Origin of the sequence: Candidatus Pelagibacter sp., from assembly GCF_052049975.1 — a bacterium.
Classification (GTDB): Bacteria; Pseudomonadota; Alphaproteobacteria; order Pelagibacterales; family Pelagibacteraceae; genus Pelagibacter.
On record NZ_JBNGYZ010000001.1, the window covers coordinates 57672 to 519044 of the forward strand.

Annotated in this window: 489 protein-coding genes, 4 tRNA genes, 2 other RNA genes and 1 riboswitch (2 of these 496 running past the window's edge); of the genes, 198 read left to right on the plus strand and 297 right to left on the minus strand. The window is 28.7% G+C overall.

What is annotated here, in order from left to right:
• Positions 1-30, plus strand: the end of a protein-coding gene (locus tag ACTT9U_RS00175) for a type IV pilus twitching motility protein PilT (RefSeq protein WP_440931180.1). The gene continues 963 nt to the left of window position 1, outside the view; only the last 30 of its 993 coding nucleotides appear in the window; its start codon lies off the left edge, out of view; its stop codon occupies positions 28-30.
• A 4-nt stretch (positions 31-34) separates the two neighbouring features.
• On the opposite strand, the gene ACTT9U_RS00180 is transcribed toward ACTT9U_RS00175, so the two are convergent.
• On the minus strand, positions 35-343 hold the full coding sequence (locus ACTT9U_RS00180; protein ID WP_440931181.1) for a hypothetical protein: 309 nt from the start codon (positions 341-343) through the stop codon (positions 35-37).
• 163 nt (positions 344-506) lie between these two features.
• On the opposite strand from ACTT9U_RS00180, the gene ACTT9U_RS00185 reads away from it, so the two are divergent.
• Positions 507-677 carry a hypothetical protein gene (locus tag ACTT9U_RS00185; protein WP_440931182.1) on the plus strand — a complete coding sequence of 57 codons (171 nt, stop codon included), beginning with the start codon at positions 507-509 and terminating at the stop codon, positions 675-677.
• Here the strand turns inward: ACTT9U_RS00185 and ACTT9U_RS00190 are convergent, their stop codons facing one another.
• The 5 genes from ACTT9U_RS00190 to ACTT9U_RS00210 are packed head-to-tail and all read right to left on the minus strand — an operon-like array spanning position 678 to position 4770.
• Positions 678-1064: an ATP-binding protein gene (locus ACTT9U_RS00190; protein ID WP_440931183.1), complete on the minus strand. Its 387-nt coding sequence runs from the start codon at positions 1062-1064 to the stop codon at positions 678-680.
• Between the two features lies 1 nt (position 1065).
• Entirely contained in the window at positions 1066-1827 is a 762-nt protein-coding gene (locus tag ACTT9U_RS00195) for an ABC transporter permease (RefSeq protein WP_440931818.1), read from the minus strand.
• Entirely contained in the window at positions 1823-2758 is a 936-nt protein-coding gene (locus tag ACTT9U_RS00200; protein WP_440931184.1) for an ABC transporter ATP-binding protein, read from the minus strand. The genes ACTT9U_RS00195 and ACTT9U_RS00200 overlap by 5 nt, the downstream gene beginning before the upstream one ends.
• A 49-nt stretch (positions 2759-2807) precedes the next feature.
• Positions 2808-3599, minus strand: coding sequence for a type 1 glutamine amidotransferase (locus tag ACTT9U_RS00205; RefSeq protein WP_440931185.1), 792 nt, complete (start codon positions 3597-3599; stop codon positions 2808-2810).
• Positions 3600-3606: 7 nt separating this feature from the next.
• On the minus strand, positions 3607-4770 hold the full coding sequence (locus ACTT9U_RS00210; RefSeq protein WP_440931186.1) for an iron-containing alcohol dehydrogenase: 1164 nt from the start codon (positions 4768-4770) through the stop codon (positions 3607-3609).
• A gap of 70 nt (positions 4771-4840) precedes the next feature.
• On the opposite strand from ACTT9U_RS00210, the gene ACTT9U_RS00215 reads away from it, so the two are divergent.
• Positions 4841-6217 (plus strand): aldehyde dehydrogenase family protein, encoded by a 1377-nt coding sequence (locus tag ACTT9U_RS00215; RefSeq protein WP_440931187.1) that lies wholly within the window; start codon positions 4841-4843, stop codon positions 6215-6217.
• On the plus strand, positions 6218-6973 hold the full coding sequence (locus ACTT9U_RS00220) for an SDR family NAD(P)-dependent oxidoreductase (RefSeq protein WP_440931188.1): 756 nt from the start codon (positions 6218-6220) through the stop codon (positions 6971-6973).
• 45 nt (positions 6974-7018) lie between these two features.
• On the opposite strand, the gene ACTT9U_RS00225 is transcribed toward ACTT9U_RS00220, so the two are convergent.
• The 10 genes from ACTT9U_RS00225 to ACTT9U_RS00270 form a co-directional block, all read right to left on the minus strand.
• Positions 7019-8095 (minus strand): C4-dicarboxylate ABC transporter, encoded by a 1077-nt coding sequence (locus tag ACTT9U_RS00225; protein ID WP_440931189.1) that lies wholly within the window; start codon positions 8093-8095, stop codon positions 7019-7021.
• A gap of 111 nt (positions 8096-8206) precedes the next feature.
• Positions 8207-9544: a TRAP transporter large permease gene (locus ACTT9U_RS00230; protein ID WP_440931190.1), complete on the minus strand. Its 1338-nt coding sequence runs from the start codon at positions 9542-9544 to the stop codon at positions 8207-8209.
• Complete coding sequence (locus ACTT9U_RS00235) at positions 9545-10054, minus strand: TRAP transporter small permease subunit (protein ID WP_440931191.1); 510 nt, start codon at positions 10052-10054, stop codon at positions 9545-9547.
• A 45-nt stretch (positions 10055-10099) separates the two neighbouring features.
• Positions 10100-11551 (minus strand): sodium:solute symporter family transporter, encoded by a 1452-nt coding sequence (locus ACTT9U_RS00240; RefSeq protein ID WP_440931192.1) that lies wholly within the window; start codon positions 11549-11551, stop codon positions 10100-10102.
• 165 nt (positions 11552-11716) lie between these two features.
• Positions 11717-12007, minus strand: a complete 291-nt coding sequence (locus tag ACTT9U_RS00245) for a hypothetical protein (protein WP_440931193.1) — start codon at positions 12005-12007, stop codon at positions 11717-11719.
• A 1-nt stretch (position 12008) separates the two neighbouring features.
• The gene (locus tag ACTT9U_RS00250) at positions 12009-12518 is read right to left on the minus strand and encodes a pentapeptide repeat-containing protein (RefSeq protein ID WP_440931194.1); all 510 of its coding nucleotides are present in this window, start codon (positions 12516-12518) and stop codon (positions 12009-12011) included.
• Between the two features lie 46 nt (positions 12519-12564).
• A complete protein-coding gene (locus ACTT9U_RS00255; protein ID WP_440931195.1) occupies positions 12565-13149 on the minus strand; it encodes an FMN-dependent NADH-azoreductase in 585 nt (194 codons plus the stop codon).
• Between the two features lie 8 nt (positions 13150-13157).
• Positions 13158-13865, minus strand: coding sequence for a cytochrome c biogenesis CcdA family protein (locus ACTT9U_RS00260; RefSeq protein ID WP_440931196.1), 708 nt, complete (start codon positions 13863-13865; stop codon positions 13158-13160).
• Positions 13865-16549 (minus strand): phosphoenolpyruvate carboxylase, encoded by a 2685-nt coding sequence (gene ppc, locus ACTT9U_RS00265; RefSeq protein ID WP_440931197.1) that lies wholly within the window; start codon positions 16547-16549, stop codon positions 13865-13867. Before ppc ends, ACTT9U_RS00260 begins: the two co-directional genes overlap by 1 nt.
• Positions 16546-17988, minus strand: coding sequence for an NAD-dependent succinate-semialdehyde dehydrogenase (locus tag ACTT9U_RS00270; protein ID WP_440931198.1), 1443 nt, complete (start codon positions 17986-17988; stop codon positions 16546-16548). The genes ppc and ACTT9U_RS00270 overlap by 4 nt, the downstream gene beginning before the upstream one ends.
• Positions 17989-18087: 99 nt before the next feature.
• Here ACTT9U_RS00270 and ACTT9U_RS00275 point away from each other — a divergent pair, with 99 nt between their 5' ends.
• Positions 18088-18411: a GYD domain-containing protein gene (locus tag ACTT9U_RS00275; protein WP_440930069.1), complete on the plus strand. Its 324-nt coding sequence runs from the start codon at positions 18088-18090 to the stop codon at positions 18409-18411.
• 127 nt (positions 18412-18538) lie between these two features.
• On the opposite strand, the gene ACTT9U_RS00280 is transcribed toward ACTT9U_RS00275, so the two are convergent.
• Positions 18539-19369 carry a phytanoyl-CoA dioxygenase family protein gene (locus tag ACTT9U_RS00280; RefSeq protein WP_440931199.1) on the minus strand — a complete coding sequence of 277 codons (831 nt, stop codon included), beginning with the start codon at positions 19367-19369 and terminating at the stop codon, positions 18539-18541.
• Between the two features lie 37 nt (positions 19370-19406).
• Here ACTT9U_RS00280 and moaA point away from each other — a divergent pair, with 37 nt between their 5' ends.
• The 7 genes from moaA to ACTT9U_RS00315 are packed head-to-tail and all read left to right on the plus strand — an operon-like array spanning position 19407 to position 23599.
• Entirely contained in the window at positions 19407-20399 is a 993-nt protein-coding gene (moaA, locus tag ACTT9U_RS00285; RefSeq protein WP_440931200.1) for a GTP 3',8-cyclase MoaA, read from the plus strand.
• Complete coding sequence (gene moaC / locus ACTT9U_RS00290; RefSeq protein ID WP_440930072.1) at positions 20399-20944, plus strand: cyclic pyranopterin monophosphate synthase MoaC; 546 nt, start codon at positions 20399-20401, stop codon at positions 20942-20944. The genes moaA and moaC overlap by 1 nt, the downstream gene beginning before the upstream one ends.
• Positions 20945-20949: 5 nt before the next feature.
• Positions 20950-21420 carry a thioesterase family protein gene (locus ACTT9U_RS00295; RefSeq protein ID WP_440931201.1) on the plus strand — a complete coding sequence of 157 codons (471 nt, stop codon included), beginning with the start codon at positions 20950-20952 and terminating at the stop codon, positions 21418-21420.
• Positions 21417-21686, plus strand: a complete 270-nt coding sequence (locus ACTT9U_RS00300; RefSeq protein ID WP_440931202.1) for a molybdopterin biosynthesis protein MoeD — start codon at positions 21417-21419, stop codon at positions 21684-21686. The genes ACTT9U_RS00295 and ACTT9U_RS00300 overlap by 4 nt, the downstream gene beginning before the upstream one ends.
• Positions 21686-22138 carry a molybdopterin synthase catalytic subunit gene (locus ACTT9U_RS00305; RefSeq protein ID WP_440931203.1) on the plus strand — a complete coding sequence of 151 codons (453 nt, stop codon included), beginning with the start codon at positions 21686-21688 and terminating at the stop codon, positions 22136-22138. The genes ACTT9U_RS00300 and ACTT9U_RS00305 overlap by 1 nt, the downstream gene beginning before the upstream one ends.
• Positions 22125-23018: a protein-methionine-sulfoxide reductase catalytic subunit MsrP gene (gene msrP, locus ACTT9U_RS00310; protein WP_440931204.1), complete on the plus strand. Its 894-nt coding sequence runs from the start codon at positions 22125-22127 to the stop codon at positions 23016-23018. The genes ACTT9U_RS00305 and msrP overlap by 14 nt, the downstream gene beginning before the upstream one ends.
• Positions 23018-23599: a sulfite oxidase heme-binding subunit YedZ gene (locus ACTT9U_RS00315; RefSeq protein WP_440931205.1), complete on the plus strand. Its 582-nt coding sequence runs from the start codon at positions 23018-23020 to the stop codon at positions 23597-23599. The genes msrP and ACTT9U_RS00315 overlap by 1 nt, the downstream gene beginning before the upstream one ends.
• Here the strand turns inward: ACTT9U_RS00315 and ACTT9U_RS00320 are convergent.
• From ACTT9U_RS00320 to ACTT9U_RS00360, 9 genes are all read right to left on the minus strand, one after another.
• Positions 23585-24154: a nucleotidyltransferase family protein gene (locus ACTT9U_RS00320; protein WP_440931206.1), complete on the minus strand. Its 570-nt coding sequence runs from the start codon at positions 24152-24154 to the stop codon at positions 23585-23587. The genes ACTT9U_RS00315 and ACTT9U_RS00320 overlap by 15 nt on opposite strands.
• Positions 24154-25083, minus strand: coding sequence for a hypothetical protein (locus ACTT9U_RS00325; RefSeq protein ID WP_440931207.1), 930 nt, complete (start codon positions 25081-25083; stop codon positions 24154-24156). Before ACTT9U_RS00325 ends, ACTT9U_RS00320 begins: the two co-directional genes overlap by 1 nt.
• The gene (locus ACTT9U_RS00330; protein ID WP_440931208.1) at positions 25083-25763 is read right to left on the minus strand and encodes an XdhC family protein; all 681 of its coding nucleotides are present in this window, start codon (positions 25761-25763) and stop codon (positions 25083-25085) included. Before ACTT9U_RS00330 ends, ACTT9U_RS00325 begins: the two co-directional genes overlap by 1 nt.
• Positions 25744-26751 carry a fatty acid desaturase gene (locus ACTT9U_RS00335; protein ID WP_440931209.1) on the minus strand — a complete coding sequence of 336 codons (1008 nt, stop codon included), beginning with the start codon at positions 26749-26751 and terminating at the stop codon, positions 25744-25746. Before ACTT9U_RS00335 ends, ACTT9U_RS00330 begins: the two co-directional genes overlap by 20 nt.
• The gene (locus tag ACTT9U_RS00340; protein WP_014952945.1) at positions 26751-27080 is read right to left on the minus strand and encodes an XdhC family protein; all 330 of its coding nucleotides are present in this window, start codon (positions 27078-27080) and stop codon (positions 26751-26753) included. The genes ACTT9U_RS00335 and ACTT9U_RS00340 overlap by 1 nt, the downstream gene beginning before the upstream one ends.
• A gap of 21 nt (positions 27081-27101) precedes the next feature.
• Positions 27102-27887, minus strand: a complete 786-nt coding sequence (locus tag ACTT9U_RS00345; protein WP_440931210.1) for an FAD binding domain-containing protein — start codon at positions 27885-27887, stop codon at positions 27102-27104.
• Between the two features lie 11 nt (positions 27888-27898).
• Positions 27899-30277: a xanthine dehydrogenase family protein molybdopterin-binding subunit gene (locus ACTT9U_RS00350; RefSeq protein ID WP_440931211.1), complete on the minus strand. Its 2379-nt coding sequence runs from the start codon at positions 30275-30277 to the stop codon at positions 27899-27901.
• 25 nt (positions 30278-30302) lie between these two features.
• Complete coding sequence (locus ACTT9U_RS00355; RefSeq protein ID WP_440931212.1) at positions 30303-30764, minus strand: (2Fe-2S)-binding protein; 462 nt, start codon at positions 30762-30764, stop codon at positions 30303-30305.
• A gap of 135 nt (positions 30765-30899) precedes the next feature.
• Positions 30900-31481, minus strand: coding sequence for an SRPBCC family protein (locus ACTT9U_RS00360; protein WP_440931213.1), 582 nt, complete (start codon positions 31479-31481; stop codon positions 30900-30902).
• Positions 31482-31503: 22 nt separating this feature from the next.
• Here ACTT9U_RS00360 and ACTT9U_RS00365 point away from each other — a divergent pair, with 22 nt between their 5' ends.
• Together ACTT9U_RS00365 and ACTT9U_RS00370 are read left to right on the plus strand one after the other, a co-directional pair.
• A complete protein-coding gene (locus ACTT9U_RS00365; RefSeq protein ID WP_440930085.1) occupies positions 31504-31749 on the plus strand; it encodes a DUF1244 domain-containing protein in 246 nt (81 codons plus the stop codon).
• 20 nt (positions 31750-31769) lie between these two features.
• Positions 31770-32183 carry a YqaA family protein gene (locus ACTT9U_RS00370; protein ID WP_440931819.1) on the plus strand — a complete coding sequence of 138 codons (414 nt, stop codon included), beginning with the start codon at positions 31770-31772 and terminating at the stop codon, positions 32181-32183.
• On the opposite strand, the gene moaB is transcribed toward ACTT9U_RS00370, so the two are convergent.
• Positions 32164-32664: a molybdenum cofactor biosynthesis protein B gene (moaB, locus tag ACTT9U_RS00375; RefSeq protein ID WP_440931214.1), complete on the minus strand. Its 501-nt coding sequence runs from the start codon at positions 32662-32664 to the stop codon at positions 32164-32166. The genes ACTT9U_RS00370 and moaB overlap by 20 nt on opposite strands.
• 9 nt (positions 32665-32673) lie before the next feature.
• Between moaB and ACTT9U_RS00380 the strand changes: the two genes are divergently transcribed.
• Genes ACTT9U_RS00380 through ACTT9U_RS00390 form a run of 3 tightly spaced genes read left to right on the plus strand, consistent with a single transcriptional unit; the run spans position 32674 to position 34950 of the window.
• A complete protein-coding gene (locus ACTT9U_RS00380) occupies positions 32674-33420 on the plus strand; it encodes a sulfite exporter TauE/SafE family protein (RefSeq protein ID WP_440931215.1) in 747 nt (248 codons plus the stop codon).
• A gap of 36 nt (positions 33421-33456) precedes the next feature.
• Positions 33457-34047 carry a putative 2OG-Fe(II) oxygenase gene (locus ACTT9U_RS00385; RefSeq protein WP_440931216.1) on the plus strand — a complete coding sequence of 197 codons (591 nt, stop codon included), beginning with the start codon at positions 33457-33459 and terminating at the stop codon, positions 34045-34047.
• Positions 34048-34950, plus strand: a complete 903-nt coding sequence (locus ACTT9U_RS00390) for a homocysteine S-methyltransferase family protein (protein ID WP_440931217.1) — start codon at positions 34048-34050, stop codon at positions 34948-34950.
• Here ACTT9U_RS00390 and ACTT9U_RS00395 read toward each other — a convergent pair.
• Together ACTT9U_RS00395 and ACTT9U_RS00400 are read right to left on the minus strand one after the other, a co-directional pair.
• Positions 34947-35831, minus strand: a complete 885-nt coding sequence (locus tag ACTT9U_RS00395) for a DMT family transporter (RefSeq protein WP_440931218.1) — start codon at positions 35829-35831, stop codon at positions 34947-34949. The two genes, ACTT9U_RS00390 and ACTT9U_RS00395, sit on opposite strands and share 4 nt — an antisense overlap.
• Positions 35828-36310: a YbaK/EbsC family protein gene (locus ACTT9U_RS00400; RefSeq protein ID WP_440931219.1), complete on the minus strand. Its 483-nt coding sequence runs from the start codon at positions 36308-36310 to the stop codon at positions 35828-35830. The genes ACTT9U_RS00395 and ACTT9U_RS00400 overlap by 4 nt, the downstream gene beginning before the upstream one ends.
• 102 nt (positions 36311-36412) lie before the next feature.
• On the opposite strand from ACTT9U_RS00400, the gene glnA reads away from it, so the two are divergent.
• Positions 36413-37819 carry a type I glutamate--ammonia ligase gene (gene glnA, locus ACTT9U_RS00405; protein ID WP_014952931.1) on the plus strand — a complete coding sequence of 469 codons (1407 nt, stop codon included), beginning with the start codon at positions 36413-36415 and terminating at the stop codon, positions 37817-37819.
• 6 nt (positions 37820-37825) lie between these two features.
• Here the strand turns inward: glnA and ACTT9U_RS00410 are convergent, their stop codons facing one another.
• The 9 genes from ACTT9U_RS00410 to ACTT9U_RS00450 form a co-directional block, all read right to left on the minus strand.
• Positions 37826-37996 (minus strand): hypothetical protein, encoded by a 171-nt coding sequence (locus tag ACTT9U_RS00410; protein ID WP_440931220.1) that lies wholly within the window; start codon positions 37994-37996, stop codon positions 37826-37828.
• 77 nt (positions 37997-38073) lie between these two features.
• Complete coding sequence (locus ACTT9U_RS00415; protein ID WP_440931221.1) at positions 38074-38406, minus strand: HesB/IscA family protein; 333 nt, start codon at positions 38404-38406, stop codon at positions 38074-38076.
• Complete coding sequence (locus ACTT9U_RS00420; protein ID WP_440909259.1) at positions 38406-38702, minus strand: iron-sulfur cluster assembly protein; 297 nt, start codon at positions 38700-38702, stop codon at positions 38406-38408. The genes ACTT9U_RS00415 and ACTT9U_RS00420 overlap by 1 nt, the downstream gene beginning before the upstream one ends.
• Positions 38703-38705: 3 nt before the next feature.
• Positions 38706-39170 carry a Fe-S cluster assembly sulfur transfer protein SufU gene (gene sufU / locus ACTT9U_RS00425; RefSeq protein ID WP_440909258.1) on the minus strand — a complete coding sequence of 155 codons (465 nt, stop codon included), beginning with the start codon at positions 39168-39170 and terminating at the stop codon, positions 38706-38708.
• Positions 39170-40387 carry an aminotransferase class V-fold PLP-dependent enzyme gene (locus ACTT9U_RS00430; RefSeq protein WP_440931222.1) on the minus strand — a complete coding sequence of 406 codons (1218 nt, stop codon included), beginning with the start codon at positions 40385-40387 and terminating at the stop codon, positions 39170-39172. Before ACTT9U_RS00430 ends, sufU begins: the two co-directional genes overlap by 1 nt.
• Positions 40377-41618, minus strand: a complete 1242-nt coding sequence (gene sufD / locus ACTT9U_RS00435; protein ID WP_440931223.1) for a Fe-S cluster assembly protein SufD — start codon at positions 41616-41618, stop codon at positions 40377-40379. Before sufD ends, ACTT9U_RS00430 begins: the two co-directional genes overlap by 11 nt.
• Complete coding sequence (gene sufC, locus ACTT9U_RS00440) at positions 41618-42352, minus strand: Fe-S cluster assembly ATPase SufC (protein ID WP_440931224.1); 735 nt, start codon at positions 42350-42352, stop codon at positions 41618-41620. Before sufC ends, sufD begins: the two co-directional genes overlap by 1 nt.
• Positions 42353-43795 carry a Fe-S cluster assembly protein SufB gene (gene sufB, locus ACTT9U_RS00445; RefSeq protein ID WP_440931225.1) on the minus strand — a complete coding sequence of 481 codons (1443 nt, stop codon included), beginning with the start codon at positions 43793-43795 and terminating at the stop codon, positions 42353-42355.
• Entirely contained in the window at positions 43796-44218 is a 423-nt protein-coding gene (locus ACTT9U_RS00450; RefSeq protein WP_440931226.1) for an RrF2 family transcriptional regulator, read from the minus strand.
• Positions 44219-44341: 123 nt separating this feature from the next.
• On the opposite strand from ACTT9U_RS00450, the gene ACTT9U_RS00455 reads away from it, so the two are divergent.
• Positions 44342-44986, plus strand: coding sequence for an alpha/beta hydrolase (locus tag ACTT9U_RS00455; RefSeq protein WP_440931820.1), 645 nt, complete (start codon positions 44342-44344; stop codon positions 44984-44986).
• Between the two features lie 2 nt (positions 44987-44988).
• Here ACTT9U_RS00455 and ACTT9U_RS00460 read toward each other — a convergent pair whose 3' ends face one another.
• The gene (locus ACTT9U_RS00460; protein WP_440931227.1) at positions 44989-46125 is read right to left on the minus strand and encodes an anhydro-N-acetylmuramic acid kinase; all 1137 of its coding nucleotides are present in this window, start codon (positions 46123-46125) and stop codon (positions 44989-44991) included.
• 47 nt (positions 46126-46172) lie between these two features.
• Here ACTT9U_RS00460 and tyrS point away from each other — a divergent pair, with 47 nt between their 5' ends.
• Positions 46173-47402, plus strand: a complete 1230-nt coding sequence (gene tyrS, locus ACTT9U_RS00465; RefSeq protein WP_440931228.1) for a tyrosine--tRNA ligase — start codon at positions 46173-46175, stop codon at positions 47400-47402.
• On the opposite strand, the gene ACTT9U_RS00470 is transcribed toward tyrS, so the two are convergent.
• From ACTT9U_RS00470 to ACTT9U_RS00480, 3 genes are all read right to left on the minus strand, one after another.
• Positions 47399-49591, minus strand: coding sequence for a hypothetical protein (locus tag ACTT9U_RS00470; RefSeq protein ID WP_440931229.1), 2193 nt, complete (start codon positions 49589-49591; stop codon positions 47399-47401). The genes tyrS and ACTT9U_RS00470 overlap by 4 nt on opposite strands.
• A protein-coding gene (gene prfB, locus ACTT9U_RS00475) for a peptide chain release factor 2 (RefSeq protein WP_440931230.1) occupies positions 49584-50682 on the minus strand; the annotation gives its coding sequence in 2 pieces (ribosomal slippage) (positions 49584-50612 and positions 50614-50682; 1098 coding nt in all). The genes ACTT9U_RS00470 and prfB overlap by 8 nt, the downstream gene beginning before the upstream one ends.
• Complete coding sequence (locus ACTT9U_RS00480) at positions 50682-53021, minus strand: penicillin-binding protein 1A (RefSeq protein WP_440931231.1); 2340 nt, start codon at positions 53019-53021, stop codon at positions 50682-50684. Before ACTT9U_RS00480 ends, prfB begins: the two co-directional genes overlap by 1 nt.
• A 95-nt stretch (positions 53022-53116) precedes the next feature.
• On the opposite strand from ACTT9U_RS00480, the gene ACTT9U_RS00485 reads away from it, so the two are divergent.
• The gene (locus tag ACTT9U_RS00485; RefSeq protein ID WP_440931232.1) at positions 53117-54943 is read left to right on the plus strand and encodes an Rne/Rng family ribonuclease; all 1827 of its coding nucleotides are present in this window, start codon (positions 53117-53119) and stop codon (positions 54941-54943) included.
• Here ACTT9U_RS00485 and ACTT9U_RS00490 read toward each other — a convergent pair.
• The gene (locus ACTT9U_RS00490) at positions 54936-55709 is read right to left on the minus strand and encodes a thiazole synthase (RefSeq protein WP_440931233.1); all 774 of its coding nucleotides are present in this window, start codon (positions 55707-55709) and stop codon (positions 54936-54938) included. The genes ACTT9U_RS00485 and ACTT9U_RS00490 overlap by 8 nt on opposite strands.
• A 1-nt stretch (position 55710) precedes the next feature.
• Positions 55711-55929, minus strand: a complete 219-nt coding sequence (gene thiS / locus ACTT9U_RS00495; RefSeq protein ID WP_440931234.1) for a sulfur carrier protein ThiS — start codon at positions 55927-55929, stop codon at positions 55711-55713.
• Positions 55930-55945: 16 nt separating this feature from the next.
• On the opposite strand from thiS, the gene aroQ reads away from it, so the two are divergent.
• From aroQ to accC, 3 genes are read left to right on the plus strand one after another with little or no spacing between them, the layout of a single operon-like run.
• On the plus strand, positions 55946-56392 hold the full coding sequence (gene aroQ / locus ACTT9U_RS00500; protein ID WP_440931235.1) for a type II 3-dehydroquinate dehydratase: 447 nt from the start codon (positions 55946-55948) through the stop codon (positions 56390-56392).
• Positions 56379-56813: an acetyl-CoA carboxylase biotin carboxyl carrier protein gene (locus ACTT9U_RS00505; RefSeq protein ID WP_440931236.1), complete on the plus strand. Its 435-nt coding sequence runs from the start codon at positions 56379-56381 to the stop codon at positions 56811-56813. Before aroQ ends, ACTT9U_RS00505 begins: the two co-directional genes overlap by 14 nt.
• Entirely contained in the window at positions 56813-58150 is a 1338-nt protein-coding gene (gene accC / locus ACTT9U_RS00510) for an acetyl-CoA carboxylase biotin carboxylase subunit (RefSeq protein WP_440931237.1), read from the plus strand. Before ACTT9U_RS00505 ends, accC begins: the two co-directional genes overlap by 1 nt.
• Here the strand turns inward: accC and ACTT9U_RS00515 are convergent.
• Entirely contained in the window at positions 58147-58533 is a 387-nt protein-coding gene (locus ACTT9U_RS00515; RefSeq protein ID WP_440931238.1) for a DUF2155 domain-containing protein, read from the minus strand. The two genes, accC and ACTT9U_RS00515, sit on opposite strands and share 4 nt — an antisense overlap.
• Positions 58496-58855 carry an NADH-ubiquinone oxidoreductase subunit NDUFA12 family protein gene (locus tag ACTT9U_RS00520; RefSeq protein WP_440931239.1) on the minus strand — a complete coding sequence of 120 codons (360 nt, stop codon included), beginning with the start codon at positions 58853-58855 and terminating at the stop codon, positions 58496-58498. Before ACTT9U_RS00520 ends, ACTT9U_RS00515 begins: the two co-directional genes overlap by 38 nt.
• A gap of 104 nt (positions 58856-58959) precedes the next feature.
• Here ACTT9U_RS00520 and ACTT9U_RS00525 point away from each other — a divergent pair, with 104 nt between their 5' ends.
• The gene (locus tag ACTT9U_RS00525) at positions 58960-59790 is read left to right on the plus strand and encodes a TSCPD domain-containing protein (RefSeq protein WP_440931240.1); all 831 of its coding nucleotides are present in this window, start codon (positions 58960-58962) and stop codon (positions 59788-59790) included.
• On the opposite strand, the gene aspS is transcribed toward ACTT9U_RS00525, so the two are convergent.
• Genes aspS through ACTT9U_RS00540 form a run of 3 tightly spaced genes read right to left on the minus strand, consistent with a single transcriptional unit; the run spans position 59787 to position 63297 of the window.
• Positions 59787-61574: an aspartate--tRNA ligase gene (aspS, locus tag ACTT9U_RS00530; RefSeq protein WP_440931241.1), complete on the minus strand. Its 1788-nt coding sequence runs from the start codon at positions 61572-61574 to the stop codon at positions 59787-59789. The genes ACTT9U_RS00525 and aspS overlap by 4 nt on opposite strands.
• Complete coding sequence (locus ACTT9U_RS00535; RefSeq protein WP_440931242.1) at positions 61571-62236, minus strand: DNA replication protein; 666 nt, start codon at positions 62234-62236, stop codon at positions 61571-61573. The genes aspS and ACTT9U_RS00535 overlap by 4 nt, the downstream gene beginning before the upstream one ends.
• Positions 62233-63297, minus strand: coding sequence for a hypothetical protein (locus tag ACTT9U_RS00540; RefSeq protein ID WP_440931243.1), 1065 nt, complete (start codon positions 63295-63297; stop codon positions 62233-62235). The genes ACTT9U_RS00535 and ACTT9U_RS00540 overlap by 4 nt, the downstream gene beginning before the upstream one ends.
• A 10-nt stretch (positions 63298-63307) precedes the next feature.
• Here ACTT9U_RS00540 and purM point away from each other — a divergent pair, with 10 nt between their 5' ends.
• Both purM and purN read left to right on the plus strand, forming a co-directional pair.
• Complete coding sequence (gene purM / locus ACTT9U_RS00545) at positions 63308-64342, plus strand: phosphoribosylformylglycinamidine cyclo-ligase (RefSeq protein WP_440931244.1); 1035 nt, start codon at positions 63308-63310, stop codon at positions 64340-64342.
• Positions 64320-64904, plus strand: coding sequence for a phosphoribosylglycinamide formyltransferase (purN, locus tag ACTT9U_RS00550; protein ID WP_440931245.1), 585 nt, complete (start codon positions 64320-64322; stop codon positions 64902-64904). The genes purM and purN overlap by 23 nt, the downstream gene beginning before the upstream one ends.
• Here the strand turns inward: purN and ndk are convergent.
• Both ndk and ACTT9U_RS00560 read right to left on the minus strand, forming a co-directional pair.
• Positions 64894-65304, minus strand: a complete 411-nt coding sequence (gene ndk, locus ACTT9U_RS00555) for a nucleoside-diphosphate kinase (protein WP_440931246.1) — start codon at positions 65302-65304, stop codon at positions 64894-64896. The genes purN and ndk overlap by 11 nt on opposite strands.
• Positions 65297-66760 carry a leucyl aminopeptidase gene (locus tag ACTT9U_RS00560; RefSeq protein WP_440931247.1) on the minus strand — a complete coding sequence of 488 codons (1464 nt, stop codon included), beginning with the start codon at positions 66758-66760 and terminating at the stop codon, positions 65297-65299. The genes ndk and ACTT9U_RS00560 overlap by 8 nt, the downstream gene beginning before the upstream one ends.
• A 57-nt stretch (positions 66761-66817) precedes the next feature.
• On the opposite strand from ACTT9U_RS00560, the gene ACTT9U_RS00565 reads away from it, so the two are divergent.
• Genes ACTT9U_RS00565 through rsmA form a run of 6 tightly spaced genes read left to right on the plus strand, consistent with a single transcriptional unit; the run spans position 66818 to position 74077 of the window.
• On the plus strand, positions 66818-67957 hold the full coding sequence (locus tag ACTT9U_RS00565; protein ID WP_440931248.1) for an LptF/LptG family permease: 1140 nt from the start codon (positions 66818-66820) through the stop codon (positions 67955-67957).
• A 1-nt stretch (position 67958) separates the two neighbouring features.
• Complete coding sequence (locus tag ACTT9U_RS00570) at positions 67959-69038, plus strand: LptF/LptG family permease (RefSeq protein WP_440931249.1); 1080 nt, start codon at positions 67959-67961, stop codon at positions 69036-69038.
• Positions 69028-71412 (plus strand): LPS-assembly protein LptD, encoded by a 2385-nt coding sequence (locus ACTT9U_RS00575; protein ID WP_440931250.1) that lies wholly within the window; start codon positions 69028-69030, stop codon positions 71410-71412. The genes ACTT9U_RS00570 and ACTT9U_RS00575 overlap by 11 nt, the downstream gene beginning before the upstream one ends.
• Positions 71412-72335, plus strand: a complete 924-nt coding sequence (locus ACTT9U_RS00580) for a peptidylprolyl isomerase (RefSeq protein WP_440931251.1) — start codon at positions 71412-71414, stop codon at positions 72333-72335. The genes ACTT9U_RS00575 and ACTT9U_RS00580 overlap by 1 nt, the downstream gene beginning before the upstream one ends.
• On the plus strand, positions 72319-73305 hold the full coding sequence (locus ACTT9U_RS00585) for a 4-hydroxythreonine-4-phosphate dehydrogenase PdxA (RefSeq protein ID WP_440931252.1): 987 nt from the start codon (positions 72319-72321) through the stop codon (positions 73303-73305). Before ACTT9U_RS00580 ends, ACTT9U_RS00585 begins: the two co-directional genes overlap by 17 nt.
• On the plus strand, positions 73289-74077 hold the full coding sequence (gene rsmA, locus ACTT9U_RS00590; RefSeq protein ID WP_440931253.1) for a 16S rRNA (adenine(1518)-N(6)/adenine(1519)-N(6))-dimethyltransferase RsmA: 789 nt from the start codon (positions 73289-73291) through the stop codon (positions 74075-74077). The genes ACTT9U_RS00585 and rsmA overlap by 17 nt, the downstream gene beginning before the upstream one ends.
• Here the strand turns inward: rsmA and gmk are convergent.
• The 4 genes from gmk to fabD are packed head-to-tail and all read right to left on the minus strand — an operon-like array spanning position 74066 to position 76658.
• Positions 74066-74698: a guanylate kinase gene (gmk, locus tag ACTT9U_RS00595; RefSeq protein ID WP_440931254.1), complete on the minus strand. Its 633-nt coding sequence runs from the start codon at positions 74696-74698 to the stop codon at positions 74066-74068. The genes rsmA and gmk overlap by 12 nt on opposite strands.
• Positions 74699-74706: 8 nt before the next feature.
• Positions 74707-74946, minus strand: a complete 240-nt coding sequence (locus ACTT9U_RS00600; RefSeq protein ID WP_440931255.1) for an acyl carrier protein — start codon at positions 74944-74946, stop codon at positions 74707-74709.
• A gap of 48 nt (positions 74947-74994) precedes the next feature.
• Positions 74995-75729 (minus strand): 3-oxoacyl-[acyl-carrier-protein] reductase, encoded by a 735-nt coding sequence (gene fabG / locus ACTT9U_RS00605; protein WP_440931256.1) that lies wholly within the window; start codon positions 75727-75729, stop codon positions 74995-74997.
• Positions 75726-76658: an ACP S-malonyltransferase gene (fabD, locus tag ACTT9U_RS00610; protein ID WP_440931257.1), complete on the minus strand. Its 933-nt coding sequence runs from the start codon at positions 76656-76658 to the stop codon at positions 75726-75728. Before fabD ends, fabG begins: the two co-directional genes overlap by 4 nt.
• 86 nt (positions 76659-76744) lie before the next feature.
• Here fabD and rpsF point away from each other — a divergent pair, with 86 nt between their 5' ends.
• From rpsF to ACTT9U_RS00665, 11 genes are all read left to right on the plus strand, one after another.
• Positions 76745-77092, plus strand: a complete 348-nt coding sequence (gene rpsF / locus ACTT9U_RS00615; protein WP_440931258.1) for a 30S ribosomal protein S6 — start codon at positions 76745-76747, stop codon at positions 77090-77092.
• Between the two features lie 2 nt (positions 77093-77094).
• Entirely contained in the window at positions 77095-77367 is a 273-nt protein-coding gene (gene rpsR, locus ACTT9U_RS00620; protein WP_440931259.1) for a 30S ribosomal protein S18, read from the plus strand.
• 9 nt (positions 77368-77376) lie between these two features.
• Complete coding sequence (rplI, locus tag ACTT9U_RS00625; RefSeq protein ID WP_440931260.1) at positions 77377-77835, plus strand: 50S ribosomal protein L9; 459 nt, start codon at positions 77377-77379, stop codon at positions 77833-77835.
• A gap of 67 nt (positions 77836-77902) precedes the next feature.
• A complete protein-coding gene (locus ACTT9U_RS00630) occupies positions 77903-79321 on the plus strand; it encodes a replicative DNA helicase (protein WP_440931261.1) in 1419 nt (472 codons plus the stop codon).
• Between the two features lie 23 nt (positions 79322-79344).
• On the plus strand, positions 79345-81726 hold the full coding sequence (locus tag ACTT9U_RS00635) for an efflux RND transporter permease subunit (RefSeq protein ID WP_440931262.1): 2382 nt from the start codon (positions 79345-79347) through the stop codon (positions 81724-81726).
• Positions 81727-81734: 8 nt separating this feature from the next.
• Positions 81735-82280: a CvpA family protein gene (locus tag ACTT9U_RS00640; RefSeq protein WP_440931263.1), complete on the plus strand. Its 546-nt coding sequence runs from the start codon at positions 81735-81737 to the stop codon at positions 82278-82280.
• The gene (purF, locus tag ACTT9U_RS00645; RefSeq protein WP_440931264.1) at positions 82246-83715 is read left to right on the plus strand and encodes an amidophosphoribosyltransferase; all 1470 of its coding nucleotides are present in this window, start codon (positions 82246-82248) and stop codon (positions 83713-83715) included. The genes ACTT9U_RS00640 and purF overlap by 35 nt, the downstream gene beginning before the upstream one ends.
• Before the next feature lie 68 nt (positions 83716-83783).
• Positions 83784-85076 carry a glutamate--cysteine ligase gene (locus ACTT9U_RS00650; RefSeq protein ID WP_440931265.1) on the plus strand — a complete coding sequence of 431 codons (1293 nt, stop codon included), beginning with the start codon at positions 83784-83786 and terminating at the stop codon, positions 85074-85076.
• The gene (gene gshB, locus ACTT9U_RS00655; RefSeq protein ID WP_440931266.1) at positions 85066-85989 is read left to right on the plus strand and encodes a glutathione synthase; all 924 of its coding nucleotides are present in this window, start codon (positions 85066-85068) and stop codon (positions 85987-85989) included. Before ACTT9U_RS00650 ends, gshB begins: the two co-directional genes overlap by 11 nt.
• Positions 85986-86846, plus strand: a complete 861-nt coding sequence (locus ACTT9U_RS00660; RefSeq protein ID WP_440931267.1) for a DMT family transporter — start codon at positions 85986-85988, stop codon at positions 86844-86846. Before gshB ends, ACTT9U_RS00660 begins: the two co-directional genes overlap by 4 nt.
• A gap of 53 nt (positions 86847-86899) precedes the next feature.
• Positions 86900-88261, plus strand: coding sequence for an MFS transporter (locus tag ACTT9U_RS00665; RefSeq protein WP_440931268.1), 1362 nt, complete (start codon positions 86900-86902; stop codon positions 88259-88261).
• Here the strand turns inward: ACTT9U_RS00665 and ACTT9U_RS00670 are convergent, their stop codons facing one another.
• Positions 88262-88708, minus strand: coding sequence for an MOSC domain-containing protein (locus tag ACTT9U_RS00670; RefSeq protein ID WP_440931269.1), 447 nt, complete (start codon positions 88706-88708; stop codon positions 88262-88264).
• A 96-nt stretch (positions 88709-88804) separates the two neighbouring features.
• Here ACTT9U_RS00670 and ACTT9U_RS00675 point away from each other — a divergent pair, with 96 nt between their 5' ends.
• On the plus strand, positions 88805-89569 hold the full coding sequence (locus tag ACTT9U_RS00675) for a hypothetical protein (protein ID WP_440931270.1): 765 nt from the start codon (positions 88805-88807) through the stop codon (positions 89567-89569).
• Positions 89570-89573: 4 nt separating this feature from the next.
• Here the strand turns inward: ACTT9U_RS00675 and ACTT9U_RS00680 are convergent, their stop codons facing one another.
• Positions 89574-90725 (minus strand): M24 family metallopeptidase, encoded by a 1152-nt coding sequence (locus tag ACTT9U_RS00680; protein ID WP_440931271.1) that lies wholly within the window; start codon positions 90723-90725, stop codon positions 89574-89576.
• Between the two features lie 49 nt (positions 90726-90774).
• Between ACTT9U_RS00680 and ACTT9U_RS00685 the strand changes: the two genes are divergently transcribed.
• Entirely contained in the window at positions 90775-91002 is a 228-nt protein-coding gene (locus ACTT9U_RS00685; protein WP_440931272.1) for a hypothetical protein, read from the plus strand.
• Here the strand turns inward: ACTT9U_RS00685 and ACTT9U_RS00690 are convergent.
• Genes ACTT9U_RS00690 through ACTT9U_RS00715 form a run of 6 tightly spaced genes read right to left on the minus strand, consistent with a single transcriptional unit; the run spans position 90995 to position 97188 of the window.
• Positions 90995-92044, minus strand: a complete 1050-nt coding sequence (locus ACTT9U_RS00690) for a threonine aldolase family protein (RefSeq protein ID WP_440931273.1) — start codon at positions 92042-92044, stop codon at positions 90995-90997. The genes ACTT9U_RS00685 and ACTT9U_RS00690 overlap by 8 nt on opposite strands.
• 1 nt (position 92045) lies before the next feature.
• Positions 92046-93155: a serine/threonine protein kinase gene (locus ACTT9U_RS00695; RefSeq protein ID WP_440931274.1), complete on the minus strand. Its 1110-nt coding sequence runs from the start codon at positions 93153-93155 to the stop codon at positions 92046-92048.
• Complete coding sequence (locus ACTT9U_RS00700; protein ID WP_440931275.1) at positions 93155-94372, minus strand: aminopeptidase P family protein; 1218 nt, start codon at positions 94370-94372, stop codon at positions 93155-93157. Before ACTT9U_RS00700 ends, ACTT9U_RS00695 begins: the two co-directional genes overlap by 1 nt.
• 13 nt (positions 94373-94385) lie before the next feature.
• Positions 94386-95291, minus strand: a complete 906-nt coding sequence (locus ACTT9U_RS00705; RefSeq protein WP_440931276.1) for a DMT family transporter — start codon at positions 95289-95291, stop codon at positions 94386-94388.
• Positions 95292-95341: 50 nt separating this feature from the next.
• Positions 95342-96583: a molybdopterin molybdotransferase MoeA gene (locus ACTT9U_RS00710; RefSeq protein ID WP_440931277.1), complete on the minus strand. Its 1242-nt coding sequence runs from the start codon at positions 96581-96583 to the stop codon at positions 95342-95344.
• Between the two features lie 2 nt (positions 96584-96585).
• Positions 96586-97188 (minus strand): molybdenum cofactor guanylyltransferase, encoded by a 603-nt coding sequence (locus ACTT9U_RS00715; RefSeq protein WP_440931278.1) that lies wholly within the window; start codon positions 97186-97188, stop codon positions 96586-96588.
• A 41-nt stretch (positions 97189-97229) separates the two neighbouring features.
• Here ACTT9U_RS00715 and ACTT9U_RS00720 point away from each other — a divergent pair, with 41 nt between their 5' ends.
• From ACTT9U_RS00720 to ACTT9U_RS00745, 6 genes are read left to right on the plus strand one after another with little or no spacing between them, the layout of a single operon-like run.
• Positions 97230-97631 (plus strand): iron-sulfur cluster assembly scaffold protein, encoded by a 402-nt coding sequence (locus ACTT9U_RS00720; protein WP_440931279.1) that lies wholly within the window; start codon positions 97230-97232, stop codon positions 97629-97631.
• The gene (locus ACTT9U_RS00725) at positions 97628-98107 is read left to right on the plus strand and encodes an HPP family protein (RefSeq protein ID WP_440931280.1); all 480 of its coding nucleotides are present in this window, start codon (positions 97628-97630) and stop codon (positions 98105-98107) included. Before ACTT9U_RS00720 ends, ACTT9U_RS00725 begins: the two co-directional genes overlap by 4 nt.
• Positions 98104-98943, plus strand: coding sequence for a formate dehydrogenase accessory sulfurtransferase FdhD (gene fdhD, locus ACTT9U_RS00730; RefSeq protein ID WP_440931281.1), 840 nt, complete (start codon positions 98104-98106; stop codon positions 98941-98943). The genes ACTT9U_RS00725 and fdhD overlap by 4 nt, the downstream gene beginning before the upstream one ends.
• An 8-nt stretch (positions 98944-98951) precedes the next feature.
• Positions 98952-100607, plus strand: coding sequence for an NADH-ubiquinone oxidoreductase-F iron-sulfur binding region domain-containing protein (locus tag ACTT9U_RS00735; protein ID WP_440931282.1), 1656 nt, complete (start codon positions 98952-98954; stop codon positions 100605-100607).
• Complete coding sequence (gene fdhF, locus ACTT9U_RS00740; RefSeq protein WP_440931283.1) at positions 100607-103375, plus strand: formate dehydrogenase subunit alpha; 2769 nt, start codon at positions 100607-100609, stop codon at positions 103373-103375. Before ACTT9U_RS00735 ends, fdhF begins: the two co-directional genes overlap by 1 nt.
• 6 nt (positions 103376-103381) lie before the next feature.
• The gene (locus ACTT9U_RS00745; protein WP_440931284.1) at positions 103382-104830 is read left to right on the plus strand and encodes a protein adenylyltransferase SelO; all 1449 of its coding nucleotides are present in this window, start codon (positions 103382-103384) and stop codon (positions 104828-104830) included.
• A 2-nt stretch (positions 104831-104832) separates the two neighbouring features.
• Here the strand turns inward: ACTT9U_RS00745 and ACTT9U_RS00750 are convergent, their stop codons facing one another.
• On the minus strand, positions 104833-105936 hold the full coding sequence (locus ACTT9U_RS00750; protein WP_440931285.1) for an NAD(P)/FAD-dependent oxidoreductase: 1104 nt from the start codon (positions 105934-105936) through the stop codon (positions 104833-104835).
• Between the two features lie 2 nt (positions 105937-105938).
• Entirely contained in the window at positions 105939-106406 is a 468-nt protein-coding gene (locus ACTT9U_RS00755) for a TspO/MBR family protein (protein WP_440931286.1), read from the minus strand.
• 24 nt (positions 106407-106430) lie between these two features.
• Between ACTT9U_RS00755 and ACTT9U_RS00760 the strand changes: the two genes are divergently transcribed.
• Entirely contained in the window at positions 106431-107192 is a 762-nt protein-coding gene (locus ACTT9U_RS00760; RefSeq protein WP_440931287.1) for an SDR family NAD(P)-dependent oxidoreductase, read from the plus strand.
• Here the strand turns inward: ACTT9U_RS00760 and ACTT9U_RS00765 are convergent.
• From ACTT9U_RS00765 to ACTT9U_RS00810, 10 genes are all read right to left on the minus strand, one after another.
• Positions 107189-107728 carry a DUF3833 domain-containing protein gene (locus ACTT9U_RS00765; protein ID WP_440931288.1) on the minus strand — a complete coding sequence of 180 codons (540 nt, stop codon included), beginning with the start codon at positions 107726-107728 and terminating at the stop codon, positions 107189-107191. The genes ACTT9U_RS00760 and ACTT9U_RS00765 overlap by 4 nt on opposite strands.
• Positions 107729-107739: 11 nt before the next feature.
• Positions 107740-108918, minus strand: coding sequence for a class I SAM-dependent methyltransferase (locus tag ACTT9U_RS00770; RefSeq protein WP_440931289.1), 1179 nt, complete (start codon positions 108916-108918; stop codon positions 107740-107742).
• Positions 108918-109682, minus strand: a complete 765-nt coding sequence (locus tag ACTT9U_RS00775; protein ID WP_440931290.1) for a DUF1365 domain-containing protein — start codon at positions 109680-109682, stop codon at positions 108918-108920. The genes ACTT9U_RS00770 and ACTT9U_RS00775 overlap by 1 nt, the downstream gene beginning before the upstream one ends.
• Positions 109675-110913: an NAD(P)/FAD-dependent oxidoreductase gene (locus ACTT9U_RS00780; protein ID WP_440931291.1), complete on the minus strand. Its 1239-nt coding sequence runs from the start codon at positions 110911-110913 to the stop codon at positions 109675-109677. Before ACTT9U_RS00780 ends, ACTT9U_RS00775 begins: the two co-directional genes overlap by 8 nt.
• A 6-nt stretch (positions 110914-110919) precedes the next feature.
• On the minus strand, positions 110920-113790 hold the full coding sequence (gene gcvP, locus ACTT9U_RS00785; RefSeq protein WP_440931292.1) for an aminomethyl-transferring glycine dehydrogenase: 2871 nt from the start codon (positions 113788-113790) through the stop codon (positions 110920-110922).
• A gap of 2 nt (positions 113791-113792) precedes the next feature.
• Entirely contained in the window at positions 113793-114170 is a 378-nt protein-coding gene (gene gcvH / locus ACTT9U_RS00790) for a glycine cleavage system protein GcvH (RefSeq protein WP_440931293.1), read from the minus strand.
• Entirely contained in the window at positions 114170-115273 is a 1104-nt protein-coding gene (gcvT, locus tag ACTT9U_RS00795; RefSeq protein WP_440931294.1) for a glycine cleavage system aminomethyltransferase GcvT, read from the minus strand. Before gcvT ends, gcvH begins: the two co-directional genes overlap by 1 nt.
• A 76-nt stretch (positions 115274-115349) precedes the next feature.
• Positions 115350-115438, minus strand: a riboswitch (glycine riboswitch).
• 22 nt (positions 115439-115460) lie between these two features.
• Positions 115461-116342 carry a DMT family transporter gene (locus ACTT9U_RS00800; protein ID WP_440931295.1) on the minus strand — a complete coding sequence of 294 codons (882 nt, stop codon included), beginning with the start codon at positions 116340-116342 and terminating at the stop codon, positions 115461-115463.
• Positions 116329-117279: a biotin-dependent carboxyltransferase family protein gene (locus tag ACTT9U_RS00805; RefSeq protein ID WP_440931296.1), complete on the minus strand. Its 951-nt coding sequence runs from the start codon at positions 117277-117279 to the stop codon at positions 116329-116331. The genes ACTT9U_RS00800 and ACTT9U_RS00805 overlap by 14 nt, the downstream gene beginning before the upstream one ends.
• The gene (locus ACTT9U_RS00810; protein WP_440931297.1) at positions 117276-117947 is read right to left on the minus strand and encodes a 5-oxoprolinase subunit B family protein; all 672 of its coding nucleotides are present in this window, start codon (positions 117945-117947) and stop codon (positions 117276-117278) included. Before ACTT9U_RS00810 ends, ACTT9U_RS00805 begins: the two co-directional genes overlap by 4 nt.
• Positions 117948-117971: 24 nt before the next feature.
• On the opposite strand from ACTT9U_RS00810, the gene ACTT9U_RS00815 reads away from it, so the two are divergent.
• From ACTT9U_RS00815 to ACTT9U_RS00840, 6 genes are all read left to right on the plus strand, one after another.
• On the plus strand, positions 117972-118745 hold the full coding sequence (locus tag ACTT9U_RS00815; RefSeq protein WP_440931298.1) for a 5-oxoprolinase subunit PxpA: 774 nt from the start codon (positions 117972-117974) through the stop codon (positions 118743-118745).
• Positions 118745-119230 carry a tetratricopeptide repeat protein gene (locus ACTT9U_RS00820; protein WP_440931299.1) on the plus strand — a complete coding sequence of 162 codons (486 nt, stop codon included), beginning with the start codon at positions 118745-118747 and terminating at the stop codon, positions 119228-119230. Before ACTT9U_RS00815 ends, ACTT9U_RS00820 begins: the two co-directional genes overlap by 1 nt.
• Before the next feature lie 51 nt (positions 119231-119281).
• On the plus strand, positions 119282-119809 hold the full coding sequence (locus tag ACTT9U_RS00825) for a tetratricopeptide repeat protein (protein ID WP_440931300.1): 528 nt from the start codon (positions 119282-119284) through the stop codon (positions 119807-119809).
• Between the two features lie 4 nt (positions 119810-119813).
• Positions 119814-120425 carry a YjbE family putative metal transport protein gene (locus ACTT9U_RS00830; RefSeq protein WP_440931301.1) on the plus strand — a complete coding sequence of 204 codons (612 nt, stop codon included), beginning with the start codon at positions 119814-119816 and terminating at the stop codon, positions 120423-120425.
• 2 nt (positions 120426-120427) lie between these two features.
• On the plus strand, positions 120428-121285 hold the full coding sequence (locus ACTT9U_RS00835; RefSeq protein WP_440931302.1) for a DMT family transporter: 858 nt from the start codon (positions 120428-120430) through the stop codon (positions 121283-121285).
• Positions 121286-121360: 75 nt separating this feature from the next.
• Positions 121361-122542 (plus strand): ABC transporter substrate-binding protein, encoded by a 1182-nt coding sequence (locus ACTT9U_RS00840; protein ID WP_440931303.1) that lies wholly within the window; start codon positions 121361-121363, stop codon positions 122540-122542.
• 125 nt (positions 122543-122667) lie between these two features.
• On the opposite strand, the gene ACTT9U_RS00845 is transcribed toward ACTT9U_RS00840, so the two are convergent.
• Genes ACTT9U_RS00845 through ACTT9U_RS00880 form a run of 8 tightly spaced genes read right to left on the minus strand, consistent with a single transcriptional unit; the run spans position 122668 to position 129278 of the window.
• Positions 122668-123999 carry a branched-chain amino acid ABC transporter permease gene (locus ACTT9U_RS00845; RefSeq protein ID WP_440931821.1) on the minus strand — a complete coding sequence of 444 codons (1332 nt, stop codon included), beginning with the start codon at positions 123997-123999 and terminating at the stop codon, positions 122668-122670.
• Positions 124000-124037: 38 nt separating this feature from the next.
• Positions 124038-125048 (minus strand): branched-chain amino acid ABC transporter permease, encoded by a 1011-nt coding sequence (locus tag ACTT9U_RS00850; RefSeq protein ID WP_440931304.1) that lies wholly within the window; start codon positions 125046-125048, stop codon positions 124038-124040.
• Position 125049: 1 nt separating this feature from the next.
• Complete coding sequence (locus ACTT9U_RS00855) at positions 125050-125757, minus strand: ABC transporter ATP-binding protein (RefSeq protein WP_440929963.1); 708 nt, start codon at positions 125755-125757, stop codon at positions 125050-125052.
• A complete protein-coding gene (locus tag ACTT9U_RS00860; RefSeq protein WP_440931305.1) occupies positions 125757-126119 on the minus strand; it encodes a DUF2306 domain-containing protein in 363 nt (120 codons plus the stop codon). The genes ACTT9U_RS00855 and ACTT9U_RS00860 overlap by 1 nt, the downstream gene beginning before the upstream one ends.
• 1 nt (position 126120) lies before the next feature.
• Positions 126121-126903, minus strand: coding sequence for an ABC transporter ATP-binding protein (locus ACTT9U_RS00865; RefSeq protein WP_440931306.1), 783 nt, complete (start codon positions 126901-126903; stop codon positions 126121-126123).
• Positions 126904-126906: 3 nt separating this feature from the next.
• The gene (locus ACTT9U_RS00870) at positions 126907-127674 is read right to left on the minus strand and encodes a pyrroline-5-carboxylate reductase (RefSeq protein WP_440931307.1); all 768 of its coding nucleotides are present in this window, start codon (positions 127672-127674) and stop codon (positions 126907-126909) included.
• Between the two features lie 29 nt (positions 127675-127703).
• On the minus strand, positions 127704-128615 hold the full coding sequence (glaH, locus tag ACTT9U_RS00875) for a glutarate dioxygenase GlaH (protein WP_440931308.1): 912 nt from the start codon (positions 128613-128615) through the stop codon (positions 127704-127706).
• Positions 128616-128663: 48 nt separating this feature from the next.
• On the minus strand, positions 128664-129278 hold the full coding sequence (locus ACTT9U_RS00880; protein ID WP_440931309.1) for a LysE family translocator: 615 nt from the start codon (positions 129276-129278) through the stop codon (positions 128664-128666).
• 123 nt (positions 129279-129401) lie between these two features.
• Here ACTT9U_RS00880 and ACTT9U_RS00885 point away from each other — a divergent pair, with 123 nt between their 5' ends.
• Positions 129402-129698, plus strand: coding sequence for a TIGR03643 family protein (locus ACTT9U_RS00885; protein WP_014953588.1), 297 nt, complete (start codon positions 129402-129404; stop codon positions 129696-129698).
• A gap of 3 nt (positions 129699-129701) precedes the next feature.
• Positions 129702-129956, plus strand: coding sequence for a glutaredoxin 3 (gene grxC / locus ACTT9U_RS00890; RefSeq protein ID WP_440931310.1), 255 nt, complete (start codon positions 129702-129704; stop codon positions 129954-129956).
• Here grxC and msrB read toward each other — a convergent pair whose 3' ends face one another.
• Both msrB and ACTT9U_RS00900 read right to left on the minus strand, forming a co-directional pair.
• Positions 129957-130328: a peptide-methionine (R)-S-oxide reductase MsrB gene (gene msrB, locus ACTT9U_RS00895; protein ID WP_440931311.1), complete on the minus strand. Its 372-nt coding sequence runs from the start codon at positions 130326-130328 to the stop codon at positions 129957-129959.
• A 3-nt stretch (positions 130329-130331) separates the two neighbouring features.
• Entirely contained in the window at positions 130332-131225 is an 894-nt protein-coding gene (locus ACTT9U_RS00900; RefSeq protein WP_440931312.1) for a histone deacetylase family protein, read from the minus strand.
• Between the two features lie 112 nt (positions 131226-131337).
• Between ACTT9U_RS00900 and ACTT9U_RS00905 the strand changes: the two genes are divergently transcribed.
• The gene (locus tag ACTT9U_RS00905) at positions 131338-131979 is read left to right on the plus strand and encodes a class I SAM-dependent methyltransferase (protein ID WP_440931313.1); all 642 of its coding nucleotides are present in this window, start codon (positions 131338-131340) and stop codon (positions 131977-131979) included.
• A gap of 1 nt (position 131980) precedes the next feature.
• Here the strand turns inward: ACTT9U_RS00905 and ACTT9U_RS00910 are convergent, their stop codons facing one another.
• From ACTT9U_RS00910 to hflK, 17 genes are all read right to left on the minus strand, one after another.
• Complete coding sequence (locus tag ACTT9U_RS00910) at positions 131981-132931, minus strand: D-2-hydroxyacid dehydrogenase family protein (protein WP_440931314.1); 951 nt, start codon at positions 132929-132931, stop codon at positions 131981-131983.
• Positions 132924-133823 (minus strand): DMT family transporter, encoded by a 900-nt coding sequence (locus tag ACTT9U_RS00915; RefSeq protein ID WP_440931315.1) that lies wholly within the window; start codon positions 133821-133823, stop codon positions 132924-132926. The genes ACTT9U_RS00910 and ACTT9U_RS00915 overlap by 8 nt, the downstream gene beginning before the upstream one ends.
• Positions 133824-135068 (minus strand): NAD(P)/FAD-dependent oxidoreductase, encoded by a 1245-nt coding sequence (locus ACTT9U_RS00920; RefSeq protein WP_440931316.1) that lies wholly within the window; start codon positions 135066-135068, stop codon positions 133824-133826.
• Between the two features lie 60 nt (positions 135069-135128).
• Entirely contained in the window at positions 135129-136247 is a 1119-nt protein-coding gene (gene rodA / locus ACTT9U_RS00925) for a rod shape-determining protein RodA (RefSeq protein WP_440931317.1), read from the minus strand.
• A gap of 2 nt (positions 136248-136249) precedes the next feature.
• The gene (gene mrdA, locus ACTT9U_RS00930) at positions 136250-138115 is read right to left on the minus strand and encodes a penicillin-binding protein 2 (RefSeq protein WP_440931318.1); all 1866 of its coding nucleotides are present in this window, start codon (positions 138113-138115) and stop codon (positions 136250-136252) included.
• Positions 138108-138626: a rod shape-determining protein MreD gene (locus tag ACTT9U_RS00935; RefSeq protein ID WP_440931319.1), complete on the minus strand. Its 519-nt coding sequence runs from the start codon at positions 138624-138626 to the stop codon at positions 138108-138110. The genes mrdA and ACTT9U_RS00935 overlap by 8 nt, the downstream gene beginning before the upstream one ends.
• On the minus strand, positions 138619-139875 hold the full coding sequence (gene mreC, locus ACTT9U_RS00940) for a rod shape-determining protein MreC (protein ID WP_440931320.1): 1257 nt from the start codon (positions 139873-139875) through the stop codon (positions 138619-138621). The genes ACTT9U_RS00935 and mreC overlap by 8 nt, the downstream gene beginning before the upstream one ends.
• Positions 139876-139886: 11 nt before the next feature.
• A complete protein-coding gene (locus ACTT9U_RS00945) occupies positions 139887-140924 on the minus strand; it encodes a rod shape-determining protein (protein ID WP_440931321.1) in 1038 nt (345 codons plus the stop codon).
• Positions 140924-142495 (minus strand): 2-isopropylmalate synthase, encoded by a 1572-nt coding sequence (locus ACTT9U_RS00950; protein ID WP_440931322.1) that lies wholly within the window; start codon positions 142493-142495, stop codon positions 140924-140926. Before ACTT9U_RS00950 ends, ACTT9U_RS00945 begins: the two co-directional genes overlap by 1 nt.
• A 77-nt stretch (positions 142496-142572) precedes the next feature.
• Positions 142573-143595 carry a ketol-acid reductoisomerase gene (ilvC, locus tag ACTT9U_RS00955; RefSeq protein WP_440931323.1) on the minus strand — a complete coding sequence of 341 codons (1023 nt, stop codon included), beginning with the start codon at positions 143593-143595 and terminating at the stop codon, positions 142573-142575.
• A gap of 21 nt (positions 143596-143616) precedes the next feature.
• Positions 143617-144165 carry an acetolactate synthase small subunit gene (ilvN, locus tag ACTT9U_RS00960; protein WP_440931324.1) on the minus strand — a complete coding sequence of 183 codons (549 nt, stop codon included), beginning with the start codon at positions 144163-144165 and terminating at the stop codon, positions 143617-143619.
• Between the two features lies 1 nt (position 144166).
• The gene (locus ACTT9U_RS00965; protein ID WP_440931325.1) at positions 144167-145933 is read right to left on the minus strand and encodes an acetolactate synthase 3 large subunit; all 1767 of its coding nucleotides are present in this window, start codon (positions 145931-145933) and stop codon (positions 144167-144169) included.
• 53 nt (positions 145934-145986) lie between these two features.
• A complete protein-coding gene (miaA, locus tag ACTT9U_RS00970) occupies positions 145987-146895 on the minus strand; it encodes a tRNA (adenosine(37)-N6)-dimethylallyltransferase MiaA (protein ID WP_440931326.1) in 909 nt (302 codons plus the stop codon).
• Positions 146895-148298, minus strand: a complete 1404-nt coding sequence (locus tag ACTT9U_RS00975) for a Do family serine endopeptidase (protein ID WP_440931327.1) — start codon at positions 148296-148298, stop codon at positions 146895-146897. Before ACTT9U_RS00975 ends, miaA begins: the two co-directional genes overlap by 1 nt.
• A gap of 1 nt (position 148299) precedes the next feature.
• A complete protein-coding gene (locus ACTT9U_RS00980; RefSeq protein WP_440931328.1) occupies positions 148300-148485 on the minus strand; it encodes a DUF2065 domain-containing protein in 186 nt (61 codons plus the stop codon).
• Between the two features lie 9 nt (positions 148486-148494).
• Positions 148495-149370 (minus strand): protease modulator HflC, encoded by an 876-nt coding sequence (gene hflC / locus ACTT9U_RS00985; RefSeq protein WP_440931329.1) that lies wholly within the window; start codon positions 149368-149370, stop codon positions 148495-148497.
• Between the two features lies 1 nt (position 149371).
• Positions 149372-150472 (minus strand): FtsH protease activity modulator HflK, encoded by a 1101-nt coding sequence (hflK, locus tag ACTT9U_RS00990; protein WP_440931330.1) that lies wholly within the window; start codon positions 150470-150472, stop codon positions 149372-149374.
• Between the two features lie 51 nt (positions 150473-150523).
• On the opposite strand from hflK, the gene ACTT9U_RS00995 reads away from it, so the two are divergent.
• A complete protein-coding gene (locus ACTT9U_RS00995) occupies positions 150524-151348 on the plus strand; it encodes an Mrp/NBP35 family ATP-binding protein (RefSeq protein ID WP_440931331.1) in 825 nt (274 codons plus the stop codon).
• Here ACTT9U_RS00995 and thyX read toward each other — a convergent pair.
• Entirely contained in the window at positions 151329-152276 is a 948-nt protein-coding gene (gene thyX / locus ACTT9U_RS01000; RefSeq protein ID WP_440931332.1) for an FAD-dependent thymidylate synthase, read from the minus strand. The two genes, ACTT9U_RS00995 and thyX, sit on opposite strands and share 20 nt — an antisense overlap.
• Positions 152277-152280: 4 nt before the next feature.
• Between thyX and ssrA the strand changes: the two genes are divergently transcribed.
• Positions 152281-152579, plus strand: a transfer-messenger RNA (tmRNA) gene (gene ssrA, locus ACTT9U_RS01005).
• Between the two features lie 14 nt (positions 152580-152593).
• Here ssrA and ACTT9U_RS01010 read toward each other — a convergent pair.
• Complete coding sequence (locus ACTT9U_RS01010; RefSeq protein ID WP_440931333.1) at positions 152594-152965, minus strand: phosphoribosyl-ATP diphosphatase; 372 nt, start codon at positions 152963-152965, stop codon at positions 152594-152596.
• 56 nt (positions 152966-153021) lie between these two features.
• Here ACTT9U_RS01010 and fumC point away from each other — a divergent pair, with 56 nt between their 5' ends.
• Positions 153022-154413, plus strand: coding sequence for a class II fumarate hydratase (gene fumC / locus ACTT9U_RS01015; protein WP_440931334.1), 1392 nt, complete (start codon positions 153022-153024; stop codon positions 154411-154413).
• Here the strand turns inward: fumC and ACTT9U_RS01020 are convergent.
• Positions 154398-155912 carry an AsmA family protein gene (locus ACTT9U_RS01020; RefSeq protein ID WP_440931335.1) on the minus strand — a complete coding sequence of 505 codons (1515 nt, stop codon included), beginning with the start codon at positions 155910-155912 and terminating at the stop codon, positions 154398-154400. The genes fumC and ACTT9U_RS01020 overlap by 16 nt on opposite strands.
• Before the next feature lie 51 nt (positions 155913-155963).
• Here ACTT9U_RS01020 and ACTT9U_RS01025 point away from each other — a divergent pair, with 51 nt between their 5' ends.
• A complete protein-coding gene (locus ACTT9U_RS01025) occupies positions 155964-157997 on the plus strand; it encodes an ATP-dependent helicase (RefSeq protein ID WP_440931336.1) in 2034 nt (677 codons plus the stop codon).
• On the plus strand, positions 157994-159688 hold the full coding sequence (locus ACTT9U_RS01030; protein WP_440931337.1) for a M24 family metallopeptidase: 1695 nt from the start codon (positions 157994-157996) through the stop codon (positions 159686-159688). The genes ACTT9U_RS01025 and ACTT9U_RS01030 overlap by 4 nt, the downstream gene beginning before the upstream one ends.
• On the opposite strand, the gene ligA is transcribed toward ACTT9U_RS01030, so the two are convergent.
• The 20 genes from ligA to ACTT9U_RS01130 all read right to left on the minus strand — a co-directional run bounded on the left by ligA (position 159680) and on the right by ACTT9U_RS01130 (position 181777).
• Positions 159680-161701 (minus strand): NAD-dependent DNA ligase LigA, encoded by a 2022-nt coding sequence (gene ligA, locus ACTT9U_RS01035; protein ID WP_440931338.1) that lies wholly within the window; start codon positions 161699-161701, stop codon positions 159680-159682. The genes ACTT9U_RS01030 and ligA overlap by 9 nt on opposite strands.
• 1 nt (position 161702) lies before the next feature.
• Entirely contained in the window at positions 161703-162554 is an 852-nt protein-coding gene (locus ACTT9U_RS01040; protein WP_440931339.1) for an outer membrane protein assembly factor BamD, read from the minus strand.
• Positions 162555-162591: 37 nt separating this feature from the next.
• Positions 162592-163512 (minus strand): UDP-3-O-acyl-N-acetylglucosamine deacetylase, encoded by a 921-nt coding sequence (lpxC, locus tag ACTT9U_RS01045; protein WP_440931340.1) that lies wholly within the window; start codon positions 163510-163512, stop codon positions 162592-162594.
• A 70-nt stretch (positions 163513-163582) separates the two neighbouring features.
• Positions 163583-164284 carry a hypothetical protein gene (locus tag ACTT9U_RS01050; protein ID WP_440931341.1) on the minus strand — a complete coding sequence of 234 codons (702 nt, stop codon included), beginning with the start codon at positions 164282-164284 and terminating at the stop codon, positions 163583-163585.
• Positions 164274-164951 carry a cell division protein FtsQ/DivIB gene (locus tag ACTT9U_RS01055; protein ID WP_440931342.1) on the minus strand — a complete coding sequence of 226 codons (678 nt, stop codon included), beginning with the start codon at positions 164949-164951 and terminating at the stop codon, positions 164274-164276. The genes ACTT9U_RS01050 and ACTT9U_RS01055 overlap by 11 nt, the downstream gene beginning before the upstream one ends.
• Entirely contained in the window at positions 164929-165840 is a 912-nt protein-coding gene (locus ACTT9U_RS01060) for a D-alanine--D-alanine ligase (protein WP_440931343.1), read from the minus strand. The genes ACTT9U_RS01055 and ACTT9U_RS01060 overlap by 23 nt, the downstream gene beginning before the upstream one ends.
• Position 165841: 1 nt before the next feature.
• On the minus strand, positions 165842-166750 hold the full coding sequence (gene murB / locus ACTT9U_RS01065; protein WP_440931344.1) for a UDP-N-acetylmuramate dehydrogenase: 909 nt from the start codon (positions 166748-166750) through the stop codon (positions 165842-165844).
• Positions 166750-168144: a UDP-N-acetylmuramate--L-alanine ligase gene (gene murC, locus ACTT9U_RS01070; RefSeq protein ID WP_440931345.1), complete on the minus strand. Its 1395-nt coding sequence runs from the start codon at positions 168142-168144 to the stop codon at positions 166750-166752. The genes murB and murC overlap by 1 nt, the downstream gene beginning before the upstream one ends.
• A complete protein-coding gene (locus ACTT9U_RS01075; RefSeq protein ID WP_440931346.1) occupies positions 168141-169199 on the minus strand; it encodes a UDP-N-acetylglucosamine--N-acetylmuramyl-(pentapeptide) pyrophosphoryl-undecaprenol N-acetylglucosamine transferase in 1059 nt (352 codons plus the stop codon). Before ACTT9U_RS01075 ends, murC begins: the two co-directional genes overlap by 4 nt.
• Complete coding sequence (locus ACTT9U_RS01080) at positions 169199-170323, minus strand: FtsW/RodA/SpoVE family cell cycle protein (RefSeq protein WP_440931347.1); 1125 nt, start codon at positions 170321-170323, stop codon at positions 169199-169201. The genes ACTT9U_RS01075 and ACTT9U_RS01080 overlap by 1 nt, the downstream gene beginning before the upstream one ends.
• Positions 170301-171617, minus strand: coding sequence for a UDP-N-acetylmuramoyl-L-alanine--D-glutamate ligase (gene murD, locus ACTT9U_RS01085; RefSeq protein WP_440931348.1), 1317 nt, complete (start codon positions 171615-171617; stop codon positions 170301-170303). Before murD ends, ACTT9U_RS01080 begins: the two co-directional genes overlap by 23 nt.
• Positions 171614-172699: a phospho-N-acetylmuramoyl-pentapeptide-transferase gene (gene mraY, locus ACTT9U_RS01090; protein WP_440931349.1), complete on the minus strand. Its 1086-nt coding sequence runs from the start codon at positions 172697-172699 to the stop codon at positions 171614-171616. Before mraY ends, murD begins: the two co-directional genes overlap by 4 nt.
• Positions 172689-175550, minus strand: a complete 2862-nt coding sequence (locus tag ACTT9U_RS01095; protein WP_440931350.1) for a UDP-N-acetylmuramoyl-L-alanyl-D-glutamate--2,6-diaminopimelate ligase — start codon at positions 175548-175550, stop codon at positions 172689-172691. The genes mraY and ACTT9U_RS01095 overlap by 11 nt, the downstream gene beginning before the upstream one ends.
• A gap of 2 nt (positions 175551-175552) precedes the next feature.
• A complete protein-coding gene (locus ACTT9U_RS01100) occupies positions 175553-177235 on the minus strand; it encodes a peptidoglycan D,D-transpeptidase FtsI family protein (RefSeq protein ID WP_440931351.1) in 1683 nt (560 codons plus the stop codon).
• Positions 177228-177524, minus strand: coding sequence for a cell division protein FtsL (locus ACTT9U_RS01105; RefSeq protein ID WP_440931352.1), 297 nt, complete (start codon positions 177522-177524; stop codon positions 177228-177230). Before ACTT9U_RS01105 ends, ACTT9U_RS01100 begins: the two co-directional genes overlap by 8 nt.
• Complete coding sequence (gene rsmH / locus ACTT9U_RS01110; protein ID WP_440931353.1) at positions 177521-178531, minus strand: 16S rRNA (cytosine(1402)-N(4))-methyltransferase RsmH; 1011 nt, start codon at positions 178529-178531, stop codon at positions 177521-177523. The genes ACTT9U_RS01105 and rsmH overlap by 4 nt, the downstream gene beginning before the upstream one ends.
• Before the next feature lie 18 nt (positions 178532-178549).
• The gene (gene ftsZ, locus ACTT9U_RS01115) at positions 178550-180016 is read right to left on the minus strand and encodes a cell division protein FtsZ (RefSeq protein ID WP_440931354.1); all 1467 of its coding nucleotides are present in this window, start codon (positions 180014-180016) and stop codon (positions 178550-178552) included.
• A gap of 15 nt (positions 180017-180031) precedes the next feature.
• Positions 180032-180487 (minus strand): division/cell wall cluster transcriptional repressor MraZ, encoded by a 456-nt coding sequence (gene mraZ, locus ACTT9U_RS01120; RefSeq protein WP_440931355.1) that lies wholly within the window; start codon positions 180485-180487, stop codon positions 180032-180034.
• Between the two features lie 156 nt (positions 180488-180643).
• Positions 180644-181000, minus strand: an RNA gene (rnpB, locus tag ACTT9U_RS01125) — RNase P RNA component class A.
• Between the two features lie 45 nt (positions 181001-181045).
• Positions 181046-181777 (minus strand): N-acetylmuramoyl-L-alanine amidase, encoded by a 732-nt coding sequence (locus ACTT9U_RS01130; RefSeq protein WP_440931356.1) that lies wholly within the window; start codon positions 181775-181777, stop codon positions 181046-181048.
• A gap of 64 nt (positions 181778-181841) precedes the next feature.
• Between ACTT9U_RS01130 and ACTT9U_RS01135 the strand changes: the two genes are divergently transcribed.
• The 3 genes from ACTT9U_RS01135 to ACTT9U_RS01145 all read left to right on the plus strand — a co-directional run bounded on the left by ACTT9U_RS01135 (position 181842) and on the right by ACTT9U_RS01145 (position 183736).
• Positions 181842-182630, plus strand: coding sequence for an MlaA family lipoprotein (locus ACTT9U_RS01135; protein WP_440931357.1), 789 nt, complete (start codon positions 181842-181844; stop codon positions 182628-182630).
• A gap of 7 nt (positions 182631-182637) precedes the next feature.
• Positions 182638-183234, plus strand: a complete 597-nt coding sequence (locus ACTT9U_RS01140; RefSeq protein ID WP_440931358.1) for an MlaC/ttg2D family ABC transporter substrate-binding protein — start codon at positions 182638-182640, stop codon at positions 183232-183234.
• Between the two features lie 139 nt (positions 183235-183373).
• Positions 183374-183736: a hypothetical protein gene (locus tag ACTT9U_RS01145; protein ID WP_440931359.1), complete on the plus strand. Its 363-nt coding sequence runs from the start codon at positions 183374-183376 to the stop codon at positions 183734-183736.
• Between the two features lie 11 nt (positions 183737-183747).
• Here the strand turns inward: ACTT9U_RS01145 and ACTT9U_RS01150 are convergent.
• The 5 genes from ACTT9U_RS01150 to ACTT9U_RS01170 form a co-directional block, all read right to left on the minus strand.
• A tRNA-Ile gene (locus tag ACTT9U_RS01150) sits at positions 183748-183824 on the minus strand.
• A 53-nt stretch (positions 183825-183877) separates the two neighbouring features.
• Positions 183878-183952, minus strand: a tRNA-Val gene (locus ACTT9U_RS01155).
• A gap of 3 nt (positions 183953-183955) precedes the next feature.
• A complete protein-coding gene (gene rpoD, locus ACTT9U_RS01160) occupies positions 183956-185767 on the minus strand; it encodes an RNA polymerase sigma factor RpoD (protein ID WP_440931360.1) in 1812 nt (603 codons plus the stop codon).
• A 67-nt stretch (positions 185768-185834) separates the two neighbouring features.
• Entirely contained in the window at positions 185835-187610 is a 1776-nt protein-coding gene (dnaG, locus tag ACTT9U_RS01165) for a DNA primase (protein WP_440931361.1), read from the minus strand.
• Entirely contained in the window at positions 187610-188071 is a 462-nt protein-coding gene (locus ACTT9U_RS01170; RefSeq protein ID WP_440931362.1) for a GatB/YqeY domain-containing protein, read from the minus strand. The genes dnaG and ACTT9U_RS01170 overlap by 1 nt, the downstream gene beginning before the upstream one ends.
• 128 nt (positions 188072-188199) lie before the next feature.
• On the opposite strand from ACTT9U_RS01170, the gene carA reads away from it, so the two are divergent.
• Positions 188200-189396 (plus strand): glutamine-hydrolyzing carbamoyl-phosphate synthase small subunit, encoded by a 1197-nt coding sequence (gene carA, locus ACTT9U_RS01175; RefSeq protein WP_440931363.1) that lies wholly within the window; start codon positions 188200-188202, stop codon positions 189394-189396.
• Entirely contained in the window at positions 189374-192598 is a 3225-nt protein-coding gene (gene carB / locus ACTT9U_RS01180; RefSeq protein WP_440931364.1) for a carbamoyl-phosphate synthase large subunit, read from the plus strand. Before carA ends, carB begins: the two co-directional genes overlap by 23 nt.
• Here carB and ACTT9U_RS01185 read toward each other — a convergent pair.
• Positions 192595-193260 carry a hypothetical protein gene (locus ACTT9U_RS01185; RefSeq protein WP_440931365.1) on the minus strand — a complete coding sequence of 222 codons (666 nt, stop codon included), beginning with the start codon at positions 193258-193260 and terminating at the stop codon, positions 192595-192597. The two genes, carB and ACTT9U_RS01185, sit on opposite strands and share 4 nt — an antisense overlap.
• Entirely contained in the window at positions 193247-194197 is a 951-nt protein-coding gene (locus ACTT9U_RS01190) for a mitochondrial fission ELM1 family protein (RefSeq protein WP_440931366.1), read from the minus strand. Before ACTT9U_RS01190 ends, ACTT9U_RS01185 begins: the two co-directional genes overlap by 14 nt.
• 21 nt (positions 194198-194218) lie before the next feature.
• On the opposite strand from ACTT9U_RS01190, the gene trxB reads away from it, so the two are divergent.
• Entirely contained in the window at positions 194219-195163 is a 945-nt protein-coding gene (trxB, locus tag ACTT9U_RS01195; RefSeq protein WP_440931367.1) for a thioredoxin-disulfide reductase, read from the plus strand.
• Position 195164: 1 nt separating this feature from the next.
• On the opposite strand, the gene ACTT9U_RS01200 is transcribed toward trxB, so the two are convergent.
• Positions 195165-196355 (minus strand): pyridoxal phosphate-dependent aminotransferase, encoded by a 1191-nt coding sequence (locus ACTT9U_RS01200; protein WP_440931368.1) that lies wholly within the window; start codon positions 196353-196355, stop codon positions 195165-195167.
• A 36-nt stretch (positions 196356-196391) separates the two neighbouring features.
• Here ACTT9U_RS01200 and uvrB point away from each other — a divergent pair, with 36 nt between their 5' ends.
• From uvrB to pgsA, 5 genes are read left to right on the plus strand one after another with little or no spacing between them, the layout of a single operon-like run.
• On the plus strand, positions 196392-198566 hold the full coding sequence (gene uvrB, locus ACTT9U_RS01205; RefSeq protein ID WP_440931369.1) for an excinuclease ABC subunit UvrB: 2175 nt from the start codon (positions 196392-196394) through the stop codon (positions 198564-198566).
• Positions 198548-199303 (plus strand): SDR family oxidoreductase, encoded by a 756-nt coding sequence (locus ACTT9U_RS01210; protein WP_440931370.1) that lies wholly within the window; start codon positions 198548-198550, stop codon positions 199301-199303. The genes uvrB and ACTT9U_RS01210 overlap by 19 nt, the downstream gene beginning before the upstream one ends.
• Positions 199300-199725 (plus strand): dihydroneopterin aldolase, encoded by a 426-nt coding sequence (locus ACTT9U_RS01215; protein ID WP_440931371.1) that lies wholly within the window; start codon positions 199300-199302, stop codon positions 199723-199725. Before ACTT9U_RS01210 ends, ACTT9U_RS01215 begins: the two co-directional genes overlap by 4 nt.
• Entirely contained in the window at positions 199712-201547 is a 1836-nt protein-coding gene (uvrC, locus tag ACTT9U_RS01220) for an excinuclease ABC subunit UvrC (protein ID WP_440931372.1), read from the plus strand. The genes ACTT9U_RS01215 and uvrC overlap by 14 nt, the downstream gene beginning before the upstream one ends.
• 3 nt (positions 201548-201550) lie before the next feature.
• Complete coding sequence (gene pgsA, locus ACTT9U_RS01225; protein ID WP_440931373.1) at positions 201551-202135, plus strand: CDP-diacylglycerol--glycerol-3-phosphate 3-phosphatidyltransferase; 585 nt, start codon at positions 201551-201553, stop codon at positions 202133-202135.
• On the opposite strand, the gene ACTT9U_RS01230 is transcribed toward pgsA, so the two are convergent.
• Complete coding sequence (locus ACTT9U_RS01230; RefSeq protein WP_440931374.1) at positions 202132-203013, minus strand: branched-chain amino acid aminotransferase; 882 nt, start codon at positions 203011-203013, stop codon at positions 202132-202134. The two genes, pgsA and ACTT9U_RS01230, sit on opposite strands and share 4 nt — an antisense overlap.
• Before the next feature lie 72 nt (positions 203014-203085).
• Here ACTT9U_RS01230 and ACTT9U_RS01235 point away from each other — a divergent pair, with 72 nt between their 5' ends.
• Genes ACTT9U_RS01235 through ACTT9U_RS01245 form a run of 3 tightly spaced genes read left to right on the plus strand, consistent with a single transcriptional unit; the run spans position 203086 to position 205493 of the window.
• Positions 203086-203523 carry a MarR family winged helix-turn-helix transcriptional regulator gene (locus tag ACTT9U_RS01235; protein WP_440931375.1) on the plus strand — a complete coding sequence of 146 codons (438 nt, stop codon included), beginning with the start codon at positions 203086-203088 and terminating at the stop codon, positions 203521-203523.
• A complete protein-coding gene (locus ACTT9U_RS01240; protein ID WP_440931376.1) occupies positions 203516-204193 on the plus strand; it encodes a response regulator in 678 nt (225 codons plus the stop codon). Before ACTT9U_RS01235 ends, ACTT9U_RS01240 begins: the two co-directional genes overlap by 8 nt.
• Positions 204174-205493 (plus strand): ATP-binding protein, encoded by a 1320-nt coding sequence (locus tag ACTT9U_RS01245; protein WP_440931377.1) that lies wholly within the window; start codon positions 204174-204176, stop codon positions 205491-205493. The genes ACTT9U_RS01240 and ACTT9U_RS01245 overlap by 20 nt, the downstream gene beginning before the upstream one ends.
• Here the strand turns inward: ACTT9U_RS01245 and ACTT9U_RS01250 are convergent.
• Positions 205471-205737, minus strand: coding sequence for a hypothetical protein (locus tag ACTT9U_RS01250; RefSeq protein WP_440931378.1), 267 nt, complete (start codon positions 205735-205737; stop codon positions 205471-205473). The two genes, ACTT9U_RS01245 and ACTT9U_RS01250, sit on opposite strands and share 23 nt — an antisense overlap.
• Before the next feature lie 43 nt (positions 205738-205780).
• Between ACTT9U_RS01250 and lgt the strand changes: the two genes are divergently transcribed.
• The 7 genes from lgt to ychF are packed head-to-tail and all read left to right on the plus strand — an operon-like array spanning position 205781 to position 211704.
• Entirely contained in the window at positions 205781-206554 is a 774-nt protein-coding gene (gene lgt / locus ACTT9U_RS01255) for a prolipoprotein diacylglyceryl transferase (protein WP_440931379.1), read from the plus strand.
• Positions 206541-207584, plus strand: a complete 1044-nt coding sequence (locus tag ACTT9U_RS01260; RefSeq protein ID WP_440931380.1) for an SAM-dependent methyltransferase — start codon at positions 206541-206543, stop codon at positions 207582-207584. The genes lgt and ACTT9U_RS01260 overlap by 14 nt, the downstream gene beginning before the upstream one ends.
• Position 207585: 1 nt before the next feature.
• Positions 207586-208356, plus strand: a complete 771-nt coding sequence (pgeF, locus tag ACTT9U_RS01265) for a peptidoglycan editing factor PgeF (protein WP_440931381.1) — start codon at positions 207586-207588, stop codon at positions 208354-208356.
• Positions 208353-209285 (plus strand): ribose-phosphate pyrophosphokinase, encoded by a 933-nt coding sequence (locus tag ACTT9U_RS01270; protein WP_440931382.1) that lies wholly within the window; start codon positions 208353-208355, stop codon positions 209283-209285. Before pgeF ends, ACTT9U_RS01270 begins: the two co-directional genes overlap by 4 nt.
• A gap of 45 nt (positions 209286-209330) precedes the next feature.
• The gene (locus tag ACTT9U_RS01275) at positions 209331-210035 is read left to right on the plus strand and encodes a 50S ribosomal protein L25/general stress protein Ctc (RefSeq protein ID WP_440931383.1); all 705 of its coding nucleotides are present in this window, start codon (positions 209331-209333) and stop codon (positions 210033-210035) included.
• 35 nt (positions 210036-210070) lie between these two features.
• Positions 210071-210631: an aminoacyl-tRNA hydrolase gene (gene pth / locus ACTT9U_RS01280; protein WP_440931384.1), complete on the plus strand. Its 561-nt coding sequence runs from the start codon at positions 210071-210073 to the stop codon at positions 210629-210631.
• Positions 210631-211704: a redox-regulated ATPase YchF gene (gene ychF / locus ACTT9U_RS01285; RefSeq protein WP_440931385.1), complete on the plus strand. Its 1074-nt coding sequence runs from the start codon at positions 210631-210633 to the stop codon at positions 211702-211704. The genes pth and ychF overlap by 1 nt, the downstream gene beginning before the upstream one ends.
• Here the strand turns inward: ychF and ACTT9U_RS01290 are convergent.
• From ACTT9U_RS01290 to petA, 3 genes are read right to left on the minus strand one after another with little or no spacing between them, the layout of a single operon-like run.
• Positions 211681-212451: a cytochrome c1 gene (locus ACTT9U_RS01290; protein ID WP_440931386.1), complete on the minus strand. Its 771-nt coding sequence runs from the start codon at positions 212449-212451 to the stop codon at positions 211681-211683. The genes ychF and ACTT9U_RS01290 overlap by 24 nt on opposite strands.
• Positions 212452-212453: 2 nt before the next feature.
• Complete coding sequence (locus tag ACTT9U_RS01295; RefSeq protein ID WP_440931387.1) at positions 212454-213719, minus strand: cytochrome b; 1266 nt, start codon at positions 213717-213719, stop codon at positions 212454-212456.
• 7 nt (positions 213720-213726) lie between these two features.
• Positions 213727-214242: a ubiquinol-cytochrome c reductase iron-sulfur subunit gene (gene petA / locus ACTT9U_RS01300; protein ID WP_014952756.1), complete on the minus strand. Its 516-nt coding sequence runs from the start codon at positions 214240-214242 to the stop codon at positions 213727-213729.
• Between the two features lie 93 nt (positions 214243-214335).
• On the opposite strand from petA, the gene ACTT9U_RS01305 reads away from it, so the two are divergent.
• The 3 genes from ACTT9U_RS01305 to greA are packed head-to-tail and all read left to right on the plus strand — an operon-like array spanning position 214336 to position 216090.
• A complete protein-coding gene (locus ACTT9U_RS01305; RefSeq protein WP_440931388.1) occupies positions 214336-214785 on the plus strand; it encodes a tRNA (cytidine(34)-2'-O)-methyltransferase in 450 nt (149 codons plus the stop codon).
• A complete protein-coding gene (gene hemF, locus ACTT9U_RS01310) occupies positions 214785-215612 on the plus strand; it encodes an oxygen-dependent coproporphyrinogen oxidase (protein ID WP_440931389.1) in 828 nt (275 codons plus the stop codon). The genes ACTT9U_RS01305 and hemF overlap by 1 nt, the downstream gene beginning before the upstream one ends.
• A 1-nt stretch (position 215613) precedes the next feature.
• Complete coding sequence (greA, locus tag ACTT9U_RS01315) at positions 215614-216090, plus strand: transcription elongation factor GreA (protein ID WP_440931390.1); 477 nt, start codon at positions 215614-215616, stop codon at positions 216088-216090.
• On the opposite strand, the gene ACTT9U_RS01320 is transcribed toward greA, so the two are convergent.
• From ACTT9U_RS01320 to ACTT9U_RS01335, 4 genes are all read right to left on the minus strand, one after another.
• Positions 216087-217361, minus strand: a complete 1275-nt coding sequence (locus ACTT9U_RS01320; RefSeq protein WP_440931391.1) for a CCA tRNA nucleotidyltransferase — start codon at positions 217359-217361, stop codon at positions 216087-216089. The genes greA and ACTT9U_RS01320 overlap by 4 nt on opposite strands.
• Positions 217362-217364: 3 nt before the next feature.
• Positions 217365-217438: transfer RNA gene (locus ACTT9U_RS01325), tRNA-Gln, on the minus strand.
• A gap of 33 nt (positions 217439-217471) precedes the next feature.
• Complete coding sequence (locus ACTT9U_RS01330; protein WP_440931392.1) at positions 217472-218317, minus strand: 4-(cytidine 5'-diphospho)-2-C-methyl-D-erythritol kinase; 846 nt, start codon at positions 218315-218317, stop codon at positions 217472-217474.
• 1 nt (position 218318) lies between these two features.
• On the minus strand, positions 218319-220040 hold the full coding sequence (locus tag ACTT9U_RS01335; RefSeq protein WP_440931393.1) for a tetratricopeptide repeat protein: 1722 nt from the start codon (positions 220038-220040) through the stop codon (positions 218319-218321).
• On the opposite strand from ACTT9U_RS01335, the gene ACTT9U_RS01340 reads away from it, so the two are divergent.
• From ACTT9U_RS01340 to ACTT9U_RS01350, 3 genes are all read left to right on the plus strand, one after another.
• On the plus strand, positions 220017-220736 hold the full coding sequence (locus ACTT9U_RS01340; RefSeq protein WP_440931394.1) for a uracil-DNA glycosylase: 720 nt from the start codon (positions 220017-220019) through the stop codon (positions 220734-220736). The two genes, ACTT9U_RS01335 and ACTT9U_RS01340, sit on opposite strands and share 24 nt — an antisense overlap.
• On the plus strand, positions 220736-221296 hold the full coding sequence (locus ACTT9U_RS01345) for a ribonuclease HII (RefSeq protein WP_440931822.1): 561 nt from the start codon (positions 220736-220738) through the stop codon (positions 221294-221296). The genes ACTT9U_RS01340 and ACTT9U_RS01345 overlap by 1 nt, the downstream gene beginning before the upstream one ends.
• Positions 221297-221415: 119 nt before the next feature.
• Positions 221416-222486: a site-specific DNA-methyltransferase gene (locus ACTT9U_RS01350; protein WP_440931395.1), complete on the plus strand. Its 1071-nt coding sequence runs from the start codon at positions 221416-221418 to the stop codon at positions 222484-222486.
• Here the strand turns inward: ACTT9U_RS01350 and ACTT9U_RS01355 are convergent.
• Both ACTT9U_RS01355 and ACTT9U_RS01360 read right to left on the minus strand, forming a co-directional pair.
• Positions 222483-223634 (minus strand): salicylate 1-monooxygenase, encoded by a 1152-nt coding sequence (locus tag ACTT9U_RS01355; RefSeq protein WP_440931396.1) that lies wholly within the window; start codon positions 223632-223634, stop codon positions 222483-222485. The genes ACTT9U_RS01350 and ACTT9U_RS01355 overlap by 4 nt on opposite strands.
• Positions 223631-224599, minus strand: coding sequence for an A/G-specific adenine glycosylase (locus ACTT9U_RS01360; protein WP_440931397.1), 969 nt, complete (start codon positions 224597-224599; stop codon positions 223631-223633). The genes ACTT9U_RS01355 and ACTT9U_RS01360 overlap by 4 nt, the downstream gene beginning before the upstream one ends.
• A 12-nt stretch (positions 224600-224611) precedes the next feature.
• Here ACTT9U_RS01360 and ACTT9U_RS01365 point away from each other — a divergent pair, with 12 nt between their 5' ends.
• Genes ACTT9U_RS01365 through rnhA form a run of 15 tightly spaced genes read left to right on the plus strand, consistent with a single transcriptional unit; the run spans position 224612 to position 237270 of the window.
• A complete protein-coding gene (locus tag ACTT9U_RS01365) occupies positions 224612-225097 on the plus strand; it encodes a DUF721 domain-containing protein (RefSeq protein ID WP_440931398.1) in 486 nt (161 codons plus the stop codon).
• On the plus strand, positions 225094-225678 hold the full coding sequence (locus tag ACTT9U_RS01370) for a thioredoxin domain-containing protein (protein WP_440931399.1): 585 nt from the start codon (positions 225094-225096) through the stop codon (positions 225676-225678). The genes ACTT9U_RS01365 and ACTT9U_RS01370 overlap by 4 nt, the downstream gene beginning before the upstream one ends.
• Positions 225679-225686: 8 nt before the next feature.
• Positions 225687-228260: a chromosome segregation SMC family protein gene (locus tag ACTT9U_RS01375; protein WP_440931400.1), complete on the plus strand. Its 2574-nt coding sequence runs from the start codon at positions 225687-225689 to the stop codon at positions 228258-228260.
• Between the two features lie 4 nt (positions 228261-228264).
• On the plus strand, positions 228265-228540 hold the full coding sequence (locus ACTT9U_RS01380; RefSeq protein WP_440931401.1) for an AtpZ/AtpI family protein: 276 nt from the start codon (positions 228265-228267) through the stop codon (positions 228538-228540).
• Between the two features lie 11 nt (positions 228541-228551).
• Complete coding sequence (locus ACTT9U_RS01385; protein WP_440931402.1) at positions 228552-229286, plus strand: F0F1 ATP synthase subunit A; 735 nt, start codon at positions 228552-228554, stop codon at positions 229284-229286.
• A 16-nt stretch (positions 229287-229302) separates the two neighbouring features.
• The gene (locus ACTT9U_RS01390; RefSeq protein WP_440931403.1) at positions 229303-229530 is read left to right on the plus strand and encodes a F0F1 ATP synthase subunit C; all 228 of its coding nucleotides are present in this window, start codon (positions 229303-229305) and stop codon (positions 229528-229530) included.
• 4 nt (positions 229531-229534) lie between these two features.
• A complete protein-coding gene (locus ACTT9U_RS01395) occupies positions 229535-230122 on the plus strand; it encodes a F0F1 ATP synthase subunit B family protein (RefSeq protein ID WP_440931404.1) in 588 nt (195 codons plus the stop codon).
• Entirely contained in the window at positions 230112-230609 is a 498-nt protein-coding gene (locus ACTT9U_RS01400) for a F0F1 ATP synthase subunit B family protein (protein WP_440931405.1), read from the plus strand. The genes ACTT9U_RS01395 and ACTT9U_RS01400 overlap by 11 nt, the downstream gene beginning before the upstream one ends.
• Positions 230610-230649: 40 nt before the next feature.
• Entirely contained in the window at positions 230650-232107 is a 1458-nt protein-coding gene (crtI, locus tag ACTT9U_RS01405) for a phytoene desaturase family protein (protein WP_440931406.1), read from the plus strand.
• Positions 232107-232952, plus strand: a complete 846-nt coding sequence (locus ACTT9U_RS01410) for a phytoene/squalene synthase family protein (RefSeq protein WP_440931407.1) — start codon at positions 232107-232109, stop codon at positions 232950-232952. Before crtI ends, ACTT9U_RS01410 begins: the two co-directional genes overlap by 1 nt.
• A complete protein-coding gene (locus ACTT9U_RS01415) occupies positions 232939-234003 on the plus strand; it encodes a lycopene cyclase family protein (RefSeq protein ID WP_440931408.1) in 1065 nt (354 codons plus the stop codon). Before ACTT9U_RS01410 ends, ACTT9U_RS01415 begins: the two co-directional genes overlap by 14 nt.
• A gap of 9 nt (positions 234004-234012) precedes the next feature.
• Positions 234013-234948, plus strand: coding sequence for a Brp/Blh family beta-carotene 15,15'-dioxygenase (locus ACTT9U_RS01420; protein ID WP_440931409.1), 936 nt, complete (start codon positions 234013-234015; stop codon positions 234946-234948).
• On the plus strand, positions 234929-235873 hold the full coding sequence (gene ispH / locus ACTT9U_RS01425) for a 4-hydroxy-3-methylbut-2-enyl diphosphate reductase (protein ID WP_440931410.1): 945 nt from the start codon (positions 234929-234931) through the stop codon (positions 235871-235873). Before ACTT9U_RS01420 ends, ispH begins: the two co-directional genes overlap by 20 nt.
• A complete protein-coding gene (locus ACTT9U_RS01430) occupies positions 235874-236842 on the plus strand; it encodes a homoserine kinase (RefSeq protein WP_440931411.1) in 969 nt (322 codons plus the stop codon).
• A complete protein-coding gene (rnhA, locus tag ACTT9U_RS01435) occupies positions 236842-237270 on the plus strand; it encodes a ribonuclease HI (protein WP_440931412.1) in 429 nt (142 codons plus the stop codon). The genes ACTT9U_RS01430 and rnhA overlap by 1 nt, the downstream gene beginning before the upstream one ends.
• Here rnhA and ACTT9U_RS01440 read toward each other — a convergent pair.
• From ACTT9U_RS01440 to ACTT9U_RS01480, 9 genes are all read right to left on the minus strand, one after another.
• On the minus strand, positions 237262-237747 hold the full coding sequence (locus tag ACTT9U_RS01440) for a peroxiredoxin (RefSeq protein WP_440931413.1): 486 nt from the start codon (positions 237745-237747) through the stop codon (positions 237262-237264). The two genes, rnhA and ACTT9U_RS01440, sit on opposite strands and share 9 nt — an antisense overlap.
• Positions 237744-239126, minus strand: coding sequence for a threonine synthase (thrC, locus tag ACTT9U_RS01445; protein WP_440931414.1), 1383 nt, complete (start codon positions 239124-239126; stop codon positions 237744-237746). The genes ACTT9U_RS01440 and thrC overlap by 4 nt, the downstream gene beginning before the upstream one ends.
• A complete protein-coding gene (locus tag ACTT9U_RS01450; protein ID WP_440931415.1) occupies positions 239127-239780 on the minus strand; it encodes an SURF1 family protein in 654 nt (217 codons plus the stop codon).
• A gap of 11 nt (positions 239781-239791) precedes the next feature.
• Positions 239792-240580, minus strand: a complete 789-nt coding sequence (locus ACTT9U_RS01455; protein WP_440931416.1) for a cytochrome c oxidase subunit 3 — start codon at positions 240578-240580, stop codon at positions 239792-239794.
• A gap of 9 nt (positions 240581-240589) precedes the next feature.
• Positions 240590-241123: a cytochrome c oxidase assembly protein gene (locus ACTT9U_RS01460; RefSeq protein ID WP_440931417.1), complete on the minus strand. Its 534-nt coding sequence runs from the start codon at positions 241121-241123 to the stop codon at positions 240590-240592.
• 121 nt (positions 241124-241244) lie between these two features.
• A complete protein-coding gene (gene cyoE / locus ACTT9U_RS01465) occupies positions 241245-242156 on the minus strand; it encodes a heme o synthase (RefSeq protein WP_440931418.1) in 912 nt (303 codons plus the stop codon).
• Positions 242157-242176: 20 nt separating this feature from the next.
• The gene (gene ctaD, locus ACTT9U_RS01470) at positions 242177-243811 is read right to left on the minus strand and encodes a cytochrome c oxidase subunit I (protein ID WP_440931419.1); all 1635 of its coding nucleotides are present in this window, start codon (positions 243809-243811) and stop codon (positions 242177-242179) included.
• A gap of 2 nt (positions 243812-243813) precedes the next feature.
• A complete protein-coding gene (coxB, locus tag ACTT9U_RS01475; protein WP_440931420.1) occupies positions 243814-244629 on the minus strand; it encodes a cytochrome c oxidase subunit II in 816 nt (271 codons plus the stop codon).
• A gap of 61 nt (positions 244630-244690) precedes the next feature.
• Complete coding sequence (locus ACTT9U_RS01480; RefSeq protein WP_440931421.1) at positions 244691-245392, minus strand: RsmE family RNA methyltransferase; 702 nt, start codon at positions 245390-245392, stop codon at positions 244691-244693.
• 17 nt (positions 245393-245409) lie between these two features.
• Between ACTT9U_RS01480 and ACTT9U_RS01485 the strand changes: the two genes are divergently transcribed.
• The gene (locus tag ACTT9U_RS01485) at positions 245410-246072 is read left to right on the plus strand and encodes a haloacid dehalogenase type II (protein ID WP_440931422.1); all 663 of its coding nucleotides are present in this window, start codon (positions 245410-245412) and stop codon (positions 246070-246072) included.
• Here the strand turns inward: ACTT9U_RS01485 and ACTT9U_RS01490 are convergent.
• Complete coding sequence (locus ACTT9U_RS01490; RefSeq protein WP_440931423.1) at positions 246065-246424, minus strand: winged helix-turn-helix transcriptional regulator; 360 nt, start codon at positions 246422-246424, stop codon at positions 246065-246067. The genes ACTT9U_RS01485 and ACTT9U_RS01490 overlap by 8 nt on opposite strands.
• Before the next feature lie 123 nt (positions 246425-246547).
• Here ACTT9U_RS01490 and ACTT9U_RS01495 point away from each other — a divergent pair, with 123 nt between their 5' ends.
• The 3 genes from ACTT9U_RS01495 to ACTT9U_RS01505 are packed head-to-tail and all read left to right on the plus strand — an operon-like array spanning position 246548 to position 248600.
• The gene (locus ACTT9U_RS01495) at positions 246548-246787 is read left to right on the plus strand and encodes a CDGSH iron-sulfur domain-containing protein (RefSeq protein WP_440931424.1); all 240 of its coding nucleotides are present in this window, start codon (positions 246548-246550) and stop codon (positions 246785-246787) included.
• A gap of 2 nt (positions 246788-246789) precedes the next feature.
• Positions 246790-247626, plus strand: coding sequence for a pirin family protein (locus ACTT9U_RS01500; protein WP_440931425.1), 837 nt, complete (start codon positions 246790-246792; stop codon positions 247624-247626).
• A gap of 2 nt (positions 247627-247628) precedes the next feature.
• Complete coding sequence (locus ACTT9U_RS01505; RefSeq protein WP_440931426.1) at positions 247629-248600, plus strand: quinone oxidoreductase family protein; 972 nt, start codon at positions 247629-247631, stop codon at positions 248598-248600.
• Here ACTT9U_RS01505 and ACTT9U_RS01510 read toward each other — a convergent pair.
• On the minus strand, positions 248597-249001 hold the full coding sequence (locus ACTT9U_RS01510; protein WP_440931427.1) for a DUF2721 domain-containing protein: 405 nt from the start codon (positions 248999-249001) through the stop codon (positions 248597-248599). The two genes, ACTT9U_RS01505 and ACTT9U_RS01510, sit on opposite strands and share 4 nt — an antisense overlap.
• A 52-nt stretch (positions 249002-249053) precedes the next feature.
• Between ACTT9U_RS01510 and ubiA the strand changes: the two genes are divergently transcribed.
• From ubiA to ACTT9U_RS01535, 5 genes are read left to right on the plus strand one after another with little or no spacing between them, the layout of a single operon-like run.
• On the plus strand, positions 249054-249917 hold the full coding sequence (ubiA, locus tag ACTT9U_RS01515) for a 4-hydroxybenzoate octaprenyltransferase (RefSeq protein WP_440931428.1): 864 nt from the start codon (positions 249054-249056) through the stop codon (positions 249915-249917).
• A gap of 2 nt (positions 249918-249919) precedes the next feature.
• Positions 249920-251659 (plus strand): ABC transporter ATP-binding protein, encoded by a 1740-nt coding sequence (locus ACTT9U_RS01520; RefSeq protein WP_440931429.1) that lies wholly within the window; start codon positions 249920-249922, stop codon positions 251657-251659.
• A complete protein-coding gene (locus ACTT9U_RS01525) occupies positions 251659-252900 on the plus strand; it encodes a 3-deoxy-D-manno-octulosonic acid transferase (RefSeq protein ID WP_440931430.1) in 1242 nt (413 codons plus the stop codon). The genes ACTT9U_RS01520 and ACTT9U_RS01525 overlap by 1 nt, the downstream gene beginning before the upstream one ends.
• A 3-nt stretch (positions 252901-252903) precedes the next feature.
• The gene (lpxK, locus tag ACTT9U_RS01530) at positions 252904-253848 is read left to right on the plus strand and encodes a tetraacyldisaccharide 4'-kinase (protein WP_440931431.1); all 945 of its coding nucleotides are present in this window, start codon (positions 252904-252906) and stop codon (positions 253846-253848) included.
• Positions 253841-254707, plus strand: coding sequence for a lysophospholipid acyltransferase family protein (locus ACTT9U_RS01535; protein WP_440931432.1), 867 nt, complete (start codon positions 253841-253843; stop codon positions 254705-254707). Before lpxK ends, ACTT9U_RS01535 begins: the two co-directional genes overlap by 8 nt.
• Here ACTT9U_RS01535 and ACTT9U_RS01540 read toward each other — a convergent pair.
• Positions 254704-254895, minus strand: coding sequence for a DUF2093 domain-containing protein (locus ACTT9U_RS01540; RefSeq protein ID WP_440931433.1), 192 nt, complete (start codon positions 254893-254895; stop codon positions 254704-254706). The two genes, ACTT9U_RS01535 and ACTT9U_RS01540, sit on opposite strands and share 4 nt — an antisense overlap.
• A gap of 20 nt (positions 254896-254915) precedes the next feature.
• On the opposite strand from ACTT9U_RS01540, the gene purD reads away from it, so the two are divergent.
• Positions 254916-256175 carry a phosphoribosylamine--glycine ligase gene (gene purD, locus ACTT9U_RS01545; protein WP_440931434.1) on the plus strand — a complete coding sequence of 420 codons (1260 nt, stop codon included), beginning with the start codon at positions 254916-254918 and terminating at the stop codon, positions 256173-256175.
• The gene (gene rsmD, locus ACTT9U_RS01550; RefSeq protein WP_440931435.1) at positions 256175-256732 is read left to right on the plus strand and encodes a 16S rRNA (guanine(966)-N(2))-methyltransferase RsmD; all 558 of its coding nucleotides are present in this window, start codon (positions 256175-256177) and stop codon (positions 256730-256732) included. Before purD ends, rsmD begins: the two co-directional genes overlap by 1 nt.
• A 4-nt stretch (positions 256733-256736) precedes the next feature.
• On the opposite strand, the gene ACTT9U_RS01555 is transcribed toward rsmD, so the two are convergent.
• Genes ACTT9U_RS01555 through ACTT9U_RS01580 form a run of 6 tightly spaced genes read right to left on the minus strand, consistent with a single transcriptional unit; the run spans position 256737 to position 263194 of the window.
• The gene (locus ACTT9U_RS01555) at positions 256737-257903 is read right to left on the minus strand and encodes a glucose-6-phosphate isomerase (RefSeq protein WP_440931436.1); all 1167 of its coding nucleotides are present in this window, start codon (positions 257901-257903) and stop codon (positions 256737-256739) included.
• Positions 257903-258265 carry a DUF3035 domain-containing protein gene (locus ACTT9U_RS01560; RefSeq protein WP_440931437.1) on the minus strand — a complete coding sequence of 121 codons (363 nt, stop codon included), beginning with the start codon at positions 258263-258265 and terminating at the stop codon, positions 257903-257905. The genes ACTT9U_RS01555 and ACTT9U_RS01560 overlap by 1 nt, the downstream gene beginning before the upstream one ends.
• On the minus strand, positions 258255-258734 hold the full coding sequence (gene lspA, locus ACTT9U_RS01565) for a signal peptidase II (protein ID WP_440931438.1): 480 nt from the start codon (positions 258732-258734) through the stop codon (positions 258255-258257). Before lspA ends, ACTT9U_RS01560 begins: the two co-directional genes overlap by 11 nt.
• Positions 258727-261459 (minus strand): isoleucine--tRNA ligase, encoded by a 2733-nt coding sequence (gene ileS / locus ACTT9U_RS01570; RefSeq protein WP_440931439.1) that lies wholly within the window; start codon positions 261457-261459, stop codon positions 258727-258729. Before ileS ends, lspA begins: the two co-directional genes overlap by 8 nt.
• On the minus strand, positions 261452-262369 hold the full coding sequence (locus ACTT9U_RS01575; protein WP_440931440.1) for a bifunctional riboflavin kinase/FAD synthetase: 918 nt from the start codon (positions 262367-262369) through the stop codon (positions 261452-261454). The genes ileS and ACTT9U_RS01575 overlap by 8 nt, the downstream gene beginning before the upstream one ends.
• A gap of 6 nt (positions 262370-262375) precedes the next feature.
• Positions 262376-263194 carry a TIGR01459 family HAD-type hydrolase gene (locus ACTT9U_RS01580; protein ID WP_440931441.1) on the minus strand — a complete coding sequence of 273 codons (819 nt, stop codon included), beginning with the start codon at positions 263192-263194 and terminating at the stop codon, positions 262376-262378.
• A gap of 125 nt (positions 263195-263319) precedes the next feature.
• Between ACTT9U_RS01580 and groES the strand changes: the two genes are divergently transcribed.
• From groES to typA, 3 genes are all read left to right on the plus strand, one after another.
• A complete protein-coding gene (groES, locus tag ACTT9U_RS01585) occupies positions 263320-263610 on the plus strand; it encodes a co-chaperone GroES (RefSeq protein ID WP_014952699.1) in 291 nt (96 codons plus the stop codon).
• A gap of 22 nt (positions 263611-263632) precedes the next feature.
• A complete protein-coding gene (groL, locus tag ACTT9U_RS01590; protein WP_440931442.1) occupies positions 263633-265297 on the plus strand; it encodes a chaperonin GroEL in 1665 nt (554 codons plus the stop codon).
• Between the two features lie 271 nt (positions 265298-265568).
• The gene (typA, locus tag ACTT9U_RS01595; RefSeq protein WP_440931443.1) at positions 265569-267392 is read left to right on the plus strand and encodes a translational GTPase TypA; all 1824 of its coding nucleotides are present in this window, start codon (positions 265569-265571) and stop codon (positions 267390-267392) included.
• Here the strand turns inward: typA and yczE are convergent.
• The gene (gene yczE / locus ACTT9U_RS01600; RefSeq protein ID WP_440931444.1) at positions 267389-268036 is read right to left on the minus strand and encodes a membrane protein YczE; all 648 of its coding nucleotides are present in this window, start codon (positions 268034-268036) and stop codon (positions 267389-267391) included. The genes typA and yczE overlap by 4 nt on opposite strands.
• A 48-nt stretch (positions 268037-268084) precedes the next feature.
• Here yczE and ACTT9U_RS01605 point away from each other — a divergent pair, with 48 nt between their 5' ends.
• Positions 268085-268765 carry a DUF6134 family protein gene (locus ACTT9U_RS01605; RefSeq protein ID WP_440931445.1) on the plus strand — a complete coding sequence of 227 codons (681 nt, stop codon included), beginning with the start codon at positions 268085-268087 and terminating at the stop codon, positions 268763-268765.
• On the opposite strand, the gene ACTT9U_RS01610 is transcribed toward ACTT9U_RS01605, so the two are convergent.
• The 3 genes from ACTT9U_RS01610 to tldD are packed head-to-tail and all read right to left on the minus strand — an operon-like array spanning position 268758 to position 272466.
• Positions 268758-269738 carry an NAD(P)-binding protein gene (locus ACTT9U_RS01610; RefSeq protein WP_440931446.1) on the minus strand — a complete coding sequence of 327 codons (981 nt, stop codon included), beginning with the start codon at positions 269736-269738 and terminating at the stop codon, positions 268758-268760. The two genes, ACTT9U_RS01605 and ACTT9U_RS01610, sit on opposite strands and share 8 nt — an antisense overlap.
• Positions 269735-271051 (minus strand): TldD/PmbA family protein, encoded by a 1317-nt coding sequence (locus tag ACTT9U_RS01615; protein ID WP_440931447.1) that lies wholly within the window; start codon positions 271049-271051, stop codon positions 269735-269737. Before ACTT9U_RS01615 ends, ACTT9U_RS01610 begins: the two co-directional genes overlap by 4 nt.
• A gap of 2 nt (positions 271052-271053) precedes the next feature.
• Entirely contained in the window at positions 271054-272466 is a 1413-nt protein-coding gene (tldD, locus tag ACTT9U_RS01620) for a metalloprotease TldD (RefSeq protein WP_440931448.1), read from the minus strand.
• 86 nt (positions 272467-272552) lie between these two features.
• Here tldD and ACTT9U_RS01625 point away from each other — a divergent pair, with 86 nt between their 5' ends.
• On the plus strand, positions 272553-272903 hold the full coding sequence (locus tag ACTT9U_RS01625; protein ID WP_440931449.1) for a DCC1-like thiol-disulfide oxidoreductase family protein: 351 nt from the start codon (positions 272553-272555) through the stop codon (positions 272901-272903).
• Here the strand turns inward: ACTT9U_RS01625 and ACTT9U_RS01630 are convergent.
• Genes ACTT9U_RS01630 through ACTT9U_RS01645 form a run of 4 tightly spaced genes read right to left on the minus strand, consistent with a single transcriptional unit; the run spans position 272897 to position 276507 of the window.
• Positions 272897-273190, minus strand: a complete 294-nt coding sequence (locus ACTT9U_RS01630) for a hypothetical protein (RefSeq protein ID WP_440931450.1) — start codon at positions 273188-273190, stop codon at positions 272897-272899. The genes ACTT9U_RS01625 and ACTT9U_RS01630 overlap by 7 nt on opposite strands.
• Before the next feature lie 5 nt (positions 273191-273195).
• Positions 273196-274401, minus strand: a complete 1206-nt coding sequence (locus tag ACTT9U_RS01635) for a hypothetical protein (RefSeq protein WP_440931451.1) — start codon at positions 274399-274401, stop codon at positions 273196-273198.
• Positions 274402-274427: 26 nt separating this feature from the next.
• The gene (locus ACTT9U_RS01640; RefSeq protein ID WP_440931452.1) at positions 274428-275618 is read right to left on the minus strand and encodes a class I SAM-dependent methyltransferase; all 1191 of its coding nucleotides are present in this window, start codon (positions 275616-275618) and stop codon (positions 274428-274430) included.
• 1 nt (position 275619) lies between these two features.
• A complete protein-coding gene (locus ACTT9U_RS01645; RefSeq protein ID WP_440931453.1) occupies positions 275620-276507 on the minus strand; it encodes a dihydrodipicolinate synthase family protein in 888 nt (295 codons plus the stop codon).
• A 49-nt stretch (positions 276508-276556) separates the two neighbouring features.
• Here ACTT9U_RS01645 and ACTT9U_RS01650 point away from each other — a divergent pair, with 49 nt between their 5' ends.
• Positions 276557-277522, plus strand: coding sequence for a glycosyltransferase family 9 protein (locus ACTT9U_RS01650; protein WP_440931454.1), 966 nt, complete (start codon positions 276557-276559; stop codon positions 277520-277522).
• Here ACTT9U_RS01650 and ACTT9U_RS01655 read toward each other — a convergent pair.
• Entirely contained in the window at positions 277519-278022 is a 504-nt protein-coding gene (locus tag ACTT9U_RS01655) for a J domain-containing protein (protein ID WP_440931455.1), read from the minus strand. The two genes, ACTT9U_RS01650 and ACTT9U_RS01655, sit on opposite strands and share 4 nt — an antisense overlap.
• Before the next feature lie 15 nt (positions 278023-278037).
• Here ACTT9U_RS01655 and ACTT9U_RS01660 point away from each other — a divergent pair, with 15 nt between their 5' ends.
• Both ACTT9U_RS01660 and ACTT9U_RS01665 read left to right on the plus strand, forming a co-directional pair.
• Entirely contained in the window at positions 278038-280113 is a 2076-nt protein-coding gene (locus ACTT9U_RS01660; RefSeq protein ID WP_440931456.1) for a S9 family peptidase, read from the plus strand.
• Between the two features lie 95 nt (positions 280114-280208).
• Complete coding sequence (locus tag ACTT9U_RS01665) at positions 280209-280655, plus strand: Hsp20 family protein (RefSeq protein WP_440931457.1); 447 nt, start codon at positions 280209-280211, stop codon at positions 280653-280655.
• A gap of 40 nt (positions 280656-280695) precedes the next feature.
• Here ACTT9U_RS01665 and ACTT9U_RS01670 read toward each other — a convergent pair whose 3' ends face one another.
• Positions 280696-280992: a hypothetical protein gene (locus ACTT9U_RS01670; RefSeq protein ID WP_440931458.1), complete on the minus strand. Its 297-nt coding sequence runs from the start codon at positions 280990-280992 to the stop codon at positions 280696-280698.
• 124 nt (positions 280993-281116) lie between these two features.
• Here ACTT9U_RS01670 and ACTT9U_RS01675 point away from each other — a divergent pair, with 124 nt between their 5' ends.
• On the plus strand, positions 281117-282427 hold the full coding sequence (locus ACTT9U_RS01675) for an NCS2 family permease (RefSeq protein ID WP_440931459.1): 1311 nt from the start codon (positions 281117-281119) through the stop codon (positions 282425-282427).
• A gap of 28 nt (positions 282428-282455) precedes the next feature.
• Here ACTT9U_RS01675 and ACTT9U_RS01680 read toward each other — a convergent pair whose 3' ends face one another.
• Positions 282456-282998 (minus strand): phosphoribosyltransferase, encoded by a 543-nt coding sequence (locus tag ACTT9U_RS01680; RefSeq protein WP_440931460.1) that lies wholly within the window; start codon positions 282996-282998, stop codon positions 282456-282458.
• A gap of 26 nt (positions 282999-283024) precedes the next feature.
• On the opposite strand from ACTT9U_RS01680, the gene ACTT9U_RS01685 reads away from it, so the two are divergent.
• Positions 283025-283915 (plus strand): hypothetical protein, encoded by an 891-nt coding sequence (locus ACTT9U_RS01685; RefSeq protein WP_440931461.1) that lies wholly within the window; start codon positions 283025-283027, stop codon positions 283913-283915.
• A gap of 15 nt (positions 283916-283930) precedes the next feature.
• Positions 283931-284218 carry a DUF1330 domain-containing protein gene (locus ACTT9U_RS01690; protein ID WP_440931462.1) on the plus strand — a complete coding sequence of 96 codons (288 nt, stop codon included), beginning with the start codon at positions 283931-283933 and terminating at the stop codon, positions 284216-284218.
• Positions 284219-284220: 2 nt separating this feature from the next.
• On the opposite strand, the gene ACTT9U_RS01695 is transcribed toward ACTT9U_RS01690, so the two are convergent.
• Both ACTT9U_RS01695 and ACTT9U_RS01700 read right to left on the minus strand, forming a co-directional pair.
• Positions 284221-284856 carry a DNA-3-methyladenine glycosylase family protein gene (locus ACTT9U_RS01695; RefSeq protein WP_440931463.1) on the minus strand — a complete coding sequence of 212 codons (636 nt, stop codon included), beginning with the start codon at positions 284854-284856 and terminating at the stop codon, positions 284221-284223.
• A complete protein-coding gene (locus tag ACTT9U_RS01700) occupies positions 284849-285733 on the minus strand; it encodes a DMT family transporter (protein ID WP_440931464.1) in 885 nt (294 codons plus the stop codon). Before ACTT9U_RS01700 ends, ACTT9U_RS01695 begins: the two co-directional genes overlap by 8 nt.
• Before the next feature lie 35 nt (positions 285734-285768).
• Here ACTT9U_RS01700 and msrA point away from each other — a divergent pair, with 35 nt between their 5' ends.
• From msrA to ACTT9U_RS01720, 4 genes are read left to right on the plus strand one after another with little or no spacing between them, the layout of a single operon-like run.
• A complete protein-coding gene (msrA, locus tag ACTT9U_RS01705) occupies positions 285769-286212 on the plus strand; it encodes a peptide-methionine (S)-S-oxide reductase MsrA (protein WP_440931465.1) in 444 nt (147 codons plus the stop codon).
• Positions 286212-287027, plus strand: coding sequence for a sulfurtransferase (locus tag ACTT9U_RS01710; RefSeq protein ID WP_440931466.1), 816 nt, complete (start codon positions 286212-286214; stop codon positions 287025-287027). The genes msrA and ACTT9U_RS01710 overlap by 1 nt, the downstream gene beginning before the upstream one ends.
• Positions 287028-287897 (plus strand): efflux RND transporter periplasmic adaptor subunit, encoded by an 870-nt coding sequence (locus ACTT9U_RS01715; RefSeq protein ID WP_440931467.1) that lies wholly within the window; start codon positions 287028-287030, stop codon positions 287895-287897.
• Positions 287897-291025: an efflux RND transporter permease subunit gene (locus tag ACTT9U_RS01720; protein WP_440931468.1), complete on the plus strand. Its 3129-nt coding sequence runs from the start codon at positions 287897-287899 to the stop codon at positions 291023-291025. The genes ACTT9U_RS01715 and ACTT9U_RS01720 overlap by 1 nt, the downstream gene beginning before the upstream one ends.
• Here ACTT9U_RS01720 and ACTT9U_RS01725 read toward each other — a convergent pair.
• Entirely contained in the window at positions 291015-291614 is a 600-nt protein-coding gene (locus ACTT9U_RS01725) for a transglycosylase SLT domain-containing protein (protein WP_440931469.1), read from the minus strand. The two genes, ACTT9U_RS01720 and ACTT9U_RS01725, sit on opposite strands and share 11 nt — an antisense overlap.
• Positions 291598-291993 carry a VanZ family protein gene (locus ACTT9U_RS01730; protein ID WP_440931470.1) on the minus strand — a complete coding sequence of 132 codons (396 nt, stop codon included), beginning with the start codon at positions 291991-291993 and terminating at the stop codon, positions 291598-291600. The genes ACTT9U_RS01725 and ACTT9U_RS01730 overlap by 17 nt, the downstream gene beginning before the upstream one ends.
• Before the next feature lie 44 nt (positions 291994-292037).
• Here ACTT9U_RS01730 and ACTT9U_RS01735 point away from each other — a divergent pair, with 44 nt between their 5' ends.
• Positions 292038-292751 carry a 2,3-bisphosphoglycerate-dependent phosphoglycerate mutase gene (locus tag ACTT9U_RS01735; RefSeq protein WP_440931471.1) on the plus strand — a complete coding sequence of 238 codons (714 nt, stop codon included), beginning with the start codon at positions 292038-292040 and terminating at the stop codon, positions 292749-292751.
• Here the strand turns inward: ACTT9U_RS01735 and ACTT9U_RS01740 are convergent.
• The 7 genes from ACTT9U_RS01740 to polA are packed head-to-tail and all read right to left on the minus strand — an operon-like array spanning position 292729 to position 301202.
• On the minus strand, positions 292729-293418 hold the full coding sequence (locus ACTT9U_RS01740) for a sugar phosphate nucleotidyltransferase (protein ID WP_440931472.1): 690 nt from the start codon (positions 293416-293418) through the stop codon (positions 292729-292731). The two genes, ACTT9U_RS01735 and ACTT9U_RS01740, sit on opposite strands and share 23 nt — an antisense overlap.
• On the minus strand, positions 293415-294365 hold the full coding sequence (locus ACTT9U_RS01745) for an aminoglycoside phosphotransferase family protein (RefSeq protein ID WP_440931473.1): 951 nt from the start codon (positions 294363-294365) through the stop codon (positions 293415-293417). Before ACTT9U_RS01745 ends, ACTT9U_RS01740 begins: the two co-directional genes overlap by 4 nt.
• Positions 294355-294819, minus strand: coding sequence for a tRNA (adenosine(37)-N6)-threonylcarbamoyltransferase complex ATPase subunit type 1 TsaE (tsaE, locus tag ACTT9U_RS01750; RefSeq protein WP_440931474.1), 465 nt, complete (start codon positions 294817-294819; stop codon positions 294355-294357). Before tsaE ends, ACTT9U_RS01745 begins: the two co-directional genes overlap by 11 nt.
• Positions 294803-296089 (minus strand): adenosylhomocysteinase, encoded by a 1287-nt coding sequence (ahcY, locus tag ACTT9U_RS01755; protein ID WP_440931475.1) that lies wholly within the window; start codon positions 296087-296089, stop codon positions 294803-294805. The genes tsaE and ahcY overlap by 17 nt, the downstream gene beginning before the upstream one ends.
• A gap of 42 nt (positions 296090-296131) precedes the next feature.
• Positions 296132-297673: an ATP-binding protein gene (locus ACTT9U_RS01760; protein WP_440931476.1), complete on the minus strand. Its 1542-nt coding sequence runs from the start codon at positions 297671-297673 to the stop codon at positions 296132-296134.
• Positions 297673-298380, minus strand: a complete 708-nt coding sequence (locus ACTT9U_RS01765; RefSeq protein ID WP_440931477.1) for a response regulator transcription factor — start codon at positions 298378-298380, stop codon at positions 297673-297675. The genes ACTT9U_RS01760 and ACTT9U_RS01765 overlap by 1 nt, the downstream gene beginning before the upstream one ends.
• Positions 298381-298430: 50 nt before the next feature.
• Positions 298431-301202: a DNA polymerase I gene (gene polA / locus ACTT9U_RS01770; protein ID WP_440931478.1), complete on the minus strand. Its 2772-nt coding sequence runs from the start codon at positions 301200-301202 to the stop codon at positions 298431-298433.
• A gap of 106 nt (positions 301203-301308) precedes the next feature.
• On the opposite strand from polA, the gene ACTT9U_RS01775 reads away from it, so the two are divergent.
• Positions 301309-301860, plus strand: a complete 552-nt coding sequence (locus ACTT9U_RS01775; RefSeq protein WP_440931479.1) for a biotin transporter BioY — start codon at positions 301309-301311, stop codon at positions 301858-301860.
• Here ACTT9U_RS01775 and ACTT9U_RS01780 read toward each other — a convergent pair.
• Positions 301853-302416: an ActR/PrrA/RegA family redox response regulator transcription factor gene (locus tag ACTT9U_RS01780; protein WP_440931480.1), complete on the minus strand. Its 564-nt coding sequence runs from the start codon at positions 302414-302416 to the stop codon at positions 301853-301855. The genes ACTT9U_RS01775 and ACTT9U_RS01780 overlap by 8 nt on opposite strands.
• A 150-nt stretch (positions 302417-302566) precedes the next feature.
• Here ACTT9U_RS01780 and ACTT9U_RS01785 point away from each other — a divergent pair, with 150 nt between their 5' ends.
• The 3 genes from ACTT9U_RS01785 to speB are packed head-to-tail and all read left to right on the plus strand — an operon-like array spanning position 302567 to position 305671.
• Positions 302567-303751 carry a type III PLP-dependent enzyme gene (locus ACTT9U_RS01785; RefSeq protein ID WP_440931481.1) on the plus strand — a complete coding sequence of 395 codons (1185 nt, stop codon included), beginning with the start codon at positions 302567-302569 and terminating at the stop codon, positions 303749-303751.
• Positions 303751-304794, plus strand: a complete 1044-nt coding sequence (locus ACTT9U_RS01790) for a 1,9-bis(guanidino)-5-aza-nonane synthase (RefSeq protein ID WP_440931482.1) — start codon at positions 303751-303753, stop codon at positions 304792-304794. Before ACTT9U_RS01785 ends, ACTT9U_RS01790 begins: the two co-directional genes overlap by 1 nt.
• Position 304795: 1 nt before the next feature.
• On the plus strand, positions 304796-305671 hold the full coding sequence (gene speB, locus ACTT9U_RS01795) for an agmatinase (protein WP_440931823.1): 876 nt from the start codon (positions 304796-304798) through the stop codon (positions 305669-305671).
• On the opposite strand, the gene ACTT9U_RS01800 is transcribed toward speB, so the two are convergent.
• The 4 genes from ACTT9U_RS01800 to ACTT9U_RS01815 are packed head-to-tail and all read right to left on the minus strand — an operon-like array spanning position 305668 to position 309207.
• Complete coding sequence (locus tag ACTT9U_RS01800; RefSeq protein WP_440931483.1) at positions 305668-306222, minus strand: queuosine precursor transporter; 555 nt, start codon at positions 306220-306222, stop codon at positions 305668-305670. The genes speB and ACTT9U_RS01800 overlap by 4 nt on opposite strands.
• Complete coding sequence (gene rpmB, locus ACTT9U_RS01805; protein WP_440931484.1) at positions 306222-306539, minus strand: 50S ribosomal protein L28; 318 nt, start codon at positions 306537-306539, stop codon at positions 306222-306224. Before rpmB ends, ACTT9U_RS01800 begins: the two co-directional genes overlap by 1 nt.
• 59 nt (positions 306540-306598) lie before the next feature.
• Positions 306599-307645, minus strand: a complete 1047-nt coding sequence (locus tag ACTT9U_RS01810; protein WP_440931485.1) for a quinone-dependent dihydroorotate dehydrogenase — start codon at positions 307643-307645, stop codon at positions 306599-306601.
• A complete protein-coding gene (locus ACTT9U_RS01815) occupies positions 307645-309207 on the minus strand; it encodes a lysine--tRNA ligase (protein WP_440931486.1) in 1563 nt (520 codons plus the stop codon). The genes ACTT9U_RS01810 and ACTT9U_RS01815 overlap by 1 nt, the downstream gene beginning before the upstream one ends.
• A gap of 88 nt (positions 309208-309295) precedes the next feature.
• Between ACTT9U_RS01815 and ACTT9U_RS01820 the strand changes: the two genes are divergently transcribed.
• Genes ACTT9U_RS01820 through ACTT9U_RS01830 form a run of 3 tightly spaced genes read left to right on the plus strand, consistent with a single transcriptional unit; the run spans position 309296 to position 312857 of the window.
• Positions 309296-310735 carry a TrkH family potassium uptake protein gene (locus ACTT9U_RS01820; RefSeq protein ID WP_440931487.1) on the plus strand — a complete coding sequence of 480 codons (1440 nt, stop codon included), beginning with the start codon at positions 309296-309298 and terminating at the stop codon, positions 310733-310735.
• Positions 310736-312112, plus strand: coding sequence for an AmpG family muropeptide MFS transporter (locus tag ACTT9U_RS01825; protein ID WP_440931488.1), 1377 nt, complete (start codon positions 310736-310738; stop codon positions 312110-312112).
• A complete protein-coding gene (locus ACTT9U_RS01830; RefSeq protein ID WP_440931489.1) occupies positions 312102-312857 on the plus strand; it encodes a C40 family peptidase in 756 nt (251 codons plus the stop codon). The genes ACTT9U_RS01825 and ACTT9U_RS01830 overlap by 11 nt, the downstream gene beginning before the upstream one ends.
• Here the strand turns inward: ACTT9U_RS01830 and ACTT9U_RS01835 are convergent.
• Entirely contained in the window at positions 312854-313750 is an 897-nt protein-coding gene (locus tag ACTT9U_RS01835) for a prephenate dehydrogenase (protein WP_440931490.1), read from the minus strand. The genes ACTT9U_RS01830 and ACTT9U_RS01835 overlap by 4 nt on opposite strands.
• Positions 313750-314832: a histidinol-phosphate transaminase gene (hisC, locus tag ACTT9U_RS01840; protein WP_440931491.1), complete on the minus strand. Its 1083-nt coding sequence runs from the start codon at positions 314830-314832 to the stop codon at positions 313750-313752. The genes ACTT9U_RS01835 and hisC overlap by 1 nt, the downstream gene beginning before the upstream one ends.
• A gap of 179 nt (positions 314833-315011) precedes the next feature.
• Here hisC and metX point away from each other — a divergent pair, with 179 nt between their 5' ends.
• From metX to ACTT9U_RS01900, 12 genes are read left to right on the plus strand one after another with little or no spacing between them, the layout of a single operon-like run.
• A complete protein-coding gene (gene metX / locus ACTT9U_RS01845) occupies positions 315012-316136 on the plus strand; it encodes a homoserine O-acetyltransferase MetX (RefSeq protein WP_440931492.1) in 1125 nt (374 codons plus the stop codon).
• Positions 316133-316729 (plus strand): methionine biosynthesis protein MetW, encoded by a 597-nt coding sequence (gene metW, locus ACTT9U_RS01850; protein WP_440931493.1) that lies wholly within the window; start codon positions 316133-316135, stop codon positions 316727-316729. The genes metX and metW overlap by 4 nt, the downstream gene beginning before the upstream one ends.
• A gap of 1 nt (position 316730) precedes the next feature.
• Positions 316731-317450 (plus strand): hydroxyacylglutathione hydrolase, encoded by a 720-nt coding sequence (gloB, locus tag ACTT9U_RS01855; RefSeq protein WP_440931494.1) that lies wholly within the window; start codon positions 316731-316733, stop codon positions 317448-317450.
• Between the two features lie 60 nt (positions 317451-317510).
• Positions 317511-317906, plus strand: a complete 396-nt coding sequence (gene rplU / locus ACTT9U_RS01860; RefSeq protein ID WP_440931495.1) for a 50S ribosomal protein L21 — start codon at positions 317511-317513, stop codon at positions 317904-317906.
• A gap of 8 nt (positions 317907-317914) precedes the next feature.
• The gene (rpmA, locus tag ACTT9U_RS01865; RefSeq protein WP_440931496.1) at positions 317915-318169 is read left to right on the plus strand and encodes a 50S ribosomal protein L27; all 255 of its coding nucleotides are present in this window, start codon (positions 317915-317917) and stop codon (positions 318167-318169) included.
• Between the two features lie 28 nt (positions 318170-318197).
• A complete protein-coding gene (cgtA, locus tag ACTT9U_RS01870) occupies positions 318198-319181 on the plus strand; it encodes an Obg family GTPase CgtA (RefSeq protein ID WP_440931497.1) in 984 nt (327 codons plus the stop codon).
• On the plus strand, positions 319171-320280 hold the full coding sequence (proB, locus tag ACTT9U_RS01875; RefSeq protein WP_440931498.1) for a glutamate 5-kinase: 1110 nt from the start codon (positions 319171-319173) through the stop codon (positions 320278-320280). The genes cgtA and proB overlap by 11 nt, the downstream gene beginning before the upstream one ends.
• Positions 320277-321527, plus strand: a complete 1251-nt coding sequence (locus tag ACTT9U_RS01880) for a glutamate-5-semialdehyde dehydrogenase (protein WP_440931499.1) — start codon at positions 320277-320279, stop codon at positions 321525-321527. Before proB ends, ACTT9U_RS01880 begins: the two co-directional genes overlap by 4 nt.
• A complete protein-coding gene (gene nadD, locus ACTT9U_RS01885) occupies positions 321508-322035 on the plus strand; it encodes a nicotinate (nicotinamide) nucleotide adenylyltransferase (protein ID WP_440931824.1) in 528 nt (175 codons plus the stop codon). Before ACTT9U_RS01880 ends, nadD begins: the two co-directional genes overlap by 20 nt.
• A 17-nt stretch (positions 322036-322052) precedes the next feature.
• Positions 322053-322403 (plus strand): ribosome silencing factor, encoded by a 351-nt coding sequence (gene rsfS, locus ACTT9U_RS01890; RefSeq protein ID WP_440931500.1) that lies wholly within the window; start codon positions 322053-322055, stop codon positions 322401-322403.
• The gene (locus ACTT9U_RS01895; protein WP_440931501.1) at positions 322400-323536 is read left to right on the plus strand and encodes a S41 family peptidase; all 1137 of its coding nucleotides are present in this window, start codon (positions 322400-322402) and stop codon (positions 323534-323536) included. The genes rsfS and ACTT9U_RS01895 overlap by 4 nt, the downstream gene beginning before the upstream one ends.
• Positions 323537-324013, plus strand: a complete 477-nt coding sequence (locus tag ACTT9U_RS01900; RefSeq protein WP_440931502.1) for an RNA pyrophosphohydrolase — start codon at positions 323537-323539, stop codon at positions 324011-324013.
• On the opposite strand, the gene atpC is transcribed toward ACTT9U_RS01900, so the two are convergent.
• From atpC to ffh, 30 genes are all read right to left on the minus strand, one after another.
• Positions 324006-324398 carry an ATP synthase F1 subunit epsilon gene (gene atpC / locus ACTT9U_RS01905; RefSeq protein WP_440931503.1) on the minus strand — a complete coding sequence of 131 codons (393 nt, stop codon included), beginning with the start codon at positions 324396-324398 and terminating at the stop codon, positions 324006-324008. The genes ACTT9U_RS01900 and atpC overlap by 8 nt on opposite strands.
• Entirely contained in the window at positions 324398-325816 is a 1419-nt protein-coding gene (gene atpD / locus ACTT9U_RS01910) for a F0F1 ATP synthase subunit beta (RefSeq protein ID WP_440931504.1), read from the minus strand. The genes atpC and atpD overlap by 1 nt, the downstream gene beginning before the upstream one ends.
• Before the next feature lie 2 nt (positions 325817-325818).
• Entirely contained in the window at positions 325819-326694 is an 876-nt protein-coding gene (locus tag ACTT9U_RS01915) for a F0F1 ATP synthase subunit gamma (protein ID WP_440931505.1), read from the minus strand.
• Between the two features lie 6 nt (positions 326695-326700).
• Positions 326701-328233 (minus strand): F0F1 ATP synthase subunit alpha, encoded by a 1533-nt coding sequence (gene atpA / locus ACTT9U_RS01920; protein ID WP_440931506.1) that lies wholly within the window; start codon positions 328231-328233, stop codon positions 326701-326703.
• Entirely contained in the window at positions 328234-328791 is a 558-nt protein-coding gene (gene atpH, locus ACTT9U_RS01925) for an ATP synthase F1 subunit delta (protein WP_440931507.1), read from the minus strand.
• A 108-nt stretch (positions 328792-328899) separates the two neighbouring features.
• Positions 328900-330855 (minus strand): replication restart helicase PriA, encoded by a 1956-nt coding sequence (gene priA / locus ACTT9U_RS01930; RefSeq protein ID WP_440931508.1) that lies wholly within the window; start codon positions 330853-330855, stop codon positions 328900-328902.
• Positions 330856-330871: 16 nt separating this feature from the next.
• On the minus strand, positions 330872-331456 hold the full coding sequence (locus ACTT9U_RS01935) for a dimethylsulfonioproprionate lyase family protein (RefSeq protein WP_440931509.1): 585 nt from the start codon (positions 331454-331456) through the stop codon (positions 330872-330874).
• Between the two features lie 61 nt (positions 331457-331517).
• Entirely contained in the window at positions 331518-332918 is a 1401-nt protein-coding gene (gene lpdA / locus ACTT9U_RS01940) for a dihydrolipoyl dehydrogenase (protein ID WP_440931510.1), read from the minus strand.
• Positions 332919-334205, minus strand: a complete 1287-nt coding sequence (odhB, locus tag ACTT9U_RS01945) for a 2-oxoglutarate dehydrogenase complex dihydrolipoyllysine-residue succinyltransferase (RefSeq protein WP_440931511.1) — start codon at positions 334203-334205, stop codon at positions 332919-332921.
• 6 nt (positions 334206-334211) lie between these two features.
• Entirely contained in the window at positions 334212-337103 is a 2892-nt protein-coding gene (locus ACTT9U_RS01950; protein WP_440931512.1) for a 2-oxoglutarate dehydrogenase E1 component, read from the minus strand.
• Positions 337104-337137: 34 nt separating this feature from the next.
• Positions 337138-338013, minus strand: a complete 876-nt coding sequence (gene sucD / locus ACTT9U_RS01955; RefSeq protein ID WP_440931513.1) for a succinate--CoA ligase subunit alpha — start codon at positions 338011-338013, stop codon at positions 337138-337140.
• Complete coding sequence (sucC, locus tag ACTT9U_RS01960) at positions 338013-339173, minus strand: ADP-forming succinate--CoA ligase subunit beta (protein WP_440931514.1); 1161 nt, start codon at positions 339171-339173, stop codon at positions 338013-338015. Before sucC ends, sucD begins: the two co-directional genes overlap by 1 nt.
• Positions 339173-340135 carry a malate dehydrogenase gene (gene mdh / locus ACTT9U_RS01965; protein ID WP_440931515.1) on the minus strand — a complete coding sequence of 321 codons (963 nt, stop codon included), beginning with the start codon at positions 340133-340135 and terminating at the stop codon, positions 339173-339175. Before mdh ends, sucC begins: the two co-directional genes overlap by 1 nt.
• A 15-nt stretch (positions 340136-340150) precedes the next feature.
• A complete protein-coding gene (locus ACTT9U_RS01970; protein WP_440931516.1) occupies positions 340151-341644 on the minus strand; it encodes a CoA-acylating methylmalonate-semialdehyde dehydrogenase in 1494 nt (497 codons plus the stop codon).
• Between the two features lie 42 nt (positions 341645-341686).
• The gene (locus ACTT9U_RS01975; RefSeq protein WP_440931517.1) at positions 341687-342466 is read right to left on the minus strand and encodes a succinate dehydrogenase iron-sulfur subunit; all 780 of its coding nucleotides are present in this window, start codon (positions 342464-342466) and stop codon (positions 341687-341689) included.
• Positions 342466-344241: a succinate dehydrogenase flavoprotein subunit gene (gene sdhA / locus ACTT9U_RS01980; protein WP_440931518.1), complete on the minus strand. Its 1776-nt coding sequence runs from the start codon at positions 344239-344241 to the stop codon at positions 342466-342468. The genes ACTT9U_RS01975 and sdhA overlap by 1 nt, the downstream gene beginning before the upstream one ends.
• On the minus strand, positions 344238-344561 hold the full coding sequence (gene sdhD / locus ACTT9U_RS01985) for a succinate dehydrogenase, hydrophobic membrane anchor protein (protein WP_440931519.1): 324 nt from the start codon (positions 344559-344561) through the stop codon (positions 344238-344240). The genes sdhA and sdhD overlap by 4 nt, the downstream gene beginning before the upstream one ends.
• Positions 344561-344944, minus strand: coding sequence for a succinate dehydrogenase, cytochrome b556 subunit (gene sdhC / locus ACTT9U_RS01990; protein ID WP_440931520.1), 384 nt, complete (start codon positions 344942-344944; stop codon positions 344561-344563). Before sdhC ends, sdhD begins: the two co-directional genes overlap by 1 nt.
• On the minus strand, positions 344934-345941 hold the full coding sequence (locus ACTT9U_RS01995; RefSeq protein ID WP_440931521.1) for an aspartate-semialdehyde dehydrogenase: 1008 nt from the start codon (positions 345939-345941) through the stop codon (positions 344934-344936). The genes sdhC and ACTT9U_RS01995 overlap by 11 nt, the downstream gene beginning before the upstream one ends.
• Before the next feature lie 17 nt (positions 345942-345958).
• Positions 345959-347065, minus strand: a complete 1107-nt coding sequence (locus ACTT9U_RS02000) for a dimethylsulfoniopropionate demethylase (RefSeq protein ID WP_440931522.1) — start codon at positions 347063-347065, stop codon at positions 345959-345961.
• Positions 347062-347838 (minus strand): alpha/beta fold hydrolase, encoded by a 777-nt coding sequence (locus ACTT9U_RS02005; protein WP_440931523.1) that lies wholly within the window; start codon positions 347836-347838, stop codon positions 347062-347064. The genes ACTT9U_RS02000 and ACTT9U_RS02005 overlap by 4 nt, the downstream gene beginning before the upstream one ends.
• An 8-nt stretch (positions 347839-347846) precedes the next feature.
• On the minus strand, positions 347847-349463 hold the full coding sequence (locus tag ACTT9U_RS02010; protein WP_440931524.1) for a long-chain-fatty-acid--CoA ligase: 1617 nt from the start codon (positions 349461-349463) through the stop codon (positions 347847-347849).
• 1 nt (position 349464) lies between these two features.
• The gene (locus ACTT9U_RS02015; protein ID WP_440931525.1) at positions 349465-351228 is read right to left on the minus strand and encodes an acyl-CoA dehydrogenase C-terminal domain-containing protein; all 1764 of its coding nucleotides are present in this window, start codon (positions 351226-351228) and stop codon (positions 349465-349467) included.
• A 26-nt stretch (positions 351229-351254) separates the two neighbouring features.
• Complete coding sequence (leuB, locus tag ACTT9U_RS02020) at positions 351255-352361, minus strand: 3-isopropylmalate dehydrogenase (RefSeq protein ID WP_440931526.1); 1107 nt, start codon at positions 352359-352361, stop codon at positions 351255-351257.
• A complete protein-coding gene (leuD, locus tag ACTT9U_RS02025) occupies positions 352354-352959 on the minus strand; it encodes a 3-isopropylmalate dehydratase small subunit (protein ID WP_440931527.1) in 606 nt (201 codons plus the stop codon). Before leuD ends, leuB begins: the two co-directional genes overlap by 8 nt.
• On the minus strand, positions 352959-354362 hold the full coding sequence (leuC, locus tag ACTT9U_RS02030) for a 3-isopropylmalate dehydratase large subunit (protein ID WP_440931528.1): 1404 nt from the start codon (positions 354360-354362) through the stop codon (positions 352959-352961). Before leuC ends, leuD begins: the two co-directional genes overlap by 1 nt.
• A 10-nt stretch (positions 354363-354372) precedes the next feature.
• Positions 354373-354927, minus strand: coding sequence for a 50S ribosomal protein L19 (gene rplS, locus ACTT9U_RS02035; protein ID WP_440931529.1), 555 nt, complete (start codon positions 354925-354927; stop codon positions 354373-354375).
• A gap of 15 nt (positions 354928-354942) precedes the next feature.
• Complete coding sequence (gene trmD / locus ACTT9U_RS02040) at positions 354943-355632, minus strand: tRNA (guanosine(37)-N1)-methyltransferase TrmD (RefSeq protein WP_440931530.1); 690 nt, start codon at positions 355630-355632, stop codon at positions 354943-354945.
• Between the two features lie 14 nt (positions 355633-355646).
• The gene (rpsP, locus tag ACTT9U_RS02045; protein WP_440931531.1) at positions 355647-356117 is read right to left on the minus strand and encodes a 30S ribosomal protein S16; all 471 of its coding nucleotides are present in this window, start codon (positions 356115-356117) and stop codon (positions 355647-355649) included.
• A 10-nt stretch (positions 356118-356127) separates the two neighbouring features.
• Positions 356128-357489 (minus strand): signal recognition particle protein, encoded by a 1362-nt coding sequence (gene ffh / locus ACTT9U_RS02050; RefSeq protein ID WP_440931532.1) that lies wholly within the window; start codon positions 357487-357489, stop codon positions 356128-356130.
• A gap of 160 nt (positions 357490-357649) precedes the next feature.
• On the opposite strand from ffh, the gene dapF reads away from it, so the two are divergent.
• Entirely contained in the window at positions 357650-358474 is an 825-nt protein-coding gene (gene dapF / locus ACTT9U_RS02055; RefSeq protein ID WP_440931533.1) for a diaminopimelate epimerase, read from the plus strand.
• A complete protein-coding gene (ftsY, locus tag ACTT9U_RS02060) occupies positions 358474-359391 on the plus strand; it encodes a signal recognition particle-docking protein FtsY (RefSeq protein ID WP_440931534.1) in 918 nt (305 codons plus the stop codon). The genes dapF and ftsY overlap by 1 nt, the downstream gene beginning before the upstream one ends.
• A gap of 1 nt (position 359392) precedes the next feature.
• Here the strand turns inward: ftsY and ACTT9U_RS02065 are convergent, their stop codons facing one another.
• The 14 genes from ACTT9U_RS02065 to ACTT9U_RS02130 all read right to left on the minus strand — a co-directional run bounded on the left by ACTT9U_RS02065 (position 359393) and on the right by ACTT9U_RS02130 (position 373278).
• Positions 359393-360211 (minus strand): alpha/beta hydrolase, encoded by an 819-nt coding sequence (locus tag ACTT9U_RS02065; RefSeq protein ID WP_440931535.1) that lies wholly within the window; start codon positions 360209-360211, stop codon positions 359393-359395.
• Positions 360195-361100: a DMT family transporter gene (locus tag ACTT9U_RS02070; protein ID WP_440931536.1), complete on the minus strand. Its 906-nt coding sequence runs from the start codon at positions 361098-361100 to the stop codon at positions 360195-360197. Before ACTT9U_RS02070 ends, ACTT9U_RS02065 begins: the two co-directional genes overlap by 17 nt.
• A gap of 11 nt (positions 361101-361111) precedes the next feature.
• Positions 361112-361288 (minus strand): hypothetical protein, encoded by a 177-nt coding sequence (locus tag ACTT9U_RS02075; protein WP_440931537.1) that lies wholly within the window; start codon positions 361286-361288, stop codon positions 361112-361114.
• A 2-nt stretch (positions 361289-361290) separates the two neighbouring features.
• Positions 361291-362619, minus strand: a complete 1329-nt coding sequence (locus ACTT9U_RS02080) for an amidase (RefSeq protein WP_440931538.1) — start codon at positions 362617-362619, stop codon at positions 361291-361293.
• A gap of 11 nt (positions 362620-362630) precedes the next feature.
• Positions 362631-363992 carry a TRAP transporter large permease gene (locus tag ACTT9U_RS02085; protein ID WP_440931539.1) on the minus strand — a complete coding sequence of 454 codons (1362 nt, stop codon included), beginning with the start codon at positions 363990-363992 and terminating at the stop codon, positions 362631-362633.
• On the minus strand, positions 363982-364572 hold the full coding sequence (locus ACTT9U_RS02090; RefSeq protein WP_440931825.1) for a TRAP transporter small permease subunit: 591 nt from the start codon (positions 364570-364572) through the stop codon (positions 363982-363984). Before ACTT9U_RS02090 ends, ACTT9U_RS02085 begins: the two co-directional genes overlap by 11 nt.
• Positions 364573-364664: 92 nt before the next feature.
• Complete coding sequence (locus tag ACTT9U_RS02095) at positions 364665-365825, minus strand: TRAP transporter substrate-binding protein (protein ID WP_440931540.1); 1161 nt, start codon at positions 365823-365825, stop codon at positions 364665-364667.
• Positions 365826-365949: 124 nt separating this feature from the next.
• Positions 365950-366744 carry a DUF4198 domain-containing protein gene (locus ACTT9U_RS02100; protein WP_440931541.1) on the minus strand — a complete coding sequence of 265 codons (795 nt, stop codon included), beginning with the start codon at positions 366742-366744 and terminating at the stop codon, positions 365950-365952.
• Positions 366728-367801, minus strand: coding sequence for an ABC transporter ATP-binding protein (locus tag ACTT9U_RS02105; protein ID WP_440931542.1), 1074 nt, complete (start codon positions 367799-367801; stop codon positions 366728-366730). The genes ACTT9U_RS02100 and ACTT9U_RS02105 overlap by 17 nt, the downstream gene beginning before the upstream one ends.
• A complete protein-coding gene (locus ACTT9U_RS02110) occupies positions 367794-368873 on the minus strand; it encodes an ABC transporter ATP-binding protein (RefSeq protein ID WP_440931543.1) in 1080 nt (359 codons plus the stop codon). The genes ACTT9U_RS02105 and ACTT9U_RS02110 overlap by 8 nt, the downstream gene beginning before the upstream one ends.
• Positions 368873-369721, minus strand: a complete 849-nt coding sequence (locus ACTT9U_RS02115; protein WP_014954021.1) for a carbohydrate ABC transporter permease — start codon at positions 369719-369721, stop codon at positions 368873-368875. Before ACTT9U_RS02115 ends, ACTT9U_RS02110 begins: the two co-directional genes overlap by 1 nt.
• A 3-nt stretch (positions 369722-369724) precedes the next feature.
• Positions 369725-370588, minus strand: coding sequence for a carbohydrate ABC transporter permease (locus ACTT9U_RS02120; RefSeq protein ID WP_041487695.1), 864 nt, complete (start codon positions 370586-370588; stop codon positions 369725-369727).
• A gap of 71 nt (positions 370589-370659) precedes the next feature.
• Positions 370660-372198: an extracellular solute-binding protein gene (locus ACTT9U_RS02125; protein ID WP_440931544.1), complete on the minus strand. Its 1539-nt coding sequence runs from the start codon at positions 372196-372198 to the stop codon at positions 370660-370662.
• Positions 372199-372216: 18 nt separating this feature from the next.
• Entirely contained in the window at positions 372217-373278 is a 1062-nt protein-coding gene (locus tag ACTT9U_RS02130) for an NAD(P)-dependent alcohol dehydrogenase (RefSeq protein WP_440931545.1), read from the minus strand.
• Positions 373279-373419: 141 nt separating this feature from the next.
• Here ACTT9U_RS02130 and ACTT9U_RS02135 point away from each other — a divergent pair, with 141 nt between their 5' ends.
• On the plus strand, positions 373420-374508 hold the full coding sequence (locus ACTT9U_RS02135) for a GAF domain-containing protein (RefSeq protein WP_440931546.1): 1089 nt from the start codon (positions 373420-373422) through the stop codon (positions 374506-374508).
• Here ACTT9U_RS02135 and ACTT9U_RS02140 read toward each other — a convergent pair.
• The 15 genes from ACTT9U_RS02140 to hspQ form a co-directional block, all read right to left on the minus strand.
• Entirely contained in the window at positions 374505-375716 is a 1212-nt protein-coding gene (locus tag ACTT9U_RS02140) for an MFS transporter (protein WP_440931547.1), read from the minus strand. The genes ACTT9U_RS02135 and ACTT9U_RS02140 overlap by 4 nt on opposite strands.
• Before the next feature lie 6 nt (positions 375717-375722).
• Entirely contained in the window at positions 375723-376676 is a 954-nt protein-coding gene (locus ACTT9U_RS02145) for a 2-hydroxyacid dehydrogenase (RefSeq protein ID WP_440931548.1), read from the minus strand.
• Between the two features lie 7 nt (positions 376677-376683).
• A complete protein-coding gene (gene glcF, locus ACTT9U_RS02150; RefSeq protein ID WP_440931549.1) occupies positions 376684-377973 on the minus strand; it encodes a glycolate oxidase subunit GlcF in 1290 nt (429 codons plus the stop codon).
• Entirely contained in the window at positions 377973-379253 is a 1281-nt protein-coding gene (locus ACTT9U_RS02155) for an FAD-binding protein (protein WP_440931550.1), read from the minus strand. Before ACTT9U_RS02155 ends, glcF begins: the two co-directional genes overlap by 1 nt.
• Entirely contained in the window at positions 379207-380700 is a 1494-nt protein-coding gene (locus ACTT9U_RS02160) for an FAD-linked oxidase C-terminal domain-containing protein (protein WP_440931551.1), read from the minus strand. The genes ACTT9U_RS02155 and ACTT9U_RS02160 overlap by 47 nt, the downstream gene beginning before the upstream one ends.
• Before the next feature lie 5 nt (positions 380701-380705).
• Positions 380706-381869 carry a pyridoxal phosphate-dependent aminotransferase gene (locus ACTT9U_RS02165; RefSeq protein ID WP_440931552.1) on the minus strand — a complete coding sequence of 388 codons (1164 nt, stop codon included), beginning with the start codon at positions 381867-381869 and terminating at the stop codon, positions 380706-380708.
• 2 nt (positions 381870-381871) lie between these two features.
• Positions 381872-383023 (minus strand): alpha-hydroxy acid oxidase, encoded by a 1152-nt coding sequence (locus ACTT9U_RS02170; protein WP_440931553.1) that lies wholly within the window; start codon positions 383021-383023, stop codon positions 381872-381874.
• Between the two features lie 8 nt (positions 383024-383031).
• The gene (locus tag ACTT9U_RS02175; RefSeq protein ID WP_440931554.1) at positions 383032-383556 is read right to left on the minus strand and encodes an acyloxyacyl hydrolase; all 525 of its coding nucleotides are present in this window, start codon (positions 383554-383556) and stop codon (positions 383032-383034) included.
• A 13-nt stretch (positions 383557-383569) separates the two neighbouring features.
• On the minus strand, positions 383570-383932 hold the full coding sequence (locus ACTT9U_RS02180; RefSeq protein WP_440931555.1) for a cytochrome c-type biogenesis protein: 363 nt from the start codon (positions 383930-383932) through the stop codon (positions 383570-383572).
• Positions 383929-384447 carry a redoxin family protein gene (locus ACTT9U_RS02185; RefSeq protein WP_440931556.1) on the minus strand — a complete coding sequence of 173 codons (519 nt, stop codon included), beginning with the start codon at positions 384445-384447 and terminating at the stop codon, positions 383929-383931. Before ACTT9U_RS02185 ends, ACTT9U_RS02180 begins: the two co-directional genes overlap by 4 nt.
• The gene (locus ACTT9U_RS02190) at positions 384437-386317 is read right to left on the minus strand and encodes a heme lyase CcmF/NrfE family subunit (protein WP_440931557.1); all 1881 of its coding nucleotides are present in this window, start codon (positions 386315-386317) and stop codon (positions 384437-384439) included. The genes ACTT9U_RS02185 and ACTT9U_RS02190 overlap by 11 nt, the downstream gene beginning before the upstream one ends.
• Before the next feature lies 1 nt (position 386318).
• Positions 386319-386738, minus strand: a complete 420-nt coding sequence (ccmE, locus tag ACTT9U_RS02195; protein ID WP_440931558.1) for a cytochrome c maturation protein CcmE — start codon at positions 386736-386738, stop codon at positions 386319-386321.
• Between the two features lie 8 nt (positions 386739-386746).
• On the minus strand, positions 386747-386953 hold the full coding sequence (ccmD, locus tag ACTT9U_RS02200; protein WP_440931559.1) for a heme exporter protein CcmD: 207 nt from the start codon (positions 386951-386953) through the stop codon (positions 386747-386749).
• A 17-nt stretch (positions 386954-386970) separates the two neighbouring features.
• On the minus strand, positions 386971-387678 hold the full coding sequence (ccmC, locus tag ACTT9U_RS02205) for a heme ABC transporter permease CcmC (RefSeq protein WP_440931560.1): 708 nt from the start codon (positions 387676-387678) through the stop codon (positions 386971-386973).
• 181 nt (positions 387679-387859) lie between these two features.
• Positions 387860-388180 (minus strand): heat shock protein HspQ, encoded by a 321-nt coding sequence (hspQ, locus tag ACTT9U_RS02210; RefSeq protein WP_440908915.1) that lies wholly within the window; start codon positions 388178-388180, stop codon positions 387860-387862.
• Positions 388181-388266: 86 nt separating this feature from the next.
• On the opposite strand from hspQ, the gene ACTT9U_RS02215 reads away from it, so the two are divergent.
• Both ACTT9U_RS02215 and ACTT9U_RS02220 read left to right on the plus strand, forming a co-directional pair.
• Complete coding sequence (locus ACTT9U_RS02215; RefSeq protein ID WP_440931561.1) at positions 388267-388818, plus strand: septation protein A; 552 nt, start codon at positions 388267-388269, stop codon at positions 388816-388818.
• A complete protein-coding gene (locus tag ACTT9U_RS02220) occupies positions 388811-389158 on the plus strand; it encodes a DUF2794 domain-containing protein (protein ID WP_440931562.1) in 348 nt (115 codons plus the stop codon). The genes ACTT9U_RS02215 and ACTT9U_RS02220 overlap by 8 nt, the downstream gene beginning before the upstream one ends.
• 3 nt (positions 389159-389161) lie before the next feature.
• Here ACTT9U_RS02220 and ACTT9U_RS02225 read toward each other — a convergent pair whose 3' ends face one another.
• Entirely contained in the window at positions 389162-389917 is a 756-nt protein-coding gene (locus ACTT9U_RS02225) for a Bax inhibitor-1/YccA family protein (RefSeq protein ID WP_440931563.1), read from the minus strand.
• Between the two features lie 73 nt (positions 389918-389990).
• Here ACTT9U_RS02225 and ACTT9U_RS02230 point away from each other — a divergent pair, with 73 nt between their 5' ends.
• The 5 genes from ACTT9U_RS02230 to ACTT9U_RS02250 are packed head-to-tail and all read left to right on the plus strand — an operon-like array spanning position 389991 to position 394495.
• Complete coding sequence (locus ACTT9U_RS02230) at positions 389991-391028, plus strand: aldo/keto reductase (protein WP_440931564.1); 1038 nt, start codon at positions 389991-389993, stop codon at positions 391026-391028.
• Positions 391025-391531 carry an invasion associated locus B family protein gene (locus tag ACTT9U_RS02235; protein WP_440931565.1) on the plus strand — a complete coding sequence of 169 codons (507 nt, stop codon included), beginning with the start codon at positions 391025-391027 and terminating at the stop codon, positions 391529-391531. Before ACTT9U_RS02230 ends, ACTT9U_RS02235 begins: the two co-directional genes overlap by 4 nt.
• A 4-nt stretch (positions 391532-391535) precedes the next feature.
• Positions 391536-392717, plus strand: a complete 1182-nt coding sequence (locus ACTT9U_RS02240; protein WP_440931566.1) for an argininosuccinate synthase — start codon at positions 391536-391538, stop codon at positions 392715-392717.
• Between the two features lie 11 nt (positions 392718-392728).
• Positions 392729-393874, plus strand: coding sequence for an FAD-binding domain-containing protein (locus ACTT9U_RS02245; RefSeq protein ID WP_440931567.1), 1146 nt, complete (start codon positions 392729-392731; stop codon positions 393872-393874).
• 3 nt (positions 393875-393877) lie between these two features.
• Positions 393878-394495 (plus strand): DsbA family oxidoreductase, encoded by a 618-nt coding sequence (locus ACTT9U_RS02250; protein ID WP_440931568.1) that lies wholly within the window; start codon positions 393878-393880, stop codon positions 394493-394495.
• Here the strand turns inward: ACTT9U_RS02250 and ACTT9U_RS02255 are convergent.
• The 5 genes from ACTT9U_RS02255 to ACTT9U_RS02275 are packed head-to-tail and all read right to left on the minus strand — an operon-like array spanning position 394492 to position 397838.
• Positions 394492-395166, minus strand: a complete 675-nt coding sequence (locus ACTT9U_RS02255; RefSeq protein ID WP_440931569.1) for a GNAT family N-acetyltransferase — start codon at positions 395164-395166, stop codon at positions 394492-394494. The genes ACTT9U_RS02250 and ACTT9U_RS02255 overlap by 4 nt on opposite strands.
• A complete protein-coding gene (locus ACTT9U_RS02260) occupies positions 395163-395882 on the minus strand; it encodes a type 1 glutamine amidotransferase (protein WP_440931570.1) in 720 nt (239 codons plus the stop codon). Before ACTT9U_RS02260 ends, ACTT9U_RS02255 begins: the two co-directional genes overlap by 4 nt.
• A gap of 4 nt (positions 395883-395886) precedes the next feature.
• Positions 395887-396015 (minus strand): DUF2256 domain-containing protein, encoded by a 129-nt coding sequence (locus ACTT9U_RS02265; RefSeq protein WP_440930254.1) that lies wholly within the window; start codon positions 396013-396015, stop codon positions 395887-395889.
• Between the two features lies 1 nt (position 396016).
• Positions 396017-396346: a hypothetical protein gene (locus tag ACTT9U_RS02270; RefSeq protein WP_440931571.1), complete on the minus strand. Its 330-nt coding sequence runs from the start codon at positions 396344-396346 to the stop codon at positions 396017-396019.
• Between the two features lies 1 nt (position 396347).
• Positions 396348-397838, minus strand: coding sequence for a cryptochrome/photolyase family protein (locus ACTT9U_RS02275; protein WP_440931572.1), 1491 nt, complete (start codon positions 397836-397838; stop codon positions 396348-396350).
• A gap of 27 nt (positions 397839-397865) precedes the next feature.
• Between ACTT9U_RS02275 and ACTT9U_RS02280 the strand changes: the two genes are divergently transcribed.
• From ACTT9U_RS02280 to ACTT9U_RS02290, 3 genes are read left to right on the plus strand one after another with little or no spacing between them, the layout of a single operon-like run.
• Positions 397866-398576 carry an SDR family NAD(P)-dependent oxidoreductase gene (locus ACTT9U_RS02280; RefSeq protein ID WP_440931573.1) on the plus strand — a complete coding sequence of 237 codons (711 nt, stop codon included), beginning with the start codon at positions 397866-397868 and terminating at the stop codon, positions 398574-398576.
• Entirely contained in the window at positions 398551-399642 is a 1092-nt protein-coding gene (locus tag ACTT9U_RS02285; protein ID WP_440931826.1) for a PQQ-dependent sugar dehydrogenase, read from the plus strand. The genes ACTT9U_RS02280 and ACTT9U_RS02285 overlap by 26 nt, the downstream gene beginning before the upstream one ends.
• Positions 399643-399695: 53 nt before the next feature.
• On the plus strand, positions 399696-400685 hold the full coding sequence (locus tag ACTT9U_RS02290) for an MBL fold metallo-hydrolase (protein ID WP_440931574.1): 990 nt from the start codon (positions 399696-399698) through the stop codon (positions 400683-400685).
• Here the strand turns inward: ACTT9U_RS02290 and ACTT9U_RS02295 are convergent.
• Genes ACTT9U_RS02295 through hemC form a run of 8 tightly spaced genes read right to left on the minus strand, consistent with a single transcriptional unit; the run spans position 400682 to position 406758 of the window.
• A complete protein-coding gene (locus ACTT9U_RS02295; RefSeq protein WP_440931575.1) occupies positions 400682-400966 on the minus strand; it encodes an SHOCT domain-containing protein in 285 nt (94 codons plus the stop codon). The two genes, ACTT9U_RS02290 and ACTT9U_RS02295, sit on opposite strands and share 4 nt — an antisense overlap.
• 3 nt (positions 400967-400969) lie before the next feature.
• A complete protein-coding gene (locus ACTT9U_RS02300; RefSeq protein WP_440931576.1) occupies positions 400970-401173 on the minus strand; it encodes a hypothetical protein in 204 nt (67 codons plus the stop codon).
• A gap of 54 nt (positions 401174-401227) precedes the next feature.
• The gene (locus ACTT9U_RS02305; RefSeq protein ID WP_440931577.1) at positions 401228-402901 is read right to left on the minus strand and encodes a hypothetical protein; all 1674 of its coding nucleotides are present in this window, start codon (positions 402899-402901) and stop codon (positions 401228-401230) included.
• Positions 402902-402918: 17 nt separating this feature from the next.
• Positions 402919-403761, minus strand: coding sequence for a bifunctional 5,10-methylenetetrahydrofolate dehydrogenase/5,10-methenyltetrahydrofolate cyclohydrolase (locus ACTT9U_RS02310; protein WP_440931578.1), 843 nt, complete (start codon positions 403759-403761; stop codon positions 402919-402921).
• A 3-nt stretch (positions 403762-403764) separates the two neighbouring features.
• Positions 403765-404055, minus strand: a complete 291-nt coding sequence (locus ACTT9U_RS02315; protein WP_440931579.1) for a YggT family protein — start codon at positions 404053-404055, stop codon at positions 403765-403767.
• A complete protein-coding gene (locus tag ACTT9U_RS02320) occupies positions 404052-405137 on the minus strand; it encodes a mechanosensitive ion channel family protein (protein WP_440931580.1) in 1086 nt (361 codons plus the stop codon). Before ACTT9U_RS02320 ends, ACTT9U_RS02315 begins: the two co-directional genes overlap by 4 nt.
• 2 nt (positions 405138-405139) lie before the next feature.
• Positions 405140-405838 (minus strand): uroporphyrinogen-III synthase, encoded by a 699-nt coding sequence (locus ACTT9U_RS02325; protein WP_440931581.1) that lies wholly within the window; start codon positions 405836-405838, stop codon positions 405140-405142.
• 5 nt (positions 405839-405843) lie between these two features.
• Positions 405844-406758 (minus strand): hydroxymethylbilane synthase, encoded by a 915-nt coding sequence (hemC, locus tag ACTT9U_RS02330; RefSeq protein ID WP_440931582.1) that lies wholly within the window; start codon positions 406756-406758, stop codon positions 405844-405846.
• 46 nt (positions 406759-406804) lie between these two features.
• Between hemC and tsaD the strand changes: the two genes are divergently transcribed.
• Genes tsaD through acs form a run of 3 tightly spaced genes read left to right on the plus strand, consistent with a single transcriptional unit; the run spans position 406805 to position 410390 of the window.
• Positions 406805-407878, plus strand: a complete 1074-nt coding sequence (gene tsaD, locus ACTT9U_RS02335) for a tRNA (adenosine(37)-N6)-threonylcarbamoyltransferase complex transferase subunit TsaD (protein ID WP_440931583.1) — start codon at positions 406805-406807, stop codon at positions 407876-407878.
• Positions 407878-408291, plus strand: a complete 414-nt coding sequence (locus ACTT9U_RS02340; protein ID WP_440931584.1) for an EVE domain-containing protein — start codon at positions 407878-407880, stop codon at positions 408289-408291. The genes tsaD and ACTT9U_RS02340 overlap by 1 nt, the downstream gene beginning before the upstream one ends.
• Positions 408292-408293: 2 nt before the next feature.
• Positions 408294-410390, plus strand: coding sequence for an acetate--CoA ligase (gene acs, locus ACTT9U_RS02345; protein WP_440931585.1), 2097 nt, complete (start codon positions 408294-408296; stop codon positions 410388-410390).
• Here the strand turns inward: acs and ACTT9U_RS02350 are convergent.
• A complete protein-coding gene (locus tag ACTT9U_RS02350) occupies positions 410387-411010 on the minus strand; it encodes an esterase (RefSeq protein ID WP_440931586.1) in 624 nt (207 codons plus the stop codon). The two genes, acs and ACTT9U_RS02350, sit on opposite strands and share 4 nt — an antisense overlap.
• Before the next feature lie 125 nt (positions 411011-411135).
• On the opposite strand from ACTT9U_RS02350, the gene ACTT9U_RS02355 reads away from it, so the two are divergent.
• The 6 genes from ACTT9U_RS02355 to purH all read left to right on the plus strand — a co-directional run bounded on the left by ACTT9U_RS02355 (position 411136) and on the right by purH (position 417485).
• The gene (locus ACTT9U_RS02355; RefSeq protein ID WP_440931587.1) at positions 411136-411396 is read left to right on the plus strand and encodes a DUF4212 domain-containing protein; all 261 of its coding nucleotides are present in this window, start codon (positions 411136-411138) and stop codon (positions 411394-411396) included.
• A complete protein-coding gene (locus ACTT9U_RS02360) occupies positions 411396-413204 on the plus strand; it encodes a sodium:solute symporter family protein (RefSeq protein ID WP_440931588.1) in 1809 nt (602 codons plus the stop codon). Before ACTT9U_RS02355 ends, ACTT9U_RS02360 begins: the two co-directional genes overlap by 1 nt.
• Positions 413205-413283: 79 nt before the next feature.
• Entirely contained in the window at positions 413284-413652 is a 369-nt protein-coding gene (locus ACTT9U_RS02365) for a hypothetical protein (protein WP_440931589.1), read from the plus strand.
• 28 nt (positions 413653-413680) lie between these two features.
• Entirely contained in the window at positions 413681-414340 is a 660-nt protein-coding gene (gene rpe / locus ACTT9U_RS02370; RefSeq protein WP_440931590.1) for a ribulose-phosphate 3-epimerase, read from the plus strand.
• A 29-nt stretch (positions 414341-414369) separates the two neighbouring features.
• The gene (locus tag ACTT9U_RS02375; RefSeq protein ID WP_440931591.1) at positions 414370-415953 is read left to right on the plus strand and encodes a heparinase II/III family protein; all 1584 of its coding nucleotides are present in this window, start codon (positions 414370-414372) and stop codon (positions 415951-415953) included.
• The gene (purH, locus tag ACTT9U_RS02380) at positions 415953-417485 is read left to right on the plus strand and encodes a bifunctional phosphoribosylaminoimidazolecarboxamide formyltransferase/IMP cyclohydrolase (protein WP_440931592.1); all 1533 of its coding nucleotides are present in this window, start codon (positions 415953-415955) and stop codon (positions 417483-417485) included. Before ACTT9U_RS02375 ends, purH begins: the two co-directional genes overlap by 1 nt.
• Here the strand turns inward: purH and ACTT9U_RS02385 are convergent.
• The 3 genes from ACTT9U_RS02385 to ACTT9U_RS02395 form a co-directional block, all read right to left on the minus strand.
• Positions 417475-417828, minus strand: a complete 354-nt coding sequence (locus ACTT9U_RS02385) for a 4a-hydroxytetrahydrobiopterin dehydratase (protein ID WP_440931593.1) — start codon at positions 417826-417828, stop codon at positions 417475-417477. The genes purH and ACTT9U_RS02385 overlap by 11 nt on opposite strands.
• Positions 417821-418726 (minus strand): FkbM family methyltransferase, encoded by a 906-nt coding sequence (locus ACTT9U_RS02390; RefSeq protein ID WP_440931594.1) that lies wholly within the window; start codon positions 418724-418726, stop codon positions 417821-417823. The genes ACTT9U_RS02385 and ACTT9U_RS02390 overlap by 8 nt, the downstream gene beginning before the upstream one ends.
• Positions 418727-418741: 15 nt before the next feature.
• Positions 418742-418816, minus strand: a tRNA-Gly gene (locus ACTT9U_RS02395).
• Between the two features lie 89 nt (positions 418817-418905).
• Here ACTT9U_RS02395 and ACTT9U_RS02400 point away from each other — a divergent pair.
• Positions 418906-419553, plus strand: coding sequence for an LON peptidase substrate-binding domain-containing protein (locus tag ACTT9U_RS02400; protein WP_440931595.1), 648 nt, complete (start codon positions 418906-418908; stop codon positions 419551-419553).
• On the opposite strand, the gene ACTT9U_RS02405 is transcribed toward ACTT9U_RS02400, so the two are convergent.
• Positions 419554-420615, minus strand: coding sequence for an FAD-dependent monooxygenase (locus tag ACTT9U_RS02405; protein WP_440931596.1), 1062 nt, complete (start codon positions 420613-420615; stop codon positions 419554-419556).
• A gap of 60 nt (positions 420616-420675) precedes the next feature.
• Between ACTT9U_RS02405 and ACTT9U_RS02410 the strand changes: the two genes are divergently transcribed.
• Both ACTT9U_RS02410 and ACTT9U_RS02415 read left to right on the plus strand, forming a co-directional pair.
• Complete coding sequence (locus ACTT9U_RS02410; RefSeq protein ID WP_440931597.1) at positions 420676-422763, plus strand: DNA translocase FtsK; 2088 nt, start codon at positions 420676-420678, stop codon at positions 422761-422763.
• Positions 422763-423320: a LolA family protein gene (locus ACTT9U_RS02415; protein ID WP_440931598.1), complete on the plus strand. Its 558-nt coding sequence runs from the start codon at positions 422763-422765 to the stop codon at positions 423318-423320. The genes ACTT9U_RS02410 and ACTT9U_RS02415 overlap by 1 nt, the downstream gene beginning before the upstream one ends.
• Here ACTT9U_RS02415 and ACTT9U_RS02420 read toward each other — a convergent pair.
• Genes ACTT9U_RS02420 through hisB form a run of 8 tightly spaced genes read right to left on the minus strand, consistent with a single transcriptional unit; the run spans position 423317 to position 427292 of the window.
• Positions 423317-423820 carry a GNAT family N-acetyltransferase gene (locus ACTT9U_RS02420; protein ID WP_440931599.1) on the minus strand — a complete coding sequence of 168 codons (504 nt, stop codon included), beginning with the start codon at positions 423818-423820 and terminating at the stop codon, positions 423317-423319. The genes ACTT9U_RS02415 and ACTT9U_RS02420 overlap by 4 nt on opposite strands.
• A complete protein-coding gene (locus ACTT9U_RS02425) occupies positions 423817-424182 on the minus strand; it encodes a histidine triad nucleotide-binding protein (protein ID WP_440931600.1) in 366 nt (121 codons plus the stop codon). Before ACTT9U_RS02425 ends, ACTT9U_RS02420 begins: the two co-directional genes overlap by 4 nt.
• A complete protein-coding gene (gene hisE, locus ACTT9U_RS02430) occupies positions 424179-424451 on the minus strand; it encodes a phosphoribosyl-ATP diphosphatase (protein ID WP_440931601.1) in 273 nt (90 codons plus the stop codon). Before hisE ends, ACTT9U_RS02425 begins: the two co-directional genes overlap by 4 nt.
• A 1-nt stretch (position 424452) precedes the next feature.
• On the minus strand, positions 424453-425208 hold the full coding sequence (hisF, locus tag ACTT9U_RS02435) for an imidazole glycerol phosphate synthase subunit HisF (protein ID WP_440931602.1): 756 nt from the start codon (positions 425206-425208) through the stop codon (positions 424453-424455).
• The gene (gene hisA, locus ACTT9U_RS02440) at positions 425201-425926 is read right to left on the minus strand and encodes a 1-(5-phosphoribosyl)-5-[(5-phosphoribosylamino)methylideneamino]imidazole-4-carboxamide isomerase (RefSeq protein WP_440931603.1); all 726 of its coding nucleotides are present in this window, start codon (positions 425924-425926) and stop codon (positions 425201-425203) included. The genes hisF and hisA overlap by 8 nt, the downstream gene beginning before the upstream one ends.
• Positions 425926-426069 carry a hypothetical protein gene (locus tag ACTT9U_RS02445; RefSeq protein WP_440931604.1) on the minus strand — a complete coding sequence of 48 codons (144 nt, stop codon included), beginning with the start codon at positions 426067-426069 and terminating at the stop codon, positions 425926-425928. Before ACTT9U_RS02445 ends, hisA begins: the two co-directional genes overlap by 1 nt.
• Positions 426070-426696 carry an imidazole glycerol phosphate synthase subunit HisH gene (gene hisH / locus ACTT9U_RS02450; protein WP_440931605.1) on the minus strand — a complete coding sequence of 209 codons (627 nt, stop codon included), beginning with the start codon at positions 426694-426696 and terminating at the stop codon, positions 426070-426072.
• 5 nt (positions 426697-426701) lie between these two features.
• On the minus strand, positions 426702-427292 hold the full coding sequence (gene hisB / locus ACTT9U_RS02455) for an imidazoleglycerol-phosphate dehydratase HisB (protein WP_440931606.1): 591 nt from the start codon (positions 427290-427292) through the stop codon (positions 426702-426704).
• An 89-nt stretch (positions 427293-427381) separates the two neighbouring features.
• Here hisB and hslV point away from each other — a divergent pair, with 89 nt between their 5' ends.
• Both hslV and hslU read left to right on the plus strand, forming a co-directional pair.
• Positions 427382-427897 (plus strand): ATP-dependent protease subunit HslV, encoded by a 516-nt coding sequence (gene hslV / locus ACTT9U_RS02460; protein WP_440931607.1) that lies wholly within the window; start codon positions 427382-427384, stop codon positions 427895-427897.
• Positions 427897-429270 carry an ATP-dependent protease ATPase subunit HslU gene (gene hslU, locus ACTT9U_RS02465; protein WP_440931608.1) on the plus strand — a complete coding sequence of 458 codons (1374 nt, stop codon included), beginning with the start codon at positions 427897-427899 and terminating at the stop codon, positions 429268-429270. The genes hslV and hslU overlap by 1 nt, the downstream gene beginning before the upstream one ends.
• Here hslU and ACTT9U_RS02470 read toward each other — a convergent pair.
• From ACTT9U_RS02470 to ACTT9U_RS02480, 3 genes are read right to left on the minus strand one after another with little or no spacing between them, the layout of a single operon-like run.
• Positions 429265-430098 carry a sulfotransferase domain-containing protein gene (locus ACTT9U_RS02470; protein ID WP_440931609.1) on the minus strand — a complete coding sequence of 278 codons (834 nt, stop codon included), beginning with the start codon at positions 430096-430098 and terminating at the stop codon, positions 429265-429267. The two genes, hslU and ACTT9U_RS02470, sit on opposite strands and share 6 nt — an antisense overlap.
• Before the next feature lie 28 nt (positions 430099-430126).
• A complete protein-coding gene (locus tag ACTT9U_RS02475; protein WP_440931610.1) occupies positions 430127-430537 on the minus strand; it encodes a Smr/MutS family protein in 411 nt (136 codons plus the stop codon).
• Positions 430538-431134 carry a Tim44/TimA family putative adaptor protein gene (locus ACTT9U_RS02480; RefSeq protein ID WP_440931611.1) on the minus strand — a complete coding sequence of 199 codons (597 nt, stop codon included), beginning with the start codon at positions 431132-431134 and terminating at the stop codon, positions 430538-430540. It lies immediately after the preceding gene.
• 57 nt (positions 431135-431191) lie between these two features.
• Here ACTT9U_RS02480 and ACTT9U_RS02485 point away from each other — a divergent pair, with 57 nt between their 5' ends.
• Both ACTT9U_RS02485 and ACTT9U_RS02490 read left to right on the plus strand, forming a co-directional pair.
• Positions 431192-431617: an FxsA family protein gene (locus ACTT9U_RS02485; protein WP_440931612.1), complete on the plus strand. Its 426-nt coding sequence runs from the start codon at positions 431192-431194 to the stop codon at positions 431615-431617.
• A complete protein-coding gene (locus ACTT9U_RS02490) occupies positions 431601-432023 on the plus strand; it encodes a protein-export chaperone SecB (RefSeq protein ID WP_440931613.1) in 423 nt (140 codons plus the stop codon). Before ACTT9U_RS02485 ends, ACTT9U_RS02490 begins: the two co-directional genes overlap by 17 nt.
• Here the strand turns inward: ACTT9U_RS02490 and dnaQ are convergent.
• From dnaQ to ACTT9U_RS02515, 5 genes are read right to left on the minus strand one after another with little or no spacing between them, the layout of a single operon-like run.
• Positions 432020-432682, minus strand: a complete 663-nt coding sequence (gene dnaQ / locus ACTT9U_RS02495; RefSeq protein ID WP_440931614.1) for a DNA polymerase III subunit epsilon — start codon at positions 432680-432682, stop codon at positions 432020-432022. The two genes, ACTT9U_RS02490 and dnaQ, sit on opposite strands and share 4 nt — an antisense overlap.
• Positions 432682-433251, minus strand: coding sequence for a dephospho-CoA kinase (gene coaE, locus ACTT9U_RS02500; protein ID WP_440931615.1), 570 nt, complete (start codon positions 433249-433251; stop codon positions 432682-432684). The genes dnaQ and coaE overlap by 1 nt, the downstream gene beginning before the upstream one ends.
• Complete coding sequence (gene aroE / locus ACTT9U_RS02505; protein ID WP_440931616.1) at positions 433244-434041, minus strand: shikimate dehydrogenase; 798 nt, start codon at positions 434039-434041, stop codon at positions 433244-433246. The genes coaE and aroE overlap by 8 nt, the downstream gene beginning before the upstream one ends.
• The gene (locus tag ACTT9U_RS02510; protein WP_440931617.1) at positions 434034-434624 is read right to left on the minus strand and encodes a Maf family protein; all 591 of its coding nucleotides are present in this window, start codon (positions 434622-434624) and stop codon (positions 434034-434036) included. Before ACTT9U_RS02510 ends, aroE begins: the two co-directional genes overlap by 8 nt.
• A complete protein-coding gene (locus ACTT9U_RS02515; RefSeq protein WP_440931618.1) occupies positions 434617-435447 on the minus strand; it encodes a pyruvate, water dikinase regulatory protein in 831 nt (276 codons plus the stop codon). Before ACTT9U_RS02515 ends, ACTT9U_RS02510 begins: the two co-directional genes overlap by 8 nt.
• 261 nt (positions 435448-435708) lie before the next feature.
• Between ACTT9U_RS02515 and ACTT9U_RS02520 the strand changes: the two genes are divergently transcribed.
• The 10 genes from ACTT9U_RS02520 (at position 435709) to ACTT9U_RS02565 (ending at position 446898) form a co-directional block, all read left to right on the plus strand.
• On the plus strand, positions 435709-436710 hold the full coding sequence (locus tag ACTT9U_RS02520; protein ID WP_440931619.1) for a uroporphyrinogen decarboxylase family protein: 1002 nt from the start codon (positions 435709-435711) through the stop codon (positions 436708-436710).
• Positions 436711-437745 (plus strand): ferrochelatase, encoded by a 1035-nt coding sequence (gene hemH / locus ACTT9U_RS02525; protein WP_440931620.1) that lies wholly within the window; start codon positions 436711-436713, stop codon positions 437743-437745.
• Positions 437738-438169, plus strand: coding sequence for a protoporphyrinogen oxidase HemJ (gene hemJ, locus ACTT9U_RS02530; RefSeq protein ID WP_440931621.1), 432 nt, complete (start codon positions 437738-437740; stop codon positions 438167-438169). The genes hemH and hemJ overlap by 8 nt, the downstream gene beginning before the upstream one ends.
• 65 nt (positions 438170-438234) lie before the next feature.
• The gene (gene rho, locus ACTT9U_RS02535) at positions 438235-439503 is read left to right on the plus strand and encodes a transcription termination factor Rho (protein WP_440931622.1); all 1269 of its coding nucleotides are present in this window, start codon (positions 438235-438237) and stop codon (positions 439501-439503) included.
• 2 nt (positions 439504-439505) lie between these two features.
• Positions 439506-441161 carry an O-linked N-acetylglucosamine transferase, SPINDLY family protein gene (locus ACTT9U_RS02540; protein ID WP_440931623.1) on the plus strand — a complete coding sequence of 552 codons (1656 nt, stop codon included), beginning with the start codon at positions 439506-439508 and terminating at the stop codon, positions 441159-441161.
• A gap of 186 nt (positions 441162-441347) precedes the next feature.
• Positions 441348-442682, plus strand: a complete 1335-nt coding sequence (gene mnmE, locus ACTT9U_RS02545; protein WP_440931624.1) for a tRNA uridine-5-carboxymethylaminomethyl(34) synthesis GTPase MnmE — start codon at positions 441348-441350, stop codon at positions 442680-442682.
• Positions 442683-442751: 69 nt separating this feature from the next.
• Positions 442752-444623, plus strand: coding sequence for a tRNA uridine-5-carboxymethylaminomethyl(34) synthesis enzyme MnmG (mnmG, locus tag ACTT9U_RS02550; RefSeq protein WP_440931625.1), 1872 nt, complete (start codon positions 442752-442754; stop codon positions 444621-444623).
• A complete protein-coding gene (gene rsmG / locus ACTT9U_RS02555; protein ID WP_440931626.1) occupies positions 444624-445265 on the plus strand; it encodes a 16S rRNA (guanine(527)-N(7))-methyltransferase RsmG in 642 nt (213 codons plus the stop codon).
• A complete protein-coding gene (locus ACTT9U_RS02560; protein ID WP_440931627.1) occupies positions 445262-446056 on the plus strand; it encodes a ParA family protein in 795 nt (264 codons plus the stop codon). The genes rsmG and ACTT9U_RS02560 overlap by 4 nt, the downstream gene beginning before the upstream one ends.
• The gene (locus ACTT9U_RS02565) at positions 446056-446898 is read left to right on the plus strand and encodes a ParB/RepB/Spo0J family partition protein (protein WP_440931628.1); all 843 of its coding nucleotides are present in this window, start codon (positions 446056-446058) and stop codon (positions 446896-446898) included. The genes ACTT9U_RS02560 and ACTT9U_RS02565 overlap by 1 nt, the downstream gene beginning before the upstream one ends.
• Here the strand turns inward: ACTT9U_RS02565 and holA are convergent.
• The 4 genes from holA to ACTT9U_RS02585 are packed head-to-tail and all read right to left on the minus strand — an operon-like array spanning position 446870 to position 451476.
• On the minus strand, positions 446870-447874 hold the full coding sequence (holA, locus tag ACTT9U_RS02570) for a DNA polymerase III subunit delta (RefSeq protein WP_440931629.1): 1005 nt from the start codon (positions 447872-447874) through the stop codon (positions 446870-446872). The two genes, ACTT9U_RS02565 and holA, sit on opposite strands and share 29 nt — an antisense overlap.
• The gene (locus ACTT9U_RS02575; protein ID WP_440931630.1) at positions 447864-448322 is read right to left on the minus strand and encodes a hypothetical protein; all 459 of its coding nucleotides are present in this window, start codon (positions 448320-448322) and stop codon (positions 447864-447866) included. The genes holA and ACTT9U_RS02575 overlap by 11 nt, the downstream gene beginning before the upstream one ends.
• 3 nt (positions 448323-448325) lie before the next feature.
• On the minus strand, positions 448326-450869 hold the full coding sequence (leuS, locus tag ACTT9U_RS02580) for a leucine--tRNA ligase (RefSeq protein ID WP_440931631.1): 2544 nt from the start codon (positions 450867-450869) through the stop codon (positions 448326-448328).
• A 19-nt stretch (positions 450870-450888) separates the two neighbouring features.
• A complete protein-coding gene (locus ACTT9U_RS02585) occupies positions 450889-451476 on the minus strand; it encodes a DUF3576 domain-containing protein (RefSeq protein WP_440931632.1) in 588 nt (195 codons plus the stop codon).
• A 210-nt stretch (positions 451477-451686) separates the two neighbouring features.
• Here ACTT9U_RS02585 and ACTT9U_RS02590 point away from each other — a divergent pair, with 210 nt between their 5' ends.
• A complete protein-coding gene (locus ACTT9U_RS02590) occupies positions 451687-452703 on the plus strand; it encodes a hypothetical protein (RefSeq protein WP_440931633.1) in 1017 nt (338 codons plus the stop codon).
• 54 nt (positions 452704-452757) lie between these two features.
• Here ACTT9U_RS02590 and ACTT9U_RS02595 read toward each other — a convergent pair whose 3' ends face one another.
• Positions 452758-454317 (minus strand): tetratricopeptide repeat-containing sulfotransferase family protein, encoded by a 1560-nt coding sequence (locus ACTT9U_RS02595; RefSeq protein ID WP_440931634.1) that lies wholly within the window; start codon positions 454315-454317, stop codon positions 452758-452760.
• Positions 454318-454857: a thiamine phosphate synthase gene (locus tag ACTT9U_RS02600; RefSeq protein WP_440931635.1), complete on the minus strand. Its 540-nt coding sequence runs from the start codon at positions 454855-454857 to the stop codon at positions 454318-454320.
• On the opposite strand from ACTT9U_RS02600, the gene ACTT9U_RS02605 reads away from it, so the two are divergent.
• Complete coding sequence (locus tag ACTT9U_RS02605; RefSeq protein ID WP_440931636.1) at positions 454852-455523, plus strand: YggS family pyridoxal phosphate-dependent enzyme; 672 nt, start codon at positions 454852-454854, stop codon at positions 455521-455523. The two genes, ACTT9U_RS02600 and ACTT9U_RS02605, sit on opposite strands and share 6 nt — an antisense overlap.
• Here ACTT9U_RS02605 and ACTT9U_RS02610 read toward each other — a convergent pair.
• Positions 455510-456001: a L,D-transpeptidase family protein gene (locus ACTT9U_RS02610; protein WP_440931637.1), complete on the minus strand. Its 492-nt coding sequence runs from the start codon at positions 455999-456001 to the stop codon at positions 455510-455512. The two genes, ACTT9U_RS02605 and ACTT9U_RS02610, sit on opposite strands and share 14 nt — an antisense overlap.
• A gap of 3 nt (positions 456002-456004) precedes the next feature.
• Between ACTT9U_RS02610 and ACTT9U_RS02615 the strand changes: the two genes are divergently transcribed.
• Entirely contained in the window at positions 456005-456559 is a 555-nt protein-coding gene (locus tag ACTT9U_RS02615; protein ID WP_440931638.1) for a winged helix-turn-helix domain-containing protein, read from the plus strand.
• Positions 456556-456660 (plus strand): alternative ribosome rescue factor ArfA, encoded by a 105-nt coding sequence (gene arfA / locus ACTT9U_RS02620; RefSeq protein WP_440931639.1) that lies wholly within the window; start codon positions 456556-456558, stop codon positions 456658-456660. The genes ACTT9U_RS02615 and arfA overlap by 4 nt, the downstream gene beginning before the upstream one ends.
• On the opposite strand, the gene ACTT9U_RS02625 is transcribed toward arfA, so the two are convergent.
• The 5 genes in view from ACTT9U_RS02625 to dnaK are tightly spaced (at most 42 nt apart) and all read right to left on the minus strand, a layout consistent with a single transcriptional unit that may run on beyond the window.
• Positions 456657-457583 carry an adenosine kinase gene (locus ACTT9U_RS02625; RefSeq protein ID WP_440931640.1) on the minus strand — a complete coding sequence of 309 codons (927 nt, stop codon included), beginning with the start codon at positions 457581-457583 and terminating at the stop codon, positions 456657-456659. The genes arfA and ACTT9U_RS02625 overlap by 4 nt on opposite strands.
• Positions 457583-458236 (minus strand): endonuclease III, encoded by a 654-nt coding sequence (gene nth, locus ACTT9U_RS02630; RefSeq protein ID WP_440931641.1) that lies wholly within the window; start codon positions 458234-458236, stop codon positions 457583-457585. The genes ACTT9U_RS02625 and nth overlap by 1 nt, the downstream gene beginning before the upstream one ends.
• Positions 458236-459012 (minus strand): 4-hydroxy-tetrahydrodipicolinate reductase, encoded by a 777-nt coding sequence (gene dapB / locus ACTT9U_RS02635; protein WP_440931642.1) that lies wholly within the window; start codon positions 459010-459012, stop codon positions 458236-458238. The genes nth and dapB overlap by 1 nt, the downstream gene beginning before the upstream one ends.
• A 42-nt stretch (positions 459013-459054) precedes the next feature.
• Positions 459055-460191, minus strand: a complete 1137-nt coding sequence (gene dnaJ / locus ACTT9U_RS02640; protein ID WP_440931643.1) for a molecular chaperone DnaJ — start codon at positions 460189-460191, stop codon at positions 459055-459057.
• A gap of 28 nt (positions 460192-460219) precedes the next feature.
• Positions 460220-461373, minus strand: partial view of a molecular chaperone DnaK gene (gene dnaK, locus ACTT9U_RS02645; RefSeq protein WP_440931644.1) — the 3' portion only. The gene runs 772 nt beyond the window's last position; 1154 of the gene's 1926 nt are visible here — the last part of the coding sequence; its start codon lies beyond the right edge, outside the window; the stop codon is at positions 460220-460222.

The window sequence follows — 461373 nt, forward strand, 5'->3', positions numbered from 1 at the left end:
GGACTTAAATTAAAAAAGTTAGTTGAGTAAAATTTTACTTTGCGCCTTGCACAAATCTTTGCTGAGGTTGAGTAGCTTTAAATTTTCCAGTACCAGTGCAATTATTTTTTGTTGTTTCACCTAAACCTCTATTTTTGCTTGAAGGATTTGGATTATTTTCCCCCTCACAAGTTAATTCTAAATTTATTTCACCAGTAATCTCAACATTAACTTCCCTAAATTTGATACCACTTGCAGTAGACTTTGTAATTATATTGTTATAAAAATAGTTAGCAGCAACAAATGCAACAAATGCAATTAAAAAAGTTTTTATGTCTTTAAATTTTTTATTAAAATTTTTCATACTTATTCTTATTATATCTAATTTTTCGCAAACTTCTAATGCAAATATTTATCAATTAAGTTGTAAGAATAAAAAGAATTCAACTACTTGGGTATTTTCAAATAAAAGAAAACAGGTAATTTTATCAAAAGTAAATAGTGCAAAAACAAAAGTAAATTTCAAAATGGATAGACAGACACCAGGTTCATTTACTTCTAAAGGAAATTTTAATGGATATGAAACTAATGTGACATATACAAAAAAAACTAATGAACTTGCAATTTTGCAAAGAGCGCTTAGAGGATCAAATCAATTTTATAAATGCACTGAACCAAAGTTACTTAAAGAAGAATAATCAAAAAACTAAAGTCAACAGAGTTCCACCATCATCTTGATGTTCGTAACTCATTTTTTTTGCAATGTTTTTAATAAAATGAATGCCCAGACCACCAGGTCTAACATCATGTAATTCTCTTGGTTTTATTTCTGAGGATGACACACGAGTTCCAAAATCTCGAAGTTCAGCTTTTAAACTATTTTCAGAAATTTTTTCTAGTTTAATTATGATTTTCCTAGTTTTATCAAAATCATATGCGTAACGAATAATATTTTGTAAAGCCTCATCAACTGCTAATTTGACTAAAAAAACATCTATTTTTGAAACGTTTTCATTACAAAAATTTTCAATACTTCTTCGTACATTTTTTAATTCAGCGGGATCAGATTTAATTTCTAATATCATTTTAATTTTTAATATTGTAACCTTTTTTTAAAAGAACGCTGACAACAGTTACACAGATTAATAAAAAAACTACCATTGATGTAACACTTATCCATATATTGAAATCAGATACCCCATAAAAAGAAAATCTTAAACCATTAATCAGATAAACTACTGGATTAAAATATGTTATCATTTGCCAAAATGGAGGTAACATATCTAAAGAGTAAAGACTTCCTCCTAAAAAAACCATAGGCGTTATTACTAAAGTTGGAATAATAGACATCTGTTCAAAATTAGAACTCATTAATCCAATTAAAAAACCAAACAAAGCAAAAGTAAAAGCAACAAGTAATAATAGAAAAATCATAAGAAAAGGATATTGAACTTCAACATCAACAAAAAAATTGGATGTAATAAAGATTATCAGTCCTACTATGAGTGTTTTAGTTGCTCCTGCACCAACAAAAGCTAAAACAATTTCAAAAGTAGAAATTGGAGCTGCTAAAATTTCATAAATGGTTCCATTAAATTTAGGAAAAAAAATACCAAACGAAGTGTTACTTATTGATTGAGTTAGTAATGTTAACATCAATAAACCTGGAACAATATAAGATCCATAACTTACACCATCAATATCTTTTACATATCCTCCAATTACAGAACCAAAAACAATAAAATAAAGAGAGGTAGATAAAACTGGAGATAATATTGATTGCATTAATGTTCTTCTAAATCTATCCATCTCATGTAGATAGATTGCTTTAAGTGCGTAAAAGTTAATTCTCATTTTTTTCCTTAACTAAACTTACGAATATTTTCTCTAAAGTACTTTGCTCAGTTTTTAAATCTTTCAACTTTAATCCGGCATCTTTAATATCTTGTAATAAAGTGGTTATACCTGTTTGTTTAGCTTGTACATTATATGTATAATCTAAAGCCATATTGTCATTAACAAGTGAAAGATTGTATTGATCTAAAACTTTTGGGATTTCATTTACTTTTTCTTGAAGTTCTACGGTAAGTTTTTTATGACCCATCTTTTTTAAAAGCTCTTTTGTCTTATCAACAACAATAATTTCTCCTTGATTGATAACACCTACTCTATCAGCTATTGCTTCAGCTTCTTCTATATAGTGAGTTGTTAAAATAATAGTTACCCCTGTCTTTCTTAATTCTTCAACTACTTTCCACATATCTTGTCTTAATTCTACATCAACACCTGCGGTAGGCTCATCTAAAAATAAAATAGAAGGCTCGTGTGAAAGAGCCTTTGCAATAAGCACTCTTCTTTTCATCCCACCTGACAATTGTCTTAGTCTTTGATCTTTTTTATCCCAGAGACTTAATTGTTTTAAAATTTTTTCAATATGATCAGGATTTGGTTTTTTTCCATACAAACCTCTTGAATATGAAACATTATTAAAAACTGTTTCAAAAGACTCCAGCGTCAATTCTTGGGGCACTAGTCCTATTCTAGATCTCGTTTCTCTATAATCGTCAATTATATCAAAACCATCAATCGTAATTTTTCCATCTGACGGTTTTACTATTCCACATATGATGCTAATCAATGTAGTTTTACCTGCACCATTAGGTCCAAGCATTGCAAATATTTCACCTTTTTTAATTTCAAGATTTATAGTTTTAAGAGCATTAAAACCATTATCGTATGTTTTAGATAAATTATTTATTGAGATTTCAACACCAGACATTGTGGCATATATAATTGTAATTGATAATTATACAATAAATTATTGTTGATTAATCTTTAATAAATTTCAACCAATTTCTTATTTCAAAGGTTTTATTTTCAAAACTTAATTTTTTATCCTCTTCTTTTATAACAGAAATATGTTTTGAAAAATCATCATCATTTTTAAAATAATTATTATTAAGTAATTTTTCTTTTCTTAAATTTGTAAGATTTATTGTTTGCTTATATTCGTAATCAGAATGATACTGCATACCCCAAACAACACTATTCTTATAATTAATGTTTAATCCCATCACATCGTTTACAGAATTACTAGCAAGTACAATTGAGTTTTCTGGTATCTCACAAACTTCATCAAAATTAAAAGCAGGAGTATTAAATTCATTTTTTTTACTTTCATAAAGTGGGTGTCTTAAGCCTGCTTCATTAATCTTAACTGATTTTGCTATACCCATATGAGCACCATTTTTTCCTTTGTTAACTTTTCCGCCTGCAGCCACAGAACAAACTTGTAATCCCCAACAAATTGCTAGAATTTTTTTTCCACTTTCCAAACATTCTTTTGCAAATTTAATATGTTTTTTTATTTCTTCAGACATATCATTCAATCTCATTGCACCACCTGTAAATGCAATTCCATCGTAACTATTAATCTTATCTAAAGCGGCAGAACTTTCTTTATCATTGCCAGGATGAATAATTTCAATATTTGCTTTTGGCTCAAATTTTAAAAATAAGTTTTTTAAATTTTCTGATACTTTTGCGCCAGCAGCCTCAATGAACATTTTAGAGTCTTGTTCAATATTTCCTTCAACAATTAAAATATCTAAATTTTTCACTAGAAATTTAAAATAATTTACCAGACATACTGTGTTCGTACATTACTTTCATGTCAGCGACAGTTAGCTTTTTTGGATTTCCTCCTGTAGAAGGATCTTCTAGAGCCATTTTTGATAAACGATCTATATCAAAGTCATCATCTTTTATTACATCTGAAAGTTTATGAGGAATATTCAAATCTTCTCTTAACTTCAAAGTCCAATTTATAAACTCATCAAAAGATTTAACTTTAAATTCAAGGTAATCACAAATTTTAATTATCTTATTTTCAATCACATCTTTATTAAAAGTTAAAACATAAGGCATAAAAATTGCATTTGATAATCCGTGATGAACGTTGTTTAAAGCATTCACTGGATGGCTTAATGAGTGGATTGCACCTAAACCTTTTTGAAAAGCAGTAGAACCCATACTTGCGGCAGTAAGCATATTCATTCTTGCTTCAACATTTTTTCCATCGTTAACTGCAACCAGTAACCACTTGTTAATTAATCTCATTCCTTCTAAGGCAATCCCATCTGCCATTGGATGAAAACCTGGGGCACAAAATGCTTCAAGATTATGTGCTAAAGCATCCATTCCAGTTGCTGCAGTAATTTTTGCTGGAAGACCTAGTGTCAAATGTGGATCTAAAATAACTATTGATGGTAAGAATTTTGGATGAAAAATAATTTTCTTAACTCCAGTATCTTCGTTCAAAATTACGGAAGCTCTTCCAGTTTCAGATCCAGTTCCTGCAGTAGTTGGAACTGCAATAATTGGTGCAATTTTATCAGAGTCTGCTTTAGTCCAATTATCACCTACATCTTCAAAATCCCATATAGATAAAGATTGACCAGACATAAATGCAATGGCCTTACCTACGTCTAAACCACTACCTCCACCAAATGCAATGACACCATCACAATTATTTTTTTTATAACTTGAAACTCCTTCTTCAACATTAGTACCAGTTGGATTACCAACTACATTTGAGTATAATTCAACTTTAAAACCTTCTTTTTTTAAATTCTCTAAAGTACTTTTAACTATATCAGCCTCTGCTAACCCTTTATCAGTTACTAGTAGAGGTTTTTTAATATTTAAATTTTTACAAGCTGCACCTAAATCTTTAATTCTATTCTCACCTACCCACATTGTTGTTGGGTAATTCCAATTATATTTTTGCATGTTATTATTTAGTGTTTGTTAATTTGATGTTATATATATCACTTTATTAAACAAATTTAATCAAATTTTTATGCAACAAACAATTACGCCAATAGATAACACAGTCTATATCGAAAGAGAATATAACTCTGATAAAATTGAAAATACAATTACTAGCTCAACTAATGCACAGATAGGTTGGTATAATTTAGGTGTTAAAGAAAGAGTTAATTTACTAAAAAAATTTGTTGATGATTTTTTATCAAAAGAACAAATAATTTCTGAGGAGTTAAGTAGACAAATTGGCAGGCCTATTTCACAAGCAGTTGGTGAATTAAAAGGTTTTAAAGAAAGAGCAGATTACATGCTTTCTATTGCAGAGAAAAAATTATCAGACATTGATGTTACTAAAGACTCAAACTTTAAAAGTTTTATTCGAAGAAGAGCTTTGGGAGTAGTGTTTGTTATTGCACCTTGGAATTATCCCTATTTAACAGCAGTTAACTCTATTATTCCAGCTTTGGCTGCTGGGAATACAGTTATATTAAAACATTCTGCACAAACACCTTTATGCGCAGAACAGCTTTATGAGTCTGCAAAAAAAACACTTCCGAAAGATGTTTTTAATTATTTACACCTTAATCATAAAGATGGATTAAAAGTTGTTTCTGATAATAGAATAAATTTTGTATCTTTTACTGGATCAGTTAAAGCAGGTTACGATGTGCAAAAAGCAACCCATACTAAATTTATTGATATGGCTTTAGAGTTAGGTGGAAAAGATCCTGCATACGCAAGATATGATTGTGATTTAGATAAAACAGTTGAAAACTTAGTTGATGGATCTTTTTTTAATTCTGGACAATCTTGTTGTGGAATTGAAAGAATTTATGTTGATGAAAAAATTTATGATAATTTCTTAGAAAAGTTTATTTCACTTTCTTATAATTACAAACTTGGTAATCCTCTTGAAAAAGAAAACAACCTAGGCCCTGTAGTTAAGTTATCTGCTGCTGAATTTATAGTTAATCAAATGGAAAAGGCAGTAAGCAAGGGTGCCAAAAAAATGATTGATGAAAATAAATTTAAATTTCCTAAAGAACATAAAAATTATCTAGTTCCTCAAGTTTTAACAAATGTAAACCATGAAATGGATTTTATGACTGAAGAAACATTTGGTCCATGTGTTGGAATAATGAAAGTTAAAAATGAAGATGAAGCTGTAAGTTTAATGAATGATAGTCCTTACGGTTTAACAGCATCAATTTGGACAAATGATATAGAGATTGCTGAAAGAATTGGTAATCAAGTTCAAACTGGAACTTTCTTCATGAATAGATGCGATTATTTAGATCCAGCTTTATCTTGGACGGGTGTTAAAGAAACTGGAAAAGGTTGTTCACTATCTGAAATAGCTTACGAAAAACTAACTTCACCAAAAAGTTTTCATTTAAGAAAAAAACAATAAATGCAACTTAATTTTAAAGGTAAAAGTGCTGTTGTATCTGGAGCTAGTGGTGGTATGGGGTTAGAAGTTTCAAAATCCCTATCCAAAAGTGGTATTTCAGTTTTAATGTTGGATGTCAAAGCTCCAGATAAATCCTTTTTAAAAAAAAATCAAAACTGTGTTTTTAAAAAAGTAGATGTTACCAATTTAAAAAAACTTAAATCTGAAATTGATTATTTTTATAAAAAAAACAAGAGTATTGACTATTTAATTAATACAACAGGAGTACTGTGGTTTGACAAAGATGTTTCTGCTGTGGATATTCAAAATACTACTTGGGACAAAGTTTTTGAAATTAATCTTAAGTCAATGATGTATTTATCAAAGATTATTGTGCCATTAATGAAAAGAAATAATTTTGGATCAATGGTGCATATTTCTTCAATAGATGCTTTATCTGGTGATGACAAGCCACAAGATGCTTATGGCGCTTCAAAAGCTGCAATGATTAGATTATCAAAATCTCTAGCAATACAATTTGCATCAAATAATATTAGATCAAATATTATTTTACCTGGACCTATTGAAACTGGAATGCAAAAAAGATGGAAGAAAAATCCAAAAGCTAAAAAGAATTTGGAGAAGTTTATACCTCTTAATAGAGTTGGAAAACCTTCAGATATTTCAAATGCTTGTGTATTTTTGTTAAGTGATGAAGCTAGTTATATTACTGGAACTGAAATAACTGTTGATGGCGGTTTAACGTCAAAACCTTAATTTAATTAGGCGCCCTTTTTTTAAAGGCGCCTAAAAATATATTTTTTATCTATAAGGATATCCTGCTTTTTCCATTGTTTGAGCATATAATTTAAATGCATCAACAACTTTTTTAGCACGTGGACTAATCTTAGAAGTTTCGTCCCAGAACTCTTTAGAGTCTTCTACAACCTGACTCCACTCATTAGCTGGTAAGCTTGTTAATTCCATCTTCTTACCATTAACACGTAGATCAGCTTCTCCACCCCAGTACCATACTTGTCTATAGTAATGTGAATCATTAATAGACATTCTGTATAATGCTTGAAGTTTTGGACTTAACTTGTCCCAGCTTTTTTGGTTTGCAAAATAAGAACCAAACCATGCACCAGTTACAGAGTTAGTTAGTGCATATTTACATATATCTGCCCAACCGACTTCATAAGCTTCTGTAAAGCCACACCAGCAAACACCATCAAGTTCTCCTGTTTGCATAGCAACTTCAACATCATCCCATGGTACAATTACTGGAATTAATCCGTATTTTGCTAAGAACTTACCTGCAGTAGGAACACCAAATACACGTAGTCCTTTCATGTCAGAAAGTTTAGTTATTTTTTTATTTACAGTGAATAAATGACATGGGTCCCAAGCGCTAGTACTTAGCCATTGAACACCATCAACCTCACTGTAAGCTTCGTCCCATATTTCATTTAAACCATAATATTTAAATAAAGAAGGAACATCTAAGCTGTACCTAGTTGCAAATGGGAAATATCCACCAAATACTTGAATATCTACTGGTGAACCCATTGTAGCGTCATCACTCTGAACTGCATCAATCGTTCCAGCCTGCATTGCTCTGAAAAGCTCATCAGTTGGAACAAGTTGGTCAGCGTAATAAAGCTCAATTTCCATTTCTCCATAGGCTGCTTTATTAAATGCCTCAATTTGTGGTTTAATTACGTGGGCGCCTAAAGGAGCTCCAGAATAAGTTTGAAGTCTCCATTTAATAGGGTTTGAAGCTGCATAAACATATGGAGCTTTAACCGTCGCCGCACCAGCTGCCCCTAAAGTAAGAAGACCAGCTTTTTTAATAAACGAACGTCTTTTATTAGTGATTATTTTTTTCTCTTTTTTCACAAGGTTTCCCTCCCTTTCAATCCAAATACTATAATAAATTGAAATTTGATTAAACTAAATTAAATACGGAATTGTGCAGTTTGTTGACACAATATATACTTGAAGTTGTATTTATCTTGATAAATATTTTTCAGGTAAGTAAGTAGCAATTTCAGGAAATATCATAACAATTGCCAATCCAAAAACCATTACCAGCACAAATGGTATAATTGATCTATATATATCAATTAAAGTAATTTCTTTTGGAGCCATTGCTCTCATCAAAAATAAATTATATCCAAATGGTGGCGTCATGTAAGCAATTTGACAAGTGATAGTATATAAAACTCCATACCAAATAGGATCAAACCCTAATGCTATTATCAAAGGCACATATAATGGAGCAACAATCACCAACATAGCAGTGTCATCTAAAAACATTCCCATGATGATATAAGAAAGCTGCATCATAATTAGTACACCCCAAGGTGATAAATTCCATTTCTCAATAAATAAAGTTTCAATTGCTCTTCCAGCACCAAGACCATCAAAAACTGCTCCAAAACAAAGTGCTGCAAGAATTATCCACATAAACATACAAGAAACTCCCAAAGTTTTTCTTAATGTTTTTTCTAATACTTCTTTATTGAATCTTTTTTTATAAATCGCGGCTAATGTTGCTAAAAAAGCACCAACTGCTGAACACTCTACTAAACTAGCAATTCCCATTAAAAAAAGTCCTGTCATTAAAAAGAAAATTACAAAAGGAATAATTCCAGCTTTTAATAATTTTAACTTTTCAATTAATGGAATATCTCTTTCTTTTTTTGGTAACACTGGTCCAAGTTCTGGCTGTAGCCTGCATCTTATGTATATATAAAGTATAAATAGAGAAGCCATTAATACACCTGGTAATAAACCAGCCATCCATAATTTGCTTACAGGTTGTCTTGCTATCATTCCGTATAAAACCATTACTACACTTGGGGGAATTAAGATTCCCAAAGAACTTCCTGCTTGAACGACACCTGTGATCATACGTTTATCATATTTCCGTTTCAACATTTCAGGCAAAGCTATTGTTGCTCCAATTGCCATTCCAGCAACACTCAAACCATTCATGGCTGATATAGCAACCATCATAAACATTGTGCCGATAGCTAATCCCCCTCTTAAACCTCCCATCAAAACATGGAACATTTTGTACAAATCATTTGCAATGCCAGACTCTGAAATCATAAATCCCATGTAAATAAAAAGTGGTAATGTTAACATTGGGTACCACTTGAAAAGTTTCCAAGTAGCGGTGTAAGGCATCTCTATTGAACCATCGCCCCATATCAATAATGCAGAAGCTGTAGCTACAAATCCAATTGCGCCAAATACTCTTTGACCAGTGAACATCATTGTTAACATTGTTATAAACATGAACAATGCTATAAATTCATAACTTAAATATTCTGCTAACATTTAAATTTTTTTATTCCTTATTTTTGCGATATCTTTAAACAAAGTTGAAAATGCTTGTAGCAACATTAATAATATTCCAATTAACATTAATGTCTTAATTGGCCAAACATAAGGTGCCCAAGCTGTAAATAATTTTTGTTTTGTTTTGATAGTGTATTGAAGACTAGTGATAGATCCATAAAAAAGAATTGCTAAATAAAAAATTAGAAAACCACTAGTACATATATCCATAATTGCTTTTCCTCTTTTTTTTAATCTTCCATAAAATAAATCCATTCTCACATGATCGTCCGTGATCATAGAATATCCACCGCCTAAAATATAATAAGCTGTGATTGTAAATTGAGCCATTTCAATAATCCAAAGAAGAGGAAAATTAATAATGTTTCTAGTTACGAATGACAAAATTAACAAAAACATCATGAAGAATACCCAGTACATTACAAATCTTCCAACTTTCTCACAAATAAAGTCAACGAGATGCACGTAGTATCTAATTAATTTTGGCATAATTCTTTCTGAACAATTAATTTATATTTGATATAAAAATTTGATTCAACCTTGTAAAAATTTTTTTAATTTCAAATAAAGAATTGGAACGATTGTGGCAGTTATAAATGAGAGAAACAGCAAAGACTGCGTCACGAAAGTACCAAAAAATTCTTTAGATATCAATGTACCTACAAGTAGACTTTTTGAAAAATCTGGTGATGGGAATAATAAAAAACCAACTAATAATCCAACAACAATTGCTTCATAAGCATTTTTCTCATTAATCTTTTTGTCATAAAAACTGTAAAATATTGTCAATACAAAAGCACAACAAAACAAATCTGCTAATAAAAATAAGTATAAAATACTAAAACCTTTAGAGGCTACAAAAAATGCAATTAAAGATAATCCTATGATTATATATTTAGATAACTTTAAATAATCAGTCTTATTTCTTAAATTAAAAGTTGCTTTTCCATCAACTACTATCAGACTTGATATTGCATTAATTAAAGTATCAATTGTAGAAATCGTTAGAGCTAAAGCTAAAATAATTATTAATAGTGATAGATATTTCGTATTTTCGTTCAATAGAAGTGAAAAAAAACCTAAATCAGGAATTATTTGCGGGTCTTTTGAAATTGCAACTAATCCAGTAAAGCCCATAAAAAATACTATAGGTACGATAATAAAAAAAGAAACTAAGAGACTTATCTTAAGCGTTTCGTAGTTTTTTGCAGCATAAACTCTTTGCCAATTACCTTGATGAAACAAATTTGTTGCTGCAACAGCAATAAAAAAAGTTAATCCAGCAGTATAACTAGGTATATAATTCGAACTAATTAAATGAGGATTTTTATCCTCAATAAATGACAAAGAAAATTGATCTGCATTAAAATTTAATATGTAATTAAATGAAATTATTAATAAAATTAAAATCACTATCATTTGAATATTATCTGTAAAAATAGAAGCTCTTAAACCTCCGTATAATGTGTATATCAATGTCGAGATCATAATAACCAAGGCCGTAATCCATAGTTCAGTACCTGAAATATAGTTTATCAAAAAAGCAACTGCTGTTAGTTCTGCACACAAAAAGATAAACATATAAAATATGCTCATTAATAAAACTAATTTAAATAAACTTTTGCCAAACTTTTTTTTTACAAATTCAATTAAAGTTGATCCTTTTGAAAACTCTTTTCTAATTTTCTTTCCAAGAAAGATAAATGCTATCATGGGGAATGCTGTTCCCAATGCGTAGCCAATTACAGCTCCAATTCCACCCCAGGTAGCTGCAGAGGCTGGACCAAATAAAATCCATGCTCCCAAAGCAGAAGCAACTAAGCTCATAGTCAAAGAAAATGATTTAATATTTCTATTTGCTGTTAGATAATTTGATAAACCTTTGAATTGTTTAGAATAATAAATTCCTAAAAAACTAAAAATTAAACTGATAGATATAACTAATAAAAGTGAACTTGATTGATTAATTAAATAATTGTTTTCCATTTTTCCCTTTCTGAATTACCGGACAGGTTCTTAGGGTTTAATCTCAGTCAATTTTGACACCCCTTAAAGAAATATTAGTTTAAATTAAATATTTTTCAATAAGATAATAAAGAGTAAATATTATCAAAGAAATACAGATCATTATAAATACTTTTTCTTGGTTGCTCATGCTCTTTTGTTTTCCATAATCTCGATCATACATTGAGTTGCATACTCTCGCCACTCAGTGGAAGATTTATTTTTTAAACTATTTAAATGGTCTCTATTGTTGTTTATATCCTTTTTATGTTTAATTTTATCTGCTTGCTCTAACTGTGCTTCCATATTATCAAGATTATTCTCCATTGCCTTAATCCAATCATTTCCTAATTTAACACATTTTTCATCATCTTTTTCATCACATATTTGTTTGAAAAAATTAAAAATAACATCATCTGTTTTATTTAAATTTGACATTCTATTTCTTACATTCTCCAATAGATTGGGTTCCACACTTTTCACCATCAGTCCAATTTGCACCAATTAAATTAGCTCCCTCAAAATTTGCATTAATTAAATTAGCTGAAATTAAATTTGCTCCCATTAAATTTGCATTTTGAAAATTTGCTTCAATTAAAGTAGAGCCCATAAGATCTGCATTTGTTAGATTTGCACCTGTGAAATTAGTTTTTTCAAAGTTTGCTCCGATCATTACAGACTCGTATAAATTCGCTCGATAAAAAGTGGACTCTGGAAAAGTTCCAAAAGACAAATTTGAATTCATCATTATACTTTTATCAAAATTGACTTGAATAAAACTTGTAAAAGATAGATTGGAATTTGGCAGATAGCTACCCTGTAAATCTTGACCATCAGAAAATCTACATTTTGAGTAATCAACTCCATCGGCTATTGGATCATCACAAGCAGAATTTGCTGGTGTTAAAAAGGAGAATAACAAAGCTATTAGTAATATAACTTTTCTCATATTTAAAATTAACACAAAATATATCTAAAACAATCTTGTAAAAAATTTAAATTTCTAAATCTTTAATTTGTTGCTCTGCATCCCTAATTGATTTTTCATAATCAAGGGCCATTTGATCAGCGCTGACAACATTAATTTTTTCAATTCCAAAAAAGTTTAAAATAAATTTTAACCAAGGAGTAAGAAAATCTTCATTGCTATTTAATTTGGTTCCTCCAGAAGTAATGACTAGATAAGCTTTTTTGTTTTTTAACAAACCTTCTCTTCTGCCATTAGGCTTAAATCTAAAAGTTTCTCCAACTCTGGCTGCAAGATCAGACCATGCTTTTAGGGTTGCTGGAGGCCCATAGTTATATATCGGTGCTGATATAATTATAACATCACTTTCTTTTAGTTCTGCTACTAATTTATCAGATAACTCGAACATTTTTTTGTGTTCTGTTGTTTGATCTTTTTCTTCAATGTTCATTCCAGACTCAGTTAATCCAGATACAAAAAGCATTTCATCATCAAGATCTCTATAAATTATTTCATCACCAGGTTTTTTTATTTTATCTAAAAGTTTTTTAGCAAGAGCACGTGATGTAGAGCCTTTTTTTCTTGCACTTGAATCTATTTGATAAATTTTCATACTAATTTTTAACCGAAACTTTGTAAGAATGGAAAGATATTTAGCAAGTAAAAACCTAAAAATTGTAATTTATTTGTCAAAATTAATATTCCAGTGATTAATAATAAGACCCCTCCAACCTTTGAGATAGTATTAATATGTTTTCTCATATTTTTTGAAAAAAGGAGAAACTTTTGAATAAGATAACCAGATATAATAAATGGAATTGCTAATCCTAAAGAATAAAAAGCTAAAAGTAAAATTGCCCTTGCCAAAGTTTCCTCGATTGACGCTAAAGCTAAAATAGAACCTAAGATTGGACCTATGCACGGTGTCCATCCAAAACCAAAAGCAAATCCAATAATGACTGGGAAAAAGAAACTATCGAATTTTTTAAAATCAAATCTTCTATCCATGTTTAAAAAACCAAAATTAAAAACGCCTAATAATTGCAAAGAAAAGAAAATTATTACCAAACCTGCAATCAATCTAAATGATTGAGAGTTTTGCAATAAAACTTTCCCTAAAAAAGATGCTGATGCTCCAAAAATAATAAAGACAATTGAAAACCCAAAACAAAATTTTATTAAAGGACTTAAATTAAAATCTTTTTTTTCTGTTATTTCTTTTAAGGATTGGCCAGAAACAAATGAAATGTACCCTGGAATTAATGGTAATACACATGGTGAAAGAAAGCTGATTAAACCAGCTCCAAAAGCTATAATTAATTCTAACATTATCCTGTATTTTTCATTGCAGCAGAAATACCTGCTATTGAAGTCATTAATGCATCTTCAAGATATTTTCTATCAATTTTATTAATTTTTTTTGAGTTTAATTTTCCCATAATTTTAGCTTGCAAGACATTTAAAACCTCAGTGTAGTTATTTCTTACATACAATGATTTTCTAAAATTTTTTCTTTCTTTTAATATTTCTTTAGGTGTTATTTTTTTGTGAAGTTTGACCAAATGATCAAATTGAAATCTCAATTTTTTTCCAATTCGCTTTAACTTTTCATCTGCCAAGTTATTTTCATAAATAATTGATATTTCAGGATCAACTTTAGAAATAACCATGTCTAGAATATCCATCGTTGAAGAGAAGAAAGGCCAGTTTTTTTGCATATCATTTAAGTTGTTTTTAAATTTTTTAATTCCCGCATATCTCAATGCCTCAGCTGTTCCCAACCAAGCTGGTAACAATAATCTAATCTGTGTCCAAGCAAACACCCAGGGTATTGCTCTCAAACTTTGAATATTATCTACATTTTTTCTTTTTGTTGGTCTTGAGCCAATTGAAAGTTTTCCAAGTGCCTTATGTGGTGTAACTGTTTTGAAATATCTTATAAACTCCTCGTTAGAATTTATACTTCTTCTATAAGAAGATGTCGAAAGCTCAGTCATTCGTTCAATTAAATCTCTCCAATTAGATTTGGGTTTGGGCGGAGGATTTAAAGTTGCTTCCATTACAGATCCTATATAACTACACAAATTATATTCTGCTAAAGGTTTGTAACCGTATTTTTGCTGTATAACCTCCCCTTGATCTGTAATTCGAATAGAGCCATTAACTGTACCTGATGGTTGAGATTTTAAAGTAGCTTGAATTGGTCCACCACCTCTTCCTGGTGAACCACCTCGTCCATGAAAGAAAGTAAGAGAAATTTTATATTTTTTTGCAATGTCTCTAAGCTCTTCCTCTACTCTATATTGGTTCCAACTCGATGATAATTTACCTGCATCCTTGCTCGAGTCTGAATATCCAATCATCACTTCTTGCTGATGATTAACAAGTTTTCTGTACCAACCAAAAGAGAAAAGTTTTTCCATTATTTTTTTACCATTTTTTAAATCATCTAAAGTTTCTAATAATGGCACTACTCTTAAAGGCTTCTTAATTTTTGCTAATTTTTGTAAATAATAAACATTTAAAATATCCGATGAGTTAGATGTCATAGATATCACATACGCACCTAGGCATTCACTTGGTTGTTTCGATATAACTTCAAACGTATTCCAGACTTCTTTATTAAGCTTATTTTTAATCTTTAAATATTTAGAAGTTTTTTTATCATTGATTAATTTTGATAATAATTGAACTTTTTTTTCTTCATTAAAATTTTCAAATTTAATTTTAAAGTTATTTTTTATAATTTCTGAGACTAATTGAGAATGTCTTGAAGATTCTTGTCTGATATCTAATTTTGCTAAATTTATGCCAAAACATCTTGCTCTTCTTAATAAATCAAGAAGAATTGTATTGCCAATTCTTTTATCTTTATTTTCATTTAAGGATTTTCTAACGTCTCTTAAAACTTCGATAAGTTCATACTTATCTTTAAATAACAAATCCTCATTTAATTTTTTATTTTTATTTAAATGCTCTTCTATATTTATATATGTTGCTCTAATTTTGTCTCTAATAGGTCTAAGGTAAACTCTATATGGTTCAAATGAATTTTTAGAAAATTTTTGAATTTTTTTTGAACATTTCTGCATTGATAGATCTTGGATAAGTTTGGTAAGTTCTCTTTCATATAACTTTGCTGCTTGCCATCTTGAAAACATAATTATTTTTTCTGTTATTTGAGAAGTAACATTTGGATTTCCATCTCTGTCTCCACCCATCCAAGAACCAAATTCTATTGGATTAAAACTTCTTGGAAGATCTTTTCCATAATATTTTCTAAAAATTTTATTTAATCTCTTATAAACTTTTGGGATAGTGTCCCACAAACTATCTTCAATAATTGCCAAACCCCACCTTGCTTCATCAAGTGGCGACGGTTTCGTTCTCTTTATGTCGTCTGTTTTCCAGATAATTGTAATTTCACTATATAAAGCTTTGTCAATTTCATTAATTTTTTTTTGGTAATTTTTGTATAAATATCTTTGCTCAAGCAGCTCAATTAAATTTGCATATTTCTGGATTAAAGTTCTTCTTTTTACTTCAGTTGGGTGTGCAGTAAGAACTACGCCTATTTTTAAATTTTGTGCAAGATCATAGATTTTTTTATTTGGAATCGATTTATTTTTAAAAAAATTTTTAAAAATATCTTCTATAAAAAGACTCTCACTTTTTTTATTTTTATTTTGCTCAATTTCATTAAGAGTATGTGAAGTGTCATGAGCTTCAGCAAGATTCATTAAGTTACAAAAATGATTGAAAGCTCTTGTTAATTTAAAAATAGTTTCTGAATTTAAATTTTTAATTTTTTTTGAGAGTCTTTCATGAGGGTTACTGGCCCCATAATTATTTAAATTTGGCTTTGATAATAGTCTTATTTCTTCAACTAATTTGAAAAATTTATCACCTTCTTGCTCTCTTAAAACATCACCAAGAATTTTTCCTAAAAGTCTGATGTCTTCTCTTAAAAACTTTGTGGGAATTCTATCGTAATATAAGTCTCTTTTCTTCAACCTTTGATACCAAGATGCGTATACTTTACATTTAAATAATCTTTTATAGCCATTGATCCACCTTCACGACCATAGCCAGTTTGCTTGATACCACCAAAAGGAGCTTCGGCAATTGCAACTAGTGGTGTATTTACAGCTACAGTTCCAGTTTCCATTAACTCTGATGTTCTATGAGCTTTTTCCATTGAGTTAGTGCAAATATAACTACATAAACCTAAATCATTATTATTTGCTCTTTCAATAACTTCATCAAATGACTTAAATGACAACATTGGAACTAATGGTCCAAATGGTTCTTCTCTCATAATAGTAAAGTCATCTTTTACATTATCAAAAACTGTTGGCTCATAATAAAAACCTTTATTAAAACCTGATGGTCTTTTTCCTCCTAATAAAACTGTAGCACCTTCTTGCTTAGTTTTTTCGACTAGTGCCTCAACTTCATTTAATCTTTTTTGTGTTGTTAAAGGTCCAAGTTGTGTTTCAGGATCCATACCATCACCAATTTTTAATTTTTTAATTTTATCAATAAACAAATTGGTAAATTCATCTTTTTTGTTTTCTTGCACATAAAATCTATTTGGAGAAATACAAACCTGCCCATTATTTCTAAATTTTGCAGCAATAGCCATATCTGTTGCTTTATTTAAGTCAGCATCATCAAAAACTATGAATGGAGAGTGACCACTTAATTCCATAGTAACTCTTTGAACTTTATCAGCTGCTTGCTTTAAAATTAATTTACCAACTCTTGTAGAGCCTGTTATTGAAATTTTTTTAATAATATCAGAAGATATTAATTGAGAAGCAATAGCTGGTGGATCACCTGATAATAAATTAACAACACCAGGAGGAACTCCACACTGTCTACAAATATCAACCAATTCCATTACAGTTCCTGGAGTGATTGTATCTGGTTTAACTATTACTGAACATCCTGCGGCTAAAGCTGTTGAAATTTTTCTTGAAGATAAAACTAATGGAAAGTTCCAAGGAGTTAATGCTGCAACAACTCCAACTGGCTGATAGTAAACATGAACTCTAGTATCTTCAAATCTACTTTCTACTGTTTGGCCATAAATTCTTTTTGTTTCTTCAGCATTCCATTCAAAAATATCTGCAGCTGCACCTACTTCACCTTTTGCTTCTGCAAAAGGTTTACCAACCTCTAATGTCATCCATTTTGCTAACACATCTTGTTTTTCTCTCATCTTGTCAGCAATTCTTCTGATAATGTATGAACGTTGCCAAGGTGAAGTTTTTTTCCAAACTTCTAAACCTTTTTCTGCAGCTTTTAATGCTCTATCAACATCTTCGGGAGTTGCTTTAGATGCTTTTCCTAAAATTTCTTCATTTGCAGGATTAATCACTTCATAAGTGTTATTGTCTGAAGAGGGTGACCATTTTCCATCAATAAACTGTCCAAATTTTTCGTACATAAAATAATTAATAACAGAGGTTGTATCAGATTTGCAATTAAAACATAATAACATTTTTGTAACAATGTTAAGATAAGTTACTAAAAAAAAGGAGGTAGAATGAAGTTTGTTGTATTAGGTAAATATTCAACACAAGGTCTTGCTGGTTTTGTAAAGAACCCTTCAGATAATAGACAAGAAGCTGCAAAAAAAATAACTGAAGCAGCTGGTGGAAAACTAATTGATATGATGACTCTAAGAGGAGCATATGATTTCATCGCTATTATAGAAGGGCCAGATTTCGAAACCATGGCTGGAATGAAAATGTTGATGCAATCAACTGGCACAATTGAAGATATGAATATAATGGAAGCTGTTGATTTCAATAAAGCTGCAGAGAAAGCTGCAAAAGCTGCATCTGCATACAGACCTGTTGGTAAATAATTTAGTTAAAAAAAATTCCCCTTTTGAAGAAACAAAAGGGGAATAAGGGTAGAGAAAAAATAAAAATTTAATTAAAAATTTTGAGCCCTATTTACTAATTTTTATTAAAATGTGAAGACTTTTTTTATTAATTTTTAAATAAAGTTGGAAACATTTTGCCAGCTAAATCATCCCCATTTTTATAGCCATTTTGCTCCATAATAGCTCTTTCATCTCGAGCCCAATCTCCTCGATATTCAATTTTTGATTGTTCTTTAGCCATTCTAAGAGTGAACCTATGAATATCTGAATTTGGAGTACTTTCATGTAATCCTCCATGCAAAGTCCTAATGTCAAAATAAACACAATCTCCTACCTCAAGATCCCACTCTAAAAACTCGTAATCATTTTTATTTTTCAAAATATCTGGAGTTACTTCATATTTTTTTCCATTAACAATACCAGCTTCACCATCAACCGTATGACCGTCATTAAATCTTGTTCTTAAAAATAATTTATTCCATAAATGAGAACCTTTTACCCAAGCAATCCCCTCTTCTTTTTTAACTGGCTCTAAAGGTAACCATAGAACACACATTGAACCTTCAAAATCAAAATAAGAAATATCGTGATGAAAAGGTGGTTTTGATTTAGAACCCGCTTCTCTATAAAACCAATTGTCCATAACTAAATTTATTTCTTTTGCTTCAAGAAGTTCTGATGCAATTTTTGATGTTGGTGAGTTAAAGACAAAATCTTTAAACTCAGGAATTAAATCCCATGTCCAAAAATCTTCATAGTAACTTGGAGAACTTTTATCTTTCGTATGATTAACAAACCTTGGGCTGGGATTAGATTTTGCTTTTTTAAAACCCTCTTTTAATTTGTTTATCCAGTAATGATCAAATTTTCCTTTAATCAAGACTGCGCCATTTTGGTTATACTCATCAATAAGGCTTTTTTCTAATATTTGACTCATGATAATTTAGTTAAATTATGATAACCTTATATTAAAAATGAATACTCTAAAAGACAGTTTTGGAAGATCTTTTCCCTACATCAGATTATCAATAACGGACGTTTGTAATTTTAAGTGTGGATACTGTTTACCAAATGGATACCAAGTAGACAAAAGTGACAATCGAACTTTTTTAAGCGCAGAAGAAATTGGAAGATTATCAAAAGCTTTATCTGAACTAGGTGTTTGCAAAATTAGATTAACTGGAGGTGAGCCAACTGTAAGAAAAGATTTTTTTGATATAGTAAAATTGATAAAATCAAACTCTGGAATAAAAAAAACTGTAATTACTACTAATGGCTATCATCTAGATAAAATTGCATCTAGAATTAAAGATAGCGGTCTTGATGGAATTAACATTAGTATTGATAGTCTAAATAGAGAAACATTTAAAAAAATTACAAGTCATGACAGATTACCAGAAATATTAAGAGGTATTGAAGAATTACAAAAACTTAATTTTAAAAATATTAAAGTAAATGCTGTTCTTCTAAGAGGTGTTAATGATAGTGAAAAAGATTTTAGTGAATGGGCTCAATTTATAAAAAACAATGAAATTGATTTTAGATATATTGAACTAATGCAAACTGGAGACAACTTAGATTATTTTAATAAATATCATGTACCTGCAACAAAGTTTACTGATTATTTAAATAGTAATAATTGGATAATTCAAACACTAGGAAGAGATGCTGGACCTTCCAAAAATTATATTAATTCCGAATTCAAAGGAAAGTTTGGAGTAATTGCACCCTACTCAAAAGATTTTTGTAAAAGCTGTAACAGATTAAGAATTACTGCAAAAGGTGATTTAAGATTATGTTTATTTGGAAATACAGGAATCAATATAAGACACTTAATGCAAACAGATGAACAAATTGAGGAACTAAAAGATTTAATTTTAAAACAGTTAAACTTTAAGAAAGAGTCTCATTATTTAGAACTTGGTGAAACAGGTTTAACTAAAAATTTATCAACTACTGGAGGATAATGAAAAATCTTAAAGTTGTAGACCAACAATCATTAAAAGATTGGGCAAAAGAGATATTTCAAAAAAACTCTTTTAACATGGTAGATGTATCCTCAAAGAAAGAAACTTTCAGAAGAGCATTAGCTTCAGGAAAAATTTATGTGGGCAAAGAAGTATTTGAATTAATCAAAAACAAAGAAATGCCAAAAGGTGATCCTATAACTTTAGCTGAAGTTTCTGCTGTACTAGGTGTAAAAAAAACTAGCGAATTAATTCCTTTATGCCACCCACTTCCTATTGACCATACCGCTACAAAAATAATTATGAATGAAGAAGATAATTCTCTGGAAGTATTTTGTGTAGTGTCTGCAGTTGCGAAAACTGGTGTTGAAATGGAAGCGATAATGGGTGTGAATGCTGCATTAACAACAATTTATGATCTAAGTAAAATTGTTAATCCTCATTTAAAAATTGATAATGTTAAGCTTCTAATTAAAGAAGGTGGAAAAAGTGGTTTATGGACTAATCCAGATGGATTACCTAAATTTCTTGAAAACATTTTTTAATTTAAATGTCAGTTCATCTTAGTTCTCAAAAAATTATTAAAGATTGGATCGATTATAACGATCATATGAATGTAGCTTATTATCTTTTAATTTTTGATAAGTTTGGAGCAGATAATCTAAATAGAATGTTTAAGATGGGCGAAGAGTCTGCAAAAAGTACTGGTATGAGCACTATGATTGTTGAAACAAATATAACTTATAATCAAGAACTTAAGCTTGATGATGAAGTGGATATTAACTTATTATATTTTGATCATGACAAGAAAAGACTTCAATATAAAATGGAAATGATAAATAAAAAAGGAGGATATTTAGCATCAACCTTTGAAGCACTAGCTCTTTATGTGAATTTGAACACTCGTAAAGTTTCAGAATTTGAGGAAGAAAAATTAAAAATAATGGATGAATTTATAAATAAAAATCAATCAAGCTTTGTTAATGAGAATTTAAAATTTTCATCTAAATTAAAGAAATGAAAATAATATTAGAATTATTTGGTGCTAGTAGAGACTTAAGTGACAAAAATATTTTAGAATTTGATTTAAAATCTCAAATAACGATTAAAGATTTTAAGGATATTCTCTTAAATTTTATTGATGAAACTTTCAATGGAAATGAAAATTTTAAGAAAATAATCAATTCATCTGCTTTTTGTTCTGAGGATAATGAAATTATAAGCGACAATTATAAAATCACAAAAGATCAAAAAATAGGTATTATTCCTCCAATTGGAGGGGGTTAATGCTTCACACTAAAATCATAGACACAGAAAAAGCAAAAATACAAATTTCTAATGCTGAAAAATTTATAGCCTCATCAAAATTTGGGGCATCAATTTTCTTTACTGGAACAGTCAGAGATTTTAATGAAAATAAAAAAGTCACAGGAATGACATATGATAGCCATGATGCTATGGTTATAAAGAGCTTTAAAGAAATCTATGAAGAGACTGAACAAAAACTTAATATTAAAGACAAAGCAGTTTATATTGAACATGTGAAAGGATATGTAAAACTTGGTGAGATGAGTATTATTATCGCTGTTGCTTGTAAACATAGAGATCAAGCATATGTTTTATCAAGATATATAATTGAAGAAATAAAGAAAAGATCACCAATCTGGAAAAAAGAACATTATGAAAATGAAGATAGTAAATGGTTGAAAGGTAATCCAATAAATAATGAAAAAATTTAAATATTCAGAAATAACACCTGAAAAAATTTATAATAATAGAAGAAAGTTTTTAAAAAATTTAGGCTATGGAATTGGTAGTATTGCATTTGCAAATAATGCTTTAGCAAACACAGATTTATCTAAACCAACATCTTACAAAGATATAACTACTTACAATAATTATTATGAGTTTGGTACTGGTAAAGGAGATCCTTATAAAAAATCCCAAGATTTTAAAACAAGACCATGGACTGTAAGAATTGAGGGGGAAGTTGAAGAACCTATAGACTTATCTATAGATGAAATTCTAAATTCATTTCCATCAGAAGAAAGAGTGCAAAGATTAAGATGTGTTGAAGGTTGGTCAATGATCATACCGTGGATGGGTTTTTCGCTCAGCGAATTATTAAACAAAGTTAAAATAAAACCTGAGGCAAAATTTGTAAAATTCATAAGTGTTTATGATCCTGAGAATATGGTAGGTCAAAGACGAGCAGTGTTAAATTGGCCATACGTTGAAGGATTAAGATTAGATGAAGCAATGCACCCTTTAACAACAGTCGTAACTGGATTATACGGAAAACCATTACCAAATCAAAATGGAGCTCCTTTAAGAATATTCATTCCATGGAAATATGGATTCAAAAGTGGCAAAGCTATTGTAAAAATTGAGTTGGTAAAAAAAATGCCAATGACAGCTTGGATGTGGGCATCACCAAGGGAATATGGATTTTATTCTAATGTAAATCCAAATGTAAATCATCCAAGATGGTCACAGGCTACTGAAAGAGTCATTAATGGTGATATTTTTTCTCCAAGAGTAGAAACATTAATGTTCAATGGATACGGTGATGAAGTTGCTCATCTATACTCTGGTATGGATTTAAAGAAAAACTTTTAATGAGGAAAATATACAAGCCGTCACTATTTTTTCTTAGTTTAATTCCACTAATAGTTATTATTTATAAAACATTCACTAACAATTTAGGGCCAGAACCAATTAAGGAAATTACGCATCATACTGGTGAATGGGCATTATTGTTTATTGTATTTACACTTGCAATGTCGCCATTAAAAAAAATTACTAATTTAAATATATGGATTTCATTTCGTAGGATGCTTGGTCTGTTCGCTTTTTTTTACGCATCTTTACATTTAATGACATATGTAGGTCTAGATTATCGTTTTGATTTAGAAAATATCTCAAAAGATATACTTACAAAAAAATTTATCTTCATAGGTTTCGCTGCATGGCTGTTACTAGTTCCTCTTGCAGTTACATCATCAAAAAAAATGATGGGTATTTTAAAACATAACTGGAAAAAACTACATAGATTAACTTATGTGATTGCAATATTTGCTGTAGTTCATTTTATTTGGTTAGTAAAAAGAGATCTTACTGAGCCTTTAATTTATCTTTTTATAATTTTAGCTTTATTAGCATTTAGAATAAACTTTAAATCGTCTTCAAAAGTCAGCTAATTTATCTAGGTCTTTAAATATTTTTTCAGAATTAACTTTAATTATAGCTGCATTTTTTTTTAATCTTTTAACCATAAATTTAGCTCCAACATCACCTTTAATTTTTTTAAATTTTGAAATTACAGATGAGTTAAATCCAATTGGATTACCAATTTTATTTTTATATTTTAGTAAATGAACAGAATTATATTTTTTATCGATAGAGTTATAGATTTTATTTATATGCGTTTTCTTAATATAAGGCATATCAGATTGAACTATCAGAAAACCTTTTGAGACCTTATTTACTTTTTTAATACCTGTTTTAATTGATGAAGCAATTCCAGATTTATAATTTTTATTCAATGTAAATTGAATCTTTTTATTTTTCATAATTGCTTTTCTAACTAATGAATGCTCATGACCTAACACAATTATAATTTTTTTTACTTTGCTTTTAATTAATTGATCTAAAATATGATTGATTAATTTTTTCCCTTTAAACATTTTAAGAAGTTTATTTTCTTTTGGTATTCTTTTTGATTGTCCTGCTGCGAGTAGTATCGCTGATATCATTATAAAATTTGCTCCAAAAATTTTATTAAATGATTATTTTTTTCTATAAAATTTGTAAAACAAATTGATTGAGGGACACCATGACCATCTGAAGGTCCCATATTATGATTTGCATCAGCCCACTTGCAATTAGTTGGTTTTAATTCACTATAATCAATAAATTTTACACCTTTTATGTCTCTAAAAAATGACAGTGTTTCTGGAGTTTCATATTTATCTTTATTGTGAGTAAATATAATTGAATTTATTGAATTAGATTTTTTTAAATTATCAAAATTTGTTTTTCTAAAAAATCCCCACTCAGGATATTTCTTCCTAATAGTTTTTTTTCCAAATGCAGCTGGATTAATAGCTATGGTACCTTTTATTTTATCTGGATATTTTGATTGCAAATTTAATGAAGCCCATGCACCGGCTGAAAAACCAGACAGAACAATATTTTCAAATCCCATCTCATTAAATTTATTTAATTCATTTAATAATATTTTCTGTCTTTTAATATTTTTTGTTTCATCTTCAATATTTGAAATTGTTCCATTATTCTTTAATTGATTTCTATATTTCTTCATTGCCTTTAAAGTCATTCCTTTAACTCCAGAACAAAGACGGTAAATTTTAATTGTTAAACCTTTAATTTGTTTGTTGTGAAGTTTTAATATTGCGGGAACAGTGGCACCTTTCCAAATATATCCTAAAGCTGGTTTTTTTTGACATTTATCTTTGACAATGTCGTAATCACTGCCATGATTATCAATTATTAATAAAGTATTTCTTTTGTCATTAATTTTATCAATTGAATAAGTTTTTCCTTGATTATCAAAAAACGTGCTTTTCTTTATAATTTTATCTAAATCCTTATAGTCTAATGTACTTGCTGAGATATTAGTTGAGATAAAAAAAAATAAAAAAATATAAATTAATTTAATCATTACTTTGTATAAGTTACTGAAACAAGTTGTGCAATAATAGATAAAGCAATTTCTGGGGCTGATTTGCCTCCAAGTTTTATTCCTATTGGTCCATGTATTGAATTTATTTGCTCTTCATTAAATCCAGCTTCTTTCAATCTTTCACATCTATTAGCGTGTGTTTTTTTACTTCCTAATGCACCAATGTAATAAAATTTATTTTTCAATCCATATTGTAATGCTGGATCATCTATTTTTGGATCATGTGTTAAAGCAATTAGTGCTGTACTTTCGTTTGTGTCTAATTCTTTGAAAGCTTCATCTGGCCATTTATTAATTATTTTCATATTGGGAAATCTTTTTTCAGATGCAAAGTATCCTCTTGGGTCTATGATAGAGATCTCAAAATTTAAACTTTTTGCAAAATCAACTAAATATTGAGCGATATGTACAGCTCCAACAATTACAACTTTTATTGGTCTCACATAAGATTCAACAAAAATTTCTGTTCCATCAATTACACCATTATTTTTTGATTTATAGAAATTTATTATCTGATCTTTATAACTTTCAAACTCTCCAGTTAATTCATTTTCATTATGGTAAATTGTAGAATTTCCATTTTTTAAGTTTGTAATTATTGCAAATTCTTTTTTTTGTTTCTTTAAATTGATAATTTTTTTAAGCAGTGACTGTTTCATTTTTATTCATTCTTACGTTGATACTATAATTAGGATCAATTCTTTGTTTCAATAATGCTGGTATTATTTCTTTATAAGTTTCAATCAAACCATTTTTTGCTTTAGGTAGTTGGTCTTCAAGAAGATGATACAATTTTTTTAAATTATAAGATGGAATAATTGGATATATGTGATGAACACAATGATATTCCATTTTCCAATATAAAAAACTCAATATTGGATTTAAGTGTATGTCCCTTGAAGATAATCTATGATCTTTTACATTTCTAGCAAGGCCAGCATGTTGGGCAAATGCAACAATTCTATGCATAGTTTTTCCATAAAATATTGGAAGTAACAAAAACAAAACAGGCAACCAAGTTTTAAAAACTATTGAACTAAATATTATTAAAAGCCAAATTGTTAAATAAATCCTAGAAATTAAAATAGCTCTTGGTTTTGCATTATCTGGAATACACTCTTTCATAACTTTGGTTTCAATACCTAATGAATGCTTAATAATTTCAAAAGAAATGTGATTTTTTAAATATAACAAGTCTGCAAAAGGTATGCAGTTAATTAAAAAACTTTTTGGAGTTTTTTTTAAATCATTGCCATATAAAATTTCATGATCATAGGGATCATTTGTTGAATATGTATTTTTGTGATGAACAAAATGAGTAAACTTCCACCTTGTTGGTTCGAACATAGCCATAAATGATGATAAATGAAAAAAAATTGAATTTAAAACTTTTGAATTAAAAGCGGTATTGTGACTAGTTTCATGCCAAATTGCATTTACAAAATTATATATATTTCCGTAAACTAAAAACCAAAAAATTGACCAATATGTGCCCCATGTATAATAGGCAACAAAACCCACAGTGAATAAAACAATAAAGTATCCACTTACATGTAATAATCCTTTGATATCAGATTTTTGTGAAAGTTCTTTGAGAATAGATTTATCTATTTTGCACTTAAAATAATTGTTAAGTTCTACTTGCATTAATTAAATTGCTCTAGATAAACAGCTATTTCACCACCACAAGCAAGACCAATCTCCCAAGCACTTTCATTTGAAACCTTAAACTCTAATTTTTTGAAAGGTTTATTGTCTTTTATTAAAGACATAGATTCTCTTACAACTGCAGATTCTACGCATCCTCCAGAAACAGAGCCTGAAAAATCACCTTTTTCATTAATAATCATTCTGCTTCCAGTAGGTCTTGGAGATGATCCCCAAGTTTGGATAACTGTAGCTAATACAACTTTCTGATTGGCATTAATCCAATCATTCGCTTCTTCTAGTATTTTTTCATCAAATGAATTTTTCATCTGATGAAATATAAAACTATACTAGCAAGCTTCAACAGCTTTTTTAGCGTATAATGAAACTAGGTTCGCTCTGTATTCAGATGACGCATGCATATCAGAGTTCATTTCACTATCATCAAGTTCCATTCCCTCAATAGCACCTGATGAAAAGTCTGATGAAAGTTTTCCTGATAAGTCTTTATCAATGTAAACACAAGATTTTGCTCCTGTAACAGCTACATTAACTCCATCTTTATGTTTAGCAACAAACACACCAACTATTGCATATCTTGATGCAGGATTAGGATGTTTTTGATAATCAGCTTTTTCTGGAATAGCAAACTCTACAGCTTCAACTATCTCGCCTTTCTTTAAAGCAGTTTCAAACATACCTTTGAAAAATTTACTTGCTTCAATTTTTCTTTCATTAGTATGGATGACTGCATTTAAAGCCATACAAGCTGATGGATAACAAGCTGATGGATCATTGTTAGATATAGAACCACCAATTGTTCCTCTATTCCTTACTTGTGCATCACCAATATTACCAGCAAGTTTTGCTAAAGCAGGAATTGCTTTTTTAACATCTTTTGATGAAGCAACATCTGCATGCTTAGTAGTAGCACCAATTTTAATTGACTTAGCACTTACTTTGATACCAGAAAGTTTACTTATCTTCTTTATATCAATTACATCTTTGTAAGTTGCTAATCCTAACTTCATTGATGGAATTGAAGTCATTCCACCAGCTAAAAAAGCAGAATTAGAAGATGCAAGTTTAGATGCTTCTTTTACATCTTTAGGTGCATGATAATTAAATGATTTCATAATTAACCTCCTTAAGCTGCTTTAGAGTTAGATTTTTTAAGAGCCTTACAAGCCTTCCAAACTTTTTCAGGTGTAGCTGGCATTGTAATTTCTTGACCACCCAATGCATCAATAACTGCATTCATTACAGTTGGAGGTGAAGCAATAGCACCTGCTTCTCCACATCCTTTAACACCTAAAGGATTTGATGTTGCGTGTGTACAAGTAAATCCAAGATTAAACTCTGGGAAATTATCAGCTCTAGGCATTGTATAATCCATGTAAGAAGCTGTCATCAACTGACCAGTTTCATCATACTTTGTGTTTTCATACAAAGCTTGACCAATTCCTTGTGCTAATCCACCATGAACTTGTCCTTCAACGATATTTGGATTTACTATTCTTCCAAAATCATCAACCGCTGTATATTTCTCAACTTTCACATTTCCAGTTGCAGGATCTATCTCTACTTCACAAATGTGTGAACCTGCTGGAAAAGAAAAGTTTGGTGGGTCATAAAATGCAGACTCAATTAAACCTGGCTCATCTCCTTCAGGAATTGGAGATTTCATTTCATCTCTTTGACCTGGAACGTAACAAGCAAAGGCTATCTCACCAATAGTTTTCTTTTTGTTAGATTTAAGAGCAATAAACTCTCCATCTTTAAACTCGATCTCGTCTTCACTGACTTCAAGCATTTTAGCTGCAACTCTTTTACCTTTTGCAACTATCTTTTTACAAGCGTTTACAATTGCAATACCACCTACTGCAAGCGATCTTGAACCATAAGTACCCATACCAAATGTGCTCTTATCTGTATCACCGTGAACTAGATCAATATTTTCTATTGGTACACCTAATTCATCTGCTGCAATTTGAGCAAATGTAGTGTCATGACTTTGTCCATGACTGTGTGAACCTGTAAATACTGAAACCTGACCTGTAGGATTAAATCTTACTTCTGCAGATTCCCATAAACCTACTCCACATCCAAGTGACATTACTGCTGCTGAAGGTGCAATACCACAAGCTTCAAAATAAGAAGATACTCCAATACCTCTTAACTTACCATTAGCTTCAGATTGTTTTCTTCTAGATTCAAAGCCAGCATAATCTGCCATCTCTTTTGCTTTTTCAATTCCAGCAACATAATCACCTGAGTCTACTGTATGAACTAAAGTTTGTTTAAATGGAAACTCAGTTGGAAAATTTCTTTTTCTCAACTCAATTTTATCAATTCCAAGTTCCATAGCAGCTTTTTCTACTAATCTCTCAATAGTATAAGTTGCTTCTGGTCTTCCGGCACCTCTATATGCATCAACTGGTGCTGTGTTTGTATAAACTGCTTTCACATTTGAGTATGCAGCTGGAATTACATATACACCCGTTGCACAAGGTCCAAATAGATATGTTGGAGTTACTGTTCCAAACACTCTTGCATATGCACCTAAGTTTGCAATAGTTTCATTTTTAAAACCTAAAAACTTACCATCATTTGTTACAGCAAGTTCAGCATGTGTTACGTGATCTCTTCCATGAGTATCAGTTAAGAATGACTCTGTTCTTTCTGCAACCCATTTAATTGGTCTTTCAATTTTTTTAGATGCCCAACTACAAACTATTTCTTCATTGTAAACATTAATTTTAGAACCAAATCCACCTCCAACATCTGGTGCAACGACTCTTAATTTATTTTCTGGAGCAACACCTCCAAATGCGGACATTACTAATCTTGATAGATGAGGGTTTTGACTTGTAGTATATAAAGTTATTTCCTCAGACGCAGTGTTATAATCAACAACACAAGCTCTTGGCTCCATTGCATTTGGAACTAATCTATTATTTATTAAATCAACTTTGATAATTTTGTCAGCTTTTGCAAAAGCTTCATCAACAGCTTTTCTATCTCCTAACAACCAGTCATAACAAAGATTTTTGTCTATTCCATCATGAATAGCTTCACTGTTCATTGTTTCAGCTGGATCTACAACTGCTTTTAAAACTTTGTAATCAACTTCAACTTTTTCTGCACCTGCTTTTGCTTCATCTAATGTTTCAGCAAAAACTACTGCAACAGGTTCACCAACAAAGTTTGCAACTTCACCTGCTAATGGTGGATTTGCAGGTACTTTCATTTCTGAACCATCTTCACTTCTAATAGCCCAACCTGCTATTAGTCCTCCAATTTTATCTTCAGCGATTTCTTTTCCTGTTAATACAGATACTACACCTGAAGACTTTAATGCTTTTGATGTATCTACTTTTTTAATTTTTGCTCTTGCATGAGGAGATCTAACAAACACAGCATAAGTCTGATTAGCAATATTGATATCAGCTGTGTATCTTCCTTTTCCTGTTAAAAATCTTTTATCCTCTTTTCTTTCAACTCTTGATCCTACTAAACTTGGCATTTTATTTTTCTCCTCCTTATCTTAATTACATTTTTGTTGATGCTTCTTTAACTGCAGCAACAATATTTTGATAACCTGTGCATCTGCAAATGTTACCTTCTAACCACTCTCTAATTTCTTGCTCACTTGGATTCTTTTTTGTTTGGAGTAAATCCACTGCACTCATAACCATTCCTGGTGTGCAGTATCCACATTGTAAACCATGAGTTTTTTTAAATGCTTCTTGCATTGGATGCATTTTTCCATCATTTGCTAAACCTTCGATAGTAGTTACTTTTGATCCATCGATGTCTACAGCTAATGTTGAACAACTTTTTATAGATTTTCCATCAACATGAACTACGCAAGCTCCACATTGACTGGTGTCACATCCTACGTGAGTACCTGTTAAATTTAAATTATCTCTTAAAAATACTGATAAAAGTGTATGGTCTGGAACTTCTTTAGTTACCTTTTTACCATTAACCTCTAAAGTTACTTTAGTCATTAATTACTCCTTCTCTATTACCTTATTCCCTGGTAGGTATCTGATCATAACTAAAATAGAGAAGCAACGGATTATTTGATGCATTACTACCTGAGGTAGAGGAAACTGACTAAAAATCCAATAATTATGAATATTTTAAAAAATTAAATAAGCAATAATTGCCACAGCTAAAACAACACCACCATAAATTAATAACTTTTGATTTGATGATTTATGACTGGATGAATCTGCAGAATTTTTTTCCTCTGACTGATTTTGATTTTCACTCTCTTCATTACTTGAGGGTGTAATAAGTTCTGAAAATTTACCAAAAAAGATATCAGCCATTTTTTTTGCAGTCATATCAATCAGTCTCGCACCTACTTGTGCAATTTTTCCACCAACATTTGCCTCTACCTCATAAATTAATTTTGTAACTCCATTCTCATCCTCCAACTTCACACTTGCCTCTCCTGATGCAAAACCAACTGGGGAATTTCCAGATCCTGAAATTTTGTAACTATTTGGTGGATTTAAATCTTTTAGTTCTACATCTCCAGTAAAGCTGGCATTAAAAGGGCCAATTTTATTTGTAGCTTTTGCAGTAAATTCTGTGTCAGAGTTTTTTGTAAATTCTTCACATCCCGGTATTGCTTGTCTTAATATTTCTGGATCATTTAAAGCTTCCCATACTTTTTCTTTAGGTAAATTGATTTGATAAGATCCCGAAAGTTTCATAAAGTATTTATATATAATTTTTATGGACGAGAATACAAAAAAAGAACTTCAATCTGCTGCTTTTGAAAGATTGATAGATCACTTAAGAAATAGAAAAGATGTTCAAAATATAGATCTAATGAACCTTGCAGGCTTTTGTAGAAATTGTTTATCAAAATGGTACCGAGAAGAAGCAGAAAAAAAAGGTATCACTATTTCAGATCCAGATGCAAGAGAACATGTTTATGGAATGCCCTACTCTGAGTGGAAAGAGAAATATCAAAAGTAATTTTCTAATTAAAAGTGATAATTGGTTATCTTAGTTTATTTACAATATCATTTTTAGCAGCAACTATATTACCTCTCTCTTCAGAATTGATGTTAGCTACAATGCTTTCTGTTGAAAGTTACAACCGAACATTGTTAATTTTATTTTCAAGCTTGGGAAATATTCTTGGATCAGTATTCAACTGGGTTATAGGTTTTTACTTTATAAAGTTACAAGATAAAAAATGGTTTCCTTTTAAAGAAAAACAGATTTCAAAGTCCTCTCTGTGGTTTGAAAAATATGGCAAGTGGTCTTTGCTGTTTGCATGGGTTCCAGTAATTGGTGATCCACTTACATTTGTAGCTGGAACAATGAAAACAAAAATTTTAACTTTTATAATTCTTGTAAGTGTTGGAAAAATTGCAAGATACCTATTTATTTCTCTTTTAATCTAGGAAATAATTCAACAAAATTACAAGGCTTGTGATTAATATCTAATTGATATTTTAATATCTCATCCCATGCATCGGTAACTCCACCTGATGAACCTGGTAGGGCAAACACATATTTACCTTTAGCTAATACTGCGCAAGCTCTAGATTGAATAGATGAAGTTCCCACAGATTTAATACTTATGTATCTAAACATCTCACCAAATCCGGGTATATGTTTGTCAGCAATATCATTTAAAGCTTCAGGTGTTATATCTCTTCCTGTAAGACCTGTACCACCAGTTGTTATAATTACATCTATATCTTTTTCTTTTAACCATTCATTAATTATTGATTTAATATCTTCTTTATTATCTTTACAAATTTTTCTATCAGCTAGATTGTGATTTGCTTCTTCAATTTTATTTACAAGTATTCCACCAGATTTATCGTTTTCAAAAGTTCTGGTGTCTGTAACTGTTAATAATGCTATGTTAACTTTCATAAAATAATTATGTTTATACTACCTATATTATTCTTTGTAACTGCAATTTTATATTCAAGTGTTGGCTTCGGCGGTGGATCAACATATTTAGCACTTCTACTTATTTGGGAAGTTCCTTATTATATCTTTCCAGTAATAGCATTGTTTTGTAACGTAATCGTTGTTTCCGGAAACTCAATTAATTATGTGCGGGCTGGCAATTTTAATCGAAGATTAATAATTCCATATTTAATAGGTTCTATTCCATTTGCTTTCTTGGGTGGTTCAATAAATATAGATAAATACATTTTTGAAATTTTATTATTTTTTGTATTAAGTGTTGCTGGGATATTGTTATTAATAAATAGTAATTCTTTTAAGTCTGAAAATATAAAAATAAATGAGATCAATAACTTCATTTCTATAATAATTGGTTCAATTCTTGGCTTTGTTTCCGGAATAGTCGGTATAGGAGGTGGAATTTTTTTAAGCCCAATACTTTTTTTAATGAAAGCTGGATATCCTAAACAAATTGCAACAACAGCATCTCTTTTTATTTTGATAAATTCTATATCAGGAATATTAGGTCAATTAACAAAAGAAAACGTAATAAATGAGATTTTAAATTACTGGCCTCTTTTTATTGTTGTTTTACTTGGTGGTCAACTTGGCAATTTCTTAAATATTAGATTTTTATCCAATAGAATTCTAGCTGTAATGACCTCTCTATTAGTTATATTTGTGGCAGTTAGATTGGGTTTAAGATTATTAGGTTAAGGTTGATTATAAGAAAAAGTACTATAATTAAAACCTGTGAAAAATATTAAACCATTTGGTCCATCTATTGGGATAACAAAAATTTCAAGTAGATTGATTAATAAGCTAAATAATCAATTAGATAAAAAATCTTCATATAAACAAATTGATTATTCATCAAAACTTGCAAGCCAAATTAAAAACGAAGTTCTTCTTTCAAAAAAATTTGTTGAGCAGAATATTTCATCAGAGCTAAAAAAAATTATCAAAAATTTTCTCCATAAAGAAAATGTGAAAAATGTAAAAGATATTAAGATTAAATCTCTATGGATTGTAAGACAATTTAAAGGAGAATATAATCCTATTCATTATCATCAAGGTGACTTATCTGGAGTTGGTTATCTTAAACTTCCTAAAAATTTTTCAATCAATAGGAATGTTAAGAATAAGAAGATTAGAACTAATGGAACTATTGATTTTATTAACGGACAAAAAGGTTTTTTGAATAAAAGTATATTTAACTTTATACCTAAAGTGGGAAACTTAATTATTTTTCCAAATTATTTAATGCATACCGCATATCCTTTTAATGTTGATGGTGAACGAAGATCTTTTTCATTTAATGCTTCAATAATTTATAAAAAATAAATGGAAATAGATTTTTTTAAAAAAGTAAGAATTCTTGATGGTGGTATGGGTCAAGAGCTTCTAGCAAGAGGAATGAAGCCCAATGGAACTTTATGGAGTGCAAACGCTTTATTGGATAAAAATTATCATAAATTATTATTAAATACACATCTAGATTATATTAAATCAGGAGCCGATGTAATTTGCACAACAACATTTACAACAAGAAGATTAAGATTGAGAGATAATGGGGTTGAAGATAAGTTTGAATATCTTAATAAAAAAGCTGGTGAAATAGCAAAAAAGGCTCAAGAAAAATATCCTAATATCAAAATTGCTGGTGAGTTGCCTCCACAAAATTTTACTTATGAAGCTGATAACCGTGAAACTGATCTAATTACAAAAAGTTTTAATGAACAAGCAAATATACTCAACCCTTATGTGGATTTTTATATTTTACATGTATTAAGTAGTATTAGAGAATTTGAATGTGCAATAGAAGCTATTAAAGAATTTAAAAAACCATACTTAATTGGAATACACATATCTGAGGGTACTAAACTTCCAAGTGGAGAAAAAATCTCAGATATTAAAAAAGTATTTGATGAAAATTTATTAGGAGTAATTTTAACTTGTATTTCTCCTGAAAACTTTGAACAAAATTTTAATGAACTTAAAAATTTAAACATCCCATTTGGTTTTAAGTTTAATGCTTTTGAAACAACTCAACCAAAAGACGGATATACAGCTAGTTATGGAAAAAGTAATGGTAATCCAAATGAATTTTTAGGACAAAGAAAAGATTTAACTCCAGAAGTAATTGCTAAAATAGCTAAAAAATTTAAAGAGAGTGGTGCTACGATGCTTGGTGGTTGTTGTGAAACAACACCTGCTCACATAGAGGCTATTAAAAAAATAATTTAGCTTTTAGTTAATCCAGCTTTTTTTACAAAATAAATTCCAATAATAACTGCAACTAAAGCTACTAAAACTTTAATTGTAATTAATTCTTTTAAAAAGATGTAACTCAAAATAACACCAAAAATTGGAATTAAATATGAAACTTGAGACTGAAAGATTAATCCGTTAGTTGTTAAAATTCTAAATCTTAATAACCATGCAATTCCAGTTGAAACAAGACCTAAATAAATTACAGAGATAGTAGAGTCTAGTCTAGGAACAATTTTCCAAGGTTGTTCAATTAAACATACCAAAGGTATTAAAATTATCGTAGCCCAAATTAAAATTGAACCTGTTACATTTTCGTTTTTCTTCTTACTAATTTTTAACGTAAGAACTCCTCCAACAACATAACAAGTAGAACCTAATAAGATTAATAATGCAGAACCAAAATTGTTTTCATTGATTAAAAAATTATCAGAAAATAAATATACGATACCTGAAAAACCAATTAATACTCCTAAAGTTCTTGTAAAATTAAATTTTTCATTCTTGGTATAAAAATGACCAAGAACAGTAGAACTTAAAGTTGTTGAAGACATTAAAATTGCAGCCAAATTACTTTGAACAGATTTAACGCCATATGCGATCAAGAAAAAAGGTGCCACCAAGTTTATAAAACCTATTAATGCAAACCAATACCAATCCTTAGAAAACGCTTCTATCTTTATTTTATTAATATAACAAATTAACAATACTGGTAGTGCACCAAAAAATACTCTTAAAAAAGCAATAGTCACAGGTCCAAACGAATAAGTTGCAATTTTAATATTAAAGAAAGCAGAAGCCCAAATAACTGCTAGCAATGTTAGTAAACCGTAATCAATTAATTTTGGTTCTCTCATTCAACTATATCTTCTACTTTACCTTTGGTCATTTTTAGTAAATCATTATAATTAATTTTAAATACTGCATTTGGATGACCTGCTGCACCAAATATATCGGAAAATCTCTCCAGACTTTCATCTACGTAAATATCACATTCATTTAAGTGACCAACTGGTGATACTCCTCCGATTGTGTAACCTGTATTTTCTTTTACATCTTCTGGAGATGCCATTGAGATATCTTTTTCATTAAGTATTTTTTTTAATTTATTCAGAGAACACCTATTATCGCCAGCAACTAAACCAAGGATGAATCTGTCTCCGGCTTTAAATAATAAGCTTTTTACAATAGCGCCCACATCACAACCCAAAGCTGTAGCCGCATCTTGAGCTGTTCGTGCTGATTGTTCAAGACAAATTACTTCTAATTTTTCATCAAATATTTTGAGTGATTTCTCTGCTCTTTTTACAGGTTCTTTATCTAAAATTGCATTCATAATTAGCTATCTATGTAATTTTTGCATAGGTGTTATTTATTTAAAGAGCGATATTTATAAACTTTTTTTTGCTAAGAACCACCAAAATCAAAAGGAGTTAAAATGAGTGCAAGTAATGTTTTAAAATTTATTAAAGAAAAAGAAGCTGAATTTGTTGATTTAAGATTTACTGATCCAAGAGGAAAGTTACAACATTTAACAATGGACGCTGGGATTGTTGATGAAGATATGATTAACGAAGGTGTATTTTTTGATGGTTCATCGATTGCAGGTTGGAAAGCAATTAATGAGTCAGACATGATTTTAAAACCAGATACTTCTAGAATGTTTATGGATCCTTTCACATCACATAACACTGTAGTTTTATTCTGCGATATATTGGATGCAATAAAGAAAACTCCTTATGAAAGAGATCCAAGAGGTGTAGCTAAAAAAGCTGAAGAGTACCTGAAAGCTTCAGGTATAGGTGATAAAGCATTTTTTGGTCCAGAACCAGAATTTTTTGTTTTTGATGATGTTAGAATTAAAAACGATATGAATGAAGCAGGATTTAAAATAGATAGTAAAGAAGGTCCTTATAACTCAGGTAAAGAATACGAGAATGGAAATATGGGCCACAGACCTGGAGTTAAAGGTGGGTATTTCCCTGTTCCTCCTGTTGATAGTGAACAAGACATGAGAGGTGAATACTTAAAAAGTTTAAAAGATGTTGGAATAAAAGTTGAAAAACATCACCACGAGGTAGCTCCAAGTCAGCACGAGCTTGGAATGTATTTCGGTACTTTAGTTGACCAAGCAGATAATGTTCAACTTTATAAATATGTAGTTCAAATGGTAACACACTCATTTGGAAAAACAGCAACGTTTATGCCTAAACCTGTTGCTGGTGACAATGGTTCGGGTATGCATATTCACCAATCAATTTGGAAAGGTGATACACCTGTATTTTCAGGTGATGCATATTCAGGGTTATCTGAAACTGCATTGCATTATATTGGTGGAATATTAAAACACGCTAAAGCAATAAATGCTTTTGCAAATTCGACAACAAATAGTTACAAAAGACTAATACCAGGATTTGAAGCGCCTGTACTACTTGCTTACTCAGCAAGAAATAGATCTGCTTCATGTCGTATCCCAATTACATTAAGTAAAAAAGGAGCAAGATGTGAAATTAGATTTCCAGATGCAGCAGGAAATCCTTATCTAACCTTTGCAGCAATGTTAATGGCTGGATTAGACGGTATTAAAAATAAAATTCACCCAGGTGAGTCTTTTGATAAAGATTTATACGAATTACCTGCTGAAGAAGTTAATAAAATCCCAACTGTATGTGGATCTTTAAGAGAAGCTATGGAAAGTTTAGATAAAGACAGGGAGTTCTTAACTCAAGGCGGTGTATTCACGGATGATCAGATTGATGCTTATATAGCTCTTAAGTTTGAGGAAATTCACAAGTTTGAACACGCACCTCATCCTGTAGAGTTTGAGATGTATTACAGTAGTTAATTTTAATTACTGTCTAGTTGTAGCAACTGTATCTTTGTTAATACCTTTTTTAACAACGTAGTCTTGTGTGCCATTTGCACCAGTGTCTACTTCCTTACGCAAATCTTTTAAAAAAGTTTTTTGCTTTAAGGTGTCTCTTAAAGACTTAACAAGATTTTTAAATTCAAATTTGTTCATGATTCAGATGCTACACTAGATATGCATTCAATGCAATACTGATATGCTTAAAGTGGGACATTTCAACCTATAATAGGTTAAACCTTAAAAGACTCTCCACAACCACATCTTTCAGTTTCATTAGGGTTATTAAACACAAAAGATGATGAAAATTCCTCTTTTTTATAGTCCATTTCTGTACCTAATAGATAAAGAATAGCGGCAGAATCAATATATACCTTAACACCCTTATCTTCTATTACCTCATCACTCGGATTAGCCTCTTTAGTATATTCCATAACATAGGACATGCCTGCGCATCCACCTGATTTAACTGAAACTCTAACACCTAACGCATCCTTTTCTGCATTAGACATAATCTCTTTTATTCTGCTAGCAGCATTTTCACTTAATTTAATAATCTGTGTCATTACAAATTTAACTCCAATTTTGCTGCTTCTGACATCATGTCTTTATTCCATGGTGGATCCCATACTAGCTCTAAATCCACATCATCTATTTCTTCTACTTGCATTGCTCCATCCTTTACTTCTTTGGGTAAACTTTCTGCAACTGGGCAATTAGGAGTGGTTAGAGTCATTTTAATTTTTGCTTTATTTTCATTTACTTCAATATCATAAATCAAACCTAATTCATAAATATTCACTGGTAGCTCAGGATCATAAATTTTTCTAATTTCTTCGATTATTTTTTCTTTAGTGTTCATAAATTAATTTTCAGTATTTATTTCTTCTTGCTTATTATCTATCGCTGAAACTAATGTGTGCCATGATAGAGTTGCACATTTTACTCTCATTGGATATTGTTTTACTCCAGATAAACACATCAGTTTAGTTTTTTCATCCTCTTTAAGTTTTTGAGATTTTAATTCTGGATTTTCTTTAATCATTCCTAAAAAATCTTCTACAATTTCTTTTACTTCAAATTCTTCTTTACCTCTTACAAGGTCTGTCATTATTGATGCTGATGCCATTGAAATTGCACATCCACTTCCTTCAAAAGAAATATCTTCAACTTTTTTATTTTCATTTAACTTTAAATAAACATGAACATTATCACCACATAATGGATTGTTACCTTTTGCGTCTTTGTTGAAGTTTTCAGTTTTTCTCAAGTTCCTCGGATTTTTTCCATGATCTAGAATAATCTCTTGATATAATTCTTTTAAGTTCATTATATATTAAAAACCTTTTTACAGTTATTGATTGCGTCATTTAATTTATCTAAATCATCTTTAGTGTTATAAACACCTAAAGAGGCTCTAGCACTAGCTGGAATATTTAATTTATCATGCAGAACCTGACAACAATGATGTCCAGCTCTTATAGCAACACCATCTTCATCAAGAATTGTTGCTATGTCATGTGGATGAACTCCTTCTATTGTAAAAGAAAGAACTCCTCCTCTATCTTTTGGATTTCCCAAAAGTTTAACTGAATTATTTTTTCTTAACAATTCCTGTCCATATTCAATTAATTCTTTTTCATGTTTCATTATATTTTCTATACCAATAGTTTCTAAAAATTTTATAGATTGATCAAAAGCTATAACTTGGGCTGTAGCCATAGTACCTGCCTCATATTTATTTGGCAAATCTCCATAAGTAATTCTATCTTTCTTTACTTCTCTTATCATTCCTCCTCCACCTTGATATGGAGGTAATTTTTCTAACCATTTCTTTTTCCCGTACAGCACTCCTAAACCAGTTGGTCCATACATTTTATGACAAGAAATTGCATAAAAATCACAATCTAAATCTTGCATGTCTAATTTTAAATGAGGGGCTCCTTGGCAACCATCAATCACAACAATAATATTTTTTGAATGAGCTAAAGCTGTTATTTCTTTTATTGGCAAAATTGCTCCTGTAACATTTGATAAATGTGTAACTGAAATCACTTTAGTTTTTTCTGTAATAAGTTTTTCAATATTTTCTATTGGAACTTCTCCATCTTCATTTATTTCAGCAAAATTAATTTTGATATTTTTTGACTTTCTTAGAAAATGCCAAGGCACATAATTTGAGTGATGCTCAAGTTCAGTAATAATCACCTCATCTCCAGGCTCTAAAACAGTTTGTCCAAGGGTGTTTGCTACTAAATTCAACGCCTCTGTAGCACCTTTGGTAAATACAATTTCATTTTTATCTTTCGCATTTATGTATTTTTGGACAGAAGTTCTTGTATTTTCATACATGTTTGTGGCAGCAACTGATAAATAGTGAACACTTCTACCAACATTAGAAAATTGTTTAGAGTAAAAATCATTAATTCTATCCAGTACAATTTTTGGTTTTTGAGATGAATTTGCACTATCTAAGTACACAAGATCATTATTGTGTATCTTCTCATCAAAAATAGGGAATTCTTTCTTTATGTTATTAATATTCATTATTAATACCTAATAATTTTTTAATAAAATTTTTAATCTTATCTTCAGTAATTTTTTCAACAACTTCACCTATGTATCCATTAATTAATAATTGCTTTGATTGCTTATAAGATAATCCTCTAGACATAAGATAGAAAATAGAATTTTCATCAATGTTTCCTGATGTAGATCCGTGTGAACATTTTACATCATCAGCATAAATTTCTAATTCTGGTTTTGCATTAAATTCAGTATTTTCATTTAGAAGTAATGCTCTACTTAATTGATAACCGTCAGTTTTTTGTGCTTTAGAATCTACAAAAATTTTTCCTTGATAAATTCCTTTTGAATTATCATTAAGAACACACTTGATTAATTGATAACTTTTACAATTTTCATCTTTATGATTTATTATTGTTTTTATTTCATGATGATTATCTTTATCTAAACTGATAACACCATTAATAAAAGCTGATCCGAAATTCTTGTTAAGAGAACATTTTATTTCATTTTTTAAAAACTTTGCTCCTGCTGATAATATAAAATATTCACAATGACTATTTTTTTCTAAATTTATATTACTAAATGAATGATTAATGTTTGAATTCTCTTTAAAATTTAAAGAATAATATTTTAATACAGCATCATCTTTTAAGTTAATATCATAATTGCTATTTAAAAAACTGCTACTAGCATTTTCATTTGATAAATTAATTATTTTTAAAGAACTATTTTTTTCTAAATTAAAATTTATCTTATTGTTAATTAAATTATGATTTTTATCAGAATATATATTGTAAATAATTAAAGGTGCTAAAGATTGATATCCCTCTTCTACGTTAATGGATATGTTTTCTTCGTTAAGAGCAGAATTAAGATTTAATAAAGTATTATCATAGATTTTATCTTCAATTTCTTCTTTTACTGATAATTTTATTGAATCTTTTTTCTCATAAGAAAAATCTTCTTTGATAACTTTTCCATCTAAAATAAAAATTTTGTTATGATCAAAATCATTAATTATATCTTTATCATCAAAACTATTTTCATTGGATATATCAATATTAAAGTTTTTAATATTATTTTTTATGATTTGATTTAAATCTGAAAATTTCCAATCCTCTAATCTTTTGTTTGGAAAACCTTCTGTAGAAAATTTTTCAAAATTTTTTTTTCTTATTTCTAATTGATCCTTAGAAAAAGATTTCTCTTTCAGAAAATTTTCAAAATTTATTTGTGAATTATTTTCCATTAATTAAATTCCTCATAACCTTTTTTTTCTAAATCTAGTGCTAGTTCAGGTCCGCCTGATTTGATGATTTGTCCATTTTTTAACACATGAACAAAATCAGGTTTAATATAATCAAGTAATCTTTGGTAATGAGTAATAATTAAAAAAGAATTATTTTTATTTCTTAATGAATTAACACCTTCTGAAACTATTCTTAAAGCATCAATATCTAAACCAGAGTCTGTTTCATCCAATATAGCAAGCTTTGGATTAAGAATAGACATTTGAAGAATTTCGTTTTTCTTTTTTTCACCTCCAGAAAAACCTACATTTAATTGTCTGCTTAAGATTTTTTCATCAAATTTTAATTCGGCTGACTTTTGTTTAACTAACTTTAAAAATTCAATCGCATCTAACTCTTCTTCTCCTCGTGCTTTTTTAATTGCATTTAAAGAAGTTTTTAAAAATGTATTGGTATTTACACCTGGTATCTCAAGAGGGTATTGGAATGCCAAAAATATTCCTTTATGTGCTCTTTCCTCAGTTTCTAGATCTAGGAGATTTTCATTTTCAAAGGTTACTTTACCATCAACTTCATAACCTTTTTTTCCTGATAAAATGTTAGAAAGCGTGCTTTTACCAGACCCATTTGGGCCCATTATTGCATGAACTTCGCCAGGTTTTATCTTAAGATTAAGACCTTTTAAAATCTCTTTATTTTCTACTTTTGCTTTAAGGTTATTGATTGATAACATTTAACCAACGCTCCCTTCTAAGCTAATTCCAACTAACTTTTGTGCTTCGACGGCAAATTCCATTGGCAACTGTTGAAGAACTTCTTTACAAAATCCATTTACTATCAAACTAACAGCTTCTTCTTGATTTAAGCCTCTTTGATTACAATAGTACAATTGTTCTTCACTTATCTTTGAAGTTGTTGCTTCGTGTTCAATATTAGATTTAATATTTTTATTTTTTATATATGGAATTGTGTGTGCTCCACATTTATTTCCCATTAATAATGAGTCACATTGAGTAAAATTTCTCGAATTATCTGCTTTAGATGAAATATCAACTAAACCTCTATACATCATGTCTGATTTTCCAGCAGATATACCTTTTGATATTATCTTACTTTTTGTATTTTTTCCTAAGTGTATCATTTTAGTACCTGTGTCAGCTTTTTGATGATTGTTAGTTATAGCTATTGAATAAAACTCACCAACAGAATTGTCCCCTTTTAAAATACAACTTGGGTATTTCCATGTAATTGCTGAACCTGTTTCAACTTGTGTCCAAGAAATTTTTGAATTCTTACCTTTGCATAATCCTCTTTTTGTAACAAAATTATAAATCCCTCCGACCCCATTCTCATCTCCTGGGTACCAGTTCTGGACTGTAGAATATTTAATTTCTGCATCATCTAATGCAACTAGCTCAACATTAGCAGCATGTAATTGATTTTCATCTCTCATTGGAGCAGTGCAACCTTCTAAGTAACTTACATAACTATTTTTATCTGCAACAATTAATGTTCTTTCAAATTGACCTGTTTCAGAAGCATTAATTCTAAAATATGTTGAAAGTTCCATTGGGCATTTAACACCTTCAGGAATATATACAAATGAACCATCAGTAAAAACAGCTGAATTTAGTGTAGCAAAATAATGATCTGTTAAAGGAATTACAGAACCTAAATATTTTTTTACGAGTTCAGGATGTTTTTGAATAGCTTCAGACATAGAACAAAAAATTATTCCTTGTTTAGTTAACTCCTCTTTAAATGTTGTAGCAACTGAAACAGAATCAAATACAGCATCAACTGCTATTCCATTTAGTCTTGCCTGTTCTTGAAGTGGAATTCCTAATTTATTATAAGTTTCAAGTAATTTTGGATCTAGCTCATCCAAACTGTTTGGTTTATCTTTCATGCTCTTCGGTGCTGAGTAATAATAAAGATCTTGATAATCTATTTTGGGATATTTGGGTTTTTGCCAGTTCGGTTCTTTCAAGCTTTTTAATCTATTATAAGCTTTTAATCTAAAATCTAACATCCACTTAGGTTCTTTTTTTATATTTGAGATAAATTTAATTACATCTTCATTTAAACCTTTTGGAGCTCTGATGTTTTCAATATCAGTTGAAAAACCATATTTGTAATCTTTTAATTTTTCTATATCTTTATTTCTTTGTTCCATTTAAATTCTACTTTCTTTTTTAGATACTAAATCCTCTAAACTTTTGTGTTCAAAAAAAGAGTTGATATGTGTCTCTAATTCATTCCATAAGTCGTGAGTTACACATTTAGATGACTTGCCGTTGCAACTTTTTTTAGACTCTTTTTTACATTGTACGGTCTTTACCTTTTCATCAATTGCATCAAATATATTGTTTAATTTAATTTCAGAAGGTTTCTTGCTAAGTATATATCCACCTTGAGTTCCTCTTATGCTTTTAACAATCTCATTTTTTTTAAGTTTAGAGAAAATCTGTTCTAGAAAATCAACAGATATCCCTTGTCGAAGTGAAATATCTCTTAGAGACACTGGATTTATATTGTCAAATTTTGCAATATCAACCAAAGCCATTACAGCATATCTTCCTTTTGATGTTAATTTCATAATATAAGCAATGGGTATATATAAACCCGACTAAAATAGTCAAGTATGTGACTATAAAAAAACACTACCATTTTACCGCATACTTGTGCTATTGATGCATTTTTTCAACTTATGGATAATAAAATTTTAGAAATATTTATACCTGGACCTGCAGGAAGGCTAGAAGCAAAGTATTTTAAAAGCAAAAAACCCACATCACCTATAGCTTTAGTATTACAACCTCATCCTCAATACGGTGGAACTATGAATAATAAAGTAGTTGTTGAAACTTTTAATACATTTATGGAAAATGATTTTTCAGTTTGTAGAGTGAATTTTAGAGGTGTTGGGAAGAGTGATGGAGAATTCGATAATGGACAAGGAGAACTTGCAGATGCTGCTGCAGCACTAGATTGGTTAGAGAGAGAAAATTTTGACAATTCTCAATGCTGGGTATCTGGATTTTCATTTGGGTCACTTATTGCAATGCAACTTTTAATGAGACGACCTGAAATAAATAGATTCATTGCAATTTCGCCACAACCAAATGCATATGATTTTTCTTTTTTATCACCATGTCCTACATCTGGTTTAATGATACATGGTAAAAAAGATGAACTTGTGCCAATAGAATATATTAATGAGTTAAATACAAGATTGAGTGCACAAAAAGGAATAAAGGTTGAGTTTGAAGCAATTTCTGAAGCTAATCATTTTTTTTCAAAAACTGAAAATTCTTTGATCAAAAGTTTAGATAAATATATTAAAAAAGAAACTGCTTTGTATTAGTTCTAAAAATTTTCAATTATCTCTCCCCCTGATACAGCTTTTGAACAACGTGTAGTGTTTGGAAATGATATTGGTAAATTTAATACTGTTCTTACTGCCAAAAATCCAAAAGCCTGAGATTCTATAAAATCACCATCTAAATCATACTCATCAATATCTTTTAATAAAAAATTTTTCTCTACATCGAAATAATTATCAATTCTTTTAATCAAAAATTTATTTTTTCTCCCACCCCCACATAAGATGACTAGATTAGTATCATTATTTTGTTTTGTTAAATTATTAATTCCATTAGCAATTAAATATGCTGTAATTTCAGTAATTGTTGTACAGCCTTCTTCAAATTCTAATCCTCTTAAAAATGAAATTTCATAGTCATTAATATCTAACGATTTTAAATAATTTGGTGAATTAAAATTATCAATTGCCTGATTTAGAATTAGTTGATTGACTTTACCCGAGCTAGCAATCTTTCCGCCTTTATCGTATTTAAGCTGAGAATTCTTTTTAATCCAACTGTCAATTAAACAATTGCCAGGACCTATGTCAAATCCTTCCATCAGATTAGGATCAAAATTTTTATTAATCTTAGTAATGTTAGAAATTCCACCAATATTTAAAAAGCTTAATGATGTGTTAGCTTTTAAATCTTTTATATTATTTGCTGCAATTAAATTATGAAAAACAGGAGTTAATGGTGCACCTTGACCATTGTTTTCAATATCATTTTTTCTAAAATTAAAAATCACTTTTTTCTTTATTAATTGTGATAATAGTTTTCCATCACCAATTTGGATGCTAATTTTATCTTTTGGTGAATGAAATATAGTCTGACCATGTAGACCAACGAAATCAATTTCATTTTGGGAAATAATATCATTAATAATAGTTGCATGAAATAGTGTGAAGTTCCTTTCAGTATCTTTAATTTCTGCATGATGATTGTCGAGATCGTCTCTAGAGTTAATAATTTTCCTTAACTTAATTAATTTTTCATATAAACTCTTTGGAAAATCATAATACTTGTCCAAAATTCTTTCGAAATAGTTTTCACCGTCTGTTTTTATTAATGAAATATCAACTCCATCCATCGAAGTACCACTCATAATACCCAAAGAATTAAATAATTTTTTTTTCATAAATATTTTTTTTTATTAAAAAATGTATATTGTGAATTTATAAAGTTATGAATAAATTTTTAAAAGAATTTAAAGATAGAGGATTTTACTATCAATGCACAAATGATACCGAATTATCTAGCTTAATGGATAATAGAAAAATCAAAGCTTATATAGGTTTTGATTGTACCGCAGAGAGCCTACATATTGGAAGCCTCCTACAAATAATGTGCTTAAGACTTTTACAAAAACATGGACATCAACCAATTGTTTTAATAGGTGGGGGTACTACTAGAATTGGAGATCCATCGGGAAAAGATAAAACAAGAAAAATTCTTGATGAAAACAAAATAAATAAAAATATCAATAATATAGAAAAAATTTTAAGAACTTTTTTGAATACTGAAGATGAGAAAACAAAACCTATCTTTGTTAATAACTACGATTGGTTAAAAAATCTAAACTATATCTCTTTTTTAAGAGAAATAGGAAAACATTTCACTATAAATAAGATGCTTACATTTGACAGTGTAAAGTTGAGATTAGATAGAGAACAATCCCTAAGCTATATGGAATTCAATTACATGATACTACAAGCATACGATTTTCTTGAGTTAAACAAAAAAAATAATTGTGTTCTTCAAATAGGTGGATCTGATCAATGGGGTAATATTGTTAATGGAGTTGATTTAATTAAAAGATATTCTGGTAATCAGGCTTATGGATTGACCACACCATTAATTACCACTGCTTCTGGTGCAAAAATGGGAAAAACTGAATCTGGCGCTATATGGTTAGATAAAAATTTTTTGTCTGCTTATGATTATTGGCAATTCTGGAGAAACACAGACGATAGAGATGTAATTAAATTTTTAAATATTTTTACTGACTTAGAAACTGACAAAATTAATAACATTAAAGACCAAAATATTAATAATTTAAAAATATTATTAGCTAATAAAGCGACTGAAATGCTTCATGGGATAGATGAAGCACAAAATGCTGAACAATCAGCTAAAGAGGCCTTTTCAGGAAATATTGATAGTGCAAATCTGCCTTCTATAGACATAGATAAACAAAAACTTAGTTCGAAATTAACAATAATTGACATTGTTTTATTATCTAAGTTAGAAAAATCAAAAAGTGAAATTAGAAGATTAATAAAAAGCAATGGAATAAAAATAAATAACGAGATCTTAAATGATGAAAATTTTATTATTGATTTAAAAAATTACGAAAATAATTCGTTTAAGTTATCAATCGGAAAAAAAAGACATTTAAAAATAAATTTTGTTTAATTTTTTTTTATTTTTTCTAAAGTACGTGTAATAAACCTTGGTGTAAGTGTTTTAATTGGATTTACAGTTGTCTCTGTTTTACCAGGAGGACCTTTAATTTTAAAACTAACACCAAATACACCCTCACCTGTTTTTTTTCCAACCAATAGCTCTCCAATGACTGGAATAGATCCAATTGCTTTATTAATTGTTGTAGCTGGCACTAAAGTTCCTCTTAAGCTTATTAGATCATTTTTTTCAATATACCCCTCCATCAATATTGAAATGGCTGGTCCAATAGCATAGATCTCATTGATAGTTATTAATTTTTTTTTATTCTTAAATTTCATTTCAAAATCATCAAATCTTATGCCTTCGCCAGATAATAGATCAGCTATTCCTTGTAATGAGGCTAGAGTGAGTATTTTAGTAAGTGCTGGCACTTCTTTTAATTTAAAATCATAGAGCTTTATTTGTGAATTTGAAGTTGATCCACTTTCTACTGAATAAAAATCCAAAGAACCTTCATCAAAACCTTTTATAAAATCAAATTTCTTTATAAATGGATCTGCTTTTTCAGAAAAAAAAGTTGTTACTTTTTGGCCATCTTTATTAATAATTGTTAATGAAACATTTTCATTTTCAGCAAATGACCCTTTAATTTTTGCATTTGAGACTTTATTTTTTTTTAAACCAATTTTACCATTCAAATTGTTAATAATGTCATTATCATTAATAAAAACCTTCTTAACTTTAATATTTAAATTGAAATTTTGTGAGAAAATATCAATATTTTCACTGTTATCATTATTTTTAACTATTTCGTCGATTAAAGCAGAAGCGTTAAAAGTATTACCAGTGATATTATAGTTTTTTTTATTTTTATTAATTGAAAATTGAATTTTCTTATCAAAACTATCTACTAAATCAAAAATTGCACTTTTGACTGAGGAAATTTTATAATCCTCATTCAGATTTAAATCATTTATTTCTATGATGTTTTTCTCATTTACTAAGGAAATTGTTTTAAATCTTAAATTTTGATCTTCTCCAAAATCACCAATTAATTTTAAAGAAGAAAAATTATCTTTAGAATTAATAAAGTTTAAAAATTTTAAGGATAAAGAATTTTTTAAAATTTTTAAATTTGCATCAAAATTAAATTTTTTTTTATTCTTAATTATATCAAACTCAATTTCATCATATTCTTTTTGTAATAAAATTTTTCCAGAACCTTTTAATTGTACATAATCTTTTTTAGTAACAAGATCTATTTTGTGATCTTTTAAAGTTATATCTTTTTCAGATTTTGGAAAAAAATAACTTAAATCTAAAATATTTTTAAAAACTAATTCTTTTAAATTTAATGATGATTTAACCTCATATTTTTCTAATTTAAAATTCTTACCAAGGTTTATTTTTAAAGTATTCAAAGATGAAAAATTAATTTTTTTAATTTGAGTACCGTCACTAAAATTAAAATATTTTGTAATTTCATTTTTATTAAGTGAAATTTCATCAGTCTTTAAATCACCTTCAATTAAAATTTTTTTATTTTTATTTGTGATTTTTATTTGCTCAGATTCAATTTTTATATCATCATAAGCTAACTTAACATCATCTAATAAAGTCTTTTCATTCTCAACATCAAAAGTAAAATTAATTTTGCTAATGTGTTTTCCATTAAATAAATTTAACTTTCCATCCTTAATTATACCTTTAAACGAATAATCATCTTTTATTTTACCATTTTCATCAAAATTTAATTCTAAATCAGCTATCAACAAGCCTTTATTAATCATTTTATTAATGATAAGAAATTTTGGATCATCTTGTACTGATCTTAAAAAAGAAATTAAATTTTCTATATTAATCAATTTTGTTGAGATTGATAAATTGGAAGAAGAAATTTTCTTATTTAATATACTTGATAATGAAATTTGTGATTTGATAGCTTCTAATTCAATTTTGTTATTGTTGTGAGAAATAGCTGGGCCAAATGTTTTGATATCCAATTTAAATTTAAATGGATTTAATATTAATTTTACATCATTCAACTCAACATCAAGTCTATTATCAATATTTTTTAAATTAGATTTTATTAATGAATTAAATTTTGTAGTCTCTAAACCTACTGTTGAAAGATAGCCAATAACTCCAAATAATATTAATATAAAGAGTGTAATAAATCTAAAAATATTTCTAATCATTTTTACCATAAAGAGATTGTTCTAAAAATTCATCTATTTCTCCATCCAAAACTTTGTCCGGACTTGTATTTTCAAAATTTGTTCTATTATCTTTTACCAATTGATAAGGTTGTAAAACATATGATCTAATCTGATGTCCCCAACCTATTTCTGATTTTGTATTTTCTGTATTTTGATTTTCTTGCTCTTTTTTCTTTAATTCATGATCGTAAAGTCTTGCCTTAAGCATATTCATACAAGTTTCTTTATTTTTATGCTGAGATCTCTCATTTTGACATTGAACTACAATCTTTGTTGGTAAGTGTGTAATTCTAACTGCGCTATCAGTAGTATTTACATGCTGACCACCAGCACCGCTAGATCTATAAGTGTCTATCCTTAAGTCTTTTTCTTGAATTTCTATTTTTATATTTTCATCAATTATTGGATATACCCAAATACTTGCAAAACTCGTGTGTCTTCTAGCTCCAGAATCAAACGGAGAGATTCTAACTAACCTGTGGATTCCTGATTCTTTTTTTAGCCAGCCAAATACATAATCACCTTCTATTTTAATTGTTGATGATTTTATGCCTGCCTCATCTCCTCTGTGTTCGCTTATTAATCCTACATTAAATTTTTTTCTTTCTGCCCATTTAATATACATTCTTCTTAACATCTCAGCCCAATCTTGACTTTCGGTCCCACCTGCTCCAGCGTGTATTTCTATATATGTATCAAGTGGATCCGCTTCATTAGAAAGAAAGCATTTAATTTCATTTTGTTTTACTCTCTTTTTTAAATCAATTAAGTTTGTTTTTAATTCCAGTAATATTTCTTGATTTTGTTCACTAGATGCAAGATCAAAAAGATCTTTATTTTCATTATGCTCAATTTCAGCTTTTTCAAAATTTGATGTTAGATCTTCAAAAAATTTTTTTTCTTTAAGAATTTTTTTTGACTTTTCTTTATCTTGCCAAAAATTGGCTTCTAACATTATTTTTTCTATAGAATTTATCTTTGAAGCTATTTGATTTTTATCAAAGATACTCCTTTATTCTTAAATTGATTTTTTTAATATCAGCCAAGAATAATTGTATTTCGTTTTCCATTAATAAAATTTTAATATTTTATTTTCGTCAAAGTTTTTATTGTTTATTGTTAGAACTTTATTATTTACAATATCTTTTTTCTTATAATTTTCAATTATAGTATTTTTTGAGGAAAATTTTGCTTTTTGTCCAGTTTTAGGATCGATAACCATCATCACTATATCATTTGGAACTTTGAATGGTCTTGAATGTGATTTATGAACGGCCGATTCTAAAAAATATTTAAAAATTGGAAGTGCTGTTTTTGCACCTGTTTCATTTTTACCTAATGGTTGAGGATTATCTAATCCGACATAAACTCCTATAACTAAATCAGAAGTAAAACCAATAAACCACGTATCAGTATTTTTATTTGTTGTGCCTGTTTTTCCTCCAATTTCTAAATTCAAAGGTTTTAATTTTTTTCCAGTTCCTCTTTGAACTACTCCCTCTAAGATTGAAGTCATTTGATAAGCCGTTTGTTCTGAGAATATTTGTTCATAATCATCTTTTATTTCTGGAAAATTATTGCTTAAGTATGAAATTTCATCACAATTTAAACATTTTCTCAATTCATTGTTTACTATTGTATTGCCCTCACTGTCTTGAATTCTGTCAATTAAGATAGGACTGACAAGTTTTCCTCCATTTACGAATGCAGAATAGGCAGAAGTTAACTTTAATAAAGTAGTTTCAGCTGATCCTAATGATATTGATAATAATTCATCTGGATTTTCATAAATACCAAGTTGTTTAGAAAAATTTGTGATTTTGTCTAAACCTAAATCTTGTGCAATTCTTACAGTCATAAGGTTTCTTGATTTTTCAAGTCCAGTTCTCATTGTAGATAACCCATAAAATTTTTTTCCATAATTTTGTGGTTTCCATAATTTTAAATCTTCACCTTGATCTAAAACTAATGGTGCATCTAATACTAATGTAGAGGGAGTATAATCATTTTCTAATGCTAGCGCATAAACAAAAGGCTTAAATGCAGATCCAGGTTGTCTCAAAGCTTGTGTTGATCTATTGAACTCACTTTTCTTAAAACTAAATCCACCTGACAAAGCCAATACTCTTCCAGTGTAAGGATCCATTACTACAATGCCTCCATTAATTATTGGTTCTTGTCTTAAACTAAAATTATTTTTATCTAATTTTTCAACGTAAATTACATCACCTATTTCAAATAACTCTTTAATATCTTTATTTGTCCATGATACATCTTGGTAATTTATTGTTCCACTATCACCTTCTTTAGTTTCAATTATAGCTGAATAAATATTTAAATCTTTTATAATTGCAATTTTCCAATTTATAGTTTTTTCTAAATTATATTTATCTAAATTTTTTGACCAATCATTATTATAATTTTTAATATTTAATAAAGGACCCCTCCAACCTTTCCTTTTGTCATACTCAATTAAACCTTTACGTAAAGCTTGTGTGGAAAATTTTTGTAATTCTAAATTAATAGGTGTATTTATATTAAAACCTTGTTTGTATAACTTATCGAAACTTAAATCATTGATAATTTTTTTTCTAACATCCTCTATGTAATACTGAGAGTCTTCTAGAAAAACTTTTTTATTTTTTTTTAATTCAATTTTTTTTTGTCTTAAATCAATATAATCTCGATATCCTATATAATCATTTTCATATAAATTTTTTAAAACTAAATCTCTTCTAAATTTTGCAAGTTTTATATTTTTGTATGGGTTATATCTACTTGGTGCTTTTGGTAAAGCAGCTAATAATGCTGCCTCAGCATAATTCAAATCTTTTATTGATTTGTCAAAATATTCTAAGCTAGCAGCAGCCACACCATAAGTGCCTCCACCAAGATAGATTTGATTTAAATATAATTCTAAAATTCTTTGTTTTGAGAGAGTTCTTTCTATTCTAAATGCAAGAATAGCCTCTTTAATTTTTCTATTAAAACTTACTTCATTAGTTAGTAAAAAATTTTTTGCTACTTGTTGAGTTATTGTTGATGCACCTTCTAATCTTTTTGAATTTTTTATATTGGAAATATTGTTTATTATCGCTCTCATTACTCCTTTTGCATCAACTCCGGGATGTGAAAAAAAATTTTTATCTTCTGCAGATAGAAAAGAGTTGATTACATTTTCAGGGATAGTTTCATATGGAACAAATACTCTTTTTTCTCTTGAAAAATCAGCTACAAGTGTTCCGTCTCCTGAATAAACTTTACTAGAAACTGGAGGTTTATAATTCTTTAAAAACTTATAATCAGGTATTTTATTAGAAAAACTCCATAAAATACTTAATACAATTACGCTTGATAGCAAAACCAAGCTAATCGAAATAATAATTATATTTTTAAAAATATTGTTCATTTTGATTTCATTATATTGCGGAATTTGTTAAATATAAGGCTCAATTTACAAAATTTTATGCAAATCACTTTAATTAAATTAACAAATCAAAATTTATGGAAAAAAATTTATATATTGATGCATCGCATCCAAATGAAACTAGGGTTGTTCTTAAATCTGGAAATCACATCGAAGACTACGAATACGAAGGTCTAAAAAACGATTTAATAAAGAATAATATATACTTAGGTAAAGTAAGTAGAATTGAACCCTCTCTGCAAGCAGCTTTTGTAGATTTTGGCAGGGAACGTCACGGTTTTTTGTCTTTTAATGATATCCAGTCTGATTACTACCAGCTGCCAAAAAGTGATTTAGAAAAAATCAAACAAGAAGAAGAAAGAATAAGAGAAGAATTATCAAAACAAGTAGAAGAGATTGAAAATGAAAATCTCGCAGAGGGAAAATTGGATGAAAATGATCCTGTAAATGCAGAGGAACTGCAAAATGACGAAAATGAAAAAGCTGAAGAAGATAATAAAGATAATAAGGAAACCGAAAAGGTTCAGAATAATCTAAAAGGTAGGCAAAATAATAAATTGAAATTCAAAAGATATAAGATTCAAGAAGTAATTAAACCTAATCAAGTAATATTAGTACAAGTTATAAAAGATGAGAGAGGTCAAAAAGGTGCTGCATTGAGCACTTTTATTTCTATAGCTGGAAAATACATCGTTCTGATGCCAAACACGCCTAAAGGAGGAGGAATTTCAAGAAAAATATTTAATCCTATAGATAGAAAAAAAATCAGAGCAATTTTGAATGATATCGAAATACCTAAGGAGATGGGATTAATCGTGAGAACTGCTGGTAGTAATAAAACAAAAAATGAAATTAATCACGACTTAGATACGTTAGTTAAAACTTGGGATACAATCAAGCAAAATGCAATTAACTCAACTGCACCATCTTTGATACATCAGGAAAGCGAAATAATTAAAAGAACAATTAGAGATATGTATGATGAAAACACAAATAATATAATTGTAGAAGGTAATGAAGGTTATAAAAAAGCTCAATCATTTATGAAATTGATGATGCCTTCAAATCTAAAAAAAGTTAAAAAATATAGAGGAAAACTACCATTATTTATTGAAGAAGAAATTGATCAAAAGTTAAACCAAATATTTGATACAGAAGTTAAACTTAACTCTGGAGGTTATTTGGTCATCAATCCAACTGAAGCTTTAGTTTCTATAGATATTAATTCAGGTAGTTCTATTAAACAAAAAAATGTTGAAAGTACTGCACTTGATACAAACTTAGAGGCAGCAGAAGAAATTGCAAGACAAATAAAAATAAGAGACTTGTCAGGATTAATTATTATAGATTTTATAGATATGCTTAATTATGGGAACAGAAGACAAGTTGAGAGAAGATTAAAGGAAAAATGTAGATCTGACAGAGCCAGAATACAAATTGGAAGAATAAGCAATTTTGGATTACTTGAAATGTCTAGACAAAGATTAAGAGAAAGTGCTGTTAAATGGAAAATAGCTTTGACGGATGAATCTTTTGCTCAAAAAATATTAAAATTAGTTGAGATTAAAGCTGTAACAAACAAATCGAAATTTGTTGAGCTCAGAATTTGTGAAAAAATTTCTAATTTTTTAAAAGAAAATTATGTTGAGGATTTGAATTATTTTGAAAAAAAAAATAAAATTAAAATTGATATAGTTACAGACAATAATTTAATTATTCCAGAATACATAATTAATATCAAAAATAAATCTAACAAAACAATAGAGTTGATTGAAAATTTTGAAAAACTTAAAAACTTAAAAAACACTAATTTAGAAAACGAGAGTATTTCAGATAACAAAAAAATAAAGAAAAGTTATAAAAAAAAGAGTTATAAAAAAAAATTTTATAAAAAATCTAAATAATTCCTTTTGTTGGTGATGATGGGTTTCCCATTAATGTTTTGTTGATCCTTCCGGCCAAAAAAGATTGTCTGCCCGCAATTACTCCATTTTTAAAAGCCAAAGCCATTTCAAATGGTTTTTTTGCTTTTGCGATAGCAGTGTTAACTAATACTCCATCACAACCCAACTCCATTGATATTGTTGCGTCAGAAGCTTGACCTAGTCCTGCATCGATAATTAGTGGTAATTTAGTTTGATTTCTAATTAACTTTATATTTGTTTTGTTTTGAATGCCTAATCCAGAACCTATAGGGGCAGCTAAAGGCATTATTGCACAAGCTCCAACATTTTCTAAACGCTTAGCCATAAGCGGATCATCAGTACAATAAACCATTACCTTAAAACCTTCTTTAGATAAAACTTCTGTAGATTTTAAAGTTTCTATCATATCAGGATACAAATTATTTTTATCTCCTAAAACTTCAAGTTTTACAAGTTTCCATCCCCCAATTTCTCTAGCTAATCTTAAAGTTCTTAGTGCTTCCTCAGATGTAAAGCACCCAGCTGTATTTGGTAAATAAGTAATCTTTTTTGGATTAATGTAATCCATCAGTAACGGTTTGGACTTATCAGAAATATTTACTCTTCTAACAGCAACCGTAACTATTTCAGCACCTGATGTTTTTATTGCTTTAGAACACTCTGTCATATTCTTATATTTTCCTGTTCCTACAATAAGTCTTGATTTGAATTTTTTCTTCGCAATGATTAGTTCATCTTTTTTCATTTTAACCACCACCTATGAAATGTACTATTTCTAAAACATCATTATTTTTAAGTTTTATTGAATTAAGTTTCTTTTTATTAACAATTTCCATATTCAGTTCGATAGCAACTTTTCTACTTGGCACTTTTAATTCATTTAAAAGTTTTAATAAAGTTGTTTTATCATTAATGGTAGAAGTTTTACCATTAAGTTTAATTTTTATTTTTTTTGTTTTCTTCATAATGTATAAATAATCTATGAATAAAATAATTATAATAAACGGACCAAATCTTAATCTATTAGGAGAAAGAGAACAATCACAATATGGATCTACAAGCTTTGACCAACTTAAAAATAATTGTGAGACAGAAGCTAAGAGATTAGGTGTGCAAATAAATTTTGTTCAATCAAATATAGAAGGAGAAATAGTTGATTTTATACAGGATGCTAGAAATAACTACGATGCAATTATTATTAATGCTGCTGGTTTTACTCATACTTCAGTAGCTATAAGAGATGCTTTAGATATATTTAAAAAGCCAATTATTGAATTACATATTTCAAACATATATAAAAGGGAAGATTTTCGAAAAAAATCGTTAATAAGTGATGTGGTTACGGGTGGAATATTTGGTTTGGGTACTGAAGGTTACATTTTAGCCATAATTAAATTACATAAGATGCTACAAAATGAAAATAAATAAAGAAACCATAAAAGAACTAAGTGAATACTTAAATGAGTTCAATTTAACAGAAATTGAGTACACAGATAAAGACACTAAAATAAAAGTGTCAAAAACAAGTAGTGCAATTACAACTCAAACCCCAATTCAAACAACTTCAATATCAGAAACATCTCGTGAAACTTCAAAAAATAAAGATGCTATTTCTGGTACAAAAGTAACTTCACCAATAATTGGTACTGCTTATCATGCACCTGAACCTGGGGCTAAAAAATTTGTAGAAGTAGGAAAAAAAATTAAAAAGGGTGACACTGTAATGATTGTAGAAGCGATGAAAACAATGAACCATGTGCCATCAACTGCAGATGGTATAGTAAAAGAAATTTGTGTTGAAGATGGTCAGCCCGTTGAATTTGGCCAAACAATTATCATAGTTGAATAATGTTTAAAAAAATTTTAATTGCAAACCGTGGGGAAATTGCAGTTAGAATTATTAGGGCATGTAAAGAATGGGGTATTTCCACTGTAGCAGTGCATTCTGATGTAGACAGAGATAGCATGCACGTAAGACTTGCTGATGAAAGTGTTTGTATTGGCTCACATCAGCCAGCGAATAGTTATTTAAATATTCCTGCTCTAATGTCCGCTATTGAAATTACAAATGCAGATGCAGTCCATCCTGGTTATGGTTTCTTATCTGAAAATGCAAATTTTGCGAGAGTTCTTGAAGAAAATAAAATCTCATTTATTGGAGCATCTGCAAAACATATAGAAATGATGGGTGATAAAATTCAAGCAAAAAAAATAGCAAAAGAAAATGGATTGCCTGTAATCGAAGGATCTGATGGTGGTGTCTCAAATGTTAAAGAAGCAAAAGAGCTTTGTAAAAAAATAGGATTTCCAGTTTTAATTAAAGCTTCCGGTGGAGGTGGTGGAAAAGGAATGAAAATTGTTAATAAAGAGGAAGAATTTGAAACTCTTTTTTCAATAGCCAAATCAGAAGCGCAAAAGTATTTTGGAAATGATGAAGTTTATATTGAAAAATTTTTTCAAAACCCAAGACATATTGAAGTTCAAATATTAGCTGGAAAAAACAGAACTGTTCATTTGCATGAAAGAGACTGTTCTGTTCAAAGAAGACATCAAAAATTAATTGAAGAAACTCCAAGCCCAGTTTTAACTGATGATATAAGGAAAGATTTGTTTGAAAAGACTGTAAACATGGTTTCAAAAATTGGATATCAAGGAGCAGGAACTGTTGAATTTATATATGAAGATGGAAAATTCTATTTTTTAGAGATGAATACTCGTGTTCAAGTAGAACATCCTGTAAGTGAAATGGTGACTGGGGTAGACATTATTAAAGAACAAATTTGGATAGCATTTAGTGGAGAAACAGCACTTGAGCAAAAAGATATTAATCCTAGAGGTCATGCTATTGAATGTAGGATAAACGCTGAAGATGCGAGTAAAAATTTTCAACCTTCACCTGGTGTAATTGGGATGTGTCACCAACCATCTGGTTTTAGAACAAGGGTAGATGGAGCAATTTTTCAAGGTTATAAAGTCACTCCTTTTTACGACAGTATGATTTGTAAACTAATATGCCATGGAAGAAATAGAACTGAAGCAATTCAAAGAATGAATAGGTCACTTGATGAATTTGTAATTGAAGGAATAACTACAACAATACCTCTTCATAAAAAGTTACTAAATCATAAAAAATTTTTAAATTCTGATTATAATGTCAGTTGGTTAGATAAAGAAAAAGTTATTTAATAACAGCCTGTAAGCCAAACATCATAGACTGGGTGATCAAATGGATTAATTGAAGGGCTCGATGAGAACATCCATCCATTAAACACATAAACTTCGTCATTGTTTGTAATACTTTGATCTATTACTTGAATATAAGCAATAATCTCAGGATCGTCATCAAATTCTGAGTTTTTGCATTTGATACTTTTTATAATTAAGTCATCAAAAACTTTTTCTTCATTATTTTTTAATTCTAATGAAATATTTTTAGAGCTTATCTTGTTTAATATTTTTATTTCAGTAAAATTTTTATCAAGCTTAATTTCACTGTGAACCATAGTGGTAAAGAAAAACAGTAAAACAATATTAATTAATCCAGCTTTTATATTTCTTCCCAGGTTCATTTTTATCTTTATTTGGATAGTAAGCTTCTTTTGTACCTGTTTGATTTGGTTTATGAGGCTTTTGCCAATCAAATTTATTTGGATTTTGATTATTTTCTAAATTATTTGGAGTAAAGTGTATCCAAGAGTACCATTCTACAGGAATTTTTGAAGCATCTATTTCACTCGAATAAATTACCCACCTATCACCTTTTTTATTTTCATAATACTTATTACCAAATGAGTCTGTTCCTTTTAGCTTACCTGATAACAAAGTTTTAATTTTTGTACCAAATGTATCTTGATTCCACCAAGTAAAAATTTTTTTAAAAATAGAAATCATTTTGTTTTCAATTTAAAATTGTAAATTTAAAATTAGACTAAAAATTTTATTTGTATATAAATTATTAGAATCTATTTACAATAAATTTAATAAACTGAGGAAAAATGGCAAAATATTTAGTTGAGACATATTACACATGTACTTTTAAGGTTAATCATTATTTGGACGATATCAATGAGAACGAGTTAAAGAATCTCGAAAAAAGAGACGATGGTAAATTTGAAGTATTAGATGTAAAGCTTGATAATAGAAAAACTAAAAACTTAGACCCAAAAAATAATAAAGTTATTGAAGAAAACAAAATTAATTTGGTTTCACAAAAAAAAGATTCATCCATCAAAACAGAAAATAGTATTCAGCAAAATATTTTTGGAAAAAATAAAGAAAAATCAGGCATTAGAGTAAGCATGCCAGATAGAAGAAAAGGATATATTCAAAAAGCTACAATTGGTGATCATAAAGTATATTTACATACTGGTGAATATGAGGATGGAAAAATTGGAGAAATATTTATTGATACAAGTAAAGAAGGTGAACTTGTAAAAGCATTAATGAACAACTTTGCAATTGCTGTTTCCTTAGGTCTTCAATATGGAGTTCCTTTAGATGAGTTTATAAGTGCATTTGTTGGAACCAAATTTGAACCATCTGGTAAAGTTTACGGAAATGACAGAATTTTAAGTGCTTCATCTATTTTAGATTACATTTTTAGAGAATTAGCAATTTCATATCAAAATAGAGAAGACTTGGCTCATACCCCATCAATTGGAAGCAATGACAATCTAACTGGTGAAGACCAAGATAATGAAAGTCAAAGTCAACTTTTAAAGATCATGAAAGACATGACCAGTAAAGGATTTGTTAGAAATAATTACAAGAAAAACCTTGTTGATCTAACTGATGTTAAAATAAATTTAAAAGGTAAAAGTAGCTAGTTTCTTTTTTTTATTGTTAAATTTAACTCTTTAAGTTGATTTTCATTAATTTCAGATGGCGCATTCATCATTAGATCTTGCGCATTTTGGTTCATTGGAAACATCGTCACTTCTCTAATATTTTTTTCATTAGCTAAAAGCATTACAATTCTGTCTATTCCTGGAGCTATACCCCCATGAGGAGGTGCACCATAACTAAGTGCATTTATCATTCCACTAAATTTATCATCTACTTGTTCTTTAGTGTATCCAGCAATAGAAAATAATTTATACATTAAATCAGGTTTATGATTTCTAATAGCCCCAGAAGATAATTCAATACCATTGCAAACAATGTCATATTGATAAGCTTTCATTTCCAAGGGTTTTTCAAAATCTAAATTTTCTAAATTACCTTGCGGCATAGAAAATGGGTTGTGACTAAAACCTATTTTCCCATCAGTTTCGTCTATTTCAAACATTGGGTAATCAACAATCCAACAAAATGCAAAAGTTCCTTCATCAACTAGTTTTAATTCCTCAGCAATTTTGTTTCTTGCTTGAGAAGTTATTTTTTCAATCTCATTTTTTTTATTACAAGCAAAAAATATACTATCCCCTACCTCAGCATTTGTTAATTTCATTAATTCTTTCAAAGCATCTTCTTTAAAAAATTTTCCAACAGGTCCTTTTCCAGTTATTTCTTTATCGCTTTGTTCAATTGTAAAATAAGCTAAACCTGCCCAACCTTGATCTTTTGCCCATTTATCTATTCCGTCAAAAAAACTTCTTGGTTTATCTTTAGTGTTCTTTGTAACAATACATCTTACTAAAGAACCTGATTTGACAAGTTTTTTAAAAATCTCGAAAGATACATCTTCACGTGAAAATATTTCAGTTATATCATTTATAATCAGTGGATTTCTTAAATCTGGTTTATCTGAACCATATTTTAACATAGAGTCTTCATAAGAAATTCTTGGAAACTTATCAAACTGCATTTTCTTATTTGAAAACTGCTTAAATGTATTTATCAAAAGTTTTTCAACAACATTAAAAACATCTTCTTGTTCAACAAAAGACATTTCAAGATCTAATTGATAAAACTCTCCTGGGCTCCTATCTGCTCTTGCATCTTCGTCTCTAAAACATGGTGCTATTTGAAAGTATCTATCAAATCCCGAAACCATTATTAATTGTTTAAACTGTTGTGGTGCTTGAGGTAAAGCATAAAACTTTCCTGGATTTAACCTACTGGGAACTAAAAAATCTCTTGCACCTTCTGGACTTGATGATGTTAAAATTGGTGTTTGAAATTCTAAAAAACCAAATTCATTCATTTGTTCTCTTATGAAAGAGATCACTTTTGATCTAAGTAAAATATTTTCATGAATTTTTTTTCTTCTTAAATCTAAAAACCTATATTTTAATCTTATTTCTTCTGCATATTCTTGATCACTGAAAACTGGCATAGGTAATTCTTTGCATGAACCAAGCACTTCAAAATCATTTATTGAAACTTCAATTTCACCTGTTTCAATATCTTTATTAATAGTATCATTAGATCTTTTTAAAACTTTTCCTTCAATCTTAATGACAGTCTCAAGCTGTATTTTTTCAATTTCGCTAAAATATTTATTTTCTTGACTAACAATACACTGAGTTATTCCGTAATTGTCTCTTAAATCAATAAATAGTAGATTTCCATGGTCTCTCTTTTTATTTACCCATCCAGATATCCTCACATCTGAGCCAACTTCTTTTTTACTAAGCTCATTACATGTATGTGTTCTATATTTATTCAATTTATCTCCAGCGCTTTTTTTATAATTTTAAAATCAATAGGTTTTTTTTCTTTTAAACTTAATTGATCGATCTTATATATGAATTCAGATATTTTTCCATAAGATCTATTAATTCTTTTAATAATGTATTCAACTAATTTTTTATCAATTAAAATTTGTCTATCTGAAAGATTTTTTATAATCAAAGCATGAATTAAATTATCATCTGGATTTAAGATTTCATAATTCAAAAAATTATCACATCTAGATTTTAAGTCCTTAAGTTTGAATTCAATCTTATTTATTGGTAAAATTGATGTTGTTAATAAAAATTTGTCGTTCAAGTCTACAGAATTGTAAATACTATATAAAAGCTCTTCATTTATATTTTGATCAAGATTTTCAATTACAATATTTTTGTGAGATTTAATTTTCTCTAAAAAATCATCCTTTAGATCCTTTGAATCAATTTTCATTCCACCGTATTTTTTTTCAAAAATATTAACCAGATGAGATTTTCCTGAAAATTTTTCACCGCAAATATTTAAAAATTTTCTTTCCCAATTTGGCCATGAATTAATAATTTTATAAGCACTTTCATTACTGCCTGAAACATAAAAATCCTGATCTTTAAAATTTCTATCAAATTTAAATTCTAAAATTAATTGATTTAAATCTCTCATCTAAAATTCCAAATTTTATTTTTAAAATCTATTTGATATCCTAATTCTTCAATATTACTTATAAAAGCCTTAGGCGTGCCATTATAAATTAGTGTATAATAAACTTTTTGATTATCAATTTTTGAAATATAAAATTTTGAGACTAAATCTAAATCATCAATGATTTTTTCAAATTTTTTTATTTTCTCGTTATCTTTTAAATCTACAGATATAATTAATGGTAACTTAATTGAGGTATTTACTTGATTTTCTTTTTTCCAGAAATCGTTAAATTTTAATTTAATCTTTTTTATTAATAACTTCAGTTCATCTTCTGTTTGGAAATTTGCATAAACTTGGTTATCTAAAATTAACCTATTATTAAGATTAATTTTAGATAAAATCCTAATTTTTTCTGAGTTCTTATAAAACAATGAAATTATATAACTATCTAGGTCGTATTTGTTAATAATCTCTTTAAAATCATAATTTTCTAATTCAGAAAATTTTTCTCTTATAAAGTTAATATCCTCTAAATCTTCACTAGGTAATACATACTCTAATAAGTTTTTTTTATCATCTTCTATAATCCAATTATTATAAAAACCATTTTCTGAAAATAGCACTATATCATTATTTTCTTCATCAATTAGTATAGGTATAAACATAACCTTCTTCTTTTTTGGTAATGCAGGGAAAATATTGTTTTGTTCAAAGAGGTTAAATATTCTTCTTTTGTTAAATTCAACATCTAGAGATACATAGTATTCATTATTAAGAAATTGCTCTTCTTTAATTGAGAAATTTTCTATTAAAATTTTAATACTCTTTAATTTCAAATTTATAATTTTTTTTTGATCTTGTGATTGAATAATTTTTTCAGTTAATTGTTTGAAGGCTTCTTTAAAACCTTTGTTAATAACTTCATTTCTATTAAATTTATCGTCAAAATTTTCTTTGATCTGGATATTTTCTATAATTAAATTTTTTGAAAAGGCATAATTTGTGGATAAGAAAAAATAAGTTAAAGAAAATATAATAAAAAATGGATATAGATAACTTAGTTTAAAATAAATTTTCATATTTGATAAAATGATTTCAAAAAACTTAACCTATAAAAAAAGTGGAGTAAACATAACTGCTGCAGATAATTTTGTTAAATATTTATCTCAAATAAAAACAAATAAAAAAGGCAAAAAAAAGTTCTCAAATATTGGGGGTTTTGGATCTATAACAAATATTCCTAGAAAGTTTAAAAATCCTAAAATAGTAGCATGCACGGATGGTGTTGGAACAAAAATTGAGATAGCAAACACTTTAAATAAATTTGATACTATAGGCATAGATTTAGTTGCAATGAGCGTTAATGACTTGATTGTACAGGGTGCTACTCCTTTAATTTTTTTAGATTATATTTCGATTAATAAAGTTAATAACACAAAGCTAAAGGCTATAATTAAGGGTATCATAAAAGGATGTAAAATTTCAGGTTGTGAATTAGTTGGTGGAGAAACGGCAGAAATGCCTGGAACTTATGAAAAAAATAAATTTGATATAGCGGGATTTGCAGTCGGTATTGTTGATGAAAATAAAATTTTAAAAAAAAATAAAATTAAAAAAAATGATTTAATTTTATCGATTCCATCAAACGGTATCCATTCTAACGGCTTTTCTTTAGTAAGGCATGTCTTAAAAAGTAAAAAAATAGATATAAAAAAAAATAAAGAATTAAGAAAAGAGTTAATAAAGCCTACAAAAATATATGTGGATGAGATTTTAAAACTTTTAAATAATGATTTAATTAATGGATGTGCAAATATTACAGGAGGAGGTATTCATGATAATATTAAAAGAGTTATCCCAGATAATTTAACTGCGCATATAAATCTCGAAAAAATTAAAGTATCCAAAATTTTTAACTGGTTAAAAAAACAAGGAATTAGCGATAAAGAGATGCTTAAAACTTTTAACTGTGGAGTTGGGTTTTGTTTAATTGTTAACCCAAGTAAATTAAAGAAAATTCAATCGTACTTTAAAAATCCATATAAACCTTACGTTATTGGAAAAATTGCTAGTCAAAAAGGTAAAAATAAAATTAAACTAAATGGCAAAATTAATTGGATCTAAAAAAATAAAAATAGCTGTATTTATTTCAGGAACAGGTTCAAACTTACACAATTTAATCAAATACTCAAAATTAAAAAGATCTAATTTTTCAATTCTGTTTATATTTTCTGATGATAAAAATGCAAAAGGTTTGAAATATGCTAAAAAATTCAAAATTCCATTTAAAGTATTAAATTTTAAAAATAAAACAAATTCAGAAAATCAACTGTTAGAATATCTCAAAACAAAGTATATAAAAATTATTTGTCTTGCGGGATTCATGAAAATTTTATCTGCAAAATTTATTCGAAAATTTGATGGGAAAATAATTAACATTCATCCTTCTTTATTACCAAAATATAAAGGACTAAATACACATCAAAGAGTACTGGATAATTTCGAGAGCTATTCTGGTTGCACTGTACATTATGTAAATGCAAAACTAGATGCTGGTAAAATTATTTTACAAAAAAGAGTTAGAGTATACAAAAAGGATAATGCTATTTCTCTGGCAAAAAGAGTATTAAAACAAGAACACAAAATTTACCCTTTGGCACTCAACAAAGTAATATCTAGTCTTTAAAGAAAAAATCTATCTCTATTTTTGCATTTTCAATGCTGTCAGATCCATGAACTGAATTTTTATCTATTGAAATACCATATTTCTTTCTAATAGTACCTTCAGCAGCATCCTTAGGATTAGTTGCACCCATTAATTCTCTATTTGCTAAAACAGCACCATCTTTTTCTAAAATCATTACCACAATCGGTCCTGATGATAGGTATGAACAAAGATCATTGTAAAATGGTTTTGTTTCATGAACTTTGTAAAACTTTTCTGCTTCTGATTTTTCTATTTGAATTTTTTTTTCATTTATTATTTTAAATCCATTATTCTTAAACATTTCTTTTATTTCATGTTCAAGATTTCGTTCCACAGCATCAGGTTTGATGATGGATAAAGTTTGTTCAATATTACTCATAATTATCCTCTATTAGTTTATTTAATAATCTCACGCCAAATCCAGTCGCACCCCATGAATTTAAAGCTCCGTTGTATTTTGAAAAAGCCATACCAGCTATATCTAAATGTGCCCAAGGAGTTTTCTTCAAAATAAATCTTTGCAAAAATTGCGCTGCAGTCGTTGAGCCAGCACCTCCGATATAATTTATATTTTGCATATCTGCATTTTTGCTGTTGATTAACTTATCATAATTTTTATGTAATGGCATTCTCCAGACTTTTTCTCCCACCTTTTCTCCTGCATTTGATAATTGAGCAGATAATTTATCATCATTTGAAAATAGTCCTGCATATTCAGAGCCTAGAGAAACAATTATTGCACCGGTTAAAGTTGCTAGGTCTACTATAAATTTTGGTTTAAATTTTTGCTCTGTAAAAGTTAATGCGTCAGCTAAGACTAATCTTCCTTCAGCATCTGTATTTAATATTTCTATTGTTTTTCCACTATATGATTTTACTATATCGCCAGGTCTTTGAGCATTACCATCCGGCATATTTTCAACTAATCCCACAACCCCAACTGCATTCACATTTGCTTTTCGGAGTGCTAAAGTTTTCATTAATCCAACAACAACAGCAGATCCTGCCATATCGTATGTCATATCTTCCATAAACTTTGCAGGTTTAAGAGAAATTCCTCCAGTGTCAAAACAAACCCCTTTGCCAACAAAAGCTACTGGATCTTTTTTTGACTTAGATCCCTTCCATTCTAAAGTAACGAGATAAGATCCCCTTATACTTCCTTGTCCAACACCAACTAGGGCATTCATTCCTAAATTCTTTAATTTTTTTTTGTCATAAATTGAGACTTTTAAACCAATTTTACTTAATTGTTTTAATCTTTTAGCATATTCATCTGGATGTAAAATATTTCCCGGTTCTGAGACCAATTCTTTAGTAAAGTTTATTCCTTCTATTAGTGGTTTGTATCGGTATTTTGAGTTTAAGTTAGGTAATAATAATTTCTTATTACAATTAATCTTTAAGTTATAATTACTCTTTTTTGTTTTATATTTTTCAAATTCATAAGATTTTAATAACATTCCATGAATAAAATCATTAATGAATATATTCTTTTGGGAAGCTGAATAAATATTTTTATCCGAAAAAGTTATTTCATTGATTTCAGCTTTTTTAAGAAATTCATAAAAGCTTGCACCTCCAGTCTCATTTTCAAGTTCAGACTGATTTTTTTTTAATTTAATTATTATTGCTGTTTGTTTTGAGTTTAAATTAAAAGTCAAAAAATCTCTCTTTTTTGATGTTTTATTTATCGATTTTGTGAAATTTTTTAAATCTTTAAAAATAAACGAAGAACCTACGCTAAACAAACTATAGTTCTCATCAGCAAACAAAACATAATTATTTATCGATTTCTCATCGAGTTTGTCAGTAGGTTTTAAAATTATTGCCATATTTTTTATACAATCTATGAGTGTTAATGGTATATATGATTTTAATTTTAAAATTCAATGAAAAAATTAATTTTTAAAAAAATTATCATAGATATTTCTAAATTTTTTTTAGTATCTTGGTTAGCTATTGGTGTCATTGTTTGGATAATACAGGCTGTAAATTATTTAGATTTTATGGTTGAAGATGGGCATAGTTTCAAGATTTATATTCTATACTCAATTTTAAATTTCCCTAAAATTTTACATAGACTTTTACCTTTTATTTTTTTTATATCTCTTGCTTATAATTTAATTAAATATGAGAATAACAATGAACTAATGATCTTTTGGACAACTGGTATCTCAAAACAAAAATTTCTTAATCACATTATTATTTATTCATTAATTGTCTGTTTTTTTCAGATGATTTTAGGCACCTATATTTCTCCATTTAGCCAAAACGAAGCAAGATCTTATATAAGGAATTCAGATATGAGCTTTCTTCCATCTTTGATGAAAGAGAGAAAATTTATTGATGGTGTAGAAGATTTAACAATATTTATTGAAAAAAAAACTGATGATGGAAAATTAAAAAATATATACATCAAAGAAAATGTGAAAAAATCAAACTCTTTGTTAGGAGGTAGTTACCAAATAACTTATGCTAAAGAAGGTCAATTAATATTTAACAATTCAAATAAATATTTTGAATTATACAATGGTCAAATTGTAGAAAATAAAAGTAATGAGATTACTACAATCAGTTTTGATCAAATTAATTTTAATTTAAATCGGTTTAAATCTAATACGACTACTTATCCAAAATTACAGGAAGCTCCTATCAATGAACTTTTAAAATGTATTTATCTAAATTATATAAACAAAATTGATGAATACAATTTTCTAAATCTAAACTGCGTAACTGATAGAATACCAGACATTAAACAAGAAATTAATAAAAGATTTTTAAAACCAATATATATTCCTTTACTTGCATTATCGTGTTGTTTTTTAATATTATTTTCTAAAGAAAATAAAAAGTATAATAGATATAAATATCTAGTATTTATTTCTTGTTTTTCTTTAATAGTCTTTTCGGAAATATCTTTACGATATACTCTAGTAAACAACGGTACAATTATATTTATGATAATACCACTAATATTTTTTTTACTTTCATATTTATATTTATCAAAATCTATACAAAAATTGAATTGAGATGTTTAAGACAGTTTATATATTTCTAAATAAGATCTTTTTAAAAAAAATACTCATAATCTCTAGCATTTTTTTTTCTTTAATTATTATTTTAAGTTTATTAGAAGAAATTAACTTTTTCAAAGAAGCAAGTGCTAGCTTTATTATTCCTATTTTATCAGCAACTTTAAATGCCCCATCTGTACTTTTTGAAATATTTCCATTTATTTTTTTAATTTCTACTCAATTTTTTTATATTGAACTTATTGATAAAAGAGAATTAGGCACTTTAAAAGTTAGTGGAATAAGTAACCTAAAAATAATTTTCAATATTGTAGTTTCCTCTTTTATCTTGGGTATATTGATTGTTGTAATTTACTATCAATTTTCGGCAAAATTAAAATTTATTTATCTTGATTTAAAAAATTCATATTCAGATGACAATAAATATTTAGCTATAGTCACAAAAAATGGTCTATGGATAAAAGATGAAATTAATGAAAAAATTTTAATTATAAATTCAAAAGAAATTGATGGTGAATATCTCATAAGCAATTCAATTACTGAATTTGATAAAAATTTTTTTCTTTTAAAAGTCATTGAGTCACCCAAAATAGATATAAGTACCTTTGAATGGAAAATTCAAGACCCTATAATTTCTGTTAACAATCAAATATTAGACTCACAAGAAGATATAATTATTGAAACACATTTTGATAAAGAAAAAATAAATAGCTTATATAGTGATTTAACAAGTTTAAATTTTTTTCAACTAAATGACCTCAAAAAAGAATATTTAGAACTTGGATATTCTGTTAAAGAAATTGATTCAAAATTGAACAATCTTTATTCCTTTCCATTTTATTTAAGTTTAATGACAGCATTAACCTCTATTATTATGTTAAGAATTAAAATTAATCGACCATTGAGTTTTCATATTATTTTTGGAATTTTATTATCAGTTTTACTCTATTATTTGACTTTTCTCTTTAGGGTATTAGGTGAGAATGATAAATTTCCTATATTAATATCGATATGGTTGCCATTAATAATTATATTGTTAATAACATTAACTGGATTAATCAGAATAAATGAAAAATAGATTTTATAAAATATTTGCTTTTATTTGTTTTTTTATTTTTCTTAACAATAACTTACTTTCCGAAGAAATTATTTTTAAAACGAAAGAAATTAATTTTACTGAAAATGGTGAAAAAATTGAGGCTTTAAATGGGACTGCTTTTTCCAAAATAAATAGTTTTAAAATTGAAGCAGAAAGATTTTTGTATGACAAAAAAAAACTTATACTGACTGCAGAAAAAAATTTTTCTAAATTTGAAAAAAGTAAAATAAATGCAATAAGTGATTTTTTAAAATATGACAAAAACCAATCAATTATTGAACTTAATCAAAAAGTAATAATTAAAGATTTAACAAATAATTTAGATTTAACAGGTGATAAAATAATTTATGATTTAAATAAAAAAGTTATTTTTTCTAATACTAAATCTCAACTAACAGATTCAAATGATAATAAATATTTAACTGAAAAATTTCATTATGATACTGTTAAAAAAATTATTAAATTAGATAAATTGATTTTTTATGATAACAGTAAAAATAAACTTACATCAGAAATTTCATATCTAGATCTAGTAAATCAAAAACTTATTGGAAAAGATTTAACAATAAATTTAAAGGATTTAAAGTTTAATCAAAACAATGAACCAAGATTAAAAGGGAAAAGTTATTCCTATGAAAATAATTTTACAAATGTCGAAAAAGGAAATTTTACATTATGTAAGATAAGAAATGAAAAATGTCCGCCATGGGTTATTAATGCAGAAAAAATTACACATAATAAAAAAAATAAAACAATTTATTACGAAAATGCATGGTTAAAAGTTTACGATAAACCAGTAATGTATTTTCCAAAATTTTTTCATCCAGACCCATCAGTAAAAAGAAGGTCAGGCTTTTTAATGCCAAGCTTTGAAAATTCCAATAATACCGGCTCTTCTCTTCAAATTCCTTATTATCATGTTTTTTCAAACAGTTCAGATTTAACTTTGACGCCTAGATTATATGATGAAGAAAAAACATTAATTCAATCTGAATTTAGAGAAGAAAAAAAAGATTCATCGATAATTGTTGATGCTAGTATTTTAAAAGAAAAAAATATTTCATCGAAAAGCCATATATTTATCAATCAATCTAATAACCTAAAATTATTAAATTTTTCAGAAAGTGAATTAAATTTTAGATTAGAGCAAACTTCTAATGATACATACTTGAAATCATATAAAGTTAAATCACCAATAATTAAAGACAATGACACTCTAACAAATACAATTAGTTTAAGTGGTAGTAGAGAGGATTTGTCTTTTCAATCAGAATTACATATTTTTGAAAATTTAAATAAACAAAACAGTGACCGTTATGAGGTAATATATCCATCATATGAAATTGAAAAAAAACTAAACTCACTTGAAAGTCTCAATGGAAATATTTTTTTGAAATCTAATGGATTTCAAAAAAAATATAATACAAATGTGGAGGAGCAAGTGGTCGTAAATGATATAATTTTCAAATCTTTTCCTACGTTAAGCACAAAAGGATTTAAAAATTCGTTAAATCTTCTACTTAAAAATACAAATACAAGCTCAGAAAACTCTACTAAGTATAAAGACCATACAGATCATAAAATTTTATCAATTGGTGAAATAAATTCAACTTACCCACTATCCAAAAAAAATAGCACAAGACAACAAATATTAACTCCAAAAGTTTCATTCAGATACAGTCCTAACGATAGTAAAGATATCAGAAATACTGATAATAGAATTGATGTTAGCAATATTTTTAATTTTAATCGATTATCTGACAATGAAACTGTTGAGGGAGGAGGGTCGATAACTTATGGCTTTAATTATTCAAGTTCTAAAGATAATAGAGAATACTTCAATTCTAAAATAGCAAATGTAATGAGATTATCAAAAAATGAAGATTTGCCCAAAAATAGTAAATTAGGTGAAAAGACATCAGATATTGTAGGATCTTTAATATTTGATCCTAATAATTTTATGAAATTTGAATATGACTTTTCTCAAGATGAAAATTTAAAAGACAATAATTATCAGCTATTAAAATCTGAATTTAAAATTAATAACTTTGTAACTTCATTTGAATATTTAAATGAAAACAACACTGCAAATAAAGAACATTTTTTAAGTAATAAATCCTCATATTTGATAGATGAATATAATATGTTGAGTTATACAACTAGGCGAAACAAGAAAACTAAACTAACTGAATTTTATAACTTAGTTTATGAGTATAAAAACGACTGTTTAAAAGCATCCCTAGAATATAATAAAGATTATTATAATGATAGAGATATTAAGCCTGAAGAAAATATTTTCTTTAGACTAACAATAATGCCTTTTGGTGAAACCAAAGGTCCTAACCTGAAATAATGAAAAAGTTTATATTTTCAATTTTCATTATTGTTAATTTATTTTCCTCAAATGTTTTATCAGAGATTGAAATTAGATATAAAGTTGGAAATATAATAATTACAAATTTTGATATAGAAAAAGAAATTAAATATTTAACTTCTTTGAATAATTCTATACTTAACCTTAATGATAAGCAGGTATTAGATATTGCAACGGACTCTATTATTCGTGAAAAAATTAAATTTTTAGAATTAAAAAAATATTTTGAATTTGAAGGAGAAAATGAATACTTAAAGAAAATTTTCAATGATTACATGCAAAGATTCAATTTTAATAATGATATTGAATTAGAAAAATATTTCCAAAAATTTGATATAAGTAAGAATGAAATTTTAGCTAAAATTGAAATTGAAACATTGTGGAATCAATTAATTTTTCAAAAATATAACTCACAAGTAAAAATTGATGAAATTATCCTAAAAGAAAAATTGATTAAAAGAAAAAAAAATTTAAAAATAAAAGAAATAAATGTCTCTGAAATTGTATTTCAACCCACTGCTGGAAAAAAAATAGATGAAAAAATAAATGAGATAAAAAAAAGTATTCAAAAAGTAGGGTTTGAAAACACAGCAAATATTTATAGCATTGCAGATTCAAAATCTTTTGGTGGAAATATTGGATGGGTAAACCAAGATAATTTATCAGATCAGATTGTGTCTAAGATCAAAAATTTAAAAGAAAATGATGTTAGTGAGTTTATCAATATTGGTGGCAATTATATAGTTTTAAAAATAAATCAAATCAGAGAAAATACAGAAAATATAAATGAAAAAGAAGAATTGAAAAAAATTGAAATATTTGAAAGAGATAAACAACTTAATAAATTTTCAATGATTTATTTTAATAAAATTAAAATCAATACAAATGTTAAGAGATTTTAAACCAATAATTGTGGTTGCTGGTGAACCAAATAGTATATTTTTAGAATTATATTTTAAAGTTTTTAAAAAAAAAATTAAAAATCCATTAATTCTAATTGTTTCAGAAAAAATTTTATTTAAGCAAAGTCTTTTCTTGAAACAAAAAATTAAAGTTCAGAAAATAGATTTACACAAAATAGACTTTAAAAAAATTAATAATAAACAAATTAATTTTATAGATGTAGAATATAATCAAGCTAATACATTCCAAAAAATTTCAACAAAATCAAAACAATACATTGAAAAGTGTTTTGAAATTGGATTGAAAATTCTTAAAAATCACAAATGTGCTGGACTAGTGAATGGTCCGATTTCAAAAAAACATTTTTTAAACTTTAAGTATAAAGGCATTACGGAATATCTAGCTAAAAAAAACAATATAAATATGGAAGAGGTTGCCATGCTTATATTTAATAATAACTTGTCTGTTTCTCCAATTACCACTCACTTGCCAATCTCAAAAGTATCACAAAACATAAAAAAAAGAAAAATTATATCCAATGCTAAATTGATTGATAAATTTTTTAGAACTTATTTAAAAATAACTCCAAAAATTGCTGTTACTGGTCTTAATCCTCATTGTGAGACTAATAATGTAATCAATGAGGAAAAACATATTATAAATCCTTCAATAAGATATTTGCAAAAAAACAAAATTAAAATTTTTGGCCCATTTGCTGCAGATACAATTTTTATGAAGAATAATATAAATAACTTTGATGTGGTCATTGGAATGTATCATGACCAAGTACTTGCTCCAATTAAAGCTATTTATAATTTTAAAGCTATAAACATTACATTAGGGTTGCCCTTTATAAGAGTTTCTCCCGATCATGGTCCAAATGAAAAAATGATGGGAAAAAATAAGTCTAATTATGAAAGCTTATATCACTCTATAAAATTTTTCGAAAACAATGTTTTTAAAAGCTAAAAAAAGTTTAGGTCAAAACTTTTTAACAGATCAAAATACAATTGATAAAATTATAAACCTCGTAGAAATAACAAATAAGAATATTTTGGAAGTGGGGCCAGGTCGAGGTAGTTTAACAAAAAAAATTATTGAAAAAAAACCATTAAACTTAATTTTAGTAGAAAAGGATAAAGAACTTTATGAAAATTTAAAGATTTATCAAAGCGAAAATATAAATGTTAAAAATGAGGACATACTAAAATTTAATTTAGAAAAAAAATATGAAGACAAATTTATCGTATTTGGAAATTTACCATACAATATTTCAACAGAAATAATTTGTAATTGGATTATAAATTTAGGTATTAAAACTTGGTTTAGTGATTTAATATTAATGTTTCAAAAAGAGGTTGCCGATAGAATTATAGCAAAACAAAATGAAAAAAATTATGGTCGACTTTCTATCATATCACAGTGGAGATTGGATATTGAAAAAAAATTTGATGTAAGTCCACATTGTTTTTCTCCTAAACCAAAAGTAATGAGTTCAATTTTGCATTTCAAAAATAAAACAAATTATTTACAGATACAAAATCCTAAAAGTTTAGAGGTTGTTACTAGAATTTTTTTTAATCAAAGAAGAAAAATGATAAAAAATCCAATTAAACAACTTTTTCCAAATTTTGAGCAAATTAAGGATAAACTAAATTTAGATTTAAATTTAAGACCTCAAAATTTATCTATTGAAACATTTTTGCATTTGACTAGGGAATACGAAAAATTAAGAAATTAATTTTTCAATGTGTTCTCTTATAAATTCTTTATCATACTCTTTAGGGCCATTATTTATCTCTGCATCAATCAAATTACTAATTTTTGAATAACATTTTTCTAATTCATCGTTAATAATTACATAATCATAATTAATCCAATGAAGAACATCTCTATTAAACTCTTTCATTCTTTCATCAGCTATCAATTTATCTTTCATATCCCTATTAGAAAGCCTTTTAAAAAGAATATCTCTTGATGGAGGTAATAGAAAAAATGTTATAAGTTTATAATCTAGTTTTTTATTTTTTATTTGATCTGCACCCTGCCAATCTATGTCAAAAATTACATTTTGACCATTTTGCAAATTATTGATTACAGGTGTTCTGGTTGTGCCATAAAGATGATTAAATACTTTTGCGTATTCTAAAAATTCTTCGTTTCCTATAAGTCTTTTAAACTCATGATCATTTACAAAATAATAGTCTTTTTTATTTAACTCTTTAGGACGAGGTTTTCTTGTGGTGTGTGATATAGAAATTTGGAATTTTTTTCTCTCTGAAAGTAATTTGACTAAAGTGGTTTTACCTGCCCCAGATGGGGATGATAAAATTACCATGTACCCATCTTTTTTTAAGGACATTAATTCTTTTAATTACTTTTACCTTCTATGAATTTAATTGCATCACCAACAGTCAATATTTTTTCTGCTTGACTATCAGAAATCTCTGAACCAAATTCTTCCTCAAAAGCCATTACTAGTTCTACAGTGTCCAAACTGTCAGCTCCTAAGTCGTCAATAAAACTAGATTCTTCTGTAACCTTTGCTTCATCAATTCCTAGATGATCTGCAACTATTTTTTTTACTTTGCTTGAAATATCGTCAGACATATTTATCCTTTTTGTTATAAATCGTTAATATTAGAAAACTCTTGTTTGTCAACCCAAATAGAGACCACCATTTACATGCAGTGTTTCACCATTGATATAATCAGAGTTATTTGATGCTAAAAACAATACGGCATTTGCAATATCTTCAGGCTTTCCTAGTCTATTAGCTGGTATTTTTGAGATTATAGTTTCTTTAAATTTATCATCAATTTTATCTGTCATTGCAGTGCTAATAAATCCAGGTGAAATGCAATTAACATTAATATTTTTTTTTGCGTATTCTATAGCTAGACTTTTTGACATTGCTACTATTCCAGCTTTAGATGCAGTGTAGTTTGCTTGTCCTATATTACCTGTATGACCTACAACCGATGTAATATTTATTATTTTTCCGGATTTGTTTTTTAACATTTTTTTTATTGCAAATTTACTCATCAAAAAAGTTGATGTTAAATTTATATCAATAACTTTAGTCCATTCTTCCATAGACATTCTAATAGTCAAATTATCTTTTGTTATTCCTGCATTATTCACAATACAGTCTAAGCTACCTCCTAAATCTTCAGTTGCCGTATTTAAAAATTCTTCAATTTTATTGTGATCTGAAATATCAAATTTTAGTGTTTTTATATTTTTGAATTTTTGTTTTAATTCATTAAGTTTTTCATCTCTGGTCCCTGTTGCCAAAATATTAGCACCATTATTGTGTAACTTCTCAACTATAGAATTACCGATACCACCAGAAGCACCTGTTACTATTATTTTTTTATTTTCCACCATCATATTTTTAAATTAATATTTTTAATATCTTCTTCTGAATTTATAGACAAAGATTTGGCATTTCTATCTATTCTTTTAATTAACCCTGATAGTACTTTGCCAGGACCTATTTCAATAAATTCATCAACTTTTTTATCAATCATATTTATAACACTTTCACGCCATCTTACTCTATTCTCAATTTGTTTAATTAAAAGATCTTTTATTAAACTAGTTTCTTTTACAGGCTCAGCTGTAACATTCGAAATCAAACTATTTTTTCCAGTTTTAATATTTAGTTTCTCTATGTGATCTTTCATATTCTCAGTTGCTTCTTTCATTAGTGAGCTATGAAAAGGTGCGCTGACAGGTAATTGAATATTTTTAATGCTATTTTTTTTTAAGAACTCCATCATTTTTTTTAGATCATCTAATTTTCCACTGACAACAATTTGACCTTCAGAATTATCGTTGGCTATTTCTGCTTTAAAAGAATCTTTCTTTTCATTTAAAATATCTTCAATCTTTTCAGTTTTAGTACCCAAAATTGCAACCATACCACCCAAACCTGCTGGAACTGCATTTTGCATAGCTTCTCCTCTCAATTTTAGAGTTCTTATTGTGTCTGAAAAATCTAAATATCCAGAACATGCCAATGCAGAATATTCACCTAATGAATGTCCAGCATAAAAACTACCGTTGTGTAGTTGTATATTGTGCTCTTTTACAATTACTTGAAAAATAGAATAACTTACTAAGAAGATTGCCGGTTGAGTATTTGCAGTTAAATCTAGATCATTTTTTGGTCCCTCTAAAATTAATCTAGATATATTAAAATTTAAGCACTCGTCAGCTTCTTTAAACAAATCTTTAACAAGTTGATACTTGTCATAAAATTCTTTTCCCATACCTATTGATTGTGAACCTTGTCCTGGAAAAATGACTGAAAACATCTAAAAATCTGTAGTTTTTTTGTTAATTATCTATTGTAATATAATAATTATAATAGTATATCGACAGCGTTTATCAAAGAATTTATATGAATTTATACGAACACACAATTATAGCTCGACAAGACACTTCTCCAAGTGAAATAAAGCAATTGACAGAAAAGTATTCAAAAATTGTTGAAAAAAATCATGGCGAGATAGTTAAAACTGAAAATTGGGGACTTATTAATTTATCGTATTTAATTAAAAAAAATAAAAAAGGAAGCTACATCCACTTTAAAATCAAAGGTGACGGCAATATGATAGATGAATTAGAAAAAAATGAGTCTATCGACAAAAAATTATTAAGATACTTAACAATAAAAGTAAAAGAGTTTGACCTTGAAACAAATTACTTTGAAAATAGAGAAAACAAAGAGAAAGACGCCAAGAATTAATTATGCCAAAAAGACAAAGTGGAAATAAAAAAGGTAAACAAAATAACTTTTCAAAACTAAGTATATTTCAACCTAATAAATATAAATTTAAAAAAACTTGTCCTTTATCTGTTAAAGGTGCTCCTAAAGTTGATTACAAAAATATTAAACTTTTAAAAAGATATGTGTCTGAAAATGGTAAAATTTTACCATCAAGGATAACAAACGTAAGTCAAAAAAAACAAAGAGAACTATCTCAATCTATAAAAAGAGCAAGAAATCTAGCATTAATATAATTTACAAAAATGAAAGTCATTTTATTAGAAAACATTAAAAGAATTGGATCGATTGGAGAGATAATTGATGTAAAAAGAGGATTTGCTAGAAATTACCTGATTGCAAATAAGAAAGCACTTTATGCATCAAAAGAAAATGTATCTGAAGTAGAAAAAATCAAATCTGAATTATCGAAAAAAGATAATGAGAAAAAATTAGAAGCAAAATCAATCGCAGAAAAATTAAACAATAAATTATTCACAGTAAAAAAACTTTCAACAGAAAATAAAGAATTATATGGTTCTGTAAAGCCAACAGAAATTTCAAAATTGATAAATGAAGAAGATAAAATTGATATTAAACCATCAATGATACAGCCTCTATCTGAAATAAAATCATTAGGAAAATTTAAAGTAAAAATCTCTTTGCACTCAGAAGTTGATACTGAAATTACAATTAATGTAGAGACCGCTGAGAGTATTCAGTAATTATACAATCTTTTCCCCATAGCATTTATTTTATTTAATAATTTTTTTATTAAAGTTAATCTTAACTATGGAAAATAATTTAAGCCTAGTAAAGGATAGCTTTAAGGAACTACCTAATAATATTGAAGCAGAACAAGCAGTAATTGGATCAATCCTTGTATCTAATGAAATTTTTGATGAAATAAATACAATTATTTCAAATATAAATTTTTATGATCCAATGCATCAAAAAATATTTTCAGCGATTGAAAGCTTAATTTACAAAGGTATGCTTGCAAATCCCATAACTCTAAAAAATTATTTCGAAGATGAAAAAGATGATTTAAATGTTCCTGAATATTTAGTTAAAATAACTAAATTTTCTACTTCATCAAGGCAAGCATTAGAATATTCAAAAATAATATATGATATGTTTGTAAGAAGAGAACTGATAAAAATTTCTGAGCAGACTATCGATAGTGCAAAATTAAATGATCTAAATGTAAGTGGACAGAACATCATTGAAAATTCTGAGAGATTACTTTTTGATTTAGCAGAAAAAGGATCATTTAATACTTCCATGGTTAAGTTTGACGAAGCAATGAGACAAACAATAGAAATGGCATCTGCTGCTTACAAAAATGATGAAGGAATCGTTGGTGTCCCAACTGGATTAAGAGATTTAGATGATAGATTAGGAGGACTACATCAGTCAGATTTAATTATAATTGCTGGTAGACCATCAATGGGTAAAACAGCTCTTGCAACAAATATCGCATTTAATGCAGCTCAAAAATTGCAAGATAGCGGAAAGAAATCATCGATTGCTTTTTTTTCATTAGAAATGTCATCAGAACAATTATCTACAAGAATTTTAGCTGAACAGTCACGAATAAAATCGAATGATATACGTAGAGGTAGAATATCAGATGAACAGTTTGATAAATTTATAGAAACTTCAAAAAATATAGCTGAGCTTCCTTTATATATAGATGAAACACCTGCAATAAGCATTGCAGCGATGAGTAATAGAGCAAGAAGAATTAAAAGATTGTTTGGTCTAGATATGATTGTAGTTGACTATATACAGCTTATGAGAGGATCAATAAATAATAGAGATGGTAGAGTTCAAGAAATATCAGAGATTACTCAAGGATTAAAAGCTATAGCCAAAGAACTTTCTGTCCCTGTTGTTGCTTTGTCACAATTATCAAGAGCAGTTGAACAAAGAGATGATAAAAAACCACAACTCGCAGATTTAAGGGAATCGGGTTCAATTGAACAAGATGCTGATGTGGTAATGTTTGTATATAGAGAAGCATATTATTTGGAAAGAAAAGAACCTAGACCCGCTACTGTCGAACACGCAGAGTGGCAAGCAAAAATGAATGAAGTGTCAAATCTTGCTGAAATAATCATTGGTAAACAAAGACATGGCCCTACAGGTAATATAATGCTTGAATTTGAGGCAATGTATACCAAATTTAAAGATACTCAAATTAGCTAAATTAAAATATATAAAGAGTAAAGATGTTTGCTCCACTATATCAAAATACAATTTTAAAAAATCCAAAATCAATTTTTATTCTTCTAATATTAATTCTAATAAGTTTTGGTTATTATTCTAAAGATTTTAGACTAGATGCCTCCTCTGAAACTCTCTTAATCGAAGGTGATCCTGACCTTGAGTATCTAAGAGAAATAACAGACAGATACGGTTCAAAAGAATTTTTGGTTTTAACTTACACTCCAAATGAACCAATGGTCTCAGATACATCGATTAATAATTTACTTAGTTTAAAATATAAAATTCAAAGTTTAGATTGGGTTCACAGTGTAATAACTCTTTTAGATATACCGTTGCTAAACAATTCTGATGCTCCACTTCAAGAAAGGCTGGAAGGATTTAAAACATTAAAAGATGAAGAAGTAGATAGAGAAAGAGGATTTAAAGAAATACTTGATAGTCCTGTTTTTAGAAATTTTGTTATAAGTATTAATGGAAAAACAAGTGGTATAATTGTTAATATAAAGAGAAATACTGAACTTGAAAATATAGAGAATAAAACTTCAAGAGAGATTGAAGAAATCAAAGATAAAATTAAGAAACAAAATCATCAGAATATTCTTGAAATCAGAGAAGTAATTAAGAGTTATGAGAACGTTGGCAAGATATATTTAGGCGGTATACCAATGATAGCTGATGACATGATGACTTTCATCAAAAGTGATATTATTGTTTTTGGTATTGGTGTATTGTTATTTATTATTGCAACTCTTTGGTTTGTATTCAGAAAATTAATTTGGATTATTGTGCCTATAAGTAGTTGTTTTTTTTCAGTTTTGATCATGACGGGTCTCCTAGGTTTATTGGGGTGGAAGGTAACTGTTATATCATCAAACTTTATTGCATTAATGCTTATTCTGACAATGGCAATGAACATTCATATGAGCACAAGATTTCTTCAATTAAGAAAAGAATTTGAGAATAAATCTAGCTTTGAAATTTTATCGTTAACAACTGGCAAAATGTTTTGGCCGATACTTTACACAGTCTTAACTACTGTATGTGCTTTTTTATCTTTAATTTTTAGTGGCATTAAACCAATCATAGACTTTGGATGGATGATGACTTTTGGTCTGATTACATCATTTTTAATTACTTTCACTCTATTGCCTACCCTATTAAATTTTGTACCGAGTAAAAATATTTCAATAAAAGAAGAGAAAGACTCAAAAATTACAAATGCTTTAGGGAGATTATCTTTAAATAATAAAAATTCAATTTTTGGAGTAACAATCGCTGTCATAATTCTTAGTATTTTTGGCATTAGCAAGTTAGAGGTTGAAAATAGCTTTATAAATTATTTTGATAAAGATACTGAAATTTATAAAGGGATGAAATTAATTGATGAAGAGCTTGGTGGCACAACTCCACTAGAAGTAATTATAAAATTTCCAGATAATGAAGTTAGTGAAAATGAAGATGAGGATGATTTTGAAGATTGGGAAGATGAAGAAGTTGGTAATAATGAAAAATATTGGTTTACCAAAGATAAAATTGATAAAATCAAATCAGTTCACAATTACTTAGATAATCTTCCAGAAATAGGAAAGGTATTATCTTTCTCTTCAATTATTGAAGTAGCAACTCAACTAAATAACAATAAACCTCTTGGTTCTTTAGAGATGGGAGTTTTGTATTCAAAAATTCCAGAAAATATTAAAACTGAAATTATTGATCCTTATATTTCAATTGAAGATAACGAAGCAAGAATAAACCTTAGAATAATAGATTCTCAAAAAGATTTACGAAGAAATGATTTAATAAATCAAATAAATTATGATTTAGAAAACAAACTTGGCTTAGACAAAAGTGAATTTAAGTTAGCTGGTGTTTTGATTTTGTTCAATAATTTACTTCAAAGCCTTTTTAAGTCACAGATATTAACACTAGGACTCGTGATGATTGGAATTTTTGGAATGTTTCTAGTTCTTTTTAGAAATATAAAATTATCTTTAATTGGGGTTGTACCTAACTTTATAGCTGCTTTTTTCATTCTTGGAATAATTGGTTTATTAGAAATACCCTTAGATATGATGACCATAACAATTGCGGCAATTACAATTGGTATAGCAGTTGATAATAGTATTCACTACATTTATAGATTTAAAGAAGAATACCAAAAAATTCAAAATTATGATGAAACACTCAAGACATGCCATTCAACAGTGGGGGTTGCTATCTTAAATACGTCAATAACTATAGTATTTGGATTTTCAATATTAGTATTATCTAAATTTATACCCACTATTTATTTTGGAGTATTTACTGGTATTGCAATGTTATTAGCTATGATTTCTGTTTTAACGTTATTACCTTCATTGATTTTAAAAATAAGGCCGTTTTAAATTAATTAATGTTAGAAATTTTAAAAGAATTTTTTGTTTCAACTTCACCAGTCGACCTAGCTTTCTTTACAATTTTACTTTTTTCAGTAATTCAATGTTATATTAATGGTTTTGTATCAAGTTTAATTTCAGCTAGTAAATGGGTTTTGTCCTATGTTGGAACATTGTTTTTATTTCCAATTTTGAGGCCATATATAGATGACTTAAGTTCAAATGAGTATGCGTTGGATATAATGTTAAGTGTTGTTCTATTTATATTATTATTATTTATAATAATATTAGTTAATAAAGGCATTAGTAAAGCTGTCAAACTCTCAGTTTTAGGAAGAGTGGATAAAATATTTGGATTATTTTTTGGTGTTCTGAGAACTTATATAATGTTTGTGTTTATATTTTCTGCAATCAATAGTTTTTTTGACTATAAACACTGGCCAATTGATACAGAAAAATCTATAACCTTTTCACTTATACAAAAAGGTAGTAATTTTTTATCTGATGAAATACCAGACGAAGATGAATATGAAGATGCTAAAGACAAAATTCAAGAACTTTAAATCAAAACTCAATGAAGAATGTGGAGTGTTTGGTATAAGTAATACAACCGATGCATCTGCTTTAGTTGCATTAGGATTGCATGCTTTACAACACAGAGGTCAAGAGGGTTGTGGAATTGTAAGTTTTGATGGAGAAAAATATTATTCAGAAAAAAGATTTGGTTTAGTTGGAGATAACTTTAATAAAGAAAAAGTTTTGAATAAATTAAAAGGTAACTACGCTATTGGTCATAATAGATATAGCACTACGGGCAGTAACACATTAAGAAATATACAGCCTTTTTTTGCAGATACTAATGCAGGAGGTATTGGTGTTGCGCATAATGGTAATTTAACAAATTCAATAACACTGAGAAAAAAATTGGTTGAAGATGGAGCTATTTTTTACACGACTTCTGATACAGAAACAATTGTTCAACTTATAGCTAGATCAAAGAGAACAAAAACTATTGATAAAATTGTTGATGCAATATTCCAAATTCAAGGTGGTTATGCTTTGGTCATGTTAACTCAAAAATCATTGGTTGGAGTAAGAGACCCTTATGGAATTAGACCTTTGGTTATTGGTAAGTTAAAAAACAGTTATGTATTAGCTTCAGAGACGTGTGCGTTAGATATCATTGGAGCAAAATTTGTAAGAGAAGTAGAAAATGGTGAAATTGTTTTAATAGAGGATGAAAAAATCGAAAGTATAAAACCATTTCCACCTAGAAAGATTAGACCCTGTGTATTTGAATATATCTATTTTTCAAGACCGGACAGCATTCTAAATGGAAAAACTGCATACGAGCATCGAAAAAACCTTGGTGTTGAACTTGCAAAAGAAAACAATATAAACGCTGATATTGTTGTGCCAGTTCCAGACTCGGGTAATGCAGCTGCACTTGGTTTTGCGCAATATCTAGGTTTAAATTTTGAACTGGGATTAATTAGAAACCATTATGTTGGAAGAACTTTTATTGAACCTAGTCAACAAATCAGAAGCTTAGGTGTAAAACTAAAACTAAATGCTAACAAAACCGCAATTCAAAATAAAAAAGTTATATTAATTGACGACTCTCTTGTTAGAGGAACTACCTCACATAAAATTGTAAAAATGCTTTATGACGCTGGTGCTAAAGAGGTACATGTAAAAATTGCGTGCCCTGAAATTAAATATCCAGACTTTTATGGTGTTGATACTCCTACTAAAAAAGAATTGTTATCCGCAAACAAAAGTACTGATGAAATATGTGAATATATTGGAGCAAAGTCATTAAAATTTTTATCAGTTAATGGAATGTACAAAGCAATTGGATTTGATAACCGAAACGAAAATTATCCGCAATTAACAGATCATTATTTTACCGGAGATTACCCAGTTAAACTAATCGACGATTTGGGAGATAATAAAATTACTCAATTATCACTTCTTAGTACTGCATCAAATAATTAAAAGAATATCTATTTTCATCAAAATTCTTAGCTTGAAAGAAGTTCATAACTGACTATTTATCAGATCAAATGATAGATTCTAAAGATAAAATTTTAGCTTATTTCAACTCTGGTATTAAAAAAATTGAAGATTTTAGAATTGGAGTCGAACATGAAAAATTTTTATTCGATTTAAAATCAAGCAAAAGAATAGATTATAAAAAAATTTTACAAATGTTTTCAGCTTTAACTGAATTTGGTTGGAAACCTATTAAAGAAAAAGGAAATATAATTGGTCTTAATAAAGAAGAAAGAAATATTACTTTAGAACCTGGTAATCAAATAGAACTTTCTGGAGCGAAATTAATAAATATTCATGAAGCTTGTGCTGAGTCTCATGATTATTTATTTGAGTTAAAACAAGTTGCGAAAAAATTAGATATAGAAATTGTAAGTGCAGGTTTTGATCCTATTTCTAAATTAAATGAAATTCCCAACAATCCAAAACAACGCTATGAATTAATGACAAAAGACATGCCAGAGGGTGGTCAATTAAGTTTAGATATGATGTATCGAACTTGTGGTACTCAGTTAAATATTGATTATGACTCTGAAAAGGATTTCATTAAAAAATTTAAAGTTGTAAATTCTTTAGTTCCTATTTCAATTGCTCTATTTGCAAACTCATCAATAGTTGAAAAAAAAAATAGTGGATATTTATCCTATAGATCAAAAGTATGGCAAAATACCTCTAGAGGTGGTTTGCCGTCTATTTTTTTTGAAGATATGGATTTTGAGAAGTACGCTGATTTCATTATTAAATCCTCAATTTTATTTATTGAAAATCAAAGTAATTATATTTCAGGTAAAAATTATTCCTTTGAAGACTTCATGGATGGTAAAATAAATGAAATTGATAATCGTCTTCCTACAGATAAAGATTTAACAACTCACCTGAGTACAATTTTTACAGAAAATAGATTAAAAAAATATATTGAATTAAGATCAATGGATGCTTGTGGTTGGGATTGTTTGTGTTCAGGGCCAGCTTATAATATTGGTATTCTCTACGGAAATTTAGATGAAGCTTATGATGTGGTTTCAAAGTGGGATAAAGATCAAGTAATTAATGCATATCTTGAGGCGCCTAAAAATGGTTTTAATACGCAATTAATGGGAAGAGATCTACTATATTGGGCAGAAACATTTTTAGATATTTCTAACAAAGGTTTAGAAAAAAGAGATATCTTGAATAAAAATAATAAAAATGAAACTTTATTTTTAAATCATTTAAATCAAATAGTTGAAAATAAAATGACTAACGCACATCATATGATTAATAAATTTTCAGATGAAAATTTAGAAACACTATATGACAAGTAAAATTGTTGCTATTCAAGGCAATCACCCTTCAAAATTAAATTCAAAATCAGATACCAGTATTTTTTTAGCTAATGAGATACAAAATAAATATAAAATTTTTTATTATGAACCCAAAGACTTATCAATTATCAATTCAAAAGTAGTTGCAAGAGGATTTTTTATTAGATTCAATTATAAATCAAAAAAATTTTTTAAGATTATTAAAAAACAAAAATTAAATTTAGAAACTTGTAAGTTTATTTTAATTAGACAAGATCCACCTTTTAATCTTGAATATATTTCAACAACTTACATTTTAGACCTAATAAAAAAGAAAGTTAGAATTATTAATGACCCTACTTCAATTAGAAATGTTTCTGAAAAACTTTACTCAGCAAAATATAAAAAATTTATGCCTGATACAATTTTTTCTCAAAATATAGATGAAATAAAAAAATTTTTTAAAGTATACAAAAATGTAATTATTAAACCTATTCATAGTTTTAGTGGCAATGATATATTGCTTTTAAAAAAGTTCGATCAAAACAAAATAAATAAGTTTATTAAAAAACATGATCATATTATGTGTCAAAAATTTCTACCTAAGATTAAAGATGGAGATAAAAGAGTTTTTATCATTGATGGTAAGGTTGTAGGTGCTATATCTAGAGTTCCAAAAAAAGGTTCTTTTCTAAGCAATTTGAGCAAAGGAGCTGTGCCTATAAATGTAGAACTTACAAAAAAAGAAATTAAAATTTCAAATTTGATTGCAAAGGATTTAAAAAAAGAAAATATATATTTTTCTGGGATTGATTTTATCGATCAAAAACTTAATGGAGATATTAACGTTACATCTCCAACTGGTTTAAAAACTTTTTTTGATTTATCTAGTATAAATTTGGCAAAAATATTTTGGAAAGGTTTAAAGGCATGAAGAATTTAACAGATCAACAAAAGGGTTCATTATTAGCTTTTGTTGCTGTTATGTTTATTACTCCAGACTCATTATTTATTCGTTTAGCTAATATAGATACATGGAGTTTAGTTTTTTATCGAGGAATGATCCCTTTTATAACAGTATTTATTGGGATGTTATTAATCTATAAACTAAATTTTTTTTCCATGTTATTTAATAGTGGTTATCATGGTATAATCTATATTCTTACATTTTCTGTTACTAACATAACTTTTGTTGTATCTATTCAAAATACTAATGTTGCAAATACGCTTGTTATGATTGCAATGGCGCCAATGTTATCTGCAATATTAGGAGCAATTTTTTTAAAAGAACCACCTGATAAAAAAACTTGGATTGCAATTGGAATAACTTTTTTGGCTGCAGTCTATATATTTTATGACTCTCTACAACTAGGTAATATTTTTGGTGATATCTTAGGTTTAATAACTGCTTTAGGTTTAGCTGTAGGAGCAGTCACTATTAGATCCGCTAAAAATAAGAATCTGGTGCCAGCTGCTGTGGTTGGCAAGATGTTTGTTGCTATATTTGCAATATTTTTTGTTGAAAGTTATGTACTAGCTGAGAAAGATCTTATTATAGTACCCTTAATGTGTTTAATGTGTGTAGCGGTACCCTTTGTTTTAGTTACAATTGCTCCAAGATTTATTCCTGCTGAAGAGGTTAATCTATTTTTTCTTTTAGAAACTATAATTGGTCCTTTATGGGTATGGATGATAATCAAAGAACAACCAAGTATTGAAACAATTCAAGGTGGTTTAGTAATAATAATTACAATTGCAATTCACTCTTTTTTAAAACTAAAAAAATCTTAGTTTGTCATATAAAAGACTTGATTAGAGCATAATTCTCAATTAATTGCAGACTTATGTTAAAAATTTTACGAAATTCATGGGCACTGTTTTTGGGGATGTCTTTGATTATGCTGGCCTATGGGTTTCAAGGTTCTTTGCTAGGTGTTAGAGCGGTTCAAGAGGAATTCAGTTTAACATCAACTGGATTTATGATGTCTGGTTATTTTTTAGGATACTTCTTAGGAGCAAAATATATTACTACAATTATATCAAGAGTTGGTCACATAAGATCTTTTGCTGCTTTTGCCTCTTTTGCATCAGTTGCAATACTTGCGCATTCTATTGTAGTAAATCCAATAACTTGGTTCTTATTTAGAGTGATAACAGGATTAAGTATGGCCTCGATTTACACAATCGCAGAAAGCTGGTTAAACGATAGATCTTCAAACAAAAATAGAGGAAGTGTTCTCTCAATTTACATGATCATATTGTATGGTTCTATGGGTTTTGGAATGTTTTTTCTTAACTTTAGTGCTCCAGAAAATTTTGAACCTTTTATATTGATTTCATTGTTAATGTCAGTTGCACTTATTCCAATTCTAATGACAAAAAGAAAAGCACCTAGCTTTAAAAGTATACAACCAATGAAATTGAAAGAACTTTATAAAACTTCTCCCTTGGGAATGGTCAGTGCATTATTGTATGGCATTATACAATCAGCTTTATTTTCTTTATTAGCTGTTTATGCAACCTCTATGAACTTTTCTATATTTGAAATTTCAATTGCAACTTTTTTACTTGCGGTCTCAGGAGCTATATCACAATGGCCAATAGGAAAACTTTCAGATATTTTTGATCGTAGAAAAGTTATAGTTTATTCAACTTTTGCAGCAGGAATTTTTGCAGTTTGTACAATATTTGCATCAGGTCAAATGTATCTACCTGAAGGACTTTCTACACCAAAAACTTGGTTTTATGTCTTTCTAATTTTATTTTCATTCACAAGTTTACCTATGTTCGCAATTATAATGGCACATACAAATGACTATATACCAAAAGAAAAATTTGTGGTCGCTGGAGCAGGTCTTCAATTTGTTTTTGGAATGGGTGCAATGACTGGTCCATTACTTTGTTCAATATTTATGAATATTTCTGGTCTCAATGGCTTTTGGATTTTTTTAGCAATTTTTCATTTTTTAATTGGTGCTTTTGGCATTCATAGAATGAGAGTGAGGGAAACTGCAGAAAATCCAGACTCACAATTTACACCAATGCCGGAAAGTATTACACCTTTAGGTATGGAATTAAATCCACAAGCTCAACCAATTGCAGAACCTACTAGATCATTTGATGAGTTTAGAAGTAGTTTAGAACGTAGATTAAAACAAATAAATGTCTTTATAAATTTAGATAAAGTAACAAAAAAAGATAAGTAATTATTCTATTATTTTTATTTGATCATTAATATTTATTTTTGAAGAGGTTAATATTTGACACCTCAATCCACCTCTTCTTAAAAATTCTTTTAATATACTTTCTTGATTTAATACTTCTGTTAAATGTCTGCATGGTCTACACAAATCAACCCCTTCTACTTCGACCTCTCCTATTTTAATTTTTTTACCAATTAGATCATTGAGCTGAATACCCCTTGTCACAACATTTCTCCTAAAATCTTTATAAGGAATATCAAGGCCATACTTAGTGTTATAATAGTCTATATTTTCAGCCTCAATTAAAGTTAATTGATTATAAGGGTCATTATATTCATCAAAATGCCTGTCACCTACGACACCTTTGTTAGCTAAAACTTCAATTGAGGAAACTTCTTTAATTTCTTTATTGCTATCTTTGGTAATCCCTAACTTAAATACTTTGCTCATATACAAATTTTAAAAACAATCTTTGGTTGTAAATTATTAAAAAACAATTATTGAAAAAATCATTTATATCTGATCAATTTACAAGATTAAATAAAAATGCCTATTAAAAAAAAGAAAAAAATAATAAAGTCAAAAGCGAAAAAAACTAATTCTGCAGGTTTGGCTAAATTTGCAACACTAACTTCAAAATCAATTAGTAAAGCTTACTCTTCTTACAAGAAAAATCAGGAGATAAAGAAAATAAAAGAAATTAAACTAAAAAAATTAGAAGAAAACAATCAAATTCAAAAAGAAAAAAAAGAGCTTCGTGCTTGGGAAGAAAAACTTCAAAAAGATAATAGCAAGCTAAAACTAAGAGAAGACGAGCTTAGAATTAAAGAAAAAGATTTAAAACTTAAAGAAGATGAATTAAAAAATGAGGCAAAGAATTTAGAAAAAGAGAACAAAAGATTAATTAAAAAAGATGAAGATTTAGGTCTTATTGATAAAGATTTAAGAAATAAAGAAAAACAATTAAATGACAGAGAAGAAAGTCAAAATAGAAGAGATATAGATTTAAAAGTTAGAGAAGAAGAACAGTATTCAAAAGAGCTCAAAGAAAAGAAAAAAAAAGAAAAAGCCTTAAAATCTATGATGGAAGAAGAAGAAAAAAAGAAAAAGCTTGAATACATTAAAATTAAAGAGTGGGAAGAAAAATTTGACAGAGAGCAAAAATTAAAGGAGCAAGAAGAGATCAGACGTGAACAAAAGCTAAAAGAAAAAGAATTGGAAAGATTAAAACTAGAAGAAAAAGAAAATTTACAAGATAAAAAATCACCGACTCTTGAAAATTATAATATAGATAAATTTTATAAAAATTAACTAATTATAAAACTACTAGGTCTAATTTTTGTTGACCTAATCTTTCATTTCCATTTTCATTTACTAAATAAGTTTCACCTAAGTTCATTGCTAAGTTATTTTCAGAGTCCATCAATATCATATGCATGAAATAAACATTTCCAGACTCTATAACGTAAGGATTTCCAGTATATAGCATGGGCCAATCCATCCAATTAGGTGAGAACGTTGTTCCTAACGAATAACCGCAAGCATTCATTCTAGCTTTTTGAAAACCAAGGTCATCAAATGTTTTTGCATGTATGTCAAATACTTCACCAATTTTATTTCCTGGTTTTAATTTGCTTTCACAATTTTTCAAAGCTTCAACACATGCTTCGTGCATCTTATAATGCTTGTGATCAGCTTTTCCAATTGGGATAGTTCTAAACATTGCTGAATGATAGTGTCTATAAGTTCCAGCCCACTCTATGGTGAGTTGATCTTGTTTGTTTAAAATTTGTTTTTCAGCTTGATATCTACAAAGTAAAGCATTTTTACCAGAACCAATTATAAATTCATTCGCAGGATAATCTCCACCTCCTTCGAAAATTACTCTGTTCATTTCTGCAAGTATTTTAGACTCGCTAACACCAGCTTTTGCATGTTTCCAAGCTTCATCCAATGCTAGATCAGCAAGTTGTGCTGCTTTTCTAACATACTTTATTTCTTCTGTTGATTTTACAACTCTTAGTCTGGTAATTAATTCTGATTTATCTTCAATCGAACAATAGTTTTCTAAAGATTTATTTAACCTAAGTGCATTTCTTCCAGTTAAACCATAAGCTTCATACTCTACACCTAAATTTTTTCCTTTAAGATTTAACTCGTCTAATATCACTTTAAGATCATCTGTTGGATTAGAGCCATCTTTATCTACCCAGATTCTGATATTTTCTATATTGGATGTATTTTGCGCTTGTCTTAGGTCTGGAGCTCTAGTTAATAAAATAATATTTCCTTTTTGATCAAGTATCAATGATTGAAAAAAAACATAACCAAAAGTATCATAACCAGTTAGCCAGTACATCGACTCTTGCCTAAACATCAAAAGAGCATCAATTTTGTGCTCTTTCATTTTAATTAAAACTTTTTCTTTTCTTTTTGAAAATTCTTCTTTTGTAAAATGTAATCCCATATTTATTATATTTAATTTTAAAAAAATTGAATATATAGGAATAATTAAAATGAACAAAGAAAATGCAAGTAGACTTTGGAAAATTATTCAGGAAGCTGGCGATTATTTGGTGGGACAATTACCAGATCACCCAAATCATCCAAAGGGTAGAAACCCTTATGCTCATGTAGCTATTTGTGTGAAAAGTAAGTTCAACGCCAGCTATAAAGATATTCCTGATGAACAATATGATGAGGTAATAAAATATATTGAGTTTTTAAAAGAAAATCCTAGTTAGCTTTTATTGCGCTTAGTAACTCATCAACATCACTATCTTTTGTATTCCAAGCTGTGACTAATCTTACTGATTTTCCATCTAGTTCTTCCTTATTCATTTTGTAACCCTCTGAATTTAAATGCTCTATCTTTTCTCTTGGAAATTTAGCAAAAACCTCGTTTGCCTCAGTTGGATAAGATATTTCAATATCATTATGTTTGCTTAATCCATCGCTTAATTTTTTACCCATTTTATTGGCGTGTTTCGCATTTCGTAACCAAACATTATTAGTTACATAAGCGTCAAGTTGTGCTGAAACAAAACGCATTTTTGATAATAAATGACCTGCTCTTTTCATTAAAAAAGCAACATTACCAACTAATTCTTTTTTAAAAAAAATAATAGCTTCTGCAGCTAAGCAACCATTTTTTGTTGCTCCAAATGATAATACATCAATTCCTGATTTCCATGTCATTTCAGCTGGTGTAACATCTAATGAAACAAGAGCATTAGCAAACCTTGCGCCATCCATATGCATGTTCAAATTATGTTTATGAGCGATTTCTGAAATTTTTTTAATTTCATCTAATTGATAAACTTCTCCAGTCTCACACACTTGAGTAATACTAACTGAAGAAGGTTGAGTGTGATGAACTATACCCTTTCCTCCTATCGATTGATCTAATTCTTCAGCAGTTATTTTGCCCATTACTCCATTTAAAGGAATTAATTTTCCTCCTCCAGTATAAAACTCAGGTGCCCCACATTCGTCTGTATTAATATGAGCCATTTTATGACAATAAATATTTCCATAAGATGGTGTCATTGTTGATAACGCTAAAGCATTAGCTGCTGTACCTGATGCAGTTGGAAAAACAATTACCTCTTTTTCAAAAATTTCTGAAAACTTATCTTGTAATTTAATTGATAATTGATCATTTCCATACGGAGTACTGTCACCATTGTTAGCCTTTATAATCGCATCTAAAACCTCTGGGCATGCACCAGCAACATTATCAGAGGCAAATTTAACTCTTTCCCTCTTTGTTTTAATTTTTGCCATTTTATTGTTTTGGAAAATAGTCTTTTAAATCACCTTCTCTATAAACGTCTGCAGTACAACAATGCAAACCTCCACCAAAAGCATATGCATCTCTCAAATCTACAGGTACTACTTCCATACCTAATTTATCAAGTTGCTCTGCTTGATATACTTCACTCTTTTCAACACAAACTGTTTTAGGATCTAGAACTAATACATTCATTGATAGCCAAACTGAGGAGTAACAAAGTGCCGGAGGTTCATTATGGGCAGGTTGTGCACTATCAATAATTTGCCATCCATTATCTTCAAATAGTTTTCTTTGTTCTTTTGGTAATCTTCTTTGAGGATTATTGATGATTAAACCTTCTTTTATAGGAGTAAAAGTTGCATCAATATGGATTGGGTATGGATCACCTGGAAAATTTACTGCATGTACTCTGTGATCTTTATAATGTCTTTTTAACCAATCAATACCTTTTAAATTTGTAGTAAAACCATGCTGAACAACTAAATCTTTTCCAAATCTCAATACATCTGCAGCATCAAATAATGGCTCTTCTTCAGTAGTTACGAAATATTTTTTTTCAGTCCATTCTAATCTTTTTTGAACACCAATTTTATCTGATAAATAATCTTTTCTATAATCTGCATCTGTCAGTCTTGGTTTCGGAGCAGACTCATGTCTCATATTTGGATCTTGATTATAATAATCTTTTAGTAAAGGTCGGTAACATAAATATTCAAACCATCGACAACGATAACTCATAGTTGCTTCCAAAATTTCATTTCCAACAGTAAGCAAAACATCTCTTGGAGGCATGCATCCAAACATTGTTTCAGCTTCCCAATCTGGTGTTGAGGTTTTTTGATTAAAATCTATTGGTGTAGGTCTATCAACTTTAATTCCTCTTTTTTCTAACATACTGGAAAAATCATCTAACAGTTGGTTGGCTTTATCAACGGTATCTTTTTTTCTTGGACCAAACTGCCCTCTCATATCACTATCTTCTGGCACTTTAGCATCTAAAGCAGGCTCTGGTGCTGGTATACAAGTTCCATCTGCTCTACCAACTATAACATGTTTCAATGGATCCCATTCATTCCAACTATTTACAATTTTTTTGCTCATTAATTTTTGATTATATTGTTTTCAGGTCCAAAAGGAAATTTAGTAATATTTTCAGCACCATCTTCTTTAATTACCAAAATGTCGTGCTCTCTATAACCTCCTGCTCCAGGTTTTCCTTCAGGTATCATTATCATAGGTTCCATAGAAATAACCATATTTTTTTCTAAGACTGTGTCTATATCTTCTCTCAATTCTAAACCTGCTTCTCTCCCATAAAAGTGAGATAGCATTCCAAACGAATGACCATATCCAAAGGTTCTATATTGAAGATATCCAAGTTCAGCAAAAAGTTCATTTAACTCTGAACAAATTTCTGAACATTTTACTCCAGGTTTAATAAGTTCTAGACCTTTTTTATGAACTTTGACATTTGCTTCCCAAGCTTTAAGTGAAGCATCATCGGCATTGTCTACAAACAAAGTTCTTTCAAGAGCTGTATAATATCCAGAAATCATTGGAAAAGTATTTAAAGACAATATATCTCCTGATTGTAATTTTCTATTTGTCTTTGGATTATGGGCGCCATCAGTATTTATTCCAGATTGAAACCATACCCAGGTATCCATGTATTCAGCATCAGGATAAGTTTTAACTATTTCTCTCTCCATCCTATCTCTACCTTGTATAGCAATCTCTATCTCGGATTGACCAGATTTAATATGTTTTACAATTTCTTCAGCACCAAGGTCTGCAATTCTTGCACCATTTTTAATAATTTCAATTTCTTCATCAGACTTGATCATTCTTAGTTTCATCAAACTATTTGAAATATCTTTAAAATTAGAAAATGTGAAAATAGAATTTAATTTATCTTTGATGTCTAAAGTTACATGGTCATTTTCGATTCCTATAGTTTTTGGAGGATCATCTCTTCCAATAATAGATACAATTGCCCTTAAAAAATTATCTCTTTTCCAATCAGTATAAATTACATTATCGCAATGTGATCTTCTCCATGGTTGACTAGCATCAATATTTGCAGAAATAGTTACAATCTTATTTTGAGTTACAACACATCCATATGGTCTTCCAAATGAACAATAAATAAATCCTGTGTAGTAAGCAACATTATGCATAGAAGTCAAAATGGCCATATCTATTTTATTTTCATCCATTACTTTTCTTAAACTTGCTAATCTGTTTTGATATTCTTTATCAGAAAAAGGTAGTTTTACTTTTTCGCCATTTTTTAATTCAAAAAAATCAGGTCTTTCCATAAAAAATTATTTGTTAGTTTAGCCCTATGAAACGTCTATTAGTTCTCATTATTAAACTATAATAAGTGATAGAAATAAATAAGAAGAATCCACCTATTATTGTATTTGTTGTAGGAATTTCATTGATACCAAACCATGGAAGCCAAACCCAAAAAATGCCTCCTATTACTTCAGTTAAAGATAAAAGAGTCAATTCTGCAGCTGGAATTGCTTTAGAGCCTATTGAATATAAAATTAAGCCCATACAAACTAATACACCATGTAAAGAAAATAGAGTGCCATTGTAACTTGTTGAAAAAAAAGACTGATCATCGCTAAGTATAAAAATTGTTGCAAGTGTAAAACAAAAGAAGCCTGCAAAAGCTACCGTTGTAAATTTAGGTGTTTCTTTTCTCCATCTTAATGAAACCGAAAATACTGAAAAACCAATAGAAGAAGTGATACCAAAAACTAGGCCAACTAATGATGTTTTTGCAGTATTTCCCAATGCGATTATTACAATTCCCACTGTTGCAATAAATATTGCTATCCAAACATTTATAGACATTCTCTCTCTTAAAAACAAAAAACCTAATAACGCTGTAAAAAAAGGCATTGCTGCCAAACATAATAAAGTTACTGCCGCACTTGTATTTGTAATTGAGTATATAAATGAAATCATAGCTATTCCTAAACCAGTTCCACCAATAACTCCTGAGTAACCTATCTTGTAATAATTTTTATAAAAATTTTTTCCTTCTTCAAAAAACAAATATAAATTCAAAATTACAAAAATAGTGAGACCTCTTCCAAAGATATACTGCCAAGGAACTAAATGTGGATCATTCATATACCTCACAACTAGAGGACCGAAAGACCAAATTAGACCTGCAAAAAGAACTACAGGAATTGCTACTTTTTCATTTTTTAATTCCAGCATGTGAAATTTCTAATTGGAAAAGAATTGAACTACAACAAAAATCTAACTTGTTAATAAAAATTTTTAATTGAAAAATTTGAGGGAAAGCAATCTATAAAATCACCTTTTTTAAAATTAGATTTTCCTGAAGGAAAACAGCCCCAGGCATTTGCATTTATAAAAGATTTAATTCTAAACGATTCTTGACCTTTAAGAACTTCAACTTCCTGTATACCTTTTTCATTGATGCTTAATTTACATTTTATAAATCTAGTAAAATCTTTTTTTTTAATAAAACTATTTTTTAATGTGGCTCTAAACGGCTTTTCTTCAGTAGTTTTTAATGAATAACACAAATATGGATAGACAAAAAATCTAAAACAAGCTGCTGATGAAATAGGATTCCCAGGCAAACCAAATATAGCTTTTTGTTTATTTTTAACTTTGGCAAACATGAATGGTTTGCCAGGTCTAATAGCTACACTTTTAAGATAACTTTTTAGCTTAAAAGATTTTACAACGTTTGGAATAAAGTCATATTTGCCAGCAGATACTGCACCAGAAGTAATAATCAAATCTATATTTGATTTTATTGCTTTATTTAATTTAGTTTTAAATAGTCTCTCTTCTCCATCTCTTAAAATTCCTCCATCAATAAAATTAATTGAAAATTTTTCTGACAATGATCTTATGTAATAACTATTGGAGTTTCTTACTTTCCAATCAGGTACACTTATCTTTTCAGATATTTCATTTCCAGTAGAAAAAAAAAGAATGTTAGGAATTTTTTTGACTTTTAGTTTTTTTATACCAAGAGTTTTAAATGCTAAAATATGACTTGAATTAATTTGTGTACCTTTTTTTATAACAATATCATTTTTTCTAAAATCTGATCCTGCAAATCTGATATGTGAATATTTCTTTAATTTTTCATTTATAAGGATATTTCTTTTATCTTTATCAAATCTAATTTTTTCAATTGGAACAATTGTATCAAAGCCTTTGGGTATTAATGCTCCAGTCATCACTTCAACAGCACTTAATTTTTTATATTTAAATTTAGGTTTATCACCAGCAGCTAATGAGCCTAAAATTTTAAAAAACTTAACATTTTTTTTACTTAATTTTTTTGTATCTTGAGCCTTTACAACAAATCCATCAAAAGCTGCATTATCTCCTGCTGGATAATTGACTTTAGATAAAATATTTTCTGAAATAATTCTATTTAGAGCAGTATTAGCATTAATTATTTCATCTTTAATTTTAAGCTTTTCATTAATTAATATTTTTTTTGCTTGTTTGTAACTTTTCATCCTTAAATGTATTTTTTAGCCTTCTCTAAATCATCTGTTGTATTAATATTAAAAAACGGATCTTGTCCCTCAAAATTAATATTTATTGTTTCAACGCCTATTTTATTAGCCCAAGTTTCAACTTTTCTCTCATTGTTTTCAAGTAAATCTTTTTCTAAACTTTTAAAAAGATCTAAAGACCATAAGCCAAAAATGTTGTGTCTTTTATTATTTGATTTTATGAAAAAAAGTTTTTTTTCTTTCTCGTTAGTTTTGTTTAAAAATTCATCTAATATTTTTGCTTCAAAAAAAGGTGTGTCTGTTGGGAAGCTTATTATCCATTCATAAGGTTTATTATTATCTTTAATCCATTTCATGGCAGAATAAATTCCACCCAAGGGACCTAAATCTTTGTAGTAATCAGATATTAAATCAATCTTATCATTTTTATTAAATTTAATCTTATGATTTGCTACAATTAATATCTCATCAAATTTAATTAAGATTTTGTCTAATACATGATTAATCAAATTTTTGTTTCCCAAAATTGCCTGTGATTTATCCCTTCCAAATCTTAAGGACTTTCCGCCAGCTAGCACAACTCCTAAAATCTTGTTATGTTCCATAATTAAAAATATAAAATATTTAAAATTTATACATAAATTTAATGGACTTAAGAATATTAGAAATTGCAGCTAACACTGAAAATAATAAAGTTATAGATGGATTTACTCATAAATCTAAAAATAAAAACCCATTATGTGGTGACGAAATGGAAATAAGTTTAATTGTTAAAAATAATAAAATTGAAGATATGGGCTATCAATGTAAATCGTGTGTGTACTGTCAGGCTTCAGTTAGTCTTTTGTCTAGAAAAATTAAAAATAAAAAAATAGATGAAATAAAAGAGTTTTTAATTGATTGTGAAAAATTATTTGAAAATACCTCTTTAGAAATTCAAAAAAAATGGAAAGATTTTTTAGAAATTCTAAATAAGAAAAACATTTCAAGAAAAGAATGTTTGCTTCTTCCTATCAGAACTGTTTTAAAAGCTTTGAATATTAAATGATTGATTTAAAAAAAGATAAATTTATCAAAGCAAGTTTAGCAGGAGTTTTTTCAGCTTTTACAATTGGTATTCTGACTTTAATAACTTATAAAACTGAGTTAGGTTTATTTCTTGCTGCCTCTTTTGGTTCTTCAATGGTATTACTTTATGGGTTTCCAGAAAGCCCATTTGCTCAACCTAAAAATATTTTTTTTGGACATCTGCTTACTGCGTTTGTTGGAGTAGTTTTTGTAAACTTTATTCAACTCCCTATATTTATGATAATTCCTGCTGCTGTGGGTTTTGGAATTTTTTTAATGATTATGCTAGATGTTGTTCACCCTCCTGCAGGAGGTAATCCAATAATGGTAATTATTGGAAGTGCTTCTTTTGATTATTTATTTAGCCCAATAATTACAGGAACAGTCATTATACTTTTTTTTGGAGTAATTCTTAATAGATATATTTTGAAGAAAAATTACCCTCAACAAAAATGAACTCAAAGTATAAAATTTCAAAGTATAAAAATAGCAAACTTGACGATATTGAAGATCATATATCAATTGAAGAACCACTTGAAATGAATCTAAAATACAAAGATGGAAAAAATTGGAAACAAGAAAATCTTTCAATCACAATGAGAACTCCAGGTGATGATGAGAATTTATCCATTGGATTTTTATATAATGAACAAATTATTACAAACATTAATTGGATAGATAAAATTGAAAGCTACGGGGAAAACAATGGTCAATATGATTTTAAAAATAAAATTTTAATAACATTAAATAATTCAGACAATGTTAATATCGCACAAGTCAAAAGAAACTTTCTGATGAACTCATCTTGTGGGGTATGTGGAAAGACTTCACTTGATGCACTTGAAACTTTAAAACAAAATAAACTTAATTACCCAAACAAAAAAATAAATAAAAATATAATTTTAGATTCTCCTGAAATTTTAAGAGAGAATCAAACTCAATTCTCAATCACGGGTGGAATACATGCAAGTGGATTATTTTCAAATGATGGAAATTTAATAACTCTAAAGGAAGACGTTGGTCGCCATAATGCTCTTGATAAATTAGTTGGTGAAGCTCTTCAAAAGAAGTTACTTAACGAAAATGACCAATTTATCACATGTTCAGGTAGGCTTAATTTTGAGCTGGTTCAAAAAGCACTGATTAACAACATAGGTTTAATGATCGGTGTTGGTGCGCCAACAAGTCTTGCTATAGATTTAGCAAATAGATTTGACATGACCTTGGTCGGTTTTGTAAAACAGGACAGGTTTAATATTTATAGTAACCCACAAAGAGTTGAAATAAATTAAAAAAAATTATGTCAAAAAATATAAGTAATTTATCTGGAAGAATTGGTCTTAAAGACAATTTATTCAAAAAAATTTCAGAAAACACATTAAATAATAATTCAAAAAATAGTCAGGAAATTGCAAAACAATATAACATGGGTGTATCAACAATTCATGGTGCAGAAAGTTTTTATGAATTTTTAAGACCTTCACATAGAGAAAAAAAAGCATTTGTTTGTAATGGAAGTGCTTGTATGTGTTCAGGTACACAAGAACCATTAAAAAAGAAATTACAAGAAAAATTAGGTGAAGATAAGGTTGGAGAAATGTTTTGCCTTGGCCATTGTTATGAAAACAATGCATTTCATTATGATGGTGAAAATTATGCAGGAAAAGACATAGAAAAAATTGATCAAATTTTAAAAGGCGAAAATATCAAGCAAGAAAAATTTCATTCTAAAAGTTGTGCTACTACAAGTTTTTTAATGGATGATAAATTATCAACTATAGATCAAGTAAAAGAAAATTTATCAAAATTTTTAAGTACTGATAAAAAAGATATCATCAAATCATTACTAGATTCTAATCTTACAGGTAGAGGTGGTGCTGGTTTTCCTACTGGAATGAAATGGGATTTCTGTAGCAAAGCAAGTTCAGAAAAAAAATATGTAGTTTGTAATGCTGATGAAGGAGACTCTGGTGCGTTTTCAGATAGATATCTATTAGAGGATCAACCTTTAAAAGTTTTGTTTGGTATGATCATTTGTGGATATGTAATTGGCAGTGATGAGGGAGTTTTATATATTAGAGGAGAGTATCCAAAATCTATTGAGGCTATAAACGGCTGTATTAATGAATTAAAAAGTAACAATCTCTTAGGAGAGAATATTCTTGGAACTAATTTTAACTTTGATTTGAATATTTGCATTGGTCAAGGAGCTTATATTTGTGGTGAAGAAACTGCATTGATTGCTTCAATAGAAGGTAGAAGAGCTGAAGTAGATGTAAGACCACCGTTTCCAGTCACTGAAGGATTATACAAAAAACCTACTGTGGTTAACAATGTTGAAACTCTAGCTGCTGCAAGTGGTATTTTATTAAATGGTTCAGAAAAATTTTCAAAAATCGGAAATAAAAAATCTGCTGGAACAAAACTTGTATGTCTAGATAGTTTTTTTAATAACCCTGGTGTTTACGAAATAGACATGGGTACACCAATGAAAAAAGTGTTTGAAGAGATTGGTGGAGGTTACAAAGAAGAAATTAAAGCTTTTCAAATTGGTGGTCCTTTAGGTGGTGTTGTGCCTTTATCAAAAATTGATGAATTAAATTTAGATTTTCAAGAATTTACTTCGGCAGGTTTTATGCTGGGACACGCAAGTGTAGTGAGCATTCCTAAAGATTTTTCTATGGCAGAGTATATTCACCATCTATTTGAATTTTCTGCTGAGGAGTCATGTGGAAAGTGTTTCCCGGGTAGACTTGGTTCTTATAGAGGGAAAGAAATGTTTGACCAAGCAAAGAAAAAAACTGCAAAAATTCCTTTGAAATTATTAAATGAATTATTGGTTACTATGCAGAAAGGATGTTTGTGTGCTTTATGTGGAGCAATCCCTACTCCGATAATGAATATTTTAAAATATTTTGGTGATGAGCTAAAAGATGATATAGTTAAGGACAATTAATGAGTTCAGAAAAGAGAAAAATTGCATACATAGATGGAAAGCCATATGAAATTGGTCCAAACCATACATCTATATTAAAGTTTGTAAAAAGTTATGTTGGAGAAAAAAAAGTTCCAACATTATGTGATGATCCTAATTTAGCTCCATACGGTGCATGTAGAGTTTGTTCAGTTGAAGTAGCATTAGAAAAAGATGGTCCAACTAGAATAGTTGCTTCATGTCATACTCCTGTAGCTGAAAATCAACATATTTTTACAAGTAATGAAACATTAACTAGTTTAAGAAAAAACATTGTAGAATTAGTTCTTACAGATCACCCAATGGAATGTGATACTTGTGAAGTAAATAATAATTGTGAATTACAAACTGTAGCTAGTGATCTTGGTATAAGTGATCACAGATACAATAATCCTAAACAACATAAAGGTATCCCTAGAGACACTTCTCATGATTACATGAGAATGAATTTAGACAACTGTATAAATTGTGGAAGATGTGTGAGAGCATGTGATGAAATCCAAGGATCTTTTGTATTAACTATGAGTGGCAGAGGTTTTGAGTCAAGAATTACTACTGATAACGACATGTTATTTGGTGACTCTTCATGCGTATCGTGTGGGGCTTGTGCTCATACATGTCCAACTGATGCAATTTCAGATGTATTTCAATCAAAATCTGCTGCTGTAGATAAAAAAGTTAGAACTACTTGCTCATACTGTGGTGTTGGTTGTAACCTTGAGGCGTCAATAAAAGATGATAAAGTTGTTGCAATAGATACACCTAAACAAACCGAAGTAAATGCAGGTCATACATGTATAAAGGGTAGATATGCGTTTGGGTTTTATGATCATCCAGATAGATTGAAATCTCCACTTATTAAAAGAAATGGAAAATTTGAAGAAGCTTCTTGGGATGAAGCTTATGATTTTATCAAAAAAGAAATGAATAGAATTACAAAAGAAAATGGACCAGATGCTTTTGCTGGTATTTCTTCAGCAAGGTGCACAAACGAGGAAAACTATGTTTTCCAAAAAATGATTAGAGCTGCTGTTGGAACTAACAGTGTAGATTGTTGTGCAAGAATTTGTCATTCACCAACTGCTTGGGGTATGCAGCAAACGTTTGGAACAGGTGCAGCAACTAACTCTACAGAAGATATTTATCATGCTGATTTATTTTTAGTGATTGGAGCAAACCCAACTAATGCTCATCCAGTTACTGGAGCAAAAATTAAACAACAAGTAATGAAAGGTAAAAAACTTATTGTTTTAGATCCTATTACTACAGATTTAGCAAAACTTGCCGACTACCATATTAAATTAAGACCAGGAACAAATGTTGCTGTTTTAAATATGATGTTGCATTTTATTGTTAAATCAAAACTTTATAATGCAGATTTTGTAAGAGATAGAACAGAAGGCTTTGACAACTTCTTAAAAGAAATTGAAAGACAAGATGTTGATCAACTAGCAAAAGTAGCTGGAGTTGATAAACAATTAGTTAAAGAAGCTGCAATAGCATATGCTACTGCAAGAAACTCTATGGAGTTCCATGGCTTAGGTGTTACCGAGCACCAACAAGGCTCTAAAACTGTAATGTTAATTGCTGATCTTGCAATGATCACAGGTAACATTGGAAGAAAAGGAGTTGGTGTAAATCCTTTAAGAGGTCAAAACAATGTTCAAGGTGCTGCAGATATGGGTTGTCAACCTCATCAAGGTGCAGGTTATTTTGAAGTTGCAGATGAAAACAACCAAAAATTTTATACTGAAAAATATGGCGTAACTCACCCCACTAAACCAGGTTTAAAAATCCCTCAAATGTTTGAAGCTGCAATCAGCAAAGAACTAAAAGGTTTGTGGATTATTGGTGAAGATATAGTTCAAACTGATCCTAATAGTGCACATGTAATAGAGGCGATGAATTCTTTAGAGCTACTAGTTGTACAAGAAATATTTATGAGTGAAACAGCTAAACTTGCAACAGTAGTGTTACCAGGTACAACATTTTTAGAAAAAGACGGTACATTTACAAACACTGAGAGAAGAATACAAAGAGTAAACAGAGCTGTACCTCCTCTACCAGGTACAAAACCAGATGGTTTAATAGTTACTGAAATGATGCAAAAACTTGGTTATGACCAACCAACTTATGATGCTGATCAAGTTCTTTCTGAAATAGCAGACGTGGTTCCTTTCTTCAAAGGTGTTACAAGAGAAAGATTGGGTAAATTAGGCTTACAATGGCCTGTACAAGAAGATGGAACTGATACGCAAATACTGCACCAAGAAACATTTAAATTAGGTAAAGGTAGATTGAAAAATTTTGATTGGAAAGAATCTAGTGAAATTGAAGCTAATCAAAAAGATTATCCATTAATTCTGACAACAAGTAGAGTTTTACAACACTACAATGCTGCAACAATGACAAGAAGAACAAGTAATATTAATATCGTTGATAAAGATGTTCTTTTAATACATCCAAAAGATGCTGAGAGAAGAGATTTAAACACTGGTGATATTGGAAGATTGTATTCTGGAAGAGGAGAAGTTGCTCTAAAAGTTGAAGTAACAGATAAAGTTAAAGAAGGTATTGTTTTCACGACTTTCCATTTCCCAGAGCACATGGTTAATATGGTTACTGGTCATGGTAAAGATGAAGAGACTATGTGTGCTGAATATAAGGTTTCTTCAGTAGAAGTTCAAAAGATTTCAAACCAATTTAAAACAGAAGTAAAACCGAAAGATAACCAAGCTGAAGTTATTTAGATTAAAATGACCATTGGATGGCATTTTGATAATTCTTACTACAAACTACCTAAACCATTTAGAGAAGAAATAGATCCTGTACCTGTAAAAAAACCAGAGTTAATAGTACTTAATGAAAATTTAGCTAAAAACTTAAGTTTAAATTTTTCAAATTTAAATAAAGATGAAATTTCTCATATTCTTTCAGGTAACAATTTACCCAAAGGTAGCAATTCAATAGCTCAAGCTTATGCTGGTCATCAATTTGGTCATTTTACAATGTTAGGTGATGGAAGAGCTGTATTAATTGGAGAGCATATTTCTAAATCTAATGAAAGATTTGATATTCAATTCAAAGGTTCGGGCAAAACTTCTTTCTCAAGAAGCGGTGATGGTAGAGCTGCTCTTGGGCCAATGTTAAGAGAATATATTATAAGTGAGGCTTTACACTTTTTAGACATTCCTACTACAAGAAGTCTTGCAGTAGTAAAAACTGGAGAAGAAGTTTTTCGAGAAGAGGTATTAATAGGAGCCATTCTTACTAGAATTGCATCAAGCCATATAAGAGTTGGAACTTTTCAATATATCGCTGCTAGACAAAAAAAAGATGAGTTAGAAATTCTTGTAAACTATGTAATTGATAGACACTATCCAAATATTAAAAATGAAAAAAATAAAGCATTAGAACTTTTAAAAGTACTAATGGAGAAACAAATAAGTTTAGTAATCAATTGGATGAGAGTAGGATTTATCCATGGGGTAATGAATACTGATAATATGTCAGTATCTGGTGAAAGTATTGATTTTGGGCCTTGTGCTTTTATGGATACATATAATTCTAACACAGTCTTTAGTTCAATAGATCAATTTGGAAGATATTCTTTTTCAAACCAACCAAAAATTACGAAATGGAATATTACAAGATTTGCAGAATGTTTGCTTCCATTAATTGATGAAAATGAAAATAAAGCCATAGAGTTGGCCACTGAAGTTATTGATAAATTTGAAAATAAATATCAAAGAAAGTGGTTAAACATGATGAGAGATAAACTAGGTATGTTTGGTGAAGAGAGTTCAGACGCAGATCTCATTAATGAATTATATAAAATTATGGAGACACAAAAATTAGATTTTACAAATACCTTTTGTCATTTAATGAAAATTCAAATTGGTGAAAATGAAAGTTATATGCAGAATGAATTTAATAAATGGGAAAAAAAATGGTTACAAAGATTAAAAGTTAATGTATCTCCAAATGATAATCAGCTTGAGCTAATGAGAAAAAATAATCCTATATTTATTCCAAGAAATTATCATGTCGAGAAAGCTTTAAAGGAAGCAAATAAAGGTAAATTAGAATTTTTTCATAAATTATTAAATGTAATAGAACAACCATACGAAATTAATGATCAAAGTTTAGAATTCATTAACCCTGGACCTGAAAATAAAAATTATAGAACGTTTTGTGGGACTTAGATTTATAGTACGTAAGGTTCGTGTCTAGCTTCTTTACCTAAAACTCTTTCAACAGCCATGTTGCTTATATCAATGGATTGGTATGTGCCTGTAGTTATTAATTCTGTTAATGCTCTTCCAATACCAGGAGCTTGCATTAATCCTCTACCAGTAAATCCTGTTGCAAGATAAACATTATCAAACTTTGGGTGTTTCCCGACGACAGCATTGTTATCCAATCTATTGCAATCATAATAACCTGCCCATCCACCAGTCAATTTCAATTCCTCAAAAGCTGGCATTCTTTTTGCTAGAGCTGGCCAAACATATTCTTCAAAATCATCCCATGCTGGTTCTAAATCATCTGCATCAAAAACTGATTTTGGCGATCCCGCTAAATATTCTTTTCCTTCAGGTCTCCAATAAACACCTGTTGTTAAATCCCCACACAAAGGCATTTCTGGAATATGCTTAGGGCATTTAACTCTAAACACAGTGTGTTTTTGTGGTTCAACAGGTATATCCTCAAGTAATTCTTTGGTCCAACAGCCAGCTGCAGAAACTATAGTCTTGGCTTTTATTTCTGAAAGAGACTTCACATCTCCTTTAATAAACTCAGCTCCCAATTCAATTGCTTTGCTCTTTAAAGCACTGTGAAATAAAAAAGGATCTATCCAACCTTCACTTTTATTATCCGTAAAAGTTGCAGTTTCAATATCGTCATTGACCATATAAGGAAAATAATTTGATAATTCCGATCCTTTGATATTTTTAGTACCAGCATCGCATGCTTTATGATTTTCTAGAGCTTTGTATTGTTCTTCTGCGTGCTCTTTTCCAAACATCAGCAAATATCCATTTGTAACCATACTTGCTGTCGGATTAGGATTCTTTTCAGTTTTTAATAACTCAGGTATTTGAAAAACAAATTCTCTTGCAAACTTACCTAATAAAATATTTTCTTTTTGAAAAAATTGTCTTCTAAATCCTCCAAGAGACAAAGGGAATGATGCCGTTTTATAAGTTGGGTCTCTCTCTATTACTTTAACTTTTCTTCCTTCTTCTGATAAAAAATAAGCAGTAGCTGCTCCAATTATTCCACCACCAACTATTACTACATCATCCATTATTAATTCAAATTAATTAAGCTTACATTGAGAATTAAGGCATATAGGCACCAAAGTAAATATGGAATCATTAAATATACACTGATCAAATTGACACTTTTAAATCTATAAATCATCACAACGATCATCATAATTAATAAGGCTAATATAACAGCGGCCAGAACTAAATTGTGCAAAAGAAAAAATACTATAGTCCAAGTTGTATTCACAACTATGTGAATAAAATAAATATAAACGGTTTGTATTTCTTTTCTTTTACTGTGCCAAAAAATCCAAATTGAAAATGTCATCATTAAATAGAGTGTTGTCCAAACTGGTGCAAAAATCCAATCTGGAGGATTAAATGATGGTTTTATTAAAAGAAAATACCAAGGATCTTTGTAATAAATTGATACAATCCCACCAATAAAAGATGCTGAAAACGTAACTATTAAAAATAAAATAAATGTTAATAATTTATTTTTTAACATATTAGTATTATACAACTTTATATCATGAATAAAAAAACTATTTGGATAACTGGTGGTAGTACAGGAATTGGGAAAGCTTTAGCAATTAAATTTGCAGAAAAAAATTGGAATGTTGCTGTATCTGCGAGAAGAGTTGAGCTTTTAGACGAACTTTCAAAAAATTATGAAAATATTTCATCATTTCCTTTAGACGTTACAGATAAAACAAAATGTATAGAAGTTTTTAATCAAATAAAAACTAATTTTGAAAATATTGATATATGTTTTTTTTCTACAGGTACATGGAACCCAAAAAAAGAAAAAGAAATTGATGTTGAACAAATGGAAGATGTTTTCAAAGTAAATTTTTTTGGGACAGTAAACTCTATTAAAGCAGTTGAGCAATATTATAGAGAAAGAAAAAAAGGTACAATTACTATTGTTTCATCTATTGCTGGTTATAGAGGACTACCTAATTCAACAGGTTATGGGCCATCAAAATCAGCACTAAATAATTTAGCAGAAAGTTTATATTTTGATTTTAAGAGATATAACGTACGAGTTTGTTTAGTTTCTCCTGGTTTTATCAAAACACCAATGACAGATAAAAATAATTTTAAAATGCCATTTTTAAAAACACCAGAATTTGCTGCTGATCAAATTTATGATGGTTTAATTAATAAAAATGTTTTTGAAATACATTTTCCAAAAGCACTTACATTAACTTTAAAGTTCTTTAGTTTTCTGCCGAGTAAACTTTATTTTAAATTAGTAGGAAAGATGACTAAGCATCAAAAAAGTAATTAATCTTTTACAAATACAACTGTAAGCTCAGCTACCTTAAATCCAAACTTTGTCATTGTGGCTCTGTTGATTGCAACTCTTTCATCTTGTTTAAAGATCCAATCATCAAATGTAATTTTTAATTCCTTACCCTTAACAGGAACTAATAAAACATACTCAAATTTAAATGCAGGTCCATAAGAATAACCTATTGCTTTTCCAACAACATCTCCTGCTGTACCCTCATAATTGTGCTCATCTATTTTGGTAATTGTCCATTCTCGATCTTGAACTTCACCATCGTCCCAATTAAATTTTTCTTTTAAAATTAATTGTTTGCCATCCCATGTACCGTCCAAATCAGCAGAAAATTGTCTTGTAACTTTTCCAGACCTATTTTGCAAAACACCCCAGGCTTTAACATTTCCTGTTAGGTATTCTTCTATAATCAATCTAGGTTCTTTATTTTTAAAATCTTCTGGTTTCATCGCGCTATTATTTGAGCAACTTGTAATTAAGATTGCCAAAATTATCAATGATATTGATTTAATTAATTTCATATTATTCACTGCTATTTATTCTGCATTGAAAATTGAATTAAATCAATATTTTTAGATTTAAATCCAGCTTCACAATAAGATAGATAAAATTCCCACATTCTTTTAAATGTCAGATCAAATCCTTGATTTTTAATAAGATCCCACTTTCTTAAAAATTCTTTTCTCCAGATTGCCAAAGTTTCTGCATAGTGGTCTGCATATGAAATATATGAATTAATTGTTAAGTCATTATCTGAAACGTATTTATTAATACTGTTTTTGTTAGGAAGAAATCCACCTGGAAAAATATATTTTTGAATAAAATCTTGTTTATTTTTGTATCTTTCAAATAATCTATCATCAATTGTTATTGCTTGAATAGCAGCCTTTCCCCCACTCGATAAGTTTTGTTTTATTGTTTTAAAATAACTTTCTAGATAATTTTGCCCAACTGCTTCTATCATTTCAATTGAAGCGATCGAATTATATTTTCCTTGAAGATCTCGGTAATCTTTTATTTCAATATTTACTTTTTCATTTAGACCACATTTATGAATTCTCTCTTTTGCATACTCGAATTGTTTTTTAGAAATAGTAATACAATCTAGTTTCACATCATATTTTTTACCTAAATATTCTGCAAAACCACCCCATCCACATCCAATTTCTAATACTTTGTCACCAGAACTAGGTTTGATTAGATCAATTAATTTTTGGTATTTATTATTTTGCGCAACACTTAAATTTTTTGAACTATCATCAAAGATTGCACTTGAATAAGTTAAAGTATCATCTAGCCACAATGAAAAGAAATCATTTCCAAGATCATAATGTTTTGCAATATTTTCCTTACTTCGACTTTTTGTATTTTTGATTATTTTATTTTTTATAAAATTGATTATAGGCAGATCAAGCAAACCTGAGAATTTATATATCACTTGAATATTTCTAGCTGTTAACTCAATTAAATCTGAAAGATTATCTGTTTCAAATTCACCTCTCATATAACTTTCAGCAAAACCAATGCTACCATCTCTAATTAAATTATAATTAAAATTTGGATTCTTTATCTTAATGTTTGCCTTTAAAGATTGATCAGGGTTACCAAACTTTAATATCTCACCTTCATAGGTAGTAATCTCAAGGTAGCTATTTTTAATTTTACTTAAAAATTTAAAAACCAATTTATCTGAAGCTCTATTTAATAACATTAATTTTCAACCGTTAAATTGTTTCTTATTTTTATTTTTTTTTTAATAATCTTAATTCCTTTCATCCATAATTTAAAGGCTTCAAAATGGATTGCTGATATTATTTTTATAGTCATCAGTGGGTGCTTTAAATATGATTTTAATAATTGACTGCTATTCAAGTTTGTTCTTTTTCCATCTTGAGATGCAAATAAAATTTTTCCTTCTTGATCGTATTGATCAATTATTACAGAAAGTTTTTCATCAGGATTAAGAATTCTAAAGAAATACTTACAATTCATTTCTATAAAAGGTGAGACATGAAATTTTTTAGAACAATTATTCTGAATTAATTTATTTTCACTATCTACCCTAAAAACATAAGTATGTTGCTCACCAAATGTATTTTTCACCTCATATAATATAGATATTAATTTATCATGTTGGTTATAAACAAAAAAAATACTTAGAGGGTTAAATACATAACCAAAAATCCTTGGATAACAGAGAAGTTTAATATTAATATCTGTGGTATCTATTTTATTTTGTCCTAAATTTTTCTTTACCCACTTTTCTAGAGAAGATCCATCTCGGTCACCATGATCCTTTTCATAAAAACTAATTAAATTAAACTTATTCAATGAAAAGAAGTTTATCTCTTGATCTATTTTTCTTAATTCAGATAAATCAATTAAAAGTGAAAAAACGCTATACTTAAAATAATGCTCTTTAGGTTTGAAACGTTTATGGATTACTTTCCCGTTATATATGCAAGAATTAGTCATTAAGGTATTTTAGCATTTCAATAGATGATTTTATTCCATCTTCATGAAAACCGTAACCAAAATAACTCCCACAAAAAAGTAAATCTTTTTTATTTTGCAAGCTAGATAGTTCTGATTGAGCGTCTAGTGCTTGTTGATCATAATAAGGATGAGTAAATTTAACTATTTTAAGTATTTTACTCTCATCAATTTTAAAATAAGGATTAAGAGTTAAAAAAATGTCCTGATCACATTTAAGGTTTTGTAAAAGGTTTAACCAGTAAGTAATAGAATTTTTTTCTAAATCTTTGTCATTTATTGACGAATTCCATGAGGACCATGCCATTTTATTTTTTGGCATCCCTCTTTTGTCTGTATGAATATATGCAATATTTTCCTTGTAACTAAAATTTGATAAAATTTTTGTTTCATCATCTGTGGGATTATCAATCAACTTTAAAGCTTCATCAGCGTGAGTTGCTATTACAACCTTATCGTAATCAAAAAATTCATTTTCACCCCCATAATATAAATCTAACCCTTTTGATTTTCTTATAATTTTCGTAACTCTATAATTTTTAAAATATTCACCACTTATCTTAGAAATTACTTTATTAACATAAGTTCTGCTTCTATTAGTTACAGTATACCACTGAGGTCTATTCTTTAATTTAAACAGTCCATGATTTTGAAAAAATTTTAAAAAAAATGTTATTGGCATCTTGCTTGCCTCATAAGGTGGCATTGACCAAATTGCGGATACCATTGGAATAATATGATAATCAATAAATGTTTTTGACAGTTTATTGTTTTCTAAATATTCACCTAAAGTTAATTTTTGATCACTAACATTTATTTGATCACTATTTTTATAAAATTTAATAATATCAAAAAACATTTTTAAAAAATTAATATCAAATAAATTTGATCTATTAGAAAAAATTCCATTCAAACCTTTTCCGCAATATTCAAAGTTTGTATTTTCTACTGATACAGAAAAGGACATGTCACTTTTTTCAATTTGAATATCATTTTCTTTAAAAAAATTAATTAAATTTGGATAAGTTTGAAAATTAAATACAATAAAACCAATATCTACAGATATTTTCTTATCATCAAAAATTAAATCTATTGTATGAGAGTGGCCACCAAAATGATCTTCTTTCTCAAAAAGATCTACATGATATTTTTTTGATAAATAATATGCTGCACTTAAGCCTGATATACCAGAACCAACTACAGCAATTTTCATTAATAATTATGCCGCGTCTTCTTTAAACTCATCCATACTTGGACAGGTACAAAATATATTTTTATCTCCATAAACATTGTCCACTCTTGCAACTGGTGGCCAAAATTTATTTGTTTTTAAAAACTTAGCAGGATAAGCGGCTTGCTCTCTTGAATATTTATGATCCCATTCATCTGATGCAAGTTCTATATCCGTGTGCGGAGCATTCTTAATAGGATTATCCACTTTATCAAAATCACCAGACTTGATCATATCTATTTCAGACTTGATATTGATTAAAGTATCACAAAATCTATCAAGTTCAGACAAACTTTCACTTTCAGTAGGTTCAATCATCATAGTTCCTGCAACTGGCCAAGACATTGTTGGTGCATGAAAACCATAATCAATTAATCTTTTAGCAATATCTTCTTCTGTAATACCTGTTTCACTCTTTATTGATCTAATATCAATGATGCACTCATGAGCAACATTTCCATTTGTACCTTTATACAGTATTGGGTAATGATCTTTAAGTCTGTGAGCTATATAATTTGCATTTAGAATCGCAACTTGTGTAGCAAGTTTTAAACCTTCTGAACCCATCATTTTAATATACATCCATGAAATTGATAAAATACTCGAGCTTCCCCATGGCGCAGCTGAGACTGCTCCTATTCCTGTAGCAGGCCCACAATCTTTTATAACTGGATGATTAGGCAGATAAACTTGCAAATGCTTTTTGCATGCAATTGGTCCCATGCCTGGTCCACCCCCTCCATGCGGAATGCAAAACGTTTTATGTAAGTTTATATGACAAACATCTGGGCCAAAATTTCCTGGTCTTGCTATCCCAACAAGTGCATTTAAATTTGCGCCATCCATATAAACTTGACCACCATGTTTATGTATCAACTCACATATGTCTGTAATTTTTTCTTCGAATACACCGTGGGTAGAAGGGTAAGTAACCATTAATGCTCCAAGATTTTCAGAATGCATTTCTGCTTTTTTCTTTAGATCTTCAAAATCAACATTACCTTCTTTATCACAATCAACAACCACAACTTTCATCCCTACCATTTGTGCACTAGCAGGATTTGTTCCATGTGCTGAGCTTGGTATTAAACAAATATTTCTGTTTTCTTCACCTCTATCTATATGAAATTTTCTAATAACCATTAATCCTGCATATTCTCCTTGAGCACCTGCGTTCGGTTGAAGCGAAACTCCAGAAAAACCAGTAATTGATCTTAACCAATTTTTAAGATCTGTGAATAAAGTTCGATATCCTTCCATTTGTTCAATAGGAACAAATGGATGAGGCTCTGCCAATTCTCTCCATGAAATAGGTATCATTTCAGCAGTAGCATTTAATTTCATAGTGCAAGACCCTAGCGCAATCATAGTTCTGTTAAGAGCTATATCTTTATCTTCTAATTTTTTTAAATATCTAAGCATCTCAGTTTCTGAGTGATATGAGTTAAAAACAGGATGTTCTAAATATTTTGAAGTTCTTAATAAAGTTTTTGGTAAGTTGGGTAAACTCACTGTTGGATCCTCTTTTTTGATTGACTCAGCTGCATTAAAAATTTTCAATAATTGATTTGCTCTATAAACATTTTTCTTTTCATCAAAAGAAACTGCTAACATTTCAGAATTTACTTTTCTTATATTTACTTTTTGATCTAAAGCATTTTTATAGATTTGATCAGTCTTATCTTTTGTAACAATTGTGACGGTATCAAAGAAATGATCGGAATAAATTTTATATCCAGATTGTTTTATTTTATCAGCAAAATTTTTAGCTAATTGTGAGACTCTTTCTGCAATAATTTTAATTCCATCAGGACCATGGTAAATGGCGTACGCTGCAGAAACAATCGCTAATAATGCTTGAGCAGTACAAATATTACTTGTCGCTTTATCTCTTCTTATGTGCTGTTCTCTTGTTTGAAGTGATAATCTATAAGCTTTGTTTCCATGTCTATCTACAGACACACCAATAATTCTTCCAGGCATAGATCTTTTAAACTCATCTTTAGTTGCAAAAAAGGCTGCGTGCGGGCCACCATAACCCATTGGTATTCCAAACCTTTGAGAACTTCCAACTGCAATATCAGCACCTAATTCTCTTGGGGTTTTAAGTAGTGCTAAAGCCAATAAATCAGAGACCAGAACTGCTTTTCCATTTTTCTTATGGATTTTGCTTATCGACTCACTTGGATCTTTGATATCTCCTAATGTTCCAGGATATTGAAGAATACCACAAACTAAATCTTCTTTTAATTGATCTAAAACTTTATCCTCATCTCCAACGAGTACCTTTAACCCCATTGGTTCTGCTCTTGTTTGAATCACATCAATTGTTTGAGGGTGACAATTTTCTGAAACAAAAACTAAATTACTATCTTTTTTATTTAATCTGTGACTTAATCCCATAGCTTCGGCTGCAGCAGTTCCTTCATCTAATAAAGATGCATTTGCGATATCCATACCTGTAAAATCAACTATCATTTGCTGAAAGTTTAAAAGCATTTCTAATCTTCCTTGTGCTACCTCTGGCTGATAAGGCGTATAAGAAGTATACCATCCTGGGTTCTCAAGAATATTTCTTAAAATAACATATGGCGTATAAGTTCCGTAATAACCCATACCAATAAAATTTGAGTATATTTGATTTTTTTTAGAAATTGCCTTTAATTTTCTTAAAGCTTCATACTCTGAATTTGACTCTCCAATATTTAAACCATCTTTTAACTGTATTTTTTCTGGGACTGTATTTTTAATTAAATCATCTAGAGATTTATAATTAAGTTCCTCAAGCATCTTAGCTTGTTCTTGTTTTGATGGTCCAATATGTCTTTTTAAAAAATCTTTTTGAGAGTTGTGTAACATAATTATGAGTTCTCCTTTGCAAATTTATCATACTCATCTTTGTTCATTAAGGAGTCCATTTCAGAAGGGTCTTTTAATTTCAATTTAAAAAACCAAGCTGCACCTTCTGGATCTTCATTAATTTTTGCAGGATCATCTACAATAGCTTGATTGGTGTCAATCACCTCACCACTTACTGGAGTATAAACATCACTAGCAGCTTTTGTTGACTCTACTACTCCTGCAGTTCCGTCTTTTTCTACATTTGAGCCTTTTTCTGGCAGTTCAGTAAATACAATATCACCCAACATTTCTGTTGCATGTTTTGTAATTCCAATTGTTGCTGTATCCCCTTCTACTTTAATCCATTCATGTTCTTTAGAAAATTTTACTTCACTCATTATGCTGCTCCTTTCACATAGCTTTTTTTATAAAATGGTAATCCACAGATATTTGCTGGGTGTTTTTTTCCTCTAATCTCAAGAAAAATTTTAGAATTTTTTTTTGAATATTCATTATTTATATATCCCATAGCTATCGGTCCATTAACACTGGGTCCAAATGTTCCACTCGTAATTTCTCCAATAATTTGATCATTATCATTGAAAATTTTAGTTTTTTCCCTTGCTATAATTCTTCCTTCTGGCTGTATTCCAACTCTCAATTGTTTTGTTCCCTGGGATAACTGTTCTTTTATGGTTGCTGAGCCAATAAAATTCATATCATCCAATCTTGATTTTGAGATAGCCCAGCTAAGATTAGCTTCAATTGGTGTAAGTTTTGTATTTAATTCATGTCCGTATAAACATAGACCTGCTTCTAGTCTTAGAGTGTCTCTTGCTCCTAAACCAATTAACACTGCACCTTTATCCATTAAACTTTTTGTAAATATCTCTGCTAAACTATTTGGAACCGAAATCTCAAAACCATCTTCACCGGTATATCCTGATCTAGTAACGAAAGTTTTATTTTCTAAATAGTCAAACCAACCACCTGACATAAAACTTAATTTATTTACTTCTGGAATTATATCATTTAGAATTTTAACAGCATTAGGTCCTTGAATAGCAATTAATGACCTATTGTCTTTTAAATCATATTTGTAATTTTCACCTAATAATTTTTGAATTATTTTGAAATCATTATTTTTACATGCTGCATTCAAAATTATTAAATAACCATCTTCTAATTTTGTAATTATCAAATCGTCATATATTCCTGCTTTATCATTCATTAGAAAACTATACTTTGACTTGAAAATTTTTAATTCTTTTAAATTTAGTGGAAAAATTTTTTCTAAATCTGCTGTTAATTTATCATCACCATAAATAAATAATTGGCCCATATGCGAAACATCAAATATTCCTGCAGAAGATCTGGTAATTTTATGTTCTTCAACTATACCTTTTTCATATTGAATAGGCATTTCATATCCAGCAAACTCAACAAATTTTGCCTTGTTTACCTGGTGTAGATTGAATAATGCAGTTTTATTTTTTTTCATATTAACTCTTATACCCATCTGTATATTTGCCTGAGAGTTTTGCTCCTTCGGCGAGAATTTAATCTCTTTCCAGAGTTAATACGTAACGGTCCTTTTGCCTGAGAGATTCCTGGGCAGTTGCTCCTTCGGCGCTACAAATTAAGTAGTCTCTCCCGTTAATTAATAATCACTTATTATGATTTAAAAGTCAATTGGTATTAAGTTGTTTTTTTTCAACTGAAAATAAATGATAAAATTGTAATAGAACTGCGAAAATTACAATTGATCCACCAAATAAAACAATCATTGGTGGTTGTTCATCAATAAATATCCAAGCCCATAATGGTCCTAAAACTGCTTCAGTTAACATAATGATTCCAACCATTGCTGAAGGGGTTCTTTGTGCGCCAATCGTTATAAAAATGAATCCTAAACCTAATTGAAGAGATCCAGCTAAAAAACCTAGAAATATATCATGGCCAGATATTAATATTTTTCCTGACATTAGATATCCAATAATTAAAGCAAACACACCAGCAATAAACTGTGAGGGAACCATATCTACATTAGGATACTTTCTCACAACTAATATCAAAACAGCAAAAGAAATTGGCATTAAAAAAGCTGCAATGTTACCAGTCATTTGACCAGGTGATAATGATCCTCCAACCATTAATAAAATTCCTGAAATTGCTAAAATAATCGACGCTAATGTTATTGCCGAAATTTTTTCCTTTAGAAAAAAATATCCAAAGATTGCAAGAAAAATTGTTTGTGTTTGAATTATAAAATTAGCATTAGCAACTGTAGTGTTGTACATGGCAAATACATAACCACAAAAACCAAAAGATAGAATAAACCCGCCAAAAAAACCTGGTATTCCAGAATCGTAGAAAGATTTTAAAAATTTAGATCTGTAAGTAATAAAAAGATAAACACTTATAATAAGTAAAAAAAATACAGTTCTCCAAAACAATATTTGCCACAAAGTAGCTCCCTCAAATGATTTAACAATTAAACCTCCAAAACTTAAACTGCAGGCTCCCATAAAAACTAATAATGGCCCAGGAAGTTTTTTAATTATATTCATTTAGTATCTTTGAGTATTTATTGATTTCTTTTGTGTAACTCATAAATAAATTTTCAGCTTCTTCAAGACTTACTTCTTTAAATGTAATTTCAGTGTTCGGCATCAATTGTGATAAATTATCTAAATCTGCAGATATAACTGTTGCAAGCTTAGGATATCCACCAATTGTGCCGTGATCAGCTAACATTATTATTGGGTTACCATCACCAGGAACTTGAATTACACCTTTAATGAGACCTTCAGATTTAATATTTGAGCTTACAATATTTTCTAACTTATTTCCTTCAAGTCTGATACCCATGCGGTCGACCATATTTGTTATTTTAAATCTTTTATCAAAAAAATTTCTTTGAGCTTTCTCTGAAAAATAATCAAAGTTTGTTCCTTTAATAACTCTTATCTCTGTAGATCTTTCATTCTTATATCTTAATTGTCTAATCTTAATTTCAGCCGAATTATTTTTTGTGGGAATTATTTGATTTGTATCAAATTTCATTCCTCCATTAGGTCCAATTTTAGCTTTTGTGTTAATTGAACAACTTTTCCAAATATTGGTAAAATCAAAACCGTCTTTTATGGCAAGGTAACCATAAAGTGAATTGATTGTAGACTTAATATCAATTTTGTCTCCTTTATTAAGATTATAAATCTTATAACAATAGCCTTCTTCAATTTCTTCATTATGTCTTATGATATCAAAATTTACTTCTCCCGTAATACAAATGGATAATTTTGATCCATCAAATTCTAACAATGGACCTTGCAAAGCAAACTCCAAAGATGGCTCGTTAATACTATTATTCAAAATCATATTAGCTAATTTAAAGTTTTTTTTATCTATAGCGCCACTAACAGTGATACCTAAGTGATAAAATCCATTTCTACCTTCATCTTGAATAGTAGTGTGAGTTCCTGGTCTTAAAATTTTAAAAATCATTTATAATTATCAAAATCTTTTTTAGTTATTAATTTAAATTGAATTACATCACCTGGATTAATTAAAGCTGGATTTTCTTGATTATTTCGATCGAAAACTTCTAATGGTGTTTTACCAATAATATTCCACCCACCTGGGCTTTCTTCTGTATAAATATTTGCAAACTGTTCAGTAATACCAATTGATCCTTTTGGAACTTTTAATCTTGGGGTCTCCAACCTATTGCATCTCATGTCACTATCTAAGTCTCCAAAAAAAGGCATGCCAGCTATAAATCCGGTCATGTAACAGAAATATTCTTTTTCAAATATTCGTTGTAGAATTTTTTGACTATCTAAATTTAATTTCTTTTCCAATCTTTGGATATCTAACGAAAATTCTTCATCACAACATATTGGAACTTCTAATTTTTTGCCGTCAGAATTTTTTGATTGATCAATTTTAATTGTTATTAGAAAATCTTTTAGTTTCTTAAAACTAGTTATATTTAAGTCAAAAGTAATTATCAATTTATTATAAGATGGTGTTAAGTTCAAAACCCCATCAATATTTTTTTCTTTTAAAAATTTAAAATAATTAATTACTTTTCGGTTGGTCTCTTTATTTACTTTTGGACCAAAATCACAATAGACAGCAGAGTCTCCAAGATTTGATATATTTTTAATCATTTAATGTTATAAATTATACCAGTTATGGAAATTAATATAAATTGTGATTTAGGAGAAAAGTCTAAACTTCATTCAAATGAAAATGATCCAGCTTTATTAGAAATAGTAAACTCGGCTAACGTTGCTTGTGGATATCATGCTGGTGATGAAGAAACTATGAGAGAAGTTATCAAAATATCTAAGAATAGAGGTGTTAGTATTGGTGCTCATCCTTCATTTAATGATCCAGATAACTTTGGTAGAGAACGAATGAACTTATCTGAAAATGAAATTAGAAAATTGATTATAGATCAATATGAAATTCTGCAAAGAATCGCTCAAGAAAATAATGAAAATGTAACCCATATGAAGCCTCATGGTGCTTTAAACAACATGGCATGTGAAGATATAGATCTTGCAACAATTTTAGCTAAAGTAATATATGAAATAGATAAAGATTTAATTTATTTGGTTCCAACAGGATCAAAAATGGAGAAGGCTGCCAATAACTTTAATATGAAAATTGCCTGTGAAATATTTGCTGATAGAAATTATGAAGATGACGGTAACTTAGTTTCTAGAAAAAAACCTCATGCTTTAATAACAGATCCAGAGCAAGCAAAAAAACATGTGTTAAGTATGGTTCAAAATCAGGCAATTAATTGTCACAGCGGAAAGCAGATACCTTGTGAAATAGACTCGGTGTGCATACATGGAGATAATGAGAGTTCATTAGCAACTGCAAAATCAATAAGAGATAATTTGCTAGAAAATAAACTCAATTTAAAACCTTTAAACAAAATGGAGAAATTTATTTAATGAAAAAGTTACTTTCAATCTTAACTATTCTAATATTAACATCATCTACTGTATTTGCGGCAGGTTCATCAAGTGACTCACAGCCTAAAGTTTCTGATTATAAAAAAGCAGTAAAATTAATTAAATCTGCCAAAAAATATGAGAGTGATGGCAAAAATGACAAAGCTGAAAAAAAATATAAACAAGCGCAAAAATTACTTTTAAAATCAAATGATAAAAAACCTAACAATGCAGATACATTAAATTATCTTGGTTTCACAACAAGAAAGTTAGGTGACTTTGAAAATGGAGAGAAATACTATCTACAAGGTCTAGCTATTGAACCTAACCATATAGGTATTAACGAATATCTTGGTGAACTATATGTAGTAACAAATAGAATTGACTTAGCTAAAGAAAGACTGGAAGTGTTAACGTCATGTAATTGTGAAGAATATGATGAGTTAAAACAAATTATTGGAGGACTAAAAAAATCTAAATATTAAAATTTGTTTTTATATTTGAAAATCACATTTAAAAATAATAAATTTATAAAAATGTTAAGATATTTTTTTTATTCCTTAATTGTCATCTTTTTTTTTAGTTCGTTGTCAATTTCAGCTGAATGGAATGACACAAATACAAATAATATATCTTTAAAAAAATATGATAAAAACAACGTAGACCCAACTGCTAGAGAATTAGATACTGTTGCTTTGGCCGTACGGAACATGAAAAAAGCTGACAAAATTTATGAAAAAGGGAAAAAAGATAAAGCAAAAAAACACTATGAGAAAGCTATAGAATATTTACTAAAAGCAAATAAAGAACTCGTGTTAAACGAAAATATATTACACTATTTGGCTCACTCACATGAAAGAATAGAATTAAATGAAGAAGCAGAGATATATTATAATTTAGCTTTAGAAGTGAATCCTGATAATAATTTAATTAATCATTCTCTGGGTATTTTCTATGTACAAACAAGTAAATTAGAAAAAGCAAATAAAACTTTGAATACTATGAAAAATTGTAATTGTGAAGAATTTCAAAGTTTAAAAAATTATATAGAAAAAAACACATAAAAAATTGTTAGAAGATACTTTAATTATCACACATATAATATTTATTAACGTTATCATGTCTGCTGACAATGCAATTATCATTGGGATGATTGCAGCTAACTTTGCACCAAAACATAGGAATCAAGTTGTAATGTGGGGTCTATTCGGAGCTCTTCTCTTTAGGATTATATTCGCTTTTTTTGCATCTTATTTATTTGCATTTGCTTATGTAAAAATTTTAGGTGGGTTATTATTAATTTGGATTGTAAATGATATGAGAAACGACTTATTTAATACAAAGAAAATTAGATCGCCCAAACTAGCTTCAAAAGAACCTTCGTACTTACAAAGTGTTTATAAAGTTTTATTCGCAGATATAACTTTAAGTTTTGATAATGTGATTGGAGTTGTTGGTGCTGCAAAAAATAATCTTAATTTATTACTTTTTGGTCTATTTCTTTCAGTTGTCTTAGTAGGAACCTTAGCAAGGTTTTTTGCAGAAAAAATAAAAAAATACAAATGGTTAGGTTATTTGGGATTATTGGCAATTTTAATAGTTGCACTTCAATTAATTATTGGTGGATTAATTGATCTAAATATACTGTCAGCTAACGAAACTTTTAAGAAATATTTTTAAACTTGCCAGTAAAACATCTTCTCATTCTATTATTCATAATGATTGCACACGGTAGTGCTTTTCCAGTTGCCAAATTAGCATTAAATAATTCTGTACCACCAATATTAATGGCATCACTTAGAATGGGTTTAGTTTTAGTTATCTTAATTCCTTTTTGGAAATTTAAGATACCCCAGCAAAAATATATAAAATCTCTATTAATATTTTCTATTTCAATGGGTGTCTTGGTTTATGTATTTATGAATCTTTCACTGTATAATTCATCTATTATCTCACCAATTATTTTGGGATCTCAATTAGCTATACCATTTGGTATAATCACAAGTTCAATCATACTAAAAGAAAATATTAGTGGAAAAAAATGGCTTTTAATTTTTTTTTCATTTATAGGAATACTGATTATTTTTTTTGACCCTATATTAGTAGATAACCTCCTAGGATTATTTTTTGCGAGTTTAATGGCCCTTTTTTTTGGATTAGCTCAAGTTTATTCGCGACAGTTAAAAGAATTAGACACAAGTATGATTAATGCTTTTACAGGTTTGTTTGGATTTTTTTTATTAATGCTAGTTTCTTTCTTAATAGAGGGAGATACCTTAAATAATTTAAAATCAATAAATTTAAACTCTTGGTTATTAATATCCTATCAGGCAATTATTGTTTCTTTGTGTGCGCATTTACTGATGTTTTATTTGTATAAGTTTTATACAGTTGGAAAAATATTTCCTTTTTATTCACTGTTTCCAATATTTGGGATTTTACTGAGTTATATTGTTTTTGGAGAGATTCCATCTTTCTTGTTTGCAATTGGTGGAATTATCGTAATCACATCTGTAATATTGCTTCAAAAAATCAGATAATTTGCTTGTTGAATCTTTTATATTAAGCTTTAATTTCCTGTTTTTATAAATTGTTAACAATAAAAGAGGACGATAATGAAAAAACTATTAATCGCTGCCTTTATATTTGTGTCTACTTTCTCAACAAATGTATTTGCAGAAATCAAAATGGGAATTATTCTTGGATTTACAGGTCCAATTGAATCTCTAACTCCAGCAATGGCAAACTCAGCTGAACTAGCATTTAAAGAAGCTTCAGACTCGGGTTCGTTACTAGGTGGTGAAACTATTTCAGTAGTAAGAGCAGACTCAACTTGTGTTGATTCAGCAGCAGCAACAGCGGCAGCTGAAGGTGTTATTTCACAAGGTGTAGCTGCAATTATGGGAGCTGATTGTTCAGGTGTAACAGGCGCTATTGCATCAAATGTTGCAGTGCCAAATGGTGTTGTAATGATTTCACCTTCAGCAACTTCTCCAGGATTAACAACTCTTGATGATAAAGGATATTTCTTTAGAACAGCTCCTTCAGATGCAAGAGGTGGTCAAATTCTAGCTGATGTAACTAAAGACAGAAAAATTAAGAGTGTAGCTATTACATATACAAACAATGACTATGGTAAAGGTTTAGCAGATGTTTACAAAGCAGCTGTTGAGGCTCATGGCATTAAAGTAACTACTACTACTGCTCACGAAGATGGTAAAGCAGACTACTCATCAGAAGTAGCAACATTAGCTTCTGCTGGTGGAGACGCTGTAGCAGTAATTGGTTATCTTGACCAAGGTGGTAAGGGAATTATCCAAGCATCTTTAGACTCAGGTGCGTTTGATACATTTATTTTATCAGATGGTATGATTGGACAATCACTTGTTGATGCTTTTGGAAAAGGACTAAAAAAATCTTTTGGTTCACTTCCAGGATCAACTGGAAAAGGTGCAGGTGTATTTGCTAAAGTTGCAAGTGCAGCAGGTATCGATTCTTCAGGACCTTACACTGGTGAGTCTTATGATGCAGCAGCTTTAATTGTTTTAGCAATGCAAGCAGGTGGATCAGCTGATAGAGCTTCTATTGCAAAAAATGTAATGGATGTTGCTAACGGTCCAGGAACTAAAATTTATCCAGGCCAACTTAAAAAAGGTTTAGACCTTTTAGCTAAAGGAAAGAAAATTGATTATGAAGGTGCAACTGGTGTTTCATTCACTGATGTAGGTGAAGCAGAAGGTTCTTTCTTAGAGCAAGAAGTAAAAGGTGGAAAATTTAAAACTAAGAAACAAAGATAATTTTAAAATTTAAATTATTAAAAACCCCCTAATTAAATTAGGGGGTTTTTTTTTAAAAGATATATTTATCAGCTATATACAAAAACCAAGCTGCTGCTGCTCCCATTAGAATATATTTCATACAATTATTTTATTTCAATCTTTTCAGGAAGTATACCTCTTGGTCTGTACCTCATAATCAATAACAAACCTATTCCCATTAATAAAAATCTAAAGTAAGGAACGCTTTCAATTAAATGTGCCTTAATAACATTTGTTTCTGACAAACCAGCTGTAAAGAAATTAATTAGATATAAAGACATAGGTGCAGCCTCAATCCATAAAAACCAAACAACAAAACCACCTAAGATCGCCCCAAAATTATTTCCACTTCCGCCAACAATAACCATAACCCATATTAAAAATGTATATCTCATAGGTCTATAACTTCCTGGAGTAAATAAACCATCTTGTGTTACTAACATTGCACCTGCGATACCAACAATAGCTGAGCCTAAAATAAAAATTAGCAAATGTTCTTTAACAACATTTTTTCCCATCGCATTTGCTGCTTCCTCATTATCCCTGATAGCTCTCATCATTCTTCCCCAAGGTGAGTAGAGAGCTTTTTGAGTTAGTATTAATAAAATTATAACAACTGTTAAAAATAATCCTGAGTAACAAAGTTTTACAAACACTGATGAGCCTTCAATAACCATTTGATTTAGGGCGGCTTGTCTTTCAGCTATATCTGAAATTAAATTTAATTTTCCAGAATTAAATTTCTCAACAAAATTAATAAACCAATCAGTAGACTGTAAATTAACCTCATATGGAACTGGTCTCTTAAGACCTATTACATTTTTTACGCCTCGCGTTAACCAATCTTCATGTTTTATTATCGCAATAACAATTTCAGAAATAAGTAATGTTGCTATAGCTAAATAATCTGCTCTTAAACCTAAAGCAATTTTTCCAACTATGAAAGCTAATCCACCAGCAAATAAAGCTCCAATTACCCACGAAAACATTATTGGTAATCCAAAACCACCTAGAAATCCTGTTATGGCTGGGTCAACAGATTCAATTTTTTCAATTCCGGGCTCCGCAGTAATTCTAATTATGATTACACCTGTTATGATTAATGCGGCAATTCCATAATTTCTTAATTTTGTAGATTCGTAATTTTTTAAAGCAAACCTAATCACCATAATAATTACAATGATTAACCATAAGCACATTAAGATATCAAATCCACCTGCTCTCCATGCTTCTTGTACAGGATCAACAGAAACAATTACAGCGGCTAAACCACCTAAAGCTGCATAACCCATAATTCCAAAGTTAATTAAACCTGCGTATCCCCACTGTATATTTGCTCCCATACTCATAACTGCAGAAATTAAACATAAATTAAAAATAGATAGAGCTATGTTCCAAGATTGAAATATCCCAACCAAGATAATTAATCCCATCATTATTGAATAAGCTGCAATAATATTTAAGTGTTTTTTAATCACAACAACCTTCCTTTAAATATTCCTTGAGGTCTATATAGGAGAACAATGACCAAAATAGAAAAAGATACTGCAAATTTATAATCTGTAGATAATAGTTGTACCAAACCCTCTGGTTCTAAACTTTCAGGCAATATATAAACAAGAAACTTTTTATAAGCATAAGTTAAAAATATTTCTGAAAAAGCAATTACATATCCTCCTAAGAATGCACCAAATGGATTTCCTATACCCCCCACTATAGCTGCGGCAAAGATTGGAAGCATGTTATTAAAGTAAGTAAATGGTTTAAAACTTTTATCTAGACCATATAACACTCCCCCAATTGTAGCTAATATTCCAGCAATTATCCATGTAACCATTACTATTTTTTTAGGATCAATTCCTGACAATAAAGCAAGATCTTCATTGTCTGAATATGCTCTCATACTCTTTCCAGTTTTTGTTTTATTCAAAAACCAAAACAATGCAGAAACTAAAATAACTGTAACAAAAATTGTAATTACTTGAGTTGATTTGATAGCAAGTCCCTCGTTTAATCCTGTCATTTCTTTAAATTCTCCAGCTTTAATCAAAAACTTTTGTCCATCAAAAAATCTTCTGTCGTCTGGCCCTATGATTATTCTTACAAGTGCTTGGGTTAAAAACATTACTCCAATACTGACCATTGCAAATTGAACTGGAGGGCTTTTGTTGGTTCTGTAATATTTGAAAACAAATTTATCTATGAACAACATATAAGTAATCATACAAAGAATAGCGAAAGGTATTGCCAATAACGCTGTTGGTAAAAATCCTAAAGAAACACCAAGAGATTGAAAATACCAAGTAAACAAAACTGCGAACATTGTACCAAAAGACATCATGTCTCCAGTAGCAAAATTAGCAAATCTTAATACTCCATAAATCAACGTAACAAATATTGCACCTAAAGCTAATTGCGATCCATACGTCAAAGCTGGCACAAAAATATAATTTAAAAGTAAAACAATTGCGTTTATAAAATCCATATTAACCGCCTAAGAAAGATCTCCTAACTTCAGGATCATTTAATAACTCTTTGCCTGTTCCGTCATGTTTGTTTTCACCTGTCACTAAAACGTAACCCCTATCTGAAATATTAAGAGCTTGTTTTGCATTTTGTTCTACCATTAATATTGCAACATTAGTTCTTTTTACTTTTACAATATGATCGAATAATTCATCCATCACAATTGGTGAAACTCCAGCTGTTGGTTCATCTAACATTAAAACACTTGGCCTAATCATTAATGCTCTTCCAAGAGCAACTTGTTGTCTTTGACCCCCAGATAATTCACCAACTAATTGATTTCTTTTTTCTTTTAAAATTGGAAATAAATCATAGATCTCATCAATGATTTGTTGATAGTTTTGATCCATTAAAAATGCACCCATTTCTAAATTTTCCTCTACTGTCATTCCTGCAAAGACATTCTTAGTTTGAGGCACAAACGAAATTCCTTGTTTAACTCTATCTTGAGGAGATAATTTAGTAATATCTTTACCATCAATTGTAATTGAACCAGACTTAAGATTTAATAAACCTAGCATTGCTTTCATTGCAGTAGATTTTCCTGCACCATTTGGTCCAAGTATAGAAACAATCTCTCCACGATTCACATTTACTGAACAAGAATTAATAATATCTGGTCCATTGCCATAGCCGCCTGTCATATTATTTCCTTCAAAGTATGCCATTAATATAATCCTAACATTTCAGGTATATATCGTCCTGGTAACATAGTGAAAATACCAGCTACAGTTAACCCAATAAAATTTCCTACCATAAAAATTTTATGGAGAAGCACTTGTTTTTTTCTAATAAAATAAATTGATAAAGTTAAAGAAATTATTACCCAAATACTTAGTAGGTGTATCCAGCTGTATAAACCATCATTTAATTCTTTAATCCAAAAAGATGAAAATGATACATACATCATCAAAGATACCCAAATCCAACCAATTATTTTGTGAGTTGATCCACCTTTTTTTGACAGAAGATTTTTAATACCAAATCCCACTGCTAAAATTGCTAATATTAAATGTGATGTTATTGTCATTTTAATTATCTTTTAATTTTGATCCTCTACCTAAATAGCTCTCAATTACTTTTTCATCTTTTTTTGCATCTTCTACTGAACCTTCAAATAAGACAGAGCCTTCTGCCATCACAATTACTGGGTCACATAATCTACTTATAAAATCCATATCATGTTCAATCATACAAAAAGTATATCCTTTTTCTTTATTAAGTTTTTCAATAGCTGTGCCTAGGTCTTTTAAAAGAGTTCTATTAACACCAGCACCCACTTCATCTAATAAAACTAATTTTGCATCTACCATCATTGTTCTTCCAAGTTCTAGTAATTTCTTTTGTCCTCCAGATAAATTGCCTGCCAATTCATTTGAAAGATGACCTAGATTTAAAAATTCCACAACTTCTTTGGCTTTATTTTTAATTTGTTCTTCTTCACTTTTTACTAATTGAGATCTTAACATTACATTAACTAATTTTTCTCCAGATTGATTGCCAGGAACCATCATCAAATTTTCTAAAACAGAAAGGTTTGTAAACTCATGAGCAATTTGAAACGTTCTTAACAAACCTTTTGAAAAAAGTTCGTAAGATGGAACATCTGTAATATTTTCATCATTAAACATTACAGTTCCCCCAGATGTTTTTAAATTACCAGCTATTAAATTAAATAAAGTAGTTTTTCCAGAACCATTGGGCCCAATGATGCCAGTGATTGAACCTTTTTTTACTTTTAAACTACAATCTGAAACTGCTGTTAGACCACCAAAAGTTTTGGTTAAACCATTTATTTCTAAAATGTTTTCCATAAATTATTTGCTTAATCTTTTATGAATACTATTTAAGGTACTTTCTAAAGATTTATACATACCTTTTTTTGTAAGCTCTTTCAAACCTTGTTCATTGAGCCCTTTAGGAGTTTGAGATTCCTTTACAAGATTTCTTAAATCAACTTTAGAATTAACAACTGCATCTTCAGATAAAGCTAAAAACAATGAAGTAATATATTTTTGTGCATCTAATTTATTAATACCTCTTTTTGTTAGCCATTCACTCATAGATCTTTGCATATCATAATATGATGCCATCATTCCTGATATAGTCCAAAAATTTATTGATAATTTTTCATTTTTAATTTCGATAGTTGTTCCAATTTTATCAAAGAAAGATTTAACACTTTTGTTTGGAGGACAGATTGGAACTGGACCTTTTTTTAATGATATAAATGGTAATGGTATTGCTCTTACAATTGAACATTTTACTTTTATTATTTTTTTTAATTGTGAAAGTGTAATTGTAGAAATAAAACTGATAATTTTTTGAGAAGATTTAAATTTTAAATCTTTAATTATTTGCTCTCCAACTGTTGGTGTAACTGATAAAAAAACCCAATTCACTTTATCAACTATTTCCTGATTATTTTTTGCAATTATGACTTTTTTAAATTTTCTTTTTAATTTCTGAGCTAAACTTTTATTTCTTGGAGAAATATAAATTTTTTTACACTTTATTTTAGACGTGCAAATACCTTGAATTACTGAATAAGCTATTTTACCTGTCCCAATAAATCCTAAATTCATAAAGAACTTAATATAGTGAATTAATTTAATTAATTAATAAAAAAAGAACCTCTAATTCTTAATAGTTCTCTACTTAATGCTTTGTTTTCTTTGAAAGGTTTTCTGCCATGGAGCCAAAAGTAATTATTAGCAACAATTATAGATCCCACTGGCAACTTTGTAACAATTTTATATCTGCTTCCTTCTAAACAATCAGATAATTTTTGTAAGAAAATTCCTTGTTCCATATTTTTTGGTTCAGGAAATTGATCTATATAAGAAATTTGAGGCCTACCTTCGCTATCTTCTGAAAAAATTGGATGTTCAACTTTATAATCAACATTTTTACTTTTTGGAGAACCCCAAACAAAATCTTGTTTACCTACCGGGTCTTTTGAGAGTTCATCACAAAATTCCCAATCATCTAAATGCAGCATTGCTGTTTCGCCACCTTCAACATTCTCTTCTTCAATTTTAGTCATCAATAGCCAATCAGTAACTTCTTTTACGTAAGTTCCATCAGTGTGTAGATCCATATTTCTATATGCTTTTCTTAAATAAGAATCGCTGTTGTCCTCATGTTTGACATGAAACCTTGCATAATATTTTCCAGCCATTGAATCAAAATTTGGGTTTCCTATTAAATAAGCAATTGCAGTTGATAATTTAACAAAAAATTTATCATCTAGTTTTAAGCTCATATTTTTAGGTGAAATTATAAAACATCCAGTGTTTCTATCTTTTAAAATAAAGTTCATCAATTCGCTAAGTTTAGATTGAGTTAAATCATCTAAGCTTTTTGCAATTGTAAATCTTGAAAAAGGTTTTAATTCTAAAGCTGTTAAATCAAACTTATTAAATGAAAATTGTAGTTTATCTAAAATTTCATCTTCAATTTTAATATTATAAATTCTATTAGATTTTTCGTGTTGTGATATTTCTAAATCTTTGACTTTTTCCATAAGTAAATTTTTATTTACTATATTTAAAAATTTCTAGTGAAATTTAATTTAGTACTCTTGAGTATATAAAATTACTAAAGCGATTGTCACTAAAACACTCGCTGAAATTGTATTTATTGTTTTTGGATTAGCTGTGATCCATTTAATAAGTTTTTGTGCGAGTATTGCATAACCAATTAAAGATAAAAAATCTAATACCACATAAGTTGTAATAAGAATTATAAATTGAGTTAATAAATTTGAATTAAAATCAATAAATTGTGGGAAAATAAATGGAAAAAACATCCAGGCTTTAGGGCTTGTACCTGCAACTAAAAAACCATCTCTAAAAAAAGATAAATTAGTTTTTTTTATTTCTTCTTTGTTTGTTATATTTTTTGGATGCGATTTATAGATATCATATGCAAGATATAAAATATAAATAATACCTATCCACTTAAAAATATTTAATATAGTTGAGCTTTCTGAAAAAAAAGATCCTATTACAAAAATGACTAACGTTGCTTGAATTAAATTTGCAGTTACATCACCAAATGCTGACCAAACACATTTACCTACCCCATAATTCATGGAGTAAGAAATAATTACAATTCTTGGAGTCCCAGGAGTTATGAATAAGAAAATTATTATTTGAAGATAAAGTACAAAATCTAAAGGGAGCATTTTTAAAAAAAAAGATAGTCCTAAAAAACCGGGAGCTAAAGATGGCTAAGAAGGACTATCTGGAACATTTTAACAAATCCTATATAAATTGCATTATCTATTTTTTATAAAATTTTGGGAAAAATGAAAAAAAAAGGCAACATACCAGTCACCAGAGTTAAAAATCCAGAGCCACCAATTGATGATCCTGATTGGATCATTTGGGCAGCTTGGGCTGACCGGATTACTTTCGAAGAAATTGAAAAAAAAACTGGTAAGTCAGAATCTGAAGTAATCAAAATAATGAGACGGACACTTAAGCCCTCCTCTTTTAGATTATGGAGAAAAAGAGTAAACCAAAAGAGTATTAAACATAGAAAAAAATTTGAATATTCTAGAAAACAAATAACTAGTAAAATTAAAAAAGGTGATTATCTATAGCTAATGAAAAATATAACAATTTATACTGGTCCACTTTGTAATTATTGTGAGGCTGCAAAAAGATTACTTCAAAGAAATAATGCAACTTATAACGAAATAAACATCGCTACCGTAGATGGTGCAATGGATGAAATGATTAAAAGAGCAAATGGAAAAAGAACTGTTCCACAAATCTTTTTTGATGATCAACATATTGGTGGTTATGACGATATAAGAGCTTTAGAAAAAGAAAATAAGTTAGAAGAAATGCTAAAGTAATTATTCTTTAGGTTTAAAAACTAAACATACACCATTATTACAATATCTTTTTCCTGTAGGTTCAGGTCCATCATCAAATATGTGACCCTGATGGGCATCACAATTTTTACAATGATATTCTGTTCGAGCGTAACCTAAAAGATGATCTGTTTTTGTTTCAAAAACATCTGGTAGAGATTTAAAAAATGATGGCCAACCTGATCCACTTTCATATTTAGTTTCGCTATCAAATAATTTTATCCCACAGTTAGCGCAATGATAACTTCCATCTCGTTTTTCATGGTTAAGTTCACTAGTTCCAGGTGGTTCGGTTCCATCCTCAAACATTACTAGTTTTTGTTCGGCAGTTAAGTTTGGATTTTTCTTTGACATTATTTAAATATACTTAGAACATGTTTCATGTAAATAAGAATGTAATTCAACTAATTTTTCAAAATTTTTGTTATAACCACCTCCTAAAACACCACATAAAGGTATTCGCTGTGAGAAAAAATTTTCTATAACTATCTGATCTCTCATTCTAACACCCTCATCTGAAATTTTTAACTTTCCTAGGCGATCATTGTAATGAATATCAACACCAGCTATATAAAATACAAAATCAAAAAAATGTTGATTTAATTCTTTTAAACATTGCTTTAATTTTTCTAAATATAATTTGTCTTCTGTATTATCTTCCAGTTCAACATCATAATTACTTAAAGATTTTTTAGCTGGATAATTGGTCTTAGAATGCATACTAAAAGTAAAAACATGATTATCATCCTTAAAAATGTCTGCATTTCCATTTCCTTGATGTACATCTAAATCAACTATTAAAATTTTATTAGCTAGACCTCTTTCAATCAAATATTTTGCAGCAACAGCTACATCATTAAATACACAATAACCTGCTCCGCCATTAAAATTTGCATGATGGCTTCCACCAGCCGTGTTGCAACAAATTCCAGATTTAATAGCAAGTTTTGCTGCTAAGACAGTTCCACCAGTTGCAATAAAAGATCTTTTTACAACACTATCAACTAATGGAAATCCAATTTTTTTAACACCGTCTTTATCTAAAGTCTTATTTTTTATGTCATTTATATAATCTAAAGAATGAGCCTTACTTAGAGTTTCAATTGAACAAGGAGAGGGATTTATGAACTCTTTAACTATTTTTTTTTCTTTCAAGTATTTTGCAAGTTCTGAAAATTTATCAATTGGGAATTTGTGATCATCTCCAATTTTTGCTACATAATTTTCATGAAAAACGACTGGAAGTTTCATTGTATTTACAACTTATTAGATTATATTAAACATTCCCTTTATGTTATCATCAAACTTTTACTACAGATTAAAATATCAATTTAACAATGGCGCAATCTATCCTGTTTTTAAAATGTATATTATTGACAGATTGATGCACCCTTTTTTAAGTAAAGAAAAAAAAAATTTCAAAAAAAAACATCAAGAATTTTTAAAACTTAAAAAAACAACTACGGATTATTTTTCCATAAATGCATTTTACTGGAATAAAATATTAAAAAAAAATTTTAAAAAATTCTCATATTTAGAAATTGGCTCTTGGGAAGGAAATAGCGCTTTATACATTTTAAAAAATCATTCAACATCAAATGTAGTTTGTGTTGATCTCTGGGACAAAGCAGAAAAATTTAAAGATTTAAATAAAAAAAATTTTAGTAATTTCATTGAAAATTTAAAAAATTTTAAAGACAGATATTCCTATCATAAAATGAAATCAGATGATTTTTTTAAAATAAATAATACATTCTTTGATGTGATCTATGTTGATGGATGGCATGGCACTACTCAAGTTTCTAATGACATTTTAAATTCTTGGAATTTTTTAAATAAGCATGGAATATTAATATGTGATGACTATTTTTATGGGGATATATATAATAATTCAGAATCAGATATCCCAGCACCAGCGATAAACAAATTTATTAAAAAAAATCAAAAAAGGTTAAAGATAGTCTGTGTAAATAATACACAAATTTTTATTCAAAAAATCTGCTAATTTATTTTATTTCTCTAATAGGTTTATTGTTAACACATGACTCTAAAGCTTCTATCATTTGAGTGTAAAAAATATGATAATTTTCAGCCGTTACATATCCTATATGTGGGGTTAATAGCGCATTAGGTAAAAATCTAAGTTTATTATTTTCAGGTAATGGTTCTTTTTCATAAACATCTAATCCTGCACCAGCAATTACATTTGTTGATAGTGCTATAATCAAATCATCTTCATTAACAATTGGTCCTCTTGAGGTATTAATTAAAAAAGAGGTTTTTTTCATCTGATCTAATTCTTTTAATGTAATGCAATCTTTATATCTTTCTCCTCCTTGCACATGGATAGATAGAAAATCAGAATTTTTTATTAGATCTTCTTTGCTACATGGTAAAACATCTAATTCTTTACATTTATCTAAGCTCAGATTTTCACTCCATGCCATAACTTGCATACCGAAAGCTTTACCAATTTTTGCAACTTGAGATCCAACTCTCCCAAGACCTAATAATCCTAAAATTTTTCCTTTTAACTCAACCCCTATTGTTGTTTGCCAATAGCCTTGGTACATATTATCAATCTCTTCTTTAAGGTTTCTTGCTAAACCTAAAATTAAGGCCCAAGTTAACTCTGGTGTTGGGTGTATATTAATTTCAGTACCACAAACTAAAATATTCTTTTTTTTTGCTGCCTCTAAATTAATTGATTTATTTCTGCTACCACTTGTAATTATAAATTTAAGATTTGAGAGATTATTTATTAAGCCCTCAGTCATTGGAGTTCTCTCTCTCATTATGAGTAAAGCCTCAAAATCAGCTAATTGCTCAATAGCGTCATCTTCATTTTCAAAAGGTTCACTGAATATCTTAAACTCATATTTTCCAGATAATTTTTCTAAATCTACAAATTGTTGAGATACGTTTTGATAATCATCTAATATTGCAACTTTAAGCATTTTTAATTTTTCTATTTGATAAAATTATTCCTGTTAAAATAAAAATTGCGCCAAGAATATGATAAAACATAAATTTTTCATTAAAAATAATCATAGCCATTATTGCACTTAAAATTGGCATTAAATGTAAAAAAACTCCTGATCTGTTAGCACCAATCATTGAAATACCTTTTATCCATAAAATAAATGAAGCAAGGCCAGGGAATAAAACAACATAACTTAATATTAATATAAATGGTTTTTCGACTTTAATAATATAGCCTAATTGATACTCAATAAAATAAATTGGAATTAAAAATATTAGACCAAAAGTTATTATGACTTCTAACAAACCAAGTTGTGAAAGTTGATATTTTTGTTTTTTTAATAAAGCAGAGTATAAAGCCCATGAAAACATAGCAATAACCATTGTCAAATCACCTTTATTAAAATCTAAACTTAAGAGAACTCCTAAGTTTGCTTTTGTAATAATTAACAATACACCTGTGAAAGAAAAAATTACTCCTAAAATTTGAAAAATATTTGTTTTTTCAATTTTTAAAATTGATGAAATAAAAATTATCATAACAGGTATAGTTGAGATCATTAAAACTCCACTAATTACCTGGGTAAAGTTTAATGAATAATAAACAATAGAGTTAAAAATCGTAATACTCGTTATCCCTAAAATTATAAATAATTTTAAATTATTAATAATATAGTTTCGTTTTTTGATTATTTCTGAAAATGTAAATGGTGCTAATATTAACCAAGCAAAAAACCATCTATAAAAATTTAATGAAAAAGGTGGAACATCATAAAAACTAGCAAATTTTCCAACGATAAAATTGCCTGCCCAAAAAGTAACAGTTAAAAATAAAAATACATAAGCAATATTAAATTTATTGCTCACTTAACTGAATCTAGATGAACTATATGGGTTTAAATTTAAATTAGTATTTTCTTCAGCAATCATACCTGAAACTATCTTTCCAGATATTGGTCCTAATGTCCATCCTAAATGATGATGTCCAAAACAGTAAAAAATATTTTTATATTTTTTTGAAGGACCCATTACAGGTAAAAAATCAGGTAATGTTGGTCTAAATCCTAACCACTCATCTTCATGATCTGGTAAATCTCCAAACATATATTTTGCGTTATTAATTAAATTTTTTATTCTAGATTTCGAAAGAGGATTTTCCAAACCACCAAATTCTACTGTTCCAACAACTCTTAAACCTTGTTCCATAGGTGTAACGCCAAAGCCTCTATTCTGAAAAATTACTGGACGACTTAATAAATGATCGCAATTTTTAAAATGAACGTGATACCCTCTTTCTGTATCTAGTGGAATTTTTTCACCCAAGTTATCTGTAAGTTTTTTAGAAAATGCTCCACAAGCGATAACTGCTTTATCAAAAACAAAACGTTGTACCTCGGATATAAATGTAGGTTTGTCTCCATCAAACTCTATATCCTTAATATTTAACTTATTAAATTTTCCTCCTTTTTTCATAAAGAGATCAAAAAACTTTAATAAAATTTTTTTTGGATTTCTTGCATGTCTTGCATAAGGATAAAAAACTCCAGCATGATAAAATGGTCTTATATGTGGTTCCAAATCATGTATCTCATGTTTGTTAACTAGTTGCTGTTCAACTCCTAATTCTTCTCTGACTTTTATTTCAAGTTCTCTACTTTTTAAATCTTTATCATTCCAAATATAAAGTATGCCCTTGTTTTCAACTAATCCTTCTAGATCATCAATCTCATCAAAAATTTCATCATATGCAGGTAAAGCTAAATCTAAAATTTGATGCATATTTTTTGCTGTATGCATCATTTTATTTTTAGATGTATTTAATAAAAACTTTATGAACCAAGGGATCATTTTTGGAACATAATTCCATTTAAGTGCTAACGGCCCAGTAGAACTCATAAGCATAGCAGGTACATCTAAAAGAATGTCAGTTCTGTTTAAAGATAAAGATGCGTATGGAGAAAAATGACCGGCATTGCCATATGAAGCAGCTGGACTTCCAGGTTCATCTCTGTCAAAAATTGTTACATCAAAGCCTTTTTTCTGAAGAAAAAGAGCATTAGAGACTCCTTGTATTCCTGATCCAATAATACCTACTTTAAAATTTTTACTCATAAAAAAAATATACATTTAATGTACAATTTTCCTTAAGCGACAAATTATACTTAAGCTAAATTATGATATATTTTGGTTGTGATTAATCTTCGCACTTAGAACGATTGAAAATCCAATCATGGTTGCAAGTAAAGAAGAGCCTCCATAGGACATTATTGGCAAAGGGGAACCAACTATAGGTAGCAATCCCAATACCATAGACATATTAATTGAAACATATAAAAAAATTGCAAATGCAAAACCAAAACAAAATAGTCTTGAAAAGAAACTCCTTGAAATCAAACCAGTTCTAATAATTCGATATATTATCAAACCATAAAGCAGCAATAAAAGTATAGATCCCACAAATCCAAATTCTTCAGAAAATAATGTGAATATAAAGTCAGTATGTTTTTCAGGTAAAAAATCTAAATAACTTTGAGTTCCTTTTAAAAAACCTTTTCCAGTTAAACCACCAGATCCTACCGCAATTTTAGATTGGATAATCTGGTACCCTGATCCCAAAGGATCTCTATCAGGATCAATAAATGTTAAAATTCTTAATTTTTGATATGGTTTTAAAAATGAAATAGCAAAAGGAAGTGAAATTAGAAATAGTATAAATGAATAAACAAAATATTTAATTCTGAGACCTGATAACCATAAAATAATTAAACCAGATAATGAAATTAAAATTGAAGTACCAAGATCAGGTTGTGTAATAACTAAAATTGTTGGAACAATTATAATTGTTAATGAAACCAAAATTGTAGAAAAATGATTTATTCTTTCTGTTCTAATTCTGTGAAAATATTTAGCTAAACAAAGTATAACTGCAATTTTCATTAACTCCGATGGTTGAAGATTTAAAAAGTATAAATTTATCCATCTTTTTGAGCCTGAAGCTTGAACACCATACAAAGCAACCCAAACCAACAAACCAAGTATTATTAAATAAAAGAGATAGCTTCCAGCATGCCAAAACTTGATATTAACAAACGATAATATCAACATCATTGGAAAAAAAATTGAAAATTTAACAAAGTGACTCTTAGTATGGAACAAAATTTCACCACCATCTGTAGAGTACATTGCAAATATACTAATTACTCCAAGAATTAAAATACTCATTAATAAGACATAATCATAATCTCTTAACTTTTGAAAAATTGATGTATTTTGAGAAAAATTATTTCGCATTTTTAAATATCTAAAAATTTATTATCTTTTGCTTCCTCTCTTAACTTGTGTCTATCAATTATTAATTTAAATAACTTTTTAGCCATTGGTGCAGCAGTTGTTCCACCTGATCCACCATGTTCGATAATAATACTCAAAGCGTAACGAGGATTTTCAGTAGGTCCATATGCAACATATAATGCATGGTCTCTTTGTTCATAAGGAATTTCTGATGTTTTTAAATCAAGTTCCCTTTCTTCCTCTGTAATCCTTTTAACTTGAGCAGTTCCAGTTTTGCCTGCAAAACGATATTTTGGATCATTTATTCTAGAAGAATAAGAAGTTCCCATAACCTCGTTTGTTGAACTAAAGATAGAATCTTGAATAATTTTAATATTTTTCTTTTCTGTAAATAATGGTTCATACTTGTCTAAAAAATTTGTTTCAGTATCAACGGTGATCTTTGGATAAATTTTATACCCACCATTGGCAATTTGAGCTGTCATCAAACAGAGTTGTATTGGTGTTGTTTGAATATATCCTTGTCCAATTCCAGTGATCATTGTTTCTCCTAATAACCATCCACTTCCAAGTGCGTTTTTTTTCCATTGGGTGTTAGGAACAAGACCTTTTTTTTCATTGAAAAATAAGTTTTCAAATACTCTTTCACCAAGGCCAAATTTTTTGGCTGTTTCACTTAATCTATCAACTCCAAGTCTTCTTGCTATCTCATAAAAATATGTATCACAAGATTGTTTCATAGCATTTTTTAAACTTACAAATCCATGTCCTTTTTTCTTCCAACAGTGGTATGTTTGGCCATACATTTCAGTTTTACCCTCACACTTTACTGTAAACTGAGGACTGACAATTTTATTTTCTAAAGCAGATAAAGCTACAATTGGTTTAATCGTAGAACCAGGAGAGTATTTACCACTGATAGTTTTATTTACTAAAGGTTTTAATGGATTGTTTCTAATTAATTGCCAATCATCTTGATTGATACCAAATAAAAATAAATTTGGATCAAAAGACGGTGCGGACTGCATAGCTATAATCTCACCCGTATAAATATCCATCACACAAATAGAGCCAGCTCTATCTTTAAGCAATTCACTACAATATTTTTGTATTTCAGTATCTATGGTTAATCTTATATTTTTACCTTTTGATCCTTTTTGTAATTCAATCTGATTTATTTTCTTACCATAAGCATTTACTTCAAATCTTTGGATATCATTTTCTCCAAGTAATTCTTTTTCAAATGCTTTTTCTAGTCCGGTTTTTCCAACTCTTAATCCAGGAACAAATTTCTTTTTAATGTTTTCATTTTCTAAAACATCTTTTTCATTAGCTTGGCTAACGTATCCAAGTACATGTGTAAAATCCTCTTTATGAGGGTAAATTCTCGTTATCGACAAAACTGATTTTACGCCACTTAGTTCATATAGGTAGCTATTTACCCTTGAAAACTGTTCCCAAGTCAAATTATCAGATACCACTATAGTATCCCATGGCTTAACTTCATTTTTTTTCTTTAATAATCTTTGAAATTGTCTCTCCGACATATTTAAAATATTCTTCAATCTTAAAGAAACATATCTAAAGTTTTCAACTTGTTCTGGGATTAAATGAAGTTGATAAACTTCATTGTTTCCAGCTATTGTTTTTCCAAAATAATCTAAAAATTCGCCTCTTACAGGTGGGAGTTTGGACTCTCTAATTCTATTTTTATCAGATAAAGTAAGATATTTATTTTTATCTTTAACTTGTAATGAATAAAGTCTAGATGAAAGACCTAAAAAAACTAAGATCTTTGCGGCAGTAACAATAAATAATCTTCTATTAATTAAGTTAACTTTTGTTACATTATCACTGATATTAAACATCAGATTTCCCTATAAATTTTTTGTAATAAAAGCCAAAAATAAAATGAAAGAAAAAGAATAATAAGAATGTTGTAAAATTGTTTACAAGAAGAAATCGATAATCAATTAAAACCCCAAAGTATAAATATAAAACTAAATAGTTAATAGAATTTGCAACAGAAATAGTTATTAGAAAGAATAACCAGTCTTTCATAATCGTAGGTCTTAATGTGATACTTCTAAAATAAGATGAAAAAACACAAATTATCATATAACAAAAGCTACTTAGACCTAATGGCAAGCCTGTAACAGTATCGTTTATCAATCCTGCTATAAAAATTAATCCATATCCAAAATGATCAATTGCTTTCAAAGTGCAAAAAAAAATCAATATATATGCAAAATTAAATGATAAAAAAGGAACACCAAAATAGTTTGCATCGAATTCGTTGAAAACACTAATAAATAACAAAAGAAGTGGAAAAACTTTTAAGAAACTTCGAAAAAATGTATTTTGTCTTAAATCAGTCATTTATTTTTATACCCCTTCTTAAAACACATTTTCGGTATTCAGGACTTCCAACTTTAAATCCTTTTGAAATAATTGTTTTTTTTGCACACTTGGGTCCAAATTCTAAATTGAGTTTCAAAAAATTATATTCTTCTTCGTCAATTTTATGAGAATTGATAACTTTTGTTTGTTCATTGATTTTTTTTTCTGATTGAAATAATTTTTTTTGAATTTGAGATAATTGGTCTTTTAATTTTAAATTCTCAGCTTCAATTTGAGATCTTATTTGGTCATTGATCTCTTTTTCTTGAACTAAAGCTTCTAATCTTTCATTTAATTGAACAGGACTTGGTCCTTTAAATAAAATTCCTTCTTTCCAAGAATTATCTGTTTCTGAGATTTCATTTTGGTTTTGTTTTTCAACTTTGTCGAATGAAGCTACTGAAACATATTGTAATTGGGAGAAATCGCTAAAAAATTGAATCTTTACCTCGTCAGTTGTTTGATCAAAATCAATAATTTTACCAATTGGTATACCGCTTTTAATAAGACCACCTGTCCCTGAAGTGTATACAATTGAGTCATTTGAAATTTTATTAAAATGTATTTTTTTTAGATAATTAACTTTTGCAAAATCATCACTGGTTCCTGTTGCGATCGCTTGTAAATTTCCTGGTGAAATTGAAATTGGAATATTTGAATTAATATCAGACAAAAGTAATACACGAGAAGTATTAAAATTTACTTCAATTATTTTACCTACTAAATAATTTTGATCTAAAACTACCATTCCAACTTTTACTCCATCTCTTGATCCTTTATTAATTACAAAAGATTTTAAATATGGGCTGTTGTTATCAATAATTATTTTTGAATAAATTATTTCACTTGAAACTAAATAATCATCTAATTGTTCTCTAAGTTTTTGATTTTCAAATTCTAATATCTTTAAAGATACGTCTTTAGATTTAAAATCTGCTAATTCATCTTCAAGGATCATTGCTTTAGTATGAACTTTAAGATGATGGTCTAATTCTTCTGAAATACTACTTAATGCTTTTTCAGGAGCAGATATCACAAATGATCCTCTATAGATAACTTCATTTATTGTCGATTTAACAAATGAAATTATTTTAAAATTTTGATTGCTTAAGAATAAAACAAATATTGATAGGAGAATAAGAGATAATAATGAAAATTTTTGTTTGGTTTGTTTTTTTAAAAAAGCAGATCGTATTGCTATTACGAAATCATCTCTGCTTACACTCATTTTTCATATTCCTAATACTCTGAAAGCATCGTTGAAAAAGTCTCTTCTTGTTCGAGAGCTTTTCCTGTACCGATAGCAACACATGACAATGGATCATCTGCAATATGAACTGGTAGACCAGTTTCTTTAGAAAATCTTTTATCAATATTTTTTAATAAAGAACCACCTCCAGTTAATGTTAAACCCATGTCAACTAAATCTGCAGATAATTCTGGTGGTGTATTTTCAAGTGCATCTTTTATGCCATTAACCATGTCTCTTAAAATATCATTTAATGCTTCTGCTGTATCTTCTTCTGTTATATTCACTTCCTTAGGTGTACCAGATCTTAAATCTCTTCCTTTAACGGCATAGGTATTATTATTAGAAGGGATTGCTGTTCCAATTTCTTTTTTAATTTTTTCAGCAGTACTATCACCAATCATAAGGTTGTATTCTTTTCTCATATAATTGACCATAGCTGTGTCCATTGCATCTCCTGCAACTCTTAATGATTTAGAATAAACTAATCCTCCAAGAGACATTACTGCTATTTCACTAGTACCACCTCCAATATCTACAACCATAGAGCCAGTTGCTTCAGAAATTGGTAAACCAGCGCCAATAGCTGCAGCAATTGGTTCTTCAATTAATTGTACTCTTCTAGCACCTGCTGCTAGAGCACTATCTTGAATTGCCTTACGCTCTACAGGTGTAGATCCTGTTGGTACACAAATTAAAATTCTAGGGTTAGCAAGAGTGCTTCCTTTATGAACTTTTTTGATAAAATGTTTAATCATTTCTTCAGTAACAATAAAGTCAGCGATTACTCCATCTCTTAATGGTCTAATTGCACTTATGTTACCAGGTGTTCTACCTAGCATTGTTTTTGCTTCATCCCCTACAGCCAAAACATTTTTCTTACCACCACCATTATCTACAATTGCAACAACAGATGGTTCATTTAAAATTACGCCCTCTCCTTTAACAACTACTAGAGTGTTTGCTGTTCCAAGATCAATTGCCATGTCTTGGCTCCACATTCCTTTTAATTTTTCAAAAAAACTCATTAAATCCCTTTCACTATTTTTTCTTCCTGATCCATCGGAGCAGTTTTTTCTCTTTTTATAATCATTTTATTCAACGCGCTGATATAAGCGTTTGCTGAAGCGACTAAAGTATCAGTATCTGCTGCTTGTCCAACTGTAGTCTTTCCATTTTCCTCAATACGAACACTTACAGTAGCTTGTGCATCAGTTCCTTCAGTTACTGCATGAACTTGGTATAATTGTAATTTTACATCATGCGGATATAAATTTTTAATACATTTAAAAATAGCATCAACAGGACCGTCACCCGTTTCTGAAGCAGATTTAATATCTCCATTCACATCTAATGTCATATCTGCTTTTTGAGGCTCACCTGTTCCAGCAAATACTTTCAAGGATTTTAAAGAAATTGTACTTGATTTATTATCAATAATTAAACTATCATCAACTAAAGCAATAATATCTTCATCGTAAATATGTTTCTTTTTATCTGCTAAAACTTTAAATTTTCCAAAAGCTTTTTCAATGATGTCATCTGTAATATCAGCATATCCTAAACTAACTAGTTTATCTTTAAATGCATGTCTTCCAGAATGTTTTCCCATTACTAATGATGTTTGTTTAACTCCAACACTTTCAGGTGTCATTATCTCATAAGTATTTCTATTTTTTAACATTCCATCTTGATGAATTCCTGATTCATGAGCAAATGCATTTTTACCAACAATCGCTTTATTGTATTGAACTGGAAAGCCAGTTACATTTGAAACAAGTTTTGACGCTTTACTTAACAATGTTGTATTTATTCCAGTTTCATATGGCATCAAATCATTTCTAGTTCTTATTGCCATTACAACTTCTTCTAAAGCAGCATTCCCTGCTCTTTCACCAATTCCATTAATTGTACATTCGATTTGTCTTGCGCCTGCTTGAACTCCTGCAAGAGAGTTTGCTACTGCTAAACCTAAATCATTATGACAATGAGTTGATAAAATTGCTTTATCAATGTTTGGAACTTTATTTAATAATGTATTTATTATTGTAGTAAACTCAGAAGGAACTGTGTAACCGACTGTATCAGGAATATTAATTGTTTTAGCACCGCTTGCTATAGCAAGTTCAACAGTTTTACACATATAATCCATATCTGTTCTTGTCCCATCTTCACAAGACCATTCAACATCATCGGTTAAGTTTCTTGCATATGACACATGCTCTTTAATTGACTCGTAAACTTGTTCAGGAGTTTTATTCAATTTATGTTTCATATGTAGTGGGCTTGTTGAAATAAATGTATGAATCCTAAATCTTGGTGCATGTTTTAAAGCTTCATGACATCGATCTATATCTTTTTTTGAATGTCTTGATAGACCACATGGAATAGATTTTTTTAAAACTTTACTAATGGCAGATACAGCTTCAAAGTCACCTGGTGATGCAATTGGAAAACCAGCCTCAATTATATCTATACCTAATTCATCAAATACTCTTGCAATTTGAATTTTCTCCTCAAGACTCATTGAGGCGCCTGGAGATTGTTCTCCATCTCGCATAGTTGTATCAAATATAATTACTCTATCTTTATCGCTCATAACAAATTTTGAATGAGATTGACAATACAATCTATAATAGAGATTGTAAATTATTATGTTAAATTTTCTTTATATTTTTAACTTTTATCGCTATCAACTAGTTTCTTTTTACCAATCCAAGGCATCATAGCTCTTAGTTTAGTTCCAACTTGTTCAATAGAATGATCAGCTAAATCTTTTCTTGTTTTTAAGAAGTTTTTCTGACCATTTTTACACTCATCCATCCATTGTTTAGTAAACTTACCTGACTGGATGTCAGCTAAAACTTCTTTCATTCTTTTTTTAGTCTCTTCTTTATTGACTATTCTTGGACCTGAAACATATTCACCATACTCAGCAGTATTAGATATAGAATAATTCATATTTGCTATTCCACCTTCGTATATCAAATCAACAATTAATTTAACTTCATGTAAACATTCAAAGTAAGCCATCTCAGGTTCATAACCAGCTTCAACTAAAGTTTCATAACCATTTTTAATTAATTCAACTAAACCACCACATAGAACTGTTTGTTCACCAAATAAATCTGTTTCACATTCATCTTTAAATGTTGTTTCAATAATTCCTGATCTTCCACCGCCAATTGCTGAAGCATAAGATAAGGCTAAATCTCTCGCTTTACCTGTTCCATCTTGATGAACTGCCATCAAACAAGGAACACCACCACCTCTTTCATATTCACTTCTTACTAAATGACCTGGTCCTTTAGGTGCAACCATAAAAACATCTAAATCTTTTCTAGCGTTTATTAAATTGTAATGAATATTCAAGCCATGAGCAAAAGCTAAACTTGTACCTTCCCTTACTCTTTGTTCAATATGATTTTGATAAATAGTAGCTTGAAGTTCATCTGGAGTTAAAATCATACATACATCTGCCCATGCAGCAGCATCTGATAAACTCATTACTTTTAATCCTTTAGACTCAGCTTTAACTTTACTTTCTGATCCATCTCTAAGTGCGACTACAACTTCTTTAACTCCACTATCTTTTAAATTTAAAGCGTGAGCATGGCCCTGGCTCCCATAACCAAAGATAGCAACTTTTTTTTCTTTAATTAAATTTACATCAGCATCTTTTTCATAGAACATTTTCATTACTTTTCTCCTTTTATTTAATTAGTTAAAAACTTTATCTCCTCTAGTCATTGCTACTGCTCCAGTTCTAGAAGCGCTGATCAATCCTAATGGTTTAAGTTTAATACTCATTTTATCAATTTCTCTTCTTAAGGCTGTAATTTGAATTACAGCAGAATTTTTTGTTTTATCTAATATTACTGGATTATACTTTTTACAAGCATTTAAACACTTATCTATCTTATTTTTTTTAGCAACAATCTTGAATAAAGCCATTTCTTTAAATATCACTGAGCTATCTTCTCTTTTAAAGTCTGCAACTTTATGAACTGGTACCAATTTTTTTAATTGTAGTTTAATTTGATCAATAACTTGTGGTGTTCCTGTTGTAACAATTGTTATTCTTGATATGTTTTTTTTGGAGTCTATTTCTGCAACTGCTAATGACTCAATATTATATCCCCTACCAGAAAATAAACCAACTACACGAGCTAAAACCCCAGCTTCGTTATCAACCCATACCACAATTATATGAGTATCAAGTTTTTCTTTTTTTGTTGCAACGCTGTAAGCTGATTTAGACTTTGCCATTTTAAACTAATGCCTTACCTTTACCAGTAATTTTGTTTTCTTCTTGTTCATTTGGACCTAATATCATTTGATTGTGTGGTTTTCCTGAAGGTATCATTGGAAAACAATTTTCATTAGGGTCAACATGGCAATCAAAAATAACTGGACCTTTGTGATCAACCATTTCTTGGATTTTTTGATCTAATTCATCAGGTGTTTCAGCTTTTATTCCCTTGCATCCGTAAGCATCTGCCATTTTCATAAAGTCAGGCAATGCCTCTGAATAACTCTCAGAATAATTTTTTTCATGTAAAAGCTCTTGCCATTGTCTTACCATTCCCATGTATTGGTTATTTAAAATAAATATCTTTATGGGTAGATTATATTGAACTGCAGTTGACATCTCCTGCATTGTCATAAGAACTGAAGCTTCACCAGCAATATCAACTACTAATTTTTCTGGATGAGCTATTTGAACACCAACTGCTGCAGGCAATCCATAGCCCATAGTTCCTAAGCCACCAGATGTCATCCATCTATTAGGTTTATTAAATTTATAATGTTGAGCAGCCCACATTTGATGTTGACCAACTTCAGTAGTAATAAATGTGTCTTGATTTTTTGTTAACTCATACAATCTTTGCACTGCATGTTGAGGTTTTATAGTTTCATCACTATTAATAAAGTTTAATGAATTTTTCAGTCTCCATTTTTGGATTTGTTCCCACCATTTTGAAATTTGTTGTTTATTTGAACTGTTTAAATTTAATTTTTTCTTATTTATTGTTTTAGTAATCTTATTGATTACATCATTAACATCACCAACTAATGCCAAGTCAACTTTGATAATTTTATTTATTGATGATGGATCAATATCTATATGAACCTTTTTTGATTTTGGAGAAAACTCATCTATCTTACCTGTTATTCTATCATCAAATCTTGCACCAATATTGATTAATAAATCGCAGTCATGCATTGCATTATTTGCCTCATAAGTTCCATGCATTCCAAGCATTCCTAAAAACTGACTATCATCTCCTGGATAAGCGCCTAAACCTTGTAATGTCGAAGTGATAGGAAATCCTGTAAGCTGAACTAAGTTTCTCAATGCCTCACTTGCTTGAGGTCCAGAATTAATAACACCTCCTCCAGAGTAAATAATTGGTTTCTTTGCTTTGGACATCATTTCAATTAATTTATCTACTTCATCTTGTGTAAAACGATTTAAAGAAGAACCATTTAATTTTTTTTCAGCTTTTGGTTTTGTATATTTTGATTTTGCAAACTGAATATCTTTAGGAATGTCTACTAGTACTGGTCCTGGTCTTCCAGTTGTAGCAACTTTAAATGCTTCGTGTAAAATTTTTGATAAATCTTTTATATCTTTAACTAACCAATTATGTTTTGTGCATGGCCTTGTAATTCCTGTTGTATCACATTCTTGAAAAGCATCAGTCCCAATTAAATGAGTTGGAACTTGTCCTGATATACAAACTAATGGTACAGAGTCCATATAAGCATCTGTTAAAGCAGTAACAACATTTGTTGCTCCTGGTCCTGAGGTTACAAGTACTACACCAGGTTTGCCTGATGATCTTGCATAACCTTCTGCAGCATGACCTGCCCCTTGTTCATGTCTTACTAAAATATGTTTGATTGAGTTATGATTTTTTAATTCATCATAAATTGGAAGAACTGCCCCACCTGGATATCCAAAAATATATTCAACTCTCTGATCTTCTAGACATTTAAATACTATTTCTGCTCCAGTTAATAATTTTGACATCCATGCAATCTAGCTGAAGTTGTGCTCTTTGGTCAAGAACAAGAATTAAAAAATTAAACTTTTTTTAAAAATCTATTAAGACTACTTGGTTGAACTTTAGTCCAATCAGACATGTTCCCTCTACTCCATGTTGATTGGCGTTTAGCATATTGTCTTGTCTTAATAGCTATTTTTGTGATTATCTCATCTAAATCAGCTTTTTTTTCCAAATAATCTGTAATTTCATTAATTCCAATTGCTTTTGTTGCTGTTTTATCTTTTTTGACATTTAGTTTCAGAAACTTTTGGACTTCATTGACTGCACCATCCTTAATCATCTTTTTGGATCTAATATATATTCGCTCAATCAGTTTTTCTCTGGGGTAATCAATATAAATCTTAAAAAAATTATCTTTATCATAAATTGATTTGGTATTTTTATACCAATCAACCAATGATTTTTTTGTATGATATATTACTTCATATGCTCTAATTGATCTTTGTATATCTTTTGGATCAATTTTATTTTTAATTTTTTTATCAAGTCTTATTAACTTTTTGTAAAATTTTTCTTGTCCAATTTTTTTATTTAATAACCTTATCTTATTTCTTACTCTGATAGGAATATCAGGAATTTTTATTAATCCATCTGTCAAAGACTTAAAATATAAACCGGTGCCGCCAACTAAAATGGGAACTTTCTTCTTTTTTTTAATTTCCGCAATTTTTTTTTTAGATAATTTTAACCAATCACCAACAGAAAAATTTTTTTTTACAGACTGAAAACCATAAAGGTGATGGTGAATATTTTGATAATTTTTTACTTTTGGTCTTGCTGTTAATATTTGGAGTTCTTTGTAAACTTGCATACTATCAGCATTTATAATTTCACCATTAATTTTTTTGGCTAATTTTATCGCAAATTCAGATTTTCCAGATGCTGTAGGTCCTGAGATTAAAACTATCTTAGAACTAAGATTCATTAATCTAATTTAACACCAATATATCTTCTTTGATTTTCAGTATTATAAATTGCAAGTAAAATAGTTTTTTGATTTGATCTTAATACTTGTTTCACAACTTGTTTTAAATCACCAATTGTTTTTATTTTTCTTTTTTGTGCTTCAACAATTATACTATTTACTCTTATTGAATTAATTAAAGGACTATCATTTTCTATTTTTGTTATTACTAATCCTGTTGTTCCCTCAGGAAGATTTCTTGATTTAATATCATCATCTGTCAATACTTTTACTGTAATTTTCAAATCTTCAATTTCTGTATTTTTTGGATTAGATTTTTTTGTTACTTTAAAATCTTCTGAAGTTTCTAGTCTACCTAGTTTAACTTTTTTAGTTATTTGTTTTTTATTTCTCCAAATTTTTACCTCAACATTTTTTCCAACTTCAGTTTGGGCTACAATAATTGGAAGTTGTTTCATTTCTTTAATTTCTCTTCCATTAAATTCCAAAATAATGTCACCAGCTTCTATACCAGCTTTATCTGATGGGCTTCCTTCAGCCACGCTTGCAACTAATGCACCTCTTGGTTTATCAAGTTCTTCGATTTCCGCTATTTCCTTAGTAACATCTTGAATTCTTACACCTAACCAGCCTCTTTTAGTTTCTCCAAATTTTATTAATTGATCAATAACAACTTTTGCATTGTTAGATGGTATAGAAAAACCAATTCCAATCGAACCACTTCTCCCCAATATAGCTGTGTTAATTCCAATTACATCTCCATCCATATTGAACAATGGACCACCAGAGTTCCCTGAGTTAATTGATGCATCTGTCTGTATGTAGTCCTCATATCTAGATAGACCAATCGATCTATTTCTTGCTGAAATAATTCCTGAAGTTACAGTTCCTCCTAATCCGAATGGATTACCAATAGCAATAACCCAATCACCTATTCGTGCTTTATCGGAGTCCCCAAATTTTACTGGTGTAAAAGTTTCTTTTGTATCTAATTGTAAAACAGCAATATCTGATAGAGGGTCTGTTCCAATTACATCGGCTTTAAATTCTTTATCTCCGTCAACTCTTACAATTATGTCATCTGCATCTTGGATAACGTGATTATTTGTTATAACAATCCCTTTTTTATCAATGATAAAACCAGATCCAAGCGCACTCGATTTTCTCTCTTGAGGAGTGCCAAATTCTTTAAACATATCTTCAAATGGTGATCCTGGAGGGAATTGAAATGGAAAAGGATTTTGATTTGAAACAACAGTTGTGGTTGTAGAAATGTTTACTACTGATGGCATCAGTCTTTCAGCTAAATCAGCAAATGATGCTGGGACAGAATTTGAATTAGAATTTGTTGAAAAGAATATTGTTAGAATAAAGATTGTTAAAAATGATTTTAGATTTTTCATATTAATATTTTGTTATGTAAATTATTAGAATTCCTATAAATGCAAAAACTAATCCTCCTGTTTTAAGCTTATTATCATCTATTGTTTGCAGTTTTATTAACATAGTTTTCATTTTTGATGGAAATAAGGCATATAATAGTCCTTCAATGAATAATAAAAGACCAAAAGCTATTATTAGCTCATTCATTTTAGTTAATTACTGTTGTTGAATTTTTGGCTTTATATTTCCAAAGAATTTAAAGAACTCACTATCAGGTGATAATATTAAGGAAGTTTCTCCACCTATTAATGCTTTTTCATATGCTTGCATGGCTCTATAAAAAGCAAAAAATTCTGGGTCTTGACCGAAGGCTTCAGCAAAAATTTTATTTCTTTCACCATCACCTTCTCCTTTCATAATTTGAGACTGTTTCTCTGCATCTGCTAAAATTACTGTTACTTCTTTATCAGCTGTTGAAGTAATTGTTACAGCCATCTCAGCACCTTTTGCTCTAAATTCTTTTGCTTCTCTTTCCCTCTCAGTCTGCATTCTTCTGAAAATTGCATCACTGTTAGCTTGAGGGAGATCTGCTCGTTTAATTCTTACATCATTTATTTTTATTCCGAAATTTTGAGCTTCTCTGTTTACTCCTTCTTGAATTAAAGCCATTTGCTTTGATCTATCTTCAGATAATAAAGTTTGTAATTCCTGTTGTCCTAAGACGTTTCTTATTCTTGAGTTCAAAATAGTTGCTAGTCTTGATCTAGCTACTCTTTCATTTCCAACTGAAATGTAAAATTTAAGTGGATCTACAATTTGAAACCTGGCAAATGCATCAACTATTAGTCTTTTTTGATCTGATGCAATAACTTCCTCTGGTGGTGTATCAAGATTTAAAATTCTTTTATCTAAATAAACAACGTTTTGAATAAATGGGATTTTGAAATTTAACCCAGGTTTTGAGATAATTCTCTTTGGATCACCAAACTGTAGAACAATAGCTTGATTGACTTCCTTAACAATGAAAATAGAAAAAAATGCCAAAGCAACTAATGCTAAAATCAATCCACCTAAAATTTTCATAGCCTTCATTTTAGTTAGTCGCTTTCTTTTTTAATTCAGGTAAAGGCAAATATGGAACTACACCTGAGCCGGCATTATTTTCAATAATTACTTTATCAATGTCAGCTAAAACTTTTTCCATAGTTTCTAAATACATTCTTTCTTGCGTTACAGCTTTTGCATTTTTATATTCATTATAAATTGATAAAAATCTGCTAGCGTCACCCTCTGCTTTTGCAACAACCTCTTTTTTATAGGCCTCTGCTGCTTGTAATATTTTTGCAGCTTCCCCTCTTGCTCTTGGAATAACATCGTTTGCGTAAGCCTCTGCTTCATTTTTCGATCTTTCCATATCTGCTCTCGCAGCCTGTACATCTCTAAAAGCATCAATAACCTGATCTGGTGGATCAGCTTTCTGGGTTTGCACTTGAGTGATTTGAATACCACTGTTGTATTCATCTAAAATATTTTGAATAATTTCTTGTGTTTCAGTCTCAGTTATTGATCTTCCTTCAGTTAAAATCGGTTGAATATCAGATCTTGCAATTACCTCTCTCATTGCTGTTTCTGCTGCAGCTTTAACTGTGCCTTCAGGGTCCTGTATCTTAAATAAAAAATTTCCTGCATCTTTAATCACCCAGAAAACTGAAAAATCGATATTAACAATGTTTTCATCACCAGTTAACATCAAACTTTCCTGTGGAACATCAGCCACTCCACCACTTGAAGAAAATCCACTTTCCCTTTCAGATCTAAATCCGATATCAATTCTGTTAACTTTTGTAACTTTCGGTGTAAGCACAGATTCTACAGGGAAAGGAATGTGATAATTTAATCCTGGTTGAGTAGTTTTTACAAATTTTCCAAATCTAAGAACTACTCCTTGTTCATCAGGTAAAACTCTGTAAAGGCCACTTGCTAACCACACAAATCCTAAAATTAACAAAACTAAAATTGCTTGTTTTCCACCAGAGTTAGATCCACCAGGTAGAAAGTTTTTAATCTTATCTTGGAATTCTTTTATGATCTTATCAACGTCTGGTGGTGTTGGTCCTCTTCCAGATCCATTTCCACTTCCACCTGGAGGTGATCCCCACGGACTTCCGCCTCTTTGTTGAAAATTGTCAGACATACACTATCTATATAGTGTCTTAAATATCAAAAACAAGGTAAGAAGAAGAGTATGCCAGATAAAAAACCTGAACTAAGTGCCGCAATGAAAAGTAAAGTGGAGCCTAAAGTGTTTAAGAAAAACCCTATTTTAGGAACAAAATTTACGATCGCAATATCTAGTGCAAAAGGTGGGGTCGGAAAATCTACTTTTGCAACGAATCTTGCTTTAGCATTGAATAAAGTAGGATGTAAAGTTGGTATTTTAGATGCAGATATTTATGGACCGTCTATTCCTAAAATGTTTGATATAAATGAAAAACCAAAAAGTGATGGACAAAAACTTGATCCAATTACAAAATATAACATTCAGTGTATGTCTATTGGATTTCTTGCTGATCAACAAACTCCTATGATTTGGCGAGGACCTATGGTTACAAGTGCTATTAAAACTTTTACTCAAAAAGTTAATTGGAAAGATTTAGATTTTATAATTGTTGATATGCCTCCAGGAACGGGAGATACACAATTAACTTTCTCTCAGGAAATTCAAATGGATGGTGCAATAATTGTGTCAACTCCTCAAGAGGTTGCTCTGTTAGATGTAAAAAGAGGGATTAAAATGTTTGATAAACTTGGGGTAAAAATTTTAGGACTTGTAGACAATATGAGTTATTTTACTGGTGATGATGGAAAAAAATATTCTATCTTTGGTGAAGGTGGCGTTGAGAGAACAGCAGAGGAATTTAATAAAGAATTTTTAGGAGAAGTTCCAATAAATCCAGATGTTGGAAAATTTGGGGATAAAGGTAAACCAATAGTTGAGGAAAATCCTGAGCACGAAATTTCAAAGATATTTTTAAATTTAGCTGAAAAAATTAAATCAACTTATCTTTAAGATCAAAAGCTTCCATTAGTTCATTCCACTCTCTTTTTGATAATCCAGAGTCTTCCAATTTAATATTCTCACCTTTGATTAAATTTTGAATAACTAATTTTCCTTTTGCGGATACTTCTGTCCCTCCTACTCTATAATCCATAAATGCATCATAGGTAATGGGCACCCATTTTTTTAAAGTGTCTAACATAATATCAGCATAAACTCTTATCTCGTATTGTGCATGATGATCTGCTCTTAGTCTCAAAAAATTCATTAAATTTAAAAGATCAGTTTTCCAGTACCACTGCGTATAGGTATTCAACGTTAAATTCATTCTTGCTAATTCTCTAGCTAATCCTTTTTTATTTTCATCAATTGTTGAACCATCATATCTTTCGTTCAACATAGTTTCATAATTATCGTAAGTTCTTTCAGCATCATTTTTCAACAAATCTAAAACTTTTTGAGCTTGCTCTCCCTCTAAAACTTCACCTCTTCCTTGTCTATTACTTGTAGATTGAGCCGCAAGGTTTTCTTGAGATGGAAGATAAAATTCCTTATCTAAAATTGAATATCTTGCAGAGTATTCATTAACATTTGCAGTTCTATGCCTAATCCATTGTCGAGCAATAAATATTGGAAGTTTAATATGATATTTAATTTCACACATTTCAAATGGAGTGCTGTGCCAATGCCTCATTAAATATTTTATTAAACCTTGATCTGTCGAAACTTGCTTCGTTCCTTTTCCATAAGAAACTCTTGCCGACTGAACAATAGATGTATCATCACCCATATAATCAACTACTCTAACAAATCCATGGTCTAAAGCTGGCAGTGCTTCATATAAAATTTTTTCTAATTCAGGTGCAGTAACTCTTTTTGTTGTATTACTCTGATTTTGCTGGTTTTTTATCTCTTCTATTTGTTCTTTAGTTAATTTCATGAATGTTATTGAATCTGTTGTAATTCCTTTTATATTAATAATGTTGGTTTTCCAACTATGACGATAAACGAATTTCGTAATAACCATTGCGGACGTGGGGGCAGTACCCACCACCTCCACCAATTACAACTTATGGGGGTGAACTAGAATCGACGGGTGACTAAAGGTTGTTCTTTCGTTCGGCATTGTTCCACCGTAAAGGGCTATTTTATAATTGCTAACGAAAGTTACGCACTTGCTGCTTAATTAATTTATTAATTAAGTTACGGGGTTCGGGGCACCTGGCAACAGAACGCCCCTATTAAATTTCAATAAAATTATTTAATAAATTTATTTAAATTAGGTTTAAAGTAATTTGGTCCTTTCATTACTTTTCCAATTTCATTATAAATTGGTTTTCCATCTTCTCCTAATTTACTCATGTTAGAGTTTTGTACTTCATCAAAACATTTGTCCAAATCAATACCAAATGCATGCCCTGCTCCATAAGTCACATATAAGATATCAGTTAACGCATCAGCAACTTCTTTAATATTTTTTTCATTCATTGCTTGTTTAAGCTCATCTAACTCTTCCTCTATAAGGGAAATTCTTAGACTATTTATTTTTTCAGTACTTAGTGCGGCTTGTTGCTTTACATCCTGTCCAAAAGTTTTCATAAAAACTTTTACTTTTTCAAAGTTTGTCATTTTACTCCTATTAGAATCGATAATTTTAATATATATCTAAAAAAAATTAGTTAAAAATGAAAACTAGAAAAGAATTTGATAGCATTGGATCAATAAATGTTCCTGCGGATAAATATTGGGGTGCATCTACTGAAAGATCAAATAAATTTTTCAATATTGGAAAAATTCTCGTAAATCAATCTATAGTTAAATCTATTGCTATTATAAAAAGATCTGCTGCAATTGTTCATGGAAAAGACAATTTAATTAATAAAAGAATATCTAACACTATTGTCAAAGCAGCTGATGAGGTGATCAAAGGGAAACACGAAAAACATTTTCCTTTAAAAGTGTGGCAAACAGGTTCTGGCACACAAACAAATATGAATGTTAATGAAGTTATAGCAAACAGAGCAATTGAAATTTTAGGAGGTAAAAAAGGAACAAAAAAACCTGTTCATCCTAATGATCATGTGAATAAATCTCAGTCTACAAATGATGTTTTTCCAACTGCAATTCATATTTCAGTGGCTGAGGAAACGAAAAAAAAACTCTTACCATCTTTAAAAATTTTAGAGAAGGAACTAAGAAAAAAAACAAAAGAATTTAAAGATATTGTTAAAATTGGAAGAACTCATTTACAAGATGCAACTCCATTATCTTTAGGACAAGAGTTTTCTGGTTATTATGAACAAATCAAAAAAAGTATAGTTAGAATTGAAATTGCACTGAAAGAAATTTATTTTTTAGCTCAAGGCGGTACAGCAGTGGGAACTGGAATTAACTCTAAAAAAAACTTCGACAAAAAAATCGTAAAAGAAATAGCCAAATTTACAAAGTTGCCTTTTAAACCTGCTCAAAATAAATTTTCTGAACTTGCAGCTCACGATGCAGTTGTGAATTTTTCTGGTGCTTTGAATGCTTGTGCAGTTGCATTAATGAAGATCTCAAATGATATTAGATTTTTAGGTTCTGGACCAAGAGCAGGATATGGAGAATTATTGTTACCTGAGAATGAACCGGGCTCATCTATAATGCCGGGAAAAGTTAACCCAACTCAATGTGAGGCTGTAACGATGGTTTGTGTGAAAGTAATTGGTAACCATACAGGTATAACTGTAGCTGGAACACACGGTCATTTTGAACTTAATGTCTTCAAACCTATGATTGCACACAATATACTTCAATCAATAGATATATTAGCTGATAGTGTTAAGAACTTTTCAATATTTTGTGTTAGAGGAATTAAAGCAAACAAAGATAAAATCAAACAACACTTGGACAATTCTTTAATGTTGGTCACAGCGCTTGCTCCTAAGATTGGTTATGATAATGCTGCAAAAATTGCAAAAACTGCATTAAAAAATAATACCACTTTAAAACATGAAACTTTAAAAACTAGGCTAATCTCGAATTCTGAATATGACAAAATTGTAAATCCAAAAAAGATGATTTACCCGTCTGAATAAACTTGAAATAAATTATTTATAAATTTTTTAAATTCAATTTTATTTTTTAAAAAGTCGTTTTCTTCATTATAACTAATTAAAGATTTATTTAATTTTTCATTAGACTTATTATCGACTTTAATTTTTTTAAAATTTATTTTTCTTTCAATAAAAGAATAGTCCAATAAAACTTCAAATGATGAAAATTGAGCTCTATTTTTTTTTGGTGTTTGATAATTTCTATATATAGAATTTAGATCTTTAACTTGAAATATAAGTTTGCAATCAAGGATCACATCATTATTTCTAAAACTCAATACACTATCATCCATAGTTATAGTTATATTTTCATCATATTGAAAACTAGTATTATTTAGATCAATTACTCCTTGTAGTGAATTTAGTTTAATTGTTATATCTTTAATTGATGAATATTTTTTAAGTTTGTTTGCTGAAATAGATAAATCATAATTTAATCTTTCATCATTCAGTATCTGTGTTTTTAAAACTTCGACTGTTAAAGAATTATTATTAAAAAGATCTTTTAAACTCAGCTGATTTAAAAAGACCAGTAAATTTAAATAAAATGGTTTTAAATTTGTTACACCTTTGAAATGAAAATCTTCATCAAAATCTTGTTGATTTGTTTTATTAGTAAATACCTTTAATGAGTCATGTTTGTGTGAAAATACAAATTGGTTTTTTTCTAATTGATAATTAACTGGTAAATTAATGTTAGCTAAATCAATATCTATAAATCCGTTATTTTCTTTTATAGATGATGCTCCCTCAATAGTTAAATCTAACTGATCAAAATTAGATTTAAAATTTAGTTTTTCAAAATTATTACTATAAAAAAATTCAGAATTATTTGATATATTAAATAATTCAATATCATTTTTAAAATTATTTCTTTGATTTTTTTTATCATAATAAAAAATGGCTTTATTTAATTTCTTTATAAATAAAGTTTCTTTTTTAATACTTTGAAAAAAAATTTCAGTATTTCTAATGATTAAGTCTTTATTTGATAAGTTTCCTTTTAAAAAATAATCAAAAAAAATTACATCTTTGTGATCCAAATAAAGTTCTGAATTTTCGAGAATTATCCTCTTAATTTTTATACTTTTAATATCAAGTAGGTCTTTTAAGGAAACTAATAATCTTAAATCTTGAATATTTCCAAAATTATTTTCATCTTTAAAAATATTTACATCTTTAAAATGAAAGTGAGGTTTTGGAAAAATTTTATAACTAACTTCAGTATCTAATTCAAAATCTACTTTAAAATTTTGATTTAAACTTTCTTTGAATTTATATTTAATAATTTCCTTATCAATTATTCCTGGAATAGAAATATAAAGTATGGGTAATAAAACAAATAAAAAAATTATTACATAAATCTTGTCTATTGCTTTTTGTTTTACAGAGTTAAAATTTATTCTTCTAGGATTTATCTTTTCTAATAGATTTTCAAAAAATAAATTCGAATTATCAATATATTTTCTAATTTTTTTCATGTTAAAATTAGCATGTTGTATTAAATCAAAAACATAATATTTAAATAGTAAATGTTAGAATCAAGTCATTTAAAAAACCTTAATGATGCTCAAAAAGAAGCTGTTTTACACTCTGATGGACCTTTGCTTATTGTAGCTGGTGCAGGTTCTGGAAAAACTAAAGTTTTAACCTCAAGAATTTCCAATTTAATAAAGCAAAAAAAAGCATTCCCAAATCAAATATTAGCTGTGACTTTTACAAATAAGGCAGCTAGAGAAATGCAATATAGAGTGAGCAAATTATTAAAAACAGAAGCTACAAGTTTACCATGGCTTGGAACATTTCATTCAATTTGCGCAAAGCTTTTGAGAAAACATGCGAAAGCAGCAAATTTAAATTATAATTTTACTATCGTTGATACAGACGATCAGATGAGATTAATCAAAAATATTTGTAAAGCAGAAAACATAGATACTAAACAACTTTCACCTAAATTCATATTAGGGATAATTGATAAATGGAAAAATAAAGGTCTATATCCAAATGAGGTTGAAATTAATAACAAAGATATTTATGAAAAAACATCACTCCCTTTATATAAAATTTATCAACAAAAATTGATTGAACTAAATTCATGTGATTTTGGTGATTTAATTCTTCATACAGTAAAAATTCTTGAGACGAATAAAGATATTAGAGAAATATATACTAGAAACTTCAAATATATTTTAGTTGATGAATACCAAGATACAAATTTTATACAAAATAGATGGCTTAATCTTCTAGTAAATGAAGATAAAAATATTTGTTGTGTCGGTGATGATGATCAATCCATTTACAGTTGGAGAGGAGCTGAAATCAAAAATTTTTTAGAATTTGACAAAGTTTATGAAAATACAAAAGTGATAAGGTTAGAGGAAAATTATAGATCCACTCAAAATATACTTAATGTTGCCTCATCACTCATTTCTAATAACCAAAATAGAGTTGGAAAAAATTTAAAATCCACAAATGATGAAGGCGAATTAATAAAACTAAACTGTTTTAAAAGTGGTAAGGAAGAAGCTATTGGTATTTCAGATGAAATAGAACAAAATTTGAAGAAAAAATTTTCTTACAATAATATTTCAATTTTAGTAAGAGCGATATTTCAAACTAGAGAATTTGAAGAACGATTTTTAAAAATTGGACTACCATACAGAATTATAGGTGGAACAAAATTTTATGAAAGAGCAGAAATTAAAGACTGCATCGCCTATTTACGAATTGTTTTCCAAGATAAAGATGATCTTGCTTTTGAAAGAATTGTAAATAACCCCAAAAGAGCAATTGGCGATAGTACGATCAAACAAATTCATGAAAACTCAAAAAAAAATATTATATGTTTGGAAAAATCATCAAAACAATTAATTGAAATGAATTTAATTAAACCAAAGACAAAAATTGGATTAAGTTCATTTTTATCTTTATTAGAAAAATGGCGGTATGATTTATTTATCAAAAAGATTAATCACGTAAAACTTCTACAGAATATTTTAGATGAGTCTGGCTATTCAGCGATGCTTAAAAACAAAAAAGATTTAGAAAATGAAAATAGATTAGAAAACATTAAAGAACTCTTAAGTGCCATGAAAGAGTTTGATAACCTTGAAAGTTTTTTAGAACATGTTTCTCTTGCAACTTCAATTGATCAAGATTGGGAGGGTGAAAAAATTAATATGATGACTATGCATGCAGCTAAAGGATTGGAATTTGATGTTGTTTTTCTTCCTGGTTGGGAAGAAGGATTATTTCCTCACCAAAAATCAATTGAGGAAAAAGGACAAAATGGATTAGAAGAAGAAAGACGTTTAGCATACGTTGGTATTACAAGAGCAAAAAAAATTGCAAATATTTCATTCTCAATGAACAGATTCTATCAAGGAGACTGGATGGACAGTCTAGCTTCAAGATTTATTGATGAATTACCAAGCGATTATGTTGAAAAAAATAATCTAAATGAACAAGATTTTATTCAGGAAGATGATTTTGAATTTAATCAAGATTTAGAGGATGATGATTATCGAAGTCCCGGTTGGTTACGATATCAAAAAAGGATTAAATGATGTTAAATAAAATTTCAAAATTAAAAAATTTATTTTTACAGCATCAAATTGATGGTTATGTAATTCCAAAAAATGATGAATTTTTTTCAGAATTTGATCGATTTGACAGATTAAATAAAATTTCAAATTTTAGTGGTTCGGCTGGATTAGCAATTATTACAAAAAAAGATAATTACTTATTTGTAGATGGGAGATACACAATACAAGCAAAAAATCAATCTGGTAAAATTTTTAAGATTTTAGATATTACAACAAGTCCACCCTCAAAAGTTTTAAAAGAACTTAAATTAGGCTTAGACTCTAAGCTTTTTACAAAAAAAAAAATAAATAGATTGTTTTCTAAAACAACTAAAATTAAAGAAATTGAAGATAACTTAATTGATAAAATTATAAAAATTAAATTAAAGGAAAATAAAGAATTTTTTAGTTTACCTACAAATGCTACGGGAGAAACGAAGTATTCAAAAATTAATAAAGTTACAAATTTTTTAAAAAAAACAAAAGCAGATTATCTTTTTGTTACAGCACCAGAGAATATTGCATGGCTTTTAAATATAAGAGGTGAAGACAATCCAAATTCTCCAATACCAAACAGCCATTTAATAATAACAAAAAACAAAAAAATTTTTTTATTTGCTGATAAAAATAAGGTTAAAAATATTTTAAAGAATAATACAATTAATAAAAATCAATTTGCTCAAGTTGAAGAAATTAAATCGTACTTAGATAAACTTGATAAAAAAACTTTTGTAATAGACTCAAATACTTGCTCACTTTTTTATGAAAATTTAATCCAAAAAAAATTTAAAATTTTGAGAAAAGAAGATCCCATTTATGCTTTAAAAGCAATTAAAAATTCAACTGAAATAAATCATATGATTGAATGTCATAATGAAGATGGTTTAGCGTTAACTAGATTTATCTACTGGATTAAACATAATAAAAAAAAAATTAATGAAGTTGATGCAGAAAAAAAATTAGAAAATTTTAGAAAAAAAAGTAACAAATATCTTTATCCTAGTTTTAATACCATTGCAGGGACTGGTAAAAATGGAGCTATAGTTCATTATAGAGCGAATCCAAAAAATTGTAGATGGTTAAGTAAAAAAGAAGTTTTTCTTTTTGATTCAGGTGGCCAATACAAATATGGAACTACAGATGTAACAAGAACAATTTGTTTTGAAAAACCAACTTTAAAAATTAAAGATGCTTTCACTAGAGTATTAAAAGGTCATATTGCTGTTTATCAGAGCAATTTAAAAAAATATGATATTGGAAAAAAAATTGATGTGAGAGCTAGAAAATATTTAAAAGAAAAAGGGTTAGATTATGCTCATGGAACTGGGCATGGTGTTGGTTTCTTTTTAAATGTTCACGAAGGTCCACAATCAATATCTAAATTTAACAAAGTGAAACTAAAAGAAGGAATGATTATTAGTAATGAACCTGGTTACTATCTAGAAAAAGAATTTGGAATAAGAATTGAAAATCTAATTTATATAAAAAAAAAAGGAAAAGATTTAAAATTTGAAAATTTGACTTTTGCACCGATTGATACAGATTTAATAAATTTTAGTTTATTAAACAAAAGTGAAAAAAATTATTTATTTAAATATCACCTTGATATTTACTCTAAATATTCGAAATACCTTAATAAAAAAGAAAAAAATTGGTTAGCAAGTTTAATCTAGCATTTTTTTAAACTCATCTTGAGTAATAACTTTAATCTTCAAATCTTGTGCTAAATTAATTTTTTTTGGTGTTGGTTTTTCACCAATTATTAAAAAATCTAATTTTTTATTTACATTACTCAAAATTTTACCTGAATTATTTTCAATTAATGATTTTGCTTCTGATCTGCTTATTCCAGATAACTTACCTGTAATTAGGAAACTTTTGTTATTAAGTTTTCCACTATTTATTTTAGATTTATTTTTATTAATTTTGAGTACTTTTTTTAACTGTTCTAAAATTTTAACATTTGTATTATTCTTAAAAAATAATTCTAATGAATTAATCTGAGTTTGACCTATTCCATCAAGATTTAAAAGTTCATCTATTTTATTTTCTTTTGATAAATCAAAAAATTTATTAGGTAATTTTAAATAAGTTGAAATTAATTTTGAATTTTCTAGGCCAATATGTCTTATTCCAAGAGAAAATACAAACCTATCAAAATCAATATTTCTTTTTAAATCAATTGAATATTTCAAATTAGCTACTGATAGATTCCCCCATCCTTCTAAATTTTTAATTATATCATAATTTAAGTTAAAAATATCTTGAGGATATCTTATTATTTTTTTATACCAAAAATCTTCTATAATTTTTTTTCCTAGTCCATCGATATTGAATGCTTCTTTTGAAACAAAATGTTTGAGTTTTTCTATCGACATTTTTTCACATTCAAATCCTTGACTTGTGCATCTTCTTACTGCATCTTTTTTTTTTGTTGTTGCATTAAATTCTTTTACTGTTTCAGAACCACATGAAGGACATTTTTCTGGAAATTCAAATTTTATAGAATTATCTGGTCTTTTGTTTAAATCTACAGATACAACGTGTGGTATAACATCTCCTGCTCTCTCTACCAATACAGTGTCATTTACCCTAATATCTTTACGATTAATCTCATCCTCATTGTGTAGTGTTGCATTTGATACAACTACCCCTCCAATATTTACAGGTTTAATTTTAGCAACAGGTGTTAAAGCTCCTGTTCTTCCTATTTGAATATCAATATTCATTATTTTGGAAGTTGCGCTATTAGCCGCAAACTTATGGGCAATAGCCCATCTCGGCGCATTTGCTACAAAACCTAATCTGCTCTGTAATTTAAAGTTATTAACTTTATATACTAGACCATCTATATCAAATTCTATTTCTGATCTCTCTTTTTCTAAAAGTTTATGATTAGACATTAAATTTTTTACGCCAGAAATTTTTTTATTATATGGGTTTGTTTTAAATCCCCACTTATCTAATTGTTTTATAAAATCAGTTTGTGTTTCTGATGATAAACCATCTTCATAACCGTAAGTGTAAGCAATAAATTTCAAAGGTATTTTAGAAGTTACTTTTGAATCTTTTTGTCTTAGAGAACCTGAGGCAGCATTTCTTGGATTAGCAAACTTTGAACTTAATTTTTTAAAATCATTATTTTTTATGAATACTTCTCCTCGAATATCAATTTCTTTAGGAAAATCTTTTGAATTTATTTGTTTTGGAATATCATCAATTGTTATTAAGTTGTCTGTTATATCTTCTCCCTCATTACCATCACCTCTAGACAACCCTTTAATTAGCTTACCATTAATATATGTTAGAGATGCTGAAATACCGTCTATTTTTGGTTCAGTTGAATACTCAATTTTAAAATCATTAGCTAGATCTAAATAATTTTTAATTTTTTTTTCAAAGTTAACTAAGTCTTCTTCACTAAAAGCATTAGATAAAGATAACATTGGAACTTTATGTTTTACTTTTTTAAAATTTTTTGAGGGTTTATATCCAACAGTAAAATTTGGAGAATCCTTGCTTTTAAGAAAAATATTTTTTTTCTCTAATTCAAGTATTTCTTTTTTTAAATTATCAAATTCCTGATCTGTTACTTCAGGATTACTTTTGTCATAATAACTTTTGCTATACTTTTTGTATAATTTTATTTTTTTTTTATAAGTTTCTTCAATTATTTTTTTTGTCATTCTATTCAAAAAGAGACTTAAATTTATCAATAATTGTTCTTTTATCTTTATCTTTTTCTTTTTGAAATTCTTTGTTAACTAGTGAATAGTCTTGATTAAAGACTTTGTAAGATTTTTCGTACCACTTACTAGATTTATAATTATATCCCAACAAAATAGCATATTTTTTAGACTCTTCCTCAAGACCTAAATAAAAATTTATTTCAACCAGTCTATGAATTGCTTCATCAATAAATACAGTATCATCATAATTTTCTAAAACATTTTTAAATCTATTTATTGCAGCAATCCATTTTTTTTTCTTAATGTAATGTCTTCCAATATACATCTCTTTTTGAGCTAAAATATTAGCAATTAAATCTAATTTAAATTTAGCATCTATTCCAAAAGATGAATTTGGATATTCATTTAAAACTTTTTCAAACCATTCTTTTGATGATATTAAAGGTCCAATATCTCTTTTTTCATCTTCAATTAATTGATAATAATTCATTGCTATTAAGTAGTTAGCATATGAATGATTTTTATCCTTTGGATAAGTTTTTAAATATCTCTCTAAATTTGAAATTGACTCTGCATAGAAACCATTAAGATAATACATATATGATGCCATCACTACAGACTTAGGTGCCCATATTGATTGTGGAAATAAAAGTTCTGCTTCTAAAAATTTTTTACTTGAGAAAAATAAATCACCATTTTTATATGCTTCCATAGCTTCTTTGTAAGCAGTAATCATTTCTTCATCTTGATTTGTTTCTTTCAAAACTGAAATTTCTTTTTCTTCTTTTGCACAAGAAACAAGAATTAATAAAAAAAGTAAAATTAATTGAAGTTTTTTAATAAACACCATGATTGATTATTAGCAGATTATTTATTAAAAAAAATAGTTATGCTATGGACTTTAAGTATTGTTTGCCAAATATAGCATTTGGGAGATTTTTTTCATTTATCTCTACTAATGAGAAATTGTCATTTTTTTCAAAAACCTTTCTCATTAAATCATTAGTTAATTTATGACCACCTTGCGAACATTTTATTTTCCCAATAATTCTATACCCTGATAAATATATATCTCCCATACAATCTAAAATTTTGTGATTAACAAATTCTTTTTTATTTCTTAAACCACTCTCATTTAATATTTTATCATCCTTTACTACAATAGCATTGTCTAATGAACCACCTTTTGCTAGGCCAATCTTTCTAAGTTTTTCAATATCCTCGAATAGACAAAAAGTTCTTGAATTAAAAACATCGGTCAATTCATCTTCATAAATTTGAAATTTATTTTTTTGATTTCCAATTAATTTATTTTCATACACTAATTCAAAATCTATCTCTAAATTAACCTTGCTTGGTTCAATAGAAATACTTTTATTTCCATCTTTAAAATCAATTTTATTATTTATTCTAATAACCTTAATTGGTGTATTGCTTATTTCTAATCCAACTTTTAATATTTCTTCTACAAAAACTTTTGCAGAACCATCAAGAATTGGAACTTCTTCACTGTCTAGTTCTATGATCGCATTATCAACACCTAGTCCAAATAGAGCTCCCATTAAATGTTCTAAAGTTGAAATTTTAACTCCATATTCATTTGAAATTGTCGTACATAAAACTGCACTACTAACATTATTCACATGAGGAATAACTTCATTATTATTTTTTAAATCTGTTCTTATAAATATGATGCCTGTATTGGGTTTTGCTGGTTTAATATTTAAATTTGCAATTTTACCTGAGTGTAAACCTACACCTGTTAATTGTATTTTTTTTTTAACTGTTTTTTGCTTGTGAAGAGACATTATAGATAACGTTTTATAATCTAAGCGTTAACGTTTAAACTCAACAAATATTACAAATAAATACTCAGAGTTAATCAAATAAATGGAATAATTTTTCAAAAAAACCCAACTTTTCTCTATTTTTTTGAACCATAAAGACCTGATTTTCATCAAAATCGTAATATAAATTTGAAGCTGCAGCGTTTAAATCCTCTTCATCATTATTATTTGGAATTAAATTTAAAGATTTAACGGAAAATAATTTTTCGACATCAATCTGAAGCAATGATAGTTTTGATCTAATTTTCTTTTCTAATTCTTTTTTAATTATCTCAAATTTGACTTCTAAACATAAAATTTCACCATTCTGTATTTCATTAAAATTTTGATAATTTTTGCCATCAACACTGAAATTATTTATTCTAATATAGTTAATTAAAAAATTTTCATTATTTTCTTGAACAATCTTTTTTAACTCGAAAATCGTATTTTCAATGTCCTCTTTTTCAATTTTATCATTCACTAACTTTTTTTTAATTGATGCCCTAATTTCTTTAGAATGATCTTTATCCACAATAATATTTACATTTTTAATAAAAGATTGACTTTCTTTCTCAAACTCTAAAATTATTTCTTCAATAAATGAGACTGAATCCTTATCACTAATTAGATCATCTTTTTTTTGTAAAAAATCTTTTTTTAATAGAAGATTATTTTTTCCTTTATAAAAAGAAATTGAAACTTGTTTTTCCCCAAAATAAATAAAAGTTACAATTTTATTTTCAGAAGTCATTAATAATCAATTGATTCTTTATTCTCATATCGAATATTTTTTTTCCTAAAAAATATTCTGACTGTGAAATTTTATGATAATTGTTTAAAACAATGACAGAATAATTTATTGGAAGTTTTAGTATATTTCCATTTTTAAATTCTATATCCCATCTTGTGGATGGAAAAAAATACAAATTATTTATATCAGTAAATTTTAAACTTGAATTAACTATTTTTTTATGAAGTTTTATAAAATCTTCAACTGATGATTTTCCAAATATAAACGGCAAAATCTTATCAACTTCATCTGTTTGAATTAACTTTTTATTAGAACCAATAAAATAAAATTTTCCATCTATATTAATATTGGCTAAAAATTTTGTTTTATTTATTTTTATCTTTAGTTCAGATGGATATATTTTTGATACTTTAAAAGTTTCTACAAGTTTATTTTTTTCAATTAAATTTTTTATACTTTTTTTTTCAATATTAAAAATATTTGAAAATTTATATATTTCAAGATCCTGCAATAATTTATTTTTATTAAGTGTATCTAGTCCATTTAAAGAAATATCATTAATTTCAAATAAATTATCTATTTTGAAATATTGATTATTTAGTGTTCCCAAAAAAATAAACAATATAATATAAAATTTTAAACTCTTATCTTTTGATTGAGGCATCATTCAACATCCAATCAAGTAAATCAAAAAAACTAATTCCTTTGTAAGCTGCTATCTCAGGGACTAAGGATAATTTAGTCATGCCTGGTTGTGTATTTATCTCTAAGAGATAAAATTTATTTTGAAAAAATTTAAAGTCAGATCTTGTTATACCCCTACATCCAATTAAATTATGTGCCCTAAGAGAAATATTTAAAACTTTGTTTAAGTTTTTTTTTGATAATTTAACTGGAATAATATGTTCTGTTTTTGCATTTTTTTTATATTTTGCAGTGTAATCATAAAATTTTCTTTTAGGTTTTAATTCTATGGCTCCTAATTTTTTATTCCCCATTATTGCAACTTGAATTTCTCTTCCACTGATAAATTCTTCTATAATTATTTTTTTATATGATTGTAAAAAATTTACTTTGGTTAAAAAATTTTTTTTTGAACAGATAAAAACATTAACACTTGATCCTTCATTTATGGGTTTAACAACAACCGGAAATTTTAGTTTTTTTTCAACATCTTTTACTAACTGTTTCTTGTCTGTATTGTAGGTATAATATAAATATTTTGGAGTTAGAATTTTGTTTTTTAAAAAAATTTTCTTTGAAATATATTTATCCATCGCGATTGCAGAAGCAATAACTCCAGAGTGAGTGTAGGGTATTTTAAAACTCTCAATAATACTCTGAATGTATCCATCTTCCCCAAACTGTCCATGCAAAGCATTAAATATTTTATGAGGTTTAAATTTTTTAATTTCTTTTTCTAAATTATGATCTGGTTCACAAACTTTAACAGAATATTTTTTTTTCAACTCTTTTGCAACTTGGCTGCCGGTATCTAGGCTAATGGCTCGTTCTTTTGAAATTCCACCTGATATAATTAAAATTCGTTTTTTCAATTTATTTCAATATTTTTATTTCTTTTTCAATCTTGATACCTGTTTTATCAAAAACTTTTTCAGACACATAATTTATTAAATTATTCATATCATTAAAAGATGCATTACCTTTATTTAAAAAAAAATTACAATGTTTCTCTGAAATACAAGCATCTCCAAAACATTTTTTTAAATCAACGGACTCTTTTATCAATTGCCAAACTTTTTTATTTGTTTTTGCTATTGGGTTTTTAAAAGTACTGCCACTTGTTTTTATTTTAGATGGCTGGGCTTCTTCTTTTTTTATCTTCATTTCTTCCATTTTTTTTTTAATTAAATCTGGATCATTTTTTATTCCTTTAAAAGTTGCACTTAAAAAGATCAAATCTTCAGATAAATCATTATTTCTATATTCGAAATTTATTTTATTTGATGGTATCGTTAATACTTCTCCATTTTTAGTAATCGCTTGAATTGATAAAAGAACATCCTTAATTTCTCTCCCAAAACATCCTGCATTCATTTTAATTCCACCACCAACGCTCCCAGGTATACAATATAAAAATTCTAATCCACCAATCGAATTTTCCATTGCAAATTCAGATAAAGATTTATCTGATACTGCAGCACCTGCTATGATAGTTTCGTCTGAATGTAGAGAGATATTGTTGAACGTTTTTCCTAACTTGATAACCACACCATCATAAATATTATCTGAGACAAGAGTGTTTGATCCAGATCCTAACACAAAAATTTTTTCATTTTCATTTATAACTTTTAAAAAATCTATCAATTCTTTAAGATTTTCAGCTTTATAAAAAATTTTTGTTTTTCCACCAATATTGAACCAGGTTCTTTTTTTTAAATCATAATTAAATTTAATATTTGCACGAAATTTATCTAATTGATTTTTGTAATTTTCTAAATTCATTAAATCAGTCTTGGTAATTCTCTCATCCAACTTGAAATAGAACCAGCGCCCATACCTATAACAATTTTTTTACCATAAAATGTTTGCTTGATAAATTTTGCAATTTGAAATTGATTTTCAGCCATAAATACTTTTACATTTGAATTTTTAATTATCTCTTTTGCAAAATTTTGATAATTGAAACTCAATTTGATTTTTTCTCCTGCTGCATAAATTGGACAGAGTATTACTTCATCAGCGTTTTTAAATGCAAAAGAAAACTCTTTTCTCAAATCAGACAATCGGGAAATCCTGTGAGGTTGAAAAATACATACTTTTTTGAATTCTTTATAAACCTCCTTCACTCCACTCAAAACTTCCTTTATTTCAGTTGGATGATGAGCATAATCATCATAAAAATCTATTCCCTTATAAGTAAATATTTTATTAAATCTTCTCTGAACACCTTTGAAACTTTTAAGTCCAAGTTTAATTTTTGTAACAGGTATCCCCACTGTCATCGCCACCGCTAATGCTGCTACTGAATTTAAAATATTGTGATTTCCTAATAATGGTATTTTGATATTTTTAATTGATACCTTTTTTTTATTTGGCAAATTAATACTTAAATCATAATTGGTAAAATCTATGCTTCTTTTTACATTTAATATTTGAAAATTTGAATTTCTATTAAAACCATATGTATAGAAATTTTTATTTTTTAACTTTTTGATTATTTCTTTATTTATTTTATCATCTAAACAAATAAAAGATTTTCCAATTGAGGGAACTTTATTAATAAAATTAATAAAGTAATTTTTTAAATCATTCATTGATTTGTAAAAATCCATGTGTTCTCTATCAATATTGGTAATTATTGAATAGGTTGGAGAAATACTCACAAAACTTCCATCAGACTCATCTGCTTCTAAAATAGACCAATCACTTTTTCCAAGTTTTGCAGAATTTTTAATTGAGTTAATTACACCACCATTGATGATAGTTGGATCAATTTGAGATTTTTGAAAAATAGAAGTAACTAAAGAAGTTGTAGTTGTTTTCCCATGAGAGCCTACTACCACAATATTTTTATTTAAAGAAACTATATGAGCCAACATCTCACCTCTTTTATAAATTGGTAAATTTTTCTTTTTAGCCTCTATGAATTCCGGATTATTATTCTTAATAGCGGATGAAATAACTATTATTGTTGAATTTTTAATATTCTGCTTTTTTTGTCCAATATGAACATTTATTTTATTTTGTTTTAATCTTTCAATATTTTTATTAGTAGAAATATCACTTCCTTGGACATTAAAACCTTTTCTTTTCATTATTAAAGCAAGGCCACTCATGCCAATTCCACCAATGCCAACGAAATGAATTTTTTCTGTTTTAGCAAGTTCTATTTTCATGCAAATATATTAATTAGTTTATTATTTAATTCTTTCCAAGAATTATTCTCATTAAATTTTTTTAAGTTATTTTTCTTTTTATTGTAATCATCTTCATTTTCGATGATTTTAAAAAGTAAATCATCAATTTCTATTTGATTCATCTCATTCTGATTGAGTATCCAACAACAACCAATTTTTTCATAGTATTTTGCGTTTTCCATTTGATGATCGTCTACTGAATTTTTTAGAGGTATTGCTAAAAAAGGAATACCTAAAGTTGCTATCTCTGCTAAAGAAGATGCTCCTGCTCTTGTTATACATAAATCAGAATTCTTTATTAGATTAGAGAAATTATTTTCATAATTAAATACATAAGAATTCAAGTCATTAGCTGAATAATAATTCTTTAGATGCTCAATATTTTTTAAACTTGTCTGATGATTTACTTTAACTTTAATCTTTTTATTTATCTTAATTAAAGTTTCCTTGATAAAATTATCAAAGATAATTGCGCCTTGACTTCCACCAAATATAGTAATTTCAAAAGCATTGTCTTTTCTTGAATTTTTTTTGATACTATAAAATTCTTTTCTTATTAGTGGCTTAGTAATAATTCTTTTATCTGCAAAATTTTCTGGAAAATTTTTTAAATCTTTTTGGTACAAGAATATTTTTTTTGCAAAGTTTAAATAAAATCTATTAGCTCGACCTAATACTAGATTAGGTTCAAATAAATAAATATCTTTATTTAATATCTTGGCAGCTAAGCAAACTGGTAGAGACATGTATCCACCTATAGAAATTACAATTTCTATATTTTTTCTTTTAATAACATATATTGATTTAATTATTAAAAAAAAAACTAATAAAAAATTAAATGGTATTAATAATAAATTCTTTAGTCTTGGGGTATTAATTAATATGAATTTTTGATCATTTGGGAAATATTTTACTCCTCTTTTATCTGTAACTATTTCTACATTAAAATTTTCTTTTAAATGTTCAAGAATACTTAACGCAGGCAAAACATGACCTCCGGTACCTCCAGTTGATAACAAAATATTTTTTCTCACTAACTAATCCTTCTTTTAGTAAGATTTAATATAATCCCAGATAAAAGAGAAACACTTATAATTGAAGAACCACCATAACTTAAATACGGTAATGTCATTCCTGTTGTAGGAAATAATCTTATATTTACACCAATGTGAATTAATGCTTGAAACAATATAAGACTTATACAACCAGTCAAAATTAATTTTATTTTTACATCTTCTTCAAATCGAATTTTTTTGAATACAAAATAAATAAAAACTATAAATATAAATAATATAAAAATAATTGATAACACTCCAAATTCTTCGGAGATTACTGAAACAATATAATCAGTGTGTGCTTCAGGTACTCTATTTTTTAATATCCCTTCTCCAAGACCTTTGCCAAAGAAACCTCCACTACTAATAGACTCTATAGCTTTATCAGATTGAAAATTATGAGTCCCTGTTTCCGAATTAAAAAAAGATATAATTCTCATTTTGATATAAGTAAATTTAGGAACAAAAACTACTAGATATAAAAATGATAATACAGATAACAAAGCAAAGATTAAAAAAAAATAAATATTAATACCAGAAACAAAAACTAAAATTGCCCAGCAAGAAGATATTAATAGTGTTTGACCAATATCTGGTTGTATAACAAGCAACAAAGAAACACTTAATGCTACTAACAAAGATATTAAATATTTAATACTTAAATTAAGTTGGTATTTACTGCACAATATTAAGGATACAATAACTACAAAAAATGGTTTTAATAATTCAACAGGTTGAAATCTTGGCAACAAAATAAAATCGAGCCATCTTTTTGACCCTTTCACCTCAACACCAATAACTGGCACTAATATTAATAATACTATTGAAATACAAAACATGAATATTGAGAATTGATATAATTTATTTTTATCAATTGAGGATAAAAATAAAATTATTGATAAACCTAGAATAATAAATACAGAGTGTTTAAAAAAGAAAGCAAAGTCGTTCGTATTGAGTTTATTTGAGGCAACAAGAGAGGTTGAGACTAAAGAAAAAAATAAACCAGTTACAAACAATATTATAATTATTGAAAAAATAGGTTTATCTAAATTTTTCCACCAGATGTAATAATGTTTTTTAATTGAACTTAAACTTACCATTAAATTTTATTTTTATTAATTTGTTAAAATATTCACCTCTTTTTTCAAAATTTTGAAACTGGTCAAATGATGCTGCGGCGGGACTGAAGAAAATAACCTTTTTTTTATTTAAATCCTTTTTAAGATCAAAAACTAAAATATCTAATAATTTTTTCAAATCAGGTGAAGATTTTATCTTAAATTTATTATTAAACTTATTTTTAAAAATTTTTACATTGTTCCCAAAAACATAAGTTTTAAAATTTTTATAATACTTTTTTTTCAATAAAAATTGATCATTTTTTTTTGGAATTCCACCTACAATCCAATAAATATTTTCTAAATTTTTTAAAACTGATTCAGAGGAAGCAAAACTTGTTGATTTAGAATCATTAATTATCTTAACTTTATTGTCATCATAAATAATTTGTTGTCTGTATTTTAAACCTTTAAATTTATTTAAAGTTTTAAAAAAATTAATCTTTTTAAGTTTTAATTTTTTAATTATTTCAAAAACTATAAGTAGATTTTCAAGATTGCCATCAGACTTAAAATAATCATTCTTCAAGTTATCCAATAAAGATAAATCTTTTAAACTTTTTGTTTGAATTTTAACAATTTGAGATTTTAATTTGATAGACTTAATTTTTTTTTTAATGTTTTTGTCATCATAGTTCAAAAAAGAGTAAGTGCCGTAATTTTGATTTTTGATAAGTTTAAATTTTGTATCTATATATTTGCTTAAAGTACCATGTCTGTCTAAATGATCGGGTGTTATATTTAAAATAACACCATGTGTAGTTTTAAAATACTTGCTATATTCAATTTGATAAGATGAGGCTTCAATTACAAATAAAGTATTCTTTTTTATATTTTTCTCCAAAAGAATTGGATTGCCAATATTACCAGTTAAACGTACGTCTTTATTTTGATCTTTAAGAGCTTGATAAAGAATTTTTGCAGTCGTAGATTTACCATTAGTTCCAGTAATTGTAATTGATTTATTTTTATTAAAAAAATAAAAAATATCTAAATCAGTAATTATTCTTTTTTGATTAACTTTAAGAAATTGTTTTAATTTGCATTTTTTTATATCAATCCCAGGGCTAATTATAATAAGATCAAATTTACTTTTTAATATTTCATTAAATTTGAGAGATTTTTTTTTAAAATATTTTTTTAAAGTTAAGTTATCATCAAAGATATAAATTGAATTCTTTTTATTTTTTAAGAAATTTAGAGCCGCTCTTCCACTTTTGCCAAGCCCATAAATCAAAATTTTTTTATCAAAAAAAAAATTCTTATTAACGATCATCTTAATTTAAGCGTAGCTAATCCAATCATAGCTAGTATTATGGAAATTATCCAAAATCTGATCACAACAGTAGATTCAGGCCAACCTTTTTTTTCAAAGTGATGGTGTATTGGAGCCATTCTAAAAACTCTTTTACCAGTTAGTTTAAATGAAATTACCTGTACCATAACGGATACTGCTTCGAGAACAAATAACCCTCCAGTAATTGCTAAAACAATTTCGTGCTTAGTTATAATTCCTACTGCACCTAACGAGCCACCTAAAGATAACGATCCTGTATCACCCATAAATATTTTTGCAGGTGGAGCATTGAACCATAAAAAACCTAAACAAGATCCAATTATAGCCCCACAAAAAATTGAAATTTCACCAGTGCCCTCAATATAAGTTAGTTGCAAATACTCGGAAAACACAATGTTTCCAGTTATGTAACTTATAAATGCAAAACAAGCTGCAACAAGAATAACTGGAACAGTTGCCAAACCATCTAATCCATCAGTCAAATTAACTGCATTGGATGATCCAACTATAACAAAAACAGCAAATGGTATGAAGAACCAACTCAAGTTAATTACTAAGTTTTTAAAAAATGGAAAATATAAATCAGACAAATTGTTATTGTTTGAGTATTTTATTAAAAACATTATTCCAATAATAGCCAATACAATTTGAATAGTTATTTTTGTTTTTGAAGAAATGCCAGAGGAGTTTTTTTGTCTAATTTTTTGATAATCGTCATATGCACCAAGTGCCCCAAATGAAATTACTATGTATAAAGAAAATAAAACATAAATATTTGTCAAATCAGACCACATTAAAACTGAAAGTATTAAGCCAATTAAAATTATTAATCCTCCCATAGTTGGTGTTCCTATTTTTTTAACTATATGTTCTTCTGGTCCATCTTCTCTGATGGGATTAGTAATTTTTCTGCTAGAAAAAAGTTTTATGAAAGGATTACCTATAAACAATACAATTATTAATGAAGTAAAGACAGATAGACCAGTTCTAAAAGTTAAATACTTAAATACATTTAAAAATGTAAATGTATCTACAAAATTTAAAATAAAACTATAAAGCATGATTGTTTTTCTTTTTTAGTTTACTTAAATAATTAAATAAACCCGTAGAATTAGATCCTTTTACCATCAAAAAATCATTATTTTTAAAATCAAAAAACATAAGTTTAGTTAACTCCGAATCATTTTTAATAATCTTGCCTCTTTTACTCTCTGGTAATCTTTTATAAGTTTCCAAAATATGTTTTCCCATTACATGTAATTTGTTAAATGAAATTTTATCAATAACTTTTGACATATCTTTATGAAGTCTTTTTGAATGTTTTCCTAATTCAAGCATATCACCTAAAATAATATTCTTTTTACTTGGATTAACCTTAATACTATTAAAATTCATTAATGAAGATTTAAGAGAAAGTGGATTTGAATTATAACTTTCATCAATCAAGTTTATTTTCTTGTTATTTAATTTAATTTTTGTCACATCTCCTCTACCCTCAGTATTTTTTATATTAAGAAAAATATTTTGATTTAATTTTGTAACATCAATATGAATATTCATTATTGTAAGTGCATTGAGAATATTACTTATTAGATTTGTAAAATTATTTTTTACAAAGAAAGTTTTTTCTTGATTATTAATGTCAATAAGAAGTTTATATCTATTATTTGATTTTAATATTCTTTTTAGAAAAACATTAGCTTTTTTATTTTTAAGGGAAAATGAGTAAATATTTAGTTTTCTTTTTTTTGCTAATTTTTCATGAAAATTAAAAAATTTATCATCTCTGTTTAAAACTATATATCCATTTTTTTTAATATTATTAATGATCTCTCCTTTAGCGCTGGCAATTCCATTAATATTTTTGAAATTTTTTATATGCGCATAACTAATATTTGTTATTACTCCAACATCTGGTTGAATTATTTTAGTTAAGAAATCAATTTCTCCTTTTTTATCCATACCTGCTTCAAGTACTCCAAATTTATCACCTTGATTAATATTGATTAAACTTAAAGGTACTCCAAATTTGTTGTTAAATGATTTTTTAGAAAAACTAGTTTTATAAAATTTTTTTAAAGTAGAGCCTAACAAATCTTTTAAAGAAGTTTTTCCGCTACTTCCTGTTATTGTAATCAACTTTGTTTTTAGATTTTTTCTATATTCTTGAGATATATCTGTGAGAAAATTTAAAGTATCTTTAACCTTAATTTGTCTTGATGATTTAATATTTCCTTGTGTTTTATTAACTACAACTAGCGAAGCTTTTTTATTTAAAGCATCAGCTAAAAATTTATGACCATCATTTATTTTGCCTTTGATTGCAAAGAAAATATCATTTTTCTTTACCTCTTTAGAGTTAATTGTAATTTTATTTAATTTTATTTTTTTATCTAAAATTTTTGTTTTTGATTTTTCTTGAATGATATTTAACTTTAAATCATTCGATAAAAGTCTATTTTTTTGTTTTATAGATTTTAAAATTTCTTTTTTATCTGAGAAAAAATTGATTTTATTCTTGTAAGTTTGAGTTTCTTCATGTCCTTTGCCCGCAACTAAAAGAATTTCGCCACTTTGTAAATTTTTAATTGCTTTATCAATTGCCTTTCTTCTATCACTTAGCTCAAAGACACTTTTACTTTTAATTCCTTTTTTAATTTGGCTTCTGATTAAATTAGGATTTTCGTTTCTAGGATTATCGTCAGTTAAAAAAATTTTATCAGCAAATTGAGATGCAATCTTGCCCATCAATGGTCTCTTGAGCTTATCTCTATCTCCACCACAACCAAATAGTAGCGCAATATTTCTGTGTGGAAATTGATCTTTTATATTAGTTAAAACAGTTCTTAAGGCATCTGGTGTGTGAGCATAATCTAGAATTACTTTTGAGTTATTCTTCGTAACGCCAATTGTTTCTAATCTTCCACTTATTGATTTTATTTTAGGCAAAATCTTAAATATTTTGTCATAAGATAACCCACTTTGAGATGCAGCAATAATTGCTAGAATTAAATTCTTAATTTGTACTTTTCCAATTAAATTTATTTCTACTACGTAGATTTTGTTCTCAATTTTAAACTGAAGAATTTGCTTATCTCCATCATAATTAATATTTTTTAAAAATATTTTTGATTTTTTATTTTTTTCAGAAAAATCAATTAAACTTAGTTTCTTTTGTTTAGAAACTTTCTTTATTAATTTGTATTGAGGAATTGATTTATCAGTTATTACAAATTTTTTTTTATTTATTAAATTCTTAAATAAATACAATTTAGCATTTAAGTAATCTTTCATGGTTTTGTGATAATCTAAATGATCGTGTGATAAGTTGGTAAAAATTCCAATATTAAATTTTAATCCATTTAAACGATTTTGATCAAGACCATGGGATGATGCTTCCATTATAACATTATTAATTTTTTGTTTCTTAAGATTAGATAATTTTTTACTTAAATCTAATGCATCGATTGTTGTATTTGGCAACTTATGAAAAGAATTATTTGTTTTAATACCTAATGTCCCAATTGAGGCAACTTTTTTATTATTTAATTTAAGTATTTGAAAATAAAAATCTGCAACTGAAGACTTCCCATTAGTACCTGTAACTGCAATTAAATTTTTAGGTATATTATTATTTAACTTAAATGAAAATTCAGCTAATAGTTTTCTTACATTGTTAGAGGAGATAAACAAAACACCATTTTTTAAACCAGTGAATTTTTTCTCATAAATAATAATTTTTGATCCTCTTTTGATTGCATCCTCTATAAAATTATGACCATCAAATTCATTTCCTTTAATTGCAAAAAAAACATAATTTTTTTTTATTTGCGAACTATTGAACGCAATATTTGCAAAAGAATAATTTAGATATTCTTTTCTCAAGTTAGGGATGAAATCCTTAAGATACATTGTTAATTAACTTCTAAGTACTTTGTGGCTAAAATAGGCCCAATCTTATCCATAATTTGACCAGTAGCTTCAACTGTTGTCCAACCAGCAGTATTTCTAGGTGTGCCTTTAAGTTTAAATCCTGATCCATCTCTATAATGATATATATAATCTTTGTTAATAGCAGTTTCATCAAACATAACTGCCATTACAAATTGTGGTTTAGATGTTGGAAAAACAGAAACAAAAGTATTCACTTTTTTGTTAACATATTTTCCATTTAAAATTTTATTTGCAGTTCCTGTTTTGCCACCTATTTCGTAACCACTAACGTTAGCTTGTTTTGCAGTACCTTCTTCGGTAATTTTTCTTAATATTTTTAGAACTTTTTTTGAAGTTTCATCGTTTAAGATTCTTTTTCTTTTGTTCTTATAATTATTATGAATTAAAGTTGGTTCAATATAATATCCTCCATTTGCAATTATTGAATAAGCTTTGGCCAATTGAATTAATGTAGTGGTAATACCATGTCCAAATGAAGCTGTTGCTAAAGGACACTTTCCCCAATTAAATTCTAAAGGTTCCCCAACTTCATCAATGTCAAAATCAATTTTTTCTGAAATGCCAATTTTACTTAAAAAAGATTTGAAATTATCTACTCCAATTTTTTGTCCTATTTTTACAGATCCAATGTTTCCAGATTTTATTAAAATCTGTTCAGCAGTTAAATTTGGTGAAATTTTTTGATCATATTCTCTTATTGGAAAACCAGCACACATAAGTGTTTTGGGTAATTCTTTGAATTCAGTTTCAGGTTCAATTAAATTTTCATCGATTGCCGCTGCTATAGTAAATGTTTTGAAAACAGAACCAAATTCATAAACTCCTTTACTAACTCGATTGATATAATTTTTATCTGTAATTTGTTTTCGTTTATTCAAATCAAAGTCAGGCAATGAAGTGAAAGCTAATATATCACCAGAATTAATATTCATTAATATTGCAGCACTGCCTTTAGCTTTAAATATTTCATTATATTTTATTAATTCTTTTCTAATTAAAAATTGAATATCCGTGTCGACAGTTAATTTGAGAGGTTCAAGTCTATTTTTAAGATTCTCATCAAAAGATTTCTCTAAACCAGAAATGCCGATATTATCATCATCTATTTGACCCAAAATATGACTAAATAAATTTTTTTGTGGATAAAGTCTGGTTATACTTTCTCTAGGTTTGATTGATTTATCTCCTAATTTCATCAATTGTTCATAATTTTCTTCAGAAATTTTTTTTTCAAAATTGAAAAATCTGTCTTTATCTATTCTTTTTTTAACCTCATCAAAATTTTTTTCGGGAAAAATATATCTTAAATTTAGTAACAATTTTTTCTCATCTATTATCTCACGAGGATTGATGCCAATATCTATTGATCTTACTGTTTTAACTAAAAAGTTATTATTTCGATCCACAATATCTGCACGATATAATTCACTTAAAAGTAAATCATTTTTATATTTTTCTATTTCTTTTGATTGTCTTGAGCCAAGGTGAAGTAAGTGAATAGAAAATATAATTGAAATTAAAATTAGAATAAAAAAAATAAATGCAACTCTATTAAAATCAATTTTTATCTCCTTTTTTTTAATATTGTAGGAAAAATTGTACTGGATGTCTTCTATCTCAAATCTATTATTTTTATTACTCATCTATCTTTGTAATTTTTTTAATTTCAATATTGTTTTCAATTACTTGAAAATCCTCTAATTTTTTTTGAATTAATTCTTCTTCAAAAAATTTTGTTTGATATTGCATTAATTTTTCAGCTGAACTTAAATAGTTATATTCTAACAACAAATCACTTAGCTCTTTTTTTAAAATTCTAATATTTTCTCTTTTTGTAAAAATTTGATCTTCTAAATTCTTAGTAGTATTTTTTATCAAAGTTGTTGTTACAATTAGAAATAAAATTAAAGAGATTGCCCAAAATTTTTTCACAAATTATCTCCTAATTTTTCAATTTCTAGAAGATTACTAAATTCATTAACAATATTTGTTTCAAAATCATAAATATCTACAATTTTTTTTGCATATCTTAACTTTGCAGATCTTGATGGTGGATTTTCTTCAACTTCTTGTTCTGAAGGTATAATTGGTTTCTTTTGATTTAAATTGAATATTAAATTTTGATCATCGTTTTCTGGTAAATATCTTGAAATACTTTTTTTCTCTGAAAGATTTTTAAAAAAAAATTTTACTATTTTATCTTCTAATGAATGAAAAGTTACTACAGCTAAAACTCCATCTTTTTTTAAAACTTTCGTTGCATTTATTAATCCAAAAATTAATTCACTAATTTCTTTATTTACAAAAATTCTTAAAGCTTGAAAAACTTTTGTTGAATTATTTATCTTAAAATTTTTTTTTCTTTTTGTAGTTTCAATAATTTTAACAAGTTTAGGTGTATCAATTATTGCATTTTTTCTTTCTTTCACAATATTTCTTGAAATAAATTTTGCTTCAATTTCATCACCAAAAAATTTAAATATTTTTGTTAAACTATCTTCGTCTAATTTATTAATTGCATCTTTTGCTGAAAAAGAGTTTAGACCCATTTTCATATTTAATTCACCTTTAGATGAAAATGATAGACCTTTTTCTGTATCTTTAATTTGTAAAAATGAATAACCGAGATCAAAAATAATACCTTTTATATTTTCATTTTTTAATTTTAAGTTTGAAATTTGACTGAATTTTAAATTTTTATATAAAAATCTATCTTCAAATTTTAATTTAATTTTTTCAGCTATTTTTTGTGTTGTTATATCTCTGTCTAAAGAAATGACTTTTGTTTCAGGATAACTTAATATTTTTTTTGTATAGCCACCTTGACCAAACGTACAGTCAATAAATGTGCCACCATGTTGAGGGGTAATAACGCTAATTATTTCATTGAGCAGTACAGGATAATGTTTAATTTTATCCTTTACTATGGTGGCTTCCATTTATTTTTTTGAAGACCATTAATTTTTTTGTCTTCTTAAAAATGCAGGTATTTCTAAATCATCTTCCTCTTGTTCATCTTCTAACAACAAAGGTTCTGAATTTTCATTTTCACTTGATGTATTAAATAAATCTGGTTCATCCATATTTACGCCAAATTCTTCTAATCCACTAGAGGACACCTCAGTTTGAGCTTCTTCTAATTGTTGATCGTTGTTTAAAGCCTCTTGAGTAAATGAAGTTTCTTGTGCATTTAATGAGGAACTTTCTTCTATAATTTGCTCTACTTCAGTATTAGATGAAATATTCATCTCTTGGTTTGTTGCACCTTCCATCATGCTTTTTTGTTCTTCTATAACTTCATTATCAATCTTAAGTGCGTTCGCACCATGAGTAGCGGGATTTGAGGATTGATTAGAGAAAGTAAATGACGCTGTTCCCATGTTTGAAAAATCAGAATAGCCAGGATTTCTATTTTGAATTCTGTGCACCATATTGATTACTGATTTTGCTTCTGGTTGTTGTCCATCTAATGAAGTAGCAACAATTGATACTCTCATTTTTCCATCTAAATCAGAGTCTGTAATTGCTCCAATAATTAATTCTGCTTCTGGATCGACTTCAGCTCTAACTTTGTTAACTGCTTCATCTACTTCAAAAAGTTTTAAATCTTTTCCACCAGTTATATTAACTAACAAACCTTTTGCACCTTTTAAAGTGTAGTCATCTATCAATGGATTGCTTATAGCCATCTCTGCAGCCTTCAGAGCTCTACCTTCTCCTTCAGCTTCTCCAGTACCCATCATGGCTTTACCCATTGATGCCATCACTGTCTCAACATCAGCAAAGTCTAAATTTATTAGTCCAGGTCTTACCATTAAATCTGTAATACTTTGAACTCCATGCATTAAAACATTATTTGAAAGATTAAAAGATTCTTCAAAAGTAGTTTGTTCGTTAGCAATTTTAAATAAATTTTGATTTGGAATAACTATGATTGTATCAACATGTTTTCTAAGTTCTTCTAAACCTTGTTGAGCTCTTCTCATTCTTGAGGGGCCTTCGTAAAGAAATGGAAGAGTAACTACACCAACAGTTAAAATGTTTAATTCCTTAGCAGCTCTTGCAATAACATGTGCAGCACCGGTACCAGTTCCTCCACCCATGCCTGCAGCTATAAAAACCATATTTGCACCTTGCAAGGTATTTACGATTTCATTTAATGACTCATCAGCAGCAGCTTGACCAATATCTAATTTTGCACCAGCTCCTAAACCTTTTGTAAGATTAAGACCTAATTGTATTTTAGTTTTAGCTTTGCTCATTTTTAAATCTTGAGCATCAGTATTAACGGCAATAAACTCAACTCCTTGAAGATTGTTATCAATCATTTCATTTATTGCATTACCACCTGCACCACCCACTCCTAGAACTAAAAGTCTAGGTTGTAGCTCCTTAATTTCTGGTGTTTTAAAATTTATAGTCATCGTTATTTCCCCCTGTCATTTATTAAATTGCTGCTCCCATTTAAGACTTGCTCGATTTAAATTTGATTTTTTTCTAGCAGTCGCCTTAAATTTTTCAAAAAGTGTTGGTTCCCAAATTTGGAAAGTCTTTCCTTGACCAACGAACATCATGCTTTTTTTAATTTTCGCATGTTTTAATAATTTTTCTGTTAATGAAATTCTTCCTTCACTATCAAACTGTAAGTTAATACTCTCAGATAACACTGAAGTTGCAAAGACATCTCTTTTTTCATCAAATGGATTCAAACTATCTATACTATTAGAAATTTTTTCAATTCTTTCTTGTGGCCAAGCCTCAATAGATTGATTATTAAATGAAGGGAAACAAATAATACCGTTATATCCAAGGTTAGATAAATATGATCTAAAACTTGCAGGCACTGATATCCTTCCTTTTTTGTCTATATTGTTTTCGAAGCTCGATAAAAACATAACTCATAATTCTTATAAATTCCTAAATTTGGGAATTTATGGGATCATATGGGATATATAATATAGAGTCAATAGCCTGTTAATAGGTTTAATAATTGATTCTCAGCCGTTTAAAAAGTGAATCAAAACGTGAACATTTGAAATTGGAGAATTTTTTTTGCCAGATAAACTATAAGCCGGGTTCTGTCGTTTAAATTTACCATTTGTCTAGGCTTAAGATCACTCTAAAGCTCAAGCAACTAACCCTGATGACTAGCTAAGGACAGCTTTTAGTTTTTCAACAATGTCATCTCTACTTAGTCTTGCTCCCAGTGGGGTTTTCCAGCGTTCCTTGTTACCAAGAGAACCGGTGTGCTCTTACCACACCTTTTCACCCTTGCCATGATATGGCGGTATATTTTCTGTGGCACTATCCCTAGGGTTGCCCCCGCCAGGTATTACCTGGCACTGTATCCTTTCGGAGCCCGGACTTTCCTCTTTAACAAAAATTAAAGCGATAAATCATCTATCTGGCAAATCCAAACTAATCTTATTTTCAAATAATTCAATACTTGAATATCAATTATTTAATAATTTTTTTGACAATAAAAAACATTCAAAATCAATATTTCCATCAACAAGTTCATTTCTAAATCTTCTCTGAAATGCTCTGGTTAAATATTTAGTTGAATTTTTTTTACTCATTTTAGTTATTTTACGATAACCAATTTTATAGATATTTTTAAGAAATTTAGCTTTATCTTCTTGATTAATTTTTTGATTTCTAAACTTCTTTAAATTTTTTAATTTTAAATTAGGCCATATGCAAAGCTTAGTTCTGGCTAACAAATACCATGGAAATTTTTCTCCAGGATCTTTTTTTCTATCAGGCGCAATATCTGAATGACCTAAGATATTTTGCTTTTTGATTTTGTATCTTTGTTTAATTTTTTTTAATAGATCAATTAAAGTCCTCATTTGGGCTTTAGAAAATGACCTATAATTATTGTTGTGTCCAGGGTTACTTATTTCAATACCAATTGAATTCTTATTTAAAGATTTAAAATTTTTCCATTTAGAAACACCTGCGTGCCAAGCAATATATTTTTCTGGAACCATAATGATTAAATCTCCATTATTCTTAATAAAATAATGACAACTAACTTTTGAACTTTGACTTGTTAATCTTTTGATTGATGAGAATTCTTTTTTCATCCCCGTATAATGTAAAATTATAAAATCTATGTCTTTTTTTTGTCTTTTTTTCGTGTCAAAGTTAGGAGAGTACAAATTTGTTATTTTATAGGGCATAAATAGTGTTTTTTTTGTTTTTTGATAATTTACATCCTAAAATTATATATTATAAGAAATTCCAATGGTAAAAAAGTTATTAACTATACTGATTTTTAGTTCTTTTATTAGCTCGAACATATATGCGGCTGAATCACATGAGGAGCAAATTTTAAGGACAAACGACCCAGCAGAAGTAAAAGAATGTTTTGAAAAAGTAAACAGATTCACTTTTGCAGTAAATAAAAAACTTGATGATATTATTTTTGAACCTGTGGCAAGAGGTTATAGAGTTTTACCAAACCCAATAAGAAATGGTATTAGTAATTCATTAAGCAATCTCTCTAATTTGGTTACTATCCCCAATAATTTACTTCAAGGTGACGTTAAAATTGCAGGGCTAAACACAGGTAGATTTGCAATTAACACAACTGTAGGAATATTAGGATTTATAGATGTAGCAGAAAAACTTGGAATGCCTGAATATCAAAAAGAGGATTGGGGACAAACACTAGCTGTAAAAGATGTTGGGCCAGGTTGTTATATTGTTTTACCCGTACTCGGACCATCTACGGTGAGAGATGCATCTGCCTCTTTAGTTAACTTTGTAGGTGGAAACGCTTGGTACAATATAACTGTTAGAAATGAGACAGAATATTTTAATGATAATGATTATTTAGCATCAAGGCTAGGTGCAGGTTTAGATTTTAGAGCTAAAAATATTGACTCTTTTGATAATCTTGAAGAAAATGCAATAGATTTTTATGCATCCGTAAAAAGTTTATATTTACAAGATAGACTACAAAAAATACTTAATTCAAATGAAGTAATAGAGTCGATGGACGACTCTGATTGGGATGAAATAGAAGAATAAAAAGTTTATGAAAAAATTTTTTTCTTTTCTTTTTTTGGTCTCTTTAATAATCAATTGTAACAGTATTTCATTTTCAATAGAAGCTGATGTTTTTGTTCAATCAACAGTAAATAGAGCTGCGGATACCCTTGGGGGAAACAAAACTAAAGAGGAAAGAATTACAGAATTAAAAAATATAGCTTTGGATACAGTTGATATTACAGGAATAGGCTTTTATTCACTTGGAAAACATAGAAAAAATTTAAATGATGATCAAAAGAAAGAGTACTCTGAGGCTTTTAAAGAATATTTTTTAAACAGTTTTTCAAGTAGATTAGCAGAATACTCAAATCCTGTAATTGAAGTAAATTCTAAAGAAAAAATCAATGACAACTACACTATCGTTTCAAGTGTACTTGCTGGAACTGACAAAAGACCAGAAATTAAAATTGAGTGGAGAATATATACAAAAAATCCAGATAAACCATTGATAAGAGATCTGATTATTGAGGGTTTAAGCTTAGCGAGAACTCAAAAAGAAGAATTTAATTCAATAATTACTGGAGCAAATGGTGATATCAATGCTCTATTAGAGAATTTAAGAAACTTCAGTAATAACAAATAATTTTTCAATCAATAGTAACAAATTGTTTTTAAAAAGAATTAACGCTAAATTTTGCCTTTTCTTTTCATCGTTATATTCGTTCACCTTCTCAGGTTATTATTTATATAAGGCAATAATTTTATACTTTGTTCAATCTGCAATGGAAGATACTTTTGTTGGTGGAAATACATCAGATGTTTCAATAACTTTATGGTTTATAGTTTTTGTCTTAATGACATTAGTTGGTTTGCTCTTTGTTTACTTTGTAAAGATTAAAGATCTAAAAAGTTTAGTTGTTATTTTAAAAGGAATTTCTTTTTTTTGGGTTTTTTTTACAATATTTAATTTATATCTATTTATAGAAACTTTTTATCTTTCATTATTAGTATTTATGCCATTAATTATCAATTATTATGGATTAAAAAACGTTAAAAAAGAAATTATTCTTCAATTAAATAAAAAGGGATTAAGTGACAAAGAAATCCATCTTCTTCAATTGTTAGCAGGTATTAAAAAGAAGTAATTTGAAAGTAATGGTGGGCCCGCCAGGACTCGAACCTGGGACCAATACATTATGAGTGTACTGCTCTAACCAACTGAGCTACAGGCCCAAAAGAATATTTGATTATACTATTTTAAATCAGTTATCAAACAAAGAATTTAATGGTGGGCCGTGTTGGTTACGCTCCAACTACCCCTGCAATGTCAATGCAGTACTCTACTATTGAGCTAACGGCCCAAATTAACTTTCCAAGAAACTTTTTAATTGTTTTGATCTGCTTGGATGTTTTAATTTTCTTAAAGCTTTAGCTTCAATCTGTCTGATTCTTTCTCTTGTAACTGAAAATTGAAGACCCACTTCTTCTAAAGTATGGTCAGTGTTCATTCCTACACCAAATCTCATTCTTAAAACTCTTTCTTCTCTTGGAGTTAAAGTAGATAAAATTTTTGTAGTCGCTTCTCCTAAATTAGATTTAATTGCTTGTTCTAATGGCGCTAAAGCTTTTGTATCCTCAATAAAATCACCAAGACTACTATCTTCTTCATCACCAACTGGTTTTTCTAATGAAACTGGTTCTTTTGAAATTTTTAATACTTTTCTAACTTTATCCAAAGGCATTCTTAATTTTTTAGCTAATTCTTCAGGTGTTGCTTCTCTACCATATTCGCTAAGAATTAATCTTTGTGTTCTTACAATTTTATTAATTGTTTCTATCATGTGAACTGGAATTCTGATTGTTCTAGCTTGATCAGCTATTGATCTTGTTATTGCTTGTCTAATCCACCAAGTAGCATAAGTAGAAAATTTATAACCTCGTCTGTATTCAAACTTATCTACAGCTTTCATTAATCCAATGTTACCTTCTTGAATTAAATCTAAAAACTGTAAACCTCTATTTGTATATTTTTTAGCTATAGAAATTACTAATCTTAAATTAGCTTCCACCATTTCTTTTTTTGCGATCCTAGACTCTTTTTCACCTTTTTGGATTCTACTAACTAACTGTTTATAATCTGTAACAGACATGCCAAGTTTATGGCTAATTTCAATTAATCTATCTCTTATATTTTTAAACTCTTCTTTATTTCTAGAAAAGAATTCTTTCCATTCTTTATTTGTATCTAAAAACTTTTTTAAGTTTGGATTAATTTCATTTCCAACATAAAATTTAATAAATTCATTTCTACTAATTTTTTGATCCATAGCTAAACGCAACAAATTACCTTCTAATGAAATAATTTTTTTATTTTCAGCATAATGTTTTTGAACTAATTCCTCTAATACAGAGGGTGACAGCTGAAGAGTTTTTATATTCTCTAAAATATCATCTACAATTTTTTGATATGTTTTTTCTTTAGATGGTGAAAAAATTTGAGAGTTTAATAAGCATTCTAATTTTTCTTTCTGATACTTTATTAATTTATTATATTCTTTTGTAAGTGTATTTACAGTCTTTAAAACTTTAGGTTTAATCTCAGTTTCCATAGCTGCAAGAGTTGGATTAAAATCATCATCGTCAGTGGTAGTTTCCTCTTCACCTGAATTTTTTTGTTTTGCACTTGGGCCTGTAGACTCGTCCTCCATATAATTAGTGTCAATATCGATTATTTCTCTAACTAAAATTTCATCTTTTTGAAGTTTCTCATCCCACTCAAAAAATTGTTGTGCTGTAATAGGGCTTTGTGAAAGTGCAATTAACATTACATCCTTTCCAGCTTCTATTCTTTTTGCGATTGCAATTTCACCTTCTCTAGAAAGAAGCTCTACCCCACCCATTTCTCTTAAATACATTCTAATTGGGTCGTCGCTCTTCTCTATAGTTTTGCCTTCTTCTTTTGGAGAGTTCTCTTTTTTTCTTAAAGCTTTAAAATCTGATTTTTTTTCTACTAATGAAATATTTTCATCAAGTATATGAATAAAAGCTTGTCCTAAGTTTTCATCTGAAAGATTTCTCTTTCCAAGAGATTTGCTTAATTCTTCATAGGTTATAAAGCCTCTATGGGTTCCACGCCCCATTAATCTTGCAAATGATTTAGTAATTATTCTTTCCACAGTAAAATAGTTTGAGAGACTTATATAATGTCAAATAAGCAAAAATCCATTAATAATTTTTGCTAAATTAATTGATATTTTGTCTTTTTTTTAGCTCTTTTAGCTCATTAAAAGTATCTTCGCTAAAGTCTTTTGAAAATCTCGATTCTAATTCTTGGATTCTGAACTCTAAATCATAATTATTTAAATCTCTCTTAATATCTTCAAGAATTTCAATAACCTCAAAATCATTATTTATTTTATTTTTTAGTATATGCTTAATTGGTGCAAATCGATTTATTTTATCAATTATTTGATTATCTAGATCCAAATCCTCCAGATGAAGTTTTTCCTCTATTTTTAATTTCTCAGTTATAGAATTAAATATTGTTTTATTTTCATCTGTAAATATTTTTATATTGTCTAAAAGATTAATATTTTCTTGTAGAATATTTAAGCTATTAATCATTAAATAGATAAGAGAAAACTCTTTTAATTCAACTCCGCTGAACTGCTTGCTTTCTTTAAAATGTTTTTTTGTCACCTCTAAAGATTTAATTTTTTTTGTATATCTTTTTTTTTTTATTTGTGATTGATGTGGTGTTAATTCTGAAATTTTCTCTAAGAAGTATTCTAAAACATATTTTTTAATCAACGTATCTTTAATACTATTTGCGATATTTCTTAATTTTTTTTCAAATATTGCTAAAGATGAGGGATCATTACTAGTTTGTTGCTTATAATGATTGAAAATAAACTGATGAATTGAAAGTTTACTATTTTTTGAAAAATCTAAAAAATTATTTTTTCCATTTTTACTAACATAGCTATCAGGATCTTCATTTTCTGGTAAAAATAAAAATGATATTTGTTTATCTGGTTGTAAATCTTTAATTGAGTTTTCTGCTGCCCTTAATGCAGCTTTGTATCCACTCTCATCACCGTCAAAACATATTATAATATCATCAAAAAATTGATTCAAAGTTGAGATTTGTTTGTCAGTAAGAGATGTGCCTAAGTTAGCAACAACATTTTCAATTTCATTTTTATTTAAACCAACCACATCCATGTATCCTTCTACCAAATATATATTCTCAGATTTATTAGAAAGTTTTCTTGCTGTGTCTAGATTATATAAGTTTGATCCTTTTTTAAAAAAATTTGTCTCAGGTGAGTTAATGTATTTTGCTAAGTAATCTTTCTTTTCAATTATTCTTCCGCCCAATGCAATTGGTTGTCCAGACAAATTATTTATTGGAAAAATTATTCTATTTCTAAATCTTTCTACTAACTTATTGTTTTTATCATCAATATAAAATAATCCTGTTTCTAATAAAGCGTTCTCTTTAAATTCATCTTTAAATTTTTCAATAAAAGTAGAATTATAATTAACAAAACCAATCTTAAATTTTTTTACAATTTCTTTTCCTAAAGATCTATTTTTTAGATAATCTCTAGCATTAGAATAAGTTTCATTTTTTAATAATTCATTATGATAATAATCAACGTAACGTGAATAGATCATTGAATATTCTTTCCACTTCTTCTCTCTTTCTTCATCTTGTTTTGAAAACATATAAGGTTGCATACCTGCCACATTAGCTAAATATCTAACGGCTTCACCAAACTTTAAATTTTGAGTTTTCATTACAAAATCAAAAATATTTCCATGTTCTGAAGTAGCAAAACAATGATAAAATTCTTTTTCATCATTTACAGTAAATGAAGGTGTTTTTTCATTTTTAAATGGAGATAAACCGACAAATTCTTTTCCTCTTTTTTTTAGATCAACTGTTTTTGAAACAACAGTTGATACTTTTAATCTTGATTTAATTTCATCAAGATACTCTTTGGGATATTTCATTACTTATTTAATAATTCTTTTATTAAAGAGCCTGCTTTTGCAAAATCTATTTCATCAGAATATTCTTTTTTAAGAGTACCCATTACTTTGCCCATGTCTTTGATAGAGGCAGCTCCAGTTTTTGAGATTATTTGCTCACAGATTTTTTTTGTCTCTTCTTCACTTAATTGTTTGGGTAAAAAACTTGTCAAAATATCATGTTCATTTTGTTCAACTTCCAAAAGATCTGTTCGATTATTCTTTTTATATATTTCAATCGATTCGGCTCTTTGTTTAACCATCTTTTTTAAAAGTTTTTTAATATCCTCATCGTCAGTTTCTTTTTTATTCGGACCTGACCTATTTGTGATATCTAAATCCTTAATAGATGATAAAATTAACCTGTAAGTTGAGATTTTAGATTTATCTTTAGCTTTAAGGGCATTTTTATACTCTGTTTCGATTGTTTCTTTTAAAGACATAATTTTTTTAATCTACTTAAAAGATAAAAATGGTCAAAAGAAAAAATTGTTTTTTCACAGTTTTATAATACATATCGGTTGCGATAATAATTCAATTATTGTAATTACCTTTAACTCATGAGTTGTAATTGATAAAAAAAAGAAAAAAAACTAACTCAAAAATAATCCCAGATTTACACACAGGCATTTTAGTTCTTGAAAATAGAAAAATATTTAAAGGTGTTGGTCTTGGTTACCAAGGAACTGCTACAGGCGAAGTCTGTTTCAATACATCACTTACCGGATATCAAGAAATTATTTCTGACCCATCTTATGCTGGTCAAATAATCAATTTTACCTTCCCTCACATAGGGAACGTTGGGACAAATATAGAAGATGTAGAGTCTGATAAAATTTGGACTAGAGGAGTAATTATTAATTCAGAAATAACTGACCCATCAAATTATAGAGCGCTTTCTCATCTAGATAATTGGCTAAAAAAGAATAAAATTGTCGGAATAACTGGTTTAGATACAAGAAGTTTAACTAATTTTATTAGAGACAAAGGTGCTCCAAAAGGAACGATTTCTCATTCAAAAAGAGGTAAGTTTAATCTTAACAATTTAACTAAGAACACAATTAATTGGAGTGGATTAAAAAATTTAGATCTTGCAAAAGAAGTAAGTACAAAGAAAAATTTTACCTGGAAAGGTTTTAAAACATGGAGAAAAGAAGATGGATTCAAGAAAAATAATAAAAACAAATATCATGTTGTAGCCATAGATTATGGAATTAAAAAAAATATTTTAAGATATTTTTCAGACTTTAAATGCAAAGTTACTGTTGTTCCTTGTGATGCTAGAGCTGATAAAATCTTAGCTCTTAAACCTACTGGTATTTTTTTATCTAATGGGCCTGGCGATCCTGCTGCTACAGGTAAATATGCAATTCAAATAATAAAAGATTTAATTAAAAAAAATTTGCCAATATTTGGTATTTGTTTAGGCCACCAAATCTTAGCTTTAACGCTTGGTGGAAAAACAAAAAAAATGAAATTAGGCCATAGAGGTGCTAATCATCCTGTTAAAAATCTAATTCATGATAAAGTAGAAATAACAAGTCAAAATCATGGTTTTGAAGTTATACAAGAAAGTTTACCTAAAAATGTAGAAGTAACTCATAAATCTTTATTTGATAATTCAATTGAAGGAATACGATTAAAGAACAAACCAATTTTTTCTGTTCAATACCATCCAGAGTCTAATCCTGGTCCACAAGATAGCGTTTATTTGTTTCAAGAATTTATTAACTCAATGAAAAAAAATGCCAAAAAGAAGAGATATTAAAAAAATATTAGTTGTGGGAGCTGGACCAATAATTATTGGTCAAGCATGTGAATTTGATTATTCAGGTACTCAAGCTTGTAAAGCGTTAAGAGATGAAGGTTATAAAGTAATATTGATCAATTCAAATCCAGCAACAATCATGACTGACCCAGACGTTGCTGATAAGACTTATATAGAACCAATTACCTTAGAAGTCCTAGAAAAAATAATCAAAAAAGAAAAACCAGATGCAATTTTACCTACAATGGGAGGTCAAACAGCTCTAAATATTGCAATGGATGCTGAAAAAAAAGGAATTCTTAAGAAATATAAAATTGAACTGATAGGTGCAAATTCAAAAGCTATTTCAAATGCTGAAGATAGAAAAAAGTTTAGAAAAAATATGTTAGATATCGGTTTGGACTTACCAAAGTCACAAATTGTAAATAACATTAAACAGGCTTCAAAAGCTTTAAAACAAATTGGTTTACCTGCAATAATAAGACCCGCTTTTACTCTTGGTGGTCTTGGTGGTGGTATAGCTAGAACAAAAAAAGATTTTACTAAAATTGTATCTAATGGTCTACATGAGTCACCTGTAAGCCAAGTTTTAGTAGAGGAATGCTTGCAAGGATGGAAAGAATTCGAAATGGAGGTTGTTAGAGATAGAAAAGACAACTGCATTATTATTTGTTCAATTGAAAATATTGATCCTATGGGAATTCACACAGGAGACTCTGTTACTGTTGCCCCTGCTCTGACATTAACTGATAAAGAGTATCAAGTGATGAGAAATGCTTCTATTGCATGCTTGAGAAAAATAGGAGTTGAAACAGGTGGATCTAATGTTCAGTTTGCAATCAATCCTAAAAATGGACGTATGGTTGTAATAGAAATGAATCCTAGAGTTTCTAGATCATCAGCATTAGCCTCTAAAGCAACAGGTTTTCCAATTGCTAAAGTTGCAGCGAAACTTGCAGTTGGTTACACATTAGATGAGCTTAAAAATGAAATAACAAAAGTAACACCCGCTTCATTTGAGCCAAGTATTGATTATGTTGTAACTAAAATTCCAAGATTTACCTTTGAAAAATTTCAAACGTCACCTGCTGAGCTTGGTACATCAATGAAATCTGTAGGTGAAGCTATGGCAATAGGAAGAAACTTTAAAGAGTCTCTTCAAAAAGCATTGGTATCATTGGAAACAGGTTTTTCTGGTTTAGATAGAATTTTTGATTTAAACAAAAACCAAATTGAGAGAGAACTAAAAGAAAATATTCCAAACAAAATACTCTTAATTGCTGAAGCAATAAGAAAAAAAATAAATCTTAAAAGAATATATAGTTTATCAAAAGTTGATCCATGGTTCTTGGAGCAAATAAAAGAAATAGTCGATAATGAAACAAAACTAAAACAAAAAGGTTTGCCAAAGAATTTTGAAGAATTTAATAAAATAAAATCAATAGGGTTTTCAGATAAGAAATTATCTGAACTAACAAATATTTCCGAAGATACCATAAGAAAAAGAAGATCTGCATTAAAAGTATTACCTGTGTACAAAAAAGTCGATACTTGTGCAGCAGAATTTAAATCTTTTACACCTTATATGTATTCCACATATCAGAGGAATTTTTCACTAAACACTGAATGTGAAGCAGACCCGTCGTCAAAGAAAAAAATCATTATTCTTGGAGGTGGTCCAAATAGAATAGGACAAGGAATAGAGTTTGATTATTGCTGTTGTCAGGCAAGCTTTTCGTTAAAAGACGCTGGTTTTGAAACTATAATGGTAAATTGTAATCCAGAAACTGTTTCAACAGATTATGATACTAGTGACAGATTATATTTTGAACCTCTTAAAGAAGAGTATGTATTTAATATAATCAAAAAAGAACAAGAAAATGGAAATTTAATTGGAGTGATTGCTCAATTTGGTGGTCAGACACCGATTAAATTAGCAAAATTTTTACACGATAACAAATTACCAATTTTAGGTACACAATACTCCTCAATAGACTTAGCTGAGGATAGAGATAGATTTAGAAATCTATTAAACAAACTGGACTTAAAACAAGCTGAAAGCGGAATAGCTAAAACATATAATCAAGCAATTAAAATCGCAGAAAAAATTGGTCTTCCTTTGATGGTTAGACCTTCATATGTTTTAGGTGGAAGAGCCATGGAGATTGTTCATGACAAGAGCCAGTTAAAAAATTTTGTATTAGAGGCATTTAAAGCTGCAGAAAATAATCCAATATTAATTGATAAGTTCTTAGACCATGCAATGGAAATTGATGTTGATGCACTTTCAGATGGTAAAGAAGTTTATGTAGCTGGAATAATGCAACACATAGAAGAAGCAGGAATACACTCTGGAGACTCTGCTTGTTGTTTACCTCCTGTTTCAATTAAACCCTATTTGGTAAAAGAAATTGAAAACCAAACTAAAAAATTAGCGTTGGCACTTAAAGTTAAAGGTTTTATGAATATTCAATTTGCAATTAAAAAAGATGAAATTTATGTAATCGAAGTTAATCCAAGAGCTAGCAGAACTGTTCCATTTGTATCCAAAGCAAAAGGATTACCACTTGCAAAAATAGCCTCTAGAGTTATGGCTGGTGAACAATTGTCTAAATTCTCATTAAAAGAAAAAACTAAAAATATGTACGCAGTTAAAGAGGCAGTTTTCCCATTTAATAAATTTCCTCAAAGTGATGTACTTCTTGGCCCAGAAATGAAATCAACAGGTGAAGTAATGGGATTTGATAAAGACTTTGGTATTGCCTACGCAAAAAGCCAAATATCAGCCTACAATTCTTTACCTACTAAAGGATTGGCGTTTATATCACTTAAAAACTCTCATAAAGATGAAGGTATTGATCTTGCTAAAGAACTTATAAAATTAAACTTTACATTATGTGCAACAAGAGGAACTGCGGAGTACATAAGAAAATTTGGGATGAAATGTAAAATTATCAATAAAGTTAGTAGTGGAAGACCTCATATTGTAGACGTTTTAGACTCAAAGAAAATAGCTTTGGTAATCAATACTGGAGGTGGAAACAGTGAACATAGATTAAATGATGCGATTGCATTGAGAAGAGCTACATTAAAAAATAAAGTTCCTTATTGCACAAATATGTCAACTGCAATGGCTTGTCTACAAGGAATAAAATCTTTAAAAACTAAAAAATTAGAAGTTAATTCTCTTCAAGACATTTAATTATTTACTTTCCAATCTGTTGGGAAAGTTACATAATTTACTTGGACACATCTTCTTTCTTTAACAATTTTTTTCTTTTCCATACCATGCCAAGTATTTGGACCGCTTGTAAACATGTATCCATAATTATGTTTATAGGGAACTGTTTTTACTTTTTCTAATTTTTCATTATAAAAATCAGTTCCAAGATCTTCAGACTCATTAACATTGTTTACAAAAATTAATCCTGAAAGTAATTTTTCTTTGATATCACAGTGTGGTTTCAGCCAAAATCCTTCTCTATCACAAATCACTTCAACTCTTACATATGAATTTGATAAATCTTTATTTATCATTTTTGAAATTGTTTCATGAGTTTCTTTAGACTGAAGTTCATTGATAAATTCTACTAAATTTGGGAAATCGTCTGCATTCTCTCTAGTTATAAAACATCTGAACTTTATGGCCTTTCCTCCTGAGGCTATCCCCTCTCTAAATTCTGCTGCACCACCATCGATAGCTCTTGTCCCATCATAATTCAAATTATGCTTAGTTACATCTGGGATATCTGCCTCTACTATTTCTTTAATAGCTCCATCGCTTAGAGCATTATCGTACTCCCAATGATCAAAAGGAAATTCATGTTTTTTGGAATGATTTTTAATTGAGTTAAGAAAAGTCATATTTAGTTAGTTGTTCTTTTATATAGCTTGATATTCTATCAGTTTCATTAAGTTTATCATAACTCCAATCTTCTACAGTATTATCAAGATCTTTAATAATTTTCATAGATTTAAATAGTTCGAAGAATTTTTTAAATCTGTAATTACTTTTTATTGGTTTCATTTGGGCTACATAAATTGGTTTACCAGTCATTGCTGATTCTGAAATCATAGAAGTTGAATCACATGTAACAACTATATGATCAGCTATTTTTAAAGAAGATAAGTAAGCTTTCTTATCTACTGTATCTATAATTATTTGGTTTTTATCAAAATAGTTTTTTGCAATCTCAACAATATTTTTTGGAGTTCTCATAGATGGAATTAATATTAATTGGAAACCATTTTGAATGAAGTTTTTTTCTATTTTTGCAAAAATATTTTCAATTTCTAATTTATCATAATTATAATATTTATTTGGACCACCAACTATTAAAGCAACTAATTTATCTTTTTTAATTCTATCTTTTAAATAATGCTCATTTTCATCAAGTTCTTTGTGTCTTAAGTAATGAATTGCTCCTTTACTTGTTATTACATTGCTACCTATCAAACCATCATGTTGTGGTGCAATAATGTAATCGAAATTACTTAATGAAACTTTTGGATCTTGAATGTGAATATTCATTATTTTGTTTCCAAATTTTTTTTTTAAAAATATTGATGGAATCACACTTTTTCTTCCACACGAAATAACAATATTGAAATTTTGATCTATTTTATTTTTGAAAACAAAGTCCTTCACAGGAGTTATGCTTGGTGGAATAAGCTTCCAAAAAGAACTCAATTCAATTTTCTCGTGTGTAAAATCTAAGTCTAAAGCTTTAGCAAGGCCTTCAACTTGACTTATCATTCCATGCATGCCTTCAGTTAATAATAAGCCTTTTAATTTTGTCATTTATAACTATATAGCTCTCATATGAATGAAAATCCAATTAAACACACAAAAGTATTAATTATAGGTTCTGGTCCTGCAGGTTATACTGCAGCTGTATATGCTGCTAGAGCAATGTTGAAACCAATTTTAGTTTATGGAGCTCAACCAGGTGGACAATTAACAACAACGACTGATGTTGAAAACTTTCCAGGCTTTGCAGATGTAATCCAAGGTCCTTGGTTAATGGATCAAATGAAAGATCAAGCAAAAGCTGTTGGTACAGAAATGATTGAAGATCATATTTCTTCAGTAAACTTAAAATCTACTCCATTTGAAGCGATTGGTGATAGTGGTCAAAAATATACTGCAGACAGTATAATTATATCAACTGGTGCACAAGCAAGATGGCTAAATTTAGATTCAGAACAAGAGTTTAGAGGTTTTGGTGTTTCAGCTTGCGCTACATGTGATGGTTTCTTTTTTAAAGATAAAGAAGTTGCAGTTGTTGGTGGTGGTAATGCTGCTGTCGAAGAAGCGATGTTCCTAACTAAATTTGCATCAAAAGTAAAATTAATTCACAGAAGAGATACATTAAGAGCTGAAAAAATGCTCCAACAAAAATTGATGGAAAATAAAAAAATAGAAGTAATTTGGGATTCTGTTGTTGAAGATGTAATTGGGGATAATGAACCAAAAAATGTAAAAGGAATTAAAGTTAAAAACCTAAAAACGAATAATGTTGAAGAAATGAAATTAGATGGCTTATTTATCGCAATTGGTCATGACCCAGCAACACAACTATTCAAAGATCAACTTGAAATGGATAAAGAAGGTTATTTAATTACTAAACCAGATTCTACTGAAACAAACATACCAGGAGTTTATGCTGCTGGAGATGTTAAAGACAAAACTTTCAGACAAGCTGTAACTGCTGCTGGAATGGGTTGTATGGCGGCTTTAGAAGCTGAGAAATTCTTATCTCACTAAACTATTTATTAAGGCTTTCACAAAAAGTTTTAATTCTGCTCATTGCTTTTTGTAAATTCTTCATAGATGTTGCGTAAGAAATTCTGAAATAACCATCTAGCCCAAATGCTGAACCTTGAACAACTGCCACATTAGATTTTTCTAATAATTTTTGAACAAATTCAGTATCTGTTTTTAATCCAGTCTTTTTATTTAATAGACCTTTGCAACTTGGGAAAACATAAAAAGCTCCCTCAGGTGTTAAGCAGTTTATTCCATCAATATTATTTAAGCTTTGCACTACAAAATTTCTTCTTTCCTTAAACGCTTTGGATCTTTTTTTTATAAAACTTTGATTGCCATTTAAAGCTTCAACAGCGGCTGCTTGGCTTATCGAAGATGGATTTGACGTAGATTGAGATTGAATTTTTCCAATAGCTTTAATTATATCCTTTGGACCTGCTGCATAACCTATTCTCCAACCAGTCATTGCATAAGATTTACTAACGCCATTCATTGTTAAGGTTCTGTCTTTTAATTGAGGAATTTGCGCAATTGTAAAAAAGTTGAAGTTATCGTATTTGATATGTTCATAGATATCATCACTCAAAATATGAACTTTTTTATTTTTGACTAAAACTTTTGCTAAATTTTGAATTTCTTTTTTTGTGTAACCAGCGCCTGTTGGATTAGAAGGTGAATTTAAAATTAACCATTTTGTTTTTTTTGTAATTGCCTTTTTAAGTTTGCTGGGAGTAAGTTTAAATCCTTCTTGCTCTGTACATTTAACTATTTTTGGTTTTCCCCCTGCTAATAAAACCATATCAGGGTAAGAAACCCAAAAAGGTGCAGGAATAATTACTTCATCACCCTTGTTAAGGGTTGCCATAAAGGCATTATATAAAACCTGTTTTCCACCAGTTCCAACAGTGATTTGATCAGTGGTATAGTTGATTTTATTTTCTCTTTTAAACTTATCTACAATAGCTTTTTTTAATGCTGGAGTTCCATCTACTGCTGTATATTTAGTGTCTCCACTTTTAATTGCCTTTATCGCTGCATTCTTAATGTTGTCTGGTGTATCAAAATCAGGCTCACCTGCACCAAGGCCTATCACATCTTTACCAGCCGCTCTTAATTCTCTTGCTTTCTGAGTAACTGCTATAGTTGGGGATGGTTTAATTCTTTTTAAACTGTCTGATATTATACTCATTGAAATATTAATTAATTTTACTACCTTCTTTAATATATGGAAAATACATATCAAGATTTAATTACAGATATTCAAAGTAAAAACCCGAAAATCAGTGGAAAACTTGAAGGTGGCAAAAAATTCAAAATTAAATCTGATTTTAAACCTGCAGGCGACCAACCAGAAGCAATAAAAAAACTTGTTAATGGAGCAAATAAAGAAGAATTTAATCAAGTACTATTAGGAGTGACTGGATCTGGAAAAACTTTTACAATGGCTAAAGTAATTGAAGCTACCAATAGACCTGCATTGATTTTAGCTCCTAATAAAACTTTAGCTGCCCAACTTTATGGGGAGATGAAAACTTTTTTTCCAGATAACGCTGTCGAGTATTTTGTTTCTTACTATGATTATTATACTCCAGAAGCTTATGTTCCTAGATCGGATACTTATATTGAAAAAGAAGCATCTATTAATGAACAGATAGATAGAATGAGACACTCGGCAACAAGATCTCTTTTAGAAAGAGATGATGTATTAATTGTTGCAAGTGTATCTTGTATTTATGGATTAGGCTCGGTTGAAGCATATAGTAAAATGACTTTAACTCTTCAGAAGAATTACGATTACAACAGAGAACAATTAATAAAATCGTTAGTTGCTCTTCAATATAAAAGGAATGATCAAAATTTTTATAGAGGAACCTTTAGAGCAAGAGGAGAGTATCTTGAAATATTCCCTTCTCACTTAGAAGATAGAGCTTGGAGACTAAGTTTATTTGGCGATAAACTAGAGCAAATCGAAGAATTTGATCCATTAACTGGCGATAAAGTAAGAGACCTAAATTTAGTTAAAGTTTATGCAAATAGTCATTACATAACCCCTAAACCAACAATAGAACAAGCAGTTATAAATATTAAGAGAGAACTAGAAGTAACTTTAAAAAAACATAGATCAGAAAATAAACTTTTAGAAGCACAAAGATTAGAAGAAAGAACTAAGTTTGATTTAGAAATGATTGAAGCAACAGGTTCTTGTGCGGGAATTGAAAACTACTCTAGATTTTTATCAGGTAGAAAACCAGGAGAACCACCTCCTACTCTATTTGAATATTTTCCTGATAATACATTAATTTTTGTTGATGAGTGTCACGTAACAGTTCCTCAACTTAATGGTATGTACAAAGGTGATAGATCAAGAAAAAGTACATTAGCAGAATACGGTTTTAGACTTCCTTCATGTATGGATAACAGACCACTAAAATTTGAAGAATGGGATTTAATGAGAACTCAAACTGTTTTTGTGTCTGCAACACCTGGTCCTTGGGAACTGGAACAAACAAAAGGCAAATTTATCGATCAGGTAATAAGACCCACTGGACTAATTGATCCACCTGTTGAAATAAGACCAGCAAAAAATCAAGTGGATGACTTAATGCATGAATGTAAAAAGGTTATAGAAAACAATCATAGAGTTTTAGTCACTACCCTAACAAAAAAAATGGCAGAAGATTTAACTGAATACCTACACGAAAACGGAATAAAAGTTAGATATCTTCACTCAGATATTGATACTCTTGAAAGAATAGAAATCATGCGAGACTTAAGAATGGGAGTTTTTGATGTGCTTGTTGGTATAAATTTATTAAGAGAAGGATTGGATATTCCTGAATGTGCACTAGTTGGAATATTAGATGCTGACAAAGAAGGATTTTTAAGATCTGAAACTTCTTTAATTCAAACTATTGGAAGAGCAGCAAGAAATGTTGATGGTAAAGTTGTTTTATACGCTGATAAAGAAACTAAAAGCATAAAAAAAGCTATACAAGAAACTGAGAGAAGAAGAAAAATTCAACTTGATTATAACAAGAAACATAAAATTGATGCAAAATCTGTAAAAAAAGAAATAAGTGACATATTAGAAAGTGTTTACGAAAAAGATTATGTCAAAATAAGTGAGGGCTCGAATGTTGGTGGAAATCTTAAAAAACATTTAAAAGCTCTTGATAAAAAAATGAAAGAAGCAGCATCTAATTTAGAGTTTGAAGAAGCAGCAAAAATTAGAGATGAAATTAGAAAACTTGAAAGTACAGAATTAGAGATAACTCTAAATCCTAAAATTAGACAATATGATGTAAAAAATAAACTTTATCCTAAAGGTAGATCAACATTAGGAATGCCAGGAACTAAAGTTACAAAAAAAAGAGATAAAAAATGGAAGCACGGAAAATAATCATCACAGGTGGTGCTACAAGGATTGGAGCCGCTATAGCAAAAAAATTATCTGGTCCAAATAAAGAAATATTAATTCATTATAATAAATCAAAAATAAAAGCTGAAATATTAAAAAAACAGTTAGAGAAGAATAATACAAAAGTCTATTTAGTAAAAGGTGATCTAAGTAAAGAAAAAGATATTAATAAAATATTAAAGTTTGCAAAATCGAAATTAAAATATTTTGATTGTCTCATAAACAATGCATCTTTATTTGAAAATGACAAATTAGATAACTTCACAAAAAATAGTTGGGAAAACCATATTAACACTAACTTAAAAGCACCCGCATTATTATCAAAAGGATTTAGCAAAAATATTAAAAAGGGGAATAACAATATTATAAATATTATTGATCAAAGAATATTTAAACTTACTCCATTCTTTTTTTCTTATACTTTAAGCAAAACAGGTCTTTATACTTTAACCAAAACTAGCGCTATGAGTCTTTCACCAAATGTAAGAGTAAATGGAATTGCGCCAGGGCCAACTATGAAAAATATCAGACAATCAGAAAAGCACTTCAAAAAGCAATATTTAGCAACGCCTCTCAAAAGACAAGTAGATGTTAATGAGATTTGTAATGCAGTTGACTTTTTTATCAAAAATAGATCTATTACAGGCCAAGTATTAGCTATTGATAGTGGACAAAATATGAATTGGCAAACTCCAGATATAATTGGGACAAAAGAATGAAAAAGAATAATTTAAAATTAGTTAAAATTAATAAGACAAAAAATCTTTTTAATTATGAAAAGAAAATTTTAATTAATGAGTTAATTTTAAATTTAAAATTAGGTTATTATGACTTCGAAAAAGAAAAACCTCAAAAAGTCAAATTTAGCCTTGAAATAGATTATGAGGACAAAAAACCAACAAATGATAAAGATATTAAATCAATTGTAAATTACGGCACGATTGTAAAATTAATTACAAAACTAGTTAAAAAGAAACATTACAATTTCCTAGAAACATTAGCAGAAGCAGTTTTTGATGAATTATTCAAAGACAAAAGAATTGCAAAGATAATGTTAAAAATTGAAAAATTAGAAATCCTTAAAGAATGCTCTTCAGTTGGTATTCAAATTACCAAAAAAAGAAGTCATGATAAGTTCTGATATAGGTAAGGAAGTCATTAAAAAAGAACTTCCTTTAATTCCAAAGTTGCCTGGTGTTTACAGAATGTTAAATGATAAAGAAGAAATTCTTTATGTTGGAAAGGCAAAAAATTTACCAAATAGATTAAAAAGTTATGTTGCAGAAAAAAATCACATAATTAGAACTGAAAGAATGTTATCTCAAACTAGGAAGTTGGAGATAACAACTACTTCTAATGAGAGTGAAGCTTTATTATTAGAAGCAAACTTAATCAAAAAACATAAACCAAGATTTAATATTTTATTAAGAGACGATAAATCTTTCCCTTTTATTTATATTGGTAACAAAGAAAAATGGTCTCAAATTAAAAGACATAGAGGAAAAAAAACTAAAGAAGGTTTTTATTTTGGTCCTTTTGCTTCTGCTGGTTCTGCAAATTGGACTATCAAAATGATACAAAAAATTTTTCATTTAAGAGTTTGTGATGACACGGTTTTTAAAAATAGAGAGAGACCATGTATTTTGTATCAAATTAAAAGATGTTCTGGTCCTTGTGTTGGATATATTAAAGAAGATGAATACAAACAAACTGTCAATGATGCTATTGAGTTTGTTTCAGGAAAATCTAGAAAAATTCAAAAAAATCTTTCTGATCAAATGGAAAAGGCAAGCGAAGAACTAGATTTTGAAAAAGCAGCAATTTTAAGAGATAGAATAAAATCTCTAAACATAATTCAATCCTCACAAAGAGTTAATGAAGCAAATTTAGTGGAGGCAGATGTAATTGCTGGTTATAAAGAGTCTGGTAAAACTTGCATTCAGGTATTTTTTTATAGATCTAAACAAAATTGGGGCAATCAAGCATTTTTTCCTAAGCATGATCCAGATGAAAGCTTGAATGAAATAATTAATTCATTTGTTTCTCAATTTTACGAAAATAAAAGTGTTCCATCGTCAATTATACTGTCAGAAGAAATTAAAGAGAAAACTTTAATTGAAAAAACTTTAACTCAAAAAGAAAATAAACAAATTACTATTTCTGTGGCTAAAAAAGGTTCTAAATTAAAAGTTATTAATCAAGCAATTAAAAATGCTAAGGATAGTTTAAATAGAAAACTTTATGAAAGCCAAAATAATAAAGATCTTTTTGATTCAGTTGCTAAAAAATTTAATCTAGAAACAAATATCAGTTTAATTGAAGTGTATGATAACAGTCATATCCAAGGCACAAACAGCGTTGGAGCTCTAATTACTTATGGAGAAGAAGGTTTTATTAAAAAAAGATATAGAAAATTCAATATTAAAACAAAAGGTAATGAACAGGATGATTATGGAATGATGAGAGAAGTATTGAGTAGAAGATTTAAAAAAGCAGTACAAGAAAAAGATAATTATTTAACATTTCCAGATTTAGTTATAGTTGATGGAGGTAAGGGCCAATATTCAGTGGCTAGAGAAACTTTAAACGAATTGGGCCTTCATGATATTCCATTAATTGCTATTGCTAAGGGTAAAATGAGAAATAGTGGTAATGAAACATTTTTTCATAATGGTAAAGAATATAAATTTACTAGAAATGACCCTACTCTTTTTTTCTTACAAAGAATCAGAGATGAGTCTCATAGATTTGCTATAAGTGCTCATAGAGCTAAAAGAAAAAAAGGGATAAGCAAGTCTCTTTTGGATCAAATTGAAGGTATTGGATCAATAAGAAAAAGGGCTTTATTAAATCACTTTGGCTCAGCAAGAGCAGTTGAATCTGCTAGTTTAGATGAAATTAAATCAGTTGATGGAGTTGAAGAAAAAGTTGCAAAAAAGATATATAACTTTTTTCACGAATAAAAAATGTTAAAAAAAATTCCTAACATACTTACAATTGGAAGAATAATAATTGTTCCTTTTTTTGTTATTGCTTTTTTTCTACCAGGTTTTTATGGTGATATAATTGCTTTAATCCTATTTATTGTTGCCTCTTTTACAGATTTTTTAGATGGAATGCTTGCAAGAATGATGGAGCAAGAGTCTAAACTTGGTGAATTATTAGATCCAATAGCTGATAAAATTATAGTTGCTGCAGCGCTTATTTTATTAGTTATGAATGGAACTATAAAAAATTACGAGGTGATCGCAGCAATAATAATTCTAACTAGAGAAATTCTTGTATCTGGTTTGAGAGAATTTCTTGCTAAAGGAAGAATAAAACTTCCTGTTTCAAACTTATCCAAATTAAAAACTGTACTTCAGATGGTTTCAATTGGTCTTTTACTGTCTGGTGAAACTGGAAACAAAATTATAAATTTTCAAGATTATAATGCTCAAACCATTGGGATAATTCTTTTATGGTTGTCAGCATTTTTAACTTTATATACTGGTTATGAGTATCTTAGAAAAGGTATAGACCATGCTATATCGGAAGATAACAAAAATTAAGCTGCTTTCTTTTTTCTTACTAAAGATTGATAACTTTCATTTAAGTCAATTATTGTTTCACAGACTTTAAATTTGTTGTCAGCAATACAAGAAACTGGGGTTACCTCAGCTGCAGTTCCTGTCAAAAAACAACCCACAAAGTCTTTCAGTTCATTAGGGCTAATTTTTCTCTCATTTACTTTAATGTTTTTTGATCTAGCAATATCAATCACCGTTCTTCTTGTTATTCCATCTAAAAAAGAGTCTGGAACTGGTGTGTGCAATTCTCCATTTTTATCTTTAAAAAAAATGTTAGCGCCTGTCGCTTCTGCAACATTACCCTCATGGTCTAACATCAAAGAATCAGTGTAACCATCTTTTTCTGCTTCATGTTTAGATAAAGTACAAATCATATATAATCCTGCAGCCTTTGTGTCCCAAGGTATTGTATTTGGAGCAGGTCTTCTCCATTTTGAAATGTTTAATTTTATACCCTCAACTTTAAGTTTTGGGTCAAAGTAAGATCCCCATTCCCATGTAGCAATTGCAACATGAATTTTGGTCTGTTGTGCTGAAATTGCCATCATTTCACTTCCTCTCCAAGCTACTGGTCTAACGTATCCATTTTCTACTTTTTGAGTTGCAATGATTTTCTTGGATGCCAAATTAATTTCTTCTTCACTATAAGGTATTTCAAAGCCCATTCTTTTTGCTGAATAAAAAAATCGAGACGTATGTTCCTCTAGTTTAAAAATAGAACCTTCGTAAACTCTTTCTCCTTCGAAAACACAACTTCCATAATGCAAGCCATGACTTAAAACATGGACTTTCACATCAGTCCAATCTACAAGATCGCCATTATACCAAATTTTTCCGTCTCTTTTATCGTAGGGTATCATGTAAGAAAATTTATTTTAATTTATCTGAAAATTATCTTTGTATCTTCAATATGTCAATATAACTTACCCATAATGAAAGAATTACTTTATTTAAAAGACGATCAATTAAAAGATCTTATAGAGAAACTTTTCATTGCATACAGAGACACTTTTGCAGATCCTAAAAAGATATTGGATAAGCATTCAATTGGAATAGCTCATCATAAGGTTATACATCTATTGTCAATGTATGAGGGTATTTCCATTTCTGAATTATTACATAAATTAAAAGTAACAAAACAAAGCTTAAATAGAGTTCTTAAAGATTTGACAAAACTTGAAGTAATTAGATTTGAAAAAGATGAAAAAGATACCAGGGTTAAGCACGTATATTTAGATGAAAAGGGAAAGAAATTATTTAAAGAAATTTTTGAAATTCAAAAAAAACGAATTTATACCGCTTTATTGAGTTCTAAATCAGAAGAAGTAATTAACTTTGATAACGTTTTGAAGAAAATAATTAATGGATAATTTTCTAGCTCATATTTTAGTTGTTGACGATGATGATGGCATAAGAGATTTGGTTAAGAAATATCTTAATGAAAATAATTTTTTAGTCACCACATCAAATAGTGCTGAAAATGCATCAGAAAAAATTAAAATTGTTAAGTTTGATATTATTGTCTTAGACATAATGATGCCTGGGAAAAATGGCCTAGAGTTTATAGAGGAACACAAAAGTACTCTCAAAACACCCATAATTCTTTTGACTGCTAAAGGCAATGCAGATGAACGCGTTGCGGGCCTCGAGATTGGAGCCGATGATTATTTACCAAAACCATTTGAACCTAAAGAGTTAGTGCTAAGAATTAAAAATATTTTAAATAAAACTAAAACTATTGAACAAAAAAGAATTGTTGAATTTTCAAATATAAAAATTGATTTGAATAAATTACTAATTCTTAAAGAAAATGAAGAATTCAAAATAAACAATACAGAAAAAATTATTTTAGAAAAAATGATTAATAACCCAGGAAAAACTTTTTCTAGAGAAGATATAGGCAAATTAATCAATTTAGATAAGGAAAGATCAATAGATGTTATCATTACAAGACTAAGAAAAAAAATTGAGTTAGATCCAAAAAATCCAAAATTTTTACAAACATTAAGAGGTAGTGGTTATGTTTTATGGATTGAATAAATTTGTAAAAAATCTATTACCTAAAAGATTATTTTATAGAGCACTTTTAATTGTAGCTACTCCAGTAATCTTATTGCAGTTAGTTGTTACAATCGTATTTTTTGATAGCCTTTGGATTAAAACTAATAAAGGTCTTACAAGAGCATTAGTTAGTGAAATTGATACATTTATTGTTGCTTATGAGAACGAAGATAATGATAAGGAATATTTAATAGACCTATTTTCAATTTATTTAGATTTAAATATTAAATTTATTGAGGATGATGAATTTGATTTCAAAATAAATGAAAGATGGTTTAGTCCTTTAGATAGATCTTTAAGACGAGAATTAAAATCAAGCATAGGAAATCAAAAATTTTGGTTTAGCACAACTGATTATTTAGAATTAATCAATGTTCGAATAAAATATAAAAATGGATATTTTGAATTTTTATTTCCCAAAGATAGAGTATCAAATTCTTCTGCAAGATTATTCGGTTTATGGATAACAGTACCTGCTATAGTTTTGATCACAATAGCTATGATATTTCTAAAAAATCAAACTAGACCTATTACAAATTTAGCAAGAGCTGCTGAAAAATTTGGTCGTGGAGAAGATGTGGATGAGTACAGACCATCAGGTTCTTTAGAAATTCGTCAAGCTGGATACGAATTTGAAAAAATGAGAAAAAGAATTCAAAGACATCTCAATCAAAGATCAGAAATGCTTTCAGGTATAAGTCATGATTTAAGAACACCATTAACGAGAATGAAATTACAACTTGCATTTATTAAGGATCAAGAAATCTCATCAAAACTAAGTGAAGATATAAATGAGATGGAAAAAATGCTTAATGAGTATTTGCAATTTACTAGCTCAAATTTTTCAGAAAAAAATGAGATATTCAATATTTCCTTACTAATGGATGAAATTATTCAAAAATATGAAAACAAAAATATATCAAAAAAATTAATTGATGAAATTTATATTAATGGAAGAAAAAATTTATTAAGAAGATGTTTTAATAATATTATAGATAATGCTATCAAATATGGATCAAAGGTAGATATATCATTATCTAAAAAAGGTAAAAATCTATTTATAATTATTGGAGATGATGGTCCAGGTATTCCAGAGGCAGAATACAATAACGTATTTAAACCATTTTATAAAATTGATAAAGGAAGAGCTGAAGCAAAATCTAGCGTTGGCTTAGGCTTATCAATTGCTTCTGATATAATAAGATCTCATGGAGGCTATATTAGATTGAACAAATCTAGATTAAATGGGCTAGAAGTTAAGATTTTTTTACCCGTTTAGTTTTTTTTTTAACAACGGTTTTTGTCTTCGTTTGTTTTAATTTTGCTATCTTATTTTCTAAGTTTTCAACCCTTTTTGCTAAAACGTCAAATTCGTCTTTACTAGTCAATCTCATTCTGAAGACAATCTCATCTCTTTTAGATCTGAGTATGTTAATTATCTCATTACCTAGATCTTTAGAAGTAATTAAGCTTTTTTCAAAAACTTGAGATAATTTATCAAAAACAAATTTTGAATTTTTCATAATTTTATTTAATATTAAAAATAACTTATAATCATTTAACTAAATGTTCATTAATAATTTTGACCCAGTTGCATTTACAATCCTATCTTTTGAAATAAGGTGGTACTCATTAGCTTATATTTTTGGAATTTTAATTGGTTGGTATCTAAGTAAGAAATTCTTTATTGATAATGATAAATTAAAGGAGGTTTTTGATGATTATATCACTTATGTAATCATTGGAATTATTCTTGGAGGAAGATTGGGTTATGTTTTTTTCTATGACTTTAGTTATTTTTTAAATAATCCAGTAGAAATTTTTCAAATATGGAATGGGGGAATGTCATTTCATGGAGGTTTATTGGGTGTAATACTTGCATCTCTTTTATTTTCAAAATCAAAAAATTTAGATGTTTTTGAATTTCTTGATATAATTGCAATTGTAACACCAATTGGATTATTTTTAGGAAGAATTGCTAATTTTATAAATTCTGAACTTTATGGAAAAGCTACAGAGGTAATTTGGTCCGTAAAGTTTGTAAAAGTAGATGAAATTTATAGACACCCATCTCAATTGTACGAGGCATTTCTAGAGGGAATAGTATTATTTGTAATTTTAATATTTGTTAAAAAAAGATCAAAAAGTTTAAATCCAGGATATATTTCTGGAATATTTTTAATTTTTTATTCCATATTTAGATTTATTTGTGAATTTTATAGAGTTCCAGATGAACAAATTGGATATCTCTTATTAAATCTAACCTTGGGTCAATATATTAGTATAATTTTCTTAGCAATTGGAATCACAATTTTTTCTTTTAAAAATGAAAAAAAATAAAAGTAAACTATTATCTCTAGATAATTTTATTGATTATGCTCTGTATGACAAAAAGAAGGGATATTACATAAAAAAAAATCCATTTGGAAAAACTGGAGATTTTATTACTGCTCCAAATATTTCTATTCTATTTTCTGAAATGATTTCTATTTGGTTGCTTTCATATTGGAATCATCTAAATCAACCAAAAGAAATTGATATCATCGAATTAGGTGCTGGTAATGGGGCACTCATGAAAGGAATAATAAATACATTAAAAAATTTTCCTAATTTTTATAATTCTTGTAATTTTTTGATATATGAAAAAAGCAAAACTTTAATTGATATTCAAAAAAATAATATTTCTTCACAGAAAATCTCGTGGAAAAAGAAATTAGAATTTAAAAAAAAAAATCCTATAATATTTATCGCTAATGAATTTTTTGATGCTTTGCCTATAAAACATCTAACTAAAATCAAAACTGTTTGGTACGAGAAATATGTAGAAATTTTACAAAATAAAGGAAAATTTAAACAAAAAAAAATAGATATTAAAAAGTACAAAAAAGACTTGTTTTCTGAAATCATAAAAAAACAAAAGTTTGTTGAGTATTCTCCTCTCTCCCTAAAATATTTAAGAGAAATAGGAAAAATTATTAATACAAATGACGGTGGTTTATTGTTGTTTGATTATGGGTATTCAGAGAATAAATTTAAAGATACTCTTCAAGCAATTCAAAATCATAAATATGCCAACATTTTAGATAATATTGGCAATAGAGATATTACTTATAATTTGAACTTTTACTTTCTTAAAAAATTTATACAAAGTTTAAAAGAGTTAAAAAGCATTTACATCAATCAGCGAAACTTTCTTTTAAATATGGGAATAATGCAAAGAGCTGAGATTATATCTAAAAAACTTAAATTTTCAAAGAAAGCAGATTTATTTTATAGAGTTGGTAGACTAATTGATGAAGACAAGATGGGCTCTTTGTTTAAAGTAATGTTTATAACAAAAAAAAATAATTCATTTAAGGTGGGTTTTTAAATTGATTAAGTCAAAAAAATTATCTTCACATAATATCAAACATGGATTTTTTAATAAAAGAGGAGGAGTATCTAAAGGTATTTATCAAAGTCTAAATTGTGGTCCAGGATCTAATGACAATAAAAGATTTGTAAATAAAAATTTAGACATTGTTAGAAAAAAAATAAATAAAAATACTAATGAAATTTATCTAGTAAAACAAATTCATAGTAATAAATTTGTGTTTATTGATAAAAATCAAAACAAAAAAACTAGAAAAGTTGAAGCAGATGCAATAATCACAAACAAAAATAATCTGCTAATTGGAGTTCTGACAGCAGACTGTGTACCAATTTTAATATCAGATAAAAAAAACTCTATTGTTGCTGCAATTCACGCGGGATGGAAAGGCGCCTATAAAGATATTATACAAAAAGTTATAAAATTCATTGTTAATAAAGGATACAAATCCAGAGATTTAATTGCTGCAATTGGACCATGTATTTCTCAAAATAATTATGAAGTTAAATATGACTTCAAAAAAAAATTCTTAAAAAAAAACCGTAAAAATAAAATATATTTCAAGAATATTAAAAATAGGATTTATTTTAATTTAAGAAATTTTGTTAAGAACACCATAAAGCATAGTGGTGTTAATAAGATAGATGTGCTAAATAAAGATACTTTTAACATAAAAAATAATTATTTTAGTGCAAGAAGAGCAACTCATCTCAAAGAGAATGATTATGGTAGAAATATTACTTTAATTATGATTAATTCTAAAAATTCATGAAATTATTAACTGGAAATAGTAACAGACCTTTAAGTAAGAAGATTTCCCAATATCTAAAAACAAAACTTGTCAATTCAAGTATTAAGAAATTTGCTGATGGAGAAATTTATATAGAAATAAATGAGAATATAAGAGGTAATAGTATTTTTATCATTCAATCAGTTTCCTCTCCCGCAAACGATAATTTAATGGAGTTATTGTTATGTATAGATGCCCTTAAAAGATCATCGGCAAAAAATATTACCGCTGTCATTCCGTATTTTGGTTATGCAAGACAAGATAGAAAAGTTGTACCAAGAACATCTATATCAGCAAAATTGGTATCTAATCTTATCACAAAAGCAGGAGCTGACAGAGTTGTGACAGTTGATTTGCATTCAGGACAAATTCAAGGATTTTTTGATATTCCTGTAGACAACTTATTTGCAACTCCAATATTTGCTCGGCATGTTAAAAAGAAAATAAAAGAAAAAAATCTTATTTGTGTTGCACCAGATGTGGGAGGTACTCAAAGAGCAAGAGCACTTGGCAATCTTCTTAACGTTGGACTTGCTATTGTGGATAAAAGAAGACCAAAACCAGGTCAATCTCAAGTAATGAATGTAATTGGTAATGTTAAAGATAAAACTTGTATAATAGTAGATGACTTAATTGACTCTGGAGGAACAATAGTTAACGCAGCTAAAGCTCTTAAAGATAGAGGAGCAAAAAATGTTTATGTATATATTACACATGGAGTTTTGAGTGGAGAGGCAGTTAAAAAGATACAAAAGTCAGTTATAAAAAACTTAGTTATTACCGATACGATAGACAATAGCGATAAATTGAAAAAAGCTAAAAATATTGAAGTTTTATCTATTTCTGGACTTATGGGGGAAGCGATAAAAAGGATCTCTAATTCAACTTCTGTATCTGATTTATTTAAATAATTACCTTGTTTTATTGAAGAAGTTGGGCTAAAAGACCCCAGTTTTATGAATTCTCTAGACGCTACTATAAGAAATAACAAGACTAAGGGTGAGCTTAGTATCATTAGAAAAGAAGGTAATGTACCAGCCATAGTTTATGGTGGTAAAGATAATAACGAAAATATTTCAATTTCGAAAAAGACTTTAAAATCTTTAGTTGAGAAAGATAATTTCTATTCAAATATTATTAGTTTAAATATTAATGGAAAATCTCAAAACGTTTTACCGAGAGAGGTAATTTATCATATTTTATCTGATGAACCTATTCATGTGGATTTTCAAAGAGTTGTACCAGGAGTAAAAATTAGAATAGATGTTCCAGTTCAGTTTATTAACCAAGAAAAATCACCTGGCCTTAAGAAAGGTGGTGTATTGAACATTGTAAGAAGAAAAGTTGAATTAAGATGTCCAAGTGAAAAAATTCCAGAGAGTTTAATTATTGATCTAGATGGAGTTGATATTGGTGAAAGTTTTAAGATTTCATCAATTAAACTTGAACAAGATGTAGTTCCTACTATTCAGGGAAGAGACTTTGTTATCGCTACATTAGCTGCTCCAACAGTTATGAAAGAACCTGAAAAACCTGCTGAAGCTGAAGCTGCTGCAGAAGGTGCAAATGCTGCTCCTGCAGAAGGTGGGGATAAACCAGCTGAAGGTGATAAACCAGCTGAGAGTGATAAAAAAGAAGCTGCTCCAGCAGAAAAAAAGTAATCTAATAATTGATCTTTAAAAATTAAAATAAATTTATGCTTTTATTTGTAGGTTTAGGCAACCCAACACCAAATAGTGAAAATAATAGACATAACATAGGTTTTAAAATTATAGATGCCATAAATAAAAAATTTGGTTTATCAAAACAAAAACCAAAATTTAAAGGTTTACTTACCACTGGTGAAATTGAAGGCGAAAAGGTTTATGCAATAAAACCTCTAACATTCATGAATAATTCTGGAATATGTATAAGAGAATTATTAGAATATTTTAGAATTGATGCAGAAGACGTGATTGTTTTTCATGATGATCTTGACGTTGAATTTGGAAAAATTAAAGCAAAATTTGGGGGGTCAAGTGCAGGTCATAACGGTATTGCATCTATAGATAAATTTATTAGTAAAGAATATTCTAGAATTAGAATTGGAATTGGAAAACCAAAAGGCAACATTGAAGTTGGTGATTTTGTTTTACAAAACTTTGATGATGATGAAATGACTGAGTTAGAAAAAATCACAACAAATATAACTGAGTCTCTAGATATTCTTGTAAAGAAAAAATTAGACTTATTTTCAAGCACAGTAAACAATAAATAATGAGTTTTAAATGTGGAATTGTAGGTTTGCCCAATGTAGGTAAATCTACTTTATTCAACGCTTTAACAAATTCTAATAAAGCTCAGGCAGCAAATTTTCCTTTTTGTACAATTGATCCGAACGTAGGTGTAGTTGCTGTTCCCGATATAAGACTAGATAACTTAGCAAAAATATCAAAATCAAAAAAAATAATTAATACAACAATATCTTTTGTCGATATAGCGGGATTAGTTAAAGGTGCATCAAAAGGAGAAGGTCTTGGTAATAAATTTCTATCTCACATAAGAGAAGTTGATGCAATAATTCATATGATACGGTGTTTTGAATCGGATGATATCCAAAATGTAAATCCAGATGTCGATCCTGTAAGAGATCTAGAAATTATTGAAACAGAAATGATGCTAGCTGATTTAGAATCTATTCAAAAAAGACTTGAAAAAAATAATAAAAAGAATGTTGAACCTGAGCAACTAAAATTATTAGAAATTGCTTTAGATTGTATAAATAACGATAAAAGTTTAGATACTTTGAAGGAAGAATTCACATCTAAACAGTTGAAACAAAGTGGGTTGCTTTCAATAAAACCCAAAATATTTGTTTGCAATGTTGACGAACAAAGCGTTCAAAAAGGAAATAATCATACTGAAAATTTTATAAATAAATATGGGAATGAAAATACATTGATTGTTTCTGCTGATATAGAAAATCAAATAAACGAACTTGAAGATAGTGAGAGAAAAAATTACATGGATATGATTGGTTTGAAAGATACAGGTTTATCAATGTTAATTCAGAAGGGTTATGCAATATTAGAATTGGATACTTTTTTTACTTCTGGACCAGAAGAAACTCGAGCTTGGACAATTCAAAAAAATTGTTTAGCTCCTAAAGCGGCTGGTGTAATTCATACAGACTTTGAAAAAGGATTTATTAGAGCTGAAACTATCTCATATGAGGATTTTGTATCAAACGATGGGTGGGTAAATTCTAAAACAAATGGTAAAATGAGACTAGAAGGTAAAGATTATATTGTTAAAGATGGTGATGTTTTAAACTTCAGATTCAACACGTGACCAAATTCTTTTCATGCTGAAATAAACTAAAATTGTTAAAATAATCAAATATACAATAACTTTGAAACCCATTTGGTGCCTAGACTCCAAATGAGGCTCTGCGGACCACATCAAAAATGTCGTAACGTCTTTTGCCATTTGTGCCTCAGAAGCAACAGTACCATCTGAGTATTCAACTAAACCATCTGATAATGGTTTAGACATCTTTATCTTATTACCATACATGTATTTGTTGTAATGCACTCCATCATCTAATTTCATTCCACTTGGCGCATCTTCGTAACCTAAAAGCAGTGAATAAATATAATCTACTCCACCCCCTCTTGCTTTAACAAGAACAGACATATCTGGTGGATAAGCACCACCATTAGCTGCTTGAGCTGCTTTTACATTTTCGTAAGGTTTTACAAACTTATCTGATAATTTAGCAGGTCTAGTAAACATTTCTCCATCTTCATTCGGTCCATCTGTAATCTCAAAAGATGCTGCAATTGCTTTAGCTTCTGCTTCTGAAAATTCTGGTCCTCCTTTTTCAGATAAATTCCTATAACTCAAATATTTCATCGAATGGCAAGAAGAACAAACTTCTGTATATACTTGATAGCCTCTTTGAAGAGAACCTCGATCAAATTTTCCAAACAAACCTTTAAAAGACCAATCAGTTTTCAAATATTCAACCTTCTCTGCAGAATTAGCTGGAAAAGTAAAAATAAAAACTAAAACAAGGAATTTTAATAAAATTTTCACTTTTAGTTTAATGACCTTTCATCTTTTTTCTTGGCCATTGCTAAGTTAGGCGATCCACCTAATACAGGTTCTGTTATGCTCAATGGAACCGGTAAGGTTTTCTCTTTCATTCCTAAAACTGGTAAAATCACCAAGAAGTGTAAAAAATAATATGCTGTAGCAACTCTCGCTATTAATAAATAAAGACCTTCTGCAGGCATTGCTCCAACATAACCAAGTATCAAAACATCAGCAACTAATATCCAATAGAATTGTTTATAAAGTGGTCTGAAAACAGCTGATCTAATTTTTGAAGTATCCAGCCATGGTAGCGCTGCTAAAATTAAAATTGCTGATAACATAGCTACAACACCTAATAATTTATCAGGTACAGATCTTAAAATTGCATAGAAAGGTAATAAATACCACTCTGGTACAATATGAGCTGGTGTAACCATTGGGTTAGCTTCAATGTAGTTGTCAGCATGACCTAAAATATTTGGTGTATAGAAAACAAAAAAGGCAAAAACGATCATAAACATTAGTAAAGCAAAGCCATCTTTTATGACAATATATGGATGGAATGGTACAGTGTCCTTTGAAGGTTTTTTGATATCAATTCCAACTGGATTATTATTTCCTGGAACATGTAAAGCCCATATGTGAAGCACAACTAATCCTAAAATTAAAAATGGAATCAGATAATGTAATGTAAAAAATCTTGTAAGAGTGGGATTATCAACTGAATACCCTCCCCACAACCATGTAACTATTCCTTCACCTACTAATGGGATAGCGCTAAATAAATTCGTGATAACAGTTGCACCCCAAAAACTCATTTGACCCCAAGGTAAAACATAACCCATAAAAGCTGCAGCCATCATTAAAAGATAAATGATAATACCAATGATCCATATAATTTCTCTTGGTGCTTTGTATGAGCCATAAAATAAAGATCTAAATATATGAATATAAACAGCTAGGAAAAACATCGATGCACCGTTTGCATGAATATATCTAATTAACCATCCATAGTTTACATCACGCATGATATGTTCAACACTTTCAAATGCCATATCAGCATGTGCAATATAATGCATAGCTAAAGTCAAACCAGTAACGATTTGTGTAATTAAACAAAAAGTTAAAATACCACCGAATGTCCACCAGTAGTTTAGATTTTTTGGTGTTGGATAATCTGTTAAATGGTTTGCTAAAGTTAGCAAAGGTAATCTATCGTTAAACCATTTACCTACTTTTGAATTTGGTGTGTAATCGTGATCACTCATTTTTTATTTATCCAATCTTAATTGTGTTTGCATTAACGAATTCATATTTGGGAACTTCCATATTCCAAGGAGCAGGACCCTTTCTTATTCTTCCAGAAGTATCATAATGAGAACCATGACAAGGACAGAACCATCCATTGTAATCACCTTTATCATTTAATGGAACACAGCCTAAGTGTGTACAAACCCCTAACATCACTAACCACTCTGGGTTTTTGGCTCTATCTTCATCTTTTTCAGGGTGTATCAATTCTTCCATTTTGACTGCTCTAGCTTCATCAATTTCTTCCTGAGTTCTTCTTCTTATAAAAACAGGTTTACCTCTCCATAAAACTGTAATTGTATTTCCTGGTTGAACTGAGCTAACATCAACTTCAGTACTAGCTAATGCTTTGACTGATGCATCAGGGTTCATTTGATCAATCATTGGCCAGACAACAGCTGCAGCTCCTACTGCTCCCACAGCATATGTGGCGGTAAATAAAAAATCTCTTCTTTCTGGTTTTTTCTTAGAATCAGACATATATAAAATGTAATAAAAATTATTTAATATATGATTTTCTATAAGAAAATACTTTTTTTTCTATGGATAGAATGACACATAAACGAAAGACTGATGCCCAAAATTGCATTATACGAACCTGATATACCTCAAAATACTGCAGCAATTATTAGAACTTGTGCATGCCTTGGAGCAGAACTAGAAATTATTGAACCATGTGGATTTCTACTAAGCGATAAACGATTTAAAAGGGTAGTTATGGATTATTTTAATGAAGATGAAATCAAATTTTATCAAAATTCTGAACATTTTTTTGATGAAAAAAAAAATGAAAGAGTTGTGTTAATGACCACAAAAGGGTCAGTAAATTACACTGATTTTAAATTTGATAAAAGTGACACTCTACTATTTGGTAGAGAAAGTTCAGGTGTTCCAGATTTTGTGCATAAAAAAGTTTCAAATAGACTAAAAATACCAATGGCCCAAAATAAAAGGTCTTTAAATTTAGCTACATCTGTTGCTATAATTTTAGCTGAAAATATAAGACAAATAAATTTATCTTAATGGAATTAGAAATAAAAAAAGATTTAGCAAGTAATTGGTTTAAATTATTACAAAATTCCTTTTGTAATGACATAGAAAAATTTGAGAAAAATAAATTAAAATTTAAATCTACTTCTTGGAAAAGAAGTCAAAAATTAGATGAGGGAGGAGGTGAATTTAGAATTCTTAAAGGTGGTAAGATATTCGAAAAAGTTGGAGTTAACTTCTCAAAAGTTTACGGAAAATTTCCTAAGAAATTCCAAAAAAATATACCAGGTGCATCTAAAGATCCAAGATTTTGGGCTTCAGGAATTTCAGTAGTAATGCATATGAACAATCCTCATATACCTGCAATGCACTTTAATACTAGATTTATAAGCACAACTTTCGAATGGTTTGGAGGTGGAATGGATGTAACACCTGCAATTAATGATTTAAATGAAAAAAAAAATTTTCATAATAGTTTAAAAAAGATGTGTGACAGGCATAATAAAAGTTATTACAAAAAATATAAAAAATGGTGTGACGAATATTTTTTTCTTCCTCATAGAAAAGAGCCAAGAGGGATAGGTGGTATATTTTTCGATTATAAAAAAGAAAATTTTTATAATGATTTCAAATTTGTTAGAGATGTTGGAATTACATTCCAATCAATATTTAATTCGATAATAAATAAAAAGATAAATAAAAAATGGTCATTAAAAGAGAAAGAAGCTCAGTATATAAAAAGAGGTAGATATGCTGAGTTTAATCTATTATATGATAGAGGAACAAAATTTGGATTGCAAACAGGTGGTAATGTAGAAGGTATCTTAATGTCATTACCTCCATTAGCAAAATGGAAATAAAATGGATAAAGAGCCAATAACATTAAATGGTCTTAATAAACTAAAAGAAGAACTTGTTTATTTAAAAGAAAAAAAAAGACCAGAAATTGTTGCTGCAATAGCAGAAGCTAGATCTCATGGTGATCTAAAAGAGAACGCTGAATATCACGCAGCAAAAGAAGAGCAGTCACATAACGAGGGAAGAATTGACGAAATAAACGATATCATTGCTAGAGCAAACGTTATTGATGTTACAAAAATAAATAATGATGGAAAAGTAATTTTTGGCTCAACTGTTTTTCTTGAAAATTTAGATACTGGTGAAAAAATTAATTATAAAATTGTTGGTAAGGATGAGGCAGATTTAAAACAAAAACTTATTTACTTTCAGTCACCAATAGGAAGAGGTTTAATTGGAAAAAATAAAGATGATCTTGTTGAGGTTAAAACACCAGCGGGGATTAAAAATTTTGAAATTAAAGACGTAAAATATATTTAATTTCTTACAATTCTATCAATTTGGTCTTTAGAAATATTGAAGTCATTGTTCACCCAAAATTCTTCTAGTAGTTTCAATTTTTTTCCTAATGTTTTGCCTTCAACTAAATCATATTCTTGCATCAGATTTTTAGTTTCAATTGGAAATTTTGGTAAATCTTTATTTTCAAATGTATTTTTTAAATCAATCAATTTTTGATCTATTTTTTTGCTTGTAAGAATTTTATAATTCAAGATGTCTAAGACAGACTCTTTGCCATCAAAATAAATTTTTTTGACTAAATTTTTTTCTGTAAAAGTATTTTTATTAACTTTAGATTTATAAAAATTATCTAAATATTTTATTCGTTTTTGATCTTTTTTAGAAATGTTAAACTTATATATAAAATAATCAGCGTTATCAGTATTATCTATAATCATTACCGCTAATAAAAAAGAGAAGTCTGCCTCTAGATAAATTTTCTTAGAAATTTCGTTTAATTTTTCAAATGAATTAATTTTTAAAATTTGAGGAAAAATGAGCCTCAAAAGTTCTACACTTTCTTTATCTTTTGAAATATTTTCTAAGCCATTAGATCTAATAATCTTTCTAAGCTCATCTAACAATCTTTCAGAAGATAAATTTTTAATACCATCCAAGTTAATTTTAATTTTTTTTAAAATTCTTGGATCATGTTTATTTTTTGAATATTTAAGAAAAAATCTCACATATCTTACTATTCTTAAATAATCTTCTTTTATTCTTTTTTCAGCATCACCAATAAATTTTATTTTACCTGCTAATACATCTTGTCTACCTTCATAAGGGTCAAACAAATTACCTTCTTTATCTGAGTATATTGAATTTATTGAAAAATCCCTTCTAGATGCATCTTCTCTCCAATCGTTTGAAAATTCAATTTTTGCATGCCTTCCATCAGTAACAACATCTTTTCTAAGTGAGGTAATTTCAAATTTTTGATTATTGATAACGGCTGTAATTGTGCCATGCTCAATACCTGTTTCATAAAAATTAATATTGTTTTTTTTTAATGCTTGAGACACATCAGCAGGCGTTAAATTTGTGGCTAAATCAATATCATCAACTTTTTCTTTATTAATTATTTTTCTTATGCAACCACCAACATATCTCAATTCACTTTCATCAGAGAATGAGTTGATAGCATCAAATAATTTATCGACTTCAGTATCTATTGAAATCTTTTTTATATTTTTTGTAACGTAATCTAAATTACTAGTTCTTGAGAAAAATTTATCTATCAAGCTTTCCATATTTGGCTGGGGCGCTAGGATTCGAACCTAGGATGCAGGTACCAAAAACCCGTGCCTTACCGCTTGGCTACGCCCCAATATCGTTTTCATATAACACAAAAAAATAAAATTTATATAGTTTTTGCAACAATACACCAATAATTTCTAAATTTTTTATTTATATACTTTTTTGCTAATTCACTGTCCTTTTTAGTCAAATAATATCCAACAATTACTGAGCCAGATCCAGTCATTCTGACGAATTTTGATTTTGTGTAATTTTCTAAGTGAGATTTAATTTGTTTCAATTTTGAATATTTTCTTAATGCTATTGGCTCTAAATCATTTTTAAAATTTTTCAATTTATCTAAATTAAACACACCAGCTTTTGATTTATCAAAAATGGCTTTAGAGTATTTTTTAACTTTTGAGTAAATTGCCTTTGTGGAACATCCAAATTTCGGCTTTACCAGAACAATATTAAAATTTTTTTTATTCTTTAAAGCTGAGATTTTACCTTTGGAATTTAAGATTAAATTACTTTTATAAATCCCAAGAACTACATCAGATCCAATTAAATCGCATATTTCTCTAATTTTTTCTGAACTTACTTTTAAAAATTTTTTTTTTATAAAAAAAGATAGTAAACTTGCAGCATTTATCGAACCTCCACCAAGTCCAGCTTTTTGAGGAATATTCTTTGTAATTTTAATTTGAAATTTTTTTTTCCTTAGTAATTTTCTATCATCAAGAATACTTAGCAACTTTGTTATGGTATTATTCTTTTTAATATTTTTTGAAAATTTTCCATTAAATGCTACTTGATGTTTTTTATGCTTTATTTCTCTTATTTTAATCAAATCATATAAATTTAAGAAAGATACAATACTTTCAATTTTATGAAGGGAATTTTTTTTTCCAACTACATTTAAAGCTATATTTATTTTGGCAGGTGAATAAAAAGTTCTTATTTTCATTTTAAGTATTTTGAGGACCAGAGATCAATTTAATATTAATTTTCTCTTTCATTTCTTCTTCAGTGTCCTCAAAACTTAATACACTTTTCCAAAAATATCTTGCTTGGATTTTGCGATCTAATTTCCATAAAATATCACCATAATGATCATTAACAATTGGATCATCAGGCATAAGTTCAACTGCTCTTTTTAAAAATTTTTCAGCTTTGACATAATCGTCAATTAAATAATATGCCCAACCAATTGAATCTATTATATATGGATCATTACTTTTAATAGCATAAGCTTTCTCTAACATAGAGATAGCTTCATCAATTTTATAATCTCTCTCTAACCATGAGTAAGCTAAATAATTTAAAACATAAGCATCATCAGGATCAATTTCTAAAGAAGCAAGTAAATCTTTGTCTGAATTTTCAAAATCTTTAATTCTCTCGTAACTTCCTCCCCTTCTATATAAAATATCTGAGCTTAGTTCTGAATTTTGGTCAATAGAAGATAAGACTGTTGAATAAAATGATATCGCTTTTTTATATTTCTTTGCACTTTTATGAAAATTTCCTACATCTAAAATCATTTTCAAATTAGGGTTATCAAACTTTGAAAATTCTTTAACTAAATAATTTAATGCTTTTATATCGTCAGACTCCTTGCCAATAATCTGGGCTTCTTTTTTAATTCTAAACCAATAATAAAACAAAGTTTCTTTATTAAAAACTCTCAAAGTTTCTTTTGCTTTTTCATAATTTTGATTCAAATAATAATTATCTGCTACCAAAGCTAAATTGAATACAAATTTAGGATTTAAAAAATTTGCTATATTTAAATAAAAGTTAGATTTTTCAAATTGATCTTGAGATGAGTAAAGATTTGATATCAAAAACAAAAATTCACTAATTAAATCTTTATGATTTTTGCATGAAAAAACTTTTTTAAAATTTTCATAATTTTCATTTTCAATCCAATTTTTTCCTTGAGATAATAAAATAGGATTATTGATATATTCAATATTATTTGAAAGTTTAATCGCCTCATCAATTCTATTATTTTCAATCAAGAAAGTAAGATAAAAAAATAAATATCTTGAATAATCAAATTTATTATTTTCATCTATTAACTTTAAGAAAAAGTCTTCAGTATTGATATCTCCCAAATAACATCTTTTAAATGTATTTGTAATTAAAGTTAAATTTCCAAAATTTTGATCATTAAAGGAAATTCTTTTTTCTTTAAATACATAAATATATTGTCTTAAAGTTTCATAAATAATGAGGTTAAATCTGTTTTGTTCTGTTAAAAAAGATAACTTAACTAAATATTTTTCTGCTCGGTCAAAATTATCCTTCTTAATACTATCGACAATCAGCAGAACATAGCTCTCAAAAAAATCAGTGTTTTCTTTCCTTAAATTCTGCTTGATTAAATTGATTGCACCATTGATTTTATTTTCTTGAACTAAAGAAAAGATATATCTTTTAAGATAAGGGTCATGCTTATCAATGAGTATTTTTGAAGACCTAAAAAAATCTAGAGAATTTGAATTATCTTTATTCTCGTATGCAACTATCCCTGAGAAATAATTGGATAAATATCTAGAGTCAAATTTTTCAAAACTAGCACTTTTAGTATTAGTAGGTGTCTGATAAACTAAACCAATAAGAACAACTAATTTTATATATTTTAAAATCTTAAATTTTAAATGATTAAAAACAAATCTGATCATAGCCTGGTATATACTGATGAATTCATAAATACAATTGAGCAAGATTTTGTATTTAGTAATAAGCCAATAAATAGATTTAAGGTAAATTTAGAAACCTCAAAAAACCAGAATGCTGATAAAAAGGCGCTTCTGGAAGAATTAAAAAAAAATATAAACTCAATTGAAAATTGTAATTTAAAATCGAACTCCAAACATCTCATTTTAGGAGATGGAGAACCTGATAGTCGAATTATGCTTATAGGCGAAGCACCATCGGCCACTGAGGACGAATCTGGAAAAACCTTTCAGGGAGAAGTAGGTGCTCTACTTGATAAAATGTTACTGGCTATAGAAATTAAAAGAGACTCAATATATTTGAGTTATGCAATAAATTTCAGACCTCCAGAAGACAGGAAGCCTACTTCTCAAGAAATAAAAAGATATTCAATTTTCTTAAAAAAACACATCTCTATAATTGACCCTAAATTAATAATTGTAGTGGGTAGTTCTGCGATGGAGGCTTTAACTGGCTCAGGTAACAAGATTTCAAAAGAACGTGGAAATTGGAAAGAAATTATACTCGATAATAAAACTTATCCAATGATGATAAGCTTTAACCCATCTTACCTAATAAGATTTCCTGAGAATAAAAAATACTCTTGGGAAGATTTAAAAAAAATAAGAGACAAAATTAAAGAATTAAAAATTAAATTGTGATGCAAATTATTGCTGGTGTTGACGAAGTTGGCAGAGGAAGTTTAATGGGACCAGTTTTTGCTGCTGCAGTAATACTGGATAAAAAAATAAATAAAAAATTACTAAAAGATTCAAAAACTCTAAGTAAAAATGAGCGTGAGAAAATTGCAAAATATATTAAACAAAACTCTACGTGGAGCCTTGGAAAAGCGTCAGTAAAAGAGATCGAAAAATTAAACATTTTAAATGCAACTCTCCTCGCAATGAAAAGAGCTATATTGAAACTTAAGAAAAAACCTAAATTAATTCTTGTGGACGGTAATAAAACTCCCGAAATTAAAAATTATAATTTAAAATCAGTAGTTAAGGGTGATAAAAAAATACCTAGTATCTCTGCGGCTTCAATTATTGCTAAAGTATCTAGAGATAAATTAGTTAAAAATTTATCAAAGAAGTTTAATAAATATTATTGGGAAACAAACTGTGGCTATGGCACTAAAAAACATTTATTTGCTATAAAAAAACACGGAATAACTATTCATCATCGAAAAACTTTTGCACCAATATCTAAATTGAAATAAGTTTCACGTAGAAACACAATATCTTGTTATCATAAAAATTTAGACACAATTAAGTATAAATTAATTCAATCCCAGGTTGACCACAGAATCTTTTTAGAGTCTACTTTCACTTATACAAAATGAATTTTGAAGCAGAAAGTAAAATTGTAAATGGTGATAGTTTAAAGGAATTAAAAAAAATTCCTGACGAAACTTTTGATTTAATTTTTGCAGACCCTCCTTACAATTTGCAACTTAAGAATGAACTAAGCAGACCTGATCAATCAAAAGTTAGCGCAGTTAATGACAAATGGGATCAATTTGAAAATTTCAAAAAATATGATGAGTTCACATATAATTGGTTAAGTGAATGCAAAAGAGTTCTAAAAAAAAATGGAGCTATTTGGGTGATCGGAAGTTATCACAATATTTTTAGAGTTGGATATGCAATTCAAAACCTTGGATTTTGGATACTTAACGATGTAATTTGGAACAAAAATAATCCAATGCCAAACTTTAGAGGCACAAGATTTACAAATGCTCATGAAACTTTAATCTGGGCATCAAAATCAGAAAAATCAAAATACACATTTAATTATCAGTCTCTTAAATGTTTAAATGATGATCTTCAAATGAGATCAAATTGGAACCTTCCAATTTGTAGTGGTACAGAAAGATTAAAAAAGAATGGCAAGAAAATACATTCAACTCAAAAGCCTGAAGCTTTACTTCATAGAATATTATTGGCTACTACAAACAAAAATGATTTAGTTTTAGATCCCTTTTTAGGATCAGGTACAACAGCTGCAGTGGCCAAAAAATTAGGTAGAAAATATTATGGTATAGAAAAAGAAAAAACATATTTCAAAGCTGTAGAGCAAAGACTTAAAGATATAAAACCAATAGAAGATGATTTCTTAGATACATTAAAAAACAACAGATCAAAACCAAGAATTCCATTTGGTTCATTAGTTGAACTTGGAATAATTAAACCGGGTACGACAATATTTGATAATAAAAAGAAAATTAACGCAAAAATTATGGCTGATGGAAGTATCAAGCATCAACAAGCCGAAGGATCAATCCATAAAGTAGCAGCAACTATTTTAGGAGCTGAAAGCTGTAATGGGTGGACTTATTGGCATTATAATATGAATGGTAATATTGTGCCCATAGATCATTTAAGACAAAGATTAATTCCTAAAAATTAATTATTATAAATTTTACCTAAGTAACTTTCTAAAAATTTTTCATTTTTTACTAGTCTTTTCATAATAAAGTTTCTTGTGAAAACAAATAGCGGATTTGATAGATGGAAAGCAAATTGGTTAAATTTTGAACGCTTATTTACCATTTTTGTTTTTTGTAGCCTTCTAGGAAAATATTTGTCTGTTTCATTTATTGAAAAGTTTTGAAAAAGTTCATGAGACCCTTCAATAGATTGAGAGGCGCCTTGAGCAAAAGATGGGGGAAAAGCAAAAAAGGCATCTCCCACAGTAAAAATATTCTTGTTATTTGGATGTAGAATTTCATCAGTAATAAATACTGGAAAACATTTTAAATTATCTAATTTATGAACTATCTGATTATATGTTGGAGGAATTTCAGAAATTACCTCATCAATAAAATCTGAAGAATTAAATTGATGATAGTCTTTTAATCGATCTTTATTTAGTTTTTTTCTTAAAATACCAATAAAATTTAAATCTTCATTTTCTGATGTTGGATAAATTACGTAGTGAAAATTAGCACCAAGGAATAAGGAGATATTTTGAAAATTTATATTTTCAATTTTATCTCTATTTATAGTTCCTCTTATAGCTATTGAATTATTAAATTTTAAAGAGTTTTTTGAATTTGAAATTAATGAAGAACTTTTTGAAAATACACCATCAGCAATAATTAAATAATCAAATTTTCCTGAATAATCATTTGAAAATGAAAGCTCTATTTGATCTTTTTGCAAATCAATTTTTGAAATATTGTGGCTATAAAAAATATCATCTTTTGAAATTTTGCTAATTAAAAACTTAATTAAAGATGATCTTTTTATTGTTGTATATTTATTATTAGCAAAATTAAATTTTGAAATTATTAGATCACAAATCTTATCAGGATTATCTATTGAGTAAAAATCTAGATTGTCTGGAAAAAATTTTTGACTATCATCAAATTTATCAAATCCAATATTATTTAATAATTTAACACTATTATTTGATAGCTGTACCCCATAACCATCATCCAAATTTATTTCCTCATTTTTTTCAAATAGTGAAACCTTAAAATCAGAGTTTTGTTTAAAAATATTTGATAAATATAATCCAGATATTCCAGCTCCAATAATTGCAATTTTCTTCATTTTGTATCTAATTCTTTCAATATTCTTTTTGTGAATGATGGAAGAACAATTCCTTTCATTTTTTTTGGATCAATCCAATAATGAACCAGAGAATTCTGATCTGTCTCTGTTTTTTTGATTTGAATGGCCATGTCCATATTTGATAATTTAATGTTTAAATGTTTTTTAAATTTTTTATCATATCGCACTTCCTTCATTGGAAATATCTTTAAATTTCTCAAAAAATTAAATGTGTTATTTTTTATTAAAAAATATTTATTATTTTTTTTATGAACAATTACTACGAAAAATTTTTTTTTATTTTTTTTTAAGATTTTTTTCAAAGCAAAATCTTTTTTTATAAATGCTTTACAATTATAGTTTATAGGACACATATCACAGATAGGATTTAAAGGTTTGCAAATTGTTGCTCCTAATTCCATCAGCGCTTGTGCGTAATCACTTGAACGTCTTGTTGTTCCAAATATTGTTTTGGTCTTATTTAAGTTCTCTTTTGTAATTTGCTTTTCTTTTTTTAATAAAAGATATCTTTTAAGTACTCTCTCTATATTTCCATCTAATGGAATATAAGGTTTATTAAAACCAATAGATAAAATTGCACTTGCAGTATAATTACCAATACCTGGTAGAGAGATAAGATCTTCGAAATTGTTTGGAATTTTTTTATAATATTTTTTTACAATAACTTGTGCTGTTTTTTTAAGATTCCTGGCTCTTGAATAGTAACCTAGCCCTTCCCACAATTTAAATAATTTAGAATTATTAACTTTTGATAATTTTTCAATCGTTGGTAATATTTTAATAAATCTATTAAAATATGGGATCACTGTTGCAACTTGTGTTTGTTGCAACATAAATTCACTTATAAGTGTGTAATATTCTTTTTTTGTTTTGGAACACTTTTTTCGCCATGGCAAATCTCTTTTATTTAAATCGTACCATTTAAGAATTTTTTTTGATATCATTCTCTCTATCATATGCAATACAATAAAAACTTTAAGCAGAGAAATTCTTCCATTCAAGGTTTAAGATCTTTTAGAGACACTTTGCCAAAAAAAATTAAAAAAATAATTGATAAAAAAGGTCATATTTATTCTGAAACATTAAATAATTGGAAATACATAGTTGGTGATGAATTGTTTAAATATTGCTATCCAAAATCATTTAAAAATTCAAATAGGTTTGGAGTTAGCACATTGTTAATCATGGTAAAAAGAGGTCATGAGGTAGATCTTGAATACTCAAAACAGGAAATAATGGATAAAATGAATAATTTTTTTGGCTATTCTGTAGTTGAAAAACTAAAATTCACAAGTTTTAACGATGAAACTGAAATCTCAAACTTAAAAACTCAAACAATAAATGTGACAAATAATAAATTTAAAGAAAAAATCAAAGATGTTAAGAATGACAAACTAAAAAAATCTTTAGCAGAACTAACCAGAGTATTTAGAGAAAAATGAAAAAAACTATCCAATCAATATTCTTCATCGCAATAACATTTATAATCAATAATGTTTTAGCAAGTGAAATAAACAGAATTAAAGTTGGTAATGAAGATGCAAAGATAACAATAATAGCTTATGAGTCACTAACTTGTAGTCATTGTGCAAACTTTCATAAGAATGTTTATCCACAATTAAAAAAAGAATTTATTGATACTGGTTTAGTAAAAATTGAGTTCAGACATTTTCCTTTAGATATTATAGCCTTCAATGCTTCTAAAATTGCACAATGCAAAAATGATGGAAACTCTGAAATCTTAGAAACTTTATATGCCAATCAACAAAAATGGGTAAAGGGAAATAATGCTAGTGAGGCAAACGATAACTTAAAGAAATTTATTGAAGAACAAGGAATAAATATAGACTTTAAAAGATGTATTACAGATAAAAGAATTGAAGACTTTGTTCTAAATGATCGAATCGAAGGATCGAAAGAATTCAAAGTAAATGCTACTCCCACGATTATTATCAACAACGAAAAGTTTGAAAAATCTCTAAATTATAAAAATTTAAAAAAATCATTAGAAAAAATGATATAAACTAACTCATGGAGTTTAAAAAAATCCAATTAAATGGATTTAAATCATTCGCTGATAAAACAAACTTTTTAATTGAGGAAGGTTTGACTGGAATAGTTGGACCAAATGGTTGTGGAAAATCAAATATTGTAGAGTCGTTAAGATGGGTCATGGGAGAAACTTCTGCAAAAAGTATGCGTGGCTCAGGAATGGAAGATGTAATTTTTTCCGGAACATCTAATAAGCCATCGAAAAATATTGCTGAAGTTTCAATCACAGTTGACAATGAAAAAAATGAAGGTCCTATTCAATATAGAGAGCTGAGCGAGATTCACATAAGAAGAAAAATTGAAAAAGATAAGGGGTCGAAATTTTATATTAATGATAAAGAAGTGAGAGCAAGAGATGCTCAAATGTTTTTTGCGGACCTTTCTACTGGTGCACACTCACCTTCTATGATTAGCCAAGGACGAATTGGAGCTCTAGTAACAGCAAAACCAACAGACAGAAGAGCAATACTTGAAGAGGCCGCAGGTATCTCAGGATTGCATGTAAGACGACACGAAGCTGAATTAAGACTTGGTGCAGCTGAAAATAACTTGAAAAGAGCCGATGAATTGAGAAGACAACAGGAAAAGCAATTAGCAAATTTACAAAAGCAAGCAGAGGAAGCAACAAAATACAAATTAATTTCTGAGGAAATAAAAAAAATAGAAGCAGGTTTATATTATTTAAAACTTCTAGATATTGAACAAGAAATAAGAGTTGAAAATGAAATCAACTCTGAAGCTGAAACTGAGGTTGATGGATTTAATAAAAAGATTCATGAATTAGAAATCCAGATAAAAAATGAAACTGATAAAGTAAATCCACTTAGAGAAAAAAATATTGAAAATTTGTCTAAGATACAAAGACTTAATTTAGAACTTCAAAGTTTAGATGAAGAAAATTTAAGAATTCAAGAAGAAATAGGTTCAATTAAAAAATCTCTTCAAATAATTGACGAAGATATAATAAGAGAAAAAGGAATTGTTGTAGATGCAAATTCCAATGAAAAAAGACTTAAAGAAGAAAAAAATGAATTAATAGAAATAGACTCAAAATATTTTGAAACAGAAAAACTGTCTAATGAAGAATTAGAAAAAGCAAAAATTGAATTAGATGAGGAACAAAAGCAAGCGAATGAAATAATTAAAACATTTGCAGATGGAAATATAAATATAAATGTAAACCAGGTTAAAAGTGTAGAAGAAAATATTGATAAAATTAAATCTTTAATAAATGAAAACGAACTTAATCAAGCATTAACCTTATTAGATAGATGTAAAATTGAACTTAATGATTTTTTAAAAAACCTAGGTGATGAGGAAAGCAAAAAAAGACTATCTGTACTAAATGACAAAAATGACCAAATAAAAATTCTTCAAACAAAATACACTGATAGTTTTAGTAAAAATCAATCTATCAAAAAAGAGTCTTTAAAAAGAAATGAGAGAATTAAAACAATTGAGACTGAAATCGAAAGTTGGATTAATTTGTTAACTAATTCAAATAAAATGATTAACGAACTGACTGAAAGAAAAAATAAGTTATCAAATCAATTAAATGAACTAGATAATCAACCTGAAATTCAAGCAGAAAAGAAAGGTCAAATAAATGAAAGTTTAAGAATTTCAGAAAAAGAAAAACAAGATAACGAAAAAATTATCACTGATACTGACGAAAAAATTGAAAATTTAAGATCTGAACTTAATAAAATACAAGAGGACTCAATTCAAATTAGAGAAAGAAAGGCAAGTTCAGGTGCAACAATTGAAGGATTAAAAAAAAGAAAAAATGATCTTTTAGATAGAGTTAATTCTGAGTTAAGCTTGAGTGAAGATAATATTCTAGAAAATTCAAACTTATTTGGTGTTGAGGAATTGCCTGATCCTGTAGTGCAAGAAGATTTGCTTGATAAAAAGAAGCAAGAAAGAGAAAAATTTGGATCTGTTAATTTAAAAGCTGACGAGGAAACAAGTAAATATGAAACAGAAATTAAAAAAATGGAGCAAGACAGAGCTGATCTTGTAACAGCAATAATCAAACTAAAAGAAAGTATTAATGAACTTAATCAAAAAGGAAGAGAAAGATTGTTGGAGGCTTTTGAAAAAGTAAATAGAAAATTTAATGAAGTTTATACAAAACTTTTCAATGGAGGTAATGCAAAACTTGAATTGGTTGATAGCGATGATCCACTTGAAGCAGGTTTAGAAATGTTAGTTAGTCCTCCAGGTAAAAGACTACAGTCGATTACACTTTTGTCTGGTGGAGAACAAGCCTTAACAGCTCTTTCATTAATATTTGCAGTTTTTCTTACAAATCCATCTCCTATATGTGTGTTAGATGAAGTTGATGCACCTTTAGACGATGCTAATGTAACTAGATTTTGTAATCTGCTAGAAGAATTAATTAATATTACAAATACTAAGTTTATAATTGTAACTCACCATGCTTTGACAATGTCTAAAATGAACAGGCTGTATGGTGTTACAATGCCAGAAAAAGGGATTAGCCAACTGGTTGCAGTAGATCTTCAAAAAGCTGAAAGTATGGTTGCTTAATTTAATGGCAGAGGAACCTCTTAAAACTCGCCTTAAAATTGCAAAATCAAAGATTTTAGAGAAAAATAAGTTAGAAAATGAAGCGAAATCGTCCCCTATTGGCACTGCATTTAAACTAAGCACTGAACTAGTATCTGCAGTTGTTGTTGGGACAATTATTGGGTTTATTTTAGACAAGACCTTTGGTACTAAGCCCTGGTTAATTATAATATTTTTTTTTGTGGGTGTCATTGCAGGCATAACTAATGTAATAAGATCCGCAAAAAATATGCAAAAATAGTTTTTTTTATTATGGCAGCTAATCCAATGTCTCAATTCGATGTTTATAGAATTGGGCCTGAAATTAAAATAGGTAGTTTTGATATATCATTTACAAATTCAAGTTTGTTCATGATAGTTAGTTCCTTAACAATTTTATTTATATTTAATCTTGGATCTAAAAAGAATTCACTTATACCCAACAAAATACAACTTCTTGCAGAATTAAGTTATTCGTTCATAGCAAAAATGATCAGCGATACTGTCGGCTCAAAAGGGAAGCCTTATTTTCCAATTATATTTTCACTTTTCATGTTTGTGCTATTTTGCAACATGTTTGGAATGATGCCTTATGCCTTCACTGTAACTAGTCATATTATCGTGACATTTGCTTTAGCTTTATTTGTATTTTTGGGTGTTACTATTATTGGTTTTATAAAACATGGTTTCGGTTATCTAAAACTTTTTGTACCTAGCGGTGTTCCAATTATACTTCTTCCTTTGATAGTTGTAATTGAAGTAATTTCTTATCTTAGTAGACCAATGAGTTTATCTGTAAGATTGTTTGCTAACATGATGGCTGGACATACAATGATGAAAGTATTCGGAGGCTTTGTAATAAGTCTCGGAGTAGTTGGTGGATGGCTTCCACTTAGTTTTTCGGTTGCACTTACCGGCTTGGAGATCTTAGTTGCTTTTCTTCAAGCTTACGTTTTTGCAATCTTAACCTGCATCTATTTAAATGATGCATTAAATTTACACCATTAAAATATAGGAGGTTATAATGGAATTAGAAGCAGCAAAAATGATCGGAGCGGGTATTGCGTGTATAGCATTAGCTGGTGCTGGTATAAGTATAGGTATGATTTTTGGAAATTACTTATCAGCGGCAATGAGAAACCCATCTGCGGCACAGAAACAATTTCCTAACTTATTATTAGGTTTTGCTTTAGCAGAAGCAACGGGATTATTTGGATTGGTAGTTGCGTTAATAATTTTATTTGCATTTTAATTAAATGTTAAAAAAGTTATTTCTTCACACAATTTTGTTAAGCTTCCTTTCTCTGGAAGCTTATGCAGCTGAAAGTGGAGGAATGCCTCAACTAAATCCAGAATTTTGGATTTCTCAGATTTTTTGGTTAATACTTACTTTTGGTATTCTTTTGGTAGTTCTATCAAAACTAATTCTACCTAAAGTAAGTGCTAACCTAGAATCGAGAAAAGCTCAAATTTTAGAAAATGTTGAAATCGCAGAAAAACAAAGAAATGAAAGTGAGCTAAAAATTGAACAGTATGATGAGCTCATTACGAAAAGTAAAATTGAAGCGAAAAATATAATTACTCAAACTAAAGATAAAATTCAAAAAGATATAAATTTAAAAAAAGATGCTTTGGATAAACAACTTGATGAAGAAATAAAAAAAGCCGAAGATGAAATTGAAGAATTAAAAAAAGGTGCACCTGAAAAAGTAAATAAAATCGCAATAGAAATGTCATCACAGTTAATAAAAAAATTAATTGGTGCTGAAGTAAACGCTAGCAGTATATCTGCAATAGTTGACGATTTATCAAAGAAAGATAGAGAGAAATATTATGGCAATTGATGCAACATTTTGGGTAGCGATATCATTTCTAATTTTTATAGGTATTTTATTCTATTTAAAAGTACCTCAAAAAGTTAATGAAATTTTAAATAATCTTATTAAAGAAATTAAAAATGAAATTGATGAGAGTGAGAAGCTTAGAAAAGAAGCCAAAATTCTTTTAGATAATGCACAAAAAAAACTAGATACTGCTCAAGATGCTAGCAATGAAATAATAGATCAAGCTAAAAAGGAAAGTGATAAACTAATTATAGATTTAAATGATAAATTTCATAAATCCTCAGAAATTAAAAAAAATTTAGCTAAAAATAAAATTGACCAAATCAAAAATGCTGCACTTAAAGAAATAAAAGATGCTTCAGTAAAGATAGCGGTAGATTCAGTTAAAAAGATTATTACTACTTCTGTTGATAGCTCAAAGCTAGATAACTTGTTTCAAAAAAATCTTGATGAAACTAAAGAAGAATTAAAGAAAATTAATTCTTAATCACTTACATTTCTAAAAAAAAACTATAGATTGCTCTATTATGAATTCTATTGTCATTGGATCTGGTTTCGGTGGTATCGCAGCAGCCTTAAGACTTAAGGCAAAAAACCATAATGTAATTTTAATTGAAAAGCATAATGATTTGGGTGGCAGAGCTCGTGTTTTCAAAAAAAATGGTTTTACTTACGATGGAGGGCCAACAGTTATTACTGCTCCATATTTGATTTCTGAATTATTTGAAATTTTTAATAAGAAAGCTGAAAATTATATAAAAATCACTCCTTTAAAAACTTGGTACCAATTCATTTTTGAAGACAATACAAAGTTTAACTATTCTGGAGATGAAAACGATATGAAAAATCAAATTAATTCGTTAAGTCCCGCGGATGTTAAAGGCTATGAAAATTTAGTGGAATTTACAAAAAAGATTTTTGATAAAGGATTTGTTGAATTAGCTGATGTTTCATTTGAAAAACCAATTTTTATGATGAAACAACTTCCAGCTTTATTGAGTTTAAAAAGTTATAAATCTGTATACTCACTAGTATCTACTTACATAAAAAATGAAAAATTAAGAAGAATGCTAAGCATGCATCCTCTATTGGTTGGGGGGAATCCTTTCACAACGACTTCAATTTATGGATTAATTCTCTATTTAGAAAAAAAATGGGGAATTCATTATTCTATGGGAGGGACTGGAAATATAATTAAAGGCCTTGAGAAATTAATGAATGAAGTTGGAATTAAAGTAATCAAAGGTCATGAAGTACGAGAAATAAAATCAGATAAAAAAAACATACAAGGAGTAATATTAGACAATGGAACAACAATAGATTGTCAAAATGTAATTTGTAATGCTGATCCTCCTGCTGTTTACGAAAAACTCTTAAATAAAAAAAATTTTACAGGACTTTTTAATTGGAAAAAAAATCGAATGGAATACTCCATGGGATTATTTGTCTATTATTTTGGAACCAAAAAAAAATATGAGAATGTTGAACATCATACAATTAAATTTGGAAATAAATATAAAGAACACCTTGATGATATATTTAATAAAAAAAAACTAAACAATGATATTAGCTATTACCTGCACAGACCTACTGCAACGGATAAATCAATGGCTCCTGAGGGACACGATTGTTTTTATGTCTTAGTCCCAGTTCCAAACAATCAATCTAATATAGATTGGAAAATTGAAGGTGAAAAAATGAAAAATTTAGTCATCGAAAAAATGGAAAATCAATTAATGCCAAATTTAAGAGAAAATATTGTTGAAGACTTTTACCTAACTCCAGATTATTTTGAAAAAGAATTAAACACAAAATATGGATCAGGGTTTTCAATTCAACCTAAATTCACACAATCAGCTTATTTTAGATTTCATAACAAGTCTGAAATTTTTGATGGACTATATTTTGTGGGTGCTGGTACGCATCCTGGTGCTGGTGTTCCTGGAGTTTTATCTTCAGCTAAAGTTCTCGATAAAATTTTATAATGAGCAAGAATTATTTATCTATTTATGCTAAATCATTCAACTGGGCTGGTTTTTTTTTACCCAAAGAAACTTATGCTAATTGCTCTAAATTATATGATTTTTGTAGAACAGCTGACAACATTGCTGATGAACAAAATTCTTTAGATTTTAAAAAAAAAAACTTCGAAGAATTTAAAGAAGCTTTTAATAAAAAAGATAGAAATAATTCTATAATTAAAAATATTTGGGAATTAATTGAAAAATTTAATATTTCTACAAAGATAATTGATGATCTTTTTGATGGAATTGATTCAGACATTAGAGAGAAAGTAAAATTAAATTCAAAAAAAGAGTTGTTAATCTATTCTTATAGAGTTGCAGGAACAGTTGGACTTATGATGGCAAAAATTCTTAAAGTGAATGATAAAGAATCTTTAAGATCAGCTATTGATCTTGGAATTGCTATGCAACTGACTAACATATCAAGAGATGTAATTGAAGATGAAAAGAATAACAGAGTCTATATAAGTGCTGACTTAGAAACAATTAAATCAACAATTCTATTTGCAGAAAAATTTTATGAAAATTCATTTTATGCCATGAAAAAAATCCCTTTATCACTAAGATTTTCAATAATAGTTGCAAGAAGGATTTATCGTAAAATAGGGCTCAAAATAATAAAGATTAAATCGTTTGAAGATTATAAAAATTCAGGAAAAATTTATGTAAATAAATTTGAAAAAATACTGGAAACAATTCTTTCAATTTTTGATCTCATTAAATTAACAGTTCCAAATAACAATATTAGAGTTAATCATAATCATGAATTAATCGAAGAAGAAATAAAAATAAATGAAAGAGTTTGATTACATAATAAAAGGTGCAGGGTGTGCAGGTTTATCTTTAGCTTATGAGTTAAATGAATTTAAAAAACTTAAAGATAAAACGTTAGCAATAATTGAGCCAAGAGAAAGTTACAATAGAGATAAAACTTGGTCATTTTGGAAAACTATTGATCACAATTTTGATGACTGTGTTATAAAAAATTGGTCTAATTTTACAATAAATGTCAAAGGGAAAACGCATTATCTAAATTGCAACGAAACTCCATACCAAACTATTAATAGTGGAATTTTTTACAAAAAAATAATTTCAAATTTAAAATCAAATCCCAATATTCAATTCTTTAAAAACATAAATGAAATTAATTCAGAAAAAAGTCTGATTTTTAATAGTGTTCCTAGACAAGGAGAGTTCAACAATAAATTATGGCAACATTTTTTTGGAATAGAAATTGAAACATCAAAAAAAATTTTTGATGATAAGATTTTTAATTTAATGGATTTTGATTGTGATCAACGTGATAATGTTCACTTCTTTTATACTTTGCCTTATGCTGAGAACAAAGCATTAATAGAAACAACTTGGCTATCAAATTTGAATAATAAAGGCTTACAAGATTATGAAAGTCAAGTTCTAGAATATCTAGAACACAAACTAAAAATTAAAAATTACAAAATCACTTTCAAAGAAAAAGGTGCTATTCCATTATTTAAACAACCAGAAATGAATAATAACGAAATTAACATTGGAACTGCTGGTGGAATGACAAGATTGAGTACTGGTTATACTTTTTTAAATATCCAAGAACACTCTAAATATATTAGAGAAAATTTAGATGTGATTAAAAATAAAAAAAAATTTGATATTGGAAAAAAATACCATTTTTTAGACGAAATTTTTATTAGAGTATTAGAAAATAATCCTAATTTGATGCCGAATATATTTTATAAAATGTTTGAGGTGCAGACAAAAAAGATAATAAACTTTCTTTCAAATAAAAGTAATTGGCTAGAAGATTTATCTGTAATTATGAAAATGCCTAAATTGATATTCATTAAAGCTTTATTTAAATAAAAAAGATAAATGATTAGTAAAATTAACTTAAATCACTCATTTATATTTTTTTTAACTATTAATTTATTAACTTTTATATTCTACTATTTAAAAATCGAGAGTGTACCGCCTATTCTCTGTTTATTTTTTATCTTAACGTTAGGAATTTCTCATGGATCATTAGATAATTTAAAAGGAAAAAAATTATTTAGATTATTAAATATTAAAAAGTTTATTTTTTTTTATCCAATATATATATTAATTGGAATTTCCATAATAATCTTATGGGTTAATTTTCCTTTAATTATGTTATTGGCTTTTTTGGTTGTTGCCTCTTATCATTTCGGTAAAGAAGATACACAGTTTCTTATAAGTGATGAAAATTCATTTATTCAATTTTCTTATCTGTTGAAAGGTTTATTGATTATTTTTGCTCCCCTATATTTTCATTTTAATGAAACTGTAAATATTTTTAAATTTCTTCTGATTGAAAATGAAATTTTTTTTTCATTTTTGAGCATTCTCGAACAATTCAAATTAATCACAATTGGTATTTTAATAAGTAGCTTATCAACTGTTTATTTTTTTGTAAAAAATTATAATTTCAAAAAGACCACAATTATTTTAGATTATTTTTCAATATTGTTGCTTAACTTTCATTTTGAGCCTTTAACAGCATTTACTATCTATTTTTGTTTTCTACATTCAATCAGACACATCATTGCACTTGGAAATGAATTTGATAGTCAGAATATTAAAAATGGATTAAATTTATTTTGGATTAAATGTTTGCCATTAACAATTGTAACTATTGTTCTTTTTGGTTTAGCTTTCTTTTGGTTAATTAATCAATATTCATTAGATAATATCATTTTTAAACTAATATTTATTGGTTTGGCGTCTTTAACCTTTCCGCATATATTGCTCGAATATTTTTTAGAAAAAAATGAAAGAAAAACAAATTAAAATTTTATTATCTGCGCCAAGAGGATTTTGTGCTGGCGTTGAAAGAGCTATTGAAATTGTCGAAAAATCCTTAAAAAAATTTGGTAGTCCTGTTTACGTAAGACATGAGATAGTTCACAATAAATATGTAGTTGATGATTTAAGAAGAAAAGGAGCTATATTTGTAGAAGAACTAGATGAAATTGAGGATAAATCTAGACCAGTAATATTCTCTGCACATGGAGTTCCAAAAAGTGTTCCAACTCAGGCAGATAATTACAATATAAATTACATTGATGCTACTTGCCCACTTGTTTCTAAAGTACATAGAGAAGCTGAAAATCTGAATAAAGCTGGATTTCATATAATACTTATAGGTCATAAAAATCATCCAGAGGTGATTGGTACTATGGGTCAGCTACCTGTAGGATCAATTGACTTAATACAGAACAAAGATGAGGCTCAAAATTATGATTTAAAAAATGGAAGAAAGTTAGCTTATGTCACTCAAACGACTCTTTCAGTCGATGATACTAAAGGTATTATAGAAATAATAAAAAAAAGATATCCTGATATTAAAGAACCTTCAAAAGACGATATATGTTATGCAACGACTAATAGACAAATGGCAGTTAAAAATATTGCAAAAAAATGTGATATGTTTTTTGTTATAGGAAGTAGAAATTCATCTAACTCTGTAAGACTTGTTGAAGTTGCTAAAAATTCAGGTTGTGAAAAAGCTTATCTTGTTCACTCTGAGAGTAAAGTGCCTTATGATGATATAAACAAATGTTCTACTATTGGAATATCTTCAGGAGCATCTGCGCCTGACATATTGGTTGATGATTTTATTAATCAATTAAAACAAAAATTTTCAGTTATCACAGAAGAAGTTGAAATAATTAAAGAAAATGTAATATTCAAAGTTCCAAACAAACTTAACTAAATGGCAGTTTATACAAAAATCAGTGATAAAGATATCACCCTAATAAACAAAAAATTCAAATTAGGAAAAAAAATAAAGTTTCAGGGAATTAAAAAAGGTATTGAGAATACAAATTATCTTCTCAAAACTGAAAAAGGAAAGTTTATTCTTACAATTTTTGAAAAAAGAGTAAGAAGCTCAGATCTGCCCTTTTTCATGAAGTTAATGGATTTGCTAAGCTTTAAAAAAATAATCTGTCCAAAACCTCTAAAGGATAATTTTGGAAAGTACTTGTTTAAAATCAAAAATAAAAAAGCATGCATTGTCTCTTTTTTATCTGGGAAAGATAAGAATGATCTAACTTATAAAAATTGCTTTGAGGTAGGAAAAAATATAGCAAAAATGCATAAGGCAACTAAAAACTTTAAAATTAAGAGATCTAATTCAATGGGAATAAATAAATTACACCCTCTGCTCAATAGCATACATTTTAAGAAATCTAAGTTAATTCTAAGTTACAAAAAATTTCTCTATAAGAATTTAGAGGAAATTAAGAAAAATTGGCCTAAAAAATTACCTAGTGGAATAATTCACGCAGATTTATTTGTAGATAATATATTTTTTAAAAATAATAAATTTTCAGGTTTTATTGATTTTTATTTCTCTGCAAACGATTATTTCGCATATGAAATTGCAATTTGTATAAACGCATTATGTTTTGATAAAAAAAAATCAAAGTTCATTCTTAATAAACAAAAAGTGAATAATCTTGTAAAAGGTTATGAAAAAATAAGAAAAATATCAATTAATGAGAAGAATAAATTAAATATTCTTTGTAAAGGGGCTGCGATCAGATATCTGCTAACTAGAGCCTATGATTATATCAACACACCTGAGACAGCATTAATCAAAATTAAAGATCCAAAAGAATACTATCAAAAATTAATGATACACAACAAAATAAATACATTTAAAGAATATATTCATTAATGATTAAAATATATACAGATGGTTCTTGTTTAAATAACCCAGGTAATGGTGGTTGGGCAGCAATAATAATTAAAAACGATGAAATAATTGAAATTAGTGGTAATGAAAAAAATACCACAAATAATAGAATGGAATTACTTGCTCCAATTTCTGCATTAAATAAAATTAGAGATGAGTTAGATATTGAGATTTACACTGACTCTAAATATGTGAAACAAGGTATTACTGAATGGATTTATAATTGGAAATCTAATGGTTGGAAAACATCAAAAAAAGAAGATGTCAAAAATAAAGACTTATGGACACAATTAGATATTCTAAATAATTCTCTCAATATCCAATGGAAATGGGTAAAAGCCCATGCTGGTAATGAATTTAATGAAAAAGTTGATTTATTAGCTAAAAACGCTGCAGAGAAACTAGACTAAATTTAAAAAATTTTCTGCTGCAGAAATTTCACAAGCACCAGTATCTTCTTCTTCTTGAAGTTTCGTTACTTTTCCGTTTTCAACAAGCATAGTATATCTATTTGATCGTATTCCTAATCCTCTAGCACTTTTATCAACGTCAGCACCGATTGATTTAGTAAAAGTTAAAAAAGGATCGCCTGCCATAACAATCTTGTCTTCTACATTATGCTCTTTACCCCAAGCACTCATAACAAAAGGATCATTTACCGACATACAAATTACATGATCAATACCCTTGTTTCTAAAAGCATCAATATTTTTTACATATCCAGGAAGGTGTTTAGCAGAACAAACTGAAGTATATGCGCCAGGTAAGCCAAAAATGATTACTTTTTTTCCTTTTGTATATTCTTGAATATTTTTTTTTATTGGTTCTCCACCTTCTAAAACAAATATTTCCTCACTTGGTAAATTTTCATTTTCTTTTAGTTTCATTGAATTTTCTCCTTAATGTGCTGCTTAATTATATTAATATCATTATCAAGTAAATCAAAATTTTCTTTTTCATTTGAAATATACTTAAGCTCATCTGGTAAATCTGGTTTTATATTTATTGCATTAAATATTGCATCAGGAAATTTACAAGGGTGAGCTGTAGATAAAACAATATTTGTTCCTTCAAGTTCTACATCATCAAAACCTCCATACCCTATCGCAGTATGAGGGTCTAGAATCTCTTTATGATTTTCATAAACTTTTTTTATTAATGAAATTACTTTTTTTTCATCTGCACTTGAAGATAAAAAGTCTTTTCTTATTTTATCTAGTTTAGATTGGTCTAAATCATATTTCTTTTCACTTTTAATTTTTTGCATAACTGAACTTGTTTCATGATCGTCTTCATCATTTAAATCAAAAATCAATCTTTCAAAATTACTTGCAATCTGAATATCCATACTAGGTGAGTTAGTTTCTTGCACTTTCTCTGAATAATATTGTCCCCTACTTATCGCTCTATGCAAAATATCATTTTGGTTTGTTGCTACAATCAATTTACCAATTTGTAATCCCATTTTTTTTGCAAGATAGCCTGCATAGACATCACCAAAATTTCCTGTTGGTACAGAAAAGTTAATAGGTCCTCTATCTTTTTTTATTAGGTAGTACGAATAAAAATAATACACAGATTGAGCTATAATCCTTGCCCAATTAATGGAATTAACGCCTGACATCCTGATTGATTTTGCATAATTATGATCTGCAAACATTGATTTTACCAAATTTTGGCAGTCATCAAAATTTCCATTAATTGCAATGTTGTAAACATTTTTATCTTTAACAGTTGTCATTAATTTTCTTTGAACTGGAGAAACACGATTATGAGGATGTAGTACGAATATATTAATATTTTTTTTACCTCTTATCGCCTCTATAGCTGCAGCCCCTGTATCACCTGAAGTAGCAACTATAATATTTATTTTATCTTCTTCTTTTGATAAATAATATTCATAAAAATTTCCAAGAAGCTGCATTGCAACATCTTTAAATGCTAAAGTGGGACCATGAAATAATTCCAAAACTTTTCTATCACCAACATTAATCAATTTAATGACATTTTTTTCTCTAAAAGTTGAATATGATTTAGAGATCAAATCTTCTAGGTCTTTTCCAGAAATAAAATCATCTACAAATGGTGAAATAATTTTATATGCTAATTCAATGTAATTTAAATTTGAAAATTCATTTAACTCTTTTTCAGTAAATTTTTTAAGGTTTTTTGGAATAAATAGCCCCCCATCATCGGCTAATCCTTTTAAGAAAACATCCTTAAATTCAAACTCTTTTGATTTATCTCTAGTGCTAATGTATTTCATCTAATAATTTTTTTTTCTAAAATACAGATATATCAAAAATATTGAAATCGCTAAAGAAAACCAAGTTAATGCATATTTTTTATGATTATTTGAAATATTGGCAGTAATTTTTTTTGGTTTAGGTACTTCGTAATTCCCTCCTAGATAAATTAAATATTTTGAAAATTCTTTACCAGTATATTTAAATATATCTTCCCTATTTAAGGTGAACCAATAGTTATTATTAATATCATTTTCAGGTTTAAAAATATTAGCTCTTGGTTGTAACCTTAGAGTACCCACGAAATTAGATTGCTCAAAAGAATACAATTCATCATTATCTTTCATTTTAAATGGTATCCAGCCTCTATTGATTAAATAGTTTTCGTTTTCTACTATAATTGGATTAATTACCTCAAAACCTGGTTTTCCTTCATCATTCAAATTGTATAAATAAATTTGTTTATCATAATCAATTTTTCCAGATGCAATTATTCTAACAAAATTTTTTCTATCAACTTGATTGATATTAATTGGATCTTTTTTAAGTGATTGTTCTATTTTTGAGATTAAATCTAATTTCCAATTTAATCTAACTAGTTGCCATGAACCAAGACCTATAAAAACAAGGATAAAAAAATAAACAAAAATAGAAAATAATAACTTTGACTTCAATTTAGAAACTATTAACTGCCCCAAATATAAATTGCAGCAAATAAGAATAACCAAACGACATCAACAAAATGCCAATACCATGCAGCTGCCTCAAAACCAAAATGATGATCTTTGTTAAAATGTCCTAATTTTCCTCTCCACAAACATACTGCTAGAAATATTGTTCCAACAATTACATGGAAGCCATGAAATCCAGTGGCCATATAAAATACTGATCCATAGATGTGATCTGAAAAAGTAAAAGTCGCATGATGATATTCGTAAGCTTGTAATAAAGTAAAACAGAAACCTAGAATTACAGTTAACCATAATCCTTGAATAAACCCTTTTCTATCATCTTCTAATAAAGCGTGGTGAGACCAAGTTACAGTCGTACCAGATAAAAGAAGTACCAACGTATTAATTAATGGAATATCCCACGGATCAAAAGTTTCAATATCCTTAGGTGGCCAAACATTTCCTACAAACTCATTTGGAAATAAACTTATGTCAAAATATGCCCAGAACCAAGCAACAAAAAACATTACCTCTGACGCGATAAATAAAGTCATCCCATATCTATGGTGAATTTGAACTACAGGAGTATGGTGCCCTTGATGTTCTGCCTCTATAACTACATCTCTAAACCACATATAAGCTCCATAAATTAGTAGAGCGAAACCTAAATACATTCCCCACGATACTTCATTATGAAGATAATAAACTGTTCCTAAAGCTAGTATTAAACAAGAAAATGAAACATAAATTGGCCAAGGACTTGGGTCAACTAAATGATAATCATGTTTTTTTTCTGCTGACATATTTCGTATTTAAGACTGTTTATAATAATCTGTCGAGAAAAAAGTATATGACATAGTTACATCTTCAAGCTTGCTTGTGGAAGGATCGTTTACAAGCTCTGGATCAAGATAAAATGTCATTACATATGTTGCTTTTTCTCCAGGTTTTAGTTCCTGCTTTTCAAAACAAAAACATCCTAATTTACTGTAATATTTTCCAAAACTTGATGGAGATACATTAAAACTTGCCACACCATAGGTGGTTTCATCTCCATAATTTTCTACTTCAAATTCAATTTTATTTACTTGCCCTACTTTGACATCCATTACATTTGACTTAGCTTTAAAATCCCATGGTAAGTTATTTACATTTGTATCAAATCTGACACTGACAACTTTATCTAATACTATTTTTGGGGCCTCTTTAGAAACTTGAGTAGTTCCGCCAAAACCTGTTACCCTACAGAAAAGATCATACAATGGAACAGCTGCATAAGATAATCCTAACATCAAAACAAAAATTCCTGCTAGTAAAATTGGTGTTAGGTTTTTTTTACTTGTCATTATATGGCTCTATTAAAAACCCCAGTATTGTACAGAGTAAATAAGAACAAAAATATCATAAAAGCAATTATAACTAATGCTGTAATCACATTTTTTCTTTTTGTTTTTTTATCTGGTTCGATCATACGATTTTATCTATTAAAAATAATACAAATACTAAAAATAAATATAAGATTGAGTATCCAAATATAGATTTAGCTTTTTTTGCATCATACTTATTTTTCTTAGTTTTAAATAACTCGTAACATAAATAGTTATAATAAATTGTCAAAATTAATGAGGGTATTAAGAAAGTAAAACCTACAAAATTAATCACAAATGGAAAAATAATCACTGGCACCATTAGTAATGAATAAACAAATATATTTATTTTTGTACTCTCTATTCCATCGGTTAACGGCAACATTGGAATTTTTGCTTTTTTATAATCATCTGACTTATAAAGACTTAAGGCCCAAAAATGTGATGGTGTCCAAAAAAATATTATCAAAAAGAATGTTAGTGGTTCTAAAGAAAGCGAATTTGTTGCTATTGTCCACCCAATTACTGGAGGAAGTGCACCTGCAGCACCACCAATTACTATATTTTGAGGTGTTTTTCTCTTTAACCAAATTGTATAAACAAAAACATAAAACAGAATAGTAAATAAAAGTAAACTTGCTGATAATCTGTTAGAAAAAAAATCCAAAGCAATTACAGATATAAAAGATAGAGTTATTCCAAAGATTAAAGCCTGATTTCTATTTACTTTTCCTGTGGGAATTGGTCTAAGACAAGTTCTTGTCATTAGCGCATCAAGATCGGACTCATACCACATGTTCAGTGCACCAGCTGCTCCAGCTCCTATTGAAACAAGCAATATTCCAATAATTGCATCTTTGGTGGATATTCCAACGGGTGCTGTAAGTAAGCCAACTGCACAAGTAAAGATTACAAGAGACATTACTCTTGGTTTCATTAATTTAAATAACTCAGAGAAGTTAAATAAATCTTCTTGTGATAAGTTTCTTTTCTTTGTACCTAAGTTAGACATCAAATTTCATTTTCAAAAATCTAGCTATGAGATTTTGAAGTACTCGCATCATCCTCAAACTTTGGTAACTCTTCAAAAGTATGGAAGTTTGGCGGTGATGGTACAGTCCATTCTAAAGTAGTTGCACCTTCGCCCCATGGATTTTGTGCAGCTTTTTTCTTTTTAACAAAAGCATAAATCAAGTTTATAAAGAAAACTGCTAAACCAGCAACAGCCACATATGAACCAATAGATGAAATATAATTCCACCCAGCAAATGCATCTGGATAATCAGCATATCTTCTTGGCATACCCGCAAGTCCTAAAAAATGCTGTGGGAAGAATATCAAATTCACACCTATGAATGTTAGCCAGAAATGAATTTTTCCTATTACTTCTGAATACTCATATCCAGACATTTTTCCAAACCAATAATAGAAACCTGCAAATATCGCAAATACAGCACCTAAAGAAAGTACATAATGGAAGTGAGCAACAACATAATAAGTATCATGCATTGCTGTATCTACACCTGCGTTAGCTAGAACTACACCAGTAACTCCACCAACTGTAAACATGAAGATAAATCCTAATGCCCACATCATTGGAGTTTGGAAAGAAATAGAACCACCCCACATCGTAGCTATCCATGAAAAAATTTTAATTCCTGTTGGTACAGCAATAATCATTGTTGCTGCTAAGAAATATGCTTTTGTATCTGTGCTTAAACCTACTGTATACATATGGTGAGCCCAAACAACAAAACCTACAACTCCAATTGCTACCATTGCATAAGCCATACCCAAATAACCAAATACAGGTTTTCTAGAAAATGTTGAAACGATGTGACTGATCATTCCAAAACCTGGTAAAATCAAAATGTAAACTTCTGGGTGTCCAAAGAACCAGAATAAATGTTGGAACAATACAGGATCTCCTCCGGTTTGTGCTTCAAAGAAAGCTGTTCCAAAATTTCTATCAGTTAATAACATTGTAATTGCACCTGCTAAAACTGGTAGTGATAATAAAAGTAAGAATGCTGTTACTAATACAGACCATGCAAATAATGGCATCTTATGCAAAGTCATGCCTGGTGTTCTCATATTAAGAATAGTTGTGATGAAATTAACTGCGCCTAAAATTGATGAAGCACCTGCAATGTGTAAACTTAAAATAGCTAAATCCATTGCTGGACCCGGTTGACCAGTTTTAGATGATAATGGCGGATAAATAGTCCAACCACCTCCAACACCCTGCGCACCTGGGGGGCCATCAGCAAAAATAGAAAGGATTAATAAAATAAATGAAACAGGTAATAACCAGAATGAAATATTATTCATTCTTGGGAAAGCCATATCAGGAGCACCAATCATAATTGGAACAAACCAGTTTCCAAATCCACCAATCATAGCTGGCATTACCATGAAGAAAATCATGATCAGTCCATGGCCAGTAACCAAAACATTATAAAGATGATAATTTCCACCTAAGATACCATCCCCTGGATGCATCAATTCCATACGCATTAAAACTGAAAAAGCTGTACCAATAACCCCTGCAATGATAGCAAAGATTAAATACATTGTTCCAATGTCTTTATGGTTTGTTGAATAAGCCCATCTTTTCCAACCTGTTGGAGTATGGTGATCGTCGTGTGATGCTGTTTGTGTATACATTATTATTTACTCGCTATTTTTTTATTTAATTCATTTTCAATTGGTTCTTTTGCAAATTTTACTCGAGCATCCATTAACCACTCTTGATACTCATCTTCACTTACGACTTTTACAGTAATCGGCATAAATGCATGTTTAATTCCACAAAGTTCTGAACATTGACCATAATAAGTTCCAGTTTTTTCAGCTTTAAACCATGTCTCATTTATTCTTCCTGGAACTGCATCTCTCTTAACTCCAAAAGATGGAAGTGCCCATGCATGTAAAACATCATTTGCTGTAATTAAAACTTTAACTACTTTATTTACTGGAACAACTACTTCATTATCTACTGCTAATAATCTTGGTTGGTTAGCTTTTAAATCTTTATCTTCAACCATATAAGAGTCGAAAATTATATTTTCATCTGGATATTCATATCCCCAATACCATTGGTAACCTATGGCCTTGATTGTTAAATCTGCTTTAGGAATAGCATCTTGTTTGTATAAAATTTTAAACGATGGAACCGCAATTACGATCAATATTAGACATGGAATTAAAGTCCATAAAACTTCAATAGCAACATTGTGAGTTCTTTTTGAAGGATTTGGATTAGCAGATGCTCTAAACTTTATACATACATACAACATCAAAAATAAAACAAATGCACTAATTGCTACAATGATGGGAAGTAGTAAGTTGTCATGAAAACTTATTATATCTCTCATCGACTCTGAAGCTGCTTCTTGGAAGCCAAGTTGCCAATCTTTTGGTTGATTAGCCATCGCCTCAAAAGAGATAAATAATGTAGTTAACGTTAATAAAATTTTTTTCATTTATAAGTAGGTATATAAAGCCTCTTTGTAAAAATTACACATTTGTTTTCGCGACAATTTATCAATTAATGGCGTAATTTATGATCGAAATGGCTGATATTACTGCAGTCTCAGACCTTAAAATATTCTCATTTATTTTAATTGCTTGAACGTCTTTAAAAGAAAGAATCTTGCTTCTTTCATTCTCTGAAAAATCTCCCTCTGGCCCAACAACTATACATACAGGTTTGTTAGTTAATTTTTCTAGATCTACTTTTTTATTGTCACTATTTAAATCTGTGAAAATCAAATTCATCTCACTTGATTTTAAAAAATCTTCTAAAAAAGTTGCATCTTCTAATGTTGGAATGTCAATTCTGTTTGATTGCTCGGTAGCTTCAATAATGACTTTTTCCAATCTTTCTTTATTAAGTTTTCGAACTACAGTTCTTTCAAAAATAATTGGAATAAATTTTGTTATTCCAAGTTCAGTTGCTTTTTGTATCATAAAATTAAAGTAATTAGATTTAATAGGTGAAAAAGCTAACCATAACTCTTTTTGATTTTCTTTTTGTCTTATTTGATTTGTAATTTCAAACTCAACAATGCTTTTTGTTATGTTTAAAATTTTAGCTTCCCATTCACCACTGCTATTAAATAAAGAAAAAGTTTCATTCTCTTTTATCCTCATTACTTTTGAAATGTAATGAGATTGTGATTTATCAAGTTTTGATACTAAATTAAGTGATAAACTTTCCTTGAAAAATAATCTAATATTACTCATTAAAGTTAAGTTTAATTATGAAAAATATTAAAGCAATAATTTTTGATGCTTATGGAACGTTGTTTGATGTCAATTCCGCAGCTGAAAAATGCAAAGATAAAATTGGTGATAAGTGGGAAGCTTTTGCAAATTATTGGAGAACAACTCAATTAGAATATACATGGCTTAGAAGCTTAATGAAAAGACACAAAGACTTTTGGCAAGTTACTGAAGATAGTTTGGATAAGTCTATGAAAGTTTTTAATATAGACAATTCAATGAGAAATGAATTATTAGACCTTTATAAAATTCTATCTCCTTTTCCTGAGGTACCGGAAATTTTAAAATCCTTAAAAGAAAAAAAATATAAACTTTCTATACTTTCAAACGGAACACATTCTTTACTTAATGAATTAGTAAAAAGTAATAATCTAGAAAATTTATTTGATGATGTTTTTTCAATTGAAGAAGTTGGAATTTATAAACCAGATTCAAAAGTTTACGATTTACCAATTAAAAAATATAAAATTAAAAACAACGAAGTTGCTTTTTTAAGCGCAAACACTTGGGATGTTTCAGGTGGAGGTAATTATGGTTTTAATTCAATTTGGGTAAATAGAAATAATAATGTTTTTGATAACCTTGATTACAAGCCTGAAAGTGAAATTAAAAATTTAAAAGAATTAGTCGATCTTATCTAATTCTACTTTCATCAAAATTTTTATTCAATTTTAAATTTATTTGTTTTGAATTTTTATCATTCCAATTAGATAATGATTTTAAGATAGGTATCAATGAGGTTCCAAATGAAGTTAATGAATATTCTACTTTAGGAGGCATTACTTGTTTGACCTCTCTGTTTACAAGTCCATCTAATTCTAATTCCTTTAATTGTTTTGATAGCATTTGTTGTGTAATGCTCGAAAGAGTTTTTTTTAAAATTCCAAATCTTACTTTTTTTTCATTAAACAAAATAAACAATATTCTTATTTTCCATTTACCACCAAAAAAATAAGTTGCTCTTTCTGCGGGACATTCAGCAATTTTATACATAACAATAATTTAAAATGTAAAATATTTAATTAAAGTATGATTTTCCATACTAGTATGATTATATTGAGTACTTGCTAATTATTCTAAAAATATTAAATACACTTTCAAACTATAGGAGATATTATGAATAAAGGACAAAGAGCAGGTGACGGTGCTATAGCCGTAGAAGTTGAACAAGGAAAATCTTATTTTTGGTGTAGTTGTGGTAAAAGTTCAAAACAACCATTTTGTGATGGTTCACATAAAGGGTCTGAATTTACTCCAATAGCTTACAAAGCTGAGGAAAGTAAAAAATTATTTTTTTGTGCTTGCAAACAAACTGATAACCAGCCATTTTGTGATGGTTCACATAATAAAAAATAAATATGAAAACAATTGAAGTAAGTAAAATTATCGATCCAATTCCAGCTTCAGATGGTGCTGGGGTAAAGTTAAAAAGAAGTATTGGTGTTGAACCTAACTACTTTGATCCTTTTTTAATGTTAGATGAATTTGGATCAGAAAATAGTGAAGACTATATTGCTGGTTTTCCACCCCACCCTCATAGAGGTATTGAAACTGTAACTTATATGCTTGCTGGAGATTTTGAACATAAAGATAGTACTGGTGGTGAAGGAAGAATGACAGCAGGTGATGTTCAATGGATGAAAACTGGAAGCGGAATAATTCATTCTGAAATGCCCGCTATGAAAGAAGGTAAACTTCATGGTTTTCAGTTATGGATCAACATGCCGGCAAAATTAAAAATGAGCAAACCCGAATACATTTATATTGATGCAGATAAAATGAGTGTTCACAAAGATGACGAAAAACAAGTAAAGGTAATAGCAGGAAAATTTGAAAACGCTGAAGGCCCTGTAAAAGGTCATAACGTTGAGCCTGTTTATTTTGATGTTGAAATAAAAAAAGATAAAGAATTCAAATTTAATATTCCTTCAACTCATAATACTTTTATTTACCTAGTAAATGGAGAAATTGAAATTGGAGAAGCAAATCACGATAACGTTAAAGACAGCACTTTAATTCTTCTTTCAAAAGGTGAAGAGCTTAAAGTTAAAGCAAAATCAGATGCTAAATTCCTAGTTATTTCTGGAAAACCAATAAATGAAGAAATAGCAAGAGGTGGCCCTTTTGTAATGAATACTAAAGCAGAGATCTTGCAAGCTGTTCAAGATTATCATAATGGTACTTTTGTAAAATAAATATGAAATCAGTAGTAATATCAAAACCAGGTGGACCAGAAGTTTTAGAAGTAAAAGATCTAAATTTAGATGAACCTAAAAATGATGAAGTAACAATTCAAAATCATGCAATAGGTTTAAATTATATTGATACATATCATCGATCAGGTTTGTATCCAGTGCCCCTACCTTCAGGGATAGGATTAGAAGCTGCTGGAGAAATTACAAAAGTTGGTTCTGATGTAAAAAATTTTAAAGTTGGTGATAAAGTAGCTTATTGTGCGGCACCTCTTGGTGCTTATGCAAGCCATAGAAATTACCCAACAAAAAATCTAGTTAAAGTTCCAAATGGTGTTGATTTAGAAACTGCTGCAACTTTAATGACAAAAGGAATTACAACATTTTATTTATTACATAAAACATATCCAGCACAATCAGGAGAAACAGTTTTATTTCATGCAGCAGCAGGTGGTGTAGGTCAAATTTTTGGTCAATGGGCAAAAAGTTTAGGATGTAACGTTATTGGAACTGTTGGTTCAGATGAAAAAATTGAGATAGCAAAAAATAATGGCTATGATCATGTCATTAACTACAACAAAGATAACTTTGCTGAAAAAGTTAAAGAAATTACAAACGGCAAAGGTTTATCAGTTGTTTATGATGGAGTTGGTAAATCAACGTTTGATGGTTCTATTGAATGTTTAAAAATTAGAGGAATGATGGTTTCATTTGGTAATGCATCTGGTCCTTTAGATCCTGTGAATGTTGCAAAATCAATTCAGCCAAAAGGTTTGTATTTAACTAGACCAAGCATAATGCAATACACAACTACAAGGGAAGAACTTGATGAAGCTGCTAATAAAGTTTTTGAAATGGTAACTAGCGGAAAAGTAAAAACTAAAATTTCTAAAAAATATTCTTTAAAAGATATTTCACAAGCTCACAAAGATTTAGAATCTAGAATTTTAACTGGTCCAGCAGTAATTATTCCTTAATCAACTTCTACATCCATATCAGCCATATGCAGTCGTAATGCATTAGTCGAAATATGAATTTCTCTAATAAAAAATAGAATTGATATAATCATAGATAAACAACATGATCCAAAAATTATTCTAGCAAGAAATAATCTATCAAGGTAGAGACCAAACACAGTCAACATATTGAATAAAAATCCAAACGCTGCAAAAAGTATAGTCCATCTAAGTAAAGTTATTCTTTTACTTAAATTGATAAATTGTTTTTTCCATTCATGAGGAATGTGTTTTTCATAAACATGCTCATCATGAAGTTGTCTAATCAGTATACTTAAGGAGTGAAATCTATTGCTATAAACACTCATTAACAAAGGAATAGCCGGAAACATCAGAGCTGTAACTGTATAGTCAATATTCATACGAATCAGTTTGATTATGAATCTAGCCTTTGCTATTTACAACTAAAATATCATGAAACAATTAAACCTTTTTTTGGAATTAACTCGTTTAAAAAGACCAATAGGTTATATGCTATTATTTTGGCCATGTGCATGGGGTTTAACGATTGCTTATGATTTTGATCAAAATTTAAATAATTATTTTGTTTATTTAATTCTATTTTTTCTTGGTGCAGTTCTGATGAGATCTGCTGGGTGCATTATTAATGATATTGCTGATAAAGATTTTGATAAAAAAGTTACAAGAACAAAAAATAGACCAATAGCATCCGGAGAAGTGTCAGTGAAAGTTGGTTTTATATATTCAGCTATACTTTGTGTTTTAGCATTTTTGGTTTTAATAAACTTTAATATATTCACGATAATTTTAGCTTTAGGGTCAATGCCTTTAGCATTCACATATCCTTTAATGAAAAGATTTACATATTGGCCTCAATTATTCTTAGGAATAACTTTTAATTATGGATTAATTTTAGGATGGACATCTGTTTATAGTGAAATTAATTTCATCCCAATAATATTATATGTGGGAGCCATATTTTGGACACTAGGTTACGACACAATATACGGATTTCAAGATATAAAAGATGATGAAATTATAGGATTAAAATCAACATCAATAAAATTTAAAAAAAATCCTATCAATTTTTTAATGTTCTCTTACGGAATACTATTTATATCTATGATAAGTACTGGAATATTAATGGATTTAAATATTTTTTATTTTATGCTCTTAATTTTAATAGCTACTCATTTATTTTACTTTCAAATAAAAAAATTAAAATTTAATAGTCCTAAAAATTGCCTTAAAACTTTCAAGTCAAATAATTTTTTAGGACTTATTATTTTTGTAAGTTTAGCAATAGGAAAATTATAGTCATGACTAGTTCTGAGATTTTAAAAAGACTATACAGAGATTATACAAAAAGATATTTAAAAAATATATTACAGTCAGTATTTTTTTCAATTTTACTTGCTGGGAGCACGTCAGCAATAGCATATTTATTAGATCCAGCAATTAAGGAATTGTTTATTAAAAAAGATCAAAAACTGATTTTTATAATTCCAATTTTAATAATAATTGCTTTTTTTGTAAAAGGTATATCTCTTTACACAGCTAAAGTGATAATGATTAATGTGTCAGAAAAAGTTAGAAAAGATGTGCAGATAGACATGTTCAATTCTCTTATTGGTGCGGATACTCAATACGTAGATAGTAAACACTCTGGTAAATTTGTAACTAATCTAGTTAATGATGTTAATATGATTACAAACCTTTTGAGTACAGCGATTTTAAACTTATTTAAAGATTCTCTAACTTTAATAGGTCTTTTGGGTGTAATGTTCTATCAAAACTGGAAGCTTTCATTAGTTGCTCTAATAATGATACCTCTAGCAAGTGTATCAGCAAGAACTCTTGGAAAAAGAATTAGAAAAGTAATAGATCAACAAATGCAAAAAGCTGGGATTTTAAATACTTATCTTATGGAAATTTTCAAAAACCATAAACTTATGAAAATATTTCAAAAAGAAATATATGAAAAAGAACGAGCAAATAATTATCTAGAAAATCTTAAGGAAACTACAAGAAAAATTGCAATTGTTTATGTGAGAGCTTCTCCAATAATGGAGATTTTGACAGGAATAATGATCGCAATTTTAATTTTTGTATCAGCAAAACTAATAAGTAATAATGAATTAGATGTAAGCAATTTTTTTTCTTTCTTAGCTGCCATGATGTTGGCATATCAACCGGTTAGATCACTCGCTACTCTTAACATTGCAGTTCAACAAGGTTTATCAGGTTCAAGAAGAGTTCTCCCTATAATTGATAACAAAAATAAAATAATAGAAAATAAAGATGATCAAAATTTAAATCTCAAAGTTGGTAACATTGAATTTAAAAATGTTTACTTCAATTATCAACAAGATCAAAAAACAATTTTAGATAATTTAAGTTTAAATATACCTGGAAAAAAAATGACTTCGCTTGTAGGTCACAGTGGTGCTGGAAAATCAACTATTCTTAATCTAATCCCAAGATTTTATGATGCAAAAAGTGGAGATATACTTATAGATGATCAGTCAATTTATAAATCTAAGATTTTTTCAGTTAGGGAAAACATATCTTTAGTAAGTCAAGATACTACATTATTTGATGATACAATTAAAAATAACATTCTATATGCAAAATTAAATGCAACTCAGAGTGAGATAGAATCAGCTGCAAAATTTTCATATGCAAATGAATTTATAGACAAATTACCAGATAAGTATGACACTATAATTGGTGAAAATGGTGTTAGACTCTCAGGTGGAGAAAAACAAAGATTATCAATTGCAAGAGCAATATTAAAAAAAAGTCCAATTATATTACTTGATGAAGCAACCTCTTCATTAGATGCTGAAACTGAGCATAAAATCCAAGAGGCAATAACTTATTTAACTAAAGGAAGAACAACAATTGTAATAGCACATAGATTATCTACTATTCTTAATTCAGATAAAATTTGTGTTATTGATAAAGGAAAAGTTGTAGATGAGGGTAATCACGAAAATCTCTTAAAAACATCAAAAATTTATAAAAACTTTTATGAGAAACAAATAGATAAATCTTAATGTTGATAATCTACAGGATATTAATAAATATTATTTTTGTTATTTCACCAATTATTATAATTTTAAGACTAATAAAAAAAAAAGAAAGCTTACAGCGATTTAAAGAAAAGTATTGTTTTTTTTCAAAAAAAAGAAATGTTGGAAAAATTATTTGGTTTCATGGTGCAAGTGTAGGTGAAATTAAAAGTGTAATACCTTTAGTCGAAAAAATTGAAAAAGATAAAAAAATTAAGCAAATCTTAATAACATCGAATACTTTAAGTTCATCAAAAATTATTAAATCGATAAAATCTAAAAAAATCATTCATCAATTTTTTCCAATCGATACAAACTATCTTACCAATAGATTTATTAGATATTGGAACCCAACGGTAGCCTTTTTTATTGATTCTGAAATTTGGCCAAATATGTTTTTTAATTTAAATAAAGCCAAAACTCCAATTATTCTTATTAACGCTAGAATTACAAAAAAAACATTTAAGAAATGGAGGAAATTAAATGAATTTGCAAAAACTTTATTTGGATATATCGATTTATGTTTATCATCAAATAAAGAAACTATTAATTATTTAAAAAAACTTGGATCAAAAAAAATTAGATATATTGGAAATCTAAAATATGCTGAATCTGAAAATGAAGTATTAAAATTAAATAAAAAACTTACTCAAAGTATTTTGAGACGAAAAATTTGGTGTGCGTCAAGCACTCACAATTTAGAGGAAGAATTTTGCGGAAAAGTTCATAGCTTGTTAAAAGCAAAATATAGAAACCTTTTAACAGTAATTATTCCCAGACATGTTGATAGAACTAATGATATAATTGACAACCTTAAAGCTCAAAATCTTAAAACTCAATCTTTAACTAATTCAAAAGTAATTAGCAAAGAAACTGATATTTTGATTGTCAATGAATATGGAAAAACAAAACATTTTTTTTCAATTATTAACAACGTATTTCTTGGTGGCTCAATAATAAATCATGGAGGTCAAAACCCACTGGAAGCTGCAAGATTTGGCTGCAATATATATCACGGTCCAAACATACAAAATTTTAATGAAATCTATAAATTTTTAAATGATCAAGAAATCTCAAAAAAAATTATTACTGTTAACTCTTTAGCCAAAGAACTAATTCGGAATTTATCAAAAAAATCTAACTCAAAGAAATTAATAAATAAAATTTATTTTTTAGGTAAAGAAATATTAAATAATACTTTTAAAGAATTAAAAGTCTACTTTTAGAAAATGAAATTAAAAAAACCTAAATTTTGGGACTATAAAAAAAAAAGTTTTCTTTCTTATTTAATGCAGCCTTTTACGTTGCCAGTTTTATTAAATAATTTTTTTTTAGACAAAAAAAACAAAAAATTAAGTAAAAATATTAAATCTATTTGTGTAGGTAATATTTATATTGGTGGAACTGGCAAAACTCCATTAGTTGCAAAACTTTATAATCTTCTAAATAAAAGAATAGAAAATATTATGGTTGCAAAAAAATTTTACCCAAATCAAATAGATGAAATTAAATTGCTAGAAAAAAAAACAAATTTAATTCACTCAAAATCTAGAATTGATTTAATTGATGACGCAATCAAAAAAAACAATCAAATAATTATTTTTGATGATGGATTGCAAGATAAAAAATTAGATTACAACTTAAAATTTGTATGTTTTGATGCAATAACTTGGATAGGGAATGGTCAAATCATACCAGCAGGACCATTAAGAGAAAATTTAAATAGTTTAAAAAAATATCATGCAATTTTTTTAAATAATTATGATGAAAGCATGAAAGATATTCATGATAAAGTACTTTTAATAAATCCAAAATTAAAAATCTTTAAAAGCAAATATTTTATAAAAAATATAGATCAGTTAGATAAAAATTCAAAATATTTGATATTTTCAGGTATTGGGAATCCTCAAAATTTTAGAAAAATTTTAGAAAATTCAAATTTTAAAGTTGTGAATGAAATTAAGTTTCCTGATCATTATAATTATTCAAAATCAGATTTAGAAAAAATAGTTAATACAGCAATCAAAAATAATTTAAAGATTTTAACGACTGAAAAGGATTATGTTAAAATACCATCTAATTTTAAAAGTAAAATTAAGTATGTTGAAATTGATATAGATTTATTTAATGAAACTGAAATAATCAACTATATTGAAAATAAGCTAAATGAATAAAATTAAATATTTATTACAATTTGTATTTTTTTTTTCACTTATTTTAATTTTCAAAATAATTGGATTAAATTTTTCTAGAAAAATCTCTAAAATAATTTTCTCTACTTTGGGTCCATTCATAAGAAAAAGTAAAACAATAGATGTAAATCTAAAAATTGCTTTTAGAGATATCGATCAAAATCAACAGAACCAGATTATAAAAAATATGTGGTCAAGTTATGGAAATATATTTGCTGAATATATTTTTATTAAAAACTTCAGAAATAAAAAATTAGATCAATATATAAATGTTGAAGGTCAAAATATATTAGATGAGATAAAAAATAATAAAAAAGAACCTGTGATTTTTATTTCTGGCCATTTTGATAATTTCGAACTAATGGCAATGCACATTGAGAAATCTGGTATAGATTTAGCTGCAATTTATAGGCCTTTAAATAATCCATATTTAAATCCATTGATGGAAAAAATAAGAAAAAATTACATTTGTAAAAAACAAATTAAAAAAGGAATCTCTGGCACCAAAGAAATTCTTAAATACTTTAAGACAGGTACATCAATAGCTTTAATGATAGATCAAAGAGTAAGTGAAGGGATAAAAACTAATTTCTTCTCAAAAAAAGCTTTAACAACAACAATTCCAGCTCAATTTGTTAAAAAATTTAATTGTAAAATTATTCCTGTTCAAATCTCAAGACATGAAAATGATAAATTTAATTTAAAAATTTATGATCCAATAGCTTTTTCTAAAACAGACACCATTCAAACTATCACTGAGACTTTAAACAATTTTTTAGAGAAAATGATTTTAAAAAATCCATCTCAATGGATATGGACACATAATAGATGGAAAATCTAATCTTCCTGATCTCTTTTTTTTGAAGCTTCAACATAAGAAAAATACGCTTCTTGCTCATCAACATTCCAATAATTTAATTGGTCTAAAGGAATTTTTTTGCCTGATATAGCACAGATAACATGGTCTCCATTTTCAATTATTTCAAAATTATTGGGTAAATATTTTAATTTTGCTAATTTTTTGTACATTTATAGTTTATATACAATATATGAAAATTGCTATTTTAGGAAGTGGTGGCAGAGAGCATGCTTTATGTCACTCATTAAAAAAATCTAAAAGAATAGAAAAAATTTATTGTATTCCAGGTAATGCTGGCACTCAATCAATAGCAGAGAACTTAGAAATAGATATAAATGATCATAAAAAATTAGAAAAGATTATTAAAGAAAAAAATATAGAAATTTTAGTTATTGGGCCCGAAAAACCTTTAGTAGACGGTTTAGCTGATATATTGCAAAAGAATAAGATAAAAGTTTTTGGTCCAAATAAAATTTGTGCTCAATTGGAGGGATCAAAAATATTCACGAAAAAACTTTGTAAAAAATACAATATTCCTACAGCTAAATTCAGTGTTATATCGTCAAAAGTAGAAGCTGAAAATTTTATAAACCAATGTCAATATCCATTGGTGATTAAAGCTGATGGATTAGCAGCTGGTAAGGGGGTTTATATTTGTCAAAATATTGATGAAGCATTAAATGCATCTATAGAAATTTTTGAAGGTAAATTTGGCAAAGCTAATCAAGTACTATTTGAAGAATTTCTTATGGGCGAGGAAATGAGTTTTTTTATAATATCTGATGGAAAAAGTTACAAAGTTTTTGGAACAGCACAAGACCATAAAAGAGTATTTGAGGGAGACAAAGGTAAAAATACTGGAGGCATGGGTGCATACTCTCCATCAAGGTTAGAAAATAAGGAACTAAATAAAAAAATATTGGAAAAAATAATCGACCCTACATTAAAGGGGATACGAGATTTAAATACAAATTATTGTGGGTTTCTATATGCTGGATTAATGATTGTCGACAATGAGCCGTATTTGATTGAATATAACGTGAGAATGGGAGATCCAGAATGCCAAACTATTTTGCCAAAATTAAAAACTGATTTTTTTTCAATCATTGATGCATGCTTAAATCAAAAACTCGATAATATGAATATAGAATGGCATAATCATAAAAGTTTATGCGTAGTTTTATGCTCAAATGGTTATCCGGATAAATATAAAAATAATCTTGAAATTGAGTTAGATAGAATTTCTCCAAATGAAGATGAATTTATATTTCATGCTGGAACTAAACTAAAAGAAGATAAGATTCTTTCTAATGGAGGAAGAGTATTGAATTTTGTTTCTATTTCTGACAACTTTAATACTGCTAGAACTAAATCTTTAGATTTAATAGAAAAATTAAATTGGAAAAATGGTTTTCACAGAAAAGATATCGGATTTAAAGTTATTGATTAATGAGAATAATTAGTGGTGAATTAAAAGGAAAAAAACTACTCATTCCAGAAGACAAAAATACAAGGCCTTTAAGAGATATGGTAAAAGAGTCTATTTTTAATATTTTGCAACACTCAAACAAGTTTGATTTTAATTTAGAAAACAAAGATGTATTAGATCTTTTTTCTGGTGTTGGTTCTTTTGGATTAGAGGCTTTGTCTAGGAATGCAAAAAAAGTTACATTTGTAGAGAGTTATTCAAATGTTTTTAATATTTTAAAAAAAAATATTTTTAATCTTAACTGCGAGGAAAATTCGGAAATTTATAATACAAATTGTTTTGATATTCTTGAAAAATTTTCAAATGAAGAAAAAAATTTCGATTTAGTTTTTTTAGATCCACCTTTTAAAGAAAAAAAAATTAATATTTTGATAGAAACAATTAAAAAAAAGTTAATAAAAAAAAATGGATTAATAGTTTTGCATAGACACAAAAAAGACGAGATTGAATTAACAGAAAATCTTGAAATAATTGAGTTAAAACATTATGGAATTTCGAAAATAATTTTTGGAAAGTAAAAAACTAAATTAACAACTTTTTTGTCTCTTTCTTTATTAATTCCACAGCTGGTTGGTCATATGGATTAACTCCCATTGCTTTACCAACTAAAATTGTTTCTAACATAAAAAAAATAAATAATTCACCCAAAGTTTCTTCATTCTTTTTATTTACAATAAATGTCCTAAATGGAATATTTTTTTTATTAAAAACGTTTTGAGTAGCAATAAATTGAGCACTCAAAACATCTTCTAACTTTTTATTTTTTAGATATTTAAATGAGTTAAATAAATATTTATTATTAATTTTTTTTGAAAGAGTGTCCTTAACATAAAAAAAAGTAAAAAAATTATTTTTAAAACCATCTAAATAAAGTTGCATCAAGCTATGATTATCTTTTGGAACACTTGAAATAATTGGAAGTACACCTTTAGATTTTTTTCCTAAACTTTCAGCGACTAGTTGCTGATACCAAAAAAATAAATCATTTGAGTTCTCATCATAATTTAGAATAATTGAATTATGTTTCTTTTTTTTTTGAAGGGAAATAATGGCAGATGCATTAAGAATGAGTTGATTGATAAAATTTTTATTCTTTATTAATTTATCAAATTGTTTGAATTTATCTGGATTTAATCCCATCAAGTAAGCTGGTAACATTCCTGTTTCTGACAATACAGAATAGCGTCCACCAATCAAATTAGAGTGATCAATTATCTCATCACCGATTTTTTTAGCTAAATCTCTTAAGTAGCTTTTGTTATTTTCAACTATGAAAACATTATTTTTATTTTTTTTTTCAGAATTTAAATTAGCTACAGTTTCTAAAGTGTTGCCAGATTTTGAAATAATAAGATTTAGGGTTTTATTCTTATTTAAAAATTTCTCTTTTTCTGATCTTAAATTATTTATGAATAAAAAATTTTTCTTTATTTTGTGATTTAAAAAACTATAAATTGCTTCAGAACCTAGTATAGACCCTCCCATTCCAAAAATTTTCACATTATTGAAATTTCTATATCTTTTTTTTATTCTTTTAAAATCAAAATGATATTTATATTTTTTAGAAAAACTTGAAATAACAGAATTGTTGTTATTTTCATACTCCTTCTTAATTTTATTCCAATCAGTAACTACCTTTTTATTTTTTTTAAATTTAAATGACCTTAAGAGTATATTTTTAGTAAGCATCAATTTTTATTGATTTCATCTAATATTTTTTTTTCCACACCTTCAAATTTAGAGCTTGTATTTTCAGTTACATCTGCGTCTTTTTTAATTAATTTATCTTTAATTAATTTTTTTATATTAAATTTGCTTGTTTCTTCTTCCTCTAATTCTTCCTCATTTTCTTCTATATTCTTATTCAGTGTTTCAGGAGTTGGCATCTCATTAAATTCAGGAGGTAATACAAGAGGTTGTTTTTTTTCAATTAAAAACTGATCAGCATTATTCTTCTTGGTATTGAATAATTCTGATGTATCCTTATTACATCCTAACAAAAAATAGGTCATTATCATTAGTAGCAAATATTTTACAAATTTATTTTGCATTTTTTTTCTGAACTATTTCTAAAACAATTAACCCAAAAACTCCAACTGAAATAAATATATCTGCAATATTAAAAATAAACCAATGAAAATCTTTGTAATGAAAGTCTATAAAATCTGGCACTGATTTATGTAATATTCTATCAATTAAATTCCCTAATGCTCCACCTGCAATCATTGCATAAAAATAAGTCATAATAGTACTTGATGTTTGAATTAAATATAAAACATAAATTATTATTAAAGCTATTATAAGTGTAATAAGATTATATATCGAAGAATTTTCAAAACCTAAAAGACCAAAAGCAATTCCATCATTTCTTATTAAATCTAACGATAGAAATTCAGTTAATATGATTGCCTGATTACTTATTTCAAAATGCTTTACTACCAATATTTTTGAAATTTGATCAATAACAAAGATGAATGAAATAATTAATAAAATTATGATGCTTTTTTTTTTACTATGCATCAGGTAGTCCACAATGCTGCCTTTCACACTTGTTTACCTTTAGTTTCCAACAAACTGAACACTTGTTACCTTTGGCCTTTAAAGTTGTAACTTTAATTTCGTTATCCTTGCTCTTTTTTAGACTTGCTGAAGATGTTATGCAAATTTCAGAAAAATCAATATCAATAAATTGTTGATAATTTTTTTCATCTAACTCAATTATCAAATGTGCTTCTAAACTTGAGCCAATTTCTTTTGAAGCTCTTTTCTCTTCAATACTTATATTGCAAATATCTCTTATTTTTTTTAATTCATTCCATTTTTCATCTACTTCTTTATTATGAAAGCGATCTGGAATTGTTCCAAATGACTCCAAATGAATACTTTTTTTATTTTTTGAAATTAATTTAAAAATTTCCTCTGTTGTGAAAGACAATATCGGTGCAAACCATCTAATTAAATTATCTAAAATAATGCTTAATAATTTTATACAAGCCTGTCTCTTTTTTGTTTCTTTAGCATCACAGTAAAGTGTGTCTTTTCTTATATCAAAATAAAATGCTGATAAATCTACAGTGCAAAAATTTAATAGCTCTTTGTATAGATTGTGAAAATCATACTTTGCAAAATAATCATGAAACTTTTCATCTAAAAGATAAATCTTATTTAACATATATCTCTCAAGTTCAGGAAATTCCTCAATTACTAAATTATCTAAATCTAATTCAATAAATTCATCATTTAGATTACCTAGTAGATATCTAAATGTGTTTCTAATTTTTCTATAAGAATCTGCATGCTGATCTAATATTGCATAATCAATTCTTAAATCCTCTGCATAATTTGAGGATGCAACCCATATTCTCAAAATATCTGCTCCATATTTTTTTAATATATCTTCAGGTGCAATGACATTTCCTAATGATTTAGACATTTTTAACCCTTTGCCATCAACCACAAATCCATGTGAAAGAATAGATTCAAATGGTGCTCTACCTCTAGTTCCACAAGATTCTAATAATGAAGAATGAAACCATCCTCTATGTTGGTCTGATCCTTCTAAGTACATTGAGGCAGGCCATTTTAGATCTTCCCTTTTTTCCAACACGAATGAATGTGTTGAACCACTATCAAACCAAACTTCTACTATATCGCTAAGTTTATCATAATCATTTGATTTGTATTTATCACCTAAAAATCTTTGAGGATCATCTGCAAACCAACAATCTGAACCCTCTTTTTCATAAATTGATGCAATATTTTCTATTACTTCTTCATCAACTAAAATTTCTTTTGTCTGTTTATGAACGAATATAGGAAGAGGTACACCCCAAACTCTTTGTCTTGAAACACACCAATCAGGCCTTGTTTCAATCATTGACTTTAATCTTTCCTTTCCTTTAGATGGATAAAATTTTGTTTCATCTAGAGATTTAAGAGCTTTATCTCTTAATTTATGACTCTCCATTGAGATAAACCATTGTGGTGTAGCTCTATGAACCAGTGGAGCTTTTGATCGCCATGAATGAGGATATGAGTGAACTAATTCACCATTTGATAAAAGACATTTATAATCTTTAAGTTTTTCAATTACAATTTGATTAGATTTAAAAATATGTAGTCCTTCAAATCCTTTGACATTAGATGTATACTTTCCATCACCATCAACTGTTTCAATAGCTTTTATTCCATTATTTAAACACAGATTAAAATCATCTGGTCCATGACTAGGAGCACAATGAACTATACCAGTTCCTTGTTCAGTAGTAACAAATCTAGCCTCCAACATAGGGATATCGTAATCATAGCCCATTTGAACAAATGGGTGAGAACAGATTGTACCTTCAAATTCTTTTCCAGAAAAAGTTTTTATTATTTTTGTATTTTCTAAATTACATTCTTTAAAAACAGAATCTTTAAGATCTTTTGCTATGACAATTTTTTTTCCTTTAAACTCATTCTCATCGAGAATTTCTAATAAAATATAATCTAGCGACTGATTATAAGCCAAAGCTTTGTTGGCTGGTATTGTCCAAGGAGTTGTCGTCCAAATTATTATTTGCGCATCTTTAAGTTCAGCTAATTTAGAACTTTTTACTTCAAAAGCAGCATAAATTGTATCTGACTTATGATCTTGATATTCAACTTCTGCATCAGCTAAAGCAGTTTTTTCTACAGTTGACCACAGCACAGGCTTGAAGCCCCTATATAAGCTGCCTTCTTTTAAAAATTTACCAAGTTCTCTCACAATTTGTGCTTCTGCATCAAAGCTCATTGTGGAATAGTAGTTTTCCCAATCTCCAACTACTCCAAGTCTTTTAAATTGACTTTTGTGTATATCAATCCATTTTTCAGCAAATTCTCTGCATTCTTTTCTGAACTCAACAATAGGAACATCGTTTTTATTTTTTTTATTCTTTTTATATTGCTCCTCAATCTTCCACTCTATCGGTAACCCATGACAATCCCAACCCGGGACATATATTGAATCTTTTCCATCCATTTGATGAAACTTTACAATTATATCTTTTAAAATTTTATTTAATGCCGTGCCCATGTGAATATTACCATTTGCATATGGTGGTCCATCATGGAGTACAAATTTTTCTTTTCCTTTTCTTGATTTTCTTAACTCATCATAAAGATTGATTTCTTTCCAGTAATCTAACATTTGAGGCTCTCTCGTTGGAAGATTGGCCTTCATTGAAAATGCCGTTTTTGGAAGATTAATTTGTGCTTTAGACATAATTTTTTTTTGCTTTAGCTAAATCAATTTTTATTTGTTTTTTTAATTTTTCAACATTAGTAAATTTTTTTTCTTTTCGTATAAATTTTAAAAAATTTACTCTTAAATACTTATTATAAAGATTTCCAGAAAAATTAAATAGATGAACCTCTAATAATAATTTTTTTTGATTAAAAGTAGGTCTGTAACCTATGTTAGCTATACCTTTGTATATTTTTCCTTTCAAAAATACATTCACAGCATAAACGCCTAGTCTTGGAATTAAAAAATCTTTAATATCAATGTTACATGTAGGAAAACCAATCTTCCTACCTAATTGTCTTCCTTTTTCAACTTTACCATCAACAACCCACTTTCTATCCAAAAGTTTATTTGCAAAATCTAATTTTCCATTTTCTAAAGATTTTCTTATAAGAGTAGAGGAAACAATTCTATCATTTATTTTAACTGGCTTAGGTTTGACTAATTGATAATTCAATTCACTTTCAAAGCTTTTTAATTGCTTAACATCTCCTTCCCTATTTTTACCAAATCTAAAATTATCACTTACAAATATAAATTGTGTTTTCAATTTTTTTGAAATTATTTTTTTGATAAAATTGATTGAATTAGTAGATGAAAAATTTTTATCAAATTTTTTATTTATTAAAAAATCAATTTTTAGATTTTTCATTAATTCATTTTTTTGTTTTAAGGATGAAATTCTGAAATTTTTCAATTTTTTATTGAAAAACATTTTTGGCATCGGCTCAAAAGTTAATACTCCAATTTTGAGTTTATATTTTTTTTTGTACTTCTGAGCTTCTTTAAAAAGTTTTTTGTGTCCTAAATGAACACCATCAAAATTACCAATTAAAAGAATCGAACCTTTAATATTTTTTGGAATCTCAAAATTATTAAAAATTTTCATTAATTCTTACCATGTCAGTTTTGATTGAATATAGTTTGGAATTGATTCATACATTTTTGAAACTTTTTCTATACCACTATTTTCTATTTCCGCTTTATGAATTCCATCTGAAATAATTAAAGAGTCAAAATTTTGTAAATTTGCACCTTTAATATCTGTATTAAGATTATCACCAATACATAATATTTTTTTATCTTTATTATCAATTGCTTGATTGTAAACTTCTGGGTAAGGTTTGCCAAAATATATAACGTTGCCTCCCATTTTTTCAAAAACCATTGCTACTGATCCTGCACATAGTTCTCTTGTACTTCCACGGTCTACAATTAAATCTGGATTTGTACATATCATTTTTTTGTGAATATATTTTTCTAACAAATCTTTATAAAAACTTAAATCATCGGATTTATCATCATATAAACCTGTACATAATATATATTCACTTTCATCTAAATTTTCTTTCTTATTATTTTTAAAGCTCAAAAATAAATCAAAATCTCTTGGGGGTCCTATGTGAAAAAAATCTTTATCATTAAGACTTTTCTTTAAATAATTTAGAGCTGCTTGACCTGATGTATAAACATGATTGATTTGTTCAGATTTCATTCCTAACTTTTCTAAGAATTTTTTTACTGTTTCGTTAGGTCTTGGAGCATTAGTTAACAAAATATAATTTTTTTTAATTTCACCTAATTTAGATAAAACTCTAATAGCTCCCTCGTGAAGCTTGATACCATTATGTACAACGCCCCATAAATCTATGTAGAGAATATCATAGTTATTAACTATAGATCTTAGCCCATCTGTGTCTAAATTTTTAGTCATCTTGATTAGATATAACCTTAAAAAGCCATTTTTTCTAAGTTTTTTGATAATAATGGAGCTGCATAGATCTTGAAATACATGGCCAAATATCTATATGAGCTCCATATTTATTTAAAGGAGAGTTTATGAAATTCAAACCATTACATGACAGAGTTTTAATAGAAGTTTTAGACAGTAGTGAGAAAACTGCTGGTGGAATTATTATCCCAGATTCAGCACAAGAAAAACCTCAAGAAGGTAAAGTTGTTGCTGTTGGTGGTGGTGCAAAAACTGAAGATGGAAAAACTATACCAATGGACGTTAAAGTTGGTGACAAAGTTCTTTTTGGAAAGTGGTCAGGCACAGAGGTTAAAATTGACGGTAAAGAGTACAGCATAATGAAAGAGTCAGACATTATGGGTATTTCAAGCAAGTAATTAATTATAAAGGAGAAATATAATGGCAAAAGTTGTTAAATTTGATGCTGAAGCTAGAGCAGCAATGATAAGAGGTGTAAATATCTTGGCTGATACAGTTAAAGTAACTTTAGGACCAAAAGGAAGAAATGTAGTTATGGATAAATCTTATGGTGCTCCAAGAATTACTAAAGATGGTGTTTCGGTTGCTAAAGAAATTGATCTAGAAGATAAATTTGAAAATATGGGTGCACAGATGGTTAAAGAAGTTGCCAGCAAAACAAACGATGAAGCTGGTGATGGTACAACTACTGCAACTATTTTAGCGCAAGCAATTGTTAAAGAAGGTGTAAAATACGTTACAGCAGGAATGAACCCTATGGATGTAAAAAGAGGGATAGATGCTGCTGTGGAAACAGTAAAAGAAAACTTAGTTGCTTCTGCAAAAAAAGTTAAAGATAGTGATGAGATAGCTCAAGTTGGAACAATATCAGCAAATGGTGATAAAGAAATTGGAACAATGATTGCTAAAGCAATGCAAAAAGTTGGCAACGAGGGTGTTATTACTGTTGAAGAAAACAAAGGTATAGAGACAGAGCTTGATGTAGTTGAAGGTATGCAATTTGATAGAGGTTATCTATCTCCATACTTTATTACAAATAGTGATAAAATGACTACAGAGCTGGATAATCCATTTATTCTTTTACATGAAAAGAAATTAACAAATCTACAACCAATGGTTCCACTTTTAGAAGCTGTTGTGCAAGCTGGAAGACCGTTGATGATTATTTCTGAAGATGTTGAAGGTGAAGCTTTAGCAACTTTAGTTGTCAATAAATTAAGAGGTGGTTTGAAAGTTGTAGCAGTTAAAGCTCCAGGATTTGGTGATAGAAGAAAAGCAATGTTAGAAGATATTGCTATCCTAACTGGTGGATCTGTTATTTCTGAAGATTTAGGAATAAAACTTGAAAACGTTAAATTAGATGATCTTGGTTCATGTAAGAAGATTAAAGTCGATAAAGACAACAGTACAATTGTAAATGGTGCTGGTAAAAAATCAGACATTGAAGCAAGATGTGGTTCGATCAAACAGCAAATTGATGAAACAACATCAGATTATGATAAAGAAAAACTTCAAGAGAGACTTGCTAAATTAGCTGGTGGTGTTGCAGTTATTAAAGTTGGTGGTGCAACAGAAGTTGAAGTTAAAGAGAGAAAAGACAGAGTTGAAGATGCATTAAATGCAACTAGAGCTGCTGTTGAGGAAGGTATCGTAACTGGCGGTGGATGTGCTTTATTATATGCATCTAGAGATCTAAGCAAAGTTAAGGTTAAAGGTGATGATCAAAAAGCTGGGGTGGATCTTGTTAAAAAAGCACTTGAAGCGCCTATAAGACAAATTACTAAAAACGCTGGGGTAGACGGTTCAGTTGTAGTTGGTAAATTGTTAGAACAAAACAAAAAAACTCACGGTTATGATGCTCAAAGTGAAGAGTATTGTGATATGTTTGCAAAAGGTATTATTGATCCTGTAAAAGTTGTAAGAACTGCTTTACAAGATGCAGCTTCTATTTCAGGGTTATTAGTAACTACTGAAGCGATGATTGCAGACAAACCTGAAGAAAAAGATGCTGGTGCACCTGGTGGTATGCCTGGAGGAATGGGCGGCATGGGCGGCATGGGTGGAATGGGTGGAATGGGAATGTAAGCACCCTAAACTCAATAAAAAATTTAAAAGGCCATCATTTATGATGGCCTTTTTTTTAGGTAAAAAATTATGTCTAAGAGATACAGTGGTAAATCATTCAAAGACTCAAGTGTGAAGAAAAAGCCAAAATTTTCACTTAAAGAAAAGAGGAAATTTAAGAGAGAAAAATCAAAAAAGTCTAACTAATCTAAATAAATATCAATTATTCAAGCCAGTTATGCACTTTTTAATGTTTTCAAATCAATTTAAATCAGTATAAGGGCGACACTTTATGAGTAATAATATTAGAAACATCACCATTATCGCCCATGTTGACCATGGAAAGACAACTTTAATTGATAATTTAATGAAACAAAGTGGTTCATTCAGAGAGAATGAGGTTGTTGATGAAAGATTAATGGACTCTGGTGAATTAGAGAAAGAAAGAGGAATTACTATTCTTGCAAAACCAGCTTCTATTAATTGGAAAGAATCTAGAATTAACATAATCGATACGCCAGGTCACAGAGACTTTGCTGCTGAAGTTGAAAGAGTATTAAGTATGGCTGATGGAGCATTGCTTTTAATAGACTCAGCTGAAGGTGTAATGCCTCAAACAAAATTTGTATTATCGAAAGCCTTAAAACAAGGTTTAAAGCCAATAGTGGTAATTAATAAGCTTGATAAGCCTGATCAAAGGGCAAATGAAGTTTTAGATGAAACATTTGATTTATTTGTCAGCTTAGATGCTAATGAAGAACAATTAGATTTTCCAGTTCTATATGCGAGTGGTAGATCTGGTTGGGCATCAAAAGAAGTTGATGGACCAAGAGAAAATTTAAAACCACTTTTAGATATGATAGTGGAACATGTTGAACCTGCAAAATTGGATAAAACAAAACCATTTGCAATGTTATCTACACTTCTTTATGCAGATAGTTTTTTAGGTAGAAGTTTAGTTGGTAGAATTACCCAAGGAACGGCAAAAGCTAATCAAGCTATTAAAGCTTTAAATCTAAAAGGTGAAAAAGTTGATGAAGGTAGATTAACTAAAATTTTTAGATACGAAGGAACTAAAAAAGTACCAATAGAGGTTGGTGAAGCAGGAGATATTGTTGTAGTTGCAGGTTTAGAAAAAACAAATGTAGCTGATACGATTTGTGATTTAGAGGTTAATGAACCAATTGCTGCAACACCTATAGATCCGCCAACAATGTCTATAACTATAACTGTTAATACATCTCCATTAGCAGGAACTGAGGGCTCAAAATTAACAAGTACACAAATCAGAGACAGATTAATTCAAGAAGCACAAAATAATGTAGGGATCACCTTTGAAGAAAATGATGGGAATGACTCTTTTATTGTAAGTGGTAGAGGAGAGTTGATGTTAGAGATTTTACTTACTCAAATGAGAAGAGAAGGTTTTGAGATGACTGTAAGTCCACCAAAGGTGCTTTATAAAAAAGATGAAAATGGAAATAGATTAGAACCAATAGAAGAAATTACTATGGATTTAGATGAAGAGCATTCTTCAAAAGTAATAGACTCTATGAATAGAAGAAAAGGTAAGTTAATCGAACTTAAGGACACAGGTAAAGATAAGAAAAGGTTAATTTTTCATGCACCAACAAGAGGGTTGATGGGATACACAAGTAGATTTTTAACTCTTACAAAAGGTAATGGTGTAATTAACAGAATTTTTCATGAATATGGTCCATATGAAGGAGACATGGAAGGAAGAAAAAATGGAGCGTTAATTTCCATGGAGCAAGGTAAAGCAGTTGCTTTTGCAATTTTCAATTTACAGGCTAGAGGTGAGATGTTTGTAACTCACAATGATCCAGTTTACACAGGGATGATTGTTGGTTTGCAACCTAAACCTGGTGATATGATTATCAATGTCATGAAAGGCAAAAAGTTAACTAACATGAGAACTCAAGGCACAGATGAAAATGTAGTTCTTACTCCTGTTAGAAAAATGTCAATTGCTGAACAACTAAGTATGTTGAACAGTGATGAAGCATTAGAGATTACACCTGAGTCTTGTAGGCTAAGAAAAGCTATCCTAGACCCTCATGAAAGAAAAAGAAGTGAAAAAGCTTCAGCTGCTTAATTAAAAATTTTATCTACAATAAATAATCCTAAAGCAACACAAGGTCCAATTCCAAAAGCATAAATCAGAGTTCCAACTCCTACTGTTCCACCTAAATACCAACCTACTCCAACTGCTGTAATTTCGATGCAACCTCTGACTAATGCAATTGGTAGATTTGTTTTTTTGGTTAATCCTGTCATTAAACCATCTCTTGGACCTGGACCTAAATTTGCAGTTAGATAAAAACCACTTCCAAGGCCAACTAAGAATACTCCTAAGATTGCTAAAAAGTATTGTGAAATAAGACTGCTTGGAGAAACTAGAGAACTAATTGTAACATCCAGCATAACGGAAATTATTATTATATTCATTATTGTGCCCAAACCTGGTTTTTGTTTTAAAAAAAACCATAATGATAGAACCGCTACACTTATGAAAAATGTAGCTACACCAATAGAAAGGCCTGTAATAATTGATGCACCTTCTGCTAAAACTGTCCAAGGAGAATTTCCTGTTGTTGAGACTACCAACAAAGCTTCCCCAAAACCAAATAACATCAAACCAAAACATAGGTATGAAAATGTTGAGGCTTTAGGTTTAAAATTAAATGTTTCTTTCGAACTCCAATCAACTACTGGAATTTTTTTAATAGATAAAAACATTTTTGCTTGATACTTTAAATTTTTTTTTTATTAAAGCTTAATCTTATCATGAAAAAAATAACCTTTATTTTACTGTTTTTTTTAATCTCAAGTAATTCATTTTCTCATATGGGTCACTATAAAAACTTTAATAACATTGAAATGGAAATTTTAAGAAATGGTGAGGTGATTGGATATAATTTTTATTTTTTTAAAAGAGATGGAAATAATACCACTGTAACAAATCAAATTAAATTTACTGTAAAACTATTTGGTGCAATAGTTTTTGAAGTAGAAGGTTATGGTGAGGAAAAATATAATAAAGAGCAACTCATCTCTTATGAATCTAAAACTAGACAAAACAAAAAAAATAAATTTGTCGATCTAAAATATGATAACCAAAATAATCAATATAAAGTGAATGGTTCCTCTTATACTGGTTTAGCTGGTAATGATAATGTAATTGGGAATTGGTGGAGTCATAAAATACTTCAGGCAAACTCTCAGATCAGTCCAATATCAGGAAGTATAAAAGAACAAGTTGTAACATTCCTTGGTAAGGAGACAATAACACTTTATGGTAAATCTTATGAAGTTGAGCATTTTAAACTTCAATCAAAAGACATGAGTTTATCCGAAGATAAAAGATTAGATTTTGACATCTGGTACGATAAAGAAAACTCGATCATTAGAAAAGTAACTTATTCAAGAATGGGTGAATGGGAATATAGAGTAAAAGAATTTAATTAGATTTTTTTATTTTATCATAAAGATCATTAGCACTAATCCAACCTGACTCTAATCTGGATCCAACAAACCAATCTCCACATATCCCAAGTTTTATTTTTTTATCCCAATAGCTTTTTATTTTAAGTGATTTAGGATTGTATGAATATTTCCATCCGTGATTTAAAATATTATTTAACTTTTCTTTCTTAGTATTTGTTAATTCAAAAAATTTATTTATTAGAATATTCGAGTTTATTGATTTCATTTTTTTATTTTTATTTATTTTTTTATTTGCCCAATTACTTGTACTTTGTAAGGTCCAATGATTAAATCTGCTTTTAAATCTATTTTTACTGTTCTCTAATGCAGCCCAACCCAATATAGGATCATCAAAAAAATAACTGCTAATTTTTTCAATATTTTTTTTTAATGTAAACATTACGGTTATATTTGCATTCATTTTTATTTTATTTTTAAGAATACTTTTGTCTTTTAAATAATTAATGGTTAATTTTTTGGTCTGAGGGTGAGGACAAGTTAAAATTAAGTTTTTACAATTTATTTTTGTGTTATTTGTAAATTTTAACTCCCAATACAAGTTTTTTCTTTTTATTTTTTTTAGTTCACTCTCAAAATTACAATTAATATCTTTAATTAAATACTTGCTGATATCGTTATTTCCATTTGTTCCTATTATCTTTTGATGTTTCTTATTTTCTTTTATTTTATTATTTAAAAAAAGATGGTTCCCACTCCACTTTTTTAAAATTCTTAATTTAATTAATTTATTAATGAATTTTTTAAATTTAAGTGTTTTCGGAGAAATGTATTGCACTCCATGATCATAACCAATTTTTTTATCAAATCTTTTAAATGAAGATCTTCCACCTGGGCCTCTTGCCTTATCATAAATAGCAACTTGATATTTTTTTTTTAATAAATTTGCAATTGTGGAGCCAGATATGCCTGAACCAATTATACAATAATCAATCATTTACCAGCAACAACCATTCCCTCTATCATCATTGTTGGAGAATTTGTTGCATATTCAAACTCTAAATCATTGGCAAGTGTTAGATTTTTAAACATATCTTTTAAATTACCAGCAATTGTAATTTCGTTTACTGGTTCTTTTAAAATTCCATTTTCAACTAAATAACCTGCAGCACCAACAGAGTAATCGCCAGTAATTAAATTTGTGCCATGACCAATAGTTTCAGTAATATAAATAGCCTTAGATGAAGAATTTAAAAGATCATCATAACTTGTATTTCCTCTGTCAAAATATAAATTTGTAGAACCTCCAGCTCTACCATTAGATTTGATATTTAATTTTTTTCCATTGTATGTATCAACTAAATAGTTTTTTAGAATTCCTTTATCTACTAAACATAGTTCATTTGAATGAACACCTTCTCCATCAAAAAGCTGAGATCCTAAACCTTTTTTGATATCAGGCTTATCAATTATGGTAATATTTTTTGAAAAAATCTCTGAACCAATTTTATCTTTCAAAAACGATGTACCTCTTGCAATTGAGGATGAGGAGATTGCTCCTGAAAATGCACTTAATATTCCTTTTGCTATTCTTTTATCAAAAATTAGATTTAACTTTTCACTGCCAATTTTTTTAGGACTAAGTTTTTTTATTGTTCTATCTGTTGCTAATTTTGCTAATTCTTCTGGTTTCTTAATTTCATCTAAGTGGCACTTACTTGTATATTCATAATCCCTTTCCATTCCCCCATTATCTTTAGCAACAACGACACATGATGAAGAGAATGATGAAGATTTATGTCCACCACTAAATCCGTCACTATTAATTAAGATAAAATTAGATTTGTTCTGTGAAAATCCAGACTCTGTATTTACTACTTTTTTTTCTTCAAAAACCTTCTCTTCTAATTCTTTAAGATATAGAATTTTTTTATCATTCTCAAAACTTGTATCATCGTAAAGTTCTAAATCTAAATTATCTTTAGAATAAAGATCTTTATCCGGTAAAGAATTAAACTCATCCTCAGGTGTTAATTTTGTAGTTTCTACACACCTTTCAATAAGTGTTTTTAGATTGTCATTTAATAAATTTGAAGATGCTATGGAAGATTTTTTTTTATTTATATAAGTTGTAATACTTGCGACTAAACTATCTGATCGATTAGACTCATCTAAAATTTTATTTCTAAAGCTTACTGTTTCATCGATAGAATTTGAAACCAAAACTTCACAATCTGTTGCACCAAATTTTTTTGCTAAATCCAAACATTGAGAAGCTTTATCCTCTAAGAAATTTTGATCTTTGACCATAATTAAAGTTGTGTTCCGCCAACAGTCATTTGGTCAATTAATATTGAAGGTTGGGCAACACCTACGGGAACTCCTTGTCCTGCTTTTCCACAAGTTCCTATACCTGGATCTAACATCATATCATTACCAACCATTGAAACTTTTCTTAAAATTGATGGTCCATCTCCAATCAAAGTTGCACCTTTAATTGGTGAACCAATTTTCCCATCAATAATTTCATATGCTTCAGTACAGTTAAATACAAATTTTCCAGAGGTGATATCAACTTGACCGCCACCAAAACTGACCGCAAATATTCCCTTCTTTACAGAAGATATCATTTCATCCTGAGTATTCTTACCACTTAACATCATGGTATTTCTCATTCTTGGAAGAACAACATGCTTGTAACTTTCTCTTCTACCACTTCCCGTAGACTTTGTGTTCATCAATCTGGCATTCATACGGTCTTGCATATAATTCTTCAATATTCCATTTTCAATTAAAACCGTTTTTTCTGTTGGAGTCCCTTCATCATCTATTGTCAAACTACCCCTCCTATTATCAATTGTTCCATCATCTACAATTGTAACTCCCTTGCTTGCAACTTTTTCTCCCATTAAATTATGAAAGGCAGATGTTTTTTTTCTATTAAAATCTCCTTCTAATCCATGACCAATTGCTTCGTGAATAAGAATTGCAGGCCATCCTGGTCCCAAAACAACAGGCATTTCTCCAGCAGGTGCAGGCTTACTTTCTAAATTTACCGAAGCAATTCTCAAAGCTTCATCACAAACATTTTTCCAATTATTGTCTTTTAAATAAGTATCATATGACTGTCTGCCACCAATACCATATACGCCAGACTCTTTTCTTCCATTTTTCTCCAACATCACAGAAACATTGAACCTTATTAAAGGTCTAACATCGTTTAGAGTTTCACCTCCTGCTCTTATTATTTCTACTGATTTTTGTTCACCACTAAAACTTGCTGTCACTTGTTTTGTGTTTGGATTTTTTGATCTTATATAATTATTTACATTATTTAAAATTTCTATTTTAGAGTTTAAGTCTTTCTGCTCTATAGGATTAATATCCTCATAAAATTTCTTGTTAGTTTTTGGTATTGAATGATTATAGGTACCCTTAATTGATTTAAGGGTAGCTTTTAAATTATCAGAAGATTTTTTTAGAGAATCTTTAGATATTTCATTTGAATGAGAATAAGCAACTACCTCACCTGAAATTGCCCTAAAGCCAAACCCTAGATCTGTGGCATAACTAGAACTTTTTATCTTATTATCATCTAGCAAAATCGACTCTGCTTTTGAGTCTTCTAAATAAAGTTCACCATCATCACATGAGTTCAAAGTCTCTGATACGATTTCATCAGCAATATTTTTTGAAATATCTGTATTTTTGAAGAAGTTAGACATATCTAGTATGTAGTTAATTACTTTAATAATTCAACTAATAGATTTAACTCACTTGTAAGTTTTAATAAGAATATTATCTTAAAACCATGAAGGTTTATTTCAATAATTCCTGTAAAATCTGTAAAGCTGAAATTGATCTCTATAAAAAAGAAAAGTGTAGTGAAATTGATTGGGTAGACATTACAAATAACAAAGTTGCATCAGAAGAAACTAATAAATCTGACAAAGATCTTTTAAGAAGATTGCATGTAAAAGAGGGTGATAAGATAATTGGCGGTGCAGAAGCTTTTTTAATACTGTGGAGTAAAATGCCAAAGTATAGATTTTTATATAAATTTTTTAAACTTCCAATAATTTTTCCAATTTTTAATCTACTTTATGAATTTGTTGCTTTCTTTTTGTATTTAAAAAATAAAAAACAATTAAAAAATTACTGAAAAAAAAATATCAATACCTCACTTAAAAACCACATAGAAATAAAAAACATTATGAAGAAAACAATGTACATATAAGTAACTACTTTATTTCTTTTTCTTCTTAGTCTTACAAAATCTTTATCATCTAGATCAGAGATATCACTTTCTCCAATCACGTGATAATCGTAACTCCATCTCCAAAGAGAGTCGCCTAATCTATCATCTAATTTATTAAAATAATCAATCCAGGCTAAAATATATTTAATGATAAAAAATAAAATTAATAATGTAATAAAACTTGCAAACATTAATTTTAATTTTCAGATTTTGATCTCATTCTACCAATTAATTGTGTTAAAGAGTCTACCATCATGTCAGAGGCTTTAAAAATTTCATTATTTTTGTATTCGTGAGAAAGATTTTTTTCTGGATTAGTTTTGTCTTCAATTACTATCCCCTCATCTGGAGAATTGTTTTTTATATAAATAAGTAATAACCATTCATCATCTGAAGACTCGTCCCATCTGATAAATATCTCACCAGTTTCAAACCTTCTATCTATACAACGTAAAATTGACATATGTCTGGTAATGTGTCGCTTATTCAATTGAAAAACCAAACTACTTGCACTCCTATAAAAACTTTCAAGTGCAAACTCAACCTTTTGTCTTGCTAATGTAAATTCTTTCTCTTTTTGTAATAAAGTTTCTCTATCTTCATCTCCAATTAATTTTACTCCTAAAGCCTCTACTCTTTCTCTAATTTTCTGATCTCTAATTATTCGGTATTTTTCTTTTAATTTATCTATTCTTTGTTGGAGTTCTGCATAATCTTCTCTCTCTTCTTTAAGTGAAATTCTCTCAAGATTTTCAAGCTCCTTAATCTCTCTAATTCTAAATTTTTCAATTTGCTTATCTAATTTTAATTTTTGTAAAAATTGTTTTTGTTTTTCTGCCTGCTCAATTCTGATTAGAGCTTGTTCTTTCCTTAAAAATGCCTTGATGTCTCTTGCTCTTTCTTTTTCTAATTTTATTTCATCTTTAATTGCTTGTTTTTTAAGTTTTAATTCTAATGTTGCTTGTTCTTTTTTTCTTTTTTGATCTTCTTTTTTTAAATCTTCTTCTCTCTTTATCTGTTCTAATTGTATTCGTCTTTTCTCATCAGCTCTTAAAGTTTTATAGTTTGTAATTGTTGACTCAATTTTATCAAAAAAAGATTGAATATATTTTTCAATATTGATTGAAAAATTGAAATTAAAATTTGGTTTTAATGCAAATTGAAGTCTAACAAGTTTTGATACAAAAGTTTCTTTTGATTTTATTTTAATTTTTCTTAAACTTTTCTTGAAATTTTTAGATTTATTTTTTCTTAAACTTTTGGGTATCTTTTTTAAAATTTTCTTACTTCTTTTAATTTTCTTTACTTTTTTTATTATAGGTTTTTTTTTAAAATTTCTTCCTCTTTTAGTGATTTTCCCCTTTTTACCTGATTTTTTATTTTTCTTTTTAAATTTTTTCATAAAGAAATTTGATATTTATCTAGTATTTATTGGTAAATATAGTCTCTTGTGGCTGGAGTTGAAGTATAATTTTTTGTTAATTGAAATTGATAAACAACCTGGTCACCCCATTTAAATGCCATTTCACAACCTGCAAGATAAAACTCCCACATTCTAAAAAACTTTTCATCAAACATTTTAATAATTTTCTCTTTATTTTTTAAACAATTCAATTTCCAATTTCTTAAAGTGTACGAATAGTGAAGTTTCAACACCTCGATATCAGAAATTACTAAACCTGCCTTTTCAACGGGCTTTGTAACCTCACTTAAACTAGGCGTATATCCTCCTGGAAATATATATTTTGTAATCCAAGGATGAGGATCTCTAGGTGGCATTACAGATCCAATTGTATGAATTAACGAAACTCCATCATCTTTCAATAATCTTTCAACTTGTTTAAAAAACTTTTTATAAAATTTTCTTCCGACATGTTCAAACATTCCTACACTTACAATTCTATCAAACTTCTCATTTAATTCTCTATAATCGATCAATTTAAATTTTACTTGATTATCGAGATTTAATTCTTTTGCTTTTTGACTAGCGTATTTGAGTTGGTTTTCAGATAATGTTATGCCAGTAACTTCACAATCAGTTTTTTTTGCAATTTCGAGAGCTAAACCTCCCCAGCCACAACCAATATCTAAAACTTTTTGATCTTTTTTAATATTTAATTTTTTTATTATATGTTGAATTTTATTATTTTGAGCAGTTTCTAAATCATCATTCTCATTTTTAAAATACCCACAAGAATATTGTCTTTTAGGGTCTAAAAATAAATCATATAAATCATCAGAAATATCATAATGATGTGAGACATTCATTTTTGATTTTTTTATAAAATTGAAATTTGTTAAATAACGATATGATCCTCTCAATCTATTCATTAAATAACTAAGATAATTAAATTCATTTCTACCAATATTCATCAAAGCAATATCTAAAAATTCAGTTATATCTGAATTTTCAATTTGAAGAGTTCCATCTGTGTAAGCTTCACCAAAATATAAGTCTGGGTTAATTAAGAATTTGTAATGTAATTTTTTATCTAATAACTTAATTGTAATTGGTTCTTTTTTTTTAGGTTCACCAATAATATACTTATTTTTATCAGCATTGATTAATATAAATCCATCTTTTTTAAAAATTTGATTTAGAAACCTTGCAAGCAACATTTTATGCGACTGATTTTAAAGTTAGTTGAAAATCTAGTTTTTTCAAATTTTGAATTAAATCTCTTTTTTCTTCTTCCTTGAGTAAAGATAATGGAGGTAGAATATTTTCTAATAATTTATCGGACTGACTGAGATAAGCATGAAGGCCTGTAATTGTATTATATTTATCAAATAATTTTCTTATATCATGTAATTTTTCATCAACTGTTTGTTCTTTTTTTGAAAAGTAATCATCATAAACTTTTCTAGATAGAGAAGCAGAAATGTTAGCATTTGCTGTAATCATTCCTGCATAACCAAATTTAAGACCTTCTAATAAATTAAGCTCTGTCCCTGAAAAATAAGAAAAATTATCAATTTTAATTTTTTTAAATAAATTGCCTGTACTATCTTTGATACCAACTATTTGATCTGGAAATTCTTTTTTAAGTTCCATAACTAAATTTTCATTGAATTTAAATCCACAAAGTGCCTCAAAATTATAAAGAATTATTTTCGAAGTAGGAATTGACTTGATTATTTTTTCATAAAACTTTTTTACTCCTAATTCATCATAAGAATAAAATGCGGGTGGCATTATTAAAAATTTATTAAAATTTAAAGAGCAAGAAGTTTTCATGAAGTTGATTATTTCAATTAATGAGTTTAATCCTGTTCCAATTATGAATTTGTCACTATATTTACTTTTTGATAATTGATTAATTAGACTTATTTTCTCTGAGACTGAAATATACTGTGCTTGACCAGTGCTGCCAAACATTACAACTCCATGACAACCTTCATCAATTATTTTTTCTGAGTGTTTTATAGTTTTTTCAATATTTAAGCTTAAATCATCATTAAAAACAGATATTGTTGCCGCATAAATACCACTAATTAATTTATTCATATAAAAAATTTATATAAATCAAATAAATTAGTAAAGAGTAATTAAAAACATGAAAATATTAGCAGTTCAGAACAGAATGGGCATGGGTGATCTAGTTATTTTCCTCCCATATATTGAAGCTATTTCAAAAAAATTTAATTCTCCAGTAAGTATTTTAGTTCAAGAAAGTTCAAGAGCCACTGATTTCTTGCAAGATACAAAATATATAGATGAAATAATTATATTAAAAAAAAATAATAAAATTAAAAATGATGAACACAGTGGAATTATTGGATCCTTAAATTTAATTAAAGATTTAAAAAAGCATAATTTTGAAAAAATATTTATTTTCAATTCTTCATTAAGATACAGGATAGTTTCAATTCTTGCAGGAATTAAACAAATACATCAATACAAACTTTTTGATAAAAAAAATCAACACATGATAGATACCGCAAAACAATTTCTTAAAAAAGAATTAGAAATTGAAGTAAAAAATGATGCTCGTATTGAAATTTCTAAAAATTTTGAAAATGAAATATTAAAAAAAATAAATATAGATAAAAATAAAATTAATGTTCTCTTAGCAATTGGTGGTTCTGGGCCAACTAAAAGAATACCTGCTTCAACATTTTTAAAATTTATTGAAAAAATTGCAGAAATAAAAAGATATCACTTTTATTTAGCAACTGGTTCTAGTGATGAAGAACAAAGAATTCTACAAGAATTCTTAAATTCAGATTTTAAAAATTATTTCACACCTCTAGACAAATATTCAATTAAAGAAATATTGCCTATTATTAAAAATTGTAAAGTTTCTATTTGTAACGATACAGGATTTGGACATTTCTCGGCTGCTTTAGAGGTGGATACTATTACTCTGATGGCTGATACTCCATTAATGTATGGTGACTATAGCTCAAAAATGCACCCTATTATTCCTGATGGAGAAGAAACTGTATCGCACGATACTCTAGGAAAAGATAAGATTAATTCAGATAAAATTTTTAAAAAATTTTTATCATTAGTTTGTTAAGAAATATTTCTTAACACAACCTCTTTTGCTTCATTTACAATAGCTGATAGTCTTGCAGTTTCTGGAGAAACATCAGGATGTATTTTCTTTTGTATATTTACATAAGCTTTATTCACATCTTCTTTAGTAATTTTTTTCTTCATATCTAAGTTAAGAATTTTGTAAGCTTCAGAAACTGTCATTGTTGTATTATTTGTTGTGCTTGATTGACTAAAATTAAATCTTCCAGAACTTCTCAAAGTTTGTAGAAGTCTGAATAATGAAAATAATTGGAATAAAGATAAACCCTTTAACTTCATAAGACCCAAGCTGATTAATGTTAAAGGTAAAGACAGTAAAAACTTTCCACCAATAGCAAATAAAATAGCTAAAATTATTGATCCAAAAATTATTAGGATCCTAAGACTTTTTGATATTTTTTTTGGTGAAATATTGGTTAGAAATTTAAGAATAAAGTAGAACAACGTCAAAATTACTACTGTATAAATTATTATATTCATGTATTTCGTCTCAAAATGAAAATACCACATCTTAAAAAAAAACCAGAACTTAAATCATGTCATAATGTTACATGGGAAGATAATTATAGCTGGATACATCAAGAAAATATTTTAGAAGTTTTAAAAGATAAAAATAAACTTAATCCAGAAGTTAAAGAATACCTAGAAAATGAAAACATTTATGCAGACCATCATCTTAAAGATACAAAAGATTTACAAAAAACTTTATTTGATGAAATTAAAGGGCGAATTAAATTAGATGACGAGTCTCTTCCATACAAAGATCATACTTATGAGTATTGGACAAAAACTACCACAAAAGGAAATTACTCCATAAAATCAAGAAAAAAAATTAAATCTTCAACCGTTGAGGAAATTTGGAATGGTGATCAAGAGAAAGAAAAATTAGGCGTTGAATACTTCGGTGTTGGCGATTTAGAAGTAAGCTTTAATGATCAATATCTAGGTTATTCATTAGATACAAAAGGATCAGAATATTACTCAATATTTATAAGAGATATAAAAAGTAAAGAAGTGATATCACCAGAAATAAAAGATACTTCTGGAAGTATAACTTTCAGCTTAGATGACAATTATATTTTTTACTCAAAACTAGATGATAATCATCGAGCAAGAACTATATATCGACATAAACTTGGAACTAAAACTGAAGAAGATGAATTAATTTTCAACGAAAAAAGTGATGCTTTTACCGTAAGTATAAGCTTAAGCTCAGATGAGAAATATTTTTTTATTTCTACTTCAGACCATAACACATCTGAACAATATTATTTTAAATCAGATGAAGAAAAACCAAAACCTAAACTCATCAAAAAAAGAAAAAAAGGTGTTTTATATTCTGTAAACTCTTGGGATAATAAATTTTATAATCATACTAACGAGAATGCAGAAGATTTTAAAGTTGAAATTTCAAATAGCCTAGAAAACCAAAAATGGTCGGATTTTATTCCACCTAAGGAAGAGGTTTTAGTTGGCGGGTGTACTTTTTTAAATAATTGGATTTTAAGATCAGAAACCTCAAATGCATTGGATAAAATTTTCGTTAAAAATATTGAAACAGGGATAGAAGAAGAGCTTATTTTTTCAGATGAGACTGTAACTGTTCCTGGGGTATCTTTAATGCAAAGAGATAAAAATACAGACACGGTGTATCTGAGTTATTCTTCACCAAAAACACCTTCGAGGGTTTATAAATATAATCTTCAAACAAAAGAAAAAATTCTTGTTAAAGAACAAGAAATTCCATCAGGTCATAATCCTGATGATTATATGGTGGAAAGAATTGAATATAAGTCTCATGATGGAAGGTTAGTCCCATTAACAATCACAAGGCACAAAAATACAAAATTAGATGGTTCAGCTAATTTATTATTATATGGATATGGATCTTATGGAAGTTCTATGAATCCAATATTTTCATCCACAAGATTAAGTTTAATTAATAGAGATATTATTTGGGCTACTGCACATATCAGAGGGGGTATGGAAAAAGGTATGAAGTGGTGGAAAGAAGGTAAACTTTTAAATAAAAAAAATACCTTTGAAGATTATATTTATGCAGCAAAATATTTAATTGAAAATAAATATACCTCTCAAAAAAAAATAATTGGTATGGGTGGTTCTGCTGGAGGTTTGCTGATGGGAGCAGTGGTTAATAGTGCCCCTGAATTATTTTTAGGAATAATAATGGCTGTGCCTTTTGTGGATTCGTTAACTACAAATTTAGACCATTCATTACCACTTACAATTGGTGAATTTGATGAATTTGGTAATGCTAAAGATATTAAAGAACATTTTGATTATATTTATTCTTACGCACCTTATAACAATATAAAAAAAATGGATTACCCTCATATTTTAATTACAACAAGTTTAAGTGACAATAGAGTATTATTCGATGAGCCTGCAAAATTTACTGCAAAATTAAGAGACTATAAAACTGATAATAATTTATTACTTTTAAAAACAGAAATGAACGCTGGTCATGGCGGCAAATCTGGTAGAGATGGAGCAATTGAAGAAATTGCGGTTGATTATGCATTTGCCTTAAAAATTTCAAATAAAATTTAATACACTATTGAAATAGAAAGTTTCGTACCTATATGAAAACAGTAAGTTGCCTAATGGGACTTACAAAATAACTTGCTTAATAAAAGGAGGAAACTATGACAAGTAAGGATCTATCTATATTTAACTCATTAAGACCGTTTTCAATTGGATTTGACGATATGTTTGATCAATTTGAAAATATGTTAGGTAATGGAAGTTTGACAATGCAATCAAACTATCCGCCATATAACATCAGAAAAACTGGAAAAGACAACTATGCTATTGAGGTTGCTTTAGCTGGTTTTAACAAAAATGATGTAGAAGTTGAGTTTGAGGATAATTTATTAACTGTAAGAACAAAACAAGTTAATAAATCTGAAGATAAAACTGTGGATGGGGAAATTATTCATAAAGGAATATCTCAAAGACAATTTGCAAGATCATTTACAATTGCTGATGATGTAAAAGTGAATGGTGCAGAGCTTAAAGATGGTCTTTTAACTATTTCTTGTGAAAGAATTGTACCTGAACATAAGAAGAAAAAACTTATAGAAATTAAGTAAATAACCTTGCTTGCGGAGATCTAATCTCCGCAAGTTAAAATTAAATACAACCTTTAGAAATAAATCCAATTACTATTTCGTTTCCATCGATTTCGAACTTTCGTTCACAAGGTATCCCATATTTTCTAGTTTTATAAATCATAACTTTATTTCCATTTTCATTTAAGAAATCTTCATTTGAAACACCTAATTCTGATTTCAAATTTGAAACGGGCTTACCAATAAATGCACTAAGCTTTTCATTTTCTTTTTTTACAATTTCATCAGTTTTTTCTTTGACTGTTTGACAACCAATAAAAAAGTTAAAGAATAAGAAAAATAGAATAAATTTGTTCATAATATATAAATATCACTAAAATTTATGCTTAATATAAACTTGTAAGTTGAATTATGTGAATAAATTTTAGTTTTAATAAGCAATTTCAATAAGAATCGCCTAATTATTAATTTTAGGAGGAAAAATGCTTGATAATTATTTTAATTATAAAAAACACAAAACTGATTTTAAAACAGAAGTAATTGCCGGAACTACTACTTTTTTAACAATGGCATATATTATGTTTTTAAATCCGTTTATATTGTCAGGTGAATTTGCAGGACCAGAAAAAGGATTTTTTGATTTTGGTGCAGTTTATACAGCAACTATTTTAGCTACTGCTCTTGCTTGCTTCATCATGGCTTTTTACGGAAAAACTTGGCCAATTGGTTTAGCGCCAGGTATGGGAATTAATGCCTTTGTTGCTTTTGGAGTATGTGCGGGAATGGGTTACACTCCTCAAGAAGCACTGGGTGCAGTATTGGTAGCTGGTGTCTTGTTCTTAATTATTTCACTTACACCAATTAGAGCATGGTTGATCAATTCTATACCAAGAAGTTTAAAACTTGGTATTGGTGCAGGAATTGGATTATTTCTTGCAATTATAGGATTACAAATCATGGAAGTTGTAGTTGATGATCCAGTAACTCTCGTAAAACTTGGAAACTTAGGAGATCCAATTGTTTTACTTGGATGTGCAACATTTATTGCAATCATTGTTTTAGAAAAAATGAACGTAAAAGGGAATATCATTATTGGAATCTTAGCATTTAGTATTATTGCATGGGCTTCTGGTCTTGCAAAATTCAATGGAATTGTAAGTTCTCCACCACCAATGACATATTTATTTGAGTTTGATTTATCTGCTGCAATGACTGCTGGAATGTCCACTGTAATCTTTACTTTATTATTTATTGACTTCTTTGATACTGCTGGAACTTTAACTTCTGTAGCAAATGTTGCAGGTAAAGTAGATAAACAAGGAAAGGTACAAGACATTAATAAAGCGATGTTATCTGATAGCGTTGGTACTGTTGCTGGAGCAATGATGGGTACTTCAACAGTTACTAGTTACGTTGAATCTGGCGCAGGTGTAAAAGCTGGTGGAAAAACTGGAATGACATCCCTTGTAATTGGATTGTTGTTCTTAGCATGTATATTTTTTGCTCCTTTAGCTACAAGTTTGCCTAAACAAATTGATGGTGCAGCTTTATTATTTGTTTCAGTTTTATTTGTAAGAAATATTACAGACATTGAATGGAATGATATTGCAGAGTCGGCTCCAGCAATTCTTGCCATGATTGCGATGCCATTAACTTATAGTATTAGTAATGGTATAGCATTAGCTTTTGTCTCTTATGCTTTAATCAAATTATTTACTGGAAAATTTTCTTCAACTTCTCCAGCTATTTGGGTTATAGCAATACTTAGTTTAATAAGTTTTATTATTGGCTAAAAAGTTTTTTCAGGGCTAGTATAATTTACTAGCCCTGATTATTTTTCTTAATAATATCCTCAATTGTTAATTCCTCATAATGTTCAGTTGGTTGAACTATCCATGGATCATTTTCTAACTTAACAGGACAAAAATCTGGTTCAAAACTAGAAGATTTCTTTTTCCATAAACAAGCTGTTTTAACTTCTTTGATAAAACTTTTTGTAGGACCATAATTTTTTAACCATTCAATACTTTTATTTAAAGTCAATCCAGTATCTGAAAGATCATCAATTAACAAAACTCTGTTGAAATCTTCATTATTTGCCAAAGAGCTTATTTCTCTTGCGAACATAAGTTCACCTTGCTTATCTTCCATACCCTCTCCTGAATAACTCTGTATTACAATATAAGCTATTGGTAATTTTAGTATTCTTGACAATATATCTATAATTGGTGCAGCTCCTCTCATTATTCCAATTAAGACAGTTGGGTTATATTTTTTGTGAATTTCTATAGCTAGTTTTTCAACAGTTCTGTTATATTCTTCGAAACTTATAATCAATTTATCTGCCATAAATTTATTTATCATATAAATTGTAATAAAAAAATATTCTTATGAAAATTTATGATTGTTTTATGTATTTTGATGAAGATGTCGTGCTAGACGTCAGGCTTAATGTCTTAGATAAATATGTTGATAGATTTGTAATTATAGAATCAATTTTTAACCATAAAGGTGAAAAAAGAAAACCATTATTCGACATTAATAAATTTCAAAGTTTTAAACACAAAATAAATTATATTTTGCTTAAAACACAACCAGATAATTTAGAAGAAATACATAAAAATGATGACAAAAATGAAATTTATAGAAAATCTATTTTTAATGCTTGGAAGAGAGAAAATTTTCAAAGAAACAAAATTCAAAGTGGTCTTAAAGATGCTGATGATAATGATTGGATAATCATTTCAGATTTGGATGAAATACCCAATTTAGAAAATTTAGACTTTAACGAAACTAAAGATAAATTTGTTTTTTTTAAACAACACCAAATTTATTATAAATTTAATCTTAAATTAGAAAATTATGATTGGATTGGGAGCAAATCTTGTAGGTATAAAGATTTAAAATCACCTCAATGGTTAAGAGATATAAAAAGTAAAAAGTTTGGTTGGTGGCGGTTTGATACTTTTTTTGCTAAAAATAAATTTATTGGTATAAAATTTATTGAATATGGTGGATGGCATTTTTCTTATTTAAAAAATCCAAAAGATATAGAAACAAAATTGAAATCTTATTTACATCATATCGATTATGATCAAAATCCATTGGGAGAAAGTAAAATTGCAAATTTAATTCAAGAAAAAAGGACAGTATACAATTTAAAAGTAGATCAAAGATTTAGTAAATTTGACAGCCAAAATGATTTAAAAAAAATAGATATGAATCTTTTACCAAAATATATAAATGATAATCAAACACTACTGAAAGAATGGTTAGATTAAGCTAAAGGAGATTTAATGAAAGGTTATGTTGTATGTGTGTATGAAAATATTCAGGATCAAGAAATTTTAAAAAATTACGCAGTTAAAGCAAAAAATGCTGTAGAAAAATATGAGGGAACTTTTTTAGTAAGAGGAGGAAAAAAAATTACTACAGAAGGTAAAGAATTTGTCAGAACAGTTGTTATAGAATTTAACTCATTTGAAATTGCTAAAAATTTTTTTTATTCAACAGAATATCAAGATGCACATTCTATCTTAGGTAATACTGTTATTAGGAATCATCAAATTATAGAGGGTGCTTAAAGCTAATATTGGATTGGTTCAGGATCAATACTTCTCCACAAATACCATGTTGCAACTGAGCAATAAGGAGAAAACCTTTTTTTTAGAAGATTAACAAATTTTTCTGGCGGTAAATAATTTTTTTTATAATTTTTAGATATTGCTCTAAGTAGACCTATATCCTGGATAGGCCATATATTTGGTCTATTATAAGTGAATAATAATATCATTTCTGCTGACCATCTTCCGATTTGTCTTAATGTAGATAAATATTCTATAGCTTCTTCATCTGACATTTTTTCTATTAATTTTGGATTAAACGTTTTTTCTATTATTTGTTTTGATAGACTCTTAATACCTAAAATCTTTTGCCTACTTAATCCACATTTTCTCAATTTTGCAGTTGTTAATTTAGAAACAATTAAAGGTTTAATTTTGCCTTTACATTCTTTTTTAAATTTTAAAAAAACAGAGTTTGCTGCAGCTACACTTATTTGTTGGCCTATAATACTTTTACATAATGAAAAAAAAACATCTTTTCTTGATGTTAATATTACTTCAGAAGGGGATTTGTAAGATCTAATTAATTTTTTCATGACTCTATCTTTGTCTGATAAGTATTTTTTAGCTGATATCCAGTATTTTGGTTTTTTAGTCATTCAAAGTTTTTGTTGAAATGGTTTTTTTTTTATAAATTTCTCTCCTAAATATAATCAAAGTAGAAAAAATTACTAAACCAGCACCAAATAAACTTTTAATAGTTGGAATTTCATCCCAAATTAAATATCCGAATATTATTGCAAAAACTAAAGCTAAATATTTTAATGGTGTGACTAAAGATACTTCTGAGTATTTATAAGACTGACTTAGCCACAAATTAGCTACTCCTCCAAAAATACCTATCATTGCCAGAATTAAAAAATCTTTTGTTGATGGCATTATCCATCCTAAAGGTATTGAAAATATACTTAATAGAGTTATTGAAATTGAAAAATATAAAGATATTAACCATACGGGCTCTGTGGAAGATAATTTTCTTATTGTGATAGCTACATAAGATAACCCAATACAAAAAATTATTGGGAATATGTAATATATATTAAGTGAAGTTATTCCTGGTTCAGTGATAACTAATATTCCAATAAATCCAACAATGACTGCTAACCATCTGTAAACACCAACTTTTTCACTCAATAAAAAAATCGAAAAAATTGTTGTAAAAATAGGTGCTGCGAAAGAAATACTTACAACAGTTGCTAAGGGCAAACTTCTCAAGGCGATGAATATTGCCACTAAAGCTATTAAGCCAGAAAAACATCTTAAAAAATGTAACCCTGGCCTTTTTGTAAAGTAGAAATTATGTAATCTTTCTCGTGGTATTATAAAAAAATAAAAAACTATACCAAAAAAACCTCTAAAAAATAAAACTTGTCCTAATGGATAATGCTCAGACCATTTGACTATAATGTCCATTATAGAAAATGCACATATGGACATGAACATATATAAAAAACCTAATTGATTTTTAGTAAGCATAATAATAACTTGTATTTTAATTTAAGGTTTAATCAATGGAAATAGCAGTTTTAGCACTAGGGTGTTTTTGGGGACCTGAAAAAAGATTTGGTCAAATCGAAGGTATTTTAAAAACGGAAGTTGGATATTGCGGAGGACATAACTCTGATACAACTTACAAAGAAGTTTGCTCAGGCGAAACAGGTCATGCAGAAGTAGTTAAACTTAATTATGATCCATCTAAAATTACATATAAAAAGATCATAGAGATTTTTTTTGATATACACGATCCAACTACTCTAAATTCTCAAGGGCCTGATTTTGGTACACAATATAGAAGTGAAATATTTTATAATAACGAGGAACAAAAAAAAATAGCTAGTGAGGTTTTGAATGAAGTTAATAAAAAATTAAATGGAAAAGTTGTAACAAAAATTTCTAAAATAAATAATTATTGTAGAGCGGAAGAATATCATCAAAAATATTTAGATAAAAATTAATGGCACTTGTTACCACAACTTACCTTTATGAAAATTTAGATAAGGTAAAAATTATTGACTGTTCGTGGCATATGCCAAATGTAAATCGTGATGGAAAAAAAGAGTATGATCTAAAACATATTCCAGGAGCTGTTTTTTTTGATTTAGATAAAAATTCAAAAAAAGATACAGATTTACCACATATGTTAGTGAATAAAGAAGATTGGGAAAAAATTGTATCTGATTTAGGAATTAACAATGAAGATGAGATAATAATATACGATAATTCAGATGTAATTAGTTCATGTAGATGTTGGTATAATTTTATTTATTATGGTCATGATATAAATCTTGTGAATATTTTGGATGGTGGGTTAAATAAATGGACATCAGAAAAAAAAATTACAAATTCTAATAAAAAGCAAATAACTTCATCAAATTATATCTCAAAAGAAAAAAAAGAACTTGTCAAAAGTAAGAAACAAATTGACGAAAATATTTTAAAAAAAGAATTTCTTGTTGTGGATGCAAGAAATAGAGACAGGTTTGATGGAAAAGTAAAAGAGCCAAGACCTGGTCTAAGAAGTGGCTCAATACCAAATTCTAAATGTTTGCCGTTTAACGAATTAGTGAATATTGACAAAACTTTTAAAGATAAAAACCAGCTAATTAATTTGTTTGAAACTAATTTAGGATCAATAAAAATAGACGAAGTGGTATTTTCTTGTGGATCTGGTGTTACTGCATGTGTTTTGGCTTTTGCATATTTTCTGATTAATGATAAGTATAAGCCAAAAATATACGACGGTTCGTGGGCCGAGTATGGGAAAATTTAAATGAAAAGAAATACAAAAATTTTTACAATAATCATTACATTTTTTTTAATAATCACAATTGTAGTTGTTGGTCGAACAATGGTTGGCAATTATTTCAAAAAAAAATTTAGTAAAAGACCACCTCCAGGAATTATTGTTACCGAAGTAATCAATAAAAAATTCCATGAAAGTATAGATACCTTTGGTACAGCTGTATCAAATAAGACAAAATCATTTCGAATAAAAAAAGATGATCTTCAAAATGAGTTACAGCTGAACAATTTTATTAAAAAAGGGGAAGTGATTGTAGAACTAAAAGAAAAAAATATAGTAGCTCCTTTTGATGGTGTACTAGGCTATACAGGTTTGACGGAAGATATATTGGTATCTGACAGCACAATTATAATTACTCTAGATGATAATTCTGTAATTTATTCTGATATCAAAATTCCTGAAAATTATTCTGCGATGATTAAAAAAGGCTTACCAGTTGAAGCTAAGGTGTCGAGCTACAAAGATAAAGTATTTGAAGGTAAAATTGATTTTGTATCTAGTAGAATTAATGCTGATACTAGAAGCTTATTAAGTAGAGTCAAAATTGAAAACAATAATCTTGAATTAATGTCTGGCTCATTACTAGAAGTAAATATAAAAATTAATTCAAGAGAAAGTCTAAGCGTTCCAGATACTAGCGTTATTATGGAAGGAGAAAAAACCTATGTGTATAAAATTTCAAATGAAAATATAGCACAAAAAACTGAGGTAGAAATCGGAATTAGAAAAAAAGGAAATATAGAAATCAAATCTGGATTAAATATAGGTGATGTTGTTGCTGCTGAAGGTCTTAAAAAAGTAAGACCAAATGGAAAAATAAAACCAATTAAAAATTAATGTATATCACAGAGTTAAGTATAAAAAGACCTACAGTATCCTGGGTTATGTCTTTGATACTAATAATTTTTGGTTTATTTGTATTTTGGAAATTACCTGTAAGAGAGCTCCCAGACGGGATACAGCCTCCGGTAGTTCAAATACAAGTAGATTATAAATCTGCTGCTTCAGATATTGTTGATCAAGAAGTAACTCAAGTTATAGAAGACGTAATTGGGGGTGCAGAGGGAATTAAGAATATAGATTCAAAATCTGAAAATGGAAGAAGTACAATCAATGTTGAATTTGATACCAGTATAGATTTAGATAACGCTGCAAATGACATAAGAGAAAGAGTGGCACGTGTTGTAGATAATCTTCCATCTGAGTCTGACCCGCCTCAAATTTTAAAAAGAGCAGCAGGTTTCACAACAACTATGTGGCTAGCGCTTTCATCTAAAACTTGGAGTGATTTAGAGCTTGGAGATTATGCTGAACGTTTTTTAGTTGATACATTTTCAAGCGTGAAAAATGTTGGGAGAATTAGAGTTGGTGGGTTAAGAGAGTTAAGTATAAGAATTTGGATTGATCCAATAAAATTAGCGGCAAATAATTTGACTGTTCAAGAATTTGAAAACGCTCTAAGACAAGAAAATATCAGATTACCAGCAGGTACTCTTGAAGCTGCAAACATTGATTTAACTTTAAATCTAGATAAATCATATAATGATATTGAAACGATTAGACAATTACCAATTAAAAAAACAAGAAATAACACAGTTTTATTGTCAGATATTGCCAATGTTGAATTTGGACCTGTATCAGAAAAAACATTATTTAAAGCTCAAACTAAAGACCAACTAAACTTGAAGACAGTTGGAATTGGAATTTATGCAAGAAGTGGCGCATCAACAGTAGAGTTATCCGATCAGATTAAAGAAAAAATTAAAGAAGTTAAAAAATCTTTACCAAATGATTTGAATCTTGAAATTGCATTTAATCGTGCAAATTATGTGGAAGCCGCTATTGAAGAAGTTTATAAAACCTTAATTATTGCATTTATATTAGTTGTAATAATTATTTATTTATTCTTAGGAAACTTAAAAGCTGTAATTGTTCCTGCAATAGCTCTTCCTGTCAGTTTGATAGCATCTTTTTTGGGTTTATATATTTTTGGGTTATCAATAAATATTTTTGTTCTATTGAGCTTCATACTAGCAATTGGAATTATAACGGATGACTCAGTCATTATGACTGATGCTATATACAGAAGAATTGAAAATGGTGAAACACCGCTAGTTGCAGCTTACAAAGGTTCAAAACAAATTTCTTTTGCAATAATAGCCACAACTTTAATTTTAATAGCTGTTTTTTTACCTTTAATATTCATTGATGGAATATCTGGATCTCTTTTTAGAGAAACCGCTATAGCATTGTCATTCTCTATTGTCATTTCGTCATTTGTAGCTTTGACATTATCTCCAATGTTGGCAAGTAAATTTTTAGATAGAAAATCTGATAAAAATATATTTTTAAAAAAATTTGAAAATTTTTTCAAATCTTTTGCAAATTTTTACAAAGACACCCTCAACATTTTATTAAATAAAACAAAATTAATTTCAATCTTCATTATCTTTATATTAATTGTATCTGTTGGTTTATTTTCATTTACAAAAAAAGAATTACTCCCTTCTGAAGATAGAGGTGCTTATTTAGTTATTGGCTTCACTGATGAAGGTAGTTCTTTTGAGTATACGCAAGAAAAAGCTCAAGAAGTTGAAAAGAGATTAATACCGCTTCTTCAAGCTGAAGATAGCCCTTATTCAAGATTTATAATGAGAGTACCTGGTTTTGGTAGTTCTGCAAACTCGTATAATAGCTTTATTATTATTGCACTATTAGATGATTGGAAAAATAGAAAGAACGACTCTCTAACAGTAATGAGACAAGCAATTGGAAAAATAGTAACTGTTCCACAAGCTGTTGCATTTCCAATATCTCCTCAATCAATAAGAGTTTCAAATTATAATAAACCTGTTCAGATGGTAATTTATGGTTCTACTTATGATGAATTAGAAAATATTCAAAATCAAGTTATTAGAAAGTTGAGAACAAATAAAAATCTTTCAAGAATAGAGTCAGACTACAATAGAAATAAACCTGAAGTAAAACTCTTAATTAATAAAAATAAAGCAAAAGACTTGGGTGTATCTACTCAATCAATTGGAAAAACACTTGAAACTCTTTATGGAGGTAAGAGGGTTACGACGTTTAATAGACTTGGAAAAGAATACCCAATAATAATTCAACAATATTTAGCAGATAGAAGAGATAAAGACGGTATATCAAAAATTTATGTTAGATCAGAAACTAGTGGCAAATTAATTTCTTTAGCAAATTTAGTAAGTTTTAGCCAAGAGGGTGCAGCTAAAGAACTGGCTAGATATAATAGACAAAGAGCAGTAACTATATCAGCAAACATTAATGAGGGTTATACTCTAACCGAAGCAATAAACTTTTTAGAAAACACAATGTCTGAAGTAGCTCCACAAAATCAAATTACTTGGAAGGGGAAATCTGAAGAAGTAAAAGAGACAAGTAATGAATTATTCTTAATTTTTGCTTTAGCATTACTCACAGCATATTTGGTGATGGCAGCAACCTTTAATTCTTTTATACATCCATTTATTATAGTTTTGACTGTTCCATTAGCAATTTTTGGAGGGCTAACATTCATATTATTTTTGAACAGCTCAATAAATATATTTTCACAAATAGCATTAATTATTCTCATAGGGATTTCGACAAAGAACAGTATTTTAATTGTTGATTATGCTAATCAAATAAGAACAACAGGAAAAAATATCGAAGCTGCAGTTAAAGATGCATGCAATATAAGATTTAGACCAATAATAATGACCTCATTAAGTACAATGATAGCAATGGTACCATTAGTAATAGGAAATATAGGTCCTGGAGCTGGTGAAGGATCAAGATTAGCAGTAGGTTCGACTATTCTTGGAGGCATGATAATTTCTACCTTCTTTACTCTATATGTGACACCATCTATGTATTTGGCTTTAGCTAAAAATACAAAAAGAATTGACGCCGTAGATTTAGAGTTAAAAACTCAACTTTCTAAAAAATAATATATTTATTTTTATTTAATTTTCTTGAACATTGCGAAAGTTGTTTTTTATAAATTTTTGACTGTTTTTGAACTTTTCTTGCTAAACCAATTACTTTTTTATTTTGTTTATAATGTTTGTAGTTGCCCCAACCTTCGTGATAAGCAATGTACTGTTTAAATGCATCTTTCTTAGAAATTTTAAGTATTTGATATGTTTTGTTTGTATACCATCCAATAAAATCAACACTGTCTTTGAATAAAACTCTTGAGGCTAATTTGTTATCTGTTTCTTCTTTGTATTGTTTCCACGTACCCTTAACAGCTTGCGAATAACCTAATGAACTAGAAGGTCTTTTATACGGAATAATCTTAAATATTTTTTGTCTTTCTGGTCTTGCTAACCAATCAAAATCAGACTCCATTCTGATTATTGCAAGTTGTATATGTATTGGAGTTCCCCACTTTTTTTCTGTTTTTTTTGCAAACTTATACCATAAATATTTTTCACTGAATATTGAACAGCCATCCGATGTATTACTAGGTATTGAAGAGCAGCTAACTAACAAAAGAAATAAGATAAAAAATTTTATTTTATTTAAATTTTTCATAAACTTTTTTTATACACAGTAAAAATATTGAAGCTATTACTCCATATAAATTCCCAAATAAATCTTCATATTGAAAAGTTCTTTTAGGAATTATCATATGAAGTAGTTCAAGAATAATGGAATAAAATATTAAGAGAATTACAAAGTAAATTAATTTAGGGGAATTATAAAATGTTAGAATACCTATAATTGAAATTAAAAAAAATGCATAAAAATGATTAGATGAAATTTCAAAAAAATCTGGAGTTATTTGTGGTTGTTTTGAAAAATCATTAAACACTAAGAACCCTGCTAAACTTCCTGGGAATAAATAAAATACAATAAAAATAATATTTGTAACCACAAAAATAATTTTATGATTTGAAAAAAAACGAATCATCTGTAGAAATTAATATTTAACAAAATTATATATAATTAATACTAATGAGTTCTATTATTTTAGTAAGACACGGACAGAGTGTCTGGAACCTTGAAAAAAGATTCACAGGATGGGTAGATGTAGATATAACAGAAAAAGGCGAAGAAGAAGCCAAGAAAGCCGGACAATTATTATTAGATAATAAAATAAAAATTGAATTTTATATAACTTCCTATCAATTAAGAGCTCGACGAACTTTAAACATAATCAAAAAAACACTAAATGATGATAAATCCATTAATGAATTTTGGGAATTAAACGAGAGGCATTATGGTGCTCTTACCGGTTTAAATAAAGATGAAATGAAAATTAAACTTGGTGAAAAAAAAGTTCATGAATTCAGAAGATCGTGGGATGTAAGGCCAGATAAACTAGATCAAAATAACCCATATCACCCAAAAAATATTACTATATATAAAAATGTTCCTTCAGATCAATTACCAGATACAGAGTCTTTAGAAGATACATACAAAAGAGTCATAAGAATATATAAACAAGAAATTGAAGATAAATTAAAACATGGAAATATTCTAATTTCCGCACATGGTAACTCTATCAGAGCTCTTTGTAAGTTTTTATTTAAACTAGATGAAATACAAATATCAAAACTAGAAATACCTACTGGAAACCCACTTTTAATTAAATTTGATCAAGAAGAAAATATAATTGAATGCAGGTACCTAGATAAAGATCGTGCTAAAGATCTTGTAGTTTTTTAAATACTTCTAAATTAGTTACATGAAAAAATTTATTTTTACTTTCAAAACCACTTAGTTTTCTGCTACTTAGCAATTCGTTCCAAATTTTATTTATTCTAAAAGGTTCTAATTTAAATTTTTGAAACAAACTTTTATTTAATATCTGACAACCCGTAAAAATATAATCATTCTTATCTTCATTATAAATTAAATTATTTTGAAGATTAAAATCTCCATCTAGTGTTTCATCAAAACTTAAATTTTTATTCACAAGTAATAAAATATTATTTAGTTTATTTTCAAAATATAAATTTTCCATTTTTTTTAACTCATCAAGATAATCTATGCTCCACACTGTATCAGGATTAAAAACAAAAAAATCATTTGAATTAGATTTTTCAAGAAGATTCAATATGCCTCCTCCTGTATCTAAAATTTCTTCTCCTTCATCAATTATAAAAATTTCTGAATTATAATTATGATCTTCTATAAATCTTTTGATTTCCTTTTTTAAATGGAAAACATTTAGATAAATTTTATGAATTCCTAGTTTCTCAATCAAATTAATACATCTTTCCAACAATGTTAGATTATTTATCTCTAAAAGAGGTTTTGGTATTTGATTTGTCAACGGTCTAACACGTTTTCCAAAACCAGCACATAGAATAAAAGCAGTATCTAATTTCATTTAATTTCTTTAGGAAACTCTCTTTGTAATATCAACTTTAATTTATTTAAATTCCTATTTTGATTTATTCTTAGATTTATTAATTTCCAAGCATATGGAATTAATCTTAAATATTTTTTTTTATTATCTCTTATTGCTAATCTTTTAAAAATTCCAATTATTTTTAAATTACGTAAAACGGATAAAATTTCAAAATCATTCTTAAATTTTTCAGGAAATAATTCTCTTCTTGTTTTTAAAAAATAAGAAAACATTTTATCTTTAATTTCGTTTGAAGTTTTAAACCTTACATCGTCAATAAGAGATGCCAAATCATAAGCTTTATTTCCAATTAAAGCATCCTGACTATCAATCAAACTAGTTGTATTTTTATTTAACATGATGTTTGAAACATGAAAATCTCTATGCACAAAACAATCATTTTTATAATTAAGTTTTGCTAGTATTTTTCTTAATTCTCTTTTTAGTAATGAATTAAATTTTTTGTGTTTTGATTTTGTTAAAGCTGAAATCACATACCAATCACAAAATAATATAGCCTCTTTATATAATATTTCTTTACTATAATTGGGTATGACATAAGTCTGTTTTATAAAATTTTTTGTTTTTTTATTTTTAATTTTTTGTAATTTATTCAGCAAATCTATTGCTTTTTTTAGATATTTTAAATCATTATGACTTTTGTTTAAAAAATTAAACATAGTTTTTTTTCCTAAATCTTCAATTTCTATATAATTTAATGAGTATCTTTGCTTAATGAGCTTTGGTGCTTTTATTTTATTCCTGATTAAAATCTTATTAACCGCATCATATATTAATAAATTTTTTTCTTTTTCTTTATTTGCAAAAACAATAATTGATGATTTTAAATTGAAATATTTTCTGTAAAATTTTCTAAAAGATGCATCACCTTTAATATTTTCAATTTTATATTTTTTATTTTTCATTTTTAATTAAGTTTTCATAACTAAACTCTCTATTTATATAGTCTTTTGAGTAAGATAGTTTTAATTTAATAAAATCTTTATCATCATTTAACAAAATATTAGGCCATTCTATCAATTTAATTGCTTCAATTTCATCTTCAAAGATTCCTAAATTTTTTGTTTCATCAAAATTTTTTAATCTATAGAGGTCATAGTGTTGAATAAGTAAACTTTTAATTTGATATTCATTCATGATATTAAAAGTTGGGCTAGGAACTTCAGATATGTCTATATTATTTTTTTTTTGAAGTTCATTTATCAAAAATCTTACTAAAGTCGTTTTACCTACGCCCATTTCACCAATCAAAAAAACAATATCTCCTGGCTTAAGAATATTGGATAATTCTGAGGCTATTTCTGCTGTAATTTTTTCTGAGGGAATTTCTATTTTACCACTGCTAGTAGCGATATGCATCTGGTTTGAACGGACCTTCTGTACCAACACTAATATAATCAGCTTGATCTTTGGAAAGTTTTGTTAATTTTGCTCCGACTTTTTTTAGATGAAGCATTGCAACTTTTTCATCTAAATGTTTTGGTAACACATAAACTTTATTTTCATAATTTTTATGATTATTCCAAAGTTCTATTTGAGCAATTACTTGATTAGTAAATGATGCACTCATAACAAAACTTGGATGTCCTGTGGCACAACCTAAATTTACCAATCTACCTTCAGCTAACAATATAATTCTCTTTCCACTTGGTAATTCAATTTCATGTACTTGAGGTTTAACTTCTGTCCATTTGTAATTTTTTAATGCTTCTACTTGTATCTCATTGTCAAAATGACCTATATTACAAAGTATAGCTCTATCCTTCATGTCTCTCATATGGTCTGCAGTGACAATATCTTTATTTCCAGTTGCTGTTACAACAATATCTGCTTTGCTTATTGCCTCTTCCATCAAAACAACTTCATAACCTTCCATTGCTGCTTGAAGTGCACATATCGGATCGGCTTCTGTTACAAGTACTCTCGCCCCACTTTGTCTTAATGAAGCGGCACTTCCTTTACCTACGTCACCAAAACCAGCAACAATAGCAACTTTTCCTGACATCATTACGTCTGTTGCTCTTCTTATTCCGTCTACTAAACTTTCTCTACATCCATAAAGATTGTCAAATTTTGATTTTGTTACAGAGTCATTAACATTTATTGCTGGAACCAATAGAGTTTTATCTTTCTCCATTTTATTTAAAGCTTTAATTCCAGTTGTAGTCTCTTCAGAGACACCTTTAATATCTTTTAGTAAATCCTTATACTCATTATGCATCATGGCTGTTAAATCACCACCATCATCTAATAGCATATTAGGTTTCCAATCCTTTTTTCCTTCTATAGTCTGCTTTATGCACCAAATATATTCTTCTTCTGTTTCGCCTTTCCATGCATAAACAGGAATTCCTGCTTTTGCAATTGCAGCTGCTGCATGATCTTGAGTTGAAAAAATATTACAAGAAGACCATCTTACTTCAGCTCCAAGGTGAACTAACGTTTCAATTAGCACCGCTGTTTGAATTGTCATGTGCAAACAACCAATTATTTTTGCACCTTTTAGAGGTTGTTTGTCTTTATACTCTTCTCTTAATGCCATTAATCCAGGCATTTCACTTTCAGCTATTAATATTTCTTTTCTACCAAAATCAGCATCTGATATATTTTTTACTTTAAAATCATCCATGGCGTGGCTTCTAGCAATTAATTATATATTAATCAACAAAGATTAAGCTTTTTTAAAATTAATCTCTATTGATGCGCCTTTGTTATTTTTATTGTTTGAAGCTATTATTGAAGCTTCATGCAAATCAACAAGATTTTTTACGATATTAAGTCCTAACCCAGAATGTTTTCCAAATTTATCTGGCCTATTACTATAAAATCTTTTAAATATTTTATTAGTATCTTTTTCTTTAAATCCCTGCCCTTCGTCAATAACTTTTAATGAAATCAGATTTCCTTCAACTTTCAATAATTCCACCAAAACTCTAGTATTATTCTCGCTAAATGAAATCGAATTGTCTAAAAGGTTTGCAATTATCTGTTCTATTCTATTTTCAATTCCTTGAATAAAATAATCTTTATCTCCATCATTTTTATATAAAACATTTATTTTTCTCTTAGCAAAATAAATGTTGTTAAAATCATCTACTACCGATTTAATTATTGGATCAAGATTTATTTTTTTCATTTTTTCTTTACTTAATGCAACTTCATCTTTTAAAATTTGAGAATAGTCAGTTATCAATCTTTCTATTCTTTCAACATCGTGGCTTAATATACTGATTAATTTTTCTCTTTGTTTAATATCGCTTGTATCATTTAAAATCTCAGAAGCACTTTTTAATGAAGCTAAGGGATTTCTTATTTCATGTACTAAATCTGTTGAAAAATTTTCTGCATTAGAGATTCTTTTTTGAAGCTCAAAAGTCATATCATCTAATGACTTAGACAAAAGTCCCAATTCATCATTTCTTACTTTCAAATTTTCAATATTTGTTTTTTCTTTCTTTTTAGCTTTAATATTTTTTGTATAACTAACAAGATTTTGAATCGGCTTTAAAAAATATCTATTCAAGACGAATGAGAAAATAAAAATTACAACTGCTACAACTATTGCTGTTCGTATAATAAAAGTTTCTCTTTCTTGAATAGCTGCTCTAACATCATTTGCATTTTCCGTTATCGCAACATACCCAACATTTTTGTCATCTTTAATAATATTTTTTATTGTTGTTAGCTTGAATTGTTCATAAGTTTCTTCTGAAAAAGTATATGGTTTTCCAAAATTTCTTGAATCAATGTAGTTAAAGAGAACATCTTTTAATGAAATTGAATTTTTTTTATTTATATTAATATTTTTTTTTTCAATAATTTCTTTTGTTTTTTCCTCATTTAATACTTCAAATTCAATTATGTTTAGTCTTTGAGAAAATGCTCTTGGATCTAAATCTAAAGTATCTGTATCTCCAATAAGATTAAGCTCATTATCAAAAAAAATAACTCTATCTAAATTTTGAAATAAAAATCGTGTTGATGTTAAAAATTTTTGAATATCTCTTTTATTAAGGTTTACATCTAATCTTAGGATGTTGTCTATAGTATTATTTATTACGTTAATGTGATTAGCAGACTTTTTTTTTATCAAATTTGGTTGAACATTTTTTAGATAAAATATTGTTAGTATTCCTATTACTAAAAAAAATAAAAAATTGATAAATAGAAACTTTTTTAAGATTGATAAATTTTTAATTACATTATTTAACATTAACCAACGTTCCACCTATATCCACTACCATATCTGGTTTCTATAGCTGAAAATTCTGGGTCTACTTTTTTAAATTTTTTTCTAATTCTTTTAACGTGACTATCAATTGTACGGTCCTCAATGTCAGTATCTTCTCTATAAGCTATATCCATTAATTGTGCTCTCTCCTTAATAATGCCTGGTCTTTTTGCTAATTCTTTAACAATTAAAAATTCTGTTGTAGTTAATTTATCAGGTAGTTGCTTACCATCCCATTCACATTCTAATTGTGAAGGGTCTAATCTTAGTTTTCCATGAGTGATTATACTTTTATTTTCTTCAATAATATTATTTGTGTCTTTTTTTCTTAATTGAACTCTAATTCTTTCAATTAAAACCTTAATAGAAAAACCTCCTGATTTTTTGATAAAATCGTCAGCTCCTAATTTCAAACCTAATAATTCATCAATTTCATCATCCTTAGAAGTAAGAAAGATTACAGGAAGGGAAGTTTTTTTTCTTAATTTTTTTAAAAGTTCTTCACCATCCATTTTTGGCATTTTAATATCTACCACAGCAAGATCAGGTGGTGTTCTAGTTAATCCAATCAGTGCACTTTCGCCATCAATATAAGTCTGAACTTTAAAACCTTCTTTTTCTAAAGCTATGCTTAGACTTGTTAGAATATTTCTATCATCATCTATAAGAGCTATTGTTTGTTTTTGCATAGACACTTTTAAAAATACTAAATTGTTCTAATTTGGGCAAACGTCAAAATTTAATGCAATACACCCCAATTATCACCAACATTTACATCAACCGTTAAAGGTGTGCTAAAAGAATGAAATTCACTTTCCGTGACACTAGACATTTCTTTCTTAATTATCTCACAAAGCTTATCAGCATCTTTTTTTGGCACCTCAAAAATTAATTCATCATGAATTTGTAACAAAATTTTACATTCTTTAAATTTTGAGTCAGATAATTTTTGATTGAGTCTGATCATGGCTAACCTCATAATTTCAGAGGCTGATCCTTGAATTGGTGCATTAATTGCAGCTCTTTCTTGAAAATTTCTTATATTATAATTTTTATCATTAATTGCATTGAAATGAGACCTTCTACCAAAAATATTATTTACATAACCACTCTTCCTACAAAACTTTATCGTACTATCCATATAAAGTTTTATTTCAGGAAATTTTAAGAAATAAGCGTTCAAAAATTCTTCAGCCTCATGGTTTGAAACATTAATTTGTTTTGCCAATCCATATTGAGAAATCCCATAAATAATTCCAAAATTTATAGCTTTAGCTTTTCTTCTTTGATCTGAATTTACTTTTTTAATATCTACATTAAATATTTGACTTGCTGTTAATGAATGAATATCGATATCTTTTTTAAAAGCTTTTTTTAATTCTTTTACATCTGCTAAATCTGCTAAAATTCGCATTTCAACTTGATTGTAATCAGCAGAAATTAAAATTTTATTCTGATCAGCAATAAAAGCTTTTCTAATATCTCTGCCATCTTCAGTTTTTATTGGAATATTTTGTAAATTAGGATCGCTTGACGCTAAACGACCAGTAGTAGTAGCTGCCAATAAAAAAGAAGTGTGAACACGATTTGTTTTGTTATTTATATGTTCGGGTAAAGTATCTGAATAAGTATTTTTTAATTTTGATACTTGTCTCCAATCAAGAACTAATTGTGGAAATTTATGTCCTTTAAAAGCTAAATCTTCAAGGACTGCTGCACTTGTAGCAAAACTTCCTTTTTTTGTTTTTTTTAAATTTGCTATTTTCAAATCATTGTAAATAATTTCACCTAGTTGTTTGGGAGATGCAATATTGAATTCTTTTTTTGAAATTTTAAATACATCTTTTTCAAGTTTAATAATTTTCTTTTCAAATTTAGTAGATAAGGTCTTTAAAAACTTACTGTCTATTTTAATTCCTTCAATTTCCATAAAAGCTAAAATTTTTATTAGAGGTTTCTCAAAATTTTCATAAATATTGACTAATTTTTCAACCTTTAAACTTTTGTTAAATTTCTTATAAAGTCTGTAAGTAATGTCAGCATCTTCAGCGGCATAATCCTTAGCCTTTTCTATTTCAACTTCGCTAAAATTAATTTCTTTTTTTCCAGTTCCTACTATTTCTTTAAATGAAATTGTTTTATGACCCAAATGTAATTCTGATAAAATATCCATGTTGTGTCTATTTTTTCCAGCATCAAGCACATAAGACATTAACATGGTGTCCTCCATGGAATTAAGAATAATTCCCTGATGATAAAAAATAATAAAATCAAACTTAATATTTTGACCAATTTTTTTAATACTACTATCTTCCAAAATTGGTTTTAACTTTTTTAAAACATCTTTTTTTTCAAAATATTTTTTTGATTTATGACCAATTGGAATGTAGTTAGCTTTGCCAATTTTTGTGCTTATTGAAATCCCTACCAGTTCAGCTTGATGAGGATTTAATGAATTTGTTTCAGTATCTACTGCAAATTCACCTGCTTCTTCAGCTTCACTAACAAGTTTATCTATTTCATCTAATTTTGTAACGAGTTTATAATTTTTATTTGATATTGGTTTTTCATCTTTTTTTTTGTCTAACTCAACTTTATCATTTTTAAAACCAGCTTCTCCATAAGCAGATATTGCAGAACTCAAGAGCCTATTAAACTCCATTTCTCTCAAAAAAGAGTATAATTTTTCCTTATCAATATCTTTTAATTTAAATTCTTCTAATTTTTGGTTTACTGGCGCTTTATTGTCTAGTGTTACTAATTTTTTACTGATTATCGCTTTATCCTTATTCTCTATTAATGTTTCGCGTCTTTTATTCTGTTTTATTTCGTGAGCATTTTTTAATAACTCTTCTAAATTTCCATATTTATTAATTAATTCTGCTGCTGTTTTAACCCCTATTCCAGGTACACCTGGAACATTATCACTACTATCTCCAGCAAGTGACTGAACATCAATTACCTTACTAGCATCAACGCCAAACTTATTTTTTACATCTTCTTCTGATACAAATTTATTTTTCATAGGATCATAAATTCGTACCCCTTTTTTATAGAGCTGCATTAAATCTTTATCAGAAGAGATAATTGTAACTTTTGAGCCTTTTTTTAATATTTGTTCTACATAAGTGGCTATTAAATCATCTGCTTCATAGTTGATTAAATCTACAGACGGAAGATTAAAAGCTAAAACAGATTTTCTAATGTATTCAAATTGCGGGGCTAAATCATCAGGTGCTTCTGATCTATTAGCTTTATAATCACTATAAATTTCATTCCTAAATGTTTTTCTAGCAGAGTCAAAAATGACAGCAAAATGAGAAGGCTTTTGTAAGTTTTGGTCTGATTTAGAATCTTCTAATAACTTAAATAACATGCTGCAAAAACCACTAACAGCCCCTGTGGGAAGACCATCACTTTTTCTGGTTAATGGAGGCAAAGCATAATAGGCTCTAAAAATATATCCAGAACCATCAACTAGATAATAATGTTCTTCAGATTTTTTTTTCATTAAATAATGATATTAAAGATTCTTTTTAGAATTATTCTATATAATTCTAAATTTTTGGATATTAAAAAAAGTAGATTATTAAATAAAATAACTGTATGAATAGCTAATGGAAATTGTTAAAAATTTAAATCAATCATCAATTGTAAAAACTTTTTTAATAATAATTCTTGGTTCGTTAGCTTTAACTATATCAGCAAAAATAAAAATTCCTTTTTATCCAGTACCAATGACTATGCAGACTTTTGTTGTAATGTTATTGGGTATAGCATTCGGCTACAAAATAGGATTGGCAACAGTCAGTTTATATTTGTTTGAAGGTATTGCTGGACTACCAGTTTTTTCAAACTCACCTGAAAAAGGTGTGGGTTTGGTTTACTTTACAGGTCCAACAATGGGATATTTGATTGGTTTCTTATCAGCAACACTAATTGCTGGAACAATAAGTTCTAATGACAACATATTAAAAATAATTTCTAAACTGTTATTGTCTGTATCAACAATTTATATTTTAGGTGTTTTGTGGCTTGGCACACTTATAGGATGGGATAAGCCAATACTAGAATTTGGTGTTTATCCATTTTTACTGGCAGAAATATTTAAACTAGCTTTGTTGGTGATAATTTCGAAAAAAATAATTAATTTAAGAAAATTTATTTAGGAGATCTTTTAGAAAGAATTCTTTGAAGAGTTCTTCTATGCATTTTTAGTCTTCTAGCAGTTTCAGAAACATTTCTGTTGCATAATTCAAAAACTCTGTGAATATGTTCCCACTTAACTCTATCTGCAGACATTGGGTTTTCAGGTGGAACTGCTTTTTTTGTTGGATCGGCTAACAATGCTTTTTCTACGTCTTCAGCATCAGCAGGTTTAGCTAAATAATCAATTGCACCTTCTTTTACAGCCGCAACTGCAGTTGGTATATTTCCATATCCTGTTAGCATTATAACTCTGCTTTCAGAGTTAGAGTTTTGAATTTCTTTTACAACATCTAAACCATTGCCATCACCTAGTCTTAAGTCTACTACAGCGAATCCTGGTTTTGATGTTTTGACTGTATCAATGCCTTTTTGTACACCTTCAGCTTGTACAACTGAAAAACCTTTTTTTTCCATTGCTCTTGCAAGTCTTTCTCTAAAAGGATTATCATCATCAACTAAAAGTAACGATTTATTCTCAAAATCATTGATGTTTTTTAGTACAGCTTGTTCTTTCATAACAAGGGTAATATGGTGATTTATTTTCAGATTACAACACTTAATTATTTGCTTTACATCATGTCTATATTGCTCTATTTGCACGTTTAATGTGAAAGTTTTATTAATTTAAGGCTTTTTTTTATTAAATTTTTTTTGGAGGCATATGAAATGCAAAAATTTAAATCAGTTGAAGAGCTTATAAATCAACTGCAGCCTGAACAGCCAGTTTACTGTATTAGGAGAGAATCAATAAAAACTGCTTCAAAAAATTTTAAAGATAATTTTCCAGGTAAAATTCTATTTGCAGTAAAAACTAATCCTCACCCTGAAGTTTTGAGAACGATCATTGAAAGTGGAATTGATCAATTTGATGTGGCTTCAATTGATGAAATAAAAAGTATTAAGAGTATTGATCAAAACATCAAATGCTCGTTTATGCATACCGTTAAATCTAGGGAAAGTATTGAAAAAGCATATTTCCAATATGGAGTAAAAACCTTTTCTTTAGATACAAAAGATGAATTAATTAAAATTATTGAAAGTACTAAAAATGCAAATGATTTAGAGTTGTTTGTAAGGGTGGCAGTATCAAATGAACATGCTGAAATAGATTTATCAAAAAAATTTGGTGCCATTAGCTCTGAAGCAATTGGTCTTGTAAGATTGGCTAAACAATATGCTTCTAAACTGGGAATAAGTTTCCACGTTGGATCGCAATGTATGCATCCAATTTCATATTCAAAAGGTATCTCAGAAATAGGTAATATAATTAAAAAAACTAAAATTCTACCAGACTATATTAATGTAGGTGGTGGGTTCCCAACAATTTATCCAGATTTAATTCCTCAAAGTTTAGATAGTTATTTTGAAGAAATAAAAAAAGGATTAACAAATTTAAAACTTGAAAAACTACCTGAAATTATCTGTGAACCTGGAAGAGCACTTGTTGCTGAGAGTGGTTCAACAATAGTAAGAGTAAACTTGAGAAAAAAACAAAAACTCTACATTAATGATGGAACTTATGGAACATTGTTTGATGCTGGTACACCAAATATTGTTTACCCTTCTAAGATGATTAAAGATCAGTCAAATAAGATTATTTCTAAAAAATTAACTGCTTTTGATTTTTATGGTCCTACATGTGATAGTATGGATTATATGAAGGGACCTTTCCTATTGCCAAATAATATTAAAGAGAATGATTACATTGAGTTAGGACAATTAGGTGCTTACGGTTTAACATTTAGAACTCAATTCAATGGTTTCTACTCAGATTTAATTTATGAAGTAGAAGACAAACCAATAATGAGCATGTATGAGAAAAATGGTAATCAAGGTATACTGGTTGCCTAATGTCAGATAATAAACCATTAGGGCACAATAGTAAAAAAGATTTCTTAAAAAATCCGGTTGAACATATAGATATTACATCTTTTGACTCTAGAAAAATAATATCCTCTATGGAGAAGATGTCATTTGTTTCTAGAGAAACAGCGAATGCAGCAAATATTTATAATGAAATGTTAAAGGATAAAGATTGTACAATTTTTTTAACACTTGCTGGATCAACCTCTGCAGCTGGGTGCATGAATATTTATAAAGATTTAGTAAAATATAATATGGTTGATGCAATTGTTGCAACGGGAGCTTCAATCATAGATATGGATTTTTTTGAAGCTTTAGGTTTTAAACATTATCAGGGTTCTCAATTTCAGGACGATACAGAACTTAGAAAAAACTATATAGATAGAATTTATGATACATACATTGATGAAGATGAGCTTCAAATGTGTGATAAAAAAATATGTGAAATTGCTGACTTATTAGAACCGAAAAGTTACACTTCTAGAGAATTTATTTGGGAAATGGGAAAATATTTAAAAGAAAATTCTGTTAAAAAAGATTCGCTAATTGAAACTGCGTATGAAAATAATGTTCCAATATTTTGTCCTGCATTTACAGATTCCAGTGCTGGCTTTGGTTTAGTTATGCATCAAGAAAATAATCCAAAAAAACACATCACTATAGACTCTATTCGTGAATTTAGAGAACTAACTGAAATAAAAATAAAATCTAAAGGGTCAGGATTATTTATGATTGGTGGAGGGGTTCCAAAAAACTTTATTCAAGATACTGTAATTTGTGCTGAACTTCTTGGAAAAGAAGTTGAAATGCACAAGTATGCAGTTCAAATAACAGTTGCAGACTCAAGAGATGGTGCGTGTAGTAGTTCTACTTTAAAAGAGGCTAGTTCTTGGGGTAAGGTTGATGTCACTCAAGAACAGATGGTTTTTGCTGAAGCAACAAGCGTCCTGCCTTTAATAGCAAGTGATGCTTATCACAAGGGTGAATGGAAAAACAGAGAAAGAAAAAATTTCTCAAAAATATTTAGTTAAATTGAAATATCTCTCTAATAAAAAAGGTTTTTTAGGAATTGATAATAAATTCAATTTTAAAGAAAAAGTAGTTATAGTCCCATTTGGACTTGAAAAAACTGTCAGCTACGGTGGTGGAACGAAAAATGGTCCTAAAGAAATAATTAAAGCATCTCACCAAGTAGAACTTTATGATGAAGAACTAAATTGTGAGCCATACAAAAAAATAGGCATTAAAACCTTAGAGCCATTCAAAATTGATAAAAATATTAATAAAGCCCTCAAGAAAATGGCAAGTGTTAATAAGGAAATTTTGGATAAAAAACTTTTTCCTATGACCTTTGGAGGTGAACATTCTATCACACCTGGATGTATTGATCCATTTGTGAAAAAATATAAAAATATCTGTTTATTACATTTTGATGCCCATGCTGATCTTCGTGATAGCTATAATGGAGAAAAATTTTCTCATGCATCAGCTATTAGACGTTGTTTAGATCACAAAAATGTATCTATTATTTCATTTGGAATTCGAAATATTTCAGAAAGTGAAATACCTTTTTTGAAAAAAAATAAATCTAGAATAAATATTTTTTGGGCAAAAGATAAACCAAAATGGGATTTAAAGAAGTTTAAAAAATTAATAAAGAATAAAACTGTTTATCTGACATTTGATGTTGATGGATTAGACTCTAGTATTATGCCTGCCACTGGAACACCTGAGCCTGGTGGTTTACTGTGGGATGAAACTTTAAATATCATAAGGATAGCCGCTAAAAATTCAAATATAATTGGAGCAGATATTAATGAATTAGCACCAATAAAAGGATTTAATTCTTATAACTTTTTAGTAGCTAAACTAGCTTATAAAATTCTATCGTATAAATTTCTTTACTAAACTTTGACTGGCTTTAAAGTTCCAAGTAATAATCTAAATGGAATTAGCATTATTAATGCTACAAATAATTTTACCGCCAAATCACCTAAGGCTAAAGAGAACCACGGTATTCCTGTTCCATAAAAAGAAATAGAGAAAAATAAGAAAGTATCAATTATTGAACCAGATGTTGATGATGCTAATGGTGCAATAAACCATTTTTTTTCTCTAAGCTTATCAAAAATTTGAACATCAAATAATTGTGCAACTATAAAAGCTACTCCCGATCCAATTGCTATTCGAATTGAAATCATATCTTCAAAGTTTGTGGAAAAAAATAAAGTAAACAAAATTCCAATTGTAAATCCAAAATAAACTACTTTTTTTGCACCATTTTTTCCATAAGACCTATTTGCAAGATCAGTAATTAAAAAAGCTACAGGATAACTGAAAGCACCATAAGTTAGTATATTTTCTAAACCAAATTTATTTATTGGGAATTGAACAAGATAATTTGAAAGAAGAACAATCACTCCCATTAGAAGTGAAAGTAATATAAATGGTTTATTCATTAAGCCGATTTAGATGATGAAGTAGCTTTTTTTACGTATGGTGATTTAATTAGTAAACTTTTTTTTAATTTCTTTAATCTTGGTGATAGGTTTTTGTTTTTAACAGTTTTTAAGAATTCATCAAAACTGCCTTTTTTATCAACTGTTCTAACTCCAGCATTGCTTACTGTTATTTTTAAACTTCTTTTTAATAGCTCACTCGTAAATTTAACTTTTTTTAAATTAGGTAAAAATCTTCTTTTTGTCTTATTGTTAGCATGACTAACATTGTGACCTTTCATAGGAATTTTACCAGTTAATTCACATTTTTTAGACATAATAATTACGGGATATATAAGGGGAGATCTTTAATGCGTCAAGTTTAATACAACACTAATTATGAGTGATTTCCAACAATTTCTGAATAATTTTTAACTCCTTTTTTATTAAGTATTTCTTTTAACTCTTTTTTTATTTTACTCACTATATTTGGCCCTTGATACACCATTCCAGTATAAAGTTGGATATAATCTGCACCAGCTAAAAATTTTTCACATGCGCTTTCACCTGAGTCCACCCCTCCTACTCCGATGATTTTAATTTTTTTATTAAAATATTTATAAAATTTCTTAATCATAGTGTTAGATTTTTTTTCAATTGGCTTTCCTGAGAGTCCTCCTTTTTGATGTTTTTGAATATCTTTTAAATCTTCTCTTGTGGAGTCTGATGTATTAGAAATTATTGCTGCTTCTATTTTATTTGATAGCAGAATATTAGCGATATCTTCAATTTGTGTATCTTTAAGATCTGGAGAAATCTTAACTACTAAAGGAACTTTTGAATTAAGTTCTTTTTTTTTAGCATTAATTCTACTTAATAAATCATCTAATTTTGATTCATCATGAAAATTCCTTAAGTTCTCAGTATTTGGTGAAGAAATATTAATAGTAATATAATCAGCTAAATTATGAAACTTTTCTAAACCAATCAAATAATCATTAAGTCTATCATTAGTATCTTTGTTGGGACCAATGTTAATTCCTAAAACACCTCTCTTTGGATTATTATTAATTCTATTATACGCGCTTTCGGATCCTTTGTTATTAAACCCTAGCCTATTAATTAGAGCTTCATCTTCAACCAGCCTAAAAACTCTTGGTTTAGGATTTCCGTATTGAGGCATAGGTGTGACTGTTCCAACTTCAACAAATCCAAAACCCAACTTAAATAATGAATTGTATACCTCTGCATTTTTATCAAACCCAGCAGCCATACCAATTGGATTTGCAATATCTTTATTTAAAAGATTTGTTGAAAAAAGAGGATCGTTAGAATTTTCATCAAATATTTCTGGAATAAAATTAAATTTTAGACTTTTAATAGCTAAAGTATGAGCTGTTTCTGGATCAATTTTAAATAATAAAGATCGAAAATTTGAAAACATTATTCTAATTTACTTCTTATAAGTTCTTTAGTTTCATTAACACCAAAAAAGCTAATAAAAAATCCCATCCTTGGCCCATTTTCAACACCAAATACAACTTCATAAATTAATTTAAACCAATCTCTTAAATTTTCTGCATAACCATTTTCTTTGCCAGTGGAATATATTTCGGTTTGTATATCCTCTGGTTTCATTTCATCATTACAATTATCTAATTTCAATATAAGAGCCTTTAATGCTTGAGTTTCATTTTCATTTGGTTTTTTATATTTCTTTTGTGATTTTATCACGTCATTAAAATATTTTATTGCATAGCCAACAAGTTTATCAAATATAGGATAATCAATTTCATTAATATTTTTTTTATATTTTTTCACAAATTTCCAAAGTAAATCTTTTGTGTCAGCATTACTTGTTTCAACTAAATTAAGTAACATCGAAAATGACATAATCATTTTTTCTTTTGGAATTATTCCATTATGTACGTGCCAAACTGGATTCATTAATATCTGCAGCTCATTTTGATTTTTTGCTTTCTCTATAAAGTCCAAATATTCATCCACTGCTTTTGGGACTATTTCATTGTATAATTTTTTTGCTCTTTTTGGATTTTGATACATATATAAAGATAAGCTTTCAGGTGAAGCATATTCCAACCATTGTTCAATTGTTATTCCATTTCCTTTAGATTTTGAAATTTTCTCACCTTTTTCATCCAAAAATAATTCATATGCAAAACCTGATGGGTTTCTCTTACCAAGTAGCTTTATAATTTTTGTAGATAAAATTGCACTTTCAATTAAGTCTTTTCCATACATTTCAAAGTCTACATCTAATGCATACCATCTCATTGCCCAATCAACTTTCCATTGTAATTTACACGCACCACCTAGGATACTTGTCTCTAGTTTATTCCCATTGTTATCAAAAATAATTGTAGAATTTGATTTGTTAAACTCTAAAACTGGTATTTCTAAAACTTTGCCTGTGTCTGGACAAATGGGCAAAAATGGACTGTAAGTTTTTTGTCTCTCTTGGCCAAGAGTTGGTAAAATGATATTCATAATACCTTCATAGTTTTCAAGAATTAATTTCAATGTATCGTCAAAAACTCCAGCCTTATAAAGAGCTGTGGAACTTTTAAAATTATATTCAAAATTAAAACTATCTAAAAAAGATTTTAGTTTTTCATTATTATGTTCTCCAAAACTGTTAAATTTTTCAAATGGGTCTGGGACTTGTGTTAATGGTTTATTTAAATTATTTTTTAAAAGCTCTTGATTAGGAACATTGTCAGGAACTTTTCTCAGACCATCCATATCATCAGAAAAAGTAATTATTTCAGTTGGTAAATCTGTTAAACACTTTAATGCGTTGACCATCATTGAAGTTCTGGCAACTTCTCCAAACGTTCCAATATGAGGTAATCCACTTGGGCCATATCCTGTTTGAAGTGTTATCTTGCCTTTTTTCTCAATCAGTGATTTTCTTTCACGAAGCATTTTTTTTGCTTCTACTATTGGCCACGCATTTGTTTTGTCTAAATTTTCTTTTTTTATCATTAACAAATTAAACTAATCTATTTATAGAAGTAATTACTAATTCTTAAAGTGTTGAAATTTATTTACCATAAAATATGATTCTTTCAAAATGAGTAATTATAAAACTGTTTTTTTCACATTAGGAATACTTCAAATAATACTTGGTATATCGATGATCATACCTGTATTTGTTCAAATAATTTATTCTGAAATGGACTCTTCGTTTATTGGGGCTGCAATAGTTACAATAATATTTGGTACTTTATTTTTTTTATCTAATTTAGATCATGATAAAAAACTAAATTTACAACAAGCTTTTCTTTTAACTGCATTATCATGGCTAAGTATTGCGATATTTGGATCATTTCCATTTATTTTTTCAACAATTAATTTCTCAGTTACTGACTCGTTTTTTGAAAGCATGTCAGGGATTACAACAACTGGCTCAACAATCATAAATAATTTAGAAGAAATGCCAAAAGCAATATTATTGTGGAGAGCTATTTTGCAATGGCTGGGTGGTATAGGAATAATTGTTATGGCAATAACTTTAATGCCAATTATGAATGTGGGTGGAATGCAACTATTTAAAATTTCAAATAACGACTCATCAGAGAAGATTTTACCTAAATCAAAAGAAATAGCTCTCCGATTAATTTATATTTATTCAACTTTGACATTATTATGCACATTTTTTTATAAGATTTTTGGAATGAATTATTTTGATAGCTTAACTCACTCGATGACCACAATAGCAACAGGTGGTTTTTCTAATTATAATGACTCGATTGGTTATTTTGATAGTGCCTATATAGAGTCAGTATCAATGGTCTTTATTATTCTAGGAAGCTTACCTTTTATTGCATACATAAAATTTTTAAATGGAGATAAACAAGTTTTTAAAAATGATAGCCAAATCAGAACTTTTTTTAAGATTATATTTTTTACAATTATTATATTAGGAATTTATTTAAGCTTTAATAATATTCAATCTTTTGATCTGAGATCAATATTGTTCAATGTAATTTCTATCATTACTGGCACTGGTTATGTTAATGATCAATTCGATAGTTGGGGTAGTTTTACAATAGTATTATTTTTAATGTTGATGTTCATAGGTGGATGTGCTGGATCAACTACTTGTGGAGTTAAAGTTTTTAGATTTCAGATTTTATATCTTTTTATTATGAACCAAATAAAAAAGATAATATACCCTAAAGGTGTTTTTGTAATTAAATATGCAGAAAACTCAATAAATGAAAAATTTATTGCATCAATAATCTCATTTATATTTTTTTACTTTTTAATCTTTTTTTGTTTATCTGCATTATTATCACTAACAGGATTAGATTTTATTACATCTATATCAGGTGCGGCCACATCAATTTCAAATGTTGGTCCAGGTTTAGGATCAACTATTGGTCCAAATGGAAACTTTTCCTCTTTACCTGACATTTCTAAATGGATACTTACTATTGGCATGATACTTGGTAGATTAGAATTATTTGCAATTCTAATTCTATTTGTGCCAGCATTTTGGAGGAATTAAATGATTGAATTTAGAAAACAAAACCTTTCAGAGACGTTTTCTGTTTATTTTGACATAAGAATGTTAAAGATTTTGTTATTAGGTGCTATCCAAGGTTTTCCCTGGGTTTTAATTGGTAGTAGCTTAAGTCTATGGTTGAAAGAAGATGGTCTTGATAGATCTACCATAGGTTGGGCAGGACTTATTTTTGGAGTATACGCTTTTAATTATCTATGGGCTCCATTAATTGATCGAATTCACATTCCTTTTTTAACTAAAAAAATAGGGCACAGAAGAGCATGGATCGTTTCAATGCAAATTATAATTTTATCGTCATTAGTTTTATGGAGTATGCTTAAACCAAGTGAAAGCCTGGCATTAGTTATCTCGGTAGGTTTATTGATAGCAATTGCATCAGCCACTCAAGATATAACTGTTGACGCTTTAAGGATTGAACAAATAGGAGAACAAGAGGGAAAATCAATGGCTGCTGGTGCAGCAATGGTTGTTGTTGGGTGGTGGACTGGATACAAACTCGGAGGTGTAATTTCATTATTCACTGCTGATATTCTGGAAAATTCTGGATTTCAAAACTATTGGCAACTTACTTTTCTCATTCTAGGTACTTTGATAATTCTAATGAATATTGGCTTGATGTTTGTAAATGAACCTATTAACAATGATAGGGGTGCTATTCAAAAAAATAATGATAACCTAATTTCTAACAAACTTGGAAAAGGTAATATTTTTTCTAAATCTCTTGCATGGATTAGTGGAACAATAAGTGGCCCTATAATTAGTTTTTTTAAAAAAAATGGCTTCTCAATTGCTATAGGTATTTTGGGTTTTGTTTTTTTATTTAAAATTGGTGAGGCTTTTCTTGGCCGGATGTCCATTATTTTTTACAAAGAAATAGGTTTTAGCAAATCTGATATTGCAATTTACTCAAAAACATTAGGTTGGATTACAACTGTAATATTTACACTGCTGGGAGGATTGTTTGTTATTAGATCTGGAGTACTAAAGGCAATGTTTTTAGCAGGAATTTTAATGGCTGGAACAAATTTATTATTTAGTGTTTTAGCTTGGAGTGGAAAATCAGAAGTATTATTTGCAGTCGCTGTTATTTTTGATGATATTGCCGCTGCATTTGCAACAGTTGCTTTTGTTGCATTTATTTCTCTTCTTGTTGATAGAACATACACGGCCACACAATACGCATTATTAGCTTCCATAGGTACTGCAGGACGAACTACACTTGCTTCATCATCTGGTGCGTTAGTTGATTGGCTACATGGCGACTGGGGAATATTTTTTATTATAACAGCTATTATGGTTATACCTTCATTAATAATTCTTTATTATATAAAAGATAAATTAAAGATCAGTGAAAAATAAACTTTATTACAATAAATCATTAGGAAATATTTATTTAAAACCTTCCTTAAAATCAGAAATAGTTTCTCAAATTCTTTATGGAGAAAAATTTACAATAATAAAAAAACAAAAAGATTGGTTAAAAATAAAACTTAATTTTGATAACTATGTGGGTTACATTAAAAGCTCAAATTTTAAAGAAAAATTTTATCCAATATTAAAGGTAAAAAAACTAAGCGCAAAAACTTTTCAATTAAAAAAAGGAAGATTTACAAGATTAAAACAGAAAATATTTTTTGGTTCAAAAATAATGGTTTTAAAAAAATATGGAAATTATTTTGAATTTGAAAAAAATAAATGGATCAATAAAAAAGATTTAATCATAAAAGATCATATAGAAAAAAATTACATCAAAATTTTAAAACTTTTCTTAAACACTAAATATTTATGGGGTGGACGAAGCGCAGACGGTATAGATTGTTCAGCTTTAATACAAATTTTCTTTTTTTATAATAATAAATTTTTTCCAAGAGATACAAAAGATCAGATAAAATTCTGCAAAACTATGAAAAATAAAAAATTCAATAAAGGAGATATAATTTTTTGGAAAGGTCATGTTGGTATATGTGCAAACAAAAAAGATTTCTTACATGCTTATGGGCCAAGAAAAAAAGTGCTTATAATGGATACTTTGAAAACTGTTGAATTAATTGAGAAAACTGCAAATCTTAAAGTTAAAAAAATTACTAATATATCAAAATATTAATCTCTGCCAAAATCAGGTTTATTTATATCATGTTTAAGCTTAATTATCTTAGCTCGTACTTTTTTTGTATTTTTTAATTTTAACAGAATATTTTTATTATTTTGTTTCAAAATATCTTTTTTAAAGTCTAATAAATTTTTGATAAACAAATCTATTGCTTTAGACACATTTCCTTTGTTATTAAAAAAAATATCTCTCCACATTATTTCGTTGGAAGCTGCTATACGAGAAAAATCTCTCAAACCACCAGCGCTGTATTGAATTAAATCATAACTTTGTTGTTTTTCAAAATCTTGTGCCGATTTAACTAAATTGTATGCAATCAAGTGGGGTAAGTGACTTGTAATTGAAAAAATTTTATCATGTTGATCAGCATTCATAACAACTACTTTTGATCCAATTTTTTTCCAAAAATTTTTCAAAACTTTAAGAGTATTAAGTTTTGTATTTTTGTCCTTAATTAATACACACCACTTATTATCAAATATAGATGCATAACCATTTCTTGGTCCGCTTACCTCTGATCCTGCAATAGGATGACTGGATAACCAATTTGTTTTTTTTGTTAAGTACTTATTTATAATTTTTTGAGACTCAATTTTAGATGATCCTATATCTGTAACAATATTCTTTGAATTTAGTTTAGGATTAATCTTTTTAATAATGTTTTGATATTCGCTCATTGGTGTGCAAAAAATTATTAAATCACATAAATCTATAACTTCATTAGGATTCTTAACAATTTTACATGGAAGTTTTAATTTCTTAATCTGACTCAGATATTTTTTTGATTTTTCATATACGAAAATTTGCTTAGAAATTTTTTTTTGTTTTATTTTTCTAACCAAAGAAGATCCTAGTAAACCACAGCCAATAATTAAAATATTTTTCATTAATTAAACAAACCTTTCATTGCTTTCACGAAAGCAGCATTTTCTTTTGTTGATCCGATAGTTAATCTTAACTTATTTTTAATTTTATAACCTACTTCAACATTTCTTAAAATAACTCCTTTAGATTGTAATTTTTTATAAACACTCTTCGCTGCCAGTTTGCACTTATCAAAATTAAGCAGTAAAAAATTTGCTGAAATAGGATTTGTTGAAATATTTAATGTGCTTAAAAATTTTTTTAACTTATTTGCTTCTCTTAGATTATGTTTAACTGATTTAACAATAAATTTTGTATCCTTTAAAGCCTCTACTGCCGCAGCTTGAGCTATTGCGTTAACATTAAATGGAGGTCTAATTCTATTTAGTGCAGAAATAATTTTTTTTGACCCATAACCCCATCCTATTCTTAAAGAGGCCAAACCATAAATCTTAGAAAAAGTTCTTAAAACAAAAACATTTTCTTTAGATCTAAATATTTCTAAACCAGATTTATAATCTTTGTTTTTCATATATTCATAATAAGCGTCATCTATAACTAATAGAATGTTTTGCCTTAATTTTTTTCTTAATTGTATTAGCTCTTTATAATTTAAATAAGTACCGGTAGGATTGTTTGGATTAGCAATAAAAACAATTTTGGTATTTTTACTAACTTTTTTTAGAATATTATTAACATCTACTTTAAAATTTTTTTCTTCAGCTAAGACTACTTTTGCTCCTACAATGGCAGAATATATTCTATACATTAAAAAACTATATGTAGGAATAATTACTTCATCTTTTGAATTAAGAAAAAGTTGACAAATCATTTGAATAACTTCATCAGAACCTGAACCACATATTAATTTCGTCTCATCACATTTAAATCTTTTGGAAATTTCTTTTTTTAAAGAATTACTCAATGGATCTGGATATTTAAAAATTTTTAAATTTTTAGAATTTAATATTTTTTTTACTTTTGGACTTGTGCCAAGCGCAGATTCATTAGCAGATAACTTTATTATATTTTTAATGTTTGCTAATTTAGATTTACCAGGTCTATAAACATCTAAATTAAAACTTTTAAATTTTGGTAAACTCATTATTTTAATATTTATATGTATATTTTATAGAATATACAGCTACTTAAGCTATTTTTTAAAAATTGACATAATAATACTCTTCTAGTACAAAACTTTTGCGCTGATTTAACTGAATTGCGAGCGCTATAAAAAAACCGCTAAAAAAGTTTTTTTCTCACAATTCAAATCAGCCTTATTTTATGAATAAGATTAAAGATTTTAAAAAGTTGATTGTAAAAAAACCGCTCACTTTAGACTGTGGAAGAGTAATTAATGATTTCCCAATAGCATATGAAACTTATGGCAAACTTAATGAAAAAAAAGATAATGCAATTCTTATATTTCACGCTTTAACAGGCGATCAATTTGTTACAGGCAAAAATCCTGTCACAAATAAAGACGGTTGGTGGTCTTATGCAGTTGGTTCGGGCAAATCAATTGATACAGATAAATATTTTTTAATTTGTGCTAATGTAATAAGTGGTTGTATGGGCTCGTTTGGTCCTAGTCATATCGATCCAGAAACTAATAATCCTTATGGCACAAATTTTCCAGTGATAACTATCAATGACATGGTTAATGCTCAAGTTAATCTACTAGATCATTTTGGTATTGATAAACTTTTTTCTGTAATAGGTGGTTCTATGGGTGGTATGCAAGTTTTACAATTTGTAAGTAATTTTCCAGATAAAGCAAAAACAGCTGTCCCAATTGCTTGTACGTCAAGTCACTCAGCTCAAAATATAGCCTTTAATGAATTAGGTAGACAATCAATAATGGCTGATCCTAATTGGATAAATGGAGACTATCAAAAAGAAAATAAAAACCCTTCTAATGGTTTGTCAGTTGCAAGAATGGCAGCGCATATAACGTATCTATCAAAAAAAGGTTTGGAAAATAAATTTGGTAGAAAACTTCAAGAAAGAGATGACTTAAAGTTTGGATTTGATGCGGATTTTCAAATTGAAAGTTATTTGCGGTATCAAGGAAGTGTTTTTGTAGATAGATTTGATGCAAACAGTTATCTTTATATTACGAGAGCTATGGATTACTTTGATTTGCCAAGGAAATTTGAGGGCAGTTTATCAAAGGCATTTAATAATACAAAAACAAAATTTTTTATAATTTCATTTACTTCTGATTGGCTTTATCCAACACAAGAAAATAAAGAAATAGTTATAGCGTTGAATTCTATAGGTGCAGATGTAGGTTTTGCTGAAATTGAGTCTGACAAAGGGCACGATTCATTTCTCTTAGATGTACCTGATTTTTTAAATGTATTAAAAAACTTTGTGGATAAATCTTATGAGGAATTAACTAAATGAAATTTGAATTTCAAATTATAACTAAGCTTATCAAAGATCAAAGTCGTGTATTAGATGTTGGGTGTGGCGATGGTGAGTTGATGCAGTATTTAAAGAAAGAAAAACATATTGATATAAGGGGATTAGAAATTTCAAAACAGAATGTAAGAATTTGTATATCAAAAGGTCTTACTACAATAGAAGGTGATGCAGAAAAAGATTTAATTCAATTTCCAGACAAATCATTTGACTACGTAATACTAAGTCAAACTTTACAAGCATTTTTAAATCCTGAAAAAGTAATCAATGAACTTTTAAGAGTAGGAAAAAAAGCTGTTGTAACAATCCCAAATTTTGGCTATTGGAAAATTAGATTACATTTATTATTCAAAGGAACAATGCCAATTACAAAAACTTTACCAGATGAATGGTATAATACTCCAAATTTGCATATGTGTTCAATTAAAGATTTTGTGCATTTTTGTGAAAAAAATAATTTTAAGTTAAATGAGTCTTTGGCCTTAAATGAAAATAGCTTTTCTTCAATTAGTAAAGCTAATTTAAATTTTAAAAATTTAATGGCAAATCTTGGAATATTCATACTAGAAAAATAAAATGGAAATTTTTATAATTCCTTGTTTGAACGATAACTATAGCTACATTTTGTATGATGAAACAAATAATACAGCATGCGTTGTTGATCCAAGTGAAGCCAATCCAATTATAGATTTTATAGAAAAAAATTCGTTTAATCTTAAATATATTTTAAACACTCATCACCATTATGACCATGTTGGTGGCAATGAAGAATTGAAAAAGAAATTTAATTCACAAATAATTGGATTTGAAGGTGATAAAAATAGAATTCCTGAAATAGACATCAAGCTCAATGATCATGAAATTTGGAGCGCTGAAAATTTTAAAGCTAAAATTTTTCATATTCCAGGTCATACATCTGGTCATATTTGTTATTACTTTGAAAAAGAGAATTGTCTATTCACTGGTGATACACTATTCTCTCTAGGATGTGGAAGAATTTTTGAAGGAACTTACGAACAGATGTTTAATTCATTAAACATTATAAAAAAACTACCTTTGGAAACCCTAATTTATTGTGGTCATGAATATACATTAAAAAATTCAGAATTTTGTTTGAAGCATGATCCAACCAACAAAGATTTAAAAGAAAAAATTATCAAAATCAAAAAGTTGCGCTCTGAAGGTAAGCCTACGATTCCAACTACTTTAGAAGATGAAATTGCAACCAACATATTTCTAAGAGCTAAAGATATTGAAAATTTCTCAAAACTTCGAGATTTAAAGGATAATTTTTAAGTTATTCAGCTTGACTAAAAAGCTTCTCAGACTATATTGCCCTTAAAAAAAATTCAGAATATGTCTTACGCAGTAATTAAAACAGGTGGAAAACAGTACAAAGTAAAAGCTGGTGAAATCTTAAAAATTGAAAAATTACAAGATTCTAAACCTAATTCTAAAGTAGAATTTAATGAAATTCTTGCATATGGCGATGACAAAAGTATTGAATTGGGAGCTCCAATAGTATCTGGTGCTAAAGTGGAAGCTGAATTAATTGAGAATAGTAAAAATAGAACAATCTTAATCTTCAAAAAAAGAAGAAGACACAACTCAAGAAGAAAAAACGGTCATAGACAAGAATTTTCAAAAATAAGAATTAATAAAATCTTTTCAAAAGATGGAAAAGTTTTATCTGAAGCTGAAAAAGTGGTGAAGACTGAAAAGAAAACTGATAATAAAGAGGCTTCAAAGTAAGGTAAATTATGGCAACGAAAAAAGCAGGTGGATCATCTAGAAACGGCCGAGATAGTGCTGGTCGAAGACTTGGTGTAAAAAAATATGGTGGCGAGTCTGTAATCCCAGGAAATATTATAGTTAGACAAAGAGGAACTAAAATTTTTCCAGGAGAAAATGTAGGGATGGGTAAGGATCACTCAATTTTTTCTGTAGTAAAAGGTAAAGTTGTTTTTAAAAAAACAAAATCAGACAGAACGTTTGTTTCAGTAAAGCCCAATTAATAGTACAACTATTTAGTCAGGTTGTATTATGAAATTCTTAGATCAAGTTAAGATATATGTAAAAGCTGGTAACGGTGGAGATGGTTCACCAAGTTTTCGAAGAGAAAAGTTTATTGAGTTCGGAGGACCAGACGGTGGAGATGGTGGTAACGGAGGCTCTGTAGTTTTAATATCTGAGAGAAATCTGAATACTTTAATTGATTACAGATATCAGCAACACCACAAGGCTCAGAGAGGTGACAATGGTGCGGGTCAAAATAGAACTGGTAAAGGTGGTGGTGATTTAATTTTAAAAGTTCCTATAGGTACTCAAGTTTTTGAAGAAGATAATAAAACACTAATTTACGATTTTAAAAATGAGGGTGAAAAATTTGTGGCTGCTGCTGGCGGTAAAGGAGGATTAGGTAATACTAGATTCAAAAGTTCTACAAATCGTGCACCTAAAAAATTTACAAAAGGAACCAAAGGTGAAGAATTTACTATTTGGTTGCAATTAAAAACAATAGCAGACGTAGGAATTATTGGATTACCTAACGCTGGAAAATCAAGTTTGTTAGCAGCTATTACAAATGCAAATCCTAAAATTGCAAATTATAAATTTACAACATTAAATCCAAATTTGGGTGTAGCTCAATATGATGACAAGGAAGTTATCTTAGCTGATATCCCAGGTTTAGTTGAAGGAGCTCACGAAGGGGTGGGTTTAGGAATTCAATTTTTAAAACACATTGAAAGATGTAAGTCATTACTACATTTAATTGATATAACAAATCTTGATATTAAAGAATCATACAATCAGGTCAAAAAAGAACTAACTAATTATAGCTCTGAGATGTTGAAGAAAAAAGAAATTGTAGTACTTAATAAAATAGACTTAGTTGATAAGGATATAATAGATGAAATTATCTTAGAATTTTCAAAAGATATAAATTGTGAAATTATAACTTTATCTACACTTGATAAAAATTCAATCTCACAACTTAAATCTAAATTAATTAATTATGTTGCTTAAAAATTCCAAGATTACAGTAATAAAAATAGGTTCATCATTATTAATTGATGAAAAAAAAAGGATAAGAAAAAAATGGCTTACTAGTTTTGCTGAAGATGTAAAAAATTTAACAAAATTAAATCAAAAAATTGTAATTGTTAGTTCTGGGGCGATAGCGATGGGTTGTAAAAAAATGAATATTCTAAAAAAAAATCTAAAACTAGATAAAAGCCAAGCAATGGCATCGATAGGTCAAATTGAATTAATGAATTTATTTTCTGAGATTTTTTCTAAGTTTAAGTTAAATATTTCACAAATCTTATTAACTTTAGAGGACACTGAGCAAAGGCGAAGGTCTATTAATGCGAGACGTACTTTTGAAAATCTATTTAATCTATATTACATTCCTGTTGTAAATGAAAATGATACTATTGCTACCAGTGAAATAAAATATGGAGATAATGATCGTTTAGCATCAAGGGTTACTCAAATAATAAATGCAGATAATTTAATTCTTTTTTCAGATGTCAATGGTCTTTACACAGACAACCCTAAAAAAAATAAAAAAGCAAAACTAATTAAAAGAATTAAAGATATAGAAAAAGATCTTAGAGGAGTGAATATTAAAGGAATGAATGAATATGGTAGTGGAGGCATGAAGACCAAGATTGAAGCTGCAAAAATTTGTCAACTTTCAGGAAGTAATATGATTATTGCTAATGGTCTTAAAAATAATCCAATACAGAATATCTTGGATGGAGATAATTACTCTTTATTTCTCTCAAAATTATCCAAACTAGATGCTAGAAAGAAATGGATCTTAAGCTCAATTTCACCTAAAGGTTCTGTCATAATTGATGATGGAGCGAATAAAGCTCTTGCTAACGGCAAAAGCTTATTAGCTGCAGGAATAAAAAAAGTAGTTGGAAAATTTAATAAAGGTGACCATATCAAGGTTCTTAATAAAAGAGACAAAGAAATTGCAAGAGGTTTAGCATCTTTTTCATCGGAGGAAATAAAAAAAATTCTAGGAAAACATTCAAATGAGATTGAAAAAATTTTAGGTTATGTGTCTAAATCTGAGGTAATCCACAAAGATGATATGGTTGAAATAATATGAAAAAAGAACTTTTGAAAATTGGTTATAATTCTAAAATTGCATTGCAGGAAAATTTAAGTGAAAAGGTAAAAAATAAAGTTTTAAATGACTATTTTTTATTCATAAAAAAAAACAAAACGAAAATTTTAATTTCTAATAAAAAAGATATTGATTTTGCAGTTAAAAAAGGGATTAAAAATAATTTAATTGAAAGATTAAAGCTCAATGAAAAAAAAATAGATCAAATATTAATCTCCATAAAAAACATAATTAAATTAAAAGATCCATGCAATAGAGTATTAGAAAGTTGGAAAAGACCCAATGGACTCAAAATATCAAGAGTTACAATTCCTTTAGGTGTTATGGGTGTGATCTATGAAAGCAGACCTAACGTAACTTGTGATGTCTCTTCATTATGTTTCAAGTCTGGTAATGCTGTTATTTTAAGAGGAGGTTCTGAGGCTATAAATACAAACAAGATACTTTCTGATCTTTTTAGAAAATCTCTCGAAAAAAATAATATTAATAAAAACTATGTTCAATTTATAAATTCAAAAAATAGAATGTTTGTTGATTTAATGTTGTCAAAAATGCAAAATTTTATTGATGTAATAATTCCTAGAGGTGGAAAAACATTAGTTCAAAAAGTCCAAAAATTATCAAAGATACCAGTGATAGGTCATTTAGAAGGAATTTGTCATACTTACATTGACAATGAAGTAAATATGAAAATAGCTTCTAATATTATTTTTAATTCAAAAATGAGAAATACTGCAATTTGTGGTGCTACAGAAACTTTTTTAATTCATGAAAAAATTTCTGAAAAAAATATAAATTTTATCTTCAAAGAGTTATACGATAAAAAATGTAATTTGATAGGAGATGCAAAATTTAAGAGGAAATTTAAAGGTAATGTAAAATTAGCTAAGAGCAAAGATTGGATTACCGAGTATCTATCTCCAACAGTTTCTATCAAAACTGTTAAAAGCGTAGATGAAGCAATCATTCATATAAATAAATTTGGCACTATGCATACAGATTCCATCATTACAAAAAATAATAAAAAAGCCAAAAAATTTTTAAAAAAAGTAAAAAGTTCAATTGCTATGCATAATACATCAACACAATTTGCTGACGGTGGTGAGTTTGGTTTTGGTGGTGAAGTTGGTATTTCAACTAATAAGCTACCCCCTAGAGGACCTGTGGGACTCAATCAGTTAGTGTCTTATAAATATGAAATTAAAAGTAATGGTGCAATCAGAGAATAAAGATAAAGTTGGAATTCTTGGTGGATCATTCGACCCTCCACATAAAGGCCATTTGGCTATCTCTGTTGAAGCTAAAAAAAGATATAATTTAAAAAAAATCATTTGGGCCATAACAGAAAAAAATCCTTTTAAAAATAAAAGTAAAAATATTTTATCTAAAAGAATAAAAGACTGTAGACAGATAACGAAAGCAAAACCTTTTATTAAAGTTAAATTTTTTGAAAAACTAATTAAGTCAAATAAAACTATTGATCTAATAAACTATATGAGAAAAAATAATAAAATAGAAATTTATTTTATTATGGGAGCTGATAATTTGATAAATTTTCATAATTGGCATAAGTCAAAAGAAATTTCAAAAAAATGTAATATTTTAGTTTTTGATAGACAGGGCTATAAAAGAAAATCATTAAAATCAAAGACTTATACAAATAAACATACTCAAAATTTGGAGTTTATTGAATTTAAGAAAGTCAACATTTCGTCTTCTCAATTAAGAAAAATTTGATAATCTAAATTTAATTAATGGATAAAATTGATTCTCTAAAACAAGTTGTCATTGACACACTTGATCAAAACAAAGCTCTGGACATTATTAGTATTGATCTGAAAGATAAAAGTTCAATGGCAGACTATATGATTATTGCTAGCGGTACCTCTTCAAGGCATATACAAGCTTTATCTGAACAAGTGTTAGAAAAATTCAAGTCAAATGGTTTGAGTGACTCTCGAATAGAAGGAAAAGAAAGTTTGGAGTGGAAACTAGTAGACGGTATTGATCTGATAGTTCATATTTTTCATCCAGAAAAAAGAAAATTTTATGAGTTGGAAAAAATGTGGTCAGAACTCATTCCTAAAGAAAAGGTTATGATATGAAAAAATTTTATATCTCTCTTCTGTTCATATTTTCTGTCTTGAATTTAAATTCTGCAATATCTGATGAAACAGATATTTACAAAAAAATAGATCTTTTTGGTGAAGTTTTGGAGAAGATAAATGAAGAATACGTAGAAGATATTAATCAATCTGAAAGTATGGACTCTGCAATAAACGGCCTACTACAATCTTTAGATCCATACTCAGCATATTTATCTCCAGATAATTTTGAAGAAATGCAAACTGAAACAAGTGGAGAATTCGGTGGTCTTGGAATTGAAGTAAGTATGGAAGCAGGTGTAGTCAAAGTAATAACTCCTCTTGATGACACTCCAGCATCTAGAGCAGGGTTAAAAGCTGGTGACTACATTGTTAAAATTAATGATGTTCAGGTACAAGGGAAAACTTTGAGTGAAGCTGTAGAAATTATGCGTGGACCTGTGGGATCAGATATAGAAATAACAGTTAGGAGAAGAGGTGTAAAAAAAGCTCTACAATTTACATTAACAAGAGAAATTATTGAGATTCAATCTGTAAAATCTGATTTATTAGATAATAATATTGGGTATTTAAGATTAACATCATTTAATGAAAATAGCGCTCAGCAAATAAAAAAAAGAATTAATGAGCTTGATAAAGATAAAAAAACAAAAGCCTTCATATTAGATCTTAGAAACAATCCAGGAGGTCTTCTTTCTCAAGCGATTAAGATTACTGATTACTTTCTCGATAATGGAGAGATCGTCTCAACAAAAAGTAGAAAAGCATCTGAAAATAGAAAATGGTTTGCTCGAGATGGAGATTTAACAGATGGTAAGCCACTTGTAGTTCTAATTAATTATGGTTCTGCCTCTGCATCAGAAATTGTTGCTGGTGCTCTTAAAGATCACAAAAGAGCAATTATCTTAGGTGAAAATAGTTATGGAAAAGGATCTGTTCAATCAATTATACCTTTACGTAATGATGGTGCAATCAGACTAACAATTGCAAAATATTATCTTCCATCTGGAACTTCAATTTCAGAAGTTGGTGTAACACCTGATATAGAAATTTCAGAAGATGGCGACGAGTTTAAAATTAAAACTGAAACAGATAATCAATTAAATTACGCAATTAAACTCCTTAACGGTTAAATGAAAAAAGAATATGAAAACTTACCTTATAGAAGTGGTGTAGGTATTGTAGTCCTAAATAAAGAAAATAAAGTATTTGTAGCAAGAAGAATAGATAATCCTAAAAATTTTTGGCAAATGCCCCAAGGTGGTGTTGATAAAAATGAAAACTATTTAAATGCAGCTCTTAGAGAGTTAGAAGAAGAAACTAGTATTAAATCTGTTGAATTAATAAAGGAATTAGATGGACTAATTACCTACGATCTACCTGATCATTTATTGGGTATTATATGGAAAGGTAGATATAAGGGACAAACTCAAAAATGGTTTTTAATGAGGTTTGTTGGTAGTGATAATGAAATTAATATTAAAACTAAACATCCAGAATTTCTAGAATGGAAATGGGTAGATCTTAAAGAAATAACAGAACTTGTGGTTAGTTTTAAACTAGAACTATACAAAGAAGTTCAAAGTAAAGTTCAAAAAATAATTAGTTAATAGATTTTAAAACTTCAATTTTTTGATCAATAATAAATTTTGCTTGATCAGATATTTCTGTATTATTTGAAGCATCTTCTGCAGATTTTAACATCTCTGCTTTTTTACCATCGCTTATATCGTTCACATTAAAGATGGAACTTGTTAGAATTGAAAGATTGTTATCTTTAAATTCAACAATTCCATCCTCAACATAAAAATTTTCTTCACCAGATTTAGAGTTTACTTTTATTATCCCTGGTTTTAGATATGAAATAATTGAAATATGATCTTTCAAAATACCCATCTCACCTTCATAGGCTGGAACGATTACCTCAGTAACATCTTCTTTTGAAAGAATAGATTGCTCCGGATTTACTATTTCTATTTTAAACTCTTCACTCATTAAGCTGCAGCTTCTTTTGCCATTTTGTCTGCTTTTTCTATAGCTTCTTCAATTGTACCTACCATGTAAAAAGCAGCTTCAGGTAAATGATCATATTCACCTCTGCATATAGCTGCAAAACCTTTAATTGTAGATTCTAGATCTACCAATTTACCAGGTGATCCTGTGAATACTTCTGCTACAAAGAATGGCTGAGATAAAAATCTCTGTATTTTTCTTGCTCTTGCAACAATTAATTTATCTTCTTCGGATAATTCATCCATTCCAAGAATAGCAATAATATCTTGTAAAGACTTGTATGTTTGAAGTATTTTTTGAACCTCTCTAGCAACTCTATAATGTTCATCTCCAACAATTCTTGGATCCAATATTCTTGAAGTAGAGTCTAACGGATCTACTGCCGGATAAATACCGATCTCCGCTATTTGCCTTGATAGTACTGTAGTAGCGTCAAGGTGAGCAAATGATGTTGCAGGAGCTGGGTCAGTTAAATCATCCGCAGGTACATAAATAGCTTGTACGGAAGTAATTGAACCTTTGTTAGTTGTTGTAATTCTTTCTTGTAAGTTACCCATATCAGTAGCTAATGTAGGTTGGTATCCTACTGCTGAAGGAATTCTTCCTAAAAGAGCTGATACCTCTGATCCTGCTTGAGTGAATCTAAAAATATTATCAACGAAAAACAGTACATCTTGACCTTCTTGATCTCTAAAATATTCAGCAACAGTTAATCCTGTTAAAGCAACCCTTGCTCTTGCTCCTGGAGGCTCGTTCATTTGTCCATAAACTAATGCTGCTTTTGAGCCAGCTCCATCTTTTTTAATTACTCCAGACTCTATCATTTCATGATAAAGGTCATTCCCTTCTCTAGTTCTTTCTCCAACACCAGCAAAAACTGAAAAACCACCATGCGCTTTTGCAACGTTGTTAATTAATTCCATAATAAGAACTGTTTTACCTACACCTGCACCGCCAAATAATCCAATTTTACCACCTTTTGCATAAGGCGCTAAAAGATCAATTACTTTAATTCCAGTAACTAGAATTTCAGTTTCAGTCGATTGGTCATTAAATTCTGGAGCAGCTCTGTGAATTGGCCAAGTTTCTTTAGTTTTAACTTCCCCTCTTTCGTCAATAGGTTCACCAACTACATTTATAATTCTTCCTAAAGTTTCAGGACCTACAGGAACTTGAATTGGAGCATTTGTGTTTACTACTTCATCACCTCTTTTTAGGCCTTCAGTTGCATCCATTGCAATTGTTCTTACAGTAGTTTCACCTAAGTGCTGTGCTACTTCTAAAACAAGTCTGTTATCTCCATTTTTACATTCTAATGCAGTTAAAATTTCTGGTAATTCTCCTTCAAATTTAACGTCTACTACGGCTCCAATAACCTGTGTAATTATTCCTTTGCTCATAATTATAAACTCTCTGCTCCTGATATGATTTCTATTAGTTCTTTTGTAATTGCTGCTTGACGGCTTCTATTGTACTCAATAGTTAGCTTATCAACCATTTCACCTGCGTTTCGGGTTGCATTATCCATTGCACTCATTCTTGACCCTTGTTCGCTAGCTGAATTCTCTAACATCGCCTTAAATATCTGTGTTGAAATATTCTTAGGTAATAAATTATTTAAAATTTCATCTTCATCTGGCTCAAACTCATAACTTACATTTTCTGATTCTTGATTATTTTTTTCAGCTTCTAATGGAATTATTTTTTGAGCTTGAGGAATTTGAGTAATAACGTTCTTAAATTGATTATAAAAAATTGTGCAAACATCGAATTCTTTTTTTTCAAATTTCTCAATTATTATTTTACCAACTTTATCCGCATCAAAATAATTTACATTTTTTGAATTTTTAAAAGAAATGCTCTCAATTATCTTGTCACCAAAAACTCTCTTTAATTGATCATTGCCTTTTGAACCCACAGTAATAATCTTTAACTCCTTGCCCTCTTTGCTAATTTTTGAAAAATATGCTTTAGCCTTTTTAATTATATTTGTATTAAAACCACCACACAAACCTCTGTCAGAAGTCATTACAACACATAAATGTATTTTATCACTCCCTGTTCCAGATAATAATTTCGGAGCATTTTCTTTATCAGAAATACCACTAGATAAATTTAAGATAACATTGTTCATTTTATCTGAATAAGGTCTCCCTTTTTCAGCACTTTCTTGAGCTCTCCTCAATTTTGCAGCTGCAACCATTTTCATAGCTTTAGTAATTTTTTGTGTAGATTTTACACTAGCTATTCTTTTCTTCAGATCGTCTAAACTTGCCATCTCTAATTATTTTAAACTTTCTTTTAATTGTTTAATTAAATCTACAAGTAATTTCTCTGTGTCTTCCTCAAGCTTTCCAGTACTTTGAATAGAATTTATAATTTCTGGTTTTTCTGATTTACACTTCTCAATTACTTTAGACTCAAAGCTTGCAATATCTTTAAGATCAATATCATCCAGGTAACCTTTTACACCACAAAACACAGAAATAACTTGTTCAGCAACTGTCATTGGTGAATATTGCTTTTGTTTAAGTAATTCAGTTAATTTTGATCCTCTATTCAACAATTGTTGAGTAGAAGCATCCAAATCTGATCCAAATTGTGCAAACGCTGCCATCTCTCTGTACTGAGCTAGTTCAAGTTTCATAGATCCAGAAACTTTTTTCATAGCTTTTGTTTGAGCAGATGAACCAACCCTTGATACAGATAAACCAACGTTAATTGCAGGTCTTATTCCTTGGTTAAATAATTCTGTTTCCAAAAATATTTGACCATCTGTAATTGAGATTACATTAGTTGGAATAAATGCTGAAACGTCACCACCTTGAGTTTCAATTATAGGCAATGCTGTTAAAGATCCACCTCCATGCTCATCACTTAATTTTGCAGCTCGTTCTAATAATCTGCTATGTAAATAAAATACATCACCAGGATAAGCTTCCCTTCCTGGAGGTCTTCTTAATAAAAGTGACATCTGTCTATAAGCAACTGCTTGTTTTGATAGATCATCATATATTATTAAAGCGTGCATACCATTATCTCTGAAGAACTCTCCCATTGCACATCCAGTATAAGGAGCTAAAAATTGTAATGGAGCTGAGTCAGATGCTGTTGCAGCAACGATTGTTGTATATTCCATTGCTCCAGCTTCCTCTAAAGTTTTTTGTATCTGTCTAACAGTTGATCGTTTTTGTCCTACTGCCACATAAATACAATATAATTTTTGTTTCTCATCACCAGACTCATTAATTTTCTTTTGGTTAATGATTGCATCAATTGCGACTGCAGTTTTTCCTGTTTGTCTATCACCAATAATCAATTCCCTTTGTCCTCTTCCAATTGGTACTAAACTATCAATTGACTTTAAACCTGTTTGCATTGGTTCACTGACAGATTTTCTTGGAATAATACCTGGCGCTTTAACCTCAACTCTGCTCTTCTTAACATTTTTATCAAATGCACCTTTACCATCTATAGGGTTTCCTAAACCATCAACAACTCTTCCTAACAATTCCTTACCTACTGGTGTATCAACAATATTTCCAGTTCTTTTAACAACGTCTCCCTCTTTAACGTTTCTGTCATCACCAAAAATTACAACACCAACATTTTCACTTTCTAAGTTTAGAGCCATTCCTTTTGAACCGTCAGAAAATTCAACCATCTCACCAGCCTGAACATTATCTAAGCCATATATTCTAGCGATACCATCTCCAACTGATAAAACCTGACCTACTTCTGATACTTCAGCTTTATCTCCGAAATCTTTTATTTGTTCTTTTAATATTTTTGTTACTTCTGAAGGATTTATTTCCATTTATGCCTCTATCATTCTATTTTCGATTTGTTGTAGTTTATTTTTAATGGAAGTATCAATCATTGTACTGCCTACTTGTACAATTAAACCTCCAATTAAACTTTTATCATGTTTATAGTTTAATTTTATTTTAGAGCTAAAATTTTTTGTTAACTCATCAGTAATTTTACTCAATTCATCCCCTGAAAGTTCTTTTGCGGACTTTAATTCTGCTTTAAGTTCACCTCTTTTTTCTGAACAAATTTCAACGAAACCTTTCATAATTTGCTCTACATAAAAAAATCTTCTTTTGTTTATTAAAAAAATAAGAAAGTTTTTAATCAAACCATCTAGTTTAAAACTATCTGAAATTTTTGTTATTACTTTTTCCAAGTCGTCTTTATTGGTAGTTGGGTCTTTAATAAACCCACTAAAATCTTTACTTTCTTCAATCAGTTTCAAAATTGAATTAACTTGATCCTCAATTACGTCCAATTTTTTTGATTCTTCAGATAACTCAAACAAAGCAAGAGCATATCTTTTTGAAGAAGTATTAGAAAAGTCGTTATTTGAACTCAATTTATTTACCTATTAATGAAGTAATTTTATTTAAAACACGGTTTAATTAACACATGGTCGACCTATCTTCAAGTCGCACATTATATCAAAAAGTCTTTTTTTAAGCCATTAATTGAAGGTAATCGGGTCAACATCAACTGAAAGTTTTATTCCTGTTGGAAACTTATATTTTAATATTATTGCTGACAATGAGTTTTGTAATTTCATAGTTTTAGACCCTCTAATTAAATATCTTATTCTAAATTTTCCCTGAATTTTATAAATAGGAGCATTCACAGGACCTAAAACTTTTCCTGAAATTTTATTTTGGAGAGACTCTTTAAATTTAAATGATTCTTTTTCTAATTTTGTTTGATCACTTCCAGATAAAATTAAAGAAATAAATCTTTGAAATGGAGGCAAATTATTTGATTTTCTAATTTGAATTTCTTTTTCTAAAAAGATTTCTGGATTTTCATTTGTTAAATCTGATACCATTTTAATATTTTTATTATAGGTTTGAAAATATACTGTTGCAGATTTACCAGTTCGCCCTGCTCTGCCTGAAAGTTGATGATATAATTGTAAATTTTTTTCGGCACCTCTTAAATCATGTCCTTGAGTTGAAAAATCAATATCAACTACAACTATACAATTAAGACTTGGAAAATGAAAACCTTTTGAAATAAGTTGTGTTCCAATTAATATTTCAATTTTATTATCTATAATTTTTTCTAATTTTTCTTTAGAACTTTTTTTATTCATAGTATCACTTGAAAAAATTTCGATAGTTCTTTTTGGAAACTTTTTACTCACTTCTTCATAAATTCTTTCAACACCAGGTCCGCTAAAGAAATAATCACATTTTCCATCTTCAATACAATCTCTATTAAGTGATGTTTTGTGACCACAATAATGGCATAAAAGATTATTTGATGATTTGTGATAAACTAAATTAATTGAGCAATAAGGACATTCGAATTTCTTAAAACATTTTTTACATATTACATTAGGTGAAAATCCCCTACGATTTAGAAAAAATAAAATTTGGTCATTTTTATCTAAATGTTCATTTACTTTATTTATAATTTCATTTGATAACCATGATTGTTTTTCTAATTTTGTATTATTTAAATTTATTATTTCATACTTTGGCAAGGAAGCATTTTTGTATCTTTTTTTTAATTTTGAAACTGAATATTTTTGTTTTTTTATATTCTCAAATGTTTCAACTGAAGGTACTGCTGTTACTAAATTAACAGGAATATTTTCAAAAGAAGCTCTTAAAATTGCCATATCTCTTGCATGATAAATAACTCCTTCATCTTGTTTAAATGATTGATCATGCTCTTCATCGATAATAATCATTTTTAAATTTTTGAATGGTAAAAACATTGACGATCTTGCACCAATCACTACTTTTATTTTTCCTGTTGCAATACCATTCCAAATTGTTTCCTTCTTTTTCTTTGAAATTCCTGAGTGCCATATTGCTGGTTTAAATCCAAAAAATTCCAGAAATTTTTTTTCAAACTGATTGGTTAACCCTATCTCTGGTAACAATATTAAGCCTTGATTATTATTTGATAAAATCTCTTTTAATGCATTAAAATAAACTATGGTTTTTCCAGATCCTGTGGTTCCCTGCAATACATGTACTCTAAATTTATCATTCGATTTATTTATTTCTTTAAGTGATTTAAGTTGCTCATCATTTAATTCAAACTTTAATGGAGTTTGCAAATTTTCAAATTCTTCAAGTTTTTTTAATTCTGCTTTCTCTATAGCTTTACTACTTAATAAAAGTAATTTTAACGACATTCCTTTTGGAATTAAATTATAATCAGAAAAACAATTCAAAAATTGAATAAAATTTTTATTTATTTTAGGTAAATTCAATTTTTTAATAATCTTTTTTACTTTAAAATTTTTTTTACTTTTTTTTTCAAACTCATTCCAAACAATACCTGTCATTTTTAACTTACCAAATGGAACTTCTACATAATTTCCAATATCTAGTTTAACATCACTTTCGTAGGTAAATGGATGATTAAAGATATTAGGTAGAAGTATTGGATATTTCATTTTTTTGATAATAAATTTATATTTCTACTACTGAAACCTCAGAATCAAGTTTGTCCTTCCATACAACAATAGATAAACACCTGTCATCTAGTGTTGTTAATGAATGGGGTTGAAAACTTTTGTGAAATCGAGCTTGATTTGGTCCTAAAATTTCAGATTCATCCCCTATACTCTCAAATTTTGCCTTACCACTTAATACAAAGTATATTTCCTCTGCTTCGTGATGATGCCACGTATAAAATGTTTTTTTATCAAAAAATATGAAATAAACGCTTAATTCTTTTGATATAAAATTACCATTAGGACCAATAAACTCAAAATAACAAAAATTTTCCAAAAATTCTTTTCCTACTTCCTTTTCTCTATAGTTTTGTTTCCAATTAATTTTTGGTGAAAGTTCTCTGATCAAATTATGTATATTGCTATTTTTTTTAGTGTTTATTTCCCAATCAAAAAATTTTTTTGCAGATCTAATGTAATTGCTTTCAATATTATTGAATTTTAAGTTCTGAGGTAATTTAACAAAATTTGATAAAACAGAATTTTTTTTCCAAATCAAATCTAATTCGCTGTATATTTTATTGAATGAATCGCTATTCATAGCTATTAAAAAATATCCTAATAATAACCAAAATAAAAGTTAATGATTAATTTATGTTGAATTAAGAGTGTATTGCTCTTTTATCAACTGATAGAGCAGCCTCTTTTACTGCTTCAGAAAAAGTCGGATGTGCATGACAAGTTCTAGCTATATCTTCGGAGCTTGCACCAAATTCCATTGCTACACCTATTTCTGCAATAAGTTCACCTGCATGTGGACCAATTATATGAGCACCTAAAACTCTATCCGATTTTTCATCAGCTAAAATTTTTACAAAACCTTCAGCATCATCAATAGCTTTTGCTCTGGAATTTGCCATAAATGAAAACTTTCCAATTTTATAGCCAATATTATTTTCTTTTAATTGTTCCTCAGTTTTTCCAATAGAAGCAACTTCTGGTGTTGTATAAACCACACCTGGAATTGTATCATAGTTAACATGACCTGATTGACCTGCAATAATCTCTGCAACAGCTACACCTTCATCCTCTGCTTTGTGAGCTAACATAGGACCTTGTATCACGTCACCTATTGCGTAAATATTATTTACGTTGGTTTTAAAGTTTTTATCAGTTTTTACTCTATTTCTTTCATCTAATTCTACACCTGTAACATCCAAGTTTAATCCATCAGTATTTGCTTTTCTGCCCACAGAAATTAGAACAACATCGCAATCAAAGTCTTTTTTGTTTCCATCTTTATCTGTAGTAGAGACAACAGCGCCACTATTATTTTTATTAATATTTTCTACTTTATGTTGCATATGAAAAGTAATTCCTTGTTTCTTTAATATTTTCATAAATTCTTTTGAAATCTCGTTATCCATTCCAGGAGTAATGTGATCTAAAAATTCTACAACATGAACTTCTGATCCAAGTCTAGACCAAACTGATCCCATCTCTAAACCAATATAACCACCTCCAACTACAACCATTTTTTTTGGTACTTTATTTAATTTTAATGCACCTGTAGATGAAACAATTATACCTTCGTCAAATTCTATTCCTGGAAGCGATACAGGTACAGAACCTGTAGCAATTACAGATTTTTCAGCCTCAATTAAAGTTTCATTTCCTTTATCATCTTTAATTAAAATTTCACTTTGTGACTTAAAACTACCACGACCTTTAAAGTAAGAAACTTTATTTTTCTTTAATAAGAACTCAACACCCTTTGTAAGAACAGTTACTGCTTTATCCTTACTCTTCATCATTTTCTCTAAATTTAATTTAACTTCACCAACTTCTATACCTTTGTTTGATAAAGATTTAACTTTATGAAATTCCTCAGATAAATTTAATAAACTTTTTGAAGGAATACATCCAACGTTAAGACATGTTCCGCCTAGAGAGCCTCTAGATTCTATACATGCAGTTTTTAAACCTAATTGAGCCAATCTAATCGCACAAACATATCCACCGGGTCCACCACCAATAACGACTGCTTGAAATTTTTCTGTCATTTAAATATCTAAAAATAACCTTCTTGGATCTTCTAAATTCTCTTTTACCATTTTTAAAAAAGAAACAGATTCTTTTCCATCAATAATTCTGTGATCATAAGATAATGCCAAATACATAATAGGTCTTATCTTAATTTCTCCATCCACAACAACAGGTCTTTCTACAATATTGTGCATTCCTAGAACTCCAGATTGAGGCAAATTTAATATTGGTGTTGATAACATTGATCCATATACACCTCCATTACTAATTGTAAATGTTCCGCCTTGTAAATCCTCAATCGTTAATTTTCCATCTCTAGCTTTTTCAGAAATTACTTTAATATTTTTTTCAATATCTGCGAAAGATAATTCATCTGCATTTCTTAAAACAGGTACTACAAGTCCTTTGTCTGTTCCAACAGCAAAACTGATGTTGTAATAATTTTTATAAATGATTTCTTCTCCATCAATTTCTGCATTTACCGCCGGGAATGTTTTTAAAGCTGCAACACAAGCTTTTACAAAAAATGACATAAATCCTAATTTAATTCCATATCTGCTTTGAAAATCTTCTTGATTTTCTTTTCTCATTTCCATGATGCCAGTCATATCAACTTCATTAAATGTAGTTAACAATGCTGCATTTTCTTGAGCCTGCTTTAATCTCTTAGCGATAGTTAATCTTAGTCTGCTCATCTTGATTCTTTCCTCTTCACCAAATTGAGCTTTTCTTTCAGAAGGAGGTGGGTTTGTACCCATCAAGCTAATAAGATCTCCTTTTAAAACTCTTCCATCTTTCCCAGATCCCCTAACTCTACTTAGATCAATATTTTTTTCTTCTACTATTTTTCTCACTGCTGGAGACAAAACTTTATTAGTATTATTTGAATTTGTTGGAGATTTTTGTTCTCTTACTTCTTTTGTTAATCTTAAAGGAGTTTCTTCCGCTTCTTGTTTCTCTACTTTAATTTCTTTTTTCTTTGGTGTTTCTAAATTTACAACATTATTTTCTTTTTTAATTTCTGGCTCTTTTTTTAGTTGAGGTTTTTTTGGAGATGGAGCAGATCCATTTTGACTGATAGATCCTAATAAAGCTCCAACTTCTACAGTTGATCCATCTTTTGAAACAATTTCACTTAATACACCATCTATTGGAGAAGGCACCTCTAAATTAACTTTATCAGTTTCTAATTCTACGATAGGCTCATCTGCTTCCACATGATCGCCCTCTTTTTTTAGCCACTTAGCAACTGTGGCTTCGGTAATGCTTTCACCTAAAACAGGAACAACAATTTTTTCACTCATTTAATTTTATTCAAATACTTTTTTAATAATTTCTTGTTGTTGTGCAATATGTCTTTTTGCATATCCAGTTGCAGGAGATGCATCTGGGCTTCTTCCAATATAAGAAATTTGGTTATTATTAGCCTTAATGTTGTCTAATGTCCATTGAATATAATCTCTAACTGAGAACCATGCACCCATATTTTTTGGTTCTTCTTGGCACCAATAAAATTTTGCAGAATTTGCATATGGCTTTAGTTCATTTACTAATGTTTTTGCCGGGAAAGGATACAATTGTTCAATTCTATAAATTACAACATCATCCACTTTTAGTTTTTCTCTTGCCTCCAAAAGATCAAAATAAACTTTTCCTGAACACATTATAACCTTGCGCATTTTTGAGGCCTCTTTTAATTTTATAAATCCTGTAGTTTCAGGATCTATTGCATGGTCCCATAAAACTCTGTGGAAAGAATTTTTTCTAGTAAAGTCTACTAAATTTGAAACACAATATTTATTTCTTAATAAAGATTTTGGTGTCATTATTATAAGTGGTTTTCTAAAATCCCTATTTATTTGTCTTCTTAAAGCATGAAAATAATTTGCTGGAGTTGTGCAATTTAAAACCTGCATATTATCATTTGAGCAAAGTTGTAAATATCTTTCTAATCTTGCAGAAGAATGTTCAGGTCCTTGACCCTCATAACCATGAGGTAATAACATTACAATACCAGATGCTCGGGACCATTTTCTTTCCCCTGATGCAATAAATTGATCAACAATTACTTGAGCTCCATTTGCAAAATCTCCAAATTGAGCTTCCCATAAAGTTAATGTATTTGGTTCTACTAATGAATATCCATATTCGAATCCCAAAACTGCTAATTCTGATAAAAAACTATCCACAACTTCATATTGTTTTTGATCTTTAGAAATATTATTTAGAGGTATATATCTAGAATTATCAACTTGATTTCTAAGTACAGAATGTCTTTGACTAAAAGTTCCTCTTCCAGAATCTTGACCAACTAATCTAACAGGAAAACCTTCTTGCAGTAAAGAACCAAATGCAAGAGACTCTGCTGTTGCCCAATCAATTCCTGTCCCTTCATCAATTGATTTTTTTCTTAATTCAAAAATTTTTGAAATAGTTTTATGAGGGTTTATTTCACTTGGTATAACATTAATTCTATCTGAAATGGCTTTTAATTGCTCGATATGTACACCACTTACACCACGTTTATCTTTTCCTGGTTCAGGTTTATATCTAGACCACGTTCCTTCAAACCAAGTTATTTTTGGATTGTAATCTTTTGCACTTTTGAACTGCTCATCTAACAAATTTTTAAATGTATTAATTTTATCTTTTAATTCTTGCTCTGAAAACATTCCTTCATTGATTAGTTGATCTCCATAAATTTTAACACTCGATGGATGAGATCTAATTTTTTTATACATTAAAGGTTGTGTAAAAGATGGTTCGTCCCCCTCGTTATGTCCATATCTTCTATAGCACCAAAGATCTACAACAACATCTCTATTAAATTTTAATCTAAACTCTGTTGCAATTCTTGTTGCATAAACAACAGCTTCTGGATCGTCACCGTTAACATGTAATATTGGTGCTTCAACCATTTTAGCTACGTCAGATGAATATGGAGATGAACGTGCAAACCTTGGACTGGTAGTAAATCCAATTTGATTATTTACAATAATATGAATTGTACCTCCAGTGTTATGACCTGGAAGGCCTGACATGGCAAAACATTCAGCTACAACTCCTTGACCAGCAAAAGCTGCATCACCATGAAGTAATATTGGAATAACTTTATTTCTTTGTTTATCACCATGAAAAAATTGTTTTGCTCTGGTTTGTCCTAAAACAACTGGATTTACTGCCTCTAGATGTGAAGGATTATCTGTTAAACTTACGTGAACTGAATTACCATCAAACTCTCTATCTGATGATGCACCTAAATGATATTTAACGTCACCTGCTGATTCTTTTGATGACAAAATATCTCCAGCAAATTCATTAAAAATTCTTTTATAAGATTTTTGGAGTACATTTGCTAAAACATTTAATCTTCCCCTGTGAGGCATTCCAATTTTAACTTCCTTTACTTCTGATTGACCACCAATTTTTATTATTTGCTCTAAAGCAGGAATTAAGCTCTCAGCACCATCTAATCCAAATCTTTTTGTCCCAACATATTTTTTTGCTAAAAATTTTTCAAACCCTTCAGCTTGGATTAATTTATTAAGAATTGCTTCTTTACCATTTTTTGTAAAGCTTATAGGGTTTTTTTCACCCTCAATTCTTTTTCTTAACCAGATACGTTCCTCTGGATTTGAGATATGCATGTACTCATATCCTATCGGTCCACAATAAGTTTTATTAACAAATTGAAGTATTTCAGAAATATTTGAATTTTTTTTATTAGTAACACCATTTAAGAAAATATTTCTTTTATAATCACTCTTTTTAAATCCATAAAATTCTGGATGTAATTCCTCCAAATATTCTGTCTGCTTTAATCCTAAAGGATCAAGTTTTGCTAATAAATGACCTCTTAATCTATAAGCCCTTATAAGTTCTACAGCTTTTATTGAATCAATATTACTTTGAGTTTGATTTTCTGATGTTAAAGTTTTTTCTTCAGTTTTTTCATTTTCTTTTATTTGAGTATCTTGAAAATCAATTTGAATTTCTTTTCGAATAGGAGACCAAGTGGGTCCTCTTAGTTCATTTGCAACAATATTTAGTTCCTCGCCTAAATCCTTAAAATAGCTTTTCCAACTTTCAGGAAGCTCAGGGTCATTATTAATGTATCTTAAATACATCTGCTCAATGAAAGCACTATTAGTTTTGGTTAAAAACGATGTTTTTTCAAATTCAAGATTTTTTGTAAGTGACATTTTTAAAATTAGTATAATCCTGTTATACTAATTTTCAATTAGACAATTTATTAAACAATGTTTCTCCAATTTTAGATGGAGAATTAGACATTGTAATTCCACATTCTTCCATCTTTTTAATTTTATCCTGAGCGCCACCTTTGCCGCCAGAAATAATTGCACCCGCATGTCCCATTCTTCTTCCAGGAGGTGCTGTTATTCCAGCTATAAATCCAACTATAGGTTTTTTAATTTTATGATTTTTAATAAATTCTGCAGCTTCCTCTTCTGCTGTTCCACCAATTTCACCAATCATCAAAATAGATTGTGTTTCTGGATCATTTAAAAATAAATCTAAACAATCTATAAAATTTGTTCCATTAATTGGATCGCCACCAATACCTATACATGTTGATTGACCTAAGCCATTAACTGTTGTTTGAGCAACTGCTTCATAAGTTAAAGTACCTGATCTTGATACAATACCAACAGATCCTTTTTTATGAATATTTCCTGGCATTATTCCAATTTTACACTCATCTGGAGTAATAATTCCTGGGCAGTTAGGGCCTATCAGTCTACTTTTTGATTTATCTAAAATTTGTCTTACCTTTAGCATGTCTTGGATTGGTATCCCTTCCGTAATACAAACTATTAATTCAACTTCAGCTTCAATCGCTTCAATAATTGCTGCAGCAGCAAATTTTGCTGGAACATATATCATGGTAGCATCAGCACCTACTGAGCTCTTTGCTTCTGCAACAGTATTAAATACTGGTCTATCTAAATGTTTTTGCCCTCCTTTTTTGGGAGTAACTCCACCAACTAAATTAGTTCCATATTTAATTGCTTGTTCAGAGTGGAAAGTTCCATGTGAGCCTGTAAAACCTTGACAAATTACTTTTGTATTTTTGTTTACTAAAACTGACATTACTTAATTGCCTCTACAATTTTTTTTGCAGCATCATCAAGATCGTTTGCAGAAATAATTTTTAAACCTGAACTATCAAGTATTTCTTTACCTTCTTTAAAATTTGTTCCGGCTAATCTTACAACTAATGGAACAGAGATATTTATCTCTTTCGCTGCATCTACAACTCCTTGGGCAAGAACATCACATCTCATTATTCCACCAAAAATATTTATCAAAATACCTTTAACATTTTTATCGGATAATATTATTTTAAAAGCTGCTGCCACTTTTTCTTTTGACGCTCCACCACCTACATCTAAAAAATTTGCAGGTTCCTTGCCATACAATTTAATTATATCCATTGTAGCCATCGCTAAACCTGCACCATTAACCATGCACCCAATACTTCCGTCTAATTTAATATAAGCTAATTCGTGTTTACTTGCCTCTATTTCAGTGGGATCTTCTTCATTCAAATCTCTTAGATCCAAAATTTCAGGATGTCTAAATAAAGCATTATCATCAAAATTTACTTTTGCATCTAAACAAAGAATTTTATTGTCTTTAGTTAAAATGAGAGGATTAATTTCAACCATATTTGCATCTGTATTAACAAACATTTTATAAATAGCTTTAATTAAACTTATTCCTTGATTTTGAGCGCTATCTTTTAAATCAAAAATTTTAATTATTTCTTCACAATCTTTATCTGAAATATCATTGTTAAAATCGACTTTTGTAGTAATTATTTTTTCAGGAGTTTTGCTTGCTACCTCTTCAATATCCATTCCGCCTTGATCACTTGATATAAAAGCAATTTTTGAGCTAGCTCTGTCCACTAGGCATGAAAGATAAAATTCTTTATCTATTTCAGAAGACTCTTCGATATATAATCTTTTTACTTCTCTTCCCTCTGGACCTGTTTGATGTGTGACCAGGGTTTTCCCAAATAATTCATTTGCAGCTTTTTCTAGTTCTTCCAAATTATCCAATATTTTAACCCCACCTGCTTTTCCTCTACCGCCAGCATGAATTTGTGCTTTCAATACATATTTTTTAGTTTCAAGATTTTTTGCTTTTTCTAGGGCTTCACTTACACTTAAACCAAATACACCTTTTGGAACTGGTGCTCCGTATTTTTCTAAAATTTGTTTGGCTTGATGTTCGTGAATATTCATTATTTTGCTAAATCACCATCTATTGTTGAGGCAGCTTTCCAAAGTTTTTTTACAGCATCAACAGAATGAATGAATTCTTTTTTCTCTTTCTCGTCTAAGTCAATTTCCTCTATTTTTTCTACACCATTTTTACCAATAATTACTGGCACCCCTGCATAGACATTGCTTACACCATATTCACCATTTAGCTGAACAGCACACGGTAAAAGTTTCTTTTGATCCTTTAAATAAGCTTCTGCCATCTGAACTCCAGATGCAGCAGGAGCATAAAATGCAGATCCTTTTTCTAAGAATTTCACTATTTCAGCACCGCCATCTCTAGTTCTTTGATTGATGCTTTCAACTTTTTCTTCAGAAATTTTTCCTTCTTTGACTAAATCTAATAATGGTTTTCCTGAAATTTTTGTAAATCTAGGAAGGGGCACCATAGTATCTCCATGACCACCCATCACCATTGCCTCTATTTCTCTTACTGGAACATTAAATTCTAATGAAAGAAATAGTTTAAATCTTGAACTGTCTAAAATTCCAGCCATACCAACTACTTTATTTGCTGGAAGACCTGAAAATTTTTGAAACGCCATTACCATCACATCTAATGGATTTGTAATACAAATTACAAATGCATTTGGAGCATTATTCTTAACTCCCTCGGCCACTTGCTTCATTATTTTTAAGTTAATACCTAATAAATCATCTCTGCTCATGCCTGGCTTTCTTGGAACACCAGCAGTTATTATTATAACATCAGAGTCTTTAATATCTTTGTAGTCATCTGTTCCTGATAATCTCACATTAAAACCATCTACAGATGATGATTGCGCAATATCTAATGCCTTACCTTTGGCTATACCACTTGCAACATCAAACAAAACAACCTCATCAACTAATTCTTTTATTCCAATTAAGTGTGCTAAAGTTCCACCAATTTGACCAGCTCCTATTAAAGATATTTTTTTCATTATTTCTATTTCCTTCTATTTCATTGTTGGCATTATAAATTCTGCGTTCGACCTAATTCCTGATGGCCATCTTGATGTAACTGTCTTTAATTTTGTATAAAATTTTACACCTTCCATCCCATGCATCGCACTATCTCCAAATAAAGATCTTTTCCAACCACCAAAGCTGTGGAATGCCATTGGTACTGGAATTGGAACATTTATGCCAACCATTCCTACCTGAATCTTACTTGCAAATGTTCTTCCTGCGTCTCCGTCTCTTGTATAAATACTAACACCATTTCCATATTCATGATCGTTTATTAATTGAGTTGCTTCTTCAAAGGTTTTAACTCTCACCACTGACAATACCGGACCAAATATTTCTTCTTTATAAATTCTCATATTTTTATCTACATGATCAAACAGACAGCCTCCTATAAAGAATCCATTTTCATAACCTTGAAGTTTTAAATTCCTACCATCAACTACAAGTTTTGCGCCTTCCTCAACTCCAAGATCAACATAACTTTTTACTTTTGCTAAATGTTCTTTTGTAACTAGTGGTCCCATCTCAGATGTTTTGTCCATACCTGGCCCAACTTTTAAAGCTTCAGCTTTTTTTGAAAGTCTTGAAACTAATTCATCACCAATATCTCCAACCGCTACTGCAACTGATTGGGCCATACATCTTTCACCAGCTGAACCATATGCAGCTCCCATTAATCCATTTACAGCACCATCAAGATCACAATCTGGCATCACAACTAAATGATTTTTTGCACCTCCAAGTGCTTGAACTCTTTTTTCATTTTTAGCGGAATTTTCATAAATATATTTTGCAATTGGTGTAGATCCTACAAAACTTACAGCTTTAATATCTGGGTTAGTTAAAATTCCATCTACTGACTCTTTATCTCCATGTACAACATTTAAAACTCCATCAGGCAACCCAGCTTCTTTAAATAATTCTGCTAATCTTATTGAACAAGATGGATCTTTTTCTGATGGTTTTAATATAAAAGTATTTCCACATGCTATAGCTATTGGAAACATCCACATAGGAACCATTGCTGGAAAATTAAAGGGAGTGATACCAGCAACTACACCAAGAGGTTGACGCATTGAATAACTATCTACATTAGTTCCAACATTTTCTGAAAACTCACCTTTCAATAAATGAGGTATTCCACATGCAAATTCAACAACCTCTAGACCTCTCGTTAAAGATCCTTTTGCATCCTCATAAACTTTTCCATGTTCGGCAACTATTAATTGAGCAAGCTCATCTGAATTTTTTTCTATTAATTCTTTAAATTTGAAAATTATTCTTGCTCTTTGAAGAGCTGGCTTTAAGGACCAAGTTTCAAAAGCTGTTTGTGCAACTTTTACAGCATCATCGAGGTCTGCCTTAGATGCTAAGACAACTTCTTTTTCTTGTTCACCTGTTGCAGGATTAAAGACTTTGCCTTTTCTATCTGATTTACCAGAAGTTAGCTTACCGCCAACGAAATGTTCAATAATTTTCATGAATACGATCTTTTAGAGCAAAAAACTTTAATAGTCTATTAATTATATGTTAGCGGTAGCTAGCATTTTTTTAATTTCCGCAATAGCCTTTGCTGGATTTAAACCTTTTGGACAAGCATTAGTGCAGTTTAAAATTGTATGGCATCTATATAATTTTAGTTCGTCTGCAACTTTTTTTAATCTTTTCTCTCTTTCCTCGTCTCTACTATCAACTATCCATCTATACGCCTGAAGTAATACTGCAGGTCCTAAATATTTATCACCATTCCACCAATAACTAGGACACGATGTTGAACAACATGCGCACATTATGCATTCATAGGCACCATCAAGTTTTTCTCTGTCTTTTTGAGATTGAAAAATTTCCTTTGACTCTGATTTTGAATTAGATTGCAACCAGGGTTCTATAGATTGATATTGATTATAAAGATCATCTAAATCACCAATTAAATCTCTTTTAACTTTGAGATGTGGTAAGGGATAAATATCAATATCACCATCAATTTCTGCATGAGGTGTTGTGCATGCCAATCCATTTTTTCCACCCATATTCATTGCGCAAGAACCACAAACGCCGTGAGCACAAGATCTTCTGTAAGCTAGTGTTGGATCAATTTCATTTTTAATTTTATTTAAAACATCAAGAACTTTTGAAGGGCAGTTATCCATATCAACTTCATAAGTATCTACTCTAGGATTTTCTCCAGTTGAGGGATCCCATCTATAAACATTTACTTTTCTTAGATTTTTAGAGCCAGTTTTATCTTTAAAATATTTACCTTTTTTAACTTTTGAATTTTCTGGTAAATTGATCTGAACCATTAATACACTCTTTCCTGTGGTGGGAAATATTGTACTTCATTTGTTAATGTTGTTTTATGAACTGGTCTATATGAAATTTTTGTATCCTTACCATCGCACCAAATCAATGTATGTTGCATAAAGTTTTCATCATCTCTTTTGGGATAATCTTCTCTAGCGTGGGCGCCTCGACTTTCTTTTCTATTATAAGCTGAGTCAACTGTTGTTACTGCTTGTCTAATTAAATTATCAAATTCAAGGGTTTCAACTAAATCTGTATTAAATATTAATGATTTATCTTTAACTGAAATAGAATCTAACCCATCATAAGTTTTTCTAATTTCATCAACACCTTCTTTTAAAGATTTATCAGTTCTGAATACCGCACATTTTGATTGCATTGTTTTTTGCATTGCCAATCTTAGTTCTGCAGTACCTGTATCTCCATCTGCATTTCTTAATTTATCAAATCTATCTAAACACTTTTGTGTTTCTGACTCTGGAATTTCTTCATGAGGTGCGCCTGGCTTAACTACTTCAGCTGCTCTCTTTGCTGCTGCTCTTCCAAAAACAACCAAATCAATTAAAGAGTTTGACCCTAATCTGTTAGCACCATGAACTGAAACACATGCGGCTTCACCAATTGCCATCAAACCTGGAACTGTTTTTTCTGAACCATTAACAGTTAATACTTCACCCTTGTAGTTTGTTGGTATTCCACCCATGTTATAATGAACTGTTGGTACTACTGGGATTGGTTCCTTAGTTACATCAACATCTGCAAATAGTCTTGCAGCATCAGTAATTCCTGGCAGTCTACTTTCTATAATATCTTTATCTAAATGACTTAAATTTAAGTGAACATGATCTTGATCTTTACCAACACCTCTTCCCTCGTTAATTTCGATAGACATTGATCTACTTACAACATCTCTTGAGGCAAGATCTTTTGCTTTTGGAGCATATCGCTCCATAAATCTTTCACCTTTAGAATTTGTAAGATAACCACCTTCACCTCTTGCACCTTCGGTAATTAGTGTTCCATGCCCATAAATTCCTGTTGGATGAAATTGTACAAACTCCATATCTTGAAGTGGTAGACCTGCTCTTAATACCATTGCATTTCCATCACCAGTACATGTGTGAGCTGATGTTGCAGAATAATAAACTTTTCCATATCCACCTGTTGCAATAATTACTGTATGAGCTCTAAATCTATGAATAGTTCCGTCATTTAAGTTCCATGCAATAAGTCCTTTGCATTGTCCATCTTTCATCAATAGATCTAATGCAAAATATTCAATAAAAAATTCTGTCTTATGCTTAAGTGCTTGTCCATATAGTGTATGTAAAATTGCATGTCCTGTTCTATCAGCAGCTGCGCATGTTCTTTGAACAATTCCATTACCATAATTTTTTGTCATTCCACCGAAAGGTCTTTGATAGATCTTTCCGTCCTCTGTTCTACTAAACGGCACTCCATACTTTTCTAACTCAATCACTGCTTTTGGTGCTTCTTTACATAAGTATTCAATACTATCTTGATCACCCAACCAATCAGCCCCTTTAACCGTATCATACATGTGCCATCTCCAGTCATCTTCACCCATATTTCCTAACGCAGCAGAAATACCACCTTGTGCGGCTGAAGTATGACTTCTTGTTGGAAACACTTTTGAAATACATGCAGTTTTAAGACCTGCCTCACTTAAACCTACTGCAGCTCTTAAACCTGAACCACCAGCACCTAAAACAACTACATCATATTGATGATCTATAATTTCGTATGAACTCATATGTTATTTATTAATATAATTGTAATTAAAGGAATTACTACTGCTGACAAATATAAAAGCTTGTTTGCGACATTTTTTATTTTCTCATCTCCAATATAGTCCTCAAAAACCTCACTAATACTTATAGCTGAGAAGAAAAAAGCTATAATTATGAAAATACTAAAGATAAAACCTGAAATTCCTTTTGAAAAAAAATTAATCAATTCAAAATAACCTTGGTCATAAATTGATATAAAACTTAAGATAAACCAAATCATTAATGGAACTAAAAGTGCCCCACTTATTTTTAAAAATAACCATTTTTTTGTAGCACTAATCATTAAAGTAAATTCTTCCCAATTAAATAAAATGATATTGTTAAAATTACTGAACCAATAATCACAATAAGGCCTGTAATTTTTGTAGTTTTAAGTTCAAAACCATAACCTAAGTCCATAGCAAGGTGTCTTATCTCACTTAATATTTGAAAACTGAAAGACCAAGTCATACCTAAAATAATAAATTTTCCAAAAACAGAATTGAAAAATGTGTCTATAATTTTATAGCTGTCTTCACCTAACATCAATGTACATGCTAAAATACAAATTAATGATATTGCTATTATATTTATAATGCCAGTTATTCTGTGTGAAATAGAAACCAACGAAGATATGTGCCATCTATAAATTTGGATATGGGGAGATAAAGGTCTTTTATTTTCCATAGAAATTATTTTTAATTAATGTTTCAGCAATTTCTACTGCATTTAAGGCCGCCCCTCTTAATAAATTATCTGATACAACCCACATATTTAAGCAATTCTTTTTTGTTTTATCTTCACGTATTCTAGAAATAAAAGTTTCATCTTTTCCTGCTGCTTCAAGAGGTGTTGAATATCCTCCATCATTTCTATCATCTATAACTTTGCAACCTTCCATTTTTTCTAGACATTCTCTAATTTGATCAATCGTAAAATTTTTTTCTAATTCTAAATTTACGGCTTCAGAATGTGAGACTAATACTGGTACTCTCACACATGTCGCGGATAATTCAATATTTGGATCTAGTATTTTTTTAGTTTCGTTAGTCATCTTAAGTTCTTCTTTTGTGTAACCATCATCAGAAAATACATCAATATGAGGAATTAAATTAAATGAAATTTGTTTTGTAAAATTTTTAGAATTAATTTCTTTATTTTCTAAAGATAATTTTGTTTGTTCAATTAATTCATCCATTGGCCCTTTACCACCACCAGATACAGATTGGTAAGTTGCAACAATTATTCTTTTTATCTTAAATAAGTCATGAATTGGTTTTAAAGGTAAAACTAATTGCGCAGTAGAGCAGTTTGGATTTGCTATAATATTTTTTTTTATATTTTTTAGATCATCTGCATTAACCTGGGGTACTATCAAAGGAACGTCTGGATCCATTCTAAAAAAACTTGAGTTATCAATTACAAAACTATGTTCAGCAGCTTTTGGTGCATAAGTTTCTGAGATTTTTCCACCAGCTGCAAAAAAAGTTATTTTAGCTTTTGAAAAATCAAAAGTTTCTAAATTTTCAACAACAATATCTTTACCTTTGAAGTTAATTTTTGAACCAGCACTTCTAGGAGAGGCAACTAAATAGGTTTGTGAAAAAGGTAAGTCTTTTCTCTCAAGTACCTCAAGTACTTTTCTTCCAACATTACCCGTTGCTCCTACAATTGCAATATTCATAATAATTGAGGTTTATACTAGATGAATGGCAAATCACAAACTTTTCCAGAAACTTTTTTATCATCAATATTAAGGTAAACAGTTTGTGATGCCTTGCAAAAGGGTTCGCTAATCATAGCTATGCCTATTACTTTTTCAAAATGAGGTGAAAAACATGCAGATCTTAAATCACCAATTTTTTTTTCATTTTCATAAATATCAAGTGATTTGGTTATTGAAAGTTTTTCCAAATCTAAAATTACGCCCATTAATTTTCTTTCTATTCCTTTTGATTTAATTTCCTTTAATTTTTCTTTTCCTAAAAACTCAATATCACTATCTATATTTACGTATTTTTCAAAACCACACTCATAAGGATTGTCATTATTATCAAAATCATTTCCATACGATAATAATCCACTTTCAATTCTCTCAATCAAATTTGGACAACCAGCTTTTACATTTAAATCTTTTCCTTTCTCAAATAATTGGTCATATAACTCTACTCCAGAAGAGGTATTTTCTACATAAATTTCAAAACCACCTTGCTTTGACCAACCTGATCTTGCTATTAAATGTTTCGTTCCTTGAAAATCATAAAAATCAAATCCAAAAAATTTTAAATCTAAAATTTTCTTCCCAAAAATTTTTTCCATTAAAGCAAAAGATTTTGGACCTTGTACTGCAATAATATCTACATTAGGTTCAAAGATGTTAACATCAAATTTGTGTCCATGAGCAAGACCTTTTGCAAAAAATATTACATCGGAGTCTGCTATTGATATCCAAAATCTATTTTCATCAAGTTTTAGTACAACAGGATCATTAACCATTTTCCCATTTTCATCAATTATAGGACAATAATAACAACGACCAATTTTAGATTTAGACAAATCTCTACAAGTCATTAGCTGAACTAATTTTGCCGCATCCTTTCCAACTATTTCTACTTGTCTCTCAGCTGCAACATCCCAAACTTGAACATCTTTTTTTAAGTGATCACATGATTCTTCCAATGAACCAAAAGCTGCTGGTAATAGCATGTGATTATAAACTGTATAAGCTGTAACTCCTTGTTTTTCTATTCTAGAAGTATAAGGAGTGCTTCTAAGTCTTCTTGATTTTGCTATTAAGTAGTTTTTCATTTATTTAGAAATTCTAGGATCTTGTCTCTCATTTCAAAAGCTTTTTCAATCATAATCATATGACCACAATTTTCTATAATATGTGTTGAACTATCTTTAATAAGTTCAGCAAATTTATGCCCATTATCTAGATTTACCATTTTATCTAATTTTCCAAAAATTAATAAGGTTGGGTTTTTAATTGTATTTGCTGCATTTAAGCCATTCGAATAAGTATTACATGCTTTTAAATCTACAGCTAATATTTCACTTATATCTCTTGGAGATTTAATTATTCTTTCTACTGGGTTCCCACCAATAAATTTTTTTGAACCTTCGTATCCCCATTTCATCATTAACTTGACGGCATCAGAGTCCCCACTTTCAGCAAGATTTATCAAATCAGCATGAACTGGCATTTTGTATGAGCCTCCAACAAAAATAATCTTATTTATTCTCTCAGAATATTTAGAAGCATATTCTAAAATTTCTAGGCATCCTTGAGAATGCCCAATAAGATTAATTTTTTCTAATTTCAATTTTGAAAAAAAAATTTCTAACCATTCAGCAATCTCTTCTATTGTTTTTAAACATGGTCCCTCAGAATTTCCATGACCAGGTAAATCAATTGATAATACATTAAAATTTTTATTTGAAAAAAATTGTTCAGATAAAGACCAAACTATATGTGACAAGCCACTACCATGTAAAAAAACTATAGTTTCTTTACTAGGATTTATTCCTTGCCCTGCATCTGATGCATGTATTTTTTTATTTTCTATTTCAAAAATCAAGAATAAACCTAAAATTTTTTTCTCAGTTCAAATTTCTGAATTTTTCCAGTTGATGTTTTTGGTAATTCACAAAATTCGATGTATTTTGGAATTTTAAATCCAGCTAACGTTTCTCTACAAAAATCCATTAATTCTTTATCAGTTACATCTTTATCTTTAACTTTTTCTATAAAGGCAGCTGGAACTTCGCCCCATTTTTCATCAGGTTTTGCAACAACTGCTGCGATTGATACTGCTGGATGTTTGGATAAAGTATTTTCAATTTCAATAGAAGAAATGTTTTCACCTCCTGAAATTATTATATCTTTAGATCTATCTTGAATTTTTATATAACCATCAGGATGAACTACTGCTAAATCTCCAGAGTGAAACCAACCTCCAGCCATCGCTTTATCAGTGGCTCCTTTATCTTTAAAATATCCCTTCATAACAACATTTCCTCTAATCATAATTTCACCCATAGTTTTTCCATCTTGTGGTACGGGTTCCATATTTTCTGGGTTCATAACTTTAATATCTTCTGTATTCGGATATCTAACACCTTGTCTTGCTTTAATTTCATTTTTTTTATCCTCATCAAATGAATTCCATTCATCATTCCATGCACATTGTGAAACATGACCGTATGTTTCTGTAAGACCATAAACATGCATCACCTCAAAACCTAATGCCTCCATTTTTTTAAATATTATACTTGGAGGTGGAGCTCCAGCTGTAAGCACATAAACTTTATGTTCTAGTTTTTTTTGATCTTTTTCTGATGCACCTGTTATCATATTTAAAACTATTGGCGCTCCTCCAAAATGAGTAACTTTATGCTTAATAATTAATTCAAAAATTTTTTTTACATCTATGTTTCTTAAGCAAACTGTTTTTCCATTCAGCATTGGAATTGTCCACGGATATCCCCAACCATTACAATGAAACATTGGAACTATTGTTAAAAAACTTAATCTGTTTGGCATATTCCAAGCAACAGCACTTCCTGTTGACATTAAATATGATCCTCTATGATGATATACTACACCTTTTGGATTTCCGGTTGTACCTGAGGTATAATTTAAAGAAATGGCTTGCCATTCATCTTTTGGTCTTTTCCAAATGTAATTGTCATCCCCAGTATTTAAAAAATCTTCATATTCATGTTCCCCAATTTTCTTTAATAAACTTTGATCCGCAAAATTATCTTGGATATCAATTATTATTGGCTTTTTTTTTAAGTGTTCCATTACTTTTGAAATCACAGAATGAAATTGTCTATCTACAATAAATACTTTGGCTTCACTGTGCTCAAGTATATATTGTACAGTCTTAGCATCTAATCTAACGTTTATTGTATTTAATATTGCACCCGTCATTGGAACAGAGTAATGAGCTTCAAAAATTTCAGGGGTATTCATAGCCATTACGGAAACGGTATCTCCTAATCCAATACCTATTTTTTCTAGAGCACTCGCAAACTTAGTACACCTTCTATAAACATCACTCCAAGTATAACTTCTGTTTTCATAAACCAAGGCTTCATAATTTGGGTAAATATCTTTTGCTCTTTCTAAAAAAGTCAGAGGAGTTAAAGGAACAAAATTTGCATCATTTTTATCTAAATTTTGGTCGTAATTGCTCATATTAATTAAAGTTGAATTTCATTATATAATCACTTCCAGTCTTGACGCTTTTAAAGTGACTTTCGGCTCTTGGTAAAACTCTATTAAAATAAAACTGAGCAGTTTGAATTTTTTCTTCATGAAATTTCTTATTTTCATCGTAGTCTCTAAAAGAAACCTCAAGAACTTTAATCCATGCGAATGCAACTGAAACATAACCTAAAGCTTTTAAATAATCATTACAAGCTGCACTAGCATCATCTTTTTGATTTTTTATTTTATCTTTTATCCAAGAAGTAAATTCTTTAAGATCAGTCAGAGAATTTTTTAAATCTTCAACAAAAGGTTTAATTTTTGTATCTGATGATGAACATTCTTCCTCAATCATTTTAAGGTAGTCATCAATAATATCTCCATTTTTATTAACTAATTTTCTAAAAACTAAATCAGCTGCCTGAACAGAATTAGTACCTTCGTAAATTGGAGTAATCCTATTATCTCTGTAAAGTTGCTCGATACCCTGGTCTTTTGTATAGCCATATCCACCAAATATCTGCATTGCATCATTTGTTATTTCCATCCCTAAATCGGTAAATAAAGATTTTACAACTGGTGTCATAAGTGAAACATAATTTAAGGCTTTTTGTTTAATACTCTTATCTTCGTGATACAAACTTACTTCTGTTTGTTGGGATAACCAAAAACATAAAGCTCTCTCTCCCTCGATTATCGATTTCATATTCAATAAAGATCTCCTGATATCAGCATGTTCAATAATGAAGTCTGCACCATTTGTTGATTTAGTATTATTTGTTTTTCCTTGTTTTCTTTCTTTCGCATATGCTAACGAATTTTGATATGCAATTTCAGAAATTCCTAATCCCTGGATACCAACTACAATTCTTTCTAAATTCATCATAGTAAACATTGCATTTAAACCTTTGTCCTTCTGTCCAATCATGTAACCTTCAGCTTCATCAAAATTTAATACACATGTGGCAGAACCTTTAATCCCCATTTTACTCTCAATAGATCCTGTTGAAATTCCATTTCTTTGACCAACCGAACCATCTTCCTTAACAATAAATTTTGGTACTAAAAATAAACTTATTCCTTTTGTTCCTGCTGGTGAATCACTAACTCTTGCTAAAACTAAATGAATTATATTTTCAGTTAAATCATGATCCCCTGATGTAATAAAAATTTTTTGTCCACTTATTTTATAAGTACCATTGCCTTGTTCTACAGCTTTTGTTTTTAAAAGACCAAGATCAGTTCCACATACTGGTTCTGTCAAGCACATAGTCCCACTCCATTTACCCTCAACAATTTTTGGTAAATATTTATTTTTCATCTCATCAGATGCATGATGATTTATACAATTGTAAGCTCCAATACTTAGTTCGCTGTAAAGTTTAAATGATAAACTTGATGAAGATAACATTTCATCAAAAAAGGCACTTACCGTTTTTGGCATTCCTTGACCTCCATATTTTGGATCACAAGAAAGTGAAGTCCAACCATCTTCTATATATTTTTGATAAGCTTCTTTATATCCAGGAGGTGTTCTAACCACTCCATTTTCTAGCACAGTTGGATTTTCATCACCTGCTTTTGCAAGTGGTAAAATTATATTTTGGTTAATTTTTGCTGCCTCTTCCAAAATATCTCTAACTAAATCAGAACTTACTTCTTTATATTTTTCGAGTTCATTATAATTTTTATTGTTTCTTAATTTTTCATAAAGAAACATCATATCTTCAACTGGTGCTGTATAACTTGGCATATGGAAAGTTTAAGTGAAATAATTAATTAATTCAATTTCGAAATTATCGCGTCACCCATTTGAGAAGTAGAAACTTCCTTGGTTCCTTCAGATAAAATATCTTTAGTCCTTAATCCGTCATTTAACACTTCTTGAACTGCATTTTCTAGTGAGTCTGCCTCTTTATCTAGGTCTAATGAATATCTTAATGCCATAGCAAAACTTAATATTGTTGCAATTGGGTTTGCTATTCCTTTTCCAGCAATATCAGGCGCAGAACCATGAATTGGTTCGTACATAGCTCTCATTTCTCCATCTTTATTTTTTGCACCTAATGATGCTGACGGTAATAATCCTAAGGAACCTGTTAACATTGATGCTTGATCTGAAAGCATATCACCAAATAAATTATCAGTTACAATTACATCAAATTGTTTTGGATATCTTAGTAATTGCATTGCGCAATTATCCGCAAGCATATGACTGAGTTCAACATCTTTATATTCATTATCATGTAGTGTTTGAACTTCTTCTTTCCAAAGCTGTCCTGCTTCCATCACATTTGATTTTTCACAAGATGTAACTTTATTTGATCTCTTCCTTGCTAGATCAAAGGCAATTCTTGCAACTCTTGTTATTTCACTACTTGTATAAGTATGAGTATTAATTCCTTTTCTCTCTCCATTTTCTATTGGTTTAATTCCTCTTGGTTCTCCAAAGTAAATCCCACCAGTAAGCTCTCTCACAATCATAATGTCTAGCCCTGAAACTATTTCTGGTTTTAACGTTGATGCATCAACCAGTTGTTTAAAACATATTGCAGGTCTTAAGTTAGCAAATAGCTTTAATTCTTTTCGTAATTTTAATAATGCTCTTTCTGGTTTTTTTGAGAATTCTATATTATCCCATTTAGGTCCACCCACAGCTCCTAACATCACTACAGCACTTTCTTGAGCTTTATAGAAAACTTCGTCTGTTAAAGGAGTTCCATGTTTGTCATAAGAACAACCTCCAGCAAGATCCTCATCTATTTCAAAATCAAGTGACTTCTTTGAGTTAAACCAATTTATAATTTTTTTTACTTCCCCAGTAACTTCTGGACCGATACCATCTCCAGCTAGCAGAAGAATTTTTCTTTTTTTTACTTTAATCATTAAAAATCCAAGGTTTTTGCTTTTTCAAATTTTTTTCAAAAGTTTCTATTTTTTCTGATTTCTTTAAAGATAGAGCAATATCATCAAGACCTTCTAATAAACATTTTTTTTTAAATGGATCAATTTCGAATTTAATCTCATTGTTTCCATAAATTATTTTTTCTCCTTCAAGGTTTATCGAAATCTCCTCTTGTCTATTTGAATATTCTGATAATTCTTTAATTTTTTCTTCCTCAACAATTATTGGGAGAATCCCATTTTTAAAACAGTTATTATAAAATATATCAGCGAAGCTTGAACTAATCACACAAGTAATTCCAAAATCTAATAATGCCCAAGGAGCATGTTCTCTTGAAGAACCACATCCAAAGTTTTTACCAGCTATCAATATTTTTGAATTATCGTGAGGATTTTTATTTAAAATAAAATCATCTATCTTTGTTCCATTTTCATCATATCTCATTTCAAAAAATAAATTTTTTCCAAGACCTGTTCTTTTTATTGTCTTTAAAAATTGTTTTGGAATAATCATATCTGTATCGATATTCACAATTGGCAAATATGCAGGTATGCTTTTTAATTTATTAAATTTTTGCATTAATTCTTAAACTTTCTAACATCATCAAGATTTCCTGAGATTGCTGCAGCGGCAGCCATACCTGGACTAACTAAATGTGTTCTTCCACCTCTGCCTTGTCTACCTTCAAAATTTCTGTTTGAAGTAGATGCGCATCTTTCTTCTGGTTTCAATTTATCTGCATTCATCGCTAAACACATTGAGCAACCCGGCTCTCTCCATTCAAATCCAGAATTTATGAATATTTTGTCTAATCCCTCTTGTTCTGCTTGCTCTTTTACTAATCCAGATCCTGGAACTACCATTGCGTGAACGTGACTAGCTTTTTTCTTATCTTTTAAAATCTTGGCCGCTTCTCTCAAATCTTCAATTCGACCATTAGTACAACTCCCGATAAAAACCTTATCTATTTTTATATCTGTTGCTGACATGTCTGGTTTTAATCCCATGTATTTTAAAGCTCTTTCTATTGAGCTTTTTTTATCTTCGTCTTTTTCATTATTTGGGTTTGGAACTTTTCCATCTATTGTAATTACATCTTGTGGTGATGTTCCCCAAGTAATCATTGGTTTAATTTCATTCGCATCAAGATTGATTTCTTTATCAAAAGATGCTCCTTCATCAGACTTTAATTTTTCCCAATACTCGACTGCTTTATTCCAATCATCTCCAGTTGGAGACATTGGTTTTCCCTTTAAATAATCAAATATTTTTTGGTCTGGCGCAATTAAACCAGCTCTTGCACCGCCTTCAATTGTCATATTGCAAATTGTCATTCTTTGTTCAACACTCAAAGAACTTATTAAATCTCCTGAATATTCTACTACGCAACCAGTCCCACCTGCTGTACCTATCTTTCCAATTATTTGCAAAATTACATCTTTAGAAGTTACTCCTAAAGGTAATTTTCCATTTACATTAATTCTAAAATTTTTTGCTTTTTTTTGAACTAAAGTTTGTGTGGCTAAAACATGCTCTACTTCTGAAGTCCCTATACCAAAAGCTAATGCACCAAATGCGCCATGTGTTGCTGTATGACTGTCACCACAAACAATTACAGTACCAGGTTGAGTAAAACCTTGTTCAGGACCAATTATATGAACAATACCTTGTCTTTTATCATCCATACCAAACAACTGTACTCCAAATTCTTTACAATTTTTCTCTAACGTTTCGACTTGAATTTTTGAATCTTCATCTGCAATTCCTTTAGTCCTATCAGTTGTAGGGACATTGTGATCTGCAACAGCTAATGTTAAAGCTGAATGTCTTACTTGTCTTTTTGAGTTTCTTAAGCCTTCAAAAGCTTGTGGACTTGTAACTTCATGAACCAAATGTCTATCAACAAATAGTAAAGCAGTTCCATCATCTTGAATATCAACGAGATGATCATTCCAAATTTTATCGTATAGTGTTTGGGCCATTTAGAAAAAATTATTTTTTTTCTTCTGTGCTTTCCGTTTTTGCTTCAGGTTCAGAGCTAGCTTCTTTTGCTTCTGGTTTAGCTGGAGCTTCTGCTTTAACAGCTTCCGTTGCCTCTTTTGTAGGAGTCTCTGACTCTACTACAGGAGGAGAAACGTTTTCTTCAGTAACAGTCTCCGGTTTTGTTTCAACATCTATACCAATGTTCTTTCTAATCTTCTCTGCAATCCTTGCTGATTTACCAGTTCTCTCTCTTAAATAATATAACTTTGCTCTTCTTACTTTACCTGATCTAATAACTGTAATTGAGTCAATTACTGGACCATATAATGGGAATGTTCTTTCAACACCCTCACCAAAAGATATCTTCCTAACAGTAAATGAAGAGTTAATGTCTCTACTTTTTTTAGCAATACAAACACCTTCAAAGTATTGAATTCTTTCTTTCTTACCTTCTGTTATTCTTACTCCAACCTTAACTACATCACCTGGATAAAAAGCTGGGATTTTCTTTTCAGAAAGAATTTGTTTAACTTTACTTTGGTTTATCTCTTCAATCGTTTTCATTTTTTAATACTCGGTTTAATTTTTTTTGTTATATTTTTCCCACAAATCTGGTCTTCGGACGCGTGTTATAGCCTCAGATTGAGATAAACGCCAGTCTTTAATTTTAGCGTGATCTCCAGATAATAAGACATTTGGCACTGATTTTTCCTCCCAAATTGGTGGTTTTGTATATTGAGGATACTCCAAAAGCCCATTTTCAAAGCTTTCATCATTAATGGATTGGTCGTTGCCTAGAACACCAGGTAATAATCTTAAAACACTATCTAGAACTACATACGCTGCTGTTTCTCCACCAGATAAAACAAAATCTCCCAAACTAATTTCTTCAATTTTTCTGGTTGAAAGAATTCTTTCATCTACACCTTCAAAATGTCCACAAATTATTGAAATAGATTTTTCTTTAGAAAGATCTTTGGCAAATTTTTGATCAAACAATTTACCTTTAGGTGAAAGATAAAATATTCTTTCATCTTTAACTTTGTTTTCATCTATCGATTTTGCAAGAATATCTGGTTTCATCAACATGCCTGAACCTCCACCATACGGGGTATCATCAACAGTTTTATGTTTATCAGTTGCATAATCTCTAATGTTTACAACTTTAAGGTCCCATATTTTTTTCGACATAGCTTTTCCATAAAGTCCCTTTGATAAGGGTCCTGGAAAATATTCTGGGTAAAGCGTAAATATTTGAGCTTGCCACATATAATTTTAACTGTTTATTTTTTTTCCTCAGCTGCTGGTGCTGCATCTGCTTTAGGAGCTTCTTCTTTTGGAGCTTCTGCTGCTGCTGGTGCTGCATCTGCTTTAGGAGCTTCTTCTTTTGGAGCTTCTGCTGCTGCTGGTGCTGCATCTGCTTTAGGAGCTTCTGCTGACTCACCTTCTTTTTTTCTCTCTTTTTTTGGAACTGCCTTTTGAGGATTATTTCCATTTGCAGGCATAGGCATTAATTCGTTTTCACCTAAAATTCTTGCAACTCTCGTAGTTGGTTTTGCACCTTGACCAAGCCAATACTTAATTCTTTCAGCCTCTAAACCTACTCTCTCCTTTTTTTCTTTTGGAAGAAGAGGATTAAAAAATCCCACTTTTTCAATAAATCTTCCATCTCTTGGGAATCGACTGTCTGCTACAACAACTTTATAAACAGGTCTTTTTTTTGTACCCCCTCTAGATAATCTAAGTTTTAACATTTATTCTCCTTTATTGTTTTAATTGATTAAATAATTCTGGTGGAATTCCTTTATCAGACATTCCTTTCAGATTTCCTTTTGACATCTTTTTCATCATTTCAGACATCATTTTAAATTGCTTGAGCAACTTATTGATAGTGGCTGGATCAGTTCCAGAACCATTAGCAATTCTTTTTTTTCGAGAACCATTAATTATTTTAGGATTCTCTCTTTCTTTTTTTGTCATGGATAAAATTATAGCTTCATTCTTTGTTATAATACTTTCATCTACACCAGCAGCATCCATTTGTGATTTCATTTTAGATACTCCAGGCATAAAAGACATTATTCCTTCAATACCACCCATTTTTTTCATTTGTCTCAATTGTGATAAATAATCTTCCATTGAGAATTGGCCTTTTTTTAAATTTTCTTCAGCTTTTTTTAAATTTTCTTCACCTAGATCTTGAGCAGCTTTTTCCACAAGAGAAACAATATCTCCCATACCAAGAATTCTGTTTGCAATACGATCAGGATGAAATGCTTCAAAATTATCTATTTTTTCCCCAATACCTAAAAACTTAATCGGAACTTGAGATATGAATTTCATACTAACAGCAGCACCACCTCTCGCATCACCATCAGCTCTTGTTAAAATTATTCCAGAAAGATTAACTGTGTTTTTAAATTCTTTTGCAACAGAAGCTGCAACTTGACCCGTAAGTGAATCTGCAACTAAAATTGTTTCTGTCGGGTTAATGATACTTTCAATTTGTTTAATCTCGCTCATCATTTGAAGGTCTATTTGAGTTCGTCCTGCTGTATCAAATAAGATAACTTCTGCCCCATTAAGGTTTGCTGCGCTTATAGCTCTTCTACAAATATCTGCAGGTTGCTGACCCTCAATTATTGGTAAGGTTAATATATTGTTTTGTTCACCAAGAGTTTTTAATTGTTCTTGCGCAGCTGGTCTGTAAATATCTAAACTGACCATCATTACTTTTTTCTTCTTATTTAACTCAATAAATTTCGCTAATTTTGCTGTAGTAGTTGTTTTACCTGATCCCTGTAAACCTACTAGCATCATAGGCACGGGTGGAACCGCATTTAAATTAAGATCTTGATTGCTGTCTCCAAGAAAGTTTACCAATTCATCATATACAATCTTAACAACCATATCTCCCGGAGATGTGGATCTTATAATTTCTTGACCTAAAGCTTTAGGTTTAACAGTTTCTACAAATTGTTTTGCTACCTCTAAAGAAACATCGGCTTCTAATAAAGCTTGCCTAATGCTTCTTAATCCTTCATCTACTTGTTTCTCATCAAGTGAAGGAGCTTTTTTCAGTGAAGAAAATATTTCTTCAAATTTATTTGTTAAGTTTTCAAACATATTTACAACGCACAGCAGTAATCGCACTAGTGTGCGAACCCTCGCTGACTAGTGTCGATCTCTTTGTTTCCAAAGACACCGCAAATTAAACGTTTTTGCGGAAACTGCTGCAAATTATAATAGAGGTTCAAAAAGTCAATAAATAAGTTAAATAAGATATATGAACATTAAAGCTTACAAAATGGATGGTTTAGGTAATGATTTTGTAATTATAGACGCTAGAACAGAAGAAATTAAACTTTCTAATGATCAAATAATTAAAATTTGTGATCGTGAATATATCGGCTGTGATCAACTTATTGTTTTAAAAAAAAATCAAAACACTGATGCATCACTAATTTTCTATAATTCAGATGGAAGTGTATCTGGAGCTTGTGGTAACGGAACAAGATGTATTGCTGAGTTTTTGAATAAAGAAAATAAAAAGGAAACAATAATCCTAACAACATCTTCAGGTGATTTAATTTCAAAAATTTTAGGAGATCGACTTGTAAGTACTGAAATTGGTACACCTAAACTTAAATGGAATGAGATTCCCTTATCGAAAAATTTAAATACCAAAGACTTACAGATAAAAATATCTGATAAAAAAGGAAATGATTTTATTGGTGGCACTGCAGTTAATGTTGGTAACCCGCATGTTATTTTTTTTGTTGAAGATATTTTAAATTTTGAAATTAAAAAGATTGGTCCAGCAATTGAAAACTCTGAACTATTTCCAGAAAAATGTAATGTTACTATTGCTCAAAAAATTAATAATGATCATATAAAAGTTAATGTTTGGGAAAGAGGCGCTGGTCTTACAAAAGCCTGTGGTACGGCAGCTTGTGCAACCGCTTATGCTGGTAAAATAAATCAATTAACTGGAAACAATACAGATATTGAGTTTGCAAGTGGAAAACTATCTATTCTAATTGACGAAAAAGAAAGTATTCACATGAAAGGTTCTGTCTCAGATATTAAAGAGATAAATATTAAAATTTAATGGGTATATTTGAAAAATTTAAAAACGGTTTTAAAAAAAGTGCAGAAGCTTTTTCATCTGGTCTCAAAGAAATAGTTATTAAAAAGGAAATCAATGATGAAATTCTTAATCAAGTTGAAGATTATTTGATTTCATCAGATGTTGGAACTGTTGCGGCATCTGAAATTAAAGAAATTATTTCTAAAAAAAAAATAGATCCTAATAAAGAAATTGCCTCAGAAATTAATTTAATTTTAAAAGGATACATTATTGACTTGATGCAACCTTTAGAAAAACGAAACTTCTTTGAAAAAAAAGATCACTTAAATGTAATTTTAATTTCAGGTGTTAATGGTGTAGGCAAAACAACTACAATTGGAAAATTAAGCAAAATTTTTAAAGAAAAAGATAACAAGGTAATGTTAGCAGCCTCAGATACTTTTAGAGCTGCAGCAATAGAACAATTAGATAATTGGGCAAAAAAAATTAATGTTGAGATATTAAAATCTTCTCAAGGTTCTGATCCTGCTTCAGTTGCTTACAAAGCGGTTGAACAATCAAAAAATAATAATTTTAATCAAACAATCATTGATACTGCAGGAAGACTGCAAAATAAAAAAAATTTAATGGAAGAATACAAAAAAATTGCAAATGTAGTAAAAAAAGTTGAAGGCGATGCTCCGCATGAAGTTATCCTTGTTCTAGATGCAACTTCTGGACAAAATGTAATTAATCAAGTGGAAGAATTTAATAAAATTATTCCAGTTACAGGTTTAGTGATGACAAAGTTAGATGGAACTGCAAAAGGTGGAATACTACTAGCAGTATCTAAAAAGTTTAAACTTCCAATAATTGCCTTGGGCTTAGGTGAAAAAGAAGATGACCTACAAATATTTGATTCTGAAAAATTTGCTGAAGCATTTACAAACAACAAATAAATTAATTTAAGCTTTTTATAAAAATATCTAACTCATTTATTAATTTATCATCATATTCCATCATATGATTGTCTGTTTTGGTTGAATAAAATGTTTTTGGCTCGTTAGCTATTTCAAATAATTTTTTTCCCATATGAAATGGAACTATATTATCTATTTCTCCATGCATAATGAGTATTGGTGAACTTATGTTTGTTATTTTATTTTTATTTTCATATCTATCTTTAAGTAAAATATTTACTGGAACATATGGATAAAATGTTCTTGCTGCATCTATCATAGAAGTAAATGGTGTTTCAAGAATAACACCTGCAAAATCTCTTTTTTGTGCAAGATGAGTTGCAATGCCAGTTCCTAATGACTCTCCATAAAGAACTATATTTCTTTCCTCAACTCCATTCTTTAATAGCCAATTAATTGCACTTTTGCCATCTTCATATAAACCCTTTTCGTTTGGGTTTCCTTCATTTCCACTAAATCCCCTCCATGCTATTAATAGAATATTCAAATCTAACTTATCCAATGCATTCAATTTGTAAATTCTATTTTCTAATAACCCAGCATTTCCATGAAAAAATAATAAAGTTTTAAATTTATTTTTGTCTTTTTCATAATACCAAGCATTAAGATCCAAATTATCTGAAGTTTTTATCTTAATTTTATCTACTTCTATTTTTAGATTATCGCCAAAGTAATTATTCTCATTAGGGTGATATAATAAATTTCTTTGATAAAAATAAAGAAAAAGTAAGAGCAAAATATATACTGTTGGTATCGCAATTAAAAAATACAAGAAAATATCCTTAATTTTTTTTTTCATTTTTTCTTTTTGCTAAAAATACCCCAAAAAATACCAGCACAGTTCCAATCAAATGATAAAATTCAAATTCTTCATTAAATAAAAAATATCCATATACAGCACCATAAACTGTAAAAATATACAATGTAAATCCAGTTATAGATGCTCCTAATCTTTTTTGAGCCATTGTATATAAGGTAAACGCTATAATTCCTGGTGATATAGCAGCAAAAATTACCCAAGTAAAAAATTTGTAATTAAATAATGTGGGCTCAAAAATAAATTGTTCAATTAAATAAAATGGCATTAAGCTTAATGCTCCAAAAAAAGCTACAAGGGTAAATCTTTGAAAAATTTTTAAATCTGTTCTCCAATAAAATAAGTATATAGAATAAAGAGCCCATCCTATTGCGGCACCTAACATCCAAAGATCTCCTATTGTAAATTTTAAACTTAATAAAAGATTCACATCCCCTTTTATAATGATTGCAAACACACCAGTTAAACATGAGACTAAACCAATAAATTTTGTCAAATTTATTTTTTCATTAAAAAAGAAAAAAGAAATTATAATTATAAATACTGGTGATGAAGTATAAATAATTCCCATATTTGTTATCGTAGTAGTTTTGCCTGCTAAAAAAGGGAAAGCTCCACATACACCACATCCCATTGCACCTAGAAAAAATAATTGTTTATATTCTTTTTTAATTATTTCTAAGTTTTTAGTTAATGCTGAAAAAGTAAAAGGGAGCAATATAACAAAAACAGTTACCCACCTCCAAAAAGCAAGTGACAGGGGAGGAACATATTCCACGCCACCTCTTGCAACAACAAGATTACTTGCCATAAAAATGGGTTGAATCAAAAGTAAGAAATAACCAAATAAATTTTTATTTCTTTCTGTCAATTTGGAGAGATTTATTTCTTGTCAAAAAAAGCTTCGTAAACCATCATAATGATAGCAACACCCATCAGAATATAAACTGGCAAAACATCTAAAAAACCAATCATCATTGATCTAGTAAGTGTGGTCGCTAATCCAATTAGAAAAAAAATTGCAAAAGATAGCCCAATTATAGTTGTTATTTTATTCATAATTATTCTTTACACTCCTTTTCTAACCAGTTTGCTACTCCTAAAAACCGGTGATCATCATACTTATCACCAATTATTTGTACTCCTAATGGTAAGTTATTTTCTCCCTCAAGTAAAGGAAGAGATATACATGGTGTGCCCATGTAAGACCAAACTTTATTAAACTCAGCAGTTCCAGTACTCTTAAGTCCTTTGGGCGCAACACCTGGACTAGATGGTGAAAGTACTCCATGATAATCTTCAAAAACTTCTTGGTAAGACTCATAACTTCTTTTCATAAAATCTATAGCTTCTGCATATTCTTTAGCGGAATGTTTATTTCCATTTGCTATTGCATCTTGCATGTATTTTGAAAGTTTCTTTTTAAATTTTTTATAATAAACAAAAAAATTATTTGCTAAGTCTGTTTCATGTATTATTTGATGATATTTATGGATATCTTTAAAATAAGAAGGAGTATCAAACACCTCAATATTTTTTGAGAATGATTTAATAAAATATTCAAATGCACCTTTAGATTTTTTATCAATCAATTTCCAATATTCAGTTTTATAAAAAATAAATTTTGGTTCAAACAATGGTCCTTTTTTTGTCTCTTCTACAAAATTATCAGCAGAATAATGAATTGTTGCAGGATCATATTTATCTTTTTTAATTAGTACCTTTGCAAGCATAGCAACATCTTCTACGGATCTTCCAAACACTCCCATATGATCAAGATTATACGAAGTTCTTAGAACGCCATTACGTGAAATTAAACCGTAAGTTGGTTTATAACCGACGACGCCACAATAAGATGCAGGTCTAATTATTGAACCTCCTGTTTGAGATCCAATTGAAACTGGTGCCATAAAAGAAGCAACGGCTGCAGCTGAACCACTTGAAGAGCCTCCTGGTGTCCTTGAATTATCATGAGGATTGGTTGTCGCTGGTGGTCCTAGAAAAGCAAGTTCTGATGTTGCAGTTTTTCCCATCACTAAAGCACCAGCTGAATGCAACATATCAATTATTTCTGCATTTTGAGAATAAGACTTACCTTTTCTAATAACAGTGCCACACTCTGTGGGCATGTCAATTGTTCCAATAATATCTTTTACTGCAACAGGTACACCATGAAGAGATCCCAAAGGTTTTCCTGATCTTCTATGTTCGTCGGCTTCTTCAGCCTTTTCTAATAAAACTTTTTTATCAAAATGAGCCCAAGCTTTTATATCTTTTTCAAATTTTTCAATTCTTTCTATAAAAGCCTTACAAACATCGACTGATGATAATTGTGCATCCTTTATTTTGGTTGCTAGCTGCTCTAAGCTTAAAGAAATAATCTCTGACATCTAATTAAAAATTAATTTGCAAATAAAGTTTCTGGTAACCATAAAGCAATACCTGGGAAAATATACATCAACACCATAGCAAAAATAACAATTGCTAAGAATGGCATAATTCCACTAAATATTTCCATCAATTCTACATTTTTTGATTGTACACCTTTCAGATAATACGCAGACATGGCCATGGGTGGTGTTAAAAATGAAGTTTGAAGATTCAGTGCAATTAACATTGCAAAGAAATATGGATTTACTCCAAAAAATTCTACTAATGGTAAAAATATAGGCACAAAGATAATTAAAATTTCTGTCCACTCTAGAGGCCATCCTAATAAAAATATAATCAATTGAGTAATAATTAAGAATTGCCAAGGTTGTAAGTTAAGAGATTTAAAGAAATGTTCAAAAACTTCATGGCCTCCTAAATATGAAAATACTGATGCAAAAGTCCAAGATCCAATAAACAGCCACATAATCATAGCTGTTGTTTTTGCAGTTAAAAATACAGACTCTTTAAAGTTTTTCCATTTTAAAGTTTTATAAAAATAAGAAAGAACTAATGAACCGAATGCACCTACCGCTGCTGCTTCTGCCGGAGTTGCAATACCTGCCAAGATAGTTCCTAAAACTAATATAATTAATGAAAATAATGGTAAGAAAGAAACCAAAACTTCTTTCATAATTACTGCTGTTGGTGGTATTTCCTCAGCTTTTGGTTTTGGAGCTATTGAAGGATTTAAATAAGCTCTAGTGACAGCATAAACTATATAAAGTCCAGCTAACATTAAGCCTGGAAAGATGGCTGCTGCAAATAATCTTAGTGGAGACAATTGAGCAATTACCGAATAAACAATTAACATAATGCTTGGTGGAATTAAAATACCAAGACATCCACCTGAACAAATAATTCCTGATGCAAATTTTTTGTCATAACCAGCTTTAACCATTGCTGGCCAAGCTAATAATCCCATTAAAGTTACGACAGCACCTATGATACCAGTGGCTGTTGAAAACAGAGCACATGTAATTAATGCTGCTACCGCCATTGAAGCTGGTAATCTATGTGATGCTAATCTTATTGCAAAAAATAATTTAGCTACAATACCTGCACGTTCAACAAGATAACCCATAAATAAAAATAAGGGGACCGCTGTTAAAACGTTATTATCCATCACAGTGTATGTGTTTTGAACAAAAAGTTGAAATATTCTATTATCAAATAAATGTTCCATTTTAGTTGGATCAAAATATGCGTAATATCCAAAACCTAAACCCATAGCCATTAATGTAAAAGCAATAGGAAAGCCCAATAGAACTGCAAACAAAAACAGTCCCATCATCATGATTGCAATCTCTGGATTTGTTAAACTAAATAACATCTTCTTTGTTTCCTTCTTGAGAAGTTCTCATTAAAATTTTTTCTGTTTCCTCTGCATCGCCTTGAGCATTTCTTTCTGGCCAAGAACCTGTTTGTATGCAAATTATGCACCTAAATACCTCACTTAATCCTTGAATAGATAAAAGAGCACCAGATAAAGGTATTAATGATTTTGCCATATAAATTTGTATTTGTGCTGGACTATTCCAGCTTGTCTCTTTAATTTTCCAAGCTAAAGCAGCGTATTCATAACCATAAAATGCTAGAGCTAGAACACCTGGAAAAAAGAAAATAAAATATAACACTAAGTCGATCCATGCTTGCGTTCTTTGAGAAAACAATCTGTAAATTACATCTCCTCTTACATGCGCTTCTGTACAAAGTGTGTAAGCTCCAGCCATCATAAATATTGCTCCGTACATTTGAAGACTGAAATCAAAATTCCATAATGTGGGTGCATTCAAAGCATAAGCCATGAATACTTCGTAACAAGTTCCACCCATTAAAATAACAATACACCATGAAAATGCTTTTCCCATTGAAACACTCAATCGATCAGCAAATTTAATGTAGGATCTCATCATAATGAACAATTAATAATGTATTGTAACTAATAATCAAATAAAAAAGGGGGGCACAAAGCCCCCCTTTAAATCAATTTAAATTAAACTAATTACAGTTTAACTTTTCCAATTGGACCAAACTCATTTTCGTACGCAAGTTTGTAGTTCGGCTGATTCATTAGTAAGTATTTCATTACTCTCTTAGCGTAAGCTTTTTGAGAATCAACGATCTTCTTAAAGAATGGATCTTTCGCATTGAAATCACCAATTACTTTATCCCAACCTTTTAATTGCTCAGCTAGGATCTCGTCCGATGTTTGGTAAACATTTACCTTATGCTCGTTCATTAACTTAGCTAAGTCAGCTGAGTATCTTACAAGAGCTTTAAAGTAGTTATCACTGTTTGCAGCATAAGCAGCATTTTTCAATATTGCTTGGTGTGCAGGTGATAAACTGTTGTATGTTTTTTTGTTAACCGGTATTTCAAACATCTCTTGTGATTGGTGGAAACTTCCTAAGTGATAATGCTTAGAAACGTCTTGCATACCAAACTGAGAGTCTGAAGTTGGGTTGTTAAACTCAGCAGCTTCAATCAAACCAGTTTTCATTGCTGGTTGGATTTCACCACCTGGTAATTGTCTAACTACCATTCCCATTGCTGTAAGAACGTTAGTTGCAAGACCAACTGTTCTGTACTTCATACCTTTTACATCAGATACTTTAGTTACGTTCTTTTTGAACCAACCAAAAGGCTGAGCAGGCATTGGCATATGGAAGAAACCGATGTAATCGAAACCTACTTTTGCTAAAGTTTCATCGTACAGTTTTCTACCTCCACCGTACTCCATCCATCCCATTACTTCTTGAGATGACATTCCGTATGATGGACCAGTTCCGAATAAAGAAGCTGCTGCATTTTTTCCGTACCAGTATGCAGTCACCCAGTGACCCATATCTACTACACCTGAACTTACAGCTTGTCCGATTTCAGAAGTTTTTACAACTGCACCAACTGGTTGAAGATCAATCTTAAGTGAACCACCAGACATCTCCTCTACCATTTTACAATAGTCTCCTGCCATTTCAAAAAAGATGTTTGCTCCTGATGGCCATGCAGCTTGCATCTTTAATACTTTAGCGTGAGAACCAGCAGTTGCGATGTTTGGCATAGCAACTGTTGCTGCAGCTACAGCACCGGCTTTAGCAGCAGTCTTAAAGAACTTACGTCTTGAAGAAGTTGAATTCTTCAATGATTTTTTTTCTTTAATCATATTTCTCCTTGTTATTTTTAGTTAATTAACCAGCGGGCATCTAATCAAAATACGACTTTAGAATCAATTTAATTTATTGGTGAACACATCTAAATTAGATCAATATACAACTAAAAAGTGCATTTTAATTATTTTGGAAGGTTAAACTCGCCCAGTAACTTATCCAATCAGAAGATAAATTTAACTTGGGCTTATCTTTTGATTTCAAAACTAAAACTGAATTAATTAAATAAACTCTCTCTTTATATATAGCTAAATCAAAATTTCCTTTGCTATCTGTTTTTAGTTGTTCAGTTAAAATTTCGCCGTTGATATTTTTGCTGAATATTTTAACAGGCCAATTTTTTACTAACTTGCCATTATGAAAAACACCAAACTTCAATGAGTTTTTATCAACTTTATCTAGAAGTATTATTTCAAAATCTAAAGTAGGCTTTTCAACAAAAAAGTTTGATTTATCAAAATTAAAAATTGTCTTTGCAAATCTTTTATAATGTTCGGTTGGAATTTTATTTTGATCATAGTTTTTGATAATCGAGGTTAGATTTTGCTCTTCTAAAAAATTCTCAAAACCCTTTAAACTTCGGTATTTAAGAAGTGTAAAATTATTAACATAAGTAAAAATATTAAATTCTTCAGAAATATTAAAACTAAAAGCTGGAAAACTACCATCTTTCTGTTCAAGATTTATCCTGCCTTCTTTATTATTTTCTTTATATAATTGATCTTTAAATTTTCTTTTAAAACCAAATTCTGTTCCTATGAATTCTGTACCAATCTTAATATGGATGATTGAGTTATCAGAGCTTGTATTGAAATTTTCTGGTTCTAACCAAAATTCATGAGCATTAGCATTTAAAGAAAATGATAAAAATAAAAAACTTTTAACGATAATAATTATTCTAAATAAGTTTTTCATCTTCATATACACAACATTTTTCTGCTGGAATATAAAGATTTACCTCATCATTTGAAATAGGTTTTTCTCTTTCAATTTTAGATTTTATTGTAAAATTTTTCATTTTGGCAGTGAGTAATTTAAAATTACCAAAATCTTCAACTTTTTGTACTTTAGCCTTAACGGTATTATTTCCCTCTTTGTCTGCTAAATCGATAAACTCCGATCTTATTCCTAACTTTATATTTTTGTTTTTTACTTTAGATAAATTTGTATTTGTTTTTATTTTTATATCACCCACCTTTACTTCAGTTTCTGAAACAATCTCTGACTCGAATAAATTCATTGCAGGCGAACCAATAAAATATCCCACGAATGTAGTATTTGGTCTCTCAAATAAATCTTTTGGGGAACCTGTTTGAACAACCTCACCTTCGCTCATTACAATAATATTATCTGCAAAGGTCATAGCCTCATTTTGATCATGAGTCACATAAACTAGAGTTGTTTTATATTGTTCATTAATTTCTTTTAAATTTCTTCTTAATCTAAATTTCAAGTCGGGGTCAATTACTGTTAAAGGTTCATCCATCAAAACTGCCGCAACATCCTCTCGCACTAAGCCTCTACCCAAAGATATTAATTGTTTTTGATCAGCAGTTAATTTTCTCGCTGGTAAGTTTAAATAAGAATTTAAGTTTAAAGTTTCTGCAACTGAATTAACTCTTTCATCTATTTTAGATTTTGTAAAATCTCTACATTTTAGAGGAAATGCTAAATTTTCAAAAACTGTCATCGTGCTATAAATAACTGGAAACTGAAATACTTGAGCTATATTTCTGTCTTCTGTTTTTAAATCTGTAACATCTTTGTCATCAAATAATATTTTCCCTGCTGATGGACGTACAAGACCAGACACAATATTAAGCATAGTTGTTTTACCACATCCTGATGGTCCTAAGATTGCATATCTATTTCCATCTTCCCAAGTCATTGAAAAAGGATTTAATGCATAAACCGGATTAGGATCATTTGGATTATAAGAGTGAGAAATATTACTTAAGTCTATTTTAGCCATTTTTACTCCTAAATGGTGAAGAAGCTAAATCTCCGTTAGAATTAAAAGCATAAGCTTTTTCAATTTTAAAATTGATTTTTACCTTGTCATGAATTTTAAAATTCATTACCTCTTCGATTGACATGATTAGTTTGGTATTACCTTTTTTTAAATGAAGGAGGGTTTCCGACCCACTTATTTCAGCTAATTCAACCTCAAACTCATAACCTTTTTCATTTAGTATAATATCTGAAGATCTAAGACCAATTTTAAAATTTTTATTATTTATATTATTAAAATGTTTTGGTGTACCTATTGATATCCCTTCAAAATTTACTTCACTGTTTAAAAGTTCAGCATCAATAATATTCATAGGCGGATCATTTGAAATTTCAGCCACCTTTAAAGAGTTAGGATTTTCAAAAATTTCTTTTGCTGGACCCACTTGTAAAACTTTTCCCTCATCTAATACTATAACCTCTCCATTTAACTCCATTGTTTCTCTCGGGTCTGTAGTGGAGTAAATTAGAATAGTTTCATCCGCTAATCCTTTTAAAAATAAATTTTTGAATTCTTCTCTCAATTGTTCTCTCAGTTTATAATCTAAATTTACTAACGGTTCGTCTAATAATAAAATTTTTGCATTTTTGACTAATGATCTAGCTAGCGAAACTCTCTGTTGTTGTCCTCCCGAAAGTTCTTGAATTTTTCTACTCTCAAAACCAGATAGTCCTACAGATTTAAGAGCATTTATAACCTTTTCATTTATTACATTTGTCTTCATTTTTCTTTGTTTCAAAGGAAATGCAACATTTTCAAAAACATTTAGATGAGGATAATTTATAAACTGCTGGTAAACCATAGCTACATTTCTTTCCCATACGGGTGTTTTGAGAAAATCTTTTCCATCAAAATCTATTTCCCCACTATCTGGGGTAAGTAAACCAGCTATTGTTTTAAGTAACGTTGTTTTTCCAGATAAAGTTCTGCCTAAAATTGTATATAGATTTCCATTTTTAAAATTGAAAGATACATCGTTTAAATGAAATTGATCTGTTGGTTTATAAGATAAATTTTTAGCAACCAGGTCCATTATTTGATTGCTCCAGATAAATTTCCTTTTGATAAATACCTTTCGACAATAAATGCTACAATAATTAAAGGCGCTACAGATACTAATGCTGATGCAGATAAACTCCACCAAGGAGTTACGGATGAATTCAAAGCTACAATTTTGACTGGTAACAACTGAACTTCTGTAAATGTTAAAATAAATGCAAAGAAAAAATCAATCCAACCAAAAATAATACAAAACATACCAGCAACTATTAAGCCTGGTATTGAATTTGGCAGAACTACTTTTAAAAATGCTTGATAAGGATTACATCCGTCTATTAATGCAGTTTCATCTATTTCTTTTGGAACCTTATTAAAAAAATCAACCATGATCCAAACAGCTATTGGCATTAATAAGACTATGTAAACAACAATTAATCCAGAAAGACTATCAAGTAAATCTATAGAACTTAAAAATAAAAAGAATGGAATTGATAAGACGATTGGAGGCATAATTCTTTGAGAAATAAAGAAAAATGTAATGTCATTATTTTTTACAAACCCAGCCTTAAATGTGTATCTTGATAATGCATATGCCGATAGAGTTCCAAGAATAATACTAATTAAACTGGCAGTACATGTAACGAACAAACTATTAAAATAAGGCTCTACAATGTCCACACCTCCTTTTGCAGGAGACTTAATTAAAACTTTCCAACCTTCTAAATTTGGTTCAAAATCAACCCAAGGAATATAAGTTACTCCTGCATTTACAGATTGAAAATCCTTAAAAGATGTTGTCAAAGCCCAAAGAAATGGTGCTACTACAAATATTGTCCAAAAAACTATAAAGAAATATTTTAAAAATATATAAAGTTTATTCATCGTTTATTCCTTTAATAGAAGTTTTGTTAAAACCTTAGCAATGATTGTTAAGCTTATGATCATTATAATCAAATATGTAAATGACATTGAAGCTGCATAACCCATTTGAAATTCCCTTAATCCTTTAATGAAAATATAAAAGCTTGAAGTCTCTGTTGAAGTTCCAGGGCCACCTGAAGTTAAAACATAAACTGTATCCATAATTTTAGATGCTTCAATTAATCTAATAATAATTGCGCCTATTGATATTGGAGCCATTAAAGGAAATGTTACATAAATAAATTTTCTCACTGGACTAGCACCGTCAATAGCGGCAGCTAAAAAAGGTTCTTTTGGTAGTGATAATAATCCTGCTAACAATAATAAAAACATAAATGGAGTCCACTGCCAAACTTCAACGATGATTACCGTAAACTTTGCGATAACTGGATCAGTAAGCCATTTAGGTGAAACACCAAAATTAGACAAAATATCATTTACTGGTCCAAGCGACTCGTGAAAGAAAGTTCTCCATATTACAGTCATGATGACTGGTGTGGTCATCATCGGAATTAAAAACAAAACTCTAAAAAATCTTTTAAATTTTATATCTTTCCAAACCATATGTGCTAAAGCAAAACCAATCACATATTGGAGAATTACAGTTGTTACTGATAAAAAACTTAATCTAAAAAATGATTCCCAGAATCTAGGATCATCTGTAAATAATCTAATATAATTTTCTAAACCAATAAAATCTAACCCAGGATTATAACTATTCCATCCTGATAAACTTAATCTTACTACAAATATTATTGGAAAAATTAAAATTCCTATGAGCACAAATAAACCTGGAAACAAAAAAAAGTATTTATGCTTAAAGTTCATTTGTAAAATTGGATTATATAAATTTTGTTTAATGTGGCCATTAATTTTTATGGCCACATAAAGTTAATTAACTACAGTTTGTTGTCTTCCATTTTGACACCAACAGCGTAGGCTTTTTGTACTGCTTTTTTACCTACTCTGCTTACAATTGCTTCCCACTCTTTAGCAACTTCATCTAAAGCAGCTTGAGGAGATAATTGTCCTGCAAGAGCTTTTGAAGTTCCTGTAGCTACAGCACTTGTAAATTCAAATACACCTGGAACTCTTAGAGGGAAAACTCTGTTGTTACTTTTTTCCATATCTAAAAGTGTTTTAGTGTAACTGTTAGCGATCTCTGGATCCCAACCCATGCTATTAATATAAATGTTAGGGTCAAAGTCTGAGTTCTTAAATGGGTTAACACCAAATCTACCAATTGCTAAATCAGCTTGGTGGTTTGCACCATTAGAAAAGAAACATAGATAATCAAAAGCCATATCTTTTACTTTACTTTTCTTAGCAACACCTACTGCCCAACCCCAAACGATGTATGGAGCTTGGTTAAATTGGTTTTCCCAGCTATTAGATGCTCTGTTCCAAACTCTGTCAGAACCTGGAAGTGGAGCCGCACCTACTTTATTTTTAATAGGACTGTCATCTTGCATCGCAGCGATGAAAGCATCATCCCATGAAAAACTAAATAAAGTTTGTCCACCACCAAATGATCCAATTTCATCACCTAAACCAAAGTTAGTTCCTCCTGGAGGAACATATTTAGTAGCTTCAACCCAATCAGTTAATGCCTCAACAAATCCTGGGTTATTGATATTTGGTTTCATAGTTTCTAAATCAAAAAAGAAACCACCTGGAGTTCTTGGATTTTTAGCATATGCAACTGATCTGCTGAAAAAAGCTGCAAACATTAAGTCATCTTTTTTCATAACTTCAGCTGAACCATATTCTTTTTCACCGTCTCCATCCCAATCCCAATCATTGAAATATTTAGCCATTTCACCGTATTCTTTCCAAGTTCTAGGAACTCTTAATTCTTTACCAGTGTCGGCTTTATATTTTTTCTGCATTTCAGGATTATCGATGACATCTTTTCTATATTTTAAATAGTGTCTGTCACCATCAACCGGATATTGATACATTGTACCATCCCATGAAGACACACCCATATGAGATTTAGTTACATCTTTCATCTCAGGTGAATTCATGTACTTCTTAGGTACTGGTGCTAAGTATCTTTTCCAATCATTAATGAAATTGGAAAATCCAAACACAATGTCGTAAGGTGCTTGTCCAGCTTGAAATGGAACCATTGCTTTAGAATACAAATCACCTGCAGGTGTATGTGTAACCTCAACTTTAGCTCCAGTTAATTTTTCAAACTGTTCAGCATGTAGAGCTGTTGGCTCTCCCATTACTGGAATTGCGTGAGTATTAATTTTAAGAGTTTGTCCACTGTAATCTTTCTTAGAAATTTCTTCATAAGAACACATTCCTGGGATGTCTCCTGTAGCTTTGATATGTGGAAATTGATCGCTCCACTTATCAGCGTACGCAACAGGACTGAATACCATTAATCCTGATAAAAGAACTGTTGCGAATGTTTTTATTGTCTTCATCTCTTCTCCTTTTTATTATTATGGAACTAAGACCGCACGACCTTTAACTTTACCTTCGTTTAAGTCATGAAGTGCTTTGTTAGCATCATCTAATTTATATTCTTGCATAGATAGCTTAACTTTTCCTCTGTCAGCTAATTCCATCAATTCATATAACTCAGACCACGTTCCTACTAAATTACCTACAATTGTTTTCTCAGAAATAATTAAATCAACTGCTAGAGATTTAATTTCCTCTCCGTATCCAACAATGTAATAAAAACCACCATTAGAAGTCATTTCAATTCCCATGGCAGTAGATCCTTTTTCACCAACAAAATCGATTACAGCTTCAGAACCTTTTCCTTTTGTAAGTTCTTTTACTTTCTCGATTTCATTACCATCAATTAAAACTCCGTGATCACCACCAAGCTCCATTGCATGTTTTAATGCTTTTTCAGATTTTTCTACAATAATAATGTCTGCAGCACACATTGCTTTTAAACATTGAATTGCAATGTGACCTAAACCACCAGCTCCAATTATCGTACAGCTTTGACCTGGAAGCAAATGTCTTGTAGCTTTCTTAACTACTCTGTAAGCAGTCAAGCCAGCATCAGAAAAAGGCGCAACATCTTTTGGTGCTAAAACTTTTGGAAGTTTGATTAAATTTCTAACACTTGTTTTTAATAATTCAGAGTATCCACCTTCTTTAATGCTTAAACCTGGAAATGCACCTCCAGCTGCGTGCATATCATTTCCTCTTCTGCAATCTAAGCACGTGCCATCTGTTCCTGAAATTAATGGGTGAAGAATTACTGGATCACCTTTTTTAAATTCAGTAACGTCTTTACCAACATCTTCAACCCAACCTGCATTTTCGTGACCCATTACACATGGTAATAATTCACCATCTGGATCTTGAATATGTTTCCAAACTCCTTCAATAATATGTAGATCAGTTCTGCAAACACCTGCAGCACCAATTTTTACAATTACATCAGAGGCCTTTTCAATTTTTGGATCAGGCATTTCTTTATTAGTCACCCAGGTTTGTTCTTTCATCTCTGGGTCATACTTGTGTAAAACTTGAGCTTTCATATATTTTATCTCCCTTTAACAAAGAAGCTTATTAAATTTAGAGCATTTAAAGGAGTCTTGTGAATTTAAAGATGTTCAGAAAATTAACATATACAACCTATAGTTGGTTGTTTAAATTATTAAAAAAATTTATTGTTGCTCATGTCAAATTTATCGATCGTAGAAAAAGAATTTAAGACAATCTTAAAAAAAAGAGAAATGTTAACCGCTAACATGAACTCTGAAATTTCTGACAGTTGGGCTAGATGTATTTCTAATGGATTAGATCCGTTTAAAAGACCAAAAAGAAGCGTAATATCATTTCAAGAATTAGAGGAAATCAGACAAAAAAAAGAAAGCATAAGAAAAATTATTATTCCAGAATTAGAACTTTTATATTCACAAGTTGCCGGCACGAATTTTATGGTGGCCTTCTCAGATAATGAAGGTTTAGTTTTAGATACTATTTATGACAAATCTTGTTTAGAGGGAGATGTGGGTAAAGCAGTAATACCTGGATCTATTTGGTCAGAAAAAGTTTGTGGAACAAATGGTCTTGGTCTAGCTGTTGCATTACAAAAACCTACTATTGTTTCTGGTAAAGAACATTTTTTTACCAATCATGAAAAAATTTCATGCTTTGCAAGTCCCATAATTAATCATGAAGGAAAAACAGTTGGAATAATTGATGCATCAACTGATGCAAGATCAAGAGAACAACATACTCTGGCATTAGTAAATCTTGCAACAAGGAGTATTGAAACAAAATTATTCATTGAGCAATTTAAAAATGAATTAATCTTAAACTTCCACCCGAGACAAGAATATTTATCTACTACAAGTGTAGGTTTGTTAGCAATCAATGGTGATGGAATTATTGTAGGGTCAAACTCTAATGCAAAAATTATGTTACATGGTTTGATGGATATTAAAAATCAAGATTTTAATAATATTTTTACAGATACTTTTTCATCAATAGCAAGCAATATACTAAATAACAAAGTTATTAAAGTAACTGACTATTTAGGCTCATCAGTATTTATTGTGAAGAATCAAAATTATAATGGTGAGAATAAAAAACAAATTATTCAAAATATAAAAACATATGCATGTGAAAATTGTAAAGATGCAAAGATGAAAAGAGAAAAATGTATATTAATAAAATCTACTTTTGCACAAACTCAAAGTATATCTAAAACAGCTAGAAGATTGGGTATATCAAGAACAACTGTTTATAAACACTTAAATTAATTTTTACTTTTAAACAAAAAGAACAGGTAAGAAAAAAACGATGTCAATAATACAAACGACATTGCAATTTTAAATGAATTTTCCTCAGAAATATTTATTTTCATACCTAAATCAATAATCAAACCTATTATCCATTGTAAAAAAAAAGCTCCAACAAATAAAAGTAAATTAAAAGAAGTTAATGCCTTACCAGCATTGTTTAATGGAAATGCCATTCCAACAGCTGGTTGAGTTAATGATAAAAATATTGAACTAATACCGAAAATTGCCCAATGAATTGCACCTGCTTTAGAACCTAATAAAATTATTACAACTAAAACAATTAAATTTAATGGAGCTCCCCATCTTAAAAGTTTTACTGCATCAGAAATATTTTTAGAAAACCTTGGTATATAATAACCCCAAAGTAAAAAAGAAAATAACAAACTAGAATAAAGTAAAAATAAACCTTTAGCACTTTCTTCGGGTGTATATCCTGAAACTCTTGTTAACCATGGTCCAGCCCACAGAGTTTGTATCGCAAAAAGGGCGCCGTAATTAAAAAAACCCATAGGAACTAAACTCTTAAAAAAATTGTTACTCCAAATATCACTCAATCTTCCTTGTTTAGAGGTTTGATTGGAATTTGAATTTTCCCAATTTGGAATAAATAAAACGATCAAAATAATACAAATTGAAGTTAATATTGCTAAATTAATAAAAACACCTCTCCATCCAACACTTGGTAATAGATATTGAACTGGCAAACTAGAAGACAACATACCAATCGCTCCTACCATCAACATCCATGAATTTGATCTTTGTTGTGTTCCATCTTGAAACCAAACTCGGTAAGCAGTTAATGGGCCCATCAAACATGCCCCTACACCAATCCCAATTAATAATCTTGATAATAACAATATTTGAAAATTCTTTGCATTAGCAAATAATATTATTCCTACAATTGTTAATGATAAAAAATAAGAAACAATTTTTTTAGGACCTTTAGAATCTAATAAATATCCTAACGGAATTTGAACACTGGCAAATCCTAAAAAATATGCTCCACTCAACAACCCAAGATCTCCTGAAGACAGACTAAATTCTGAGACTAGTTCTGGAGAAATTGTTGCATTAATTGCTCTAAGCAACGTGGATATGAAATAACCAAGAGCAAAAACTAAGAAAATTATAATAGCTTTTGATTTTGATAAAACTGGTTTTAACATCCCAGTTTAATTTACTTTATTTTTGCAATTTCCTGTTTTAAAAAATTCATCGATGTTATCGATTGCTAGATCACCCATTGCTATTCTAGTATCTTTGGTAGCACTACCTAAGTGAGGTAAAATAAAAACAGACTTAATTTTATTATATCCAGGATTTAAATTGGGTTCGTTTTTATAAACATCTAAACCAGCTGCATAAATCTTACGTCTGTTTAAAGCATCTATCAGTGCTTCATCATCAACTATATCACCTCTTGCAACGTTGGTGATAACTGCACCTTTTGGAAAATATTCTACTGTTTCTTTATTAATCATATTTTCAGTTTCTTTTGTAGCTGGACAACAAATAGAAAGAACATCTGAAACTGAAAACAAACTTTTAATATTATCATGATAAACAGCACCTTGCTCTTTATCCTCACTCAACTTTGATCTATTATGATAATGAATTACCATACCTAAAGATCTTGCTATATTTGCAATTTTTTGACCTATTCGACCCATACCTAAAATTCCCAGACGTGTTCCTGTAAGTTGCTTTCCAATTAAATAATCAGCTGACCATTTCCATCCACCTTCTCTAGCAGATTCTATTCCCTCAGATGCCCTTCTGCATGCTCCTAAGATCAGTAATATTCCTATCTCGGCTGTAGCATCAGATAAAACCTCTGGAGTATTTGTTACAGCTATTCCTCTTTTGTTTGCAGCTTCTAAATCTATATTTCCAAAACCAACAGCAAAATTTGAAATTATTTTTATTGAGTCTGGAAGTTTATTTATTGTATCAGCATCCATCTTTTCAGTAAGTGAGGATAAAATTCCATCACAACCTTCGCTCATTTCAATTATTTTTGATTGAGAATATAGTTCGTCATTAGTATTAAATTTTGCATCAAATAATTTTGCAGCTTTATCTTCGCTTTCTCTAATTAATTTTCTTGTAACTAAAATTTTTTTCATAGCTCTCCTATTTTAAAATCTCTGGTTTTGGGCCACCTGTATACCAATCTAATACTTCAATTGTATGCAAAATTGGAACTTTAGTACCATGAGATATTTGTGTAATACAACCTATATTTCCAGTCGAAATAAAATCTGGATTTAAACTCTCTATATTATTCACCTTTTTCTCTAAAAGCTGTTTAGCAATTTTTGATTGTAAAATATTATACGTTCCTGCTGACCCACAACATATATGACCCTCTGGAATTTCCAAGATCTCATTATTAGTCTTTTCTAATAAAGAGATTGGTTGAGCATGAACCTTTTGACCATGTTGCATTGAGCAAGCTGAATGATATGCAACTTTATATTTTTTATCTTTTGTTTTGATATCTAGTTTTAAACTTTCAAAAAGATACTCAGATACGTCTTTAGTAAGTGATGAAATTAATTTTGCTTTTTTTCTTAATTCTTTGTCATCTCTAAAAATAAATCCATAGTCCTTCATTGTGGTCCCACATCCTGAGGTATTAGATAATATTGCATCTAAGTTACCCTTCTTATGCTCTTCATACCAAGTATTTATATTATTCCTAAAATCATGATGTGCGTCCTCTTCTTTCCCCAAATGATGATTTAGTGAGCCGCAGCATCTAATTTGTTTTGGGACAACCACTTCAACTCCATGTCTATTTAATAATCTAATTGTTGCTTCATTAATTTGTGGAGAGATTTCTTTTTGCACACAACCAGTTAGTAAAGCAACTCTGGCAATTTTATTTTTTCCCTTCGCTCTATATACTTCTTGAACCGGTAAAGTTTTTTTAGGAAAAGAAGTTGGCATCAGCTCAATCATATCTTTAATTTTTGAGGGAAATAAAAATTTAAATGGCTTGATAAGTTTCACACCATAACTTGATAATTTAAAAACTTTAACATTTGGAAGAGTGATAGATAAAAAATATCTTATAATTTTATCAAACAAAGGTCTTTTGTAATTTTTTTCAATGTATTTTTTTCCATGGTCAATGACATGCATATAATTAACACCAGCTGGACATGTAGTCATACAACTGTAACAAGATAGGCATCTATCAATATGTTTGACCACCTTCTCATTAGGCTGTTTGTTATTTTCAAGCATATCTTTAATTAAATAAATTCTTCCTCTCGGCCCATCTAATTCATCACCCAATAGTTGATGTGTAGGACATGTTGCATTACACATTCCACAATGAACACACTTTTTAAAAATTTTTTCTGTAGATTTATTGTCAGAATCTTTTAACTGTGGTTCTGTAAAATTTGTTTGCATTATATTCCTCTATACATCTTCCCAGGATTTAATACCCTCTTAGGATCAAAACTTTGTTTAATTTTTTCTGAAATGATCAATCTTGTTTTATCTATTGTAAAAATAGTTTCTTCATAATCATAATCTTGAGCTGGCTTAATAATAGTAAGATATCCACCTAATTTAATAGCTAATTCTTTCATTTCTTTAATTTTATTATTTTTTTTTGAAGGAACATCAATCCAGAATAAAGCACCACACCAATCTATGTAATATTTAAACTTGTTTCCCAAATGTTTCATCATTTCAACACCTGATGCAGGCTCTATCACCAAGCGTATAAGATTATTTTTTGTTTTAGAAAATAATTCTAAATTATTCACTTTTTTCCAAAATGGGACCGATTGATAATTTTCTAAAATCACACTTTTAAGTTTATCTAATTCTAACTCTTTGCTTATACTTTTAATTTTTTCTCCAACTGAAATTTTATCTCCTTCAACTCTTAACGCTAAGAAAGAATTTTTAACCTCTAAATCATTAAATTTAAAAACTTCATTTTTGTTTTTTTCAATACCAGCATCATCTGGCTCATTTGGAATGAAAACAGCACCAGAAATCTCACTGCTTGACTCGGCTACTTTATCGAAAATATTATAAACTTTTTTTGGGTCTTCTACATCTATAACAATTGTGTTGGATATCTTCTTTTTTGGTAAAACCTTTAAAGTGATTTCTGTAAGAGCAACCAAAGTACCAAAAGATCCTGCTACTAATTTTGATAAATCGTAACCTGTAACATTTTTCACTACTGTCCCACCTGATTTAATTATTTCTCCTTTTCCATTAACTCCTCTAAAGCCTAGTACATGATCTCTGACACTTCCTACTTTAAATCTTCTTGAGCCGGCATAATTACAAGCAAGATAGCCTCCAATTGTTCCCTTATTGGAATTGCCATCTTCGATATATCCAAAATCAATTAATTCAAATGCCAATTCTTGCTCATTTTTTTCTAATTCTTTTTCAATATCTTCTATCAAGGTATTTGCTTTAACTTTGATATAAAGTTCTTCAGGAAAATATTCGATAATTCCAGATAATTTTGATAATGAAATTTTATTTGCGGCTTGTGTTTTATTTCCAATAAATTTTTTAGAATTTGATCCAATTACCTCTGCAGAAGAATTTTTATCAAAAAAATCTTTTACAAGAATAGAAACTTCATTCTCATTATTTGGAAAATAAGTGTTATTAGAATCTTGGAAGATCTGGGAATTTGTTCTTACTTGTGTGGACATGAACCCTTCCTTCCTCTGCACATTTTCTTAAAATAGGATAAACTTTTCCTGGGTTTAATAAATTTTTTTCATCTAAAGATTTTTTAATATCCAGTTGTTGTTGAATGTCTGTATTGTTAAACATTTCACACATAAGTTCTCTTTTTTCGATCCCAACTCCATGCTCTCCAGTTATTACACCACCTAATTTTACACAGGTCTTTAAAATTTCAGCACCAAATTCTTCTGTTTTTCTTAATTGTTCTTTATCACTTCCATCAAACATAATTAATGGATGTAAGTTTCCATCACCTGCATGAAAACAATTGGCAACTGGTAGATCATATTTTTCTGATAGTTTTTTTATCTCTAAAAGTGCTTCTGCAAGTTTTCCTCTTGGTATGACTCCATCCATACAATAATAGTCTGGAGCCATTGCTCCACATGCTGGAAATGCAGCTTTTCTGCCAGCCCAAAATTTTAATCTTTCTTGTTCATTTTTACTTAATTTTAAACTTGAACAATTATTTTTTTTGGAAATTTCACTTACTTTTTTTAATAATTCATTAACTTCAGACTCTGTGCCGTCAAGTTCTACAATTAATAATAATTCCGCATCCCTTGGATATCCTGCCTTACTAAAATTGTCAGTTGCTTCAATTAAAGCTTTATCCATTATTTCCATACCTGCTGGAACTATCCCACTTGAAATTATTTCAGAAGCTGCATCACCACCTTCTTTGATTGATGGAAAACCAATTAGTGCAGCTTTTACTACTTGTGGTTTTTTTAATATCTTAACTGTAACTTCTGTAACAACACCTAATAATCCTTCTGATCCACAAATTAATCCCATTAGATCATAACCCTCTTGATCTAAAGCTTTTCCTCCAAATCTGCAGATAGTTCCATCCATCATAACCATTTCAACACCAAGAATATTGTTTGTAGTTGTTCCATACTTAAGTGAATGCACTCCACCTGAGTTTTCAGCAACATTTCCTCCTATGGAACAAGCTAATTGACTAGAAGGATCTGGTGCATAATAAAAACCCTTATGTTGAACAGCATGTGTAATACCTAAATTTGTTACACCGGGCTGAGTCACAACACATTTATTTGAAAAATCTATATTTAAAATTTTATTAAATTTTCCTAAACCTAAAATAACTGCATCTTGTAAAGGTAGTGCTCCACCTGATAAACCTGTGCCAGCACCTCTTGGAATAACTTTAATATTTTCTTTATGGCAGTATTTAAGTATTTCACTTACTTCATTTGTATTTTCTGGCAAAACAACTGCAAGAGGAGTCTGTGTATATGCTGCTAAAGCATCAGTCTCGTAAGGCTTTATCTCGTCTGCATGACTTAAAACATTTTCTGGATTAGTTAGCTTACTTAAGTTCTTAACGATAGAACTTTTATTATCTATCGTTTTTTGGTCAATTTCAGGTAAAGTTATATCCATGCTTTTTACTTAAGCATTTTTTGAATATTATCAATCGCTTGAGATATATTGTCTTGAGACGCAGCAAAACTAAATCTTACATAATCACCTGAAGTTTTACCAAAAGCTGTACCTGGGACAATTGCTACACCAGCCTCATTCATTGCTCTATCACAAAATTCTTCACCATTCATGCCAGTGCCAATTACTTTTGGAAAAGCATAAAAAGCACCTCCGGGTAAACTACACTCAACACCAGGTAAACTGTTAAGACCTTCATGAATAAGTTTTCTTCTTTGAGTAAATTTTTCCATCATTTCATGAATTGAATCATCTGGACCATCTAATGCAGCAATACCAGCAAACTGAGCAGCGGCATTTACACAAGAAACACTGTTTATTAGAAGTTTATTAACGTGTTCAACTAAGTGCTCAGGCCAAAAACTCCATCCTAATCTCCAGCCTGTCATTGAATAAGCTTTACTCCATCCTTCTAATACAATCAATCTGTCTCTTAGTTCTGGATAATTGAAAAAAGTTGGCATTTCTTTACCATCAAAAATTTGTCTACTGTAAATTTCATCACTTAGAATTGTTACATGTGGATGTTTCTTTAATCCCTCTGCTAACTTATCAATTTCTGATTTTTCTACAAAACTTCCTGTAGGATTATTTGGATTAATTAAAATTAATAATCTTGTTTTATCGGTGATTAAAGACAGAATTTTATCTGCGCTAAATTTTAAATCTTTGTCCTCGGTTAAATCATATGGAACTGCTGTAGAACCAGTATAATTAATCATCGACTCATAAATAGGAAATGCTGGAGTTGGATGAATAATCTCAACCCCTGGTTCGCCAAAACATTGAATTGCATAATGCATAGTAGGTTTTCCACCAGGCATAATAATTATTCTTTCAGGATCTATCTCTTGATTATAAAGACTTTTAATTTTTCTAGTTACAGATTGACGGCACTCTAAAATACCGTTTGATAGTACGTATCCGTGATGACCATCATCTAAAGCTTTTTTTGCAGCTTCTACAATATGTTTAGGAGTTTTAAAATCAGGTTGCCCTAACCCTAAATGGATCATAGGTTTTCCTTGTGCTTCTAGTTTTTTTGCTCTTGCTAGAACGCTAAATGCTGTTTCAGTCCCTAATCTATTTAAACTTTCGGCTAATTTCATAATTATCTCCTATAAATTATCTTTGTTCTATTTAATTCACTCAAATTTTTACAACCCATTAAAACCATATTTCTGTTTATTTCTTCACGCATATTGTGAAGTAGTTTTTCAACTCCTGGCTGACCAGCAGCTCCTAAAGCAAATAAAAACATTCTGCCAAAACTACACGCTTTTGCTCCAGCCGCAAGTGCTTTTAACACATGAGTGCCACGTCTAATTCCACCATCTAGTATGATTTCAAGCTTATCTCCCACTGCATCTGATATTTCTTTTACTTGATCAAAAGGAGATCTTGAGCCATCAAGTTGTCTTCCACCATGATTAGAAATCATGATTGCTGTGCATCCAATATCTATTGCTCTTTTAGCATCTTCAACTGACATAACTCCTTTAAGCGCAAAAGGCTTACCCCATTTTTTCACACAATACTCAGCATCTTTCCAACTCATTGCTGGATCATACTGTTCATTGATATATTCAATTACAGACTTGGCGATGTTAGTTCCCTTATCTGTTTTAGTTGCAACATTTGCTAATGAAAATTTTTCATGTGTTAAATAATTAAAAACCCATTTAGGATGCATCGCAAAACTCATTAAACTCTGTAATGTAAGTTTAGGAGGTGTTGTAAAACCTGTCCTATGATCTTTTTCTCTATTACCTGCAACTAAAGTATCAACTGTTAAACACATACCATCGAAATTTGCTCTCTTGCATCTTTCTATTAAGTCATCAGTGATACCTGTGTCTTTATGAACATAAAGTTGAAAAAGTTTTGGGCCACTAGACACATTTGCAATTTCTTCAATAGTTGTATTGGCCATTGTAGACATGCTATAAAATGTTCCAAATTTTTCTGCTGCTCTGGCTGATGCTTTATCTCCTTCATGATGGTAAAGTCTTTGCATAGCAGTAGGAGATAAAAAAATTGGCATATCAATTTTTTTTCCAAAAACAGTTGTCGACAAATCAGGTTTACCAACGCTTGCTAAAACATTTGGAACTAAATCACAGTCATTGAACGCATCTGTATTTCGTCTTAAAGTAACTTCATCATCAGAACCGCCATCGATGTAATGAAATATAGGAGATGGTAGATTTTTTTTTGCTAATTTTCTGAAATCACTAAAATTGTGACAATCTTTTAAATTCATAAATTTTTTTAAAATTGTTTTGAGAAAGTTATGTGCTCATTATTTGAGCCAGGATTTATATCTCCCCAATCATTATTGGAGATGTGATTATAACTATAACTAATTTTTGAGTTTTTAAAAATATTTAATCCTAACTTAATTTCACTTTTAAATTCCAATGGACTTCCTAAATCTTTCCCTTGTCCTTCCTCATAAAATCCTGGAGCAAAACTTGGTGAAAGTGTTATTGGACCAAGTCCATACTCTACTTCCACACCTGTATACATATAAACTGCATTATCATCTGTTATAAATGCACCTGATAAAGGTTTAAATTTTCCAAGAAAAGTATCTCTGTATAAAGTTTCATCAATATGTTCTGCTCCATAAAGCTTAGCTTGATCATCTCCTTCTTTATCAATCACGTCAAACACACCTACATAGAAATCTACTTCATCTGATTTAATTAATTCTTCGTTGCTTAATTCTTCACCATTAACAGCTGAAAGCTTAAATAATAAAAATAAGAATAATCCAATTTGCAATAAGTTCATCAATTTTAAATGGTTAATTATTTTTTAAATTTAATTTTTTAACTATTATGACACCTCCAATCAAAAATAACAATAATGGCAAAATCCACAATAAGTATGTATTTTTTGATAATTCGGGATCATATAATATCCAGTCTCCGTATTTTTCTTTAAGAAAAATGTAAATTTCTTCTTCTTCCATTCCTTCATTTAATTTGTCATCAACAACTAACTTCAGGCTATTTGCAAATTCAGAGTCTGAGTCATAAACAGACTGACCCTGACAAATTAAACATCTAAGATTTTTTGTAATCTGAATTTTGAGCTTATCATTTTGTATTTCTCCATGTGCGGTTGAAATATTTATCAATAATAAAAATATTAAAATTTTTTTCATTGGCTTAAAATTCTCCTAATTTCTTGAACATTAATTTGGTTTAGTGGGCCTGTATATTTTTTAACAATCTTATTATTAAAAACTATAAAAGTTTCTGGTACTCCGTAAGCACCCCAATTTATTGATAATTTTCCATTGTCATCATTAAGAATTAGATCATAAGGATTGCCTAAATCATCAAGAAAATTTTCAGCATTTAATTTTAGATCTTTATAATTTATTCCAATCATTTTGAGTGAACTGATATCATTTAATTCTAACAAATATTTATGCTCTAATTGACAAGGTACACACCATGATGCCCATATATTAATCAAATAATATTCGTTGATCATAAAATCTTTACTTGAAAAACTTTCATTTGATTTAAAAATTTTTGCCTCAAATTCTGGAATGTTTTTATTCAAATCTACGTTCGGCGTATAAATGTTTGTTTGATTAAGACTTTTGTAAAAAACAAAAAAAACAAATATAAAAAAGAAGAAAACTAAAAATGGAACAATCTTATTTTTCATTTCTAGAATATAATAAATTAATTAATCCGCCCATTGAAATTATAAGTACAGAAATCCAAATCCAACTCATTAAAGGTTTAAATTGATATCTAAGATTAAAATAATTTTGATTTTGAACAACATTAATTACTAAAAACTTATCATAAAATAGGTTTGTTTTAATATCAGCTTCACTAGTGATAATTACAGGTTGATTATAAATTCTTAGTTCAGGTTTAAATTTTTCAGTATTATTTTTTTGATCTGTAATATCAAAATATCCGATTACAGATTCATAATTTTGTTTTTTAAATTTCTCTACTTTCTCTAAATAAATTTTTACTTTGCCATCATCATAACTCTCACCTACCCTAAGATTGGTTATTATTTCAGATGAAAGAAAATTATTTAAAAGTACACTTAGTATAAATAATCCAAAACCAAAGTGAGAGATTTTCTGAGAAATATTTTTAGTTTTATTGACAAAAAAATCTTTAAGAGTAATCAAAAAAAGAAAAAAGGCAGTACTCAATAACAAAGTATTTATTAAAAAATCTAAGTTTAGTCTAAAAACTAAATAAGAACTCAAAAGTAATGAAATACCAAAAAAAGAGATTAATGAAAATTTTTCTACAAATTTTGATTTTATCCAACTTAATTTTGGTCCAATAGCCATGGCAATTAAGAAAAAAAGTAAAAACGGAGCTATGAGTTTATGATAAAAAGGTGGTCCAACAGAAATTTTTTCAGATGAAATCACATCTAAAAAAATTGGATAAAGTGTTCCTATCAAAACTACAGATAAGAAATACATCATAAACCAATTATTAATTAATAGCGAAGTATCTTTGCTTAACCAAAAAAAATTACTTGAGACTCTATCTTGATTTTTATTAAAGAAAAAAAATATTACTAACGACAGTACAATTAATGAAAATAAAAATAATAAAATAAAAATTCCTCTTTCAGGATCATTAGCAAAAGTATGAACTGAATTTAATATTCCCGATCTCACCAAAAAAGTTCCACTCATACTTAAAGTGAATGTTGTAATTGAGAGAATTATTACCCAAGATTTAAGTAAGGTTCTTTTTTCTAAAACTATCAAACAATGTATTAATGTAGTTAAAGCTAACCAAGGCATAAGAGATACATTTTCCACAGGATCCCAAAACCAAAAACCTCCCCAACCTAATTCATAATATGCCCAAATAGATCCTAACAAGATACCAAGAGTTAAAAAAATCCAGGAAATATATGTCCATGTTTTTATGTGAGAAGCCCAAGAACTAGAAATATAATTTAAATATGTAGCTGATAAAGCTGATGAAAAAATAATTGATGCACCCACATACCCTAAATATAAAATAGGTGGATGAATAGCTAAAGCAGGATCCTGTAAAATTGGGTTTAAACCAAGTCCTTCATTAGGAACAGGAAATATATGCGAGAATGGGTTTGAAGTTTTTATAACAAATACAAAAAATCCAAAAATGATAATCTGTTGGAATATGGTTGTTAAAATTCTATAACTTTTTATCTGTCTTTTTGAGGTTAATAAAAAAATAAAAATAAATAATGTCAAAACTAATAACCACAACAATAAACTTCCTTCATGGTTTCCCCAGGTTCCTGCAATTTTATAAAATATAGGTTTAGTAGTATGAGAGTTGTTAAAAACAGTTTCATTACTAAAATCTGAAATAACAAACGAAATAATTAAACAGATAAAACTAATTAAAATAAATAATAATTGTAAAAAACTAAAAGATATAATTTTTGTGCTTAGATTGCTTGATTTTTTATAATCAATGAATGAGTAGTAAAAAATTGGAAATGAAATCAAAAATCCAAAAATTAACGAATACTTGCCTATAAGACTTGGTAACAATTTATTTCTCCTTCAATGCCTCTTTGACTTCAGGGGGCATGTAATTCTCATCATGCTTTGCTAGTATTTTTGTTGCTGAAAAAAAATTTCTATCTTTTAAATATCCTTCTGCAACTACTCCCTTTTCTTCTTCAAATAAATTAGGCAGAACACCTGTGTAAGATACATTTATTTCATTTTTAAAATCAGTGATGATAAAATTTACTTGATTGGTGTTCATACTTATAGAATTCTTTTTTACCATTCCTCCAATTCTAATTTTCTTCTTTGTTAACTCTGTAGTTTCTCTTATTTCTGACGGTGATTGAAAATAAACTACGTTTTCCTCTAAAGATTTAAGAATTAGAAAAATAGTAAGGATTAAAGTAATAAAAGCTAAAGATATAAACAAAATCCTTAACTTAACCTTACGACCAAACATTTATTGAATTAAATATTTGATGCGCCAGATAATATTTCTTGATTAATTCTTTGTGTTCTAGCTTGAGCAGCTTTGTTTGTGTCTAAGCTTCCAAATTTTTTCACGAATTTCGATTGTTCTTTAACGTACTGAATTTTTGTAACAATGTACAAACTTCCAAAACTAAAAAAAGTAAAACCAAACGCAGACCATACGTAAAGTCCGTAACCATTCATGTTTAGTAATTCATTTATCATAATCTATCTAAGCCTTTATTTTTAATTTTTATCAGTTCTGTATTATATTTCATTAAAAAAATCAGTAGAGAAAATAGAGCAAATGCCGCAGTCATTATTCCTAAAGGAAATAACATTGAACTGTGTATTGAAGATTTAGCTAAAATATTTATTGATGCTGGTTGATGAAGTGTGTTCCACCAATCAACAGAATACTTGATTATTGGAACGTTAATTATTCCAATCAAGGTAATAATCATCGAAATTTTATAAACTTTTTCTTTATCTTCATAAATTCTCCAAACAATTAAATACATTCCATAAAAAAGTAGTAAAATTAACATAGATGTAATTCTTGCATCCCACGCCCACCATGTTCCCCAAGTTGGTTTTCCCCATATAGATCCTGTCACAAGAGCAATTAAATTGAAAACAAACCCTGAAGGAGCCAAACTTTTTGCAATTAAAAATAAATTTTTACTTTTAAAAATAAAACCTAAAATAGATAAAATAGTTATTGATGTAAAGATACCTAACGAAATCCAAGCTGCTGGAACGTGTACATACATAATTCTTACTGCATCACTTTGTTTATAATCCTCTGGAGAAAATATTAAAGCTTCAGCTAATCCAATAATTAAGACGATACAAAATAAACCAACCACATATTTTGGCAGTCTTGACGTGACTAAAAAAATTTTGTTTGGCTCAAAAATTTTAAACATTTTAGATGTATTATATTATTTTTATTTTGAGGGATATTTAATATCTAAATCTCTCTGATCAAGAATGCAGAGGGAGATAATAAGGGGTTAACGTTTAGCACTCTTGATCAGATATGTTAAATATTAACAATGATGTATGACAAAGGTTTGAACCAATTATGTCTTAAAAGTGATTAGTTAATTAATTTGACTGCTTAAAATAGCCTGTACCCTTTTTTCCTGAAAAAATTTCTTCAATTAGAGGGTGTTTGATTGGCTCATCAGAATCATCAATCAAAAGATTTTGCTCTGAGACATATGCTTCATATGTAATCTCATCATTCTCAGCTAACAAATGATAAAAAGGCTGATCTTTTCGCGGACGTACATTTTTAGGAATAGATTGATACCATTCTTCAGAATTATTAAATTCAAAATCAACATCATATATGACACCTCTGAAATCGAAGTGTTTGTGTTTTACTATTTCGCCGATTGAGAATTTAGCTTTTTGTATTGCCATTGGGTTTAGTATGGGTATTTAAATTTAAAAATCAATATCAAAAATTTTAAGGTTTTGTGAAATTGTGGATATGTTAGTATCTTCTTGTGAATAAATCTTTTATAAAATTTTTAACTGATTTTGGGCCTTTAGTAATATTTTTTTACTTTTATTATGAGAGTGATAAAAATTTAAAGATTGCTATTCCACCATTTATTGTCGCGACTCTATTGGCTTTAGCAATTATGTGGGTATTAGAAAAAACTATTCCTAAAGTTCCATTGTTAAGTGGAATTTTAATTACTTTTTTTGGTGGTTTAACAATCTACTTCGATAATCCAGTTTTTATTTATATTAAACCTACAATTATAAACATTCTATTTGGGTTGGCTTTGATATTTGGGAAATATTTTACAAAAGAACCAGTCCTAAAAAAATTGATGGGAAAATCTATTGCTTTAACAGAGGAAGGTTGGGAAGTTTTAAATAAGAGGTGGGTTTATTTTTTCTTTGGACTTGCATTATTAAATGAAATTGTCTGGAGAACTCAATCAGAAGAATTTTGGGTAAATTTTAAAGTATGGGGTTTGCTGCCTATTACTTTTATATTTACAGCTTTTCAAATTGGTTTGATAAATAAATATAAAATTAATGAATAGAAATTTAAGACTTGTAGTAAATAACACTAATCAAAAACAAATTGAGGAAAAATATTTTTTTGAAAAAGAGGAACTTAAAATCATTTTAGACTTATATGCTAAAATGGTTTCGGAAGGTTCATGGCGTGATTATGGTTTAAGTATTTCCAGTAAACAAGTAGGTTTTAGTGTTTTTAAAAATGCTGCAGATAATGCTCTATATAAAATTTGTAAAAATTTTAAGCCAAAAAATCCTAATCTTAGATATTCAATAACAGATGTAAGTGGAAAAATTTTAAAAAATTCTTACGACTTAAAATCTCTCTTAAAAAACACCAATTGGAAAAAACTTCAGAAATAATGATTATCTTCTTTGACCAAAGAGTCTTAGAAGCATTATCATTAAGTTGATGAAGTCTAAGTATAATGTTAAAGCACCCATTACAGCTTTTTTACCCATCAACTCACCTGAGTCAGTTGCAACATACATGTTCTTAATTTTTTGCGTATCGTAAGCAGTTAAGCCTACAAAAATTAGAACACCTAATACAGATATTACAAAGTACATCATAGATGACTTCATAAAAATATTTACTAATGAAGCTATGATTATACCAATTAGACCCATCATCAAAAAAGAACCAAACTTTGTTAAATCTCTTTTTGTTGTGTAACCATAGATACTCATTGCGCCAAAAGTAGCGGCTGTAATAAAAAATACTCTTGCAATACTAGCACCTGTGTAAACAAGCAATATTGAAGATAAAGATAAACCCATTAGTCCAGCATAAACCCAAAATAAAGTTTGAGCTTTTGCAAAACCCATTTTGTTAATTCCAAAACTCATATAAAATACGATTGCTAGAGGGGCTAACATTACTACCCACATCAAAGCAGAATTATAAATTGCATTCCCAAATCCAGTTAAAACAATTCCTGTGCTTGAGACTGACACAACTGCCATTTTAAAAGTTATTAACGAAACAATTCCAGTCAATAAAATTCCAGTTGCCATGTAATTGTAAACTTTAAGCATGTAGGCTCTTAAGCCTTCATCCATTACCGCAGTAGCTTGTTGAGCCTGTTGCGATTTAATCATATTTTCTCTATCTAAATTCATATAGTATATATAATGTTAGAATAACAATTATTCAAGACACCATAAAATATTAACAAAACATAAACAAATAAAGATGAATTATAAAAAACTAGGAAATACTGACATTGAGGTTAGCACAATTTGTCTCGGTACAATGACTTGGGGTGAACAAAATACTCAAGAAGAAGGTTTTGAACAAATGGATTTTGCATTGGATCAAGGGGTAAATTTTTGGGATACAGCAGAATTATATGCTGTACCACCAAAAGAAGAAACTTTTGGTCATACAGAGATAGTGATTGGAAATTGGTTTGAGAAAACAAAAAAAAGAGACAAAGTAATATTGGCAACAAAAGTAGCTGGCCCAGCAAGAGATTACATTAGAAATGGTGAAAATAATTATGGAATTAAAAATATAACAATTGCATTAAATGACAGTCTTAAAAGATTAAAGACCGACTACATAGACCTCTACCAACTACATTGGCCTGAAAGAAAAACAAATATGTTTGGTCGTTTAGGTTATGAACATAAAGAAGATGATAATTGGAATAATTTTGAAGATGTTCTTGGAAATTTACAAAAATTTGTGAAAGAAGGAAAAATAAGAGAGGTGGGACTTTCTAATGAAACACCATGGGGAGTAAATAAATGTCTTCAGCTTTCAAGAGAAAATAATTTACCAAGAATGATGTCTATTCAAAATCCTTATAGCCTATTAAATAGATCTTATGAAGTTGGATTAGCAGAAATCTCCATAAGAGATGAGATTGGTTTGTTAGCTTATTCTCCATTAGCAAGTGGATATTTAACTGGAAAATATAGAAACAACCAAATGCCTAAAAATTCTAGATTAGAGAGGGATGGAGATTTTTGGACTAGATACAATAAACCCAATACAACTAAAGCTGTTGAAGCTTATTACGAAATTTCAAAAAAACATAATATTGATTTTACACAAATGTCTTTAAAATTTTGTGAAATCCAACCATTTATGACTAGTGTTATTATAGGAGCAACTACAATGGAACAGTTGAAAACTAATATAGAAAGTGTAAATGTAAAATTAACTGATGAAGTTATTGAAGAAATTAATGAAGTTCAAAAAATTTACCCTAACCCATGCCCATGATTAAAAAAGTTTTAGCCCAATTATTTTTTATTTTTATTTTAAGTACATTTCAAAGTTTTGCTGAAGAAGTAAAAAAGGTTGGAAAATACAAAGATTGGGAGACAATGGTCTTAGTTGAAAAAACAGGAAATACGTGTTTTGCACAATCGTCTCCTGTTTTACAAGCACCAAAATCTAATAAAAGAGATGCAAGATTATTTGTAAGTTTTAGACCTGGAGATAAAATTGCAGATGAGATTAGCACTACACCAGGGTATGAATTTAATAAAAACAATAAAGTAATTGCAACATCTGGAAAAAATAAATTTAATTTTGATATTAAACAGCAAGGTTTTGCCTGGATGACAAGTAATAAAAATGAAAAAAAAATGATCAAAGTGATGATGAAAGGTTCAAGAATTATGGTAACTGGATTTAATGCTAAAGGATCACAAACAATTGATCATTATTCACTACTAGGATTTACGAAAGCATATAAAGCTGCAAAGAGCGCCTGTAGTTAGTTAAATGAATTCTAAAAAAAAAATTGTATTAGCCTACTCTGGCGGTTTAGATACATCTATTATTTTAAAATGGCTTCAAGAAAATTATAATGCTGAAGTTATTTGCTACACTGCAGATGTAGGACAAGAAATAGATAGAAAAAAGATCTTTAGAAATGCAAAAAAGTTAGGTGTTAAAAATATCATTATTCAAGATCTTAAAGATACTTTTGTAAAAGATTATGTTTATCCAATGATCAGAGGGCATGCTATTTATGAGGGTGTTTATTTATTGGGTACTTCGATTGCAAGACCACTAATTGCAAAAGACCAGATTAGAGTAGCCAAAAAATTTAAAGCTTATGCAGTATCACACGGTGCCACTGGAAAAGGGAATGATCAAGTTAGATTTGAATTAGGTTATCATTATTTTGGTCCTAAAATTAAAGTAATTGCTCCTTGGAGAATATGGAATTTAAAATCAAGAACTGACTTAATAAATTATGCAAAGAAAAATAATATTGAGATACCAAAAGATAAAAAAGGAGCACCACCCTTTTCAGTGGATGATAATTTATTACATACTTCAACTGAAGGTAAAGCTTTGGAAGATCCAAAAAATTTTGCTCCAGAATTTATATTTCAAAGAACAGTGTCTCCTGAAAAAGCTCCAAACAAGCCCTCTTTTGTGACGATAAATTTCAAAAATGGGGATCCAACTGGTGTTAATGGAAAAAAATTAAACCCTTCTAAATTATTACAGAAACTTAATTTAATTGCTGGTAAAAATGGCGTTGGAAGAGTTGATTTAGTTGAGAATAGATTTTTAGGAATTAAGTCTCGTGGAGTATATGAAACGCCTGGTGGAACACTCTTAATTATTGCACATAGAGCAATTGAGTCTGTTACATTAGATAAAGATACTATGCATAAAAAAGATGCAATTATGTCTAGATATGCAGAGCTGATTTACAATGGATATTGGTTTTCAAAAGAGAGAATCAAGCTTCAAAAAATTGTTGATTTAAAAAGAGGCAAAGTAAATGGCTCTGTGAAGTTAAAACTTTATAAAGGTAATGTGATAATTCATTCAAGAATTACAAAAAGTAATGCCTATTCAATGAAAAAAGTATCCTTTGAAGAAAATAAATTTTTTAATAAAAAAAATGTTGAAAGATTTATAAATTTTCACAAAACAAAACTATAATAAAAAATATTATGAATTTTATTCCTACGAGAGCTTCAGCTCTAGAAAAATTAGATTATTTCATTGAAAATGGATTAAAAGATTATTCAAAAGCCAGGAACTTTGATTATGGGCCTGATAAAAGAGACAATACATCTTGTCTTTCGCCCTATATTTCACATGGTGCTATAAATGAAATTGAAGTTATTCAAAAATCACTAAACAAATTTTCTTTTTCAAAAAATGAAAAATTTATTCAAGAAGTTTTATGGAGAACATATTGGAAAGGATGGTTAGAATTACGTCCTAATGTATGGACAGATTTTTTAGTAGAATTGAATTCAATAAAAAACAAATACAAGAATAATGAAAATTATCTTAATGCTATTGAAGGTAATACAAATATTGAATGCTTTAATTATTGGATAAAAGAACTAAAAGATACAAATTATCTACACAATCATACTAGGATGTGGTTTGCTAGTATTTGGATTTTTACATTAAACTTACCTTGGCAACTGGGAGCAGAATTTTTTTTAAAGCATTTATTAGACGGAGATCCAGCTTCAAATACGCTTGGATGGCGATGGGTTGCGGGTATACAGACTCAAGGAAAAAATTATTTAGCTTCTGAATGGAATATTAAAAAATTTACTAATAATAGATTTAATCAAATAAAACTTAATGAAAATGCTACTCCTAAAATTAGTGAAAAAACGTATACAATAATTAAAAAAGATTTTATCAATCCATCAATTGATGAACAAAAAACTTTAGTAATTTTTGATAATAATCTTTCCTTTGAAAGTTCAAATTTCACTGATATTCAATTTAAAAAAATTATTCTAATTAAACATAATAATAAAAATAGAGAAATAAAGTTAAGTGAAAACGTAGTGAGATTTAAGGAGCATTTAATTGAAGATCAAAAAAAACGGTTAGAACAAGAGAGTATTGAATGTGAAATATTTGACATTAATGATTTAAAAAATATTGATGAGGATTTCTATATTTTATATCCATCAATTGGAGAAAGTTTGGATTTTTTAATAAAGCTAAATATTAAAAATTATAAGTTTTTATACAGAAGCTTAAATTCTTTTTCTTGGCAATTCTGTAATAAAGGTTTCTTTAATTTTAAAAATCATATTCCTAAAATCGTAAGCAAATTTACATAAAATATGAAAATTAAAGTTTACGCAGATACAATATGTGGCTGGTGTTTTATAGGTCAAACAAACCTAGAAAAAGCATTAGAAGATTACAAAGATAAAAAAATAGAAGTTGAACACATACCTTTTCAACTAAATCCTGATATGCCTGAAAATGGAATATCAAGAAGTGATTATCTAAATATTAAATTTGGGGGTAAGGAATTTGCGGCCCCGATGTATGCATCAATGACTCAAAAAGCAAAAGAAGTTGGATTAAGTTTAGATCTAGAAAAAATTATTAAAACACCAAATACTGTTCTTTCACATTTACTGATTTTATTAGCAAAGGATAGTGGAAAAGAAAATGAAATCAAAAAAGAGATTTATACAAGCTACTTTATAATGGGTGAAGATATTGGTGACCAAAACGTATTATTTAAAATAGCTGAACATAACAATATTTCAAAAGAAAAAGTTATTAATTATTTTTCAGAGATTAATAAAAATAAAATTTACTCTTATCAAAACATTGCAAAGGAAAAAAATATTTCGGGAGTTCCTTTTTTTGAAATTAATGATCAATACGTATCAGGTGCACAAAGCTCTGAGTATTTAAAAAATTTTATTAAAGAAAATTTAAACTAAAATTTTAACTTTTTAATTTGTTTGGAATTTTTAAAATTTGATGGCTTTAAAAAAGCCTGATAACCTTTTTTAATTTTATTCCAATCTTTATCAATGATAGCATACCAAGAGGTATCCCTATTTCTCTTTTTATAAATTGTAGCCTGTCTAAAAACTCCTTCAAATTTAAAACCTAATCTTAATGCAGCTTTATTAGATCTTTTATTAAGACTATCACATTTCCATTCGTATCTTCTATACCCCAAAATTTCAAAAGCGTTTTTCATCATAAGGAACATAGCCTCTGTTGCTTCAACTGTTTTTTGTAAATTTTTAGCATAAGTAATCCAACCCACTTCGATCGTTCCTACTTCAGGTGTAATTCTTAAATAACTTGCTAATCCACAATAAGTTTTAAGTTTTTTTGAATAGATAGAATAAAAGAAAGGATTTCCAGATAACTTTTCTGTTGTTAGATATTTTTTAAACGAAGAAAAAGATTTATAAGGACCTGTTGGCATATAGATCCAATCAATTCCCTCTTTATCAATTGAAAAATTTTCATAGAGATCTTTTGCATGTTTCTTAACATTTACAGGCTCCAAAACACAATACTTACCAACTAATTTTTTTTTAGTTGGATATTTTGCTTTTTTAAATTTTACATGAAACCCTATTTTATATTTTTTCATAATATTTTTTTAAAATTCTCATAGAGTGATCGAGAATATTTGTTCATATCTTTCATATTATCTTTAGCTGCTTGGTCAAATTTTTCTAAAGCTCCTTCACCTAATTGTTCCTCTAAAGCTTTTTTATATTCAGGAACGCACCCCCATTCATTTACTGTTGTGTCTTTAATTTCGATATGAAATTGAATTCCATATGCATGATTTTGATATTTAAAAATTTGAAATTTTGTAACTGGGGATGAGGCAATTAATGTTACATCTTTAATATTTTCAATTCCTTGAACTTCATAAGAGTGCCACTGAAGACTTTTAATTTGATCAGGAAATTCATTAAAAAGCTTATCATTAACTTTTTCTTTACTAAAATTAATATCCATAATTCCAATCTCTGCTGGATTAGACTTAACGACTTTGCCACCAACTACTTCGCCTAAAAGCTGACAACCTAAACAGAATCCTAAATATGGTTTTTTTAAATCAACAACAAATTCTTTAATTCTTTTCTTTTCATCAATTAACCAAGGATATTGATCCTCCATGTATGTATCCATTGGTCCACCCATACAAAACATTCCATCAAATTTACTTAGATCATCAGGGATTTTTTCTCCCTCATCTAATTCTATGGTTGTTAACTTAAAACCATCAGCTAACATTAGATCTTTAATGTAGCCTGGGTCTTCAATTTTAATGTGTTGCAAAACAATAATGTTCATTTTTTTATTTTAAACCAGAGCATTTCTTTGAACAATATTTTACTTTATCCCAATTCAGTTTCCATTTTTTTCTCCATACAAATGGTCTTTTACAGACGGGGCAAATTTTTGAGGGTAAGTTTTGTTTCTTCAAGCTAATATTCTTTATAATTTGTTTTCCAAAGATCTAAAGCTTCTTCCCATGATGGTATTTCGTTACTCTCAAAACCATAAGTCGATCCTGTAGCAATTAAATTAAACTCTTTCATGGCTTTTGAATGAGTTATACCGTAAATAAATTCCATCATATAATGTCTGTCTTTCCAAGCCGTTAAGGTGTGTTTATAACCATTTACTTCTTTAACTTCACAAAATAAATTACCATCAGCTTTTTGAGCTGCTCTAAAAGATGGAATTGCTAATATCCAAAATTTGATTTTGGAAAGAAAATTTTTTGGTTTAAGACCTGTGATTGATATATACATATTAATTAGTATTTAACTTAATGAATTTATCAGCCTCAGATAAAATCATTTTTTTTCTTTCTGTTTTCATTTTATCAAAAATTCTTACCATCATTGATAGTCTTGGATTTGTTAGGAAAAATTTTCTATTTCTATCAATAAATCTCCAATAAAGACCATCCATTGTGTTGCACCAATCGCCTTTTTTAAAATCCATCATTTTCATGAAATAGCTTGATCCACAAATATAAGGTTTGGTCGCAAAAATTCCACCATCACTGAATAAACCCATTCCATAAACATTTGGAACCATCACCCAATCAGATGAATCCACAAACATTTCCATAAACCATTTGTAGACAATTGTTGGTTTGATTTCACAAAGATTCATAATGTTTGAGAGGATCATTAGTCTTTCAATATGGTGTGACCATCCATAATCTTTTGCATTTTTAATGGCATAATCTAATGGTGGAAGTCCAGTAGTTCCTTCATACCAACTCTTTTTCATTTTCCTATTTTGATTAAAAAAATTTTTAGTTTCCATTTCTTTTGAATAGCCCTGATAAATTCCTCTCATAAATTCTCTCCATCCAATGACTTGTCTCACGTAACCCTCAAGTGAGTTCATTCTAATTTTATTTTTTTTATGAAAGTCTAAAATTTTTTTTATTATGAATTCAGGAGTGATTATTCCTAAATTAATATAAGGACTTAAAGCACTATGAAATAAAATATTATCTTTCTGATCAACTGCATCTTCATAGTCACCAAATAAGTTTGATTTCTCTTTAATAAAAAAATTCAATAACTTTAAAACATCATCATATTCAGTTGCAAACCAGAACTGATTTATGTTGCCTGGGTGATCTTTAAAATTTTTTTCAATTATTGGTTTTAACTTTTTTGTATGTGTAGTTTCATTAATATTTGGAAATTTAGGAATTGATATGTTTTTTGGTAATTTATTTCTATTGTCTTCGTCAAAACTCCATTTACCACCTTGTGGATTGCCCTGTTTATCCATCAATATATTAAGCTCTCTCCTAGTATCTTTGTAAAATGTTGCCATAAATGGCTTTTTAGATTTACTTAGATATTTTTTAAAATTGTCTCTCGAATTAAGAAACATTGGAGTTTGAACAATATTCCATTTTATTTTTTCTTTTTTAAAAAAATTTGAAACTTTATTTTCAAAAAATTTATCCTCTATTTCAAAACTTGTAACTTCAGTAATTTTTTTTGATTTAATTATTGATTTTAATTTATCAGTGTAACTTAATTTGAAAATTTTATTGTTAATATCTAAATATTCTGTTTTAAATTTATCTTTTCTAAGTCTATCCAAATATGATCGCATTGATGACAAAAATAATAATATTTTTTGCTTATGATGTTTTTCATATGTACAAAGTTCGTAATCCTCTGCTAAAAAAAATAGGTGATCTTTTTTAAATTTATCTAAATAATTTAATGGAAATAATTGGTTGCCAAGTATAAAAAACAATTTCATAATTAAATATAACTAAAATAAATTTATATGTCAGATAAATATATTATCTTTGGTGCTACTGGTTCGATTGGTTCTAGTTTAGCAAAAAAATTAAAAGATTCTGGTCATAACATACATCTAGTTGCAAGAAATGAAGAAAGTGTTCAACAATTAGCAAGTCAACTTGATTGTGCATATACAGTTGCGGATGTTCTAGAAAATAACTTTATCGAAAAAGTAAAATCTGACATTCCTGAGGCAAAGGGTGTTGCTTATTGTGTGGGTTCAATAGATCTTAAACCTGTTAGAATGGTCAAAGAGCAAGATTTGAACAATTGTATGAAATTAAATCTTTATTCAGCAGTAGAGGTTATAAAAGGTTATCAGGAAAGTTTAAAAAAAAATAAAGGTTCAATTGTTTTATTTTCAACTGTTGCAGCCCAACGTGGTTTTACTAATCACGCAATTATTGCATCTGCCAAAGCAGCTGTTGAAGGTTTAACAGTTTCTCTTGCTGCAGAATTTGCGCCTAATATTAGAGTAAATTGTATAGCTCCAAGTTTAACAAATTCAAAAATAGCTGAACCAATGCTAAAGAATAAAGTTTTAGCAGAAGGCATAGCAAAAGCACATCCGTTAAAAAGATTGGGTGAAGGACAAGACTCAGCTGCTCTTGCGAAATTTTTACTTACAGATGAAAGTTCTTGGATGACTGGTCAAATCATTGCTGTTGATGGTGGTAGATCAAAACTTTCTTAAAGTGAAAAAATATTTCCTATTATTCTTGTTGTTATTATTTTGTTCTGAAAAAAGTTTTTCGGAAAACTTATCATTTACTAAAATTATAAATCTTGATGAGCCTTGGGGATCATCTTTTATTAATGAAAACGAATTAATTATAACTGAAAAAAATGGACAAATTAAAATTGTTAATGTTTCAAATGGAAATACAGAAATTGTTAATCATAATTTAAATTATACAGTATCTGGTCAAGGTGGACTTTTAGATATTCTCTTTCAAAATAATCAATTATGGATCTCCTATACAGAAGATAGAGGCAATTGGAAGACAAGTACTTCAATAGCTAAAGCAACATTAGATAAAAAAAATTTAAATTTTAAAAATATATTTCAAGCAAACCCACCAATAGACTCTGGTTATCATTTTGGATCAAGACTGGCTATAAAGGGTAATTATTTATTTGCATCTGCTGGTGAAAGAGGTGGTGGTATGATTGCTCAAGATCCAACAAACCATCCTGGAAGTATTATTAGAATTCATTTAGATGGTAGTATTCCAAAAGATAATCCAAAATTTGAGGGTAAATCAAATTGGTTACCAGAAATTTATCAAATTGGTGTTCGTAATCCACAGGGTCTAACCTATTCTTCTTTTGATGGAAAAATTTATGCAAGCAACCATGGTGCTAGAGGTGGTGATTGGTTTGGAGAAATTAAAAAAGGTGAAAACTATGGTTGGAAAATTTTAGGCTGGGGTGGAAAAAATTATTCTGGAATTCCAATTGGACCAAAATGGAAACCAGGTTTTACAAAAGCAATTCAATATTGGGTTCCATCAATTGCTGCAAGTGCTATCACAATTTACAAAGGAAATGAGTTTAAAGAATGGAATGGCCACGCTTTAATCACGTCGTTAAAAGACAAATCTTTAAGAAAATTAATCTTCAATGATTTAGAAAATGTTCAAGAAGAAATAATTTTTAAGGATAAGATTGGAAGAATTAGAGATATCCAAGTTCACCCAAACAATGGTAAAATTTATTTTTTATCTGAAAATAATTTATGGCTTATGGAAAAAAATTGATTAAATTTTTTTTTCTAATTGGAATTATTTTTTATAATTGTATTAATTTAACAATGGCAGAAAAACCTTATCATCATTTACCAAATGGAACTTTTAGAAATCCTGAAGGGTCACCAGTTAGAGCTAACGATATAAAATTTTCCTATAGAACATTTATTAAAGAAAAAAAGAAAATTGATATTACAGTTCCTAAAGATCATGTCATCGATAAAAAAATAGTTAAAGAAAATTTAGATAAATTTAAAGATGAAGATTATATTGCTTGGATAGGACATGCTACATTCTTAATCAAATTAGGTAAAACAACAATCATTACTGATCCAGTTTTTTCAAAGAATGCAGGTCCTTTAATATTTGGTCCAAAAAGATATGTGGAGCCTGCTATTAAATTGAAAGACATACCAAAAACGGATGTATTTCTACTTACTCATAATCATTATGACCACCAAGATATGTCAACCATTAGAAAATTTCCTTATAAAGATGCTAAGGTTTTGCTTCCTCTCAAACTTGGTAAATATTTCAAAAATTATAAAGATGTTAACGAAATGGACTGGTATGACAAAATACAAATTAATAATGATTTAAAGATTACATTATTGCCTGCAGTCCACTGGTCAAAAAGAAGTCTAACGGATACTAACAAAACACTATGGGGTAATTTTTTAATTGAATATAAAGATAAAAAAATATTTTTTGCTTGTGATACTGGATATGGAAATATTTACAAAGATCTTGGCGAAAAATATGGTCCTATCGATTTATCAATGATTAACATTGGAGCATATGATTTTAGACCAATGTTTGACAAATCGATTTATCATACAACTCCTGAAGAGGCTCTTAATATTGCTCAAGATTTAAAAAGTAAAAAAGTTTTGGGAACCCACTGGGGTACTTTTGTTTTATCATTAGAACCTATAATGGAACCTCGAGTGAGATTTAAAGGTAGTGCTGAAAAATTTGGTTTTAATAAAGAGGATGCAGTTATTTTTAAAATTGGTGAAATAAGTCCCCTTAAAAAATTATTAAATTATAATTAATTATCTAAAATTTTCTTTTTTGCTTTATCAAATTCTTCTTGAGTTAAAACCCCATCTTTAAGAAGATTATTTAAATTTGCTAACTCTGAACTAAGATTATTATTTGTGTTAGTATTGCTAGTTTCTGACTCTGATTGAGATTGATCTATCTCCTCATCTTGATTTTTTTTTGGTGCAAACTCAACTTTGGCTTTGAAACCTTTCATTATTGCCGAACCACCTAAATAAAAAACAAAACCCAAAATTGGTACTGCTAATCCAAAAAAAATTATTTTTTCCATTAATTAATCCTCATCTTCATCTCTCCAACCTTTTTCATACATTAAATACCCTGCTAATATTACTGCAAAAGTTCCTGCAATCATACCATAATCAAAACCAACCTGTTTTCCATAAAGATACCAACCAAGTTGTGTGGCTCCAATTGGAACAGCAGTCAGAAGTATCATAATAATTGCTATCCGATATGGATAAGGCGGTTTTTTCATATTCCCACTTTACCACAATCCAGAGATTATTAATTGAGACAATAAGGCTTATTATTATTTATCCAAACTTTTTAAATTTTTTAAGCAGTTATTAAATTCTGAGAGAACATTTGTGTTTTCGAATAAATGTTTTTCTGCTTGTGTTCTATAATAATCTTTAATTTCTATGAGTTTTTTCTTATCAAAATTTGCTATTTCAATTGCTTTTTCAACATATTCATCCTTTGACTTTACTATAGGTGGTTTATCTATCTTCATCTGTTTATAAGCTCCATAAACAATCCTACTTTTAAAAGCATTTGTAGGCATTGATACTGTTGGTGTGCCATAAAACATTGACTCATGAAAACTATTGCCAGCACCGAAGTATAGTGTGTCTAATAATACAGAAGACTTTCCACAAGTATTTATATATTCATCAGTATTCATTTTTTTTAGAACATTTATTTTTTCAAAATTACTTTTTAAATTTTTCTTTAATCTCTCTAAAATTTTATTACCAATTCTTTCATCAAAAATTATACTGATATTAGCTTTCTTATCTTTTTTAATTATTTCATTCATTATGTTGTCAAAATCAGGATGAAATTTTATTAGGTTTTGAGAACAAAAATAATTATTCTGTTCAGAAGATTGCTCTAGGCTTATTTTGTTTTCTATTACTGGTTTATAAAAAAACATTGGTAAGTAATTTAGAGATAAAAATTTTTCTGAAAAATCATCTTTTGTTCCATCTGTTTCTAATAGTTTTGATGAAATGAAATAATCAATAGAATCATTTGCAGTTGTAATTCCATGTCCCCATGATGTTATTTGAGTTTTAGCAAATCTTATAAATGAAAGATAATAAACTTCAGTAGATAAACCAATTTCAGGAAAAAAAGCTATGTCTAGATTTTTGTTTTTGATAACATTTACCTGTTCGTTAAAATTATTAGGTAAAATAATATTTTCTAAATATCCTATAGATTCTTTATGAACAAATTCATCAAATACTGGGCCTTTTTTAGTTTTGTTCAAATGAAAAATGGATATATCAAAATAGTTATTATCTAAGTTAAAAATTAATCCTTTGAATAATTTTCCAACTGTATGATTTGTTAGAAACTCTGAAATAAATCCAATTTTAGTTTTTTTATTTTTTATATTATTAGTAAAATCTTTATTTAAATCTGGATATATCTTTCTAAAAGTTTCAACTACTTTTTTATTTATCTCATAATTATTATATTGATCGTAAGACAGATTAAAAATTGGTGGATTAATTTTAATTTTGTTAATATCTAATGTGGTTTCGCTTTTTATTGAGCCTAAGTTTTCTAAAAATTTTTTTTTCTCTAAATCAATTTCATTTTGATCCATAAAAATCATTGGATAAAGTAACTTAATCTGTAATTCTATTCTTTTGTTTGATTCAATAAATGATTTATATTTTTTACAAAAAATTTTAATTTTATCGTATTTAAATAATGCTAAATAAGTTTGAAATCTTAATTCATATAAGTTATTTTTTTTAACATTTAAAATTTCTAGGTGATCTAAAATTTTTTCACAATTAATGTAGTCTTTTAAAAAAAAATTAGTTATTGCTAAATTTTCTAGAATTGATGGTCTATCAGGAAATATTTCTAAAGCTTTTTCAAATAAAGTTTTTGCTGAATCATACTCTTTCGATTGGAATTTTAATATTCCTTCTTCAAAAATTTTTTTTGCTTCAATTTCAGACATTCCTAAATTTAAGGAAATTAAATTGATCTTTTAAAACATTCAATTGTATTTTTTAATAAACAAGCAATTGTCATTGGCCCCACTCCACCCGGAACAGGAGTTAGAGCTTTTGCATTTTTTGAAACTTCATCGAAAGCAACATCGCCAACAATACCTTTGTCTGTCTTGTTTATTCCTACATCAATTACGATTGCATCTTTTTTAACCCAATCTCCTCTAACCAATTCTGGAATTCCAACTGCAGCTACAATTATATCTGCTTCTAAACACTCTGCTTTAAGATCTTTAGTTCTTGAATGAGTAATAGTTACTGTACAATTTTCTTTTAAAAGTAATTGAGTCATTGGTTTTCCATTTAAATTTGATCTTCCAACAACTACTGCTTTTTTTCCACTTAGGTTTGGCTCAATTTTTTTAATTAATAAATAACATCCAAGTGGTGTGCACGGTACAGAACTTTCATATCCAGATGATAGATTTCCAACATTCATTGGATGAAAACCATCTACATCTTTAGACGGTATGATTGATTCAATTACTTTTTGTTTATCAATATGTTTTGGTAAAGGTAACTGAACTAATATTCCGGAGACACTTTCATCTTTATTAAGTTCATCTATTTTGTCTAATACAGTTTTTTCCTCAACATTTTCTGGGTATCTGATTACTTCAGATTTTAGCCCAACTTCTGTTGCTGATTTCTCTTTATTTTTCACATAAATTTTACTAGGCGCTAATTCACCAATTAAAATTACTGTTAAACCTGGAACCTTATTATGTTTGCTTTTTAACTCCGTAACTTCTTGTTTAAGTTCCTCTCTTAATTCAGCCGCTGCTTTTTTTCCGTCTATTAAAATCATAAATTAAAATATTAATGGTGCAATGTAGAGTTTCATACACATTTCTATAAACCAAATCAACAAAAGTAATATGATTGGAGATATATCTAATGATCCCAAGTTAGGAAGAAATCTTCTTATCTTTACTAAAATTGGGTCGGTCAATCGATAAGTAAGTTCCAAAATAGCGTAAACAAATCGATTTCCTGTATTAAGAATATTAAATGCTATAAGCCAGCTTATAACAACATTGGCTACTACTACGTATGAATAAAGTTTTAAAATTTGTAAAACTAAATAAAAAATAGCTATCATTTTTTCTCGACATAAATTGATTGGCTAGGAAATGCAAATGATGCCTTGTTGCCTTCAACTATTTCTTTAATTTTAATAGCTAGTCTCTCTTTAACTGAAAGCCAATCATTCCAACTTCTGCTATTTGTAAAACAACGAACATACATATCAATTGAACTATCTGAAAATTTATCAACTCTGACCGCAACTCCAATTTTAGTATCAAAGTCAGTACTTTCTGTTATATATTTTTCTATTTCATCTCTAATAGTTTTAAGTTGGTCTACCGTAGTGTCATACTGCAATGTAATGTTCCAACTAATTAACCAATTAGATGTTTCACTCACATTTACTACAGCATTTTCTGCAAATTGAAAATTCGGAATAATTGCCAAAGACTTATCAAATTTTCTTATTGTTGTAGACCTAAAACCAATTTTTTCAACAATGCCTTCAATAACTCCATCAACTGAAATCCAATCTCCTATTTTAAATCTTTTTTCTACCAACACTAAAATCCCTGAAATTAAATTCTTGAATAAATCTTGTGCTCCTAGAGCAACTGCAACACCAAACAATCCTAAACCAGCAATAATTGGTCCTATTTTTATTCCCCATAATTCCAAAACTGCAGCCAAACCTAAAATGAAAATTAATATTTTTAATGATTTAATTATCCATCCAATTAGTTCTCGTGTTAAAATCTGATCTAAGCCACTTAGTATGTAAGAAATTGGTTCTATGATTTGATGAATGACCCAAAAGATCAATATGGTGATTAAAGTTCTATTTATTGTATCTACAACTTCTCTACCTTCCGCAGAAAAAGTCATATAATAACTTGCAATAAAAAAACCCAAAACTATTGGTAAAAATCTTGCAGGACCAACCATTGACTTAACAAAGGTATCATCAAGCTTATTTGTAGTTCTTTTTGAAATTAGTTCTAATTTTCTAATTATTAACTTTGAAATTATTCCTCTAAATATAAGAAATAATAAAAAAATCCCTACACCAATTAATATTTGAAATATATCTACTCCAAGAATTCCTTTATTCCATACTGATAAAAAAATATTAGAAAAATTATTTATTATTTCCATAATTAAATTTTATATAACAAAAACTCTTCTTCACCAGGATTAAAAAGGAAAATTTTTTTCCATTTAATATCATTTAGTATTGATGAGGCTTTTTCCCCCATACACATTAAATTAGTATTCATCCAATCATCTTTAAGACCTGAATTTTTAATAAAATTAAAAAAGCTTTTGGCACTATTTTCGGAATATATATAAACAATATCAGGTATTTTTTTTTTCAAATTTTTAATAAAATCTTTATCATCAAAAGTATTATGGATTGTTTTATAATTGATTAACCGATCAATATCATAACCCTTTTTTTTTAAGTCTTGATCTAATTCATATGAAATAGTTTCTCCACTGACATATAATAATTTGCCATCTGTAATATTATGATTATTTTGAATAATTTCTAATAAACTATTAACGCTTCCTTCTGCTGGAATGGTATTTTGAAATCCTAATGAAAGAATTTTTTTTTCAGTAGCTGAACCAACAGTAAAACATTTTATATTTTTATCTATCTTTCTCTTATCTAAAAATTTAATTGAATTTGAACTTGAAAAAATTAATGCTTCATATGGATCATAAGCAAAATCATTATTTTCGATTTTTTCAATTTTAAGAAGTGGTAAATGAGAAACATCATGACCTAAATCCTTAAATTTTTTAATCGTTATTAGGCTATCTTCTAAAGGTCTTGTTAATAAAATATGCATAAAATTTATTTTTTATAGTTATCACCTGATTTAAATTTTAATTTTTTTCCAATTTCTAAACCCAGTTCTTTATAGTTTTCAATATCATCTGTACCTTCTTCATAGTACTTTTGTGTACCATCAAGAGAAAAAAGTTCTGCCTTTAATGTAATTTTTTTATCTTTAATAAAAGAATGAGCGCCCACAGCTGTCTCACAATCTCCCTCTAGAATTTTTAGAACATTTCTTTCTGCTGTAGCTCTAATTTCTGTTTCCGAGTCATTAGTTTTCTTCAATAAAGATTTTGTCTCTTGATCATCATTTCTACATTGTAGTGTTATAATACCTTGGCCAGCACTAGGAATAATTTCATCTATTGAGAAAATTTGTGATATCTTTTTTTCTAAATTTAAAAATTTTAATCCAGCCAAAGATAAAATAATTGCATCATAATTTCCATCTTGAAGTTTTTGAATTCTTGTATCTACATTGCCTCTTATTAATTTAGATTTGAGATCATTTCTTAATCTATTAATTTGAAAATCTCTCCTATACGAAGATGTACCAATTACTGCATTTTGTTTAATATCTTTTATATTCTTTCCATCTCTACTTATTAAAACCTCTCTAGAATCATTACGCTTAAGGTAACAATTGCTATATAAACCTCCTGTCTCTATAGCTGGCATATCTTTCAATGCATGAACCGCAATATCAATATTTTTATCTAAAAGTTCCTTCTCAATATTTTTTGAAAATAAACCTTTTCCTCCTATCTCTGATAATCTTTTGTCTTGAACCTGATCACCTTTTGTAACAATTTTTTTAATTAGAATCTCCTCTTTAGTTAAATTACCTGAGTTAATTAAATATTGTTTTGCTTTTTCTGCATACAATAATGCTAATTTACTCCCTCTAGATCCAATTATGATTTTTTTCATAGTTTTACTTTTGTAACCAGTTCTACTATTTATAATATTAATTTATATGAGTAAAAAACCAATTATTCTTGGTATAGAATCTAGTTGTGATGAAACTGCTGCAGCAATAATCACTGAAAATGATCTAAATCAACCAGTGATTTTATCTAATGTTGTTTCAAGTCAAGAAGAAATCCACAAAGAATTTGGTGGTGTTGTTCCTGAATTAGCTGCAAGATCCCATTTAGAAAAAATCGACTGGATTGCTAAAAAGGCTATCAAAGATAGTGGTATTAATATTAAAGATATAGATGGCGTTGCAGCAACTGCTGGACCAGGTTTAGTTGTTTGTCTATCAGTTGGTCTAAGTTTTGGTAAATCTTTTGCTAATACATTAAATAAACCATTTATGGCTATAAATCATTTAGAAGGTCATGCTTTAAGTCCAAAACTTAATTCAATTATAAATTATCCTTATCTTTTGTTGTTAATATCAGGAGGACACAGTCAATATTTAATTGTCAATGGATTAGGCAACTACAAAAGAATAGGAACAACAATAGATGATGCTTTGGGTGAAGCATTTGATAAAACAGCAAAACTTCTTGGAATAGAGTTTCCTGGAGGTCCTCAAATAGAAATATTAGCAGAAAAAGGAGATCCAGAAAAATTCATATTACCAAAACCAATATTAAATAGAGGTGGATGCAATCTATCATTTGCGGGTTTAAAAACAGCAATACTAAAAATTTCAAAAAATATAAAAAGTGATCAAGATAAATATAATATTGCAGCTTCTTTTCAAAAGACAATTGAGGAAATAATGAGAAAAAAAACAATTGTTGCATTTAAAGAATTTAAAATGAAAAATGAATCCAAAAAAAATACATTTGTAATTGCTGGAGGAGTGGCAGCTAATAAAAAACTTAGAAAAATGTTCGAAGAAATTTGTGATGAACATAACTTTGATGCAATTTTTCCTCCAATAAATTTATGTGGAGATAATGCTGCAATGATTGGATTAGTTGGATTAGAAAAATACAAATCAAAATTATTTGATAATTTAAACTTTCCAGCGAATCCAAGATGGCAATTAGATGAGAAAGCCATCTTTTTAAAAGGAGCAGGTATAAAATTATAATGAATTATTGGTTGTTAAAATCAGAGCCCGATGTGTGGTCTTTAGATCAGCAAATTAAAGCCGGGTTCAAAGGTGCGCCTTGGGATGGTGTAAGAAATTATCAAGCAGCAAATAATTTAAAAAGTATGAAAAAAGGTGATCTTTGTTTTTTTTATCATTCAAATATTGGTAAAGAAATAGTTGGAATAGTTGAAGTTATTAAAGAATTTTATTTAGATAAAACTGACAAATCAGAAAGGTTTGTTGCCGTGACTGTTAGGTTTAAAGAAAAACTTAAAAGACCTATTTCATTAGCAGAAATTAAAAAAAATAAGGAATTAAGCCAATTATCACTTATTAAACAAAGCAGATTATCAGTGATGAATATTGATTCTAAAAGCTGGAAAATCTTATTAAGAATGAGTAAAACATAACAATGCCGAAAAAGAAAAAAAAGAAATCTAAAAAAGTTAACAAAAAAACTCCAAAAAGAAAGAAGGTAGTAAGGAAGTCTTCAAAAAAAATTAGAAAAAAGAAAAATATAAAAAAGAAAAAAAAATTTAAAAAGAAAATAGCTAAAACAACTGAAAAAAAAGAACAAGAGTTAGTAATTAAAACTAGGCCTGAATGGGTAAAAAACAGTTTAGCTAACAAAGCTCAGTACACAAAAAAATATAACGAATCTATAAAAAATAATAATGAATTTTGGGCTAAAGAAGGAAAAAGAATTTCTTGGATCAAGCCTTATACAAAAATTAAAGATGTAAAATATAGTAAGACAGATGTTAAGATAAAATGGTTTGAGGATGGGACTCTTAACGCATCTGCAAATTGTATAGATAGACATCTTGAAGATAAAAAAGATGAAACTGCAATCATTTGGGTTGGTGATGATCCAAAAGATAGTCAAAAAATTACTTATAAACAATTACATCAAAAAGTTTCTAAAGCTGCAAACGGATTAAAAAAATTAGGGATTAAAAAAGGTGATAGAGTAACAATTTATTTAACCATGGTGCCTGAACTTGCGGTTCTTATGTTAGCCTGCACTAGAATTGGTGCAGTGCATTCAATAATTTTTGGAGGATTTTCAGCTGACTCTATCTCAGGGAGAGTAAACGACTGTGAGTCTGAATATATTATTACTGCTGATGAAGGTGTAAGAGGTGGAAAGACAATTCCATTAAAAGAAATTACAGATGAAGCTTTAAGAAGTTGTCCAAATGTTAAAAAATGTATTGTAATAAAAAGAACTGGAAACTCTGTTAGTTGGGATTACGATAGAGACGTTTGGTATGATGACTTAATCAAAGATGTTTCAAACCATTGTGAGCCTGAAGAAATGAAGGCAGAAGATCCAATGTTTATTTTGTATACTTCTGGCTCAACTGGAAAACCTAAAGGTGTTCTGCATACAACAGGTGGCTATATGGTGTATGCTTCAATGACACATCAATATATTTTTAACTATAAACCAAAAGATATTTACTGGTGTACCGCTGATATTGGTTGGGTTACAGGACATAGTTATATCATTTATGGTCCGCTAGCTAATGGTGCAACTACTGTCATGTTTGAGGGAATTCCTACATATCCTGATAGTTCTAGATGGTGGCAGATTATTGATAAATATAAAGTTAATATTTTTTATACAGCACCAACTGCAATAAGAGCCTTAATGAGAGAGGGTGATGGACCCGTAAAAAAAACTTCAAGAAAATCTTTAAAACTTCTAGGAACAGTTGGAGAACCAATAAATCCAGAAGCTTGGATGTGGTATTATAAAACGGTTGGTAATTCAAAGTCACCAATTGTAGATACTTGGTGGCAAACTGAAACGGGCGGTATTATGATTGCTCCACAAACAGGTGCAATTAATTTAAAACCTGGTTCTGCTACAAAGCCATTTTATGGAATAAAGCCATCACTTGTTGATAAAGATGGAAACGAGATTAAAGGTCCAGGTGAAGGTCGATTGTGTATTTCTCAATCATGGCCTGGTCAAATGAGAACTGTATATGGCGATCATCAAAGATTTATAGACACTTACTTTTCTCAATTTGATGGAAAATATTTTACTGGAGATGGATGTAAAAGAGATAAAGATGGCTATTATTGGATTACTGGAAGAGTAGATGATGTTATCATAGTATCAGGACACAATTTAGGGACGGCAGAAATTGAGAGCGCTTTTGTGGCTCATCCAAAAGTAGCTGAAGCCGCAGTGGTTGGGTATCCACATGACATTAAAGGTAATGGGTTATATTGTTATGTAACTCTCAATGCAGGAGAGCAAGAAAATGGAGAGCTAGAAAGAGATTTAAAACTGTGGGTTAGAAAACAAATCGGTCCTTTAGCTACTCCTGATTTAATTCACTTTTCACCTGGTTTGCCAAAAACAAGATCTGGAAAAATTATGAGAAGAATTTTAAGAAAAATTGCAGCGAATGAACATGATCAATTAGGTGATACAACAACTCTAGCTGATCCTTCAGTAGTTGATAGTTTAATTGAGAATAGGAAGAATATTTAAAATTCTATTCTTTCACTAAATTCTTTTTTAATTATATCCCATTTAAGTATCATTGAATTAAGTACAATCTTTCGATCAAGATCTTTTAATTCATCGGCTATTGGTGCCCATTTAAATAAAGAAAGTGCACTCGGATTAAATGGATAATCGTTAATTTGATTTTCCCAATTAATTTTATTTAATCTTTCTTTAAAATTTTTTTTTGCTTCATTAATAATATCTTGTGGCATTTTGTTTGATAATTCATCATCAAGAATATTGAGAAAAATTTCTTCGGCATTATGTAAACTATCAAAATGAAAATTAATTTTTAAATATGAAAAAACATAAAAAGTTAGATCTTGTAAAGAAACTGCGTAGATATTCCATTTAGCTAAATTTACTGATTGCATAAACTCATCGTTTTCAAAATGTAAAACGTATCTAGTGCCCATTCTAGTTTTAAGGTAACTATAAAGTGTTACTTGCGCCACCCATGCAGATTTAGTTTGAATAAATTCCTCAAGATCATTTAAGTTCTGTAATTTCTTTTTAGGAATAAAAGCTTTAAACAATGCAAATAAGTAAACTTTAAAATCTGAAAGTTTCAAATCACGCCACGTAAATTTACTTTTTGACATAAATTAAGAGTTTTCATATCACTTATAGTATAAAATGTCCCTATTTTGGGCAATTTTTACTCTTTTAATCTATTTCATAATGGTTAGAGTTTTCGCCAGTTATAACTAACAAGGAGAGAGATATAATGTCTAAACAAGCACAACACTGGGAAAAGACCAGAGGTTTGCTATTTATTACTTTAGCAATCTGGGCTGTGTTCTCAATGGGTATCTTCCTTTTTGGAGCCGAACTTAACGAAACGACTGGACCATTTGGTTATCCACTAACATATTGGTTCACGTGTCAAGGTTCTCTTGGAATTTTCGTAATCCTAATTTTTTGGTTTTCGAATAGACAAGAAAAAATTGATGAGGAATTCGGCTTTTCTGAAAAAGGAGGCGATTAATGTTAAAAGGTAATTTTATAGACAATTTGCCTAAGGTTTATGGAATCTATACAGGAGGTTTTTTAGCTTTCATAATCATTATGGCAATTGCTGAACAAGCAGGTATGTCTGCAAAAGCAATTGGAATTTGTTTCGTTGCTTTTACAGTAGCTATCTATGCGATAATTGGTTGGCTATCACGAACAGCTCAAGCCGACGCTTACTACGTAGCTGGAAGACAAGTACCGACTGTATTCAACGGAATGGCAACTGCAGCTGACTGGATGTCAGGTGCATCATTCGTTGCAATGGCAGGTGGTATATACTTCAAAGGTTATGGTTACATGGCGTTACTTGTAGGTTGGACTGGTGGTTATGTGTTAGTTGCATCATTATTAGCACCATACTTAAGAAAATTTGGCTGTTACACAGTTCCAGATTTCGTAGGTACAAGATACGGTGGTAATTTAGCAAGACTATGTGCGGTAATAGTTTTAACTGTTGCTTCATTTACGTATGTAACTGCACAAATTAACGCTACAGGTACTATTGCATCTGTTGCTCTTGATATTCCATTTCAATACGCTGTATATGTTGGATTAATAAGTATTTTATTATGTTCAATGTTAGGTGGTATGAGAGGAGTAACTTGGACACAAGTTGCACAGTACATTGTACTAATCATAGCTTATTTACTTCCAGTATTCTGGATCAGTAACAAAATTGGTGCAGGTTTCTTCCCGCACTTCATGTTAGCTGATGAAGTTGCCAGAATTGGTGAATTAGAGGCTCAGTTTGGTTTTGTTGCAAATTCTAAAGAGGATCTTGCAATGGTGCCAAAAGGCTTAGCTGGAATAACTAAAGCTCACTCTGCAGTAAATGCTTCGCCTTGGCAGTTTATTTCATTAGCACTAGCGATGATGATGGGAACAGCTTCATTACCGCACGTGATGATGAGATATTTCACAACTCCAAGTGTAAAAGCAGCTAGAAAATCAGTAGGTTGGTCAGTATTCTTTATCTTCCTACTATATTCGTCTGCACCAATGTTAGCGACACTTTCAAAACTATCATTGATTGATCCGTCGTTACCGACTGGTATCATTGGTAAATCTATTGCTGAAGTACAAGCAATCGATTGGTACCAAAACTGGAACCAAGCTAATCTGATGTTTATCAGCGACTTTAACGGAAATGGAACTGTTGAATTAAATGAGTTCTTCATGGGTGGTAAAGCCGTTGTGTTAGCAACACCAGAAATAGCTGGATTACCATATGTAATCTCAGGTCTAGTTGCAGCCGGTGGTATGGCAGCTGCCATGTCAACAGCAGATGGTTTAATTCTAGCAATTGCAAACGCTATATCACATGATGTTTACTATAAAATCATTGATCCAAAAGCGGAAACTGCAAAAAGACTAGTTGTTGCAAGGGTATTACTTGTGGTGATTGGTTTTGCTGGAGCTACAATTGCAGCAATGGAAATCCAAGGTATCTTAGGTTCGGTAATCTGGGCTTTTGACTTTGCGATGTCTGGTTTATTCTGGCCACTTGTACTTGGTGTATGGTGGAGCAGAGCTAACAAAGAAGGTGCAATAGCTGGTATGCTATTAGGACTAATATCTGGTTTTGCGTATCTAGTTTGGGTACGTAACGGCGGAGCTGGTTTCCTAGGTATCACTCAGTTAACATTTGGTATCTTTGGATCTACTGTTAGTTTAGTTGCAATGGTTGTTGTAAGTTTAATGACAGCAGCACCTAATGCAGCTACTCAAAGAATGGTTGATGAGTGTCGTGTACCTGCAGGTAAAACTGTAATTGGTAAATAATACTTATTAAATTTAATTAATTTAAGGGGCGATTTATTCGCCCCTTTTTTTTTGTTCTTTTATCTAATATAAAACTTATATGTCATCAGGATTATCAGCAAACTTTCATCCCTTAGTCTATATAATTGATTATGCTTTAGGTATGATCATGTGGACTTTGATTGGTAAGGTTGCAATGAATATTTTTCAAAAAGAAGATTCTGAATTTTTTTTTATGAAAGTGTTTGTAAAAATAACAAATCCATTTATTAGACTTTTTAAACCAATAACACCAAAATTTATAATTGGTCCATTAGTACCATTATATATTGCATGGTTCTTTTTTATGATTAGATTTTACTTAATGCCATGGGTGCTTGGTTATTCTGTAATGGGTATGCTATCATTTCCTCTTGAAAGTGAAATTTCTAGACAAATTTATCAATTTTTTAATTCAATTAAATTTTAAAAATTGATACTACTAGTAATTGCTATCAATGAAAAAAATACAAATTTCACCCTCAATACTTTCAGCTGACTTTAGTCAACTTGGTAATGAGATAAAAAAATTAGAAAATGCTGGGGCTGACATGGTTCATGTTGATGTAATGGATGGACATTATGTTCCAAATCTTACTATTGGACCTCCTGTCATTAAATCACTTAGAAAACATACTAAACTTAAGTTTGATGTTCATCTGATGATTGCTCCTGTCCACAAATACATAGTAGATTATGCAGAAGCAGGAGCTGATATAATTACAATTCATCCTGAAGCAACTGATAACTTGCAAGACTCAATAACAAAAATTAAGGATTTAAAAAAAAAAGTTGGAATTTCATTAAATCCAGAAACAAAAATTGAAATAATAGAGAAATTTTTAAATCAAATTGATTTAGTTCTTATAATGAGTGTAAATCCAGGTTTTGGGGGACAAAAATTCATACCTGAAGTCTTAGAAAAAGTTAAAAAATTAAAGATAATTCGTGAAGATAATGAATTTAATTATGACATAGAAATTGATGGTGGAATTAATTTTGAGAATTCAAAGAGTGCAATAGAAGCAGGAGCAAATATCCTGGTCTCAGGAACAACTATTTTTAAGAGTAATGACGGCGATATCAAAAAAAATATAGATTTATTGAAATCGGTTTAGTTAGCTATTCTTAATATAATCTGTTTTATATGCTGAATAATTTAAGAAATTTATATCTTAATTCTTTTTTATATGACAAAAAAATTTCTAAATACACAGATCTTCAATTTAAATATAAACCAAGCACTTACCTTCTATCTTCTCTAATTAAATTCAAAACAAAAAAAAATAACATTACTGATTTTTCATTAGAAGAAATATGGACAAATAAAAAACTTAACGAGAAACAATTTAAAAGATTAAATAATTTTTTTTGGATTTTTAGTTTAGATCTAAAATCTTCTAGTAATGATGTACAAAAAGTAATTACAAAATGGATTAATGTAAATAACAAATATAACTCAAAAAGTTGGGAAATAAGCGTTGTATCAAAAAGAATCATTTCATGGTTATCAAATTCTAAATTAACTTATGATAATGGGACTAAAGAGTACCAAAAAGAATTTGATTTAATACTACAAAAACAAATTTTACATTTATTAAATCAAATAAATCATTCAAAAAATTATAAAAATAAAATAATAAGTATTTCTGCAATAATTCTTTTTTCTCTTTGTTACAGTGAACAAACAAAAAATTTAGATGCTGGATTAGATTTATTAAAAAAATTTATTAAAGAGACTTTTGATAAATATGGGTTCCCAAAATCTCGTAGTATTAAACATTCTATATTTTTTTTAAAATATTTAATATTGATTAGAGAATGGTTTAAAGAATCACAAAATGTTATACCTGAGTTTATTGATGAATATATTTTTTATTTAGGTCAATCTTACTCATTCTTTTGGAAAAATATCAATTTTGATCCACACTTTAATGGTAACAATTTATCTGAAAATTTTGAATTTGATCAATATTTAAAAAGATGTGGTTATTCATTTAAAAATAAAAATTATGAAAATTCAAATTATGTATCCTTAAACAATAAAAAAATTAATTTATTTATGGATATTGGACCATCACCTGAGAAAAATTTTTCAGATGAATATCAAGCTGGTTCTCTTTCTTTTGAATTTTTATCTAATGGAAAAAAAATTTTTACAAATGCAGGTTATTATGAAGGTTCAAATCATCAATTAAATGAACTATGTCGATCTTCGGCTCTACAAAATACTTTAGTATTAGATGATAATTCATCATGTAAATTTAGCAGGAATTCTAAAGGTAAATATAAAATTAATACGAATCTAAAAATAATTCAAAAAAATATTGTTTTTGAAAAAAATTATTGGAAAATAAATGCTTCTCATGATGGCTATTTGAAAAAATATAATTTAATTTATGAAAGAGAAATTGAATATTTTCCTGAAAACTACAAATTAATTGGTACTGATAAAATTAAAGGTAAAAAGGATTTGCCAAATCTTAAATTTGATATTCGTTTTCATTTAGACCCATCTTCAAAAGTTATGAAAACCCAAGATAATAAAAATATACTAATTGAAATTGCTGATGAAGGTTGGAAATTTAGTTGTAAAAATTATGAAGTAAATATCGAAAATGGGCTATTTTTTAACAGTAAAAGTACGTATGTTGAAAATCAAAATATTTTTATATCAGGGATAATAAATTCAAAAAATAATGATATTAAGTGGGAATTAATAAAAATATAATGCCAAAAATTAAAAGAGCCTTAATTTCATTATCTGATAAACAAAATTTAAAGCCACTATTAAATTGTTTAAGAAAATATAATATTCAAATAATCAGTTCTGGGGGAACATTTAAAGCGATCAAAAATCTTAAATTTAAATGCATTGAAGTTTCAGATTTTACTAATTCACCCGAAATATTAGACGGTCGTGTCAAAACTTTACACCCTAAAATTCACGCTGGTATTTTAAATAAGAGAAAAAACAAAAGACACAGTCAAGAATTAAAAAAAAATAGCTTTGAAAATATTGATCTAGTTATAGTTAATTTTTACCCATTTGAAGAAACATTAAAAAATACAAATAATCATAATAAAATAATTGAAAATATAGATGTTGGCGGACCAACAATGGTAAGAGCTGCCGCTAAGAATTACAATGATGTTACAGTGATAACATCGACAGACCAATATGAAGAGCTTATTAATGAACTGAATTTAAACAATGGCTCAACCACAATTGAATTTAGAAAAAAAATGTCAAAGTATGCATTTACCGAAACTGCTCACTATGATTCTTTGATCTCTAATTATTTTAACAAATTAACTAATGATAGTTTCCCAAAAAGAAAGGTCTTTAGCACAAATATAATTAATAAATTAAGATATGGAGAAAATCCTCATCAAATGAGTGCCATTTATTCTTCCAATCATTTAAATTTAAATCAATTAAGTGGAAAACAATTAAGTTATAATAATCTAAATGATATTTTTGCTGCCTTAACAATTTCAAAATCATTACCAAATAATAGTGGTGTCGTTATTGTAAAACATGCAAACCCTTGTGGTGTGTCTATTAAAAAAGATCAAGTAGAATGTTATAAATTAGCACTTGCTTCTGACCCTGTTAGTGCATTTGGAGGTATTGTATCATGCAACTTCAAAGTAAATAGTAAATTAGCTATTGAATTAAATAAAATCTTTCTCGAAGTTATAATTGCTAATGGATTTGATCCTGGTGCATTAAAAATATTAAAAAAAAAGAAAAATTTAAGATTAATCAATGCTGACCAATTTAAGTTAACTGAGAATTATAAAATTAATTCTCACAATGATGCATTTTTGATTCAAAATGAAGATATGATTCAATTTAAACCTAGTGATTTCAAAATAGTTTCAAAATTAAAACCTTCAAACTCTCAAATGAAAGATTTGATTTTCGCCTTTAATGTATGCAGATATGTAAAGTCTAATGCTATTGTCTTAGCTCACAATAACTCAACAGTTGGTATAGGCTCTGGACAACCTAGTAGATTAGATAGTTGCCAAATAGCAATAAATAAAATGAGAAAATTTGTTAATCCAAAAGACGACATCGTTGCAGCCTCAGATGCTTTTTTCCCATTTGTTGATGGTATCGAAAAATTAGTTCAGTCAGGAGTATCTGCAATTATACAACCATTAGGATCTATAAGAGATAAAGAGATAATTAAATTTGCCAACGATACAGAAACAGTTTTAGTTTTTTCAAAAACTAGACATTTTAGACATTAGTGATTTCATCGATTTTAGCGGCCAAAATAAAGTCATTTTCTGAAAGTCCTTCTATAGCATGTGTAGTAATACGTATAATTGCATAACCCCAACCAAAAATAATATCTGGATGATGTCCTTCTTCCTCAGATATTTTCCCTACATCATTAATAAATTTTTGACTTTCTAAAAAATTCTTAAATTTAAATTTTTTTTCTAAATAAAAATTTTTTTTCTCATTGTTAAGCACATCCCATCCATCAACTTTTTTTTGATATTTATGAATTTGAGACACATCAAAAGGAATTACACCACCTTCACATGGAACACATTTTTTTTTCTTTAGATCAAGATCATCACTCATTTTTTAAAAAAATTTTTTCATTATCAGAATCTTTTTTTATTAAATAAAAATTACCTATAGTATTATGACTTTTATCTAATTGTTTAATTAAATCCAAAATATCAGACTCTGTTAATTGTTTTTTTTTGTTATTATAAATTGAATAATTATATTTCATTAAAAAGTTACTTAAGTAGTTTCTATTATTATAATTCTCAAAGATAAATTTTGATAACTCAATAATTATAACAGGTGAATAGTCTTCTATTATTTTTGAAGCGCCTTCCAAAGCTTTAAACTCATTTCCTTCAATATCTAATTTTATTATCAAATTTTTACCTTCAAATTCTTTATTTTTCAAAACATGATCTAAAGTCTTAGTTAATACTTTTTTCTTTGCTTTCAGGTTAAAGTTTTCATGTGAAATAGAACTTTCCCAATCATTTTCGCTTTCAAAGAATTCTAAGCTTTCATTATTTTCATTTGATAACGCACATTGAATTAGATCCACATTTTTAAAATTATTTAATTCAATATTTTTTTTATATGCTTCACATGTATTCAAAGATGCCTCAAATCCAATAACAAAGTTTTTATTATTAAGACTGGCAGCATAAAGAGAATAAAAACCATAGTTTGAGCCACAATCTAAAAAAAGAATTTCTTTCGATTGGGAAATTTTATTTATGATATTTAACTCTGTTACATCGTCAAAACCACATTTTCTTAATAAAGCGTGTGAGGTTTTATTTTTTTTATAACTTGCGTAAACTTTAAAGTTAAAAATATTAACTATTATGTCGTGGTTTAAGAATTTTCTACAGATCCTAAAAAATAAATAGTAAATTAAATTGTTTTTAAAAAATCTAATATCTTTTTTCTTAACAAATTTTTGGAAAATAAACGTTATATAATTCAATATTTTACAGTTAGTTGGAGCGGGCAAAGGGGGTCGAACCCTCGACCTTCTCGTTGGCAACGAGACGCTCTACCACTGAGCTATGCCCGCATTTAAGATGGAATATATCTATCTCTTTAATTTCTATCAAGCAATATTAAATTGTTTGTAATAATATTATTGATACATATATTATGTCCATGAAATCTACAGCTCTACCAAAAATAATTCCGGTATTTCCTCTAAGTAATTTTATCATCTTTCCAAAAACAGCTGTACCACTAAATATCTTTGAACCTCGATATATTGAGATGATAAATGATAGCATGAAATCAAATAAACTTATTGGCATGATTCAACCAAAAAAATCAAACGATATTGATAATTTAGTCCCAGAGTTACATGACGTTGGTTGCCTTGGAAAAATAGTTGGATTTAAAGAAACTGATGACAAAAGATTTCTAATTGAACTTAAAGGTCTAATTAGATTTGAAATCTTAACCGAAATTCATAACGGAAAAATTTATAGAGAATGTGAGGTAAAATATAATAATTTCGAAGAAGATCTTTTAGAAAAAAAAGAGGATATAAAATTTTCTGATTTAGAATTGATATTCAAAGATTTAAAAAGTTTATTTGAAAAAAGAGGTTTTATTATTAACTGGAAAGCTCTTGAAAAACAAAGCTTAGATGAAACAATAAATGCACTTGCAATGGCTTCGCCATTTACACTAGAGGAAAAACAAATTTTATTAGAAGCAAAAAGTTTACAACAGAGAAAAACAAAAATTTCTGAGATTTTAACAACTTATTCTTACGACAATTTCAATAATACCACACTTCAATAACTAATTTAAATCTCCCATATCAGCAAAGGATTTAAAGACATTATTTAGTTTTTTATTTTTTATGAAATGAGAAATACTTTGATTAAGAAATTTGTTATTTAACTTTCTCTCAAAATTAAAAAATTCATATATGAAATCTATACCATTAGAAAATAAATAATTTTTTGATTTAGTATATTTTTCAAATTCATAGTTAATTGATTTATCTATAGGTAAGCCCAAATTAATTCTATTTCTAATTAAAACAACCAACTTATGTATATCTCTAATTGTCATATTGAATCCTTGCCCAGCCAAGGGATGAATTCTATGAAGCAAGTCTCCAAATGCTAAAATATTTTTATGATAATAATTACGGAGATTAGAAGCTTTTAATGGAAAACGATTAATTTCATTTACCCTAATAATATTTAATTTTTTATTATAATTTTTAATTAATTTAATAAATTCCTTCCTATCAATTTTTTTTTTGTTGTTTAAAGAATAAACTATTGAAGTTTCTGAATTTGATATTGGCAGAAAAGCAATTGGGCCATTCTTGGTAAAAATTTGAATTGCTTGATTATTTTTAATATTTTTATGCCTTAAAACAGTTGTATAAGCGTATGAATTATATTGTTTTTCAAATTTTTTATAAAAATATTTTTTTGTAATACTACTTTTATAATCGGAGTTTATAATTAAATCATATTTCTTTTCTTTTGAAAGTTTAACTACCTTAAATTTTTTTTCTTTTTGTAAGCTTTTTCTTAATATTTCTTGTAGTTCATAATTTCTAACAATTGAGAATAAATATTCTTTGTCTTTAAAAGAAAATAATTCCTTATCTAAATTGTTATCTGATAAAATTCTAATATTAGTTATCTTCCATGATAATTTATTTATGTTACATATATTTTTATTAAATTTTTCAATATTAGATTTTGAAATACCAAGCGTTCTAGATTTTGAGTAATTTTCTATTTTTCCCTTTGATACTAAGTCAACATTTAGTCCAATTTTGAGTAAAGCTTTGGCTAATGCTAAACTAGTAAGATTTTGTCCAAGAATACAAATGTTCATATAATTTAATTTTAACAACAAAAATTAGATGATACAAAGTGATATATTTGATTCATTTTTATGGATATAAAAAATCTGACAGCTGTAACTATCAATTTTATTTCCAAAAGATTATTGGAAATTTTTGGAATTATTTTCACTTTATCAGGTGTATTATTGCTTATTGCTCTAATCTCATATTCGCCAGAAGATCCAAATTTTATCTTTCCTAAAGATACAGAAATAAAAAATTTTTTGGGATTTCAGGGTAGCTTTACTTCAGATATATTATTCCAATCTTTTGGGATAGTCTCATACTTAATACCATTTACCTTAATTTTTACTGGGATTAATATATTTAAATTAAAACAAATTTTTTTCTCAATTGAAAATATTTTCTTTGGAATATTGTATATTATTTTTGGCACTATTTTTCTTAATTTGTTTTTTAATGAATCATTTAATTTATTTGTAAATGGAAATGGTGGATTTATAGGAGAATTTCTAATAGGAACAATTTTAGGTAAACTTTTTTTATCTAATAAAGATATTTCATTTTATTTTTTAATCTTATTAATAATTTGTTTTTTTTTATTAAGTATCAGTTTTAATTTAAAATTGTTTTTTAAAATATTTAAAAAAATTTATTTAAATCTATTTTCCAAAAATGATAAAAATTATACTGATAAGAGTGAACTTATTGAAGAATATATACCTGAAGATCAAATCAAAAATTTAATTCAAGAAAATCTTCCATTTATAAAAGAAAATAAAGACATAGAAAGAAAAGAAAACAAATATAAAATACCAGATTTAAAATTACTTAAAATTCCCTCAAAATCTGAAAGAAACGAAACAAATAAAAATCAAAACTATGATTCTGAATTCTTAGAAAAAATCCTTTTGGATTTTGGAGTGAGTGGTAAAATTAAGAAGACTAGTCAAGGCCCTGTAGTAACGCTAAATGAATTTGAACCTGCGGCAGGAGTTAAAGTTTCAAAAATTATTAACTTATCAGATGATATTGCAAGAAATACTAGTTCAGAGTCAGCTAGAATTTCAACCATTCCAGGAAGTAGCACAATAGGTATTGAGCTTCCCAATCCTGGTAGAGAAAATGTTTATCTGAGTGAAATTTTAGATAATTCTGATTTTAAAAAAAAAGAAATTAAATTACCTATTGCTTTAGGAAAAAGTATATCAGGAACTCCTTTAATAGGTGATTTATCAACCATGCCTCACTTATTAATTGCTGGTACTACTGGTTCAGGAAAATCTGTTTGTATAAATACAATTATTCTTTCCCTTCTCTATCGTCACTCTCCAGACAAATGTAAATTTATTTTAATTGATCCAAAAATGTTGGAACTTTCTACATACGAAGGTTTGCCCCATTTATTATGTCCTGTGATCACTGAGGCTAAAAAAGCAGCATCTGTATTAGGTTGGGTCGTAAAAGAAATGGAAAGCAGATACAGATTAATGACTAAAGAAAATGTCAGAAACATTGACGGTTATAATTCAAAGCACAAACTGCCTATGCCGTATATAGTTGTAGTAGTTGATGAAATGTCAGATCTAATGTTGGTTGCTGGAAAAGAAATAGAAAATTATATTCAAAAATTATCACAGATGGCAAGGGCAGCCGGTATTCATATAATAATGGCAACTCAAAGACCTAGTGTTGATGTAATTACTGGAACTATTAAAGCTAATTTTCCCACTAGGATTTCTTTTCAAGTAACTTCAAAAATTGACAGCAGAACAATTTTAGGTGAACAGGGAGCTGAGCAACTACTAGGTAAGGGTGATATGCTCTATATGTCGTCAGCTAATAGAATAATTAGAATTCATGCTCCTTTTGTATCTGAAAATGAAATTGAAAAAATAAACAACTTTATAAGATCTCAAGCAGAACCTGATTATGTTGATGAGATACTTAATTTTGCTGATGAAAAAGACTCAGGAAATGTTCAGAATACTGGCGATAAAGATGAATTGTATAAATCTGCAATAGATATAGTGAAAAGTGAAGGTAAAGCATCAACTTCATTTCTTCAGAGAAAACTTCAAATTGGATATAATCGTGCCGCTAGAATAATGGATATGATGGAATCTGATGGAATTGTTAGCAAGGCAAACCATGTTGGAAAAAGAGATGTTCTCTAATGAAAAAATATTTTTCTTTAATCATTTTTTTTTTTCAAATTTTACCTACAGAAGGGTCAATTAAAGTTAGTATTATAAATAAACTTAAAAAAACTGAAAATATAAATTTTAATTTTATCCAAAAAATCAATGAGAAAACTGAAAAAGGTAATTGCACAATTTTCTATCCTAAGAAAATTTTTTGTGAATATTTTGATAAAAAAGGAAAAATACTTGTTTCAAATGGCAAATCGTTAGTTATTAAAATCAAAAACACAGGCGCATATTATTTTTATCCATTAGAAAGAACTCCCCTTAATTTAGTGTTAGATAAAGAATTTTTAATTAGGAAAATAGAACAACTTGATTTTAGCCAAGAAGACAAAGATGCTATTTATTTTCAAATAATTGAGAATAATCAAAAAATAAATATTTTTTTTAATAAAAAAACTAAAAATCTAAATGGTTGGGAAATTACTGACATTTATCAAAACAAAAATTTAATAATTATCTCAAATATTTTAGAAAATCAGATTTTAAATAAAAAAATATTTTTATTACCAAAGAGAACAGACTAAACTCTTAAAGTTTCTTCCTTAAAAATTTTCATGCCTCTTGCTAAATAATTATTTAATGCATTTTTATGATCTGAAGTACATGTATGTAGCCACAACCTAGATATTTTTTCTTTAAATGCTTCTTTAATTCCATATGAGAGAAAATATGATCCCAGTTTTTTATTATGATATTCTTCTAATAATCCAAAGTAAGCTATTTCTTTTTCATTTTTTAATGGATGATAAATAATTTCAAAATATCCTGCTAGATCTTCTTCATTTTTTAATACAAAAGTTTTCAAATTTTTATTATTAATATATTCAATCCATTGGATATCAGTCCAAATTAATCTATCCGTCCATCTATATTTTTTTCCAACATTTTTGTAAAAAAACTTATTCAATTGAAAATCTGGTTCTTCAATTAATTCAATATAATAATTTTTTGAAGGTTTAGATGAGTCTTTTAATTCATCTAAAGACTTTATTTCTAGATAGCTTCTTTTAATTTCTAATGTCACTCTACCATCTTACCAACTCTTTCACCCCCAAATAAATGAAAATGAAGATGTGGTACTTCCTGTCCTCCATGTTCGTTGATATTTGCCAAAGCTCTATAACCTTTTCCTGTATCAACTGATATACCAAGTTTCTTTGCAACTGTGTTTATTCCTTTTAATAAACCTACCATCTCTTCAGGAGAAGCATTCTCGCTAAAATCATCTAAATCTATGTATTTGCCTTTTGGAATTACTAAAGCATGAATTTTTTTTTGAGGATTAATATCATGAAATGATAAAACATAATCATCTTCATGTATTTTGTTACAAGGAATCTCACCTCTTAGTATTTTTGCAAAAATGTTATTTTCATCGTACCTCATTTTTTTCTTTTTTCCAATTCAGCCATAACTTCTTCGATTTTTATACCATTAGCTTCTAAATACATTGTTAAGTGATAAAAAACATCCGCTGCTTCATGTATTTTATTAGTATTTTTTTCTACAGCCTCTACTAACTCATCAATTTCTTCAATGACCTTTGCTTTGCTCAATGAGGTATCTGATAACAATTTATTTGTGTAAGATCCTTCAACCGGATTTGCTTTTCTCTCTCTTGCTAATTTAAATAAGTGTTCAAGTGTACCAAGCATATCAAATTCTAACAGGTATTCCCTTTGAGTCCAAATATTCCTTTGCTTCTTTAATAGAATATTTTCCATAATGAAAAATTGAGGCAGCTAAAACAGCACTAGCTTTTCCATTCTTTATACCTTCAGCTAAGTGATCTAAATTACCAACGCCTCCAGAAGCTATAACGGGTATATTAACTGATGAAGATATTGATGACATCAGATCAATGTCGTATCCTTTTTGTGTACCGTCTCTGTCCATTGAAGTCACCAAAAGCTCCCCTGCTCCATTTTTTTCCATTAAAATAGCGAAATCAATAGCATCAATTCCTGTACTATTTCTTCCACCATGAGTGAAGATCTCCCAGCTTTCATCATTTTTTTTAGCATCTATTGCAACTACAATACATTGAGAGCCAAATTTCTTTGAACTATCTATAACTACACTTGGATTTTGCACAGCAGCAGTATTTATAGAAACTTTATCAGCACCACAATTTAACAACTTATTAATATCATCAACACTTCTTACTCCACCACCAACTGTTAACGGAACAAAACATTTTTTTGAGGTTTCTTTAACTACTTCATAAATTGTGTCTCTATTTTCATTAGAAGCTGTAATATCTAAAAAACAAATCTCATCTGCACCATTATCACTATAGATCCTAGCTTGTTCAACTGGGTCACCAGCATCTTTTAAACCAACGAAATTAATTCCTTTTACAACTCTGCCATTTTTGACATCCAAACATGGTATAATCCTATTTTTAAGCATTTAATTCCTTAACCAACTCTTCAAGTTTAATATCTCCATCGTAAATAGCTTTTCCAACTATAATACCTTCAATATTTTTATTACTTAATTCTTTAGCTTTTTTAACATCATCAATTGAAGAAACTCCACCAGATATAACTACTGGGCACTTTGAAGTGCTGGCAACCTTAACTGTTTCCTCAAAATTAGGGCTTTGTTTCATGCCATCTCTATTAATATCAGTATATATCAGCCTACTTGCACCATAATCATTTACTTCCTTTAAATAATCTAAAATTAATTGATTTGAATTTTCTTTCCATCCTGAAACAGATAAATAACCATCTTTAGCATCTAAACCTAAAGCAATTTTATTTGAAAATTTTTCACACGCCTCTTTTAAAAAATTTTTATCTTTTATAGCAGCACTTCCTAAGATAACTTTTTCAACACCTGCTTCGGTATATCTCTTAATACTTTCATAATTTCTTATCCCTCCACCGATTTCAACTTCAAGATCAAATTTATTTACTATCTGTTCAATAATATTTAAGTTAATTGTTTCGCCTGTTAATGCTCCATCTAAATCAACTATATGTAAATTTTTAAGTCCATGGTCTTTATATTTACCTGCTTGTTCAACCGGAGACATTTCATATTCAGTTTTCTTATCAAAGTCACCTTTAACTAATCTTACACATTTTTTATCTTTTATATCTATTGCGGGAAAAATTTTCATTAATCTATCGTTCCTGATATTTGGTTTGTTTTAACTTTAAACTTGATACCATTATTTTTTTTTTTGATTTTTGAATGATCATAATTAATTGGCTCACAACTTATCAGTAATAAGCCGAAAATAATTATAAAAATTTTCTTCATTTAAATATCAATAAAATTTTTTATTATTCTTAAACCAATTTTTTCACTTTTTTCTGGGTGAAATTGCGTTCCAAAAATATTTTCTTTTTCAACAGAACAAACAATATTTGACGAATAATCAGTTGTTGCTGAAATTACATTTTTATCATTTGGTAAAAATTCATAACTATGCACAAAATACATATGAGAATTATTCTCTATATCTTTGTAAATCTTACTATCTTTAACTATATTAATTTGATTCCAGCCAATATGAGGTAGTTTAAACTTTCCATTTTGATTATCTATTCTTGAAACTTTGCCTGATATCCATCCAAGTCCTTTAGTTTCTGTTTCTTCATATCCAACGTCTGCAAACATTTGCAAACCAACACATATTCCAAGAAGTGGCTTCTTATCAATTATTACAGATTCATTAAGTGTTTCTGAAAGTCCACTTATAGCATTTAAGGCCTCTACGCAGCTTTTAAATGAGCCTTGTCCAGGCAAGACAAGCTTATCGCTGGATCTGATCTTTTGTAAATCTGAAGTAACTTCGAGAGCTATTTTATTTTTTGCAACTTCTTTAAAAGAATTTACAACTGAACTTATATTACCTGAATTGTAGTCAACAATTGTGACATTCATTAAATTTATAAAGAGCCTTTAGTTGATGGAATTGATTTTTTATTTCTTGGATCCATTTCTAATGCTGTTCTTAAGGATCTTGCCAAACCTTTATAACAAGACTCAATTATATGATGACTATTTTCTCCATAAATATTTTCTACATGCAAAGTAACTCCGGCTGCCTGAGAAAATGCTTGAAACCATTCCTTAAATAACTCGGTATCCATCTCACCTAATTTTTCTACTTTAACTTTTACTTTCCAGATTAAATAAGGTCTATTTGATACGTCAACTGCTACTCTGGTTAAAGTCTCATCCATTGGTATCATCGCATGAGCATATCTTTTTATGCCAACAAATTTTTTTGCAGCTTTTTTGAGAGCTTCACCTATTGCAATACCAGTGTCCTCTGTTGTGTGGTGAAGATCAATATGAGTATCACCTTTAGCTTTAACTTTTAAATCTATTAATGAGTGCTTTGATAATTGTTCTAACATGTGATCTAAAAATCCTATGCCTGTATCAATTTCGTATTTACCTTTACCATCAATATTTAGTTCAACACTAATACTTGTTTCTTTTGTTTTTCTAGCAATTTTACCTTTTCTAGCCATATGTACATGAAGGTATATATGGATTAAGAAATATATCAATATCAGTAATCACTACTTGAAGAATAAAAATTAATATCCATCTTATAATTATGACTACAATAGTATTAGTTAGAAAAAATAACGATGTGGTGGTTGCTGGTGATGGTCAAGTAAGTATGGGCAATACTGTAGTAAAAAGCACGGCATCAAAGGTAAGAAAAATTGAAAAAAGAGATGTCGTTGCAGGTTTTGCTGGATCAACCGCAGATGCTCTAACTCTATTTGAGAGGCTTGAAGGTAAGCTTGAAAAACATGCAGGAAATTTATCTAGAGCAGCTGTAGAACTAGCTAAAGACTGGCGTACAGATAAATATTTAAGAAGATTAGAAGCATTAATGGCTGTGGGTGATAAAAATAATAGTTATATTATATCAGGCACTGGTGATGTTTTAGAGCCTGAGGGAGATGTAATTGGAATTGGCTCTGGTGGCAACTATGCTTTAGCAGCTGGTAAAGTATTAATGGAAACTGATATGACGGCAGAAGAAGTTGCAAAAAAAGCAATTAAAGTAGCAGCAGATATATGCGTATTTACAAATGATAATGTAAAAATTGAAAGAATATAATGGATAAATCAAACGTAACTCAACTTCATCCAAAAGATAATAAAAAAAGTGAAGCTTCGCTTGGGAGTTCTTTATCACCAAGAGAAATTGTTTCTGAATTAGACAGATTTGTAGTTGGGCAAAACAAAGCTAAAAGAGCAGTGGCAGTAGCTTTGAGGAATAGGTGGAGAAGACAAGCCCTCGATGGTGAAATGAAAAATGAAGTTTTACCAAAAAATATTTTAATGATTGGACCAACTGGAGTTGGAAAAACTGAAATTTCTAGAAGATTATCTAAACTTGCAGAAGCACCTTTTGTCAAGGTTGAGGCCACAAGATTTACTGAAGTTGGATATGTAGGTAGGGACGTAGAGCAAATCGTAAGGGATTTAATTGAAATTGCCATTTCAATGGAGAAAGTTAAAAAAAGAAAAGAAGTTAAAGCCAAAGCTCAAAAAATGGCTGAAGAAAAAGTATTAGATGCTTTAGTCGGTAAAAAAGCTAGTCCTGCTACAAGAGAAAGTTTTAGACAAAGATTAAGAAATGGTGATTTAGACGATAACGAAATTGAAATTGCTGTAAGTGATGTAAGTGGAGGAAACGGTACCTCTTTTGAAATTCCTGGTATGCCAGGTGCAAACATAGGCATGATCAATATCAGCGATATGCTCGGAAAATCAATGGGACCTAAAGAAAAGAAAAAGAAAATGACAGTAAAAGAATCTCATGAAATTTTAATAAATGACGAATCTGATAAATTAATCGAACAAGATAAAATTATAAAAGCAGCCAAAATTTCTACAGAAAATAATGGAATAGTTTTTTTAGACGAAATAGATAAAATTTCAGCAAGAACTGATAGAGTTGGTGGCGATGTTTCAAGAGAAGGTGTTCAAAGAGATTTATTGCCATTAATTGAAGGAACAACGGTTAATACAAAATATGGACCAATTAAAACAGATCATATTTTATTCATCGCTTCAGGAGCATTTCAGCTTGCAAAACCCTCTGATCTTTTACCAGAATTACAAGGAAGATTACCAATCAGAGTAGAGCTAGAAGCATTAACTAGTGATGATTTTAAAAGAATTCTTAAAGAACCAGACTATAGTTTAATAAAACAATACGTGGCACTTCTTAAAACTGAAAATGTTGAACTTGAGTTTTCCGAGGATGGAATAGATAGAATTGCAAATATTGCTTCAGAAGTAAATGCAACGGTTGAAAATATTGGTGCTCGTAGATTACACACGATAATTGAAAAAATATTAGATGATATTAGTTTTACTGCAACAGATAGATCTGGAGAAAAAATCGTAATTAACAAAGCTTATATTGATAAAAATCTAGACACTTTAGTCAAAGACTCTGATCTTTCTAAATTTATTTTATAAGTATCCCAACTCTTTCATTTCTTTCTCAAAATTATTTTCTATTTTAGCTTTCTTTATAAAATCTAGTCTTTTTTCCCATCTATTATTTATTCCTAAGTTAAAAAATTTTTTATTTTCATTTCTATTTGGATTTTCTTTAAATCCATTTTTTTCCTCTAAATTTTTCATATTTTCAAATGAAGTTGTTTCGATTACATTATCTAATCTTTTTAAATCTACATTAATATTAATATCTTTACTGATATATTGCCTGGATAATTTTTCAATAAATTTGAAAAGTTTGATTATTGTTTCTTTTTTTTTTTTTACCAAATCTTCATATTTCACAAAATAACATCTATCGCGTAATTTTTTCCAAGATAAGTAATTTGTTCTCCATGAACCAATATAATGAATAGGAATTCTACCTGTAAGAAAATTATTTTCATCTAAAATGAGATCGACTGAACGATCAATGCTTCTGTCAAAATGATGAGAATAAGATAAGGCTACGTTTCTAGGGTCTCTAACAACATAAATTGCTCCTAGTGTATTTGTTTTGTTTGTAAAATTAATATTTTTATTTTCAAATAAACTATGGGTTTTTAAAAATTGTAAATTTTTTTCTTTTACGTATATTTTTTGTACATTTATATAATTTTTAACAACGCTATTTTCATCTGTAGGGTCTATACCAATTTTCTCATAAGCTTCATTGTTGGGAAATTGAGGGATGGTGTTTAAATAATTAAAATCAAAATTCCCATCTGGTGAGTGAAAATATGATGAAAAAATTGCTCTCAACATGGTATTACCACTTTTAGGATATGATGCTAACCACATAATCATAATTTTTTTTATAGCAGCTATTTGTTCTCTAAATTTTTTTCCTTAAATATATATAAAAAGCTCCTTCCCCACCATCTTGAATATTGGCTTCTTTAAATTCTGTAATTAAATTCATTAACTCAGTATTATTTTTTATATATTCGGGAACTGAGTATCTTAAAATACTTAAGTCTTTTGAGACGTAAGGATCCTTTTCATTATTTGAATGTAAACCCTTACCCGTTACTATTCTTATTTTATTAAAACCATTTTCATAACTATCAAAAATGAATTTTTCAATTTCATTATTGGCTTCATCTAATGTAAAACCATGTAAGTCAATTTCAGAGCTTTTATAGTTCTTTTTATTTGATTGAACTAAATCTTTATTGGGTAATTTTTCTTTTTTAGATAAAAAATTTTGCCAATCTTTCTTATCTTGATCTGAAATTTTACTCAATTATGTTAGGGTTTCTATTAATTGCCAATTTGGATTGTTTGATCTTGTGTCTCTTGAAAATATCCAAGTATCATAAATTTTTTTAATTTTTTCAGGATCACCTGATATAATTTTTTTCTCGTTATCTCTGATACAAGTAATGACTTCGCTTACAAAATCTACAGTTACTTTTAAAAAATTATCCTCTTTTTTATGCTCTTTTATAGTTGCTGAATCTACACCGATGAAGGTAATCTCTGCAGTATGGCCTCTCTTATCTCGTTCTTTTAAAGCTTCATTAAATTGAGTGTAAATTTCTTTACTTAGTAACGGTTTACTTGTGGTTAACTTATTATCACTGTCACTAAAATCAGTGATAATAGTTTCGTATGCAATTTTAGCACCAGTAATAAATTCTTTTTGTGCTACATCATCAAAATTTTCTTTAGGCTTAGGTTGATTTTCTTTTTGAACATCTTTCAAAATTTTTTCAAATTGTGTAGTTGGTTTTCCCTCAAAGCCACTTCTTCTTCCAAGAATTCCTCTTAATCTTAAAAAAATAAAACCTGCGATCATCGCGAGTAAAATAATGTCTATGTATTCAAAGCTATAATTCATCCATTAATAGTAATTACTATGTTGATTATTTCAACCAACAAATTACATTAAAGTCAAATGAACTCACTGCTATTATCAATTATACTCATTCCAATTATCGAAATTTATCTATTTATTAAGATAGGGTCACAAATTGGTGCTTTCAAAACTATTTTTTTAATATTTTTTACTGCTGTGGTTGGTGTTTATTACGCAAAACATGAGGGGTTAAATACAATCAAATCTGGATTGACCAACATGGTTAGAAATCGAATACCCGCATATGAATTAATTTCTGGTGCTGCAATTGCATTTGCAGCAATATTGTTGATTGTGCCTGGCTTTGCTACAGATGCCCTTGGTTTTCTGTTGATTTTTCCAATTACTAGGAAATTTTTACTTAGTCATATAAGTAAAAATTATAAAAATGATAAGAATATAAAAAAAAATTTTATTGAAGGAGAGTTTGAGGATATAGAGGATGACCATGACAGAAAAATATAAAATTTTAGCAGAGTTTGTAAAAGACATATCTGGAGAAACTCCAGATATTGAAACTTATTTATTTGTTAAAGATAACTTAGACAAATATCACATGAATATAAGTATAAACTCTAAGGCAATCAAAGATAAATTGATTGAAGTCAATACGACGCTAAAATTAGAAGATAAAACTTCGAATGAAAAAAAATCTTATTTTGAGGTGATATACTCTACTATTGTAAAAATTACTGAAGATATAGATGATAAAAAAGTGTTAGAAAAAATTATATTATGTGATGTTCAAAATAAAGTTTATCCAAATATTAAAGGCGCATTATTAAATTTAGTTCATAATTCTGGATATCCAACTCTTAAAATAGAAAAACAAATTGATTTTGAGGAACTTTATAAAAAGCAAATGAACTAAAAAAAATTTTTTTTTAAATTTGTTTTTAAAAATTTATTATGAAACTCAATTTCATCAGATGTTGGTTTTATAATTTTTTTGTAATACAATTGAGTACTGTTGATATCTTCAATTTTAGTTTTATTTTCATTTTGAAAATCTAAAGTAGGCTCCTTTTGATCAAGAAGGTTAATGTAAACTTTCGCCAACAAATCACAATCAATAAGCGCTGTATGTTTTGTTCTTCTCGAATTATCAATTCTATATCGTTTACATAATGAATCTAAATTTATAGGTGAGCCAGGAAACTTATCTCTTGCTAATATAAGTGTATCTATTACTTCATTTTTAATTTTATCTTTGCCTAATATAAGCATTTCGTTATTTAAATGACCTATATCAAAATCCGCATTGTGGATTACCAGCTTTTTCCCCTCAATAAACTTTAAAAAATCATCAACTATTTCAGAAAACTTTTTTTGCTTTGATAAAAATTCATCAGAATAACCATGTACTTCAAAAGCTTTTTCTGAAACTTTTCTTTCAGGATTTAAGTAGCAATGGAATGTTTGTTTTGTTGGAATTAAATTATCTAATTCTATACATCCTATTTCTACAATCCTATGACCATCCTTAACATTTAAGCCCGTTGTTTCTGTATCAAGTATTATTTCTTTCATTAAATTAATTTTGATAATATTTTTTTTACAGAATTTTTTGCTTTTTTTGAAGAAAAATCATTCTTTACAACAAAGTTAGATTTTTTCTTTTTTATTGATAAAGGCAATTGAATGCTTTTAAAAAGTTTTAACAACCCGCTATTATAATTCAGTCTTTTAAACAGTCTTTTTCTAATATCTTTTTTATTAGATTCTATAAATATTATTATATCGTCTTTTTCATTTAGTTTATTTTCTAAGTAAAGAGGTATGTCCAGTATCACAAACCTTCTATTTTTATTTTTGTTTAAAAAAATTTGCAATTTTTTTCTAATTATTGGATGAACTATCTTTGTTAATTTTTTTAAATTTCCTGGATTAGATAAAATGCATTTTATGAGTTCTTCTTTTTTTAGGGGGAAGGAGAAGATCTGTTGAGGAAATATTTTTCTAATTAATTTGTTAAAATTTCTATCTTTTTCATAAATTTTGTTTACTTCTAAATCTGCATTAAAAATAGGAAATTTAAATAATTTTGAAAAATAACTTTTACCCGATCCAATATCACCCACTAATGCTATTCTAATCATTTAAGTAATTCAAAAATTTTTCATCTATTTTGGGATTAATTCCGGTCCAAATTTCAAATGCTTTTTGAGCTTGTAAAAGCAACATTAGCTTTCCGTTTATAATAACGTGCCCTTTTTCTTTGGCATTCTTTAAAAAATTAGTTACTGGAGGATTATAAATTGTATCATAAAAAATTATTTTATTTTTTAAATTATCAAAGTTTAAATTTATTTGATCATCTGGCTTTAATCCAAGACTAGTAGCATTTATTACAATATCACAATCAATCTCATGATCCCATTCCAAAGGACTTATGTTAGCAAATGTTTCTTTTAATTTTAATAACTTTTCTTTTGTTCTGTTTTTTATATAAATTTTTCTTATTGATAAATCCTCTAGCGCAGTTATTACAGATGGGACTACCCCACCAGCACCCACAATAAGAGCATCTTTATTTTTAAGGTTAATGTTTTTATTTAGAATTGATTGTGAAAAACCATACACATCAGTGTTATCACCAATCACAAGATCATTTTCCTTATATAACGTATTTACTGATTGAGTTTTTTTTGCAAGGTTCGATAATTTATCAATAAAAGGTATTATTTTTTGTTTAAACGGAACAGTAACATTGGCTCCACTTATATCTCCTTCTTTTATTCTCTTAACTAAATTTTCTAGCTTACTTTCTGATAATGTTTCTTTTTTATAAGTAGCGTTAATATTATTTTTATTAAACCAGAAATTATGAATTTTTGGTGAAAGAGAATGTTCAACGGGATTACCAATAATAAGATAATTTCTATTCATCATAATTTTTTAAGTAATCTTTTATTTTTTCAACTGGTAAACCCATAATTGTATTTTCATTTCCCTCTATCTTCGAAAACAAGGATCTACCCAATCCTTCGATTTGATATACATTATAAGCATATAAGGCTTCATCGCTTATCTTAGATAAATATTCCTTCATTTCCTTTTCTTTCATATTTTTCATTGTTAATGAGGCTTTATCGGTGAAATTCCAAATCATACTTCCGCCTTTAGATATGCAAACTGAGCTAATCAAATAATGTGTTTCTCCATTTAAACTTTTTAAAATTTCATATGCTTGATTTCTGTCTGTAGGCTTTGAAATAACTTTACCCTTAAGATCAATTACACTATCTGCTCCTATCACAAACTCATCGGTAAATTTTTGACTTACTTTGTTTGCTTTTAATTCTGCTAAACTTTTTGAAACCTCTTCGGGTGATGCTTTCTGTTTTTCTAAACTTTCTTTAACAATATCTTCATCGACGTTTGATGGTTGGACTTCACAAATTAAACCATTTTTATTAAGGATTTCTTTTCTAACTTTACTTTTAGAGGCTAAAATTATTTTTCTATCCATTTTTTTTACTTATATATATATCATGAATTTTAATAATCGATGCTGCTGTCTCTTCCACTGATTTTCTCGTAACATCAATCGACGGCCAACTATATTTTTTAAATAATTCTTTTGCATCTTGCACTTCTTTTTTAATTTTTTCTAAATTTGTATAATCTTGAGTTTTAGTTTCTTTAAGAGAATTCATTCTATTTTTTCTTATATCTACTAATCTTTCTGCTTCTGTGGTAAGCCCAATTACACAAAAATTTTGTGGCTCTTTTTTTAAAATATCTGGAATGGATTTTTGATTAACTAAAGGAATATTTGCTGTTTTAAAACCTTTGTTTGCTAGATAAATTGATGTTGGAGTTTTACTCGTTCTACTCACACCTAATAAAATAATATCAGATTTTCCGATATCATTAAGAAGATTTCCATCGTCATGGTTCATTGTATATTGTATGGCTTCAATTCGATCATAATACTCCTCATTTAAAGCATGTTGACCACTCGGTTCGTGAGAAGCTTTTTGATTAAATAATTTTGAAAAATTTAATATTAAACTACCTAATACTCCAAAACATGGAATTTTTTTTTCATCACTTTTATTTGTTAAAAATTTAGCCAAACTATTATCAACTATTGTATACAGAATAATTGGATTTTTCTCTTTTTTAGCAATATCAAGAATTTTTAAGACTTGATTTTCTGTTCTTGTAAATGAATATGAATTAACTTTATATTCTATGTTTTGAAACTGTGCTTTTAGAGATAAAAAAATTCTATCTAATGTTTCACCTGTTGAATCAGAGATTAGAAAAATTTGGTAAGTATTACTCATGTATATCTTGTTAATATCTTTGTAATATTTAAATTAAATTTAACAAATTTATTTTTTACTAATATTTATTGAAAAATAAGGTTTTTATTCACATTTTGAAAATACTGTAAAAAAATTATACAAATACTTAATTAAATTTAAAATAACTCAAAAAATAAGGAAAAATTATTAAATAAAAGCTGAATAAAGTGTTAAGAAGTTTTAATTACCATTATTCACAATACTTACTAATAAAACTATTTAAATATATATAATTATTAAATGACACCTATTCACAAAGTAATCAAAGATAATAAAACTAGTATTAATCCTATATGGATTATGAGACAAGCTGGTAGGTATTTACCAGAATTTAGAAAAATTAGAAAACTAAATACAGATTTTATCAAACTATGTCTTAATGCTGATTTATCTTCAGAAATAACCTTACAACCTTTAAAAAGATTTGACCTTGATGCAGCTATAATTTTTTCTGATATATTAATGCTACCTTATGGATTAAATCAAAAAGTAGAATTTAAAAAAGACTTTGGCCCGTTATTGGGAGAATTAAATTTAGATGAAGCTTCAAAATTAGATGAAGTTGATTTTGTAAAAAGAGTCTATCCAGTTTATAAAGCAATAAATCAAGTAAGTAAAAATAGTTTAACAGTTAATAAAAGCACTATAGGATTTGTTGGTGCTCCCTGGACTTTATTAGTTTACATATTAAATAAACAATCACCAAAGTTAAAGTTAAAAGATAATTTTTTTAATGATGATTTTTTAATAAATAGAATTTTATTTTTAATTGAGAGATTTTTAAAATTACATATTAAGAATCAAATAGATAATGGTGCTGAAGTAATACAAATTTTTGATAGCTGGGCAGGCCTATTAGAAGAAAAAGATTTACCTAATTATGTATATATTCCTACTTTAAGTTTAGTAGATTATGTTAAAAGTTTAAAAGTGCCCGTAATTTGTTTTCCTAGAGGTATAAAAAATTACAGAAATTATTGTGAAATTGTAAAACCAGATGCTATTTGCATTGACTATGAAGTAGATCCATTAAAAATTTTAAATGATATAAAAATTCCAATTCAAGGAGGTATGAATCCTAAAATTTTATTAACAGATAAAGATAATATAAAAAAAGAAGCAAAAAAATATTTAGATATTTTTAAAGATCATCCATATATCTTTAATTTAGGACACGGAGTTTTACCCGAAACAGATCCCAATATGATGGATTATTTAGTTAAATTTGTAAAAGATTATTAAATGAAAAAAGCTGTAATATTATTTAATCTTGGTGGACCTGATAAATTAGAAAATGTTGAACCATTTTTATTTAATCTCTTTTATGATCCTGCAATATTAAATTTACCTAAATTTTTAAGATATCCTCTTGCAAAATTAATATCAAATAAAAGAGCTCCAATAGCTAAAAAGATATATGAAGAGCTTGGTGGCGGATCTCCAATTTTAAAATTAACTTTAGATCAATCAAACTCATTAGAAAATAAATTAAATAAAGAAGATGAAAGTAATCAATATAAATGTTTTATTGTTATGAGGTGTTGGCATCCAAGAGCTGACAGCGTCATCAAAGAAGTTAAAAATTTTGACCCTAAAGAAATAATATTATTACCTTTATATCCACAATATTCAGCTGCAACATCTGGGTCATCAATAAAGGAATGGAAAGTTGTATGTAAGAAAAATGATTATAAAGTTAAAACATCTACGATTTGTTGTTATCCAACGGAAGCAAATTTTGTTAACGCGCACATAGATGAAATTAACAAAAAAATTAAAAATTTGACTAATTATAAATTAATTTTTTCTGCCCATGGTTTACCAGAAAAAAATATTAAAAAAGGAGACCCATATCAATGGCAAGTTGAACAATCTGTTAATGAAATTGTAAATAAAATAAATATCAAAAATTTAGATTGGATTTTAAGTTATCAAAGCAGAGTTGGACCATTAAAATGGATCGGACCATCTACAGAGGATATTATTATTGAAAATTCAAAAAAAGGAAAAAAGATTGCATTAGTGCCAATAGCTTTTGTATCTGAACATTCAGAGACACTAGTAGAGCTTGATATAGAATACAAAGAACTAGCAGATAAAAATGGCTGTGTTGAATACGTTAGAATTCCTGCTCTTGGGATTAATAATAACTTTATTTCATCTTTATCTCGTTTAATAATCAATAAAGAGGACAATAAACTTACAGATGATTTATTTCCTCCTAAAATTCAATGCCCAAGAAACTTCAAAAAATGTCCTTGTTTGAATCATGAATAGTTATTTATTATTTAAAAGTTTGCATTTAATTGCAGTTATATCTTGGATGGCAGGACTATTATATTTGCCCAGGATTTTTGTTTATCATTCAGAAAATAGTAACGAAATTGTTGTTTCAGTTTTTAAGACAATGGAAAGAAAATTGTTTTATTACATAATGATGCCAGCAATGTCTTTAAGTTGGCTATTTGGATTAGTATTAATTTCTTTAATAGGCTTTGAGAACTTAGGTAATTTGTGGCTACAGCTAAAATTAGTATTTGTGATTTTACTTACAATTTATCATTTCTACCTTGGAGGATTACTTAAAAAGTTTAGCATGGACCAAAATCAAAAATCTTCAAAATATTACAGATATATCAATGAAATTCCAACAATACTCTTAATATTCATTATTTTTATAGTTATATTTAAACCAATCTAGGGTTGATATTTAGAAACAATCATTTATATTAACATCATCTCATTAATAAAACCCCCCTTTACAATATGAATATCCAAGAACTAAAACTAAAATCATCTGAACAATTAATTACACAAGCAGAAGAGCTTGGGATTGAAAACGCAAGCACATTAAGAAAACAAGAAATACTTTTTGCCATTCTTAAAAAAGTTGCTGAAAAAGAGGAAATAACAGGTGCTGGAGTTTTGCAATTATTACAAGATGGATTTGGGTTTTTAAGAGCAATGGAGTCTAATTATTTGCCTGGTCCGGATGATATATATGTGAGTCCAAGTCAAATAAGAAAATTTGGTCTTAGAACTGGAGATACTGTTGAAGGGCCTGTAAGAGCCCCTAAAGAGGGAGAGAGATATTTCGCACTTTTGCAAGTAAGCAAAATTAATTTTGAAGAACCTGAAAAATCTAGACACAAAATTGCATTTGATAACCTAACACCCCTCTATCCAGATCAACAATTGGTAATGGAAATAGAGGCTGTTAAACCAGATAAAAAACAAGATCTTACTCCAAGACTAATTGATTTAGTGAGTCCAATAGGAAAAGGTCAAAGATCCATAATCATATCACCTCCTAAAGCTGGTAAAACGATGATTTTACAAAGTATAGCAAACTCAATAGCAAAAAATTATCCCGAATGTTATTTGATAGTCTTGCTTATAGATGAAAGACCAGAAGAAGTAACTGATATGCAAAGAACTGTTAAAGGTGAGGTTATTAGTTCTACTTTTGATGAACCAGCCCAAAGACACGTTGCTGTTGCAGAAATGGTAATAGAAAAAGCAAAAAGATTAACTGAGCATAAAAAAGACGTTGTTATCTTATTAGATTCGATCACGAGATTAGGCAGAGCATATAATGCTGTTATTCCAAGTTCTGGTAAAGTTTTAACTGGTGGTGTTGATGCTAACGCCCTTCAAAGACCAAAAAGATTTTTTGGTGCTGCAAGAAATATAGAAGAAGGCGGTTCTCTAACTATTATTTCAACAGCTCTTATTGACACCGGAAGCAGAATGGATGAAGTTATATTTGAAGAATTTAAAGGAACAGGTAATAGTGAAACAGTTCTAGATAGAAAAATTGCAGATAAAAGAATTTACCCTGCAATTGATATTACAAAATCAGGAACAAGAAGAGAAGAACTTTTGTTTGAAAAAGACGATTTGCAAAAAATGAATGTTCTTAGAAGAATAATTGCCCCAATGGGCACAATGGATGCCATTGAATTTATTAGCTCTAAACTGAAAGACACAAAAAATAATTCTGAATTTTTCAATTCGATGAATAAACCTGCATAAAAATGCAAATTACAGACGAGTTAATTTTAAAACTCCAAAAACTTATTAACTCCAAACAGTTTTCTATTTTAGAATTTGAAATTGAAAGCTTGGGTGAAATTGAAAAATTACCTAACAATATCTTAATGATTTACGCTTGTTGTAAAGCCATGAAAAAACACACAACAAAAAAAGAATATATAAAAATTTCTTATTATTTCGATAAAATTTTTTGTTCTCAGCCGGAAAATATTGAAGCTTTTTACAATCTAATTAAATCTAGTTTAACTTCACAGCATTTTGAGTTTTTAAAAAAACATATTTTTAAACAGTATGAAAAAGATCCAAAAAATAAATTAATTTTAGAAGCCTTGTATATAATGCATTACTATTTGGGTGATATGGAGCTTGCATCTAGATATTATAAAGAATTTCTTAACTTTAATCCAAAAAATATAAAAGCATGGACCGAATATCTTGGAGGACTTTTGTACCATGATGATTTATCACAATTAGATTACCTTAATGAATGTAAAAATTTATCAAACTTAATAAAGAAAAATGATCAAAAATTTAGAATAAAAAAATCAAATAAAATTAGACTTTGTTTTATTTCTCCCGATTTTTCTGATCATCCAGTTGCTTTCTTTTGCAAAGATTTATTCAAAAAGATCGATAAAAATAAATTTGAGTTGATTGCACTAAGCAATAAAAAAATAATAAACCACGATAAGACCACTGACGAAATAAAATCAAATTTTTCAATTTGGAAAGATGTATATGAAACGAAAGACGAAGATTTGGTTAAACTAGCTTTAGATTTAAAATTAGATATTTTGATTGATTTATCTGGTTTTACAACAAGAAATAGGATTTCAGTTACCGAGCATAGAGTTGCTCCCATTCAAATATCATGGTTGGGATATTGTAACACTTTAGGACTAAGTAATATTGATTATATTATTTTTGATCGAAATTTAGTAAGCCCTGAAGAAGAATCTTTTTATAGTGAAAAAATATTATATATGCCTAAAACATTTGCAGCACTTACTAAACCAAATGATCATGTTGAAATCAAAAATAAATTCTCTAATGATGAATTTATTTTTGGATCATTTAATAATTTAAGAAAAATTTCAAAAAAAACGTTTGATACCTGGTCTGAAATCTTAAATAAAACAAATTCTAAATTATTGTTAAGAACATCAACCCAAGATACATCTGAATTAAGAGAAAATGTTTTAAAAAAATTTAGAGATAGAAATGTAAACATAGAGCAAATTGAAATTTCAAATACAATTCTTGATAAGTATGAACATCTAAATTCTTATAATAATATTAATTTAACACTTGATCCATTTCCATTTCCCGGAGCCACAACTTCTTTTGAGTCAAATTATATGGGTGTACCAGTGCTTACACTGAGAGGAACAAATTCAATATCTAGATTTGGTGTTACAATCAATTTAAATTTAGGTCTTGATAACATGATAGCAAACAATATCGATGATTATATAGCAAAGGCTATTGATTTTTCAAAAAATAAAAAGAAATTAAAAAAAATCAGTGGAGAGAATTTAAGATCAATCATTTTAAATTCCTCATTATTTGATACAGATGATTTTACAAAAAATTTTGAGGATTTACTCGTCAATTTAGTAGAAAAAAACACACAATAATTGTACCTAAAATTATCTATTTTCTAAAAGTTATTAAAATCAAACTTTATATTTAATGATGATAAATAAAAACATAATAATGTTTAAATAAACAAATTTTCAGATTTTAGGTAAATAGCGGTTTAAACAATCACTCTTATTTCTCTTTTAAACCAATTATATTCTAATAAAATAAAAAGATTAATTATGACAATTTATGCTTTATCAACAGGAGCTAACAAATCTGGAATAGCTATAATTAGAATTTCAGGTCATAATACCAAAAACGTAGTAGCAAAGATTGCTTCAGTTAAAAATCCAAAGCCAAGAATTTCAACATTATGTGAATTAAGAGATCCAGATGATAATAAAATAATAGATAAAGGTTTAATGATTTGGTTTCCTGGTCCTAATAGTTTTACAGGAGAAGATTTAGCTGAGTTCCACGTACATGGAAGTAAAGCAGTTGTTAACGCATTACTTTTTACACTTTCAAAGTTTGAAAATTGTAGACTCGCAGAACCAGGAGAATTTACCAAATTAGCTTATGAAAATGATAAAATTAATCTCCTAGATGTTGAAGCATTATCAGATTTAATTTCCGCAGAGACTGAAATTCAAAGACAACAAGCACTTAAAATATTAAATGGAGATGCGGCAACAAAATACACAAATATAAGAAATAAATTATTAAAAATTTTATCTAATATTGAGGCCAAAATAGATTTTCCAGATGAAGATTTACCTGAGGATATTTTAAAAAATATTAAACTAGAGACACAAGAAATTATTAAACTTATACAAGATATCTTAAACGATGGTCGTATCGGAGAGAAAATTCGTGATGGTTTTAAGATTTCAATTTTGGGACCTACAAATGCTGGCAAATCCTCTTTGATCAATTATTTATCTAAGAGAGAAGTTGCTATTGTTTCAGATGTTGAAGGCACTACAAGAGACTTAATTGAAGTAAATTTAAATTTAGATGGATATCCAGTAATAATTACAGATACGGCTGGTTTAAGAAATACATCAGATGAAATAGAAAGTAAGGGTGTAGAATTAGCACTTCAATCAGGTAAAAATGCAGATTTAAAGATAATATTATTAGATGTAAAAAACCCTTATTTTTCAACCTTTTTAGACGACATTAATGATGAAAATTCTATTCTAGTTCTAAATAAATCTGATTTAATTGATGGAGTAATTAATCTCGAAAATTTAAAATTAAAAAAATATATCTTAGTATCTCTCAAGGAAAAGCTTAACCTTGATAATCTTATCAATGAAATTAAAAAAAGATTAAAAGATAAATTTTTAATTAACGACAATGTTTTAATTTCGAGAGAAAGACATAGATTAAATTTAGAAAAATGCATTTACCATTTAAATGTTTTTTTAGAAAACAATTCTATTAGTGAATTTGATAAAGCTGCAGAAGATCTCAGAATTGCAACAAGATATCTTGGTAAGGTTGTTGGAGATGTTGATGTTGAAGAAGTTCTTGGTAAAATATTTAGCGACTTCTGTATCGGAAAATAATAATTATTCATACAGGACTTAGTTTTTTCAGCTATTGTAAATATTTAATTGACCTATAAATTTAGTCTAATGAATAAAAATTTATCATTTGATGTTGTTGTAATAGGTGGAGGACATGCAGGTTGTGAAGCGGCAGCTGCAGCCGCGCGATTAGGGGTTAGTACAGCGTTATTTACACATGATTTTAAAACCATAGGAGAAATGTCTTGTAACCCGGCAATTGGAGGTCTTGGCAAAGGACATTTAGTTAGAGAAATTGATGCTCTAGATGGAGTAATGGGTGATGTCGCGGATAAATCAGGTATCCAATTTAGATTGTTAAATAGCAGTAGAGGTCCTGCTGTTAGAGGCCCTCGTACACAATCAGATAGGTCTTTATATAAAAAATATATGCAAGAAAAACTTGTAAATTACTGTAATTTAACGATTTTTTCTGATCCTGTAATTGAATTTATTTTTCATAAAAACAATATAAATGGTTTTTATACCAAATCTGGTTCGATTGTTAAAAGTTCAAAAATAATTCTTACAACTGGAACTTTTCTTAACGGTTTAATTCATATTGGTGATAACAAAATCCCTGCTGGAAGATTTGATGAAAAACCTACAGCTGGTTTGAGCGACCAATTAAAAAAATATAAATTTAAATTAGGTAGATTGAAGACTGGAACTCCTCCCCGACTCGATTCTCGTACAATTAACTTTAAGAATTTAGAAGAACAATTTGCAGATAATGAACCTTATTTTTTTTCGTTCTTAACAAAAAAAAATATTAACACTCAAGTTAGCTGTCACATTACTTATACAAACGAGAAGGTTCATTCAATTATAAAAAAGAATTTGGATAAAAGTGCTATGTACTCTGGTTCAATACAAGGTGTTGGTCCAAGATACTGTCCTTCTGTGGAAGACAAGATTGTAAAATTTTCGGATAAAACAAGACACCAAATATATTTAGAGCCTGAGGGATTAAATGATTTTACAATTTACCCAAACGGTATATCAACCTCTCTTCCTTTAGATATTCAACAAGAAATTTGTAATAATATCAATGGTTTAGAAAATGTAAAAATAATAAGGCCTGGTTATGCTATAGAATATGATTATGTAGACCCACGGGAGCTGTTTTTAACTCTAGAGACCAAGAAAATTAAAAATTTATACCTAGCTGGTCAAATTAATGGTACTACAGGGTATGAGGAAGCGGCTGCTCAAGGATTAGTTGCAGGAATAAATTCTGCCCTATCTGTAAAAGGAAAAGAACCTTTCATACTTGATCGATCTCAAGCTTACATTGGAGTTATGATTGATGACTTGGTTACTAAAGGGGTTGCTGAACCTTATAGAATGTTCACATCAAGGGCGGAGTATAGATTAACATTAAGAGCAGATAATGCGGATATACGTCTCACTCAGTTAGGAGTCGATATTGGTCTTATCCAAGAAGATAGAAAAAATCAATTTAATGAGAAAATAAAAAATTTACAAAAATCTTACGAATTAATGAGATCTTTAAAAATAACTCCTTCAAAAGCTGAAAAACATGGAATAAAAATTGCAAAAGATGGAATATTAAGATCTGCTGAGGAAATTTTATCAAGAAAAACTGTTAATATTATTAAACTAAGGAAAATATGGCCTGAAATACCATTTTTTAGCAATGAAATTGATGAACAATTAGAAATAAACTCTCATTATAAAGGTTATTTAAAGAAACAAAATGCGGATATATTAGCTTTTAAAAGAGATGAAAATCTCTTAATTCCTGATAATATTGATTACGATTTGTTATCTGGCTTATCAAACGAGGTAAAATCGAAATTCAAGAATATTAAACCAAAAACTCTTGGCCAAGCGCTAAGGATCGACGGCGTTACACCTGCTGCAGCTTATATTTTGTTGTCTCATGTTAAGAGAAAGTCTATTAAGCATATTGCTTAAATGGACAATAATATTCAAAAATCCTATATAGATTTGTATCCTAACAATGTTTCACGTGAAACTTGTGTTTATTTAGAAAAATTTATTGATCTTGTGGTAAAGGAGAATAAAGTTATCAATTTGATTAGCAGAGAAAATGAAAATAAGGAATATATAAGAAAAAGACATATAATTGATTCAATGCAAATAACTGATTTTATTGATTTAAATACAAAAAAAATAATTGATTTTGGTTCAGGATCAGGTTTCCCATCAATAGTATTAGCAATTATTATAAAAATTCATTCAAAAAAAACCAAAATAGAAATGTACGAGAAGAGTTATAAAAAATGTAAATTTTTAGAAAAGGTCTCTAAAGAATTAAATTTAAATACAGAAGTTATACAAAAAAATATTTTTGAGGAAAAAGATTTGAATGAAATTGTTATTACTTCGAGAGCATTTAAACCGTTGCCAATAATTTTAGATGTAGTCGAAAAAAATTATAAAAATTATAAAAATATAATTCTCTTTATGGGCAAATCAGGAAAAGAAATTTTAAAAGATACATTAAAAAAATGGAAAATTGATTATGTAAAAAAAGATAGCATTACTAGTAATGACTCATTTATTTTAAATATAAAAAAAGCACAAAGAATATGAAAATAATTTCAATCATTAATCAAAAGGGTGGTGTGGGCAAAACAACTACAGCAGTTAATTTAGCTGCAGGACTTTCACAACTAAATAAAAAAGTGCTAGTTGTAGATTTGGATCCCCAAGGAAATGCTACTACTGGGCTTGGTTTATCTAATTTAGAAGATACTGAAAATTCAATATATGGCGTTCTTAACAGTACTAAAGAATTTGTTAATGTTATTAAAAAAACAAATTTTACTAATTTAGATTTAGTTACTTCCACAGTTGACCTTTCGGGTATTGAAATAGAGACCGCAGACGATCAAAGAAGAGCCTTTATTTTAAAGGAAAAATTAGCTTATTTTATTAGCAATAATGACAAAAATTATGACTACATATTAATTGATTGCCCACCTTCTTTAAGTCTTTTGACTGTAATGGCGCTCGTTGCCTCTCATTCTCTCTTGGTACCATTGCAAACAGAGTTTTTTGCATTAGAGGGAATTACTCAGTTAATTAAAACTATCGAGAGAATTAAATCGAATTTAAATCAATCTTTAGAAATAAGAGGTATCCTGTTAACCATGTATGATAAGCGTAATAAATTATCATCAGAGGTCGAGAGTGAAGCAAGAAAGTATTTTCAAGACAAAGTTTATAAAACTGTGATACCAAGAAATGTAAGACTTTCAGAAGCACCATCACATGGCGTGCCAGTTTTGATGTATGACAAAACATGTCCTGGAAGTAAATCATATTATAACTTTACAGATGAATTTCTTGATCAAGAAAACAATATGGAAAATGTTGCTTAATGAATAAAATAAAAAAAGGGTTGGGTAGAGGATTGTCCTCTCTGATAGGAGAAAGTAAGAAGGATACTTCCAGCACAAATAAAATTTCTGTTAATTCGTTAGTACCAAGCAAGTTTCAACCTAGAAAATACTTTGATGAAGAAAAGTTGAACGATTTATCAAACTCTATAAAAGAGAGAGGAATATTGCAGCCAATAATTGTAAGAAAATCTGAAAATTTTACAGATAAATATGAAATAATAGCAGGGGAAAGAAGATGGCAAGCTGCTAAAAAAGCTGAAATAAATGAAGTACCTGTTGTTATAACAGATGTTGATGATCTTAAGTCATTAGAATTTGCGATCGTAGAAAATGTTCAAAGAGATGATCTTAATCCATTAGAAGAGGCAAAAGGTTATCAAAGATTGATAGATGAATTTTCTTATGATCATGAAAAAGTTTCAAAAATTATTGGAAAGAGTAGGAGTTATATTACTAATAGTTTAAGATTATTAAGTCTTCCAAATGACATTCTTACTTTAGTAGAGGAGAGAAAAATTACAGCAGGTCATGCTAAAATTTTAGTAGGTTTAGAAAATGCAAGTTTTATAGCTAATAAAATTTATAATAAAAAGCTTTCAGTAAGGCAGGCAGAAAATTTTGTAAAAATTTTTAAAAAAACAAAAAAAATTAAAAACATTAAAGATCCAAATATTAAAGATTTAGAAGAGGGCTTAATTAGTAAGATTGGTCTTAGTGTAAAAATTCAAAATAAAAAAAATAACAAAGGTACGATATTGTTTGAATATAAAGATCTCGATCAATTGAATAAAATTATCGAGATTTTGAAGAACTATTATTAGTTTTCAAAGTTTCAAAAATAAAATTTAAAAGTATATTTTTCGAATTTTTTTGATTAGCTTTAATTAGATATTCAGTTTTATTAATTTTTTCTAGCAAATAAAATAATGATTTATTAGACCATTTAGAGAGCTGCTCTTTTATGACCGGTTTCTCTTTCCAAAAAATTGGTGGTTTAAAGTGAGTAATTAAATTTTCAATATTATCATCTTCGTTATTTCTAATTGTCAAAAGTTTTTTAACTTTACTAAGAAATGTTCGAACAATGATAATCATGTCTTCTGTGTAAAAATTATTTTCATTCAATAAAAAAATCGTTTTTCTCTCATTTTTTAGTAAACAATAATTTACAAGATCTGATATATTTAATTCTTCATTAGAATTTAAAAGTATTTTAAGTTCATCTAATTTAATGTCAGATTTATTGATTAAATAAGGTTCAATTTTTTTTAATTCATTCTGTAACATTTTTCTATTTCCAGATGACTTGTTTATGATTAAGTTTATTATTTCTTGAGAAGTTTTTATTTTATTCGTTGCGAAAAATTGTTTAACTAAATTTTCTAAAGTTATTATTTTGTCTTCGTAAAATGCTGTACAAACTAAGTTTTTATTCGTTTCAAACAAATTTCTAATTTTTGTTTTTTTATCAAGCAAACCTGCATTTAAAATAAAAGTAATATCAATAATTTTTTTTTCTATAATTTGCTCAATTATATTAAATAATTTATTTGTTACATTATTGATTAAGATTATTTTTTTATTTTCAAAAAATGATTTTGATGTAATTTCATCAAAAAAAGCTGAAATATTTTTTAATACATCAACTTCACTTATACTTTTAAAGCTAGCATCTTTCTGATTTTTAAACTTTGATTGAATGATTTCATCTTTTAGACCTTCGTTTATTCCATAAAACAAATAAAAGTTATAATTATCAATAATATTTTTATTGATTTGAAATTCTTTAATTATCATTATTTAGGCTCAGATATAGGATTATTTCATCTGATATTTCACTTATTAAGTTTTCTTCTATTGATCTTTCGTATTTAAGTAACTCAAATTTATTATCTCTATTATTATAAGTAAAATTTTTCTTAAAATTCCTATCTAAAATAATTTCATCATCATCTAAGATAGAAATTTTAACGCTTAAAACCATCATAAAACCAGTAGTAATATTTGAGCTATTTTTTGATATAGAAGTTTTTTCTATTAAACTATCTAAAATGATTAAGTAATTATTTTTATTATTAGTTTTAATATTCAAACTATTTTTTATTCTTTCACCTATTTTTTGACTACCTTTTAATTCAATTTTTTTTATAGATTGAAAAATAGAATTTTCATTTGAAAGATATATTGGACTAAAACCACAATTTGTTACAAAAATAAAAATTAAAATTAAGGTTAGTTTTTTCATTTATTATTTAACTATTAAGTTTAAAATTTTATTTTTAACATAAATTACTTTAAAAATATCTTTATTATTTAAGTGATTTGCTAAATCATCCTGAGTTTTTGCTTTTTCAACAATTTCTTTTTCAGTTAAAGTTTCTTCAGTCTCGATTATAGATCTTTTTTTACCATTAATTTGTATTACTATTTTAATTTTTTCGGATTTTAAGTACTGATTGTCTATAGAAGGCCAAATTAATTTTTTATTTTCATCTAATTGAGATAAACACTCTGAGGCTAAATGAGGTAAGACAGGAAAAAAAAGTTTTAAAATTTTCGCATAATTTTCTTTAAAATTTTTACTTAAATCATTTACACAACATTTAGATAGAAAATTATAAGTTTCATGAAAGTTAGCTATAATCTTATTATATGAGAATTTTTCTAGATTATTATTAACATTAAAAATTAAATTATTAGTAAAAACATTAAGGTTCATATTTTCTTTATCTGAAACTTTATCATTTTTTAAAAAATTAATTGCCTTATCATGTAATAGCCAAAATTTTTGAATAAATTTAAATGCAGCTGAAATACCACCATCTGACCATTGAACATCTTTTTCTGGTGGGCTGTCAGATAAAATAAAAAATCTAACGGCATCAGCTCCATACAATTCAATTATTTTTTCTGGGTCTATGGTATTTTTTTTTGATTTTGACATAGATTCTGATGGACCTACAATGACTTTTTCTTTTTTGTTATTTTTTTTGAAAAAGTTTTTCCCATCTTCCGTAAAAATTTCTTCAGGACTTAGCCAGTTGTTATTTTTGTCTTTATAAGTTTCATGACAAACCATACCTTGAGTAAAAAGTCCTTTAAAAGGTTCATTAAAATTTAAATTATTTTTTTGATAGTCAATAGCTCTTAGAAAAAATCTTGAGTATAATAAGTGTAATATTGCGTGCTCTACACCACCTATGTATTGATCAACTGGCATCCAGTACTTAATTTCTTCTTCAGTAAATTCTTGATTAGTATTTTTTGGTGAACAGAATCTTAAGTAGTACCACGAGGAATCTACAAATGTATCTAATGTGTCAGTTTCCAAAGTACACTCTTCTCCGTTAATTTTTATTTTTTTCCAATCATTTTGATAATCTAATGGATTGCCTTGAGTTTTTAATTCAATATTTTCAGGCAACTTTACTGGTAGCATTTCTTCAGGAACTTTTGTTGGATTGCCTTTTTGATCATAGGCTATTGGGATTGGACATCCCCAATAACGTTGTCTAGATATACCCCAATCTTTTAGTCTGAAGTTGGTTTTTCTTTTACCTAATTTTTTTTCTTCAATTATTTCAATTGTTTTTATAATGGACTCGTTTGGTACTTTTAAACCATTTAAGAAATTTGAATTAAATAATACTCCTGATCCAGTATAAGCTTCAGATACAACAGAAAATGTATCATCTTCATCCTCTGGTTTTACTACCGTTTTAAAATTTATTTTATATTTATTTGCAAAATCAAGGTCTCTTTGATCGTGTGCTGGACAACCAAATACTGCTCCAAACCCATAATCCATTAAAACAAAATTTGCAAAATAAACTGGTACTTTTACAGCTTTATCTAAAGGATTTACTGCCAATAAATTAGTTTTAAAACCAATTTTTTCTGCTTGAGCTATAGATTCTTCTGTGGTTCCTACTTGCGCACATTGTTCTTTGAATTCAATAAATTTCTTATCATCTTCATAAAATTTGGAAATTGGGTGATCTGCTGAAACTGCTAAAAAAGAAAATCCAAATAATGTATCTGGTCTAGTAGTGTAACATTTTATATTATTAATTTCTGGATTACCTTTAATTTTAAAATCAATTTCACAACCAAAAGATTTACCAATCCAATTTTTCTGCATTGTTTTGACTTTGTCGGGCCAACCATCGAGAGTATCTAGAGCATCAAGAAGATCATTTGAAAATTTAGAAATATTAAAAAACCACTGATTTAGTTTTTTTCTCTCAACAGCAGCACCTGATCTCCATCCCTTACCATCAACAACTTGTTCATTAGCTAAGACAGTTTTATCAACAGGGTCCCAATTAACGTAATTTTCTTTTCTATAAACAAGTCCTTTATCATAAAAATCTAAGAAAATTTTTTGTTGGTGTTTGTAGTAGTTAGAATTACATGTAGAAATTTCTCTATCCCAATCAATAGATAATCCTAATTTTTTTAATTGAGATTTCATAGTTTCAATATTTTTTTCAGTCCATTTTTTTGGGTCTAAATTATTTTGTCTAGCAGCGTTTTCTGCTGGCATACCAAATGAGTCCCAACCCATTGGGTGAAGTACATTAAATCCTTGCATACTTTTGTATCTAGCAAGGACATCTCCAATTGTATAATTTCGTACATGGCCCATGTGTATTTTGCCAGAAGGATAAGGAAACATTTCAAGGCAATAAAATTTCTTTTTGGATTGATCTACTTTTACTTTAAATACACCACTATCCTCCCATTTTTTTTGCCACTTATTTTCGATGATTTTAAAATTATAACGAGTCAAATAATGCCTTTTTAAATTATTAAAGCGCGTTCTTATCGTTTGGGTCAATTAAAATAATATCTTTACCACTTTCTTCTAATTGTTTTTTTCTATCACCCTTTTGGATTTTTGCTGCTCTTTTTAAAATTGCAAGTTTTATTTCTTGATTTAAATCAGTGTTAACTGGAATTACATTACATGCCTGGGACTGATTACATTTTTTTTTAAATATTTTAATTTCTATTCCATCTGCTCTGATTTCATTTGCTAAAAATTGTACAGATACTTTTAAAGACTCATTCAAATTAGATTCAGCAGAATACCAATCTGTAATAATTATCCCCCCACCATAATCAACATTAGATAGAGGGGTGAAATCTAAGATATCTAAAGTTGCTCTCCACATAGGATTAGATGAGGCAAAAACAAAATTACCACCACCATTTTTGTTTTCTCCACCAAAAACAGTTATACCTCTTCCTTCTTCAATATTTTTTTTTCTTTTTTCTTTTTCGTTGATAGGAACTTCCGAAACAGGAGCGCTTCTATACATCCCACAAGAAGAAAGAAAAATAACTAAGATAAAAATTGATAAAAGATGAAGATATTGTTTGAAAATTATAGACATTTTAAGAATATATGAATTTATATAAAATAAATGTAAATACATTGTAAAATATAAAATCAAAGAAAAATGTTGATTATATTGACAATAATAGTGACAAAAATACAACATAATTGAATTTTTTTGATGATAAAATTGATAATATGACAAAATTAAAGGCTTTTTTGCTACAACGTCTGCGTTGTTTAAACAATTTAACAAAAAGGATAAATTATGAACAATTTAAAAAAAATCGGTTTATCTGCATTAGCTGGCTCTTTAGTAGCTGTATCTGCAAATGCTGGTGAACTTGCTGTAAGTGGTTCTGCTGAATTCACATACACAAACAAAGATGGATCTACAGGTTCTGGTAACAATCTTACTGGTAACCCGTATGGTGCACAACAAGCTATCTCATTCACAGGTTCTGGAGACGTAGGATTTGGTGAATTAACAGTAGTAAGAACGTTAAATGATGATGGTTCATCAAACGCTACTTCATACTCTACATTAGATATGGGTGATATGGGTACAGTATCTTTCGATTCAAATGGTGGTGGATTAGTTGGTCTAGGTGCTAACGATGATATCCTTCCAACTGCATACGAAGAAATTTGGACAGGTACTTCATCTTCATACATCTCTGGTGCAAACAGTAACAACACATTAGGTTATGCTAACACTATTGGTCCAGTATCTTTCTCAGCTGGTTACCAAAAAGATGGTGCTACAGCTAACCAATCTGAAAGCTCAGCTTCAGGCGCTGGTGTAACTGGTTCATCTACTTCATACTACGCTTCAGTAGATATGGGAGCTTTATTAGGTGTTGACGGTTTAACAATTGGTGCTGGTGCATCTGAGTCTACTCAGAACACAACATCAACTTTAGATGCTGACACTAAATATGTTTCTGGTAACGTTAACTACTCATTAGGTAACGTATCTATAGGTTACAGACAAGGTCAGAAAAATGATGGTACTGCAGCGACAGCGTCGACTAAAGTAAGTGCATACTCTATTGCTTTCAACGTAAATGAAAACTTTGCTGTTTCTTACGGTGAGCAAACAGCTGAAAGAGATGCTATCGGTTCAACTACAACAACTGTAGATGAAGAAGTAACTGGTTTAAATGCTACTTACACAATGGGTGCAGCATCAGTTAGAATCTTAAACTCTGTATCTGATAATGATAATTTCACATCAGCTGCTGAGCAAGAGCACACTGAAATCAGTTTAGTATTATCATTCTAATTTAATTAGAATTTAATATTTATAGAAACGGCCCCTAAATGGGGCCGTTTTTTTTTATTTGAGCTGATTGAAAAAATTATTTAAATATTTTTCAAAATTTTGATTATTATTTATAGAGCTTTTATATATAGGTTGTCTTGCTTGATTTATACTAACAGTTTTGATTGGTCGTTTATTGTTATAAAATTCAATGCAATTTTGTTCAAAATCAACATCACAAAAATCTAATAATTCTTTTATTTTTGTTTCTGAATTACTGATTAAATTTTCATACTTAACTGTATAAATTGATGAAGCATAATCTTTATTCCAATATGACATAACCTTTTTATAATGTTTGTAATATTGAACTATTGTATCAGTGTTATAGCTCCAATTTATATCGCCATCGAAAAGGTTTTTATAAATTGACAAGCAGTTATCTCTTGGATTTCTTTCACAATGAATAAATTTAGCATTTGGAAATACTGATTTAATTATTCCAATCCACATAAAGTTTTGAGGAGTTTTATCTGTAAATATTGACTTATCTCCATTATAAAATCTTTTAATATGTTTATGGAACACACTGTTAATAGTTTTTAAATTATCAATATTCTCTAATTTATCTTTTTCAAATTTATTTTCTCTTGTTAAATTTTTTTTTATTAAAAGTTCTAAAATAGTTAATTCTCCACCACCATAAACTTTTGAATGTGATGCAAGAATTTGTTCAACTAAGCTTGTCCCAGATCTTGGTAAACCAATAATAAATATCATTTTGTTATCATTGTTAGATATTTTATTTAAAGGTAACTTTGTGTTTTCTAATTTTTTTATTAGATCATGTGATAAATTAATATCTTTCATTGAGTATTCTTTTACTAATTTATATCTCAAGTCGTTTCCATTTTTTAAATGTAAATAGGAATTTTTATAATCTTTCAAATCTTCATAAGCTTTACCTAAAGCAAAATTAATATCAATTTTCTGATTTTGATTAAGATCTAAATTATCTAATCTTTCTCTCATATTTTTAAAGTGATCATTTTCATCGGTATATTTTATCATCCTATTCATTTGTCTGTCTGCTATGGTCATTTTAGGATTTAAATTTAAGATTTTATTATAGTGGAACATAGCCTTTTCGGTATTACCCAGGCTTTGATGAGTGAGACCAGCATTATAATGTGCTAAAATTAAGTTATTATCTAATTCTAAAGCTTTATCGAATAACTTTATTGCTTCGTTAAGTTTATTTAACTCATAATAAAGACTACCCAAGTTTATTGTACTTTGTATGTGATTTGGATTTTTATTTAATACCTTTTTAAAACAATCTTCAGCTTCATCAAATTCGTATAATAGCTTATGAGAATTTCCCAAATTATTTAAAGCGGCCAAATTATTCTTTTCTATTTTTATTGCAAAGTTGAAAAATTTTTTTGAATCTTCCAATTTTCCTATTTTTTGAAGACAAGAACCTGAAAGATTAAATAAGAAAGAGTTTTGAGGGTATTTTTTGTTTAATCGTTCGGTTTCTTGTAAAACATGAATATAATTGCCTGCATTATAATGTTTTAATAATACATCTACTTTAGTTTTAAATACTTCAAACTGATTTTTATCTATCATCTATAAATTATCTCTAATATATGAAATTGAGGCAAAACCAATACAATTTAACATTTTTAATTTTTTTATATTGAAATGATTAATGCCACCGAGTGCTATGTATTTCTTTTTAGTATTGTTCATTGTTAAAATATTAAATTGACTGATTGAAAGTTTTTTATTTTTTTCTGTATTTTTAAATACCGGAGAGATAACTATCTTGTCCACGTTTTGTTTCTTTTTTATGTTTATTTCTCTCAAATTATGAGCAGATCCTACTATAGAAATTTTTTTATGCCTTAAAATATTACAGTTCAGATTTTTGTTAAATGAGGGTATGTAAATGCCATCTAAATTTAATTTGTTTACTAGTTTTACGTTATTTGCCAAAAAAAATTTTATATTTAGTGATTTGCAGTATTTACTGTATTCTATAATATCTTTTTCTGTGTACGAATTGTTATAATTTCTATAAATTACAATTATATTTTTTTGTAACTTTTCTATTTCTTTTTTGCTAAATTTATTAACAAAATAATAAATTTCATAATTAATATGCATCAGTCGATTATAAACTTAAATGATATCAATAAAAAAATAAAAAATACAAAAGAAAAAAATCTTAATCTAACAAAAAAACCAACACTAATTGCAGTTAGCAAAACATTTAATATTGAAGATATAAATCCTTTGGTTGAATTTGGACATATTCATTTTGGTGAAAATAGAGTTCAAGAAGCATTAGATAAATGGATTAAAATCAAAGAGAATAATGATTCTATCAAATTACATTTAATTGGTAAATTACAGACAAATAAAGTTAAATTTGCAGTAAAGATTTTTGATTACATTCATACTGTTGATAGTATTAAATTAGCAAGAAAAATTTCAAGTGAAGAAAATAAATTAAAAAAAAAAATTAAATTATTCATTCAAGTTAATATAGGTTTAGAAGAGCAAAAATCTGGGGTAGCTGAAAATAATCTTAAAGAATTGATTGAGGAATGTTCAAGATTAAACTTAAGTGTAATTGGATTAATGTGTATTCCACCAAATGATAATAATTCCAAAACTTATTTTAAAAAAATGAGAGAATTAAGTTTAAAGTTTAGTTTAAACGAACTAAGCATGGGAATGTCTTCTGATTACATAGAGGCAATAGAAGAAGGATCAACATTTGTAAGAATTGGATCTAAAATTTTTGGAGAAAGAACTAAACAATTTTAATCTTAGTGTTTTTATTTATCATTTTTAAAAGTACCAACATGTCATTTTCTTTTAGTGCAATGCATCCACGAGTTTTTTTATAATTATTTGTTAAATGTATAAAAATAGCACTACCTTTATTTTTAATGATATTTTTAGTATTATAATTTATTACAATTACTAAATTGTAAATATCATCATTTCGGAACATTTTTTCATGTCTTATTTTTTTATCAATTAATATTGGTTTGTTATAAAATTTATTATCAGCATCATCGCACCAGCCCATATTTTTTTTAATTGGAATTTTAGATAGTTTTGTTCGAGGATTAGTAATCTTGTCTTTTCTATAAAATAATGGACCCAATGAAAAAGTTCCCTTAGGGGTTTTGAGATCACCTTCTTTTTTATTGAAACTTTTACCGTTCTTTCCAATTACACATTTAAATTTAAAATCATCTAATAAGAGGGTATTATTATTTTTTAAAATTAAATTCATTATATGAGTGTTAAAAAATTAATTATTTATAAATCCACAATTTTATTTGAGATTTTAGATGAAATTAAGGAAAATTTAAATTTTAAAATTATCGAATGCAATATTGATAAATTAGATGAATCCTATCTTTCAAATTTTGATAATTTTATAATTGTTTCTGACAAAAAAAATAATCAAAATAATTGTAAATTATTAAACATTCCTGAAAAGATAGATAAGATCTTAGAACAAATTAATATTTTATTTTTAAGTAGTAAATTCTCAAGTCAGTCAAATATAAAAATTAAAAATTATCATTTAAATTTAAATTCAAGAAAGATCACAAATATCAACAATGAATTAAATTTAACCGAAAAAGAAACTGAAATAATATTATTTATCATGAATAATAAATTTGTAAGCTTAAAAGATTTACAAAAAAAAGTCTGGAAACATATATCAGAGCTTGAAACACACACAGTAGAGACTCATATTTATAGATTGAGAAAAAAATTTTCAGAAACTTTTAATGATAATGAATTTATCAAATATGATAAAAGAGGATATTTTTTAAATTGAAAAAAAATTTAGCTGCTAAAAACTTATCAAATAAAAGATATAAACCAAAAATAGTGAAACCAAAAAAAGGTAAGGGAAGTTTTAAAAGAAAAAAGAATTAAATCCTTGCACCAATTTTCTGAATAATTTTAGATGACAATTCAGTTCCTTTTTCTAAACTTTCTTTTGTAGATAATTTATTTATTATTCCATGCAGATAACCTGCTGCAAATAAATCTCCTGCACCTGTCAGGTCTTTGATTTCTAAATTTTTGTGAGCTTCACATTCTACAACTTCATTCCCATTGATTGAGACAGCTCCTTTTTCACCTCTAGTAATGATAATATTTTTTTTTATTTGTTTGCTAAAAGAAATTATTTCTTTAAATGAGCTTACGCCTGTCAAAGATAATATTTCTTGCTCATTTGCGAAAACAATATCTAATTTATTTTTAACCAAATCTAAAAAATGGGGCTTGTGTCTTTCAACACAAAACAGATCAGATAAGGACATTGCAACTTTATTTGAATATTTTATTGCCTTATCAAAAGCTTTTTTTGGATCACCTTCATCCCACAAATATCCTTCAAGAAAAATAATTTCTGCATTTTTAATTCTCTTATCATCTACATCATTATCATTTATTTTTCCTGCAGTTCCTAAATATGTACACATGGTTCTTTCAGAGTCTGGAGTTATTAAAATTAAACAAGATCCAGTAGGAATTGGTTCTGCTTTTTTCTTATATAGGTATTCAACATTTTCTTTTTTAAGGCCTTCTTCGTATTTTTCTCCCAAATCATCATTGTTAATTTTACCTATAAAACCAACTTTATTTCCTAATTGCGATAAACCTACTACAGAATTAGCAACAGATCCGCCAGAAATAGTTTCCTCTATTTTTAATGATGATAATAGTTTTTTGAATTCGTCTTCATCAACTAGTTTCATAGTACTTTTGGTTAAAGAATTTTGAATTAAAAATTCGTCTGATACTTTGCATAAAACATCGACAATTGCGTTTCCGATTCCAAGTATTTTCATTATGGTTTTTTTGCTATAAATGGTTTTTTTCTATTAGGATAACAAGAAGTACAAATTTTACAACTTATTCCATAACAATCTCTAGCTTTGCAATATTCTCTTCCATAATAAATGATTTGAAGATGAAGTTTATTCCAATTTTTTTTTGGAAATAATCGTTTTAAATCCTCTTCTGTTTGAACAACATTTTTACCATTAGTTAGACCCCATCTTTGAGCAAGTCTATGTATGTGTGTGTCCACTGGAAATGCGGGATGACCATATCCTTGAGACATTACAACACTAGCAGTTTTATGACCAACACCCGGAAGTTTTTCTAATTCCTCAAACGTTTCGGGAACTTTTCCTTTATGATTTTCAATTAAAATCTTAGATAAGTTATAAATACTCTTTGCTTTAATTCTAAAAATACCAATTTTTTTTATTAAAGTTTCTATTTTTTTTCTACCAAGTCTAACGAAATGTTCTGGTTTATAATATTTTGGATAAATATTTTTAGTTACATTGTTGACATTCACATCTGTACATTGTGCAGATAAAAGAACTGATACAAGCAAAGTAAAAACATTTCTACTTTTTAAGGGCACTTCAATTTTAGGGTATTTTTTATTAAGTATTTTTAATACTATTTTTGCTCTTTGAGTTTCATTCATTATTTGAAATTCATTAGATCTCTCATTGAATATAAACCGGGTTTTTTTCTCATTAACCAACTTGCAGCTGATAATGCTCCTTCAGAATATAATGCTCTATCAAAAGCTTCGTGATTTAGTTTTATTACTTCTTTTCCACTAGAAAATGAAACCTCATGTTCTCCAATTATTTCTCCTTTTCTTATCGAATTGAAATTTATCTTGTTTCCATATGGAAAATTTTTCTTATTTAAAAATTTTTTTCCAATTAAATTGTAAAGGTTTTTATTTTTACCCACAGCTATACCATCACCTAACATTAATGCAGTCCCTGAAGGGTAATCTTTTTTGTGCCTGTGATGCACTTCAAAAACTTTACTTAGGTATTTTTCTCCAAGAGATTTTGATGCAATTTCAGTTAAATACATTAATAAATTTATACCAAGGCTCATATTTCCAGCCTTTAGAATTGGTATTTTTTTTGAATAAGATTTAATAACTTTTTCCTCTTTTTCTGTAAAACCTGTGGTTCCTATAACAATTCTTTTTTTTAATTTTGTGGCTATTTTTAATACTTCAAAAGTACATTTAGGAATTGTAAAATCAACTATTACATCTGTTTTTTTAAAAGCTTCTTCAGTGTTTAGCTGAGGTTTAATACTGCTAATCTTTTTATTAATAATTTTGTATTCTGTTAAACTATGAATTTTAAAACCTTTCTCTTTTTTTGCAGTTTTAATTAATTGCTGGCCCATACGGCCCATACAACCAGTTATAGTGAGGTTTATATTTTTCATAATTAGTGAATTTTATATATATCTTTTGAGTTATTACAAAGATTAGTTTTTCCAAAAATCTTTTGCTATTTGAAAAAATTGTTTAATACCTGGATTAGATCTTTCGTTTTCAATTTCTCTGAATTGTTCTAAAAGTTCTTTTTGTTTCTTGTTTAAAGAAACAGGAACTTCAGTTTCAATTTGTACATATAAATCTCCATTTCCACTACCTCTCATATATGGCATACCTTTGCCTCTTAATCTAAATTGTTTACCTGATTGTGTTCCTTCAGGAATTTTAATTTTTGCTTTTCCGCCATCAATTGTTGGAATTTCAATCGTAGTTCCTAAAGCCGCATCAGCTATTGAAATAGGACATTCAAAAAATAAGTTTTCATCAGATCTTTTAAATAATTCGTGAGATTTAACATTAATGAATAAATACAAATCACCATTAGCACCGCCTCTTGTACCCGCCTCACCTTTACCTGATAATCTAATTCGCGTTCCATCATCAACACCTTGAGGAATTGTAACTGCTAATTTTTTAGACGTTTGTTTATTTCCTTGACCATTACAATCATTACATGGATTTGTAATTTCTTCACCGCTTCCTGCACACTGAGGACAAGTCTGTTGAACTGTAAAAAAGCCTTGGTTGGTTCTTACTCTCCCATTTCCACCACAATAGGTACATCTATCAGGTGAATGACCTGGTTTGGAGCCATTGCCCTTACAAGTATTACATTTTTCAGATGTAGAAAATTGAATATTTTGCTTCTTGCCCGTGTATGCTTCCTCAAGTGATATAGACAAATCATATCTTAAGTCTGAACCTCTATTACTTGAACTTCTTCTGTTACTTCTCCTACCACCGCCTCCAAAGTCACCAAAAAAATCTTCAAAAATATCTGAGAAATCCGATCCATTAAAGCCACCAAAACCTCCAAAACCACCTTGACCACCACCACCATTTTCAAATGCAGCATGGCCAAAATTATCATAATTTTCTTTTTTACTTTTGTCTGAAAGAATTCCGTACGCTTCACTTGCTTCCTTGAATTTATCTTCAGCAGTTTTGTCACCAGGATTTTTATCTGGATGATATTTTACCGCTAGTTTACGGTAAGCTGATTTTATATCTTCGGGACTCGCGCTTTTGTTTACGCCTAAGACATCATAATAGTCTCTTTTAGCCATCAATTTAACCTAGACAATTAGTTGTCTGCTAAGCGCTTTTTTCTTTATTCTCGTCTTTTACTTCTTCGAAGTCAGCATCAACAACATTATCGTCTTTTTTATCCTTGTTGTCTTTTCCATCATCTTTTCCAGACTCTGGTTTTGTATTTTGTTGTGATTTATAGATTGCTTCACCAAGTTTCATAGATGCTTGAACTAAAGCTTCTGTTTTTTTCTTGATATCCTCAATATTATCACCTTTAAGAGCCTCTTTTACAGCTGCAGATGATTCCTCAATTGCTTTTTTCTCTGCATCAGAAATTTTAGATCCATGTTCTTTAAGATTTTTCTCTGTAGAGTGAATAAGTGTATCTGCTTGGTTTCTTACATCAACAGACTCTCTTTTCTTTTTATCAGCTTCTTTATTGGCCTCTGCATCTTTAACCATTTTTTCAATTTCTTCATCACTTAACCCTCCTGATGCTTGAATTTGAATTTTTTGTTCTTTACCAGTTCCTTTGTCTTTAGCAGAAACATTAACTATTCCATTTGCATCAATATCAAAAGTAACTTCAATTTGAGGAACTCCTCTTGGAGCTGGAGCTATTCCAACTAATTCAAAATTACCTAATAATTTATTGTCAGTTGCCATTTCTCTTTCACCTTGAAGAACTCTTATCGACACTGCTGGTTGATTGTCTTCAGCAGTTGAAAAAACCTGACTTTTTTTTGTTGGAATAGTTGTGTTTTTGTCTATTAGTTTTGTTGATACCCCACCAAGTGTTTCAATACCAAGTGATAAAGGGGTAACATCTAATAATAGTACATCTTTTACATCACCTTGTAAGACTCCTGCTTGTATAGCAGCTCCCATAGCAACCACCTCATCTGGGTTAACACTTTTATTTGGGTCCTTTCCAAAGAAGTTATTCACTTCATCAATTACTTTAGGCATTCTTGTCATTCCACCTACCATTACAACTTCATCAATTTCACTTGCAGAAATTCCAGCATCTTTAAGCGCTGTTTGACAAGGTGGTATTGTTTTAGCAATTAGATCTTCAACTAAAGCTTCTAACTTGGCTCTAGTCATTTTTAAATTTATATGCTTCGGCCCAGTTTTATCAGCTGTGATAAATGGAAGATTAATATCAGTTTGTTCAGCTGATGATAATTCAATTTTGGCTTTTTCTGCAGCTTCTT

Bases quoted from the DNA above. Each gene is read 5' to 3' on its own strand.
- ACTT9U_RS00180 (WP_440931181.1), bottom strand. From the start codon at position 343: ATGAAAAATTTTAATAAAAAATTTAAAGACATAAAAACTTTTTTAATT.
- ACTT9U_RS00185 (WP_440931182.1), top strand. From the start codon at position 507: ATGGATAGACAGACACCAGGTTCATTTACTTCTAAAGGAAATTTTAAT.
- ACTT9U_RS00190 (WP_440931183.1), bottom strand. From the start codon at position 1,064: ATGATATTAGAAATTAAATCTGATCCCGCTGAATTAAAAAATGTACGA.
- ACTT9U_RS00200 (WP_440931184.1), bottom strand. From the start codon at position 2,758: ATGTCTGGTGTTGAAATCTCAATAAATAATTTATCTAAAACATACGAT.
- ACTT9U_RS00210 (WP_440931186.1), bottom strand. From the start codon at position 4,770: ATGCAAAAATATAATTGGAATTACCCAACAACAATGTGGGTAGGTGAG.
- ACTT9U_RS00215 (WP_440931187.1), top strand. From the start codon at position 4,841: ATGCAACAAACAATTACGCCAATAGATAACACAGTCTATATCGAAAGA.
- ACTT9U_RS00220 (WP_440931188.1), top strand. From the start codon at position 6,218: ATGCAACTTAATTTTAAAGGTAAAAGTGCTGTTGTATCTGGAGCTAGT.
- ACTT9U_RS00230 (WP_440931190.1), bottom strand. From the start codon at position 9,544: ATGTTAGCAGAATATTTAAGTTATGAATTTATAGCATTGTTCATGTTT.
- ACTT9U_RS00235 (WP_440931191.1), bottom strand. From the start codon at position 10,054: ATGCCAAAATTAATTAGATACTACGTGCATCTCGTTGACTTTATTTGT.
- ACTT9U_RS00240 (WP_440931192.1), bottom strand. From the start codon at position 11,551: ATGGAAAACAATTATTTAATTAATCAATCAAGTTCACTTTTATTAGTT.
- ACTT9U_RS00245 (WP_440931193.1), bottom strand. From the start codon at position 12,007: ATGTCAAATTTAAATAAAACAGATGATGTTATTTTTAATTTTTTCAAA.
- ACTT9U_RS00250 (WP_440931194.1), bottom strand. From the start codon at position 12,518: ATGAGAAAAGTTATATTACTAATAGCTTTGTTATTCTCCTTTTTAACA.
- ACTT9U_RS00255 (WP_440931195.1), bottom strand. From the start codon at position 13,149: ATGAAAATTTATCAAATAGATTCAAGTGCAAGAAAAAAAGGCTCTACA.
- ACTT9U_RS00260 (WP_440931196.1), bottom strand. From the start codon at position 13,865: ATGTTAGAATTAATTATAGCTTTTGGAGCTGGTTTAATCAGCTTTCTT.
- ACTT9U_RS00270 (WP_440931198.1), bottom strand. From the start codon at position 17,988: ATGTACGAAAAATTTGGACAGTTTATTGATGGAAAATGGTCACCCTCT.
- ACTT9U_RS00275 (WP_440930069.1), top strand. From the start codon at position 18,088: ATGAAGTTTGTTGTATTAGGTAAATATTCAACACAAGGTCTTGCTGGT.
- ACTT9U_RS00280 (WP_440931199.1), bottom strand. From the start codon at position 19,369: ATGAGTCAAATATTAGAAAAAAGCCTTATTGATGAGTATAACCAAAAT.
- moaA (WP_440931200.1), top strand. From the start codon at position 19,407: ATGAATACTCTAAAAGACAGTTTTGGAAGATCTTTTCCCTACATCAGA.
- moaC (WP_440930072.1), top strand. From the start codon at position 20,399: ATGAAAAATCTTAAAGTTGTAGACCAACAATCATTAAAAGATTGGGCA.
- ACTT9U_RS00295 (WP_440931201.1), top strand. From the start codon at position 20,950: ATGTCAGTTCATCTTAGTTCTCAAAAAATTATTAAAGATTGGATCGAT.
- ACTT9U_RS00300 (WP_440931202.1), top strand. From the start codon at position 21,417: ATGAAAATAATATTAGAATTATTTGGTGCTAGTAGAGACTTAAGTGAC.
- ACTT9U_RS00305 (WP_440931203.1), top strand. From the start codon at position 21,686: ATGCTTCACACTAAAATCATAGACACAGAAAAAGCAAAAATACAAATT.
- msrP (WP_440931204.1), top strand. From the start codon at position 22,125: ATGAAAAAATTTAAATATTCAGAAATAACACCTGAAAAAATTTATAAT.
- ACTT9U_RS00315 (WP_440931205.1), top strand. From the start codon at position 23,018: ATGAGGAAAATATACAAGCCGTCACTATTTTTTCTTAGTTTAATTCCA.
- ACTT9U_RS00320 (WP_440931206.1), bottom strand. From the start codon at position 24,154: ATGATATCAGCGATACTACTCGCAGCAGGACAATCAAAAAGAATACCA.
- ACTT9U_RS00325 (WP_440931207.1), bottom strand. From the start codon at position 25,083: ATGATTAAATTAATTTATATTTTTTTATTTTTTTTTATCTCAACTAAT.
- ACTT9U_RS00330 (WP_440931208.1), bottom strand. From the start codon at position 25,763: ATGAAACAGTCACTGCTTAAAAAAATTATCAATTTAAAGAAACAAAAA.
- ACTT9U_RS00335 (WP_440931209.1), bottom strand. From the start codon at position 26,751: ATGCAAGTAGAACTTAACAATTATTTTAAGTGCAAAATAGATAAATCT.
- ACTT9U_RS00340 (WP_014952945.1), bottom strand. From the start codon at position 27,080: ATGAAAAATTCATTTGATGAAAAAATACTAGAAGAAGCGAATGATTGG.
- ACTT9U_RS00345 (WP_440931210.1), bottom strand. From the start codon at position 27,887: ATGAAATCATTTAATTATCATGCACCTAAAGATGTAAAAGAAGCATCT.
- ACTT9U_RS00350 (WP_440931211.1), bottom strand. From the start codon at position 30,277: ATGCCAAGTTTAGTAGGATCAAGAGTTGAAAGAAAAGAGGATAAAAGA.
- ACTT9U_RS00355 (WP_440931212.1), bottom strand. From the start codon at position 30,764: ATGACTAAAGTAACTTTAGAGGTTAATGGTAAAAAGGTAACTAAAGAA.
- ACTT9U_RS00360 (WP_440931213.1), bottom strand. From the start codon at position 31,481: ATGAAACTTTCGGGATCTTATCAAATCAATTTACCTAAAGAAAAAGTA.
- ACTT9U_RS00365 (WP_440930085.1), top strand. From the start codon at position 31,504: ATGGACGAGAATACAAAAAAAGAACTTCAATCTGCTGCTTTTGAAAGA.
- moaB (WP_440931214.1), bottom strand. From the start codon at position 32,664: ATGAAAGTTAACATAGCATTATTAACAGTTACAGACACCAGAACTTTT.
- ACTT9U_RS00380 (WP_440931215.1), top strand. From the start codon at position 32,674: ATGTTTATACTACCTATATTATTCTTTGTAACTGCAATTTTATATTCA.
- ACTT9U_RS00390 (WP_440931217.1), top strand. From the start codon at position 34,048: ATGGAAATAGATTTTTTTAAAAAAGTAAGAATTCTTGATGGTGGTATG.
- ACTT9U_RS00395 (WP_440931218.1), bottom strand. From the start codon at position 35,831: ATGAGAGAACCAAAATTAATTGATTACGGTTTACTAACATTGCTAGCA.
- ACTT9U_RS00400 (WP_440931219.1), bottom strand. From the start codon at position 36,310: ATGAATGCAATTTTAGATAAAGAACCTGTAAAAAGAGCAGAGAAATCA.
- glnA (WP_014952931.1), top strand. From the start codon at position 36,413: ATGAGTGCAAGTAATGTTTTAAAATTTATTAAAGAAAAAGAAGCTGAA.
- ACTT9U_RS00410 (WP_440931220.1), bottom strand. From the start codon at position 37,996: ATGAACAAATTTGAATTTAAAAATCTTGTTAAGTCTTTAAGAGACACC.
- ACTT9U_RS00415 (WP_440931221.1), bottom strand. From the start codon at position 38,406: ATGACACAGATTATTAAATTAAGTGAAAATGCTGCTAGCAGAATAAAA.
- ACTT9U_RS00420 (WP_440909259.1), bottom strand. From the start codon at position 38,702: ATGAACACTAAAGAAAAAATAATCGAAGAAATTAGAAAAATTTATGAT.
- sufU (WP_440909258.1), bottom strand. From the start codon at position 39,170: ATGAACTTAAAAGAATTATATCAAGAGATTATTCTAGATCATGGAAAA.
- ACTT9U_RS00430 (WP_440931222.1), bottom strand. From the start codon at position 40,387: ATGAATATTAATAACATAAAGAAAGAATTCCCTATTTTTGATGAGAAG.
- sufD (WP_440931223.1), bottom strand. From the start codon at position 41,618: ATGGAAAATAATTCACAAATAAATTTTGAAAATTTTCTGAAAGAGAAA.
- sufC (WP_440931224.1), bottom strand. From the start codon at position 42,352: ATGTTATCAATCAATAACCTTAAAGCAAAAGTAGAAAATAAAGAGATT.
- sufB (WP_440931225.1), bottom strand. From the start codon at position 43,795: ATGGAACAAAGAAATAAAGATATAGAAAAATTAAAAGATTACAAATAT.
- ACTT9U_RS00450 (WP_440931226.1), bottom strand. From the start codon at position 44,218: ATGAAATTAACATCAAAAGGAAGATATGCTGTAATGGCTTTGGTTGAT.
- ACTT9U_RS00460 (WP_440931227.1), bottom strand. From the start codon at position 46,125: ATGAAAAAAAAATTATTTAATTCTTTGGGTATTATGAGTGGTACTTCG.
- tyrS (WP_440931228.1), top strand. From the start codon at position 46,173: ATGAATAAATTTTTAAAAGAATTTAAAGATAGAGGATTTTACTATCAA.
- ACTT9U_RS00470 (WP_440931229.1), bottom strand. From the start codon at position 49,591: ATGATTAGAAATATTTTTAGATTTATTACACTCTTTATATTAATATTA.
- ACTT9U_RS00480 (WP_440931231.1), bottom strand. From the start codon at position 53,021: ATGAACAATATTTTTAAAAATATAATTATTATTTCGATTAGCTTGGTT.
- ACTT9U_RS00485 (WP_440931232.1), top strand. From the start codon at position 53,117: ATGGAAAAAAATTTATATATTGATGCATCGCATCCAAATGAAACTAGG.
- ACTT9U_RS00490 (WP_440931233.1), bottom strand. From the start codon at position 55,709: ATGAAAAAAGATGAACTAATCATTGCGAAGAAAAAATTCAAATCAAGA.
- thiS (WP_440931234.1), bottom strand. From the start codon at position 55,929: ATGAAGAAAACAAAAAAAATAAAAATTAAACTTAATGGTAAAACTTCT.
- aroQ (WP_440931235.1), top strand. From the start codon at position 55,946: ATGAATAAAATAATTATAATAAACGGACCAAATCTTAATCTATTAGGA.
- ACTT9U_RS00505 (WP_440931236.1), top strand. From the start codon at position 56,379: ATGAAAATAAATAAAGAAACCATAAAAGAACTAAGTGAATACTTAAAT.
- accC (WP_440931237.1), top strand. From the start codon at position 56,813: ATGTTTAAAAAAATTTTAATTGCAAACCGTGGGGAAATTGCAGTTAGA.
- ACTT9U_RS00515 (WP_440931238.1), bottom strand. From the start codon at position 58,533: ATGAACCTGGGAAGAAATATAAAAGCTGGATTAATTAATATTGTTTTA.
- ACTT9U_RS00520 (WP_440931239.1), bottom strand. From the start codon at position 58,855: ATGATTTCTATTTTTAAAAAAATTTTTACTTGGTGGAATCAAGATACA.
- ACTT9U_RS00525 (WP_440931240.1), top strand. From the start codon at position 58,960: ATGGCAAAATATTTAGTTGAGACATATTACACATGTACTTTTAAGGTT.
- ACTT9U_RS00535 (WP_440931242.1), bottom strand. From the start codon at position 62,236: ATGAGAGATTTAAATCAATTAATTTTAGAATTTAAATTTGATAGAAAT.
- ACTT9U_RS00540 (WP_440931243.1), bottom strand. From the start codon at position 63,297: ATGAAAATTTATTTTAAACTAAGTTATCTATATCCATTTTTTATTATA.
- purM (WP_440931244.1), top strand. From the start codon at position 63,308: ATGATTTCAAAAAACTTAACCTATAAAAAAAGTGGAGTAAACATAACT.
- purN (WP_440931245.1), top strand. From the start codon at position 64,320: ATGGCAAAATTAATTGGATCTAAAAAAATAAAAATAGCTGTATTTATT.
- ndk (WP_440931246.1), bottom strand. From the start codon at position 65,304: ATGAGTAATATTGAACAAACTTTATCCATCATCAAACCTGATGCTGTG.
- ACTT9U_RS00560 (WP_440931247.1), bottom strand. From the start codon at position 66,760: ATGGCAATAATTTTAAAACCTACTGACAAACTCGATGAGAAATCGATA.
- ACTT9U_RS00565 (WP_440931248.1), top strand. From the start codon at position 66,818: ATGAAAAAATTAATTTTTAAAAAAATTATCATAGATATTTCTAAATTT.
- ACTT9U_RS00570 (WP_440931249.1), top strand. From the start codon at position 67,959: ATGTTTAAGACAGTTTATATATTTCTAAATAAGATCTTTTTAAAAAAA.
- ACTT9U_RS00575 (WP_440931250.1), top strand. From the start codon at position 69,028: ATGAAAAATAGATTTTATAAAATATTTGCTTTTATTTGTTTTTTTATT.
- ACTT9U_RS00580 (WP_440931251.1), top strand. From the start codon at position 71,412: ATGAAAAAGTTTATATTTTCAATTTTCATTATTGTTAATTTATTTTCC.
- ACTT9U_RS00585 (WP_440931252.1), top strand. From the start codon at position 72,319: ATGTTAAGAGATTTTAAACCAATAATTGTGGTTGCTGGTGAACCAAAT.
- rsmA (WP_440931253.1), top strand. From the start codon at position 73,289: ATGTTTTTAAAAGCTAAAAAAAGTTTAGGTCAAAACTTTTTAACAGAT.
- gmk (WP_440931254.1), bottom strand. From the start codon at position 74,698: ATGTCCTTAAAAAAAGATGGGTACATGGTAATTTTATCATCCCCATCT.
- ACTT9U_RS00600 (WP_440931255.1), bottom strand. From the start codon at position 74,946: ATGTCTGACGATATTTCAAGCAAAGTAAAAAAAATAGTTGCAGATCAT.
- fabG (WP_440931256.1), bottom strand. From the start codon at position 75,729: ATGATGGTGGAAAATAAAAAAATAATAGTAACAGGTGCTTCTGGTGGT.
- fabD (WP_440931257.1), bottom strand. From the start codon at position 76,658: ATGTTTTCAGTCATTTTTCCAGGACAAGGTTCACAATCAATAGGTATG.
- rpsF (WP_440931258.1), top strand. From the start codon at position 76,745: ATGAATTTATACGAACACACAATTATAGCTCGACAAGACACTTCTCCA.
- rpsR (WP_440931259.1), top strand. From the start codon at position 77,095: ATGCCAAAAAGACAAAGTGGAAATAAAAAAGGTAAACAAAATAACTTT.
- rplI (WP_440931260.1), top strand. From the start codon at position 77,377: ATGAAAGTCATTTTATTAGAAAACATTAAAAGAATTGGATCGATTGGA.
- ACTT9U_RS00630 (WP_440931261.1), top strand. From the start codon at position 77,903: ATGGAAAATAATTTAAGCCTAGTAAAGGATAGCTTTAAGGAACTACCT.
- ACTT9U_RS00635 (WP_440931262.1), top strand. From the start codon at position 79,345: ATGTTTGCTCCACTATATCAAAATACAATTTTAAAAAATCCAAAATCA.
- ACTT9U_RS00640 (WP_440931263.1), top strand. From the start codon at position 81,735: ATGTTAGAAATTTTAAAAGAATTTTTTGTTTCAACTTCACCAGTCGAC.
- purF (WP_440931264.1), top strand. From the start codon at position 82,246: ATGAAGATGCTAAAGACAAAATTCAAGAACTTTAAATCAAAACTCAAT.
- ACTT9U_RS00650 (WP_440931265.1), top strand. From the start codon at position 83,784: ATGATAGATTCTAAAGATAAAATTTTAGCTTATTTCAACTCTGGTATT.
- gshB (WP_440931266.1), top strand. From the start codon at position 85,066: ATGACAAGTAAAATTGTTGCTATTCAAGGCAATCACCCTTCAAAATTA.
- ACTT9U_RS00660 (WP_440931267.1), top strand. From the start codon at position 85,986: ATGAAGAATTTAACAGATCAACAAAAGGGTTCATTATTAGCTTTTGTT.
- ACTT9U_RS00665 (WP_440931268.1), top strand. From the start codon at position 86,900: ATGTTAAAAATTTTACGAAATTCATGGGCACTGTTTTTGGGGATGTCT.
- ACTT9U_RS00670 (WP_440931269.1), bottom strand. From the start codon at position 88,708: ATGAGCAAAGTATTTAAGTTAGGGATTACCAAAGATAGCAATAAAGAA.
- ACTT9U_RS00675 (WP_440931270.1), top strand. From the start codon at position 88,805: ATGCCTATTAAAAAAAAGAAAAAAATAATAAAGTCAAAAGCGAAAAAA.
- ACTT9U_RS00680 (WP_440931271.1), bottom strand. From the start codon at position 90,725: ATGGGATTACATTTTACAAAAGAAGAATTTTCAAAAAGAAAAGAAAAA.
- ACTT9U_RS00685 (WP_440931272.1), top strand. From the start codon at position 90,775: ATGAACAAAGAAAATGCAAGTAGACTTTGGAAAATTATTCAGGAAGCT.
- ACTT9U_RS00690 (WP_440931273.1), bottom strand. From the start codon at position 92,044: ATGGCAAAAATTAAAACAAAGAGGGAAAGAGTTAAATTTGCCTCTGAT.
- ACTT9U_RS00695 (WP_440931274.1), bottom strand. From the start codon at position 93,155: ATGAGCAAAAAAATTGTAAATAGTTGGAATGAATGGGATCCATTGAAA.
- ACTT9U_RS00700 (WP_440931275.1), bottom strand. From the start codon at position 94,372: ATGGAAAGACCTGATTTTTTTGAATTAAAAAATGGCGAAAAAGTAAAA.
- ACTT9U_RS00705 (WP_440931276.1), bottom strand. From the start codon at position 95,291: ATGCTGGAATTAAAAAATGAAAAAGTAGCAATTCCTGTAGTTCTTTTT.
- ACTT9U_RS00710 (WP_440931277.1), bottom strand. From the start codon at position 96,583: ATGAAAAGTTACAAACAAGCAAAAAAAATATTAATTAATGAAAAGCTT.
- ACTT9U_RS00715 (WP_440931278.1), bottom strand. From the start codon at position 97,188: ATGGAACATAACAAGATTTTAGGAGTTGTGCTAGCTGGCGGAAAGTCC.
- ACTT9U_RS00720 (WP_440931279.1), top strand. From the start codon at position 97,230: ATGGACTTAAGAATATTAGAAATTGCAGCTAACACTGAAAATAATAAA.
- ACTT9U_RS00725 (WP_440931280.1), top strand. From the start codon at position 97,628: ATGATTGATTTAAAAAAAGATAAATTTATCAAAGCAAGTTTAGCAGGA.
- fdhD (WP_440931281.1), top strand. From the start codon at position 98,104: ATGAACTCAAAGTATAAAATTTCAAAGTATAAAAATAGCAAACTTGAC.
- ACTT9U_RS00735 (WP_440931282.1), top strand. From the start codon at position 98,952: ATGTCAAAAAATATAAGTAATTTATCTGGAAGAATTGGTCTTAAAGAC.
- fdhF (WP_440931283.1), top strand. From the start codon at position 100,607: ATGAGTTCAGAAAAGAGAAAAATTGCATACATAGATGGAAAGCCATAT.
- ACTT9U_RS00745 (WP_440931284.1), top strand. From the start codon at position 103,382: ATGACCATTGGATGGCATTTTGATAATTCTTACTACAAACTACCTAAA.
- ACTT9U_RS00750 (WP_440931285.1), bottom strand. From the start codon at position 105,936: ATGGATGATGTAGTAATAGTTGGTGGTGGAATAATTGGAGCAGCTACT.
- ACTT9U_RS00755 (WP_440931286.1), bottom strand. From the start codon at position 106,406: ATGTTAAAAAATAAATTATTAACATTTATTTTATTTTTAATAGTTACG.
- ACTT9U_RS00760 (WP_440931287.1), top strand. From the start codon at position 106,431: ATGAATAAAAAAACTATTTGGATAACTGGTGGTAGTACAGGAATTGGG.
- ACTT9U_RS00765 (WP_440931288.1), bottom strand. From the start codon at position 107,728: ATGAAATTAATTAAATCAATATCATTGATAATTTTGGCAATCTTAATT.
- ACTT9U_RS00770 (WP_440931289.1), bottom strand. From the start codon at position 108,918: ATGTTATTAAATAGAGCTTCAGATAAATTGGTTTTTAAATTTTTAAGT.
- ACTT9U_RS00775 (WP_440931290.1), bottom strand. From the start codon at position 109,682: ATGACTAATTCTTGCATATATAACGGGAAAGTAATCCATAAACGTTTC.
- ACTT9U_RS00780 (WP_440931291.1), bottom strand. From the start codon at position 110,913: ATGAAAATTGCTGTAGTTGGTTCTGGTATATCAGGCTTAAGTGCAGCA.
- gcvP (WP_440931292.1), bottom strand. From the start codon at position 113,790: ATGTTACACAACTCTCAAAAAGATTTTTTAAAAAGACATATTGGACCA.
- gcvH (WP_440931293.1), bottom strand. From the start codon at position 114,170: ATGAGTGAAGTAAAATTTTCTAAAGAACATGAATGGATTAAAGTAGAA.
- gcvT (WP_440931294.1), bottom strand. From the start codon at position 115,273: ATGAAAAAAAATAAAACTGCATTATTCAATCTACACCAGGTAAACAAG.
- ACTT9U_RS00800 (WP_440931295.1), bottom strand. From the start codon at position 116,342: ATGAATATAATTAAAAAACTTCCTGGGCCATTATTAGTTTTTATGGGA.
- ACTT9U_RS00805 (WP_440931296.1), bottom strand. From the start codon at position 117,279: ATGATTTTTAAAATTTTAAGACCAGGAACTCACACTACTATTCAAGAT.
- ACTT9U_RS00810 (WP_440931297.1), bottom strand. From the start codon at position 117,947: ATGATTAAAAATATATCAAATCTTGGAGACTCTGCTGTCTATTGTGAT.
- ACTT9U_RS00815 (WP_440931298.1), top strand. From the start codon at position 117,972: ATGGAAATTAATATAAATTGTGATTTAGGAGAAAAGTCTAAACTTCAT.
- ACTT9U_RS00820 (WP_440931299.1), top strand. From the start codon at position 118,745: ATGAAAAAGTTACTTTCAATCTTAACTATTCTAATATTAACATCATCT.
- ACTT9U_RS00825 (WP_440931300.1), top strand. From the start codon at position 119,282: ATGTTAAGATATTTTTTTTATTCCTTAATTGTCATCTTTTTTTTTAGT.
- ACTT9U_RS00840 (WP_440931303.1), top strand. From the start codon at position 121,361: ATGAAAAAACTATTAATCGCTGCCTTTATATTTGTGTCTACTTTCTCA.
- ACTT9U_RS00845 (WP_440931821.1), bottom strand. From the start codon at position 123,999: ATGATGGGATTAATTATCTTGGTTGGGATATTTCAATCTTGGAACATA.
- ACTT9U_RS00850 (WP_440931304.1), bottom strand. From the start codon at position 125,048: ATGGATTTTATAAACGCAATTGTTTTACTTTTAAATTATATTTTTGTG.
- ACTT9U_RS00855 (WP_440929963.1), bottom strand. From the start codon at position 125,757: ATGGCATACTTTGAAGGAAATAATATGACAGGCGGCTATGGCAATGGA.
- ACTT9U_RS00860 (WP_440931305.1), bottom strand. From the start codon at position 126,119: ATGACAATAACATCACATTTAATATTAGCAATTTTAGCAGTGGGATTT.
- ACTT9U_RS00865 (WP_440931306.1), bottom strand. From the start codon at position 126,903: ATGGAAAACATTTTAGAAATAAATGGTTTAACCAAAACTTTTGGTGGT.
- ACTT9U_RS00870 (WP_440931307.1), bottom strand. From the start codon at position 127,674: ATGAATTTAGGATTTATTGGGACAGGTAAAATAGCTTATTCAGTAATT.
- glaH (WP_440931308.1), bottom strand. From the start codon at position 128,615: ATGGAAAAAGTCAAAGATTTAGAAATATCACAACACGAAAAATCTAAT.
- ACTT9U_RS00880 (WP_440931309.1), bottom strand. From the start codon at position 129,278: ATGCTCCCTTTAGATTTTGTACTTTATCTTCAAATAATAATTTTCTTA.
- ACTT9U_RS00885 (WP_014953588.1), top strand. From the start codon at position 129,402: ATGAAAAAAAAAGGCAACATACCAGTCACCAGAGTTAAAAATCCAGAG.
- grxC (WP_440931310.1), top strand. From the start codon at position 129,702: ATGAAAAATATAACAATTTATACTGGTCCACTTTGTAATTATTGTGAG.
- msrB (WP_440931311.1), bottom strand. From the start codon at position 130,328: ATGTCAAAGAAAAATCCAAACTTAACTGCCGAACAAAAACTAGTAATG.
- ACTT9U_RS00900 (WP_440931312.1), bottom strand. From the start codon at position 131,225: ATGAAACTTCCAGTCGTTTTTCATGAAAATTATGTAGCAAAAATTGGA.
- ACTT9U_RS00905 (WP_440931313.1), top strand. From the start codon at position 131,338: ATGTATATTATTGACAGATTGATGCACCCTTTTTTAAGTAAAGAAAAA.
- ACTT9U_RS00910 (WP_440931314.1), bottom strand. From the start codon at position 132,931: ATGCTTAAAGTTGCAATATTAGATGATTATCAAAACGTATCTCAACAA.
- ACTT9U_RS00920 (WP_440931316.1), bottom strand. From the start codon at position 135,068: ATGAGTAAAAATTTTAAAGTAGGTATTATTGGATCAGGAATACAAGGA.
- rodA (WP_440931317.1), bottom strand. From the start codon at position 136,247: ATGCGAAATAATTTTTCTCAAAATACATCAATTTTTCAAAAGTTAAGA.
- mrdA (WP_440931318.1), bottom strand. From the start codon at position 138,115: ATGTTTAATATCAGTGATAATGTAACAAAAGTTAACTTAATTAATAGA.
- ACTT9U_RS00935 (WP_440931319.1), bottom strand. From the start codon at position 138,626: ATGACTGATTTAAGACAAAATACATTTTTTCGAAGTTTCTTAAAAGTT.
- mreC (WP_440931320.1), bottom strand. From the start codon at position 139,875: ATGAGTGTAAGCAGAGATGATTTCGTAATAGCAATACGATCTGCTTTT.
- ACTT9U_RS00945 (WP_440931321.1), bottom strand. From the start codon at position 140,924: ATGAGTTTTTTTGAAAAATTAAAAGGAATGTGGAGCCAAGACATGGCA.
- ACTT9U_RS00950 (WP_440931322.1), bottom strand. From the start codon at position 142,495: ATGAGCGATAAAGATAGAGTAATTATATTTGATACAACTATGCGAGAT.
- ilvC (WP_440931323.1), bottom strand. From the start codon at position 143,595: ATGAAAATGTTCTATGAAAAAGATGCTGATGTAAATTTAATTAAAGAA.
- ilvN (WP_440931324.1), bottom strand. From the start codon at position 144,165: ATGGCAAAGTCTAAATCAGCTTACAGCGTTGCAACAAAAAAAGAAAAA.
- ACTT9U_RS00965 (WP_440931325.1), bottom strand. From the start codon at position 145,933: ATGTCAAAATTATTAACTGGAGCAGAAATAGTATTTAAATGTCTAGAA.
- miaA (WP_440931326.1), bottom strand. From the start codon at position 146,895: ATGAATCTTAGTTCTAAGATAGTTTTAATCTCAGGACCTACAGCATCT.
- ACTT9U_RS00975 (WP_440931327.1), bottom strand. From the start codon at position 148,298: ATGAAAAATCTAAAATCATTTTTAACAATCTTTATTCTAACAATATTC.
- ACTT9U_RS00980 (WP_440931328.1), bottom strand. From the start codon at position 148,485: ATGAATGAGCTAATAATAGCTTTTGGTCTTTTATTATTCATTGAAGGA.
- hflC (WP_440931329.1), bottom strand. From the start codon at position 149,370: ATGAAGGCTATGAAAATTTTAGGTGGATTGATTTTAGCATTAGTTGCT.
- hflK (WP_440931330.1), bottom strand. From the start codon at position 150,472: ATGTCTGACAATTTTCAACAAAGAGGCGGAAGTCCGTGGGGATCACCT.
- ACTT9U_RS00995 (WP_440931331.1), top strand. From the start codon at position 150,524: ATGCCAGATAAAAAACCTGAACTAAGTGCCGCAATGAAAAGTAAAGTG.
- thyX (WP_440931332.1), bottom strand. From the start codon at position 152,276: ATGAAATTAACTAAAGAACAAATAGAAGAGATAAAAAACCAGCAAAAT.
- ACTT9U_RS01010 (WP_440931333.1), bottom strand. From the start codon at position 152,965: ATGACAAACTTTGAAAAAGTAAAAGTTTTTATGAAAACTTTTGGACAG.
- fumC (WP_440931334.1), top strand. From the start codon at position 153,022: ATGAAAACTAGAAAAGAATTTGATAGCATTGGATCAATAAATGTTCCT.
- ACTT9U_RS01020 (WP_440931335.1), bottom strand. From the start codon at position 155,912: ATGAAAAAAATTAGAAAATATATTGATAATTCGAATTTATTTTTTGAA.
- ACTT9U_RS01025 (WP_440931336.1), top strand. From the start codon at position 155,964: ATGTTAGAATCAAGTCATTTAAAAAACCTTAATGATGCTCAAAAAGAA.
- ACTT9U_RS01030 (WP_440931337.1), top strand. From the start codon at position 157,994: ATGATGTTAAATAAAATTTCAAAATTAAAAAATTTATTTTTACAGCAT.
- ligA (WP_440931338.1), bottom strand. From the start codon at position 161,701: ATGACAAAAAAAATAATTGAAGAAACTTATAAAAAAAAAATAAAATTA.
- ACTT9U_RS01040 (WP_440931339.1), bottom strand. From the start codon at position 162,554: ATGGTGTTTATTAAAAAACTTCAATTAATTTTACTTTTTTTATTAATT.
- lpxC (WP_440931340.1), bottom strand. From the start codon at position 163,512: ATGTCTCTTCACAAGCAAAAAACAGTTAAAAAAAAAATACAATTAACA.
- ACTT9U_RS01050 (WP_440931341.1), bottom strand. From the start codon at position 164,284: ATGACTTCTGAAAATAAAATTGTAACTTTTATTTATTTTGGGGAAAAA.
- ACTT9U_RS01055 (WP_440931342.1), bottom strand. From the start codon at position 164,951: ATGATGCCTCAATCAAAAGATAAGAGTTTAAAATTTTATATTATATTG.
- murB (WP_440931344.1), bottom strand. From the start codon at position 166,750: ATGAATTTAGAAAATTACAAAAATCAATTAGATAAATTTCGTGCAAAT.
- murC (WP_440931345.1), bottom strand. From the start codon at position 168,144: ATGAAAATAGAACTTGCTAAAACAGAAAAAATTCATTTCGTTGGCATT.
- ACTT9U_RS01080 (WP_440931347.1), bottom strand. From the start codon at position 170,323: ATGGTAAGTTTAAGTTCAATTAAAAAACATTATTACATCTGGTGGAAA.
- murD (WP_440931348.1), bottom strand. From the start codon at position 171,617: ATGATCGTTAATAAGAATTTTTTTTTTGATAAAAAAATTTTGATTTAT.
- mraY (WP_440931349.1), bottom strand. From the start codon at position 172,699: ATGCTTTATAGTTTTATTTTAAATTTTGTAGATACATTTACATTTTTA.
- ACTT9U_RS01095 (WP_440931350.1), bottom strand. From the start codon at position 175,550: ATGTATCTTAAGGATTTCATCCCTAACTTGAGAAAAGAATATCTAAAT.
- ACTT9U_RS01100 (WP_440931351.1), bottom strand. From the start codon at position 177,235: ATGAGTAATAAAAATAATAGATTTGAGATAGAAGACATCCAGTACAAT.
- rsmH (WP_440931353.1), bottom strand. From the start codon at position 178,531: ATGGAAGCCACCATAGTAAAGGATAAAATTAAACATTATCCTGTACTG.
- ftsZ (WP_440931354.1), bottom strand. From the start codon at position 180,016: ATGACTATAAATTTTAAAACACCAGAAATTAAGGAGCTACAACCTAGA.
- mraZ (WP_440931355.1), bottom strand. From the start codon at position 180,487: ATGTTTTTATCGAGCTTCGAAAACAATATAGACAAAAAAGGAAGGATA.
- ACTT9U_RS01130 (WP_440931356.1), bottom strand. From the start codon at position 181,777: ATGCCCTATAAAATAACAAATTTGTACTCTCCTAACTTTGACACGAAA.
- ACTT9U_RS01135 (WP_440931357.1), top strand. From the start codon at position 181,842: ATGGTAAAAAAGTTATTAACTATACTGATTTTTAGTTCTTTTATTAGC.
- ACTT9U_RS01140 (WP_440931358.1), top strand. From the start codon at position 182,638: ATGAAAAAATTTTTTTCTTTTCTTTTTTTGGTCTCTTTAATAATCAAT.
- ACTT9U_RS01145 (WP_440931359.1), top strand. From the start codon at position 183,374: ATGGAAGATACTTTTGTTGGTGGAAATACATCAGATGTTTCAATAACT.
- dnaG (WP_440931361.1), bottom strand. From the start codon at position 187,610: ATGAAATATCCCAAAGAGTATCTTGATGAAATTAAATCAAGATTAAAA.
- ACTT9U_RS01170 (WP_440931362.1), bottom strand. From the start codon at position 188,071: ATGTCTTTAAAAGAAACAATCGAAACAGAGTATAAAAATGCCCTTAAA.
- carB (WP_440931364.1), top strand. From the start codon at position 189,374: ATGCCAAAAAGAAGAGATATTAAAAAAATATTAGTTGTGGGAGCTGGA.
- ACTT9U_RS01185 (WP_440931365.1), bottom strand. From the start codon at position 193,260: ATGACTTTTCTTAACTCAATTAAAAATCATTCCAAAAAACATGAATTT.
- ACTT9U_RS01190 (WP_440931366.1), bottom strand. From the start codon at position 194,197: ATGACAAAATTAAAAGGCTTATTATTAACTGAAGGCATGCATGGAATG.
- trxB (WP_440931367.1), top strand. From the start codon at position 194,219: ATGAATGAAAATCCAATTAAACACACAAAAGTATTAATTATAGGTTCT.
- ACTT9U_RS01200 (WP_440931368.1), bottom strand. From the start codon at position 196,355: ATGAGTATAATATCAGACAGTTTAAAAAGAATTAAACCATCCCCAACT.
- uvrB (WP_440931369.1), top strand. From the start codon at position 196,392: ATGGAAAATACATATCAAGATTTAATTACAGATATTCAAAGTAAAAAC.
- ACTT9U_RS01210 (WP_440931370.1), top strand. From the start codon at position 198,548: ATGGAAGCACGGAAAATAATCATCACAGGTGGTGCTACAAGGATTGGA.
- ACTT9U_RS01215 (WP_440931371.1), top strand. From the start codon at position 199,300: ATGAAAAAGAATAATTTAAAATTAGTTAAAATTAATAAGACAAAAAAT.
- uvrC (WP_440931372.1), top strand. From the start codon at position 199,712: ATGATAAGTTCTGATATAGGTAAGGAAGTCATTAAAAAAGAACTTCCT.
- pgsA (WP_440931373.1), top strand. From the start codon at position 201,551: ATGTTAAAAAAAATTCCTAACATACTTACAATTGGAAGAATAATAATT.
- ACTT9U_RS01230 (WP_440931374.1), bottom strand. From the start codon at position 203,013: ATGATACCCTACGATAAAAGAGACGGAAAAATTTGGTATAATGGCGAT.
- ACTT9U_RS01235 (WP_440931375.1), top strand. From the start codon at position 203,086: ATGAAAGAATTACTTTATTTAAAAGACGATCAATTAAAAGATCTTATA.
- ACTT9U_RS01240 (WP_440931376.1), top strand. From the start codon at position 203,516: ATGGATAATTTTCTAGCTCATATTTTAGTTGTTGACGATGATGATGGC.
- ACTT9U_RS01245 (WP_440931377.1), top strand. From the start codon at position 204,174: ATGTTTTATGGATTGAATAAATTTGTAAAAAATCTATTACCTAAAAGA.
- ACTT9U_RS01250 (WP_440931378.1), bottom strand. From the start codon at position 205,737: ATGAAAAATTCAAAATTTGTTTTTGATAAATTATCTCAAGTTTTTGAA.
- lgt (WP_440931379.1), top strand. From the start codon at position 205,781: ATGTTCATTAATAATTTTGACCCAGTTGCATTTACAATCCTATCTTTT.
- ACTT9U_RS01260 (WP_440931380.1), top strand. From the start codon at position 206,541: ATGAAAAAAAATAAAAGTAAACTATTATCTCTAGATAATTTTATTGAT.
- ACTT9U_RS01270 (WP_440931382.1), top strand. From the start codon at position 208,353: ATGAAATTATTAACTGGAAATAGTAACAGACCTTTAAGTAAGAAGATT.
- ACTT9U_RS01275 (WP_440931383.1), top strand. From the start codon at position 209,331: ATGAATTCTCTAGACGCTACTATAAGAAATAACAAGACTAAGGGTGAG.
- pth (WP_440931384.1), top strand. From the start codon at position 210,071: ATGCTTTTATTTGTAGGTTTAGGCAACCCAACACCAAATAGTGAAAAT.
- ychF (WP_440931385.1), top strand. From the start codon at position 210,631: ATGAGTTTTAAATGTGGAATTGTAGGTTTGCCCAATGTAGGTAAATCT.
- ACTT9U_RS01295 (WP_440931387.1), bottom strand. From the start codon at position 213,719: ATGAGTGATCACGATTACACACCAAATTCAAAAGTAGGTAAATGGTTT.
- petA (WP_014952756.1), bottom strand. From the start codon at position 214,242: ATGTCTGATTCTAAGAAAAAACCAGAAAGAAGAGATTTTTTATTTACC.
- ACTT9U_RS01305 (WP_440931388.1), top strand. From the start codon at position 214,336: ATGCCCAAAATTGCATTATACGAACCTGATATACCTCAAAATACTGCA.
- hemF (WP_440931389.1), top strand. From the start codon at position 214,785: ATGGAATTAGAAATAAAAAAAGATTTAGCAAGTAATTGGTTTAAATTA.
- greA (WP_440931390.1), top strand. From the start codon at position 215,614: ATGGATAAAGAGCCAATAACATTAAATGGTCTTAATAAACTAAAAGAA.
- ACTT9U_RS01320 (WP_440931391.1), bottom strand. From the start codon at position 217,361: ATGGAAAGCTTGATAGATAAATTTTTCTCAAGAACTAGTAATTTAGAT.
- ACTT9U_RS01330 (WP_440931392.1), bottom strand. From the start codon at position 218,317: ATGAAAATAAGAACTTTTTATTCACCTGCCAAAATAAATATAGCTTTA.
- ACTT9U_RS01340 (WP_440931394.1), top strand. From the start codon at position 220,017: ATGATTAAAAACAAATCTGATCATAGCCTGGTATATACTGATGAATTC.
- ACTT9U_RS01335 (WP_440931393.1), bottom strand. From the start codon at position 220,040: ATGATCAGATTTGTTTTTAATCATTTAAAATTTAAGATTTTAAAATAT.
- ACTT9U_RS01345 (WP_440931822.1), top strand. From the start codon at position 220,736: ATGCAAATTATTGCTGGTGTTGACGAAGTTGGCAGAGGAAGTTTAATG.
- ACTT9U_RS01350 (WP_440931395.1), top strand. From the start codon at position 221,416: ATGAATTTTGAAGCAGAAAGTAAAATTGTAAATGGTGATAGTTTAAAG.
- ACTT9U_RS01355 (WP_440931396.1), bottom strand. From the start codon at position 223,634: ATGAAGAAAATTGCAATTATTGGAGCTGGAATATCTGGATTATATTTA.
- ACTT9U_RS01360 (WP_440931397.1), bottom strand. From the start codon at position 224,599: ATGATATCAAAAAAAATTCTTAAATGGTACGATTTAAATAAAAGAGAT.
- ACTT9U_RS01365 (WP_440931398.1), top strand. From the start codon at position 224,612: ATGCAATACAATAAAAACTTTAAGCAGAGAAATTCTTCCATTCAAGGT.
- ACTT9U_RS01370 (WP_440931399.1), top strand. From the start codon at position 225,094: ATGAAAAAAACTATCCAATCAATATTCTTCATCGCAATAACATTTATA.
- ACTT9U_RS01375 (WP_440931400.1), top strand. From the start codon at position 225,687: ATGGAGTTTAAAAAAATCCAATTAAATGGATTTAAATCATTCGCTGAT.
- ACTT9U_RS01380 (WP_440931401.1), top strand. From the start codon at position 228,265: ATGGCAGAGGAACCTCTTAAAACTCGCCTTAAAATTGCAAAATCAAAG.
- ACTT9U_RS01385 (WP_440931402.1), top strand. From the start codon at position 228,552: ATGGCAGCTAATCCAATGTCTCAATTCGATGTTTATAGAATTGGGCCT.
- ACTT9U_RS01390 (WP_440931403.1), top strand. From the start codon at position 229,303: ATGGAATTAGAAGCAGCAAAAATGATCGGAGCGGGTATTGCGTGTATA.
- ACTT9U_RS01395 (WP_440931404.1), top strand. From the start codon at position 229,535: ATGTTAAAAAAGTTATTTCTTCACACAATTTTGTTAAGCTTCCTTTCT.
- ACTT9U_RS01400 (WP_440931405.1), top strand. From the start codon at position 230,112: ATGGCAATTGATGCAACATTTTGGGTAGCGATATCATTTCTAATTTTT.
- crtI (WP_440931406.1), top strand. From the start codon at position 230,650: ATGAATTCTATTGTCATTGGATCTGGTTTCGGTGGTATCGCAGCAGCC.
- ACTT9U_RS01410 (WP_440931407.1), top strand. From the start codon at position 232,107: ATGAGCAAGAATTATTTATCTATTTATGCTAAATCATTCAACTGGGCT.
- ACTT9U_RS01415 (WP_440931408.1), top strand. From the start codon at position 232,939: ATGAAAGAGTTTGATTACATAATAAAAGGTGCAGGGTGTGCAGGTTTA.
- ACTT9U_RS01420 (WP_440931409.1), top strand. From the start codon at position 234,013: ATGATTAGTAAAATTAACTTAAATCACTCATTTATATTTTTTTTAACT.
- ispH (WP_440931410.1), top strand. From the start codon at position 234,929: ATGAAAGAAAAACAAATTAAAATTTTATTATCTGCGCCAAGAGGATTT.
- ACTT9U_RS01430 (WP_440931411.1), top strand. From the start codon at position 235,874: ATGGCAGTTTATACAAAAATCAGTGATAAAGATATCACCCTAATAAAC.
- rnhA (WP_440931412.1), top strand. From the start codon at position 236,842: ATGATTAAAATATATACAGATGGTTCTTGTTTAAATAACCCAGGTAAT.
- ACTT9U_RS01440 (WP_440931413.1), bottom strand. From the start codon at position 237,747: ATGAAACTAAAAGAAAATGAAAATTTACCAAGTGAGGAAATATTTGTT.
- thrC (WP_440931414.1), bottom strand. From the start codon at position 239,126: ATGAAATACATTAGCACTAGAGATAAATCAAAAGAGTTTGAATTTAAG.
- ACTT9U_RS01455 (WP_440931416.1), bottom strand. From the start codon at position 240,580: ATGTCAGCAGAAAAAAAACATGATTATCATTTAGTTGACCCAAGTCCT.
- ACTT9U_RS01460 (WP_440931417.1), bottom strand. From the start codon at position 241,123: ATGACAAGTAAAAAAAACCTAACACCAATTTTACTAGCAGGAATTTTT.
- cyoE (WP_440931418.1), bottom strand. From the start codon at position 242,156: ATGTCTAACTTAGGTACAAAGAAAAGAAACTTATCACAAGAAGATTTA.
- ctaD (WP_440931419.1), bottom strand. From the start codon at position 243,811: ATGTATACACAAACAGCATCACACGACGATCACCATACTCCAACAGGT.
- coxB (WP_440931420.1), bottom strand. From the start codon at position 244,629: ATGAAAAAAATTTTATTAACGTTAACTACATTATTTATCTCTTTTGAG.
- ACTT9U_RS01480 (WP_440931421.1), bottom strand. From the start codon at position 245,392: ATGAGTAATATTAGATTATTTTTCAAGGAAAGTTTATCACTTAATTTA.
- ACTT9U_RS01485 (WP_440931422.1), top strand. From the start codon at position 245,410: ATGAAAAATATTAAAGCAATAATTTTTGATGCTTATGGAACGTTGTTT.
- ACTT9U_RS01490 (WP_440931423.1), bottom strand. From the start codon at position 246,424: ATGTATAAAATTGCTGAATGTCCCGCAGAAAGAGCAACTTATTTTTTT.
- ACTT9U_RS01495 (WP_440931424.1), top strand. From the start codon at position 246,548: ATGAATAAAGGACAAAGAGCAGGTGACGGTGCTATAGCCGTAGAAGTT.
- ACTT9U_RS01500 (WP_440931425.1), top strand. From the start codon at position 246,790: ATGAAAACAATTGAAGTAAGTAAAATTATCGATCCAATTCCAGCTTCA.
- ACTT9U_RS01505 (WP_440931426.1), top strand. From the start codon at position 247,629: ATGAAATCAGTAGTAATATCAAAACCAGGTGGACCAGAAGTTTTAGAA.
- ACTT9U_RS01510 (WP_440931427.1), bottom strand. From the start codon at position 249,001: ATGAATATTGACTATACAGTTACAGCTCTGATGTTTCCGGCTATTCCT.
- ubiA (WP_440931428.1), top strand. From the start codon at position 249,054: ATGAAACAATTAAACCTTTTTTTGGAATTAACTCGTTTAAAAAGACCA.
- ACTT9U_RS01520 (WP_440931429.1), top strand. From the start codon at position 249,920: ATGACTAGTTCTGAGATTTTAAAAAGACTATACAGAGATTATACAAAA.
- ACTT9U_RS01525 (WP_440931430.1), top strand. From the start codon at position 251,659: ATGTTGATAATCTACAGGATATTAATAAATATTATTTTTGTTATTTCA.
- lpxK (WP_440931431.1), top strand. From the start codon at position 252,904: ATGAAATTAAAAAAACCTAAATTTTGGGACTATAAAAAAAAAAGTTTT.
- ACTT9U_RS01535 (WP_440931432.1), top strand. From the start codon at position 253,841: ATGAATAAAATTAAATATTTATTACAATTTGTATTTTTTTTTTCACTT.
- ACTT9U_RS01540 (WP_440931433.1), bottom strand. From the start codon at position 254,895: ATGTACAAAAAATTAGCAAAATTAAAATATTTACCCAATAATTTTGAA.
- purD (WP_440931434.1), top strand. From the start codon at position 254,916: ATGAAAATTGCTATTTTAGGAAGTGGTGGCAGAGAGCATGCTTTATGT.
- rsmD (WP_440931435.1), top strand. From the start codon at position 256,175: ATGAGAATAATTAGTGGTGAATTAAAAGGAAAAAAACTACTCATTCCA.
- ACTT9U_RS01555 (WP_440931436.1), bottom strand. From the start codon at position 257,903: ATGCTTACTAAAAATATACTCTTAAGGTCATTTAAATTTAAAAAAAAT.
- ACTT9U_RS01560 (WP_440931437.1), bottom strand. From the start codon at position 258,265: ATGCAAAATAAATTTGTAAAATATTTGCTACTAATGATAATGACCTAT.
- lspA (WP_440931438.1), bottom strand. From the start codon at position 258,734: ATGCATAGTAAAAAAAAAAGCATCATAATTTTATTAATTATTTCATTC.
- ileS (WP_440931439.1), bottom strand. From the start codon at position 261,459: ATGTCTAAAGCACAAATTAATCTTCCAAAAACGGCATTTTCAATGAAG.
- ACTT9U_RS01575 (WP_440931440.1), bottom strand. From the start codon at position 262,369: ATGAAAATTTTTAATAATTTTGAGATTCCAAAAAATATTAAAGGTTCG.
- ACTT9U_RS01580 (WP_440931441.1), bottom strand. From the start codon at position 263,194: ATGACTAAAAATTTAGACACAGATGGGCTAAGATCTATAGTTAATAAC.
- groES (WP_014952699.1), top strand. From the start codon at position 263,320: ATGAAATTCAAACCATTACATGACAGAGTTTTAATAGAAGTTTTAGAC.
- groL (WP_440931442.1), top strand. From the start codon at position 263,633: ATGGCAAAAGTTGTTAAATTTGATGCTGAAGCTAGAGCAGCAATGATA.
- typA (WP_440931443.1), top strand. From the start codon at position 265,569: ATGAGTAATAATATTAGAAACATCACCATTATCGCCCATGTTGACCAT.
- yczE (WP_440931444.1), bottom strand. From the start codon at position 268,036: ATGTTTTTATCTATTAAAAAAATTCCAGTAGTTGATTGGAGTTCGAAA.
- ACTT9U_RS01605 (WP_440931445.1), top strand. From the start codon at position 268,085: ATGAAAAAAATAACCTTTATTTTACTGTTTTTTTTAATCTCAAGTAAT.
- ACTT9U_RS01610 (WP_440931446.1), bottom strand. From the start codon at position 269,738: ATGATTGATTATTGTATAATTGGTTCAGGCATATCTGGCTCCACAATT.
- ACTT9U_RS01615 (WP_440931447.1), bottom strand. From the start codon at position 271,051: ATGGTCAAAGATCAAAATTTCTTAGAGGATAAAGCTTCTCAATGTTTG.
- tldD (WP_440931448.1), bottom strand. From the start codon at position 272,466: ATGTCTAACTTCTTCAAAAATACAGATATTTCAAAAAATATTGCTGAT.
- ACTT9U_RS01625 (WP_440931449.1), top strand. From the start codon at position 272,553: ATGAAGGTTTATTTCAATAATTCCTGTAAAATCTGTAAAGCTGAAATT.
- ACTT9U_RS01630 (WP_440931450.1), bottom strand. From the start codon at position 273,190: ATGTTTGCAAGTTTTATTACATTATTAATTTTATTTTTTATCATTAAA.
- ACTT9U_RS01635 (WP_440931451.1), bottom strand. From the start codon at position 274,401: ATGAAAAAATTTAAAAAGAAAAATAAAAAATCAGGTAAAAAGGGGAAA.
- ACTT9U_RS01640 (WP_440931452.1), bottom strand. From the start codon at position 275,618: ATGTTGCTTGCAAGGTTTCTAAATCAAATTTTTAAAAAAGATGGATTT.
- ACTT9U_RS01645 (WP_440931453.1), bottom strand. From the start codon at position 276,507: ATGAATAAATTAATTAGTGGTATTTATGCGGCAACAATATCTGTTTTT.
- ACTT9U_RS01650 (WP_440931454.1), top strand. From the start codon at position 276,557: ATGAAAATATTAGCAGTTCAGAACAGAATGGGCATGGGTGATCTAGTT.
- ACTT9U_RS01655 (WP_440931455.1), bottom strand. From the start codon at position 278,022: ATGAATATAATAATTTATACAGTAGTAATTTTGACGTTGTTCTACTTT.
- ACTT9U_RS01660 (WP_440931456.1), top strand. From the start codon at position 278,038: ATGAAAATACCACATCTTAAAAAAAAACCAGAACTTAAATCATGTCAT.
- ACTT9U_RS01665 (WP_440931457.1), top strand. From the start codon at position 280,209: ATGACAAGTAAGGATCTATCTATATTTAACTCATTAAGACCGTTTTCA.
- ACTT9U_RS01670 (WP_440931458.1), bottom strand. From the start codon at position 280,992: ATGAACAAATTTATTCTATTTTTCTTATTCTTTAACTTTTTTATTGGT.
- ACTT9U_RS01675 (WP_440931459.1), top strand. From the start codon at position 281,117: ATGCTTGATAATTATTTTAATTATAAAAAACACAAAACTGATTTTAAA.
- ACTT9U_RS01680 (WP_440931460.1), bottom strand. From the start codon at position 282,998: ATGATAAATAAATTTATGGCAGATAAATTGATTATAAGTTTCGAAGAA.
- ACTT9U_RS01685 (WP_440931461.1), top strand. From the start codon at position 283,025: ATGAAAATTTATGATTGTTTTATGTATTTTGATGAAGATGTCGTGCTA.
- ACTT9U_RS01690 (WP_440931462.1), top strand. From the start codon at position 283,931: ATGAAAGGTTATGTTGTATGTGTGTATGAAAATATTCAGGATCAAGAA.
- ACTT9U_RS01695 (WP_440931463.1), bottom strand. From the start codon at position 284,856: ATGACTAAAAAACCAAAATACTGGATATCAGCTAAAAAATACTTATCA.
- ACTT9U_RS01700 (WP_440931464.1), bottom strand. From the start codon at position 285,733: ATGCTTACTAAAAATCAATTAGGTTTTTTATATATGTTCATGTCCATA.
- msrA (WP_440931465.1), top strand. From the start codon at position 285,769: ATGGAAATAGCAGTTTTAGCACTAGGGTGTTTTTGGGGACCTGAAAAA.
- ACTT9U_RS01710 (WP_440931466.1), top strand. From the start codon at position 286,212: ATGGCACTTGTTACCACAACTTACCTTTATGAAAATTTAGATAAGGTA.
- ACTT9U_RS01715 (WP_440931467.1), top strand. From the start codon at position 287,028: ATGAAAAGAAATACAAAAATTTTTACAATAATCATTACATTTTTTTTA.
- ACTT9U_RS01720 (WP_440931468.1), top strand. From the start codon at position 287,897: ATGTATATCACAGAGTTAAGTATAAAAAGACCTACAGTATCCTGGGTT.
- ACTT9U_RS01725 (WP_440931469.1), bottom strand. From the start codon at position 291,614: ATGAAAAATTTAAATAAAATAAAATTTTTTATCTTATTTCTTTTGTTA.
- ACTT9U_RS01730 (WP_440931470.1), bottom strand. From the start codon at position 291,993: ATGATTCGTTTTTTTTCAAATCATAAAATTATTTTTGTGGTTACAAAT.
- ACTT9U_RS01735 (WP_440931471.1), top strand. From the start codon at position 292,038: ATGAGTTCTATTATTTTAGTAAGACACGGACAGAGTGTCTGGAACCTT.
- ACTT9U_RS01740 (WP_440931472.1), bottom strand. From the start codon at position 293,418: ATGAAATTAGATACTGCTTTTATTCTATGTGCTGGTTTTGGAAAACGT.
- ACTT9U_RS01745 (WP_440931473.1), bottom strand. From the start codon at position 294,365: ATGAAAAATAAAAAATATAAAATTGAAAATATTAAAGGTGATGCATCT.
- tsaE (WP_440931474.1), bottom strand. From the start codon at position 294,819: ATGCATATCGCTACTAGCAGTGGTAAAATAGAAATTCCCTCAGAAAAA.
- ahcY (WP_440931475.1), bottom strand. From the start codon at position 296,089: ATGGATGATTTTAAAGTAAAAAATATATCAGATGCTGATTTTGGTAGA.
- ACTT9U_RS01760 (WP_440931476.1), bottom strand. From the start codon at position 297,673: ATGTTAAATAATGTAATTAAAAATTTATCAATCTTAAAAAAGTTTCTA.
- ACTT9U_RS01765 (WP_440931477.1), bottom strand. From the start codon at position 298,380: ATGCAAAAACAAACAATAGCTCTTATAGATGATGATAGAAATATTCTA.
- polA (WP_440931478.1), bottom strand. From the start codon at position 301,202: ATGAAAAAAAAATCTGAAGAACATTATTATCTAGTTGATGGTTCTGGA.
- ACTT9U_RS01775 (WP_440931479.1), top strand. From the start codon at position 301,309: ATGGAAATTGTTAAAAATTTAAATCAATCATCAATTGTAAAAACTTTT.
- ACTT9U_RS01780 (WP_440931480.1), bottom strand. From the start codon at position 302,416: ATGAAAGAACAAGCTGTACTAAAAAACATCAATGATTTTGAGAATAAA.
- ACTT9U_RS01785 (WP_440931481.1), top strand. From the start codon at position 302,567: ATGCAAAAATTTAAATCAGTTGAAGAGCTTATAAATCAACTGCAGCCT.
- ACTT9U_RS01790 (WP_440931482.1), top strand. From the start codon at position 303,751: ATGTCAGATAATAAACCATTAGGGCACAATAGTAAAAAAGATTTCTTA.
- ACTT9U_RS01800 (WP_440931483.1), bottom strand. From the start codon at position 306,222: ATGAATAAACCATTTATATTACTTTCACTTCTAATGGGAGTGATTGTT.
- rpmB (WP_440931484.1), bottom strand. From the start codon at position 306,539: ATGTCTAAAAAATGTGAATTAACTGGTAAAATTCCTATGAAAGGTCAC.
- ACTT9U_RS01810 (WP_440931485.1), bottom strand. From the start codon at position 307,645: ATGTTTTCAAATTTTCGATCTTTATTATTTAAAATTGATCCAGAAACA.
- ACTT9U_RS01815 (WP_440931486.1), bottom strand. From the start codon at position 309,207: ATGATAAAAAAAGAAAATTTAGACAAAACAAATGCGTGGCCAATAGTA.
- ACTT9U_RS01820 (WP_440931487.1), top strand. From the start codon at position 309,296: ATGAGTAATTATAAAACTGTTTTTTTCACATTAGGAATACTTCAAATA.
- ACTT9U_RS01825 (WP_440931488.1), top strand. From the start codon at position 310,736: ATGATTGAATTTAGAAAACAAAACCTTTCAGAGACGTTTTCTGTTTAT.
- ACTT9U_RS01835 (WP_440931490.1), bottom strand. From the start codon at position 313,750: ATGAAAAATATTTTAATTATTGGCTGTGGTTTACTAGGATCTTCTTTG.
- hisC (WP_440931491.1), bottom strand. From the start codon at position 314,832: ATGAGTTTACCAAAATTTAAAAGTTTTAATTTAGATGTTTATAGACCT.
- metX (WP_440931492.1), top strand. From the start codon at position 315,012: ATGAATAAGATTAAAGATTTTAAAAAGTTGATTGTAAAAAAACCGCTC.
- metW (WP_440931493.1), top strand. From the start codon at position 316,133: ATGAAATTTGAATTTCAAATTATAACTAAGCTTATCAAAGATCAAAGT.
- gloB (WP_440931494.1), top strand. From the start codon at position 316,731: ATGGAAATTTTTATAATTCCTTGTTTGAACGATAACTATAGCTACATT.
- rplU (WP_440931495.1), top strand. From the start codon at position 317,511: ATGTCTTACGCAGTAATTAAAACAGGTGGAAAACAGTACAAAGTAAAA.
- rpmA (WP_440931496.1), top strand. From the start codon at position 317,915: ATGGCAACGAAAAAAGCAGGTGGATCATCTAGAAACGGCCGAGATAGT.
- cgtA (WP_440931497.1), top strand. From the start codon at position 318,198: ATGAAATTCTTAGATCAAGTTAAGATATATGTAAAAGCTGGTAACGGT.
- proB (WP_440931498.1), top strand. From the start codon at position 319,171: ATGTTGCTTAAAAATTCCAAGATTACAGTAATAAAAATAGGTTCATCA.
- ACTT9U_RS01880 (WP_440931499.1), top strand. From the start codon at position 320,277: ATGAAAAAAGAACTTTTGAAAATTGGTTATAATTCTAAAATTGCATTG.
- nadD (WP_440931824.1), top strand. From the start codon at position 321,508: ATGGTGCAATCAGAGAATAAAGATAAAGTTGGAATTCTTGGTGGATCA.
- rsfS (WP_440931500.1), top strand. From the start codon at position 322,053: ATGGATAAAATTGATTCTCTAAAACAAGTTGTCATTGACACACTTGAT.
- ACTT9U_RS01895 (WP_440931501.1), top strand. From the start codon at position 322,400: ATGAAAAAATTTTATATCTCTCTTCTGTTCATATTTTCTGTCTTGAAT.
- ACTT9U_RS01900 (WP_440931502.1), top strand. From the start codon at position 323,537: ATGAAAAAAGAATATGAAAACTTACCTTATAGAAGTGGTGTAGGTATT.
- atpC (WP_440931503.1), bottom strand. From the start codon at position 324,398: ATGAGTGAAGAGTTTAAAATAGAAATAGTAAATCCGGAGCAATCTATT.
- atpD (WP_440931504.1), bottom strand. From the start codon at position 325,816: ATGAGCAAAGGAATAATTACACAGGTTATTGGAGCCGTAGTAGACGTT.
- ACTT9U_RS01915 (WP_440931505.1), bottom strand. From the start codon at position 326,694: ATGGCAAGTTTAGACGATCTGAAGAAAAGAATAGCTAGTGTAAAATCT.
- atpA (WP_440931506.1), bottom strand. From the start codon at position 328,233: ATGGAAATAAATCCTTCAGAAGTAACAAAAATATTAAAAGAACAAATA.
- priA (WP_440931508.1), bottom strand. From the start codon at position 330,855: ATGAAATATCCAATACTTCTACCTAATATCTTTAATCATCCATTTACC.
- ACTT9U_RS01935 (WP_440931509.1), bottom strand. From the start codon at position 331,456: ATGAATAGCGATTCATTCAATAAAATATACAGCGAATTAGATTTGATT.
- lpdA (WP_440931510.1), bottom strand. From the start codon at position 332,918: ATGACAGAAAAATTTCAAGCAGTCGTTATTGGTGGTGGACCCGGTGGA.
- odhB (WP_440931511.1), bottom strand. From the start codon at position 334,205: ATGAGTGAAAAAATTGTTGTTCCTGTTTTAGGTGAAAGCATTACCGAA.
- ACTT9U_RS01950 (WP_440931512.1), bottom strand. From the start codon at position 337,103: ATGTCACTTACAAAAAATCTTGAATTTGAAAAAACATCGTTTTTAACC.
- sucD (WP_440931513.1), bottom strand. From the start codon at position 338,013: ATGTCAGTTTTAGTAAACAAAAATACAAAAGTAATTTGTCAAGGTTTT.
- sucC (WP_440931514.1), bottom strand. From the start codon at position 339,173: ATGAATATTCACGAACATCAAGCCAAACAAATTTTAGAAAAATACGGA.
- mdh (WP_440931515.1), bottom strand. From the start codon at position 340,135: ATGAAAAAAATATCTTTAATAGGAGCTGGTCAAATTGGTGGAACTTTA.
- ACTT9U_RS01970 (WP_440931516.1), bottom strand. From the start codon at position 341,644: ATGAAAATTATTGAACATTTCGTTGGCGGTAAGCTAACTTCTGGTAAA.
- ACTT9U_RS01975 (WP_440931517.1), bottom strand. From the start codon at position 342,466: ATGGTTCAGATCAATTTACCAGAAAATTCAAAAGTTAAAAAAGGTAAA.
- sdhA (WP_440931518.1), bottom strand. From the start codon at position 344,241: ATGAGTTCATACGAAATTATAGATCATCAATATGATGTAGTTGTTTTA.
- sdhD (WP_440931519.1), bottom strand. From the start codon at position 344,561: ATGATTAGTGCTACAAAAAAATGGTTATTTTTAAAAATAAGTGGGGCA.
- sdhC (WP_440931520.1), bottom strand. From the start codon at position 344,944: ATGGAAAATAAAAGACCTTTATCTCCCCATATCCAAATTTATAGATGG.
- ACTT9U_RS01995 (WP_440931521.1), bottom strand. From the start codon at position 345,941: ATGAATATTGCAATTGTAGGAGCAACGGGTAATGTTGGAAGAAAAGTA.
- ACTT9U_RS02000 (WP_440931522.1), bottom strand. From the start codon at position 347,065: ATGAAAAACTACTTAATAGCAAAATCAAGAAGACTTAGAAGCACTCCT.
- ACTT9U_RS02010 (WP_440931524.1), bottom strand. From the start codon at position 349,463: ATGAGCAATTACGACCAAAATTTAGATAAAAATGATGCAAATTTTGTT.
- ACTT9U_RS02015 (WP_440931525.1), bottom strand. From the start codon at position 351,228: ATGCCAAGTTATACAGCACCAGTTGAAGATATGATGTTTCTTTATGAA.
- leuB (WP_440931526.1), bottom strand. From the start codon at position 352,361: ATGATTAAAGTAAAAAAAAGAAAAATTCTTCTGCTAGCTGGAGATGGT.
- leuD (WP_440931527.1), bottom strand. From the start codon at position 352,959: ATGCAAAAATTTAATAAATTAAAAAGCATACCTGCATATTTGCCAATT.
- leuC (WP_440931528.1), bottom strand. From the start codon at position 354,362: ATGGCCCAAACACTATACGATAAAATTTGGAATGATCATCTCGTTGAT.
- rplS (WP_440931529.1), bottom strand. From the start codon at position 354,927: ATGAAAACGATTGAAGAGATAAACCAAAGTAAAGTTAAACAAATTCTT.
- trmD (WP_440931530.1), bottom strand. From the start codon at position 355,632: ATGTGGCAAGCTCAAATATTTACGCTTTACCCAGAATATTTTCCAGGA.
- rpsP (WP_440931531.1), bottom strand. From the start codon at position 356,117: ATGTTAAAACTTAGATTATCTAGAGGGGGTACAAAAAAAAGACCTGTT.
- ffh (WP_440931532.1), bottom strand. From the start codon at position 357,489: ATGTTTGAAAACTTAACAAATAAATTTGAAGAAATATTTTCTTCACTG.
- dapF (WP_440931533.1), top strand. From the start codon at position 357,650: ATGAACATTAAAGCTTACAAAATGGATGGTTTAGGTAATGATTTTGTA.
- ftsY (WP_440931534.1), top strand. From the start codon at position 358,474: ATGGGTATATTTGAAAAATTTAAAAACGGTTTTAAAAAAAGTGCAGAA.
- ACTT9U_RS02065 (WP_440931535.1), bottom strand. From the start codon at position 360,211: ATGAAAAAAAAAATTAAGGATATTTTCTTGTATTTTTTAATTGCGATA.
- ACTT9U_RS02075 (WP_440931537.1), bottom strand. From the start codon at position 361,288: ATGAATAAAATAACAACTATAATTGGGCTATCTTTTGCAATTTTTTTT.
- ACTT9U_RS02080 (WP_440931538.1), bottom strand. From the start codon at position 362,619: ATGTCAGAGATTATTTCTTTAAGCTTAGAGCAGCTAGCAACCAAAATA.
- ACTT9U_RS02085 (WP_440931539.1), bottom strand. From the start codon at position 363,992: ATGTTATTTAGTTTAACAAATCCAGAGATTGCAATCATGATGATGGGA.
- ACTT9U_RS02090 (WP_440931825.1), bottom strand. From the start codon at position 364,572: ATGAGATCCTACATTAAATTTGCTGATCGATTGAGTGTTTCAATGGGA.
- ACTT9U_RS02095 (WP_440931540.1), bottom strand. From the start codon at position 365,825: ATGATTAAAGAAAAAAAATCATTGAAGAATTCAACTTCTTCAAGACGT.
- ACTT9U_RS02100 (WP_440931541.1), bottom strand. From the start codon at position 366,744: ATGAAAAACTTATTTAGAATAATTATTATCGTTAAAAGTTTTTTATTT.
- ACTT9U_RS02105 (WP_440931542.1), bottom strand. From the start codon at position 367,801: ATGGCTAAAATAGACTTAAGTAATATTTCTCACTCTTATAATCCAAAT.
- ACTT9U_RS02110 (WP_440931543.1), bottom strand. From the start codon at position 368,873: ATGGACCTGGTTGCTAAAAATTTATCTTATAAACCAACAGATCAATTT.
- ACTT9U_RS02115 (WP_014954021.1), bottom strand. From the start codon at position 369,721: ATGAATAAACTTTATATATTTTTAAAATATTTCTTTATAGTTTTTTGG.
- ACTT9U_RS02120 (WP_041487695.1), bottom strand. From the start codon at position 370,588: ATGAACTTTAAGCATAAATACTTTTTTTTGTTTCCAGGTTTATTTGTG.
- ACTT9U_RS02125 (WP_440931544.1), bottom strand. From the start codon at position 372,198: ATGAAGACAATAAAAACATTCGCAACAGTTCTTTTATCAGGATTAATG.
- ACTT9U_RS02130 (WP_440931545.1), bottom strand. From the start codon at position 373,278: ATGAAAGCTCAAGTTTTACACAAGTATGACCCAGAGATGAAAGAACAA.
- ACTT9U_RS02135 (WP_440931546.1), top strand. From the start codon at position 373,420: ATGTCAAATTTATCGATCGTAGAAAAAGAATTTAAGACAATCTTAAAA.
- ACTT9U_RS02140 (WP_440931547.1), bottom strand. From the start codon at position 375,716: ATGTTAAAACCAGTTTTATCAAAATCAAAAGCTATTATAATTTTCTTA.
- ACTT9U_RS02145 (WP_440931548.1), bottom strand. From the start codon at position 376,676: ATGAAAAAAATTTTAGTTACAAGAAAATTAATTAGAGAAAGCGAAGAT.
- glcF (WP_440931549.1), bottom strand. From the start codon at position 377,973: ATGCAAACAAATTTTACAGAACCACAGTTAAAAGATTCTGACAATAAA.
- ACTT9U_RS02155 (WP_440931550.1), bottom strand. From the start codon at position 379,253: ATGTCCACACAAGTAAGAACAAATTCCCAGATCTTCCAAGATTCTAAT.
- ACTT9U_RS02160 (WP_440931551.1), bottom strand. From the start codon at position 380,700: ATGGATATAACTTTACCTGAAATTGACCAAAAAACGATAGATAATAAA.
- ACTT9U_RS02165 (WP_440931552.1), bottom strand. From the start codon at position 381,869: ATGAAATTAGCCGAAAGTTTAAATAGATTAGGGACTGAAACAGCATTT.
- ACTT9U_RS02170 (WP_440931553.1), bottom strand. From the start codon at position 383,023: ATGAATTTAAAAGATTGTCACAATTTTAGTGATTTCAGAAAATTAGCA.
- ACTT9U_RS02175 (WP_440931554.1), bottom strand. From the start codon at position 383,556: ATGAACTTATTGCAAATTGGATTATTCTTATTTTTATTATTTAAGCTT.
- ACTT9U_RS02180 (WP_440931555.1), bottom strand. From the start codon at position 383,932: ATGAAAAAAATTTTAATATTTTTATTATTGATAAATATTTCAACCGCA.
- ACTT9U_RS02185 (WP_440931556.1), bottom strand. From the start codon at position 384,447: ATGAAAAATAAGATTGTTCCATTTTTAGTTTTCTTCTTTTTTATATTT.
- ccmE (WP_440931558.1), bottom strand. From the start codon at position 386,738: ATGTTTGGTCGTAAGGTTAAGTTAAGGATTTTGTTTATATCTTTAGCT.
- ccmD (WP_440931559.1), bottom strand. From the start codon at position 386,953: ATGAATGGTTACGGACTTTACGTATGGTCTGCGTTTGGTTTTACTTTT.
- ccmC (WP_440931560.1), bottom strand. From the start codon at position 387,678: ATGTTTAAAATTTTTGAGCCAAACAAAATTTTTTTAGTCACGTCAAGA.
- hspQ (WP_440908915.1), bottom strand. From the start codon at position 388,180: ATGGCAATACAAAAAGCTAAATTCTCAATCGGCGAAATAGTAAAACAC.
- ACTT9U_RS02220 (WP_440931562.1), top strand. From the start codon at position 388,811: ATGAATAGAAATTTAAGACTTGTAGTAAATAACACTAATCAAAAACAA.
- ACTT9U_RS02225 (WP_440931563.1), bottom strand. From the start codon at position 389,917: ATGAATTTAGATAGAGAAAATATGATTAAATCGCAACAGGCTCAACAA.
- ACTT9U_RS02230 (WP_440931564.1), top strand. From the start codon at position 389,991: ATGAATTATAAAAAACTAGGAAATACTGACATTGAGGTTAGCACAATT.
- ACTT9U_RS02235 (WP_440931565.1), top strand. From the start codon at position 391,025: ATGATTAAAAAAGTTTTAGCCCAATTATTTTTTATTTTTATTTTAAGT.
- ACTT9U_RS02240 (WP_440931566.1), top strand. From the start codon at position 391,536: ATGAATTCTAAAAAAAAAATTGTATTAGCCTACTCTGGCGGTTTAGAT.
- ACTT9U_RS02245 (WP_440931567.1), top strand. From the start codon at position 392,729: ATGAATTTTATTCCTACGAGAGCTTCAGCTCTAGAAAAATTAGATTAT.
- ACTT9U_RS02250 (WP_440931568.1), top strand. From the start codon at position 393,878: ATGAAAATTAAAGTTTACGCAGATACAATATGTGGCTGGTGTTTTATA.
- ACTT9U_RS02255 (WP_440931569.1), bottom strand. From the start codon at position 395,166: ATGAAAAAATATAAAATAGGGTTTCATGTAAAATTTAAAAAAGCAAAA.
- ACTT9U_RS02260 (WP_440931570.1), bottom strand. From the start codon at position 395,882: ATGAACATTATTGTTTTGCAACACATTAAAATTGAAGACCCAGGCTAC.
- ACTT9U_RS02270 (WP_440931571.1), bottom strand. From the start codon at position 396,346: ATGTATATATCAATCACAGGTCTTAAACCAAAAAATTTTCTTTCCAAA.
- ACTT9U_RS02275 (WP_440931572.1), bottom strand. From the start codon at position 397,838: ATGAAATTGTTTTTTATACTTGGCAACCAATTATTTCCATTAAATTAT.
- ACTT9U_RS02280 (WP_440931573.1), top strand. From the start codon at position 397,866: ATGTCAGATAAATATATTATCTTTGGTGCTACTGGTTCGATTGGTTCT.
- ACTT9U_RS02285 (WP_440931826.1), top strand. From the start codon at position 398,551: ATGGTGGTAGATCAAAACTTTCTTAAAGTGAAAAAATATTTCCTATTA.
- ACTT9U_RS02290 (WP_440931574.1), top strand. From the start codon at position 399,696: ATGGCAGAAAAACCTTATCATCATTTACCAAATGGAACTTTTAGAAAT.
- ACTT9U_RS02295 (WP_440931575.1), bottom strand. From the start codon at position 400,966: ATGGAAAAAATAATTTTTTTTGGATTAGCAGTACCAATTTTGGGTTTT.
- ACTT9U_RS02300 (WP_440931576.1), bottom strand. From the start codon at position 401,173: ATGAAAAAACCGCCTTATCCATATCGGATAGCAATTATTATGATACTT.
- ACTT9U_RS02305 (WP_440931577.1), bottom strand. From the start codon at position 402,901: ATGTCTGAAATTGAAGCAAAAAAAATTTTTGAAGAAGGAATATTAAAA.
- ACTT9U_RS02310 (WP_440931578.1), bottom strand. From the start codon at position 403,761: ATGATTTTAATAGACGGAAAAAAAGCAGCGGCTGAATTAAGAGAGGAA.
- ACTT9U_RS02315 (WP_440931579.1), bottom strand. From the start codon at position 404,055: ATGATAGCTATTTTTTATTTAGTTTTACAAATTTTAAAACTTTATTCA.
- ACTT9U_RS02320 (WP_440931580.1), bottom strand. From the start codon at position 405,137: ATGGAAATAATAAATAATTTTTCTAATATTTTTTTATCAGTATGGAAT.
- ACTT9U_RS02325 (WP_440931581.1), bottom strand. From the start codon at position 405,838: ATGCATATTTTATTAACAAGACCTTTAGAAGATAGCCTAATAACGATT.
- hemC (WP_440931582.1), bottom strand. From the start codon at position 406,758: ATGAAAAAAATCATAATTGGATCTAGAGGGAGTAAATTAGCATTATTG.
- tsaD (WP_440931583.1), top strand. From the start codon at position 406,805: ATGAGTAAAAAACCAATTATTCTTGGTATAGAATCTAGTTGTGATGAA.
- ACTT9U_RS02340 (WP_440931584.1), top strand. From the start codon at position 407,878: ATGAATTATTGGTTGTTAAAATCAGAGCCCGATGTGTGGTCTTTAGAT.
- acs (WP_440931585.1), top strand. From the start codon at position 408,294: ATGCCGAAAAAGAAAAAAAAGAAATCTAAAAAAGTTAACAAAAAAACT.
- ACTT9U_RS02350 (WP_440931586.1), bottom strand. From the start codon at position 411,010: ATGTCAAAAAGTAAATTTACGTGGCGTGATTTGAAACTTTCAGATTTT.
- ACTT9U_RS02355 (WP_440931587.1), top strand. From the start codon at position 411,136: ATGTCTAAACAAGCACAACACTGGGAAAAGACCAGAGGTTTGCTATTT.
- ACTT9U_RS02360 (WP_440931588.1), top strand. From the start codon at position 411,396: ATGTTAAAAGGTAATTTTATAGACAATTTGCCTAAGGTTTATGGAATC.
- ACTT9U_RS02365 (WP_440931589.1), top strand. From the start codon at position 413,284: ATGTCATCAGGATTATCAGCAAACTTTCATCCCTTAGTCTATATAATT.
- rpe (WP_440931590.1), top strand. From the start codon at position 413,681: ATGAAAAAAATACAAATTTCACCCTCAATACTTTCAGCTGACTTTAGT.
- ACTT9U_RS02375 (WP_440931591.1), top strand. From the start codon at position 414,370: ATGCTGAATAATTTAAGAAATTTATATCTTAATTCTTTTTTATATGAC.
- purH (WP_440931592.1), top strand. From the start codon at position 415,953: ATGCCAAAAATTAAAAGAGCCTTAATTTCATTATCTGATAAACAAAAT.
- ACTT9U_RS02385 (WP_440931593.1), bottom strand. From the start codon at position 417,828: ATGAGTGATGATCTTGATCTAAAGAAAAAAAAATGTGTTCCATGTGAA.
- ACTT9U_RS02400 (WP_440931595.1), top strand. From the start codon at position 418,906: ATGAAATCTACAGCTCTACCAAAAATAATTCCGGTATTTCCTCTAAGT.
- ACTT9U_RS02405 (WP_440931596.1), bottom strand. From the start codon at position 420,615: ATGAACATTTGTATTCTTGGACAAAATCTTACTAGTTTAGCATTAGCC.
- ACTT9U_RS02410 (WP_440931597.1), top strand. From the start codon at position 420,676: ATGGATATAAAAAATCTGACAGCTGTAACTATCAATTTTATTTCCAAA.
- ACTT9U_RS02415 (WP_440931598.1), top strand. From the start codon at position 422,763: ATGAAAAAATATTTTTCTTTAATCATTTTTTTTTTTCAAATTTTACCT.
- ACTT9U_RS02425 (WP_440931600.1), bottom strand. From the start codon at position 424,182: ATGAGGTACGATGAAAATAACATTTTTGCAAAAATACTAAGAGGTGAG.
- hisE (WP_440931601.1), bottom strand. From the start codon at position 424,451: ATGCTTGGTACACTTGAACACTTATTTAAATTAGCAAGAGAGAGAAAA.
- hisF (WP_440931602.1), bottom strand. From the start codon at position 425,208: ATGCTTAAAAATAGGATTATACCATGTTTGGATGTCAAAAATGGCAGA.
- hisA (WP_440931603.1), bottom strand. From the start codon at position 425,926: ATGAAAATTTTTCCCGCAATAGATATAAAAGATAAAAAATGTGTAAGA.
- ACTT9U_RS02445 (WP_440931604.1), bottom strand. From the start codon at position 426,069: ATGAAGAAAATTTTTATAATTATTTTCGGCTTATTACTGATAAGTTGT.
- hisH (WP_440931605.1), bottom strand. From the start codon at position 426,696: ATGAATGTCACAATTGTTGACTACAATTCAGGTAATATAAGTTCAGTT.
- hisB (WP_440931606.1), bottom strand. From the start codon at position 427,292: ATGGCTAGAAAAGGTAAAATTGCTAGAAAAACAAAAGAAACAAGTATT.
- hslV (WP_440931607.1), top strand. From the start codon at position 427,382: ATGACTACAATAGTATTAGTTAGAAAAAATAACGATGTGGTGGTTGCT.
- hslU (WP_440931608.1), top strand. From the start codon at position 427,897: ATGGATAAATCAAACGTAACTCAACTTCATCCAAAAGATAATAAAAAA.
- ACTT9U_RS02470 (WP_440931609.1), bottom strand. From the start codon at position 430,098: ATGATTATGTGGTTAGCATCATATCCTAAAAGTGGTAATACCATGTTG.
- ACTT9U_RS02480 (WP_440931611.1), bottom strand. From the start codon at position 431,134: ATGAATTATAGCTTTGAATACATAGACATTATTTTACTCGCGATGATC.
- ACTT9U_RS02485 (WP_440931612.1), top strand. From the start codon at position 431,192: ATGAACTCACTGCTATTATCAATTATACTCATTCCAATTATCGAAATT.
- ACTT9U_RS02490 (WP_440931613.1), top strand. From the start codon at position 431,601: ATGACAGAAAAATATAAAATTTTAGCAGAGTTTGTAAAAGACATATCT.
- dnaQ (WP_440931614.1), bottom strand. From the start codon at position 432,682: ATGAAAGAAATAATACTTGATACAGAAACAACGGGCTTAAATGTTAAG.
- coaE (WP_440931615.1), bottom strand. From the start codon at position 433,251: ATGATTAGAATAGCATTAGTGGGTGATATTGGATCGGGTAAAAGTTAT.
- aroE (WP_440931616.1), bottom strand. From the start codon at position 434,041: ATGAATAGAAATTATCTTATTATTGGTAATCCCGTTGAACATTCTCTT.
- ACTT9U_RS02510 (WP_440931617.1), bottom strand. From the start codon at position 434,624: ATGGATAGAAAAATAATTTTAGCCTCTAAAAGTAAAGTTAGAAAAGAA.
- ACTT9U_RS02515 (WP_440931618.1), bottom strand. From the start codon at position 435,447: ATGAGTAATACTTACCAAATTTTTCTAATCTCTGATTCAACAGGTGAA.
- ACTT9U_RS02520 (WP_440931619.1), top strand. From the start codon at position 435,709: ATGACACCTATTCACAAAGTAATCAAAGATAATAAAACTAGTATTAAT.
- hemH (WP_440931620.1), top strand. From the start codon at position 436,711: ATGAAAAAAGCTGTAATATTATTTAATCTTGGTGGACCTGATAAATTA.
- hemJ (WP_440931621.1), top strand. From the start codon at position 437,738: ATGAATAGTTATTTATTATTTAAAAGTTTGCATTTAATTGCAGTTATA.
- rho (WP_440931622.1), top strand. From the start codon at position 438,235: ATGAATATCCAAGAACTAAAACTAAAATCATCTGAACAATTAATTACA.
- ACTT9U_RS02540 (WP_440931623.1), top strand. From the start codon at position 439,506: ATGCAAATTACAGACGAGTTAATTTTAAAACTCCAAAAACTTATTAAC.
- mnmE (WP_440931624.1), top strand. From the start codon at position 441,348: ATGACAATTTATGCTTTATCAACAGGAGCTAACAAATCTGGAATAGCT.
- mnmG (WP_440931625.1), top strand. From the start codon at position 442,752: ATGAATAAAAATTTATCATTTGATGTTGTTGTAATAGGTGGAGGACAT.
- rsmG (WP_440931626.1), top strand. From the start codon at position 444,624: ATGGACAATAATATTCAAAAATCCTATATAGATTTGTATCCTAACAAT.
- ACTT9U_RS02560 (WP_440931627.1), top strand. From the start codon at position 445,262: ATGAAAATAATTTCAATCATTAATCAAAAGGGTGGTGTGGGCAAAACA.
- ACTT9U_RS02565 (WP_440931628.1), top strand. From the start codon at position 446,056: ATGAATAAAATAAAAAAAGGGTTGGGTAGAGGATTGTCCTCTCTGATA.
- holA (WP_440931629.1), bottom strand. From the start codon at position 447,874: ATGATAATTAAAGAATTTCAAATCAATAAAAATATTATTGATAATTAT.
- ACTT9U_RS02575 (WP_440931630.1), bottom strand. From the start codon at position 448,322: ATGAAAAAACTAACCTTAATTTTAATTTTTATTTTTGTAACAAATTGT.
- ACTT9U_RS02585 (WP_440931632.1), bottom strand. From the start codon at position 451,476: ATGTCTATAATTTTCAAACAATATCTTCATCTTTTATCAATTTTTATC.
- ACTT9U_RS02590 (WP_440931633.1), top strand. From the start codon at position 451,687: ATGAACAATTTAAAAAAAATCGGTTTATCTGCATTAGCTGGCTCTTTA.
- ACTT9U_RS02595 (WP_440931634.1), bottom strand. From the start codon at position 454,317: ATGATAGATAAAAATCAGTTTGAAGTATTTAAAACTAAAGTAGATGTA.
- ACTT9U_RS02605 (WP_440931636.1), top strand. From the start codon at position 454,852: ATGCATCAGTCGATTATAAACTTAAATGATATCAATAAAAAAATAAAA.
- ACTT9U_RS02600 (WP_440931635.1), bottom strand. From the start codon at position 454,857: ATGCATATTAATTATGAAATTTATTATTTTGTTAATAAATTTAGCAAA.
- ACTT9U_RS02610 (WP_440931637.1), bottom strand. From the start codon at position 456,001: ATGAATTTAATTTTAAAAAATAATAATACCCTCTTATTAGATGATTTT.
- ACTT9U_RS02615 (WP_440931638.1), top strand. From the start codon at position 456,005: ATGAGTGTTAAAAAATTAATTATTTATAAATCCACAATTTTATTTGAG.
- ACTT9U_RS02625 (WP_440931640.1), bottom strand. From the start codon at position 457,583: ATGAAAATACTTGGAATCGGAAACGCAATTGTCGATGTTTTATGCAAA.
- nth (WP_440931641.1), bottom strand. From the start codon at position 458,236: ATGAATGAAACTCAAAGAGCAAAAATAGTATTAAAAATACTTAATAAA.
- dapB (WP_440931642.1), bottom strand. From the start codon at position 459,012: ATGAAAAATATAAACCTCACTATAACTGGTTGTATGGGCCGTATGGGC.
- dnaJ (WP_440931643.1), bottom strand. From the start codon at position 460,191: ATGGCTAAAAGAGACTATTATGATGTCTTAGGCGTAAACAAAAGCGCG.